The organism is Sphingosinicella microcystinivorans (genome assembly GCF_003634215.1).
GTDB lineage: Bacteria > Pseudomonadota > Alphaproteobacteria > Sphingomonadales > Sphingomonadaceae > Sphingosinicella > Sphingosinicella microcystinivorans.
This window is the reverse complement of the sequence record NZ_RBWX01000007.1, coordinates 1,187,150-1,646,517: the sequence shown is the minus strand read 5'-3', so window position 1 is coordinate 1,646,517 and position 459,368 is coordinate 1,187,150. Positions and strand designations below refer to the sequence as shown.

The 459,368-nt window shown below is 64.2% G+C and carries 423 protein-coding genes, 4 tRNA genes, 1 pseudogene and 2 riboswitches (2 of these 430 running past the window's edge); of the genes and pseudogenes, 203 read left to right on the top strand and 225 right to left on the bottom strand.

Annotation, left to right across the window (positions count from 1 at the left end; all coding sequences use genetic code 11):
• The 5 genes in view from DFR51_RS07825 to DFR51_RS07805 are tightly spaced (at most 18 nt apart) and all read left to right on the top strand, a layout consistent with a single transcriptional unit that may run on beyond the window.
• Positions 1–451, top strand: the 3' end of a protein-coding gene (locus DFR51_RS07825) for a DNA polymerase III subunit delta' (RefSeq protein ID WP_121048881.1). 476 nt of this gene lie to the left of the window's left edge; only the last 451 of its 927 coding nucleotides appear in the window; its start codon lies beyond the left edge, outside the window; its stop codon occupies positions 449–451.
• 18 nt (positions 452–469) lie between these two features.
• Positions 470–2,029, top strand: a complete 1,560-nt coding sequence (metG, locus tag DFR51_RS07820) for a methionine--tRNA ligase (protein WP_121048878.1) — start codon at positions 470–472, stop codon at positions 2,027–2,029.
• On the top strand, positions 2,019–2,792 hold the full coding sequence (locus DFR51_RS07815) for a TatD family hydrolase (protein WP_121049959.1): 774 nt from the start codon (positions 2,019–2,021) through the stop codon (positions 2,790–2,792). Before metG ends, DFR51_RS07815 begins: the two co-directional genes overlap by 11 nt.
• Complete coding sequence (locus tag DFR51_RS07810) at positions 2,789–3,553, top strand: MBL fold metallo-hydrolase (RefSeq protein WP_121048875.1); 765 nt, start codon at positions 2,789–2,791, stop codon at positions 3,551–3,553. Before DFR51_RS07815 ends, DFR51_RS07810 begins: the two co-directional genes overlap by 4 nt.
• A 4-nt stretch (positions 3,554–3,557) precedes the next feature.
• Positions 3,558–4,151: a retropepsin-like aspartic protease family protein gene (locus DFR51_RS07805; protein WP_121048872.1), complete on the top strand. Its 594-nt coding sequence runs from the start codon at positions 3,558–3,560 to the stop codon at positions 4,149–4,151.
• Between the two features lie 10 nt (positions 4,152–4,161).
• Here DFR51_RS07805 and DFR51_RS07800 read toward each other — a convergent pair whose 3' ends face one another.
• Positions 4,162–5,676 (bottom strand): phospholipase D-like domain-containing protein, encoded by a 1,515-nt coding sequence (locus DFR51_RS07800; protein ID WP_121048870.1) that lies wholly within the window; start codon positions 5,674–5,676, stop codon positions 4,162–4,164.
• Positions 5,677–5,826: 150 nt separating this feature from the next.
• Here DFR51_RS07800 and DFR51_RS07795 point away from each other — a divergent pair, with 150 nt between their 5' ends.
• Entirely contained in the window at positions 5,827–6,237 is a 411-nt protein-coding gene (locus DFR51_RS07795; RefSeq protein ID WP_121048867.1) for a group II truncated hemoglobin, read from the top strand.
• Between the two features lie 76 nt (positions 6,238–6,313).
• On the opposite strand, the gene DFR51_RS07790 is transcribed toward DFR51_RS07795, so the two are convergent.
• Positions 6,314–7,726, bottom strand: a complete 1,413-nt coding sequence (locus tag DFR51_RS07790; protein WP_126494780.1) for an ankyrin repeat domain-containing protein — start codon at positions 7,724–7,726, stop codon at positions 6,314–6,316.
• Positions 7,727–7,859: 133 nt separating this feature from the next.
• Here DFR51_RS07790 and mazG point away from each other — a divergent pair, with 133 nt between their 5' ends.
• Positions 7,860–8,624, top strand: a complete 765-nt coding sequence (gene mazG, locus DFR51_RS07785) for a nucleoside triphosphate pyrophosphohydrolase (protein ID WP_121048861.1) — start codon at positions 7,860–7,862, stop codon at positions 8,622–8,624.
• Here mazG and hflX read toward each other — a convergent pair.
• The 7 genes and pseudogenes from hflX to dusB form a co-directional block, all read right to left on the bottom strand.
• Positions 8,621–9,886, bottom strand: a complete 1,266-nt coding sequence (gene hflX / locus DFR51_RS07780; RefSeq protein ID WP_121049956.1) for a GTPase HflX — start codon at positions 9,884–9,886, stop codon at positions 8,621–8,623. The two genes, mazG and hflX, sit on opposite strands and share 4 nt — an antisense overlap.
• 104 nt (positions 9,887–9,990) lie before the next feature.
• Positions 9,991–10,230 (bottom strand): annotated as a pseudogene (hfq, locus tag DFR51_RS07775) (RNA chaperone Hfq); the annotation flags it as partial.
• A 77-nt stretch (positions 10,231–10,307) separates the two neighbouring features.
• Complete coding sequence (ntrX, locus tag DFR51_RS07770; RefSeq protein ID WP_121048855.1) at positions 10,308–11,711, bottom strand: nitrogen assimilation response regulator NtrX; 1,404 nt, start codon at positions 11,709–11,711, stop codon at positions 10,308–10,310.
• A 4-nt stretch (positions 11,712–11,715) separates the two neighbouring features.
• Complete coding sequence (locus DFR51_RS07765; RefSeq protein ID WP_121048852.1) at positions 11,716–13,986, bottom strand: sensor histidine kinase NtrY-like; 2,271 nt, start codon at positions 13,984–13,986, stop codon at positions 11,716–11,718.
• Between the two features lie 78 nt (positions 13,987–14,064).
• On the bottom strand, positions 14,065–15,534 hold the full coding sequence (gene ntrC, locus DFR51_RS07760; RefSeq protein ID WP_121048849.1) for a nitrogen regulation protein NR(I): 1,470 nt from the start codon (positions 15,532–15,534) through the stop codon (positions 14,065–14,067).
• Positions 15,531–16,622 carry a two-component system sensor histidine kinase NtrB gene (locus tag DFR51_RS07755; RefSeq protein ID WP_121048846.1) on the bottom strand — a complete coding sequence of 364 codons (1,092 nt, stop codon included), beginning with the start codon at positions 16,620–16,622 and terminating at the stop codon, positions 15,531–15,533. The genes ntrC and DFR51_RS07755 overlap by 4 nt, the downstream gene beginning before the upstream one ends.
• Before the next feature lies 1 nt (position 16,623).
• Positions 16,624–17,619: a tRNA dihydrouridine synthase DusB gene (gene dusB, locus DFR51_RS07750; RefSeq protein WP_121049953.1), complete on the bottom strand. Its 996-nt coding sequence runs from the start codon at positions 17,617–17,619 to the stop codon at positions 16,624–16,626.
• An 86-nt stretch (positions 17,620–17,705) separates the two neighbouring features.
• Between dusB and DFR51_RS07745 the strand changes: the two genes are divergently transcribed.
• Genes DFR51_RS07745 through DFR51_RS07735 form a run of 3 tightly spaced genes read left to right on the top strand, consistent with a single transcriptional unit; the run spans position 17,706 to position 19,905 of the window.
• Positions 17,706–18,869 (top strand): bifunctional 2-C-methyl-D-erythritol 4-phosphate cytidylyltransferase/2-C-methyl-D-erythritol 2,4-cyclodiphosphate synthase, encoded by a 1,164-nt coding sequence (locus tag DFR51_RS07745; RefSeq protein ID WP_121048843.1) that lies wholly within the window; start codon positions 17,706–17,708, stop codon positions 18,867–18,869.
• On the top strand, positions 18,866–19,393 hold the full coding sequence (locus DFR51_RS07740; RefSeq protein ID WP_121048840.1) for a hypothetical protein: 528 nt from the start codon (positions 18,866–18,868) through the stop codon (positions 19,391–19,393). The genes DFR51_RS07745 and DFR51_RS07740 overlap by 4 nt, the downstream gene beginning before the upstream one ends.
• On the top strand, positions 19,390–19,905 hold the full coding sequence (locus tag DFR51_RS07735; protein ID WP_174234225.1) for a CinA family protein: 516 nt from the start codon (positions 19,390–19,392) through the stop codon (positions 19,903–19,905). Before DFR51_RS07740 ends, DFR51_RS07735 begins: the two co-directional genes overlap by 4 nt.
• On the opposite strand, the gene DFR51_RS07730 is transcribed toward DFR51_RS07735, so the two are convergent.
• Positions 19,848–20,324: a type II toxin-antitoxin system RatA family toxin gene (locus DFR51_RS07730; RefSeq protein WP_121048837.1), complete on the bottom strand. Its 477-nt coding sequence runs from the start codon at positions 20,322–20,324 to the stop codon at positions 19,848–19,850. The two genes, DFR51_RS07735 and DFR51_RS07730, sit on opposite strands and share 58 nt — an antisense overlap.
• A complete protein-coding gene (gene lipA, locus DFR51_RS07725) occupies positions 20,317–21,246 on the bottom strand; it encodes a lipoyl synthase (RefSeq protein WP_121048834.1) in 930 nt (309 codons plus the stop codon). Before lipA ends, DFR51_RS07730 begins: the two co-directional genes overlap by 8 nt.
• 82 nt (positions 21,247–21,328) lie before the next feature.
• Between lipA and DFR51_RS07720 the strand changes: the two genes are divergently transcribed.
• Positions 21,329–21,970 (top strand): carbonic anhydrase, encoded by a 642-nt coding sequence (locus DFR51_RS07720; RefSeq protein ID WP_121048830.1) that lies wholly within the window; start codon positions 21,329–21,331, stop codon positions 21,968–21,970.
• Between the two features lie 10 nt (positions 21,971–21,980).
• On the opposite strand, the gene lpdA (DFR51_RS07715) is transcribed toward DFR51_RS07720, so the two are convergent.
• The 7 genes from lpdA (DFR51_RS07715) to eno all read right to left on the bottom strand — a co-directional run bounded on the left by lpdA (DFR51_RS07715) (position 21,981) and on the right by eno (position 29,355).
• A complete protein-coding gene (gene lpdA, locus DFR51_RS07715; protein WP_121048827.1) occupies positions 21,981–23,381 on the bottom strand; it encodes a dihydrolipoyl dehydrogenase in 1,401 nt (466 codons plus the stop codon).
• The gene (locus DFR51_RS18765) at positions 23,374–23,838 is read right to left on the bottom strand and encodes a hypothetical protein (protein WP_126494778.1); all 465 of its coding nucleotides are present in this window, start codon (positions 23,836–23,838) and stop codon (positions 23,374–23,376) included. The genes lpdA (DFR51_RS07715) and DFR51_RS18765 overlap by 8 nt, the downstream gene beginning before the upstream one ends.
• Positions 23,835–25,121: a pyruvate dehydrogenase complex dihydrolipoamide acetyltransferase gene (locus tag DFR51_RS07710; protein ID WP_121048824.1), complete on the bottom strand. Its 1,287-nt coding sequence runs from the start codon at positions 25,119–25,121 to the stop codon at positions 23,835–23,837. The genes DFR51_RS18765 and DFR51_RS07710 overlap by 4 nt, the downstream gene beginning before the upstream one ends.
• 2 nt (positions 25,122–25,123) lie before the next feature.
• Positions 25,124–26,521, bottom strand: a complete 1,398-nt coding sequence (locus DFR51_RS07705) for a pyruvate dehydrogenase complex E1 component subunit beta (protein ID WP_121048821.1) — start codon at positions 26,519–26,521, stop codon at positions 25,124–25,126.
• Entirely contained in the window at positions 26,521–27,516 is a 996-nt protein-coding gene (gene pdhA / locus DFR51_RS07700; RefSeq protein WP_243445650.1) for a pyruvate dehydrogenase (acetyl-transferring) E1 component subunit alpha, read from the bottom strand. The genes DFR51_RS07705 and pdhA overlap by 1 nt, the downstream gene beginning before the upstream one ends.
• A 204-nt stretch (positions 27,517–27,720) precedes the next feature.
• Positions 27,721–28,035 (bottom strand): FtsB family cell division protein, encoded by a 315-nt coding sequence (locus tag DFR51_RS07695; RefSeq protein WP_126494776.1) that lies wholly within the window; start codon positions 28,033–28,035, stop codon positions 27,721–27,723.
• 39 nt (positions 28,036–28,074) lie between these two features.
• Positions 28,075–29,355 (bottom strand): phosphopyruvate hydratase, encoded by a 1,281-nt coding sequence (eno, locus tag DFR51_RS07690; RefSeq protein ID WP_121048812.1) that lies wholly within the window; start codon positions 29,353–29,355, stop codon positions 28,075–28,077.
• Positions 29,356–29,532: 177 nt separating this feature from the next.
• Here eno and DFR51_RS07685 point away from each other — a divergent pair, with 177 nt between their 5' ends.
• The 3 genes from DFR51_RS07685 to DFR51_RS07675 are packed head-to-tail and all read left to right on the top strand — an operon-like array spanning position 29,533 to position 31,198.
• Complete coding sequence (locus tag DFR51_RS07685) at positions 29,533–29,961, top strand: hypothetical protein (protein ID WP_121048809.1); 429 nt, start codon at positions 29,533–29,535, stop codon at positions 29,959–29,961.
• 14 nt (positions 29,962–29,975) lie between these two features.
• Entirely contained in the window at positions 29,976–30,332 is a 357-nt protein-coding gene (locus DFR51_RS07680) for a phage holin family protein (RefSeq protein WP_160119213.1), read from the top strand.
• Positions 30,329–31,198, top strand: coding sequence for a DUF883 family protein (locus DFR51_RS07675; RefSeq protein ID WP_121048802.1), 870 nt, complete (start codon positions 30,329–30,331; stop codon positions 31,196–31,198). Before DFR51_RS07680 ends, DFR51_RS07675 begins: the two co-directional genes overlap by 4 nt.
• Here the strand turns inward: DFR51_RS07675 and DFR51_RS07670 are convergent.
• The gene (locus DFR51_RS07670) at positions 31,195–32,145 is read right to left on the bottom strand and encodes a DUF2336 domain-containing protein (protein ID WP_121048799.1); all 951 of its coding nucleotides are present in this window, start codon (positions 32,143–32,145) and stop codon (positions 31,195–31,197) included. The genes DFR51_RS07675 and DFR51_RS07670 overlap by 4 nt on opposite strands.
• Before the next feature lie 91 nt (positions 32,146–32,236).
• Between DFR51_RS07670 and DFR51_RS07665 the strand changes: the two genes are divergently transcribed.
• The 4 genes from DFR51_RS07665 to DFR51_RS07650 are packed head-to-tail and all read left to right on the top strand — an operon-like array spanning position 32,237 to position 34,089.
• The gene (locus DFR51_RS07665) at positions 32,237–32,620 is read left to right on the top strand and encodes a c-type cytochrome (protein WP_121049949.1); all 384 of its coding nucleotides are present in this window, start codon (positions 32,237–32,239) and stop codon (positions 32,618–32,620) included.
• Between the two features lie 30 nt (positions 32,621–32,650).
• Positions 32,651–33,274 carry an MlaC/ttg2D family ABC transporter substrate-binding protein gene (locus DFR51_RS07660; protein ID WP_121048796.1) on the top strand — a complete coding sequence of 208 codons (624 nt, stop codon included), beginning with the start codon at positions 32,651–32,653 and terminating at the stop codon, positions 33,272–33,274.
• A complete protein-coding gene (locus DFR51_RS07655; RefSeq protein ID WP_121048793.1) occupies positions 33,271–33,840 on the top strand; it encodes a gamma carbonic anhydrase family protein in 570 nt (189 codons plus the stop codon). Before DFR51_RS07660 ends, DFR51_RS07655 begins: the two co-directional genes overlap by 4 nt.
• A 9-nt stretch (positions 33,841–33,849) precedes the next feature.
• Complete coding sequence (locus DFR51_RS07650; RefSeq protein WP_121048790.1) at positions 33,850–34,089, top strand: DUF4170 domain-containing protein; 240 nt, start codon at positions 33,850–33,852, stop codon at positions 34,087–34,089.
• Here DFR51_RS07650 and DFR51_RS07645 read toward each other — a convergent pair.
• The 5 genes from DFR51_RS07645 to carA form a co-directional block, all read right to left on the bottom strand.
• Positions 34,086–34,712, bottom strand: coding sequence for a rhomboid family intramembrane serine protease (locus tag DFR51_RS07645; RefSeq protein ID WP_126494774.1), 627 nt, complete (start codon positions 34,710–34,712; stop codon positions 34,086–34,088). The two genes, DFR51_RS07650 and DFR51_RS07645, sit on opposite strands and share 4 nt — an antisense overlap.
• A gap of 13 nt (positions 34,713–34,725) precedes the next feature.
• The gene (gene greA, locus DFR51_RS07640) at positions 34,726–35,205 is read right to left on the bottom strand and encodes a transcription elongation factor GreA (protein WP_121048783.1); all 480 of its coding nucleotides are present in this window, start codon (positions 35,203–35,205) and stop codon (positions 34,726–34,728) included.
• 87 nt (positions 35,206–35,292) lie between these two features.
• On the bottom strand, positions 35,293–38,538 hold the full coding sequence (carB, locus tag DFR51_RS07635; RefSeq protein ID WP_121048780.1) for a carbamoyl-phosphate synthase large subunit: 3,246 nt from the start codon (positions 38,536–38,538) through the stop codon (positions 35,293–35,295).
• Entirely contained in the window at positions 38,539–39,165 is a 627-nt protein-coding gene (locus tag DFR51_RS18760) for a hypothetical protein (protein ID WP_126494772.1), read from the bottom strand.
• 68 nt (positions 39,166–39,233) lie between these two features.
• Positions 39,234–40,394 carry a glutamine-hydrolyzing carbamoyl-phosphate synthase small subunit gene (gene carA / locus DFR51_RS07630; protein WP_121048777.1) on the bottom strand — a complete coding sequence of 387 codons (1,161 nt, stop codon included), beginning with the start codon at positions 40,392–40,394 and terminating at the stop codon, positions 39,234–39,236.
• 138 nt (positions 40,395–40,532) lie between these two features.
• Between carA and DFR51_RS07625 the strand changes: the two genes are divergently transcribed.
• From DFR51_RS07625 to DFR51_RS07580, 10 genes are all read left to right on the top strand, one after another.
• Complete coding sequence (locus DFR51_RS07625) at positions 40,533–40,988, top strand: GatB/YqeY domain-containing protein (RefSeq protein ID WP_121049946.1); 456 nt, start codon at positions 40,533–40,535, stop codon at positions 40,986–40,988.
• 10 nt (positions 40,989–40,998) lie between these two features.
• Positions 40,999–42,870, top strand: coding sequence for a DNA primase (dnaG, locus tag DFR51_RS07620; protein WP_121048775.1), 1,872 nt, complete (start codon positions 40,999–41,001; stop codon positions 42,868–42,870).
• Positions 42,836–44,866 (top strand): RNA polymerase sigma factor RpoD, encoded by a 2,031-nt coding sequence (gene rpoD / locus DFR51_RS07615; protein WP_121048772.1) that lies wholly within the window; start codon positions 42,836–42,838, stop codon positions 44,864–44,866. Before dnaG ends, rpoD begins: the two co-directional genes overlap by 35 nt.
• A 98-nt stretch (positions 44,867–44,964) precedes the next feature.
• The gene (locus tag DFR51_RS07610; RefSeq protein ID WP_126495013.1) at positions 44,965–45,909 is read left to right on the top strand and encodes a collagen-binding domain-containing protein; all 945 of its coding nucleotides are present in this window, start codon (positions 44,965–44,967) and stop codon (positions 45,907–45,909) included.
• A gap of 91 nt (positions 45,910–46,000) precedes the next feature.
• Complete coding sequence (locus DFR51_RS07605; RefSeq protein WP_207790675.1) at positions 46,001–46,705, top strand: DUF6975 family protein; 705 nt, start codon at positions 46,001–46,003, stop codon at positions 46,703–46,705.
• A gap of 82 nt (positions 46,706–46,787) precedes the next feature.
• A complete protein-coding gene (locus DFR51_RS07600) occupies positions 46,788–47,639 on the top strand; it encodes an AAA family ATPase (protein ID WP_121048763.1) in 852 nt (283 codons plus the stop codon).
• A 10-nt stretch (positions 47,640–47,649) separates the two neighbouring features.
• Entirely contained in the window at positions 47,650–48,312 is a 663-nt protein-coding gene (locus DFR51_RS07595; protein ID WP_121048761.1) for a hypothetical protein, read from the top strand.
• 154 nt (positions 48,313–48,466) lie between these two features.
• The gene (locus tag DFR51_RS19135; RefSeq protein WP_197723622.1) at positions 48,467–49,168 is read left to right on the top strand and encodes a PEP-CTERM sorting domain-containing protein; all 702 of its coding nucleotides are present in this window, start codon (positions 48,467–48,469) and stop codon (positions 49,166–49,168) included.
• Between the two features lie 172 nt (positions 49,169–49,340).
• Positions 49,341–50,522, top strand: a complete 1,182-nt coding sequence (locus DFR51_RS07585) for a vWA domain-containing protein (protein ID WP_121048758.1) — start codon at positions 49,341–49,343, stop codon at positions 50,520–50,522.
• Complete coding sequence (locus DFR51_RS07580) at positions 50,519–51,010, top strand: GNAT family N-acetyltransferase (RefSeq protein ID WP_121048755.1); 492 nt, start codon at positions 50,519–50,521, stop codon at positions 51,008–51,010. The genes DFR51_RS07585 and DFR51_RS07580 overlap by 4 nt, the downstream gene beginning before the upstream one ends.
• Here the strand turns inward: DFR51_RS07580 and DFR51_RS07575 are convergent.
• From DFR51_RS07575 to glpK, 3 genes are all read right to left on the bottom strand, one after another.
• Positions 51,007–53,106 (bottom strand): PQQ-dependent dehydrogenase, methanol/ethanol family, encoded by a 2,100-nt coding sequence (locus DFR51_RS07575; protein ID WP_121048752.1) that lies wholly within the window; start codon positions 53,104–53,106, stop codon positions 51,007–51,009. The two genes, DFR51_RS07580 and DFR51_RS07575, sit on opposite strands and share 4 nt — an antisense overlap.
• A gap of 70 nt (positions 53,107–53,176) precedes the next feature.
• Complete coding sequence (locus DFR51_RS07570) at positions 53,177–53,356, bottom strand: hypothetical protein (protein WP_121048749.1); 180 nt, start codon at positions 53,354–53,356, stop codon at positions 53,177–53,179.
• The gene (glpK, locus tag DFR51_RS07565) at positions 53,353–54,828 is read right to left on the bottom strand and encodes a glycerol kinase GlpK (protein WP_121048745.1); all 1,476 of its coding nucleotides are present in this window, start codon (positions 54,826–54,828) and stop codon (positions 53,353–53,355) included. The genes DFR51_RS07570 and glpK overlap by 4 nt, the downstream gene beginning before the upstream one ends.
• Before the next feature lie 43 nt (positions 54,829–54,871).
• On the opposite strand from glpK, the gene glpD reads away from it, so the two are divergent.
• A complete protein-coding gene (gene glpD, locus DFR51_RS07560; RefSeq protein WP_121048742.1) occupies positions 54,872–56,344 on the top strand; it encodes a glycerol-3-phosphate dehydrogenase in 1,473 nt (490 codons plus the stop codon).
• 44 nt (positions 56,345–56,388) lie between these two features.
• Positions 56,389–56,628, top strand: coding sequence for a hypothetical protein (locus DFR51_RS07555; RefSeq protein ID WP_121048739.1), 240 nt, complete (start codon positions 56,389–56,391; stop codon positions 56,626–56,628).
• Here DFR51_RS07555 and DFR51_RS07550 read toward each other — a convergent pair.
• Positions 56,625–57,575, bottom strand: coding sequence for a threonine ammonia-lyase (locus tag DFR51_RS07550; RefSeq protein ID WP_121048736.1), 951 nt, complete (start codon positions 57,573–57,575; stop codon positions 56,625–56,627). The genes DFR51_RS07555 and DFR51_RS07550 overlap by 4 nt on opposite strands.
• A gap of 161 nt (positions 57,576–57,736) precedes the next feature.
• Between DFR51_RS07550 and DFR51_RS07545 the strand changes: the two genes are divergently transcribed.
• The gene (locus DFR51_RS07545; RefSeq protein WP_243445412.1) at positions 57,737–58,921 is read left to right on the top strand and encodes an alanine racemase; all 1,185 of its coding nucleotides are present in this window, start codon (positions 57,737–57,739) and stop codon (positions 58,919–58,921) included.
• 122 nt (positions 58,922–59,043) lie between these two features.
• Complete coding sequence (locus DFR51_RS07540; protein ID WP_121048731.1) at positions 59,044–60,096, top strand: 1,9-bis(guanidino)-5-aza-nonane synthase; 1,053 nt, start codon at positions 59,044–59,046, stop codon at positions 60,094–60,096.
• Here the strand turns inward: DFR51_RS07540 and DFR51_RS07535 are convergent.
• From DFR51_RS07535 to DFR51_RS07480, 12 genes are all read right to left on the bottom strand, one after another.
• Positions 60,093–61,280 (bottom strand): class I SAM-dependent RNA methyltransferase, encoded by a 1,188-nt coding sequence (locus DFR51_RS07535; protein ID WP_243445411.1) that lies wholly within the window; start codon positions 61,278–61,280, stop codon positions 60,093–60,095. The two genes, DFR51_RS07540 and DFR51_RS07535, sit on opposite strands and share 4 nt — an antisense overlap.
• Positions 61,281–61,282: 2 nt before the next feature.
• A complete protein-coding gene (locus tag DFR51_RS07530; protein ID WP_121048725.1) occupies positions 61,283–62,653 on the bottom strand; it encodes an NAD(P)H-hydrate dehydratase in 1,371 nt (456 codons plus the stop codon).
• Positions 62,654–62,967: 314 nt separating this feature from the next.
• Positions 62,968–64,686: a dihydroxy-acid dehydratase gene (gene ilvD / locus DFR51_RS07525; protein WP_121048722.1), complete on the bottom strand. Its 1,719-nt coding sequence runs from the start codon at positions 64,684–64,686 to the stop codon at positions 62,968–62,970.
• Positions 64,683–65,414: an N-formylglutamate amidohydrolase gene (locus DFR51_RS07520; RefSeq protein ID WP_121048719.1), complete on the bottom strand. Its 732-nt coding sequence runs from the start codon at positions 65,412–65,414 to the stop codon at positions 64,683–64,685. Before DFR51_RS07520 ends, ilvD begins: the two co-directional genes overlap by 4 nt.
• Positions 65,411–66,193: an enoyl-CoA hydratase-related protein gene (locus DFR51_RS07515; RefSeq protein ID WP_121048717.1), complete on the bottom strand. Its 783-nt coding sequence runs from the start codon at positions 66,191–66,193 to the stop codon at positions 65,411–65,413. The genes DFR51_RS07520 and DFR51_RS07515 overlap by 4 nt, the downstream gene beginning before the upstream one ends.
• 151 nt (positions 66,194–66,344) lie before the next feature.
• Positions 66,345–66,638 (bottom strand): hypothetical protein, encoded by a 294-nt coding sequence (locus tag DFR51_RS07510; RefSeq protein ID WP_121048713.1) that lies wholly within the window; start codon positions 66,636–66,638, stop codon positions 66,345–66,347.
• Positions 66,639–66,834: 196 nt separating this feature from the next.
• A complete protein-coding gene (dnaE, locus tag DFR51_RS07505; protein ID WP_121048710.1) occupies positions 66,835–70,278 on the bottom strand; it encodes a DNA polymerase III subunit alpha in 3,444 nt (1,147 codons plus the stop codon).
• A gap of 3 nt (positions 70,279–70,281) precedes the next feature.
• Positions 70,282–70,887: a GNAT family N-acetyltransferase gene (locus DFR51_RS07500; protein WP_121048707.1), complete on the bottom strand. Its 606-nt coding sequence runs from the start codon at positions 70,885–70,887 to the stop codon at positions 70,282–70,284.
• The gene (locus DFR51_RS07495) at positions 70,884–71,564 is read right to left on the bottom strand and encodes an ABC transporter ATP-binding protein (protein WP_121048704.1); all 681 of its coding nucleotides are present in this window, start codon (positions 71,562–71,564) and stop codon (positions 70,884–70,886) included. The genes DFR51_RS07500 and DFR51_RS07495 overlap by 4 nt, the downstream gene beginning before the upstream one ends.
• The gene (locus tag DFR51_RS07490; RefSeq protein ID WP_243445410.1) at positions 71,557–72,804 is read right to left on the bottom strand and encodes a lipoprotein-releasing ABC transporter permease subunit; all 1,248 of its coding nucleotides are present in this window, start codon (positions 72,802–72,804) and stop codon (positions 71,557–71,559) included. Before DFR51_RS07490 ends, DFR51_RS07495 begins: the two co-directional genes overlap by 8 nt.
• Entirely contained in the window at positions 72,801–74,090 is a 1,290-nt protein-coding gene (gene proS / locus DFR51_RS07485) for a proline--tRNA ligase (RefSeq protein WP_121048701.1), read from the bottom strand. The genes DFR51_RS07490 and proS overlap by 4 nt, the downstream gene beginning before the upstream one ends.
• Before the next feature lie 536 nt (positions 74,091–74,626).
• A complete protein-coding gene (locus DFR51_RS07480) occupies positions 74,627–75,514 on the bottom strand; it encodes an AraC family transcriptional regulator (RefSeq protein ID WP_121048699.1) in 888 nt (295 codons plus the stop codon).
• A 135-nt stretch (positions 75,515–75,649) separates the two neighbouring features.
• Here DFR51_RS07480 and DFR51_RS07475 point away from each other — a divergent pair, with 135 nt between their 5' ends.
• Positions 75,650–76,405 (top strand): SDR family oxidoreductase, encoded by a 756-nt coding sequence (locus tag DFR51_RS07475; RefSeq protein WP_121048696.1) that lies wholly within the window; start codon positions 75,650–75,652, stop codon positions 76,403–76,405.
• Positions 76,406–76,455: 50 nt separating this feature from the next.
• Here the strand turns inward: DFR51_RS07475 and DFR51_RS07470 are convergent, their stop codons facing one another.
• The 4 genes from DFR51_RS07470 to tpiA all read right to left on the bottom strand — a co-directional run bounded on the left by DFR51_RS07470 (position 76,456) and on the right by tpiA (position 80,449).
• Complete coding sequence (locus DFR51_RS07470; protein ID WP_121048692.1) at positions 76,456–78,087, bottom strand: CTP synthase; 1,632 nt, start codon at positions 78,085–78,087, stop codon at positions 76,456–76,458.
• Between the two features lie 80 nt (positions 78,088–78,167).
• Complete coding sequence (gene secG / locus DFR51_RS07465; RefSeq protein ID WP_243446548.1) at positions 78,168–78,557, bottom strand: preprotein translocase subunit SecG; 390 nt, start codon at positions 78,555–78,557, stop codon at positions 78,168–78,170.
• A gap of 89 nt (positions 78,558–78,646) precedes the next feature.
• On the bottom strand, positions 78,647–79,702 hold the full coding sequence (locus DFR51_RS07460) for a phospholipase A (protein WP_121048686.1): 1,056 nt from the start codon (positions 79,700–79,702) through the stop codon (positions 78,647–78,649).
• 3 nt (positions 79,703–79,705) lie between these two features.
• Positions 79,706–80,449 (bottom strand): triose-phosphate isomerase, encoded by a 744-nt coding sequence (gene tpiA, locus DFR51_RS07455; protein WP_197723620.1) that lies wholly within the window; start codon positions 80,447–80,449, stop codon positions 79,706–79,708.
• Positions 80,450–80,593: 144 nt separating this feature from the next.
• On the opposite strand from tpiA, the gene DFR51_RS07450 reads away from it, so the two are divergent.
• From DFR51_RS07450 to lexA, 8 genes are all read left to right on the top strand, one after another.
• On the top strand, positions 80,594–82,522 hold the full coding sequence (locus tag DFR51_RS07450) for a SurA N-terminal domain-containing protein (RefSeq protein WP_121048683.1): 1,929 nt from the start codon (positions 80,594–80,596) through the stop codon (positions 82,520–82,522).
• Between the two features lie 10 nt (positions 82,523–82,532).
• Positions 82,533–84,041, top strand: a complete 1,509-nt coding sequence (trpE, locus tag DFR51_RS07445; RefSeq protein WP_121048680.1) for an anthranilate synthase component I — start codon at positions 82,533–82,535, stop codon at positions 84,039–84,041.
• A 39-nt stretch (positions 84,042–84,080) separates the two neighbouring features.
• Positions 84,081–84,674 carry an anthranilate synthase component II gene (locus tag DFR51_RS07440; RefSeq protein WP_121048677.1) on the top strand — a complete coding sequence of 198 codons (594 nt, stop codon included), beginning with the start codon at positions 84,081–84,083 and terminating at the stop codon, positions 84,672–84,674.
• A complete protein-coding gene (gene trpD / locus DFR51_RS07435) occupies positions 84,671–85,660 on the top strand; it encodes an anthranilate phosphoribosyltransferase (RefSeq protein WP_121048674.1) in 990 nt (329 codons plus the stop codon). Before DFR51_RS07440 ends, trpD begins: the two co-directional genes overlap by 4 nt.
• A complete protein-coding gene (gene trpC / locus DFR51_RS07430) occupies positions 85,657–86,451 on the top strand; it encodes an indole-3-glycerol phosphate synthase TrpC (protein ID WP_121048671.1) in 795 nt (264 codons plus the stop codon). The genes trpD and trpC overlap by 4 nt, the downstream gene beginning before the upstream one ends.
• Entirely contained in the window at positions 86,451–86,930 is a 480-nt protein-coding gene (gene moaC, locus DFR51_RS07425; protein ID WP_121048668.1) for a cyclic pyranopterin monophosphate synthase MoaC, read from the top strand. The genes trpC and moaC overlap by 1 nt, the downstream gene beginning before the upstream one ends.
• Complete coding sequence (locus DFR51_RS07420) at positions 86,924–88,114, top strand: molybdopterin molybdotransferase MoeA (RefSeq protein ID WP_121048665.1); 1,191 nt, start codon at positions 86,924–86,926, stop codon at positions 88,112–88,114. Before moaC ends, DFR51_RS07420 begins: the two co-directional genes overlap by 7 nt.
• Positions 88,115–88,188: 74 nt before the next feature.
• Positions 88,189–88,848, top strand: a complete 660-nt coding sequence (lexA, locus tag DFR51_RS07415) for a transcriptional repressor LexA (RefSeq protein ID WP_121048662.1) — start codon at positions 88,189–88,191, stop codon at positions 88,846–88,848.
• Positions 88,849–88,863: 15 nt separating this feature from the next.
• Here the strand turns inward: lexA and dmeF are convergent, their stop codons facing one another.
• The 3 genes from dmeF to DFR51_RS07400 form a co-directional block, all read right to left on the bottom strand.
• Positions 88,864–89,802 (bottom strand): CDF family Co(II)/Ni(II) efflux transporter DmeF, encoded by a 939-nt coding sequence (gene dmeF, locus DFR51_RS07410; protein WP_276330558.1) that lies wholly within the window; start codon positions 89,800–89,802, stop codon positions 88,864–88,866.
• Positions 89,803–89,815: 13 nt separating this feature from the next.
• Positions 89,816–90,097: a metal/formaldehyde-sensitive transcriptional repressor gene (locus DFR51_RS07405; protein ID WP_121048656.1), complete on the bottom strand. Its 282-nt coding sequence runs from the start codon at positions 90,095–90,097 to the stop codon at positions 89,816–89,818.
• Between the two features lie 90 nt (positions 90,098–90,187).
• Complete coding sequence (locus tag DFR51_RS07400; RefSeq protein WP_121048653.1) at positions 90,188–92,239, bottom strand: ComEC/Rec2 family competence protein; 2,052 nt, start codon at positions 92,237–92,239, stop codon at positions 90,188–90,190.
• A 111-nt stretch (positions 92,240–92,350) separates the two neighbouring features.
• On the opposite strand from DFR51_RS07400, the gene gltX reads away from it, so the two are divergent.
• Together gltX and DFR51_RS07390 are read left to right on the top strand one after the other, a co-directional pair.
• Entirely contained in the window at positions 92,351–93,778 is a 1,428-nt protein-coding gene (gltX, locus tag DFR51_RS07395) for a glutamate--tRNA ligase (protein WP_121048649.1), read from the top strand.
• Positions 93,779–93,810: 32 nt separating this feature from the next.
• Complete coding sequence (locus DFR51_RS07390; protein ID WP_121048645.1) at positions 93,811–95,097, top strand: citrate synthase; 1,287 nt, start codon at positions 93,811–93,813, stop codon at positions 95,095–95,097.
• Positions 95,098–95,158: 61 nt separating this feature from the next.
• Here DFR51_RS07390 and DFR51_RS07385 read toward each other — a convergent pair whose 3' ends face one another.
• From DFR51_RS07385 to DFR51_RS07355, 7 genes are all read right to left on the bottom strand, one after another.
• Entirely contained in the window at positions 95,159–95,932 is a 774-nt protein-coding gene (locus DFR51_RS07385; protein WP_121048642.1) for a bestrophin-like domain, read from the bottom strand.
• A gap of 12 nt (positions 95,933–95,944) precedes the next feature.
• Positions 95,945–97,405: a sensor histidine kinase gene (locus DFR51_RS07380; protein WP_121048639.1), complete on the bottom strand. Its 1,461-nt coding sequence runs from the start codon at positions 97,403–97,405 to the stop codon at positions 95,945–95,947.
• A 5-nt stretch (positions 97,406–97,410) separates the two neighbouring features.
• Positions 97,411–98,553 (bottom strand): DUF2336 domain-containing protein, encoded by a 1,143-nt coding sequence (locus DFR51_RS07375; protein WP_121048636.1) that lies wholly within the window; start codon positions 98,551–98,553, stop codon positions 97,411–97,413.
• 77 nt (positions 98,554–98,630) lie between these two features.
• A complete protein-coding gene (locus DFR51_RS07370) occupies positions 98,631–100,091 on the bottom strand; it encodes a capsule assembly Wzi family protein (protein WP_121048633.1) in 1,461 nt (486 codons plus the stop codon).
• Positions 100,088–100,798, bottom strand: a complete 711-nt coding sequence (locus tag DFR51_RS07365; protein WP_121048630.1) for a phosphocholine cytidylyltransferase family protein — start codon at positions 100,796–100,798, stop codon at positions 100,088–100,090. The genes DFR51_RS07370 and DFR51_RS07365 overlap by 4 nt, the downstream gene beginning before the upstream one ends.
• Positions 100,799–100,807: 9 nt before the next feature.
• Entirely contained in the window at positions 100,808–101,914 is a 1,107-nt protein-coding gene (locus DFR51_RS07360; protein WP_121048627.1) for an inositol-3-phosphate synthase, read from the bottom strand.
• 42 nt (positions 101,915–101,956) lie between these two features.
• A complete protein-coding gene (locus tag DFR51_RS07355; protein ID WP_160119210.1) occupies positions 101,957–103,315 on the bottom strand; it encodes a CDP-alcohol phosphatidyltransferase family protein in 1,359 nt (452 codons plus the stop codon).
• Positions 103,316–103,404: 89 nt separating this feature from the next.
• On the opposite strand from DFR51_RS07355, the gene DFR51_RS07350 reads away from it, so the two are divergent.
• A complete protein-coding gene (locus DFR51_RS07350) occupies positions 103,405–104,229 on the top strand; it encodes a CDP-alcohol phosphatidyltransferase family protein (protein ID WP_170151758.1) in 825 nt (274 codons plus the stop codon).
• Here DFR51_RS07350 and DFR51_RS18975 read toward each other — a convergent pair.
• Positions 104,218–104,526, bottom strand: coding sequence for an Hpt domain-containing protein (locus DFR51_RS18975; RefSeq protein ID WP_160119209.1), 309 nt, complete (start codon positions 104,524–104,526; stop codon positions 104,218–104,220). The two genes, DFR51_RS07350 and DFR51_RS18975, sit on opposite strands and share 12 nt — an antisense overlap.
• A 134-nt stretch (positions 104,527–104,660) precedes the next feature.
• Here DFR51_RS18975 and DFR51_RS07340 point away from each other — a divergent pair, with 134 nt between their 5' ends.
• On the top strand, positions 104,661–107,012 hold the full coding sequence (locus tag DFR51_RS07340) for a coiled-coil domain-containing protein (RefSeq protein ID WP_160119208.1): 2,352 nt from the start codon (positions 104,661–104,663) through the stop codon (positions 107,010–107,012).
• A gap of 27 nt (positions 107,013–107,039) precedes the next feature.
• Here DFR51_RS07340 and DFR51_RS07335 read toward each other — a convergent pair whose 3' ends face one another.
• The 22 genes from DFR51_RS07335 to efp all read right to left on the bottom strand — a co-directional run bounded on the left by DFR51_RS07335 (position 107,040) and on the right by efp (position 126,906).
• On the bottom strand, positions 107,040–107,288 hold the full coding sequence (locus tag DFR51_RS07335) for a DUF1467 family protein (RefSeq protein ID WP_121048612.1): 249 nt from the start codon (positions 107,286–107,288) through the stop codon (positions 107,040–107,042).
• Positions 107,288–108,937: a ribonuclease J gene (locus tag DFR51_RS07330; protein WP_121048609.1), complete on the bottom strand. Its 1,650-nt coding sequence runs from the start codon at positions 108,935–108,937 to the stop codon at positions 107,288–107,290. Before DFR51_RS07330 ends, DFR51_RS07335 begins: the two co-directional genes overlap by 1 nt.
• Complete coding sequence (locus DFR51_RS07325) at positions 108,934–109,704, bottom strand: type III pantothenate kinase (protein ID WP_121048606.1); 771 nt, start codon at positions 109,702–109,704, stop codon at positions 108,934–108,936. The genes DFR51_RS07330 and DFR51_RS07325 overlap by 4 nt, the downstream gene beginning before the upstream one ends.
• On the bottom strand, positions 109,704–110,414 hold the full coding sequence (locus DFR51_RS07320; RefSeq protein WP_121049936.1) for a biotin--[acetyl-CoA-carboxylase] ligase: 711 nt from the start codon (positions 110,412–110,414) through the stop codon (positions 109,704–109,706). Before DFR51_RS07320 ends, DFR51_RS07325 begins: the two co-directional genes overlap by 1 nt.
• A complete protein-coding gene (gene nuoN, locus DFR51_RS07315; RefSeq protein WP_121048603.1) occupies positions 110,411–111,856 on the bottom strand; it encodes an NADH-quinone oxidoreductase subunit NuoN in 1,446 nt (481 codons plus the stop codon). The genes DFR51_RS07320 and nuoN overlap by 4 nt, the downstream gene beginning before the upstream one ends.
• A complete protein-coding gene (locus tag DFR51_RS07310; protein WP_121049933.1) occupies positions 111,856–113,415 on the bottom strand; it encodes an NADH-quinone oxidoreductase subunit M in 1,560 nt (519 codons plus the stop codon). The genes nuoN and DFR51_RS07310 overlap by 1 nt, the downstream gene beginning before the upstream one ends.
• Complete coding sequence (gene nuoL / locus DFR51_RS07305; RefSeq protein ID WP_121048600.1) at positions 113,412–115,457, bottom strand: NADH-quinone oxidoreductase subunit L; 2,046 nt, start codon at positions 115,455–115,457, stop codon at positions 113,412–113,414. Before nuoL ends, DFR51_RS07310 begins: the two co-directional genes overlap by 4 nt.
• Positions 115,458–115,463: 6 nt before the next feature.
• Positions 115,464–115,769 (bottom strand): NADH-quinone oxidoreductase subunit NuoK, encoded by a 306-nt coding sequence (gene nuoK, locus DFR51_RS07300; RefSeq protein WP_121048598.1) that lies wholly within the window; start codon positions 115,767–115,769, stop codon positions 115,464–115,466.
• The gene (locus tag DFR51_RS07295) at positions 115,766–116,386 is read right to left on the bottom strand and encodes an NADH-quinone oxidoreductase subunit J (RefSeq protein ID WP_121048595.1); all 621 of its coding nucleotides are present in this window, start codon (positions 116,384–116,386) and stop codon (positions 115,766–115,768) included. The genes nuoK and DFR51_RS07295 overlap by 4 nt, the downstream gene beginning before the upstream one ends.
• 49 nt (positions 116,387–116,435) lie before the next feature.
• Positions 116,436–116,924 carry an NADH-quinone oxidoreductase subunit NuoI gene (gene nuoI, locus DFR51_RS07290; RefSeq protein ID WP_121048592.1) on the bottom strand — a complete coding sequence of 163 codons (489 nt, stop codon included), beginning with the start codon at positions 116,922–116,924 and terminating at the stop codon, positions 116,436–116,438.
• Positions 116,921–117,475 (bottom strand): hypothetical protein, encoded by a 555-nt coding sequence (locus tag DFR51_RS18755; RefSeq protein WP_126494766.1) that lies wholly within the window; start codon positions 117,473–117,475, stop codon positions 116,921–116,923. Before DFR51_RS18755 ends, nuoI begins: the two co-directional genes overlap by 4 nt.
• Entirely contained in the window at positions 117,472–118,518 is a 1,047-nt protein-coding gene (gene nuoH / locus DFR51_RS07285) for an NADH-quinone oxidoreductase subunit NuoH (protein ID WP_121048589.1), read from the bottom strand. Before nuoH ends, DFR51_RS18755 begins: the two co-directional genes overlap by 4 nt.
• Positions 118,518–120,539: an NADH-quinone oxidoreductase subunit NuoG gene (gene nuoG / locus DFR51_RS07280; RefSeq protein WP_121048586.1), complete on the bottom strand. Its 2,022-nt coding sequence runs from the start codon at positions 120,537–120,539 to the stop codon at positions 118,518–118,520. The genes nuoH and nuoG overlap by 1 nt, the downstream gene beginning before the upstream one ends.
• Positions 120,539–120,724: a hypothetical protein gene (locus DFR51_RS18750; protein WP_126494764.1), complete on the bottom strand. Its 186-nt coding sequence runs from the start codon at positions 120,722–120,724 to the stop codon at positions 120,539–120,541. The genes nuoG and DFR51_RS18750 overlap by 1 nt, the downstream gene beginning before the upstream one ends.
• 33 nt (positions 120,725–120,757) lie before the next feature.
• Positions 120,758–122,068 (bottom strand): NADH-quinone oxidoreductase subunit NuoF, encoded by a 1,311-nt coding sequence (gene nuoF, locus DFR51_RS07275; RefSeq protein WP_121048583.1) that lies wholly within the window; start codon positions 122,066–122,068, stop codon positions 120,758–120,760.
• Positions 122,065–122,697, bottom strand: coding sequence for an NADH-quinone oxidoreductase subunit NuoE (nuoE, locus tag DFR51_RS07270; RefSeq protein WP_121048580.1), 633 nt, complete (start codon positions 122,695–122,697; stop codon positions 122,065–122,067). The genes nuoF and nuoE overlap by 4 nt, the downstream gene beginning before the upstream one ends.
• Positions 122,694–123,905 carry an NADH-quinone oxidoreductase subunit D gene (locus DFR51_RS07265; RefSeq protein WP_121048577.1) on the bottom strand — a complete coding sequence of 404 codons (1,212 nt, stop codon included), beginning with the start codon at positions 123,903–123,905 and terminating at the stop codon, positions 122,694–122,696. Before DFR51_RS07265 ends, nuoE begins: the two co-directional genes overlap by 4 nt.
• Positions 123,905–124,534, bottom strand: a complete 630-nt coding sequence (locus tag DFR51_RS07260) for an NADH-quinone oxidoreductase subunit C (RefSeq protein WP_121048574.1) — start codon at positions 124,532–124,534, stop codon at positions 123,905–123,907. The genes DFR51_RS07265 and DFR51_RS07260 overlap by 1 nt, the downstream gene beginning before the upstream one ends.
• The gene (locus DFR51_RS07255; protein WP_121048571.1) at positions 124,531–125,076 is read right to left on the bottom strand and encodes a NuoB/complex I 20 kDa subunit family protein; all 546 of its coding nucleotides are present in this window, start codon (positions 125,074–125,076) and stop codon (positions 124,531–124,533) included. The genes DFR51_RS07260 and DFR51_RS07255 overlap by 4 nt, the downstream gene beginning before the upstream one ends.
• Complete coding sequence (locus tag DFR51_RS07250; RefSeq protein WP_121048569.1) at positions 125,067–125,444, bottom strand: NADH-quinone oxidoreductase subunit A; 378 nt, start codon at positions 125,442–125,444, stop codon at positions 125,067–125,069. Before DFR51_RS07250 ends, DFR51_RS07255 begins: the two co-directional genes overlap by 10 nt.
• Positions 125,445–125,521: 77 nt before the next feature.
• Positions 125,522–126,331, bottom strand: coding sequence for an inositol monophosphatase family protein (locus DFR51_RS07245; RefSeq protein ID WP_121048566.1), 810 nt, complete (start codon positions 126,329–126,331; stop codon positions 125,522–125,524).
• 11 nt (positions 126,332–126,342) lie between these two features.
• Positions 126,343–126,906, bottom strand: coding sequence for an elongation factor P (gene efp / locus DFR51_RS07240; RefSeq protein ID WP_121048563.1), 564 nt, complete (start codon positions 126,904–126,906; stop codon positions 126,343–126,345).
• Here efp and DFR51_RS07235 point away from each other — a divergent pair.
• On the top strand, positions 126,884–128,137 hold the full coding sequence (locus DFR51_RS07235) for an acyltransferase family protein (RefSeq protein WP_207790674.1): 1,254 nt from the start codon (positions 126,884–126,886) through the stop codon (positions 128,135–128,137). The two genes, efp and DFR51_RS07235, sit on opposite strands and share 23 nt — an antisense overlap.
• Before the next feature lie 5 nt (positions 128,138–128,142).
• Here the strand turns inward: DFR51_RS07235 and thiE are convergent, their stop codons facing one another.
• The 6 genes from thiE to tkt all read right to left on the bottom strand — a co-directional run bounded on the left by thiE (position 128,143) and on the right by tkt (position 134,653).
• A complete protein-coding gene (thiE, locus tag DFR51_RS07230; protein WP_121048557.1) occupies positions 128,143–128,811 on the bottom strand; it encodes a thiamine phosphate synthase in 669 nt (222 codons plus the stop codon).
• Positions 128,812–128,818: 7 nt separating this feature from the next.
• Positions 128,819–129,733, bottom strand: a complete 915-nt coding sequence (locus tag DFR51_RS07225) for a class I fructose-bisphosphate aldolase (protein WP_121048554.1) — start codon at positions 129,731–129,733, stop codon at positions 128,819–128,821.
• 97 nt (positions 129,734–129,830) lie between these two features.
• Positions 129,831–130,349, bottom strand: coding sequence for a CAP domain-containing protein (locus DFR51_RS07220; protein WP_126494762.1), 519 nt, complete (start codon positions 130,347–130,349; stop codon positions 129,831–129,833).
• 105 nt (positions 130,350–130,454) lie between these two features.
• Positions 130,455–131,648, bottom strand: coding sequence for a phosphoglycerate kinase (locus DFR51_RS07215; RefSeq protein WP_121048548.1), 1,194 nt, complete (start codon positions 131,646–131,648; stop codon positions 130,455–130,457).
• A 2-nt stretch (positions 131,649–131,650) separates the two neighbouring features.
• A complete protein-coding gene (gap, locus tag DFR51_RS07210; RefSeq protein ID WP_121048545.1) occupies positions 131,651–132,658 on the bottom strand; it encodes a type I glyceraldehyde-3-phosphate dehydrogenase in 1,008 nt (335 codons plus the stop codon).
• Between the two features lie 24 nt (positions 132,659–132,682).
• Positions 132,683–134,653, bottom strand: a complete 1,971-nt coding sequence (tkt, locus tag DFR51_RS07205; RefSeq protein ID WP_121048542.1) for a transketolase — start codon at positions 134,651–134,653, stop codon at positions 132,683–132,685.
• A gap of 233 nt (positions 134,654–134,886) precedes the next feature.
• Between tkt and DFR51_RS07200 the strand changes: the two genes are divergently transcribed.
• The 5 genes from DFR51_RS07200 (at position 134,887) to DFR51_RS07180 (ending at position 136,689) form a co-directional block, all read left to right on the top strand.
• Positions 134,887–135,090 carry a hypothetical protein gene (locus tag DFR51_RS07200; RefSeq protein WP_121048539.1) on the top strand — a complete coding sequence of 68 codons (204 nt, stop codon included), beginning with the start codon at positions 134,887–134,889 and terminating at the stop codon, positions 135,088–135,090.
• Between the two features lie 4 nt (positions 135,091–135,094).
• Positions 135,095–135,406, top strand: coding sequence for a cell division protein ZapA (locus tag DFR51_RS07195; RefSeq protein ID WP_121048536.1), 312 nt, complete (start codon positions 135,095–135,097; stop codon positions 135,404–135,406).
• 199 nt (positions 135,407–135,605) lie between these two features.
• Complete coding sequence (locus DFR51_RS07190; RefSeq protein WP_160119206.1) at positions 135,606–136,169, top strand: 5-formyltetrahydrofolate cyclo-ligase; 564 nt, start codon at positions 135,606–135,608, stop codon at positions 136,167–136,169.
• Positions 136,166–136,384: a DUF2842 domain-containing protein gene (locus DFR51_RS07185; protein ID WP_121048530.1), complete on the top strand. Its 219-nt coding sequence runs from the start codon at positions 136,166–136,168 to the stop codon at positions 136,382–136,384. The genes DFR51_RS07190 and DFR51_RS07185 overlap by 4 nt, the downstream gene beginning before the upstream one ends.
• Positions 136,381–136,689 carry a chorismate mutase gene (locus DFR51_RS07180; protein WP_121048527.1) on the top strand — a complete coding sequence of 103 codons (309 nt, stop codon included), beginning with the start codon at positions 136,381–136,383 and terminating at the stop codon, positions 136,687–136,689. The genes DFR51_RS07185 and DFR51_RS07180 overlap by 4 nt, the downstream gene beginning before the upstream one ends.
• Before the next feature lie 39 nt (positions 136,690–136,728).
• On the opposite strand, the gene DFR51_RS07175 is transcribed toward DFR51_RS07180, so the two are convergent.
• The 12 genes from DFR51_RS07175 to DFR51_RS07120 form a co-directional block, all read right to left on the bottom strand.
• Positions 136,729–136,805: transfer RNA gene (locus DFR51_RS07175), tRNA-Asp, on the bottom strand.
• A 130-nt stretch (positions 136,806–136,935) separates the two neighbouring features.
• The gene (locus tag DFR51_RS07170) at positions 136,936–137,331 is read right to left on the bottom strand and encodes a RidA family protein (protein WP_121048524.1); all 396 of its coding nucleotides are present in this window, start codon (positions 137,329–137,331) and stop codon (positions 136,936–136,938) included.
• Positions 137,324–137,740 carry an acyl-CoA thioesterase gene (locus DFR51_RS07165; protein WP_121048521.1) on the bottom strand — a complete coding sequence of 139 codons (417 nt, stop codon included), beginning with the start codon at positions 137,738–137,740 and terminating at the stop codon, positions 137,324–137,326. The genes DFR51_RS07170 and DFR51_RS07165 overlap by 8 nt, the downstream gene beginning before the upstream one ends.
• Positions 137,741–137,750: 10 nt before the next feature.
• Positions 137,751–138,926, bottom strand: coding sequence for an acyl-CoA dehydrogenase (locus DFR51_RS07160; RefSeq protein WP_243445409.1), 1,176 nt, complete (start codon positions 138,924–138,926; stop codon positions 137,751–137,753).
• A 10-nt stretch (positions 138,927–138,936) separates the two neighbouring features.
• Positions 138,937–139,782 (bottom strand): tryptophan 2,3-dioxygenase, encoded by an 846-nt coding sequence (gene kynA / locus DFR51_RS07155; protein ID WP_243445408.1) that lies wholly within the window; start codon positions 139,780–139,782, stop codon positions 138,937–138,939.
• Complete coding sequence (kynU, locus tag DFR51_RS07150) at positions 139,779–140,972, bottom strand: kynureninase (RefSeq protein WP_121048515.1); 1,194 nt, start codon at positions 140,970–140,972, stop codon at positions 139,779–139,781. The genes kynA and kynU overlap by 4 nt, the downstream gene beginning before the upstream one ends.
• 8 nt (positions 140,973–140,980) lie before the next feature.
• Entirely contained in the window at positions 140,981–142,597 is a 1,617-nt protein-coding gene (locus DFR51_RS07145; protein ID WP_197723618.1) for an AMP-binding protein, read from the bottom strand.
• Positions 142,594–143,745 carry an acyl-CoA dehydrogenase family protein gene (locus DFR51_RS07140; protein ID WP_121048512.1) on the bottom strand — a complete coding sequence of 384 codons (1,152 nt, stop codon included), beginning with the start codon at positions 143,743–143,745 and terminating at the stop codon, positions 142,594–142,596. The genes DFR51_RS07145 and DFR51_RS07140 overlap by 4 nt, the downstream gene beginning before the upstream one ends.
• A complete protein-coding gene (locus tag DFR51_RS07135; RefSeq protein ID WP_197723749.1) occupies positions 143,745–144,548 on the bottom strand; it encodes an enoyl-CoA hydratase family protein in 804 nt (267 codons plus the stop codon). Before DFR51_RS07135 ends, DFR51_RS07140 begins: the two co-directional genes overlap by 1 nt.
• A 5-nt stretch (positions 144,549–144,553) precedes the next feature.
• Positions 144,554–145,018 (bottom strand): MarR family winged helix-turn-helix transcriptional regulator, encoded by a 465-nt coding sequence (locus tag DFR51_RS07130; RefSeq protein ID WP_121048506.1) that lies wholly within the window; start codon positions 145,016–145,018, stop codon positions 144,554–144,556.
• On the bottom strand, positions 145,012–145,758 hold the full coding sequence (locus tag DFR51_RS07125) for an SDR family NAD(P)-dependent oxidoreductase (RefSeq protein WP_121048504.1): 747 nt from the start codon (positions 145,756–145,758) through the stop codon (positions 145,012–145,014). The genes DFR51_RS07130 and DFR51_RS07125 overlap by 7 nt, the downstream gene beginning before the upstream one ends.
• Complete coding sequence (locus tag DFR51_RS07120; RefSeq protein ID WP_121048501.1) at positions 145,755–148,046, bottom strand: bifunctional salicylyl-CoA 5-hydroxylase/oxidoreductase; 2,292 nt, start codon at positions 148,044–148,046, stop codon at positions 145,755–145,757. Before DFR51_RS07120 ends, DFR51_RS07125 begins: the two co-directional genes overlap by 4 nt.
• A gap of 125 nt (positions 148,047–148,171) precedes the next feature.
• Between DFR51_RS07120 and DFR51_RS07115 the strand changes: the two genes are divergently transcribed.
• The gene (locus DFR51_RS07115) at positions 148,172–148,996 is read left to right on the top strand and encodes an alpha/beta hydrolase (protein ID WP_121048498.1); all 825 of its coding nucleotides are present in this window, start codon (positions 148,172–148,174) and stop codon (positions 148,994–148,996) included.
• A 1-nt stretch (position 148,997) separates the two neighbouring features.
• Here the strand turns inward: DFR51_RS07115 and DFR51_RS07110 are convergent, their stop codons facing one another.
• The 5 genes from DFR51_RS07110 to DFR51_RS07090 all read right to left on the bottom strand — a co-directional run bounded on the left by DFR51_RS07110 (position 148,998) and on the right by DFR51_RS07090 (position 155,465).
• Positions 148,998–150,995: a S9 family peptidase gene (locus tag DFR51_RS07110; protein WP_121048494.1), complete on the bottom strand. Its 1,998-nt coding sequence runs from the start codon at positions 150,993–150,995 to the stop codon at positions 148,998–149,000.
• Between the two features lie 29 nt (positions 150,996–151,024).
• Positions 151,025–153,922 carry a TonB-dependent receptor plug domain-containing protein gene (locus DFR51_RS07105; protein ID WP_121048491.1) on the bottom strand — a complete coding sequence of 966 codons (2,898 nt, stop codon included), beginning with the start codon at positions 153,920–153,922 and terminating at the stop codon, positions 151,025–151,027.
• Positions 153,923–154,086: 164 nt separating this feature from the next.
• Positions 154,087–154,422 (bottom strand): hypothetical protein, encoded by a 336-nt coding sequence (locus DFR51_RS07100; protein ID WP_126494760.1) that lies wholly within the window; start codon positions 154,420–154,422, stop codon positions 154,087–154,089.
• Positions 154,423–154,459: 37 nt separating this feature from the next.
• Positions 154,460–154,999, bottom strand: coding sequence for a hypothetical protein (locus tag DFR51_RS07095; RefSeq protein ID WP_121048485.1), 540 nt, complete (start codon positions 154,997–154,999; stop codon positions 154,460–154,462).
• Positions 155,000–155,069: 70 nt separating this feature from the next.
• Positions 155,070–155,465, bottom strand: coding sequence for a glycine zipper 2TM domain-containing protein (locus DFR51_RS07090; RefSeq protein ID WP_121048482.1), 396 nt, complete (start codon positions 155,463–155,465; stop codon positions 155,070–155,072).
• A 166-nt stretch (positions 155,466–155,631) separates the two neighbouring features.
• On the opposite strand from DFR51_RS07090, the gene DFR51_RS07085 reads away from it, so the two are divergent.
• The 5 genes from DFR51_RS07085 to DFR51_RS07065 all read left to right on the top strand — a co-directional run bounded on the left by DFR51_RS07085 (position 155,632) and on the right by DFR51_RS07065 (position 157,463).
• Positions 155,632–155,973, top strand: a complete 342-nt coding sequence (locus tag DFR51_RS07085; protein WP_121049923.1) for a DMT family protein — start codon at positions 155,632–155,634, stop codon at positions 155,971–155,973.
• Between the two features lie 3 nt (positions 155,974–155,976).
• Entirely contained in the window at positions 155,977–156,246 is a 270-nt protein-coding gene (locus DFR51_RS07080; RefSeq protein ID WP_121048479.1) for a DUF167 domain-containing protein, read from the top strand.
• A gap of 299 nt (positions 156,247–156,545) precedes the next feature.
• On the top strand, positions 156,546–156,884 hold the full coding sequence (locus tag DFR51_RS07075) for a hypothetical protein (RefSeq protein ID WP_121048476.1): 339 nt from the start codon (positions 156,546–156,548) through the stop codon (positions 156,882–156,884).
• A gap of 47 nt (positions 156,885–156,931) precedes the next feature.
• On the top strand, positions 156,932–157,177 hold the full coding sequence (locus DFR51_RS07070) for a type II toxin-antitoxin system ParD family antitoxin (RefSeq protein WP_170151756.1): 246 nt from the start codon (positions 156,932–156,934) through the stop codon (positions 157,175–157,177).
• Between the two features lie 91 nt (positions 157,178–157,268).
• Entirely contained in the window at positions 157,269–157,463 is a 195-nt protein-coding gene (locus DFR51_RS07065) for a type II toxin-antitoxin system RelE/ParE family toxin (RefSeq protein ID WP_121048473.1), read from the top strand.
• Positions 157,464–157,514: 51 nt separating this feature from the next.
• Here DFR51_RS07065 and DFR51_RS07060 read toward each other — a convergent pair whose 3' ends face one another.
• From DFR51_RS07060 to DFR51_RS07045, 5 genes are all read right to left on the bottom strand, one after another.
• Positions 157,515–157,814, bottom strand: a complete 300-nt coding sequence (locus DFR51_RS07060) for a hypothetical protein (protein WP_121048470.1) — start codon at positions 157,812–157,814, stop codon at positions 157,515–157,517.
• Positions 157,815–157,911: 97 nt separating this feature from the next.
• Positions 157,912–158,103, bottom strand: a complete 192-nt coding sequence (locus tag DFR51_RS07055; RefSeq protein ID WP_121048468.1) for a KTSC domain-containing protein — start codon at positions 158,101–158,103, stop codon at positions 157,912–157,914.
• Between the two features lie 5 nt (positions 158,104–158,108).
• Positions 158,109–159,149 (bottom strand): ribonucleotide-diphosphate reductase subunit beta, encoded by a 1,041-nt coding sequence (locus DFR51_RS07050; protein ID WP_121048465.1) that lies wholly within the window; start codon positions 159,147–159,149, stop codon positions 158,109–158,111.
• Positions 159,150–159,204: 55 nt separating this feature from the next.
• Positions 159,205–159,441: a hypothetical protein gene (locus DFR51_RS18745; RefSeq protein WP_126494758.1), complete on the bottom strand. Its 237-nt coding sequence runs from the start codon at positions 159,439–159,441 to the stop codon at positions 159,205–159,207.
• Between the two features lie 9 nt (positions 159,442–159,450).
• Positions 159,451–161,316 carry a ribonucleoside-diphosphate reductase subunit alpha gene (locus DFR51_RS07045; protein WP_121048462.1) on the bottom strand — a complete coding sequence of 622 codons (1,866 nt, stop codon included), beginning with the start codon at positions 161,314–161,316 and terminating at the stop codon, positions 159,451–159,453.
• Positions 161,317–161,736: 420 nt separating this feature from the next.
• On the opposite strand from DFR51_RS07045, the gene DFR51_RS07040 reads away from it, so the two are divergent.
• The 3 genes from DFR51_RS07040 to DFR51_RS07030 all read left to right on the top strand — a co-directional run bounded on the left by DFR51_RS07040 (position 161,737) and on the right by DFR51_RS07030 (position 165,792).
• Positions 161,737–163,257 (top strand): fumarate hydratase, encoded by a 1,521-nt coding sequence (locus DFR51_RS07040; RefSeq protein ID WP_121048459.1) that lies wholly within the window; start codon positions 161,737–161,739, stop codon positions 163,255–163,257.
• A 127-nt stretch (positions 163,258–163,384) separates the two neighbouring features.
• Entirely contained in the window at positions 163,385–164,491 is a 1,107-nt protein-coding gene (locus tag DFR51_RS07035) for an acyltransferase family protein (protein ID WP_121048456.1), read from the top strand.
• Between the two features lie 104 nt (positions 164,492–164,595).
• Positions 164,596–165,792, top strand: a complete 1,197-nt coding sequence (locus DFR51_RS07030) for a cation:proton antiporter domain-containing protein (protein ID WP_121048453.1) — start codon at positions 164,596–164,598, stop codon at positions 165,790–165,792.
• Here DFR51_RS07030 and DFR51_RS07025 read toward each other — a convergent pair.
• The 6 genes from DFR51_RS07025 to DFR51_RS07000 all read right to left on the bottom strand — a co-directional run bounded on the left by DFR51_RS07025 (position 165,789) and on the right by DFR51_RS07000 (position 170,644).
• Positions 165,789–166,148, bottom strand: coding sequence for a hypothetical protein (locus tag DFR51_RS07025; protein WP_121048450.1), 360 nt, complete (start codon positions 166,146–166,148; stop codon positions 165,789–165,791). The two genes, DFR51_RS07030 and DFR51_RS07025, sit on opposite strands and share 4 nt — an antisense overlap.
• 165 nt (positions 166,149–166,313) lie before the next feature.
• A complete protein-coding gene (locus tag DFR51_RS07020) occupies positions 166,314–167,609 on the bottom strand; it encodes a serine hydrolase domain-containing protein (protein WP_121049916.1) in 1,296 nt (431 codons plus the stop codon).
• A gap of 85 nt (positions 167,610–167,694) precedes the next feature.
• On the bottom strand, positions 167,695–168,147 hold the full coding sequence (locus tag DFR51_RS07015) for a DUF3617 domain-containing protein (RefSeq protein ID WP_121048447.1): 453 nt from the start codon (positions 168,145–168,147) through the stop codon (positions 167,695–167,697).
• A gap of 92 nt (positions 168,148–168,239) precedes the next feature.
• Positions 168,240–169,607 carry an amidohydrolase gene (locus DFR51_RS07010; protein ID WP_243445407.1) on the bottom strand — a complete coding sequence of 456 codons (1,368 nt, stop codon included), beginning with the start codon at positions 169,605–169,607 and terminating at the stop codon, positions 168,240–168,242.
• Positions 169,608–169,691: 84 nt separating this feature from the next.
• Positions 169,692–170,144, bottom strand: a complete 453-nt coding sequence (locus tag DFR51_RS07005; RefSeq protein WP_121048444.1) for a DUF3617 domain-containing protein — start codon at positions 170,142–170,144, stop codon at positions 169,692–169,694.
• Positions 170,145–170,173: 29 nt separating this feature from the next.
• A complete protein-coding gene (locus tag DFR51_RS07000; RefSeq protein WP_121048440.1) occupies positions 170,174–170,644 on the bottom strand; it encodes a DUF3617 family protein in 471 nt (156 codons plus the stop codon).
• A gap of 104 nt (positions 170,645–170,748) precedes the next feature.
• On the opposite strand from DFR51_RS07000, the gene uvrB reads away from it, so the two are divergent.
• Entirely contained in the window at positions 170,749–172,938 is a 2,190-nt protein-coding gene (gene uvrB / locus DFR51_RS06995; RefSeq protein ID WP_121048437.1) for an excinuclease ABC subunit UvrB, read from the top strand.
• A gap of 28 nt (positions 172,939–172,966) precedes the next feature.
• Here the strand turns inward: uvrB and DFR51_RS06990 are convergent, their stop codons facing one another.
• Genes DFR51_RS06990 through DFR51_RS06980 form a run of 3 tightly spaced genes read right to left on the bottom strand, consistent with a single transcriptional unit; the run spans position 172,967 to position 174,388 of the window.
• On the bottom strand, positions 172,967–173,587 hold the full coding sequence (locus tag DFR51_RS06990; RefSeq protein ID WP_121048434.1) for a hypothetical protein: 621 nt from the start codon (positions 173,585–173,587) through the stop codon (positions 172,967–172,969).
• A gap of 50 nt (positions 173,588–173,637) precedes the next feature.
• Complete coding sequence (locus DFR51_RS06985) at positions 173,638–173,961, bottom strand: ArsR/SmtB family transcription factor (protein ID WP_197723614.1); 324 nt, start codon at positions 173,959–173,961, stop codon at positions 173,638–173,640.
• Positions 173,945–174,388, bottom strand: a complete 444-nt coding sequence (locus DFR51_RS06980) for an SRPBCC family protein (protein WP_121048428.1) — start codon at positions 174,386–174,388, stop codon at positions 173,945–173,947. Before DFR51_RS06980 ends, DFR51_RS06985 begins: the two co-directional genes overlap by 17 nt.
• A 132-nt stretch (positions 174,389–174,520) precedes the next feature.
• Here DFR51_RS06980 and DFR51_RS06975 point away from each other — a divergent pair, with 132 nt between their 5' ends.
• Positions 174,521–175,594, top strand: a complete 1,074-nt coding sequence (locus DFR51_RS06975; RefSeq protein WP_121048425.1) for a DUF2855 family protein — start codon at positions 174,521–174,523, stop codon at positions 175,592–175,594.
• Between the two features lie 10 nt (positions 175,595–175,604).
• Here DFR51_RS06975 and DFR51_RS06970 read toward each other — a convergent pair whose 3' ends face one another.
• Both DFR51_RS06970 and DFR51_RS06965 read right to left on the bottom strand, forming a co-directional pair.
• Positions 175,605–176,144 (bottom strand): SixA phosphatase family protein, encoded by a 540-nt coding sequence (locus tag DFR51_RS06970; protein ID WP_121048422.1) that lies wholly within the window; start codon positions 176,142–176,144, stop codon positions 175,605–175,607.
• Positions 176,141–178,894 (bottom strand): ATP-dependent DNA helicase, encoded by a 2,754-nt coding sequence (locus tag DFR51_RS06965; RefSeq protein WP_121049910.1) that lies wholly within the window; start codon positions 178,892–178,894, stop codon positions 176,141–176,143. The genes DFR51_RS06970 and DFR51_RS06965 overlap by 4 nt, the downstream gene beginning before the upstream one ends.
• Positions 178,895–178,977: 83 nt before the next feature.
• Between DFR51_RS06965 and DFR51_RS06960 the strand changes: the two genes are divergently transcribed.
• The 3 genes from DFR51_RS06960 (at position 178,978) to DFR51_RS06950 (ending at position 181,773) form a co-directional block, all read left to right on the top strand.
• On the top strand, positions 178,978–180,546 hold the full coding sequence (locus DFR51_RS06960) for a lysine--tRNA ligase (protein ID WP_121048419.1): 1,569 nt from the start codon (positions 178,978–178,980) through the stop codon (positions 180,544–180,546).
• Positions 180,547–180,617: 71 nt separating this feature from the next.
• Entirely contained in the window at positions 180,618–181,079 is a 462-nt protein-coding gene (locus DFR51_RS06955) for an Rrf2 family transcriptional regulator (protein ID WP_121048416.1), read from the top strand.
• On the top strand, positions 181,069–181,773 hold the full coding sequence (locus tag DFR51_RS06950) for a class I SAM-dependent methyltransferase (RefSeq protein WP_121048413.1): 705 nt from the start codon (positions 181,069–181,071) through the stop codon (positions 181,771–181,773). The genes DFR51_RS06955 and DFR51_RS06950 overlap by 11 nt, the downstream gene beginning before the upstream one ends.
• Before the next feature lie 9 nt (positions 181,774–181,782).
• Here DFR51_RS06950 and DFR51_RS06945 read toward each other — a convergent pair whose 3' ends face one another.
• The 3 genes from DFR51_RS06945 to DFR51_RS06935 form a co-directional block, all read right to left on the bottom strand.
• Positions 181,783–182,433 (bottom strand): hypothetical protein, encoded by a 651-nt coding sequence (locus tag DFR51_RS06945; RefSeq protein WP_126494756.1) that lies wholly within the window; start codon positions 182,431–182,433, stop codon positions 181,783–181,785.
• A gap of 276 nt (positions 182,434–182,709) precedes the next feature.
• Entirely contained in the window at positions 182,710–183,060 is a 351-nt protein-coding gene (locus tag DFR51_RS06940; RefSeq protein WP_121048407.1) for a hypothetical protein, read from the bottom strand.
• 3 nt (positions 183,061–183,063) lie between these two features.
• Positions 183,064–183,384, bottom strand: a complete 321-nt coding sequence (locus tag DFR51_RS06935; RefSeq protein ID WP_121049907.1) for a hypothetical protein — start codon at positions 183,382–183,384, stop codon at positions 183,064–183,066.
• A gap of 80 nt (positions 183,385–183,464) precedes the next feature.
• Between DFR51_RS06935 and DFR51_RS06930 the strand changes: the two genes are divergently transcribed.
• On the top strand, positions 183,465–183,962 hold the full coding sequence (locus DFR51_RS06930; RefSeq protein ID WP_121048404.1) for a sterol desaturase family protein: 498 nt from the start codon (positions 183,465–183,467) through the stop codon (positions 183,960–183,962).
• Positions 183,959–185,236, top strand: a complete 1,278-nt coding sequence (locus DFR51_RS06925) for a sulfotransferase family protein (RefSeq protein ID WP_121048401.1) — start codon at positions 183,959–183,961, stop codon at positions 185,234–185,236. The genes DFR51_RS06930 and DFR51_RS06925 overlap by 4 nt, the downstream gene beginning before the upstream one ends.
• On the opposite strand, the gene DFR51_RS06920 is transcribed toward DFR51_RS06925, so the two are convergent.
• The 3 genes from DFR51_RS06920 to crtY are packed head-to-tail and all read right to left on the bottom strand — an operon-like array spanning position 185,118 to position 188,711.
• Positions 185,118–186,080 carry a phytoene/squalene synthase family protein gene (locus DFR51_RS06920; RefSeq protein ID WP_121048398.1) on the bottom strand — a complete coding sequence of 321 codons (963 nt, stop codon included), beginning with the start codon at positions 186,078–186,080 and terminating at the stop codon, positions 185,118–185,120. The genes DFR51_RS06925 and DFR51_RS06920 overlap by 119 nt on opposite strands.
• Positions 186,073–187,554 carry a phytoene desaturase gene (locus DFR51_RS06915; protein WP_121048395.1) on the bottom strand — a complete coding sequence of 494 codons (1,482 nt, stop codon included), beginning with the start codon at positions 187,552–187,554 and terminating at the stop codon, positions 186,073–186,075. The genes DFR51_RS06920 and DFR51_RS06915 overlap by 8 nt, the downstream gene beginning before the upstream one ends.
• An 8-nt stretch (positions 187,555–187,562) precedes the next feature.
• Positions 187,563–188,711: a lycopene beta-cyclase CrtY gene (gene crtY / locus DFR51_RS06910; RefSeq protein ID WP_121048392.1), complete on the bottom strand. Its 1,149-nt coding sequence runs from the start codon at positions 188,709–188,711 to the stop codon at positions 187,563–187,565.
• 112 nt (positions 188,712–188,823) lie between these two features.
• Here crtY and DFR51_RS06905 point away from each other — a divergent pair, with 112 nt between their 5' ends.
• The 5 genes from DFR51_RS06905 (at position 188,824) to DFR51_RS06885 (ending at position 194,892) form a co-directional block, all read left to right on the top strand.
• Positions 188,824–189,600, top strand: coding sequence for a sterol desaturase family protein (locus tag DFR51_RS06905; RefSeq protein ID WP_121049904.1), 777 nt, complete (start codon positions 188,824–188,826; stop codon positions 189,598–189,600).
• Entirely contained in the window at positions 189,509–189,943 is a 435-nt protein-coding gene (locus tag DFR51_RS06900; RefSeq protein ID WP_121048389.1) for a DUF2141 domain-containing protein, read from the top strand. The genes DFR51_RS06905 and DFR51_RS06900 overlap by 92 nt, the downstream gene beginning before the upstream one ends.
• 25 nt (positions 189,944–189,968) lie before the next feature.
• Positions 189,969–191,486: a lipopolysaccharide biosynthesis protein gene (locus tag DFR51_RS06895; protein WP_121048385.1), complete on the top strand. Its 1,518-nt coding sequence runs from the start codon at positions 189,969–189,971 to the stop codon at positions 191,484–191,486.
• A gap of 35 nt (positions 191,487–191,521) precedes the next feature.
• A riboswitch (TPP riboswitch) is annotated at positions 191,522–191,636 on the top strand.
• A 62-nt stretch (positions 191,637–191,698) separates the two neighbouring features.
• Positions 191,699–193,546, top strand: coding sequence for a phosphomethylpyrimidine synthase ThiC (thiC, locus tag DFR51_RS06890; protein WP_121048382.1), 1,848 nt, complete (start codon positions 191,699–191,701; stop codon positions 193,544–193,546).
• A complete protein-coding gene (locus tag DFR51_RS06885) occupies positions 193,546–194,892 on the top strand; it encodes an MrcB family domain-containing protein (protein WP_121048379.1) in 1,347 nt (448 codons plus the stop codon). Before thiC ends, DFR51_RS06885 begins: the two co-directional genes overlap by 1 nt.
• 42 nt (positions 194,893–194,934) lie before the next feature.
• On the opposite strand, the gene DFR51_RS18970 is transcribed toward DFR51_RS06885, so the two are convergent.
• Positions 194,935–195,102 (bottom strand): hypothetical protein, encoded by a 168-nt coding sequence (locus tag DFR51_RS18970; RefSeq protein WP_160119205.1) that lies wholly within the window; start codon positions 195,100–195,102, stop codon positions 194,935–194,937.
• A gap of 104 nt (positions 195,103–195,206) precedes the next feature.
• Here DFR51_RS18970 and DFR51_RS06880 point away from each other — a divergent pair, with 104 nt between their 5' ends.
• From DFR51_RS06880 to DFR51_RS06860, 5 genes are all read left to right on the top strand, one after another.
• The gene (locus DFR51_RS06880; protein ID WP_121048376.1) at positions 195,207–195,782 is read left to right on the top strand and encodes a hypothetical protein; all 576 of its coding nucleotides are present in this window, start codon (positions 195,207–195,209) and stop codon (positions 195,780–195,782) included.
• A 4-nt stretch (positions 195,783–195,786) separates the two neighbouring features.
• Positions 195,787–196,533: a hypothetical protein gene (locus DFR51_RS06875; RefSeq protein WP_126494754.1), complete on the top strand. Its 747-nt coding sequence runs from the start codon at positions 195,787–195,789 to the stop codon at positions 196,531–196,533.
• A 49-nt stretch (positions 196,534–196,582) separates the two neighbouring features.
• On the top strand, positions 196,583–197,050 hold the full coding sequence (locus DFR51_RS06870; RefSeq protein WP_243445406.1) for a DNA-deoxyinosine glycosylase: 468 nt from the start codon (positions 196,583–196,585) through the stop codon (positions 197,048–197,050).
• Positions 197,051–197,122: 72 nt separating this feature from the next.
• On the top strand, positions 197,123–197,707 hold the full coding sequence (locus DFR51_RS06865) for a 2'-5' RNA ligase family protein (RefSeq protein WP_121048367.1): 585 nt from the start codon (positions 197,123–197,125) through the stop codon (positions 197,705–197,707).
• Between the two features lie 3 nt (positions 197,708–197,710).
• Positions 197,711–198,454 carry a DUF72 domain-containing protein gene (locus DFR51_RS06860; protein ID WP_121048365.1) on the top strand — a complete coding sequence of 248 codons (744 nt, stop codon included), beginning with the start codon at positions 197,711–197,713 and terminating at the stop codon, positions 198,452–198,454.
• Here the strand turns inward: DFR51_RS06860 and DFR51_RS06855 are convergent.
• On the bottom strand, positions 198,451–198,741 hold the full coding sequence (locus tag DFR51_RS06855) for an alkylphosphonate utilization protein (protein ID WP_121048361.1): 291 nt from the start codon (positions 198,739–198,741) through the stop codon (positions 198,451–198,453). The two genes, DFR51_RS06860 and DFR51_RS06855, sit on opposite strands and share 4 nt — an antisense overlap.
• A gap of 65 nt (positions 198,742–198,806) precedes the next feature.
• Positions 198,807–199,430, bottom strand: coding sequence for a DUF2726 domain-containing protein (locus DFR51_RS06850; protein WP_121048357.1), 624 nt, complete (start codon positions 199,428–199,430; stop codon positions 198,807–198,809).
• Between the two features lie 89 nt (positions 199,431–199,519).
• On the opposite strand from DFR51_RS06850, the gene DFR51_RS06845 reads away from it, so the two are divergent.
• Positions 199,520–199,873, top strand: coding sequence for a DUF1428 domain-containing protein (locus DFR51_RS06845; protein ID WP_121049901.1), 354 nt, complete (start codon positions 199,520–199,522; stop codon positions 199,871–199,873).
• Positions 199,874–199,876: 3 nt separating this feature from the next.
• Here the strand turns inward: DFR51_RS06845 and DFR51_RS06840 are convergent, their stop codons facing one another.
• Positions 199,877–200,443 carry a peroxiredoxin gene (locus DFR51_RS06840; RefSeq protein ID WP_121048354.1) on the bottom strand — a complete coding sequence of 189 codons (567 nt, stop codon included), beginning with the start codon at positions 200,441–200,443 and terminating at the stop codon, positions 199,877–199,879.
• A 121-nt stretch (positions 200,444–200,564) separates the two neighbouring features.
• Here DFR51_RS06840 and DFR51_RS06835 point away from each other — a divergent pair, with 121 nt between their 5' ends.
• Both DFR51_RS06835 and DFR51_RS06830 read left to right on the top strand, forming a co-directional pair.
• The gene (locus tag DFR51_RS06835) at positions 200,565–200,906 is read left to right on the top strand and encodes an antibiotic biosynthesis monooxygenase family protein (RefSeq protein WP_121048351.1); all 342 of its coding nucleotides are present in this window, start codon (positions 200,565–200,567) and stop codon (positions 200,904–200,906) included.
• A gap of 34 nt (positions 200,907–200,940) precedes the next feature.
• Positions 200,941–201,486 carry a hypothetical protein gene (locus DFR51_RS06830; RefSeq protein ID WP_121048348.1) on the top strand — a complete coding sequence of 182 codons (546 nt, stop codon included), beginning with the start codon at positions 200,941–200,943 and terminating at the stop codon, positions 201,484–201,486.
• Here the strand turns inward: DFR51_RS06830 and DFR51_RS06825 are convergent, their stop codons facing one another.
• The gene (locus tag DFR51_RS06825; protein WP_126494751.1) at positions 201,487–201,861 is read right to left on the bottom strand and encodes a hypothetical protein; all 375 of its coding nucleotides are present in this window, start codon (positions 201,859–201,861) and stop codon (positions 201,487–201,489) included.
• Positions 201,862–201,911: 50 nt separating this feature from the next.
• A complete protein-coding gene (locus DFR51_RS18965) occupies positions 201,912–202,079 on the bottom strand; it encodes a hypothetical protein (protein WP_170151754.1) in 168 nt (55 codons plus the stop codon).
• 441 nt (positions 202,080–202,520) lie between these two features.
• Between DFR51_RS18965 and DFR51_RS06820 the strand changes: the two genes are divergently transcribed.
• Positions 202,521–203,396, top strand: a complete 876-nt coding sequence (locus DFR51_RS06820) for a dienelactone hydrolase family protein (RefSeq protein ID WP_121048342.1) — start codon at positions 202,521–202,523, stop codon at positions 203,394–203,396.
• A 1-nt stretch (position 203,397) separates the two neighbouring features.
• Here the strand turns inward: DFR51_RS06820 and DFR51_RS06815 are convergent, their stop codons facing one another.
• Together DFR51_RS06815 and DFR51_RS06810 are read right to left on the bottom strand one after the other, a co-directional pair.
• Entirely contained in the window at positions 203,398–204,987 is a 1,590-nt protein-coding gene (locus DFR51_RS06815) for an MFS transporter (RefSeq protein WP_121048339.1), read from the bottom strand.
• Between the two features lie 23 nt (positions 204,988–205,010).
• Positions 205,011–206,339 carry a dihydroorotase gene (locus DFR51_RS06810; RefSeq protein ID WP_121048336.1) on the bottom strand — a complete coding sequence of 443 codons (1,329 nt, stop codon included), beginning with the start codon at positions 206,337–206,339 and terminating at the stop codon, positions 205,011–205,013.
• Between the two features lie 55 nt (positions 206,340–206,394).
• Between DFR51_RS06810 and ygfZ the strand changes: the two genes are divergently transcribed.
• Entirely contained in the window at positions 206,395–207,195 is an 801-nt protein-coding gene (gene ygfZ, locus DFR51_RS06805) for a CAF17-like 4Fe-4S cluster assembly/insertion protein YgfZ (protein ID WP_160119204.1), read from the top strand.
• 117 nt (positions 207,196–207,312) lie between these two features.
• Here the strand turns inward: ygfZ and DFR51_RS06800 are convergent, their stop codons facing one another.
• The 4 genes from DFR51_RS06800 to DFR51_RS06785 are packed head-to-tail and all read right to left on the bottom strand — an operon-like array spanning position 207,313 to position 212,633.
• Positions 207,313–210,012, bottom strand: a complete 2,700-nt coding sequence (locus tag DFR51_RS06800) for a valine--tRNA ligase (RefSeq protein WP_121048330.1) — start codon at positions 210,010–210,012, stop codon at positions 207,313–207,315.
• Between the two features lie 48 nt (positions 210,013–210,060).
• Positions 210,061–210,474: a DUF2497 domain-containing protein gene (locus tag DFR51_RS06795; protein WP_121048327.1), complete on the bottom strand. Its 414-nt coding sequence runs from the start codon at positions 210,472–210,474 to the stop codon at positions 210,061–210,063.
• Between the two features lie 40 nt (positions 210,475–210,514).
• Entirely contained in the window at positions 210,515–211,960 is a 1,446-nt protein-coding gene (locus tag DFR51_RS06790; protein WP_121048324.1) for a TolC family outer membrane protein, read from the bottom strand.
• A gap of 10 nt (positions 211,961–211,970) precedes the next feature.
• The gene (locus DFR51_RS06785; protein ID WP_126494749.1) at positions 211,971–212,633 is read right to left on the bottom strand and encodes a protein-L-isoaspartate O-methyltransferase family protein; all 663 of its coding nucleotides are present in this window, start codon (positions 212,631–212,633) and stop codon (positions 211,971–211,973) included.
• A 252-nt stretch (positions 212,634–212,885) separates the two neighbouring features.
• On the opposite strand from DFR51_RS06785, the gene DFR51_RS06780 reads away from it, so the two are divergent.
• Positions 212,886–212,959: transfer RNA gene (locus DFR51_RS06780), tRNA-Cys, on the top strand.
• Positions 212,960–213,124: 165 nt separating this feature from the next.
• A complete protein-coding gene (locus tag DFR51_RS06775; RefSeq protein ID WP_121048318.1) occupies positions 213,125–214,441 on the top strand; it encodes a tyrosine-type recombinase/integrase in 1,317 nt (438 codons plus the stop codon).
• A gap of 46 nt (positions 214,442–214,487) precedes the next feature.
• Here the strand turns inward: DFR51_RS06775 and DFR51_RS06770 are convergent, their stop codons facing one another.
• Positions 214,488–226,436, bottom strand: coding sequence for an autotransporter-associated beta strand repeat-containing protein (locus DFR51_RS06770; protein ID WP_207790673.1), 11,949 nt, complete (start codon positions 226,434–226,436; stop codon positions 214,488–214,490).
• A 150-nt stretch (positions 226,437–226,586) separates the two neighbouring features.
• Positions 226,587–226,662, bottom strand: a riboswitch (cyclic di-GMP riboswitch).
• A 270-nt stretch (positions 226,663–226,932) separates the two neighbouring features.
• On the opposite strand from DFR51_RS06770, the gene DFR51_RS06765 reads away from it, so the two are divergent.
• From DFR51_RS06765 to DFR51_RS06705, 13 genes are all read left to right on the top strand, one after another.
• Positions 226,933–228,555: a tetratricopeptide repeat-containing sulfotransferase family protein gene (locus DFR51_RS06765; RefSeq protein WP_121048311.1), complete on the top strand. Its 1,623-nt coding sequence runs from the start codon at positions 226,933–226,935 to the stop codon at positions 228,553–228,555.
• 74 nt (positions 228,556–228,629) lie between these two features.
• On the top strand, positions 228,630–229,547 hold the full coding sequence (locus DFR51_RS06760) for a hypothetical protein (RefSeq protein WP_126494747.1): 918 nt from the start codon (positions 228,630–228,632) through the stop codon (positions 229,545–229,547).
• A gap of 174 nt (positions 229,548–229,721) precedes the next feature.
• Positions 229,722–229,895, top strand: coding sequence for a helix-turn-helix domain-containing protein (locus tag DFR51_RS06755; RefSeq protein WP_121048305.1), 174 nt, complete (start codon positions 229,722–229,724; stop codon positions 229,893–229,895).
• A 105-nt stretch (positions 229,896–230,000) separates the two neighbouring features.
• Complete coding sequence (locus DFR51_RS06750) at positions 230,001–230,549, top strand: hypothetical protein (RefSeq protein WP_121048302.1); 549 nt, start codon at positions 230,001–230,003, stop codon at positions 230,547–230,549.
• Positions 230,550–230,756: 207 nt separating this feature from the next.
• Positions 230,757–231,128 (top strand): hypothetical protein, encoded by a 372-nt coding sequence (locus DFR51_RS06745; protein WP_121048299.1) that lies wholly within the window; start codon positions 230,757–230,759, stop codon positions 231,126–231,128.
• Positions 231,125–232,957, top strand: coding sequence for a type IV secretion system DNA-binding domain-containing protein (locus DFR51_RS06740; protein WP_121048296.1), 1,833 nt, complete (start codon positions 231,125–231,127; stop codon positions 232,955–232,957). The genes DFR51_RS06745 and DFR51_RS06740 overlap by 4 nt, the downstream gene beginning before the upstream one ends.
• Complete coding sequence (mobF, locus tag DFR51_RS06735; protein ID WP_121048292.1) at positions 232,957–235,716, top strand: MobF family relaxase; 2,760 nt, start codon at positions 232,957–232,959, stop codon at positions 235,714–235,716. Before DFR51_RS06740 ends, mobF begins: the two co-directional genes overlap by 1 nt.
• 679 nt (positions 235,717–236,395) lie before the next feature.
• The gene (locus DFR51_RS06730) at positions 236,396–238,399 is read left to right on the top strand and encodes a TonB-dependent receptor (RefSeq protein WP_243446547.1); all 2,004 of its coding nucleotides are present in this window, start codon (positions 236,396–236,398) and stop codon (positions 238,397–238,399) included.
• Positions 238,400–238,401: 2 nt separating this feature from the next.
• Positions 238,402–238,935 carry a MotA/TolQ/ExbB proton channel family protein gene (locus tag DFR51_RS06725; RefSeq protein ID WP_121048286.1) on the top strand — a complete coding sequence of 178 codons (534 nt, stop codon included), beginning with the start codon at positions 238,402–238,404 and terminating at the stop codon, positions 238,933–238,935.
• Entirely contained in the window at positions 238,932–239,303 is a 372-nt protein-coding gene (locus DFR51_RS06720; RefSeq protein ID WP_121048283.1) for a DUF2149 domain-containing protein, read from the top strand. The genes DFR51_RS06725 and DFR51_RS06720 overlap by 4 nt, the downstream gene beginning before the upstream one ends.
• Positions 239,300–243,067 (top strand): cobaltochelatase subunit CobN, encoded by a 3,768-nt coding sequence (locus DFR51_RS06715; RefSeq protein WP_121048280.1) that lies wholly within the window; start codon positions 239,300–239,302, stop codon positions 243,065–243,067. The genes DFR51_RS06720 and DFR51_RS06715 overlap by 4 nt, the downstream gene beginning before the upstream one ends.
• A gap of 823 nt (positions 243,068–243,890) precedes the next feature.
• Entirely contained in the window at positions 243,891–249,959 is a 6,069-nt protein-coding gene (locus tag DFR51_RS06710) for an HTH domain-containing protein (protein ID WP_126494745.1), read from the top strand.
• Positions 249,960–250,010: 51 nt separating this feature from the next.
• Positions 250,011–251,081, top strand: a complete 1,071-nt coding sequence (locus DFR51_RS06705) for an AlbA family DNA-binding domain-containing protein (RefSeq protein WP_121048274.1) — start codon at positions 250,011–250,013, stop codon at positions 251,079–251,081.
• Between the two features lie 224 nt (positions 251,082–251,305).
• Here the strand turns inward: DFR51_RS06705 and DFR51_RS06700 are convergent, their stop codons facing one another.
• Both DFR51_RS06700 and DFR51_RS06695 read right to left on the bottom strand, forming a co-directional pair.
• A complete protein-coding gene (locus DFR51_RS06700; RefSeq protein WP_121048271.1) occupies positions 251,306–251,620 on the bottom strand; it encodes a type II toxin-antitoxin system RelE/ParE family toxin in 315 nt (104 codons plus the stop codon).
• Between the two features lie 4 nt (positions 251,621–251,624).
• Positions 251,625–251,942, bottom strand: coding sequence for a ribbon-helix-helix domain-containing protein (locus tag DFR51_RS06695; protein ID WP_243445405.1), 318 nt, complete (start codon positions 251,940–251,942; stop codon positions 251,625–251,627).
• On the opposite strand from DFR51_RS06695, the gene DFR51_RS06690 reads away from it, so the two are divergent.
• From DFR51_RS06690 to DFR51_RS06675, 4 genes are all read left to right on the top strand, one after another.
• Positions 251,925–252,233, top strand: a complete 309-nt coding sequence (locus DFR51_RS06690) for an abortive infection family protein (protein ID WP_197723612.1) — start codon at positions 251,925–251,927, stop codon at positions 252,231–252,233. The genes DFR51_RS06695 and DFR51_RS06690 overlap by 18 nt on opposite strands.
• Positions 252,234–252,341: 108 nt before the next feature.
• A complete protein-coding gene (locus DFR51_RS06685) occupies positions 252,342–253,262 on the top strand; it encodes a nucleotidyltransferase and HEPN domain-containing protein (protein ID WP_121048268.1) in 921 nt (306 codons plus the stop codon).
• A gap of 208 nt (positions 253,263–253,470) precedes the next feature.
• Positions 253,471–253,974: a hypothetical protein gene (locus DFR51_RS06680; protein WP_243446546.1), complete on the top strand. Its 504-nt coding sequence runs from the start codon at positions 253,471–253,473 to the stop codon at positions 253,972–253,974.
• Positions 253,971–254,486: an RNA polymerase sigma factor gene (locus DFR51_RS06675; RefSeq protein ID WP_121048265.1), complete on the top strand. Its 516-nt coding sequence runs from the start codon at positions 253,971–253,973 to the stop codon at positions 254,484–254,486. Before DFR51_RS06680 ends, DFR51_RS06675 begins: the two co-directional genes overlap by 4 nt.
• Before the next feature lie 261 nt (positions 254,487–254,747).
• Here the strand turns inward: DFR51_RS06675 and DFR51_RS06670 are convergent, their stop codons facing one another.
• The 7 genes from DFR51_RS06670 to DFR51_RS06640 form a co-directional block, all read right to left on the bottom strand.
• Positions 254,748–256,952 (bottom strand): TonB-dependent receptor, encoded by a 2,205-nt coding sequence (locus tag DFR51_RS06670; protein ID WP_121048262.1) that lies wholly within the window; start codon positions 256,950–256,952, stop codon positions 254,748–254,750.
• Positions 256,953–256,990: 38 nt separating this feature from the next.
• Complete coding sequence (kce, locus tag DFR51_RS06665; RefSeq protein WP_121048259.1) at positions 256,991–257,917, bottom strand: 3,5-dioxohexanoate:acetyl-CoA acetone transferase; 927 nt, start codon at positions 257,915–257,917, stop codon at positions 256,991–256,993.
• Positions 257,907–259,103 carry an MFS transporter gene (locus tag DFR51_RS06660; RefSeq protein WP_121048256.1) on the bottom strand — a complete coding sequence of 399 codons (1,197 nt, stop codon included), beginning with the start codon at positions 259,101–259,103 and terminating at the stop codon, positions 257,907–257,909. Before DFR51_RS06660 ends, kce begins: the two co-directional genes overlap by 11 nt.
• A 2-nt stretch (positions 259,104–259,105) precedes the next feature.
• Positions 259,106–260,011, bottom strand: coding sequence for a 3-hydroxyacyl-CoA dehydrogenase family protein (locus tag DFR51_RS06655; RefSeq protein ID WP_121048253.1), 906 nt, complete (start codon positions 260,009–260,011; stop codon positions 259,106–259,108).
• Positions 260,012–260,014: 3 nt separating this feature from the next.
• Positions 260,015–260,755 carry an SDR family NAD(P)-dependent oxidoreductase gene (locus tag DFR51_RS06650; protein ID WP_243446545.1) on the bottom strand — a complete coding sequence of 247 codons (741 nt, stop codon included), beginning with the start codon at positions 260,753–260,755 and terminating at the stop codon, positions 260,015–260,017.
• 56 nt (positions 260,756–260,811) lie between these two features.
• The gene (locus DFR51_RS06645) at positions 260,812–261,162 is read right to left on the bottom strand and encodes a cupin domain-containing protein (protein ID WP_121048247.1); all 351 of its coding nucleotides are present in this window, start codon (positions 261,160–261,162) and stop codon (positions 260,812–260,814) included.
• A gap of 76 nt (positions 261,163–261,238) precedes the next feature.
• Positions 261,239–262,111 carry a cyclase family protein gene (locus DFR51_RS06640; RefSeq protein ID WP_197723610.1) on the bottom strand — a complete coding sequence of 291 codons (873 nt, stop codon included), beginning with the start codon at positions 262,109–262,111 and terminating at the stop codon, positions 261,239–261,241.
• 59 nt (positions 262,112–262,170) lie between these two features.
• Here DFR51_RS06640 and DFR51_RS06635 point away from each other — a divergent pair, with 59 nt between their 5' ends.
• The 5 genes from DFR51_RS06635 (at position 262,171) to DFR51_RS06615 (ending at position 268,234) form a co-directional block, all read left to right on the top strand.
• On the top strand, positions 262,171–263,094 hold the full coding sequence (locus DFR51_RS06635; RefSeq protein WP_170151753.1) for an IclR family transcriptional regulator: 924 nt from the start codon (positions 262,171–262,173) through the stop codon (positions 263,092–263,094).
• A gap of 261 nt (positions 263,095–263,355) precedes the next feature.
• Positions 263,356–264,531 (top strand): serine hydrolase domain-containing protein, encoded by a 1,176-nt coding sequence (locus DFR51_RS06630; protein WP_160119201.1) that lies wholly within the window; start codon positions 263,356–263,358, stop codon positions 264,529–264,531.
• Positions 264,532–264,533: 2 nt separating this feature from the next.
• Positions 264,534–266,453, top strand: coding sequence for an N-acyl-D-amino-acid deacylase family protein (locus tag DFR51_RS06625; RefSeq protein WP_160119200.1), 1,920 nt, complete (start codon positions 264,534–264,536; stop codon positions 266,451–266,453).
• A 121-nt stretch (positions 266,454–266,574) separates the two neighbouring features.
• On the top strand, positions 266,575–267,279 hold the full coding sequence (locus tag DFR51_RS06620) for a 6-phosphogluconolactonase (RefSeq protein WP_121048233.1): 705 nt from the start codon (positions 266,575–266,577) through the stop codon (positions 267,277–267,279).
• A gap of 7 nt (positions 267,280–267,286) precedes the next feature.
• Positions 267,287–268,234 (top strand): glucokinase, encoded by a 948-nt coding sequence (locus DFR51_RS06615; protein ID WP_121048229.1) that lies wholly within the window; start codon positions 267,287–267,289, stop codon positions 268,232–268,234.
• Here the strand turns inward: DFR51_RS06615 and DFR51_RS06610 are convergent.
• From DFR51_RS06610 to DFR51_RS06595, 4 genes are read right to left on the bottom strand one after another with little or no spacing between them, the layout of a single operon-like run.
• Positions 268,231–268,524: a PilZ domain-containing protein gene (locus tag DFR51_RS06610; RefSeq protein WP_121048226.1), complete on the bottom strand. Its 294-nt coding sequence runs from the start codon at positions 268,522–268,524 to the stop codon at positions 268,231–268,233. The genes DFR51_RS06615 and DFR51_RS06610 overlap by 4 nt on opposite strands.
• Positions 268,525–268,566: 42 nt before the next feature.
• The gene (locus DFR51_RS06605; protein ID WP_121048223.1) at positions 268,567–269,748 is read right to left on the bottom strand and encodes an acetyl-CoA C-acyltransferase; all 1,182 of its coding nucleotides are present in this window, start codon (positions 269,746–269,748) and stop codon (positions 268,567–268,569) included.
• Positions 269,749–269,772: 24 nt separating this feature from the next.
• Complete coding sequence (locus DFR51_RS06600) at positions 269,773–270,225, bottom strand: MaoC family dehydratase (RefSeq protein ID WP_121049887.1); 453 nt, start codon at positions 270,223–270,225, stop codon at positions 269,773–269,775.
• A gap of 48 nt (positions 270,226–270,273) precedes the next feature.
• Positions 270,274–270,729 carry an Lrp/AsnC ligand binding domain-containing protein gene (locus tag DFR51_RS06595; RefSeq protein WP_121048220.1) on the bottom strand — a complete coding sequence of 152 codons (456 nt, stop codon included), beginning with the start codon at positions 270,727–270,729 and terminating at the stop codon, positions 270,274–270,276.
• 127 nt (positions 270,730–270,856) lie between these two features.
• Here DFR51_RS06595 and putA point away from each other — a divergent pair, with 127 nt between their 5' ends.
• Positions 270,857–273,835, top strand: a complete 2,979-nt coding sequence (putA, locus tag DFR51_RS06590) for a bifunctional proline dehydrogenase/L-glutamate gamma-semialdehyde dehydrogenase PutA (RefSeq protein WP_121048217.1) — start codon at positions 270,857–270,859, stop codon at positions 273,833–273,835.
• Position 273,836: 1 nt separating this feature from the next.
• On the opposite strand, the gene DFR51_RS06585 is transcribed toward putA, so the two are convergent.
• The 3 genes from DFR51_RS06585 to DFR51_RS18960 form a co-directional block, all read right to left on the bottom strand.
• A complete protein-coding gene (locus DFR51_RS06585; RefSeq protein WP_121048214.1) occupies positions 273,837–274,979 on the bottom strand; it encodes a mechanosensitive ion channel family protein in 1,143 nt (380 codons plus the stop codon).
• Positions 274,980–275,064: 85 nt separating this feature from the next.
• Complete coding sequence (locus tag DFR51_RS06580; RefSeq protein WP_121048211.1) at positions 275,065–276,447, bottom strand: putative O-glycosylation ligase, exosortase A system-associated; 1,383 nt, start codon at positions 276,445–276,447, stop codon at positions 275,065–275,067.
• Positions 276,447–276,617, bottom strand: a complete 171-nt coding sequence (locus DFR51_RS18960; protein ID WP_160119199.1) for a hypothetical protein — start codon at positions 276,615–276,617, stop codon at positions 276,447–276,449. Before DFR51_RS18960 ends, DFR51_RS06580 begins: the two co-directional genes overlap by 1 nt.
• Positions 276,618–276,827: 210 nt before the next feature.
• On the opposite strand from DFR51_RS18960, the gene wecB reads away from it, so the two are divergent.
• Together wecB and DFR51_RS06570 are read left to right on the top strand one after the other, a co-directional pair.
• Entirely contained in the window at positions 276,828–277,919 is a 1,092-nt protein-coding gene (wecB, locus tag DFR51_RS06575) for a non-hydrolyzing UDP-N-acetylglucosamine 2-epimerase (protein ID WP_121048208.1), read from the top strand.
• A complete protein-coding gene (locus DFR51_RS06570; RefSeq protein ID WP_170151752.1) occupies positions 277,919–279,112 on the top strand; it encodes a TIGR04063 family PEP-CTERM/XrtA system glycosyltransferase in 1,194 nt (397 codons plus the stop codon). Before wecB ends, DFR51_RS06570 begins: the two co-directional genes overlap by 1 nt.
• Here DFR51_RS06570 and DFR51_RS06565 read toward each other — a convergent pair.
• Both DFR51_RS06565 and DFR51_RS18955 read right to left on the bottom strand, forming a co-directional pair.
• Positions 279,096–279,407 carry a hypothetical protein gene (locus DFR51_RS06565; RefSeq protein ID WP_126494743.1) on the bottom strand — a complete coding sequence of 104 codons (312 nt, stop codon included), beginning with the start codon at positions 279,405–279,407 and terminating at the stop codon, positions 279,096–279,098. The genes DFR51_RS06570 and DFR51_RS06565 overlap by 17 nt on opposite strands.
• A gap of 14 nt (positions 279,408–279,421) precedes the next feature.
• Complete coding sequence (locus tag DFR51_RS18955) at positions 279,422–279,598, bottom strand: hypothetical protein (protein WP_170151751.1); 177 nt, start codon at positions 279,596–279,598, stop codon at positions 279,422–279,424.
• Positions 279,599–279,723: 125 nt separating this feature from the next.
• Here DFR51_RS18955 and DFR51_RS06560 point away from each other — a divergent pair, with 125 nt between their 5' ends.
• The 4 genes from DFR51_RS06560 to DFR51_RS18950 all read left to right on the top strand — a co-directional run bounded on the left by DFR51_RS06560 (position 279,724) and on the right by DFR51_RS18950 (position 282,202).
• Entirely contained in the window at positions 279,724–280,662 is a 939-nt protein-coding gene (locus DFR51_RS06560) for an IS1595 family transposase (RefSeq protein ID WP_121048202.1), read from the top strand.
• Positions 280,663–280,753: 91 nt separating this feature from the next.
• Positions 280,754–281,539, top strand: a complete 786-nt coding sequence (locus DFR51_RS06555; protein WP_121048199.1) for a hypothetical protein — start codon at positions 280,754–280,756, stop codon at positions 281,537–281,539.
• Entirely contained in the window at positions 281,526–282,062 is a 537-nt protein-coding gene (locus DFR51_RS06550) for a type II toxin-antitoxin system VapC family toxin (protein ID WP_121048195.1), read from the top strand. Before DFR51_RS06555 ends, DFR51_RS06550 begins: the two co-directional genes overlap by 14 nt.
• Entirely contained in the window at positions 282,059–282,202 is a 144-nt protein-coding gene (locus DFR51_RS18950; protein ID WP_170151750.1) for a hypothetical protein, read from the top strand. The genes DFR51_RS06550 and DFR51_RS18950 overlap by 4 nt, the downstream gene beginning before the upstream one ends.
• On the opposite strand, the gene DFR51_RS06545 is transcribed toward DFR51_RS18950, so the two are convergent.
• On the bottom strand, positions 282,199–282,486 hold the full coding sequence (locus DFR51_RS06545) for a hypothetical protein (RefSeq protein ID WP_121048192.1): 288 nt from the start codon (positions 282,484–282,486) through the stop codon (positions 282,199–282,201). The two genes, DFR51_RS18950 and DFR51_RS06545, sit on opposite strands and share 4 nt — an antisense overlap.
• Before the next feature lie 533 nt (positions 282,487–283,019).
• Between DFR51_RS06545 and DFR51_RS06540 the strand changes: the two genes are divergently transcribed.
• On the top strand, positions 283,020–283,604 hold the full coding sequence (locus DFR51_RS06540) for a S24 family peptidase (RefSeq protein ID WP_243445403.1): 585 nt from the start codon (positions 283,020–283,022) through the stop codon (positions 283,602–283,604).
• Positions 283,605–283,607: 3 nt separating this feature from the next.
• On the opposite strand, the gene DFR51_RS06535 is transcribed toward DFR51_RS06540, so the two are convergent.
• Positions 283,608–283,790, bottom strand: coding sequence for a hypothetical protein (locus DFR51_RS06535; RefSeq protein ID WP_121048186.1), 183 nt, complete (start codon positions 283,788–283,790; stop codon positions 283,608–283,610).
• 118 nt (positions 283,791–283,908) lie between these two features.
• Here DFR51_RS06535 and DFR51_RS06530 point away from each other — a divergent pair, with 118 nt between their 5' ends.
• The 3 genes from DFR51_RS06530 (at position 283,909) to DFR51_RS06520 (ending at position 290,465) form a co-directional block, all read left to right on the top strand.
• The gene (locus DFR51_RS06530) at positions 283,909–284,178 is read left to right on the top strand and encodes a hypothetical protein (RefSeq protein WP_338068291.1); all 270 of its coding nucleotides are present in this window, start codon (positions 283,909–283,911) and stop codon (positions 284,176–284,178) included.
• A gap of 84 nt (positions 284,179–284,262) precedes the next feature.
• Positions 284,263–286,251 carry an autotransporter assembly complex protein TamA gene (locus DFR51_RS06525; protein ID WP_121048182.1) on the top strand — a complete coding sequence of 663 codons (1,989 nt, stop codon included), beginning with the start codon at positions 284,263–284,265 and terminating at the stop codon, positions 286,249–286,251.
• A complete protein-coding gene (locus tag DFR51_RS06520) occupies positions 286,251–290,465 on the top strand; it encodes a translocation/assembly module TamB domain-containing protein (protein WP_121048180.1) in 4,215 nt (1,404 codons plus the stop codon). Before DFR51_RS06525 ends, DFR51_RS06520 begins: the two co-directional genes overlap by 1 nt.
• 30 nt (positions 290,466–290,495) lie before the next feature.
• Here DFR51_RS06520 and DFR51_RS06515 read toward each other — a convergent pair.
• Positions 290,496–290,572: transfer RNA gene (locus tag DFR51_RS06515), tRNA-His, on the bottom strand.
• A 239-nt stretch (positions 290,573–290,811) separates the two neighbouring features.
• Here DFR51_RS06515 and DFR51_RS06510 point away from each other — a divergent pair.
• Positions 290,812–291,150 carry a P-II family nitrogen regulator gene (locus tag DFR51_RS06510; protein WP_121048178.1) on the top strand — a complete coding sequence of 113 codons (339 nt, stop codon included), beginning with the start codon at positions 290,812–290,814 and terminating at the stop codon, positions 291,148–291,150.
• A 56-nt stretch (positions 291,151–291,206) separates the two neighbouring features.
• Positions 291,207–292,619, top strand: coding sequence for a type I glutamate--ammonia ligase (glnA, locus tag DFR51_RS06505; RefSeq protein WP_121048176.1), 1,413 nt, complete (start codon positions 291,207–291,209; stop codon positions 292,617–292,619).
• A 191-nt stretch (positions 292,620–292,810) separates the two neighbouring features.
• On the opposite strand, the gene DFR51_RS18740 is transcribed toward glnA, so the two are convergent.
• Both DFR51_RS18740 and DFR51_RS06495 read right to left on the bottom strand, forming a co-directional pair.
• Positions 292,811–294,268, bottom strand: a complete 1,458-nt coding sequence (locus DFR51_RS18740; protein WP_126494741.1) for a hypothetical protein — start codon at positions 294,266–294,268, stop codon at positions 292,811–292,813.
• A gap of 110 nt (positions 294,269–294,378) precedes the next feature.
• Positions 294,379–295,149, bottom strand: coding sequence for a TorF family putative porin (locus DFR51_RS06495; RefSeq protein ID WP_121049881.1), 771 nt, complete (start codon positions 295,147–295,149; stop codon positions 294,379–294,381).
• Between the two features lie 433 nt (positions 295,150–295,582).
• Between DFR51_RS06495 and DFR51_RS06490 the strand changes: the two genes are divergently transcribed.
• Together DFR51_RS06490 and parE are read left to right on the top strand one after the other, a co-directional pair.
• The gene (locus tag DFR51_RS06490; RefSeq protein WP_126494739.1) at positions 295,583–296,065 is read left to right on the top strand and encodes a hypothetical protein; all 483 of its coding nucleotides are present in this window, start codon (positions 295,583–295,585) and stop codon (positions 296,063–296,065) included.
• 39 nt (positions 296,066–296,104) lie between these two features.
• Positions 296,105–298,081 carry a DNA topoisomerase IV subunit B gene (gene parE / locus DFR51_RS06485; RefSeq protein WP_121048170.1) on the top strand — a complete coding sequence of 659 codons (1,977 nt, stop codon included), beginning with the start codon at positions 296,105–296,107 and terminating at the stop codon, positions 298,079–298,081.
• Here the strand turns inward: parE and DFR51_RS06480 are convergent.
• Positions 298,078–298,938: a LysR family transcriptional regulator gene (locus DFR51_RS06480; protein ID WP_121048168.1), complete on the bottom strand. Its 861-nt coding sequence runs from the start codon at positions 298,936–298,938 to the stop codon at positions 298,078–298,080. The two genes, parE and DFR51_RS06480, sit on opposite strands and share 4 nt — an antisense overlap.
• Positions 298,939–299,138: 200 nt before the next feature.
• Positions 299,139–301,070 (bottom strand): energy transducer TonB, encoded by a 1,932-nt coding sequence (locus DFR51_RS06475; RefSeq protein WP_121048166.1) that lies wholly within the window; start codon positions 301,068–301,070, stop codon positions 299,139–299,141.
• A gap of 50 nt (positions 301,071–301,120) precedes the next feature.
• Here DFR51_RS06475 and queC point away from each other — a divergent pair, with 50 nt between their 5' ends.
• Positions 301,121–301,822 carry a 7-cyano-7-deazaguanine synthase QueC gene (gene queC, locus DFR51_RS06470; RefSeq protein WP_121048164.1) on the top strand — a complete coding sequence of 234 codons (702 nt, stop codon included), beginning with the start codon at positions 301,121–301,123 and terminating at the stop codon, positions 301,820–301,822.
• Positions 301,819–302,451 (top strand): 7-carboxy-7-deazaguanine synthase, encoded by a 633-nt coding sequence (gene queE, locus DFR51_RS06465; protein WP_121048162.1) that lies wholly within the window; start codon positions 301,819–301,821, stop codon positions 302,449–302,451. Before queC ends, queE begins: the two co-directional genes overlap by 4 nt.
• 287 nt (positions 302,452–302,738) lie before the next feature.
• On the opposite strand, the gene queF is transcribed toward queE, so the two are convergent.
• Positions 302,739–303,185 carry a preQ(1) synthase gene (gene queF, locus DFR51_RS06460; protein WP_121048160.1) on the bottom strand — a complete coding sequence of 149 codons (447 nt, stop codon included), beginning with the start codon at positions 303,183–303,185 and terminating at the stop codon, positions 302,739–302,741.
• A 93-nt stretch (positions 303,186–303,278) separates the two neighbouring features.
• On the opposite strand from queF, the gene sseA reads away from it, so the two are divergent.
• The 3 genes from sseA to DFR51_RS06445 are packed head-to-tail and all read left to right on the top strand — an operon-like array spanning position 303,279 to position 306,570.
• Positions 303,279–304,115: a 3-mercaptopyruvate sulfurtransferase gene (gene sseA, locus DFR51_RS06455; RefSeq protein ID WP_121048158.1), complete on the top strand. Its 837-nt coding sequence runs from the start codon at positions 303,279–303,281 to the stop codon at positions 304,113–304,115.
• On the top strand, positions 304,070–305,278 hold the full coding sequence (metC, locus tag DFR51_RS06450; protein ID WP_121048156.1) for a cystathionine beta-lyase: 1,209 nt from the start codon (positions 304,070–304,072) through the stop codon (positions 305,276–305,278). Before sseA ends, metC begins: the two co-directional genes overlap by 46 nt.
• 5 nt (positions 305,279–305,283) lie before the next feature.
• Positions 305,284–306,570 carry a mechanosensitive ion channel family protein gene (locus DFR51_RS06445; protein WP_121048154.1) on the top strand — a complete coding sequence of 429 codons (1,287 nt, stop codon included), beginning with the start codon at positions 305,284–305,286 and terminating at the stop codon, positions 306,568–306,570.
• On the opposite strand, the gene prfB is transcribed toward DFR51_RS06445, so the two are convergent.
• Together prfB and DFR51_RS06435 are read right to left on the bottom strand one after the other, a co-directional pair.
• Positions 306,567–307,695 (bottom strand): peptide chain release factor 2 gene (gene prfB / locus DFR51_RS06440; RefSeq protein WP_121048153.1). Its coding sequence is split into 2 segments (ribosomal slippage): positions 306,567–307,625 and positions 307,627–307,695, totalling 1,128 coding nucleotides; the frame shifts between segments, so codons are not numbered across the junction. The genes DFR51_RS06445 and prfB overlap by 4 nt on opposite strands.
• 33 nt (positions 307,696–307,728) lie before the next feature.
• Entirely contained in the window at positions 307,729–310,194 is a 2,466-nt protein-coding gene (locus DFR51_RS06435) for a penicillin-binding protein 1A (RefSeq protein ID WP_121048152.1), read from the bottom strand.
• A 128-nt stretch (positions 310,195–310,322) separates the two neighbouring features.
• Here DFR51_RS06435 and DFR51_RS06430 point away from each other — a divergent pair, with 128 nt between their 5' ends.
• Positions 310,323–311,363 (top strand): D-alanine--D-alanine ligase family protein, encoded by a 1,041-nt coding sequence (locus DFR51_RS06430; protein WP_121048151.1) that lies wholly within the window; start codon positions 310,323–310,325, stop codon positions 311,361–311,363.
• A gap of 1 nt (position 311,364) precedes the next feature.
• Positions 311,365–312,213 carry an NTP transferase domain-containing protein gene (locus DFR51_RS06425; RefSeq protein ID WP_121048150.1) on the top strand — a complete coding sequence of 283 codons (849 nt, stop codon included), beginning with the start codon at positions 311,365–311,367 and terminating at the stop codon, positions 312,211–312,213.
• Here DFR51_RS06425 and DFR51_RS06420 read toward each other — a convergent pair.
• Positions 312,136–313,473 (bottom strand): N-acetylmuramoyl-L-alanine amidase, encoded by a 1,338-nt coding sequence (locus DFR51_RS06420; protein ID WP_121048149.1) that lies wholly within the window; start codon positions 313,471–313,473, stop codon positions 312,136–312,138. The two genes, DFR51_RS06425 and DFR51_RS06420, sit on opposite strands and share 78 nt — an antisense overlap.
• A 484-nt stretch (positions 313,474–313,957) precedes the next feature.
• On the opposite strand from DFR51_RS06420, the gene DFR51_RS06415 reads away from it, so the two are divergent.
• From DFR51_RS06415 to DFR51_RS06400, 4 genes are all read left to right on the top strand, one after another.
• Entirely contained in the window at positions 313,958–316,570 is a 2,613-nt protein-coding gene (locus tag DFR51_RS06415; RefSeq protein ID WP_174234224.1) for an Rne/Rng family ribonuclease, read from the top strand.
• 104 nt (positions 316,571–316,674) lie between these two features.
• The gene (locus DFR51_RS06410; protein WP_121048148.1) at positions 316,675–318,069 is read left to right on the top strand and encodes a M48 family metalloprotease; all 1,395 of its coding nucleotides are present in this window, start codon (positions 316,675–316,677) and stop codon (positions 318,067–318,069) included.
• Positions 318,070–318,076: 7 nt separating this feature from the next.
• A complete protein-coding gene (locus DFR51_RS06405) occupies positions 318,077–318,862 on the top strand; it encodes a DsbA family protein (RefSeq protein WP_121048147.1) in 786 nt (261 codons plus the stop codon).
• A gap of 99 nt (positions 318,863–318,961) precedes the next feature.
• Positions 318,962–320,257 carry an APC family permease gene (locus DFR51_RS06400; protein ID WP_121048146.1) on the top strand — a complete coding sequence of 432 codons (1,296 nt, stop codon included), beginning with the start codon at positions 318,962–318,964 and terminating at the stop codon, positions 320,255–320,257.
• Between the two features lie 10 nt (positions 320,258–320,267).
• On the opposite strand, the gene DFR51_RS06395 is transcribed toward DFR51_RS06400, so the two are convergent.
• Positions 320,268–320,675 carry a DUF2147 domain-containing protein gene (locus DFR51_RS06395; protein WP_338068290.1) on the bottom strand — a complete coding sequence of 136 codons (408 nt, stop codon included), beginning with the start codon at positions 320,673–320,675 and terminating at the stop codon, positions 320,268–320,270.
• 2 nt (positions 320,676–320,677) lie between these two features.
• The gene (gene mutL, locus DFR51_RS06390; RefSeq protein WP_121048145.1) at positions 320,678–322,453 is read right to left on the bottom strand and encodes a DNA mismatch repair endonuclease MutL; all 1,776 of its coding nucleotides are present in this window, start codon (positions 322,451–322,453) and stop codon (positions 320,678–320,680) included.
• A gap of 173 nt (positions 322,454–322,626) precedes the next feature.
• Between mutL and DFR51_RS06385 the strand changes: the two genes are divergently transcribed.
• The 6 genes from DFR51_RS06385 (at position 322,627) to DFR51_RS06360 (ending at position 328,339) form a co-directional block, all read left to right on the top strand.
• Positions 322,627–323,664: a rod shape-determining protein gene (locus tag DFR51_RS06385; RefSeq protein ID WP_121048144.1), complete on the top strand. Its 1,038-nt coding sequence runs from the start codon at positions 322,627–322,629 to the stop codon at positions 323,662–323,664.
• 13 nt (positions 323,665–323,677) lie between these two features.
• On the top strand, positions 323,678–324,601 hold the full coding sequence (locus DFR51_RS06380) for a rod shape-determining protein MreC (protein ID WP_121048143.1): 924 nt from the start codon (positions 323,678–323,680) through the stop codon (positions 324,599–324,601).
• On the top strand, positions 324,598–325,125 hold the full coding sequence (gene mreD, locus DFR51_RS06375) for a rod shape-determining protein MreD (RefSeq protein WP_121048142.1): 528 nt from the start codon (positions 324,598–324,600) through the stop codon (positions 325,123–325,125). Before DFR51_RS06380 ends, mreD begins: the two co-directional genes overlap by 4 nt.
• Positions 325,122–327,041, top strand: coding sequence for a penicillin-binding protein 2 (gene mrdA, locus DFR51_RS06370; protein ID WP_121048141.1), 1,920 nt, complete (start codon positions 325,122–325,124; stop codon positions 327,039–327,041). Before mreD ends, mrdA begins: the two co-directional genes overlap by 4 nt.
• Complete coding sequence (gene rodA, locus DFR51_RS06365) at positions 327,034–328,158, top strand: rod shape-determining protein RodA (protein WP_121048140.1); 1,125 nt, start codon at positions 327,034–327,036, stop codon at positions 328,156–328,158. The genes mrdA and rodA overlap by 8 nt, the downstream gene beginning before the upstream one ends.
• Positions 328,159–328,263: 105 nt before the next feature.
• Positions 328,264–328,339: transfer RNA gene (locus tag DFR51_RS06360), tRNA-Lys, on the top strand.
• A gap of 35 nt (positions 328,340–328,374) precedes the next feature.
• On the opposite strand, the gene DFR51_RS06355 is transcribed toward DFR51_RS06360, so the two are convergent.
• Positions 328,375–329,028, bottom strand: coding sequence for a UTRA domain-containing protein (locus DFR51_RS06355; protein ID WP_121048139.1), 654 nt, complete (start codon positions 329,026–329,028; stop codon positions 328,375–328,377).
• On the bottom strand, positions 329,025–330,374 hold the full coding sequence (locus DFR51_RS06350; RefSeq protein ID WP_121048138.1) for a formimidoylglutamate deiminase: 1,350 nt from the start codon (positions 330,372–330,374) through the stop codon (positions 329,025–329,027). Before DFR51_RS06350 ends, DFR51_RS06355 begins: the two co-directional genes overlap by 4 nt.
• 56 nt (positions 330,375–330,430) lie before the next feature.
• On the opposite strand from DFR51_RS06350, the gene hutI reads away from it, so the two are divergent.
• From hutI to DFR51_RS06320, 6 genes are all read left to right on the top strand, one after another.
• A complete protein-coding gene (gene hutI, locus DFR51_RS06345; protein WP_121048137.1) occupies positions 330,431–331,612 on the top strand; it encodes an imidazolonepropionase in 1,182 nt (393 codons plus the stop codon).
• On the top strand, positions 331,609–333,111 hold the full coding sequence (gene hutH, locus DFR51_RS06340; protein ID WP_121048136.1) for a histidine ammonia-lyase: 1,503 nt from the start codon (positions 331,609–331,611) through the stop codon (positions 333,109–333,111). Before hutI ends, hutH begins: the two co-directional genes overlap by 4 nt.
• Positions 333,108–333,923, top strand: a complete 816-nt coding sequence (gene hutG, locus DFR51_RS06335) for an N-formylglutamate deformylase (RefSeq protein ID WP_121048135.1) — start codon at positions 333,108–333,110, stop codon at positions 333,921–333,923. The genes hutH and hutG overlap by 4 nt, the downstream gene beginning before the upstream one ends.
• Positions 333,920–335,575 carry a urocanate hydratase gene (hutU, locus tag DFR51_RS06330; protein ID WP_121048134.1) on the top strand — a complete coding sequence of 552 codons (1,656 nt, stop codon included), beginning with the start codon at positions 333,920–333,922 and terminating at the stop codon, positions 335,573–335,575. The genes hutG and hutU overlap by 4 nt, the downstream gene beginning before the upstream one ends.
• A 60-nt stretch (positions 335,576–335,635) precedes the next feature.
• Positions 335,636–336,124, top strand: coding sequence for a flavin reductase family protein (locus DFR51_RS06325; protein WP_121048133.1), 489 nt, complete (start codon positions 335,636–335,638; stop codon positions 336,122–336,124).
• A gap of 105 nt (positions 336,125–336,229) precedes the next feature.
• Positions 336,230–336,832, top strand: coding sequence for a hypothetical protein (locus tag DFR51_RS06320; protein ID WP_121048132.1), 603 nt, complete (start codon positions 336,230–336,232; stop codon positions 336,830–336,832).
• Here DFR51_RS06320 and fghA read toward each other — a convergent pair.
• On the bottom strand, positions 336,829–337,668 hold the full coding sequence (fghA, locus tag DFR51_RS06315) for an S-formylglutathione hydrolase (protein ID WP_121048131.1): 840 nt from the start codon (positions 337,666–337,668) through the stop codon (positions 336,829–336,831). The two genes, DFR51_RS06320 and fghA, sit on opposite strands and share 4 nt — an antisense overlap.
• A complete protein-coding gene (locus DFR51_RS06310; protein WP_121048130.1) occupies positions 337,665–338,171 on the bottom strand; it encodes a prolyl-tRNA synthetase associated domain-containing protein in 507 nt (168 codons plus the stop codon). Before DFR51_RS06310 ends, fghA begins: the two co-directional genes overlap by 4 nt.
• 89 nt (positions 338,172–338,260) lie before the next feature.
• Between DFR51_RS06310 and DFR51_RS06305 the strand changes: the two genes are divergently transcribed.
• The 3 genes from DFR51_RS06305 (at position 338,261) to DFR51_RS06295 (ending at position 340,678) form a co-directional block, all read left to right on the top strand.
• Positions 338,261–338,794, top strand: coding sequence for a PAS domain-containing protein (locus DFR51_RS06305; RefSeq protein WP_160119195.1), 534 nt, complete (start codon positions 338,261–338,263; stop codon positions 338,792–338,794).
• 202 nt (positions 338,795–338,996) lie between these two features.
• A complete protein-coding gene (locus tag DFR51_RS06300; RefSeq protein WP_121048128.1) occupies positions 338,997–339,209 on the top strand; it encodes a hypothetical protein in 213 nt (70 codons plus the stop codon).
• Positions 339,210–339,319: 110 nt separating this feature from the next.
• Positions 339,320–340,678 (top strand): serine hydrolase domain-containing protein, encoded by a 1,359-nt coding sequence (locus DFR51_RS06295; RefSeq protein WP_121048127.1) that lies wholly within the window; start codon positions 339,320–339,322, stop codon positions 340,676–340,678.
• Between the two features lie 19 nt (positions 340,679–340,697).
• Here the strand turns inward: DFR51_RS06295 and typA are convergent, their stop codons facing one another.
• Positions 340,698–342,524: a translational GTPase TypA gene (gene typA / locus DFR51_RS06290; RefSeq protein ID WP_121048126.1), complete on the bottom strand. Its 1,827-nt coding sequence runs from the start codon at positions 342,522–342,524 to the stop codon at positions 340,698–340,700.
• A gap of 140 nt (positions 342,525–342,664) precedes the next feature.
• On the opposite strand from typA, the gene DFR51_RS06285 reads away from it, so the two are divergent.
• Positions 342,665–343,960, top strand: coding sequence for an O-acetylhomoserine aminocarboxypropyltransferase/cysteine synthase family protein (locus tag DFR51_RS06285; RefSeq protein WP_121048125.1), 1,296 nt, complete (start codon positions 342,665–342,667; stop codon positions 343,958–343,960).
• Here the strand turns inward: DFR51_RS06285 and pgi are convergent.
• A complete protein-coding gene (gene pgi / locus DFR51_RS06280; protein WP_121048124.1) occupies positions 343,957–345,483 on the bottom strand; it encodes a glucose-6-phosphate isomerase in 1,527 nt (508 codons plus the stop codon). The genes DFR51_RS06285 and pgi overlap by 4 nt on opposite strands.
• Before the next feature lie 137 nt (positions 345,484–345,620).
• Here pgi and lepB point away from each other — a divergent pair, with 137 nt between their 5' ends.
• The 4 genes from lepB to DFR51_RS06260 all read left to right on the top strand — a co-directional run bounded on the left by lepB (position 345,621) and on the right by DFR51_RS06260 (position 349,277).
• A complete protein-coding gene (lepB, locus tag DFR51_RS06275; protein WP_243445647.1) occupies positions 345,621–346,388 on the top strand; it encodes a signal peptidase I in 768 nt (255 codons plus the stop codon).
• A complete protein-coding gene (rnc, locus tag DFR51_RS06270; protein WP_243445401.1) occupies positions 346,388–347,050 on the top strand; it encodes a ribonuclease III in 663 nt (220 codons plus the stop codon). Before lepB ends, rnc begins: the two co-directional genes overlap by 1 nt.
• The gene (gene era, locus DFR51_RS06265; RefSeq protein WP_121048122.1) at positions 347,047–347,946 is read left to right on the top strand and encodes a GTPase Era; all 900 of its coding nucleotides are present in this window, start codon (positions 347,047–347,049) and stop codon (positions 347,944–347,946) included. The genes rnc and era overlap by 4 nt, the downstream gene beginning before the upstream one ends.
• A 101-nt stretch (positions 347,947–348,047) precedes the next feature.
• Positions 348,048–349,277: an alpha/beta hydrolase gene (locus DFR51_RS06260; protein ID WP_121048121.1), complete on the top strand. Its 1,230-nt coding sequence runs from the start codon at positions 348,048–348,050 to the stop codon at positions 349,275–349,277.
• Between the two features lie 42 nt (positions 349,278–349,319).
• Here the strand turns inward: DFR51_RS06260 and DFR51_RS06255 are convergent, their stop codons facing one another.
• A complete protein-coding gene (locus DFR51_RS06255; protein WP_243445400.1) occupies positions 349,320–350,213 on the bottom strand; it encodes an MBL fold metallo-hydrolase in 894 nt (297 codons plus the stop codon).
• Positions 350,214–350,289: 76 nt separating this feature from the next.
• On the opposite strand from DFR51_RS06255, the gene DFR51_RS06250 reads away from it, so the two are divergent.
• Genes DFR51_RS06250 through DFR51_RS06240 form a run of 3 tightly spaced genes read left to right on the top strand, consistent with a single transcriptional unit; the run spans position 350,290 to position 351,912 of the window.
• Positions 350,290–350,607, top strand: coding sequence for an ArsR/SmtB family transcription factor (locus tag DFR51_RS06250; RefSeq protein ID WP_174234241.1), 318 nt, complete (start codon positions 350,290–350,292; stop codon positions 350,605–350,607).
• Between the two features lie 4 nt (positions 350,608–350,611).
• Entirely contained in the window at positions 350,612–351,136 is a 525-nt protein-coding gene (locus DFR51_RS06245) for a rhodanese family protein (protein WP_121048118.1), read from the top strand.
• On the top strand, positions 351,133–351,912 hold the full coding sequence (locus DFR51_RS06240) for a sulfite exporter TauE/SafE family protein (RefSeq protein ID WP_121048117.1): 780 nt from the start codon (positions 351,133–351,135) through the stop codon (positions 351,910–351,912). Before DFR51_RS06245 ends, DFR51_RS06240 begins: the two co-directional genes overlap by 4 nt.
• 4 nt (positions 351,913–351,916) lie before the next feature.
• On the opposite strand, the gene DFR51_RS06235 is transcribed toward DFR51_RS06240, so the two are convergent.
• The gene (locus DFR51_RS06235) at positions 351,917–352,738 is read right to left on the bottom strand and encodes an arylamine N-acetyltransferase family protein (RefSeq protein ID WP_121048116.1); all 822 of its coding nucleotides are present in this window, start codon (positions 352,736–352,738) and stop codon (positions 351,917–351,919) included.
• Between the two features lie 57 nt (positions 352,739–352,795).
• Here DFR51_RS06235 and recO point away from each other — a divergent pair, with 57 nt between their 5' ends.
• Positions 352,796–353,521 carry a DNA repair protein RecO gene (gene recO / locus DFR51_RS06230; RefSeq protein ID WP_121048115.1) on the top strand — a complete coding sequence of 242 codons (726 nt, stop codon included), beginning with the start codon at positions 352,796–352,798 and terminating at the stop codon, positions 353,519–353,521.
• 4 nt (positions 353,522–353,525) lie between these two features.
• Here recO and DFR51_RS18945 read toward each other — a convergent pair whose 3' ends face one another.
• Positions 353,526–353,684, bottom strand: coding sequence for a hypothetical protein (locus tag DFR51_RS18945; protein ID WP_160119194.1), 159 nt, complete (start codon positions 353,682–353,684; stop codon positions 353,526–353,528).
• A 101-nt stretch (positions 353,685–353,785) separates the two neighbouring features.
• Here DFR51_RS18945 and DFR51_RS06225 point away from each other — a divergent pair, with 101 nt between their 5' ends.
• The 4 genes from DFR51_RS06225 (at position 353,786) to DFR51_RS06210 (ending at position 359,738) form a co-directional block, all read left to right on the top strand.
• Positions 353,786–354,718 (top strand): LysR substrate-binding domain-containing protein, encoded by a 933-nt coding sequence (locus DFR51_RS06225; RefSeq protein WP_121048114.1) that lies wholly within the window; start codon positions 353,786–353,788, stop codon positions 354,716–354,718.
• Positions 354,719–354,761: 43 nt separating this feature from the next.
• A complete protein-coding gene (gene parC / locus DFR51_RS06220) occupies positions 354,762–357,047 on the top strand; it encodes a DNA topoisomerase IV subunit A (RefSeq protein WP_121048113.1) in 2,286 nt (761 codons plus the stop codon).
• Between the two features lie 69 nt (positions 357,048–357,116).
• The gene (locus DFR51_RS06215; RefSeq protein WP_121048112.1) at positions 357,117–357,641 is read left to right on the top strand and encodes a DUF4844 domain-containing protein; all 525 of its coding nucleotides are present in this window, start codon (positions 357,117–357,119) and stop codon (positions 357,639–357,641) included.
• A gap of 270 nt (positions 357,642–357,911) precedes the next feature.
• Positions 357,912–359,738: a putative bifunctional diguanylate cyclase/phosphodiesterase gene (locus tag DFR51_RS06210; protein ID WP_147423396.1), complete on the top strand. Its 1,827-nt coding sequence runs from the start codon at positions 357,912–357,914 to the stop codon at positions 359,736–359,738.
• On the opposite strand, the gene DFR51_RS06205 is transcribed toward DFR51_RS06210, so the two are convergent.
• Genes DFR51_RS06205 through DFR51_RS06195 form a run of 3 tightly spaced genes read right to left on the bottom strand, consistent with a single transcriptional unit; the run spans position 359,679 to position 362,019 of the window.
• Positions 359,679–360,869: a CCA tRNA nucleotidyltransferase gene (locus DFR51_RS06205; RefSeq protein WP_121048110.1), complete on the bottom strand. Its 1,191-nt coding sequence runs from the start codon at positions 360,867–360,869 to the stop codon at positions 359,679–359,681. The two genes, DFR51_RS06210 and DFR51_RS06205, sit on opposite strands and share 60 nt — an antisense overlap.
• Complete coding sequence (locus DFR51_RS06200; protein WP_121048109.1) at positions 360,866–361,468, bottom strand: CoA pyrophosphatase; 603 nt, start codon at positions 361,466–361,468, stop codon at positions 360,866–360,868. Before DFR51_RS06200 ends, DFR51_RS06205 begins: the two co-directional genes overlap by 4 nt.
• Complete coding sequence (locus tag DFR51_RS06195; protein WP_121048108.1) at positions 361,465–362,019, bottom strand: DUF1285 domain-containing protein; 555 nt, start codon at positions 362,017–362,019, stop codon at positions 361,465–361,467. The genes DFR51_RS06200 and DFR51_RS06195 overlap by 4 nt, the downstream gene beginning before the upstream one ends.
• A 65-nt stretch (positions 362,020–362,084) precedes the next feature.
• Between DFR51_RS06195 and DFR51_RS06190 the strand changes: the two genes are divergently transcribed.
• Genes DFR51_RS06190 through DFR51_RS06175 form a run of 4 tightly spaced genes read left to right on the top strand, consistent with a single transcriptional unit; the run spans position 362,085 to position 368,468 of the window.
• Positions 362,085–363,077, top strand: coding sequence for an AAA family ATPase (locus tag DFR51_RS06190; RefSeq protein ID WP_121048107.1), 993 nt, complete (start codon positions 362,085–362,087; stop codon positions 363,075–363,077).
• The gene (locus DFR51_RS06185) at positions 363,074–363,901 is read left to right on the top strand and encodes a DUF58 domain-containing protein (RefSeq protein WP_121048106.1); all 828 of its coding nucleotides are present in this window, start codon (positions 363,074–363,076) and stop codon (positions 363,899–363,901) included. Before DFR51_RS06190 ends, DFR51_RS06185 begins: the two co-directional genes overlap by 4 nt.
• Positions 363,901–366,438: a DUF4159 domain-containing protein gene (locus DFR51_RS06180; RefSeq protein WP_121048105.1), complete on the top strand. Its 2,538-nt coding sequence runs from the start codon at positions 363,901–363,903 to the stop codon at positions 366,436–366,438. Before DFR51_RS06185 ends, DFR51_RS06180 begins: the two co-directional genes overlap by 1 nt.
• Complete coding sequence (locus DFR51_RS06175) at positions 366,435–368,468, top strand: hypothetical protein (RefSeq protein WP_121048104.1); 2,034 nt, start codon at positions 366,435–366,437, stop codon at positions 368,466–368,468. Before DFR51_RS06180 ends, DFR51_RS06175 begins: the two co-directional genes overlap by 4 nt.
• Here the strand turns inward: DFR51_RS06175 and DFR51_RS06170 are convergent.
• Complete coding sequence (locus DFR51_RS06170; RefSeq protein WP_121048103.1) at positions 368,398–368,958, bottom strand: GNAT family N-acetyltransferase; 561 nt, start codon at positions 368,956–368,958, stop codon at positions 368,398–368,400. The genes DFR51_RS06175 and DFR51_RS06170 overlap by 71 nt on opposite strands.
• 202 nt (positions 368,959–369,160) lie before the next feature.
• Here DFR51_RS06170 and DFR51_RS06165 point away from each other — a divergent pair, with 202 nt between their 5' ends.
• On the top strand, positions 369,161–369,796 hold the full coding sequence (locus tag DFR51_RS06165) for a glutathione S-transferase family protein (protein ID WP_121048102.1): 636 nt from the start codon (positions 369,161–369,163) through the stop codon (positions 369,794–369,796).
• A gap of 62 nt (positions 369,797–369,858) precedes the next feature.
• On the opposite strand, the gene DFR51_RS06160 is transcribed toward DFR51_RS06165, so the two are convergent.
• From DFR51_RS06160 to DFR51_RS06125, 8 genes are all read right to left on the bottom strand, one after another.
• Positions 369,859–370,464, bottom strand: coding sequence for a F0F1 ATP synthase subunit B family protein (locus DFR51_RS06160; RefSeq protein WP_121048101.1), 606 nt, complete (start codon positions 370,462–370,464; stop codon positions 369,859–369,861).
• A gap of 9 nt (positions 370,465–370,473) precedes the next feature.
• Positions 370,474–370,956, bottom strand: coding sequence for a F0F1 ATP synthase subunit B family protein (locus DFR51_RS06155; protein WP_121048100.1), 483 nt, complete (start codon positions 370,954–370,956; stop codon positions 370,474–370,476).
• An 84-nt stretch (positions 370,957–371,040) separates the two neighbouring features.
• Complete coding sequence (locus DFR51_RS06150; RefSeq protein WP_121048099.1) at positions 371,041–371,265, bottom strand: F0F1 ATP synthase subunit C; 225 nt, start codon at positions 371,263–371,265, stop codon at positions 371,041–371,043.
• A 42-nt stretch (positions 371,266–371,307) separates the two neighbouring features.
• Complete coding sequence (locus DFR51_RS06145) at positions 371,308–372,036, bottom strand: F0F1 ATP synthase subunit A (protein ID WP_121048098.1); 729 nt, start codon at positions 372,034–372,036, stop codon at positions 371,308–371,310.
• 22 nt (positions 372,037–372,058) lie between these two features.
• On the bottom strand, positions 372,059–372,358 hold the full coding sequence (locus DFR51_RS06140; RefSeq protein ID WP_121048097.1) for an AtpZ/AtpI family protein: 300 nt from the start codon (positions 372,356–372,358) through the stop codon (positions 372,059–372,061).
• A 179-nt stretch (positions 372,359–372,537) separates the two neighbouring features.
• Positions 372,538–375,993: a chromosome segregation SMC family protein gene (locus tag DFR51_RS06135; RefSeq protein ID WP_121048096.1), complete on the bottom strand. Its 3,456-nt coding sequence runs from the start codon at positions 375,991–375,993 to the stop codon at positions 372,538–372,540.
• 35 nt (positions 375,994–376,028) lie between these two features.
• Positions 376,029–376,793 carry a DsbA family protein gene (locus tag DFR51_RS06130; RefSeq protein ID WP_121048095.1) on the bottom strand — a complete coding sequence of 255 codons (765 nt, stop codon included), beginning with the start codon at positions 376,791–376,793 and terminating at the stop codon, positions 376,029–376,031.
• A gap of 103 nt (positions 376,794–376,896) precedes the next feature.
• Positions 376,897–377,352: a DUF721 domain-containing protein gene (locus DFR51_RS06125; protein WP_243445398.1), complete on the bottom strand. Its 456-nt coding sequence runs from the start codon at positions 377,350–377,352 to the stop codon at positions 376,897–376,899.
• A gap of 65 nt (positions 377,353–377,417) precedes the next feature.
• On the opposite strand from DFR51_RS06125, the gene mutY reads away from it, so the two are divergent.
• The 7 genes from mutY (at position 377,418) to DFR51_RS18735 (ending at position 385,177) form a co-directional block, all read left to right on the top strand.
• The gene (mutY, locus tag DFR51_RS06120) at positions 377,418–378,470 is read left to right on the top strand and encodes an A/G-specific adenine glycosylase (RefSeq protein ID WP_121048093.1); all 1,053 of its coding nucleotides are present in this window, start codon (positions 377,418–377,420) and stop codon (positions 378,468–378,470) included.
• A gap of 36 nt (positions 378,471–378,506) precedes the next feature.
• The gene (locus DFR51_RS06115) at positions 378,507–379,595 is read left to right on the top strand and encodes an efflux RND transporter periplasmic adaptor subunit (RefSeq protein WP_243445397.1); all 1,089 of its coding nucleotides are present in this window, start codon (positions 378,507–378,509) and stop codon (positions 379,593–379,595) included.
• Positions 379,592–382,702, top strand: coding sequence for an efflux RND transporter permease subunit (locus DFR51_RS06110; RefSeq protein ID WP_121048092.1), 3,111 nt, complete (start codon positions 379,592–379,594; stop codon positions 382,700–382,702). The genes DFR51_RS06115 and DFR51_RS06110 overlap by 4 nt, the downstream gene beginning before the upstream one ends.
• A gap of 5 nt (positions 382,703–382,707) precedes the next feature.
• Positions 382,708–383,208: a TspO/MBR family protein gene (locus tag DFR51_RS06105; protein WP_121048091.1), complete on the top strand. Its 501-nt coding sequence runs from the start codon at positions 382,708–382,710 to the stop codon at positions 383,206–383,208.
• Positions 383,209–383,235: 27 nt separating this feature from the next.
• Positions 383,236–383,553 (top strand): accessory factor UbiK family protein, encoded by a 318-nt coding sequence (locus DFR51_RS06100; RefSeq protein ID WP_121048090.1) that lies wholly within the window; start codon positions 383,236–383,238, stop codon positions 383,551–383,553.
• A gap of 123 nt (positions 383,554–383,676) precedes the next feature.
• On the top strand, positions 383,677–384,168 hold the full coding sequence (locus DFR51_RS06095) for a type III secretion system chaperone family protein (RefSeq protein ID WP_121049867.1): 492 nt from the start codon (positions 383,677–383,679) through the stop codon (positions 384,166–384,168).
• A 91-nt stretch (positions 384,169–384,259) separates the two neighbouring features.
• Positions 384,260–385,177, top strand: a complete 918-nt coding sequence (locus DFR51_RS18735; RefSeq protein ID WP_126494733.1) for a hypothetical protein — start codon at positions 384,260–384,262, stop codon at positions 385,175–385,177.
• Positions 385,178–385,201: 24 nt separating this feature from the next.
• On the opposite strand, the gene DFR51_RS06085 is transcribed toward DFR51_RS18735, so the two are convergent.
• The 6 genes from DFR51_RS06085 to DFR51_RS06065 all read right to left on the bottom strand — a co-directional run bounded on the left by DFR51_RS06085 (position 385,202) and on the right by DFR51_RS06065 (position 390,842).
• Positions 385,202–385,585 carry a hypothetical protein gene (locus DFR51_RS06085; protein WP_121048088.1) on the bottom strand — a complete coding sequence of 128 codons (384 nt, stop codon included), beginning with the start codon at positions 385,583–385,585 and terminating at the stop codon, positions 385,202–385,204.
• Positions 385,582–387,069, bottom strand: a complete 1,488-nt coding sequence (gatB, locus tag DFR51_RS06080; RefSeq protein WP_121048087.1) for an Asp-tRNA(Asn)/Glu-tRNA(Gln) amidotransferase subunit GatB — start codon at positions 387,067–387,069, stop codon at positions 385,582–385,584. Before gatB ends, DFR51_RS06085 begins: the two co-directional genes overlap by 4 nt.
• Complete coding sequence (locus DFR51_RS18730) at positions 387,066–387,305, bottom strand: hypothetical protein (RefSeq protein ID WP_126494731.1); 240 nt, start codon at positions 387,303–387,305, stop codon at positions 387,066–387,068. Before DFR51_RS18730 ends, gatB begins: the two co-directional genes overlap by 4 nt.
• A 1-nt stretch (position 387,306) precedes the next feature.
• A complete protein-coding gene (gatA, locus tag DFR51_RS06075) occupies positions 387,307–388,782 on the bottom strand; it encodes an Asp-tRNA(Asn)/Glu-tRNA(Gln) amidotransferase subunit GatA (protein ID WP_121048086.1) in 1,476 nt (491 codons plus the stop codon).
• On the bottom strand, positions 388,782–389,069 hold the full coding sequence (gene gatC, locus DFR51_RS06070) for an Asp-tRNA(Asn)/Glu-tRNA(Gln) amidotransferase subunit GatC (RefSeq protein ID WP_121048085.1): 288 nt from the start codon (positions 389,067–389,069) through the stop codon (positions 388,782–388,784). The genes gatA and gatC overlap by 1 nt, the downstream gene beginning before the upstream one ends.
• Positions 389,070–389,147: 78 nt before the next feature.
• Positions 389,148–390,842, bottom strand: a complete 1,695-nt coding sequence (locus DFR51_RS06065) for an N-acyl-D-amino-acid deacylase family protein (RefSeq protein ID WP_121048084.1) — start codon at positions 390,840–390,842, stop codon at positions 389,148–389,150.
• A gap of 68 nt (positions 390,843–390,910) precedes the next feature.
• On the opposite strand from DFR51_RS06065, the gene DFR51_RS06060 reads away from it, so the two are divergent.
• Positions 390,911–392,176, top strand: coding sequence for a DUF3089 domain-containing protein (locus DFR51_RS06060; RefSeq protein WP_243445396.1), 1,266 nt, complete (start codon positions 390,911–390,913; stop codon positions 392,174–392,176).
• Positions 392,173–392,640, top strand: a complete 468-nt coding sequence (gene ruvX / locus DFR51_RS06055) for a Holliday junction resolvase RuvX (protein ID WP_121048083.1) — start codon at positions 392,173–392,175, stop codon at positions 392,638–392,640. The genes DFR51_RS06060 and ruvX overlap by 4 nt, the downstream gene beginning before the upstream one ends.
• On the opposite strand, the gene DFR51_RS06050 is transcribed toward ruvX, so the two are convergent.
• A complete protein-coding gene (locus tag DFR51_RS06050) occupies positions 392,637–393,965 on the bottom strand; it encodes an MFS transporter (RefSeq protein ID WP_121048082.1) in 1,329 nt (442 codons plus the stop codon). The two genes, ruvX and DFR51_RS06050, sit on opposite strands and share 4 nt — an antisense overlap.
• Before the next feature lie 214 nt (positions 393,966–394,179).
• On the opposite strand from DFR51_RS06050, the gene DFR51_RS06045 reads away from it, so the two are divergent.
• Together DFR51_RS06045 and DFR51_RS06040 are read left to right on the top strand one after the other, a co-directional pair.
• Positions 394,180–395,184, top strand: a complete 1,005-nt coding sequence (locus DFR51_RS06045; protein WP_121048081.1) for an aspartate carbamoyltransferase catalytic subunit — start codon at positions 394,180–394,182, stop codon at positions 395,182–395,184.
• Complete coding sequence (locus tag DFR51_RS06040) at positions 395,181–396,413, top strand: dihydroorotase (protein WP_121048080.1); 1,233 nt, start codon at positions 395,181–395,183, stop codon at positions 396,411–396,413. Before DFR51_RS06045 ends, DFR51_RS06040 begins: the two co-directional genes overlap by 4 nt.
• On the opposite strand, the gene DFR51_RS06035 is transcribed toward DFR51_RS06040, so the two are convergent.
• From DFR51_RS06035 to DFR51_RS06025, 3 genes are read right to left on the bottom strand one after another with little or no spacing between them, the layout of a single operon-like run.
• Positions 396,414–397,766 (bottom strand): SPOR domain-containing protein, encoded by a 1,353-nt coding sequence (locus DFR51_RS06035; RefSeq protein WP_121048079.1) that lies wholly within the window; start codon positions 397,764–397,766, stop codon positions 396,414–396,416.
• A gap of 30 nt (positions 397,767–397,796) precedes the next feature.
• Entirely contained in the window at positions 397,797–398,405 is a 609-nt protein-coding gene (locus DFR51_RS06030; protein WP_121048078.1) for a hypothetical protein, read from the bottom strand.
• Positions 398,406–398,444: 39 nt separating this feature from the next.
• Complete coding sequence (locus tag DFR51_RS06025) at positions 398,445–399,158, bottom strand: AAA family ATPase (RefSeq protein ID WP_121048077.1); 714 nt, start codon at positions 399,156–399,158, stop codon at positions 398,445–398,447.
• A gap of 135 nt (positions 399,159–399,293) precedes the next feature.
• Between DFR51_RS06025 and DFR51_RS06020 the strand changes: the two genes are divergently transcribed.
• The 3 genes from DFR51_RS06020 to DFR51_RS06010 all read left to right on the top strand — a co-directional run bounded on the left by DFR51_RS06020 (position 399,294) and on the right by DFR51_RS06010 (position 401,756).
• Positions 399,294–400,388, top strand: coding sequence for an SPOR domain-containing protein (locus DFR51_RS06020; RefSeq protein WP_160119192.1), 1,095 nt, complete (start codon positions 399,294–399,296; stop codon positions 400,386–400,388).
• Between the two features lie 86 nt (positions 400,389–400,474).
• The gene (locus DFR51_RS06015) at positions 400,475–400,810 is read left to right on the top strand and encodes a PilZ domain-containing protein (protein ID WP_121048075.1); all 336 of its coding nucleotides are present in this window, start codon (positions 400,475–400,477) and stop codon (positions 400,808–400,810) included.
• Positions 400,811–400,820: 10 nt separating this feature from the next.
• Positions 400,821–401,756 (top strand): hypothetical protein, encoded by a 936-nt coding sequence (locus DFR51_RS06010; RefSeq protein WP_126494729.1) that lies wholly within the window; start codon positions 400,821–400,823, stop codon positions 401,754–401,756.
• Positions 401,757–401,760: 4 nt separating this feature from the next.
• On the opposite strand, the gene serB is transcribed toward DFR51_RS06010, so the two are convergent.
• Positions 401,761–402,642 carry a phosphoserine phosphatase SerB gene (gene serB / locus DFR51_RS06005; protein ID WP_121048073.1) on the bottom strand — a complete coding sequence of 294 codons (882 nt, stop codon included), beginning with the start codon at positions 402,640–402,642 and terminating at the stop codon, positions 401,761–401,763.
• Between serB and miaA the strand changes: the two genes are divergently transcribed.
• Entirely contained in the window at positions 402,641–403,516 is an 876-nt protein-coding gene (miaA, locus tag DFR51_RS06000) for a tRNA (adenosine(37)-N6)-dimethylallyltransferase MiaA (RefSeq protein WP_121048072.1), read from the top strand. The two genes, serB and miaA, sit on opposite strands and share 2 nt — an antisense overlap.
• Here miaA and DFR51_RS05995 read toward each other — a convergent pair.
• The gene (locus DFR51_RS05995) at positions 403,476–405,500 is read right to left on the bottom strand and encodes a hybrid sensor histidine kinase/response regulator (protein WP_160119191.1); all 2,025 of its coding nucleotides are present in this window, start codon (positions 405,498–405,500) and stop codon (positions 403,476–403,478) included. The genes miaA and DFR51_RS05995 overlap by 41 nt on opposite strands.
• Positions 405,501–405,668: 168 nt before the next feature.
• Between DFR51_RS05995 and DFR51_RS05990 the strand changes: the two genes are divergently transcribed.
• The 9 genes from DFR51_RS05990 (at position 405,669) to DFR51_RS05950 (ending at position 414,722) form a co-directional block, all read left to right on the top strand.
• Entirely contained in the window at positions 405,669–407,420 is a 1,752-nt protein-coding gene (locus DFR51_RS05990) for an acetolactate synthase 3 large subunit (protein ID WP_121048070.1), read from the top strand.
• Positions 407,420–407,932 (top strand): acetolactate synthase small subunit, encoded by a 513-nt coding sequence (gene ilvN, locus DFR51_RS05985; RefSeq protein WP_121048069.1) that lies wholly within the window; start codon positions 407,420–407,422, stop codon positions 407,930–407,932. Before DFR51_RS05990 ends, ilvN begins: the two co-directional genes overlap by 1 nt.
• A 48-nt stretch (positions 407,933–407,980) precedes the next feature.
• Entirely contained in the window at positions 407,981–409,000 is a 1,020-nt protein-coding gene (ilvC, locus tag DFR51_RS05980) for a ketol-acid reductoisomerase (RefSeq protein WP_121048068.1), read from the top strand.
• Positions 409,001–409,085: 85 nt separating this feature from the next.
• Positions 409,086–409,691, top strand: a complete 606-nt coding sequence (locus tag DFR51_RS05975) for a YceI family protein (protein WP_121048067.1) — start codon at positions 409,086–409,088, stop codon at positions 409,689–409,691.
• A gap of 148 nt (positions 409,692–409,839) precedes the next feature.
• The gene (locus tag DFR51_RS05970) at positions 409,840–410,508 is read left to right on the top strand and encodes an Npun_F0296 family exosortase-dependent surface protein (protein WP_121048066.1); all 669 of its coding nucleotides are present in this window, start codon (positions 409,840–409,842) and stop codon (positions 410,506–410,508) included.
• 201 nt (positions 410,509–410,709) lie between these two features.
• The gene (locus tag DFR51_RS05965; protein ID WP_121048065.1) at positions 410,710–410,988 is read left to right on the top strand and encodes a hypothetical protein; all 279 of its coding nucleotides are present in this window, start codon (positions 410,710–410,712) and stop codon (positions 410,986–410,988) included.
• A 233-nt stretch (positions 410,989–411,221) separates the two neighbouring features.
• Positions 411,222–412,778, top strand: a complete 1,557-nt coding sequence (locus DFR51_RS05960; protein WP_121048064.1) for a 2-isopropylmalate synthase — start codon at positions 411,222–411,224, stop codon at positions 412,776–412,778.
• A gap of 82 nt (positions 412,779–412,860) precedes the next feature.
• Entirely contained in the window at positions 412,861–413,961 is a 1,101-nt protein-coding gene (locus DFR51_RS05955) for a prolyl oligopeptidase family protein (RefSeq protein WP_121048063.1), read from the top strand.
• Positions 413,958–414,722: a hypothetical protein gene (locus DFR51_RS05950; RefSeq protein WP_121048062.1), complete on the top strand. Its 765-nt coding sequence runs from the start codon at positions 413,958–413,960 to the stop codon at positions 414,720–414,722. Before DFR51_RS05955 ends, DFR51_RS05950 begins: the two co-directional genes overlap by 4 nt.
• 53 nt (positions 414,723–414,775) lie before the next feature.
• Here DFR51_RS05950 and rpsD read toward each other — a convergent pair whose 3' ends face one another.
• Positions 414,776–415,390, bottom strand: a complete 615-nt coding sequence (gene rpsD, locus DFR51_RS05945; protein ID WP_121048061.1) for a 30S ribosomal protein S4 — start codon at positions 415,388–415,390, stop codon at positions 414,776–414,778.
• 236 nt (positions 415,391–415,626) lie between these two features.
• On the opposite strand from rpsD, the gene DFR51_RS05940 reads away from it, so the two are divergent.
• Complete coding sequence (locus DFR51_RS05940; RefSeq protein ID WP_121048060.1) at positions 415,627–417,576, top strand: S9 family peptidase; 1,950 nt, start codon at positions 415,627–415,629, stop codon at positions 417,574–417,576.
• Between the two features lie 354 nt (positions 417,577–417,930).
• Here DFR51_RS05940 and DFR51_RS05935 read toward each other — a convergent pair whose 3' ends face one another.
• From DFR51_RS05935 to DFR51_RS05915, 5 genes are all read right to left on the bottom strand, one after another.
• Positions 417,931–418,662: an RNA methyltransferase gene (locus DFR51_RS05935; RefSeq protein WP_243445395.1), complete on the bottom strand. Its 732-nt coding sequence runs from the start codon at positions 418,660–418,662 to the stop codon at positions 417,931–417,933.
• Positions 418,659–419,129: a transcriptional regulator NrdR gene (gene nrdR / locus DFR51_RS05930; RefSeq protein WP_121048059.1), complete on the bottom strand. Its 471-nt coding sequence runs from the start codon at positions 419,127–419,129 to the stop codon at positions 418,659–418,661. The genes DFR51_RS05935 and nrdR overlap by 4 nt, the downstream gene beginning before the upstream one ends.
• 31 nt (positions 419,130–419,160) lie before the next feature.
• Positions 419,161–420,468, bottom strand: coding sequence for a serine hydroxymethyltransferase (gene glyA / locus DFR51_RS05925; protein ID WP_121048058.1), 1,308 nt, complete (start codon positions 420,466–420,468; stop codon positions 419,161–419,163).
• Between the two features lie 20 nt (positions 420,469–420,488).
• Positions 420,489–420,920, bottom strand: coding sequence for a ribose 5-phosphate isomerase B (gene rpiB / locus DFR51_RS05920; protein WP_121048057.1), 432 nt, complete (start codon positions 420,918–420,920; stop codon positions 420,489–420,491).
• A 98-nt stretch (positions 420,921–421,018) separates the two neighbouring features.
• Positions 421,019–422,005 carry a patatin-like phospholipase family protein gene (locus DFR51_RS05915; protein ID WP_121048056.1) on the bottom strand — a complete coding sequence of 329 codons (987 nt, stop codon included), beginning with the start codon at positions 422,003–422,005 and terminating at the stop codon, positions 421,019–421,021.
• A gap of 82 nt (positions 422,006–422,087) precedes the next feature.
• Between DFR51_RS05915 and DFR51_RS05910 the strand changes: the two genes are divergently transcribed.
• Entirely contained in the window at positions 422,088–422,903 is an 816-nt protein-coding gene (locus tag DFR51_RS05910; protein ID WP_121048055.1) for a DUF5694 domain-containing protein, read from the top strand.
• Here DFR51_RS05910 and hemA read toward each other — a convergent pair.
• The 7 genes from hemA to DFR51_RS05875 form a co-directional block, all read right to left on the bottom strand.
• Positions 422,900–424,114: a 5-aminolevulinate synthase gene (gene hemA, locus DFR51_RS05905; protein WP_121048054.1), complete on the bottom strand. Its 1,215-nt coding sequence runs from the start codon at positions 424,112–424,114 to the stop codon at positions 422,900–422,902. The two genes, DFR51_RS05910 and hemA, sit on opposite strands and share 4 nt — an antisense overlap.
• A gap of 127 nt (positions 424,115–424,241) precedes the next feature.
• A complete protein-coding gene (locus DFR51_RS05900) occupies positions 424,242–425,384 on the bottom strand; it encodes a prenyltransferase/squalene oxidase repeat-containing protein (protein WP_121048053.1) in 1,143 nt (380 codons plus the stop codon).
• Positions 425,385–425,415: 31 nt separating this feature from the next.
• Positions 425,416–426,543 carry a carboxylate--amine ligase gene (locus DFR51_RS05895; RefSeq protein ID WP_121048052.1) on the bottom strand — a complete coding sequence of 376 codons (1,128 nt, stop codon included), beginning with the start codon at positions 426,541–426,543 and terminating at the stop codon, positions 425,416–425,418.
• The gene (locus DFR51_RS05890; protein ID WP_121048051.1) at positions 426,540–427,568 is read right to left on the bottom strand and encodes an enoyl-CoA hydratase/isomerase family protein; all 1,029 of its coding nucleotides are present in this window, start codon (positions 427,566–427,568) and stop codon (positions 426,540–426,542) included. The genes DFR51_RS05895 and DFR51_RS05890 overlap by 4 nt, the downstream gene beginning before the upstream one ends.
• A 19-nt stretch (positions 427,569–427,587) precedes the next feature.
• Positions 427,588–428,001 carry a PaaI family thioesterase gene (locus DFR51_RS05885; RefSeq protein WP_121048050.1) on the bottom strand — a complete coding sequence of 138 codons (414 nt, stop codon included), beginning with the start codon at positions 427,999–428,001 and terminating at the stop codon, positions 427,588–427,590.
• Positions 428,002–428,023: 22 nt separating this feature from the next.
• Positions 428,024–428,842, bottom strand: coding sequence for a glutamate racemase (gene murI, locus DFR51_RS05880; RefSeq protein WP_121048049.1), 819 nt, complete (start codon positions 428,840–428,842; stop codon positions 428,024–428,026).
• On the bottom strand, positions 428,812–429,456 hold the full coding sequence (locus tag DFR51_RS05875) for an MOSC domain-containing protein (protein WP_121048048.1): 645 nt from the start codon (positions 429,454–429,456) through the stop codon (positions 428,812–428,814). Before DFR51_RS05875 ends, murI begins: the two co-directional genes overlap by 31 nt.
• Positions 429,457–429,528: 72 nt before the next feature.
• On the opposite strand from DFR51_RS05875, the gene hemB reads away from it, so the two are divergent.
• Together hemB and DFR51_RS05865 are read left to right on the top strand one after the other, a co-directional pair.
• On the top strand, positions 429,529–430,545 hold the full coding sequence (gene hemB, locus DFR51_RS05870; protein WP_121048047.1) for a porphobilinogen synthase: 1,017 nt from the start codon (positions 429,529–429,531) through the stop codon (positions 430,543–430,545).
• Positions 430,542–432,779 (top strand): spermidine synthase, encoded by a 2,238-nt coding sequence (locus DFR51_RS05865; protein ID WP_121048046.1) that lies wholly within the window; start codon positions 430,542–430,544, stop codon positions 432,777–432,779. Before hemB ends, DFR51_RS05865 begins: the two co-directional genes overlap by 4 nt.
• A 21-nt stretch (positions 432,780–432,800) precedes the next feature.
• Here DFR51_RS05865 and DFR51_RS05860 read toward each other — a convergent pair whose 3' ends face one another.
• A complete protein-coding gene (locus tag DFR51_RS05860) occupies positions 432,801–434,435 on the bottom strand; it encodes an amidohydrolase (RefSeq protein WP_121048045.1) in 1,635 nt (544 codons plus the stop codon).
• Between the two features lie 5 nt (positions 434,436–434,440).
• Positions 434,441–435,307: an NAD(P)-dependent oxidoreductase gene (locus tag DFR51_RS05855; RefSeq protein ID WP_121048044.1), complete on the bottom strand. Its 867-nt coding sequence runs from the start codon at positions 435,305–435,307 to the stop codon at positions 434,441–434,443.
• 107 nt (positions 435,308–435,414) lie between these two features.
• On the opposite strand from DFR51_RS05855, the gene DFR51_RS05850 reads away from it, so the two are divergent.
• The 5 genes from DFR51_RS05850 to DFR51_RS19130 all read left to right on the top strand — a co-directional run bounded on the left by DFR51_RS05850 (position 435,415) and on the right by DFR51_RS19130 (position 439,508).
• On the top strand, positions 435,415–436,653 hold the full coding sequence (locus DFR51_RS05850; protein WP_121048043.1) for a threonine ammonia-lyase: 1,239 nt from the start codon (positions 435,415–435,417) through the stop codon (positions 436,651–436,653).
• 8 nt (positions 436,654–436,661) lie between these two features.
• Positions 436,662–437,507: an ATP-grasp domain-containing protein gene (locus tag DFR51_RS05845; protein WP_197723609.1), complete on the top strand. Its 846-nt coding sequence runs from the start codon at positions 436,662–436,664 to the stop codon at positions 437,505–437,507.
• 12 nt (positions 437,508–437,519) lie between these two features.
• A complete protein-coding gene (locus DFR51_RS05840) occupies positions 437,520–438,356 on the top strand; it encodes a flagellar motor protein MotB (RefSeq protein ID WP_121048042.1) in 837 nt (278 codons plus the stop codon).
• 9 nt (positions 438,357–438,365) lie between these two features.
• The gene (locus tag DFR51_RS05835; protein ID WP_121048041.1) at positions 438,366–439,118 is read left to right on the top strand and encodes an arginyltransferase; all 753 of its coding nucleotides are present in this window, start codon (positions 438,366–438,368) and stop codon (positions 439,116–439,118) included.
• Positions 439,119–439,271: 153 nt separating this feature from the next.
• On the top strand, positions 439,272–439,508 hold the full coding sequence (locus DFR51_RS19130; protein WP_197723608.1) for a hypothetical protein: 237 nt from the start codon (positions 439,272–439,274) through the stop codon (positions 439,506–439,508).
• A gap of 80 nt (positions 439,509–439,588) precedes the next feature.
• Here the strand turns inward: DFR51_RS19130 and metH are convergent, their stop codons facing one another.
• From metH to DFR51_RS05810, 4 genes are read right to left on the bottom strand one after another with little or no spacing between them, the layout of a single operon-like run.
• Positions 439,589–442,198 (bottom strand): methionine synthase, encoded by a 2,610-nt coding sequence (gene metH, locus DFR51_RS05825; RefSeq protein ID WP_121048040.1) that lies wholly within the window; start codon positions 442,196–442,198, stop codon positions 439,589–439,591.
• 10 nt (positions 442,199–442,208) lie between these two features.
• Positions 442,209–443,255, bottom strand: a complete 1,047-nt coding sequence (locus tag DFR51_RS05820; RefSeq protein WP_121048039.1) for a homocysteine S-methyltransferase family protein — start codon at positions 443,253–443,255, stop codon at positions 442,209–442,211.
• Positions 443,252–444,169, bottom strand: a complete 918-nt coding sequence (gene metF / locus DFR51_RS05815) for a methylenetetrahydrofolate reductase (RefSeq protein ID WP_121048038.1) — start codon at positions 444,167–444,169, stop codon at positions 443,252–443,254. Before metF ends, DFR51_RS05820 begins: the two co-directional genes overlap by 4 nt.
• On the bottom strand, positions 444,166–445,113 hold the full coding sequence (locus tag DFR51_RS05810) for an ArsR/SmtB family transcription factor (protein WP_121048037.1): 948 nt from the start codon (positions 445,111–445,113) through the stop codon (positions 444,166–444,168). Before DFR51_RS05810 ends, metF begins: the two co-directional genes overlap by 4 nt.
• Positions 445,114–445,229: 116 nt before the next feature.
• Here DFR51_RS05810 and DFR51_RS05805 point away from each other — a divergent pair, with 116 nt between their 5' ends.
• A complete protein-coding gene (locus DFR51_RS05805; RefSeq protein WP_121048036.1) occupies positions 445,230–446,111 on the top strand; it encodes an MlaA family lipoprotein in 882 nt (293 codons plus the stop codon).
• Positions 446,112–446,449: 338 nt separating this feature from the next.
• A complete protein-coding gene (locus tag DFR51_RS05800; protein ID WP_121048035.1) occupies positions 446,450–446,755 on the top strand; it encodes a hypothetical protein in 306 nt (101 codons plus the stop codon).
• A gap of 150 nt (positions 446,756–446,905) precedes the next feature.
• Here the strand turns inward: DFR51_RS05800 and groL are convergent, their stop codons facing one another.
• Together groL and groES are read right to left on the bottom strand one after the other, a co-directional pair.
• Complete coding sequence (groL, locus tag DFR51_RS05795) at positions 446,906–448,549, bottom strand: chaperonin GroEL (RefSeq protein ID WP_121048034.1); 1,644 nt, start codon at positions 448,547–448,549, stop codon at positions 446,906–446,908.
• A 46-nt stretch (positions 448,550–448,595) separates the two neighbouring features.
• On the bottom strand, positions 448,596–448,883 hold the full coding sequence (gene groES / locus DFR51_RS05790) for a co-chaperone GroES (protein ID WP_121048033.1): 288 nt from the start codon (positions 448,881–448,883) through the stop codon (positions 448,596–448,598).
• Positions 448,884–449,081: 198 nt separating this feature from the next.
• On the opposite strand from groES, the gene sppA reads away from it, so the two are divergent.
• Both sppA and DFR51_RS18725 read left to right on the top strand, forming a co-directional pair.
• The gene (gene sppA / locus DFR51_RS05785) at positions 449,082–450,962 is read left to right on the top strand and encodes a signal peptide peptidase SppA (protein ID WP_121048032.1); all 1,881 of its coding nucleotides are present in this window, start codon (positions 449,082–449,084) and stop codon (positions 450,960–450,962) included.
• 87 nt (positions 450,963–451,049) lie between these two features.
• Entirely contained in the window at positions 451,050–451,451 is a 402-nt protein-coding gene (locus tag DFR51_RS18725) for a hypothetical protein (protein WP_126494727.1), read from the top strand.
• A gap of 23 nt (positions 451,452–451,474) precedes the next feature.
• On the opposite strand, the gene lpdA (DFR51_RS05775) is transcribed toward DFR51_RS18725, so the two are convergent.
• Positions 451,475–452,869, bottom strand: coding sequence for a dihydrolipoyl dehydrogenase (lpdA, locus tag DFR51_RS05775; RefSeq protein WP_121048030.1), 1,395 nt, complete (start codon positions 452,867–452,869; stop codon positions 451,475–451,477).
• Between the two features lie 140 nt (positions 452,870–453,009).
• Between lpdA (DFR51_RS05775) and DFR51_RS05770 the strand changes: the two genes are divergently transcribed.
• On the top strand, positions 453,010–453,804 hold the full coding sequence (locus DFR51_RS05770) for a putative 2OG-Fe(II) oxygenase (protein WP_121048029.1): 795 nt from the start codon (positions 453,010–453,012) through the stop codon (positions 453,802–453,804).
• Positions 453,805–453,807: 3 nt separating this feature from the next.
• Here DFR51_RS05770 and odhB read toward each other — a convergent pair whose 3' ends face one another.
• The 4 genes from odhB to sucC form a co-directional block, all read right to left on the bottom strand.
• Complete coding sequence (gene odhB, locus DFR51_RS05765) at positions 453,808–454,986, bottom strand: 2-oxoglutarate dehydrogenase complex dihydrolipoyllysine-residue succinyltransferase (protein WP_121048028.1); 1,179 nt, start codon at positions 454,984–454,986, stop codon at positions 453,808–453,810.
• Between the two features lie 9 nt (positions 454,987–454,995).
• Complete coding sequence (locus tag DFR51_RS05760) at positions 454,996–457,884, bottom strand: 2-oxoglutarate dehydrogenase E1 component (protein WP_121048027.1); 2,889 nt, start codon at positions 457,882–457,884, stop codon at positions 454,996–454,998.
• Between the two features lie 95 nt (positions 457,885–457,979).
• Entirely contained in the window at positions 457,980–458,855 is an 876-nt protein-coding gene (sucD, locus tag DFR51_RS05755) for a succinate--CoA ligase subunit alpha (RefSeq protein WP_121048026.1), read from the bottom strand.
• A gap of 4 nt (positions 458,856–458,859) precedes the next feature.
• On the bottom strand, positions 458,860–459,368 hold the end of the coding sequence (gene sucC / locus DFR51_RS05750; RefSeq protein WP_121048025.1) for an ADP-forming succinate--CoA ligase subunit beta. Its footprint extends 691 nt past the window's final position; 509 of the gene's 1,200 nt are visible here — the last part of the coding sequence; its start codon lies off the right edge, out of view — the gene reads right to left on this strand; its stop codon occupies positions 458,860–458,862.

Below are 459,368 nucleotides of genomic sequence, written 5' to 3'. Positions count from 1 at the left end.
CCGCACGCTAAGGTTTCAACCGCTCGCCGATGCAGATGTACGCGCGGTTCTGACGCGCGAACTTGAAGGCAGCAGCGCGGCGGAGGTCGAGGCGCTGGTGCCGCTTGCGGAAGGCTCGCCGGGCCGCGCGCTGCGCTTTGCCGGGCTCGATGTGGGCAAGCTGACTGAGGCGCTTGTCGGGCTCGCGAAGGGGGAGGGGGACGCTATGGCGCTGGCGAGATCGCTTGCCGGAAAGACGGCGCAGGCGCGCTACGAGGCCTTCGTCGAGCTGGTTCCCGCCTTTATCGCCGGCGCGGCGCGTGGGCGCACCGGCGCATCGCTTGCACGCGCGCTTCAGCTGTGGGAGAAGGCCCACGCCCTCGCCGCCGAGGCCGTGCCGCTTGCCTACGATCCGCAGGTTGTCGCGTTCGAACTGGCGGGATACGTGGGCGAACTCGATAACCCCCGGTAGCAGAGCAAGCGCCCCCGCATGAGTGCCAAGCGGAAATTCTACATCACGACCGCCATCTCGTACCCGAACGGCCGCCCGCACATGGGCCATGCCTACGAGGACATCGCGACTGACGTCATCGCGCGTTATCACCGGCTTGCGGGTGACGACGTGTTTTTCATGACCGGCACCGACGAGCATGGGCTGAAGATCGCGCAGGCGGCGCGCAACACCAACACCGATCCGCGCACCTTCGTCGATGGAATGGTCCAGCATTTCAAGGAGATGTGCGCCCGTCTCAACATCAGCCATGATCGCTTCATTCGCACCACTGAACCCGCGCACTACGCATGCGTGCAAGAGCTGTGGCGCCGGATGGAAGCGAACGGCGACATCTATCTCGGCCGCTATGAAGGCTGGTACTCGGTTCGCGACGAGGCCTATTACGACGAGAGCGAGCTTGTTCCGGGTGAGGGCGGCGAGAAGCTGTCGCCGCAGGGCACGCCCGTCGAATGGACGGTTGAGGAGAGCTATTTCTTCCGTCTCTCCAAATACCAGCAGCCGCTGCTCGATCTCTACGAGCAAAACCCGGACTTCATCCAGCCCGCGACGCGCCGCAACGAGATGTTGCAGTTCGTGCGCGGCGGCCTCAGCGACCTTTCGGTCTCACGCACCAGCTTCGATTGGGGCATTCCGGTGCCGGATGCGCCCGGCCACGTCATGTACGTGTGGCTCGATGCGCTCAGTAATTACCTCACCGGTGCTGGCTACCCCGATGAATCCTATACGAAATGGTGGCCCGCCGACGTCCATGTGATCGGCAAGGACGTTGTGCGTTTCCATACCGTATATTGGCCCGCTTTCTTGATGTCCGCGGGCGTCGAGCTGCCGCGCATGGTGTTCGGTCACGGCTTCGTGCTCAACAAGGGTGAGAAGATGTCGAAGTCGCTCGGCAATGTTGTCGAGCCGCTGGCGATGGCGGAAGAGTATGGTGTTGATCAGCTCCGCTACTTCCTGATCCGTGATGTGCCGTTCGGACAGGATGGCAGCTACAGCCACGAGGCGATTGTCACGCGCACGAATGCCGATCTCGCGAACAGCTTCGGCAATCTCGCCCAGCGGACTTTATCGCAGATTTTCAAGAATATGAATGGCGTTCTTCCGGAATCGCTCGATCAGAACGAGGCGGACGCCGCACTGTTGGCGGCGGTCGGGGAGGGCTGCAGGGGTCTTGCGGCAGCGTTCGAATCGTTCGACCTGTCGCGCGGCGTCGAAACCTGGCTCCACGCCGTGTTCGCCTGCAACGCCTATATCGATGCGCAGGAGCCGTGGAAGCTCAAGAAGACCGATCCGGAGCGCATGAAGGTCGTGCTCGGCACGCTGTTCGGCGCGATCCATGATCTTGCAGTCGCGATCTCCCCTGTTATTCCGGCGTCGGCAGCAAAGCTGCTGGATCAGATGGGTGTGCCCGAGGCCGACCGCGATTTCGCCAGCTTCGGCGGCGACTGGTACACGCGTCTAGCCGCGTCCGATTTCCGGCTCGCGGCCCCGCAAGGGGTCTTCCCGCGCTATGTCGATGCGGAACCCGATGCCCATTGATAGCCACTGCCACCTGAACTACCCCGGCCTTGTAGAGGATCAGGCTGGCGTCATTGCCCGTGCCCGGGATGCCGGCGTGTCGGCGATGCTTGCAATCTCCACGCGCAGCAGCGAGTGGGATGACGTTGTTCGCATCGCCGAAGGCACAAGCGACATCTGGGCGAGCGTCGGCGTTCATCCGCACGAGGCGGACAGCGAGGATATCGAGAAGACGCGCCTCATCGCGGCAACGCATCACCCACGCGTCATCGGCATCGGAGAAACCGGGCTCGATTATTATTACGACAAGAGTGACCGCGATCGTCAGCGTGAGAGCTTCCGCCGTCACATCGCCGCGGCGCGCGAGACCGGCCTGCCGGTAATCGTCCACACGCGCGAAGCGGAAGCCGACACGCTGGAGATCATGGAGAGCGAACTGGGGAAGGGGGCCTACAGCGCGGTTATCCACTGCTTCACCGCGAGCGCGGCCTTCGGACGCAAAATGCTGGACCTCGGCTTCTACATTTCGATATCCGGCATCGTCACGTTCAAGAACGCCGCTGATCTTGCTGAATTTGCAACGGAAATTCCCGAGGATCGGCTGCTCGTCGAAACCGATGCCCCGTTCCTCGCGCCCGTGCCGAAGCGCGGCAAGACCTGCGAGCCGGCGTTCGTCACGCACACCGCCGCCTTCCTCGCCGAAAAACGTGGTGTCCGCTACGAAGACCTGGACCGCACGACGAGCGCCAACTTCTACCGCCTGTTTTCGAAAGCTGCGGCGTGAAGGTCACCGTCCTTGGAAGCGGCACGTCGAGCGGGGTGCCCCGCATCGGCAACGATTGGGGCCTCTGCGATCCGAATGAGCCGAAGAACCGCCGTCGCCGCGTCTCCGTGATGGTCGAGGCTGAAGGTCACGTCATCATCATGGACACGAGCCCGGATCTTCGCGAACAGCTGCTGAGCGCGAACGTCTCGCGCATCGACGCCGTGCTCTACACGCACGATCACGCCGATCATGCCCATGGTATCGATGACTTGCGCCAGATATTTCACATCATGCGCAAACCCGTCGACTGCTATGCGACGGCGGACACATGGCGCGTCCTCAAGGCACGCTTCGACTATATATTCTCGGGTGGCCTTGGTTATCCGCCGAGCTGCGTGGCGCACGAACTCGGCGCGAAGTTCACTGTCGGTCCGATGACGGTGACGCCGTTCGAGCAGGTCCACGGCCCCATCCGCTCCACCGGCTTCCGCGTCGATCACGCTGGCCACTCAATGGCCTATTCGACCGATATCAGCGATCTCACGCTCTCTGCCGACAATGCCGTGAAAGGCGTCGATCTCTGGGTCGTAGACGCCCTCCGCCGCAAGCCGCATCCCACGCACAGCCACCTCGATCGTACCTTGTCGTGGATATCCCGCCTGCGCCCGCGCCGCGCGATCCTCACCCACATGGACAACACGATGGATTATGCAAGCCTTGCCAAGGTCTTGCCGCCGGGTGTTGAGCCGGGATACGATATGCTGACGGTGGAGCTTTAGGCGCATGTTCGAAGGACTGAGCTCGGGCGAGACGGCGGCGCTCATCAGCTCGGTGGGCTTCGCTGTCCTCATCCTGATGAGTCTCATTCCGCGCCTGCGCGAAATCGGTACGGCGAAAACAGTGAAAATGGCGCTCTCGTGGGTGCTGATCTTCGGCGGTCTGATTTTCCTTACCACGCAGTGGCCCCATATTCGCGGCGCGCTCGATCCCGCATCCCCGCGCACCCAGGGCGAGGAGATGCTGCTTACCGCGCGTGAGGACGGGCATTTCTACGTACGCGGTACGATCAACGGCGCGGACGTGCTGTTCATGGTGGATACCGGTGCCACGGATATCGTGCTCACCATGGAAACCGCCGCGCGTGCCGGTTTCAGCCCCGATACGCTGCGCTTCGACGGCATGGCCCAAACCGCGAACGGCAGTGTCCGCACCGCTGGGGTCCGGCTTGGCGAACTCACGATCGGTTACGTCACGCTGCGCGACATGCCCGCTAGCGTCAATGAAGGCGCGCTCAACAACAACCTTCTGGGGATGCGCTTCCTGCGCACGCTGAAGAGCTGGCGCGTCGAAGGCGAGACCCTGATCCTGCGACCCTGAAGGCCTAGCGTTAACGTCTGCGCTTGCGCCGCCTGCGCGCCCTCAGACGTGCCATGCCTTCCCGCCAGCGCACGCGCAGCCCGCGCTTGTTCAGCGGTTCGAAAAAGCCTTCAGCCTTCTCGGGATCGAGCAGTTCGTTATCGGCAATGAACTGGTCGAACGGTCCCGGCTTTTCGAGGTCGAGCAAATCCAGCGTCTTGCCGGGCGCGCGTAGCGCCTCGATCGCGTCCACAAGCGATCCCGTTTCCGCAAATCGCGCTGCGAAAGCCTCCGGTGTCACGTCCAGATGCTCGGCCAGAAGGCGTGTGCGTAGCGCAGCGATTGCTGGCGGTGTGCCGGCGTTGGCGGGGAGGGCGGCATCGATGATGACGTCACATTCGCTGTCTAGCCCCATCGAGCGGTTGTTGAGGTTCGCGGAGCCGATCTTGAGCAGCCGATCGTCAACGATTGCGACCTTGGCGTGCACATAGATGTCCGTGCCGCCGCGGGTGACTGGCACGTAAATGCGGAAGCGGTTGCGTCGATCCACCTTGGCGATGGCACGTGCGAGCTGAACGCGCGCGGCGTCCATGGCTTTCTGTTCCAGCCAGCCGTCGGCGCAGCGCGGCATCACCACAACGATTTCGAGCGCATCTGTCTCCTTCATGCGTGCCGCTATGGCGGCGGCGATCCTGCCGGAGGTCAGATACTGGTTCTCGATATAGATGAAGCGCTGTGCGGCTGCGATCATGTCCAGCCACAGAGCCTCGATCTCGCGGACTTCGTCGCAGTCGCGCCAGGCTGAGCGCGTGCGTGCGATCGCGATGTCCACGTCGCGGAAATCGACAGACGCGTCCGCCGGCCAGTGGTCGTGGTCGTCCTCCACCGGCGGCAGTTCATGATGCGTCGCGTGCTGCCAGCGGTCTCGGCCGAGGTCGGCGAGCGCACGCGCGGCGGCCCCGTCCAGCATCATGGTGACGTCATGCCACGGGCCGTAAGGCTTGCCGTCCGGCAGCTTTCGCCGGGCGTCGTCGTCAGCGTGAGCGTTGGTGTCCCAGCGTGCGCACGAAATGTCGATGCCGCCGCATACCGCGAAACGCTCGTCGATCACCACGATCTTCTGGTGGTGGCTGCATCCTATGGGGTGGAAGCTATCGAAGCGGAAATCGATCGCGCGGGTCAATTGCCAGCGCAGCAGCATCCACGCCGCGCGCGGCCGCAGGAACTGCTTCAGCGCGCCGAAGCCCCATTTCAGGATGTCGATTTGCCGCGCGGGGTTTTCGTGCGCCAGCCGCAGGAAGAAATGCCCCAGGCTCTCGCCCTGGCCGCTCTCATCCGGCTCCAGTGTGATGCGCGTGTCGAAATCCCAGCCGATGATCAGGATACGGCGCCGCGCTGCGAGCATGGCTTCGCGCACGTAATGGTAATAGTCGGCGGCGTCCACGACGGCAGACGCGCGTCCGGCCCGCTCGATGCGCCAGCAATTGCGCCCTGCGGCGACAACGGGGGCGAGGGAAGGGTCACCGCCCTGCTCTTCGTTTACCATTTGTTCTCCGGCTGTAAACCAGTCGCCCCGTACATGCGATCCGCAGCGTTAACGCAAAACCGGGCGTTCGGCTCCCACATTCGCGGCGGAAAGCTCCGGACGTTGATCTGGATCAAGGAAAACTCGCCAGAGGCCCGGTTGATCGTTTGCATGAGCGAATCCGGCACGAGCACGACACCATACGACAGTCTTGGCGGAGAAGCCGCCGTCAGGCGCTTCGTCGACCGTTTCTACGATCTCATGGAAAGCGAGCCCGAGTATTCCGCGCTGCGCGCGATGCATGCGCCGGATCTGGCGCCAATGCGCCGATCGCTCGCGGGATTTCTCACGGGCTGGCTCGGCGGACCGCGTCAATGGTTCGAAGAGAATGTCGGCGTCTGCGTGATGTCGGCACACGCCGCGCTACCGATCACCGCAGAGACATCGCGACAGTGGACGGACGCCATGGCGCGTGCGCTTACCGAGAGCAATATCGACGCCGACCTTGCGGCCCGAATGAACGATGCCTTTGAGAAAATGGCCGGGGGTATGTCCCGAATGGCGGCCAACCGCGATAATTGATTTAACATAATATATATTATCGTTTCAACAAATCGATAACCGCAGAGACATTCCCATCCCTGCTCGGTCAGCCCTTCTAGACGTCTCCATAAGCACAGAGCTTGATATGATCGACCCGCGCGACGGGTCGGATGGTTTTGCAGGCGCGCACCTTTTGGAAATATTGGCGCAGTTCTTCCCACTGTTCGCCCTTGCTAGGCATGAGCCTGTCCATCAACTCAATCAACCGCCCTTCACGATGCGCTGCCGCTAGCAGCACCGATGCAATGTGGATGTTCGGCATGACCCGCAACTCATCCTCAAACTTTGAGTCGACAGAAAATCTTGCTCCCGCGCTGTAAAGAGTCACGGCATTCATTTCCGCTTTGCGCTGCTCGTCATCGGCCCAGGCCTTATCGCGCGGCGTATCGCGCCCCCGGCGTTGAAGCGCATGACGGATCGCGGCGTAAAGCGGTCGCCCATTACCTGGGGTGTCAGCCGTGGCAATGTTGCCATTAGCAGTACGATCCAGCTCTTCCTTGGAGGCCATACCATTTGGAGAAGCGCCCTTGCTGAGCAGGTATTCCACCATTTTGACGTCATCGTGCGCAACTGCCGAAAGCGCCTGATGTGTGCGGGGATTTGAAAAATTCAGCCCGTGACCGAAGAGCCATTGCGCAATCGCAATCCGTTTCTCGCTACTCTCGGTCACGCTCATGGCAGCCGATAAAGGGGAATCAAACCACTTGCGCCCATTCGGATGAGTATCATGGACGCGGCCGTTTATGTCGGCTCCGGCGGCAAGCAGGCGTTCTGCGTTCTCAAGTTTTCCGCGTCGCAGCGCTGCAAGAAACGCCGCTGTTATTGCATCGCGGGTTTGCGGATCGCGGTCTGAAAAATCCTTGAGCGCTTCGGTAAGCGCTGCGGTCTCACCCTGCTGCGCTATGCGAAACAACACTGCCGGTTCACCCGGACATCGCGGGTCTTGAACAGCGGCGACAGGCATTCCCTTGCGGTAGCGTTCCTCGCAATAGGTTGCGGGCCGGCACCCCGTGATCTCCTGAAAGCGAGGCTGTGCAGCAAGTATGCGATTGTAGGCTTTCATCTTTTCGGGAGGAGCGGTCGAGAAGCTCATCTGTCCGCAAGCATCACGGATATCGGACACATATGTGCCGCCGCGTTTGTCTATGGGATACTTGCCATTGGGGCAGAATACGCCCGGTACATCCTGCGCCCAGTAGCCGTAGACCGTGAACGGCCGGAGGTCACCCCGTGTAATATTTTCTTTTGCCTCTCGTTCCGGATCGGAGAGACCGATCGTACGGCACATTGCAATCGCCGGGTATCCCTTCGGATTTAAAGGCGTTGCCCGCGCCGCGTTCGGGATATTCAGCCAAACTTCCACGCTGAAAATCATTGCCTGACCGATACGCGTAGACAGCAAAAGCACGGAGCCCAGAAAGAGCGTCAAGACAACGCCAAGAAATATGGCCCCGTAGTTAGGTTTCATGTCGAACTGCCCTGCCAACACATAGCACGATATTGCAAGTAAACCCGGTTTGCTAAGTTTTTGCTTATTCGCGCTCTGCGCTCGTGCGATTTCGCCCCTTTCCTGAACCTGCCAATCCCGCTAGCGCCTGCATATGATCGAAACCGCCGCCGAAGCTTTCGCCCGTCTCGCTGACGTCATGCGCGCGCTGCGTGATCCGGTGAGCGGCTGTCCGTGGGACATCGAGCAGGATTTCGCATCCATCGCACCGTACACGATCGAGGAAGCTTACGAAGTTGCCGATGCCATCGCGCGCGGCGACATGGCCGATCTCAAGGGCGAACTCGGCGACCTTCTTCTGCAGGTTGTTTACCATTCGCAGATGGCGTCCGAGGCGGGCCATTTCTCGCTTGCCGACGTGACCGCGGCGATCGCCGACAAGATGGTCCGTCGCCACCCGCACGTCTTCGGTGACGCCAGCATCGCCGATGCAGACGCCCAAACGGCGGCATGGGAAGATCAGAAGGCTGGCGAGCGCGGCAATCAGGGCGCGCTCGCCGGCGTGGCACTCGGCCTTCCCGCGCTTATGCGTGCGCAGAAGCTGCAGCGCCGCGCCGCACGCGTCGGTTTCGATTGGCCGGACGCGTCAGGTCCGCGCGCCAAGATCGATGAGGAACTCACCGAGGTCGAGACGGCGGACGATGCGTCGCGCTCCGGCGAAGTCGGTGATCTGCTGTTCGCGGTCGTCAACTACGCGCGGCATCTCGGCATCGATGCCGAGGAAGCACTGCGCCAGGCCAACGCCAAGTTCGAACGCCGCTTCAACGGCGTAGAAGCGATGGCCGGCAAGTCTTTGCCCGGTATGGATATCGATGCCCTCGAAGCGCTGTGGCAGCAGGTAAAGGCATCGGAGCGTTAAGGAAGCGCCAGAAAGCGGGATCTGTCCTCGTCGCTGATCCGCACCTGCAGTTCCACGGTCTCGCCCTTCGCACGGCGCTTCAGCACCAGGCCATTGTTTTCCAGCCATGCCAGCCGCTTGCCGTCGCCGGCGCCTACGACGAAGCTGTGAACGCGCGCATCGCGCAGCAGCGTGTCTGAAATGAGTTTGCGGAGGTCGTCGACCCCTTCCCCGCTCACCGCCGAGAGAAGAACGCTATTGGGCGCGGCCGCCTGTTCGAGCGCGGCCTTGCGGCTTTCCGTATCGAGGAGGTCGGACTTGTTGAGCGCTTCGATGATCGGGCGCCCGCCATCAGGGTCGACACCGAGTTCGGTGAGCACGTCGATGACGTCACGCTTCTGCGCCTCGGTTTCCGGGTGCGCGACGTCGCGGACGTGGACGATGATGTCCGCGTCGAGCACCTCTTCCAGCGTGGCGCGGAACGCCGCGACGAGCATCGTCGGCAGTTCTGAGACGAAACCGACCGTGTCGGAAAGGATCGCCTTGTCGATGCCGGGCAGTGCGATGGCGCGCATCGTGGGATCGAGCGTTGCGAACAGCAGGTCTTTCGCCATCACCGATGCGCCAGTTAGCCGATTGAAAAGCGTGGATTTTCCTGCGTTTGTATAGCCGACGAGCGCGATCACCGGATATGGCGCCTTCTTCCGCTGGCGGCGCTGCAGCCCGCGTGTGCGGGTTACTTCGCCGAGGTCCTTGCGCAGCCGTGCCATGCGTTCGCGGATCAGGCGGCGGTCGGTTTCGATCTGAGTTTCGCCCGGGCCGCCGAGGAAGCCGAAGCCGCCGCGCTGGCGCTCAAGGTGTGTCCACGAGCGTACGAGGCGGCTGGCCTGATAACCGAGGTGGGCAAGCTCCACCTGCAAGCGCCCTTCCCGCGTGGCGGCCCGCTCCCCGAAGATTTCCAGGATGAGGCCGGTGCGGTCGATCACTTTGGTACCGGTGCCGGTTTCGAGGTTGCGCTGCTGCAGCGGCGTCAGCGCACCGTCCACCACGGTCAGCTCCGCGCCGGTTTCTTTCGCAAGCTCGGCGATGGCTTCGACCTGCCCCGCGCCGATCAGTGTTGCCGGGCGCGGGTCGCGGACACGAAGGATGCGCGTCGCCACCACGTCGAGCGTGATCGCGCCGGCAAGGCTTTTCGCTTCCTGAAGTCGCGCTTCGGCATCGCGGCGCACGGATGTATCGCGGCGCACGATGTCAGGCACGACGACAAGCGCCTTCGTGCCCATGCTGACGCCGCGCACGTCGTCGTGCGCTCCGAAGCTGTGGAACTGCTTACGCCGTCTGCCCCCGGCTTGCGGCGGCGTACCGGCGTCAGGGTCGGTCAATCGTCGTCGCCGTCTTTCTCGGGCTCAAACAATTGAACGGGGCTTGCCGGCATGATCGTGGAAATCGCGTGCTTGTAAACAAGCTGCGAATGACCGTCACGGCGAAGCAGAACCGAAAAATTATCGAACCAGGTGATGACACCCTGCAGTTTTACGCCGTTTACGAGAAACATCGTCACCGGCGTCTTGCTCTTACGGACCGCGTTCAGGAACACGTCCTGCAAGTTATTGGCCTTGTCTGCCATGTCCCCCTCGAATCCTTTTACACTGCGCCCGATTGCCGTAGGCGCGGGCACACTATTTGGGGGTCAGGCGCTTCCCGTCAAGTGTCGGAATTTACTTCGTCGTCTGCTTTTCCGGGATCGGAGAGGCCAAGCGCCTTCAGCTTTCGGTGCAGCGCGGAGCGTTCCATGCCGATAAATACTGCCGTTCGAGAGATGTTTCCCGAAAAACGACGAATTTGGACGCGCAGATACTCCCGTTCGAACGATTCGCGCGCCTCTCGCAGCGGCGTCCCCATGATCGATCGCACCGCTTCATTTGGCATCAGCTTCGCCGGTTCGGCGATGATCTCGGAGGGCAGCATGTCCACCTCGATGCGGTGGGTGCGCTCGGGGGGGATCAGGATCAGCGTGCGCTCGATGATGTTCCGGAGCTGACGGACGTTGCCCGGCCAGTCGTAGGTTTGCAGCGCAGCCATGGCGTCGTCGCTGAGTCGGGGCGTCGGAATCCGCCGCTCCGCCGAGAGTTTCGCAAGGAAGTAATCGGCGAGCTCGCCGATATCCTCGCGGCGTTCCGAAAGCGGCGGCAGGTGTACGGGGACGACGCTGAGACGGTAGAACAGGTCTTCGCGGAATCGCCCGGCGGCGATTTCGCTGGCAAGATCGCGCGAGGTGCTGCTGACGACGCGCACGTCCACCTTCACGCTGCGCGCGCCGCCGACGCGCTGGAACATCTGCTCGGTGAGCACGCGGAGGATGCGGGCCTGCGTCGCGAGCGGCATATCGGCGACTTCATCAAGGAACAGTGTGCCGCCATGTGCCTGCTCGAAGAGGCCGATGCGCACGGGCTGGCCGTCTTCCTCGACGCCGAACAGCTCCTCCTCGAAACGGTCCGGGTGGAGGCGCGCGGCGGCCACGACCACGAACGGCCCGTTCGCGCGCGGAGACCACTGGTGCAGCAGACGCGCGGCCACCTCTTTGCCGGAGCCCGGCGGGCCGTCGATCAGGACGCGGCTGCCGGTTGCCGCAACGCGCTTCAGCGTCGCGCGAACGCCGTTGATCATCGCGGAAGAGCCTGTGATTTCACCCTCGATGCCGGCGCGCGAGCGCAGCTCCTCGTTCTCGCGGCGCAGCCGTTCCGCCTCGGTTGCGCGCTCCACAGTGTGGATCAGCTGGTCCGCCTGAAACGGCTTCTCAATGAAGTCGTAGGCCCCGCGCTTGATCGCCGCGACCGCTGTCTCGACGTTGCCGTGGCCGGAGATCATGATCACGGGAAGTCCCGGATTGCGCTGCTTCACGACCTCCAGAAGCTCGATGCCGTCGAGCTTCGATCCCTGCAGCCAGATATCGAGCACGAGCAGGCTCGGCAGGCGCTCGCTGAGCGCAGCGAGTGCACTGTCGCTGTCCCCTGCCGTGCGCGTTTCATAGCCCTCGTCATCGAGGACACCTGCGATCAGTTCCCGGATATCGGCTTCATCGTCGACGATCAGAATATCAAGCGCCACACATCTACCTTTGCTGAACTGCGACTTTTTCCGGAATACCCGGTTCCTGCGTGATATGGGCCTGCAGGGCGGCCAGATCGAAACTCATCACGGCGGAGGCGCCGCCGCCTTCCGCATCGCGCAGATCGAGCACGCCGTCGTGCTCCTCCACGATCTTCTTGACGATCGCGAGGCCAAGGCCGGTGCCCTTCACGCGCGTCGTCACATAAGGTTCGGTCAGCCGGTCGCGTTGATTTGCGGGAAGGCCGATGCCGTTGTCCGTCACCGTCACAACCAGCGTTTCCGGTTCGCCGAGGCGCGCGGTGAGCCTGATGCGGCCCTGTACGTCTCCATCCTTGCAACGCGCCGCAACCGACTCGGCTGCATTCTTGAGGAGGTTGGTGAGCGCTTGCGCGATCTGACGGCGGTCGCAAATAAATGCCGGCAGATCAGGCGCGATTTCCATCTCATAGTCGAAATCGCTGTGTGCGACCTCTTGAAGGAAGATGGCTTGCCGCGCGATGTCGAGGAGCGATTCTGTCCTGAAGACCGGCTTGGGCATCCGCGCAAAGGACGAGAATTCGTCCACCATCTGACGAAGGTCGCCCACCTGCCGCACAATCGTCTCGGTGAGGCTGCGGAACGTGTCCCCCCCCTCCTCGATCTTGTTGCCATAGCGCCGCTGTAGCCGCTCGGCAGAGAGCTGGATCGGGGTGAGCGGGTTCTTGATTTCGTGCGCGATGCGCCGCGCCACGTCCGCCCACGCGGCACGCCGCTGGTCGGCAAGCTGCTGCGTGATGTCATCGAAGGTGATCACATAGCCCTGGCTGCCACCCGAAACCCCGCCCATGCGCACGAGCAGCGTCTGCACGTCGTTGCCGCGCGCGATGCGTACTTGGCCCGATGCCTGCCCAGAGGTGCGCGTTTCCTCCAAAAGCACCGAAAACTCCGGTACCGCCTCTTCGATGGTCATGCCGCCGAGCGCGTCTTCGCTCATTTCGAGGAGATCTGCGGCGGAATGGCTCACAAGGCGGATATGTCCGTCCTCATCGATGGAGATGACGCCTGCGGACACGCTGGAAAGGACCGCCTCGGTGAACTGGCGCCGCGCATCGAGCTGTTCGTTCGCCGAAACGAGCGCACTGGTCTGCGCCTGCAATTGCCGCGTCATGCGGTTGAAGGTGCGCGCGAGCGTGCCGACCTCGTCCGGGCTGTTGCGAACGGGAACGCGTGCGGCAAGGTCGCCAGCCCCCACCTTCTCGGCTGCGCGCACAAGCCTGCCGATGGGTGCGACCAGCCGGTTGGCGAGCCACAGCGCTGAAAGGATGGCGGCGGCAAGGATCAGCAGCGCGATCACGAACAGCGCAAGGTTGAACTGCCACTGCAGGCTCTTCGAGCGCGCGAGCAGTGCATCATACTCGTTCATCGCGCCTTCGGCTCGCTGCGCAGACTGGAGCACGGCGGGATCGACGCTGCGGCTGACGTAAACGTAGCGTTCGAGCAGTGGGTCTATGCGGACGATCGCCTCAACACGGTCCGATGCGGTTGCGAGCACGCTCGCCCGGCCCGATCGTGCCCGTGCGATGTCCGTGGGCAGGATGCGCTGCGCAAGCGGCGTGCCGGTCATGCCCACCGATGCGTAGATATGGTAATCCTCGCCGTTCAGCGTGAAGACGCTCGCCTCGGTCAGGTTGCGCGCCGCGACCTGAAACGCAAGCCCGTCTGCGAACCCGGCGGAATCGACGCCGTAACTGTTCGCATACTCATAAACGTCCGTCCCCATGGCCTCGATGTCCGCCACGATGCGCTGGCGGTTCTCCGCGACATAGGAATGCGCGACCTGCTCGGCGTTTTGCAGCACTGTGCGGGCATTGTCCGAAAACCAGAACTGGGTTCCGAACTGGAAAAGCAGCGAGGCGAACACCACGACGAGCAGCGTCGGGATCGCCGCGATGGCCGAAAACAGCGCCACCATGCGCACGTGCATCCGCGCCCCGGCAAGGCCGCGACGCCGGTTCACCCGCAGGATCACGAAGCGGCGGCCGATCAGCACGAGCAGCGCCATCAGAGGTACGAGGTTCGCAACAAGCAGGATCGTGCGCCCCGAAGGCGTGTTGGCGGCGGTGAAGAACGTGTCGGTCAACGCGAAATAACTCGCGCAGCCGACGGCAACGGCGATCAGCCCCAGCGCGATTTCAAGGCGCGGATAGAGATCGACGCGCGACACCCAGCGGCTTATGCGGCGACGCAGCCTCCGATGCGGCGTTGCTGGCTTCACGGATGTGGTCGCAGACATACGGATGGAGCTTTAACCACTTTGCCTGTTGCCGCAAATACACAGTAGCGGCGGTGCGGTAACAATTTTTGGATGACTTCAGCCTGAACGGCCGACCGGCGGGCCCGCAGGACGCAGCGCCACGGCATCGATGCCGCGATCGTTCAGCTTCTTTCGCAGCGTGTTGCGGTTGATGCCCAGCAGTTTCGCCGCCCGGATCTGGTTGCCGCGCGTCGCCGCAAGGCTCAGCAGCAGCAGCGGCTTTTCGAGTTCCGCGAGGACGCGTTCATAAAGCCCATCCGGGGGCAGATCGTCGCCGAACGTATCGAAATAGCGCGCGAGGTGCGCTTCGACCGAACCCGCAAGACCGCGATTGTCGCTTTCCGCACGTCCGGCGGGAACACGCTCGCTGCGGAGCGCCTCTTCAACGCTCGACGCGGAAATGACGTCAGAGCGTTCGAGCGCCGCGAAGCGCCGCATCAGATTTTCAAGCTCGCGGACGTTGCCCGGCCAATCGTGCGCCTGAAGGCGCAGGATCGCCTCGGGTTCGAGGGTTTTCGCCGGCAGCCCTTCCACCTCGGCGCGGCGCAGGAAGTGGGTCGCAAGCTCGGCGATGTCGTCGACGCGGCTCCTGAGCGGTGGAAGATGCAGCGGCACCACGTTCAGCCGGTAGAACAGGTCTTCGCGGAACAGCCCGGCGTCGACAAGGCGGCGCAGGTCCTTGTTCGTCGCGGAAACGATGCGGATGTCGGCCTTGATCGGCCTCATGCCGCCAACGGTCGTAAACTCGCCGGACTGGAGCACGCGTAGTAGCCGCGTTTGCGCCTCCATCGGCATGTCGCCGATCTCGTCGAGGAACAATGTGCCGCCCTGCGCCTGTTCGAAGCGTCCGATCGCGCGGGCTTGCGCGCCTGTGAAGGCGCCGCGTTCGTGGCCGAACAGCTCGGATTCGATGAGTTCGCGTGGGATCGCCGCCATGTTGACGGCAACAAACGGCCCCGTCCGCCGGGAACCGAGGTCGTGCAGCGCCTTCGCGACGAGTTCCTTGCCGGTGCCGGATTCGCCGAGGATAAGCACGGTGAGGTCGGTGGGCACGACACGCGCGATCGTGCGGTACACCTCCTGCATCGCAGAAGAACGCCCGATGAGCGGCAGGCCGTCCCCTTCCTCTTTCGCCGCCGCTTTGCGTGCGGGCGCCTGCGACTGTTCGAGTGCTGAAGAAACAGCGGCTGAGAGTTTGTTGATATCAAAGGGCTTGGGCAGGTATTCGAATGCACCGTTTTCTGTTGCGCGCACTGCCGTCGCCAGCGTGTTCTGCGCGCTCATCACGATCACAGGGAGGCCGGGGCGGCGCGCGAGGATGCGCGGCACAGCATCGAGTCCATCAGCGTCGGGCAGCACGACATCGGTAATCACCGCGTCCCCCACCCCTGCCTCGATCAGTTGCCAGAGGCCCGCGACCGTGTCCGTCGTGCGCACCTCATGGCCCGCGCGCACGAGTACCTGACGTACGACCGTGCGGATTGCGGCGTCGTCGTCGGCGACGATGATCGTACCGGTGCGGCTCACTGGCTGCCCGCCGTTGGCAGCAGCACGCGGAAGATCGTGCGCGGTGGGTGGTTCTGCCGGTCGTATTCGATGAGCCCGCCATGATCGCCGACAAGTTTCGCGACGAGCGCGAGGCCGAGGCCCGTGCCGCCCGGCTTTGTCGAGACGAACGGATCGAAAAGATGTTCGGCGACGTCAACCGGCGCGCCGGGGCCGTCGTCGATCACGCAGACTTCGATGGGTACGGACATGCGCCGTTTGGAGCCTTTCACCGCCACTTTAAGGCCGTGTCGATAGGCGCTGCGGAGGCGTATCTTGCCCTTGTTTCCCGTGGCTTCGCTGGCGTTCTTCACGAGATTGACGAATATCTGGATCAGCGCATCGCGGTCGCCGTCCACATCCGGCAGCGAAGGGTCATATTCCTCCTCGAACTCCACATCGCGCGCAAAGCCGTGTTCGGCGAGGCGGCGGACGTGGCCGAGGATCAGGTGGATATTTTCCGGCTGGCGCTTCAGCGGCCGCGTGTCGGTGAATTCCTCCATCGAGTCGATCAGCGTGCTTATGCGATCGACTTCGGTGCAGATAAGATCGGTCAGTTCCGGGTCGCCGTCCTGTGCCAGAAGTTGCGCGGCGCCGCGAATGCCAGAAAGCGGGTTCTTGATCTCGTGTGCCAGCATCGCTGCCACGCCCACGGCGGTTTTCGCCGCACCCACCTGTTCGCGTTGGCGGTTCACCATGGTCGCTGCCGCCCGGCGCTGGAACACCAGGGTGGACCAGCCGGGCGAATCCGGCACGGGCGAAACCAGCAGGTCCGCCGTGATGCGCCGTCCGCCGATGAATGCGATCTCAAGGTCGTAAGCGGCGAATTCGCCCCCGGTGGCGACCGCCTCGAACAGAACCGCGCGCACCGCGCTGTCTTCGGGGAAAATGGCGCCCCAGCCGCGGTCGACGAGCGCGAGCTCGCTGAGGTTGAACATGTCCTCGGCGGCGGTGTTCATGCGCGAAGGCGCACCGTCGGCGTCGATGAGAACAATGGGGATCGGCAGGCTGGCGAGCAGGTCGTCGGCGGATGGCGGCGGCACCAGCGGAACCGCGGGCACGGTGGCCATATCAGGCTGCCGCCCGGGCGAGCCAGGGCGCGTAGAATTCGCGGAGCATCGCCTTCACGCGAGCCGGATCACCGACCTGGTTGACGCTGTTCCGGAACTCGGCCGAGCCGTGCATTCCCTTGGTGTACCAGCCGATATGCTTGCGCGCGAGGTTGACGCCCGTATCGGTGCCATAAAGGTCCAGCATCATCTCATATTGTTCGAGGATCAGGTGATACTGCTCCTCGATCGTCGGCGCCTTGAAGCGATGGTCGCACAGATCTGCCATCACCTCGCCGAGCAGCCACGGGCGGCCATAAGCCCCCCGCCCCACCATCACCGCGTCCGCGCCGGATTGTTCAAGCGCAGTGCGCGCGTCTTCGACCGAGCAGATATCGCCGTTCACGACCACCGGCAGCGACACGGCGTTCTTTACGTTGCGCACGAATGCCCAGTCGGCGCTCCCCGAATACATCTGGTTGCGCGTGCGCCCGTGCACCGTGATCATCTTCACGCCGAGGTCTTCGGCGATGCGCGCGAGTTCGGGTGCATTGAGGCTGCCGTGGTCCCATCCCATGCGCATCTTCAGCGTTACCGGCAGATCGACCGCCTTCACCGTCGCATCGATCAGCGAGGCGGCAAGCTTCAGGTCGCGCATCAGCGAAGAACCGGCGTGACCGTTGACGATCTTCTTCACCGGGCAGCCCATGTTGATGTCGATGATCGCCGCGCCGCGATCGGCGTTCAGTTTCGCCGCTTCGGCCATGATGCCGGGTTCGCAGCCGGCGAGCTGCATGGAGATCGGCTCTTCTGAAGGATCCCACGCCGCCTTCTGCAGCGACTGGCGCGTTTCGCGCACCATCGCCTGGCTCGCGATCATTTCGGTCACGGTGAGGCCCGCGCCAAAACGCTTCACGACCTTGCGGAACGGCAGGTCGGTGACGCCGGTCATCGGCGCCAGGATAACCGGCTGGTCGATTGTCACCGGTCCGATCGAGATTGGCTTCAGTTTCGGCACTGTCTTCGGCTGCCCAAAAATAAGGCACGGCGCATAGCCCAAGCAGGGCTGTTCGGCAAGCACAGCCTGCGCTAAAGGCCGCGCCCATGAACGAACCGTCAAGGGTCGCTGCGATCGTCGTTGCCGCCGGGAGAGGCTCCCGCGCGGGCGAAGGCGTGCCGAAACAATACCGGGCCCTGGCGGGCCAGCCGGTGATCCGCCGTTCGCTTGCTGCGCTCGCGAGTCACCCGCGCGTCGGCCAGGTCGTGGCTGTGATCCACCCGGATGACACCGCAGCCTTTTCGGACGCCGCGCAGGGACTCGGCACGCTGCCGGTTCCCGGCGGCGCGACGCGGCAGGAATCGGTGCATCGCGGTCTCGAAGCGCTTGCAGATTTTGCCCCCGACCTTGTCCTGATCCACGACGCGGCCCGCCCCCTCCTCTCGCATGACGTCATCGACCGGCTGCTGGATGCGCTCGCCGAAAATGAAGGCGCCGTCCCCGCCCTCCCCGTGGTCGACAGCCTTCGCACCGGCGAAACCCACGCCGACGGCGAGGTTGACCGCAGTCGCCTGAAGCGCGTCCAGACTCCGCAGGCGTTTCGCTACGCCGCGATCCGTTCTGCCCATGCCGACGCCGCTCCGGACGCGACTGATGACGTCGCGGTTGCGCTCGCTGCCGGACTGCGCATCGCGTTCGTGGAAGGCGACGAAAAGCTCGCCAAGCTCACGTACCCTGCGGACTTCGCGCGTGCTGAAGCTTTGCTCGGTGCCGGGCGGGTGACGCGCGTGGGGCAAGGCTTCGATGTCCACCGCTTCGGACCGGGCGATCACGTATGGCTTTGCGGTGTAAAGGTTCCACACGACCACGGCCTCGTCGGCCACAGCGACGCTGACGTCGGCCTCCACGCGCTGACCGACGCCCTGCTCGGCGCCGCGGCAATGGGCGACATCGGCGATCATTTTCCGCCGAGCGATCCCAAGTGGCGCGGCGCTCCGTCGGATCAGTTTCTGATCCACGCCCGCGACCTCATCCTCGCCCGGAGCGGTATCATCGATCACGTGGATGTCACGCTCATCTGCGAAACGCCCAAGGTCGGTCCGCATAGGGAGGCTATGCGGCAGCGCGTGGCCGGACTGTTGCGGCTGCCAGTCGAGGGGGTTAGCATCAAGGCTACAACGACAGAGAAGCTCGGCTTCACGGGACGCAGGGAAGGCATTGCGGCCCAGGCAACTGCTTCTGTTCGGCTCAGCACGGTGGAGATCAAATGAAACGTCCAGCCCTGATCCTGGCCTTGGCGAGCCTTGCGGTTTCCAGTGCACATGCCGAAACCGGCGAGACGTGCATGAACCAAACGCAGGCACTCGCCTTTTCCGATTTCCTGCTCGCGACCGTCGCGCCGATCGTCGCGGAACAATGCGGCACCGGCCACGCTGCGGTTTCGCCGGCGATCGTCGCCGCACAACCACAGCTTCGCACACGCTTCAAGGCGCGCGGAGATGCGGCTTGGCCGGTGGTGCTCGATCATTTTCTGGGTCAGCAGGAAGACAAGGCCGTTGCCGATGAGATGCGCAAGCAGAGCGATGCCATGCGGCCGCTTGTGGCAAGCGTGACCGCGAGCGCAATCATCAAGGACATGTCGGCAAGCGACTGTGCTATGGCCAACGATCTCGTAGACGCCTTGCTGCCCTTGCAGGACGCGCAGATTGCGCGCCTTGTCACGGCCTTCATGCGTATTGGTGCCGGTAAATCCACGTCCGGCCCTCAACTTTGCCCATTGGGAGCAAAAGAGTGACGTTTTTTGAGGAAGATATCATCGCGCTGGCACGCCGCGTGGTGGAACTGAATGCTGCCGCGGGACGCAAGGTCGTGCTTGCCGAATCCTGCACTGGAGGGCTCGTGTGCGGTGCGATCACGGAGATCCCCGGCTCTTCGGCCGTGCTGGAGCGTGGCTTTGTGACCTATTCGAATGAAGCGAAGACGGCGCAGCTCGATGTGCACGGCGACGTGCTCGAAACCTTCGGCGCGGTTTCCGTTGCGACCGCCTGGGCGATGGCGCAGGGCGCGCTTGCGCACAGCGAGGCGGATGTTGCCGTGGCGATCACGGGCATCGCGGGGCCGGACGGAGGGTCGGAATCGAAACCCGTGGGAACGGTGGTCTTCGCCCGCGCGATCCGCGACGCGGACCCGGAAGATGTTGTTGCGGACATGAGGCAGTTCGGCGACCTCGGCCGCACGGGTATCCGGCTTCAGGCCGTGCGCTGCGCGCTCGAACTGCTGCTGCCCGAGGGCGCCTCCGCCGCATAGACCTTGGCGGCGCGCGTTTCGAACGCCGTCACCATCTTGCGGAAGGCTTCGTGGAAGTATGCCCCGGCGAGACCGTTCAGGATCGATTGCCGGAACGCGAAATCGACGTGGAAGTCGACTTCCGTGCCGCCACCCACAGCCTTGAAACGCCAATCGTTGTAGAGAAACTTCAGCGGCCCCGAGACATAGTCGATGTGGATATGGTGCGGTCTGTCCAGCACCACGCGGCTGGTAAAGGTCTCCCGGAACACCTTGAAGCCGACGACCATGTCGGCGACCATTTCCGCGTCGCTGCGCGACTTGACGCGCGTCGCGATCACCCAGGGCAGAAACTCGCCATAGCTGCCGACATCGGCGACGAGATCAAAGAGCTGTTCCGGTGTGTACGGAAGAACCCGGACCTCGCGATGTTCAGGCATCGGCGCGTTGATGCTTTGCGAGGCGCGCGGCCTTCAGCTTCGCGAAGTCGTCGCCCGCATGATATGAGGAGCGCGTGAGCGGCGATGCCGCAACGAGCGCGAAGCCCTTGGCGCGGCCAAGCGACGCGTAAGACTTGAACGTGTCCGGCGTCACGAAATCGATCACTTTCGCGTGGCGCGGCGTTGGCTGCAGATATTGGCCGATCGTCAGGAAATCGATGTCGGCCGAGCGCATGTCATCCATTACCTGATGGATTTCCAGCCGCTCTTCGCCGAGCCCGACCATCAGGCCGGATTTGGTGAAGATCGTCGGGTCGAGCGTCTTCACGCGTTCGAGCAGGCGCAGCGAGTGGAAGTAGCGCGCGCCGGGCCGGATCGTCGGATAGAGCCTCGGCACGGTTTCGAGGTTGTGGTTGTAAACGTCGGGCCGTGCGTCGACGATGCGCTTCACCGCCTCGTCCGCCTTGTTGCGGAAGTCCGGCGTCAGGATTTCGATCGTGGTATTTGGCGCGCGGCGACGCAGCGCCTCGATGACGCGCACAAACTGCGTGGCGCCGCCGTCCGCAAGGTCGTCGCGGTCGACGCTGGTGATGACGATATGCTCAAGGCCAAGTTCGGCGGCGGCGGTCGCGACGTGTTCGGGTTCAAGCGGATCGACCGGATTCGGCATACCAGTCTTCACGTTGCAGAAGGCGCAGGCGCGCGTGCACGTGTCGCCCAGAATCATCACGGTCGCGTGCTTCTGCGTCCAGCACTCGCCGATGTTCGGGCACGCGGCTTCTTCGCACACCGTGTTGAGGCCGAGGTTCCGCATCAGCTTGCGTGTCTGCGCAAAACCGACACTCGTCGGCGCTTTCACGCGCAGCCAGTCCGGCTTGCGGGTGCGGATAGGAGAAGCGGGTGCGGGGTCAGCGTCTGCCATGCGCGCCTAGATAGCGGCGACAGCCGCATAATCCAACCGTCAGTTCTTGCATGGCAGGCATGAACGGGTTAGCCGCATTTCCATGTCTGGCTTCGATGAACTGATCGACGGCTACCGCCGGTTTCGCGGCGGCGCCTATATCGCCCAAAAGGCTCGCTACGACGCGCTTCGTTCGAGCCAGAGTCCGAAAACCATGATCATTTCCTGCTCCGACAGTCGTGTCGACCCGGCGATGATCTTCGATGTCGGGCCGGGCGAAATCTTCACGGTGCGCAACGTCGCCAATCTGGTGCCGCCGTTCGAGCTGGGCGGCGGTCGCCACGGCGTCTCAGCTGCGCTGGAGTTCGCCGTGACCCAACTCGAGGTCGAGAACGTCGTCGTGATGGGGCATGGCGGCTGCGGCGGCGTGCAGGCCGCGCTCACCAGCAAGTTCAAGGGTGCTCCGGCCGGCGCGGGCGGCTTCATCGCGCACTGGATCGATCTTCTCGACGAGGCCCGCGACCGCATCCTTCACGAACACGGCGGCCGCATGGACCGCGATGTCGAGTACGCGCTGGAACTGGAGGCCGTGAAGGTCTCCCTGCAGAATCTGCGGACCTTCCCGTGCATTCCGGAGCGCGAGGCTGCAGGCAAGCTGAAGCTGATCGGCGCCTATTTTGCGATCCGCGACGGCGTTCTGCATGTCCTCGACGAGGCCGCCGGCACGTTCTCACCGGCGGCCTGAGGTCTTTCAATCAGATGTGAAGCGGGCGCCCGTAAGCGGCAAGCACGCTTTCGTGCATCATTTCCGAAAGCGTCGGGTGCGGGAAGGTCGTGCCCATCAGTTCGGCCTCGGTCGTTTCCAGCTCGCGCGCCACGACATAACCCTGGATCAGCTCGGTTACTTCCGCGCCCACCATGTGCGCCCCCAGAAGCTCGCCGGTCGCCTCGTCGAACACGGTCTTCACGAAGCCCTCGGTCTCGCCGAGCGCGATCGCCTTGCCGTTGCCGATGGCCGGGAACTTGCCGACCTTCACCTTGTATCCGGCTTCCTTCGCCTTCGCCTCGGTGAGGCCCACGGAGGCAACCTGCGGGCGTGAGTAGGTGCAGCCGGGGATATTCGCCGTGCTCATGGCGTGAACATCCTTCACGCCCGCCATCTTCTCCACGCACACGACGGCCTCATGCATCGCCTTGTGCGCGAGCCACGGCCCGGCCGTGACGTCGCCGATCGCCCAGATGCCGTCCACGCTGGTGCGGCCGTAACCGTCCGTTTCGATGTGCTTGTTCGGAAGCTGCTTCACGCCGAGCTTTTCGAGGCCGATGTCCTCGATGTTCGGCACGATGCCGACCGCGACGATAACATGGCTGAACTCCTGCGTTTCAACCTTGCCGTCGGCGAACTTGATCTCGGCTTTCACGCCCTTCGCGGTCGCGTCCAGCTTCTGAACGCCCGTCTTCGTGTGGATCGCCATGCCCTGCTTGGTGAGCGCCTTTTCCATGAACGCGCTGACTTCAGCGTCTTCCACGGGAAGGATACGCTCCAGCATCTCGACGACCGTCACTTTGGCGCCGAGGTCCGAATAGAGGCTTGCAAACTCGATGCCGATCGCGCCCGATCCGATCACCAGCAGCTTTTCCGGCACCGTTTCGGGCACCAGCGCATGGCGATACGTCCAGATGCGCTTGCCGTCGGCCTTCGCGAACGGAAGCTCGCGGGCACGAGCGCCCGTGGCGACGATGATGTTCTTAGCTGAAAGCTCGGTCGTCTTGCCGTCCTTAGAAACGGAGAGCTTGCCCTTCCCCGTCAGCGTGCCGACGCCTTCATGCACGTCGATCTTGTGCTTCTTCATCAGCCCCTTGACGCCGCCGTTCAGCTGATCGGCAACTTTGCGGCTACGCGCCACGACAGCCTTGATGTCAAACGACGGCTTCTCTGCGCTGAGGCCATAAGCCGAAGCGTGCGTCAGATAGTGGAAGATTTCCGACGAGCGCAGCAGCGCCTTGGTCGGGATGCACCCCCAGTTGAGGCAAATACCGCCAAGCCGCTCGCGCTCGACAATGGCCGTCTTCATTCCAAGCTGCGCTGCGCGGATCGCCGCAACATAGCCCCCCGGCCCGGAGCCGAGGACGATGAGGTCATAAGTGTCAGCCATCAAATCTTCCTATCCTTTGAGGTTCCATGAGAACCCAACCGATATAACCTGTAAGAACGCCAAACATGGCGCCAACCCATGGCGAGTAATTCCCTATTGGCTCAACAATAGTCGGAAAACTTAAAGAGCGATCCAAGTAAACCAGTGCTGCTCCTAAGATGGCCCCGATGATGGAAATCAAGAAGAGATCGCCTATGCGCTTTCTTCCGAAAAGCACACACGATGGCCAAAAGCCAATCAACGTTCCTAAAAAAGTATAAGGCAATACGTTTGCAATTATCGGCAGCCCTAAAACCAAACTGGCCAGAATAAATAACGGGGCCTCCAACAACGCTAACATATCCCCCTCTTTTAGAGCGCGCGCAGCTTCAGCGATCGGTAGAAATAAAAATCCTCCAATCGCTGCGCCGCCGATCGCAGTCGCGGGAACCTTCCAGAGCTGGTTCGCGACAATCACGCCAGCAGGCTGAGCGGGTTTTCGACGAGGCGCTTGAACGCCTGCATCAGGCGTGCACCGTCCGCACCGTCGATGGCGCGGTGGTCGAAGCTGCCTGTCGCCGACATCACCGTTGCGATGGCGAGCGCATCGTTCACGATGTACGGCCGCTTCTCGCCCGCACCGATTGCCATGATCATGCCCTGCGGCGGGTTGATGACCGCGTCGAACTGCTTGATGCCGTACATGCCCATGTTGGAGATGGAGGCCGTGCCGCCCTGATACTCGTGCGGCTGCAGCTTGCCTTCCTTGGCGCGGCCCGCGAGTTCCTTCATCTCGGTCGCGATGGCCGAGAGGCTCTTGGCGTCTGCGTCCGTGATGATCGGCGTGATGAGCCCGTTCGGGATTGACACCGCCACAGAGATATCGGCGCGGCTGTACTTGAAAAGCTGATCGCCCGAGATCGAGACGTTGCACTCCGGCACCTCGATCAGCGCGGCGGCGAGCGCCTTGATCAGCAGATCGTTGACGCTGAGCTTCACGCCGCGCGGCTCCAGCGCCGTGTTCAGCTCGCCGCGCAGCTTCAGGAGCGCATCGAGCTGGATATCCACGGTGAGGTAGATGTGCGGGATCGTCTGCTTAGCCTCGGTAAGGCGGCGCGCGATGACCTTGCGCATGTTCGAGAGCTTCACGGCGTCGTGCGGAATCTCGGTATCGAACGCTGCAGGCGCCGCAGGTGCGGCGGCCTTGGCTGCGGGCGCGGCCGCGGCCGGTTTCCCGCCGTCGAGGTCCGCCTTCACGACGCGGCCGCCGGGGCCGCTGCCCTGAACCTCGCCGAGGTCGATGCCCTTGGCTTCGGCGATGCGGCGTGCAAGCGGGCTCGCCTTCACGCGGTCGCCGTCGTCCGTTACCGCCGGTTGCGGCGCTGCCGGTTTCGGCGCTTCAGCTTTCGCTGGTTCAGGCGCCGGCTGCGGCTTCTCTTCGGCCTTGGGGGCCGGTGCGGCCGCCTTCGGAGCTTCCTTGGGTTCGGCTTTTGCAGCCTTCGGCGCGGAAACCTCTTCCCCGTCTTCCGCAAGCACGGCAATCAGCTGGCCAACCGGAACGTCCTCTGTTCCCGCCGCAACCACGATCTTCGCGACGACACCCTCGTCGATGGATTCAACCTCCATCGTCGCCTTGTCGGTTTCGATCTCGGCGATGACGTCGCCGGGCGAAACCTTGTCGCCTTCCTTCACAAGCCATTTCGCGAGTGTTCCCGTCTCCATCGTGGGCGAGAGGGCGGGCATCGTAATGTCAATCGGCATGTTCAGTCCTTGTAGGTGACGCGCTTGGCGGCGGCGACAACGTCGGCGGCCTTCACGAGTGCGGCTTTTTCCAGGTTCGCGGCGTAGGGCAGCGGAACATCGACATTCGTGACGCGGAGAACGGGCGCATCGAGATCGTCGAAGCCATCCTCCATCACGATCGCCATGATTTCAGAAGCGATTGAGCACTGCGGCCAGCCCTCCTCAACGACGACCATGCGGTTCGTCTTCTTGAGGCTCGCGAGAACGGTGGCGCGGTCGAGCGGACGCAGCGTGCGGAGATCGACGACCTCTGCCTCGATCCCCTCGTCCGCCAACGCCTTCGCGGCTTCAAGCGCGACCCCGACGCCGATCGAGTAGGACACGATGGTGACATCGCCCCCCTCGCGCGCGATCCGCGCCTTGCCGATGGGGAGGACATAATCCTCCACCTCAGGCACATCGAAGCTCTGGCCGTAAAGCAGCTCGTTTTCGAGGAAGACGACCGGATCGGGCGAGCGGATTGCTGCCTTCAGAAGGCCCTTCGCGTCCGCCGCGCTGTACGGTGCGATCACGATCAGGCCGGGCACGCTCGCGTACCACGGGCCGTAGTTCTGGCTGTGCTGTGCCGCAACGCGCGACGCCGCGCCGTTCGGGCCGCGAAACACCATGGGGCAGCGCATCTGGCCACCCGACATGTAGTTCGTCTTGGCGGCCGAGTTCACGATATGATCGATCGCCTGCATGGCGAAGTTGAAGGTCATGAACTCGACGATGGGCCGCAGCCCACCCATCGCCGCGCCGGTGCCGACGCCTGCGAAGCCATATTCGGTGATCGGCGTATCGATGACGCGCGCCGGACCGAACTCTTCGAGCAGACCCTGAGTCACCTTATAGGCGCCCTGATACTCCGCGACCTCTTCGCCCATCACGAAAACGCGGCTGTCGGTGCGCATCTCCTCGGCCATCGCATCGCGCAGCGCCTCGCGCACGGTCATGCGGCGAAGGTTCGTACCCGCAGGGATTTCGGGATCGTTCGCGATCGCCGGCTGCGGCGTCGGAATCGCCTTGGCGCCGGAAGGTGCTTCGGTCTTCTGTTCGGGATGCCTTTCAGCCGATGCCTTTTTGGCGACCGGGGGCTCGGTCTTTTCCGGCGGCGCCTCGGCGTCGCCATCCCCTTCCCCGTCATCGATCACGGCAATCAGCGTACCGACGGCAACGCTGTCCGATCCGGCTTCAACCAGGATCTTCGAAACAGTGCCGCCTTCGTCCGATTCCAGTTCCATTGTCGCCTTGTCGGTCTCGATCTCGGCGATCACATCGCCCGGCTTCACCTCGTCGCCTTCCTTCACCAGCCATTTGGCGAGCGTCCCCTCCTCCATCGTGGGAGACATGGCGGGCAGCTTGATCTCGATCGCCATCAGTAGTTCCCCACCAGAACGTCGGTATAGAGCTCTGGAAGCTCCGGTTCAGGCGCCTGCTCGGCGAAGTCGGCGGAATCGTTGACGATGGCCCGCACCTCTTTCTCGATGTCCTTCAGCTTGGTCTCATCGACCCCCGCGGCGAGCAGGTGCTTCTTCGCCGCTTCGATCGGATCGGATTTCTCGCGCATGGCCTGCACCTCCTCACGCGAGCGGTATTTCGCGGGATCGGACATGGAGTGGCCGCGATAGCGGTAGGTCTTCAGTTCAAGAAGCAGCGGCCCCTTGCCGGATCGGACCCATTCGATCGCCATCTGGGCGGCGCCGCGCACTTCAAGCACGTCCATGCCGTTCACCTGGACGCCTTCGATGCGGAAGCTCTCGCCGCGGCGGTAAAGCTGGTCTTCCGCGCTTGCGCGGTTGACGCTCGTGCCCATCGCGTACTGGTTGTTTTCGATCACGTAGACCACGGGGAGCTTCCACAGCTCCGCCATATTGAAGCTTTCGTACACCTGGCCCTGGTTGGCGGCGCCATCACCGAAATAGGTGAGGCAGACGTTGCCGTCGCCCTTGTATTTGTGCGCGAAGGCAAGCCCGGTGCCGAGCGGCACCTGTGCGGCGACGATGCCGTGCCCGCCGTAGAAACCGTGCTCGACACTGAACATGTGCATCGAGCCGCCCTTGCCTTTGGATATGCCGGCAGCGCGCCCGGTCAGTTCTGCCATCACCGCGCGTGATTCGATGCCGCAGGCGAGCATGTGGCCATGGTCGCGGTAACCGGTGATGACACTGTCCCCGGCCTTGAGCGCGGACTGAAGGCCGACCACGACAGCTTCCTGTCCGATGTAGAGGTGGCAGAAACCGCCGATCAGCCCCATGCCGTAAAGCTGGCCCGCCTTTTCCTCGAAACGGCGGATAAGCAGCATCTGGCGGTAGAAATCGAGGAGTTCGTCGACGCTGGCCTTGTAAGGCGAATAGTCGGGCAGCCGGTCCAGTCCTTCGCGCTCTTCAGACTGCCGGTGCGATGTCGCAGCCTTTGTTTTACGAGCAGAAGGTTTGGTCTTGGGCGCTGTTTTCGCCTCTTTGGTTCGCTCGGCGATGATCCCCTCCTCTGGTTCGCAGGGTAAAGTTTTTTACTTCACCGTCGCTATACGTGCGACCGTGTGTAAAGTTCAAGCGCGAGCGCGAACCTTGATTGCTTATTTGTCGAGACGGATGACGAACTCGTCTTCGCGGACGAGGCCCAGATTCTCACGCACGAGTTCGTCGGCGAAGTCTGGATCAACCCGCGCAGGATCAAGCGCGGCGACCTTGCGTTCAAGATCGGCTTTGCGCTTTGCGACGGCTGCGGCCTCATTGGTGAGGCGCGTCTGCTCGGCCTTGTAGCCTCCGAGTGCGAGCACGCCCGTATCGCCCGCGACTGCGTGCCATCCGAAAAACGCGACAAGCCCAATGCAGAGCGCCGGCAGCCAGGCTGCACGCATATAGGAGACAAGGCGGACGGGTTCGCTCACGTCCGCCTTTGAATCACGCGAATCCCAATGATTCAAGCGTTATTTTGCGCGGAGAATGGATCGGCCCGCATATGTGGCCGCATCACCCAGTTCTTCCGCGATGCGGATGAGCTGGTTGTACTTCGCGAGCCGGTCCGAGCGCGCCATGCTGCCGGTCTTGATCTGGCCGCAGTTGGTCGCGACGGCGAGGTCCGCGATGGTGGCGTCCTCGGTCTCGCCGGAACGATGCGACATCACCGCGGTATAGCGCGCGCGGTGCGCCATGTTCACGGCTTCGAGCGTTTCGGAGAGTGTACCAATCTGGTTAACTTTGACCAGAATGGAGTTCGCAGTGCCCTTGACAATGCCGTCGCGCAGGCGCGCCGGGTTCGTCACGAAAAGGTCGTCGCCAACCAGCTGGACACGATCGCCGACACGGTCGGTGAGCAGCTTCCAGCCGTCCCAATCGTCTTCGCCCATGCCGTCCTCGATCGAAATGATCGGGTAGCGGTCGCAAAGGCCCGCGAGGAAATCCACCATCTCGGCTGACGACAGCGACTTGCCCTCGCCCGTCATCTCGTACTTGCCGTCCTTGTGGAATTCGGTGGAGGCGCAGTCGAGCGCCAGCATCACTTCGTCACCCACCTTGAACCCGGCCTTTTCAACGGCGCCCATGATGAAGTCGAGCGCAGCCTCGGCGCTCGCGAGGTTCGGCGCGAAGCCGCCCTCGTCGCCCACGGCGGTCGCAAGACCCTTGTCATGCAGCGATTTCTTCAGGGTGTGGAAAATCTCCGCGCCCCAGCGCAGCCCCTCGCCGAAGCTCTCGGCGCCGACCGGCATGATCATGAATTCCTGGAAATCGATTGGGTTGTCGGCATGAGCGCCGCCGTTCAGGATGTTCATCATCGGCACCGGCAGCACGCTCGCCGAAACGCCGCCAACGTAGCGATAGAGCGGCAGTCCCCGCGAATCCGCTGCGGCCTTCGCCGCTGCCAGGCTGACGCCCAGAATGGCGTTGGCGCCAAGCCGCGCCTTGTTCGGCGTGCCGTCCAGAGAGATCAGCGTGTTGTCGAGTTCGAGCTGATCTTCGGCATCCATGCCGAGCAGCGCGTCCTGAATCTCGCCGTCAACTGCAGCGCACGCCTTCTCCACACCCTTGCCGAGCCAGCGGCTCTTGTCGCCGTCGCGAAGCTCCACAGCCTCGTAGGCACCCGTCGAGGCGCCCGAGGGCACGGCCGCACGGCCGAAGGCGCCATCCTCCAGCGTCACCTCGACCTCCACGGTCGGGTTGCCGCGGCTGTCGAGAATCTGTCTGGCGTGGATGTCGATGATCGCGGTCATGGGGTCGCTCCGGCTTATGAAAATATCGTTCGTGCGCGCTCTTAATCAGCCTCGTCGCGCGGGGCAACGCCGCTTGTAGAGCCAATGTCGCAATGCCGCCTTGTTTTTGTCGAGGACGGAACCAACATCCTGTTCTATTGTTCTATTACAGCTCCTGTAAGCCCGAAAGGAATTGGCATGTCCGACACTCTTCCCGCGCCTGCTGCTGCCGATCCGGTTGCCGCGAAACCGGACCGGCTGGCCACCATCAAGGCTGAAGCCAGCAAGCTGAAGACCGAAGCCTCGACAAAGGCGCGCAGCGCCGCCGAGGAAGGCAAGACCCGCGCCGCCGAAACCCTTGGCAGTGTCTCGCATGTCACGCGCGAAGCCGCCGACAAGCTGAAGGGCACGCAGGCGGAGCCGCTCGCGAACATCATCAATTCAGCCGCCGATTCGGTGGAGTCCTTCGCGCAGCGGATGCGCGAGAAGACCGTCGACGACATTATCGATGACACCCGCGAGATGGTACGCCGTTCGCCGGTGTTGGTGATTGCCGCTGCGGCTGCCGCCGGCTTCATTATCTCGCGCTTCCTCAAGGCGAGCCGCAACGACGACGTCGAAGCCTGAGAGGACCAACAGGGGTGGCCGATCAGGACGTAAAAATCTCCGATCTCTTCGAGCGCCTCGTCGACGAAGGCGGAGACCTACTGCAGGCGGAAGTCCGCATTGCCGAAGCGAAGATCGCCCGGCGTCTTCAATTGGCGCGGCGACCGCTTGGCTTGCTCAGCGCTTCGGTTGCGTTGGCGTTTGTCGCTCTGATGGGCATTGCGACTGCGCTCGTCGTGCTGCTCGGACCGCTCGTCGGATTTTTCCTGGCGGTGGTGATTGTCACTGTGATCGCTGCGGGCGCGTCGTGCGTTTTGTTCGTTGAAGGGCGCAAACGTCTTGAGATCGTGCTCGAGCCCCCATCCCTGCTGCGCCACCGGAGCGAAATGTGAACGACGATCCCGTCAACACGGCCCTCTATGAAGCGGAAGCCGCCGAGGCGCGGCGGCGGATCGCGCTGACCGTCGGCGAGATCCGTCACCGGCTCGATCCCCGCACGATCGCCAACGAGGCGATTGATGCAGCCGCTGAACGGGGGGCGGAACTGGTTGCACGCGGCCGTCAGGCTGCGCGCGAAAATCTTGGCGCTATCTCCATCGTCGGCGCGCTTGCCGGCATGTTGGCGGGCGCTCGGCACAATCGGAAGAGCAGAAAGGCACCCGCCATGAGCGAGTACGAAGATGACTTCGGCAACGAAGCGCCGGGCAAGGACCGGCTGGACAGCGTGAAGCAGACAGCGCAGCAAGTGCGCGAGACGGTGACACACAAGGCGCAGGCTGCCCGCGACGTCGCGGGCGAAAAGCTCGCTTCCGCGCGCCAGCACGCCAATGATGCCTGGGAAACAGCGCGGGAGCGTGCCGCGGACTATTCCGAACGCGCGAAGATCCAGGCAGCGAAGGCGCGCGAGCGGACAGTCGAAAGCGTCGAGGAGAACCCCATCACGGCCGTGCTTGCGGGTGCAGCGCTTGGCGCGATCATCGGTGCATTGCTGCCGCGCAGCAGCAGCGAGAATCGCACGATCGGACCCGTCCGCGACAAGCTCGCGTCAACGGCGCGTACGGCGGCCAGGGTCGCGCGCACAGCCGGTGAAGCAAAGCTTGCCGAGCTTGGGATCAAGGAAGCTGCCAAGCTGCGTTTCAACGAGATCAAGGAGGGCGCGGCCGAGGTCGCCAAGTCCGCAACAACCGCCGTCCGCAGCAAGGGCAAGACGGTGAACGGCACCAATCCCGAAGACGAGGGGCCCGCCGAGCTCGCTTAAGCGGCGGCGGGAACGACCTCGTCGATTTCCGACGGCACGAGGCCCACTTCGCGCAGCATCCGCCGTGCGGAATCGGGTTGCTCGAAGGCTTCGACAACGAGACCGTAGCGGATGCTGGTGAGCCTTGAGACGACCGCCTGCATCAGCTCGCGGTCGCCAAGCCGCCCCGCGCGGATAACGAGCGAGGGTTGCAACTTCCCGGCCGCGTGCAGTTGGTCGACCATGGCGATGAGATCGAGCACATCGGTTTCGCCGCCGCCCAGAATGAACGCCGCACCCTCGGAAACCTGCGAAAGCCCTTTCGCGAACTGCTGAAACCGGTCCCCCTCGCCCGCCATCCGCGCTCTGAGGCGGCTTGAAACCAGCGCGACGAGCCGCTCCGCAATCGCAAGCGGCAGCGATGGGCGGTCAGCGAGCGGCATCGCCACCGCCTCTTCATCCCCGAAGCGTTCGACGGCACGCGCCATCGCGGCTTCGGCGATGTCGGCGCCGGCATTGGCGGCAAGCGTCGAGACTGCCCGCACTTCGGCATGTTCAACGATCGCCGCCGAAACCGGCTCCCGCACCACGGGCCGCGCGGCGATGGCGACGCGGTGGTCTTCGCTCCGCGACTTCACGATCTCCACGAGCATATCGTCGTCGAGGAGATCGCTCGCCTTCAGGATCGGCTCGGCGACCTCGATGACGTCGTGCGCCATGCGCAGTGCCACGTCCTGCGGAATGTCCGTACTCGAAGCGATGGTCTGTGCGAGCGCCTTGCGCACTTCAACTTCGACGTCCCGAGCGATCGCGCGCACAATATCGTCCGCGATTCCGCGTTCTCGGTCGCCGAATAGGCGCTGCGTGTAGCTGTGCCCCAGCTTCAGCGCGAGCGCGCGGCGGGCCTCTGCATCGGCGTTCTCCTGGAGCCGCTCGACGTCGGCAAGAGAGGGCAGAAGCGGGTCCATCTCTTTACAATAGCCCGAAAAACATTACCGATTAATCGCCGATTCACAGGGGATCGTGCATTCCAGCATTATGGAAAAGAAAGCTACGCACATGAAAACGCGCGCTGTCCGTCTGGTTGCCCTTTCCGCCTTTGCGGTGTTGATCGCCGGTCCGGCGTCAGCGGCAGACGGAGCGCAGCTGTTCAAGACCCGCTGCGGCATCTGTCACTGGGACCCGGCACAGGCGGGGGAAAAGCCGCGCCAGGGGCCATCGCTCAAAAAGCTGATCGGGCGCACTGCCGGCACCGAAAAAAGTTTTCCGCGCTATTCCCCGGCGATGAAAAAAGCCGGGTTCACGTGGACTGCGGAGAAGCTCGACACGTATCTCGACAATCCCCGCAAGGTGGTTCCGGGAACTTCCATGGCCTTTGTCGGGTTGAAGAAGCCTGACGAGCGCAAGGCGGTCGTCGACTATCTCTTGAAGGCGTCGCGCTGAGCGCACGCCGAACCTATGGAGTTCTGATCGATGTTCATTCGCGCGATAGCGGTTCTTCTTGCCTCTGCGGCGGTCGCCACGCCTGCGGTAAGCCTTGCGGCGCCGGCGACGGCGCCTGCCGATAACGGCAAGGCTGCCGGCAACTTCATTGCCGACCTCTCTCAGCGCGCCTATGCCGTGCTTCGCGACAAGTCGAACGACAAGGATGACGTGCGCACCAAATTCCGTGCGCTGCTGAAGGAAAACTTTGCCGTCACCGACATCGGAAACCGCCTGATCCGTCGCCATGTGCGCACGATCACGAAGCAGCAGTATCAGGCTTATCAGGCGGCGTTCCCGAATTACGTCGTCGATACGTATACCGACAACCTGTTCGAGTTCGCCGACAGCGAGCTCAAGGTTGTCCGCACCGTGCCGCGCGGTACACGCGGAACGATCGACGTTTACGCCCGCGTCATCCGCAACAATGGCGCGCAGCCGATTGATTCGATCTGGACCGTGAAGAAGAATGAAAGCGGCAAATACGTCGTCGACAACCTCACGGTGGCGGGCGTCAACCTGTCGCTCACGCAGGAAGCCGACTTCACCGCCTACATCCAGAAAAACGGCTTCGACGCGCTCGTCCAGTTCATGAGGGACCGCAAGTCCGCATGACATCGACACTTGACTGTGAAGCTGCGGCGTTCGTCCATCCGTCGGCGCAGCTTTACGGTCGGGTCCGCCTCGAAGAAGGCGCCTCGGTGTGGTGCAACGCGGTCATGCGTTCGGAGGCGGAGCATATCCGCATCGGACGCTTCACGAACATTCAGGACTTCGTGATGATCCACGCCGAGCCGGGCCGGGCCGTGGAAATCGGCGACTATTGCTCGATCACCCACCATGCCACCATTCACGGCTGCAAGCTCGGAAACAACGTGCTCGTCGGTGTGAATGCCACGATCTTCAATGATGCGGTGATCGGCGACAACAGCATCGTCGGCCAGCACGCCTTCGTGCGTGAAGGCACGCAGGTGCCGCCGAACAGCATCGTCGTCGGCTCCCCTGCGAAGGTCATCCGCACCCACAACAGCTGGATCGCGAACCGGGCGAACGCGCTTATCTATCACCGCAACGCACTCGCCTATGCAAAGGGCGACCACAGGGCCTGGGAAGGGCCGGACTTCGAGCGCTGGCTCGGTGCGACGCTGGAACGCTTGCAGAGCGAGTTCGAGGCGCTATAGCGCACGTACATGGACCAGACTGAAAAACAGAAACTCCACCTCGTGTTCGGCGGACGCGTTGCCGATCCGCGCGGGCTCGAGTTTGAAGACCTCTCCGCGCTCGACATCGTCGGCATTTTTCCTGACTTCAAGAGCGCGGAAAACGCGTGGCGTGCGAACGCGCAGCGTACGGTGGACGATGCGGCAATGAAATACGTCGTCGTGCATCTGCACCGGCTGCTGGAGCCCGACGCGGACCCTGCCGCTTAGTGTAACCGCTTTGCTATGGCAGCGCGGGCGAGCGGCAGCGCCGTGATCAGGCCCGCCACGAAGCCGCCGATGTGCGCGCCCACCGCGATGCCGCCCCCATCCGTATTGAGCACGAGCCCCGTTGCAACCTGCAAGCCGATCCACAGCGCGGCCAGCTGGAGCGCCCGGGCGAACTCACCCTTCCCGCCCGAACGCCCGAAGATCATCGCGTGAGCGGCGAAGACGCCGGAAATAGCGCCGCTCGCACCCACCACAGGGATCGGCGAGCCGGGATCGAGCGCGACCTGCACGAGCCCGCCTGCGATACCCGAGACGAAGAACAGCAGCAGATAGCGCCAGCGGCCAAGCACGGCCTCCACGAAGCGGCCGATCCATGCAAGGAACAGCATGTTGAAGCCGAGGTGCGCCCAGCTTCCGTGGAGAAAGATCGAGGAAACGAGCGTCGCGGGTGCCGGGATCGCGTGATCGAGGACGAGCGAACCGCTGATCCGCGCCGGGATCAGCCCGCCGCCCATGTTGATCGCCACCTCGAAAGCCTGGCCGCCAAGCGTCACCGCGAGCTGGATAAGCACGCAGGCGATGATGATCGCGCGGGTCGCGAGATCCACGCGTTCAGCTTGCACCGGCTTTTGCCTTTCAGATGAAGTTGAGCTTGGCGATCTCGTAATACTTGTCGCCGGACGGGGTCGAAACTTCGACCTCCTCGCCGACACGACGCCCGATGAGCGCGCGGCCGAGCGGGGATGTGTACGAGATACGGCCCTGCTTGGCATCGGCCTCATAGGGGCCGACGATCTGGTAAACAACGGGCTTGTCGTCTTCGTCGAGGAGATCGACCGTGGCGCCGAACACCACCTTGTCGCCCGAAAGCGTTGTCGGATCGATCACCTGTGCGCGGGCGAGCTGGTCTTCCAGCTCGATGATCTGCGCCTCGATCTGGCCCTGACGTTCCTTCGCGGCGTGATACTCGGCGTTTTCCGAAAGGTCGCCGTGTGCGCGCGCCTCCTCGATGGCCTGCACCACCTCGGGACGGTCCACCGTCTTCAGCTTTTGCAGCTCGGCCTGCATCTTCGCATGGCCGGACGGCAGGATCGGAAGCTTTTCAAGCGTCGCCATATTCGTAACCCACTCCTCAGCCCACTCCCCCGGCAAACCGGCCCCTCAGCGGAAAATCCGCCGTGTCTTCGCCAGAACTGTCGGGGATCAGGTATCGAGATCAGAATAGTAAGATTGCAGCGAGCGGACTGCAAGGGGTTGTTGCCGCATTGCGCCGATCGCCCGCACCGTCGCCAGCGATTCCGCCGCCGTCGTATAGTACGGAATCTTGCCGTAAAGCGCCGAAGCGCGGATCGATTGGGAATCCTTCAGGCTCTGTGCGCCCTCGGTCGTGTTGAAGATGAGGTCGATGTCGCCGTCCTTGATCCGGTCGACGATATGCGGCCGCCCTTCGAGCACTTTGTTGACCGGCTCCACCGCGATTCCCTGCTCAGCAAGGTAGCTCGCCGTGCCCGAGGTCGCGACGATACGGAAACCAAGTTCGATCAGTCCCTTGGCAGCGGCAAGGATCACCGGCTTGTCGGTGTCTTTCACCGAAACAAACACCGTGCCGCTATCGGGCAGCGTCGTCCCTGCGCCGAGTTGGCTCTTGGCGAAGGCCGTGGCGAAATCGACATCGATGCCCATCACCTCGCCTGTCGACTTCATTTCCGGCCCGAGGATCGGGTCCACGCCCGGGAAGCGCGCAAACGGGAACACGGCCTCTTTCACCGCGATATAGGGAATATCGCGGTTGATCGGCCCGAACGAGGCGAGCGCCTCGCCCGCCATCACGCGCGCGGCAATCTTGGCGATCGGCCGTCCGATGGCCTTCGCCACGAACGGCACCGTGCGGCTGGCGCGCGGGTTCACCTCGATGAGGTAAACCGCGCCGTCTTTCACGGCATACTGCACGTTCATCAGGCCTTTGACCTTCAGCGCGATCGCAAGCGCCACCGTCTGCCGCTCGATCTCTGCGACCACGTCGGCGGCGAGGCTGTAGGGCGGCAGCGAGCAGGCGCTGTCGCCCGAATGGACCCCCGCCTCCTCGATGTGCTGAAGCACGCCCGCCACGACCACATCGGTTCCGTCCGACAGGGCGTCGACATCGACCTCGACCGCATCGCGCAGATACTGGTCGACAAGCACCGGCGAGGAGCCGGACACCTTCACTGCCGTCGCGATGTAGGTTTCGAGCTGCGTCTGGTTCTCCACGACCTCCATCGCGCGGCCACCGAGCACGTAGGACGGGCGCAGCAGCACCGGATAGCCGATGCGGTCCGCCTCGCGGATCGCCTCTTCAAGGCTGCGCGCAAGACCATTCGAAGGCTGCTTGAGGCCAAGGTCGCCGACGAGCTTCGCGAACCGCTCGCGGTCCTCGGCAAGGTCAATGGCGTCGGGCGAGGTGCCGAGGATCGGGATGCCCGCATCCTCCAGTCCCTGCGCGAGCTTCAGCGGTGTTTGCCCGCCGAACTGCACGATTACGCCCGCGAGTGTGCCGTTCGACATCTCGACGTTGAGGATTTCGAGCACGTCTTCGGTGGTCAGCGGCTCGAAATACAGGCGGTCCGACGTGTCGTAGTCGGTCGAGACCGTTTCCGGATTGCAGTTGACCATGATGGTCTCGTAGCCCGCGTCGTCGAGCGCAAAGCAGGCGTGGCAGCAGCAATAGTCGAACTCGATGCCCTGCCCGATCCGGTTCGGCCCGCCGCCGAGGATGACGACCTTTTTCGCGTCCGTGGGCTGGCTCTCGTCCTCAGGCGTGCCGAAGCTTGGCGCCTCGTAGGTCGAGTACATGTAGGGCGTCTTCGCTTCGAACTCCGCGGCACATGTATCGATGCGCTTGAACACGGGGCGGACACCGAGCCCGCGGCGCTGCTCAGCGACCGCTGCCTCGTGCCAGCCGACGAGCGTTGCGAGCCGCGCGTCCGAAAAGCCCATCGCCTTCAGCGCGCGGAAATCGTCAGCGCCTTTCGGCAGGCCGTTTTCACGAACCTTTTCCTCGGCGTCCACGATCTCGCGGATGCGCGCGATGAACCATGGATCGTAAGCGGAAAGGCGGTGGATGTCGGCGTCCGAAATGCCGCGCCGGATCGCTTCGGCCACGACAAGCAGCCGGTCCGGGGTCGCGAGCGCCAGCGCCGCTTCAACTTCGTCGTTGCCCGCACCCGCCAGCGCCTCGACCTCGTCGAAGCCGGTCAGCCCGGTTTCGAGGCCGCGCAGCGCCTTCTGCATGCTTTCGTGGATCGAGCGTCCGATCGCCATCACCTCGCCCACCGATTTCATGGCCGTCGTGAGCGTGTTTGCTGCCCCCTTGAACTTCTCGAACGCGAAGCGCGGAATCTTGGTGACGACATAGTCGATCGTCGGCTCGAAGCTCGCGGGCGTCGCGCCGGTGATGTCGTTCTCGATCTCGTCGAGCGTGTAGCCCACCGCGAGCTTCGCCGCGACCTTGGCGATCGGGAAGCCGGTCGCCTTCGAGGCGAGCGCCGAGGACCGCGACACGCGCGGGTTCATCTCGATGACGACGAGCCGACCGTTCTTCGGGTTGACCGCGAACTGGACGTTCGAACCACCTGTTTCCACGCCGATTTCACGCAGGACCGCGATGCTCGCGTTCCGCATGATCTGATATTCCTTGTCGGTCAGCGTGAGCGCGGGGGCGACGGTGATGCTGTCCCCCGTGTGGACGCCCATCGGGTCGACGTTCTCGATCGAGCAGATAATGATGGCGTTGTCGTTCCGGTCGCGGACGACTTCCATCTCATACTCTTTCCAGCCGAGCAGCGATTCCTCGATCAGCACCTCGGTTGTCGGGCTCGCATCGAGCCCGCCGCGCACGATCTCCTCGAACTCCTGGCGGTTATAGGCGACGCCGCCGCCGGTGCCGCCCATCGTGAAGCTCGGGCGGATGATGGAGGGGAGCCCCGTGCGCTCCAGCACCTCGAAGGCCTCATCGAGCGTATGCGCGATGCCCGAGCGCGCGCTTTCCAGCCCGATCTTGTCCATCGCTTCACGGAACTTCAGCCGGTCCTCGGCCTTGTCGATGGCTTCCGCGTCAGCGCCGATCAGCTCGACGCCGTATTTTTCAAGCGTGCCGTCGCGCGCCAGCGCCAGGGCGGTATTCAGCGCCGTCTGCCCGCCCATCGTCGGCAGCACAGCGTCAGGCCGCTCCTTCTCGATGATCTTCGCGACGATCTCAGGCGTGATCGGCTCAACATAGGTCGCGTCCGCCATGTCCGGGTCGGTCATGATCGTGGCGGGGTTCGAGTTCACCAGAATGATCCGGTACCCCTCCTCGCGCAGCGCCTTGCACGCCTGCGTGCCCGAATAATCGAACTCGCACGCCTGCCCGATGACGATGGGACCTGCGCCGATGATGAGGATGGAGGAAATGTCCGTGCGTTTGGGCATCTATTTTCCAAATATTATAGAACAAATAACCTGCACAATTTGGTAAATATTGAGCATGGCAGTTAAATTTTTCGAGTTTAAAAGCTCAACAATCGCCTTCCATTCTGGTTCAGGCGATTCGACAAGAAGGATAAGCGATGCCGTAATTCTTTTTGCCTTATCTTTCTCAGCGTTAGTTAGCCCTGTTTTTTCAATAATATCATCAATTTCATGAATTTTTGATGTTATGATATCGACAAGGTCGGGGCGCGTCTGAAGACGGTTTTCAATTCCCGTCCAACGTGAACTTTCAACTGCAGGCGATACGCGATCCGTATAGGTTTCGAGTGCTTCGATCGAAGCAGGAGAATTGTCCTGGAAACGACGTGAAGCGCCCTCTCGTTCCTCGCGGGCCGCTGAGTAAGATATGCCGTTCTGCTCCAGGTGTGTTGCTATGTTGTCGCCGCCGATCTCATCTTCTACCCACTGACGCCCGCTGTCCGTGATGTTGACGACATGGCTCTGAACGTGATGCTCTGGTCCATCCCGCACAACAAATCGATCGTCTTGTTTTAACGCATCGACAAAGTCCTGCTCTCTAGCAAACCCGACATCATATCGTTTCGCCAGCTCGCCGAGCGCAAACATTTCTCGTGGTTCATCAGTACAAGCGTCGCAAACGATTACAGCGAAGAGATCGAGAGTATCTCGATTGATCACTTGATCATCCCCACGAACTTCTGGAACAGATAGAAACTGTCCTGCGGGCCGGGACTCGCCTCAGGGTGATACTGCACCGAAAACGCCGTCTTGTCGGTCAGCTCAAGGCCGCAGTTGGAGCCGTCGAACAGCGAGACGTGCGTGGCGCGCGCATTTGCCGGCAGCGTGTCCGCGTCCACCGCGAAGCCGTGGTTCATGCTGGTGATCTCGACGAGACCATCAGAGAGCCGCTTCACCGGGTGGTTCGCGCCGCGATGGCCCTGATGCATCTTCGCGGTTTTCGCGCCAACGGCGAGGCCGAGGAGCTGGTGGCCGAGGCAGATGCCGAAGATCGGCACGTTCGCGTCGAGCAGCTTCTTGATGACCGGCACCGCATATTCGCCGGTTGCGGCGGGGTCGCCGGGACCGTTCGAGAGGAACACGCCGTCCGGGCGCAGCGCCATCACTTCCTCGAAGGTCGCCGTCGCGGGCACAACGGTCACGCTCGCGCCCGCTGCCGTGAGGTTCCGGAGAATATTGTTCTTGGCGCCGTAGTCGATGGCAACGACGTGCGGCCGTCCCTCGCCCGCGCTCTCACCGTACCCCTGCCCGAGCTGCCACGGCCCGCCGGACCAGTCCTGCCGCGCATCGCGCGTCACGTCCTTGGCGAGGTCCATGCCCTCAAGTCCCGGCCACGCCTTCGCCTCGGCGAGCAGCGCGTCGAGGTCGAACATGCCGGAGGGGCTGTGCGCGATCACGGCGTTCGGCGCGCCGATCTCGCGGATGCGCCGGGTGAGCGCGCGCGTGTCCACGCCCGACAGTCCGACACGTCCCTTGCGCTTCATCCACGCGTCGAAGCCTTCGGCGCTGCGGAAGTTGCTGGGTGACGTCACGTCCTGCCGCACCACGCACCCGACGGCGGCGGGCGTGTCCGCCTCGATATCCTCGGGGTTGGTGCCGACGTTGCCGATGTGCGGGAAGGTGAAGGTGACGATCTGCCCGGCGTAGGAGGGATCGGTCATCACCTCCTGATAGCCGGTCATCGCGGTGTTGAAGCAAACCTCGCCGACGGCGTGACCCTCGGCGCCGAAGCCGCGCCCCCAGATCGTTGTGCCGTCCGCGAGAATCAATACCCCCGTGGCTCCTTTGGGTGCGCGCGCGGGTTTGGCGTCGGACACGTGGTCTGGCCCCTTCGAATCTGGTTTCGTGCTTTGTGGCTAAGGCGCCTAGCTATTGGCGAGGGTCCGGAGCGTCAATCTATTCTTTTGCCTTTTTGGCGGCTAGACGGACCCCTTGCTCTTAAAGGGATGAAAAGCATGATTCGCGACGACATCAAGGCGGCGCAGGTGGCGGCCATGAAGGCAGGCGAGAAGGAACGGCTGGCGGCCGTGCGTCTGATCCTCGCGAAGCTCAAGGATCGCGATATCGAGCTTCGCACCGCGAAATCCGTGCCGGACGATGACGTCATTGTCGTCGATGTTCTGCAGAAAATGGCGAAACAGCGCCGCGAATCCATCACCATGTTCGAACAGGGCGGGCGCGACGAGCTCGCCGCGCAGGAAAAGGCGGAGCTTGCGGTCATCGAATCTTTCCTCCCCGCCATGATGGGTCCGGACGAGGTGAAAGCCGCCGTCGCCGCCATCGTTGCCGAGATCGGCGCCGCCGGCCCCAAGGACATGGGCCGTGTGATGGCCGAGGTGAAGGCGCGCCACGCGGGGCAGATCGACATGAGCACGGTCAGCGGAGTCGTCAAAGCCGCGCTGGCGGGATAGCCCTGCCCGCATGTCCATCCCCCCGCAATTCCTCGACGAGATCAGGAGCCGGGTGAGTCTGTCGTCCGTGGTCGCGCGGCGGGTGAAGCTGCTGCGCGCCGGGCGCGAAATGAAGGGCTGCTGCCCCTTCCACAATGAGAAGACGCCGAGCTTTTACGTCAACGACGACAAGGCGTTTTATCACTGCTTCGGCTGCGGCGCGCACGGCGACGTCATCCGCTTCGTGGTCGAGCAGGAAGGCCTTAGCTTCCGCGATGCCGTGGCGGGCCTCGCGGCGGAAGCCGGGCTGGAGCTGCCCGAGGAAAACCCGGAGGCGCGTGCGAAAGCGAAGGCTGCGGCGGGACTTCATGACGTCACCGCCGCCGCAAGTGACTGGTTCCGCAAGCAGCTTTCCGGCCTCGGCGGCGCGGATGCGCGCGCCTATATCGATAAGCGCGGCCTGAAACCCGCGACCGTGGAGGCGTTCGGCCTCGGCTTCGCGCCCGACAGTCGCGGCGCGCTCAAGGCCGCGCTCGGCGACATCGACATCCGCAAGCTCATCGAGGTCGGCCTCGTCATCGAAGCCGAGGGGCGTGAGCCTTACGACCGCTTCCGTGGCCGCTTGATGTTCCCGATCCGCGACCCGCGTGGGCGCATCGTCGGCTTTGGCGGGCGCATCATCGGCGCGGGCGAGCCCAAGTACCTGAACTCCCCCGACACGCCGCTCTTCGACAAGGGCCGCCTGCTCTACAATCTCGACAAGGCCGGCCCAGCCGCGCGGAAATCGGGCCGCATCGTCGTCGTCGAAGGCTATATGGATGTCATCGGCCTCGCGCAGGTGGGGTTCGCGGAGGCCGTCGCGCCAATGGGCACGGCGCTTACCGAGGATCAGATGAAACTGCTCTGGCGCGTCGCGCCCGAACCGGTGCTCTGCTTCGATGGCGACTCCGCCGGGCGCCGCGCGGCGATCCGGGCGGCGATGCGCGCCCTCCCCCTGCTCGAACCCGGAAAGTCGCTGCGCTTCGTCACCATGCCCCAAGGCCAGGACCCTGACGATTTCGCGAAGGCGCGCGGACTTTCGGCCTTCACGGACCTTGTGAACGGTGCTGAAAGCCTGATCGACACGCTCTGGAAGGCCGAGACCGATGGCGTCGACACCGCCACGCCCGAACGCCGCGCCGCCGTGCGCCAGCGCCTGTTCGAGCACGCGCACGCAATCGAGAACCAGACCGTCGCCTCACTCTACCAGAGCGAGTTTCGGGAACGCTTCGATGCGATGTTCCGTGCGCGGCGGGAGAACCGCTTCATGCCCGCTGTCCGGGGCGCATCGAGCGCGGCAAAGGCGCGGCTTGCGCTCTCGCCGGTGGAGATCGAAACCCGTTCCGTTATGGTGGGCCTGCTCACGCATCCGCACATTGCCGACGTGCATGGCGAAACAATATCGCACCTTCATATTGCCGATCCTCAGCTCGATCGTCTCAGATCGGCGATTTTCTCCGCGATTTCACGCAATCACGATCTTGACAAAGATGTGCTGGCACACGACCTAGCGGCACAAGGGCTCGGTCAGTACGCGGACGACCTGAGGCGTATGAATCGCCTCGATTTTAGCTTCACGCGACCCCGGACGCCCGCCGCGATTGCGGAACAGGACTTGGCATGTGTTGTGGGCCACCTTATGGCGCTGCAACGCATCGATGAGGATTTGGCGGATCTGCGCGCGCGCTATGATTCACTTGTCCAGTCGGAATTCGAAGAACAACAACGGCTTCGTGCTGAAAAGGCGCGGGTCGAACGCGAACTAATCGATTTGGCCGAGGCGCGTCGGGGGGACGAAGCGCCGACGCCCGCAAAGGAACGGAACCTGGATGGCGACCAAAGCACCGGCGAAGCCCAAGGGTAAGGACGAGAATGGCGAGGCCGACGGCGCGCCGCTCATCGACATGAACGATGCGTCGATCAAGAAGTTGATCGCGAAGGCGAAGAAGCGCGGCTGGCTGACGTATGACGAGCTGAACGCGGCGCTGCCGCAGGATCAGATGTCGTCCGAGCAGATCGAGGACGTGATGTCCGCGCTCTCGGAGATGGGCATCAATCTCACCGAAAGCGAAGATTCCGGGGATGACGAACCGGAGGCCGAAGCCGAAGCGGAAGATGACGCCGAAGAGATCGACGGCGACGACAAGCCGACGCTGCACGTCATCGAGAAGAAGAAAGAGGTGCTGGACCGCACCGATGACCCCGTGCGCATGTACCTGCGCGAGATGGGCGCGGTGGAGCTGCTGTCGCGCGAGGGCGAAATCGCCATCGCCAAGCGCATCGAGGCGGGCCGCAACACGATGATCGAGGGGCTTTGCGAAAGCCCCCTCACCTTCACCTCGATGATCGCGTGGTCGGAAGCGCTGAACGCCGGGGAGATGCAGCTTCGCGAAATCCTCGATCTCGATGCGATGCTCAACAGCGGCCCGTCCGACGAGCAGGTCGAAAACGACAGCGATTCCGATCTGCCGAGCGGTGTCGAGCTCAAGGAAGACGACGAGCCCGAGGCGGAGCCCGAGAAGGGCGGCGACGACGAAGACGAATATACCGAGAAGCGCGCCAAGCCGCAGCAGGAAGAAGAAGACGAGGAGAACACGCTCTCCCTCGCGCAGATGGAAGAGCAGCTGAAGCCGCAGGCGCTTGAGCAGTTCGCCGAGATCACCTCGCTCTACAAGCGCTTCCTGAAACTGCAGGAAGGCCGCCTCGAAGCGCTCAACTCCGGTGAGGAGTTCCCGCAGGCGCAGGAGAAGAAGTATCAGGGGCTGCGCGAAGAGCTGACCCTGAAGGTCGCGGCCGTGCACTTCCACAACGCCAAGATCGAGTTCCTCGTCGATCAGCTCTACAGCTACAACCGTCAGCTCATGACGCTTGGCGGCAACATGCTGCGTCTCGCCGAGCGTTACCGCATCAACCGCAAGTCGTTCCTCGACGAATACATGGGCAGCGAGCTTGATGAGAGCTGGCTCGACCGCGTGTCGCGCATGGACGACAAGTGGGCCAATTTCGCGCAGAGCGAGCGCGGCACGGTGGAGAAAATCCGCACCGATATCGCCGATATCGCGCAGCAGACGGGCGTGGAGCTCGGTGAGTTCCGCCGCATCGTCAACATGGTGCAGAAGGGCGAGCGCGAGGCGCGGATCGCCAAGAAGGAAATGGTGGAGGCGAACCTTCGCCTCGTCATCTCCATCGCCAAGAAGTACACGAACCGCGGTCTGCAATTCCTTGATCTTATTCAGGAAGGCAACATCGGCCTGATGAAGGCGGTGGACAAGTTCGAGTACCGGCGCGGCTACAAGTTCTCCACGTACGCCACGTGGTGGATCCGGCAGGCGATCACGCGTTCGATCGCCGATCAGGCGCGCACGATCCGTATCCCGGTGCACATGATCGAAACGATCAACAAGCTCGTCCGCACCAGCCGCCAGATTCTGCACGAGATCGGTCGCGAGCCGACCCCGGAAGAACTTGCCGAGCGCCTCTCGATGCCGCTCGACAAGGTCCGCAAGGTCATGAAGATCGCGAAAGAGCCGATCTCCCTCGAAACGCCGATCGGCGACGAGGAAGACAGCCACCTGGGCGACTTCATCGAAGACAAGAACGCCGTGATCCCCGTGGACGCGGCGATCCACGCCAACCTGAAGGAAACGGTGACGCGGGTTCTCGCCAGCCTCACCCCGCGCGAGGAGCGCGTGCTTCGCATGCGTTTCGGTATCGGCATGAACACCGATCACACGCTCGAAGAGGTCGGCCAGCAGTTCTCGGTGACGCGCGAGCGTATCCGCCAGATCGAGGCGAAGGCGCTCCGGAAGCTCAAGCATCCGACGCGCAGCCGCAAGATGCGGAGCTTCCTCGACACCTGAGCCATTTGGTTCATGTCAGTTTAAGCAAGTCATGGTTAGACGGCGGGCGCAGCGGCGTCCGCCGTTTTGCCGTGAAGAACAAACAAGGGTCTGTGATCATGAAATCCGGTTTTGGCAGCGCGGTTGTTGCAGCGCTCCTTTTTGCGTCGTCCAGCGTTTTCGCGAGCCCGATCCAGGCCCTGAAGGACTATAATCTCATCGCATTCAGCGACGTTACGCTGTCCAGCGACATCGAAGGCGCGGTCTACGTCGACGGCAACTACAATGCCGGCGCGGTTCAGATCGCTTCCAAGGGCACCAATGCCCAGAAGGCGAGCCTCGTCGTTACGGGCAATGTCTCGAACAACGCCAAGGTGAAGCGCGGGGACGCCTATGTCGGCGGCAGCGTCTCGCCTGCCATCGATTTTCAGGGTGGCGGCGGCAGCACGAAGGCGCTTGGCGATCTGCCGGGCGGCGTGCTCAAGAAATCCGACTTCATCCAGTTCTCAGCCGATCTCGCCGCACTCGACGCGGGCGTCAGCTATGATCGCTTCAGCCCCGGCGATCACATGAACGGCTTTTTGATCACGCCCAGCCTTCCCAATGAAAGGGGGGTTTCGGTGATCTCGCTGTCTGCCGACTTCTTCCCCAACACGGGCAAGATCAAGTTTTCCTCGGCGGCAAAAGACATCGACACGATCATCGTCAACGTCGCTGGCACGGCGATCAACTTCAAAGGCTGGGAAGCCGCAGGCAACGCGCTTGCCGACAATATCATCTGGAACTTCTTCGAAGCGACCGAGGTCAGTTTCCTCGACCAGACTTGGGGTTCGGTCGTAGCGCCGCTTGCGACCGTGAAGAACTTCACCCCGATCAACGGCAGCGTCGTGGCGAATGCCGTCAATCTGCGCGGTGAACTTCACCTTCCCAACTACGGCGGCAACTTCGAATTCCCGGACAACGGCACCGACATTCCCGAGCCGGCAAGCCTTGGCCTCGTCGCGGCGGGTCTCGGGTTCCTCGCATGGCGGCGGCGCGCTGCAAAAAAGGGCAGCGCGGATTAAGCCTCCCTTTACGTTGAGCGCTCTAGGCTTCGCACCGGCGGTAAAAACCGCGGGGCAGCGGATGCGGAGACGACGGCAAATGGCGCCAGCGGTGGTCCCAAACTTTATGGACCAGCTTCAAAGGACCCTGCGGGCCGCGGGCGGCGTTGCCGATTCGCGCAGCTTTGCTGCAGCGGTGATCGGCGCGCTGCGCGAAAGCGGCGCAGGCAGCAGCCGCCATCTGCGTGCGCTATCCGAAGGATCGGTTACTCGCCCACTGCAAGCTGTGGCGGACGCCGCGCACTTCCTTGTCATTCTGCACGGCCAGCTGCCGAGCGTGCTCGAAATCGCGCGGCTCAATGCCGATGAACCCGCAGCCTCGTGGCTGCGCAGCGCGGGCGTGGCGTTCGATCAGGACCGCCGCTGGATGGCCGGGCTTGCCGCGATGACCGGCGGCGCGCTCGATCTCCACGGCATCAGCACCGCCGAGCAGGTGGTGCGCGATCAGCGCGACGCCATGCTGACGCTCGCAAAATCGAACCGCATCGGCTGCGCGCTCGGCGCGGCGGTAACGCTTGTGCTCGATTGGCAGGCTATACGCAGCCGCCTTCCCCGCGCGGCGCAGCACCTCGGCTACGACCGTCATGAGCGGCTTTCGGACCCTTGGCCGGTCGATGGCGCGTTCGAAGCGCTCGCCTGCCATGCCGATGATGTGCGCGTGCGCCGTGCCATCGAGTTTGGCGCGTTGCAGCTCGCCAGCCTCCACGCCCAGCTTTTCGACCTGCTCGAAGCCCGTCACGCCCAGCGCCTCGGCTGAACCTCCTATCGTAAACGGGCGGTTGCTCGTTTCGCTTTCACGCTTTAGGCCCAAACGCGAAGGGGCATTAGCGGAGAAGTTCATGCGTTTTGAAGGCACCAGCGGCTATGTCGCGACCGACGACCTCAAGGTTGCCGTGAATGCGGCGGCGACGCTCCGGCGTCCGCTGCTGGTGAAGGGCGAGCCCGGAACGGGCAAGACCGTCCTCGCGGCCGAAGTCGCCGCGGCGATGGGCGCTCCGCTCATCGAATGGCACGTCAAGTCCACGACCAAGGCGCAGCAGGGTCTTTACGAGTACGACGCCGTCAGCCGCCTTCGCGACAGCCAGCTTGGTGACGAGCGCGTCCACGACATCCGCAACTATATCCGCCGCGGCAAGCTGTGGGAGGCGTTCACGTCCCCTGCTCTCCCCGTGCTGCTGATCGACGAGATCGACAAGGCCGACATCGAGTTTCCGAACGACCTCCTGCAGGAACTCGACCGCATGGAGTTCCACGTCTACGAGACCGGCGAGACGGTGAAGGCTGCCGAGCGTCCCATTGTCATCATCACCTCCAACAACGAGAAGGAACTGCCGGACGCGTTCCTGCGCCGCTGTTTCTTCCACTACATCAAGTTCCCCGATCGCGAGACGATGCAGGCGATCGTCGACGTGCACTTCCCCGGCATCCAGAAGGAACTGGTGCGCGAGGCGCTCTCGGTTTTCTACGATATCCGCGACGTGCCGGGCCTCAAGAAGAAGCCGTCGACCTCGGAACTGCTCGATTGGCTGAAGCTGCTGATGCACGAGGATCTGCCGCTCGATGTCCTGCGCTCGCGCGATCCCAAGAAGCTGATCCCGCCGCTGCACGGCGCGCTCCTCAAGAACGAGCAGGACGTCATGCTGTTCGAACGCCTCGCATTCATATCGCGGCGCGACGGCAAGCCGGGATAGGCCGCTTCCCATGAACTGGCTGGCCGACAGACGCACAACCGTGGTTCTGTTCGGCCTTGTCATCCTGATGTTCGCCATCATGCAGATGGTGTTCCCGAAGACGCTCGCCGCGCCGCTTCCAGAGGCGCGCGTGCAAAGCCCGGTCCTTGCCTTCGAGTTCGCGCGGACACCGGCGCATCTCGATCACATCTTCGGCGTCCCGACAGACCCGGCGCGGATCGCTGCGATAGACCGCGGCAACCGGATCGATTTCCTGTTCATGCCGATCTACGGCCTCTTCGTCTTCAGCGTCTTCGCCGGCATCACGCAGCATCGGAAACGCCGCCTCTGGCTGGTTTTCGGCGTGTTCGGCCTCGTCGCGGCGGCAAGCGATGCGGTGGAAAATCTTCTGCTTCTCCACATCACCGCGAACCTCTCCGCCCCCGGCGATGCCCTTGCCCTCCTCGCCTGGCCGGTGTGGATCAAGTTCGGGCTGCTTGCGCTTGCGTCGGGCGGCGGCGCGCTCGCGCTCATGCGGTCGGGGCGCCGGGTGCTCGGCGCGTTGTGTCTTCCTGCGCCGTTCATGATCCTCCCCGCACTGCTTCAGCCCCTCCAGTTCGGCGGCCTCGTGGCTGGGGCGATCGGTCTGGGCTGGCTCGCCATGGGTCTTCACGTGATCATGCGCGCGCGCTGATTCTGCCGTGTCGGTAAAATTTGCAAAATGAAAATCAAGCCGTTGACCTGATTACTGTCGAATCGCTCAAATCCTTTCGTTTTGAAAATATGGCATATCGCTTGCATCGCTCTTCCCGACGCTGCCGACAGGCAATTGTGATGAGGAGGGCCAAGTGAAGTCGTTTTGGATCGAGCATGTGATGCGGGCGACGGTCTTCACCGCGCTGACGACGCTCCCGATGGCAGCGATGGCCGCGCCGGTTTACCTGAATGCCGCCTCGGGCATCACGGTTTCACTGGGCGACAGCCATGACGCGGCTGTTCTTGCGAACCCGACGAATGGCCCGTTCCAGAATCTGAACATCGCCGCCTCGCTCGCGAACGTCATCGATGCCCCGACGGCGACCTCGCCGGAGTTTCACCGGTCGCCCTCGACCCATGTGTGGGTAAGCGGCGGACATCTTGAGCTCGTGTTCGATTTCGGCGCGGAATACGACCTCTCGACCATGCACTTCTGGAATTATCACAGCGAAAACTACGACGTGGATCAGATCGTGTTCACGTTCTACGACGACGCATGGGCACTCGTCGGCTCCCTCACCGAGGAGCCGCGTCTCGGCAACACCGACGGCAGTGACGGCACACCGATCACGCCTGAGGACTACATGCTCGATTTCCCCACGAACGTCCGCTACGTCAACGCGTGGCTCACCGGCTCGAACGGCCAGGTTGATTTCAACAACATCGGCTTCACCGCTGTTCTTTCAGACCCCGACCCTGATCCCGAACCCCCGCTCGACGTCCCCGAGCCTGCGAGCCTTGCGCTCCTCGGTCTCGGCCTTGCGGGCTTCGGCATCGCCCGCCGTCGGCGCTGAACGGACGCGACCCTGGCAAGGGCGGCGGGACGATGGTCTCGCCGCCCTTCTTTTTTAGGCGCAAGCCTGCGGCATCGCGAATGTGACAGCCCTAGCGGAACCGGGTAATGCGTCGGCGCGCGGATTGCTCTATGCCTTCCGTCGACTGGACCACCGAAAGGCCCCGCAGCGCATGTTTCTGGACTTCCTCGACGCCCTTCGCGCCGCCAAGATTCCGGCGAGCCTCAAGGAGCATCTGATCCTTCTGGAGGCGCTGAAGGCTGGCGTGATCGATCGGAACCTCGAAAGTTTCTACTACCTCTCGCGTGCCGCCTACGTGAAGGACGAGGCCCTGCTCGATCGTTTCGATCAGGTGTTCGGCAAGGTCTTCCATGGCCTTGAAACCAGCTTCGAAGCGGAAACCGCCGAAATCCCCGAAGAATGGCTGAAGAAGCTCGCCGAGCTCTACCTCACCGAGGAGGAGAAGGCCGAGATCGAGAAGCTCGGCTCGTGGGGAGAGATCATGGAGACGCTGAAAAAGCGGCTCGAAGAGCAGAAGGAGCGCCACGAAGGCGGCAACAAGTGGATCGGCACCGCCGGAAAATCCCCCTTCGGCGCCTATGGCTACAACCCAGAAGGCGTGCGCATCGGCCAGAAGGAAGGCCGCCAGGGACGCGCCATCAAGGTTTGGGACAAGCGCGAGTTCAAAAACCTCGACAACGCGGTCGAGCTGGGCACGCGCAACATCAAGGTGGCGCTGCGTCGCCTGCGCCGCTTCGCGCGCACCGGTGCGGCCGATGAGCTGGACCTCGACGCGACGATCAAGGGCACGGCGCGCAAGGCGTACCTCGACATCGTGATGCGCCCGGAACGGCACAATGCGGTAAAGGTGCTGCTGTTTCTCGATGTCGGCGGATCGATGGACCCGCATATCAAGCTTTGCGAGGAGCTGTTCTCCGCCGCGAGCAGCGAGTTCAAACACCTCGAATTCTTCTACTTCCACAATTTCGTCTACGAAGGCGTGTGGAAGGACAACCGCCGCCGCTTCACAGAGCGGACGCCGACATTGGACGTGCTCCACAAGTTCCCGGCGGACTACAAGCTGATCTTCGTCGGCGACGCTTCGATGAGCCCCTACGAGATCAATTATCCTGGCGGCTCGGTTGAACACTGGAACGAGGAAGCCGGCGAAGTCTGGCTGCGCCGGATGACGGACGTCTATCACAGCGCGGTCTGGCTGAACCCGATCCCGGAGAAGAATTGGCAGTACGGCCAGTCGATCCAGATGGTGAAATCCCTGATGGAAGGCCGCATGTTCCCCCTCACGCTGGACGGGCTCGACGACGCCATGCGCGCGTTGACCAGAACACATTGATCGTCCGCTACGGAACCGAAGCCGATCTTCCCGCTTTGGGGGTGGTCGAACTGTCCGCCGCCACGCTGTTCGTGGGCACGCACATGGCGTGGGCCGTCGGCCAGACATCGGCGCCCGAACACTTCCACCCTGCGCTTTCGCAGAACAAGCTGTGGATTGCGGAGGACGGCGGGATGCCGGTCGGCTTCCTTCGCGCCGAACGGCTGGGAAACAGCTTCTATATCGATGAGATTTCGGTCTCCGCGTCGCACCAGCGCCGCGGCATCGGGCGCTCGCTCATGCAAGCCGCGCTGACAGAGGCGGCAGCCCGCAGGTTCAGGGCCGCGAGTCTGACGACGGATCGCACGATTCCATGGAACGCGCCTTATTACGTTCAGATGGGCTTCCGGGTGCTCGCTGCCGATCAAACCCCGCCCGTACTTGCGCGCAGGCTGGCCCCCCAACGGAATCCGGCGCGGCGCTGCGTGATGTGGCGCGATCTGCGCTAGTTCCCGCGCGCTTCCGCCGTTGCCAGCAGCCTCGCCTTGCCTGCGACATAGGCCCGGATCGCCTCAGCATCGTCGGCCGACATCCACGGGGCAAAGCTCACCATGCCGCGATCCTTCAGCGCGCCGCCGATGACAACCGCGTTCCAGTTGTCCTTGTCGGCAAGCACGCCCGAACGCCGCAGATCGGGCAGCACGCCCGAAGAAATGCCCGCCGTGCCGTGGCAGACGCCGCACGTGCTTTCGTAGAGCGCGGCGCCGTGCGTAACGGTTTCGGCGCTCCATGCCGCTTCAACCACCGTTGCGGGCGCGTTCTCGATGCGCTCGATCGTGTAGGGGGTTCGCCCGCCGAGCTTGAAGACGAGCAGGCGACCGTTCGGCATCGGACGCGGGTTATCGACGAACGAGGACGACAGCGGATAGACGCCGCCGTAGCCCGCCATCACCGCCACATATTGCTCGCCGTCCACCGCGTAGCTGATCGGCGCGGCAATCACGCCGGTGCCCGCATCAAAGCCCCAGAGCTTCTTGCCGCTGTCTGCGGTGAAAGCCGCGAATTCGCCGTGGGCATTGCCCTGAAACACGAGATTTCCAGACGTCGCGAGCACGCCGCCGTTCCACGGCCCATCGTACTGAACGCGCCAGACCTCCTTCTGCTTCACGGGATCCCAGGCGATAAGCTGTCCCTTCAGCAGCGCGCGCAGCGCACGGAACTGGGTCGTATCGTCCGGCGCAACGTTCGCGAGGAAGTCGATCGCGACATTCCATCCGCCTTCCCGCCCTTTGAAACTCGCGTCGGCGATATAGGCGAATGGCACCTCCTGCGCGGGGAGATAAACGAGCCCGGTCTTGGGGCTGAACGCCATCGGGTGCCAGTTGTGCGCGCCGAACGCGGACGGCAGCGCCACGAACGCACCCTTCGTAAATCGGGCGTTTTCCGCCTCGATCGGACGCCCGGTCGCCATGTCGACGCCGGTCGTCCACGTCTGCGGCACAAAGCCCTTTGCCGAGACGAGTTTTCCGTCCTTGCGGTCGATCACATAAAAATAACCGTTCTTCGGCGCCTGCATCATCACCTTGCGCGGCGCGCCATCCAGCGTGAGGTCTGCAAGCATGATCGGCTGCGTCTGTGTGAAATCCCACGTTTCGCCGGGCGTCCCCTGATAATGCCACTTGTAGGCGCCGGTATCGGCATCGAGCGCGACGACCGACGAGACGAACAGGTTGTCGCCCTTCCCTTCGGAGCGAACCTTGTGGTTCCAGGGGCTGCCGTTGCCCACGCCGATCAGGATCTGGTTGAAGTCACGGTCATAAACGATCGCGTCCCACACCGTCCCGCCGCCGCCGAACTTCGACCAGTCGCCCGCCCAGGTTGCGCGCATCTTCTCGATCATCGGGTCCGAAACCGCGCCGTCCGCGGGCGCGCCGGGGCCAGGCGGCACGGTGTAGAAGCGCCATGCGAGCTTGCCAGTCTTGGCGTCATAAGCGGAAACATAGCCGCGAACGCCGTATTCGGCGCCGCCGTTGCCGATCAGCACCCTGCCCTTCACGATGCGCGGCGCGCCGGTGATCGTGTAGGGCTTCGACTGATCAACCGTGACCTCGCTCCACACGAGCTTGCCGGTTTTCGCGTCGAGCGCGATCAATCGCCCGTCGAGCGTCCCTGAATAGACCTTGCCGTCATACAGTGCGACGCCGCGGTTCACGACGTCGCAGCAGGCCTTGAAGCCCGTTTCGCCGGGCACCTTCGGGTCATGCTCCCACAGGAGCGCTCCGGTTTTCGCGTTGAACGCGTAGACTTTGGACCAGGCCGAGGTCGTGTAGAGCACGCCGTCGGCCACGATCGGCGTCGCCTCCTGCCCCCGGTTGGTATCGAAGGTATAACTCCACGCCAGGCCGAGCTTGTCGACGTTTCCATCGTTGATGGTGTCGAGCTTGCTGTATCGCTGTTCCTCGTAGGTGCCGCCGTGTGTCAGCCAGCTTCCCGGTTCACCCGCGGATGCGGATAGCCGCGCATCGTCTACCAGCTGTGGTGTTTGGTCCGCACTGCCACATGCGGCCGCCAGCAGGCAGGCTGCGATCACTCCCCATTGGCGCACGCGCGTCTCCCGTCGCTGTTGCGGCGACGAGTCTAGCCCGAGCCGTGCTCACGGCAACTGAAGCAAAATGTCAGGTTACGGGTGCGGCGAGCAGCCAGACGTTCACGAGCGTCACGATGGCGACCCCCACCATCAGCAGGCCTTTTTTGCGCTCCGCCGGCCGCTTCAGCATGATCCATACGCCGCCGCCGCCGATAACGAAGGCGGCGATCACCGCAAACGACAGGATGATCGCAAGCATGTTTGTCATTGTTGAAGTCCTGACATCACCTGCCGCACCGCTGTTGCCCAATTCGCTTTGCGCACGCTGCGCGTCTCCTCGTCGAGAGCCGGCTCGAACCTGCGCTCGGCGTGCCACATCACACTGGCCGACTCCAGATCGGCGAACAGTCCGTAACCCACCGCCGCCAGCATGGCCGCGCCAAGTGCTGTCGTTTCCACGACCTTCGGGCGCTCGACGGTGACGCCGAGCACATCGGCAAGGTCCTGACACAGCCAGTCGTTGGCCACCATGCCCCCGTCGACGCGGAGAAGGGAAGGCGACACGCCGTCGCGGCGCATCGCGTCCAGCAGGTCAGAGGTTTGTAGGCTCATCGCTTCGAGGCAGGCACGCACGATGTGCGCACGCGTCGTTCCGCCGCTGATCCCGGCGATGATGCCGCGCGCCTCCGGCTCCCACCACGGGGCACCCAGGCCGTTGAATGCAGGCACGAAGGCAACGCCGCCGCTGTCCGGCACCGACGCGGCAAGCCCGGCGGTTTCGGAAGCGGTGGCAATGATCCCGATCTGGTCGCGCAGCCATTTGATGGCGCTGCCCGCCACGAAGATGCTCCCTTCGAGCGCATAGGCGGGGCGTCCGCCAAGCCGCCATGCGACGGTCGAAAGCAGGCGGTTGGAGGATACCGGCGGCGTGTTTCCGGCGTGTGCCAGCAGGAAGGCACCCGTGCCGTAGGTCGATTTGACTTCGCCGGGGTCGAGGCACACCTGTCCGATCGCAGCCGCCTGCTGGTCCCCCGCGCAGCCCGTGATCGGGATGGCGCGCCCGCCGATCAGCCGCGTCTCGCCGATGGGGCCCGCGCAATCGACGATCTCTGGAAGCGCGTCCATCGGCACATCGAACAGCGCGGCGAGCCCCGCGTCCCATGTGCAGCGCTCAAGGTCCATCAGCAGCGTGCGCGCGGCGTTGGTCGCGTCTGTGACATGGAGCCCGCCCGTCAGGCGCCAGATCACCCACGAATCGATGGTCCCGATGGCCAGACGTTTCGCCTTGGCCGCTTCGCGCACCTCCGACCAGTTTTCGATCGCCCAGCGGATCTTGCTTGCGGCAAAATAGGGGTCCAGCAGCAGCCCGGTACGGCCCTGTACATCGTCTTCCAGCCCGCGCGCCTTCAGGTCCGCGCAGATCGCAGCACCGCGTCTGTCCTGCCAGACGATCGCGGGCGCCAGCGGATCGCCCGTCCTGCGGTCCCAGAACACGATCGTTTCACGCTGGTTGGTGATGCCGATCGCGGCGATCGACTGCGCGCCGACCTCGTCGACCGCCCGATTCGCGGCGCGCAGCGTCTTTTCCCAGATCTCGGCGGGGTCATGTTCCACCCAGCCGCTTTGCGGAAAATGCTGCGCGATCTCCTCGCCGAATGCGGCACCGATACGCCCTTCCGGGGTGAAGGCCACCGCGCGTGTCGAGGTCGTGCCCTCGTCGATGCTGAGGATGTGCGTCATTACCCGCTTTCCTAGCGCGCGCAGCGGCTTTAGGTAAACGCCCGTGAACAGGGGCCATTTCGATCTTCTCATCATTGGCGCGGGCGTCAATGGTGCCGGGCTTGCGCGCGATGCGTCGGGGCGCGGCCTCAAAGTCGCGCTCGTCGACGCTGCAGATATCGGCGGCGCGACGTCTGCCGCCTCCACCAAGCTTATCCACGGGGGGCTGCGATATCTGGAATTCTATGAATTCCGGCTGGTCCGAAAGGCGCTCGCCGAGCGCGAGGTGCTGCTCGATATTGCCGCGCATCTCACGTGCCCGATGCCGTTCATCCTGCCGCTCGGTCCCGATACGCGCCCTGGCTGGATGATCCGCGCCGGGCTCTTCCTCTATGATCACCTCGCGCATCGGGAGCAGGTGCCGGGCTCATCAAAGGTGGTGCTGCGCGACGATCACGCCGGCCAGCCGCTCGACAAGCGCTACACGCAGGCGTTTCGGTACTGGGATGGCTGGGTAGACGACGCCCGGCTCGTCATCGCGAACGCGCAGGATGCGTCGTATCGGGGCGCCCTTGTCCTTCCCCGCACCCCCGTCACCCGCGCAACCCGCACGAGCGCGGGCTGGACCGCAGAACTCGGCGACGGCACCACCCTCTCCGCCGCCCGCGTCATCAACTGCGCCGGACCATGGGCAAACGAAGTCGCCGCCAACGTCCTTGGCCTCCCCGATGCCCCGCGCCTCCGCCTCGTCCAGGGCGCCCATCTCGTCACGCGCCGCATCGGTCGCGGCCAGGACAGTTATATCCTCCAGCAGCCCGACGGACGCATCGTCTTCATCATCCCCTACGAAAAAGACTTCTCGCTGATCGGCACGACCGAAACGGCGATCGATTCGCCGGAAGCGCCGCGGATCACGGAAGCCGAAACCGACTACTTGCTCGCCGCCGCAAACCGCTATCTCTCCCGCCCCCTAGAACGCGCCGACATCATCTCGACCTACGCCGGCATCCGCCCGCTGGTGCTGGAGGAAGGCAAAGGCGCGCGCGAAACGACCCGCGACTGGAAGATCGTCGCGCACGAGGTCGGTGACGCCGTCACCGTCGTCGGCGGCAAGATCACGACCTACCGCCTGCTCGCCGAAGACGTCCTTGGCCGCCTGTTTCCTGAAAGCCGGCGCTGGACGGCGGACCAGCCTCTACCAGGCAGCGATTTCCCCCGCATTCCCGGCCTCACCGGCCAGCAGGCGCTGATGAAGTGGCGCGAGAACCTGCGCGTGAAACACGCCGACTACGACCCGCGAATCGTCGACCGGCTGGCAAGGCTGTACGGCACGCGCGCCGATAAGATGCTGGAGAACGGCCTCGGCGAAAACCTGGGCGGCGTGTTTACCGCGGAGCTTGAACACATGGTGGCCGAGGAATGGGCGCAAACGGCGGATGACGCGCTCTGGCGCCGCAGCAAGCTGGGTCTCCACCTCTCGGAAGACGCCAGGGCTGCGGTCGCGCAGTGGTTCGCCGCGCGATTTACCAAGAGTTAGGAAGCCGGTCGTAGATTCCTTGCAACGCACAAGGAAAACGCCCGATGGTCGCACACAACCACAATTTCGCCGCCGACTACGCCACCAGCACGTCCGTCAGCCTGCTCGACGCGCTGATCGACGCGATGACGCTCGCGCGTCCGGGCAAGGATGCGAGCGCTTTCGCGACCGATATCAAGCGCCTCGGCGATGGTGCCGCGCGCGCCGCCTATGAACTCGACGGCCTGCTCGACGAGCCGGCGACGGCGAAGGTTCGCACGATCCGCAAGACGGACGCCGCCTAAACCCCGAGACAGACCCGGTAGGTTTCCGCGTCCACGTTGCCGCCCGACAGGGTGATCGCGACGGTCTTGCCCTTGAGATCGAGCTTTCCCGAAAGCGCCGCCGCCAGGGCCGCAGCCCCGCCGGGCTCAACCACCAGCTTGAGCGTGCGGAACGCGAACGCCATCGCCGCTTTCACGTCGGCGTCCGAGACAGCGATACCGTGCGCGCCGCGCGCCTGCAGGATGCCGAAGGTGAGCGGCGAGGTTACGAGGGTCTGCAGCGCATCGCAAAGCGTCGGCCCCGGATCGCGCACCGGCTCGATCACGCCGCTTGCAAGCGAGCGCATGACGTCATCATAGGCTTCGGGCTCGACGACCACGATTTCACTTTCCGGCAGCGCAAGCGCGATGCCGCTGGCGAGCCCCCCGCCTCCACAGCACACGAGCGCGATGTCCGGCTGTCCGATCTCTTCGGCGATCTCGAGTCCTGCCGTGCCTTGTCCCGCCACCACATAGGGATCGTTGAAGGGCGCCACGATCACACCGCCCCGTTCGGATACAATCTTCGCTGCGATCGCATCGCGGGGGTCTCTCAGCCGATCGTAGCTGACAACCTCCGCGCCGTGGCCGCGCGTTGCGTCCACCTTGATGCGCGGTGCATCGGAAGGCATCACGATCGTGGCGCGTATGCCCAGCAGCTTTGCCGCGAGCGCGACGCCCTGGGCGTGATTTCCGGACGAGAATGCGACAACGCCTTCGCGGCGCTGTTCCGGCGTCAGCGCCGATAGCCGATTCCATGCCCCGCGGAACTTGAACGAGCCGGTACGCTGAAGACATTCGGCCTTCAGCCACACTTTCGCGCCGGTCATGTTATCGAGCGCATCCGATCGCAAAAGCGGGGTTCGAACCGCGACACCGGCGATGCGTGCGGCCGCCGTTTGGACGTCTTCGAGGGTGGGTATGTTCATATTAAGTTAACTCGCTGATTTCACTTGGGGAAACAATAAAAACGCTTCAGCGATTTTTTCTTTACATCGGGCCCCCCCGACCCTACATAGCGCGTCCGCTGCCCCATGGGACTTCCACCGCAAGGCAGTGCATGTCAACTGTCTCCTGGAGGTCCCTTGAGTTGCGAGAATTTCATAGCGCGCTGGGGGTAGCGTCGGTCCTTCGACCTGACGCGCCTGTCACCCTCATTCGTCCTCACGCTGCAAACCGTGCCGCCCGATTCTTCGTCGAGAAGTTTCCGGGTCTCTCGATGTATGCCGTGAAGGCCAACCCATCGCCAGAGATCATCAAGACACTCTGGGAGGGCGGAATCACGCATTTCGACGTTGCCTCGATCAACGAGGTTCGTCTGGTGCGCGGCTTGCTCCCCGATGCGACCTTGTGCTTCATGCACCCGGTGAAATCGCCCGAGGCGATCACCGAGGCGTATTTCGAGCACGGCGTTCGCACCTTCTCGCTCGACAGCCACGAGGAACTCGCGAAGATCGTCGACGCGACGGGCGGCGCGGCGGACCTGACGCTGTGCGTGCGTTTGCGCGTGTCTTCGGCGCACTCCAAGCTCAGCCTCGCCTCCAAGTTCGGCGCTTCCATCGATGAAGCTCCGGCGCTGCTGCTCGCCGCGCGGCAGGCGGCGGATGCGCTCGGCGTCTGCTTCCATGTCGGCAGCCAGGCGATGAGCCCGCAGGCGTATGTAGAGGCGATGACGCTGGTGCGCGCCGCGATCGTGCAGGCGGGCGTCACGGTTGACGTCGTCGATGTCGGAGGCGGCTTCCCGTCGATCTATCCGGGTATGGACCCGGCGCCGATGCAGATGTTCTTCGATGCGATCCACCGCGCGTTCGAAGCGATGCCGATCAGCTATTCGGCGGAGCTCTGGTGCGAGCCGGGCCGCGCCCTCTGCGCCGAATACGCAAGCGTGCTCGTCCGCGTGGAGCAGCGCAAGGGCGACGTCATCTACATCAACGACGGTGCCTACGGCTCGCTTTTCGATGCGGCGCATGTCGCGTGGCGTTTCCCGGTAAAGCTGCTGCGAAACGGCGCGGACGCCGAAGAGGCGTTCAGCTTCTACGGCCCGACCTGCGACGACATGGATTACATGGCCGGCCCCTTCATGCTGCCCGCAGACGTGAAGGCGGGTGACTATATCGAGGTTGGCATGCTCGGTGCCTACGGCGCCGCCATGCGCACGGCCTTCAACGGCTTCGTCAACGGCGAAACCGTGATCGTCACCGACGAACCGATGGCAAGCGCCTATGCTGCTGTCACGGAGTCGACACTGCAGAGCGTTACTGCCATACGCAACTAAGAGCGGTCGCCCTTACCGGCGACCGTCCCCTTCCCGCTCGGCGCCGGCGAACATCCGGCCGCGGGCGGCGCTTTTGTGCGCCGAGCCAGTCCACAGCAATTCCTCGACTGGAAAGACAAGACATGACCGACACCCGCGTAGACGCACAGCGCAAGGCCGAACTTCTTTCGACCGAAGTGCGCCACATCGATATCAAGAGCTTCGACGCCCGCCCCATCGTCGATCAGATGGAAGGCATGAGCTTCACGAGCCGCGATCTCGCGCGCGCGACGAAGATTTACAACACCATGCTGGAAGATAAGGACTGCTCGATCTTCCTCGTCATTGCCGGCTCCACCTCGGCGGGCGGCTGCATGAACCTCTATGCCGACCTCGTCGCCAACAACATGGTGGATGGCATCATCGCCACCGGCGCCTCGATCGTCGACATGGATTTCTTCGAAGGCCTTGGCCACAAGCACTACCAGGCGCTTGAAATCCCTGACGATAACGTGCTGCGCTCGCTCTACATCGATCGCATCTACGATACCTATATCGATGAAGAGCAGCTTCAGGATTGCGACCACACGATCGGCGAGATCGCGAACAGCCTCGACCCGAAGCCGTATTCGAGCCGCGCCTTCATTCGCGAAATGGGCCGCTACCTCTCGAAGCACGGCAAGAAGGACAACAGCCTCGTCAAGCTCGCCTTCGAGCACGATGTGCCGATCTTCTGCCCGGCATTCACCGACTCGTCGGCGGGCTTCGGCCTCGTCAAGCATCAGGTCGATGCGATGAAGGCGGGCCGCCCTTACATGACGATGGATTCGATCGCGGACTTCCGTGAACTCACCGACATCAAGATCAAGGCGGGCACCACGGGCCTTCTGATGATCGGCGGCGGCGTGCCGAAGAACTTCGTTCAGGATACCGTCGTCTGCGCCGAAATTCTCGGCCACGAAGACGTGGAGATGCACAAGTACGCCGTGCAGATCACCGTTGCGGACGTCCGCGATGGCGCCTGCTCGTCCTCGACGCTCAAGGAAGCCGCGAGTTGGGGCAAGGTCGATACTACGCTTGAGCAGATGGTGTTCGCCGAAGCCGGCTCGGTGCTGCCGCTTCTGGCTTCGGATGCTTACCATCGCGGGCACTGGAAAAGCCGCCCGAAGCACGGCTGGGCGAAGCTGTTCGCTTAACCGCGCAGGAAAACGGCGGCCAGTTCCACGTGGATAGACCAGCGGAACTGGCCGACCGGCCATAACGCGGTCAGCCGAAATCCCACCTCGTGCAAAATCTTCGCATCGCGCGCGAAGGTATTGGGATTGCACGAGACTTGCACGACCCGCTTCAGTTTTGAACGCGCGATCGTTTCCACCTGCGTCTTCGCGCCCGCGCGCGGCGGGTCCAGAACCACGGCATCGAATTTATTGAGCTCCGCAGGCTGCAACGGCTGACGGAACAGGTCGCGGTGCGCGGTCGTGACCGGGCGTCCGCTACGTTTCGCGGCCGCTGAAAGCGCGGCGACGGCATCGCGCGCCGCATCCGCCGCGAAGACCTTGGCACGCGCCGAGAGCGGCAAGGCGAACGTTCCGGCGCCGCAGAACAGGTCTGCCACGGTCCCGGCGCCGCCGATCCCCTCCAGCACAGCCGCCTGCAACGCCGCTTCGCCGGCCACAGTCGCCTGCAGGAAACCGCCCGGCGGCAATGCCACGGTGACGTCACTGAAGCGCACGGCGGGCTCGGCAAGCTGAAGCGCGATCTCGACGCCCGCAGAGGTTTCGGTCGCGATCCGGGCCAGACTTGCCTCTGATGCCAACGCCGCAAGCGCGCCGATATCCTTCGCAGTAAGCGAGAGGTTGGTGAGCAGCACGTCGAAGCCGGACAAGGTCTCGGTAAGCGTCATGCCGACGGCGTGGCCGGTGCGCAGCTTCGGCGCGAGCGCGTTCCGCAGCGCACACGCCGCATCCCAGAGCGCAGGCTGAACCACGGGACATTCTGCAAGATCGACAACCGCGCTGCTGCCCTCGACATTGAAGCCGATGCGAACGCTGCCGTTGTCGCGCACCAGCCGGAAGCTTGCGCGCCGCCGTGCACCAGCGGGCGACAAATGCGCCTGGTGGACCGTCTCGGGCACGATGCCGACACCGGCGAGTGCGCCGAGGATGCGGCCCGAAACGAACTCGGCGAGCACGGCATCGTCCGCATGCTGCAACTGACAGCCGCCGCAGACGCCGAAATGCCGGCAGGCCGGCGTAATCCGGTGCGGTCCCGCCGCGATGACGTCACCCTCCACCGTGTCTCCCGGGATCGCGCCGGCGACATAGCGGCCGCTTTCGGTGACGCCGTCACCGCGTGCCGCGAGGTGGATGATGGTCTCCACGCTCAACGGATCAGGCCGACAAGGTCTTCCGCGATGAGGCCGTCCCGACCTCGAAGCGCGGCATCGCCATGACGCCACACGGCGGCGCAGGCGGCATCAAACGGCGCTTCACCGCGCGCGAGGTGCGCCGCGATCATGCCCGAAAGCACATCGCCGCTTCCGGCGGTCGCAAGACGCGCCGATGCGTGGTCGTTGATGACTGCGCGGCCGTCCGGCGCGGCAATCACCGTGTCCGGGCCTTTCAAGACGATGACGTTGCCGGACCGCGCGGCAGCGGCGCGGGCGCGATCCACTTTGCTTCCCGGAAGATCGCCGAAGAGGCGCGCGAATTCGCCTTCGTGCGGCGTCATCACTGCGCCGAGGCCGAAGACCGATGCGGGATCGTCCGCGAACAGCGAAAAAATGTCGGCATCGAGCACCATCGGCCTTCCCGCACCCAGCACCCTCCGGGCGCGTGTCCGCGCCGCCGCATCGCGGCCAAGGCCCGAGCCGAGCACAACGGCATCCGCGCGGGCAAGGTCGATCGCGCCGAGCGGCTGCACGACCAGCGACGACGGCGGCATCGCCGTTTCCGACGCCAGCGTCACATAGCCCGCCCCGGCTCGCTGCGCCGCGCAGGCGGCGAGCCATGCCGCGCCCGCCATCGCACCCGAAACGACGAGCACATGCCCGCGCCGGTACTTGTGCGTGTCCGCCCCCAGCACGGCAGTCGGCGCTGCGCCATTCCTGAAAAGCCGCGTCTCGATCTCGCCCAGGCCGATATCGGCGACGACGACCCGTCCGCAGGATGCCGCGGCAGGATGCAGCAGGTGCGAGGGCTTCATCGCGCCGAACGTTACGGTGAGGTCCGCGCGCACGAGCGGCGACAGCGCCGTGCCGTCGCCGGTCGCCGCACCGCTCGGCAGGTCGAGCGCGATCACGACTGAAGATGCGCGTGCAAGCGCATGAAACTGCGATAGAAGCGGCTCTTCCAGCCCGCGCGTCAGTCCTGTCCCGAACAGCGCGTCCACAAGAACGAAGCGCGGCTCCGCGTCGGCAATATCCATCACGGGCGCGTTCCACAGCGCGGCGGCCTGCTGCGCTGCTTCGGTCGCGGGCGGCGCCAGCGCGGCGACCTCCACCGGCCAGCGGCGCTGTCTCAGCGCGTTCGCCACGACATAGCCGTCCCCGCCGTTATTGCCCGGGCCCGCCAGCACCAGCACTGGCGCGGGACCGTAAAACGCCGCGATGCCTGCCGCAGCGGCTTCGCCAGCTCGGCACATCAGCTCGAAGCCGCTCGTACCCGCGGCGACCGCCGCTGCCTCGGCAGCGCGCATTTCGGCGGCGGTCACAACGGGTTCGCGGGGCAGAAGCGTTGGATATTCAGCAGGCATGGAAAGACCCGACACTGATCAGGGCAGGCTTGTCAACGCGCGCCGTTCTTGCGACAGCATATGACGTCATGCGCCTTCCCGCCCTCATCGTTCTGGCCGTCACGCTCATCGTCGGCGCCTGTGCGCCGTCCCCTTTCTATGCGGGCGGTGTCAGGACGACGCCGGGCGAGATTCCCCGCGATTCGCGTGGGGAGCCCGTTTGGTCCGCGATATCCCAGCCGCCGCAGGACGGGAACGCGGCGGCGATGCCACCGCAGCCGAAGTCGATCCCCGTGCTGCCGCTGCCGACATCACCCACCACCCTGTCGTCGCGCTTAGATGTCGGCGTAGACGTGGCGCTCGGCGCTGGCGCCGGGGTGCGTGCAGGCGCCCTTGCTGGCCGGGCCGACGTTCTGGGCGTAGCGCCACAGCGCGCCGGACTGGTAGGCGTTGACGCGCGGCTGCCAGCGCGCGCGGCGCTCAGCGAGAACATCGTCGCCGACGAGGAGGTCTATGGTGCCCTCAACGGCGTCGATGCTGATCATGTCGCCGTTCTCGATGAGCGCGATCGGGCCGCAGTCCGAAGCTTCGGGGCCGACGTGGCCGATGCAGAAGCCGCGCGTCGCGCCGGAGAAGCGGCCGTCGGTGATCAGCGCCACCTTGTCGCCCATGCCCTGCCCATAGAGCGCGGCGGTGGTGGCGAGCATTTCGCGCATACCGGGGCCGCCCTTGGGGCCTTCGTAGCGGATGACGAGGACTTCGCCCTCCTCAAACTGGCGGTTCTCGACGGCAGCGAACGCGTCCTCTTCGCAATCAAAGACGCGGGCCGGACCTTCGAAGGTCAGCTTGGCGAGCCCGGCGACCTTCACGATCGCGCCATCGGGAGCGAGCGATCCCTTGAGGCCGACAACGCCGCCCGTGGGGGTGATCGGGTTTGAAACCTCGCGGATGACCTTCTGGTCGGGGTTCCACGTGATTTCCTCGATGTTCTCGCCGAGCGTCTTGCCGGTCACGGTCATGCAGTTGCCGTGCAAGAAGCCGCCGACGAGGAGTGTCTTCATCATCATGTAGACGCCGCCCGCCTCGTACATGTCCTTGGCGACGTACTTACCGCCAGGCTTCAAGTCTGCGACGTAAGGCGTTGATTTGAAAATCTCCGCGACATCGAAAAGGTCGAATTCGATGCCCGCTTCCGAAGCCATCGCCGGAAGGTGCAGAGCGCCGTTCGTCGAGCCGCCCGTCGCCGCGACGACCCGCGCCGCGTTCTCGAACGCCTCGCGCGTGCAGATGTCGCGCGGGCGGAGATTGAGCTCGATCAGCTTCATGATCTGGCGCCCGGCCGCCTCAGCGATGTCGTCGCGCGTTTCATAGGGCGCGGGCGCCATGTTGCTGTTCGGCAGGCTGAGGCCGATCGCCTCCGCCACGCACGCCATCGTGTTCGCCGTATACTGCCCGCCGCACGCGCCATGCCCCGGGCACGCCGCCTTCTCGATCGCTGTCAGGTGCGAAAGTGGACACTTGCCGGACGCATACTGCCCGACAACTTCGAATACATCCTGCACCGTAAGGTCCCGCCCCTCGTACCGCCCCGGCAAGATCGAACCGCCGTAAACGAAGATCGAAGGCACATTCAGCCGCAGCATCGCCATCATCATGCCCGGCAGCGACTTGTCGCAGCCCGCAAAGCCGACGATGGCGTCATAGCAATGCCCGCGCACCGAAAGCTCGACCGAGTCCGCAATCACCTCGCGGCTGACGAGCGAGGCCTTCATGCCCTGGTGGCCCATCGCGATCCCGTCGGTGACGGTGATCGTGTTGAACCGCCGCGGCAGGCCGCCGGCGGCGTGAACGCCCTTGCGCGCGATGTCGGCCTGATGGTCGAGCATCGTGTTGCAAGGCGCACTGTCGTTCCCCGCCGAAACGACGCCGACGAAGGGTCGGGCGATCTCTTCCTCGGTCAGGCCCATCGCATAGTAATATGACCGCTGCGGCGCGCGCTCGGGGCCGACCGACACATAACGGCTCGGCAATTTCGATTTGTCGAACGTCGTCATGCGATTACCTCCAGAAGCTCAGATTCAACGATGCCAATGACACGACCGAGACGCTGCGTCCATGCGGCAATCGCGCCTTCGTCCGCAAGGAGATCCTGACGAATTTCGAAGGTGAGATAGCAAAGCCCCCTCGCCTCCGCATGGCGGTCCGTCGTGTAGCCGTAGACTGCGCCCGAATAGGGCTGGTTGTCGCCGACCGTGAAACCTTCGGCGGCGAGGGCGCGCATGGCGATGCGTGCGGCGCGGTCGTCTCGGTTGTAGAGCAGCGCGACCTGCCACGGGCGCGTCTCCTGAGGGCGCGATGCAAGGCTGGGTGTGAAGCTGTGGATCGAGACAAGCAGCCGCGGGTTCAGCAGATCCAGCGCATCGGCGATGGCGGCGTGATAGGGTTCGTGCCACGTCGCAAGGCGCACCTGCTGCGCGTCCGCGCTGAGCGCGTTGCCGGGCACGGGAATGCCGTCACTGGCGGGCGGGATCGCCCCGTCGTCCTCCGGCGCGCGGTTGCAGTCGGCGACAAGACGGGATGCCGTCGCGAGGACCGCTGGCGCGGCGAGCGCAGCCGACAGGCTCCGCGCCAGCGCCGCGGTGCCGATGTCCCATGCGATGTGCTTCTGAAGGTCCGCTGCGCTGACCCCGAGCGCGATGTCCGCCGGAACGGCGTTGGACGCGTGGTCGGCAATGATGAGGAAACGCCCCGGCCTGCCGGGCAGATATTCGGCCGCCTTCATCGATCTGCGAACACCGGCTTGCGGCGCGCAGCGAATGCGGCAAGCCCTTCGGCGAAATCGGCACCCGCGAAGGCTCCATCGAAAATCGCCGCGCTGGCCGCATCATCGTCCCGGTCACCATCGAGCACGCGGCGGACAAGGCCCTTGAGCCCTGTGGTGCTCGACGGAGCATTCTCGACGATCCGTGCGATCAGCAACTCCGCCTCGCGGCTCAGCGCCTCCACGGTCGTGCCAACCTCGATGAGGCCGATAACGAGCGCTTCGTCCGCCGACAGAAGCTCGCCTGTGTAAAGGATACGCCGCGCCTGCCCCGGTCCGACGAGATCGATGAGCAACTTGATGTCGTGCAGCGGATAGACGAGCCCCAGCTTCGCCGGTGTGATGCCGAACCGCGCTCGCGAAGACGCGATCCGCATGTCGCAGGCAATTGCGACGCCGCACCCAGCCCCCACGCAGTCGCCGTCAACGACGGCAAGTGTCGGGATCGGCGCGCGCGAGATGGCGAGTTGCGCACCGCGCAGCGCCTGCCGGTTGGCGGCCTGCCACACGGGATCGCGTGCTTTTTCCGCAAATTCGCCGATATCGGCCCCTGCCGAAAACATGGCGGGCGTTGCCGAATGGATCACGAGCGCGCGCACGCCCCGCTCGGCAACCGCAGCCTCGACGAGACGTGGAAACGCTTCCCACATCGCCTGCGAAATGGCGTTGCGCTTGTCCGCACGGTTGAAGGCAATGCGCGCGATCGGCCCATCGATTTCAAGTTGCAGCGCGTCGGTCATTTCACCCCGTCCTATCCGGTGTCGAACCGGGGCTCCAATGTCACGCGCCTCGCGGCCTCGCAACCGCAAATGCCCTGCCCTCAGCGCAAAGAAAAAGGGCTGCGGCAAAGCTGCCGCAGCCCTTGAAGGCCGCAATGGGCCTTGGGGGGACTTACTTCGCGAGCTGCGCGTATTCCTCTTCGGCAACGCCGAGGGTCTTGTAGGCGCCTTCGAACTTCTTCTTCGCCGCGCGCTCGTTGCCCGCATCGCAAAGCAGCTCACCCGTGCGAACCAGCTTCAGCGCCTTCTTGGCCGTAGCCGCATCGCCCTTTTCGGCGACCGAACGGATGTTGGCGGGCATCGCGGCGCAAGCGCCGTCAGAGGCGTGTGCGGGCGTGATCGAGGCGGTGACGAAGAACGCGGACGCGACGAAAGCGAGGGGGAGAGTGACGAGAACGCGGTTCATGATCTTGCTCCTGATTTGCCGTGGGAGGGCGATTGCTGAGTCTTACTTAAAACCACTGAGGCCTGTTTAAGTGCCACTCAGTTCTATGTCAAACATTTTTTTGAGTGCTACACAAATTGCATACTGCAATGCAGCATTGCAACACCAAAAATCGGCTTGAAAGCGGCTGCGGCGTTGCGCCGCGGCGCAAATCGACTCAGCTTACGGCGACGAGAGACGCTGAGGTCACGCCTGCGATGCGTTCAGCGGTATGGCGCATTTCAGAATCCAGCAGCAGCCCATGGGCGACGCGGATCGAGGCGAAACCGTCGGGCAGTTCTATCTCGGCGAAGATGTCGCCGCGCCCCACTGGCTGTGCGTCGGCAAGGCGTCGCAGCGCGGCAGCGTCGAAACTCGGCGAGACCTTGAGAGTGAGGCGTCCACGGCTGTGCTTCGACAGTTCAGCGACTGCCGTAAGCCCCCTGATCGTGACGCGCGGCGCCTCTTCACCATCGCGCCACAGCAGCTCAGCGTTAATGAGGATCACCTCCTGCGCTGCGGCAGCGGCTTCAAGCGCGGGCATCACCTCTTCGTCAAAGCAGCTTGCAACGTACTGACCGCCCGAGTCCGACAGGCTGGCGAGAAGGTAGCGCGTGCTGCGTCCGTTCTGGGGCGTGCGCCAGCGCACAGACTCGACGAGCCCCGCCATCGTCGCGCTGCCGCGCCCGCCGTCCCACGGTGGGCCGTCCTCGCAAACGCGCGCAAAGGAGCGCGCGCCATGCGTATCGAGCACATGCTGCCAAGCCGAAAGCGGGTGTGCGGCGAAGTAGAAGCCGAACGCGTCGCGTTCCTTCGCCATCGTGTCACCCAGCGACCACTCCGAAACGCTGCCGGGCGCCATGAGAGTGATGGATGCGCCGCCCCCTGCCCCGCCGAACAGCGCGCCCTGGTGCGTCTTCCGCGCATCCGCCGCCGCGTTCGCCGCCGCCAGAACGGCCTCCGCCATTGCATGGGCCTTGGCGCGGTTGGACTCCACACAATCGAACGCACCGCCCGAAACGAGGCTTTCGATCTGCCGCTTGTTAAGCAGCGTGGGATCGATGCGCTCTGCAAAGTCGGTCAGCGACTTAAACGTGCCGCCCGCCTCGCGGACCTCGACAATACCCTCCATCGCTCGCTCGCCGACGCCTTTGAGGCCGGCGAGCGCATAACGCACCTTGCCGTCCTCCACCGAAAAGTCGGCCTCGCTGTTGTTGATACAGGGCGGCAGGCACTCCACGCCCATGCGCTTCATATCGTCTATGAAGACGCTGAGCTTGTCCGTGAGCGCGATATCATAGGCCATCGAGGCCGCGTAGAACTCGACCGGGTACTTCGCCTTCATCCAGCCGGTTTGATAAGCGACGAGCGCATAGGCGGCGGCGTGGCTCTTGTTGAAGCCGTAACCCGCGAACTTCGCCACGAGCTCGAAGATGTAGTCGGCCTGGGCGTGATCGACGCCCTGCGCGGTGGCGCCTTCGAGGAAACGCGCCTTCTGGGCGTCCATCTCCTCCTTCTTCTTCTTGCCCATCGCGCGGCGCAGAAGATCGGCTTCGCCGAGCGAATAGCCCGCGAGCACCTGCGCGATCTGCATCACCTGTTCCTGATAGATGATGACGCCGTAGGTTTCCTTGAGGATCGGCTCCAGCTTCGGATGCAGGCAGTCGACCGCCTCGGTGCCGTGCTTGCGGTTCGCGAAGCTCGGAATGTTGTCCATCGGGCCCGGACGGTAGAGCGAGACGAGCGCGATGATATCCTCGAAGCAGTCCGGCTTTACCTGCGCGAGCGTGCGGCGCATGCCTTCGGATTCGAGCTGGAACACACCAACCGTGTCGCCCTTCGCTAGCAGTGCGTAGACATCGGGATCGTCCCACGGGATCGTAGACAGGTCGACGGTGATGCCACGCTTGGCGAGCAGATCGAGCGCGCGCTGGAGGACCGAAAGCGTCTTGAGGCCGAGGAAGTCGAACTTCACGAGGCCCGCTTTTTCAACCCACTTCATATCGAACTGGGTGACGGGCATGTCAGAACGCGGGTCTCGGTAGAGCGGCACTAGCTCGTCGAGCGGGCGGTCGCCGATCACGACTCCCGCCGCGTGTGTCGAGGCGTGGCGCGGCAAGCCCTCGAGCTTCATCGCGAGATTGACGAGGTTTTCGACCGCCGGATCGCGCTTGGTTTCGTTTTCGAACTCGGCGACGCCGTTCATGGTGCGGTCGAGCGTCCACGGGTCCGTCGGGTGGTTCGGCACCAGCTTGGCGAGCCGATCCACCTGCCCGTAGGGCATCTGCAGTACGCGGCCGACATCCTTCAGCACGGCGCGCGCCTTCAGCGTTCCGAACGTGATAATCTGCGCCACCTGATCGCGGCCGTAGCGTTCTTGGACGTAGCGGATCACCTCGCCGCGCCGGGTTTCGCAGAAGTCGATGTCGAAGTCCGGCATCGAGACGCGCTCGGGGTTCAGGAAGCGCTCGAACAGCAAGCCAAGCCGCATGGGATCGAGATCGGTGATGGTGAGCGCCCACGCGACGACGGAGCCTGCACCCGAACCGCGCCCCGGCCCCACGGGGATGCCTTGAGACTTCGCCCACTGGATGAAGTCCGCGACGATCAGAAAGTAGCCCGCGAAGCCCATCTTGTTGATGATGCCGAGTTCGTAATCGAGCCGTTCGAAGTAGGGTTCGGTGTCGGCGCGGCCTTCGAGCCGACGGGCGAGCCCCACGCGCGCCTGCTCGACGAGCATCGTCGCCTCGCCTTCGCGGTCGCCCGCAAGGCTCGGCAGGATGGGCTTTCGCGACGGCGCCATCACCGCGCAGCGGCGCGCGATGACGAGCGTGTTGTCAATCGCCTCCGGCACATCCTCGAACAGCCGGACCATCTCGCCCGGCGGTTTCAGCCAGCATTCCTCTGACACGCGGCGGCGGCCTTCGGTTTCCACATAGGCGCTGTCTGCGATGCAGAGCAGCACATCGTGCGCGGCCGCGAAGCTCTTGTCCGGGAATGCCACCGGATTGGTGGCGACCAGCGGTAGATTCCGGGCGTGCGCGAGCGCAATCAGCGCCTGCTCGGAACTGTCCTCGATCGGGTTATGCGTGCGCGAAAGCTCTATATAGAGCCGGTCTGGAAACAGCGCCTGCAGCGCGTCCGCATAGGCACCAGCGGCATCCGCCTGCCCATCCGCGAACATCCGCGCGAGCGCCCCTTCCGGCCCCGCAGTGAGCGCTATGAGCCCGTCCGTCAGCCCTTCAATCTCGGGGAGCGGCACGTTTGGCCCATCGACCGGATCGGATTCGAGGTGGGCACGCGAGATAATGCGGATGAGGTTCTTGTACCCGGTGTCATCCTGAGCGAGCAGCGCCAGCCAGTCCTGCGCGGGCTTGCTTCCGGCTTGGGTGATGCCGGGCCGAGCGACCGAGAGCAGCGCGCCGATGATCGGCTGCACGCCCGCGTCCGAGAGCTTGTCCGAAAACTCCATCGCCGCGAACAGGTTGTTTCTGTCGGTAACGGCGGCGGCAGGCATGCCGTATTTGATGCAGGCTTTTGCGAGATCCTTCGCGTGAACCGCGCCCTCCAGCATCGAATAAGGCGACTGGATGCGGAGATGGACAAAACGCGATTCGGGCATGGCCTATTGTGGCGCAGGCTCTCGATGGCGGGAAAGCATGAATTCGAGATTCTGTTTCACGCCCGGCCATTCTCCCGCGATGATGCTGTAGCAGACAATGTCGCGCAGGCGGCTGTCCGCCGCGATCTGGTGGTTGCGCAGCACTCCGTCGCGCTTCGCGCCGAGCCGTTCGATGGCACGCTGCGAGGCGCGGTTCATCCAGTCCGTGCGGATCTGGACGACGTTGCAGCCGATCACCTCGAATGCATGGCCGAGGAGCATGAGCTTGCATTCGGTGTTTACCGGCGAGCGCTGCACCGACTTGGCATAGAAGGTCGCGCCGATTTCAAGGCGGCGATGCAGTTCATTCATGCGGAGATAGCGCGTGGCGCCGACGATGCGCCCCTCAGCTTCCACCACGAACGGCATCGATCGCCCCGCTGCCTTTTCGGCAAGCGCTGTATCGAGCCAGCCCTTCACGTCATCGGGCGAAGGCACGCGCGTGAAGAACAATTCCCAGAGCTGGCCATCGCGCGACACCTCGGCGATGCCATCAGCATGTGCCGTTTCAAGCGGCAGGAGCCGGGCGTGTCGTCCTTCGAGCCGGGGCTGATCGCGCCACGGGTTCATCGCGCTTCGACCAACTGGCCTTCGTGCAGTTCGACCGTCCGGTCCATCTGCTTTGCAAGCACGGTATTGTGCGTGGCGATGAGCGCCGCGGAATTGTGGCTGCGCACGACACGCAGGAACTCCGCAAGCACGCGCTGCGCTGTCGTCTCGTCGAGATTGCCGGTGGGCTCGTCGGCGAGCACCAGCACGGGCTCGTTCGCGAGCGCGCGGGCCACCGCGACGCGCTGCTGCTCGCCGCCTGAAAGCTGAGAAGGGCGGTGATCGAGGCGCTGGCCGAGGCCGAGATCGGTGAGCAGTGCCTTCGCCTTGTCCGCCGCAGCGAGCGGGTCGCGGCCTGCGATGAGCTGCGGCAGCACGACGTTTTCGAGCGCGTTGAAGTCCGGCAGCAAATGATGGAACTGATAGACGAAGCCCAGCTTGTCGCGGCGCACCTCCGTGCGTTCGTGTGCCGAGAGCTTTTCGGCGGGGCGGCCGTCGATGACGATCGAGCCGTCGAAACCGCCTTCCAGGAGGCCGATCGCCTGGAGCATCGTGGACTTGCCGGAACCGGACGGGCCGAGCAGCGCGACGATCTCGCCCGGGGCGACGCTGAGATCGACACCGCGCAGAACCTCGATCACCGCGCCGCCCTGGTGGAAGCTGCGCGCTAGGCCTTTAACTGCAAGCACGTCACTCATAGCGCAGCACCTGCACGGGATCGGTGCTCGCCGCCTTCCACGCCGGGTAGATCGTCGCGAGGAAACTGAGCACCAGCGCCAGCGTGACGATGGCAGTGACCTCGACCATGTCGGTCTTTGCGGGGAGTTCGGTGAGGTAGCGGATGCGCGGGTCCCAAAGGTCGACGCCGGTGATCTTCGAGACACCCATCACGATGTTCTGCCGATAGTGCAGAAACAGGAAACCGAGCGCGAGGCCGAGGAGGATGCCCGCAGACCCGATCAAGGTGCCCACCGTGACGAAGATGCGCATCATCGCTGCACGGCTCGCGCCCATCGTGCGCAGGATCGCGATGTCGCGGGTCTTCGCGCGCACGAGCATGATGAGGCTGGTGAGAATGTTGAACACCGCGACGAGGATGATAAAGCCGACAACGACGAACATCACCGTCCGCTCCACGGAAAGCGCCTCGAACAGAACGCCGTTCATCTGCCGCCAGTCGATGATGACCCCGCGCCCCGTCAGTGCGGGGACGAGCGGCTGGAGGATGCGGTCGGCCTTGTCCGCATCGGTTGTCGTGAGCGTGATCATGCCGATGTCGTTGCCCATCCGCAGGAACGTTTGCGCGCGGTCGAGCGGCATCAGCACGAAGGCTTTGTCGTAGTCGAAGATACCGACCTCAAACACAGCGGCGATCTGGTAGGGCACGATGCGCGGGGTCGTGCCGAAAGGCGTCACCTGCCCGTCCGGCGAGATCAGGCTGATCGTGTCCCCCACCCCGGCGCCGAGTGATTCGGAGAGGCGCGCGCCGATCGCGACGAAATTGCCTTCGAGCGCGAGGTCTTCGAGGCGCCCCGCCTTCACATTGTCGGCAACGAGTTTCAGGTTGCGGATGTCACCCATCAACATACCGCGCAGGAGGACACCCTCCGCGCGGCTCTTGTAGGAGCCGATGAGCGGCTGTTCGATGATCGGCTCGGCCTGCACCACGCCAGGTGTCGCGCGTGCCTGCGCCAGCAGCGGCTGCCAGTCCGGCAGGCGCCCGCCGTAGCCCTGCACCACGGCATGACCGTTGAGCCCGAGGATACGGTCGAATAGTTCGGCGCGGAAGCCGTTCATAACCGACATCACTGCGATGAGCGCAGCGACACCGAGCGCTACGGCGACGAGGCTGATTGAGGCGACGAGGAAGATGAAGCCTTCGCCCCGTCCCGGCAGCAAATAGCGTCGGGCGATCATGCGCTCGTAGCGGGAGATCATCCCCCGAGCTTCTCCAGCGCGGCATCGACGGAAAGCTCGTGGCGCTCTCCGGTCTTGCGATGCTTGAGCTCGACAACCCCGGCACTGACACCCTTCGGCCCAACAACAAGCTGCCAGGGGATACCAATGAGGTCCATGCCCGCGAACTTGGCGCCGCCGCGCTCGTCGCGGTCGTCGTAAAGCGTCTCGATACCCGCGTGCTGGAGCTTCGCGTAGAGATCGTCCGCCGCGACATCGCACGCAGCGTCACCGCTCCTGAGGTTGATGAGGCCGACCTTGAACGGCGCAATCGCCTCCGGCCAGATGATCCCGTCCTCGTCGTGGCACGCCTCGATCACCGCGCCGACGAGTCGCGAAACGCCGATGCCGTAGCTGCCCATCTGCGGGGTGACGGGCTTGCCGTCCTGACCCTGCACGCTGAGACCCATCGATGCGGAGTATTTGGTGCCGAAGAAGAAGATGTGCCCGACCTCGATACCGCGGCGGCTGAGCAGACGCTCCGCCGGAACCGGGCAGTTCGTCACCTTCTCGTGCTCTTCAGCCTCCATCGCGTAGATCGAGGAGAGCTTCGACACGGCCTCGGGATCGGTGACGTCAACGTCCTCGATCGCCGAATCATAGAAGATTTCGCTCTCGCCCGTTTCGGCGAGGATGTGGAACTCGTGGCTCATGTCGCCGCCGATGGGGCCCGTGGGCGCACGCACCGGCACGGCCTTAAGACCCATCGCCGCGAACGTGCGCAGGTACGCCTCGAACATGGCGTTGTACGAAACCTTGCCGCCCGCCTCGTCGAGATCGAAGCTGTAGGCATCCTTCATCAGGAACTCGCGGCCACGCATCACGCCGAAACGGGGACGCACCTCGTCTCTGAACTTCCACTGGATATGGTAGAGCGTGCGCGGCAGATCGCGGTAGCTGCGCACGGAATCGCGGAACAGCGCCGTTATCATCTCCTCGTTGGTCGGCCCGTAAAGCATTTCGCGCTCGTGGCGGTCTTTGAAGCGCAGCATCTCCGGGCCGTAAGCGTCGTAGCGGCCAGACTGACGCCAAAGATCCGCCGACTGGATGGTCGGCATGAGAAGCTCGATGGCGCCTGCCCGGTCCTGCTCTCGGCGGACGAGGTCGGCGATCTTGTTGAGGACGCGGAGCCCGACCGGCAGCCAGGCATAAATGCCTGCCGAAGTCTGGCGCACGAGACCGGCCCGCAGCATCAGCTGATGGCTGACGATCTGCGCGTCGGTTGGGGTTTCCTTGAGGAGCGGAAGAAAATAACGGGAAAGGCGCATAGTGCGCGCTGTCTAGCATGGGCTGCCGCGCAAGCAACTGCCCAATCGGCGATCCACCCTTCCCATCCGTTACGCTGCCGCACCGAGCCGCATTGTCGCATCATGTCCACACCTCCTGAAATTAATATGCGTGAGGTGCGACGCTCTCTTGTCGGGATGGCCACCTGCACCGTAACACACATGACATCTGATCCGGTTTCGCCTGTGGGAGGGCACCAGGGTTGGGGGAGGACGCGCGACGCGATTAACGACGGCGCGCTAGCAAGATTGGGCTCCGATGGGGGAACAGAGGACCCAAATCTTCGCGGGAGTTAAATGACTCGTCACGAGAGCGCCCGGGCCGGAAACGACCCGGGCGCTTTTCGTTTTGGGACCACACTCTACCGACTGCCAAAAATCTGCTTTTTCAACAGGCTGTTGCGGCGGCGCATCGCGCATGACACCTCTGGGCCACGCGGCCGAACGCCGCAGAGAGAGCCGCCGCCCTTCCGCGCGCGGCGCACCCGTCGACGGTTCGAGGCTCAGCAGCGCGCGCTTCAAGCCGCGCGGGCACTTTCTCGTGCCACGTGCGTGTCCCGCACCGGCGGCAGACCGAACAGGCGGGCATATTCGCGCGTGAACTGCGGCACGCTCTCGTAGCCGACGGAAAATGCCGCATGCGCAGCGCTTATCCCTTCTGAGAGCATGAGCCTTTTCGCTTCGATGAGACGCAGCTGCTCCTGGAATTGCAGCGGCGAGAGCGAGGTGATCGCCTTGAAATGGTGATGGAACGACGACGGGCTCATGCCGGCGGCGGCGGCCAGGCGCTCGACGGTGACCGGTTCGGCAAAGGTCTCGCGCAGGACGGCAACGGCCCGAGCGATGCGCCTTGCATGACTATCCGGCCAGCCTAGCCGCCTGATGGCGGGTCCATGCCGCCCGGCAAGCAACCAATAGTGCATCTCGCGCCGCAACTGCGCCTGCAGCACCGGGAGCGCATGCGGCCTGTCCAGCAGCCGCAGCAAACGCAGCGCGGCGTCAGCGACCTCCCCGTCCGTCGTGTCGACGCGCACGGGCGCGGTGTCGGAAACGAGTGCCGGCTTCATTTCCGCAGTGAGCTCGGCAATCAGCGCAAGGTCCAGTTCGAGCACCAGCGAATAGTAGGGCGCGGCGAGACTCGCCCGCGTGATCTGGCTGACGGTCGGTACGTCTGCCGTCACCAGCAGCGAATCCCCTGCGGCAAAGGCGAAGGCCTGCGTTCCCATCGTCACCTGCTTGCTGCCTTGTACCAAAAGGCAGACGAGTGGACGGTATACATCGTGGAGAAGTCCGCTCGGTGCGGTCGCGCGCACGGCGAACAGGCCAGGGATCGGGGTCGGCGCAAAACCGAGCGGGTCGGCATGCGCGTCCGCGTGACGCCGGACAGCTTCGAGGAGCATTGTCATGCAGCATGCAATAGTCGCTTTCTACCCAAAGCGCACCTCATTTGGAGAATCAGGCAAGAGAATCCGAGCATCCGGCAACACGCGGAAGGTTCAGCTGCTTAGAGATGAAGCCACACAAACCCAAGGAGAACAGCCATGACGAAGATTGCTCTCATCACTGGTTCCAGCCGTGGCCTTGGCCGCAACACGGCGCTTAGCATCGCGCGCCGCTGCGGCGATGTCGTGCTCACCTATCACAGCCGCAGCGACGAGGCCGAGCGTGTCGTTGCAGAGATTCAGGCAATGGGCCGCAAGGCGGTGGCCCTGCAACTCGACACTGGTAATGTCGCGGCCTTTGCAGACTTTGCGGAACGACTGCGTACGGCGCTGCGCGGCACCTGGCAGCGCGAGACGTTCGATCATCTGGTGAACAACGCCGGGCACGGCGAATACGCGCCGATTGCCGAGACGACCGAGGCTCAGTTCGACGGCCTCGTGAACGTTCACCTGAAGGGCGTGTTCTTTCTGACCCAGACGCTGTTGCCGCTCATCGCCGACGGTGGCCGGATCGTAAACATCTCGAGCGGCCTCACCCGCTTCGCCTACCCCGGCTACGCGGCCTATGCGGCAATGAAAGGCGCGGTCGAAGTGCTGACGCTCTACATGGCGAAGGAGCTTGGTGCGCGGGGGATCGCGGTCAATACCGTGGCGCCCGGCGCGATCGAGACCGATTTCGGCGGTGGCGCAGTGCGCGACAATGCCGAGATCAACAAGGGCCTTGCCGACATGACCGCGCTAGGCCGTGTCGGTGTGCCGGACGATATCGGGCCGATGATCGCAAACCTGCTGTCCGAGGACAATCGCTGGGTGAACGCGCAGCGGATCGAGGTCTCAGGCGGTCAGGCGATTTAGGCTCGCTGAACGTTTTCGTTGCCCCTCTCCCCGGCGGGGAGAGGGAAAAATCAAACGAGGCGGCTTTGTTTGAGCGCGGCAGCGATGAAGCTGGCGAAGAGGGGATGCGGGTCGAACGGCTTGGATTTCAGTTCCGGGTGGAACTGGACACCGATGAACCACGGGTGTTCGGGCCGTTCGACGATCTCTGGAAGCTCGCCGTCCGGCGACATGCCGGAGAAGACGAGACCGCCCTTTTCGAGCGCATCCTTGTAGTGGATGTTCACCTCGTAGCGGTGACGGTGGCGCTCCGAGATGTCGGTGGCGCCGTAGACGCTGCCGACGACGCTGTTCGCACCGAGCTTCGCCGGGAACGCGCCAAGGCGCATCGTGCCGCCGAGGTCGCCGCCCACCTCACGCTTCTGGAGGCCTTCTTCGGACATCCACTCGGTGATGAGGCCGACGACAGGCTCGTCCGTGGGGCCGAACTCGGTGGTGGAGGCCCCTTTGATGCCGGAGAGATTCCGCGCGCCCTCGATGCAGGCCATCTGCATGCCGAGACAGATGCCGAAAAACGGTACGCCGCGCTCGCGCGCGAAGGCGACGCTGGCGATCTTGCCCTCGCTGCCCCGCTCGCCGAAGCCGCCGGGGACCAGGATGCCGTGCATGGGTTCGAGAAGCTGGGGTTCCGCCCCTTCCCCTTCGAACAGTTCGGCGTCCAGCCACTTGACGTTGACCTTGACGCGGTTCGCGATGCCGCCGTGGACGAGTGCCTCGTGCAGCGATTTGTACGCGTCCTGCAGGCCCACATACTTGCCCACGACGCCGATCGTGACTTCGCCTTCGGGGTTTTCGAGGCGGTCGACGATGTCCGTCCAGCGCGACAGGTTCGGTGAATCTTTCGCGTCGATCCCAAAGGCGCGCAGCACTTCCCGGTCCAACCCCTCGGCATGGTACTGGAGCGGCACAGCATAAATGCTCTTCGCATCAAGCGCAGGGATCACCGCTTCCTTGCGGACGTTGCAGAACAGCGCGATCTTCGCGCGGTCACTATCCGGCACGGGCTTTTCGCAGCGGCAGACGAGCACCTGCGGCTGAATGCCGAGGCTGGTCAGCTCGCGCACGCTGTGCTGCGTCGGCTTCGTCTTCAGTTCGCCCGCCGCAGCGATGAACGGGATCAGCGTGACATGGACGAAGCAGACGTTTTCGGCGCCGATATCATTCCGAAGCTGACGGATCGCTTCGATGAACGGTAGCGATTCAATGTCGCCCACCGTGCCGCCGATCTCGCAGAGCACGAAATCGAGGTCTTCGGTGTCGGCAAGCGCGAACGCCTTGATCGCGTCCGTCACGTGCGGGATTACCTGCACGGTCGCGCCGAGGAAGTCGCCGCGGCGTTCCTTGGCGATGATCTGCTGATAGATACGGCCCGAGGTGACGTTGTCGGATTGCCGCGAAGGCACCCCGGTGAACCGCTCGTAGTGGCCGAGATCGAGATCGGTCTCCGCGCCATCGTCGGTGACGTAAACCTCGCCGTGCTGATAGGGCGACATGGTTCCCGGATCGACGTTCAGATACGGGTCAAACTTGCGGATGCGCACCTTGTAGCCGCGCGCCTGCAGGAGCGCAGCGAGGCTCGCCGCCATGAGACCTTTTCCGAGCGAGGAAACCACGCCGCCGGTGATGAAAATGTACCGCGCCATGGGAGAAAACCTATAGGCGAGCAAAGGGACGGACCGCCACCCGATTCGGGGCAGCGGCGGGACTTTTTCTGTGGATGACTTTATTGCGCGGTCGGAATGTCGTCGCTGGCCGGCGCGGCGGGAAGCGCCATCGGTAGCGTATCGTCGGCAGGCGCCGGGCTACCCGGAAGCGCTGTCGGCAGACCATCGGCAGGCGCTGCGGGGGTTGCCGCCGTCGGCACGAGCGACGTATCAATCGTGGTCGGTGCCTTGGCGAGGCTCGCCATCACGGCAAGCAGGATGCTGGTGCCGAGGAACAGCGCCGCAAGAATACCGGTCGACTTGGTGAGCAGATTGCCCGCGCCGCGCGCCGTGAGCAGCCCGCCCGGGCCTCCGCCCATACCGAGCGCCCCGCCCTCGCTCCGCTGCATCAAGATCACTGCAACAAGCGCAATCGCGATCAGCGAGTGGACGACAAGAACAAAGTGCATCAGCGCGGTGGACATGCGGAACCGATCATTTCTGGCGAATTTCTGTGGGCCACATAACGACGCGGGGGCTGGAGTTCAAGCGCTCCGGCCTAGCGGACGATGCCGATGCCGAAGCGGAGACGCGTGTTGCGCTCGTCATAATCGATGAGCGCTTCGCCGTAGCCCGTGTAGAGTTGGCTGTGGAGATAGAGGTTGAGCCCCGTCCAGCGGCGCAGCGAGTAGCTCATGTCCACCTCGGCGCTGCCGCGCCCGCCTGAAAGGTTGCCTTGCAGAAATGTGCGCAGGCCGAAGCCGTCCTGCTGTTTCAGGTCGATCGTCAGGCCCGTGTAGCCGCGATAACGGGCGATGCGCTCATTGCCTTCCTTGCTGCCGACATAAGCCCAGAAACGCGGCGCTGTCGTGAGCGTCCAGCCGTTGCCGAGGCCGAAACCGACCGACGGCTCCACATAGAGCGTGTTGTAGCTGCGCGAGCCTGCGCCGTCTTTGCCGTTCGAATGGTGACGGAGTCCCGCCTGGATGCCGAGCATCGGCGCGCCGACGCTTGTGGAGCCGGGCGAGACGGCGCGCAGGAACAGTTCGGGGCTGAACGTGATGTCGTACATCGGGATCGATTCTTCGGAGAGATCCCAGAACATCCGCTGAATGTAGCCGAAATAGATGCCCGCGCGCCATTCGCGGCTGCCGGCGCCTGTGGTGAACTCACGCGGTTGGTGGCCGAAGAGACGGTAGCGGAAGCTGAGCTGGAGCTTTGCGTCCGATGGGTTCGCACCGACAAGTGCATACATCGGTTCATAGGTTTCGAACCGGCCGAGGCCGGTTGATTCGGCCTCCTGCGGGGTGGCGGTGGAAGCCGCGACGGCGACCTGGGGCGCGGGCGCCGCGGGCACGGACGTGAGACGGTAGATGACGCGCGCGAAGCCGCCGGGCGCGATTTCAGTGGGCGCAGGGCCTTCGATGGCCGCCTCACCTTCAGCCACGACGATCATTTTCGGCGCATCGAGCTTCGCAGCCGCAGCGCCATCGTTGAGAAAGATGACCTCGAACGTGCCGGAGCGCGGCGCGTTCGCCTCCGGCACGACCAGCCGCACCTCCGCTGCTGCCGGCAGGGAAACCAGCAATAGCGCAGCGGCGGCGGCGACGCGCACCCTTCAGGCTGCCGCGATGATCGGCAGGAAGTCCGCTGCCTTGAGGCTGGCGCCGCCGACGAGCGCGCCGCCGACCTCGGGCACGGCGAACAGCTCCGCCGCGTTCGACGGCTTCACCGAGCCGCCGTAGAGTATGAGGATACGGCGACCGTCTTCGCCGTAGCGGGCGACGAGGCGCGCGCGGATGGCGTTGTGCATCTCGTCCACATCACCCGCGAGCGGGGTACGTCCGGTGCCGATGGCCCACACGGGCTCATAGGCGATGACGATGCTCGCCGGATCCGCATCGGGGAGCGAGCCCTCAAGCTGTGTCCCGACGACATCGAGGTGACGCCCGGCATCACGCTCGGCCTCGGTCTCGCCCACGCAGATGATCGCGCGCAGGCCCGCGCCAATGGCAGCGGCGGCCTTTGCCTTCACGATCGCATCGGTTTCGCCGTTGTCGGTGCGGCGCTCGGAGTGGCCGACGATCACGAAGTCGCAGCCGAGATCGGCGAGCATCGGCGCGGCGATGCAGCCGGTGTGCGCGCCCGACGGGTTTGCGTGGCAATCCTGCCCGCCGATGCGCAGGCGCGAGCCCTCCGCTGCATCCTTTGCAAGGCTGACGAGCGTGAACGGCGGGGCGATGGCGACCTCGACGCGGGAGGGCGCGCTGTCCGCTGCGCGCGCGATCGCTTCCACCTCGGCAAGCGCCGCCTTCAAACCGTTCATTTTCCAGTTGCCTGCAACCAGCATCGGCTTTTCCATCAAACTCTCCATGTGCATTTACGGTAGGCCTTAGCAACGCACGCACAGACAAGCCAAGGGCGCGCTTGCCGCGCCTGCCGCAGCTACCTATAAACCGGGCGCTATTTTCATTGCCGAACGCGCGCGAAAGACCAAAGGCTCCCGATGATCAGTTTCTTCCGCAAGGCCCTCTCGTCCTGGATCGTCCTTGCCCTTCTCGGGCTGGTGCTCGTGGCCTTCATCGTCACCGGCATCGGTGATCCGTTCGGCGGCGGCCCTGCGGCGAACACGGTGGCCGTGATCGCCGGGGACGACGTTACCGATACACAGCTCTCCAGCCAGTTCGACCGGCAGCTCGCGACGATGCGGCAGGAACAGCCGGGCATCACCGCGGCGCAGGCCGTGCGCGGCGGGATGCTGGAAGGCGTGCTCGAGCGCCTGATCGGTTCGCACGCGCTCACCGCGATGGGTGAAAAGTTGGGCCTGGGCCCGAGCAAGCGACAGGTGGATGCGGAAATCGCATCGGTTGCGGCATTCCGCGGCCCCGACGGGCGCTTCTCGGAAGATGTGTTCCGGCAGGCAATCTCCTCGCAGGGGCTTACGGAAGACATGGTACGCCGCGAGATCGGCGGCGATGTCGTGCGGCGCCAGCTGCTCGGCCTCGTCGATTCGATCCCGATGACGCCGCGAAAGCTCGCCGAACCGTTCACGGCGCTGCAGCTTGAACAACGCACGCTCAACATCGGCGCCGTGCCTGCACAGTCGTTCCCCGCCCCGAAGCTGAGCGACGACGACATCCAGGCCTTCTACAAGAAGAACATCGCCAACTACACGGTGCCGGAGCGCCGCCGCATCACATACGCCCTCATCGACAGCGCCGAGATCGCGAAGACGGTGAAGGTAACGGATGCAGCGCTCGCCGATTATTTCAAGAAGCATGCCAGCGAATTCGCCGCGAGCGAGACGCGGACGCTCCGCCAAGTGGTGGTGCAGGACAAGGCGCAGGCCGACACGATCGCAAAGCGGGTGAATGGCGGCGAAGACTTCGCGGCTGTCGCCAAGGATGTGGCGGGTTATGGCGAAACCGACCTGGACCTCGGCACGCTTTCGAAAAGTGCGATGGCCGACCAGACCGCAGAGGCGGTTGCGGATGCGGCATTCAAGGCCGCATCCGGCAAGGTCGCCGGGCCGGTGCAGAGCGAATTCGGCTGGCACGTCGTGCATGTCGATGCCGTCGTGACGAAGCCTGCGCGCACGCTTGCCGAAGTGAAGGATGAGATTCGCCCGGCTGTCGAGGCAGACCTCGCCGCGAACGCCGTGGCCGACATTGTCGAGAAGGCGGACGACGCGCTTGCCGACGGTGCAAGCGTTGCCGAAGCGGCGAAAGACCTCGGCCTCACCGTGGTCCGCGTTCCGCCCGTCACGAGCGAAGGCCTGATGCTTGGCGAATCCGGTCTCCAGCTCGACCAGCGTATCCGTCCGCTTATCGAGCGGGCTTTCGCGACCGAGGAGAACGACGAGCCGACTGTCGAGGATATTTCCGATACGCTGCATGCGCTGATGGACGTGGAAGAGGTGGTGCCGCCGACACCGGTCCCGCTTGCGGATATCAAACCGCAGTTGACGGCCGCCTTGACCTTCGAGCGCCAGATGGAGGCCGCGAAGGCTGTTGCCGACAAGATTGTCGCGGGGCTCAAGGCCGGCAAGCCGCTCGCCGGCCTGCTTGCGGAAAACAAGCTGCCGCCGGTGCAGACCTTCACGGCACGCCGAATCGAAATCGCAGCGCGGCGTGAACCCGTGCCGCCGCCGATCGGCCTTGGCTTCGCACTTTCCAAGGGTGATGCGCGGGCGCTCGCGCAGCCACGTAATGGCGCGTGGTTCGTCGTGCACGTCGCGGACGTGAAGCCCGGTGATCTGGCGGAGGCGCCCGCTTTCCTGGACCAGATGCGTTCGCAGATGCAGACCGCCGCGACGAACGAGTATGCTCAGAATTTCGTGGCCGCGATCATGTCCACTGTTGGCGTCAAGCGGAACGACAAAGCCCTCGAACGCCTGAAGCAGCGCTACCTGGGCACCGCCGACCAGCCCAATTGATCGGCGCCCGATGATCCACCCCGAAGCCGCGGACTTCGCGCGGGTTTACGAGGCCGGGCGGCCACAACTCGTCTGGACGCGGCGCATCGCTGATACGGAAACCCCGGTTTCCGCGATGCTGAAGCTCGGCAAGGCGGGATCTGGCGCGTTCGTGCTCGAATCCGTGGAAGGCGGGACGGTACGCGGGCGCTATTCGCTGCTCGGTTTCGCGCCCGATCTCGTGTTCCGGGTTCGCGGTCGGCAGGCGGAGATCAATGCCCGCTTCGCTTCCGCGCCCGATGTGTTCAAGCCCGTCGACGCCGCACCGCTCGATGCGCTTCGCGAACTCGTCGCCGGGTGCCGCATGGACTTGCCGCCGGACCTGCCGCCCGCCTTCGCCTGCCTTGTCGGCTACATGGGCTATGAGACGATCGGGCTTGTCGAACCGGTGCCGACGCCGGAGAAAGACCCGCTTGGGCTTCCTGACATGCTTTTCGTGCGCCCATCGCTGTTGATGGCGTTCGACCGGCTGAAAGACGAGCTTTTCATCGCCGCGCCTGTGTTTCCGGGCGACCTTTCGGCGAGCGAGGCACTTGCGGCCGCCATCGAGCGGATCGAAACCGCCGAGGCGCGGCTTGCAGGCGCACTGCCGCAAACCGCACGCGAGACGGCGCCGCCTGCCTCGGCCGAGGTGACACACCACACTGACCCGGCGCGCTATGCGGAGATGGTTCGGCGCGCGCAGGACTATATCGTCGCGGGCGATATCTTTCAGGTTGTGCTGGCGCAGCGCTTCTCGATCCCGTTCGCGCTGTCGCCCTTCAGCCTCTACCGATCGCTGAGGCGCATCAACCCCTCGCCGTTCCTTTACATGCTGGACCTGCCGGGCTTCGCGCTGATCGGGTCCAGCCCCGAAATCCTGGTGCGCGTGCGCGAAGGCGAAGTGACCGTGCGCCCGATTGCGGGCACCCGCCCGCGCGGCGCGAATGCGGTTGAGGACGCGGCGAACCGCGACAGCCTGCTCGCCGACCCCAAGGAGCTTGCCGAACATCTGATGCTGCTCGATCTCGGACGCAACGATGTGGGCCGCGTGGCGTCGGAAGGCAGCGTTTCGGTGACGGAGCGCAACACGGTGGAGTTCTATAGCCACGTGATGCACATCGTTTCAAACGTGCGCGGCGACCTCGCGAAGGACAAGGACGCGATCGACGCGCTGATGGCCGGCTTCCCGGCGGGCACCGTCTCCGGGGCGCCCAAGGTGCGTGCGATGCAGATCATCGCCGAGTTGGAGGCCGAGAAGCGCGGTGCCTATGCGGGCGGCGTCGGCTATTTCTCACCCGACGGATCGATGGACAGCTGCATTGTACTGAGGACCGCGGTGGTGAAGGACGGCACCATGCACATTCAGGCCGGCGCAGGCATCGTCGCGGACTCAACCCCCGCCTATGAGCAGCGGGAGTGCGAGGCCAAATCCGGCGCGCTCATTGCCGCTGCGCGCGATGCCATCACCCGCGCCGGAGAGTCGGGATACGGGCAATAACTTGCCCTCCCCGCGTCCCTTGATTAGGGCGGTCGCGCCATGATCCTCGTCATCGACAATTACGACAGCTTCACCTGGAACCTCGTCCACTACCTGATGGAGCTGGGCGCGGAGGTGGAGGTGGTGCGCAACGATGCGATTTCCGCCGGGCAGGCACTTTCGAGCGGCGCGAGCGCGTTTCTGATTTCGCCCGGCCCCTGCACGCCCAATGAAGCCGGCATCAGCCTCGACATGGTCGCGGCGTGTGCGGACGCGGGGAAGCCGCTGCTCGGCGTCTGTCTCGGCCATCAGGCGATCGGGCAGCATTTCGGCGGCAAAGTGGTGCGCGGCCACCTGATGCACGGCAAGACATCGCCCGTGAGCCACGACGGCACCGGGCTTTTCGCGGGCATCCCCTCACCCTTCACCGCGACGCGCTATCATTCGCTGATCGTGGAGGACATTCCCCCAAGCCTGATCGTAAACGCATGGTCGGACGATGAAGCCGTGATGGGCTTCCGCCATGCACACCTGCCGATCCACAGCGTGCAGTTCCACCCCGAAAGCATCGCGACCGAGCATGGCCACGACATGCTCGCCAACTTCATGCGGATCGCGGGACTGACGCCGCGACCGCGCGAACTCGCCGCGTGAAACACCTGCCGGCGACCGAAGCGCCGCTTGGCGAGGCGGAAGCGCGCGCGGCATTCGATGCCATTCTGAACGCTGATGTCGAGGACGCGGAGATTGCCCGCTTTCTGACCGGCCTTGCCGAGCGCGGTGAGACGGTGGACGAGATCGTTGCTGCCGCGAGCGTACTTCGAAGCCGTATGCGGCTCGTCACGGCGCCCGAAGGCGCCATCGACGTGTGCGGCACGGGTGGTGACGGCGCGCATACGCTCAACATCTCGACGGCAGTCGCCATCGTGATCGCGGCGTGCGGTGTGCCGGTCGCCAAGCACGGCAACCGGGCGGCATCCTCGAAATCCGGCGCGGCAGACGTGCTTTCGGCGCTGGGCATCGATCTCGACCTCGCCTCGGACACGGTGGAGCGCTCGCTCGCCGAAATCGGCATCGGCTTTCTGTTCGCCGCAAAGCATCATCCGGTGATGGCGCGTGTCGCAGGCGTACGGCGTGCGATCGGTCGGCGGACGATCTTCAACATGATCGGGCCGCTCGCCAATCCGGCGGGGGTCAAAAGGCAACTCGTCGGCGTGCCGGGGCAGCAATGGGTGCTTCCGATTGCAGAAGCGCTGCAGAGGCTGGGCGCCGACGCGGCGATGGTGGTGCACGGCAGCGACGGGCTCGACGAACTGACCGTCACCGGGCCCACGACCTACACACGTCTGACCGCGGCGCACATCGAAGCCGGCGAAGTGAACCCGGAAACCGCCGGTCTCGTGCGGCACGCGCCCGAAGCGATCCGTGGAGGAACGCCGGAGGAGAATGCCGCGGCGATGCTGGATCTGCTCTCGGGTGCGCATGGAGGCTACCGCGACATTGTCTGCCTGAATGCGGCGGGGGCGCTGATCGTCGCGGGCAAGGCGCATGACTGGGCAACGGGCGCCGCGCTCGCCGCATCAGCGCTGGACGATGGACGCGCACGGGCGCTTCTTGAACGCTGGAAGGCCTTTCGATGAGTGATGTGCTGGCGGAAATCTGCGACCACAAGCGCGGGGTCGTCGCAGCGCGGAAGGCTGCGCGGCCGATCGGCGAGATCGAGGCGGCGGCGCGTGCGGCGGATGCCCCGCGCGGTTTCAAGGCGGCGCTCGATACGGCGAAGCGCGAGGGGCGCTTTGGCCTGATCGCCGAGATCAAGAAGGCGTCGCCGAGCAAGGGCCTGATCCGCGCTGATTTCGATCCGCCCGCGCTGGCGCGCGCCTATCGCGCGGGCGGAGCTTCGTGTCTTTCCGTGCTGACCGAGGAACACTGGTTTCAGGGCAGCGACGACAAGTTGATCGCGGCGCGCGGGGCCGTGCCGCTGCCGGTGCTGCGCAAGGACTTCATGGTCGACCCCTACCAGGTGGCGGAAGCGCGGGCGATCGGGGCGGATGCGATCCTCATTATCGTGGCTGCAATCGATATCGGGCTTGCGAAGGAGCTTGAGTCCGCAGCGTTCGGCTGGGGGATGGATGTTCTGGTCGAGGTGCATGATGCGGATGAGCGGGACACGGCGCTTGCGCACCTGAAATCCCGACTTCTGGGCGTGAACAATCGCAATCTCAAAACATTGCATGTCGATATTGAGACCTCGGCCGAACTCGCAGGCGGCGTGCCGGCTGATTATACGCTTGTCGGCGAAAGCGGGCTGCGGACGCGCGCGGACCTCGACCGATTGGCGGGCTTCGGCATCAACAGCTTCCTTGTCGGGGAATCGCTGATGGCGCAGGATGACGTCACCGCCGCGACGAAGCGGCTGCTGGAGGGCTGATCATGGGGCTCACCCATCTCGACGAGGCCGGCAAGGCCCGCATGGTCGACATTTCGGGCAAGGCGGTGACGGCGCGCACGGCGATCGCCGAAGGGCATATCGCCATGTCCGCAGAGGCACTTGCGGCGGTGCGCGACGACAGCGCTGCAAAAGGCAACGTGCTCGCCGTGGCGCGCATCGCGGGGATCACGGCCGCGAAAAAGACCGCCGACCTCATTCCGCTCTGCCATCCGCTGCCGCTCACCAGCGTTTCCGGGGATTTCACGCTGGAAGAAGGTGGCGTGCGCGTGGAGGCGACAGCCTCTACGACATGGGGCACGGGCGTCGAAATGGAAGCGATGACAGCGGCTTCGCTCGCGCTGCTCACGATCTATGACATGGTGAAAGCCGTGGACAAGGCGATGGTCATTTCAGGCGTACGCCTTCTGAAGAAGACCGGCGGCAAATCCGGCGACTGGACCGCGCGGGGCGGATGCTGAGCTACGAGGACGCGCTGGGGCGGCTGCTTGCGGCCTGTGAACCGGTTCCACCCGTAGACCTTCCGCTCGCCGACGCTGCCGGCCTGACGCTTGCCGATGACCTCACCGCACGGCTGACGCAGCCGCCCTTCCCGTCTTCCGCGATGGACGGCTACGCGATCCGCTGGGCCGATATGCCGGGGCCGTGGCGCGTCGTCGGCGAAAGCGCCGCGGGACGGGGCTTTGCCGGAACGGTCGGCGCGGGCGAGGCCGCCCGGATCTTCACGGGCGCGCCCTTGCCGGAGGGTGCGGACACGGTGATCGTGCAGGAAGAGGTTGGCCGCGAGGGCGAGCGGCTGACGCTCACGGGCGAAGGCCCGCCGCGCCTCGGCGCACACATCCGCGTCGCGGGCAAGGATTTCAGCGCAGGCGAGCGGCTGATCGCGGCGGGAACGCGGCTTGGGCCCCAGCACCTCGGCCTTGCCGCAGCATCCGGGCACGGCAGCCTCGCAATCAGGCGCCCCCGCGTCGCGATCCTCGCGACGGGCGATGAGCTGGTGGCGCCGGGCGAAGCGCCGCAGGCGGACCAGATCGTCAGCTCGAACGGCGTGATGCTGGCGGCACTGTTCCGTTCAGCTGGCGCGGACGTGCGCGACCTCGGCATCTTTCCCGACAATCTGGACGCCATCGGCAAGGGGCTGAAGGCCGCAAGCGATGCCGACCTCCTCGTCACCATCGGCGGCGCGTCCGTGGGCGACCACGATCTGGTGCGGGCGGCGTTGCAGGACGCGGGCGCGACGCTCGACTTCTGGAAGGTCGCGATCAAGCCCGGCAAGCCGCTGATCGCCGGATCGCTTGGGCGCGCGCGCGTGCTCGGGCTGCCGGGAAACCCGGTCTCCGCGTTCGTCTGTGCCGCGCTGTTCGCGCTGCCGATGCTCGCGCGCATGGCAGGCAGCACGAACGCCGACCCGACGATTACGGCGCGGCTGCTCGCCCCCCTGCCCGCCAACGGCAACCGCCGCGATCACCTGCGCGCGCGGCTGACGGCGGAAGGCGTGCGCGCGTTCGACACGCAGGATTCTTCCATGCTGGGCGTCCTCGCGGAGGCGAACGCGCTCATCATCCGCCCGGTGGGCGCACACGCAGCGGCGAGCGGCGCCGATGTGCCCGTGCTGGCGCTTGACAGGATTTTCGCCACCCCCTAAATGTTCTCCATTCGTTCACGAAAAGTGGAACATCTTGTGGAACGAGTCGCGAAACACGGAAGGGTGAACCGGACATGCTGACACGCAAGCAACACGAACTGCTGATGTTCATCAACGATCGGCTGCAGGCCGGCGGCGTCTCGCCCTCGTTCGAAGAGATGAAGGAAGCGCTCGATCTCAAATCAAAGTCGGGCGTGCACCGGCTGGTGAATGCGCTCGAGGAGCGGCAGTTCATCCGGCGTCTCGCGAACCGTGCACGCGCGCTCGAAGTGCTGCGTCTGCCTGAAACCGGTACGGCGGCGAAGGCCCCTGCCCGGCAAACGCCGATCATTGCGGCCGCGAACGATGACGTCATCGAACTTCCGCTGCACGGGAAAATCGCTGCGGGTATGCCGATCGAAGCGATGCAAAGCGATCGCACGCTGTCGGTTCCCGCCGCGCTCCTCGGCGCCTCGGGTGACCATTTCGCATTGGAGGTTTCCGGCGACTCCATGATCGAGGCGGGTATCCTCGATGGCGATTATGCGCTCGTCCAGAAATGCGACACGGCGCGCGACGGCGAGATCGTCGTGGCGCTCGTTGATGAGGATGAAGCGACGCTCAAGTATCTTCGCCGCGACAAGGGCGAAATCCGCCTCGATCCAGCGAACAGCGCGTACACCGCGCAGCGCTATGCGCCGAACCGCGTGCGCGTGCAGGGCAAGCTCGTGGGGCTTCTGCGCCGCTACAACTGAGGTTCAGGGACGACCTTACCGCGCCTCAATGGTGAGGTGCGCGAGTTCGTGTACGGGGCGCAGGCGCTCGCGGGCGGTTTCCGGCGGGATGCCGGTGACGGAAACGATCGCCGCGTGAACGCCCGGCCCGACCTGCCAGACGTGAAGATCGTGGATGTTCGCATCGCCGGTCTCCACGCACGCGCGGATTTCTTCGACGAGATGCGGATCGGCGGCATCGAGCAGCACGGCTGACGTATCGCGCATCAGCGTCCACGACCAGCGCGCGATCACGAGCGCGCCGACGATGCCCATGAGCGGATCAAGCCAGACCCATCCGCCATATCGCCCGGCGAGCAGCGCGGCGATGGCGAGAACGGATGTGAGGGCATCGGCAAGCACATGCAGGTAGGCGGCACGTAGATTATTGTCGCTGTGTTGGTGGCCGTGGTGCCCGTGGCCCTGATGATCATGATGGTGATCGTGGCCGTGGCCGTGACTGTGCCCGTGGTGATGCCCGCCCGACAGCAGCGCGGCGCTGACGAGATTGACCGCGAGCCCGACCACGGCAACGATCGTCGCCTCCCCGAACGCGACATCGACAGGACGCGCGAGCCGGAGCGCGGATTCGAACGCGATACCGAGTGCGATGACGCCGAGCACGAGAGCGGACGCAAAGCCCGCGAGGTCGCCGACCTTTCCGGTGCCGAACGAATAGCGCGGGTTGCCGACATTGTGCCGAGCATAGGCATAAGCGATTGCAGCGATCCCGAGCGCACCCGCGTGCGTCGCCATATGGAAGCCGTCCGCGAGAAGTGCCATCGAGCCTGTCGCGTAACCCGCGATGATCTCCGCAACCATCATCGCCGCTGTCAGCAGCACCACCCAGAGCATACGGCGTGCGTTGGCGTCGTGGTTCTTGCCCAGGAAATCGTGGGAATGGGCGCCATCGACGATGCCGGGGAAGCCACTCAATCTCGCCTCCACTTCAGCGCATGTGTCGCTTGAGTACGGTGGCGAGTTCATCCGCGCCTGCCGCGCGCTCCGCATCGCTCAGCCCGGGTGCCGCGACGTGCGCCCGCAGATGATCCTCCACAAGTTCATCCATCAGCCCGGAGACGGCGCCGCGCACGGCAGCGGCGAGATGCAGGGTTTCGCTGCACGGCGCCTCGCCGGTGATCGCACGCTCGATCGCGGCGACCTGACCGGCGATGCGGCGGACACGGGCAACAAGACGGTCCTTGTGTTCGGTTTCCTGAAGATGTGCCATACCATAGGGGGGTATCCTATGTGAGGCGCCAGCGCAACAGGCCGGCGGAGGTGTGGAGCGCGTGTTTCAGGCCAGTCGTGCGGCGTTGGATCACCGCGCCCATGAATGCGCGCCATCTTCCTCTGCAACCGACCGAATGCGCGGCCCGCTTAGCCAGATCGACAGGGCGCCCGTTTCGGCGAGCTTTGTGCGGTCCAGCTTCAGCCAGCGCGGGGTGCACCAATTCGGCAGGCGGCGATCGCTGACGATGATATCGGCGGCGGCGCACGCCGGCTCGAACGCGGCACGATCAATGAGGAGCCCGGAACGCGTGGCAAGCAGCGTCCACGCACGGCCGCCGGCCATGATGTGCGCCGTGCAGCTATCGGGCGTGCAGCGCGCGTTCGGCATGGCATCAAGGTCCCTGCTCGTGTCCTCGCCCGCGGCGTCCGCCCACATTGAGCGCACATAATCGCCTGCACGCGGCCGCAGCAGCGCCACACTGCCATCGCGGACCACGGCAAGGTGCTTCCCCTCCCCGTCAACGATGAGATCGGGCGGCTGCGCCGTCGTCATGCCGATCGCGCCGATTGCCACGGGTAGCAGCGCGAACCAACGACGGCGCGTCTGCCAGAGGCAAAACCAGACGCCGCCGAGGATCAGCACGGCAAAGGCCCAGTCCGGCGCGGCGGGGAGCCGGGACACAGCTCCGGGCATCGCCGCCGTGAACTCCGCGATGCGGATGAGGAGGTGCAACGCATGGCCAAGCAGCCAGTCGACCGGCGCGGCGAGCCCCACCATCCCGAGGAACACAGACAGGCCGAGCAGCGGCAGGATCACGAAGCTGGTTAGCGGGATCGCGGCGAGGTTCGCGGCGACGCCGTAGAGGCCCATCTGGTTGAAGTGGAAAAAGGCGATCGGCGCGAGCGCGATCTCGGCTGCGATGCCGGTGGCGAGGAGCGCAAGGACACCGTGCCACAGGCGTGCGGCGCGGCCCGCCTCCTTTCCGCCATTGAAGCGGCGCCCCAGCGGCGATTCATAGAGGGCGACGATGGCGGCGACGGCGGCGAAGCTGAGCTGGAAACTCGGCCCGAGCAGAAAATCAGGACGCACGAGCAGAATGAAGAAGGCGCCCGCCGCAACCAGACGCAGCGAGATCGCTTCCCGGCCCAGCGCGAGCCCGACGAGTACGATGAGCACGGCGATGCACGATCGCACCGTCGGGACCTCGGCGCCCGCAACAAGCGTGTAGCCGATGCCTGCGACTGCAGCGGCGAGCGCGGCGATCAGCTTGATGTCCGTGCCGAGCGCAAGGCGTTCGCTCTGCGCGAGCAGGCGCCGCGTGCCCCAAAGCACCCCGCCAACCACGACAGCGATGTGCAGGCCTGAGATCGAGATGAGGTGCGCAAGGCCGCTGTCGCGCATTGCTTCGGTGACGTCATCGGGAAGGCCGCCGCGATCTCCCGTGACCAGTGCGGCGGCGAGGCCGCCTTCCCTGCCGCCGACACCGTCTTGAAGACGCTTGGTGAGCGCGCTGCGGAACGCTTCGAAACGGCGGACGAATCCGGGGCGATCGGGTGCGGGCGCCACGACGGTGACGTCTGAAAGTGCATAGCCGACAGCGCCGATACCATCGAACCAGGCGCGGCGCGCGAAGTGGTAGCCGCCGGGAATGTTCGGCCCGGGAGGCGGCGACAGCGATGCGCGCAGAGCGACGCGCGCACCGGGGACGAGACTTTCCGCCGCATTGCCCCGGATACCGACCCGGGCCGTGAGGCCGGGCGGCAGGCCCGAGATATCCGTGAGCAGCAGGCGCGTTCGCCCCTCGGCAGGGCGGGCATCGACGCGATCCACCGTGGCTTCGATCATGAGCGCACTCCACGAGCGCTCGACCACCGGTGCGCGCACCTGCTCGGCGCGCACCCATGCCGTGCCGACACCCAGCGCAAAAAGCAGCCCGAAAGCGGAGAGCGCTATGCGCGGAAGGCCGCCAGCCAGCAGGCCGAACGCGGCAAGCGCGCCGCCAAGCAGCATCGCCGCAACCCATTCACGCGGCGAGGGCAGCGCGAACCAGGCGGCAATGCCGAGCCCAAGCGCGACAGGCGCGAACAGCACGAGCTGGTGCCGTTCTTCCGCCAGCCAGATTTCGGCAGCCTCATGCATGCGGGACAGACGCGCGCGCGGCGACGCTCCAGCTTCGACCGGCCCGGTTTGAACGGCTGGCAGCGTTATGATAGAGCCCCCCGACTTTCTTCAGTTTCGGACAGGATCTTCATGGGCGCAAGCGCCAAAACCCCGGTCGTCACCCGCTTTGCACCGAGCCCGACCGGCTTCCTCCACATCGGCGGCGCGCGCACCGCGCTGTTCAATCTGCTTTACGCGAAGGCGACCGGCGGGACGTTCAAGCTGCGTATCGAAGATACCGACAAGGCGCGTTCCACCAAGGAAGCGATCGATGCGATCATCGACGGGCTTTCCTGGCTGAACCTCGATTGGGACGGCGAGATCGTCTACCAGTCGGAACGCGAGGCTCGGCACGCGGAGGTCGCGCGGGGGCTGCTGGAGACGGGCGGCGCTTACAAGTGCTTCGCGAGCGCGGAAGAGCTGGAGCAGATGCGCGAAACCGCGCGCGCCGAAAAGCGCCCGATGCGCTACGACGGGCGCTGGCGCGACCGCGACCCTTCTGAAGCACCCGACGGTGCGCCCTACGTGATCCGCCTGAAGGCACCGCAGGAGGGTGAAGTGACCATCACCGATGCCGTGCAGGGCGCGGTGACGGTGAAGAACGCAGAGCTCGACGATTTCGTGCTGCTGCGCTCTGATGGAACGCCGACGTACATGCTGGCGGTGGTCGTCGATGACCACGACATGGGCGTAACGCACGTGATCCGCGGCGATGACCATTTGAACAACGCCTTCCGTCAGCTCGCACTGATCCGTGCGCTCGGCTGGTCGGAGCCGAGCTATGCGCATGTTCCGCTGATCCACGGCGCGGACGGCGCCAAACTTTCGAAGCGGCACGGGGCGCTAGGCGTCGATGCCTACCGCGACATGGGGTTCCTGCCCGAAGCGCTGGAAAACTATTTGCTCCGGCTCGGCTGGGGCCACGGCGACCAGGAGTTTTTCACGCGGGACGAAGCCGCCGCAGTCTTCACGCTGGAGGGCATCGGGCGCAACCCGGCACGACTCGACTTCAAGAAACTGGAGAACGTCAACGGCCATTATCTGCGCAGCGCCGACGACCCCCGGCTGGTACGGCTGATCGAACGGCGGATTGCCGCCATGCTGGCGCGCGATCTGACACCGCAAGAGCGAGACTTGCTGCTCCGCACAATGCCGCATCTGAAGCCAAGAGCGAAAGATTTGAACGAGTTGGCCGCTTCAAGCGCATTTCTGTTTCGGCAGCGCCCAATAACACTCGACGAAAAGGCCGAAGGGTTGCTAGACAGCGCCGGCAGAGGGCGCCTTGCTGCACTGCGGGAGGTTATCGCCGGCGTCGGCGAATGGACGACCGCGGCCATCGAGGCAGCCGTGCGGGATTACGCGGAGCGCGAAGAGATCGGGCTCGGCAAGCTGGCACAGCCCCTGCGCGCGGCGTTAACGGGAACCACGACGTCGCCGGGTATATTCGAAGTGCTTGAAGTGATGGGGCGCGATGAGAGCCTCGGCAGGATAGACGATCAAGTTGGGAAGACGGCCTAGACCGCCAACGACAACGGAAGGGTGAGCGAGCCATGAGCAACACGACTGCGAAGCTGGATCTGGGCGGCAAGGCCAGCGACTACCCGGTGCTTTCGGGCTCGGTCGGGCCGGATGTCGTCGATATTCGCAAGCTCTACGGCAACACCGGCGCCTTTACCTACGATCCCGGCTTCACCTCGACCGCATCTTGCGAATCGAAGATCACGTACATCGACGGCGACCAGGGCGTGCTGCTCCACCGCGGCTACCCGATCGATCAGCTCGCCGAAAAGTCGAGCTTCATGGAAGTCGCGTACCTGCTGATGCGCGGCGAGCTTCCGAACCCGAACGAGTATGACGAGTTCGTGCGCACGATCACGCGCCACACGATGATCCACGAACAGCTCGCGATGTTCTATCGCGGCTTCCGGCGCGACGCGCACCCGATGGCGATCATGTGCGGCGTCGTCGGCGCGCTCTCGGCCTTCTACCACGACTCGACCGACATCAACGATCCCGTCCAGCGCCGGATCGCGAGCCACCGACTGATCGCCAAGATGCCGACCATCGCGGCGATGGCTTACAAATATTCGGTGGGCCAGCCGTTCCTCTATCCGGACAACAGCCTCTCCTACACGGGCAACTTCCTGCGCATGACCTTTGGCGTGCCGGCGGAGCCCTATGAGGTGGATCCGGTGATCGAGAAGGCGATGGACAAGATCTTCATCCTCCATGCCGACCACGAGCAGAACGCCTCGACCTCGACCGTGCGTCTCGCCGGTTCGTCAGGCGCCAATCCGTTTGCGTGCATCGCGGCCGGCATCGCCTGCCTGTGGGGCCCGGCGCACGGCGGCGCCAACGAGGCCGCCCTCGAAATGCTGCGCGAGATCGGCACGCCCGACAAGATTCCGGAATATATCAAGCGCGCCAAGGACAAGGACGACCCGTTCCGCCTGATGGGCTTCGGTCACCGTGTCTACAAGAACTACGACCCGCGGGCGAAGGTCATGCAGAAGACGGCGAACGAGGTTCTCGCCAAGCTGGGCGTCACCGACCCGGTGTTCGACGTGGCGCGCGAGCTGGAGCACCTCGCGCTCAACGACGAGTATTTCATCGAGAAGAAGCTGTACCCGAACGTGGACTTCTATTCGGGCGTGATCCTTTCGGCGATCGGCTTCCCGACCTCCATGTTCACCGTGCTTTTCGCGCTCGCCCGCACCGTGGGCTGGGTCGCGCAGTGGAACGAGATGATCGAGGATCCGGCGCAGAAGATCGGCCGCCCGCGCCAGCTCTACACCGGCGCAACGGCGCGCGACTATGTGGAGATCACGAACCGCTGATCGGCGGGTCAACATACGGAAACCAACGGGCGCCTTCGGGCGCCCGATTTCGTTTGCGCCTTCAACGCATCGCGGCGCGGGCGTCCAGCATCGGTTGCTGGGACACCGTAATGCCGCCGCTCCACGGCCTATCGAGATCGAGGATCAGCAGCAGGGCGAGCGTAAGGAGCGCGAACAGAATCGTGGTGACGACGCGATGCTTGCCGCCCGATCCGCCAAGAACGTACCCGACGATAGCCGCAGACATCATGGCATAAAGGATCAGCACTTCTATCACGCGTCCGGGAACACGCGCGATGCGCTCCGCCTTCCGGGCACTCGCCACATCGAACATTTCGTTGGTTGCGGTAACGATCGTGGCGGCAACAGGCGGAGGCGCATCGCGGATCGCGGCGCGCATATCCGCCCACAGCTTTGCCTGCGCCTTGACGGTCTCCACTTCCACACTCTCTGCGTTGTCCTCGGCTGCGGGCAACTTCAGGCGAACATCGGTGTAATCTGCAATCGCCCTTTGCAGCTCCGTCCCGGAGCTCTCACCCGCGAGTTCTGCTCGAAGCCAGGTCGTGCTGATGGCGTTCGCTTCCGTTACCACAAGCGCGCGGCGCGTATCGTACCGGTTAAGCGCCAGAGAAAAGGTGAACGCGATCAATAAGCCAAGGAGCGCGAGCGCGGCCGACAGAAGATACCCCTCGCCGCCGCCTTCACCATCCCTCTCGGTGCCACCGGCCTGGCGAAGACGTGCACCTAGCCGCGCGCACAAAGTCATCGCGGCAAACAGACCTATGCCGAGCAGCCAAAGATTTTCGGAAATTAATGCCGTGTCGAGCAAGCTCATATATGCGGCGTGTCAGTCTGATACCGGCAGCGTGAGCGTGAAGCGGGCGCCCATGCCCTTGTGGCTTTCGAGCGTAAGGCCGCCATTCATGAGCTCGGCGAGGCGACGCGAAATGTGGAGACCGAGGCCGGTCCCCTCGCCGCTCGCCACATAGGGCGGCGTCGGCAGCTGCTCGAACTTCTCGAACACGCGTGCCTGGTCTTCCGGCGCGATGCCGGGGCCTGAGTCCCAGACGGTGACGGCGACATAGCCGGGCAGCGACGTCGCCGGCTCAGCGCCAACGAAGCCGCCTTCCGGCGTGAACTTCACAGCGTTGGTGAGCAGGTTGACGAGAATCTGGAGCGTACGCCGGCGATCACCCCGCGCCCGCAACGGCGCATCGAGCGCGACGGCCTTGATATCGATATTGCGCGCCGATGCCTTCATCTGGACCATCGCGCGCGCCTGCTCGATGAGCGCGGCAAGGTCGAAATCCTCGGTATCGAGGTCGATCTCGCCGGAATCGAGGCTGGAGATGTCGAGCAGATCCTGAATGAGGCCGAGCAGGTGGCGCCCGGCGTTGGCGATGTCGCCCGCATATTCGACGTACTGCGCCTTGAGCGGACCATGGACTTCATGGTTCATCGCCTCGGCAAAGCCGATGATGGCGTTGAGCGGCGTGCGCAGCTCGTGGCTCATCGACGAGAGGAAATTGGCTTTTGCGGTGCGGCCAAGCTCCGTGCGCATGCGCTCTATGAGGCGCGCGCTATCGGGCACCACTGCCGCGACGCCGCGATACCCGCAGCCGCCATCCTTGGTAGGAACGGCGACGCCCGCAAGACGATAGAGCCGCGTCGCGCCGCCCTGCGTGGTGACCGACATCAGCTGATCGCGGAAGCTGGAACCCCGCGCCTGCGCGGTTTCATAGGGCACTTCGCCGTTTTCGCCGCGCAGCAGCGTGCCGATCGCGGTCAGCGGACGGCCGAGAAGCGCGCCTGCGGGCTGCCCGACCAGAAGCTCCAGCGCGCGGGAAATCGAGGTGAGCGATCCACGGCTGTCCGTCTCCCAATACCAGTCGGAATTGACGCGAACGAGCTCATCGCCCTGCCAGCCAGCAAGGGTTTCGCGCTCGCGCTCTCCAACCGTAGTGGACGATTCCCGCATGATTCCTACGAATTTCAACTCGTTGCGGGCCTGTGTCGACACGGGCACGAAACGAATGTGAAAATGACGCGGTTCGCTTAAAAGCTCAAGAGTGAAGCTTGCGGAAACCGATTCTCCTGCCGGTGCCAGCGCAGCGACCAGCCGGGACGCAAGTTCGCCGGGCGTGAGCATCGCTGCGCGTTCAAGCTCGGTGTAAGCCGCGTTGGCTTCAAAAAGCGCGCCGGTTGACGAACATTCGAATACGACGGCGCCGGCAAGCGCAGGATCAGCTGCCGCGAGCACATCGAACGCGCTCGCATGACCGGGGCGAATGTCGCGCGGCTCAAACATGGCCGCTACGCGGCACCCTCGTTCAGATCGTCTATCGCCTGTCGAAGGCCGGCATCGAGCTGCCAATAGTTCAGCACGCGGCGCGCAGAGGCGACATCGAGGTCGTCGTGAAGACGGAGAACTTCCGCGACCGCCGAAGGTGGCCGCGCGCTTGCCGCGTTGCCCAGATCGCCAAGCACGATCACGAGTGACGCCGTGGCGTCACGGCTGACGTCAACGGCCTTCGCCAACACGATAAAGCTCTCGCTCGCAGGATCGGTGACGATCCGCCACACGGTATTGAAAGCGATCTTCGCGCGGGCTGCAAACGCTGCGGTGAAAAGGCTGAGCCGCCCCTGGCGAAGGGTGCGAAGCAGGAAGCCGTCCGTCAGCTCGCCAAGTTCGTTGAGGCGCCGCGCAAGCTGGAGCGCGCGGGATTGCACGGACTGCGTGTCGTCGTATTCCACCATCGCGCGCTTCGCCGCGCGTTCGAGCATCGGATCGAGCACGGCCTGATCGATGACGAAATTCTTGAGAATGTGTCGGCGGAGCGCTGCCGCGACCCACCAATACACCTCGTGCGCGAGGTCGGCGGGCAGATCGTTTTGCGTGAGCAGCGGCTGCTGGAACTGGCCGTTGCGCTTGCTCTCGGCAACCAGAAGCTCCATCGCGCGCCGCGAAAGCACTGGGTCTTCGGTGCGGATCAGGCCTTCGAGGACATCGTCTTCGCCGCCTTTGAAGCCACGCTCGGCCAGTGCCTCCGTGAGCGGCGGCGAGACCGTTTCGCGCAGCGCGATCGCCATGCGGTGCTCTTCGGCACACTGGATGACGATGTCCATGAGCGCGGGGTTGCGCACCACGCGGCTGCGCTCCAGAATCGGCCGCGCCACCTCGATGCTGTCGCTTGCGAGCCGGGCTTCGAGCTCCGGCTGCGATGCGGGCGAACGGCTGAGCGCATCGACAAGGTGCCGGCGCACCTCCATTTCGATGGTCCCGAGCAGACGCCCGAGCACATCCGTCATCAGGGCGCGCTGCTGATCGGTAAGCCGCTGTGCCGCGGGCAGGAAAAGATCGGTGACCGCGTTCGCAATCTGTGCCCGCGCTGCGCCGGAACGGCCAGCGGCGAGACCCAGCAGCGCCTGAACGTCGATTGGCCGGTCCAGCGGCAAGACAACCCCTCTTTGGTGCAACCCGTATATTTTCTCGGATGTCGAACCTAGAGGGATGCGCCTAAAATTGAATTAACCTAGAAGCGCGTGCGCCAGCCAATTTCGATCGCCGTTTTTGCATCACTGACGCCCGGCGTGTTCGGCGCATCGGTATCATAGCGCGCCTCAAGGCTGATATCCCCGAACGCCGTGGGGAGTTCGGTGCCGATTTCAAAGGCGTTGTAAGTCTCGCGATTGAGCGAAAGGTTGTTGTTCCTGAGGTTGCTCGTCTTGTTGATGTCGACGCGGCGATAGGTGCCGTAGAAACGGCGGTTCTTAGCGTCCGTGACGGAGAGACCAGCGGTCCAGAGTTCGCTGTCGCCATCGAGGCTGTGGCCAAACGCGCGGTCGCGATAGGTGAAGCCGTCGAAGTATATGAAATTATTATACATACTTCCGGGATAGGTTTTGCCACCCCCGAGCTTCACCGCAAGCGTATCGGACCATTCGCCCAGAAGTGTCCAGCTCGCGCCGTTGTCACCGATCGGACCGGACAGCGTGAACCCCGCCATGCGCGAGAACTGCTCGATAAGGAGGTTGTCCTCGTCCTCGGCTTCCCACTCCGTGTAAGCCTGCACCGCGACGTTGCCGATCATGCGCGTATAGCTGACGTCGAACCCGGCGATCTGGTTGCCGGGCTCGTTCAAGGTGCCCGTGTTGTCGGCGTCGCCGATGCCGACAACGGCGTCAAAGATCGTGCCGAGCCCGCAGGGGCGCCCGCTGCCGCAGAGTTGAAGTCCGCGATTGAGGCCGACTTCGAGGCCCGGGACGGGTTCGAACGATAGGCGCATCCCCGCGATGGCGGGATTGTTGTAGTCCGCGCGCTTTTCGGTCGCGATGCCTGCGAAGATATCGAGACGCCAAGGGCCGAACCAGCGGAGCACGGGAAAGTCGATCGGCTCGGGCACCAGCCGCTTGATACCGACGCGCGGGATCGGGCGGGCGTTCGTAGAGAAGAGCAGCGCGCTGTCGTGACCCGGACCCCACCACGTATCGACATAGCCGCCGTAGAGCGCCCAGTTGCCGATCGGGAGCGCGAGTGTCGCCGGCTCGAAGTGGAAATCGCGGCCCTGCTGACCATCACGCCAGCCGACGCCGTAAGAGACATAGAGCTTGCCGAGCTCATGCTCGGCACGGACGGTGACGTCGCCGTCCTCGCGGGCGGTATCGCCGAAATCGCGGACGACGGACGCGCGATTGGTGCCGCGGGCGCGGACCTCGTAGCGGCTCTTCTGGCCGTCGCGCTCTGAAAGGATCGTGAGTCGGCGCACGGCAGCGCCGAGATGCGGCGGCAGCGCCTGGCCGTTCGCGCGCTCAAGCCCCTCAGCGACCTGCGCCCACGGCAGAGGCCATGCATTGACGGGGCCGTGGATCAGCCCGGCGGCTTTCAGAAGCTCGACATCGGCGCGGACCTGGCGGTCGCCCGCTTCAAGCCATGGACCTGCGACAGCGGGCATCGACGACAGCAGTACGGCGGCGGCCGCAACAAGAGACTTCATGCAGCACTCTCCCCTTTCGCGCCAAGCCAGCGCTCCGCGATATCCAGCGCCCGCGCGTCGTCAACGTCGAGCCAAGCGCCATCCCCGGTTTCGACCGCGCGCGCAAGCCCCGACGCGGCGAGCGCGGCAACACCCTGCGACAGGCTGGGCGTGGAAAGCCCGGAAAGCGCATCAAACAGCGGCTTGCCCACGGAAAAGACCCCGGTGTCATATCCGTTGAAGGGCTCAAGGTGCTTGCCGATGGCGACGATGGCATCCCCTTCGGTGCGGACGCGTGTGACGTCATCCTCGTCGATCCAGGCGTGGCCGATACGGCGATCGACGCCAAGCAGCAGCGCGTCGTCCTCGGCGCGCGCCTCGGCCACGGCACGGTAGAGCGCGGGGTCGACGAGATGGTCGGCCATTACAAGCAAGGCCCGCGACGCAATGAACGGCGCGGCCGCCAGCGCCGAGACGCCGTTCGGCAGCGCCGGGTCAGCGACAGTGACCGTGCGTACGCCGAGCGGCAGATTCCATTCCGCGAGCGCCGCCGCGACATCTTCTGCACGGTGCCCGAGCACCACCGTGATGTCATCGACACCGGCTTCGGCGAGACGCAAGGCCGTGTGGAGCAGCAACGGCCGACCCGCGACCTGTGCGAGCGGCTTCGATGGCGCGTGGCTACGCAGCCGGCTGCCGAAACCGGCGGCAAGCACAATGGCCTGCACAACCCTGGCCTAGTGGAGCTTGCCGCCGCCGGCGATGAACGCCTCGAGCGCGGCGAACGCAAGATCGTCGCTCGTCTGGCGCGGCGGGTGTTTGCAGAAATAGCTTGCCGCAGCATCGATCGGCCCCGAAAGACCACGATCGAGTGCGAGTTTCGCACAGCGGATCATATCGATCGCGACGCCTGCGGAGTTCGGGCTGTCCTCCACCGACAGGCGGAGTTCGAGGTTCATCGGGACGCCGCCGAAAAGCTGCCCTTCCATGCGCAGGAAGCAGACCTTGTTGTCATTCTGCCAAGCCACATAGTCGGACGGGCCAACGTGGATGTTCTCGTCCTCCATGCGGCGCTCGGCGACGGACTGCACGGCTTCCGTCTTCGACTCCTTCTTGGAGGCGAGGCGCGAGCGGTTCAGCATGTTGAGGAAGTCTGTGTTGCCGCCGGTGTTGAGCTGGTAGGTCCGATCGAGCTTCACGCCGCGCTTCTTGAAAAGGTCGGTGAGCACGCGGTGGACGATCGTGGCACCGAGCTGCGCCTTGATGTCGTCGCCGATGATCGGGAGGCCCGCGTCCTTGAAGCGCTTTGCCCATACGGGGTCGCTGGCGATGAACACCGGGATGTTGTTGACGAACGCCACCCCGGCTTCGAGCGCGCATTCGGCGTAGAACTCGGTCGCCTTCTGGCTGCCGACGGGAAGGTAGTTCATCAGCACGTCAGCGCGCGTCTCGCGCAGCACACGCACGACCTCATCCTTGTCCGGCTCCGCCTCGTTCGCCACGAGGAACGTGCGGTCTTCGGAATAGTCGGCCATATGTTCGCCGACGCCGTCGAGAATATGGCCCATGCGGACGCGCGTGCCTGTTTCCGGCACATGATCGCAGAATACGGCGGTGCAATTCGGCTTTGCGAAGATCGCCTCGGCGATATCAAGGCCGACCTTGCGGCGATCGATATCCCAACCGGCAACGAAACGAATATCCTTGGGGCGGTAACCGCCCAGATCCCAGTGCAGCAGGCCGATCTGTTCGTTTGCGCCACCGTTCTGATAGTGGGCGACACCTTGGACAAGCGAACTTGCGCAATTGCCGATACCAACGACAGCTACTCTTACTTCATGCATGGGAAAGATCCTGAGGCGCGTCTACTGCGCGGTTGAAGACGATCACTTAGCGTTGCCAGCGGAATCGGGCAAGAATGTGTAAGCCGTCTTGGCAAAGTTCGCGGCGATCCGATCGCTGTTTTCGCTGCCATATTCCTGCAATCGAACGAAGAAGCGCGCCTGCATGACGAAAAAGGTAAGCGCGCTGTATGCCGCGATCATCGCAAAACCCGCATACCAGGCGCCAAAAGCCGCGAACGGCAAAAGGCTCCAGAAGAACGTGTTGCGGCGGCCCGCGACCAACCGGAAGCGGCGTTCGAAGTCGCCGGCGTCGTCGATCTGCTTGCCCGTGAAACGGCGGAAGAACTCGCCCTGTACGGCTTCGGCGAGCGCGAAGCCCACGCAGATCGCGGCGAGCGGCCATGCGCCGCCGTGGCCGACCGAATTGAAATAATATGCGAGCGCGGCGAACCAGCCGTATTCCACGACCTTGTCCGCGACATGCTCCAGATCACCCCACTTCGAGAATTCGACCCGGGTGCGCGCGAGCTTGCCGTCCACGCCATCGAGCGGGCCGATGACGAGCGCGAGCGCGAGCCCGATCCAGAGATGGCCGAGCGCGAATGCCGCCATCGCGGCGAGCCCAAGCAGGAACACGCCTACAGAAATCATGTTGGGCGTGAGCGGCGTCGGCAGCAGCAGACGTGTGAGCAGGTTTTCGACCGGCGGGTGAATGAAGCGCGCCGGCCAATCGAGAATGCCCTTCTGTGCGGCGGCCAGCGCCTCCGTGGTCGCTGCGTCGGCGGAAGCGGCATCGGTCGCGCGGCGCCATTGCAGCGGCACCTCGCGCCGCCGCGACGGGCAATAGGCCGGGATGCGGGCGACGGCGACAGGCGTGTGCGGCCCCTCCCCCAGCGCCGAGCGAACCAGCGTGGCCTGCATGTCCCAGTCGCCGAGACGGCCCGCGACGCTGCGAACAAGACGCCCGGGGAAACGCGCGAGCCCGGCGAAGAATCGGTCCGAGGCGATCCGTTCCGCCGTGATCGGGCGCTCATCCGCCTCCATCCACACACCGAGCACCACGTCCCCCGCCGCGCTCGCGACGGCGGCGATCGCGCGCTCATCGGCGACAAGCCCCTCGTCGAGCGAAAGCACACTGTCTTCCTCACGGATCGCGGCGCGGACACCATCTCCGCCGTGAACGACCTCGATGCCGGACGATGCGCGGCGCGCGCGGTCGAGCGCGGCGGCGAGGCGGGGCGTCACACGCTCCACCATCACGACGACGCGCTCGGCGCCCGCGCGGCGGCACTGGCGAATCTGCCGGTCCACCGAGGCGATTCCCGTGATGCTGAGCGCGGCCAGCGGTTCATCCGCCCCGGCACTGAAATGATGGGCATAGAGCAGCGCTACAAGCGCCATCGACGTCTCCGGGTCTGAATGGATGGCGGACCATAAGGGCAAGCAAGCGGACTTGCCAACTCTCCCCTGAGCGGCGCACATCGCACATGATGCAATTCACTGTCGACACAGCAGACGGCGGACGCCCGCGGGACATAGAGGAACCGCTGAACATCGCGGTCATTCATCCGGTATCGCGGGCATTTCTGCCGGTTGCGGTTAAACTCCATATTCCGCCAAACGCCATTTCAATCGCCGGAATCGGCTTCGGCATCGTCGCGGCCTGGGCCTATTTTCATTATGAAACCCCGGCGATGGCACTCGCCGGATTCGCGGCGATGCTTGCCTGGCACGTCTTCGATGGCCTGGACGGCATGACGGCGCGGGCCACGGGGCGGACCAGCGAGTTCGGGCGTTTCCTCGACGGCTTCTGCGACTACAGCGTCTTCATTCTGGTCTACTTGAGCCTTGCCTTCGCGGCTAAAAACGAAGCGGGACTCGCGATCAGCCTGGGAGCGGCCGTACTTGCAGGCGCGGCGCACGTCGTGCAGGCCGCATGGTACGAGCTTCAGCGCGAAGTGTTCATGCGGCGAAGCGCGGGCCAGCCCGGTTTTGTGCCCCGCACGGCGGTCGGCGGTTTTCTCGAGGTCGGCTACAATGCTCTTCAGGCGAAATTGATGCCCGGCGCACACGCACTCGATGCAGCGCTCGGCGCGGACCCCGCGCTGCGTGCGCTCTATGTGGAGAGAATGCGCCCTGTTCTCTCCGCCGCCACGATCCTCGGCGCGAGCGGGCGCACATTTGCGATCTTCATTGCATGCCTTGCCGGAAGCCCGCTCTGGTACTGGCTTTGGGAAATCCTTGGTCTCAGCCTGGCCGCGGTTCTGATCGAACGCGCGCGCCGGCAACGCGAGGGCGCGTTTCTAGAAGCTTGAAAAGCGCATGATCTCGGCGTCGAGGCGCGCGAGGAGCGCGCTGTCACCCGGTGCCGACAGCTCGGCAAGCAGCGCGATCGCGCCAATGGCTTCCGCACCGATTGCCTGCGCCGCGCCTTTCAGACGGTGCGCTGCCGCTTTCCAGCCCGCGCGATCTTTTGCGGCACGCAGTTCAGCGGCATAGGCGGGCAGATTTTCGCGAAATTCCGACATGAGATCGTCGAACAGCGCCGTATCCCCGCCCGTGATCTCGAGCAGTCGATGCGGCAGGAAAGCAGGGGCGGATTCGGGGTTCATGCGCCCATGTTCGGCGACGAGTGTTAACAAAGTGTAGACAAATGCCGATTGCCGGGCTGTCCTGTCCGCACGGGCGGTGATAGACAGGTGCGCGAGGGGTTTTAATACAACAGGTTTCGCGGGGGTCGTGCACCATGAGTCCAGTCGGTCGGCGGTCATTTCCGGAAAAACTTCCGCCGGACTACACGTGGCAGAAGCCCCACTCGTCCGATGCAGAGCCGGACACGTCGGCGCCGATGAAGCGTCTGCGCCAGATGGATGAGGAGGCCGTGGACGATTCCGTGCCGACCTTTTCCAGCCGCGTCCTTCTGTTCGCCGGGCTCGCTTCGCTTGCATGGCTGGCGCTTGCCGCCGCTGTCGTCTGGCTGATTGCCGGTTCGGCGGGTGTTGGCGCTCTGACGCTCACCGAATGGGCGGGTGTCGCGGGCGGCGTGGCTGCGCCCCTGTCTGCAATCTGGCTGATCGCGCTCGTCGCGGCACGCGTATGGCCGGGTCAACAGCGCGAGATGCTGGCCCGAATCGAAGCCGCCGAGGAGCGCTTCGCACTCACCGCACGCGAAACGCGCACGCAGCTGGAAAGCATCGATTCCGTGCTCGCCGCCGTGACCATGCGCGTCGAGGGGCTGCGCAAGGTGTTCGCAGACGAGGTTGAGGGCTTCGTGAGCGCCACCGACGCCGCCGTTCACCGCACGCGCACGCTCGCGGGAACACTCGCAGAGGACCGCGCCGCGATCGACGCCAGCTCCACCGCGCTCGCGGAGAGCAGCGAGAAGGCGCGGGCCAGTTTCGATTCGCTTGCGAGCGCGCTTCCCGACGCCGAAGCGCAGGTGAACCGCATCGCTGGCCTGCTCGCCACGAGCGCCACCGACGCACGCACACAGCTTCTGGAAACGGAAGACCTGCTTGCCGCCGTGTGGACACGCAGTGAGGAAGCCGGCGCACAGGCCAAGGCCGCGACCGCAAGCCTCACCAACGTGATTTCCGCGATTTCCGCCTCTGCCGCGGACGCCGAAGGTCGCCTCGGTGCGTATTCGACCGCGCTCGAAGCGAGCGGCGACGCTGCGCTCGCCAAGACCGGTGAAGCGCTGGAAGCCACCCGCGCCGGCGTCGAGGCGCAAACGGCAGCACTCGCCGCGGCGATCTCGCGTACCTCGCTCGATCTTGAAGACATCGGCGGGCGGGCCATCGAGACCATCGCAAGCCGGATCACGGCCATCGCCGAGCACGTCTCAGAACTCAGCAAGCGCATCAGCGATCAGGACGCAGGCAGCCGCGGCTTCCTGGATACCGTCGAGCGCGGCTTCAGCGTGCTCGACGCCAAGCTCGGCAACGCGGCCAATTCGAGCGAAAGCGTCCTCGCCAGCCTCTCCGCGCGGATTGCACAGGTGCGCTGCGAGATCGATTCGCTCTCCACACCGCTCGGCACCACGCGCGGCGCCGCGAAGGAGATCGGCGATGCGCTCGCCGCCGTGCGCAGCGCGACCGAAGAGGCGCTAGCCTCGCTTGTCGAAGGCGTACCGGCAGGCGCCGAAAAGGGCCTTGGCGCCATCGATGCGCTGCGGGGTTCGGTGGCGAACCTTTCACAGGACATCGACCGCGTGTCCGAACGCGCCGTCGCAATCAACGCCCCGATCGCCGCCGGACGGAAGGCGATCGACGAACTGCTCGACGGGCTCGAAGACCAGCGCGAAAGCCTCGAGGCCGTCGTCGCCAAGGTACGCGGCGAGATCGAGGTCGCGCAGGGCATCCTGTCGGGCGTCGAACGCTCGGCGGAAAGCACCGCGCTCAGCGCGACGACGCAACTGATCGACGCGCTCGGGCGCGTGCGTGAAGTCGCGGCGCAGACGGCTGGCACCGTGAAGACGGCGCTTGAAGCTGTCGTCGAGGAAGCGCGCGAAGCGCTGACAAAGGCGTCGCGTGAGGCTGTACGCCAGAGCGCGATCGAGCCGGTGGAAACCCAGATCAAGGCGCTGGAGGCCGCCGGCGCGCGCAGTGCCGACGCCGCGCAGCTGGCCGCTGAGCGACTGTCGCGCCAGCTGGTGTCGGTCGCCGAAACCGCTGCCGCCATCGAAACCCGCGTGAACGAGGCCGACGCGCACCTCGACGCCGCACTCCGGAAGGACATCGGCCGTCAGTCCGAACTGCTCGTCGAAGCGCTCAACAGTGCCTCGATCGATATCGCCAAGGGGCTTTCGGCGGAGGTCACCGAGACGGCGTGGAAGCAGTATCTCGCGGGGGAACGCGGCGTGTTCTCACGCCGCGCCGTGCAACTCCTCACGAACCGCGACGCCAAGGAAGTCACGCGCCGCTACAGCGAGGATGCCGAATTCCGCGACGGCGTCCGCCGCTACATCCACGATTTCGAAGCCATGCTCCGCCGCTTCAACGCGGACCGCGACGGCAATGCGCTTTCGATGACGCTGCTGTCGTCCGACCTCGGCAAGCTCTACGTGGCATTGGCGCAGGCGACGGAGCGCCTGCGCTGAGCCGTCCCTCGACTTCGCTTGCCCGCCTCAGTTGGGCATGAAGTCGAGGTAGCCCGCCTCGCCCAGCCACCAGACGCCGACCATCAGGACGGCCGAAATGATCGTCGTCCAGACCAGTTTCTTGGCGAGCATCGGCCGCGCGGGCGCGCTGTCGGCCTGCCCTTTCACCTTGTCTTCGCCCGCCTCTTCGGAGGTGCGGACGCCGAACGGTAGGACGGTGAACAGCGTCACCGTCCAGATCAGAAGATAGATCGCGAGTATCGATCCCCAGCCCATCAGCCTTTGATCCTTGTGACGGTGACTTCGGTAATCGGTTTTTTGCCGGTCCAATCCCGCGCGGTGCGGCGGACGGCGACACGGATTGCCTCGGCAAGCGCATCTTCACCGTTGCTGCGTGCCTTCGCGGCAGCTTCGCTTGCGGCGGAGACGCAATCGTCGATGAACTCGTCGCGGTCATCTTCGACAGGAACGCCGTGCGACTGCACCTGCGGCGGCGCCACAAGGCGGTTCTTGCCGTCGATCACGACGAACACGGCGATGAGACCGTTGTGCATCATGCGGCGACGCGCGAGCATCGTGGCGCCGTCGGCAGGGAGAATGACGTCTCCATCGAGGACGAGGCGGCCGACGGGTTCGTGGCTGATGATCTGCGGCTTGCCGGGTGCGAGGCGGATGGCGCTACCATTCACCGGCACGACCGCTTCCTGAACGCCGAAGCGGCGCGCGAGCCGCGCATGCTCTTCCATATGGCGGCGCTCACCGTGGACGGGGATCGATATTTGCGGGCGAATCCAGCCGTACATCGATTCCAGCTCGGGAACGCCGGGATGGCCGGAAACATGCACGTGCGCCTGCCGATCGGTGATGATCTCGATGCCCCGCGCCGCAAGCGCGTTCTGCACGCGGCCGATGGAGATCTCGTTGCCGGGAATCTGCTTCGACGAATAGACAACGAGGTCGCCGCGTTCGAGCTTGATGTGAGGATGATCGCCCTCCGCGATTCGGGAGAGCGCGGCGCGCGCCTCGCCCTGCGCGCCCGTGGAGACGATGAGCAGCCTGTCGCGCGGCACCTTCATCGCCTCTTCGTGCGACACGGTGGGCGGGAAATCGGTGAGGTAGCCGACGCTCTTCGACACTTCGAGGATGCGATCAAGCGAGCGCCCGACGACGCAGATCTTGCGGCCCGTATCCTTCGCGACCTCGCCGAGCGTATGGAGACGCGCGGCGTTCGAAGCGAAGGTGGTGACGAGCACCCTGCCCTTGTGGCCCGCGATCACCCTGTCGAGGCCTTCGCGCACGCCGGTTTCGCTGCCCGAGGCCTCGGGATTGAAGACGTTGGTGGAATCGCCGACGAGCGCGAGGATGCCTTCGTCGCCGAGCGCGGTCAGTTCCTCGGCGGTGGAGGGCACGCCGAGCACGGGCGCCTCGTCCAGCTTCCAGTCGCCGGTGTGGAAAATCTTGCCGTAGGGCGTTTCGATGAGGAGTGCATTGCCTTCGGGAATCGAGTGCGCGAGCGGCACGTAACGGCACTTGAAGGGGCCGAGGTTGACCTCGCCCTCAAGAGGCACGACGTTCAGTTCGACATCACGTTCGATGCCTTCCTCGATCAGCTTCTTGCGAATGAGGCCCGCGGTGAACGGCGTCGCGAACAGCGGCACGTCGAAATCGCCGACGAGATAAGGGATCGCGCCGATATGGTCCTCGTGCCCGTGCGTGAGGACGATGCCGAGAAGATCCTTCTGTCGATCCTCGATGAAGGAGAGATCGGGGAGGACCAGTTCGATACCCGGCAGGTTCGGATCGGCGAAGGTCATGCCGAGGTCGACCATGATCCACTTGCCGTTGCAGCCGTAGAGATTGACGTTCATGCCGATCTCGCCCGAGCCGCCGAGCGGCAGGAAGATCAGTTCTTTTCCAGGCTTCAAAGCCTGTTCCTTTCATCGATAATCGTAAGGCCGCGCACCGTGAGATCGACGTCCACGACATCGATCACGCTGGTGTAGGGCTCGAACAGGACGGCAAGGCCGCCCGTTGCCAGAACTTTCATCGGCCCCGCGGCCTCCGCCTTCAGGCGGGCGACCAACCCCTCGATCATCGCGAGATAACCAAAGAAAATACCCGACTGCATGGCGGACACGGTATCGAAGCCTTTGGCTTTGCCACCCTTGGGCGGCGCGACGGCAACACGCGGCAATTGCGCGGCGGCGACGTAGAGTGCCTCCGCCGACAGATTGATGCCGGGCGCGATGATGCCGCCCGTATAGGCATTGCCGACGAAGATGTCGAATGTCGTCGCCGTGCCGAAATCGATGATGATGAAATCGCCTTCGTGGCGATCGCCTACCGCGACGCAATTGACGAGGCGGTCCATGCCGACCTGCTCGGGATGCGCGACCTCGATGCCGACGCCGAGGTCGAGATCCTTTGTCACGACCAGCGGATCGATGCCGAAGCCGCGCCGCGCCATGCGTTCGAGATTGAAGAGCGTTGTCGGGACCACAGTGGAGATCACGACGCGGTGGACCTTGTGCCGGTCGACGCCGTCGATCTCCATGAGCTGGGTGAGCCAGACCATATATTCATCGGACGTGCGCGACGCCTGCGTGGAGATACGCCAGCGGTGCACGATCTCGCCGTTATCCACCACCGCGAACATCGTATTGGTATTGCCGACATCGATCGCGAGCAGCATCAGGCCCGATCCCCCAATGTGAACACTTCGCCCGCGTGAATGGGCCGTAATGTCCCGTCCGGCAAGCGCAGAAGAAGCGCGCCGTCCTCCGCCAGACCGTCAAACGTCCCGGTGAGGTCCGCGTTCCCGAGACGGGCGACGATGGGCTTGCCGAGCCCGGCGGCGGCCGCGAGCCAGTCCGCACGTGTGGCGACGAAGCCCTCCTCGCGCCAGCGGCGGCGGTGCGCGGCGAATGCCTCCGCCAGAGTTCGGCAGGCTTCGCGCGCAGATGGCGGTGCGATCCCCACTGCGGCGAGGCTCGTGGCGGGGCGCTCGGTGCCTTCCGGGAAGTGCGCGAGGTTGACGCCGATGCCGATGATGACACCCTGCGCATGGCCTTCAAGCAGGATGCCCGCGACCTTCACGCCATCCAGCAGCAGATCGTTCGGCCATTTGAGCGACAGCCGGTCACGCGGGACCCAGCGGGCGACGGTTTCGAGCAGCGCGTTCGCCGCCACGAACGAAAGCTGCTGGGAAGGCCCCTCACCCGGCTGAGGCGCGGCGAGGGTGCTGGTGAAGAGGTTGCCGATTTCGGAGGTCCACGTTCGCGCACGGCGTCCGCGCCCTGCCGTCTGGCGGTCGGCGCGGACCCAGAGCCCGTTTTCCGGGTGCTCGGCGATCCAGTCGTTCGTGCTGCCGGTTTCGGCGAGATCGACGATGCGAAAATTCATCCGGTGACGATGATGCGCGCCGCCGCCGTCGCCCACGCCACCAGCGGTGCGATGGCAAGCATCCCGACCGGCGAGCAGAACACGGCCGCCGCCGTCAGCACGATGCCGTTCACGCGGCTTTCGCCGGGTGCGAGAGTGCCTACGGGCTCATCGAAGTAGGCGAGCTTCACGACGCGCAGGTAATAGTAAGCGCCAACCACCGACGTGACGACGCCGATCACCGCAAGCACGTACATATCGGCTGCAATGGCGGCGTTGAACACGCTGAACTTCGGCCAGAAGCCGAGCATCGGCGGGATGCCGGCAAGGCTGAACATGAACACGGCAAGCGCGGCGGCAAGGCCGGGACGCGTCTTCGAGAGGCCCGCGAGGCGCGCCATGTCGTCCACCGGCGTACCGTCCGGGTCGCGGAGCGCGAGGACGACGAGGAACGAACCCACCGTCATCGCCGCGTAAATGCCCATGTAGAACAGCACGCCCGCAATGCCCTGCTCCGTCCCAGCGGCAAGGCCGATGAGAGCGAAACCGACGTTGTTGATCGACGAATAGGCAAGCAGGCGCTTGATGCTCGTCTGCCCGATGGCGCCAACGGCGCCCAGGATCATCGAGGCAACCGCGGCGAAAGCGATGATCTGGCGCCATTCATCGGCAAGGCCGCCGAAGCCTTCGATCGCGACGCGCACGAGAAGACCCATCGCGGCCACTTTCGGCGCGGAGGCAAAGAAGGCGGCGACCGGTGTCGGCGCACCTTCGTAAACGTCGGGCGTCCACATGTGGAACGGCACGGCGCTGATCTTGAAAGCGAGACCGGCGAAGATGAAGACAAGGCCGAAGATCACACCGATCGACGCGGAACCTTCAAGTTGCGTGCCGAGCGCGACGAAGTTCGTGCTGCCGACGAAGCCGTAGATGAGGCTGATGCCGTAGAGCAGAATGCCGCTCGCGAGCGCACCAAGCACGAAATACTTGAGACCGGCTTCGGAGGATTTCGCCTCGCTGCGGTGGAACGCGGCGAGCACGTAGGCGGCGAGGCTTTGCAGCTCTAGCCCGACGTAGAGCGACAGAAGGTCGTTCGCCGAAACCATCATGCCCATGCCGAGCGCGCCGAGCATGAGCAGCACGGGGTATTCGAACTTGTCGGAGTGGGCGCGGCGCAGATACGGGATCGCGATCACAGTGCAGACGGCGGCGGCGCCGTAGACGACGGTTTTCAGGTAATCCGAGAACAGGTCCGCAACGTAAAGCCCGTCAAAGGCGAACGCGCGCGGGGCATCGTCGATCATGCAGAGGCCGGCAGCGGCATAGATGGCGACAGCAAGCCACGACAGCAGGCCAAGGCTGCGATCGCCCCGGAACGTGCCGATCATCAGCAGCGCCATCGCGCCGATGGCGAGGATGATTTCCGGTGCGGCGATGCCGAGCGATTGCGCGAGCGGCTGCATCAGTGGGTCTCCGCCGTATGCGTTTCAGACGTTTGGGGTTTGGCTGCGGCCGCTTTCACGACCGAAACCGTCTGCTGGTGCGGCGCGGTCGGCTCCAGCCTGGCGACGATCGCCGCCACAGGCGCGCGCACCGGATCGATGAACACGTTCGGTGCGACACCCATCCACAGCACGAAGACCGCGATCGGTGCGAGGCAGAGGATTTCGCGAACGGAAAGATCCGGCATCGCGCGCACCTCGTCCTTCGTCGCCTCGCCGAACACCACCTTGCGGTAGAGGTAGAGCATGTACGCGGCGCCGAGGATGATGCCCGTGCAGATCACGGCGGTCGCGAAGGTGGACGTGCGGAACGCGCCCATCATCACGAGGAACTCGCCGATGAACCCGCTGGTGCCGGGAAGGCCGACCGAGGCCATGGTGAACAGCATGAACAGGATCGCATAGCGCGGCATGATCGTGGCGACGCCGCCATAGGCATCGATATCGCGCGTGTGCAGCCGGTCGTAGACAACGCCGACGCACAGGAAGAGCGCGCCCGAGACGAGGCCGTGGCTGAGCATCACGACGATCGAACCTTCGATCGCCTGCTGGTTGAAGCCGAACAGGCCGACGGTGACGAACGCCATGTGCGCGACCGACGAGTACGCGATCAGCTTCTTCATGTCGGACTGCGCGAGCGCGATCAGCGACGTGACGACGACCGCGATCATGGAGAGCGCGAAGACGATCCACATCAGCTCTGCCGAGGCCGCCGGGAACATCGGCAGCGAGAAGCGGATGAAGCCGTAGCCACCCATCTTCAGGAGCACGCCCGCCAGGATCACCGAACCCGCCGTCGGCGCCTGCACGTGCGCGTCGGGAAGCCAGGTGTGCACCGGCCACATCGGCATCTTCACCGCGAAGCTCGCGAAGAACGCCAGCCACAACCACGTCTGCACGTTGGGATCGAAGTCGTAGACAAGCAGCTGCGGGATCGAGGTCGTGCCCGCGACGCTCGCCATATAGAGCATGGCGAGCAGCATCAGCACCGAGCCGAGCAGCGTGTAGAGGAAGAACTTGTAGCTGGCGTAGATGCGGTCCTTGCCGCCCCAGATGCCGATGATGAGATACATCGGAATGAGGCCGCCTTCGAAGAAGACATAGAACAGGAACAGGTCGGTCGCCGCGAAGACGCCGATCATCAGCGCTTCCATCAGCAGGAACGCCGCCATGTATTCCGGCACGCGCTTTTCGATCGAGGTCCACGACGCGAGGATGCAGATCGGCATCAGGAACACGCTGAGCGCGATCAGAACCAGGCTGATACCGTCGATGCCGAGCGCCCATGAGAAGTACGGCTCAAACAGCGGCAGGTTTTCGGCATACTGGAAGCTCGCCGAGCCGACATCGAACTGTGCCCACAGGACGACACCGAGCACCAGCTCGACAAGCGTGATGCCGAGCGCACCCCAGCGCGCCGCATTTGCCCGCGCGTTCTCGTCGCCGGGAACGAACAGCAGCAGAGTGGCTGCCACAAGCGGCAGCAGGATCATCAGGGAAAGGATCGGAAAGCCCATTATTCGCCGCCCAGCATCTTCGGGAGGAACCACGCTGCCGCGGCGGCGAGGCCGATCAGCATCACGAACGCATAAGTGTAGAGGTAGCCGGTCTGCAGCCGACGCGCGACGCCTGCACCGCTCATCACCAGCCCCGCAAGGCCGTTCGGCCCGAAGCGGTCGATGGTGCCCTCGTCACCCTTCTTCCACAGGAAGCGGCCGAGCCACTTCGCCGGGCGCACGAAAATCGTGTCGTACAGCTCGTCGAAGTACCACTTGTTGAAGAGGAAGGCGTGAAGGCCGCGGAACATCGCCACGAAGCGCGCCGGCGCAGCCGGATCGCGAAGGTAGTTGTTCCAGGCGATGAACAGCCCGATCAGCATCACGATGCCGGGCGACAGCTTCACCCACAACGGCACTTCATGCGAAGCGTGGGCGAGGTGCGCGTCGAACGCGAGTGCGCCCTTCCAGAACGCCACGCCGCCTTCCGCATCGATGAACGCATGCTGGAAGAGGAAGCCCGCGAACACCGCGCCGAGCGACAGGACGCCGAGCGGAATGAGCATGCTCACCGGACTCTCGTGCGGGTGATAGCCGAGCGTACCATCTCCATCGTGCGCGTGCGCATGATGATCATCGTGACCGTGGGCGTGATCATGCCCGTGATCGCCGTGCGCAGCGTGCTGGATATGTTCGCTCTGCGACCAGCGCGGCTTGCCGAAGAAAGTGAGGAATACGAGGCGCCACGAATAGAAGCTGGTGAGCAGTGCGGCGAAGATGCCGACCGCAAAGGCGACATAGCCGGACTGCGTGCCCGCCGCGAAGGCGCTCTCGATGATCGCGTCCTTCGAATAGAAGCCCGCGAAACCGAACACGCCGATGATGCCGACGCCCGTTATGGCGAGCGTGCCGAGCGTCATCGCCCAGAACGTGAGCGGGATGTGCTTCCGAAGGCCGCCGTAGTAGCGCATGTCCTGCTCGTGGTGCATCGCATGGATCACCGAGCCTGCGCCGAGGAACAGCAGTGCCTTGAAGAAGGCGTGCGTGAACAGGTGGAACATCGCCGCGCCGTAGGCACCGACGCCTGCCGCGAAGAACATGTAGCCGAGCTGCGAACACGTCGAATAGGCGATCACGCGCTTGATGTCGTGCTGCGTCGTGCCGACCGTCGCCGCGAACAGTGCCGTCGCCGCGCCCACGTATGTCACGACGTTGAGCGCGATCTCACTGGTTTCGAAGAGGGGCGACAGGCGGCAGACCATGAACACGCCTGCCGTCACCATCGTAGCGGCGTGGATGAGCGCGGAGACCGGCGTCGGGCCTTCCATCGCGTCCGGCAGCCAGGTGTGGAGACCGAGCTGTGCGGACTTGCCCATCGCGCCAATGAACAGCAGCAGGCAGAGCGTGGTCAGCGTATCGACCTGCATGCCGAGGAATTCGAAGGTCGAACCCTGATAGTCCGGCGCGGCGGCAAGGATGTTCGCGATGTCCGTGGTGCCGAACACCATGAACACGCCGAAGATGCCGAGCGAGAAGCCGAAGTCGCCGACGCGGTTGACGACGAACGCCTTCACGGCGGCCGCGTTCGCGGACGGCTTGTGGTACCAGAAGCCGATGAGCAGGTAAGATGCGAGGCCGACGCCTTCCCAGCCGAAGAACATCTGCACGAGGTTGTCCGCCGTCACGAGCATCAGCATCGCGAAGGTGAACAGCGACAGATACGCGAAGAAGCGCGGCTGATCGGGATCCTCCGCCATGTACCCCCAGGAATAGAGGTGCACGAGCGCCGACACGGTCGTGACGACGACGAGCATCACGGCGGTGAGCGTATCGAGCCGGAGCGACCAATCGACGACGAGACCGCCCGAGCGGAACCATTCCATGACCGGCTGGCCCTCGACGGGCTGGCCCATCAGCACGGGAATGAAGATCGCCCACGACAGCGCGCACGCCAGAAACAGACCGCCCGTGGTGATCGCCTTGGCGAGCGTGTTGCCGAGCACGCGGTTGCCGAGACCGGCAACGATCGCCGTGAGCAGCGGCAGGAATACGATGGTATGAAGCACGCCCGCTCAGCCCTTCATCATGTTGATGTCGTCGACCGCGATGGTGCCGCGGTTGCGGAAGTAGATGACGAGGATGGCAAGGCCGATCGCCGCCTCGCCCGCCGCGACGGTGAGCACAAACATCGCGAACACCTGGCCCACGAGATCGCCAAGGAATGCCGAGAACGCCACGAGGTTGATGTTCACGGCAAGCAGGATCAGCTCGATCGACATCAGGATGACGATCACGTTCTTCCGATTGAGGAAGATGCCGAGCACGCCGAGGACGAACAGGATCGCCGCGACGGTGAGATAGTGGGTGATGCCGATCATTTGAGTTTCACCCCCTCGCCCACAGGCACGCTGACGACATCGACGGCCTCCTCGGGCCGCACGGCATTCTGCCGGGCGATGCTCTGCTTCTTCACGCCGGTACGCTGGCGATGCGTCAGCACGATCGCGCCGATCATCGCGGTCAGCAGCACCATGCCCGCCGCCTGGAAGATGTAGACGTATTTGGTGTAGATGAGCGCGCCGAGCGCCTCGGTGTTGGTCACGTCACCCGCAGCCGACAGCGGTGCGGCCGCGACGGCCTGCGCGCCAGCGCCGAGCGTCCACGCCGTGCCCGCGATCACGAGTTCGGCAAGCAGCACACCGGCGAGCATCAGCCCGAACGGCATGTAGCGCGCGAAACCGGATCGCAGCTCCGAAAAGTCGATGTCGAGCATCATGACGACGAACAGGAACAGCACCGCGACCGCGCCTACGTAAACGATCACGAGGATCATCGCGATGAACTCGGCGCCGAGCAGCAGGAACAGGCCGGCGGCGTTGAAGAACGCCAGGATCAGCCAGAGCACGCTGTGCACCGGGTTGCGGGCGAAGATCACCGCCGTTGCCGACAGGACAATAATGCCTGCGAGCATATAGAAGATGATGGCCTCGATCACGGTTTTGCCCCGCCCCTGTTCATGTCGACCCTCTTTTGCCTGCGGCCGGTTATCGCCACTGCGCGTCCGCCGCAAGGTTGGCGGCGATCGCCGTTTCCCACTGCTCGCCGTTCGCCAGCAGCTTCGCCTTGTCGTAGATCAGTTCTTCGCGCGTTTCGGTCGCGAACTCGAAATTCGGCCCTTCGACGATCGCGTCCACCGGGCAGGCTTCCTGACAGAAGCCGCAGTAGATGCACTTCGTCATGTCGATGTCGTAGCGCGTGGTACGGCGCGAGCCGTCTTCGCGCGGTTCGGCCTCGATGGTTATCGCCTGCGCCGGGCACACGGCCTCGCAAAGCTTGCACGCGATGCAGCGTTCCTCGCCGTTCGGATAGCGGCGCAGCGCATGTTCGCCGCGGAAGCGCGGGCTGATCGGCCCCTTCTCGAACGGATAGTTCAGCGTCGCCTTCGGCTTGAACATGTATTTGAGCGTGAGCGCCATGCCCTGGACGAACTCCAGCAGCAGCATCGATTTGGCAGCGCGGAATATGGCGGTCATTGCACCAACGCTTTCACTTCTTCATCGGATAGTGGTTCTTGTGGCGTTGACGTTTCGTCACAAAATCCCAGCCAGCGCGTATTGTATTTCGGATAATCACGCTTGGAAGCGCTCCCCGAACTCCCATCATCATTCAAAAAACCTTCCATGATGACGAGGTATTTCTCGCTCTTACTAGGCGGTTTTGAGTCACCTGCGGCATCGCCAAACCAGAGCCTCAGAAGCTCTTTCCCCTTATGAAGGTTAAGAGGCCAAGATTCATACTGAGGGTACTTGGGATTCCGCCACGGCGCATATCCCTTTAGAATACCGATGTCGTCGACCTGAACTGAAATCTGTGATTCAGTTTTGGTCAATTTCTTTTCGGCATTCACATAACCTCGTTGACCTTGAAACTTAAATTCAAGCGCACCTTGTTTCCCGGTCTTCTCAAAAACCCTGCAGCGGTAATGGTAGTTCGGCAGCGTTAGCGACTGCACGGTCGGTTGCTCTATCATTATAGTCACAGGCGCAGAGACTTGCGCAAGAAGGAGAAAGGCAACGACGCTCACGACGCAAACCTGTCTGTGAAGAACATCAGCCACCCGGAGACCAGGAACACCCAGAAGAGCGAGAGCGGCAGGAACACCTTCCAGCCGAGGCGCATGAGCTGGTCATAGCGATACCTCGGCACGGTCGCCTTCACCCAGGCGAAGACGAAAAACACGAACGCCATCTTCGCAAGGAACCAGATGAAGCCCGGAATCACGTAGAGCGGCGCCCAGTCCACCGGGGGCAGCCAGCCGCCGAGGAAGAGGATCGACGTCATCGCGCACATCAGGAGGATGTTCGCGTACTCACCGAGCCAGAACAGCGCGAAGCTCATCGAGGAGTATTCGACCTGATAACCCGCGACGAGCTCGGCTTCCGCTTCGGGAAGGTCGAACGGCGGGCGGTTCGTTTCGGCGAGCGCCGAGATGAAGAACACAATGCCCATCGGGAACAGCAGCGGATTGAAGATATTGCCGTTCAGAAACAGAATGTTGCCCTGCTGGCTCATCACGATGTCGCTGAGATTGAACGACGAGGCGTAGAGCACGACGTTGATGATGACGAGGCCGAGCGAGACTTCGTAGGACACCATCTGCGCCGCCGAGCGCAGGCCGCCGAGGAACGGGTATTTCGAGTTCGACGCCCAGCCCGACATGATGATGCCGTAGACGCCGAGCGAGGAGACCGCGAACAGGTAGAGGATGCCGACGTTGATGTCGGCAAGCACCGCGCTCGCATCGAACGGGATCACCGCCCAGCCGATGAGCGCAAGCGTAAACGTGATCATCGGCGCGAGCAGGAACACGCCCTTGTTCGCGCCCGACGGGATGATGGTCTCCTTGAGGAAGACCTTGGCGCCGTCGGCGAAGCTCTGCAGCAGGCCCCACGGACCCACCACGTTCGGGCCACGACGCAGCTGCATCGCCGCCCAGATCTTGCGGTCCGCATAGACCGCGAAGGCGACCGCAACCATCACCGGCAGCGCGATGAGCAGGATGAGGATGAGCGTGGCGACCAGGTAGCCGAGGTTCGGCCCGATCAGATCCTGAAAGAACGCCGTCATTATTCCGCCGCCTCCAGCGCAGGCGCGCCATGGAGCAGCGTCGAGGAGCAATCCTGCATCACCTCGGACGCGCGGGCGACCGCATTCGTCAGGTAGAAATCACTGATAAAACGACCGATCGGCGCGGCGTCGAACTCGCTGGCCATGCCGAAGTCGATCTCGCCGGAAGCCGCAGCGATCCCTTCTTCCGCCAGATGCGGCCATTCGGAGGCGACACGGGCACGGAGCGCGGCGAAGCTGTCGTAGGGCAGCTTACTCCCCAGCACCTCGGAGAGCGCGCGCAGGATCGCCCAGTCTTCGCGGGCGTCGCCCGGCGCGAATACGGCGCGGTAGGCGCGCTGCACGCGGCCTTCCATGTTGACGTAGGTGCCGTCCTTCTCGGCGAAGCTCGCCGAGGGCAGGATCACGTCGGCGCCGCGGGCGCCGAGGTCGCCGTGGTGTCCGATATAGACCTTGAAGACGCCTTCGAGGTTGGTGTCGATCTCGTCCGCGCCGTGCACGATGAGCGCTTTCAGACCACCGCCGAGCACTTCGGAGATGCCGCCGTCGTGCGCGAAGCCGATGTCGAGACCACCGACGCGCGAGGCGGCGGTGTGCAGGACGTTGAACCCCTCGGCGTTCATCTTCGCGGCCTTGGCGATCTTGCCGAGCGCGGCGAGGATCGCGGGCGCGTCGCCGCGCGTGAGCGCTGCGGCACCGACGATGATCGCGGGCTTCGTGGCGCTTTTCAGCGCGTCAGCCGCAGCCTTCGGAAGCTTGCCGAGCACGGACGCGCCCTCGCCGAGCTGCGTGACCGGATAGGTGAGATCGACCTCCGGCCCCACGTTGAAGACCTTGGCGCCCTTCTTCAGGACCGCCTTGCGCAGACGCGTGTTGACGAGCGGCGCATCCCAGCGCGGGTTCGCGCCGACGAGGAGCACGACGTCCGCGTCCTCGATCCCGGCGATGCCGGTGTTGAAGCGGTAAGCGCCCGCGCCGCCGGCGGGCAGCGCCATGCCGTCCGTGCGGCATTCGAAGCGGTCCGAACCGAGCGACTTCATGAGGTCTTTGAGCGCGACCATCGATTCAACGTCGAGCAGCTCGCCCGCCACCGCGCCGATCTGGTTGCCGCTGAGATCCGAGAGCCCGGTTTTCACGGCGTTGAAGGCTTCCGCCCAGCTCGCCGCCTCAAGCTTGCCGCCGCGCCGCACATAGGGCTTGTCGAGGCGGCGCTTGGAAAGGCCGAGCGGCGCGTAGCGCGTCTTGTCCGACGCCCATTCCTCATTCACGTCGTCGTTGACGCGCGGCAGCACGCGCAGCACCGCGGGGCCGCGCGCGTCGATGCGGATGTTGGTGCCGACCGCGTCCATCACGCAGATACCGCTCGTCTTCGTCAGCTCCCACGGCCGCGCCTCGAACGCATAGGGCTTCGAGGTAAGCGCGCCCACGGGGCAGAGATCGATGACGTTGCCCGAAAGCTCCGACTTCACCGCCGCTTCGAGATACGAGGTGATCTGCATGTTCTCGCCGCGATAGAGCGCGCCGATCTCGTCGGTGCCCGCCACTTCCTCGGCAAAGCGCACGCAGCGCGTGCAATGGATGCAGCGCGTCATGGCCGTCTTGATGATCGGACCCATGTACTTCTCGGTGACGGCGCGCTTGTTCTCCGTGTAGCGCGTGCGCCCGCGGCCGTAGGCGATCGACTGGTCCTGCAGGTCGCACTCGCCGCCCTGATCGCAGATCGGGCAATCGAGCGGGTGGTTGATGAGCAGAAACTCCATCACACCTTCGCGCGCCTTCTTCACCATCGGGCTGTCGGTGCGAACCTCCTGCCCGTCCGCTGCGGGAAGCGCGCAGGACGCCTGCGGCTTCGGCGGTCCCGGCTTCACCTCGACGAGGCACATGCGGCAGTTGCCGGCGATCGAAAGCCGCTCGTGATAGCAGAAGCGCGGCACTTCCTTGCCCGCAGCCTCACACGCCTGAAGCACGGTGGCTCCGGCGGGGACTTCGACCTCGATGCCGTCTACGGTAAGTTTAGGCATCAGCCATCACCCCAAAGGAAGTCATAAGCGATAAAGCAGAGCCCCGCCGCCACAGGGAGCACAAAAAGCACGAGCAAACACCCCATGTAGAGGCGCTTGCTGAGACGCTTGCGCGCCACTTCATCGGCACCGTCGAAAACAAAGCGCCCCACAAGCTCAGCGCAAGCATGGAAGACCACCTCCAAGACCGGGCCTGCTGGCATAGATCCCCCATCGCCCTACTCCGCCGCCACGGCGAGGGCAGCGCCCTTGCGTTCGTTGATGCGGCGCTCAAGTTCCGGGCGGAAGTGACGGATGAGGCCCTGGATCGGCCAGGCCGCCGCATCGCCGAGCGCGCAGATGGTGTGGCCCTCAACCTCTGTGGTGACGTCGAGCAGCGTATCGATTTCCGAAAGATCGGCGTCGCCGGTGCGCAGCCGTTCCATCACGCGCCACATCCAGCCGGTGCCCTCGCGGCAAGGCGTACATTGCCCGCAGCTCTCGTGCTTGTAGAAATAGGAGATGCGGCTGATGGCGCGGACGATGTCGGTGGACTTGTCCATCACGATCACCGCCGCCGTGCCGAGGCCGGACTTGAGTTCACGGAGGCCGTCGAAATCCATCGGCGCGTCCATGATCTGTTCGGCGGGCACGAGCGGTACGGACGAACCGCCGGGGATGACCGCGAGCAAATTGTCCCAGCCGCCGCGTATACCGCCGCCATGCTTTTCGATCAGCTCGCGGAAGCTGATGCCCATCGTTTCTTCAACGACGCACGGCGTGTTCACATGGCCGGAGATCTGGAAGAGCTTGGTGCCGAGGTTGTTCGGACGGCCGAAGCCCGCGAACCATTCCGCGCCACGCCTCAGGATCGTGGGGACGACCGCGATGCTCTCGACATTGTTCACCGTCGTCGGGCAGCCGTAGAGGCCTGCGCCCGCCGGGAACGGCGGTTTCAGGCGCGGCTGGCCCTTCTTGCCTTCAAGGCTTTCGAGGAGCGCGGTTTCTTCGCCGCAGATGTATGCGCCCGCGCCGCGATGGACGTAGACGTCGAAATCATAGCCCGAACCGCAGGCGTTCTTGCCGATCAGGCCCTTGTCGTAGGCCTGCTCCACGGCGGCGAACAGCGTCTCCGCCTCGCGGATGAACTCGCCGCGAATGTAGATGTACGCGGCCTTCGCGCGCATCGCGAAGCCGGCGATCAGCGCGCCTTCGATCAGCTTGTGCGGATCGTGGCGGATGATCTCGCGGTCCTTGCACGAGCCGGGCTCGGACTCGTCGGCATTGATGACGAGGTAGGACGGGCGATCCTCGCGTGGTTCCTTCGGCATGAAGGACCATTTGAGGCCGGTGGGGAAGCCCGCGCCGCCGCGCCCGCGAAGGCCCGACGCCTTCACCTGCTCGATGATCCAGTCCTGCCCCTTGGCGAGGAAATCCTTGGTGCCGTCCCAGTCGCCGCGCTTCAGCGCGCCTTTGACGCCCCAATCCTGGAACCCGTAGAGGTTCGTGAAAATCCGGTCCTTGTCCTCAAGCGGCGCAATGGTCGTCATGCCATATACTCCTTGAGAACGCGGGGTCCGCCGACGGGCGCGCTGTTCTGGCGCTCGATCTGCGGGCCGGGCTTCGGCGTCTTGCCGGCAGCAAGGTCTTCGAGAATGCGCGTCATGCTCGCGTAGTCGAGGTCTTCGAAATTGTCGTCGTTGATCTGCACCATCGGCGCGTTCGCGCAGGTGCCCATGCACTCGACCTCGGTGAGCGTGAAAAGGCCGTCCTCGGTGGTGTGGCCCTTGGCGAGCCCCTTGTCCTTGCACGCCTTCATCACGTCGTCGGAGCCGCGCAGCATACAGGGCGTCGTGCCACAGACCTGCACGTGATGGCGACCGACGGGCGCGAGGTTGTACATCGTGTAGAAGGTCGCGACCTCGAGCACGCGGATGTACGGCATGCCGAGCATGTTCGCGATGAACTCGATCACGGGGATCGGCAGCCAGCCCTGCGTCTTCGTCTGCGCGCCGACCTGGCGCTGCGCGAGATCGAGGAGCGGCATCACGGCGGATTGCTTCCGCACCTCCGGATAGCGCGCAAGGATCACCTTCACGCGCTTGGCGTTCTCAGGCGTCCAATCGAAACCATCGAACGCGTGATGCTGTTCGGGCGTTGCTGAAGCGGCGTGACTCACCGGTCGACCTCACCGAAAACGATATCGAGACTGCCGAGCACGGCGGGCGCGTCGGCGAGCATGTGGCCCTTGCAGAGGAAATCCATCGCCTGCAGGTGCGAGAAGCCCGTGGGGCGGATCTTGCAGCGGTAAGGCTTGTTGGTGCCGTCGGCTACCATGTAGATGCCGAACTCGCCCTTGGGGCTTTCGGTCGCGACGTACACCTCGCCCGCCGGAACGTGGAAGCCTTCCGTGTAGAGCTTGAAGTGGTGGATGAGCGCTTCCATCGAGCGCTTCATCTCGCCGCGCTTGGGCGGCACCACCTTGCGGTCGAGGCTGGCGATCGGCCCTTCGGGCATCTCGCGCAGGCACTGCTTGATGATGCGCAGCGACTGCTTCATTTCCTCAATGCGGACCATGAAGCGGTCGTAGCAATCGCCGTTCTTGCCGACCGGCACATCGAACTCCATGCGGTCGTAGACCTCGTAAGGCTGCGACTTGCGGAGGTCCCACGGCAGGCCGGAGCCACGGATGCAAGGGCCAGAGAAGCCCCACGCCACCGCGTCCTGCTCGCTGATGACGCCGATGTCGACGTTGCGCTGCTTGAAGATGCGGTTGTCACAGATCAGCGCCTCGAAGTCGGCGAGCGCCTTCGGGAAGGCGTCGGCCCAGTCGGCGATGTCGGCGATCAGCTTCGGCGGCAGGTCCTGATGGACACCGCCGGGCCGGAAATAGGCCGCATGGAAGCGCGCGCCGGAAGCCCGCTCGTAGAAGCCGAGCAGTTCCTCGCGCTCCTCGAACAGCCACAGGATCGGCGTCAGCGCGCCGACGTCCATCGCGTGCGCGGTGGTGTTGAGGATGTGATTGGCGATGCGCGTCAGTTCAGCGAACAGCACTCGGATATACTGCGCGCGCAGCGGCACCTCGATATCGAGCAGCTTTTCGACCGCAAGCACATAGCTGTGCTCCATGGACATCGGCGACACGTAGTCGAGCCGGTCCATGTAGGGCAGCGCCTGAAGATAAGTCTTGTACTCGATCAGCTTCTCGGTGCCGCGGTGAAGCAGGCCCACGTGCGGATCGCAGCGCTCGATGATCTCGCCGTCCAGCTCCATGACGAGACGCAGCACACCGTGCGCCGCCGGATGCTGCGGGCCGAAGTTGATCGTGTAGTTCTGGATTTCGACGTCGCCGGTCGTGGCGGGCGTCGTGGTCGCGACTTCGGCCATCAGCTCGCCTTCCCTTCCGCCTTTTCATCGCCCGGCAGCACGTAATCGGCGCCTTCCCACGGGCTCATGAAATCGAAGCTGCGGAAATCCTGAGCCAGCTGAACGGGCTCATAGACAACGCGCTTGTGCTCTTCGGAGTAACGCAGCTCGACATAGCCGGTGAGCGGGAAGTCCTTGCGGAACGGATGCCCGGTGAAGCCGTAGTCGGTAAGAATGCGGCGATGGTCCGGGTTGCCGTCGAAACGGACGCCGTACATGTCCCACACTTCCCGCTCCAGCCAGCCCGCGACGGGCCAGAGATCGACGACGGAGGGAACAGCGTTCTTCTCGTCGGTGAGCGTCTTCACGCGGATGCGGCGGTTCTTCGTCAGCGAAAGCAGGCAGTAGTTGACCTCGAAGCGCTCCGGGCGCTCCGGATAGTCGACGCCCGCGATCTCCATGAGCTGCTGGTATTCAAGGCCGGACGTGTCGCGCAGCGCTTCGAGCGCCTTGTAGAGATCGCGGCGGTGAACCGTGATCGTCACCTCGAAAGCATGCTCGCTCGCATCGACAACGAGATCGCCAAGCGCGGCGCGCGCAGCTTCAATGACGCCTTCATCGGAAGAGGTACGGGGCGCGGGGCTTTTCATCGTTCGAACGTTCCCACCCGGCGGATTTTCCGCTGCAGCTGCAGGATGCCGTAAAGCAGCGCCTCTGCGGTCGGCGGGCAGCCCGGCACATAGATGTCCACGGGCACGATGCGATCGCAGCCGCGCACCACCGAATAGCTGTAGTGGTAATAGCCGCCGCCGTTGGCGCAGCTGCCCATCGAGATGACGTAGCGCGGTTCCGACATCTGGTCGTAAACGCGGCGCAGCGCCGGTGCCATCTTGTTGCAGAGCGTACCCGCGACGATCATCACGTCCGACTGGCGCGGGGATGCGCGCGGGGCAGCGCCGAAGCGCTCAAGGTCGTAGCGCGGCATGCTCGAATGCATCATTTCAACCGCGCAGCAGGCAAGGCCGAAGGTCATCCACCACAGCGAGCCAGTGCGCGCCCAGTGGAACAACTCCTCGGTCGAGGTGACGAGGAAGCCCTTGTTGGAGACCTCGTTGTTGATGTCGTCGACGAAGCCCTGTTCCGGCATGATGATGCTGGAGCCGGCAGGCGCCATTTGGGTTTCTACTCCCATTCCAGCGCGCCCTTCTTCCATTCGTAGATGAAGCCGATCGTAAGGATGCCAAGGAACACCATCATCGACGCCCAGCCGAACACGCCCGTCGCGCCGAGGCTCACCGCCCAGGGGAACAGGAACGCGACCTCAAGATCGAAGATGATGAACAGGATCGACACCAGATAGAAGCGCACGTCGAACTGGCGGCGCGCGTCTTCGAAGGCGGGGAAGCCGCACTCATATTCCGCAAGCTTGTTGGGGTCCGGCTTGTTGGTTCCCGTGAGGTTCGAAACAAGCACCGGCAGGCCGACGAAGACGCCCGAAAGCACCACCGCGACGCCCAGAAACAAGAGGATCGGCAGATACTCTGCCGCGACCGATTGCATACGCGATTCCCTGATGTTCGCGGCGCTTTTAGGCGCGTGTCAGCGGGCTTGCAAGGCTGTAAGCCCGCCTTTCGCAATCACTTTGCTGCGCTGCGAAGTGCCCCGCCGATGAGTTTATGCAAACGACTCTGAATAGCACCATTGGAGGCGATAACTTCGCGTCTTTCAAGGGACTTGTCGCCGCCGCGGTAGTCGCTGACGAACCCCCCGGCTTCGCGCACGAGGAGCATGCCAGCGCCCACGTCCCAGCTGTTAAGCCCTGCTTCCCAGTAGCCGTCGAAACGCCCTGCGGCGACCCATGCGAGATCGAGCGCGGCGGACCCGAAACGCCTTATGCCTGCGACATTTGGCGCCACGGCCTGCAGGATCGAATCGAACTGGTCGAAATCACCATGCCCGCGGAACGGAATGCCCGTCGCGATCAGGCAGTCGCCAAGGTCCTTGCGCGCCGAAACGCGCAGGCGCTGGTTCTGGAGCCAGGCACCCCTGCCCGCCTCCGCCCAGAAGCTCTCGTCGGTCATCGGCTGATAGACGAGGCCCGAGATGATCTGGCCGTCCTGCTCCGCTGCGATGGTGATCGCGAAGTGCGGGATGCCGTGCAGGAAGTTGGACGTGCCGTCGAGCGGATCGACGATCCAGCGCGGGCGCGAGGGATCCCCCTCGATTTCGCCGCCCTCTTCCAGCACCAGCCCCCAATCGGGGCGTGCCTGCCGGAGGATTTCGACGATGGAGCGCTCGGCCGCGCGGTCCGCGTTGGACACGAAGTCCGACGGACCCTTGCGGGAGACCTGAAGCTGCGACACCTCATTGAAATCGCGGCGCAGCCGCGGCGCAGCCTTGCGCGCGGCCTTGTCCATGATGGTGATGAGGGCGGAATGAGCAGGCATGGTGTTTCCGATCAGTCCGCGCGGCGGACGTAGGTCTGCTCGTAGACGTCGACGACGATACGGGTGCCCGACGCGATGTGCGGCGGCACCATGATGCGCACGCCGTTGTCGAGCACGGCGGGCTTGTAGCTGGAAGAGGCCGTCTGGCCCTTCACCACGGCATCGGCTTCCACGATCGTGGCTTCGACCTGATCGGGAAGCTGCACGGAAAGCGGCCGTTCTTCATAGAGTTCCATGACGACGTCCATGCCGTCCTGCAGGAAGGCGGCGGCATCGCCGAGGAGGTCCTGCGGCAGCGAGACCTGCTCGTAGGTCTCCTTGTCCATGAAGGTCAGCATGTCGCCTTCGGCATAGAGGAACTGGAAGTCCTTGGTGTCGAGGCGGACGCGCTCCACCGTTTCCGACGACCGGAAGCGGACGTTGGTCTTGCGGCCGTCGACGAGGTTCTTCAGTTCCACCTGCATGTAGGCGCCGCCCTTGCCGGGCTGCGTGTGCTGAATCTTCACGGCGCGCCACAGCCCGCCTTCATATTCGATGATGTTGCCGGGACGAATGTCCACGCCGCTGATCTTCATGGGTGCAATCCTGAGAAAGAGAGCCGAAACCGGAAAAGTGCGGGGCTTCTATCAGCCTGAGGGCGCGGGCTCAAGGCGGGACGAAATCGTTTGGAAAGGCATTTTCTTCAGAATAGGAAGAATCATGATCGCCACGCCCGCCGCTGCAAGCCCTTTAAGGGACAAGGCTTTCTCGCTCTATCTCGATCTGTGGCGCGCCTTTGCCGCGCTGATCGTGGTTATTGCGCACATGCGACAAGACGGCTTTGATCTGCCCATCACCTTCGCCGGCAAGTTCGCACACGAGGCCGTGATCGTGTTCTTCGTGCTGTCCGGCCTTGTGATTGCCCATAGCACGTTCGACAACAACCGGGGATGGCGAGACTATCTGGCGGCTCGCGCCTCACGCCTTTACGCGGTCATCGTTCCTGCAATCCTGCTCAGCGTCGCCTGCGCTGCGATAGTTTCGCCACCGGGATGGTCATCGGGGACAGTAAAGTCCGCGGAATGGTCGGCGTGGGACATTGTTTCGTCGCTGCTGTTTCTCAACAGGTCCTGGCTCAACGACGCGGACATACCGCTCAACCAGCCCTTCTGGTCTCTGTGCTACGAGGCTGCCTACTATACGCTTTTCGGCATTTGGGTTTTCACGAAGGGCAAGCTTCGCATCGGCCTCATGCTTCTTGGCATGATGGTCGCAGGGCCGGCGATCCTGCTCCTCAGTCCGGCCTGGCTGGCCGGCGTATGGCTTTACCGCAATATCGACAAGACCACGCTTCCGGCGCGCCCCCTCATCGCCATCCTCAGCATTGCCGCCATTGCGGTGATTGGCTTTGCGGGCGTGCCGCCGGCACTACGCGGTTGGTTTAGTGGCAATTTTCCGATGTGGTATGTGCTTCGCGATGCGACGAACCTTATCACCGACCTCCTGATCGGCTTTCTGTTCACGTTGCACCTGGTCGCCGTCCGGACACTGATTCCACCCGTGCTTATGCGGTTTTCGTCCGCCATCCGCTTCTTGGCCGGCGGCACGTTCACGCTTTACATGTTTCATCGGCCGATTACCGAACTGCTTTCCGGAGCGGCATTCGCCAAGCTCCACGGACCTTTGATGTCGCTGCTGGTGCTCGCCCTCATTGTGTGTTTCGCGCTCATGATGTCGCGCACGTTGGAACGCGGGTTCACGCGTTTTCTCAGAAAATGGATCGAAATGCTGCTGGAACGCTCCACGGCGATGCGCCGACCAGCCTGAACGAGCTACTTCAGAAGCTTCGCAAAATCCCGAACTGCGGATGCCGGGTCGGCGTTCCACACAGCGCCGCTGACAGCCAGAAAATCGGCCCCCGCCTCGATAAGGGGAGAGGCGTTCTCCGCAGTGATGCCCCCGATGGCGACACAGGGAATTTCGCTGATCGTCGTCCACCACGAGAGAATCGAAGGATCGGGGCGATGCGTCGTCGCCTTGGTGCTGGTGGGATAAAACGCGCCGAAAGCCACATAGTCCGCCCCCGCCTCGCCGGCTTCCATCGCAAGATGGCGGCTGTCGTGGCAAGTGACGCCGATCTGCGCGTCGTGGCCGAGCAGGCTGCGCGCCTCAGCAACACTGCCGTCGGTCTGGCCGAGATGAACGCCGTCCGCCCCGAGTTCCTTCGCAAGATCGGCGCGGTCGTTGAGGATGAAGGCCACGTCATAGGCGGCAAGGATCGGCTTCAACGCTGCCCCGGCGCGCAGGATTTCCATATCCTCCACACCCTTCAGCCGCAGCTGGAACGCAGCAACCACCCCTGCGTCGAGCGCGGCTTTCAGCTTTTCGGGAAAGCCCGGATCGTAGCGCTCAGGCGAGATGAGATAGAGCTGGCACGGCGGGCGAGGTTCGCGCCCGAAACGGTCTGCGAAACGCGGATCGAGCGCGACCTCGTCATCCATAAAGGGCCTATTCCTTGCCCTTGTAGATGTTCACCAGCTTCCCAAGCATCGCCATCGCTTCGTCGCGCGGGCGCTGGAATGTGTTGCGGCCGATGATCGAGCCATTGCCACCGCCGTCGCGGATGTCGCGCGCGTCCTGATAGACCGCGTCGGCACCCTTCGCGGCACCGCCCGAGAAGACGACGATGCGGCGGCCGTTGAAGCACGACTTCACGACATGCGCCACGCGCTTCGCCTGCGTCGAGCTGTCCAGCTTCTCGTAGGCCTTCTGCGCGTCCTTCTGCTCGATGTGCGCGGTCGGCAGTTTCACCTTGATGATATGCGCGCCGAGGAGCGCGGCCATGTGCGCCGCATAGGCGCCAACGTCGAGCGCAAGCTCACCGTCCTTCGAAAGGTTGCCGCCGCGCGGGTACGACCAGATCACCGTGGCGATGCCCACAGACTTTGCTTCGGCCGACATCTCGCGGATCTCTTCCATCATGTCGAACACGTCGTCCGCGCCCGGATAGATGGTGAAGCCGATTGCCGAGCAGCCCAGGCGCAGCGCGTCGTCAACCGTGCCGGTGACGGCCTGGTTGATCGAGGTCGCCCAGCTGTTCGAGCTGTTCACCTTGAGGATCGTGGGGATCTGCCCCGCGAACGTGTCGGCGCCCGCCTCGATCATGCCGAGCGGCGCGGCATAGGCCGAAAGCCCCGCGTCAATGGCGATCTGGAAGTGATAGTGCGGGTCGTAAGCCGGCTCGTTGACCGCGAAGCTGCGCGCCGGTCCGTGCTCGAAGCCCTGGTCGACGGGGAGGATGATGAGCTTGCCGGTGCCGCCGAGCTGGCCCTGCATCAGGATCCGGGCGAGGTTCGCCTTCGTGCCGGGGTTGTCGCTTTCATAGTTGGAAAGGATGGCCTTCACGGCTTTCGTGATCTTCATGCGTCGTCCTCGTCGCTGGATAGTTCGGGTTGCCGCGCGTGATACAGAAGAGGGCCGCGCATCGCAACGACCTCCCGCGTGGATTCAGGATGATAGGCTAGTTGAGCGCGGCGAGCGTGAACTGCGCTTCTGCGCGTCCGAGCACCATCGTCCAGAAACGCCCCTTGGTGGGCGAGCAGGCGTAACCGATGCCGACATCGGTGACGTCTTCGAGCATCATGTTGTCGCGGTGGCCGGGGCTCCGTTCCCACGCGACGACCACGGCGTGCGAGGTCGGCAGGTTCCACGCCACGTTCTCGGCACGCGGCACGCCGTCAAAGCGCGCGCGCTCGGCACGGTCGACGAAGTTGCTGCCATCGGAACCGCTGTGCGAAAGCTTGCCCCACCCGGCAAGGTCGTCCGAATGGTGCTGCGCGGCACGGGTGAGCGCCATATTGACACGCACCGGGGACAAGCCCTGCGCGCGGCGCAGATCGTTCAGCGCCTCGACCGCCTCGACCGGATTGACGTCGCCCGCTGCGCACCAGCTCTGCTTGGCAACCGCAACCGTGGAGAAGCCCGCCGCAACGGCAGGGCTGGCGATCAGGAACGCAGCAGTGGCGAGACGCATAAGCATGGCACCGACCTTCGCCCGCAAGGCTTAAGGTCGGGTTTTAAGAAATGGTTAATTTCCGACTTACCATGGTTGAAACGACGCACCGCCGCGACAAAACCGGGTTCGTTACGCCCGCAGCGCCTCAACACCCGGAAGCGCCTTGCCTTCCATCCATTCGAGGAAGGCACCGCCTGCGGTCGAGACGAAGCTGAAGCTGTCCGCAACGCCCGCATGGTTGAGCGCCGCGACCGTATCGCCGCCGCCCGCCACCGAAACGAGGCTTCCAGCTTCGGTGAGCGCCGCCGCCGTGCGCGCGAGGGCGACTGTCGCCGCATCGAACGGCTCCAGTTCGAACGCACCGAGCGGCCCGTTCCACACCAGCGTCCGGCAGGTCTTGAGCGCGTCCGAAAGCGCCTCGACAGCAGCGGGGCCAACGTCGAGGATCATCTCGTCCGCCCCCACCTCGTGCACGTTCACGGTCCGGTTCGCGGCGTTCGCCTTGAACTCCTTCGCCACGACGACGTCGTACGGCAGGTGCACGGTGCAGCGCGCCGCGTCCGCCTTGGCGAGGATGCCGAGCGCGGTCTCCTTGAGATCGTGCTCGCAAAGCGACTTGCCGACATCGACACCCTTCGCGGCAAGGAAGGTGTTCGCCATGCCGCCGCCGATGATCAGGTGATCGACCTTGCTGACAAGGTTGTTGAGCACATCGAGCTTCGACGATACTTTCGCGCCGCCGACAACCGCCGCGACAGGCCGTTCAGGCTCGCCAAGTGCGGCTTCCAGGTGCTCCAGCTCCGCCTGCATGGAACGGCCCGCATACGCGGGAAGCACATGCGCCAGCCCCTCCGTGGAGGCGTGCGCACGGTGCGCGGCGGAAAAGGCGTCGTTGACGTAAAGGTCGCCGAGCTTCGCGATGGCGGCGACGAGCGCCGGATCGTTCTTCTCTTCGCCCGCCTCGAAGCGCGTGTTCTCAAGCACCGCGATTTCGCCCGCCGCCATCAGACCCACAGCCTGTTCGGCCGCCGGCCCCTTGCACTCGGTGACGAAACCCACCGTGCGACCGAGCACCTTCGCAAGCGCGCTCGATATTGGTGACAGGCTGAGCATCGGGTCTTCGCCCTTCGGACGCCCGAAGTGCGAGAGCACCAGCACGATCGCGCCTTTGTCGGCGAGTTCGGCGATGGTCGGCTGCGCCGCACGAAGGCGCGTGTCGTCGCTGACCTTGCCGTCCTGCATCGGCACATTGAGATCGGCACGAACGAGGACGCGCTTGCCGCGCACGTCCCCGATATCGTCGAGCGTCCGGAACTTCGCCATGGTTAGAGGAACGCCGCCATCGCTTTGGCGGTGTCGACCATGCGGTTCGAGAAGCCCCACTCGTTATCATACCACGAAACGACGCGGACGAGCTTGCCTTCAAGCACGGCGGTTTCAAGGCTGTCGATGGTCGAAGACGCAGCGGTGTGCTGATAGTCGATCGAAACCAGCGGCTCGTCCGAATAGCAGAGGATGCCCTTCAGAGGGCCGGATTCAGACGCCGCCTTCAGGATCGCGTTCACTTCGTCCTTCGTCGTGTCGCGCTTCGGCGTGAAAGTCAGATCGACGAGGCTGACGTCGGGCGTCGGCACGCGGATCGCCGAACCGTCGAGCTTGCCCTTCAGTTCGGGAAGCACCTCGCCGACGGCGCGCGCGGCGCCGGTCGTGGTCGGGATCATCGACATAGCGGCAGCGCGGGCACGGCGCGGATCGTCGTGGATCTGGTCGAGGATTTTCTGGTCGTTCGTGTAGGCGTGCACCGTCGTCATCAGGCCGCGTTCGATGCCGAGCGCATCGTTCAGCACCTTGGCGACCGGGGCAAGGCAGTTCGTCGTGCAGCTGGCGTTCGACACGATCTTGTGATCGGCCGAGAGCTTGTCGTTGTTCACGCCGAAAACGACCGTGAGGTCGACGTTCTTGCCCGGCGCGGAGATCAGCACGCGCTTGGCGCCCGCCGCCATGTGCTTCTCGGCCGAAGCGCGGTCCGTGAAGAAGCCGGTGCATTCGAGCGCGATATCGACGCCGTTCGCGGCGTGCGGCAGGTTCGCCGGGTCGCGCTCGGCCGAAACCTTGATGCGCTTGCCGTCGATGATGAGATCATTGCCGTCGACTTCGACCGTGCCCTGCCACGTTCCGTGCACGGAATCGCGCTTGAACAGCAGGGCGTTCGACTTCGCGTCGGAGAGGTCGTTGATCGATACCAGTTCCAGCCCGCTATCCGGGCGTTCCAGAATGGCCCGTGCTACAAGACGCCCGATGCGGCCGAACCCGTTGATCGAAACCTTCGCCATGTCTCTTGTACTCCTGTTCCTAATTTAAGCGAGCTTCCCCCGAACCGCCTTCGCGATGGCGTCGGCGGTCAATCCGAACTTCTCGAACAAGGCTTCGGCAGGCGCAGAGGCGCCGAAGCGATCGATGCCAAGCCGCAGACCCTTGCGGCCCGTGTAGCGTTCCCAGCCCACGGTCGTGCCGGCTTCAACCGACACGATGAGCGCGTCTTCAGGCAGGATATCCGCCTGATAGGCATCGCTCTGCAGATCGAAGAGCTCCCAGCAGGGCATGGACACGACATCGCAGCCGATACCGTCGGCTTCGAGCTGGTCTGCGGCATTCAGCGCAGCCTGAACTTCCGAGCCGGTCGCCAGGAACACAACCTTCCGCGCGGCGCCAGCGGCGCGAAGGCGGTACGCCCCCTTTGCGGAGAGGTTTTCGTTCGCCGCGGTGCGGACCTGCGGGAGATTCTGGCGCGAGAGCGCAAGAACGGTCGGGCCGCTCGTGTTCTCGAGAGCGATCGCCCAGCACTCGGCGGTCTCGACGACGTCAGCCGGGCGCATCACGAGCACGTTCGGCATCACGCGCAGGCTCATCACATGCTCGATGGGCTGGTGCGTCGGGCCGTCTTCGCCAAGCCCGATCGAATCGTGCGTCATCACATAGATTGCCTGCGCCCGCTGCAGCGCGCTGAGGCGGATGGCGGGGCGGCAATAGTCGGTGAAGACGAGGAAGGTGCCGCCGTAGGGCACGATGCCGCCGTGCAGCGCCATGCCGTTCATCGCGGCGGCCATGCCGAATTCACGGATGCCGTAATAGACGTAGCGCCCGCCGTAATTCGCGGCGTCGAGCGTGCCGAGGCCCTTTGTGAGTGTATTGTTGGAACCGGTGAGGTCGGCCGAGCCGCCGATGGTGTTCGGCACGGCAGCATTGATCGCGCCGAGCGCAAGCTCGCTCGCCTTGCGCGTCGCCACCGTCTGCGGCGCGGCGATCAGTGCGTCGATGTGAGCCTTCAGTGCCGGGCCCGCGGCTTTCAGTGCCGAACCGTCGAGCCAGGTCAGGAAGTCCGCGTAACCCTCTGCTTTCGCAGCGTCCATCTTCCAGTCGGCACTCAACTTCGTGCCGCGCGCACCCGACGTGCGCCATGCGTTCAGGATATCCGCCGGGATTTCGAACGGTGCGTGATGCCAGCCGAGCGTTTCGCGCGCAGCCGCAATTTCAGCCGCGCCGAGCGGCGAGCCGTGCGTGGCCGCCGTGCCCTGCTTGTTGGGCGCGCCGTAGCCGATGATCGTGCGGCAGGCGATCAGCGACGGGCGCGGATCAGCCTTCGCGGCCCGCAGCGCCGCGTCGATGCTCGCCGCGTCGTGGCCGTCGCAGGAAACGACGTGCCAGCCCGAAGCCTCATAGCGCGCCTTCACGTCTTCCGAGGTCGACATGGAGGTGGCGCCGTCGATCGTGATGCGGTTGTCGTCCCAGATCACGTTCAGGCGGCCGAGCTTCAGGTGCCCGGCAAGGCCGATCGCTTCGTGATTGATGCCTTCCATGAGGCAGCCGTCACCGGCGATCACCCACGTGTGATGATCCTGCACCGCGTCGCCGAAGCGCGCGTTGAGGTGACGCTCCGCGATCGCCATGCCTACGGCGGTGGCGAGGCCCTGCCCAAGCGGGCCGGTCGTCGTCTCGACACCCGGAAGCTCGAAATTCTCGGGGTGACCGGCGCAGGGGCTGCCCAGCTGGCGGAAGTTCCGGATCTGGTCGAGCGTCGGCTTCTCATAGCCCGTGAGATAGAGAAGCGCGTAAATCAGCATCGAGCCGTGACCGGCGGAGAGCACGAAGCGGTCGCGATCAGGCCATTCAGGCCACTCGGGATCGTACTTCAGATGCTGTGTGAAGAGAACCGTCGCAGCGTCGGCCATGCCCATCGGCATTCCAGGGTGGCCGGAGTTTGCGGCCTGTACGGCATCCATCGCCAGCGCACGGACAGCGTTGGCGAGATCGGCGTGATTGACGGTCATCTTCGGCTTGGTTCCCCAATATTTCGGCCGGGCGGCGAATCGGCGCGCACAATGGAGAGGGGCTTATGCTGCGTCAACGTCATGTCAAGGCATGGCGGCCATGCATATACGAAACAGGCGGGAATCCGGCTGAATCGAGATGAATCGTCGAACCGTCCGGCGCTTGCCTTGACCGTCATTCGGATTCGTTCTTATGTTCCTCGCCCAAACTGCTGTTTTCGGGACTTTTCGGCATGGATCAGATGACCGGTTTCGCGTCGGCGCTGACACGCCTTGAAAGCGCACTCGACAAGCTCGAGCGCGCCGCCGGGGGCGTACACGATGCAGGTGAGGCGCTCACCGAACTGGAAGCGCTGCGCCACAAGCACCGCCGCCTGAAGGATTCCACCGAACGCGCCGTCGCCGATCTCGACGCGCTGATCGCGTCGCGGAGCTAGGCGCGTGGGGCAGATCAACGTCAGCATCGGCGGCCGCTCCTATCCCCTCGCCTGCCGCGATGGCGAGGAAGAGCGGCTGAACCGTCTCGCAGCGCATGTCGACGCCAAGGCGGCCGATCTGCAGGGCGCGCTTGGGCAGATGAGCGAGCCTCGCCTGCTGCTGATGTCCGCCATCCTGATTGCCGATGAGTTCTTCGACCTCAAGGAACGCGACCCCTCGCTCGGCGACACGATCGCGACGGGTGCGCTTGAAAAGGCGGCGCAACGGGTGGAAGCCATTGTCGCAGCCCTTGAGAAGCGGCGCGCCAACGCCTAGATTGCCCGAGGCGGATACTGCCTGGTGCGCGCGATGCGAACATCCCTGAGGCGATATCGACATCCAAGGGTGCTGTCCCTGTGCGGATCCTGGTCCGACCATATGGTGCCCACCTGACGTTACTGGCGTCAGAGGATATTCCGGCAAACGGCCGAGGCGGTTCCGCCACCCATTTTTGACCTGTCGCCCGGATTCCCTTTTGCCCACCGCCGCCCTATTCGACAAGGAAACCCTGCGCCGCGATGCTCGCGCAGCGCGCGCGGCGTTCGTTCGCGGCCTGTCCGCCGAGGAACGCCGGGCGCTGGAGGCCGCGCTCGCCGCGCGCGCCCTTCCCTTCCTTGCGAATGCCCGCGCCACCGGCAGCTATGTGCCGATGGGCCACGAGATCGATCCCGCGCCGTGCCTCTCCCGCGCAACGGTGCTGCTGCCATGGTTCGCGAGCCGTGATGACGTCATGCGCTTTCGCGTCGCCGGCGGCCCGCTGGAGCCCGGCCCCTTCGGCACGATGCAGCCGCTTGCCGATGCCGCCGAGGGCGTCCCCGATACGCTCTTCGTGCCGCTCGTCGCAGCCGACACGCAAGGAAACCGCATCGGCCAGGGCAAGGGCCACTTCGACCGCGCACTTGCCGCGCTCCGGGCCGTGCAGCCCACGATTGCCATCGGCCTCGCCTGGGATGTGCAGATCCTGCATACGCTTCCGGCAGATAGCTGGGACCAGCGCCTTGATGCGGTGGTGACACCCACAAGGACACTCACCGCATGACCGACCCCAAACCCAGTCTCCGAAAGCCCTTCGGCGTGCTCCTGCTGATCGTCCTGATCGCGGTCTATTCGCTTGTCGCGGTCGCCGTCGCTGATCCCGTCTCGCGACTTCACGTTCTCGTGCAGCTTCCCATCTGGGTCGTGCTCGGCATCGCCTGGGTGTTCCCCGCCCGTCCCCTTGTTCGCTGGATAGAAACCGGACGCTTCCGCAAATGACCGATATCGTTCCTCCCAACGCCTGCACGACCATGTCGGAGATCCGCACGGCGATTGACGCCCTGGACCGGGAGATCGTCGCGCTGCTGGCAAAGCGGATGCGCTACATCGATGCAGCGGCGCGCGTGAAGAGTGCGCGGGAGGCTGTCCGCGACGAGGACCGCAAGGCGGACGTCATCGCCAAGGCCTGCGACGCAGCTGATGCCCATGGCCTCTCCCGCGAGCATGTCGCGGCGATCTATGAATTGCTTGTGGAGCGCTCCATCGCGCACGAGTTCAGGGTCTTCGACAGTATCGAAGCCTGATATCGTTTCCTGCGGGGAGGCGCCATTTCCGGCATGAAATGGCGCGAGTGACGGGGCTCGAACCCGCGACCTCCGGCGTGACAGGCCGGCACTCTAACCAACTGAGCTACACCCGCGCGTTGCTTCGTATTTCGAAAGCCCGGCGTACCTATTGACGGGGTCCGGCGCTGTCAAGAAGCATCTCTGTTATTTCGGTCTTGCCTGCAATAAGCTGTGGAAAACTCGTAAAAAACGCCTGAAAAGAATTCAGCGTGGCTTCACCGCGAACGCCTGAATCTCCACCTTGGCGCGATCCTCGACGAGTGCCGCGACCTGCACCAGCGCCATCGCGGGGAAGTTTTTGCCCATAGTGTCGCGGTAAGCGGCGCCCACGCCCTTCAGGTTGGCGAGATATTCTGCCTTGTCGGTCACGTACCACGTCATCGAGGTCACGTGCTCCGGCCCTGCCCCGCCCGCCTTCAGAACCGCCACGATGTTTTCAAGCGTCTGCCGCGTCTGCGCCGCAAAATCGTCCGTCTCGAACTCTGCGTTCGCGTTCCAGCCGATTTGGCCGCCCACGAAGATCAGCGTACCTTCTGCGGCGATGCCGTTCGCGTAGCCGATCGGCTTCACCCAGCCTTCGGGTTGCAGGGTTTCAAACATTCTCGCTCTCCAGATGCTGTTCGAGGGCCGCGCGCAGGTCGTCCGGCCACGGACGTGCGCGGTGGGTATCGGTGTCGGTGGCAACGACACGCTGCTCGGCGGACCAGAGCAGCGTGCCGCGACAGGTGATGCGGTGCAGGAAATCGAGCGAGCTTCCGCCCACGCGTTTCACGCCCACTTCAAATTCAAGCACGTCGCCATGCACGCCCGGATGGCTGAACGTAATGTCCAGCCGAACGGTCGGCACAGAAATGCGACGTTCGCCCATCATCACCGGCCACGGTGAGCCGATGGAGGTGAAGAACTCCTCCATCACCCCGACGAGCAGGTTGAGATAGGACGGGAAGTAAGCGATCCCCGAAGGATCGCAGTCCCCGAACCGCAAGGGCCGAACCGTCGTAAACGCCATGACGGGCCGCCTAGTTCGCGAAGGCCGCGATGCCGGTGATCGCGCGGCCGATGATGAGCGCGTGGACGTCGTGCGTGCCCTCGTAGGTGTTCACCACCTCCAGGTTCACGAGATGCCGCGCGACGCCGAACTCGTCGGAAATACCGTTGCCGCCCAGCATGTCGCGCGCCGTGCGGGCGATATCGAGCGCCTTGCCGCAGCTGTTGCGCTTCAGGATCGAGGTCAGCTCGACAGGCGGATGCCCGTCATCCTTCATGCGGCCAAGACGCAGGCAGCCCTGGAAGCCGAGCGAGATGTCCGTCACCATGTCGGCAAGTTTCTTCTGGATGAGCTGGTTCGCCGCGAGCGGGCGCCCGAACTGCTTCCTGTCCATCGTATATTGCCGCGCCGTCTTGTAGCAGGATTCCGCTGCGCCGAGCGCCCCCCACGCAATGCCGAAGCGCGCGGAGTTGAGGCAGGTAAACGGCCCCTTCAGGCCGCGCACCTCGGGGAACATCGCCTCTTCGGGCACGAACACGTCGTCCATCAGGATCTGGCCAGTGATCGAGGCGCGAAGGCCCACCTTGCCGTGGATCGCCGGCGCGGAGAGTCCCTCCATGCCCTTTTCGAGTACGAAGCCGCGGATCGCGCCGTCATCGGTCTTCGCCCACACGACGAACACGTCGGCGATGGGCGCGTTGGTGATCCACGTCTTGGCGCCCGAAAGGCGGTATCCGCCCGGCACGCTCTTTGCGCGCGTCGCCATGGATCCGGGGTCGGAGCCGTGGTCCGGCTCGGTGAGGCCGAAACAGCCGATCCACTCGCCGCGGGCCAGCTTCGGCAGGTACTTCTGCTTCTGGGCTTCCGAACCGAACGTCTCGATCGGCACCATCACGAGCGAGGACTGCACGCTCATCATCGAACGGTAGCCGCTGTCGATCGCCTCGACCTCGCGCGCGATCAGGCCATAAGCGACGTAGCCGAAGCCCGCCCCGCCGTATTCGGGCGAGATCGTCGCGCCGAGCAGGCCAAGCTCGCCCATCTCGCGGAAGATCGCCGGATCGGTCTTCTCGTGCCGGAAGGCCTCGACAACGCGCGGCGCCAGCCGGTCCTCGGCATAGCGGCGCGCGGTTGCGGAGATCATCTGCTCTTCTTCGGTGAGCTGCTGCTCAAGGCCGAACGGGTCGAAGGGGTCAAAAATTGCCAAGGTCGTGCTCCTAGAGTTCGGTGCGTACTTTCCAGAGTTCGGGGAACAATTCCACCTCCAGCATCTTGCGCAGGTAGGCGACCCCGGAGGTGCCGCCAGTGCCGCGCTTGAGGCCGATGACGCGTTCCACGGTCGTTACGTGGTTGAAGCGCCAACGCCGGAAATAGTCCTCGAAATCCACGAGCTTTTCAGCAAGCTCATAAAGTGCCCAGTATTTCTCCGGCGAACGATATACGGTTTTCCAGGCCTCAACGACGTCCTGGCTTTCCGTGCGCGGCGTTGCCCATTCCGTGCGCTCCGCGTCGGCCTTGCCGATCGGGATGCCGCTGCGCTGGAGAAGCAGCAGCGCTTCATCGTAAAGGCTCGGCTTGGAGAGAATATCCTCAAGCTGCGCCATGATCTCGGGCCGGTGGGCGTGCGGTTTCAGCATCGCGGCATTGCGGTTCCCTGCGAGAAATTCGATCGCGCGGTACTGGTAGGACTGGAAGCCCGAAGACTGGCCGAGTGAATCCCGAAACTCGGTGTATTCGCTCGGGGTCATCGTCCGCAGCACGTCCCACGCGCTGTTCAGCTGCTCGAAGATACGCGCCACGCGCGTCAGCATCTTGAAGGCGTTCGAAACGCGCCCCTCACGCACGGCCTCCATCGCGGCGCGCACCTCGTGGATCGCAAGCTTCATCCAAAGTTCCGAAGTCTGGTGCTGGATGATGAACAGCATCTCGTCGTGCGCGGTCGACAGCGGCTTCTGCGCGTTCAGAATCGGATCGAGCGACAGATAGTCGCTGTAGGACATACGTTCCCGGAACGACATCTGCGCGCCGTCTTGGGCCGGGTCATAGGGTTGCTGGGTGCTCAAGTGACAAGTCCTCTTCTGTGATATTCGGGTTTGTCCCAGCTCCTTTTGCTCAGCACGTCCTCCATGATGGAGACTGCGCCGAGCACCTCCTCCTCGCCGATATAAAGCGGCGTGAAACCGAACCGCAGCGCGTCGGGCGCGCGGAAATCGCCGATCAGCCCGGGTGCGATGAGCGCCTGCATGACCGCGTAGCCCTGCGGGTGACGGAACGACACCTGGCTGCCGCGCACCGCGCTGTCGCGCGGCGAAGCGAGCACAAGGTCAGGACAGCGCGCCTCGACCTCGCGAATGAACAGTTCCGAGAGTTCGATCGACTTGCGGCGCACGTCTGCCATGTCGACGCCTTCCCAGGCATCGAGCGCGGCATCGAGCACGGCCAGCGCGATGATCGGCGGCGTACCGACCCGCATCCGCTCGATACCGTTGCCGGGGCGATAGTCCTGATCGAACGCGAACGGCGCCTCGTGGCCCATCCAGCCGGAAAGCGCTGGGCGCGCCGCGTCCGCATGTTCCGCCGCCACGTAGATAAAGGCGGGCGCACCGGGTCCGCCGTTCAGATACTTGTAGGTGCAGCCGACCGCGAAGTCCGCACCCGCACCTTTCAGATCGACGGGAATCGCGCCCGCCGAGTGCGCCAGATCCCAGATGACCAGCGCGCCCACCGCATGCGCTTTGGCGATCAGCTTCGCCATGTCGTGTTTCCGGCCCGTGCGATAGTCGACCTCGGTGATCATCAGCGCGGCGACGCTTTCGTCGATCGCGGCTTCCACGGCTTCGGGGTCCACGACCTTCAGCTCATGCCCCCGCCCCAGCGACGCGATAAGGCCCTGCGCCATGTAGAGATCGGTCGGGAAATTGCCGTTATCCGACACGATCACGCGCCGGTCGGGGCGCATTTCGAGCGCGGAGGCGAGCGCCTGGTAAACCTTGATCGAAAGCGTATCGCCCATCACGACGCTACCTTCGGGTGCGCCGATCAGCCGCGCGATGCGGTCGCCGACCTTGCGCGGCTGCACCATCCAGCCTGCGGTGTTCCAGCCCTTGATAAGCTCGCCGCCCCATTCCTCCTCGATCACCTTCGCCGCGCGCGCCTTCGCGGCGATCGGCAGCGGCCCCAGCGAATTGCCGTCGAGATAGATGATGCCGTCGGGGATATGAAACTTCGCGCGTGTTGCGCTGAAATCGGTCATTTTTTTCTCTATGCCTTCAATCGGAAGCGCTGGATCTTGCCGCTCTCGGTTTTGGGAAGCGCGGCCGTGAACCGCACCGAGCGCGGGTATTTGTAAGGCGCGATCGTCGCCTTCACGTGGTCCTGCAAGGCCTTCACAACACCGTCGTCGGGCGCGAGGCCCTCCACCAGCACGACATGCGCCTCGACGATCTGGCCTCGCGCCTCATCGGCAACGCCGATCACCGCACATTCGAGCACGTGCGGATGCTTGAGCAGCGCGGCTTCCACCTCCGGCCCGGCGATATTGTAGCCCGCCGAAATGATCATGTCGTCCGACCGCGCAGCGAAGTGGAAGCGGCCTTCCGCATCCTGCGTGAAGGAGTCGCCGGTGAGGTTCCAGCCGCCCTTCACGTACTTCTTCTGCCGCGTGTCGGCGAGGTAGCGGCAGCCCACGGGGCCGCGCACGGCAAGCCGTCCGATTTCGCCGCGCGGCAGCTCGTTCATGTCCTCGTCCACGATCTTCGCTTCATAGCCGGTGAGAGGTCGCCCGGTGCAGGCCGGGTGCATGTCGTCGAGGCGGTTCGAAATGAAGATATGCAGCAGCTCGGTCGCGCCGATGCCGTCCAGGATCGGCTTGCCCGTCTTCCGCACCCAATCCTCGAACACCGGCGCGGGCAGCGTTTCGCCCGCCGACACGGCAATGCGCAGCGAGGAGAGGTCCGCGCCCTCGTCGAACGCGGCGAGCATCATGCGGTAGGCCGTCGGCGCGGTGAAACTGATCGTCGCCTTGTAGGTCTCGATAATCTCGATCATGCTTTGCGGCGAAGCGTGTTCGAGCAGCGTCGCCGCGGCGCCGAAACGCAGCGGGAAGATCGCAAGCCCGCCAAGCCCGAAGGTGAACGCGAGCGGCGGCGAACCCACGAAAATATCGTCCGGGCGCACGCCGAGCACTTCCTTCGCATACGCGTCCGCGATGATCAGCAGATCGCGGTGGAAGTGCATCGTCGCCTTGGGCTCGCCCGTGGTGCCCGAGGTGAAACCGAGCAGCGCCACGTCGTCCCGGCCCGTCTGCACCGCATCGAATTTCACGGACTTGCCGAGCGCCACGCGATCAAGTTCCGCATCGTGGTTGGCGGTGCCGTCGAAGCCGACGACCGCCTTCAGGAAACGGCTGTCCTTCGCGCACAGCACCATCTCGTCCATCAGGCGCGTGTCGCAGAGCGCGAGGCTGATCTCGGCCTTGTCGACGATCTTCGAAAGTTCACCCGCGCGCAGCATCGGCATGGTGTTGACGACGACTGCGCCCGCCTTCGTCGCGGCGAGCCAGCACGCGACCATCGCGGGATTGTTCGCCGAACGGATCAAAACGCGGTGGCCCGGCTTGATGCCGTAGTCTTCGACAAGCGCGTGCGCGATGCGGTTCGACCAGTCGGTCAGTTCCTTGTAGGTGCGGCGGCGCCCGTTGCCGATCAGCGCGGTATGATCGCCAAAGCCCTTGACGACCATCGCGTCGGTGAGTTCGACGCCGGCATTCAGGTAATCGGGGTATTCGAAGCCGTCGAGCAGCAGGTCCGGCCATTCCGCGAACGGTGGCAGATTGTCCCGCGTAAACGTATCGACATGGGCAGACGGCCCCAAAATCATGCTCCCGCTCCCATCACCTGACGCGCAATCACCACCTTCTGTACGTCCGATGCGCCTTCGTAGATGCGAAGCGCCCGGATCTCCCGGTACAGGCTTTCGACGATGTGGCCGTGGCGCACGCCGTCCCCGCCATGAAGCTGTACCGCTTTATCGATCACGGATTGCGCGCGGTCGGTGGCGTAGAGTTTCGCCATCGCCGCTTCGCGCGTCACGCGCGGTGCGCCCATGTCCTTGGTCCATGCGGCGCGGTAGACGAGGAGCGCCGCCGCATCTACGTCGAGCGCCATGTCCGCGATGTGGCCCTGCACCATCTGCAAATCGAACAGCGGCGCGCCGAACAATGTGCGTTCGCTGGTGCGCTTGATGCTCTCTTCAAGCGCCCTGCGCGCGAACCCGAGCGCAGCCGCGCCCACGGTCGAGCGGAACACGTCGAGCACCGACATGGCGATACGGAAGCCTTCGCCGGGTTTCCCGATGAGCGCCGACGCAGGCACGCGCACGTTATTGAAACGTAGCCGCGCGAGTGGGTGCGGCGCGATCACATCGATACGCTCGGCGATCTCGAGCCCCGGCGTATCCGCCGCCACGACGAACGCAGAAATGCCCTTCGCGCCCGGCGCCTCGCCGGTGCGGGCGAACACCGTGTAGACGTCGGCAATGCCGCCGTTCGAAATCCACGTCTTTTCGCCTGAAAGCACGTAGCCGTCGCCGTCGCGGCGGGCGGCCATATCCATGTTGGCGACGTCCGATCCCGAGCGCGGCTCGGAAAGCGCGAACGCCGAAATCGCCTTGCCCGCCCGCGTCTTCCGCAGCCATTCGCGGTGTCCGGCATCGCCGAACAGGCTGATCGTCCCGGTGCCTAGGCCCTGCATCGCAAAGGCGAAGTCGGCCAGCCCGTCATGCCGCGCGAGCGTCTCGCGCGTAATGCACAGCGTGCGCACGTCGAGCGGCGCAGGCGTATCGCTATCCACCGCCGTCGCCAGCAGCCAGCCGCCTGCGCCCAACATGTCCACAAGACGGCGGCACGCCGCGTCTGTGTCGCTGTGGTCGACCGGCAAATTTTCCCGGCACCAAGCCTCCAGCCGCTCGGCGTAGTCGCGATGCCGGTCTTCGAAGAACGGCCAATCCAGAAAGCTGCGGTCCGCCATCAGTCGCCCTCGAATACCGGAGTCTGCTTCGCCACGAACGCCTTGTACGCTCGCTCGAAGTCCCGCGTCTGCATACAGATCGCCTGAGCCTGCGCCTCGGCCTCGATCGCCTGATCCAGACTCATCGACCATTCCTGGTTGAGCTGCGTCTTGGTGATGCCGTGCGCGAACGTCGGCCCCGCCACGATCCGCCGTGCGAGCGCCATCGCCTCGTCTTCCAACGCCTCGGCGGAAACCAGCCGGTTGTAATAGCCCCAGCGTTCGCCTTCCTCGGCGCTCATCGTGCGCCCGGTGTAAAGGAGCTCGGAGGCCCTGCCCTGCCCGATGATCCGCGGCAGCATCGCGCACGCGCCCATGTCGCAGCCGGCGAGGCCCACGCGCGTAAACAGGAACGCCGTCTTCGCGGCAGGCGTTGCCAGCCGCATATCCGACGCCATGGTGATGATCGCGCCCGCACCCACCGCCACGCCGTCCACCGCCGAGATGATCGGCTTGCCGCAGTGGAGCATCGCCTTCACGAGATCGCCCGTCATGCGCGTGAAGGCGAGCAGCTGCTTCATGTCCATCGCGACGAGCGGCCCGATGATGTCGTGGACGTCGCCGCCCGAACAGAAGTTGCCGCCATTGGGCAGGAACACCACGGCATCGACATCATCGGCATAGACGAGCGCGCGGAAGGTATCGCGCATCTCGGCATACGATTCGAAGGTCAGCGGGTTTTTACGCTCGGGCCGGTCGAGTCGGACGCGCGCGATGCGGTCCTCGACCTCCCAGAGGAAATGCTTCGGCTTCAGTCCTGCCATCTGCGTCAATGTCCGCCCTCCCACTTGCTCTGGAACGTTCTGAGTGTGCCGGCGAGATGCGCGGCCTCTTCAGGGTCGACGTCGGCAAGCATCGCATCGATCCAGCGGACGTGCGCGGCGGCCATCGCCTTGAACTGTTTGGTGCCCGCTTCGGTCAGCTTGACGATAAAGGCGCGGCGGTCGCCGTCGCGTGCGGTGCGGGCAACCAATCCATCCGATACCAGGCGATCTACGATGCCGGTGACGTTGCCGTTGGAGACGAGCAGGAAACGCGAAAGCTCGCTCATCATCATGCCGTCGGGCGCGCGGTCGAGCGCCGCCATGACGTCGAAGCGCGGCAGCGTCGTGTCGAACTCGATCTTCAGCTGCTCGCGCAGTTCGGCCTCGATCAGCCGCGTCGCGCGGAGCAGACGCAGCCACAGGCGGACGCGCTCCTTCCCATCGTCAGCCGTAAGCGGCGCGCTTACCATGTCTCGCCGCCCGAAACGGAAATGGCCTGGCCGGTGACGGACGCAGCACCTTCGCTCGCGAGCCACAGCACGGTGGCCGCGATCTCGTCCGGCGTTATGAAACGGCCCTGCGGGTTCGTGGCGGCGAGGTTGGCGCGCGCGTCTTCGCGGCTGCGGCCCGTGGTCGCCATGATGCGCTCGATCGACTCTTCGAGGAGATCGGTCTCCGTGAAGCCGGGACAGACGGCGTTGACCGTGACACCCGATTTCGCCGTCTCCGCCGCGAGCGCGCGCATCAGCCCGACGACGCCATGCTTCGCCGCCACATAGGGCGCGACATAGGCATAGCCCTTGAGACCCGCCGTGGAGGCGATGAAGATGATCCGCCCGGCGCGGCGTTTCACCATCGGCGCGATCGCAGGCTGCACGGTGAGGAACGCGCCCGTGAGGTTCACGGCGAGCGCTGCCTGCCAATCCGCCTGCGTCACCTTGTGTGCGGGGGCGCTTTCAGCCGCGCCGGCGTTCGCAACGACGATGTCGAACGGGCCGTGCGCCGCGTGGAGCGCGCGCATCGCGGTTTCGTCGGTCACATCGGCCTGCACGGCGCTTATGCGTTCGTTTTCCTGCGCCACCGTTTCCAGTGGCGCGAGGCGGCGGCCGCAGATCGTGACGTCAACACCAGCCTGCGCAAGCGCAAGTGCGATGGCCCGGCCCGCGCCGGTGCCACCACCGGTGACGAGAGCGCTTTGCCCTGCGATCATACCTTGCCCGTCATCTGCTCGGGTCCGCGCTCGGCGAGACGCAACGCTTGATCGCGCCCGGGGAGATAGGGCTTCGGCCATTCCGTCTGCTTGTCGCCGAGCGTCGCCGCCGCGTGCAGCGTCCAGTAGGGATCGGAAAGATGCGGGCGTGCGAGGCAGACGAGATCGGCGCGGCCCGCCATCAGGATCGAGTTGGCGTGGTCGGGCTCGTAGATGTTACCCACAGTCATCGTCGCCATGCCGGTCTCGTTGCGGATACGGTCAGAGAACGGCGTCTGGAACATGCGGCCGTAGACAGGCTTCGCACGCACCGACGTCTGCCCGGCAGAGACGTCGCAGATATCGACGCCCGCGTCCTTCAGGATTTCGGCGATCTGCACGGCTTCTTCCGGCGTCACACCTTCGTCGCCGACCCAGTCGTTCGCGGAGATACGCACAGAGATCGGCTTTTCTTCCGGCCACACGGCACGGACGGCGCGGAACACCTCCAGCGGATAGCGCATTCGGTTTTCAAGGCTGCCGCCGTATTCGTCCTCGCGCCGGTTGGTGAGCGGACTGATGAACGACGAGAGCAGATAGCCGTGCGCGGCGTGTATCTCGACCATGTCGAAGCCGGCGCGGTCCGCCATTTCGGCCGCCGCAACGAACTCGTCGCGGACCCGATCCATATCGGCACGGTCCATGGCCTTCGGCACCGTGTTGCGCTCCGACCACGGCACGGCAGAAGCGGCAAGCAGCGGCCAGTTGTCCGCGGGGAGCGGTGCATCCATCTCTTCCCAGCCGACCCGCGTTGAACCCTTGGGGCCGGAGTGGCCGAGTTGCGCGCAGATCTTCGCGTGAGTTTCGGCATGAACGAAATCGACGAGCCGCTTCCATGCCGCCTCGTGCTCGGGCGCGTAAAAGCCCGGGCAGCCGGGTGTGATGCGGCCTTCGGGGCTGACGCAGGTCATCTCGATGAACACCAGGCCGGCACCGCCCTTGGCGCGCTCGGCATAGTGCACAAAGTGCCAGTCGGTGGGGCAGCCATCGACCGCCTTATACTGTGCCATCGGCGAGACGACGATACGGTTCTGCAGCGTCATGCCGCGCAGGCTCAAAGGCGCGAACATCGGCGCTCGGCGCACGTTTCCAGCGCCCGCTTGCTGCTGGAACCAGATCTCCGCGCTATCGAGCCACGCGCGATCACGCAGGCGCAGATTCTCGTGGGAGATGCGCTGCGAGCGCGTGAGCAGCGAATAGTTGAACTGTACGGGATCGAGATCGAGGTAGCGCTCCACCTCCTCGAACCATTCCATCGAGTTGCGCGCTGCCGATTGCAGGCGCAACACCTCGACACGGCGCGCGTCCTCATACTTCTGGAAGGCCGCCGCCAGCGTCGGCTCGCTGTGGATATAGTCCGCGAGCGCCACGGCGCTTTCCATCGCGAGCTTGCTGCCCGAACCGATCGAGAAATGTGCGGTCGCCGCCGCATCGCCGAGCAGCGCGACATTCTGGTAGGACCAGCGCTCGCAGAGTACGCGCGGGAAGTTGATCCACGCCGAACCTCGCACATGCGCGGCGTTCGACATCAACGAATGCCCGCCGAGGTGCTTTGCAAAGATGCGCTCGCATGTCGCGATCGACTCTTCCTTCGTCATCTCGCCGAAGCCGAAGGCCGCCCACGTGTCTTCCGTGCATTCAACGATGAACGTCGCCGTGTCGGCATCGAACTGATAGGCGTGCGCCCAGACCCAGCCGTGCTCGGTCTTCTCGAAAATGAAGGTGAAGGCGTCGTCGAACTTCTGGTGCGTGCCGAGCCAGACGAACTTGCACTTGCGCACGTCGATATTCGGCTGAAAATGGTCTGCGAACTCGGTGCGCGTGCGGGAGTTGAGCCCATCTGCCGCGACGACGAGGTCGTATTTGTCCATATAGGTCTGCGTCGGCTCCGCCTCGGTCTCGAAACAGATTTCGACGCCAAGCTCCAGCGCGCGCGCCTGGAGCAGCAGCAGGAGTTGCTTGCGCCCGATACCGCAGAAGCCGTGGCCGGTCGAAACCGTGCGCACGCCCTTATGGACGACGGCGATGTCGTCCCAATAGGCGAAATGCTCGCGGATCGCGGCAGCGCTGACGGGGTCGTTCGCGGCGAGATTGTCCAGCGTCTCGTCCGAAAGCACGACGCCCCAGCCAAAGGTATCGTCCGGGCGGTTGCGTTCGATCACGGTGACGCGATGCCCCGCATCGCGCAGCTTCATGCAGATCGCGAAATAAAGGCCTGCGGGTCCACCGCCGAGTACAGCCACATCCATCGGATGATCTCCCTTGTCGATGAGTCGCAGGCTGACACGGAGACTTTAATGTTTCAAGCCTAAAATTTCAGGGTTGAAATATTTTAGGTGTCGCGCATTGTGTGCAAACTCGAACGGGAGCGAACATGACCCTGCAGGCGATCATCGACTGGGACGACGCTTACGCGAACAGCGCGCACATCGCGGACGGCGACCGCTGGCCAGAGGCGTGGGTTGAGCCTGCCCGGCGCTGGCGCGAAGCTTGCGGTACACGCGCGATGCTGGACCTTCCCTACGGCGACGCTCCCCGCAATCGCTATGACCTGTTCCTGCCCGAAGGCACGCCCCGCGGCCTCGTGGTCTTCATCCATGGCGGCTACTGGCTCGCACTCGACAAGAGCTACTGGTCGCACCTGTCGCGCGGACCGCTCGCGCGCGGTTTCGCTGTCGCGATGCCGTCCTATACGCTCTGCCCGGAAACCCCGATCAGTGGCATTTCGCGCGAAGTCGGCGCCGCGATCACCGCCGCTGCGGCACGCATTGAAGGCCCGATCCTCATCACCGGTCACTCTGCGGGCGGGCATCTCGCCGCGCGCATGGTCTCCGCGACCTCGCCGTTACCGCGCGAGGTCGCGGCCCGCGTCGTGCATACCGTTCCCATTTCCGCGCTCGCCGACCTGCGGCCGCTGATGCGAACGGAAATGAACGACACGCTCCATATCGACGATGCCGAAGCCGCCGGCGAGAGCCCTGCGCTGCTCGCCCCCCTCGCCGGCGCGCGCGTCACCTGCTGGATGGGTGCGGACGAGCGCCCCGAGTTCCGCCGCCAGTCGGCACTTCTCGCAAACATCTGGAGCGGCCTTGGCGCCGCAGCCGCGCTTTTCGAGGAACCGGGGCGTCATCACTTCAACGTCATCGACGGGCTTGAAGACCCCGATCACCCGCTGACGCGCACGCTGCTCGGCGAATAGCTCAGTCGGCCTTCAACCAGCGACCGTACCAGTCGATGTTGGCGCGGATGCGGTGCGCGAGGTAGCTCGGCACGGTGAGACCGTGGTTTTGGCCCGGGTAGACGATCAGCTTGGTCGGGATGCCGCGTGTCTTCAGCGTCAGGTACATCTGTTCGGCGCCTACGCAGGGCACGTTGTCGTCGGCGTCCGCGCACTGGAACAGCGTGGGCGCGGTGATGCGCTCCGGCTCGAAAAACGGGTACGCGAGCTTCTTCCACGTATCGACATTCTCCCACGGCGTGCCGAGTTCGAGGACGTATTCGCGCTGATACATGTCGACGCCCCATGTCGCGAAGATGTTGGAGACGCCTGCGCCTGCGACCGCCGCCTTGATGCGCTTGTCGTAGGCGATCATGTAGCCGGTGAGGATCCCGCCGTAGCTCCAGCCGCCCGCGCCGATGCGGCTGGGGTCCGCGATGCCGGTTTCGATCGCATTGGTGATGCCCGCGCTGATATCCTGCGCATCGACATTGCCCCAATCGGCATAGATCGCCCGCGAGAAATCGAAGCCACGCCCCGATGAGCCGCGCGGATTGATCTTCAGAACGACATAGCCCGCACTCGCGAGTGCGCGCGCATCGAGGTCGAACTCGTGGCTGTGCTGATAGACCGGGCCGCCGTGCAGGTCCGCGATCAGCGGATAACGCTTCGCCGGGTCGTAATTCGGCGGCAGCACGTAGAAGCCATGGATTTCAGCGTCACCGCTCTTGAAGCGGACGTCACGCGTTTCGCCGAGCGCACGGTCTTTCAGCCACCGGTTGTGATCGGTGAGCGGCCGGGCGCCGCTCTTGTCGAGTGCGAAAAGTTCGGCGGGCTTTTCGTTGGTCGTTTCGAGGATCGCGATGCGACCATCGTGCGCGACCGCATAGTCATAGGCAAAGCGCGTGCCCTTGGTGAGGTAGCTGATCTTGCCGCTTTTCGCGTCCACGCGTGCCAGCCACGTGTCGCGGTCACCCTCGATCTGCGTGAGGATCGACCCATCCGGCGCGAAGCGCGGGTAGTAGAACCAGAGGTCGAGCTTCGCGGGCCGCGTCACCGCGCCCGTCGCCAGGTCCGCAACGGCGAGGTGCGGCGTGCCGTAGTAGAGCCACTTGTCCTCCATGCCTTCGAGCCACACGACGCGCTTCGAATCCGGCGACCACGAGGCGCCCGCGAGCCAATCCGGGTCGTCGTCCGCATTCGCGGTCGGGCTGAGCTTGCGGGGCTCGCCGCCTTCGGGGGACAGCACATAGATTTCGGTGTTCAGCGTCTTGTCGGTCTCGCCGTGGTCCTTCGCGGTGTAGGCGATAAGTTTTCCATCGGGCGACCATGCGGGGCGCCAATGATCGCGCGCACCGCGCGTCAGCTGCCGCGCCGCGCCCGTTTCGAGGTCCACAATGAAAAGCTGCTGCGTGCGGTCATCGAGATAGCCTCGACCGTCCTCTTTGAAAAAGAAGCGCTCGGTTTCGATGGGCGGCGGATTCTTCGCCTTGCTGCCAACCGCCTTGCCGACTTCCGCGACGACGACGGCGTATTTGCCGTCGGGAGACAGATCGTAGTCACTGATCCCGCCGGGGAGGCTGGAAATGCGCTTCCCTGCGCCGCCTGCGGCCGGCATCGTCCAGAGCTGGTCGCTGTCATCTTCGCCCTCGCCGGCCTGCTTTTCGCCGGCGTTGCTGAGGAACACGACCGTCTTGCCGTCGGGTGTGTAGCGCGGGCTGTATTCACTCACCTCCGGCGTACTGGTGAGCGGTCTGGCGGCTCCGCCCTTCCACGGCACAGTCCACAGGTCGCTCGTCTTTTCATCGCGCGCCTGATCGGGGGTCGAGACGGTGTAGACGATCGTGGCGCCATCGGGCGCGAAGGCCGGTTCGCTCACGTCCGTGAGCCGGTAATAATCCTCCGGCACCACCGCAGACGGCGCCGCGGAGGCAAGGCTGGACGATGCCAGCAGCATGAAACCGCCCAGAATCCGGTACATAAGCCCTGCCCCCTTATGTTGTGCTGCGCTTAGAACGAAACCGTCGCACCCATGTAGAAATAGCGCCCCATCGCGGAGACGGGGTAGGACGTGAAGTTGAACGCCGGTTTCTCGTCGAACAGGTTGTTGACGCCACCGTAGATTCTGAAGCGTTCGCCGATGTCGTAGCTGAGCTGCACTTCGTGTTCCCACTTCTGCTTCGCCCAGAAATATTTGGGATCGGTGTAATCGGGGTCTCCCGCAAGATCCTCGGTCTTGAAGCGACGGGTCTTGTCGAACCAGGAGATGCCGTACGCAATTGTCATTGGCCCCTTGTTCCACGTGAGGTCGAGCGTCGCCGAATAGCGCGGTGCATAGGCAAGCGCCTCGTCACGGTCGGAATCGACCTCAGCCCCCGGCGTTGCCACGTACTCCAGACGGTCGAGATAATTACCGGTGAGCGCCACGTTGAACGTTCCTGCGGTATCCGTACGGATTCGGTACGCGAGTGTGACGTCAAGACCAGCAGTGCGGAACTGCGCAACGTTGTCAGGCCGCGAGGTGAAACCGGTGATGAAGCCCGTATCGGGATCACGTGTGATCGCCGAGCAGAACGGATTGTCGAGCGTAGGTTGATCAACGCACAGCTCGGCAAGCTCTTCCGCCTGCGGCGTGTTGATCGCGTTCTTGATCTTGATGTCGTACCAGTCCGCCGAAACGCTGAAGCCAGGCAGGAAACGCGGGCGAAGCACCACGCCCGCCGTCCATGTCTTCGCGGTTTCCTCCTGAAGGTCGGGATTGCCGCCGCTCAGACCCTCGGTGAAAAGTGACGAGCTGGGGTCGCTCGTCGGGCTGAACGTCGTCGGATCGATGCCGAGCGCGCCGATCAGCGCCGCACAGTTCGCCTCGCGCGTGGAGGTGCCGTTGTTCAGCTCCTGCGTGTCGCACGGATCGACGATGAAGTTGAACGAGGAGCTTTCCGGCGCGAACAGCTCGGCAATGTTCGGCGCGCGCACCGCCTGCGAATAGGTCGCGCGGAACGAGACGTCGGGAATCGGTGCGTAGACGCCGTCCACCTTCCACGTCGTCGTGGAACCGACCGTGCTGTAGTCGGAAAGCCGGATGGCGCCGCCGACCGACAGCAGATGCGCGCCCGGCACATCCTTTAACAGGGGCAGGTTGATCTCGGCGAACACCTCTTTCACGTCGAAGCGGCCGTTCGACGGCTGAATCGCACCGTACCACGTCAGGCCATCGCGGATCACCGGGTCGGGATCAAACGTGCTCTTCTCCTTGCGATATTCGGCGCCGAAAGCGAAGCCGACTGCCCCGCCCGGGAGATTGAAGAACGCACCGGTGTCACCCGAAATGGAGCCCGAGACGACGTGCTGGGTCACCTTCGCACGGCTGAGGCTATCGGTCGTCACGAAGCCGATCGCTGCCGGATCGCGCACGTACTCGCCGAAGATGTTGTAAGGTACGCAGTTCGGGAAGGGATTATCGGGATCGAGCATCGTCCGGCAGATCGGCGCGCCCGTGTCGGGATCGGAAACAACGTCGATCGCTGCCTGCCATTCGGCCTCCAGCCGATTGCCCTGGCTGAACGTGCGCGTCTTCGTCCGGCCGTAGACGTACGACACCTCGTATTTCAGGTGCTCGCTGAAACTGCCGCTGGCCCCGATAACGCCGCGCAGTGTCTGGCGAATGTTTTCCTCGAAATTGATGCCGAGATCGAAATTGTCGCGCGTGACCCATACACCGTCCGGCATATCGGGGTCTTCAAATGCCGCCGCCGCCGCACCGGGCACGATCGCATTGCGGATCGATTCCGGCATGAAGGGGTTTTCGGCTGTCTGGAACAGGTAGAAATCGTAAGTGGGCTGCTGCTGCGTCCACGCCTTGCTACGGACGTACTTGCCCTCGGCAAACAGCGTGAAAGCGTCGCTGAATTCATAACGGCCAAGGACGTTGACGAGGTGGCGTTCAAGGCCCGGCAGGACGTCGCCCTGGTAGCCATCCACGGGCGTACTCGAACCACCCTGCGCGTAGCCGCCGGATTCCTCCAGCACGAGGCCACGGTCATAGATATCGCCGTCGCCCTCGAAGTCAGACGCATAGTCGAAATCGACATCGACAGCGCCCATGCGCGCGGTGTCTGCGTAACGAACGTCGTTATAGGGGATATAGTCCGGGACGTTGGGATCGTCAGGCAAGTCGGCCTGGTTGCGATAAAGGCCGGCGGCGCGCGGATTCCGCAGTCGCGCGCGGCGCAGTTCGTTCAGCCGGTCCTGCTTGTTGTATTCATAGGCGGCGGCGATGTTGCCGCGCCCTTCCGAGAAATTGGTGCCGGCGGTGATCGCACCGAACCGGTTGCCGCCGTCGCCGCGCTGCGAAATGCCGATCTGGCCGCGCGCGGTGATGCCTTCGAAATCGCGCTTCAACCGGAAGTTGACGACGCCCGACACGCCATCGGCGCCGTAGATCGCCGACGCGCCGCCGGTCAGGACGTCAACCGCTTCGATGAGGTCGGTCGGGATCGCATTGATGTCGACCGCCGCCGAACCCGCGAGCGCGGACACATGGCGGCGCCCGTCCACCAGCACCAGCGTGCGGTCGGTGCCGAGGTTCCGGAGATCGAGGAGGTTGAGGCCGGCTTCGCCGAATTCCGTTTCGGAGCCGCCGGTGAGGCTGCCGGTCTGCGAACCGATGAGCGCGGGGCTCTGCGTCAGGAAATCCGCGATATTGGTCTTGCCGGACTGGGCGATGGCGTCAGCCGAGAGCGTTGTGACGGGGTTCGCGAAATCGAGTTCCGGGCGGCTGATACGCGTGCCCGTGATGATGATGGTTTCGGCGACTTCGCCTTCGACAGCATCCGTCTGCTGCGCGAAGGCCTGCGCGCTCCATGCGGTTGTCGCCATCAACGCGGCGAACGCGGTGATCGTCTTCATAGCTGCTGCTCCCACCCTTTTTGCCGGTTTCCGGCGTTCTTCCCGAACTTCCCGGAGCGGAGGATGTCGCAGCCTCAGTAGTTAGTCAATTGTCCAATTCGCAAACGGAAGGCGCCACCCCCGAGGGGGATCGGGAGTGGCGCGACCGAACTTCGGACGGAGTATCAGAATGAACCGAGCGGGTTGCGCGCGCGATTCCAACCGAGTGCCGCGAGACGTTCCGAGCGTTCGAAACGGCGGCGCTCTATGATGCCGTTCAACTTCATCGCAAGGCCGATTGCCAGGAAGGCGCATACGGCCTGCGAATAGTTTTGCAGCGCGAAGCTGGCCGTGCCCACAACGGCGCAGACAATAATGATAACAGGGAAGACGCGGGCGTACACCGCGTCAGCGAGTTCTACCTTGTCCATGGCCCCTAGACTCCCGAGCATTTTCTTGACCCGGTAGCCATTAGCGGCCCGAATACCTAACGAGGTCTTGCCGAAGGCGGTTAACGCCAAAACTTTGATGGTTAACCTTACGGACCTGTTATCAATTCTACTGCGTGCCTGCGATCAGGCTCGCGCTGGTGCCGCCGCCTTCCTTGGCGGAGGCGTGGACCTGCAGGCTGCGCTTCGTCGCTTCATCCTGCGCGGCGACCATGCGCATTTCGGGTGTCGTCATCTCGCCCGCGATCTTGAGCCCGGCTTTTTCAGCCGCTGCCTTGTACCAGTCGATGACCTTTTCGGGCGCGTCGTCAGTTTCGAAGTTGACCATGCCGCCCTTGCCCGTGCTGGAATCACCGCCCGCGCCGCCGACAGTCTTTGCCCCCGGATACAGCGGAGCGAAATCGGGGAGAAAGTTCGCGGCACCTTCGCCGCTCATGAACTTGCCCGTTTGCCCATCGGGTCCGGTGATCGTGACGGTGGAGGTGTCACCATCCTGACGCACGCTGTATTGCGCTTCGCCGTCTTCGGTCGCAACGCTGCCGCTCGCGACCTCCCTGCCCTCGCCCTTCGAGGCTTCGCTTGCGTCGTTGCCGCCGCAGGCTGTGAGCGCGAGAAGCGCGGCGCCTGCGATAAATCCCTGTTTCGTCATGAGAATACCTCCTGTCCGGCAGGCACATTATCAAATGCCTGCCGGAGAGGAAGCCTTGTTATTCAACTGGTCAGCGACACTTGATGCCGTCGTCCAGGCTCTTGCCGAGGAGGCCGCCGGCGACAGCGCCGAGGACCGCGCCAACGGTCTTTGAGCCGCCCGGCGCAATTTCGTGACCGAGCACGCCGCCCGCCACGCCGCCGATGATGAGGCCGGTCGTGCCGTCCTTGCGCTTGCAGTAATAGCGCCCGTCGCGACCGCGATAAATCTGCTCGTCGCGGCTCAGGCGACGCTCGCGATAATTGCCCTTGCGGTAGTAATCATCGGGATACCAGCGATCCCGATCCTTGGCGCGCTTTCCGTGCGCGGGCGCCCAGTGCGGCGGATCGGCAAGCGCCGGAGCCGACCACACGCCGGCGAGCGGGATCAGCGAAGCCGCAACCGCGGCGAAAACGACCTTTTTCATAAACCTCTCCAAACCATTCACATGAAGCCTTCGCTTCGGGTGCCAAACGCAAGAAGATGCAAACGGCTCCCGCAAAATTGCTTCCCGCGCAAACTTGCGGCTGAACGCTGACTCATACCTGAACAGCCGTGGCGGCGTGCCCGCACGCGCGCTAAGACGTGCAACCATGCAGACGATCGTCCTCCTCACCTTCTCCAACATCCTCATGACATTCGCTTGGTACTGGCACCTGAAAGCCGGCGCCGCGGGCGCCAAGCCGATGTTCATCATCATCCTCATCAGCTGGGGCATCGCCTTCTTCGAATATGCGCTCGCAGTCCCCGCGAACCGCATCGGCGCGGCTGCGGGCTGGACGCCGGGACAGCTGAAGATCGCGCAGGAAGCGATCGCGCTCACCATCTTCGGCGTGTTCATGGTCACCTACCTCGGCGAACCGCTGCACTGGCGCCACCTTGCCGCCTTCGGCTGCATCATGGCGGCGGTCGGGTTCCTTTTCGTCGGGCGCTGAAGCGTGGATACCGCCCTCGCCGCACTGGTTTCGACGGGCGACACACTCGCCGTGCGGGTGACGCCCAAAGCGCGCGGCGGCGAGCGCATCGTCGTTGAAGACACGCCCGAAGGGCCGCGCGCCCGCGTGTGGGTCTCCGCCCCGCCCGAGGACGGCAAGGCGAACGCCGCCGTCTGCCGACTCGTCGCAAAAGCGCTCGGCCTTCCCAAGTCCGCCGTCAGCGTCGCGCGCGGCGACACATCGCGCGAGAAGCTGCTGCACATCGCGCGCTGAACGGCCGTTTTCTTTTGAACGAAAGTACGGCGGCGCGAGCGAGTTTGACTCAGATCAAAGTCGGAATGCGGCACTGCTTTACCTACAGAAAAGAGGTTCCGCCGGTGACTACCGTCCCACCACCCTCCGCAAGGGGCCGGCGGACCCTCCCCGCAGTAAACACCTCCTCCTTGGGGGATAGCGCGCTCCTGCTGTCCCCCGCATTTCTTTCCTGTCGTTTTGAAGACGTTGCGCCGCCACGCGCGGCTCATCACGATCCGCTTCGATTCAGAACGGGTGCAGACGGGGGAGAACCAACCATGACCGCTGATTTCATACGCAAGAGCGCGGGCACGCTGATGCTGCTGACAGGCGCGGGACACGTCGCATTGCTCGCCATGCGGCCGATGAGCCCGGAACTCGCCATCACGGCGGCGTTCGGCGTGGCCTATTTCCTGATCGGCGTGTTCCTGTGGCGCGGCGACGGGCGCCGGGCGCTCTGGGCAGGGCTCATCCTGCCCGCGATCGGCGCAGCGCTCTCCTTCGCCGCGAACGCGTCCGGCAAAGGCGGCTGGACGCCGATCGGCACGGCGTTCGTTGTCATCGACATCGTGGTGGTGCTGGCGTGCCTGTGGCTGCTGATGCGGCGCGCGGGTTGAACGAGGAATGCTTGTCTATCTTTATAGGAAATGCTATAAAGATAGACATGGCACAGATGAACGTCTCGATCCCCGACGCCCTAAAAAGTTGGGCGGAACACCGCGTGGCCGAAGGCCGCTACAGCAGCACCAGCGACTATGTGCGCGACCTGATCCGGCGGGATCAGGAACGGGCGGACGAACTGGCGGCGCTGGAAGCCGCGCTCGATGCAGGGGAGAAGTCGGGTATCAGCAAGCGCACCATCGACGATGTGATCGCAGACCACCAGAAACGCCGCCGCGCGCGTGGCTGACGTCCGTTTCACCGAGGCGGCGCTCGCCGACCTCGCGCATATCTATGAATGGAGCGAAGCCGAATTCGGGTAGGAAGTCGCCGACGTCTACATGGCGAAACTAAAGCAGAGCTTTGAACTGCTCTCGCGGCACCCGGAGGCGGGAACGCTCTGCACCAATCTCAGGAACCCCTATCGGGCCCTACCCTGCCGCAGCCATCGTATCTTTTATGCCGTCGGCGATCAGGGCGTTCGCATTGTGCGTGTGCTTCACGCCGCGATGAGCGCAGAACGCGTGCTGATTTAGGTCTTTGCGCCATCGACAGCTGAACGTCTGGGATAAGGTGGGAAGCGGACGCTATGGCTGAACCGCAGACGTTATCTCAGTTCGGATGGTATCGGAAATATTGGCCCAGGCCGTTTGCGGAGTCAGCCGAAGCAGAATTCCATACTCGTCGGCCACAGCCGCAACGATTTGTTTGAACCAATCTACGTAGGTCCATTCTCTCGGCTTAGGACCGAATAACCGACGATTCTGGAGGTCCCAATGAACCTCCACTGCGGCACGCCAGATATACTCGAAAGTCGTTGACGAGGGACGAACATAAAGACCGCCGTCCTCACTAATGCCCACTTCGCTAATGGCATCTTCGATCATTCGATGATCTTTCTGCATCTAATCGAAAATCGCAACGTCTGCTTTTGGGTCGCTATCGGCCATTCAGACTTGTGGATTTACCACCACACACACTTGGTCAGGTGTATCGGTCCCGAATGTGGGTATTGAAATACGCACCCTTTGAGGGCGCCGCAAGCAGCCCTTCGTATATCCATAGAGGAACGCCATAATAGCTGTAACGGCCACTATCGGTGAACCAGATATCGAGTTGCCGTGTCGTTTCGTCATACTCGACCCGGCTCATTGCCGACGAGCTGACAAACGGCATGGTCCCTACTCCGCCACCCCCAGCAGTCCCTGCTCTTCACCCGCCTCGTTGGCGGCGGTAGTGATCTTCGCGGATTTGCGCTTGTCGAAGGCGTCCCACACGTCGTTCCAGCTGCCCTTGGTGGCGGCTTTTGAATATTCGGTGGCGCGGGTTTCGAAGAAGTTGGCGTGCTCCACGCCGTTCAGCAGCGGCGCGAGCCACGGCAGCGGGTGTTCGCTGATCTTGTAGATCGGCTTCAGCCCGAGCTGGCTGAGCCGCCAATCGGCGATGAAGCGGATGTAGTTCTTGATGTCGTCGGGCGTCATGCCGGGCACCGGGCCCATCTCGAACGCCAGATCGACGAACGCGTCCTCCAGATCGACCGTGTGATAGCAGGTGTCGCGGATTTCCTTGCGCATCGCGGGCGTCAGGCAGTCCCGCTCCTGGCAGAAGGTGTGGAAAAGCTTGATGATGCCTTCGCAGTGGAGGCTCTCGTCGCGCACCGACCAGCTGACGATCTGGCCCATACCCTTCATCTTGTTGTGACGCGGGAAGTTCATCAGCATCGCGAAGCTGGCGAAGAGCTGCAGCCCTTCCGTGAAGCCGCCGAACATGGCGAGCGTCTTCGCGATATCCTCGTCCGTATCCACGCCGAAGGTCGCGAGGTAATCGTGCTTGTCCTTCATTTCCTTGTACTGAAGGAACATGCCGTACTCGCTTTCGGGCATACCGATCGTGTCGAGCAGGTGGCTGTAGGCGGCGATGTGCACCGTCTCCATGTTGCTGAACGCTGTCAGCATCATCTTGATCTCGGTGGGCTTGAAGACGCGGCCGTATTTCTCGTGGTAGCAATCCTGCACCTCGACGTCGGCCTGCGTGAAGAAGCGGAAGATCTGCGTGAGCAGGTTGCGCTCGTGATCCGAGAGCTTCTGCGCCCAGTCCCGGCAATCCTCGCCCAAGGGCACTTCCTCGGGCAGCCAATGGAGCTGCTGCTGGAGCTTCCAATAGTCGTATGCCCACGGATATTCGAAGGGCTTGTACTGCTTGGAGGCTTGCAGAAGAGGCATTATTTATAACTCCGAGCTTATTCGCTAAAGGCCGAAACTTAATAAACTAGAATTTTTACCGAAGCGCCCAAACTCCGGCACCCAAACCTTCTACTGAACGAAACAAGTCTGGCTTCAAACCATTCCAAGTTCTCGTGTCAGACGAATGCTCTTCGATACGAGCTCTGATACTTGCGCGCCTGCCCTCTGAAAGAGGTCCACGCAGCTTTTCCATTCCACGATAAATCTCGTCGTAGCAGCCTTGCCCACCGAGATCTTTTAACACCCGAACAATATCATCAACCACACGCATGTCCCACCCCTACTGGCAGGCCAGACACTCGTCGTAGTCCTTCACATCAACCTCGATCTGCTTGAGGTTGATGGTGTTGTCCGCCTCCACGCCGCCCGCGAAGCCCGCGCGCTGGATGGACTTGGACCGGCAATAGTAGAGCGACTTGATGCCCAGCTCCCACGCCCGGTAGTGCATCATCAGAAGATCCCACTTCTCGATGTCCGCCGGCAGGAACAGATTGAGGCTCTGCGCCTGATCGATATAGGGCGTGCGGTCGCCGGCCAGTTCGAGCAGCCAGCGCTGATCGATCTCGAACGCCGTGCGGAACGTCGCCTTTTCCTCGGGCGTGAGGAAATCGAGGTGCTGGACGGAGCCGCCGCGCTCCAGGATCGAGCTCCATATCTTGTCGCTGTTCTTCGCCTTCTCCTCCAGCACCTTTTCCAGGTGCGGGTTGCGGACGGTAAAGCTGCCCGACAGCGTCTTGTGCGTGTAGATGTTCGCGGGGATCGGTTCGATGCAGGCCGACGTGCCGCCGCAGATGATGCTGATCGACGCGGTCGGCGCGATCGCCATCTTGCACGAGAAACGCTCCATCACGCCCATGTCCTCGGCATCCGGGCAGGCGCCGCGTTCGGTCGCGAGCAGCATCGAAGCTTCGTCCACGTGCGCGCGGATGTGGCGGAAGATCTTGAGGTTCCACGATTTCGCCATCGCGCCTTCGAACGGAATGCCGCGCGCCTGCAGGAAGCTGTGGAAGCCCATGACGCCAAGACCCACGGAGCGCTCGCGCGCGGCGGCATATTTCGCGCGCTCCATCTCGCTCGGCGCCCGCTCGATATAGTCGCTGAGCACGTTGTCGAGGAAGCGCATCACGTCCTCGATGAACTGCTTGTCCTTCGACCACTCATCCCACGTATCGAGATTGAGGCTGGAGAGGCAGCACACCGCCGTGCGGTCCTTGCCGTGCTGGTCGACGCCCGTGGGCAGCGTGATTTCCGAGCACAGGTTCGACGTGGTGACCTTGAGGCCGACGTCGCGCTGATGCTTGGGCATCGTGTTGTTCACGTGATCGATGAAGATGATGTACGGCTCGCCCGTCGCCAGCCGGGTTTCGACCAGCTTCTGGAACAGCGCGCGCGCATCCACCTGACCACGCTTGGAACCGTCCTTCGGGCTCAGGAGATCGAAGGGAAGACCATCTCGCACGGCCTCCATGAAAGCGTCCGTAACGAGGACACCGTGATGGAGGTTCAAGGCCTTGCGGTTGAAATCACCGGAAGGCTTGCGGATTTCGAGAAACTCTTCGATCTCCGGGTGCGAGATGTCGAGGTAGCAAGCTGCGGATCCCCGCCTCAGCGATCCCTGGCTTATCGCCAGTGTCAGTGAATCCATGACGCGCACGAACGGGACGATGCCCGACGTCTTGCCGTTCAGGCCCACGGGCTCTCCGATGCCGCGGACATGGCCCCAATAGGTGCCGATGCCGCCGCCCTTGGAGGCAAGCCAGACGTTCTCGTTCCACGTGCCGACGATGCCTTCCAGGCTGTCCGACACGCTGTTGAGGTAGCAGGAGATGGGAAGGCCGCGCCCGGTGCCGCCGTTCGAGAGCACGGGCGTCGCGGGCATGAACCACAGGCGCGAGATATAGTCGTAAAGACGCTGCGCGTGGGCATCGTCGTCCGCGTAAGCCGCGGCGACGCGGGCAAACAAATCCTGCGGCTTCTCGCCTGGCAGCAGGTAGCGATCCTCGAGCGTCTCCCGACCGAAATCGGTGAGGAGCGCGTCGCGGCCATGGTCGATCTCGACGGCATGCGAATTCGCGCCGCGCGGGCGTGCCGCCGCAACGTCGAGGTCGCCGTCAAGAGTCGCCGTATCCACGCCACTGAAATCCATCTGAGCCGACTCCCCTATGTTCCTGCTTCGTTCCAAATTCGTCAAGGGGTCCTGCGGATATGGGGTAGCGGGTGTTTTCCGCAACGGATACGGGCGATGTCGCGCCGTCCCCGATATCCTCGTAATCCACAGGCCCCGGCGATTTCTCGCCGGACCAAGGGGGCAAAACCAGCCCTGCCCCGGGAACGGATCGTTTCCCGTGTGACACAAGCTGTTGTGGTGACCCCCCGGTCCCAGAACCAGACTTTGTGGTGAAGCGCCGACTAACGCAAGGGGGTTTTTTGCACGAATTAAGTTTTTTTGACGAGATCAGGCACTTAGCTGAATCGCTTGAAGAATCCGTGCAAGACACTAGTGGACGAAGCCCTCGGCGATGGCTAATCACCGCCCCCAAATCGGACATTTCGAGAGGGCTTTTCGATGGCGGTGATCCGCGAAGAAGACGTCATTGAGTCGGTCGCCGACGCGCTTCAGTACATCAGCTACTACCACCCCATGGACTATATTCGCGCGCTCGGACGCGCGTACGAACTGGAACAGGGACCGGCCGCAAAGGACGCGATTGCGCAAATTCTGACGAACAGCCGGATGTGCGCAGAAGGCCACCGCCCGATCTGCCAGGACACCGGAATTGTCACGGCGTTCGTGAAAATCGGTATGAACGTTCAGTGGCAAGCCACGAAAACTGTTCAGGAAATGGTCGACGAAGGCGTGCGCCGTGCCTACCTCCACCCGGAAAATCGCCTGCGCGCCTCGATCGTTTCGGACCCGGCGTTTTCGCGAAAGAACACCAGGGACAACACGCCGGCCGTGGTCCACATCGAGATGGTGCCCGGCGACACGGTGGAGATCACCGTCGCGGCGAAGGGCGGCGGCAGCGAGAACAAGTCCAAGTTCAAGATGCTGAACCCCAGCGATTCCATCGTCGACTGGGTGCTGGAGATGGTGCCGCAGATGGGCGCCGGCTGGTGCCCGCCGGGAATGCTCGGCATCGGCATCGGCGGTACTGCCGAAAAGGCCATGCTGCTCGCGAAGGAATCGCTGATGGAAGCGATCGACATGTCGGAGCTGAAGGCGCGCGGGCCGCAGAACGAGATCGAGGCGCTGCGCATCGAAATCTACGACAAGGTGAACGCGCTCGGCATCGGCGCGCAGGGCCTCGGCGGCCTTGCGACCGTGCTTGACGTCAAGATCTACGACTGCCCGACGCACGCCGCATCGAAGCCCGTCGCGATGATCCCGAACTGCGCCGCCACCCGCCACGCGCACTTCGTGCTCGATGGCTCGGGCCCCGCCTACCTCGAAGCGCCGGACCTCGCGGACTGGCCGAAGGTGGAATGGACACCTTCGAAGGAAGCGATCCGCGTCGATCTCGATGCGCTGACGCCGGAAGTCGTGCAGAGCTGGAAGCAGGGTGACCGGCTGCTGCTGAGTGGCAAGATGCTCACCGGGCGCGATGCCGCGCACAAGCGCATCCAGGACATGCTGGCCAAGGGCGAGCCCCTGCCTGTCGAGTTCAAGGGGCGCGTGATCTATTACGTCGGGCCGGTCGATCCCGTGGGCGAGGAAGTCGTCGGCCCGGCAGGCCCGACCACGGCCACGCGCATGGACAAGTTCACGCGCATGATGCTGGAACAGGGCCTCATCGCCATGGTCGGCAAGGCCGAACGCGGTCCGATGGCGGTGGACGCGATCCGCGACCACAAGAGCGCTTACCTGATGGCGGTAGGCGGCGCGGCCTACCTCGTCGCGCGCGCCATCAAGGGCAGCAAGGTCGTCGGCTTCGAAGACCTCGGCATGGAAGCGATCTACGAGTTCGAGGTGAAGGACTTCCCCGTCACCGTCGCCGTCGACAGCGAGGGCAAGAACGTCCACCACCTCGCCCCGCTCGTTTGGCGCGAGAAGATCGCCAAGGAACGCCTGCTGGAGCCGGCCGAGTAACGCGCGCCGAGTCGCCTGCATTTCGGGACGGATCACGAGTACGCCGCGGGAACCCCGGGTTTGGCGGAACCGTTCGTGATCCGTGCCTGCAGGTCGGCATGGAGCAGGAAAGGGAACGCGTGAACTGATGCGGAGCGAACCGCTCTCCCCGCGCCTTTCCGACACGATCGCCGTGACCCGCGTGCTGTGTGTACTCGGCATCGTCTATGTTCATGCATGGACGGGCCTTGGCGGCGCTGAACTCGCAGCGGCATCGTCGAGCGGACAAGGCATGCTCCGTACCGTGCTGATGGAGGTGTTCGGCCGCAGCGCGGTGCCCCTGCTCGGCATGATCTCCGGCTATCTCGTCGCTGGCACCGTCATCAAATCCTGGCGCACGTTCATCGCGCGCAAGGCGCGTGTGATCCTGCTGCCGATGGCGCTGTGGAACGCGCTTGCCATCCTTCTCGTATCGGGCACAGCCTGGCTCGGCTTGCTGAAGGCGCCGATTCCCGAAAGCCTCTGGTGGCTGATCGACGAGCTTTTCTCGATTCTCACGCCCAACCACATCAACGTGCAGACGCCGTTCCTGCGCGACCTTTTCGTGTGCATGGCGATGGCGCCGCTGCTGCTCCGGTTGCGCGGCCCCTGGATGACGAGTGCGATCCTGATTGTCGCGGCGTGGAGCGTCTCGGGCTGGTTCTTTCCGCTGATGCTGAGGCCGCAAATCCTGCTGTTCTTCCTGCTCGGCATCGCTGCCCGCCGCCACGATCTGGCCACGCGCATTGCCGACGTCCCGTTGCCGGTGGCGCTTGCGCCCTTCATCGCCATCGCGGCGATCAAGCTGATCGTCAGCATTCCCGTGCCCGGAAGCGTCGCGATGGCGCAGAAACTCGTCCCTCTGCTCGATCTCGGGCTGCGCCTCGCCGCAGCCCTCGCCTTCGCGCGCATCGCGTGGGGGCTTGCCGCGCGTCCGGCGATGTTCCGCTGGCTTGAACCTTATGCCTTCTTCCTCTTCTGCTCGCACATGATCCTGATCTGGCTGGCGACGCCGCTGTTCGAAGCACTGACGGGCCCACTCGGCTCCCCTGCCTACCCGCTCCTTCTCCTCGTGCATCCGCTGCTTGCCCTCGGTTTCGCGCTGGGGCTCGGCCAGTGCCTGATTCTGTTCGCACCGCGCGCGGCGGAGGTTTTGAGCGGCGGACGGCTGAGGGGGGAACGCGCGACCGTTGCGACAATTCGGCCCGCGTCTTGAACGAGCCGCAATCGAGACCCATTATTTGACAAGTACGGGTGACGCGTCAGCTTCCGCCTGTATAAGATCATAGAAACTCAATTCGAAATCGAAATGCGAGGCGCGTGCACCACGACAACCTGATCCTCATTCTCGTCGGCGGCTTCGTGCTTGCCTTTCTGTTCGGGATGCTGGCGAACCGGCTGAAACTCTCCCCGATCGTCGGATATCTTGTTGCCGGCGTGGTCGTCGGCCCCTTCACGCCGGGCTGGGTTGCGGACCAATCGCTCGCGCCCCAGCTTGCCGAAATCGGCGTCATCCTGCTGATGTTCGGTGTCGGGCTGCATTTCTCGCCAAAGGAGCTGATGCGCGTTCAGTCGATCGCGCTGCCGGGTGCGATCGCGCAGATCGTCGCCGCCACCGCGCTTGGCTGGGGAACCGGACTGCTGATGGGCATGTCGGGACCGGAAGCCGCGATCTTCGGCTTCTCGCTCTCCGTCGCATCGACTGTGGTGCTGCTGCGCGCGATCGAAAGTCGTGGACAGCTCAAAACGAGCATCGGACAGATCGCTGTCGGCTGGCTTCTCGTTGAGGATCTCGTCATCATCATAGCGCTCGTCCTGCTGCCGCTGCTGGCGAACATGGGCGACATGGGCGGCGGCGCGGCAATCGCACGCGAAATCGCCTGGACCTTCGTCAAGATCGCCGCATTCCTTGCCCTGATGTTCGTTGTCGGCGTGCGCGCCATGCCGGTGATCCTGACGTGGATCGCACACACGCGCTCACGCGAACTGTTCACGCTCGGCGTGCTCGCAATCGCACTCGGCATTGCCTGGCTGGCTTATGCGGTGTTTGGCGCATCCTTCGCGCTCGGTGCGTTCGTTGCGGGCCTCGTCCTCAACAGCACGCCGCTCGGCCACAACGCGGCGGAACGCTCGCTGCCGCTGCGCGATGCATTCGCCGTGCTGTTCTTCGTATCCGTGGGCATGTTGTTCGACCCCTCAACGCTTATTCGGGAGCCGATCGGCGTCGTGGCGACGCTGGCGATCATCCTGATCGGCAAGTCGATCGCGGCCGTCGCCGTTACCAGCGTGTTCAAGCGCGAGCGCCACGAAGGGCTCACCATCGCTGCCAGCCTTGCGCAGATCGGGGAGTTCTCGTTCATCCTTGCCGGGCTCGGCGTGACGCTCGAACTGATCTCAAAGGAAACGAACAACCTGATCCTGGCCGCAGCACTGCTCTCGATCGCGCTCAACCCATTCATGTTCAAGCTGGCGGACCGGCTGGCAGGGCGTGCAGAGCCGACTGAAAAACCCGCTTAAGAGCTTTTCGGACGGAGGGTCATGTCGGCAGTCGGGTCGAAGCGCTGATCGGCGGGTTCGGCGAAAAGTGCATGCATGTAGCCAGCAGCCTGAAACTGGCCGGAAACGCGGCACCGCCCGCCTTCCGCTTCGGCCTCGTCTCCGCGCACCTTCTTGAGCAGCGCAGCATGACACTTGGGCGCCTGTATGTGGAAAACGCCGTCCTTGTGCCGGTCGACCCACACGAAAACGGCCATGCCTTCTAGCTTGGCGACCACAAGCCAATTGTCCGCGAGCGACGCGCCATCAGCCTGCAGCACAAAATCATCGCCCTTGTGGGTCAGGATCATCTCGGCATCGCCATGCCGGATCGTCACGTCGGAACAGCTGTTCTTTTGTGTTTCGCAGAGTTGATACCTGCCTGGGGGAACAGGCATCTCGCGGCTTGATTTGACCATCTCATACGATGGGTAGGTTTCCAGACACGCTGTGAGAGGCAGCGCGCCGAGGAGCGCGAAGATTCGAACCCGTGGGACCACGCTTCAATCCTTTGCCATGAGATGCTCTGCCACCGCCTGATATGCCGGAAGCGATGTCGGATCAAAGTTCACGTTGCCCGCCATCGGGTGCGAGGCGAAACGGGCGATAACCATTTCGGCCTTGGGATCGATGTAGACCGCCTGCCCGTGGATGCCGCGCGCGGTGTAGGCGCCGTGTGCGTTGTGGCTGACCCACCATTGATTCCGGTAGCTCCAGCCCGGCAGCGTCGCGTAGCCCGCCTTGGCGAAATCTTCCTTGCGGGCGCCGCGCACGATGTCGGCGATGGCCGCTTCCGGCACGATCTGCTTGCCGCCCATGCGTCCACCAAGCCGCATCAATTCGCCGAAGCGCGCGAGGTCGCGCAGGCGCATGTTGAAGCCGCCGCCAGCGAACGGCGTCCCCACCGGATCGACCTGGAAATAGCCGTCCGCCTCCGCGCCCATCGGCGCCCAGATCCGCTCCGAAAGCTGCTCGGTGAAGGGTTTGCCGCCGACTCGGGAAACGATCCAGCCGAGCACGTCGGTATTGACGGTGCGGTAGGTGAAGCCTTCGCCGTGCGCGCCCGCCTTCTTCACGGTGGCAAGATAGGCATAGTCGCCATTCGGCCCGGCATAGTCCTTTGGCCGGGGCGCCGCACCCAGCGCCGCGACATAGCCCGCGAACGAGGAATTGGGGTCGCCGTACTTTTCGGTGAAGTCGAGCCCGGTCGTCATGTCCATCACCTGGCGGACGGTCGCGTCGCCGAAGCCGCTGTCCTTCAGTTCGGGCATATAGAACGCCACCGTCCTCGCCGGATCGATCTTGCCTTCCACGACCAGCATCGACGCAAGCGTGCCGACGAACGACTTGGTGACGGAAAAGGCGATGTGCTCGCCTTCCGGTTTCAGCGCGCCGAAATAGCGCTCGTAAACGACCCGCCCCTTGTGAAGCACGACGATGCCGTCCGTGTAGTTGGCCGAGAGGGACTCTACCCACGTCATCGGCTTGGTGCCGCCTATCGGCGTGAACGTGACACCGTCAATGTCGCTACGCTCGGCGCGCGGTAACGTATGTACCGGCCCTGCCCCGCGCGAAACGCCAACCGAGGGCATCAGCTCGCGCCAGTGCGAAAAGCTCCAGCGCCACTGCGGGAAAGTGAAGAAGCTGTAGTCGTCGAACGCGATCCGCTTTTCGGGCGGTGGCGGCGAGCCCTGCATCCAGCCGAGCTTTACGGGGTCGCTGGCGGCGGCATCGGGAAACGCAGGCTCCGCACGCGCGGATACGGCAAGGATCGCCGCAACGAGGGCGATTCCGGTCATGGCTTTCATGGTGTTCCTCCCCAGGTCCTGTGAAAGCTATGAAAGCGCCGGCACTTCCACAAGCAGGGAGGTTTGAGAGGTAGGCCTAGCAGGCGCCCGTGCGTTTGCCGCTGATCTTCGAGGTCATCTTCATGTTGCCGCGGGGGCCTTCCACGACCATGACGTTGGTCGATTCATAGCTGCTGGCGCTGTAGGTGCCGTGCATCGTCATCGTCATCTTGCCCTGCGGTCCCTTGCACTGCATGACCGCGTTCAGCTTGCCGTCCGCCATACTGAACTTCGTGTATTCGCACTCGCCATTGTCGCCCTTGAACATCTGGCGCGGATCTTTCGCCGCCTGTTCGGGCGTCAGGCAATAGCTGTGGTTGATCGGGCGCTTCTTCATCATCGCCAGCGCCTCCGGCGGCATTCCCGGCATATCGATGGAAGTGACGGCGCCGGCCGAGGCCCATTTGCCCGGCGAGAGCGTGTTGCCAGCGAAGGCTGCCAAAGGCACCGCCGCGCTTGCTGCAAGCAGGAGCCTGAACCCGGCGCGCATGAGGAAGCCCTTTTTTGTGAGAAATGACGCCCACGATTATAGTGTAGGCGCCATCAAGGTAAAGATAACAGCTTGTTAACCGTGAAATATCCTCATTTCGGCTTCAGCAGCTCAAGCGCCGCACTCACCATCGCCTCGGTGCCGAGCGTTACCGCAGGCTCCGGCGCGACCTTGAACAGTGGTGAGTGGTGCGAAGGCACCGGCGGACCGCCCGCCTTCGCCGCATCGAACGCCGCCTGCGGCGTGCCGCCCACCCCGAAATAATATCCTGGCACCTTGAGTTCGCGCTGCACGAAAAAGGCGAAATCCTCCGCCCCCATCGATTCCTGCACGAACGGGATCATCACGTCCGGCCCCAGATCGCGCGCGAATGCCGCGTTCATGCGCCGGGCGAGCGGCCCATCATTGATCGTCGTGGGCGTGCCCTCGCTGACCTTCACGTCGGGCAGCTTGTCCTCTGCGACACCGTTCGCGCGTGCGACGTTCTTCGCCACGCGTTCGATCGCGGCGATCAGCTGGGCGCGCGTCGCCTCATCGTTGGCACGTACGGTGAGCTGGAGGTCGGCGCGATCGGAGATGATGTTGTGCTTGTGCCCCGCATGGAATGCACCGACGGTGATCACCGCAGGCGACAGCGGGCCGACCTCGCGGCTGACGATCGACTGCAGCGCTACCACGATCGCGGAGGCGATGTATACAGGGTCCTTGCCCGCGTGCGGCGCGGCACCGTGCGCGCCGACACCGTGTACCGTGATGTCGACGCTATCGGCCGAGGAGTATTGCAGGCCTTCAGACGCGCTGATCTTGCCCGATGGCAGGTTCGAGGCGACGTGGAACGCGACCGCGTAGTCGGGCTTCGGGAAACGCGTGTAGAGCCCGTCGGCGAGCATCGCCTTCGCGCCGCCCACGCGCTCCTCGGCGGGCTGCACGACGAACAGGATCGTACCTTTCCACTTGTCCTTCATCGTGGCAAGGCGGCGCGCCGTGCCCACCATCGCCGTGATGTGCGTATCGTGGCCGCACGCGTGCATCACCGGATAAACCTGCCCGTCGAGGCCTTTCTGCGTAACCTTGGAAGCGTAGGACAGTCCCGACTTTTCCTCGACCGGAAGCCCGTCCATATCGGCGCGCAGCAGCAGCACGGGGCCCTCGCCGTTCTTCATCACGCCGACAACGCCGGTGCCGCCGACACCGGTCGTGACGGTTGCGCCGGCTTTCTTCAGCTCCGCCGCCATGCGCTTCGCCGTCTCGGTTTCGAGATAGGACAGCTCGGGGTTCTGGTGAAAATGCGTGAACAGCGGGCCGAGGTAGGCGTCGTAATCCACCTTGATCGCCGATTTCAGCGCCGGATCAGCAGCGGCCGGGCTGCCGAGCGCCGCTGCGGCAACAGCGGCAAGCAGAAATCGCTTTGCGCCGAAAGCGTGACGCGTACGCCCTAGAGCGTTGGTGTAGCCGAGCAAGAATCCCTCCCGTTTCCCAAGGATACGAGAGGCGAGGCTAGCAAGGCGCGGAGCGGACCGCCAGCCGGCCCGCCCCGAAAAGCATCAGCAGCTGCCGCCGACCTTGCCGCTGATGTTGGAACGCACCGTCAGATCGCCGGTGCTGGTCTTGAACACGGAGGTGTTCGAACCGTAGTAGGTCGTGCCGTTGAACGTGCCGTTGAACGCGATGCTGGCATCTCCGTAGAGGCCGCCCGTGCACTGCGCCTTTGCAGTCACCCGGCCGACCCGAACCGCGAAGGTCGAGTACTTGCAGGTGCCGAACGCCGCGCCGATCACGGATTTGATCTCGCTGTTGCCCGGCATTTTCGCTGCGCAGACGGTATGATTGATCGGCATTGATTTCAGGGTTTTCTGCGTTTCCGCGTCCGCGCCCGGCCCCGTCACGGAGGCGATCGTCCCCGTCGTCGTCCAAAGCGATTTGCTGGCGGCCTCGGCGCCCGCCGGAAATCCGGCTGCGATGAGGATCGGCAGTATGAATTTTACAGTACGCATCATTTCGAAGACCCCTTGTCGTTTACACACCTTCAGCAGTTGCCGCTGATCTTCCCGCTGATCACCGACTTCACGTAAACATCGCCCCCCGTGTTCGGGAAAACCGCGTTATTGGTGCCCGAATAGCTGGTTGAGCCGCGCGAACCGAGGAAGTCCGCATCCATCGGACCATAGGTGCCGTTGCACTTCATCGTTGCGCGAATGGTTGTTTTGGCCAGGCCGAACTTCGAGAAGGTGCACGACCCGAACGTGTTGCCGATCGCGGTCTGGATATCCGCGGGCTTGGGGCTGCGTGCCATGCAGGTCGTGTTGGAAAGCTTCTGCTGTTTGATCGTTTCGATTTGTTCGGCGGTAAGGCCCGCTCCGGACACGCTGACGATCGATCCGGTCGTCACCCAAAGCGCATTTGTGGAGGTTGGTACCTTCGTCGCGGTCGACTTCGGCGCCGCAACAGCGGACGCTGCAACGAGCGCGATACAGGCACCGGCAAGCACACGTTTCATCTCTCTAGACCCCTTATCGTTCACCAGACGGGCGCTCCCATCCCCGACTCAAGGCACACGGCGCCCATCTGGCATTCGCGGCCTACACCCCCCATAGTTAAGCAATGACCAACATCCGGATTCGCACGACGCTGACTGACCCTTCGGAACAGCCGGTGTTCCAGCCCCATCGCCCGGAGCGTCCGGAGAAGTCCGAAGGGGGCCGCCGGTTCGAGCTGGCAAGCGAATATCAGCCCTCCGGCGACCAGCCGCAGGCGATCGCGGAGCTGGTTGCGGGCCTGAACGCGGGCGAGCGCGAGCAGGTGCTGCTGGGCGTCACCGGATCGGGCAAAACCTTCACCATGGCGAAAATCGTGGAGGCGCTGCAGCGCCCCACGCTCGTGCTCGCCCATAACAAGATTCTCGCCGCGCAGCTTTACGGCGAGTTCAAATCGTTCTTCCCGAACAACGCGGTCGAATATTTCGTCAGCTATTACGATTACTACCAGCCGGAGGCCTACGTTCCCCGGTCGGACACGTACATCGAGAAGGAAAGCTCGGTGAACGAGGCGATCGATCGGATGCGCCACTCCGCTACGCGCGCGCTGCTGGAGCGGGACGACGTGCTGATCGTCGCGTCGGTCTCGTGCCTCTACGGCATCGGATCGGTCGAGACCTATTCGGCGATGACGTTCAAGCTGAACAAGGGCGAAAGCGTCGACAATCGCGAGCTGATCCGCAAGCTGGTCGCGCTCCAATACAAGCGCAACGACGCGAATTTCGTGCGCGGCTCCTTCCGTGTGCGCGGCGACAGCCTGGAAATCTTCCCGAGCCACCTTGAAGACATGGCCTGGCGCATCAGCTTCTTCGGCGACGAGATCGAGGAAATCGCCGAGTTCGACCCGCTGACCGGCGAAAAAGGCGCGCGTCTCGATACGGTGAAGGTCTACGCCAATTCGCACCACGTGACGCCCGGCCCGACGCTGAAGCAGGCGACGATCGCCATCAAGGCGGAGCTTGCCGAACGCTTGAAGGAGTTCGAGGCGGAAGGAAAGCTGCTCGAAGCCCAGCGGCTGGAGCAGCGCACCAATTTCGACCTCGAAATGATCGCCGCCACCGGAAGCTGCGCGGGCATCGAGAACTATTCTCGCTTCCTCACGGGGCGCATCCCCGGCGAGCCACCGCCCACGCTCTTCGAATACCTGCCCGAAAACGCGCTGCTCTTCGTGGACGAGAGCCATCAGACCGTGCCGCAGATCAGCGCCATGTCGCGCGGCGATTTCCGCCGCAAGCTGACGCTCGCCGAATACGGCTTTCGCCTGCCCTCCTGCATCGACAACCGCCCGCTGAAGTTCGACGAGTGGGATGCGATGCGGCCACAGTCCACCTTCGTGTCAGCGACCCCCGGCCCGTGGGAGATGGAGCGCACGGCGGGCGTGTTCACCGAGCAGGTGATCCGCCCCACCGGCCTTATCGATCCGCCCGTGGAAATCCGCCCGGTGGAAAGCCAGGTCGACGACCTGATCGGCGAAATCCGCGAGACGACCGCGAAGGGCTACCGCACGCTCGTCACCACGCTCACCAAGCGCATGGCCGAGGATTTGACCGAGTTCCTGCACGAAGCGGGCATCAAGGTGCGGTACATGCACTCGGATGTCGAAACCCTGGAGCGCATCGAGCTGATCCGTGACCTGCGGCTCGGCGTCTATGACGTGCTGATCGGCATCAACCTGCTGCGCGAGGGGCTCGATATCCCCGAATGCGGGCTCGTCGCCATCCTCGACGCCGACAAGGAGGGCTTCCTGCGCTCCGAAACCAGCCTCGTGCAAACGATCGGCCGCGCCGCGCGCAACGTTGACGGCCGCGTCATCCTCTACGCCGACACGATCACCGGCTCGATCGAACGCGCGCTCGCCGAGACGGACCGCCGCCGCGCCAAGCAGGTCGCCTACAACGAAGAGCACGGCATCACGCCGCAGACCGTCCGCAAGAACATCGGCGACATCATCGCGCACGTCACGGACAAGGCCGACCGCGTAACGGTAGAGATCGACGACGAGACCCCGCACCTCGTCGGCCACAACCTCAAGGCCTACATCGCCGAACTCGAGGAGAAGATGAAAGCCGCCGCCGCCGACCTCGAATTCGAAACCGCCGCCCGTATCCGCGACGAAATTCGTAAGCTGGAAGCATCAGAGCTTGGGCTGCCAGCGGACCTGCAGGTGGCGAGGCCGAAGGGCCGCGCGATGGAGGGCAAGCCGGGGACGCGCAAGACGCGGTTCGGGAAGACGCGGCCGCGGAAGATGGGGATTTGAGTTTCAAACTGAACTCTTACAAGGTCGACTACACTGCTAGCGCCGCAACCTGTATAGAAAACTCATCGTCTGCGCTTTGCACAAGCCCAAGATTCGGATGGTGCCGGAAGCCTGATTTAGTTTCTTGAGCCGCCGCCATTGCCAATTCAGCCTCAGCGCGCGCCTCATCTTTTCGGTCGAAATGGTGAAGAAGCAAGGCCTGTGCCCCGTGCAAACGAAATCGGTCGATGGGGAAAACAGAACGGTCGCTGTGGGTGTTTAGCACTTCGAGCGCGCGAGCGTACAGCGACACTCTTTTCGTTTCGAGAACCAAGCAAGGAAAGTCCAAATAGGCCTGCGTTGTACTATTTGGCCGACGGCGCTCCCGCTCGAGAGCTGCCTCATATGAGGCAAAGGCACCATCGAAATCATTGAGAACAGAAAGTGCTTGCGCTCTTTGTAAGTACGCTTGTGCCGTATCGATGTTTTCACCCAAGCTAAAATATTGCTCAAGTAATCTAAGTGCCACTTCCGGGTACGTCTCCGTCAAATACAAAGCCTGTATCCTAAGATACTGGAATTTCTCGCGCGCTCGGCGTAATTTCTGATCAAATTTCGCCTCTATTTCAGTATTCCACGTCGTGTTGCGGTACCAATCATCCCGACCCATGCGCCCTCCCACTAACAACTCTCATGGCTATCGAAAACCTCTTGGGTTGACTACTCCCCCTCCACCAGCAGCTTGAGCCGTGCTAGGCGCTGGCGCCATGCCGCTTTCAGGCGTTCGAACTCCGCTTCCGCCGTCGCAAGCCCATCCGCGTCGAGTGCCCACACATGCTCGCGGCCTCGCATCATACCTTGCACCAGTCCGGCACCTTCCAGCACCTTGAGGTGCCGCGTCACCGCCTGACGCGTAACGCCTGCGCCGCTGCTGAGGTCGCTGATCGAGGCTTCGCCGCGCCCCGCAAGCGTTTCCACGAGGCGCAGGCGCTGCGGGTCGCCGAGGGCGGCGAACCGGGCGGCACGTTCAACCTGCGCTTTCAAGATATGTCCTCAGCGATGCGGCCTGATGCAGCCAGCCGTTCACGTTGTCGCGGAACACCGAGGGTCGCCGCGCCGCGCCTATCGCATCGAAGCCGGTTTCGGTGACGGTAAGCATCGTACCTTCCGCGTGCGGCACGAGGTTGAAGACCGTCGTGGTTTTCGGTTCCTTCGTATAATCGAGGCTGTGATCCACCCAGCCCGGATGCCAGCGCCAGACGAGGCGACAGGGCGGAGTCATCTCCACGATATCAAGCGCGAAGCGCTCCCCGAGGCATGTCATTGAAACCGTGCGGCCTTCCGCGAACGGCTGATCCAGTTCGCTCGCGAACCATGCGCCGAATTCCGCCGCATCCGTCAGCGCGCGCCATACGCGCTCGGGCGTCGCGGCCAAATAGACGCGCTGTTCGATTCTGTCGGTATCGCTCATGCCTGCCTCCGATATCACGCAATCATTTTGTTGCACGACGGCACATCGTCATGCAACCGATTCGTTGCGCGAAATCATCAGCTGCCCTCGCGCGGCGGGTGCGGATAGAGTGGCGCGCGTGGAGGACGGGTCATGACAGAGACGGTTTTCGGCGAGCGGATGCTCATCACACGCGGGGCCATCGCCGTGACCTCGCGCGACACCGCGCCGCTGCCGGAGATGGGAGACGGCGACGTGCTGTTCGCCGTCCGCCGCATCGCGCTTACGGCGAACAACGTAACGTATGCGGCGGCAGGCGAGATGCTCGGCTACTGGCGCTTCTTTCCGGGCCCTGAAGGCAAAGGCATCCTCCCCGTGTGGGGCTTTGGCGAAGTCGTGAAAAGCCACGCGCCGGAGTTTGCAGTGGGCGACCGATTTTACGGCTATTGGCCGCTTGCAACGCATCTTCTGGTCCGCGAGGCCGTATCGGCTCCGGGCGGCTTCATGGACGCCGCACCGCACCGGCAGGGCCTTGCCGATATCTACAACCGCTATCAGCGCGTGGAACCGCGCCTTCCGCACGAAGAGGCGCTGGACGCGCTGTTCCGGCCGCTGTTCATGACCGGGTGGCTGATCGACGACTTCCTGGCGGGTGCGGACGATTTTGGCGCTGAGCAGGTGATCCTGTCGAGCGCCTCTTCGAAAACCGCGATGGCGGCGGCGTTCAATCTTTCAAGGCGCGGTGCGGTTCAGGTGATCGGACTGACCTCGGCAGCGAACCGCGCGTTTACCGAGAATCTCGGCTCCTACGATCGCGTGTTCACCTACGATGAGGTCGACACACTGGAGCGGAAACCGTCGGTATACGTTGATTTCGCGGGCGACCGGGCACTCACGCAGAAGGTCCACACGCGGCTTGGCGACGCGCTGAAGCACAGCGCCATTGTGGGCATGACACACTGGGGCCAGGGCGGTGACGCCCCCCTTCCCGGCCCCGCGCCAACCCTGTTTTTCGCGCCCACGGTGGCTGAGGCAACCGTCGCGAAGCTTGGCCCTGCCGGTTTCGCGGACGCGACAGGGTATGCATGGACGAAATTCGTGCCCGCCGTGCGGGAAAAGCTCGCGGTCGAGACTTTACACGGGCTGGAATCTGCCGAGAGCGCCTATCGCGATCTTGCCGCGGGCAATATCGGCGGTGCGTCCGCGATTGTTGTGGAGCTCGACTGAAGCGCCGAAATCAGGTGCCGTCCGGTCCGAGCGCGGGATCAAGGTCGCGCGGGCGGATGAAGCGGACGAGTTCGCCGGTGGCTTCGTCGATGTCTTCCCAGCGTTCCACATCGAAACGCATCTCGGCGAGCGTCGCCGTGGGGTATTTGATATCGACTTCCTTGCGGAGCGTGCCGCTGCCCGCGGGCGTCAGCAGGAAGATCAGATCTTCCAGCCCGGGATTATGGCCGACGAGCAGCAGCGTTTCGGCCTCTGCATCCGTTTCGTGGACGATATCGAGCAGTGTCGGCGCGGAGGCCATGTAAACGCGCCTGTCGAAGGTCGCGCTGAGGCGGCGGCTGGCGCCGGCCTCGACCCCGTCCAGCGTTTCTATGACGCGGACCGCCGGAGAGGCGACGACGCGATCGAAGGCAAGGCGTTCGTCGCGAAGGTAGCGCCCGATCGTCTCGGCGGCGCGGCGGCCGCGCGTGTTGAGCGGGCGATCGAAATCGCGCTCGACAGGGTCGTCCCAGCTGGATTTGGCGTGGCGGAGCAGGAAGATCGTCTTCATGTCGCGGCGCTGATGCCCGATGTCGCGCCCGGTGTCATCGGAAGATTTCGTGTCGGCGAAGACATTTCACGCACGATGCGGACAGCTTCGTCGAGCGGGACGCGTTCCACCTCCACGCCCTCCGGAAAGGCCTGGCAGAGCCGGCTCGGCACGGCGGCGCCGAGCAGCACGAACGTGCCTTGGTCGCTCGCGCGGCGGATGAGCCGCCCGAACGCCTGCGCCATGCGGCCCGAGGCGACGAGGTCGTCGTAGGTCTTGCCGCCGAACGCGGCGCGGCGCGCAGCGTGGAGCACGGTGGGACGCGGCCACGGCACGCCTTCGAGCACGACGAGACGGAGCGAATCGCCGGGCACGTCGACTCCGTCGCGCAGGGCATCGGTGCCGAGAAGCGACGCGGCGGGATCGGCGCGGAACATGTCGACGAGCGTGCCCGCATCGATGGGATCGATGTGCTGCGCGAAGAGCGGCAAGCCTTCGCGGGCAAGGCTCTCTTCGATGCGCGCGTGAACGGCCTTCAACCGAGAGATCGCCGTGAACAGGCCAAGCGCGCCGCCGCGCGAGGCGGAGATCAGTGCCCTATAGGCGCCCGCGAGCGCGGGAACATTGCCGCGCTGCACATCGGTGACGACGAGGACGCGCGCTTGCCGCGCATAGTCGAAGGGGCTGTCCGCCGAAAAGCGCACGGGCGGCAGCGGCAAGTGGGAGGCGCCGGTACGCGCTTCGCTGTCGCGCCAGTCCGCATCGGGCGCGGCATCGTCCGTGATGCGCGAGCGGAGCGTCGCCGAGGTGATAACGGCTCCGTGCGCCTGTTTCAGCACCGCTTCGGCGAAGGGCTTCGTCGGGTCGAGCCAGTGACGGCGGATGCCGACATCGATCTCGCGCCCGTCGATGCGTTCAAGCGCGAGCCAATCCACGAAATCCGGATCTGCGGGTCCGCCCATGCGCGCGAGAAGTTGCACCCACGCGCCGATCAGCCCGAGCCGCCACGTGAGACCGGAAAGCGCGCCTTCGACACGCGCGCGGCCCGCACCATCGAGCCAATCCGGCGATTCCTCGACAAGCGCTTCGAGGCGCTGCGCGAGCTTCCTGAGCGGCACCGCAATGGCTTCGAGCGCGCGCGCCGCCACCTCTGCCGCATCGACGAGCGCGGGCTGCAGCGCGACGACCTCGGTTTCGAGGCCGTAGCCCGTCTCGCTCGCGTCCGCGCGGGCGTAGACCTGCGCGCGCACGGCGGCGAGCAGGCGTTCGATCGGACCTTCCGGCGTACCCTCCACAACGCGGCCGAGCCAGCCGTCCGCCGGGAGCGCCGCGGCGGTGTGCACCGCATCGTCGAGCAGCATTGCGCCCTCGCTGTCGAACGCGACCAGATCCCCTAGCCGCGCAGCAAGCCCCCTGCGGCGGCCCTTGCTGCGCTTTTCGGGGCCGATGATCCAGCGTCGCAGCTCGATCGCCTCTCCCCCGGTGAGCGCCATGGCGAAGGCGCTGTCGGCAGCGTCGAACAGATGGTGGCCTTCGTCGAACACGATGCGCTTGAGGCCACGTCCCTCCGCCTTGCCGCGCACCGCATTGACCATGACAAGCGCATGGTTGGCGATGACGAGGTCGGCGTCCGCGGTGCCGCGAACGGCGTGCTCGATGAAGCAGCGGCGATAGTGCGGGCAGCCCGCGTAGACGCATTCACCGCGCCGATCCGTGAGACTTGCACGCGCATTCCGACCGAACAGGCCGGAGAGCCAGCCGGGCAGGTCGCCGCCCACCATGTCTCCGTCGCGGCTGTACATCGCCCAGCGCTGAACGAGCTGCGCGAAGATCGCGGCGCGGCCCGCGAAGCCGCCCTGCACGGCGTCTTCGAGATTGAGCAGGCAGAGATAGTTCTCGCGGCCCTTGCGGACGACGACACGCGCCGCCTTGGTCCGCGGATCGGGGTAGAGGCGCGTGGTTTCCTGGTCGAGCTGGCGTTGCAGCGCCTTCGTGTAGGTGGAAAGCCAGACAGTGCCGCCGGATTGCTCGGCCCAGAGCGAGGCGGACGAGAGGTAACCCAGTGTCTTGCCGATGCCGGTGCCCGCCTCGGCGAGCACGACGTTCGGGGCGTCTCGCACCTCGCGCGGGCGGAAGGCGGCTGCGGCGGCGAACGCATAAGCACGCTGACCGGGGCGTTCCTCAGCGCCACTGCCCGTAAGCTGCGCGAGACGGCCGGCGGCTTCCTCGCCCGTGACGATCACTTCGCGCACGGGAACAGGCGGCGCACCCTCCTCCCACTTCGGCAGGCTGGTGAAGACGGAACGGTCATGCCCCTGCGGCTCGCCGAGCGCGGCGAGGACGGCGGGCGCCCACGGCCATTTCAGACGCGACAGCGCACGCGCCGTATTCCAGGCGCCGCCCGCGCGGTCCCACTTACCGCCTTCGATCAGCGCGAGCAGCGCCTCGGTAACGGTGCGGAGCAGCTTTGCCTCCGCCGCGCCTTCGTGTGCCGAATCGAGGCCGAGGATGGCGGCGAGGCCGTGCACGGTCGGCACGGCGAAACGCGCGGGATGAACGAAGGCGAAGAGTTCAAGAACGTCGAGCCCCGAAGCCTCCGGGTAACCGAGCTTCGAGGCGATGAGCGGTGCGTTTATCAGCAGCGTCGGTGTATCGGCGAGCTGCCGTATCGCCGCCTGCCGTTCCAGCCGGCGTACGCCAACGCCATCGGCAAGCCAGATACCGTCGAGCCCGATGTGGAGGGCGGGCCAAGGAAGGGGAACTGTGGTCACGCCCCGTTTTCGGCGAGCGATGCCCGGCGGCGCAAGCGAAACCTTGCCCTTGCGGCCCACTGCCGCTAGCGCCTGTCCCCGCTATGACAGATGACCTTCGCGCTGCCGCCCTTGTTTCCAAAGCCTGGCCCTACGAGGAAGCCCGGAAGGTGCTGGCGCGTCTGAAAGGCGGTGTGCCTGCGAAAGGCAACGTCCTTTTCGAAACCGGCTACGGGCCATCGGGCCTGCCGCACATCGGCACCTTCAATGAAGTGCTGCGGACCACGATGGTGCGCCGCGCCTTCGCGGAAATGTCGGACGTTCCGACGCGGCTGCTGGCGTTCTCGGACGATATGGACGGGCTTCGCAAGGTGCCCGACAACGTGCCAAACCAGGCGATGCTGACCGAACATCTTGGAGAGCCGCTGTCGCGCATTCCCGATCCGTTCGGGAAGTTCGAAAGCTTCGCGCATCACAACAACGCGATGCTGCGCGCCTTCCTCGATCGTTTCGGCTTCGAGTACGAATTCGCCAGCTCGACCGACTATTACACATCGGGCCGCTTCGACGATCAGCTGAAGAACGTCCTCGCCAATTATCAGGCGATCATGGACATCATGCTGCCGACGCTGCGCGAGGAGCGCCGCCGCACCTATTCGCCGGTGCTCCCGATCAGCCCGGTTTCGGGCAAGGTGCTGCAGGTGCCGATCGAGGTGGTGGACGCGGCGGCAGGCCTCATCCGCTTCGAGGAAGACGGCACGACGCACGAGCACTGCATCCTTTCGGGCGGCGCGAAGCTGCAATGGAAGGTCGACTGGGCGATGCGCTGGGTGGCGCTCGACGTCGATTACGAGATGTACGGCAAGGATCTGACCGATTCCGGCGTGCAGTCGGGCCGCATTGCCAAGGTGCTCGGCGGCCGCAAGCCGGAAGGCCTGATCTACGAGATGTTCCTCGACGAGAAGGGCGAGAAGATCTCCAAGTCCAAGGGCAACGGCCTCGCGCTCGAAGACTGGCTGACCTACGGGCCGGGTGAAAGCGTTGCCTTCTATGCCTATCGCGAGCCGAAGAGTGCCAAGCAGCTTCACATCGGCGTGATCCCGCGCGCGGTGGACGAATATTTCCAGTTCCGCGCGAACTATGCCGACCAGCCGCTCGACAAGAAGCTCGGCAACCCCGTGCACCATATCCACGGCGGCAAGGTGCCGGACGCGGCGATGCCGGTGACGTTCGGTCTGCTGCTGAACCTCGTCGGCGTCATGGGCGCGGACGCGGACCGGGCGCAGGTTTGGGCCTATCTTGGCAACTACGTCCCGGGTGCGAGCGCGGAGGCGTATCCGGAGGTCGATACACTGATCGGCCATGCGCTGGCGTACAACCGCGATTTCGTCGCGCCGACCTTGAAGCGCCGCAAGCCGGACGCCCGCGAGACGGCGGCGCTGCGCGATCTCGACGCGCGGCTTGCCGCACTGCCCGAGGGCGCGGAAGCCGAGGCGATCCAGAACGAGGTCTACGCAGTCGGCAAGGAAGGCGGCTTCGAAAACCTGCGCGACTGGTTCGCAGCGCTTTACGAGACGCTGCTCGGATCGAGCCAGGGGCCGCGCATGGGCAGTTTCATTGCGCTCTACGGCATCGCCAACACGCGCCGCCTGATCGCAGAGGCGCTGGCTTAACACCGCATATTTCACGAGGGCGTCTCCGGGCGCCCTTGTGCTTTGCGCCATCACGCACTAATTGAAGTTACATGAAACGCGACAGCCGCCTGTCGGGCGTGCTTCATGTGCTGCTGCACATGGCCGAGCACGAAGGCCCGATGACATCCGAAACGCTCGCCAAGGCGATGCAGACGAACCCGGTGGTGATCCGGCGCGTGATGGCCGGGCTTCGCGAGGCGGGTTACGTGCGCTCCGAAAAGGGGCACGGCGGCGGCTGGACGCTCGCGTGCGATCTGGGCGCCATCACCCTGCGCGACATTTACAATGCGCTCGGCCACCCGTCCCTGCTGGCGATGGGAAACCGCACCGAAGCCCCCGGCTGCCTTGTCGAGCAGGCTGTGAATGCCGCGCTGAGCGAAGCTTTCCGTGATGCCGAGGCGTTGCTGCTGGCACGCTTCGAAACCGTAACGCTCGCCGCGCTCAGCGCCGATTTCCATGCCCGCCTGAAACAGCGCGGGCCTCTTCCAAAGGACCATCCGCATGGCGACTAAAGCAGAAGACGGCGCACAGGATTTCATCAAGGCCTTTTCGGACCCCGCCGCCGTGGCACGTTATGCCGAAGGACCGCCGCGCTTCGTGCCCGGCTTCGATGGTCTGCACAAGATGACCTCCGTGCTGCTCGCAGAGCACGCCCCTTCGGATGCGCGCGTTCTCGTCCTTGGCGCAGGCGGCGGCCTCGAACTGAAGGCGCTCGCCACAGCGCACCCCGACTGGACGTTCGTGGGCGTCGATCCTGCCGGTGCAATGCTGCAGCAGGCGGAGCGGACGCTCGGCCCACTCATGGCACGCGTTGAACTCGTTGAAGGCTATATCGACGATGCGCCCGCCGGCCCCTTCGATGCGGCCACGTGCCTACTCACGCTGCATTTCCTGAGCGCCGACGAACGCGAACGCACTGTCCGCGCAATCCACCAGCGCCTGAAGCCGGGCGCGCCGTTCGTCGCGGCGCACGGCAGCTACCCGCAGGACGCATCGCGCGACCTTTGGCTTTCCCGTTACGCCGGCTACGCGGTCGCATCGGGCGCGGACCCGGAACAGGCGCAAATGGCGCGTAACGCCGTCGCGACGGCGGTCAACATGATGAGCCCGGAGGATGACCTCGCGATCCTGCGCGCGGCCGGCTTTGCCGACGCCGAACCCTTCTTCGCGGCGTTCACCTGGCGCGGCTGGATCGGCCACGCCTGAACGAACGCACTACTGCGACGCGGAGGCTACCTGCTGCTTTTGCTGCCAGTCCCGCAGTTCGATCTGGAACGCCTCGATGCGGCGGAAGTGATCCTGGAAATCCTGTTCGATGTCCGCGAGGGCGCCGAGTGACCAGGTTTCGAGGTCCTTTGAAGCCATGGCGTTCGCGGCGGTGAGGTAGCGCGCGGTCTTTGCGCAGAACGCGCCTTTCACGGGCGGATAGGCATAGTGGTTGTAGAGCTTCGTCATCCGGCTGTCGCGTACGCGTATACCAGCGCTGCCATGCTCTCGCCGGTATTTGGCGTCGATCGCCTTGTTGGCATTCGCCAGCACGGTCTTGTGAAGCTTCAGGAAGCGGTTGTAGCCGTCTCGCGGGGCCGTGTTCGTACTCGTCACGCAGCTGAGCGCCGCGACGTTGAGCGCGGAGCGGACGTTGAACATCGTCTCTAGCGGCCCAAGGCCGACGTTGGGTGTGAGAAAGCGGCCGTCACTGTCCTTTGCTGGCAGTTCATAGGAAGGGTCGACGCCCACGGGCGGCTGCGGCGGGCGCGAGGCTTGCGGCCTCGGCGGCGGGGCTTTGACGGACGGCGGCGGCGCAGGCGGAGCGGCGCAGGCCGCAACCCCGAGCCCCAGCGTGAACACCATCGCTTTTAGACGCATACGCCCCCGCCCCTTCGTTCTTGCGGGTTCATGTCATGGCGCGTTTCCCGCTGTCCAGCGCCTGCGCGACGAAACGAGTCTGCGACACGTCATATGCCCGTCACACGCGCGTAACCTCGGTCTGCTTTAGGCTCACGCATCGAAATCGGGGACTGAAGACTATGGAACGCGGACCTTGCGCCTACAAGATCCTGATGTTCTGGGCCTGCCGCGCCCAAAAGCCGCCGCGCCTCAGCTGGCGTCGGCGCCTGTCGGATGCGGTGTCGTTCCGCTTCGCTAGAGCGTAGCGCCCGCGACGCGCTCGCTGCCAAGCAGCGCACAGCCCATACCCGCACGCATCAGCGTGGAAATGAGACGCGTGTCGCCGAGCCGGGTCAGCTTGTCGCCGACCTCGCCGATCGTCATGTCGCGCCATTCGTCGGGCGTCCGCATCGTGTCTCCAGCGACTTCGGCGATCAACAGCCAGTCGCGTTCCTGGAGCTTCCCGCCGAGTTCGCGCGCCACGCATGCCGATTCCTGCTTGCCGAAGCCGCGCGACAGGAGCGCGCTCTCGATCTCGGCGCTCGAGGGGTTGCACGCCGCCAGCAGACCGAACGCCGGCATCAGCAGAAGCGCGCGCCGCTTCATGGCCTAAGCCCCCATCAGCGCGCAGCCGAGCCCGGCGCGTGTCACCACTTCGACGATCTCGGGATCGCCGATCGCCTGAAACCGCTTCTGGATTTCGCGCAGGCTCATCCGGTCAACATCGCGCCGGTCAACGCCCTTGGCAAAACGCGCGAGACGTTTGAGCTGCGCTGTCGACAGGCGATCGACCATCTGATCCGCCATGCAGCCCGCTACAGGCCGCGAGATGCCTGCGCTCGTCAGGCTCCGCTCGATGCGGCTTTCATAGCTCGCGGCGCAGCCTGCGAGGAGGGCGGCGGCGGTAAAAAGTGTCAGAACTGGCTTCATGAATCGGTCTCCGATCTGCGCGAACTTCATCACCTGATGCGCCTTAACCCAAGCTGACCCCGATGCTATAGCTTGGCACCATGAACATCTGGATCGGACTTCTCGTTGCGCTCGCCGCGACGCTTGCCATGGAAGGTGTCGCCTATGTGGCGCACCGCTGGGTGATGCATGGGTTCCTCTGGTCGCTGCACAAGTCTCACCACGAGCCGCGAACGGGCCTTTTCGAGAAGAACGACTGGTTCGCCTTCATGTTCGCCCTGCCCTCGATCGCGTGCATCTACCTCGGTGTCGAGGCGGGCTGGCACCCGGCCTGGATGTGGGTCGGCATCGGCATCGCGGGCTACGGCGCAATCTATTTCGGCTTTCATGACGTCATCGTCCATCGCCGCATCGCGCACGGATACGTGCCCAAAAGCGCCTATATGAAGCGCATCGTTCAGGCGCACAGGCTGCATCATGTGGTGAACAGCAAGCACGGCACCGTATCGTTCGGATTCCTGTGGGCGCCGCCCGTGCGCGTCCTGAAGGCCGAACTCGAACGCCGCGGCGGCGACATCCGGGTGCCGACGGGCGCGTGAAGCCGCCGCCTCGGCCCGTCGCCCTCCGCTTCGCCGAGCACATGCTGCCGAAGCTGTGGTCGGCAGGCGTGTTGCCCCCGCCCGATCTCGACGAACACCGGCTGTTCCGGCAGGCACGGCGCGTGTCGAAGCTGGACGATTTCGGACCGGATGACGGCTGGCGGGACACTCTTGCCGTTCTGCTCGGGGCACTTCGCGACGCACCGCTGAACGCGATCGGGCGTACCATCGCGCATGGCAGCATCCTCAAAGTGCTCGTCGACCGGCTGCGCGCCGAGGCGCTGTTCGCGGAACATCCCGACATCCGCGCGCGACCGCTCGCGCCGCCACTCATCATCTGCGGACAGATGCGCTCCGGCACCACACGGCTGCAGCGCCTGCTCGCCTGCGATGACCGCTTTGCGCACCTCCGGCTATACGAAACGATGAGCCCCGTGCCGCGGCCGGACATGCGCCGCGATCCGCGCATCCGCTGGGCGGGCTTTGGCGTGCGCTTCATCAATTGGGCGAACCCCGGCAATGCCGCCGCGCATCCCACCGGCGCGATGGAGCCCGATGAGGAGACCGGACTGCTCGAGCATAGTTTCTGGGGCGCGCAGATCGAGGCGCAGCGCCGTATCCCAGCATTTGCACGCTACTGCGAGTCCGCCGACCCCCTCCCCGTCTACGGTCGCTTCGCCGACCTGCTGCGCCTCGCCGGATGGTTCCGGCGCGACGACCCAAGGCTGCCGTGGCTTCTAAAATCCCCCCAGTATCTGCAAGACTTGCCTGCACTTTCTTCAGTTTTCCCTGGCGCCCGCTTCATCTTCGTCACGCGCGAGGCCGAAGCGCTCATCGCCTCGGGCTGCTCGCTCATTTGGAACCAGATGGTCGTGCAGTCCGACGTGGTCGATGCGGCGTGGATTGGCCGCGAATGGCTGCACAAGACCGCGCTGCGGCAGGCGCGCGCCGACGCGTTCCGGGCGACACTGCCCGATGCGCACGCCTTCGCGCTCGATTTCGCCGATATGGAGCAGAACTGGCGCGGCAGCATTCGGCACGTCTACGACTGGCTCGGCCTGCCGATCGGGGCCGCACTGATGGAGCGAATGGAGCACTACGTGGCGCGCGAACGCCGCCACGTCGGGCACCGTTACCGCCTCACCGACTTCGGCCTTACGAGGGAGGCGGTGACGTCAGCGCTGGAGGCGTCCAGTCCGGCGTATCGCCCTTCTTCCAGAGCGGCGGACGTGGCGGCAGCGGCGTCGCAAGGTGCGGCGTCAGAAACGCGCTGACCACGAAGCGCATCTTTTCGGCGATCGACGTGCCCTGCCGATGATCCCATGCCGACGGGCCCGCCGCGCGAACCTTCGCGCCGATCGCTGCATAGATGTCCGCAGCAGCAAGCACTGCCCGGCCCGAACGCCGCGGCAGACGCTGGGCACCCTCGCGCGCAGACGCGTAATAGGCGTCTGCAAGATCGAGCAGTCGTCCCACGATGCCCACGAGCGCGCCGCGATGTTCTGGCCGCACATGATCGCCAGGAGGGATGCTTGCCTCGGCAAGCCAGTCTTCCGGGATGTAGCAGCGCCCGAGCGCGGCATCATCGAACACGTCGCGCGCGATGTTGGTAAGCTGGAAAGCGATGCCGAGGTCGGCGGCGCGGCGCAGGAGGTTATGGTTTTCGGGCAGGACGCCCATCACGACGGCCATCATTTCACCGACGACACCCGCGACGTGGTGGCAATAATCGAGCGTGTCTTCGATATGGCGGAAACGGCGCTCGTGGACGTCCATCGCGTAGCCCGCCAGATGTGTGAGCAGATAGGCTTCCGGCATCCGCGTTTCGTGTACGACCGCAGAAATTGCACCAAACGCATTGATACTGCTTTGTTTTTCTGAAATCGCCGCACGCGTGCATCGGGTGAGTTCGGCAAGCCGTAACGCCGCCGGTTCACGCTCCCCTACACGGCCCTGCCCGCCTTCCTGCCCATCGATCACGTCGTCGCAGTGGCGGCACCATGCATAAAGCAGGCATGCCCGGCGGCGGGTTGCCGGATCGAACAGCCGGGATGCGAGCGCAAAGCTGCGTGAGCCGCGCGCGATGCTGCGCTGCGCCCAACGGGTGAGCTCATCCATTGCGCATATCGGCCAGCATCAATCGCGCCGTCGCCTTCGCCGACCCGACGACGCCCGGAATACCGGCGCCGGGATGCGTGCCGGCGCCGACGAAATAGAGATTCGAGATGACGTCATCGCGGTTGTGCACGCGGAACCAGGCGCTCTGCCACAACACCGGCTCAAGACTGAATGCCGAGCCGAGGTGCGCGTTCAATTCAGTTTTGAAATCAGCGGGTGTAAACCATCGTTTTACTTCGATATTTTCGAGAAGTCCGGGAAGCAGATGCGCATCGAGCGCTTTCAGGATGCGCTCCGCGTACTGCGGGGCGATGCGATCCCAATCACCGTCGTACTTGCCGAGATGCGGCACCGGCGACAGCACGTAGAAGCTGCTGCACCGGGGCGGCGAGAGGCCGGGATCGGATGCGGTCGGGTGATGGAGGTAGAGCGAGAAATCGTCAGCGAGGTTTCCACCGCCGTAAATCTCGTCGAGGAGCGCCCGGTAGCGCGGTCCGAACAGGATGTTGTGGTGCGGGACCTCGGGCCACGCCCCCTTTGCGCCGAAGTAGACGACGAACAGCGATGGAGAAAACCGCTTGCGCTTCAATGCCTTTGCCGCCGATTTTCCGCGCGGTGTTTCACCGAGCAGGTCGGCGTAGGTGTGCACAATGTCGCCGTTCGAGGCGACGGCATCGAAAACGTAGCGCTCTTCGCCTGCCACGAGACCTGTCACCTGGTTTCCGGCGGTTTCGATCGCCGTTACCGGTGTGGCGAGCTTTACTGTGCCGCCGAGATCCTCGAACAGCCGCACAAGGCCGCGCACCAGCGCGTGGGTGCCACCGCGCGGGAACCACACGCCCCACTTCTTCTCCAGTGCATGAATAAGCGCGTATATCGAACTGGTATTGAAGGGATTTCCGCCGACAAGAAGCGTATGAAAGCTGAACGCCTCGCGCAGCTTCGGGTGGCGGATATGGCTTGCCACGACGGAATACACCGAACGCCATGCGCCGTAGCGCATCAGCTGCGGCGCAGCGGCCAGCATCGATCGGAAATCGAGAAACGCCTCGTGGCCGAGCTTTTCGTACCCTTCGCGAAAAACACCCTCGGAATAGGCGAAGAAGCGCTGATACCCCTCGACATCTTCGGGTGAAAGCGCAGCGATTTCCGCGTTCAGGCGCGTCTCGTCGCCGGTGTAATCGAAGGTTGTGCCGTCCGGCCAGTGCAGGCGGTAGAACGGCTCGACCGGCATCAGGTCGACATAATCCGCGAGCTGACGCCCGGAGAGCGCGAACAGCTCTTCAAGGCATGTGGGATCGGTAACGACCGTGGGGCCGGCATCGAATGTGTAGCCGGCCTGTTCATAAACATATGCACGCCCGCCCGGCTTCTCGCGCGCTTCGAACAGCGTTACCTCATGCCCGGCGGATTGTAGACGCACCGCAAGCGCAAGGCCGCCGAAGCCGCTGCCGATGACTGCAATTTTCGCCATGCCCGCGCCTAATCCACTCCGAGCATCACTGCAAGCGCCCGCCCGACCGGAATCGGCGGGCGGCCCGCGAGGATGCGAAGCTTGTCGGCGCGCGTCGAGTTGCCGGCATAGAAGCGTGCGACGAGCGCTTCCGGCAGCCGGTAGAAATGCTGTAGCACGCGGTAGCGCGCGGGCGGATCAGCCGCGCGGAACAACATGCGCGCGAGCATCCGGTAATAACGTCGCCCGTGCCACGCGCGGGTCGCGTGCGACCGTACGGCGTTATAGACGAGGTCAGTATCAAAGCGGGGCAGATCGGCGATGAGATCGGCGGTGCGCACGGCATCCGGGAAGCTGTATCCTGTAAGCGGGTGAAAAAGCCCCGCCCGCATCCCGATGCGCGCGACACCTCGTGTCCCCGCATCCCAAAGCGTCTCGATGTTTCCGCCAAGCGCCAGCGGCAGCACGCCGCGCTCGGTCCTGACAACGCCATGCGGGCCGAGCCCGGCGCCGAGCGCCCAATCTTCGATGCGCGCCTTCACCATTTCCACATCGAGCGCGGGGCTATCACTGTAATACGTATCCTCGATGAGGAGGCGGCGCTCGTCCCACGGCAGCACGTAGACGAAGCGGTAGCCCTCCGCCTGATCAACGGTGGCGTCCATGATGAGCGGCGCTTCAATACCGTGCGGGCGAAGTGTCTCGATCTCAAGGCCGACGAACTTCTGCCACGCAAGCTCCAGCGCCGTCGTCGGCGCATGGCCGCGCCCATCGATGACGACGCGCGCGCCGAGCCGCTCGCCCGATTCAAGCGTCACGCTGGTCGCATCGAGGCTGCGAACCTTGCGGCCGAAGAGCAGGCGGTCGGCGGGCAAGGCGGCACGAACAGCAGCATCGAGATTGGCCGAGCGCGCGCTCCCATAGCCGTGGTTCAGCGTGCGGCTGAATGCCGGGAAGCGAACATCGTAGCGCGGCCAGCGTGCGGCATAGAGCGGCGCGGTCCATTCGCGCTGAGCGGGCGTCATGTCGCTGTCGAAGGACGACCAGATGTGATCGCCGCCGATCCGGCTTTCAGCCTCCACGATTGCGACACGAAGCTCCGGTCGCCGCGTGGCAAGCCTTAGCCCCGCAAGCCCCGATGCCAGGCCCCCGCCCACCAGGATCAGGTCGAAATCCATACCTTTTCAGGTGTAGCGGGTCGGCACACAAATACCACCGGATTTGCATGACCTAAGGCCATGTGGCTGATAGAAGGCGCGCGTGGTTGAAGCCGTGCTCACCGTCGCCGCGATGATCCTGATCGTCGCCGGCCGCTATCTGGCGGTTTCAGGCGCGTTTGCGTGGCTTTCGGGGCGGGTGCGGCCCGGCATCTATGCGGGCCAGCGCATGGCGCGGCAGATCCGCGGCGAGATCGGCTGGTCGCTGACCGCGGCGGTGATTTACGCGGTGCCCGCGGGCCTGGCGGTTCATCTTTGGCAGACGCGCGGGTGGACGCGCATCTACACCGAACCCGCCGCTTACGGCTGGTGGTGGCTCCCGGTGAGCGTGCTTGCCTACCTCCTCGTCCACGACACGTATTTCTATTGGACGCACCGCTGGATGCATGCGCCCCGCCTGTTCGCGCGCATCCACAAGGTCCACCACGACAGCCGCCCCCCGACGGCCTGGGCCGCGATGAGCTTTCACCCATGGGAATCGCTGATCGGCGCGGCGCTGATTCCGGCACTGACATTCATCATTCCCATTCACGTCGCCGCGCTCGGCCTCGTGCTGACGGTGATGACCTTTTTCGGCGTCACCAACCACATGGGCTGGGAGCTGTTTCCCCGCGCACTGGTTAAGGGAACATTCGGGAAGCTGGTGATAACCGCGTCGCACCATCACCGGCATCATCAAGACTATCGTTGCAACTACGGGCTCTATTTCCGGCACTGGGACAGGCTTTGCCGAACGGATAGCGGCCTTGGAGATTTCGATGCTGAAACGCATGCTCATCACGGCGGCCTGCCTGCCGCTTCTCGCCGCGGAAGCGGCGCCGCAGCAAGCCTCGCTGCACCTGACATTTGAAGGGCTGCGCTCGCAAAAGGGCAGCATCCGCCTTTGCCTTTGGCGCGATTCCGCGGGCTACCCGGATTGCGCGCACGGGGCCGGCGCGACGAAGGAAAGCGTGTCCGCGGCGAATCCGGTAATCGATATCACGGGGCTTCCGCCGGGCGACTACGCCATCTCGGCGATCCACGACGAGAACGACAACAAGAAGCTCGACAAGAGCTTTATCGGCATGCCGACGGAGGGCGTCGCGTTCTCCAACAATGCGAAGATCAGCTTCGGCCCGCCGAAGTTCGACAAGGCGCGCTTCCATGTGGAAGGCGACACGACGCAGACGCTGCGTATGCGTTATTTCCTTTGAAACCCATACACCTTAACGGACGCGCATGAAGTTCGAACGCAGCGAAGAGAATATCGGCAACCGCGTCTTCAAGGGCGCGCTGTTCCTGGCCGGCGCGCGCTTCGTGCTCCGCCTGTTCTCGATGGTCAACCTCGTGGTGCTCGGCCGCCTGCTCGCGCCCGCCGACTACGGCGTCGCCAGCCTCGCCATCGTCGTGATCGGCTTCGTGCAGGTGCTCTCCGACATGCGCGTGAACAGCGCGCTCATCGCTCTGCGCGATATCGATACGCACCATATCGATACCGGCTTCACCATGAACTTCCTGCGCGGCGCGCTGATCGCCGCCATCCTGTTCATCTTCGCGGGTCCGATCGCGAACTACATGAACGAGCCGAAGCTGGAAGATGTGCTGCGCGTGATCTGCGTGGTGCTGATCTTCGACGGCGCGCGCAACCCGGCGTTCATGATGTACCAGCGGAACATCGACTTTTCGAAGGAGTTCAACCGCCGCGTCGCCTCCACGATCTTCGGGTCGCTCGCCGCCATCGTGGTTGCGGTCGCCACCGAAAGCTACTGGGCGATCGTGGCGGGCACGCTTGCTGGCCGCTTCACCGAAATGGTGCTGAGCTACTGGCGCATCCCCTATCAACCGCGCGTCAGCTTCCGCGAATGGCGCACGTTCCTGGGCTTCGGCGGCTGGCTGACGATGTCGGGGATTATCTCCCACTTCACCCAGATCGCGCCGCAGTTCCTGATCGGCAAATACATGGGCGCTGCGCAGCTCGGCTATTTCACCATCGGCCGCGACGTTTCCCAGGTGGCGACGCGCGAACTGGCGACCCCAATCAGCCAGGCGATCACCCCCGGCCTTTCCGCCATCGCGCACAACAACACGCGCCTGCGCGGCGCATACCGCAAGGCACAGTCAGTGATCCTGGGCATCGCGCTGCCCATCGGCGTCGGCACGGCGCTGATGGCGAACGAGATGATCGCGATCCTCGTCGGCACGAAGTGGCTGCCTTCATCAGAGGTCGTGGTCCTGCTCGCCCCCACGCTCGCCTTCACGATGATCACGTCCGCCACGGACGGGCTTGCGATGGCGAAGCAGGCGACGCGCGCGATGTTCAACCGCGCCGTCCTCGTCGCTGCGATTTCGCTTCCCGTCTTCGCCCTTGCCGTGTGGCAGGGCACGTTCATCACGGTCATATACGCGCTCGTTTTCCGCCTGCTGCTGCAGACCGCTGTGAACATGTATTTCGCCAAGACGCTGATCGGCGATTCGTTCTTCTCCCCGTTCACCGCGAGCTGGCGCAGCCTCCTTGCCGCCGCCGCCATGGCCGGGGCGGTGCTCGCCGTGCCCGCGCCGTTCGCGCCGGGCGACGCGGAATATGTGGTGCTCCTTGAGATGATGCCGCGCGTTATCCTCGGCGCCGCGGTTTACGTCCTCGCGCACTTCGTCCTGTGGCGGCTCGCGGGCCGTCCCGACGGGTTCGAGACGAAGATGCTGGAGGTTTCCGGTATCGCACTCGGCAAGCTCCGCCGCTTTCGCCGCACGGCGAATTGACAGGCGCGGGCAAAGCCACCAGAGTCCGCCGCAGCATTCGTTCCAAGGGGTACCCGGTGTGACGCCGGGCTGAGATCGCCGCACGAGCGGGGGAACCCTTCGAACCTGACCCGGGTCGTGCCGGCGTAGGGATCGGAACCGCAGTTGCCCAAGCTGGGTCGCTGCCACTGCCATATCCCCGCGCCAGTCCGCCCCATGACGGAGCACGACACATGGCCGACATCCCCGCACGCACCGAAATCGGCGTCACCACCGGGCCCATTCGCGGCAGCCGCAAGATCTACGTCGGCCCGCACAAGGTCGCGATGCGCGAGATCGACCTGGAGCCGACCTCCGGCGAACCCTCCGTCCGTGTCTACGACACCTCCGGCCCCTACACCGATCCCGCCGCCCGCATCGACATCCACGCCGGCCTCCCCGCGCTCCGCCGGGACTGGATTCTCGCCCGCGGCGACGTGGAGGCCTACGACGCCCGCGAAATCCGCCCGGAAGACAACGGCCAGCTCGGCCCGGACCGCTCCGGCGGCGTGCAGCCCTTCCCCAATGTCGTGAAGCGTCCCCTGCGCGCAAAGCCCGGCATGAACGTCAGCCAGATGCACTATGCCCGCCGCGGCATCATCACGCCCGAGATGGAGTATGTCGCGGTACGCGAGAACCTCGGCCGCGCGCGCCTTAAAGAATACGTCCGCGACGGTCAGGACTTCGGCGCCGCCATCCCCGATTACGTCACGCCCGAGTTCGTGCGCGACGAGGTGGCGCGCGGCCGCGCCATCATCCCGAACAACATCAACCACCCGGAATCAGAGCCGATGGCCATCGGCCGCAACTTCCTGGTGAAGATCAACGCCAACATCGGCAACTCGGCCGTCGCCAGCAACGTCGCGAGCGAGGTCGACAAGATGGTGTGGGCCATCCGCTGGGGCGCGGACACGGTGATGGACCTTTCGACGGGCCGCAACATTCACGACACGCGCGAATGGATCCTGCGCAACAGCCCCGTCCCCATCGGCACCGTGCCGATCTATCAGGCGCTCGAAAAGGTCGGCGGCATCGCCGAAGACCTGACGTGGGAGATCTTCCGCGACACGCTGATCGAGCAGGCCGAGCAGGGCGTCGACTATTTCACCATCCACGCGGGCGTGCGCCTGCCCTACGTCCCCCTCGCGGCAAAGCGCATGACCGGCATCGTGTCGCGCGGCGGCAGCATCATGGCGAAATGGTGCCTCGCGCATCACAAGGAGTCGTTCCTCTACGAACGCTTCGACGAGATTACCGAGATCATGAAGGCCTATGACGTCGCCTACTCCCTCGGCGACGGCCTCCGCCCCGGCAGCATCTACGACGCGAACGACGAGGCGCAGTTTGCCGAGCTCTACACGCTCGGCGAGCTCACCAAGCGCGCCTGGGCGCAGGATGTGCAGGTGATGATCGAAGGGCCGGGCCACGTGCCGATGCACAAGATCAAGGAGAATATGGAAAAGCAGCTCGAAGCCTGCGGCGAAGCGCCCTTCTATACCTTGGGGCCGCTCACCACAGACATCGCGCCCGGCTACGACCATATCACCAGCGGCATCGGCGCCGCGCAGATCGGCTGGTACGGCACCGCGATGCTTTGCTACGTCACGCCAAAGGAGCATCTCGGCCTCCCCGACCGCGACGACGTGAAGGTCGGCGTCGTCACCTACAAGCTCGCCGCCCACGCCGCCGACCTTGCGAAAGGCCACCCCGCCGCGCAGGTCCGCGACGACGCGCTCAGCAAAGCCCGCTTCGAATTCCGCTGGCGCGACCAGTTCAACCTGTCGCTCGATCCCGATACGGCCGAGCAATACCACGACCAGACGCTACCCGCGGAAGGCGCCAAGTCAGCGCATTTCTGCAGCATGTGCGGCCCGAAATTCTGCTCGATGAAGATCAGCCAGGAAGTCCGCGACTTCGCCGCAAAGCAGAACCAGAGCGCGGATACGTTCATCGCGGCCGAGGACGCGGCGAAAGGGATGGCGGAGATGAGTGAGAAGTTTAAAGAGAAGGGTGGAGAGATTTATTTGCCGACGAGGGAGTAATGGCAGAGCTTGATGAAAATGGAAGGAAATTGCTGCGTCTGTTAGTTGATTTACTGCCAGACGCGAACCCCGATCGTCCCGATAGGATGATTGGTTACAAAGGGACGCACGAACGTTTGGGCCTCCAAAATCTCCGCGGAGACTGGGGAGATAGCTTAAAAATCCAAGGATTAAACAACTTAGCTGAATGGACAAAATCAGCCAAAAAGCCCGCTATAACCGGCATTATCGTTAATCAGAACGACAATTCTCCTGGCAAAGGCTATTTCTCCTTATTTGGTCGCCCTGATGCTGACTGGCCATGGTGGCGAGAGCAGGTCCTATCGTCCAAAAAATATGACTGGACTCCATTTCTTTCCGATCATCAAACTCCTGTCGAAATTGAGGATCCTGCTCATCGTTTATTTGGCCTGATACTTAACGAGTACAAAGCTGCAACCAAGCAGCCTTTCGCAACACACAGTATTGCGGACATGGTTAGAACCGAGCTTCCTCAAGCTATCTCAAATTGGCTTCACGACTCAGAGCGTTACCTTGTTCGGGGGAGTTCGGGCCAAGGCACGTGGGCGAACGTCCCGTGGGTAGCTGTTATGGACCGCCTAATTACGGAGACCGTTCAGGGAGGCTATTACTTGGTTTATCTTTTTCGAGCCGACCTTGAAGGCGTATACTTGTCGCTGAATCAAGGCGTGACTACGATTAAGGAGCAGTATGGTTCTGGATCAACACAAGCGCTAAAGGCCCGAGCGCAAGATTTTTTATCCCGCCTAGGGAATTTAGTCGGCAGCCTTGCGACCGGTCCTATCGATCTCGGTGAAGCACGACAGTCATCTCTAGGCTCTCTCTATGAAGCCGGCTCAGTTTGTTCAATATTTTACCCAACGAAAGAGCTACCGGCCGCAGAGGTGCTTCGGGACGATTTTGGTAGGTTTGCTCGCCTTTACCTTGAGCTTTCTGCACGCGACGATCGCCTTTTCTCATCGGCAGACGCGGAAGATGATGAACAAGAATCCGACGCAGAAGATGCCCGCACTTTACGCGAGCATAAACGAATAGAGCGCAACCGACGGCTAGCTAAGAAAGCTAAGACGATCCACGGTTACGCCTGTAAAGCATGCGGTTTTGATTTTGCAAAAAAGTATGGAAAAATTGGAGAAGGCTTCATCGAAGCTCATCACTTGCTTCCTTTAGCAAAATTAAAAGGACAGAAGGTGCCTCTAAACGCAAAAAAAGATTTTACTGTTCTTTGCTCAAATTGTCACCGCATGATTCATAAAACAGAAATGGTCGGGGATGTTGTTAATTTTCGCATTAATCACCTCTCACAGACCGAAAAACCCGAATAAAATAAACAAAATTTTCAAATCTAAAACCCGTTCGGCAAACTACTACATCAGAAGATGATCGGAAAATTTGAATCTGTCGCTTTCAACGGACGTACCGCCGAGTAGATCAGGCTGTGCCGTCTCAGCGAGCATCTTGCCGCGCCAGTCGGCGAGCGCGGCGTTCTCCGCATCGATCTTTTCGGAGGCCGTAGCATAGGAATTTCCGGGCATCGTTTCATCCCTTTTTCGCCGGCGTACGCACCCCAATGCTTGCCGCACAGTAATGGCGGAGTATAGCATCCACGACGTGTAAAAGGCGGGGGAGTCCATCGTATATGAGTTCTGTGTTCGCGGTGCTGCTGGCCGCGTCCGTCCTCCAGCCTGCGACAGTCAGTGAGGATACCGCAGCACCGGCGACGGCAACTTCGGCCGCGCAGAGCGCGCCGGACACCGAGCTGACCGATGAAGACCGCCAGGATGCCGCGCGCGATCTGAAGGACAGCCGCTTTTACAACAAGCCGGGCGCGACGCGCGCGGAGTATGAGCGGGACTGGAACGAATGCCGCCTGATCGCGCGCGGATCGCGCACGCCGGGCGGCGTTGTGGTCGTCCCCTACAATTCCGCCATCATCTCCCCCGCCGTCGCTGCCGGCGCGGGGGCGCTCGGCGGCCTTCTGGGCGGCGCGATCGCGGAAGGATCACAGCGGCGGCAGAACCGGCAGACATGCCTTCTGGTACGCGGCTGGGCGCTGGTGGACGTGGACGACGCCACCAAGAAGCGGATCGCAGCCATGACCGATGCGGAGCGTAACGCGTTTTTCGAAGATGTCGTAGGGTCGACACGACCGGGAATGCGCAAGATCCGTTGGAACAATGAATTCGCGGCGCCGCGCGTCGCGCCGGTGGATTGAAGCCATGACCGCAAGATACGCACTCCTCGCCGCGCTGATGCTGGCGCCGCTCGCCGCGCCCGCCAAGGCGCAGCTTCGCGCCGACAAGCCCGCCGACCTCACGCAGCCGGTAACACTGCAGCCGGGGCAAGGCGCGATCGTTGTCGGCTTCCGTAGGCCGGACAAGCCGAGCGCGGGCAAATCCGCGAAGGTGGATTTCCGGCGCTATGATTCCGCCGCGCAGGACATCGTGCTGCCGCCCAAGGACGCAAAGGAAACCGGCGACACGACCACCTATCACGTGCGTGTGAAGAGCGCGCAGAAGCAGTTGCCGCTCGAACATGTCGTGACCGTGGTTTCCGAAGGCGAGTATGTGCTTTTCGGCGCGTCGGCAGGCCCCGCGGAGATTGCCAACACCTTCTGCTTCGGCGCGCCGGTGTTTCGCGTGAAGGCCGGAGAGGTCGTGTATTTCGGCGACATGACGCCCTATGTTTTCGTGAAGCTGAAGGATGGCAGCCGCGCGATGATGGCCGTCGCCTATTCGTCGTTTCCCGAAGATGCGCGCAAGGCGCTGGAAGGACGCCCCGAACTCGCCCAGGCATTTCAGGCGGCGGAAAACCGCAATGACGCAACGTATCGCTGCGCGGGAACGCAGATGCTCGCCTATCAGATCCCTGCCGAATACATGCCAGCGCCCCCGGCACCTCCGGAGCCGGAGCCGGAACCGGAAGATGCCGCAGCCGAACCGGCGGCGGTCAGCGAAAGCGAGTAGCACGGCCGTCCGCGCCCCTTCCCCTCCCCGCGATCACGCTTTCCCGCCCGTGGCGGATGCGCGCACGCGGGTGCTGGTACTCGGCAGCCTGCCGGGGCGGGCCTCGCTCGCGGCGCAGGAATATTACGCGGGTCCGGGGAACGGCTTCTGGCGACTGATGGGCGCGGTGACGGGTGTGGACCTTCCCGCGCTGCCCTATGCGGCGCGGCTGGAGGCGCTGCTCGCGCGCGGCGTGGGCCTGTGGGACGTGATCGCCCATGCCGAGCGCGCGGGGAGCCTCGACAGCGCCATTCGCTCACCCGCGGCGCGCGACCTCGCCGCGATGGCGGATACGCTTCCGGCGCTGGAGGCCATCGCCTTCAACGGACGTACCGCCGAGCGGATCGGGCTGCGCCAGCTTGGCGGGAATGCGGCGCGCTGGCGCATTCTCACGCTTCTTTCCAGTAGCGGCGCCTGCGCCGTGCCCGCCGATGTGAAGCGGGAGAACTGGATGCGGCTTCGTGCGTTTACCTTGTGAGCGTTGATGGGGCTTGCAAGATGTTCCGCGTTTGTTCTATATGAACGAACAGGGAACGAAAGAGGCGTGCACATGCAGAACGTCGTTTTCCATCGCTACTTCCTCGCGCTGCGTCCACCGTCGCTGCTGGCGACCACGCTCGGCATGATGGGCTGCGTCTATCACCTCGCCGGATCGCGGCTTCCCGCCGACCGGCTGCACATCACGCTCGCGATGCTCGGCGGCACGTATGAGGCGCCGCAGCCGCGCCTTGTGGAGCGTGTGGGCGAGGCACTGCACGACATCACCCTCCCCGCTCAGCGCCCGGTGTTCGATCAGCTTGTGCGCGCGAACGACCGCGCGCTCCTCACGGCGTCAGAGCCGCTGACCTTCATCGAGAGCTTCCGGCATGAACTCGTGGAGCGCCTTTCGAGTGCAGGCATCTCGGCGGATGTCCCCGCCTCACCCCCGCACATGACACTTGCGCACGGCCACCAGTGGCGCACGGGGACGGAAAGCATCGATCCGATCAGCTGGCGCGCGGACGAGCTGGTGCTGATCGAAAGCCACGTCGGCGCGGGTCGTCACATGACGCGCGGATCGTGGGCGCTCGGCGAGGTTACGGAGAAGGTGCAGTTGCCGCTGCCGCTCGCCCTTCCCGAAAAGATGGCTGCGTAGCTCATGAGCGGGGGGAAGATACGCGTCGGGATCGGCGGCTGGACCTACGAACCCTGGCGCGGCACCTTCTACCCGCAAGGGCTCGCGCAGGCGCGGGAGCTTGAATATGCCGCCGCGCGGCTCGGCGCGATCGAGATCAACGGCACCTTTTACAGCAGCTTCAAGCCCGCGAGCTTCGCCAAGTGGGCGGAGGCCGCGCCCGAGGGGTTCGTGTTCACTGTGAAGGCCTCCCGCTTCACCACAGTCCGCAAGAAACTCGCGGACGGCGCGGAGTCGATCGCGAAGTTTCTGGGGCAAGGCCTTGAGGCACTGGAAGACAAGCTCGGCCCCATCCTCTGGCAGTTCCCGCACACCAAGGCGTTCGACGCGGAGGATTTCGCGGGGTTCCTGAAACTGCTCCCCTCGAAGATCGGTAGCCGCCCTCTCCGCCACGCGCTGGAGGTTCGGCACGCGACGTTCGAGGATGCCGCCTTCGTGAAGCTCACGAAGGATGCGGGCGCGGCGATCGTCTATGCCGACAAGCCCGGCTATCCGACCATCGATGAAGCGACCGCCGATTTCGCCTATGCCCGCCTCCAGCGTGCCGAGGAGGATGTACCGACGGGTTACACGCCCGCCGCCCTGGACGATTGGGCCGCAAAGGCGCACGACTGGGCCAAGGGCGGCCGCGACACATTCGTCTTCATGATCAACGGCGCCAAGGTCCGCGCGCCGGCGGCGGCGCAGGCGCTTATGGAGAAACTTTAGCGCTTCCTCACGAACTCCGCGCGGAGCACGAGGCCCTTGATGCCGTCGAAGCGGCAATCGATTTCCTGCGGGTCGCCGGTAAGGCGGATAGATTTGATCACCGTGCCGACCTTCAGCGTCTGCCCCGCGCCCTTCACCTTCAGATCCTTGATGAGCGTGACGCTGTCACCGTCCGCCAGCAGATTCCCCGCCGCGTCGCGCACTTCCACCACAGACCGCGCAGCCGCCTCAGCGGCGCTGATCCACTCCCCGGTGTCTTCGTCATATACATACTCGTCGTCGGCCATCGCCCGCTCCTGCTGCTAAGCCGGACCCATAAGGCCCGGACAAGCGAGGATGCAAGCAGCGCAGCTCAGACCGGGGAGAGTTTCTTGGTCTCGGCGAAGACCAGTCTCCCGATCTCCCGCCGAACGTCATCGGCCGTGTGCCTACCCATGACTTCAATGTAGCGGACACCGGCCTTGCGCAATGCTTCCTTCTTCACGGCATCACGAATGGCGGCGGCGTTCTGATAGTGGCCGCTACCCTGATATTCGATCGCGGCAAGCGGCTCTCCCGATTGCGAGATCACCAGCAAGTCGACACGCTTTGAATTGATGGCCGCGAAAGCACGCGGGTTTTCCGAACGCAGGATTTCACCAAGGCTGACCTGCGCCATGACCCGCCACTTGAGGCCGCTTTCAGCGACCGCGCGCTCCGCCGCGTAAAGGACACGCACTTCCTGCTTGTTGAGTAGGGTTCGCTTTTTAAACTCCGCAGCCGTAACGACGCGAAGCTGCTCTGCGGGATCCGCTATGCTGATCGGCGGCATCCCGGGCACTTGCCCCGGTTTACCGTACCATGGTTTTCGTCGGCGTTGCCCGCGCGCGGTTTTCGAAAACGCGCGTTCGAGCCCAATCCCTGCGGCAACACCCACAAGAACAAGCACGAACACAAGTGTGTCGAGCGAACCAAACGTGGTGAGAGCGTCAATCATCGCATAAATGTTGCATGCACATCTTGCTTATTGCTTACTTCAGATAAATCCGCTCAATCTGTCTGAAATTCGGAAATGGGAGGATGGCAATGACGTACGTCGATGGTTTCGTGCTCGCGGTGCCGCAGGATCGCATGGAGGATTACCGCAAACTCGCAGAGCTGGCGGGCACGGTGTGGATGGATCACGGCGCTCTGTCCTATGTCGAATGCGTCGCCGACGATGTGCCGTACGGCGAGTTGACGTCGTTTCCGCGCGCGGTGCAGGCGAAGGACGGCGAAGTCGTGGTGTTTTCGTGGATCACCTACCCGTCACGCGAGGCGCGGGATGCGATCAACGCCAAGGTCATGGCCGACGAACGCATGACGCACGACCACGAGAAGGCCCCGTTCGACGGAAAGCGCCTGATCTACGGTGGCTTCAAGACGTTCCTGAACTTCTGAAGCCTACTTCGTGCCCTTGGCCTTCCCGCCTGCGTGCGCGGCGTGCCACGATTTCACGGCGGCCAACGTGCCGGTGATATGGCCCTTGGGCGCCATTTCCGAATGCACGAAGATGATCTTGCCATCGGGCGCGATCACATAGGACGTGCGGTTCGAACGGCTGGGCATCATCGCCAGCGGCACGTCGTATTTGTCGATGAGCGCCTTGTCCGCGACACCGACCGCGAACTTGTTGCGGCATTCCTTCACCGAGAATTCGTTGAGCTTTTCGATCGGATCGTTGGACATGCCGATCACCGTGGCGCCCATTTTCGCGAAATCGTCCGTCGCTTCGGCAAAGGCATTGGCCTCGACCGTGCAGCCGGGTGTGAAGGCGGCGGGGAAGAAATAGAGCACGACCGGCCCCTTTTTCAGCGCCGAAGCGAGCGCAAAATCGAAAGGCTTGCCCGCGAGCGACGCCTTGGTCGTGAACACCGGAGCCGTTGCCCCCACGGCGAGCGCGGCGAGCGCGGGACTGGCGAGGGCGATGGTGGCGGCCATGGTGGCGGCGGCAAGGCTGAACAGACGCATCGGGCAATCCTCCTAGGGGGAACTTTGACGCGCAGGCTAGGCCCAAATCACCCGGGCTCCAAGGCGCTTTTCGGTGCGCCGTGCGTTCATTCGGCATGAGACTGAAATATGGAGGCGCAGGATGTTCGTGGCGGCCTATTGGTGGAAAGTGAAACCCGGCAAGGAAGCGCAGTTCCGTGCGGCGTGGCGACGCGGCACCGAACTCATCCGCGAACACTACGGCAGCCTCGGTTCGCGGCTGCACCGGGATTCGGAAGGCCGCTTCATCGGCGTGGCGGAGTGGCCTGACGAAGCAACCTGGCGCCGGGCCTATGACGCCAAGATGACGTACGACGACCCTGAAACGCGCGCAGCCTTCGTGGATGCGATCGAGGATGCAGCGGATGATCCGCTGCTGCTGATGGAGGTGACTGACGATCTGCTCGAGCGCGCGGATGACAAGCCCGGTCGATCACTGCCATAATGGCGCAAGAGTTCTGAACGGGAGGGAAAGAGAAATGCGGACGCTGGTGATCCTGCTCGCCGGGTTTGTGGCCGTGGCCTGCGACAATGCGGCCCCGGCGGATCAGCCCAAGGTGGATGCCACGGACCCAAACAGCGTGGATGCGGCAGCAGGCGGCACGACGCCGGAAGCCGACGTCGAAACCGCTTCGCCGGCGCCGGCAGGCACCGACGCACCCGGAGCCGATCTGGCCGCATACGCTGGCAAATACCCGTTCGACAAGGTGAACGACCTTGCCTTCTTCGATCATCCCACGGTGAAGGCCGCGGTTACCGAAGCCATTCCAGACAAGACGGTCCTGGCCTGGGTGATGGGCGAAAAAGGCGGACCTTCTGCCCCGATCGAGATGAAAAACGGCAAGGTCATGTCATGGGCGTGCGAGCAGCACAATTGCGGCGACCACCAGTGGACCGTGCTGATCGATTCCGCCGGAACGAACGCCGAGGTCTGCTACCAGGATGCCGCCGCCCTGGCCGGCAAGACGCGCTGGTACCGTGCAGGCGCCGCGCCCGAGACGCGCGAGGGCACTTGTCAGCTCTGATCACGCAGGTTTGGCAACGCCCCTGACGATCAGGGCGCCGATGACCGGCGCGATCACACTTGCAATCTGCATCCAGAGCGGCACGCCCGGAATCGTGAAGCCGTTGTAGAGACACGCGGCGACGATCAACCCGGCGACCACCCAGACGGCGGGCACCCAGCGCGCGATCCGTACGGCGATGAAGCCGCCGATCAGCGTGGCGAGGAGCCAGCCCAGCGCCATGACGACTTTCGACGTGGTCGGCACTGCCGCGAAGCCTTGCGCGGGCATTGCCGCTGCATCAGGCGTCAGCATCCTGCTGACGTAATCCATCACACTGACGACCAGCATGGCGACAATAACGCCTGCGACCGTGCCCAATATCCTTCGCGCCATCGGATTGCCCTCCCACCGCAGGGGGAGAATAGCGCAATTCGGCGCGCGCGTCAGCGTTTCAGAACATAATAGAGGACATAGAGCCACGAGAAGAAGCCGTGAACGATCGCCCAGAGGATGGATTTGTGGAGGCTCCAGGAGATCGTGATCGCGAGCGCCGTGCCAAAGCCGATGCCTGCCTTTGCGGTTGAAATCGTGACCGAACGCGTGTCCGCCATTGCTCGTCTCCACTGACCGTATTGCGAGGGCGAGGAATAGCGGCTGTCGACGTTCTTTACACCCTTGAAAGCAGGCCGTCCGGCTCGCCGCCGGAATGCGCCGTTTGCATCATCTGGCATGGTCCGTGCTTCGTCTCCTCCGACCCTGGGGCCACCCTCGGCGGCATTCGGAACTGCGGCATACGACAACGAGAACAACGACCATCTCACCCGCTCCGCCCGGCGATCACCCGCCGATGTGCCGACCGCGAACAGAACGGTGCTTGAAAAACGGGTCACGCTGCCAAAACGGGCGGCCTCGGCATATTGCCGGGGCCGCCCTATAATCCCCTCAAAGCCCAGGGATCGGACTGGCAACGAATGTGCCGGTGGTGCATTATGGCTGCGGGCGCCCATCCCCCAAGACCCTGAAGGCGCCCTCAGCCTTAGGGAGCCCGCGCCATGACGACCGACCGTTTGCCCGAAGATCGCAATTGGGTGGCCTCGACGGGCCTGTCTCGCCGCGGCGTACTCGTTGGCGGCACGTTCGCCGCAGGGTTTGCCGCCGCCGTGCAGCCTGTCGCCGCCAGCACGCTCAAGACCGATCTCAAGGGTCTCGACGAGCGGATGCTCTCGATCTCCGTGCAGCAGGGCCAGATGCCCGCCTACCGCGTGAAACCCGCAGGTAGCGGCCGCGCGCCGGTGATCCTGGTGGTGCACGAGATTTTCGGCGTCCACGAATGGATCAAGGACATCTGCCGCCGTCTCGCGCACGCAGGCTATTATGCGATCGCTCCCGATCTCTACGCCCGCTGGGGCGATGCGACGAAGGAGTCGGACATCCAGACACTGATCTCGGGCATCGTTTCGAAGGTGCCCGACGCGATCGTGATGGACGATCTCGATCGGGCTGCTGCGTTCGCGGCGGCGGACGGCGGCGATTCGTCGAAGCTCGGCATCACCGGCTTCTGCTGGGGCGGACGCATCACGTGGCTCTACGCCGCCCATAGCCCACGCGTGGATGCGGGCGTCGCATGGTACGGGCGGCTGACCGGCGAGAACAAGCCGCCGATCATAACCAGCCAGCCCATCGAGATCGCCGCGCGGTTAAAAGCGCCCGTACTCGGGCTTTACGGCGGCAAGGACAAAGGCATCCCGGTTGCCGACGTGGACGCAATGAAGGCCGCCCTCGAAAAGGCGAAATCGCGCTCGAAGATCATCCTCTATCCCGAAGCCGACCATGGCTTCCTTGCCGACTATCGCCCCAGCTACAACGAAACAGCGGCGAAGGCGGCGTGGGGCGAAGCGCTCGACTGGTTCAAGACGCGGCTGAAATAGCTCAGCCGCCGATGTCGCGCCCGCCCGTTTCGGGAAGGTAGAAGTACGTTACAAGCATCGCGACGGTAACGATGACGAACGTGTACCACAGGCCGCCGAACACCGCGCCCGTGGACACGACAATATATTGCGAGACGAGCGGCAACAGGCCGCCGAAGACGCCCGTGCCGATGTGGTACGGCACCGACATCGACGTGTAGCGGATACGCGCGGGGAACAACTCGACGAGCATCGCGGCAGCGGGGCCGTAGGTCATGCCGGTGAGTAGCGTCATCACGGACGCGGCGAGGATGACGAGCCATCCCTGCCGTTCACCGCTGTCCGAGCTTTCAGGATAGCCCGCCGCGCCGAGCGCAGTACGGAACACTTCGGGCTGAAACCCCTGAATGCGCGCATCGGCGACCAGGACTTCGACCTCCGCCACATCGGCGGGCATGCGCGTGTAGTTGAGGCCGTTCGCCGCGAACCATTCGAGCGTTTCGGCGCAGGTCCCCTGCTGGCCATCCGCGAAAGGATCGTAGCGGCAGCCTTCGGGCGTGACGATGGTGACCGGGTGCGCGGTCATCGCGCGTTCCAGCGCCGGGTTCGCCGCCGCAGAGATCAACCAGTAAAGCGGGAACAGCAGCACGAGCGTGAGCGCGAAACCGGTGAGGATCACGGGCTTGCGTCCGATCTTGTCGGAGAGCCAGCCAAAGAAGATGAAGCTCGGCGCGCCCACGACGACGGCCGCGCCGACGAGCAGCCGGGCATCGGGCTCGGCGACTCTTGCTGCGCCCTGCAGGAAATAGAGCGTGTAGAACTGCGCATTGTACCAGATCACCGTGAAACCCGCGGCAATGCAGAGCGCGATGAGTATGCGGCCGACATTTCCCCGCTCCCGGAAGCTCTCCACGAATGGATTGGCCGCGGTTGTTCCCGCTGCTTTCATCGCGCGAAACACCGGGCTCTCGTTCAGCTTCATGCGAATCCAGATCGAGATTGCGAGCAGGATCAGCGAGGCGAGGAACGGGATGCGCCAGCCCCACGCCTCGAACGCCTCCTTGCCGATAATCGTGGTCGTGGAGACGACGACGATGATCGAGAGCAGGAAACCGCAGACCACGGCGATCTGAATCCAGCTCGTGTAGAAGCCGCGCCGGTGCGCGGGTGCGTGCTCGGCGACGTAAACCGCAGCGCCGCCATATTCGCCGCCAAGCGCGAGGCCCTGCGCAAAGCGAAGCCCGATGAGGATGAGCGGCGCGGCGACGCCGATCTGCGCGTAGGTCGGCAGCAGGCCGATCGCGGCGGTGGCTAGGCCCATGACGGTGATCGTCACGAGGAACGTATATTTCCGGCCAACCTTGTCGCCGAGATAGCCGAACAGGATCGCGCCGAGCGGGCGGACGAGGAAGCCGACGGCAAAGGTCGCGAGGCTGAGCAGGAAGGCGAGCGTTTCGCTTTCCACCTGGAAGAACTTGCGCCCGAGCAGCGCCGCGAGCGTGCCGTAGATGAAAAAATCATACCATTCGAAAATGGTGCCGAGCGACGAGGCGAGGATCACCAGTCGGTCGCGCTTGACGTCGAATTCCTGCTCCACGCTCTCGGCCGTCACGACGCTCCCCCCAAATGTTTTGCTCAGGCTCGCAGCGTCTCGTCAAAACGGAAGGGTTCGCCGATGGCGGTGCCGATGAGGCCCGCGTCCCACATCACGCGGCGGCCGCGGATGATCGTGCCGACGGGGCGGCCCGTGAGCGTCATGCCTTCGAACGGCGACCAGCCGCACTTCGATTGCAGCCAGTCGTTCTCGATCGTCCAGCGCGACTTGAGATCGACGATGCTGAAATCGGCGTCGAAGCCCGGCGCGATACGGCCCTTGGCGGTAAGGCCGAACAAACGAACGGCCCCGGCTGACGTGAGATCGACGACGCGCTCCAGCGTCACGCGCCCCGCCGCCAGATGATCGAGCAGCAGCGGTAGCAGCGTCTGCACGCCGGGCATGCCGCTGGGGCTCGCCGGATAGGGCTTCGCCTTCTCTTCCTTCGTGTGCGGCGCGTGGTCGGAGCCCCAGACATCGGGCACGCCCTGGCGGAGCCAGTGCCAGAGGCCGTCGCGATGCGCGCCGGAGCGGATCGGCGGGTTCATCTGCGCGTAGGTGCCGAGGCGCGGATAGGCCTCCTCCCCCGCCAGGGTCAGGTGCTGCGGCGTCACCTCGCAGCTCGCGATGTCCTTGTGCTGCGCAAGCAGTTCCAGCTCTGCGGGCGTGGTGACGTGGAGCACATGGATGCGCCGTTTCGCCTCGCGCGCGAGTCCGAGTACGCGGCGCGTGGCAAGGATCGCCGACTCGTCGTCACGCCAGACCGAATGGCTGGAGGGGTCACCCTCGACACGCAGATCCTTGCGTGCCTGCATCCGAGGCTCGTCCTCGGCATGGATCGCGACACGGCGGCGGCCTGAGCGCAGTACCCGGAGAAGCGTCGCGTCATCCTCCACCAGCAGGCTGCCGGTCGACGCGCCCATGAACACCTTCACGCCGCAGGCACCCGGCAGCATTTCCAGCTCGCGGAGGTTTTCCGCGTTCGCATCAGTCGCGCCCACGTAGAAAGCGTGTTCGCACCACATGCGGCCCTTGGCGCGCTCCAGCTTGTGGGCGAGCGCTTCGGCGCTGTCGGTATTGGGATTGGTGTTCGGCATTTCGAACACCCCCGTCACCCCGCCCATCACGGCGGCACGGCTTCCCGATTCGAGGTCTTCCTTGTGTTCGAGACCGGGCTCGCGAAAGTGGACCTGCGTATCGATGACACCGGGCAGCACGGTGAGGCCGGTGCAGTCGATCACTTCGCCCGCATCGGCGAACGATCCGAGCGCGGCAATGCTGCGTCCGCGCACCCCAACATCGGTCTGAACAAGGCCCGCAGGCGTGAAGACATGGCCGCCCTTCAGGACGAGATCAAAGCTCTGGGTCATGACTGCGATGCTATACCCCCTTGCACGTCGCGTACCAGTCCCTAGCTTCGACTCCATGATTGCATATCTTGATGATCGCACCGTGCTCGTGGTGTCCGGCGAGGACGTGCGGGGTTTCCTGAACGGGCTTGTCACCAACGACGTTTCGGAAAAGACGCTGACGCACGAGACGCCGGTATGGGCCGGGCTGCTTTCGGCGCAGGGCAAGTATCTCGCCGACATGATCCTCTACGACGGCGGCGAGGCGGGCATCTTCATTGATGTCCACAAGAGCCGCGCCGACGACCTCGCGAAGAGGCTGAGGATGTACCGCCTGCGCCGCGCTATCGACATCGCGCCCTCCGGGCTGCGCGTCTTCGCGGGGTGGAAGGAGCGCACGCTTTCCCGGCCCAGCGACCCCCGCCTCCCAGCACTCGGTCAGCGCTGGCTCGCGGCGGGCGGTTCGGTGGATGCGGACGCGGCGGCATGGCACGCTTGGCGCATCGGCCTCGGCGTGCCCGATACGCCCGACTTCGAAATCGACAAGACAATGTGGCTGGAAACGAACGCTGCCGAGCTGAACGGTGTCAGCTTCTCCAAGGGCTGTTACGTCGGGCAGGAAAACACCGCGCGGATGAACTGGCGCGCGAAGGTGAACAAGCGCTTCGTGCCGGTAATGCTCGCGGACCCGGTAGGCGAGGAACGCACGATCATGGCCGGAGACCGCGAGGCCGGCACGCTGCGCAGCTTTGAAGGCGCGCACGGCATCGCTTATCTTCGCATGGAATATGCAGATGCACTGCTGACGCTCGGCGGCCACCCGGTCAGCGTGGAATGGCCGGAATGGCTGCCGCGCCGTGCAGAGGGGGAGGACTGAGCGTGACGAAGAAGAAACCGAAGCGGATGCGCGATGATCGCAAGCTTCTGTTCGTCCTCGGCGTCTGCGGCGTGCTGCTGGCGGCGATGTTCGTGCTGATGTCGAGCTGAGGGTGCTCTAGCCCAACCGCGCCAGCGCAGCCCTGAGCCGCTCCGCTTCGGCGGACTTCTCCGCGTGATCGGCGCGTGCCTTTTCGACCGCTTCCGGCTTTGCCTTGTCGACGAACGCCGGGTTGCCGAGACGGCCCGCGAGGCTGTCGCGCTCCTTCTCTGCCGCCGCGGCGTTCTTTTCGAGGCGGATGCGCTCTGCGGCGAGATCGATGACGCCTTCGAGCGGAAGCACATAGGTCGCCTCGTCGACAACGATCTGGGCCGCGCCACCTGCGGGGGCCGGATCGGTCGAGATGGTCTCGATGCGCGCCAGCCGTTCGATCATCGCGCGGTTGTTATCAAGCCGCGCCGCTGTGCCCGGTGAACAATCGCGGACGTGGAGCGGCAGTTTCGTACCAGGCGGCACGCCCAGCTCGGTGCGGCTGGAGCGAATTTCGGAGACGAGCCGGATCAGCCAGTCGATCTCCGCCGAAGCACTGGCATCGACCGCGCCGACATCCGCCCACTTCGCGGTGATGAGATCGTGCCCGCCCCGGTCGCCGAGCGCGTGCCAAAGCTCTTCCGTCACGAACGGCATCACCGGGTGGAGCATGACCAGAATCTGGTCGAGCGCCCAGCCCGCGACGGTGCGCGTCTCGTCCGCCCCTGCCCCGCCCTCTGAGAGCACGGGCTTGATGAGTTCGAGATACCAGTCGCAGAAGCGGCTCCACGTGAACTGGTATATTGCGTCCGCATATGCATCGAAGCGAAGCTCCGCCATCGCGATTTCGAGCGCCTGCGCGGTCGCGGCGACCTCGGCGATGATCCAGCGGTTGACGGCAAGCGAGGCTGCGGGCGCGGCGATGGTACGCGAGGCTTCGATGCCGTTCGACTGGCAGAAACGCGCGGCGTTCCACAGCTTGGTCGCGAAGTTGCGGTAGCCCTCGACCCGGCGCTCGTCCATCTTCACGTCGCGGCCCTGGCTCTCCATCGCCGCCATGAAGAAGCGCAGCGCATCGGCGCCATATTTGTCGATCAGCCCGAGCGGATCGACGACATTGCCCTTCGACTTGGACATCTTCTGGCCGTCCGCCGCGCGCACCAGCCCGTGCAGATAGAGCCGCTTCCACGGCACATCGCCCAAGAAGTGCATCCCCTGCATCGCCATGCGCGCATCCCAGAAGAACAGGATGTCGAAGCCCGAGATGCAGAGATCGTTCGGATAGTGCTTCTTCAGAAGCGGCGCGTCGGCGTTAGGCCAGCCCAGCGTGGCGAAGGGCCAAAGCGCGGAGGAGAACCACGTGTCGAGGACGTCTTCGTCGCGGGTGAGCTTCCGGTTGCCCGCGAGCGCCTGCGCTTCATCTTCAGTTTCCGCGACAAAGACGTTTCCGTCCTCGTCGAACCAAGCCGGAATCCGGTGGCCCCACCAGAGCTGGCGGGAGACACACCACGGCTGGATGTTTTCCATCCAGTTGAAGAAGGTCTTTTCCCACGTCTTGGGGACGATCTCGATGGCGCCGCTGCGGACCGCTTCAATGGGCTTTTTCGCAAGCTCCTCGGCGTTCACATACCACTGGTCGGTGAGCCAAGGCTCGATGACCACGCCGCCGCGATCGCCGAAAGGCGTCTGGATCGTGCGCGGTTCGGCGTCGTGCTGCGTTTCCTCGCCGTCCTTGTCCTTCGAGACGTGCGGGATCAGGAAGCCCTGTTCCTTCAGCCGCTCGACGACCAGCTTTCGGGCATCGAACCGGTCGAGGCCAAGAAACTCCGCCGGAATCAGCCCGTCCGCCGTCTGCACGACCTTCGCTTCGGCGTCGAACATGTTGAGCATGTCCGCCGGCTTGATGCCGGCGCGCTTGCCGACCTCGAAGTCGTTGAAGTCGTGGCCCGGCGTGATCTTCACCGCGCCCGAGCCGAGCTCGGGGTCGGCGTGCTCGTCGGCGACCACTTTGAAGCGGCGACCGGTGATCGGCTGCACGATGTCCTTGCCGATCACGCTCTTGTAGCGTTCGTCTTCCGGATGCACGGCAACCGCCATGTCGGCGAGCATGGTTTCGGGGCGCGTGGTGGCGACCTCGATGTAGACGCGGCCGTCGGCGAGCGTCGCGCCGTCAGCGAGCGGATATTTGAAGCGCCAGAAGTGGCCCTTGACCTCGCGCGTTTCGACCTCGAGGTCCGAAATGGCGGTTTTGAGCTTCGGATCCCAGTTCACCAGCCTTTTGTCGCGGTAGATGAGGCCCTGATTATAGAGGTCGACGAACACCTTCACGACCGCGCGCGTGAAGTGCGGGTCCATCGTGAACTGCTCACGGCTCCAATCCATCGAGCAGCCGAGGCGGCGCAGCTGGCGCGTGATCTGGCCGCCGCTTTCGGCCTTCCAGTCCCACACCTTCGCGATGAAATCCTCGCGGCTGTAGTTGGTGCGCTTGTCCTGCTTTTCTTCAAGCTGGCGCTCGACCACCATCTGCGTGGCGATGCCGGCGTGATCGGTGCCGACCACCCAGAGCGCATCCTTGCCGCGCAGGCGTTCGTAGCGGATCACGATATCCTGCAGCGTGTTGTCGAGCGCGTGGCCGATGTGGAGGCTGCCCGTGACATTGGGCGGCGGGTTTACGATCGTGAACGGCGCCGCATCCGGGCGCTCGGGACGGAATTTCCCGTTCTCTTCCCAGTATTTGTACCAGCGGGCCTCGATTTCGCCCGGCGCGAAGGTCTTTTCGATCGTCATGCGCGCTCTTTGCCAGCGATGCTGCGATGCGGCAAGCGGGCGGTGCGCTTACTTGCGCGTGATGCGGGCGATCTCGCGGGCGACCATCTGCTCGACGATCTCCGGCAGATTGGCGTCGAGCCAGGATTTCAGCATGGGCTGCAGCATTTCCCGGACGAGGCCTTCGAGCGTTTCCGGCCCCGCCCCGTCGCCGCGCAGGCGCAGGGAGGACAGGGCGGAGAAACTCTCGGACGCTTTCGCCATGATATCATCGGAAACCGCGGATTGCGCTTCTTCCGAAAGCTCCAGCACTGCGGAAGGCTCCGCCTCGAACCGCGCACCGGTGTCGTCCAGCGGTTCATCCTCGTCGTCGAAGTCGGGCTCGGGCTCGGGCGCGCGGACGCGCTCGCTGTCATCCTCCGCAATGATGCGGCGGATAGATGCGAGGATTTCCTCCATCGTAGGTTCGGGCTTGCCTGCCATAGGTGCGATTTAGCGCCAATCGCCGGGCGTTGTCACGCGGCTACTGCTGGACGCTCGGCGGAACCGGCGGCCCCATCGTGTCCGGCGCCTTCACCTGCGTCGTCACGGGCTGCCTGTCGCCGGGCGCCCAGTCCACCCAGTGCCGCTTCGCCTGCGCAGTATACGCCTCTGGGCGATAGACTTCGACCGGCAGATCGAGGTCGTCCGCCTCGGCGCGGCCTACCGTCGCAAGCAGCGCATAGGCCGCCACGAACGCATCGCGTTCGGCGCGCACGAGGGTGACGCGCGCGTCGAGCAGCTCCTGCTCGGCATTCAGCACATCGAGGATATCGCGCGAGCCGACCTCATTCTCGGCGCGCGTGCCTTCAAGCGCGAGTTCGTTGGCGCTGACCTGAATCTTGGCCGATTCGATCGTCGAGCGGGCACTTTGCAGGTTTTCCCAAGCTTGCCGCGCGCTTTCGATCGTGTTGCGCTCAGTGGCGAACGTGCCCTGCTCGGCCTGCGAAAAGCGCGCCTCGGCCTCCCGGATGCGCGAGCCCTGCACGCCCGCCTGGAAGATCGGCAGCGTCAGCGTCGCGCCGATGTTCTGCGTATAATCGATACCGCTGGTGCGGACGCCCGCGCCCGCTGCGGAAAGACCGCGAAAGTTGGTGTAACCGACACCGAACGTCGCATCGAGGCTCGGCAGGCGCGCACCTTTCTGTACGCGAACGTCCTGACGCGCGGCTTCCTGCTCGGACTTCGCGGCGAGCATGAACGGGCTGTCGGCAAGCGCGAGGTCGATCGCCTGCTGCTGCGTGCCGGGGATGAGCGGCGGCAGCTGCGGCTGCTCGAGGTTTTCTGGCGCGTGGCCGACCACGCGCTCATAGGTCGCGCGCGCATTCGCAAGGTTGCCGAGCGCGGCGATATTCTGGCTGCGCGCCAGCGCGAGGCGCGCATCGCTCTGCGCAACGTCCGTCCGGGTCAGGTCGCCGACTTCGAAACGGTCGTTCGACGCCTGCAACTGGCGTTCAAGCACGCGCACCTGGTTCGAGGTGAGGTCTACCTCGGCCTGCAGGCGCAGCACATCCATATAGGCGACGACCGTATCGAAGATCGTCTGGTTCTCGGTCGCCCGAAGCTGTTCGCGGCCCGCGACTTCGCGGCTCTTGGCGGCCTTGAGACCAGCCTGCAGACGGCCGCCGCGATAGACGGGCTGCGAGAGCTGCACGCCGACCGTGACAAGACGGCTCATGTCGTTGAAGCGGCCCGGTCCGGTGGTTTCCTGATTGAGCGCGGCCTGCGCGCCCAGCGTGGGACGAAACTCACCGAGCTGCTGAACGACACCTTCGGACACTGCCTGCTGGCCCGCGCGGGCGCCTGCAAGCACGGGGTTGTTGGCATAAGCGGCGGCCATCGCATCGCGGAGGCTTTCCGCCGCCGCCGGCGTTGCCACAAGCGCGGCGAGCGCCGCGCCTCCCATCAGACCGAAAAACCTGCCACCCATTCGCCCGCTCCTAGAACTCGAAGACCCGCGGCCGCTCGAAACCTTTCAGCCGCGGCGCGCCTGCCTCAAGCAGACGCGTCCAACCGACATGCCCGCCCGCAACAAGGCCGACCGCAACACTCGGCGCCGCGCCACGCTCCGCGAGCACCGCCGCGATACGCCCGCCATCGCGGACCTGAGCGACAAGCGCCTCGGGCACAGCCTCGACCTCGCCTTCGATCAGAAGCACATCATACGGCGCACCCTCGGCGCAGCCCTCGGCAAGCGGCCCTTCGACGGCGCTGACGTTGGACACGCCGGTCTTGGAGATCGCGGACGACGCGCGGCGCACCAGCGTCGGATCGTCCTCCAGAAGCGTGACATGCGCGCACAGCCGCGCGAGGATCGAGGCGGAATAGCCCGTGCTGCCGCCCACGATGAGCGCGCGCTCCGTCGGCGCCACTTCAAGCGCGGACATCAGCAGGCAGCCGACGAGCGGCGCGGGGATCGCGCGGCCCGGGACGACCTCAAGCGCCTCGTCCAGATAGGCGAGCGAGGAAAGTTCGGCGGGAACATACATCTCACGCGGCACATATTTGATGGCGGCGATGAGATTGGGCTCGACGATGCCGTTCGGACGCAGCTGGCTGTCGATCATCGCGCTGCGCATCTTCCTGAAGTCCGGCAATTTCACGGGCTTCGCGTCCTCCTGAACCTGTTCCTGGTGTTATATACGAATAACACACTAAATTTGCAAGCCGCCGGCCCCGGGGACGCGGCGCGGTCGCATCCGGCTTTAGGAGTTTCGCGCGACGACGCCAAGGCGGAAAGTCAGCGCCTGTCCATTCCTGTACGCCTTCTGTCGAAAGGCAACACCCAAGCGGCGTTTACAGGGGCATTTACACCGGCACCGACGATGGTCTAGAGAGCGCGCCTCCCGCATCGAGGCCCGATGGCGGAGTGGTTACGCAGAGGACTGCAAATCCTTGCACGCCGGTTCGATTCCGGCTCGGGCCTCCAACGGTTCGTCGGCCGAAGTCTGCTGACGATTGAAAAATCTCTAAATTTCTGCTAGTTATGAGGCATTCACCGATTATCAGTGACCGCCCTCGTCTGCCTGTGATTGCGGCTGTTGGGGGCCTTTTTTGGGGCAGATATCGCCCCGCGACGAGCGAGGCCCCCAAAATGGCGCTGACCGACACCGCGATCCGGAATGCCAAACCGAGGGAAAGGCCATACAAGGTCACCGACGCCTTGGGGCTGTACCTTTTGGTCAATCCGCACGGCAGCAAGCTCTGGCGGCTCAAGTACCGGATCGATGGCGTGGAGCGGAAACTGGCGCTTGGCTCCTACCCCGAGCTAAGCCTCGCCGAAGCCCGCGCCGCGCGCGATGCAGCGCGCAAACAGTTGGCGCATTCGGTCGACCCCAACTTTGCGAAACGGCAGGCCCGAATCGAGGCGGGCGTGCGGGCGCGGAACAGTTTCGCGCATGTGGCTGAGGACCTCATCGAGAAGAAGGCGCGCGAGGGTATGGCGGCGCCGACCCTCAAGAAGATGCGCTGGTTCGTGAAACTGATGGGCCCGGACTTTGGCAAGCGCCCGATCACGGAGATCACTCCGCACGAGATATTGCATGAGCTGAGAAAGCACGAGCGCCGGGGACGGCTCGATACGGCCAATCTGCTGCGGGCGTTTGTCAGCCGGGTATTCCGTTATGGGGTCGCCACCGCACGTGCCGACCGCGATCCGGCCCACCTTTTGATCGGGGCGCTCACGAGTCCGAAGGTGAAGCACTTCCCCGCGATCACCGATCCGGTCATATTTGGCGGTCTGCTACGGGCGATCGATGGTTATCAGGGCGACCCGGCGGTGCTTTATGCGCTGAAGCTCACACCCCACCTTTTTCAGCGCCCAGGTGAGATGCGCCAGATGGAATGGAGCGAGATCGATTTCGACAAGGCCATCTGGACCCTTCCCGAAGGCAAAATGAAGATGCGCCAGCCGCATGTGGTGCCGCTGTCACGGCAGGCGCTCGACCTTCTTTCCGAGATGCAGGCGTTGTCGGGGTCCGGTCGATATGTCTTTCCGTCGGTTCGGACGCGCATGAGGCCGCTCAGCGACAACACGATCAACGCCGCCCTGCGGCGCCTCGGCTATCCCAAGGATCAGATGACGGCGCACGGCTTTCGGACGTCCGCATCCTCGCTGCTGAATGAATCGGGATACTGGAACCCCGACGCGATCGAGCGGGCGCTCGCGCATACGGTCGGTGGTAGCATCCGCCGCATCTACAATCAGTCGGCCTATTGGTCCGAGCGCGTCGAGATGGCGCAGTGGTGGAGCGACTATCTTGACGATCTGCGCGAAGGAGGAACCCGATGCATATCGCCAAGGACTCAGCCCCGGCAGGGATACGGCATCGGGCGAGTGATGCCCACCGCAACCTTCCGCGCCTCGCCGCTCGCCTTTTATATACCAAGGACGAGGAGGAAATGGGGTTAGGCCACGCGCTGCAGGAGCGCCCCGCCCGCCTCGTTAGCGATACTCGTCAGAATGCAACCCGAACGCCGGCATTGGCCTTGAGCGTATAGCTGTCGCCGAAGTCCTTGAAAGGGCTATTGCCCGAGACTTCGCCAAAGAGCGTCACCCCCTTGGTCCAGCTCACGCTCGCGCCCAGGCCCAGTTCACCCCACAGCCGCTCATTCGCATAATCGATCGGCGTGCCTGAAACCCGGGTACGGGTGCCGTCCAGCCATTCGTAGCTGAGGTTGACCAGGCCGTAGATGTGGCTTCGACCACCTTCCCATTCGTTCTGATGATCGAGAGAGATGCCCCAGCGGCTCTTCAGACTGTCGCCCTTATCGGCCGAAATAACAGCGCTCGCCGGATCGGCGAAGCGATCGAACCGAACGTTGGAATAGGCCATCTGGATCTGCGGCGTAACGCTGAGTTTGCCGCCAACGGGCGAGCGCTTCCCCAGTTCGACGCTGAACGCCTCGCCGATGCCGTCATTGCCCTTGGCAAGCTCGCCAAGAATGCTGGAATCCAGATCGCTGTCGTACCAGCTGCGTTGCGCCTGACCGTCGATATAGAAGCCATTGAGCCCATACCACGTCAATGTCGCGCCCAGGCCATAGCCGTCGGTCTTGAGCGAGCCATTGCCGAAGAGCGAACGCACATGGCTGTTAGCCTCGCCATAAAAGGCAGTGACACCAGCGACCAGACGCTCGCCCTTATCGGTTGCGGCCAGCACTCGATCCGCCCCCAGCTGCATCTTCCAGCTGTTGACGTCCTGATCGGACATGCTGGTCGAGACCACGGCGTTGGCCCGGCTGCGCGTGCCTTCCATTCGGCCCCAGATTCCGCTTCCCTCCGCTTTTGCACCTGCTGGCCAGCTGCGGTTGCCAACACGCTGCTGCAGCGTCGGCAGGCCGTTAAGCGCCTGCAGGTTCGCGCCATAAGCCTCGTAAATCGGCACACCCGGCTGATAGAGTGGTGGGGTGGGCACATCGGGATCAACTGGCTCACCCGGATTGAGCAGCGACGAACGCAGATACCAGTCCCCGTCGGTTGGGCTAGCGACGCCACCCTGATACATGCGGTAGCCATAGGCGCCGGCGATCACCGCCTGCTCGCCATTGAACACATAATCGCCGTTCAGCGTAAACGTGCCATTCGAGGCACCGGCCACATCGACGATCTTGATGCCTTCAATTGTATGCGCGCCCAGCCCGTCACGGTTGATCACCGAAACCTGGGTGTTGCCCGATGTGGCGCCATTCACCACCAATCGATCGGTAGCCGAGCTGTCGTCGCTCAGTACCGCTTCGATCTCCAGCGTGCCGCCATTGCCGGCGTAATCACCGGCAACCGTCAGCGTGCCGATACCGCCTCGGCCAGGAGCAACGACTCCGGCATTGCTGATGCCTCCTACGTGCCCGGTGCCTTCCAGGCGACCGGCCTCGGCGACAGTCACAAGGCTGCCGAGCAGGCCATCGACGCCAAGCGTACCACCAGCGACCTGCGTCGCGGCGACATACCCGCTATTGTCGCCGGCCAGCAGCAAGGTGCCCGCACCGCCCTTGGTCAGCGAACCACTACCGGTTAGCGCTCCGTTCAATGTGAACGTCGTGCCCTGATCTGTCAGCAGCATGCCATCACCCGTGAACGACACGGTGCGATCGCTGGCAACGTCGGCCGTTGTCTGCAGCGTGCCGGCGTTGAATGTCAGTCCGCCCGCAGCATCGCCAAGATTGGCATCGATCGAGACCGCCAGCGTACCGCCCTCGATGGCAGTGCCGCCAGTATAGCTGTTGCTACCCGACAGCACGAGCGTGCCGGCGTCGGTCTTGACCAACTGGGTGTTGCCGGTCACGTCGGCCGCAATCGTCGCGGTGAACGCGGCGCCGGCCGCCGAGCCATCGCCTACGCGGATCGTGCTTTGCGGCCCGACCAGCGTCAGCGTCTCACCACCGATGATATAGGCGTCGGCGGCGAACTGCATGCCCGATGCACTGACGGCGCCGAGGCTGTTGTCGATCGTGACATTGCCGCCCGTACCAGCGAAGATCGCGAAAGCGCCGTCGGAATAGGCAGCATTCACAACGCCGTCGGCGTCGGTCCAGTTGTCATTGCCCATGCCGCTCTGCCACACGCCGTCACCACCATTGACCGCGTTGTTGAACTTTGGACCGGCATTGCCGTCCCAAAAGTTGAGCGCGAGCCCATCGGTGTTCACCAGATTGATCTGGCCCGCGACCGAGGTCTGGACGGTGGCGGTGCTGCCACCCGGCATGATGCCGAGGTTGAGGCCGTTGTTGGTCAGCGCGCCACCGTAGTTGAGCACACGGTAGATGCCGGCGCCAAACTCGCCCCCGGCGGGAACGGTGACGTCGAGCGTGCCGTCGAGCACCAGATCGCCGCCGACCTCGATCAAGTCGTTGAGCGCGCCGCCCACGGCATTGGCCTCACCGAACTGCATTGCAAGCGTCGAGCCTGAACCAAGCGACAGATTGCCGGCGATGTTCAGAGTGCCCGGCAGACCGTCAACCCCGCCGGGATCCAGCGTCGCACCATCGGCGATGGCAACATCCCCGCCAATCGTGCCGGTGCCGCCCAGCGTTGCGTTGGATGCGACGCCCGTGAGGCCGGTCGCCGACGACTGATCGCCGTTCACGAACAGCGCGCCCGCATTGACCGTCGTGCCGCCCGCATAGCTATTGGCGCCCGAAAGGATGAGCGAACCAGCTCCGTCCTTGGTCAAGCCCCCTGCCCCGCTCACCGCGCCGGTCAGATCGAGCGTCGTGCCTGCATCCGTCAGGAGCGTGCCTGCACCGGCCAGATCGATCGCGCGACCGATGGCGAGGTCCGTCGTGGTCTGCAGCGTTCCGCCGTTGAAGCTGAGGCCGCTCGTAGCACCGCCCAGATTGGTATCGGCCGAGATTTGCAGGATGCCGCCATTGACCGCCGTGCCGCCCGTATAGCTGTTATTGCCGCTCAGGATCAGCGTGCCGAGATCGGATTTCACCAACTGCGCCGCTCCGGTCAGCTCCGAATTTATCCGCGCGCTCGTATTCACGCCTGCCGCCGTACCGTCGCCGACACGGATAACCGCCTGCGTACCGGTCAGGGTGATGGCGTCCCCGCTGATCGTATAGCCATCGGTCAGGAACTGCATGCCCGCCGTATCGACAGTGCCCAGGCTCCCGTCGACCGTGACATTGCCCGCCGCGCCCATGAACACCGCGAAGGCGCTGTCTGCGAACGGCGCGTTCGGGATGCTGCCGTCATCCACCCAGTTGTCGTTGCCGGTGGAGTGCTGCCAGGCACCGTTGCCGCCGTCGATCACGCCATCATTCTTGGCGCCCGTGCCATCCCAGTAACGAAACGTCAGACCGGACGTGTTGACCAGGTTCACCTGATTGGCGACCGACGTCTGCACGTAGAAGTCGGGCGACGGGATCGTGCCGATCACCAGACCGTTGTCCGTGAGCGCACCGGTGTAATTGATCACGCGATAAATGCCCGGATCGAAACTGCCGCCCATAGCGGTCTCGACATTCAGCGTGCCGTCCAGCGTCAGGTTTCCGCCCACATTGACGAGATCATTAAGCGGACCGCCCACCACATTGGCTTGGCCAAGGCTGACGTTGAGCGCAGAGTTATTCGCCAGATGAAGATCGCCGTTGATGGTGAGGGCTCCAGGCGGGGCGCCAAGAGCGCCCGGACTGAGCGCCGCACCATCGGCCACGGTCACACTGCCACCGATCACGCCCATGCCGCCTAGCGTGCCAGCTGTCGCCACGGCAACATTACCGCCCAGTTCGTTGTTCACGTACAAGGAGCCGCCCGAAATGGCGGTCACACCAGTGAAGCCAGAGCTGTCGCCGGTCAGACTGGTGACACCCGCGACCTGGTTGATTGTGCCGGTCCCCGACATGGCTGATGCCAAGCTGTAATCCAGGTCGGTGTGGTTGAAGTTCACCCGCGACGTCGCGCTGCCGAGGTGAAGCGTCGGCGCGTCGAAAAGGCCCGCTGCCTCGGCAGCCAATCCCTCGCCGCCGCCAATGTTGAGGATGCCCGTCGCCGCGGCGTTGTTGGCAAGTGTGAACGCCCCGCCGACGTCAACCCGCGCGCCATCGGTCAGCGTGAGCGCACCCGTCCCGGTGCCGCTGCCGATGACGAGGTCACCGGTCGTGGCGAAGCTGGAACTGGTTCCCGACACCGAAAGGTCCGCAGCCTGCAGCGCGGTGCCGAAGGTCGCCGATGTGAAGCTTGCGGCGGCGCCCTGATCGACGGTGAAGTTGCCGGCAGTCATCAGCAGCGAGTTGGTACTCGCCCAGTTGGAGCCGGCGCCGGTAATCGTGACGGCGATGGGGTTTGTTGTGCTTGTTACCAGACCGATCTGGCTCGCACCGCCCGTGCGCAGCGTTCCGCCCGCGCTGATGGTCGTGCTGAAGGGAGCGTTGTAGGTGGCGCTCCCCTGGATCCCACCGGCCAGATCGACGAGCGAGTTCGGACCGTCAATGTTGAATTGTACGTCGACAGTCGACAGAGCCCGAAGGTCGAGGCTGCCCGTGGTCGTCCGGAGGGTGCCGCCGTTCGTGACCTGCACGACAGTCGAACCAATGAAAGGTATATTTCCGCCGATGGCGGCGGTGCTGAACTCCGACCCCGCGCCGTCGACGCTCAGCGTCGACCGACCCATGGTCGTCGAGCCACCCGAAACGACCTTCGCCCCGCCAACGATGCGCAGTTCGCCACCCAGGCCATTGACCCTCGTCCCGCCGCCATAGCTGCTGCTGCCGGTCAGCGTGGTCACGCCGGTGCCGACGATGTCAAGGAAGCCGGTACCGGTGACCGACCCGGTGTAGGTATAGGCGTCAGCACGACCGAAACGCAGCGTTCCGTTGTTGACTACGTTGCCCACGATCGAGGCGGTGGTGTTACCGCTGTAGGCGCCAATGAAGAGCGTGCCATCCTGAATTGTCGTGCCGCCGGTGTAGCTATTGTCGCCATAGAGGACGAGTGTACCGGCACCGAGCTTGGTCAGTCCGCCGCTGCCGCTCAGCGCATTGAGCACGCCGTTCGAGGTCGCGGCATTGGTGATGTCGACCGCGCCGCCGCTCGCACCCAGAATGTAGGTACGCAGGTTGGCAGAGCTGGCCCCGGTCAGTTGCAGGGTGCCGCCATCTATCGTGACCGCCCCGGCGACGTCGCCGAGGAAGCTGTCGTTGGCGACCGAAAGCACGCCGCCGCTGATCAGCGTACCCCCGGTGTAGGTGTTGCTTCCCGTCAGCACGAGCGTACCGGCGTCCGTCTTGACCAGTTGGGCCGTGCCGGTGATTCCGGCAGCGATCGTTGCGACGAATCCGGCACCCGCCACCGTGCCATCGCCTACCCGGATAACCGACTGCGTGTCCGTCAGGGTCAGCGCATCGCCCGTGACGAGATAGCCATCGCTGGCGAACTGCATGCCGGCCGCCGTAACCGCGCCGCCGCCGTTGTCGATCGTGACCGTGCCACCGGTTCCCGCGAAGATCGCGAAGGTGCCATCGTCATAGGCTGCATTAACAGCGCCTGCGGCGTTGGTCCAATTCTTATCGACACCGCCGACATGCCAGGTGCCGTCCCCGCCATCGACCAGATCGTTGAGCTTCGGGCCGGCATCGCCGTCCCAGAAGTTCAATGCCAGTCCGGCGGCATTGATCAGATTGACCTGACCGGCCACCGAGGTCTGCACGGAAACGTCGCTGCCGAATGGCATCGTGCCAAGCGTGAGGCCATTGTCCGTGAGCGCGCCGTCATAGTTGAAGACCCGGTAAATGCCGCCGCCGAACGTACCGCCGGCCGAAACATCGACATTGATGGTGCCATCGAGCCGTAAGTTTCCCCCGACATTGACGAGATCGTTGAGCGGCCCGCCGGCGACATCCGCCTGGCCGAACTCGAAGTTGAGCACCGAACCGCTCGACAGCAACAAATTGCCGTTGATCGTCATCGTGCCCGGGCTGTTGCCCGGCGCGAGGATGCCGCCATCGACCACATTCACATCACCGCCGATGATCCCGCTGCCACCCAGTGTCGCGCCCGAAGAGACCGCGACAAGCCCAGTCGCCGCCGATTGATCGCCGTTGATCCGCAACGTGCCGGCGTTGATGGTGGTCGAGCCGAGATAGCTGTTATTCTCGGTCAGGGTCACGATGCCTGCGCCATTCTGAACCACCGATCCGGTGCCCGAAATCAGGTCGCCGAATCCGACATTATCGGAGCGGTTGAACACCAGAGAGCCGTTGTTCAACACGTCACCCGTGATCCAGCCGCTGGTCCCGCTATTGCCAAGCTGGAGCTGGCCTGCCGCAATGGTGGTTCCACTGGAATAGCTGTTGTCCGCCGTCAGGACCAGCCGGCCGGCACCCGATTTGGCGAGCGCGCCCGCCCCCGATACCAGACCGTCAAGGGTGAAGGTCGTTCCGGCATCGGTCAGGACCGTGCCGGTGCTTGTCAGAGTCGTGTTGCGCCCGCTCGACATGCTGGCTGTCGTCTGCAGCGTGCCGCCGTTGAATGTGAGGACACCGGCAGCATCGCCCAGATTGGCGTTGCTGGAGACTTTCAGAATACCGGCATTGATCGTCGTGCCACCGGCATAGCCGTTGATGCCCGCCAGTGTCGTCGTGCCGGTGCCATCCTGCGTCACCGCCCCGCTACCGGAAATCACGCCGTTGAAGACGAGATCGTTCGAACGGTTGAACGTCAACAGGCCATTGTCGACGACATCACCGATGATGCTGCCGGTGGTGCCGCCATTGCCCAGTTGCAACGTGCCTACCGAGATCGTCGTCCCGCCTGTATAGCTGCTGTCGCCGGTCAGGATCGTCGTGCCGGCGCCGTTCTGCTGAAGTGCACCCGTCCCGACAATCGACCCCGCATAGGTCAGGCTGTCGGATCGGTTGAATGCCAGCGTACCGAAATTGTTGACGATTGCGCTGGCGACAGAGCCCGTGGTGCCGCCACTTCCTATCGAGAGGAGACCACCGTTAATATTGGTGGAGCCGGTATAACTATGGTTGCCGGTCAGCACCCATGTGCCGCTGTCGTTCTTGGCAAGCGTGGTGACGCCGGTGCCAGCATTGCCGATCGAGCCGGCGAGCGTGTTATTGCCTGCATTGGTGCCGCCAAGCGCAATCGTCCGCGCCTGATTGTTGTTCGCCAGCGTGACCGGCCCGGTGTCAGTGAAGACGACCGCGCCCGTGCCAGAGGATTCGATGAAGGTGACGCCGGAGGACAGGGTGAACAGGCGGTTCGTGGTATCGCCCGCGCCGGTGTAACGAAGCGTCGAGCCATTACCGATGACAAGATTCGCTGCCGCCGCCGATGATGCGCCGAGACTGCTGGCCAGTCCGCCATCGGCCAGCTTGTCGACGCCGAGGACGCCGCCGCTGATCGTCGTGATGCCCGTATAAGTGCTGCCCGGATTGCTCAGAATCCAGGTACCCGCATCGGTTTTGGTCAAGCGCGTCAGGCCAGAGCCGTTGTTCGTGATCTGCGCGGCAAGAATATTGTTTGCTGTGTTCGCACCACCAAGGGTCAGTGTTTGCGCCGTATTCGCGCTGGAGAAGGTCAGCGGGCCGGCATGGGTGAAGGCGATCGCGCCGGTGCCCCACGACTCGAGTCTGCTAGCGGCCGAAGCCCCGAGCGTGAACTGCCGGTTCGTGCTTCCGCCCGTGCCCACATATCGCAGTGCGCCGCCGTTGATTACGAGATTGCTCGCCGCCGCGGAGGACGAGCCGATCGAACTGTTTGCGCCGCCATCGCTAAGGCAGTCCACCGCGAGCGTGCCGGCGTTGATGATGGTCGTCCCGCTATAACTGCTCGAACAGCCCGACAGCTGCTGGAAGCTACCGCCGTTCTTAATCAGACCGCCGCCGCCCGAGATTGCACCACCGTAGACGGCGGATGCGCTGCCGCCAGTGTTGATCGTCAGCGTTGCCGTCCCGAGGGTGATATTGCCGCCCGTCCCACCGCCGCCGATCAGATAGAGAACGCTATTGTCGTAGCCGTCTAGATCGAGCGAGACACCCACCGTATCGTTGAGCGACATGAAGCCGCTCCGCAAGGCAGTGGTTGACCCGGCCCGCAGCGTGCCATTGATCACCCGCGTATTACCGGACGTGTTATTCATCCCCGACAGCAGCAGCGTCCCCGCACCATCCTTGCTGAGTTGCCCGGCGCCGGTAATGTTCCCCGAAAATTCGAGTGTCGTCCCGGCGTCAAAGACGTTGAGGACGCCGTTGCCGGTCATCGCGAAGCCGCGATCGGTCGAAACGCTGGCGCCTGTATAGGCGAGCGTACCACCCGCGAAGGTGAGGTTTGGCGACGCCGCCGACGAGGCGCCGATGCTGCTCGCCTGTCCGCCGTTCGCAATGCAATCGATCGCCAGCCCGCTGCTAATCGTCGTGACGCCGGTGTAGTCATTGGCGCAGCCGGTGATCGTTTGGGTATAGCCACCGCCTCCGCGTGTGAAACCGCCGCTGCCGGTGATCTTGCCTGAAAAGACGCCGGGGCCCCCGGCCGATGTGAGCGTATTTGCCCCAAGGTCGACGGTTCCCGCGCCGATCAGGGCCCCGACAAGGATGTCGAAGCCGCCAAGTTCAAGCGTAGCGCCGCTGTTGACCGTCATGTAACGACCGCCGGGGCCAAAGGCCTGCGCCGAACCCGCGCGGAAGGTGCCAGCATTGACGATGTTGTCACCGGCATAGGTGTTTGCGCCGCTCAGGATGAGCGTTCCATCGCCATCCTTGACGAAAGTGCCTGCGCCGGTAGCGATCCCGCTGACGGTCAGCGTGGCGCTGGCCTGGGCCACGCTGATGCCGCCATTGCCGCTGCCGAGGGTGAAGCCGCGATCGATGGCGGTGGTGCCGCCGGTATATTGCAACCGCCCGCCATCGCTCATGACAAGATTGGCGGAAGCGCTCGTTGCCGCACCCATGCCGCTGGCGACACCGCCATTGGAGAGCGTGCTCACCGACAATGTGCTGTTCTGGGCACCGCCGCCGCCGGTGATGGTCGTCACGCCGACATAGTCGTTCGCAGTATTGGACAGAACCAGCGTGCCCCAACCGGTCTTGGTGAGACCCGCGTCGTCCGGACTCGTCACCATGCCGGAGAATTCGACAGTGCGACCACCATCGACCTGAATCGCCCGCTCACTGCCGCCGTTGACCAGCGTGATACCGCGATCGGACACCACGTCCGAACCTCCGATATAGGCAAGCGTGCCGCTTTCCAGGCGCAGATTTGCGGGATCGGCGGACGAAGCGCCGATGCTGCTGTTTACCCCGCCATTGGCGAGACTCGTCACCTCAAGCCGTCCGCCGCTCAACGTCGTCCCGCCGGTATAGCTGTTGAGGCCCGTCAATCGAACGGTGCCGCTTCCATTCTTGGCAAGGCTAGTAGCGCCGCCATTGTTCACGATCGTCGACGCGATGGTGAATATACCACCGCCATTCTGTTGCACGCCCAGGGTGCTATCACCCGTGCCACCGGTCAGGGAGCCGCCGGTGATCGTCTGGTTGTTGGCCCCCACCGACGGGGCAACGATGATCGTGCCGTCGATGCCCAGCGTTGTCGCTGGAGCGATCGTGACGGTGGTGGTCGGATCGGAGGTGGTGAATTGCAGACCCGCAAGCTGCACATCGCTCGCCACGGTTCCAGAAAAGCTCTCTGTGTCGCCGTCGCTGTCGGAAATATATTGTCCGTCTGCCCAAAGGGACGCGTCATCCTGATCGGTATAATCAGCCTCGGCAAAAGCAACGATGTCGCCGCCAACGACCTTGGCATAGTCCGTACCGTTGATCGTGGCCCAACCGCCCAGACTCGTGTTGCTGGTGGTGAAATTGCCTGTGGCCGGCAGTGTGAAGTCGACCAATCCGCCAGCGCGACTGATCGCACCGAGATTGACGGTGACGCTTCCCGTAGCACCCGACTCTGCGCTGATCCTGTTGTTGCCGGCAAGGATGTTGAGGCCATTGAAGGTCTGGACGTTGTCCTGGCCCGCGCTGCCAAAGACTGTCACCGTGCCGCCGGCCATATTCAGCGTGGACGCGCTGGAAATAATGTCGGTGAGCGGTGCGCCGGGGCTGTCGAAGCCGAGGGCGAGCGTGCCGCCGTTAACCGTCGTTGTACCAGTGTAGGTGTTCGCCCCGCTGAGGGTCAGTATCCCGTTGCCAGCCTTGGTCAAACCGCCGCCGCCCGTGATGATTCCCGCATAACCAACGTTCGTGGCAGTATCGACCGTAAGATTGGCCGAGCCCAGCGCCACAGTTCCGCCTGTGCCGCTCAACGAAGGCGCAGTCAGATCATATCCGTCCAGATCCAGCGTGCCGCCATTCACGATGAAACCGGTCGCGGCGCCAAAAGCCGAGCTACTGCCCGCCTTCAACGTCCCCGCATTGACTGTAACGCTACCTGTGAAATCATTGACACCGCCCAAAACCCAAGTGCCGGCACCGTTTCCGATCAGATTTCCAGCGCCAGAAATGGTACCCGAGAAGGTATTCTCGCCGGCAAAAGCTCCGCCCAGTGTCAAACTGTCGGCCGCGCCGCCGACGGCGAAGGTCCCGCCGCCGCTTAGATTTAGCGCGCCCGTCCCGTCGTTCAGAATGGCGCCAGCACCGTTTGCGATCCACACGCGATTGCTGCTGTTCCCCGTACCGGTGTAGCTTAGCGATCCGGCACTCAACGTGATGTTCGTGCCGGCACCAAGTGAACTGACCGCGCCAATATCCGCCAGAACCGGCGCCCTGACGAGGCCGCCGATACTGGCCGCCCCGGAAAATGTGTTGGCGCCGCCAAGCGTGACGACATTGCCGCCGGCGCCGTTGAACGCATAGGCGCCCCCGCTCAATATGCCGAAAAGTTCGATGTCGGCAGTCTCAGCAAGGAAGGTACCGCCCACCGAAACATCGACATCACCCGTAATCGTCAGCGTACCCGTTCCCTGATTCCGGATGATCGCGCCATTGCCGTTGATATCCCAGTTCCGGTTCGAACTGTCGCCATCGCCTAGATAGATGATGCTATCGGTATATTGGCTCTGCTGATTGAAAACGATCGTGCCATCCGCGACGGTCACGGGCGCGCCCAGTGAGCTCGCCTGCCCGAGATCGCCGATCGACGTGAAACGCGCGGAGCAGACGCCATTGCAACCGGAAAAGATGGTTTGACCCGTATAGGTGCTGGCATCGTTGCTCATCGTGACGCCGCTGGCTGCCACGGATACCCGGCCATTGCCTGTGATCAACGCCGATCCCGCGCCTGCGCCTTCCAGGATCAGAGTGCCGGCATCGCCGATCGTGACGGTGCGGTTTGTCGCGGCCCCGGCGATCGACAGCCGAACAGTCGCTGCGGCTGCCGTGGAAATGTTGTTGTCGGCATTGCCCAAGGCAGCATCGCTGCCCGCATAAATGCTGCCGAGATTGAGAAGGATATCGCCCGTGAAGCTATTGGTGCCATTCAAAATCAGCCCGCCGGCGCCAGCTTTGGTCAGGCCGGACGAGCCTGCAATGACGGAATTTATCGTGGTATTTCCGCTGTTCGTCGCGAACGTGGGCGACAGGCCGGCGAGCGTCAATGTGCTGCCGGTGAGTGTGAAACTGGCCGCATTAAAGGTCAGGTTATGAACGACGATCGGCGCGCCGAGCGTCACCGTCCCGGCGGTGCCGCCGAAGATGGCGTTATCAAGCGCCGCGTTGGTCCATGGGAGGCTGTAAGGGCCGCTGACGCCGTCGGCGCTGGGGCTCCAGTTCAGATTGTCGAGGTTCCATGTACCCGTGCCGCCGGTGCCAATGGCGGTGCCGTTAGCATCCCAGTTCCGATCTTCAGCGTGTGCTGGCGCAGCCAATGCCAGGAGCGCCAGCGCCGCAAGAGAGCTCCCCGAGAGCAAGCGCCGCGACACTTTGGCAGCGTTTTGACGGTGCCGATTGGCTGCGTTGCTCATTTTAACTCTCCTCAGACATACGCTTCCGCCGCCAGCAGTTGCTGGCGGGGTCATCGACGAAATTCTGGTGAATGAAATGCGGGAAAACATAAGCGCACGGCTTGCCGGGCGTTCGCCACTTCAATCCTTCGCACGCCTACTTCGCCTCCCGTTGGCAACCCCGCTAACTCAATTGAGTTCGGAGGCTTTGCGTCCTGCCGTCACCGACAGTTTGCCCTTTTCAACGCTCCGCGGCGCTGCGCTAACACCAACCGGCATCCAACCCTGCAAGCGTTAGCCGCCAGGCCGGACTACGATCTCGAAGCGATCGACGAGAACATTGTCTTGAGAAGTCTTATCAAGCAGTTACGTACCATTACAACCCCAATTCTCCGTCGGATATGCTTAACGGATTGTAAAATTGTGCTGGCTTACCGCAGTGTCAGACTCTCGATTCCAGGGAAAACAAATTTCGATCCAATGCACAATTCGGCCTCTTCGTGATCATACAGGTAGCATGACATTGAGTGCCACCACGTCTCATTCATCATCACCATCCGTCTTGGCAGATGCGGTGAATGCTTTGAGGCGCAACGATCTCAGGGGAGCGGAAGCTCTCATCCGGAAGCGTCTGGCAACCGACCCTCAAGATCTCGAAGCCGCGAGGCTACTTGCAGGAGTAGCTGCGATGACAGGGTCGTCTGCCGACGCCGAAGCGCTGCTGAGGGGAGCAATAGCGCGCGCGCCTGCATTTGTCCTCGCCTACAGCGACCTGGTGTCACTTCTATGTCGTCTCGACCGCGCAGAGGAAGCCATCGCGTTGCTCGACAACGTCATCGAGGATCCATCTCGTCGCCTTTGGGCCATGTCCCTGAAGACGACCCTCCTTGCCGGCGAAAGACGCATAGAGGAAGCACTTCACATTCATGAGCAGCTGATTGCGCACGCGCCCGGAGCTGCTGTGCCTTGGATGAACTACGGCTTAGCGCTGAGAACTGCAGGGCGCCTTCACGACGCTGTCGCGGCCTATCGAAGATCACTGGAAATCGACGCTGCAAACGGATTCGCCTGGCTTGGGCTGGCCAACCTGCGTACGATCCGCCTCGGTAGCGACGACGTTGCTCTGCTGGAGCGAGCTCTGGAGACAGTGCATGATGACGCGCAGCGGATCCAGCTCCATTTTGCACTTGGCAAAGCCCTGGGCGACCTAAATCAATTCGAGCGCTCGTTCCGTCAGTATCAAATGGCGAACGACATCCGGGGTAGGCTCGTGCCCTACAGAGCTGTTGATGGCGATGTGCGCGAGGCCGAGGCCGCATTCACGCCCAAGTTTTTCGCCGAACGCGTCGACCGGGACATGGGTGATTCCGAAGCGATCTTCATTGTCGGCATGCCCCGTTCCGGCTCTACATTGATCGAGCAGATTCTTGACAGCCACCCGCTTGTCGAAGGCTTGGGCGAGTTGTTCGAGCTTCAAAACATTGTCACACGGGTCATTGGCACAACTCCACAAGACGTGTGGTATGAAACAATGGCCAATCTCACCGCTGACGAGCGCCGGGCGCTCGGACAGAGCTATCTGAACTCAGTGCGCCGTCATCGAAAGACAGATCGGCCTTTCTTCACCGACAAGATGCCGTCGAATTGGCAGTACCTAGGCTTGATTTACCTAATCCTTCCCAACGCAAAGATCATAGATGCCCGAAGGCATCCTGTTGCATGCTGCTTTTCGAATTTCACCACCTACTTCAATCTGCAAACCAACGTTCCGACCAGCTTAGAGGAGCTTGCCCACCATTACTGTAGCTACACTCGCATGATCTCTCATTTCGATGCGACCCTGCCGGGGCGAATCCACCCGGTTCAATATGAAAGGCTGATAGATGACATCGAAGGTGAGGTGCGTCGACTGCTCGCGCATCTAGGTCTCCCTTTCGAAAACGCCTGTTTGCGCTTTCACGAGAATCCAAGGGCGGTCGATACCCCGAGTTCGGAGCAAGTCCGCATTCCTATCAACAGGAAAGGCCTTGGCAGATGGCAAAACTACGAACCGTGGCTCGCGCCCCTGCAAATGGAGCTTGGCTCATTGATTGAAACATACTCACACAGCGGGTCCGAGGACGGAGAGACACGCCTCTAGCAGTCCGTCAGCCGAAGTGGGCGGGCCATTGAACGCCTCTACAATCTTGATGATCTGCACGAAGGAGGAAACCGATGCATGTCGCCAAGGATTCAGCCCCGTCAGGGATATGGCATCGAGCGAGCGATGCCCACCGTAGCCTTCCGCGCCTCGCCGCTCGCCTCTTATATACCAAGGACGAGGAGGAGCTGGGACTAGAGGAGATCGACAGGGTCTCCGTCGCCATCGAGCGCGGCGTTCGGTCCAGATTTATGATCTGCGCCGCGCTGTTTGGCCTTTGCGCACTTTTGTCGTCGCTCGTTCTGCTGGTTTGGGGCGTGGCCAGCGTCAGCGATCAGAACGTCGGCCAAGGGCCAGTCATCGCCTTTATGGTCCTGATGGGGATCGCGGCGCTGACGCTCGTGTACTGGCGACACTTCCAATACGGCCTTGGCGTCATTGGGACCAAGCGTCCGGCATTCTACGGCAAAAGCCGTCCCTCGACGGTCGAAACGCTTGAGAAGCTCTTCGACTTCCTTGGCCGAAGAACGGCGCCCGAGGCCTATTATTATGACCGAAAAGGCATCAGGCACCCTGTCAGCCGCCGCCATTTCTATGGTCGCCTGCGAGGCTTGCTGTTGTCGGAATCCGCAGGCGATCGGGCGCTTGTCCTCCCTCCCAACGGCTTCTGGTTCAGCCGCCAGATTTATGTGGATGCCGAGCCCGACGAAATCATCCGCGCCCTCAAGGTCAAACCACAAGCGGGCGGGCGTCCGAAGGCCTATGACTATGAAGCGATGCTGCTCACGGTCATCGAGCACCCTTCCCTTCGCAACATCGACCCCGACAAGCATGGCGCCGAAACGCAGGTCATGAACCTGATTCGGGCGCGCTGCGATCCCAGCGAAGCCCATGACAACGACATTCCCGTCCCGGAGCCCACCAAACTTCGGGGATTTGCCAAGAAAATTGTCGCCGCGTTGAAAATCAATCGCTCAGCGTTGCCGGACTGAACCACCGTATTACCGCAGGTCAGCGGAAAAGCGCCAATCTCAGATACGCCGAATTAGCGCAATTTGCCGCACATCGGTAGAATTCTGCCGCTTTCCAGTTCCCGCACGACCCATCCGCAGCCTTGTGCAAGCTCAGACGTCTCCTGCCACGCACCACCAGCCACGGAGACGTCCATGGAACCCGTTGCCATCTCTATCAACGATACCGCCAAGGTCCTCGGCGTTTGTCGATCATCGGTCTACGGCCTGATCAAGTCGGGCGGACTCGACGCGATCAAGATCGGCAGGCGCACCTTGTTGACCACCGAGTCCATCAGGCGGTTGGCGCAAACCCGGTCCGCCGTCTGATTCCGGCTGCTAGGCCCGCCCCCGACGCGTGGTTGGCGAACCGCTCCCATCTGCCTGTCGCCATACCGCCGCTCGTCGTCATCGCTATCTACGAAAGGACACTCTATGTCCGTTTTCCGCCGCGTTCTGGACCGGCTCACCGGTTTTCCGTGGACCAGCCGCAAGGTTACGCTGCGCGTCTCGACCGACCCCCGCGCCGCTCGCTTTGCACTGCCGCTAATCAAAAAACTCCTCGCTGAGGACGACGACGGCGAGACCTACCGCACCGCACTGATCGACTGGCACCGGGCGGAGCGGCCGCCCCTAGCGCTGTATCATGGAACCACGAGCTTCTGCCGGATCGATGGTCCCAGCCAATGGGTGGGCGATCGTCCGTTTCCACTCGGCGGGCTGATCCTCAGTCCCGGCGTGACCGCGCACCTTGATCCGTTCGAGGCCGAAGCTCTGCACGAACATATGCAAGGCGCAGTCGAACGGGCCATTCGGGCATGGCTTGCCGATCGCAGTCTCCGTGCTCACCCGGCGGTCCCGGTGGAGTTCGATCGCCGTAAGGCCGACCACACGGCCAAGGCGATGATCGCGGCCTGGGCGGCGCGGCAGGAGCGGAACCGCCGACCCGCCGCCGACGATGCGAAAGGCCCGCGTCATGTCTGACCCGGTCGCGCATTGGGTAGCGTTGCTGGGCCGCGATGCTGCGCATCGAGCCCGATATTTGGATACACACCTCACGCACGTGTGCATCCCGCTTTTCCGCCGTTCTTGGAGAGTGCGCCGAGAGTGCGCACATTCGGCGGATGGGCAGACCCTCGCATTTACGCGGCGTTTCACGAGTGCGCAGTGCACTCGCGGACTGGCAGCGCTATGAAGCCGGTCCAATACACCGTCCGCCTGCCGGCATCGGTGGACAATGCGCTGCGGTCGCTGGCCAAGCGGCAAGATACGAGCGTCTACGCGGCGCTTCAGCTGTGCGTGAAGGCGGGGATCGCAGCGCTCGCCAATCCCTCTGCGCCGGGCACCGACGACCGCGAACTCGTCGCCGAACTTGCATCGCTCGGCACCCGCATCGTGGATGTCGAGCGGCTGCTCGACCGCACGCTGTTCACCGCCTGCGCCGCCTACGCCTATGCCCGCAGCGCGGCACTCGGCGCGCGCAAGAGCGACGAGGTCATCACCACCGAGATCAACGCTGCCTATGACCGCCAGCGGAGGCTCTCGCAGGAGGGCCGGCGATGACCCACGATCGGCGCATCCATGCCGATGCCGTGCGGCGGCAGCTTCGCAGCAACCACGCCCGGCGCTTCAAGCAACAGGTCGGCATCATGCTTAGCGCCGTCGTGCTCGGCGCGGTGGCGGCGCCCTATACGCTGCTGGAAAAGGACGCGCAGTGGGCGGCGGGCGTCTACACCTACGCGCGGACGAGCGTATGGGTCGCGGGCGGCGTAGCCGCCGATCCCGCGATCAGCATCCGATATCAGGGAGCGGATTACCGCGTATCCGCGCGTACCGTCATCGCGAGCCGCTACTACCGCGAAGCGGCAGACGCAGTGCTGATCTACGCCGCTCGCGGTTGCGGGCTGGGCCTTGCCGCGTGGCTCTTCGGCCTGGCCCTGCTCCAAGGGGCCGCTGCGCGGCGGCGCGAGCGCGCGCTTGAGGATCGGGTCATCACCGGAACCCTCGTCACCACCGAGAAGAAGCTGGCGAAACTCGTGGCCAGCGACGCGCGTGCCGATGCCCTGGCGATCGGCACCGTGCCGATCCCCGCGCCGCTCGAAACCCGCCACATGGCGATGATCGGCACGACGGGCAGCGGCAAGACCACGGCGCTGCGTCAGCTGCTCGACGGGATCGAGGCGCGCGGCGACGCCGCGCTCGTCTACGACACCAGCGGCGAGTTCGTCGCGCATTACTACCGGCCCGAGCGCGGCGACGTGATCCTGAACCCGTTCGATGCGCGCTGCGCGTTCTGGACGCCCTTCGCGGAAATCGCCCATCCCGCCGACGCCGCGCGCATCGCGCACCAGTTCATCACCGAGACGAACAGCCAGGACCACGACGTGTGGCTGGAGACCGCGCGCATCCTTGTCACCAACATGATTCGCAAGCTCTGGGACGAGGGAAACACCACCCTCTCCGCGCTGCTTGGCGCGCTTCAGGTGAAGACCAAGGACGAGCTCAAGGCGTGGCTTACCGACACATCGTCGGCGCGGACCTTTGCCGACGATGCCGACCGGGCGACGGGCAGCGTGCTCTTCATGCTCGCCAAGGCCGCCGACATCGTCCAGTTCCTGCGCGCCGAGGACAGCGGCGGCGCGCCGTTTGCGTTCCGCGACTTCATGAGCGGGCTCGACGCGCGCAAGGCTCCGCGCCCGTGGATCTTCGTGCCGCGCAAGGAAGACTATTTTGAGGCGTCGAAGCCCCTCCTCGCCTGCTGGCTCGAATGCGCCGCGAGCGCCGTGCTGGGGCTCGCGCCCTCGCCCGAGCGGCGCATCTGGTTCGTGCTCGACGAGCTTGCCGACCTCCCCCGCGTCGACAATCTCGCGCGGCTTCTCCCCGAGGGCCGCAAGTTCGGGGCTGCCGTCGTACTGACCTTTCAGGCGCTCGGGCAGATGCGGCACCGCTACGGGCCGCAGCTTGCCGAGTCCATGCTCGGCTGCTGCAACACCAAGCTGTTCCTGCAAACGATCGATAGCGAGACCCGGCAGTGGGCCAGCGAGACCATTGGCACGTGCGATGTCGAAATCCAGACCATGACCGACGCGCTGGCCGAAGGCGACGATGACGCCCGCACCACGCTCGGCCGGATGCGCAAGACGCGGCCCGCCGTTCTCGAAAGCGAACTGCGCCTCCCCAAGCATGAAGGCTTCCTGCTGCTGCCGGACGGTTTGCCGGTGGCGCGCGTGAAGCTGACCGCCGATCATGTCGTGCGGCGCGGGCCGCCGCGCCAACCGGGCTACGTCGTTGGCGATCCGGGCACCACGCTCTGGCAGTCGGAGCGCGCCGCGCCCGCCCCGCAGCCCCCGTCCGAGTCCTCGCCATCCCCCACGAGCCAGGGGCCGGTGTGATGGTCGCGTCGGTGTCCGCGCTTACCAGCTCGGCGCAAGCGAGCAGCTACTACGAGGCCGATGACTATTACGCCGAGGGCGGTCTTTCTCCATCGGCGTGGCAGGGAAAGGGCGCCGAGGCGCTAAGTCTCTCCGGCGAGGTGGACCGCGACCGGTTCCGCGCGCTTCTGGACGGCAAGGTTGAGGCCCAGCAGCTCGGCACGATGCGCGGCGGCCAGCTTGAGCACCGCCCCGGCTGGGATGTGACCTTGAGCGCACCCAAGTCGGTGTCGATCATGGCCGAGGTGGCGGGCGACCGGCGGCTGATTGCGGCGCATGGGCACGCGGTCAGAACCGCGATGACGCATGTCGAGGCGCACATGGCCGCCACACGCGTCCGGGGCGGCGGCGCCATTGTCCGCGAGCCGACCGGCAATCTCATCATTGCCAGCTTCCAGCACGGCACCAGCCGCGCGCAGGACCCGCAGCTTCACACGCACAACGTCATCATGAACGCGACGCAGGGCGAGGATGGCGCCTGGCGCAGCCTTGAACCGCGCGCGATCTACCAGCTTCAGAAGCAGATCGGCGCGATCTACCGGCAGGAACTCGCCTTGAAGGTGCGCGAGCTCGGCTATGAGATTGAGGCGGGCAAGGACTCGCTGTTCGAGATCAAGGGCGTGTCCGGCGCGGTGGTGACCGCATTCAGCACGCGCAGCGCCGAGATCGAAGCGGCGCTCGCCGCGCGCGGCACGTGGCGCGACGCGGCGAGCGCGTCTGAAAAGCAGATCGCAGCGCTCGACACGCGGCAAGCGAAGGTCGCCGCCGATCATGCCGCACTTGTCGCCGGGTGGCGGGAGACAGCCGACGCGGCCGGGTTCGGGTCGAAGTCACGACTGGCGATGATCGAGCAGGCCGAAGCCAAGGCCGTAGACCCTTCCCTTCGTGCTAACAGGGAACGTGAGGCAACCTTGGCGGGCCGTGCCGTCGCCCACGCCGCCGAGAACCTCGGCGAACGACAGTCAGTGTTTTCTGTTGCCGCGTTGCACGAGGAAGCCGGTCGGGTTGGGCTCGGCAAGGTCAGTTACGCGCAGGTCGGCGTGGCGCTCGCGGCGGCGACTGACAAAGGCGCGTTGATCGAGCGGACCTTTCTGGACCGGCGCGGCGCGGCGTTCGCCGGGTTTACCACCTGCCGGAATGTCGAGACCGAAGCCCGGATGCTGCGCATCGAGGCGGAAGGACGCGGTACCCTTGCCCCGATCGCTTCGCCGCTTGCCACCGCCAAGGCCGTCGCCAACGCCGCCGCGCAGGCGGAACGCGCGGGGCTCAGCTGGAATGCCGACCAGCGCCAAGCCACCGCGCAGCTCCTGAGCAGCCGGAACCGGGTCACCGCCTTGCAAGGCTTTGCGGGCACCGCCAAGACCACCACCGTCCTCGCCACGCTCGCGCGCGAGGCCGAGGCGCGCGGCGTATCCGTCATCGCGCTTGCCCCCACTGCATCGGCGGCGATGGTGCTGGGCGAGGCGCTCGGCACGCGCGGCGACACGGTCGCGCGGCACCTACTGTCACCCGAGCGATTGCCTCAGGGCCAGCCCGCCGCGTGGATCGTAGACGAGGCCTCGCTGCTCTCGGCCCGCGATACCGCCCGGCTGCTCGACCTCGCCGACCGGCACAATGCCCGCGTCCTCCTTGTCGGTGACGTGAAGCAACTTGGATCGGTCGACGCAGGCGCGGCGTTCGCGCAGCTGCAGGGCGCCGGTATGGAAACCGCGAGGCTCGCCGACATCGTCCGGCAGACCAACGCCGCGACCAGAGAGGCCGTGCTGGCATCGATCGCCGGAGACGCGAAGGCGGCGCTCGACGCGCTCGATCGGGGCGGCGGGCAGATCATCGAGCGTGCCGACCGCGCCGCAAGGTTCGCCGCCATTGCCGAGGCATATGCTGGGCTGGACGAGGCTGGCCGCGCGCGCACGCTTGTCATCGAGCCTTCGCGCGAGGGGCGCGATTCTCTGACCTCCGATATTCGGGCGGCGCTGACGCGGTCGGGCGTGCTCACCGGCCCCGCCGTCACGGTGGAGAGTCTTGCCAATAAGGGACTGACCCGCGCGGAGGCACGTGATCCCTTGAGCTATGACAAGGGCGACATTGTCCGGTTCACCCGCGACTATGCCGACAAGGGCGTGGCGCGCGGCGAAGCCTACCAGGTGGAGAGCATCGATCCGGCCAGGGCCACCATCACGCTCAAATCGGAGGACGGGCGTGAGGTGGATTGGCGTTTACGGCAATGGGGCGCTGGCAAGAGCCAGGCTTTTGCGCCGCAGTCGCTGGAGCTGAAAGCCGGTGACAGCATTCGGTTCACCCGAAACGATCGCGAGATGGGCCGGGTCAACAGCGGGCGCGGCGTCGTGATTGCAGTGGACGAGAAGTCCCGCACGGCCATCATCCAGATGTCGAAAGGCAGGAGCGAAACGCTGAACCTGGACGCGGCGCGCGACAGGCACATCGCCCATGCCTATGTCGAGACCACATTCGCCGCACAGGGCCGTACCGCCGACCACGTCATCATCCACGCCGACAGCCGGGCCACCAACCTTGTCGATCAGAAGAGCTTCTATGTGGGGATTTCTCGGGCGAAGGCGTCCGCCACCGTGTTCACCAACGATCGCGGGAAGCTGATTTCTGCCATCAACGAGCGCGCCGGCCAGGTGCAAACGGCCATCGCGCAGATGGTGATGCCATCTCGGCCTGCAGGAAAAGTTGCAGGAGCCGGGATAGGCTAGCGACGCGCGCGGTTCCGTCGGACTGAGCGGTCATAGTGTGGGGCAGTAGTCGCCGACAAAGGAGCCGCTCGCGGAGTTGAAGTCACTCGTTGATACCTGCCGGCCGTTCATATGGTGAACTGGCTTCCCGGTGATCGCGAAAGCTAGCCGAATAGGCGTATCCATTGGCGTGGGCGATGTCTCAGCCCTCGAGCCGACGCGGCCATATATGCGGAAATTTTGCGCACGTATATGGTAGAAAGGATACGCCTAGTGCGGCTCTCGGTATGTCTCGGATTCCATCCACCATGACCAGCGCCATTCCGCATGCTGATCGAGCCGTTCATGATCGGATCGAGTAGTGCGCTGGCCACGCCATCGTTGGCACCGATGGCTTCCAGACCGAGGCTATTGCGGGGGTCAAGAACGAGATCGCTCGCCGTACAATGAGCGAGGCGCGGCTGACGGCTGTGCCGGGACCGATCGAAAGCTGCTGTAGCGACAGATCGGGCGGACGCAATGCTCCGGAAACTCTTGTCAAAAGCTTAGGAACCTCGCGCCCGCACTACCGCGAGACGACTGGCGCGAAAAGGCGATTGGCAGACCAGTTATGTGATGTTATTTCATATCACGAATCAGCTCATAACAGGGGTCTAAGTTGCGTTTCCAGAAGAATAGCGCGTGCCTGCTCGCCGTATCCGTGTCGACTTTTGCTCAGGTAGCCCACGCAGAAGAAGTTGCATCGACGGCTTCGGACATCGTCGTTACCGCCAGCCGCACGGAGGAGCGGCGGGAGAATGTCGCCTCGTCGATGGAAGTGATCAGCGAAGAGCAGCTCGCCAACACGGTCGGCCTCAATTTCATCGATCAGCTCAAGAAGAATGCGAGCGTGGATGTCATCCAGTATCCAAACGGGCTGGGCGGTGTCGGCCTGCGCGGCTTGCGGCCGAGCTTTGAGTTTTCGATCAACCCGCAGGTGCTTGTTCTGGTCGATGGGCGTCCATCGGGATCGAGCAGCTTCACCACCATCGCGCCGGAGAGCGTCGCGCGGGTCGAGGTGCTGAAAGGCCCGGCTTCGGCGCTCTATGGCGCATCCGCCGTAGGCGGTGTCATCAACATCATCACACGTCGTTCTTCCGGGCCGCTCGGCGGGCAATTCTCGATTGGCGGCGGCTCTTTCTCCACCATCCGCTCCGGCGCGACTCTGGGCGGCGATCTAGTGCGCGGCGTCGATTTCGATCTCGATCTGGGCTATGTAAATCAGGGTGGCAATTTTCGGCTGGGCGACGGGGAGCGCGCCGCGAACAGCACGTCCAGGCGTGGATCGGGCCGCTTTCGGGTCGGCAGCACCTTGTCCCCGATTGCCCGCCTCGATGCGAGTGTCGATTTTGCCAGCCTCGATAATGATGCGCCGGGGCCGCAATCCTATGATCCCAAAACACCGTCCGGTAACCAGACGGACAGGATCAGCGGCGATGTCCGGCTGGAACTGACGCCGCTGGATCATGAAATCCGCCTGATCGGCTACGCTTCGCGCGAGAATTATGATTATTACACAGTGCCTGTGGCATCGGCGCGATATGTTTCCAGCAATACGCTGACCGAGTTTCGCGGGGTGCAGGCGCAGGATAGCTGGCGCGTTCTGCCGGCCTTGCGCCTGACCTATGGCGGCGACTGGCAGCGGGTGGAGGCCGCCCGCAAGTCCTGGAATGCGGAAGGCACGCGCAAGGCGCCTTCCTCTCCGGAAGAAAGCCGGGAGACCAAGGCAGTGTTCGCGGAGACAGGGCTGAACCTGCTCGACGAGCGGCTGAACCTGACGGCGGGCGGCCGTTATGACTGGATCACGGTCAAAACCTATGAGACGCCCTACCGGACCAACTTCACGCCCGGCACCGCGAAATTCGGGGTGTTCAATCCCCGTGGCGGGGCCGTGGTGAAGCTGGGCGGCGGCGTGCGCGCGCACAGCACCATCGGCCGGGCCTTCGTGCCCCCGCAGGCGCTGCAACTGGCGGGGGAGAATGAGGAGTTCGCCGGGACGCAGCGGCGCGTCTCCTATGGCAACCCGGACCTTCAGCCGGAACGCAACACGACCTGGGATGCCGGTATCGGCTTTGCGAGCGGGGCACTGTTCGCGGACGTCACCTATTTCCACTCGCGCACGCGCAACCGCATCAAGACGGAAATCGTCTCGGAAACGCCGACGCTGCGCCAGACCAGCTATGTGAATGCCGACGCCTCCCGCATGGAAGGCGTGGAAGCGCAGATCGCGCTCGATGCGGGCGCGGCGCTGGGCCTCGCGCCGGACCGGGTGCGGATCAGCGGCAGCGTGACGCATATCATCACCGCCGAGGACCGGACCGCCGAAGGCGTGGTGTCGGCCATCCGCAACGTCGCGGACTGGAAGGCGAACGGATCGCTGACCCTTTCCAATGGCAGCACCCTTTCCGCCACGGCGACCATCCGCTTCAACGGTGACCGGCGCGATGTGGACTATAGCCAGGGGCGCATCTTCACCAACGGCGCGGGCGGGGAGTTCACGCTCGCCCGCTTCACCACAGCGGATTTCAGCCTGCGCTGGCAACCGACGCGGAAGGACGGCATCCGGCTGGAAGTCGCCAATGCCTTCGACGTCAATTATTATGAGAAGGCGGATTACTGGATGCCCGGCCGCACGGCCTACATCCGCTATATCCGGACGTTCTGACCGTGTGGGCGAAGGACGCGCTTGGCGCGATTTCCGATCTTTTGTTCCTGCCGGTCGTCGTCGGTCTGCTGGGGGTCGTGTGCTGGACGGTCATCGCGCTGGGACTGTTCGCCCGCAGCTTCATCGGGCGCTGGCGTAGCCAGCGCCCGGCGCGGGACAGATATCGCACCGCCATCGACCGGGCGCTGACCGGCGATCCGCATGAGGATGAACTGGCGATAGAGGAAATCGTGGCGCGGGCGGAAAGCGATGCGGCCCGCTCGCTCAACGCGGTGCGGTTCGCCATTCGGGTCGGGCCATCACTCGGCCTGATGGGGACGCTGATCCCGATGGCCACCGCGCTTTCCGGGCTGGCGCGGGGCGACCTCCAGGTTCTCGCTTCCAACATGGTGATCGCCTTTTCCAGCACCGTCGTCGGCCTTGGCGTTGGCGTGGTCGCCTATCTCATCGCCATGGTACGGGAAGGCTGGGCGCGGGCGGATCTGGATGCCGTGCGCTTCCATGCCGAGCGCGCGCTGCGACGGGAGGAGGCATGAGCCGCCGCCGGCCTGTCCGCTTCGCCCGCCGCCGCGATGAGGGAAGCTGGCAGGAGGACCCGCTTGCCGGCATCGCCAACCTGTTCGACATCAGCCTGGCCTTCATCGTCGCCATGGTGGTGGCGCTCTATTCGATGGTGGGCGCGCCCTCGCTGCTCGACCCGGACAGCAGCTGGACGATGACCCGCACCGACGCGCAGGGGCGGATGGAGATCGTCCGCAAGGATGGAAGGCAGATCAGGGTCGAGAAAGTGAGCGACCGCAAATTGAGCGGCAATGGCGACCGGCTGGGCGTGGCCTATCGCCTGCCCGACGGCAAGGTCGTCTATGTGCCCGAAGCGGAGGCGGCGGCGGGTGCAAAGCCATGATCCTGCTCCGCCTCATCGCCACTATGCTGGCCTTGCTGTGCGGTGCGGGTTTCTCCATGAGCGCATCGGCACAGCCGGAAGCGGCGAAGCCGCGCATGCGCATCGCCTTCGTCTCGATCCATATCGCGGAGATGCCGACCATCGCGCGCGCCGGTGCTGCGCGGATGGCGAACCATGTGCAGGTTGATTTTTTCGGCCTTGGCGGCGGGTTGATCCCGTCCATCGAGGGTGTCGATCTTGGCCGTTATGACCTTGTGCTGCTGGACGCCGCCGGTCCGCGCCTGCTCAATTTCACACGGCAGATCGAGGACGCCAAACAACGGACGAAAGTGCTGGTGGTCGGCCCCGGCACGCCAATCGAAGGCACTGTCGATCCCGCGGAGCATCCCGATGTAGCGCGTTACTGGAACAATGCGACGGCAGACAATTACGCCGGGCTGTTTACTTATGTGGCGGCAAAGGTGCTGGGGTACTCCGTCACCGTGCCGCCGCCTGTCGACTATCCCGCGCTCGCGCTCTGGCATCCCGAGGCGCCGGCGCGCTTCACCAAGGTCGAAAGTTATCTGGACTGGATCGCCACGCGGTATCCCGATGCGGCGGCACGCCCGAAAATCGGCATCCTCTTTTATCGCAGTCTCGTTCTGGCGGACAATGCCGGGGTAGTCGCCGCACTGATCCGGGAAACGGAGCGGCAGGGTGGCCTGCCGGTGCCGGTCTGGCGCGAGGGCGGCGGCGACCTTGCGTCCGGCATTATGGGACAAACCCAGCTCGATGCGTTGATTCTGTGCGGCAACCGGATCGATTATGCATCAGCGGAGGCAGGTGTGGCCGAAGCGCAGCGGCTGGGCGTACCGCCATTGATGTGCGCGACCGATTACCGCCGCGAGGCCTCCGCATGGCGCAAGAACATCGGCGGCTTCGCGCCTGCCTCGACCGGCGAACTCGCTATGAGCGAACTGGACGGAATCGTCGAACCGATGGTTGTCGGCGCGCGCGCAACCGCGCCCGACGGCACGGTCAGCTATCAGCCGCTGCCGGAGCAGGTGCGCTTGCGAGTGGCTCGCGCCATGGCCTGGGCGCGACTGCATCGCCTGCCCAATGCCGAAAAGCGCATCGTCATCAGCTATCATAATGAAGAACCCGGTGAGGCTGATGTCGGCAGCGACCCCGATTCCTATATGGATGCGCAAGGCAGCATGGTCGCCCTACTCCATCGCCTGCGCGATGAGGGCTATGACGTTGGCGCCGATCCGCTTCCCGACAGTGAAGCACTGGCGCGGCGGTTGGCCGAGGAGGCGACGAATGCCGCGCCCGGCGATACGGAGACGCTGCGCCGACGGATCGCTCAGGGCGCGATCACCATTCCGCAAGCGACCTATCTTGGTTGGTATGCCACTCTGCCGGAGCCGCTGAGGCGGGAAATAGAGCGCGTCTGGGGGCCTCCACCGGGCAGACTGATGACCGTGGACGGGCAGATCGTCATTCCGGCGCTGCGCTTTGGTAAGATCCTGCTCGCCGCGCATCCGCTCTGGGGGCCGCAGACCGGAGGCAAGGCGCTGGAGGAGACCGGCGCGCTGCCGCCCCATCATCAATATCTCGCCTTCTATCTCTGGATGCAGAAGGCGGGGCGAACCGATGCCTATCTGCCGCTTTTCACACAACTCTCGCTGATGCCCGGCAAGCAGGAAGGCCCTGCCGCCGATGATGCCGTGGGGCTGCTGATCGGCGACCTGCCACATATCCAGCCGCTGCCGTTGCAAGCCAATGGCGGGGTGGGCAACAAGCGGCGCGCGCTGGCGGTGACGATCGGCTTCATGCCGGAATTCGCCCGCGCCGGGCTGTCGCCGCCGCTCGCGGAGATTAGTTCCTTGCTGGCAGGTGAGACGCTGGATGAAACGCTGCTGCGCGAGAAGGTGATAACAGCGGGACTTGCAGCCTCGCTCGGCCTCGATCCCGCCAAGGCGCCGCTCGATCAGCTTCGCACCGCCCTTACCGCCTATCTGGATGAGGCAGAGGGCGCCCCCATCCCGCTCGGCGGCCACATATTGGGGCAGGCCCCATCACCGGACGTGCAGGTGAAGATGGTGCAGGCGATGCTGGCCGTGGGCCGCGCCGCGCCGGACCTTGCCGATGTGGCGCGCGCCATCGGCGGAGAGAAAAACGCCCTTCCCCCGGAGATAGTCTCGCTCGCCCGCGATTATGCCGCGCGCATCGCCAGCGCCCCGCGTGAGATGGACGCGGTCATCGCAGCGTTGGCGGGCCGTTATGTTCCTCCCGGCCCGATGCAGGATGCCATCCGTAATCCCGACGCGCTGCCCGCCGGGCGTAATCCTTACACGCTCGATGTGCGGGCGGTGCCGACCATGCAGGCATGGGCTCAAGGCGTGCACCTCGCCGATGACATGCTCGCGGATTATCGCACGAAACATGACCGACAGCCCCGTAAGGTGGCGTTCGTCCTCTGGTCCAATGAGACGGCGCAGAATGGAGGCAGCAATGAAGCGCAAATCCTGCATCTGATTGGCGTGCGTCCGGTCCGCGATGCGCGGGGCCATGTGGTGGACGTGGCGCTCGTCGATCGCGCCGAACTGGGCCGTCCGCGCGTGGACGTGCTGGTAACCACATCGGGCACCTATCGCGATCATTTCGGCGAGAAGCTGGCGCTTATCGCCAAAGCCATCCGCCTGGCCGCGCAGGCGCATGAGGCGGACAATCCGGTGCGCGCCGAAACGCAGGCGCGGATACAGGCACTCCGGGCGCAGGGTATCGACCCGCAGAACGCGGAGAAGCGGGCGTTGCGCCGCATTTTTTCTACAGCCCCGGGGGGCTATTCCCCCTCGACCCAGTTCGCCAACCGCGAAGGCTGGAGCAAGTCTGCGCTCGACCGGCTCTATCGCGCGCGGATCGGCCATGCTTATGGCGATGATGACGAAGGTGAGCCGGATGGCGCGGCCTTTACCGCCAATCTCGATACAGTGGATGCGGCCGTGTTCAGCCGCTCGTCCAGCGCTTACGGCCTGCTCGATACGCCGATGCCTGCGGCTTATCTGGGCGGCCTGTCCATGGCGGTGCGGCAGGAAACGGGCCGCACAATCGACAGCTATATCGCGAACGAGCAGGCAGCGGGGCAACCACATGTGGAGACTATCGACCGCTTTTACGCGCGGGAGCGGGACAGCCGCTATCTCAACCCCGAGTGGATCAGAGCGATGCAGGCCAGTGGCTATAATGGCGCACGCTACATGGCTGATCTCACCGATTCCATGTCGCTCTGGGAGCAAATGCGCCCGGAGCTGGTGTCGGATCAGGACTGGGAAGCAGTGCGCGATGTCTATCTGCGGGATCGCTATGATCTGGGCATGGATCGCTACTTCGCCCGGCACAATCCGGCGGCGCGGGAAAAGCTGGTCGAAACGATGCTGGAGGCAATAGAGCGCGGCGACTGGGTGGCCGACGACGCGATCCGCGCTGAACTGCGACAGATGGTGGGGCAAACCGTCGACAGCATTGCGCTTGAAACACCCACTCAAACCGCGCCATCTTCGGCCGGTGCTCATGGCCGGGAAACGGCAGCTCCTCCGACTACAGCCGCCGCGCTGCCGGCAGAGCGCGCGGCGCAGGTGTCCGGTTACGAACTCGTTCCTGCACCCACGACGTCCGAGTTCGCCCTCCGCTCGCGCCACAATGTGTTACAGATGGCGTTTGGCGTAGGCCTGCTCATTCTCCTTTCAGTAACCGGTATCGCTATTAAACCTCGATGGTAAGATCGCCAACATTCCGGACCTTCGACCGCCCAATGACGGTGCCCAAAAGCTGCCGTTGGTTCACTATTAATCCGGCGGCCGGGACGGGGACTAATCAGTCATTCGAGACCGATCTTTCAAACGGCGCATTCTGCCAGGAGCAGACGTTCGCTGTGCTTATCTGAACGGCCGGCTTTGGTCGGCCGCAGAATGGCCTCGCCGCGCCGGCGGGCGGAATGACTGCCAGGCGCCCGAAGTTGAGGCCAATCCAGGCCGACAGCAGGCGCTCAGAACTTCACCCAGACGTAATAACCCAATCGCTCACAACGCCGCTCATAGGCACGGTAAAGCAAAGTGCCTCCGGCCCACCTGCCGATTTTCGTGGGGTATCAGCACTGTATGAATAGCATTCAGCCTTGACTTCAGTCCAAACTCGTGTGGACTATTACGCAATACTGCGGCATCCTAAAGACAAGGCAGAAGTTGCGCGCAGGATTAATTCTTTAAACTGAAATAGGAGAGCATGCATGGCACTTAAACCAGGGCCAAAGCCGATAGCAAAATCAACAGGGAAACCGGATCAGCGCCGCCGTGATAACAAAACCACACCAGGGAATACACCGTCCCTCAAACCTAGCAAATCTAGCAAGCCCCCCAAAAAGAAATGAAAGAGGGCTCTCGTTAATTTGCCCTTCTAACCTGCAGGCCGATCACTTTTACGTTGGATGACGGGTCTTGGGACAAAGCTACCGTTCGCCGCCGCCCGCGAGAACGTCCGGTTGTGCCGAACTGGTAATTCGTTGCGCTCGACGCTGGCGCTTATAACTGCGGCCAGAGACTGTCTATGGCGATGAAAAAGCCTTCGGTCGCTCCGCAACCAAGTTATCCCAGGCTCTCGCAAAATCCGCAGGATGAACATGCGTTTTGGGAGCTCGGCTCACGGCGGTTCGAGCAATTTGCGCGCGCACTGCATGCAGCCCAGCCTGACATCCTCAGCACGAACCTCTACGGCCCCGATGGACAAGAGCAGTTTGGTGCTGATCATATAGCATTTCATCGACACGATCCGGCGCCTTATCTCGAAGTGGGTCAATCCAAAGCCGAACGGCGGTTCGGGCAAAGCGACATCCGTGCAGCCGCTGACAAGTTCATCGAACATTGGGACGGTCACTGGCGGGAAAAGGACGTTCGTCACTTCATCCTATTCGTTGGCTGCACCATCAAGAGCCGTCAGGCGACTGACGAGATCATCGCCCAAACCCAGAAGTTTGCAGCCCTTGGCATCCAATTTTCGGTGTGGGACTCGTCCGAAATCTATGATCGGCTGCCCGGTGCGAATGTCGCAGTTCGAACCTATCTTAGCCAAGACTGGTATGAGCGAATATTCGGCAAGCCCACAGGGCCACTCACCGGCTTGCAGCAGGCCCTCGAGCGCGGTTGGGACTTGAGCGCAGTCAGCCTCCAACATTATGTGACCCGGCTCAATCAGGCTGAGACCGGTGAGATCGCGGAGCTCAAGCGCCGTGCAAGGCGGGGAGAAACGCCTCGCGTTATCGCGGAACTTGAAAGTGCGCTGCGCTCTGAAGCCGCCGACGCCCTGAGTGCGAGCGTCAAAGCCGAGAAGCTGCGGCTGTTAGCTGGCCTGCTCATCCCCTCGGAAAACTTCACCCGGGTACGACAGCTGCTCGATCAAGCCGACGCGCTCGAAGGAGAGTCGATCAGGCTGCGAGCAATTTTAACGCTTGAAGAACTTGGCCCACAGCCGCTGCTGGACGGCGTTTCGGCCGAGGATATGGCAGAGTTGGCAGAAGTGCGGGCGGTGGCGCTGCTTCGCCAGCGTCAACCGCAGACGGCTTACGATGAGTTAGCAGTCTATATCGACGGGAATGACGCTCGGGCCGAGACCCTTCGTCTCGCCGCTTTGGCAAAGCTGGCCGCGAGCGACCGCGAAGCGGCCGTCGCCCTGGCAGAGCGAGCTCTCGCCCGCGAACCCGAAACGCGTGCTTGTCAACAGGCGCTCGCCATCTGCCATTTTCACCGCGCCCTAGCGCCATCGGTTGAAACCGCGGTGGGTGAATGGCCGCCGCCGATCGACCAGCCTTTGGTCCGGCTGTCGGATGCGGCCCGGACGGACTTGGAAAGGGCGGAATCTCTTCTCAGTGCGTTGATCGCCGATCCTGCTTTGGCCGCGCACCGTTCTATGGTCATGTGGCACTTCGGTGTCCTGGCCTGCATGCCCTGGCGTCACGCAGACACAACACAGCGGCTCGCCCAGTTGCAAGCCGATGGAACGCTACCCATACCGCTCATTGCGTGGGCACTGTCCCGCGCCCTCCCGCTCGACAGAAAAGCCGCCATCGCGCAATGTGATGCAGCGCTTGTCTCTGATCCCGATGATTTCGAGACGTTGTTTATCCGAGTGGCGCTCGCAAACGCGGATCGCGACTTCGCGCACGCGCGTCAGATCCTTCAGACGCGTTCAGACAATCTGGCAACTGCTGGCCATGCGGAGGTGCGGGATTATTGGCTTGCCGTTATCGACATGGAGACACATCGCTCACTAGGCGAGAGAGCGCTCAACGCGCATCCCTGGCTCCGACTTCGCCGCGCCATGGACATCCGCCGGAAAAAGCCGCGTCGCGTCGCTATCGCCGCGGTCCTGGACGAGCAGCTCGCCAGCAGCGGCGATCCACGCGTCATTTTGGCTGCCACGCAGATGCTGATCGAGGCTGGCTGGCACAAAAGCGCGGTGAAGGCGGCGCCCTATCTCATCGAACAGATCGGCACCGCCGAGGCCCTGGCGGCGGCCGCGCATGCCTATTATCGAAATGGGCAGCCGTCTCAGGTACTATCAACCCTTGAGCATCTGCACGCATTCCCGGGCGGAACGCTCCCCGTTGAACTCGAAAGACTGCGCGCAAACAGTCTCGCGGCCGCGGGTGAGTTGGTCGGCGCACGCGATGTCAGCTTGTTGATCGCCCAATCAACGAAGCGGCCCGACGATCTGTGGCGCTCGATCCAGCTCCAACTGGCGATTGGGGCGGCGCCGGAAGCTCTGGCGCTGTACGAACAACATGCCGAAGCCCTAGCGAAGCCATCACCAGGGCATATCGCCTTGGCGCGCGCGATCCTGCAGTCTCATCCCGACGCGGCGATGCGCATCACCCGGCATATTTCTGCCGATGCCCCCGACGAATATGTGACGGCGGCCTTCGATCTGGCGCTTAAACTAAAAATGGCGGCCGAACAGCGTGTGCTCACGGGCCGCCTCCAACAATTGGGCGCGCAAGAGCGCGGCGGCGTCATGCTCATCTCGATCGACGACATCGTAAAGATGATGCAGGAGCGCCGCGAGCAGGTCGAGCGCACCTTCGAGCTTTACGCCAACGGGCACGCGCCGGTCTATGTTTTGGCAAGCTTCCGACAGGAAGCGCTGGCCTCTACCTATCTTGGCCCGCTCCTGAAGGCCCCCACACCCACGGAACGCCGGGCGATTCTCTCGACTCGCTACGGTCGGCGTTTGGAGGAAGAACCGTGGCCGGATGATCGCACTGATGTCCGGCTTCGGGTGGATATCACGGCTTTACTGACAGCGCACGGGCTCGGGATTCTGGAACTCGCCGAGCGCGCCTTCGCGCCGCTTTGGATTGCGCCCGAAGCCGTTCCTGGCTTGCTGGCACTACGATCGGACAGCGAGGTCACCCAGCCTGAACGCATCGAAGCAATGCGCGCGGTTCTGGCGCGCCTCGGTGATGGCGAGCTTCACGATCAGGCGCAGCTATCCGCGATCGACACCTTTCACGTGCTTTGGGAAGGCGATGGCGGGGAGCCAAATTCCACCTTGTCCTTCCATCGCCTGTTCGACGTCATAGCGAAGCCGCTCGGAAATCGGATCGAGACGAAAGCGCGCGATGCGTTGGGAACGACCCTCGATGCTGCTGCCGTTGGTGCAACCCCTCCGAATGGCGCGGTCGTCACGCTCGACCACGGCATCGCCGTAACATTGGAAGAGGTCAATCTCCTCGGCGCCTTGTGCGCGCAGTTTCAGGTCGGCATCCAGGCGGGTAATATCGCTGATATCCGCGCAACGATCGCTGATGCCGATCGGCGCCTGGCGACCGTGGAAAGTCTCTCGGTCCTTATTGGCAAGATCCGCGTCGGCCTTGAAGGCGGCACCTATAAGAGCCTTCCGGTCAGCGATGTTCAGCAGTCGGAGCATACGGGGCGGAGCTTCATGCAACTCCTCCAGTCGCTGGCGATGGACGGAGGGATCGCATGGGTCGACGACCGCTATACCTCGTCGATCAACAATCAGGATTTCCGGATCGCGACAACGGTCGAAATTCTCGACGCACTTTTTCGATATGGGCGGCTGACAGAGAGTCAGTGTGACGGTTTTCGGCAGCGCCTACGTGCCGCGCGCTGGCTCTTCATGCCGCTGCGGGGCGATGAGATCGCCCGCTTCATGCGACCCGCGGTGCAGAATGGAGAGCTTCGAGAGACCGAAGACCTAGCCATCATTCGCCGGTACATCGGCGAGGCCCTCATCCATCGCCGGCGCCTGCAATGGCCCGAGCCGACCGCAGTCGAACAAGGCATCAAGGGCGAAGTTCCGTTCTTGCTCGATTCCGGACATGCCATAAGCCAGGCCCTCGCAGCCATCTGGAACGATGACAGCTGGACCGTTGATGATGCCGAAGTCGCATCGGCCTGGATCGTCGATACGCTGGAAATGAGCCTCTTCCCTTTACAGGTTCTGACGGCCAGGGATCCTAGATCGGACAGCCTGCTCGGCATCCATCTGGGCGGGTTGGCACTCGTCGCCGTCCAGATATTTTCAGGTAAGAGGTCTGAGCAGCGTCAGCGCGCCTATTTCGACTGGTTCTGGCGGCATGTGCTCGCGAATGCGCTGCGCGTTCGCCCTGAAATTCGCGGCAGCCTTGAAGAGATGATCGAAAGCCATCTTACGCGGACCGACGACGGACTGATGGAAGATCGCCTGTGGCTTGCCCTGTCAGGGCGGGTGCTGAATGCCATGCCACTGCCACTTCGTGTGTCACTGCTTCAGCGCCCGGGTATGCGCGAAGCATTCAATCTTCCCGATCACGGGCAGATCACGGTCGACGGTCTTGATTTCGATGAAGCGGAATTCTGGGACGCCGTCGTCAATGCCGCTGTCGGTCAGGTCAAGAAACTGAAGACGATGCGCGGCGAAGCGGCGACTTTGGAGTGGATCGAGAGCGACGGCGATCCCCACCTGAAACTGACGATCGGTCGGAGAAAGATACGTCTCGACGCTTGGCCGCGTCGGGTTGCGAGCGATGACGCCACCGTTCGGAAGGACGCACTTCTCGAGCGGGCTGCCGTCATGGACCTGTCGGAAAAGGAATTGGACGCGTTTAATGCTTCGCTTACCTCGACGAGCCCAACTTACTTGCGCGTGCGGGCGAGCCTCGCGAAATCGCATGACGCGATGCAACACTGGTATGCCGATCTAGACACTGGCGTTCGCGAAAAGCGAGCGTTCGCGTTGGCCGATCTTAAACCCGAAAATATAGGCAAGCTCATCCGTCACCTCCGCTTGGATGACGGTTTTGAGCAGGCAGCGCAAACGCTGATCGATGAGCGCGGTCTGGTCGTGGCGGTGCGCAGGCTCGGGGGCATCCCCATCGCCCCACCAGCGGCGATTGTTACCGCTCTCGCGTCGCTAGAAGAGCATGGCATGGCGCGCTTCCTTGATGAAGTGGAAGGCGAGAGCTCACCACCTTGGACACAGCTCTTTCTTGCCGATGCGCTGGCGAGCTGCGAGCTGAGCGACCTCGTATCCTCCAGAGTGCGGGGCTGGGTCGACCGGGCGCTTTCCGAGGAGGCCGCCCCCCTTTGGAGCCTCTACATCGCCCTTGCGCAGTTCACAGCGTCCGAATCCTATGCCGACCCGGAGTGGGCAACGCTGTCCGCGCGAAAGCAGCTCGCCGCCTGTTGGTCACACGCCAATGCGCTCACCGAGGTCCTTGTCGCAGGCCATGTGATTATCGAGAAAGTGCTCGACATGATCGCTAGCAATCGGCTTGTTTCGCCGCGTATTCTGGTCGAGCAACTGGATCAGTTCGCCCAGGACGCCGCCAATCCGAGGCAGATCGCTGTCGATCGCTTGAGAGCGTATGTAGCGGCGCCGGCGTTGATCCAGTTTCAGAAGCAAGCTTCTCATCAAGAATGGGTGGAGTCGAAGCTCCGTCAGCTGGTGGTCGAAATCAATGACGACGGGGAGCGTCCCCGCATGGACATCATTCGCGGGTCATTGGCGCCGGACAACGTGATGCCGAGTAGGCTGAATGCCGAGCTAGGGGACGTGTTTGACGCGCTCTATCCCGATGCCGGCGCGTTATTCCGCGACAAGGTAGAGGGGTTGCTCACTGCGTTGCTTGCAGCTGAGCCGGGCAGCCGCGAAGCAATCGCTGGCTGGCATTTGCTACGTCAAGCCAGCGCCGATACGCCCTTACCAAAGAATCTGGCTGACCTTGCGCGTGAGCGTGCCAATGACTGGGATCTGTCGCTTCCCGACGAAGAACTGGAAAATGCGCGCTTCCACCTTCTCACCTTTACCGCGCTCGCAGCAGTGAACGGCTGGGTTGATCAGGCTGACAGAATCGATGCCGCCGCGACAGCGCTTGGCCCGCGCGAGGGCGATGCCGAGGCCTTGGTATTGTTCGAGATCGCGATCTGGCGGGCTAGGATGATCGGCGACATCCCCGAGCGCCTGCAATTCTTGGCGCGCGAGCTGCTCCGGCTCGCGCAGCACGAGCCTCTTCGAGAGCAGGCAATTGTTGCCGCACGGCATTTCGCTCGTAGCATGTCGGGGCAGCATGCGGAGCCGTTTGTGCACAGCATCGGCGAACTGATCGCGACTTATTAATGGCGGATTAGTCTGCAGCCGGATGGCTTTGAGGCAGGATCAGTAAAACGTATGAAAGCACTTCCACAGGATCTCGCTGAGCTTTTTGAGTTCGATCTCGCCAGCCTGCGGGTCACGAGCCGGGAGGGCAAGCATCGGGAATTCAAGCGTCAACCGGCCGCCAACGAAATGCTTCGCTATGGCAAGACATTAGCGGCGTTCTCAAACACTGACGGCGGCGTTATCATCTTCGGTGTAACCGACGCACCACGCAGCATTGTGGGCATCAACGACGCATTTCCAGACGAAGCAAATTGGGCTAACTCCCTGCGATCGTCGTTTGCACCCGAGATCGACTTCGCGGTCCGCGAGTACGTTGTCGGCGAAAGGGCGGTGGTTGCCATCGGTGTAGATCGGGGTCACGACTTGCCCGTCGTCTGCCTACGCGACAGCAGCGTCGAGCGCGTCGTCAACGGTCGAACGAGGTCGGAAGCGTGGCTGCAGCAAGGTGCGATATATTATCGACAGGCTGGGCAGACGCGGCCCATCCATCATCTCGAACTACGAACTATGCTTGAGCGCCGGGATGCCGACCGTCTCGCTGCCTTCATGCAGAATCTGAGAATCATTTCGGAGGTGGGTCCGGACAAGATCGGTATCCTCGATATGTCGAAGGGCGCGGCTGACGGAGACACGACCCGCCTCTATCTATCACGCGAAACCGCGCGGCACTTGAACTTCATTGAGCGCGGCAGATTTGTCGAGAGCCAAGATCAAGGCGATCCCGCCTACATGGTGATCGGGAGCGTCCAGCTAAATCAGGCCCTGGCGGGCCCACTCGACCCCGAGGATCAGAATCTTCCGAACGAGGCGGCGGACAAGCTCAGACCCGCCGTCGAGGACGTCTTTTGGCAGGGGATACCCTTCACCGGCCAGCACCTCGCCAAACTGGCCAAATACGCCGGCTTGCGAGGCGACGGGCCTGCAGATCCCAGATACTGCATTATCGATGAGAAGGTACGCCGCGTCTACTACACTAGGGCTGGAATCGAGCGACTGGAGGAAGCGCTACGCGCGTCGCCAGGCGAAGCACTCGCTTCCTTCGCGTCCAAATCAACAATCAATCAATTTGAAGATGAGTGACCGTCCCAATCTTGGGCGGCGGCGGCTCACGGCGTCCAATCGGCAGCTTCGTTCTAGACCGGACATTCTTGGTGGCTTTCGTGAACGACCGGGCATGGTCGGACGCCGTCATTGCACTCGGGTCAAATGAACGTCCGCTATCCCAGTCTGAGTTCCTGAAAGAAGACATTCCGGATCGTCGAACCTGTCCGCCGCAATTCTCCTCTGGGGACGTGAGTCGACCTTTACCGCGGCAGATCCTCACGAAAGCGGTCGAGCTGGTGCATTCTTTCGTGAAGGACTGTGACGATTCCAACCGCGCCATCGGAGAGCACCCGCCAGTAAATATAATGATGCTCATGACGACAGTAGAAGCCATCCACTCCAAACTCGGCCGGAACGGGACGCCAGGCGATCTTGCGCACCGCGATTTCCTCGAATCGTTTGAATAGGCCTCGAATGTAATGGGCAGCCTGTTCCTCACCCCAATTGTCGCGGGTATAGACGTAGATTTCGTCTAGGCGGCTACCCGCGCGATCCTGAACACGATAGGCAGCCACTCGATCAGCCTCGCGTGTTACGCGCGATCACCTTATCGGCATCGAGTTCTTCATAGGCCGTTTCCGGCGCGGCGAAGGCGGCAGTCAATTCGGCTTTCAGCCGTGCGAACCCTTCGGCCTCGGCGCGCTCTTTGTCACGGCGGATGAGATCGCGGACATATTCGCTGACATTCTCATAGGCACCGTCGTCGCCAATGTTGTTGGCAACAAATTCGCCCAGCGTGCCGCTGACACGCACATTCAGGGTCATGGCCTTGGGCATGGCAACGTTCTCCAATAGGCTGTCCCCAACATAAGGAATATTGTGGACAACCGCAAGCACCTGATCGCACCGTGCAAGACACCGCCGGAAGGCTTCGCCACGATGAAGCCCTTGCCAGATGACGTTCCCGAAAGCGCGAAGGGTGCAAAGACGATCAAGGTTCTGTTGTCCAATCTTGCCACCGTTATTCAGGGCTTCGCTGAAATCCGCAGTCTCTATGGAACGGGCCCCGGGCGCAACGGCAAGGTGCGCGGAGTAACTTCCCGCCATGCAAGTCTGGCAGTCGGGGCTGCCAGTGCGCTTGTCACGTTTGCCTTCCTGACGCACTTGGACAATCCGGCCGAAGCGTGAAGGGGGTGATCCGGGCCGATCTTCTGCCCTCGCAACTCTACCGCCACTCGCGCGAACCTGTACTGATAGCGCTTGCCAAAACATTGAGAATGGCGAAGAATCCTGGCCATGCGCACCGACATCGACCATCTACCTGCCGCGAAGCAGCGCGAGCTTGAGCGCATCGTAGAGATCATTTTCGACGAGTTTCGCGAGGCTACGGAGAACGCGGTCGGGCGCCGCAAGGGCGCGCGTATCCTTAAAATCGTCCTGTTTGGAAGCCATGCGCGCGGTGATTGGGTCGATGCGCCGCTTTCGGCGAACCAGTACAAGTCCGACTACGACATCCTCATTATCGTCAGCCAGAAGGAGCTGACTGACCGCGCCGCCTATTGGACGAAGGCCGAAGAACGGCTGATCCGGGCCTATACGATCGAGAAGACGCTCCGTACGCCGGTCAATTTCATCGTCCACTCGCTTCACGAAGTGAACGATGGACTTGCCCACGGCCGCGTCTTTTTCATGGAGATCGCCAAGGATGGAATCGCACTTTACGAGGCGGACCACCGTGAACTCCACAGCCCCAAGCCAAAGACGCCCCAACAAGCACGGGATACAGCCAAAGAGTATTTTGACGAGTGGATGCCGCTAGCTACAAGTTCTCAGAAGATATTTTTGTTCTGCCGGTCGCAGGGTGAATATCGAGACGCGGCGTTCAACCTTCATCAGGCAACCGAGCGTTTATACGCCTGCCTGCTCCTCACGTTGACCTACTATTCGCCGTACAATCACAATATCGCCTTCCTGCGTTCACTCGCGGAAGGACTGGACCGGCGCCTGTTCGGGATATGGCCCGAGGACAACCGTCGTGACCGCGCTACGTTTCAGAAGCTGAAGGAAGCCTACACCAAAGCCCGCTACTCCAAGCATTACAAGATCAGCGATGAAGAGCTGACTTGGCTCGGCGCCCGTGTCGAGGAACTTGGGCGCGTTGTTCATCAAGTTTGCTCGGAACGCATCGCCGAATTGGAAGCAGCCGCGAACAAATAGACACCACCACTTCCCGGCAACTTGCTGAACTGCCCGGATTCTGGCATATTCCCTGCCACGGGATGGAGTGACTGGCGGCCATCTCGGGGATAACCCTGCCAGGCATCATGCAGGCTCGGCCATTATGGTCGGGCAGTTGCTGTAAGCCGCATCAGCGGCACGCAGCGGACGCCGCTTGCACATCCGCGCATGAACGCGCGGACCGCTGGTGTGCGAGCTGCTTATGACACCCCCTATCGACGGTTACGCGCGCGAGGTCGTGATGGCGCGCGTCGGCCATCTCATCCGCCGCAAGCAGAGCGAGGTCGAACGGATCGCGCGCATCGTGCGCGGCTGCTTCGACCCCGAACAGGTGCAGGCGCCCGAGCCGGGCCAGATCAAGCGGATCATCTTGATCGGCCCCTATGCGCGGCGCTCCTGGTATGAAGACCGCCACACGATAGCCTTCTCCGACTACGAACTCTGGATCGTCGTCAACCATCCCCTGTTCACTGACGAACGCTGCTGGCGCCGCGCCCGCGCGGTCATCGACCGCGAACTCGGCGACCGCTGCGCGGTCGATCTTCAAATCTACGCCAAGGCCGACATCCGCACTGCCCGCGCCGAGCGGGACACGTTCATTCTCGACCGCATCGAGGCAGGCATCACGCTGTACCGCGCCTCGCGCGATGCCCCGCTGCATGTGCGCGAGCGCCGGGGAGCCCGGCCATGACGCGCAATTCGACCGCCGCGTTCGCGGCCTTCTATCGGGCCGAGCAAGCGCGACTGTTGCGTTACTTCAGGACGAGGGCCGGGCGCGATGACGCGCCCGATCTTGTGCAGGAGACGTTCGCGCGCCTGCTGCGCAGCGGGGCTTTCGAACGCATGGACAATCCGCAGGCCTACCTGACCCGTTCCGCCCGCAATCTGCTGATCGACCGCGCGCGCCAGCAACAGCAGTCGCAAGCCGTCATCTTTCCCTTCGACGAAGGCTGCGACGCCCCAGTCTGCCCTGAGCAGATGTGGCGAATCGAGGAGGCCGATTTGCGGCGGGCCTATGGACGCGCGCTCCGCGCCATGTCGCGTCGGACCCGGCGCGTTTTCTTGATGCACAGGATGAGACGCATGACCTACACGGAGATTGCGAAACAACTCGGCATCGGCGACAAGGGCGTCCAACATCACATGAGCCTGGCGTTGGCGCGGATTCGCGGAGCATTGACAGCCTGGAGTGTGGCTGGGTAGCCACACTTTGGCAGGGGCCTTTCCGGGGGCAGTTTGGTTTTCGAACTCTCCGCAAGACCTTGTTTTCATAGAGAAAATGAGCCAGAATGCGATTCCGGCTCGGGCCTCCAACGGCTTGTCGCCCCTCTCCGCGAGGCCGCAGTCACCTCAAGCTCAATACATGCCGAGCCGCGGCGTCACCGCCCCGCATAAGCGCGGGTTGGGGGTGAGCATCTTCATCAAAGGGTGTTGCGTCCCGGCGCGCAGCCGGGACGCAAACGTTCAAAACCTGAATGTGCCCTCCAGTCGAACCGAACGAAGTGGACTCGGCGAATCGACGCGAATGGACGGCGCCAGGGTGGGATCTGCAGGCGGCCCGCTGAAGTCCGCCGATACATCGTTGAACACGTTGCGTGCGGATAGTCTGATTTCCCAGCGATCATCCGGTGCCTTCAGACCGGCTGCGAGGTCGACCGGGGTCCATGGCTCCGAGCGGAACGAAAGAACGCGCTGGTGGATCATCGAACTGCGGTGGCGAACATACGCATTTGCGAAGAAGGACACATCGGAACTGATGTCCTGATCGAACAGCAGGCCGATATTTCCAGTCCATTTCGGCGCACCGGCAACGGGGCGTTCGATCGGGGCCGTGATCTTTGCATCGGCATATGTGACCGCCCCTTCCAGCCGGAAGCTGCTCCCGAGCCTGGCCCGGAAATTGGCTTCTACGCCTGCGGACCTTACCTTCACGTTCGACGTGTCGAACGACGAGCCGGTGAAGGTCGTATCCTGGAAGTTCGCGACCTTGGTCAGAAAGGCCGACAGTTCGAAGTTAAGCGCGCGGTCGAATGCGCTGCCTTTGACACCCACTTCGAATGCATCGGCGTTTTCCGATGACACAGATGATCCGCCCGCATCCGAAGGAAGCGCCGGATCGGCGAGCACGACCTGCGCGGATTCAGCGAAACCACCGGTCTTCGTCCCGCGTCCATAGCCGGCGTAGACGGTTACTGCCGGAGAGACATCGAACTGAATGCTCGCGTTGCCGTTGACGAAGTCGTCCTGGAACTCCAGCGGCGTTACCGCGAAGGGCGGGTTTACGATCTGGTTCCAGAATGTGAACGGAGCGATTGCGACACGGCCATACGTCGCGTCCTTCTTCTCATCCGTATATCGCAGGCCGAGGTTCAAACGCAGCGTATCGGTAAACTTGTAAGTGGTCGATGCGAAGACCGAGATTGTCTTGGTCTTCTGCGTGAAGTCGTTCCGGAACCCGCCCTGGAAAATTGTGCCCGGAGGGATAGCGAGCGGCGTGTCGTAAATCTGGGTTTCTGCGGACTCCCAGTCGGAGTTGAAATAGAAGATACCAGCAAGATAGGAGAAGCGATCTTCGGCAGGCGACGTAATCCGCAGTTCCTGAGCGAACTGGTGATAATCCTCTGCGCGCAGGAAATATGTCGCATCCTTGGCGCCAAAATCGAAGTCATCGACGAAGCCGAGATCGTATGACGCGTAGGATGTCACCGAGGTGAGCACATTACGGCCAAGCGGAACGTTGACCGTGAGGTTGCCGATATGGCTCTTGATCCGGTGGACGCTCTGGCCCTGCTCGCCTTGCGAAACCAGGCTGGATTTGTGACCGTCGAGCACGCCGTCGCCCAGATCGCCGGGAAGCAAGCCATCCGGATCGACGAATTGATATCCGTTGCCGATACGCCGCGTGTTTGAATACTGGTAGCTGAGGGTCGCATCGAAACCGGCCTGGGGTTCGAACACGGCTGTCGAGCGGAATCCGATGTCGCGATCGCGGGGATAATTGCCGCCCGTCAGATCGTTGTGAACCCAGCCCTTCACGTCGGAGTATTTTCCGGCAAAGCGGAAGCGCAGGGCGTCCGACGCGGGAAGGGTCACCGCACCTTCTACGAAGCCCCCGCCGTTTTCGATCTCTGCCCCACCGGAGACGTAGCCTTCCACCACGGTTCCAGGCTTCTTGGTCACGATCGAGATCGCGCCAAGCGACGTATTCTTGCCTAACAGCGTGCTTTGCGTGCCCTTGATCACTTCGATACGCTCAATGTCAAAAAACGCGTTCGAATACAGTCGGCCCTTGCCGAGAAAGGTGCCGTCGAGAAACAGTGCGACGGATTGGTCAAATGACTGGGTCCTCGCCGGTGTGCCGAGACCGCGAATTGTCAGCTGCAAGCCGTCGTCAGGCGCCCGTGAAAAGGTGGTGCCGGGCACGAGGACGGCAGCCTGAAAGAGGTCCTTGACCCCCGCGCGCGACAATAGCTCTTCCCCAAGAACCGCGACTGTGGCGGGAACATTCTTTGTCGATTGCTGACGCTTCTGCGCCGTAACGACGATATCCTCGTCGACCCACTGCTCGGCGACACCCGTCGTTTCCTGCGCCCATGCGACAGTCGTTCCAGATACGGACGATAGCATCGCTACGAATGCCCAGCGGGCCAAACCTGCGTGTCTTGTCATTTTTTCTCTCCTCCCCTGGTCCAGGCCCCTCGCCCGGCCTAAATCTTCGTGCGATCGCCCCCCTTAAGCGCCAGCATGTCGCGCGCCTCTTGCGGCGTCGCTGGCTCAAGCCCCTGCTCGGCAAGGATTCGGACGATCTTCCTGACCTGTTCGGCGTTTGAAGAGGCCAGCTTGCCGCGGCCGATGAACAGGCTGTCTTCGAGACCAACCCGGACATTCCCGCCAAGCTGGGCTGCCATCGTGCACACAGGCATCTGGAATTTTCCGGCGCCCAGGACCGACCACACATAGTCGTTGCCAAAGAGGCGGTCGGCGGTTCGCTTCATGAAGAGCACGTTGTCGAGATCGCCGCCGATCCCGCCGAGGATGCCGAAGATCGACTGGACGAAGAACGGCGGCTTGGCGATGCCCTTGTCGACGAAATAGGCCAGATTGTAGAGGTGGCCGATGTCGTAGCATTCATGCTCGAAGCGCACGCCGTGATCGGAGAGCAATTCGTAGTTTCGGCGAATGTCGGCAAACGTGTTGCGGAAGATGAATTTCTCGCTGTCGAGAATATACTGGTCTTCCCAATCAAACTTCCAGTCGGTGACTTTCCGGCCCATGTCGTGGAACGAGAAGTTCATGCTGCCCATGTTGAGCGAGCACATCTCCGGCGAGAAGGCCAACGCGCCGGCGAGCCGGTCTTCCGGCGACATGTCCGGGCTGCCTCCAGTGGTCAGATTGATGACCGCGTCGGTGCCCTGCTTGATGATCGGCAGGAACTGGCGATAGACGTCCGGGTTGCCGGTAGGGGCGCCGGTTTCGGGGTCACGCGCGTGGATATGCAGAATCGCCGCTCCGGCTTCAGCAGCTTCAATGGCTTGATGCGCCAGGTCCGCGGGTTTGTATGGCAGCGCGTCGGAAAGCGTGGGTGTATGAATGCCGCCCGTGATCGCGCAGGTGATGAGTACCTTATTCGCCATGTTCGGCACTCCAGCGTGTTTCTTTGAGGAAAAGCGTCATCACCAGCGCGATGCCCATGGCACCGAGCGGCAGCCACAAGATGTGTTCGATGCCAAATCGGTCCGCGACCTGCCCGGCGATGATCGGCGCCAATCCGCCGCCGCCAAGCTCGCCGCACGCGATCACAACGCCGGTCGCCGTGGCCATCAGGGATGTAGGGACCGTTTCGGCGCAGATCGGTCCGACAGTCAGCGTGATGCAGGCGTTGTTGAAGAGATGAACGGCGCCGAGCCACAGAAAGAGAAGTGTCGGATCGTTGCCGGTGTGCGCAAGCATCCACAGGGAGGCCGCAACCCCGATTGTCGAGCCGATCATGACCGGCTTGCGCCCGGTAATGTCTGACAGCGCGGGAAGCGCAAGTGTGCCGATGGTTGAACCGACACCGATCGCGGCCATGATGCTGCCCATCTGTGCCTGATTGAGGCCATGGAAGTCGATCAGGTAGCTCGGCATCAAAGCGCTCGTGGTGACCAGACACGTCAACCAGCACAGCATGAGCACCATAAGCAGTTTGATATTCCGGTAACCCAGAACAACGCGCCAATCCGCAAAGCTGTTTCGTTCCTGATCCGGGGCGGAGGCTTCTGGCAGAAGCTTCCAAACCGCGAACGCCAGTGCAAATCCCGGGATGGAAAACAGGACGAAAATCCAGCGCCAGTCCATGTGCGGGAGCAGCAAGCCAACCAGCCAAGGTGCCAGTGCAAGACCGCACAGCGGCAGCATCATTTGCTGTATGCCGATGTTCAGCCCGTGCCTTTTCGGCGGGGAGGCCTCAAGTGTGGCGGAGATGCTTGGCGGCGTGAACGCGCCGTCCGCGACGCCCATGACGACGCGAACAAGGACAAGGCCCATCAGCCCTGTGGCCAGTCCGCTCGCCCCGATCAGCAGGGAAAACAGGATCAGCGCGCCGACCAGAACTTTCCGGCGTCCAATCCTGTCGGAGAGGTTGCCCATGACCAGTGCGGCCACACCCCATGCGAGTGCCAAAGCTCCCGCGATCGTTCCGATATCGCTGTAGTTGAGATTCAACTCCTTCGCGATCGTCGGGAAAAGCGGGGAGATTAGAAATCGATAAATGCCTACAAGACCAAAGCCGAGGGCCATCAAGCCGACGATCTTCCACTCGCGTGACTGTGCTTCGGCCATCGTCAATCTCTCCCCCGCGCCTTGACAAGATGTTGGACCAACCGCCCCCGCAGGGCGGCCTGTTCATCAGCCGACCAGCGCTGGAACCCTTCGCCGGATTTGAATCCCAGGCGCCCCTGCTTGATCATTTCATCGAGGAGCTCGCTCGGCGCCGCGTCGCGGTTGAGTTCCGGGATAATGGTGCGGTGAATGTCGCGGGTCAGATCAAGACCAACGAGGTCTGCGTTCTCGAGCGGCCCCAGAACGGCAAGACGCAAGCCGAAGCTGTTTTTAACGCAATCATCGACGGTTCGAGCATCACATATGCCGTCGGCGACCATGGAAATGGCCTCCCGCCAAAGCGCATGCTGCAAACGGTTCGCCACAAACCCGGCAACGTCCTTTTTCACGTGCGCTGGCTTTTTACCCGCGCTCGTGAGCAAGCGCATGGTGAAATCGACTGTTTCAAGCGACGTCCGCTCGCCCTGGATCACTTCGACAAGCGGGATGAGCGCTGCCGGATTCCACCAGTGGGTTCCGACCATGCGCTCTGCCGTTTCCAGACCCTCGGTGATGCTGCCGATGGGCATGACGGAACTGTTGCTCGCAAGAACCGCGTCACGGGGCGCGTGCGCAACCAGATCGGCAAAGATCGAACGCTTCAGCTCAAGCTTTTCAGGCGCCGCTTCGGTGACGAAGCTGGCGTCTTGCACTGCCGTCACAAGGTCGGACGTGGCGACGATATTTTCGGTACATGCCGGATCATCACCAACCTGCGCCAGACCTTGACGGACGCGCCCGATGAGAGTTGCCCGAACTTCATCGAATGGCTCGCACACGGTCACCCTGTGACCCGCCGCAGCAAAGGTCTGGGCGATCCCCGCTCCCATGAGGCCGCCACCGATGACGGCGATGGTTTGCTTGGCCATCGCTCAACCCGCCGTGTAGCCGCCATCGGCGTAGATGATGTGGCCGGTATGGAAATCAGAAGCCCGTGAGCAAAGAAAGAGCAGCGGCCCGGCGAGATCCTCGGGCTCGCCCAGTCTCCCGACCGGCACGCGAGCCAAGAATCCCGTTCGCACATTGGCGGCGTTTTCGTTGTCCTCGAACATCCAGGCAGTCAGCGGCGAGCGAAACACCGTTGGAGCGATGGCGTTGACGGTGATTCCGTGCTTGCCCCACTCACATCCCAGGGCTTTTGTCAGGCCGTCGACGGCGGACTTGGAGGTGCAGTAGGCGGAATAACCCGCCGGGTGTCCAAGCTTGCCACGTGCCGACGAGGTAAAGACGACCTTGCCGCCGTGTCCCTGTTCGATCATGCGCTTGCCCGCGGCGCGGGCCATCAGCCAAGCCCCTTCGACGTTGGCCAGCATGACCTTCTGGAACCGATCGGGTGTCAATTCGCCGATCATGGCGACATCGTTCACGCCGGATGCGACAACGAGAATGTCGACCCCGCCAAACGCTTCGACGGCAGCATCGACGATTGCATCGCAGTCTGCTTCGGTGTTCGGGCGGCGATTGACCGCGACCGCGTCGATACCAGCCGTCCCCAGTTCCGCCTCCAGGGCTGCAAGGTCGTCCTTGCTTCCAGCAGTTACGACCAGCCGTGCACCGGCATCGCCAAGTGTGGCGCAGGCGACCTTTCCGAACGAGCCGGTGGCGCCGACCACGATCGCGGACTTTCCGGCGACAGCGAACAGGCCGGTCGTATCGATCTGGGGAAGACTCACTGGACCTTCTCCGGATAGGGCATGACGACGAGCATGGTCGCAACGGTATTGCCGTTGTTGCACACTGCGCGCGCTTCGCCGCCGGGAATGAAGCAGCTGTCGAGAGCCTTCAGAGTCTGGATTTCACCCGAGCCCAGTTCGATGGTGATTTCACCATCAAGCACGACGTAAATCTTGCCGAGCGGGCCTGCATCCATCTCTGCCCCGCCTCCGGGCAGGAAATAGGACAGCCCGGCCCAGGCGAAATCGGCTCCGCTGGCTTCAAAGCCCTGCAAGCGCAGCGAGCGCATGTCGTAGTGCTTGGGCGCGACATAAGCCTTGGCGTCGGCCAGGTGCGTAACTTCCATTTCGGCGACCTCTCACCCATTTGCCCGGTCGTTCACCGGGTCGCATTTGGAAGGGGCGAACGCGCGCCCCTTCAAATCAGTCGTTGTCCTTGCCGGTTTCGATGCGGAACGTGCCATTCGGATCGACGATGGCGACCAGGCGAACGATGCAACCATCGCCCTTCTTCCAGCGCCAAGGGAAGGCGGCGAAGGTGACGCGCTTGCCGGTCACCTTGTCGATATCTCCGCCGACGTTTTCGAAGCCGCAGATACCGGCCGAGAGGATCGCGTTATGACAAGGTTCCCATTCCGGGAAATCCTCGATCACGCGGCGTCCGGTTTCGCGGAAATATTCCTCGTTCACCTGGGGTATCAGGCCGTTTGGCGCGCCCGTGCCATGCGGGCCGATCGCGGTGCCGAGGGGGTGGTCAAGCGCCTGCGTGTCCGATCCACACATCTTGACCTTCTTGTTGACGAACCATTCGCCCGCTTCCTTGTAGAAGCCCGGCGAGTAGGCATAATAATGCCGGTTATCGCCGTAATACTTGTGCCAGCCCGTGTTGACGATGACGATGTCGCCCTCGCGGATTTGCGGGCGAGCATTTTCCAGATCCTCGGCGGTGATGATTTCCCATTTCTTCTTGGGGATCGACACGACGACGCCGGTGCCGAAGAAATAGGGCAGCGGCACTTCGTCCATGAACGGTGTGCCCGGCACCACGTGCGCCGGGGCATCGATGTGCGTGCCCGAATGCATCACCGTGGTAATCTTCTGCGTCAGCACGCCCGAACGCGACATGCCGTGCAGCCGCTCGATCTTGACGTCCTCGAAATACGGCCAGCACGGCTGCCCTAAGCCCCAAGGGTGCGAGAGGTCGTAGAACTCAAGCCCCATGCTGTTGAGCAAATTCGATTCCTTGAACTGGCACAGCGTTTCGTCACGCCAATCCCCTTCTTCCCAGCCTGGCATTGTTCTTTCCTCCCCAAACCGCGATGCGATACATTAAGTACCGCCATACGGTTAATATGATGGGCCGGCGGCTGTCAATAGCGCTTGTCGCGGGCCGCCAAATTGGCTTCGAGGGTGGGAAACGTCTTGATTTTTCGTGGCCTGAGATCGAAGTGTATCGCATAGCGGTTGTTTTTGCGGCACGGGCAATAGGACAGTTGACGTTGGTTCAGGACAGAAACAGTGATCGCAATTCCATTCAGGTCATCGCCAGGGCGGCGGATGTCCTGAGAATTCTTGCTGAATCGCCGGAAGGCCTGAGCCTTGCGGAGATCGCCAGAGAGACAGGGCTGGCCCGTTCCACGATCCAGCGAATCGTAAAGGCCTTGGCCGACGAGCAATTCCTGGAGCCGACATCGAAGCGAGGCGGCTATATCCTGGGTCAGGGCTTGCTCAGGCTGGCCGCCGGGCCTTCCAGGGAAGTGGTCATGATCGCCCAGCCCTTTCTTCGGCAGCTGGCGCTCGATGTTGATGAAACCGTTGACCTTTCGATGCTCAAGGGAAGCACGGCCCTGTTCGTCGAGCATATCGCCGGTTCGCACCGGCTCGCGGCATTGTCGGCCGTTGGCACCGAGTTTCCGCTGCATTCCACCGCGAACGGAAAAGCGCTTCTGGCCTGCGTTTCCGCAGAGAGGCAGATTGAATTGCTGGTTCAGCCGCTGCGCGCGGACACGAGTCGGACAATCACCGATTTAAGCGCTTTGCAGACACAGCTCCGTCAGATTGCGAGATCCGGTCTCGCTTTCGACCTTGAGGAACATACCGATGGCGTCTGCGCGATAGGCACCGCTTTCCTGGATTCGCTCGGGCGTGCCTATTCGATATCCATTCCGGTTCCACGCCAGAGATTTGACCAAAAATGCGTTGCGTTGGAGGCGCCACTGCTCGCCTGTCGTGATCGTCTAATCGCGACGATTCATGGGTCCCTTCCGACCAAAGCATAGCCCCGTTTTGAAGTCGCATTCGCCCGTATCCGTCGCGGGTGCTAATGCTCGTCTTCTCCAAAGGCCGCGCATCGTGGCCACGATAACCGTTATGCGGTTATCGATCGGAGATAAGCGCCGTTCATCCCTCGGAACGCTCGCGTCTCTTGCGGCTTATGGAAACGAATTTCCATTCCCCAACTCATTCGGGTTGAATTTTTCTATTCAGGACAGTCAATATCCTGAATGGCGAATCGCCGAGGGGTTGGGAGTTCACAATTGATGATAAACCGGAAAATCTTTCGCTGGCTTGGCGTAGCGCCAGCCGTACTGCTGCTCGCGTACGCCGCCCCTCTTCCTGCTGCGGCCGAGAGCGCGACACGCGTCACCGCGAGCAAGGCGACGACCGCCGGGATCGACAAGGTGATGGCGGACGCGGTCGCCAGCGGAAAAATCGCCGGCGGCTCCGTGGGCGTGATGAAGGACGGCAAGATCGTCTTCCTGAAAGGCTACGGCTACTCAGACCTTGAAGACGGGCAAACGGTGAAAGCGGATACGATCTTCCGCATCGGCTCAATCACCAAGCAGTTCACCTCGGCGATGCTCATGATGCTGGTTGAGCGCGGGCAGCTTTCGCTCAGCGACCCTATCAGCAAATACTTCCCCGATTTCCCGAAGGCCGACGGCATCACCGTGCGGCACCTGCTCAACCACACGTCGGGCATCCACAGCTACACCGACAAGAACTTCGCATCGCGCGGATGGCGCGCGCACGACACGAACGAGATGGTCTCCTACATCGCCGGGCAGGACGATCTCACCGACTTCCCGGTGGGAGAAGACTATCGCTACAACAATTCGGCCTATGTGCTGGCAGCCGCGATCGTCGAGAAGCTTACGGGCAAGCCGTATGGCGTCGCGCTCGAAGAGATGATCACCAAGCCGCTCGGCCTCACCGACACGGCCTACGACGACGAGCGCGCGATCGTTCCGCGCCGCGCCAAAGGTTATGACCTGCTGAACGACAAGCTCGCCAACCCCCTGCCCCTTTCGGTGAGCGTCGCGCACGGCGCCGGCGCGATGCGCTCGACTGCGGCGGATATGCTGCGCTGGCAGGATGCGCTGTTCTCCGGCAAGGTCGTGAAACCCGAAAGCCTCGCATTGATGATGGAACCCTCGAAACTGAAGGACGGGCGCCTGACGAGTGCGGTGAGCAAGTCCTTCCCAAGCGGTCCGCCGCCGCTGGAATACGGCCTCGGCCTCGCCGTGGGCGAGCGTGACGGTCGCCGTATCGTGGGCCATGGCGGCGCCATCAACGGCTTCAATGCGGCGCTCTACACCTACCCGGACGAGAAGACGGCCATCGTCCTTCTCGTCAACACCCAGGGCGGCGCGAACCAGCGCTATTATGACGTGGCGAAAGCATGGTTCGAAGGCAACGGCGGAGCGAAGAGGTGAAAATGATCCACAATATGCGTACCGCGGGCGTTGCCCTGCTTCTCTGCTCCGCAGCCAGCGTACCCGCGCTTGCAAAGGAAGCCGCCTACGACATCGTCATCAAGGGCGGCACCATCGTCGACGGCAGCGGCCTCGCCGCCTATCCGGGGGATGTGGCGATCGCGGGCGGACACATCGTTGCCGTTGGCAATCTCGGCAAGGCGAAGGCCACGAAAACCATCGATGCCAATGGGCTCGTCGTCGCCCCCGGCTTCATCAATATCCACAGCCATGCCGAGCCTGAGGGCGTATCCACCGCCGTCAACATGCTGACGCAGGGCGTCACCACCGAAATCATCAACGCCGACGGCGGCGGCGGCAACGATATTGCCGCGCAGCTTCCCGAGATGGCTGCGAACGGGCTTGCCGAAAACATCGGCGCCTATGTCGGCTTCAATGCCGTGTGGCGGGATGCGATGGGCGACCGCGACCTGCGCCCGACCCCCGAGCAGATTTCGTCGATGAAGGCCGCGATCGAAAGGAACCTGAAGGCAGGCGCTTGGGGCGTCGCCTCGGGGCTCGATTACCGCCCGTCTTACTATGCGAAGCCCGAGGAGGTGATTGAGATCGTCTCGGTCGCGAAGCCGTGGCGCACCAATTTCCCGAACCACGACCGGCTGCGCCCGGAAGATAACCTCAGCTCGTTCAAGGGCATGGAAGAGACCGTTCTGATCGGCGAGAAGGCCGGCCTTGTTCCTGTCATCACGCACATCAAGAGCGCGGGCAAGGAACGCGGCAACGCGCCCAAGGTGCTTGAAATGGTCGCCGCCGCCACCGCGCGCGGCGCGTGGACGGCGATCGACATCTACCCCTACCTCGCCGGGCAGACGATGCTGCAAGCATTCCTCGTCCCCGGCTGGGCGGCGGACGGCGGACGCGACGCCATGCTCGCACGCTTCAAGGATCCGAAGCTGCGCCCGCAGCTCGTCGAAGCGGCTGAATATGCGATGGCAACGCGCCTCGGCGGCGCAGAAGGCATCGCGCTTCCTGACCTCGGCAAGCGGCTCACCGACATCATGGCGGCCGAAAACATCCGCGCGGGCGAGGCGGTGCTCCGCACGCTGGAACGCGATCCCTACACCCGCGCCAACATGACATTCGGCGACGAGAAGGACGTGATCGCCTTCCTGCAATATCCCGACACGGCGGTCGCCTGTGATTGCGGCGCGTCGATCAAGAACCGCGGCCATCCGCGCTATTTCGGCAGCTTTCCGAAAATCCTCGGCCACTATGTGCGCGACACCGGTACGATCACGATGGAAGACGCCGTCCGCAAGATGAGCGCCCTCCCCGCCGCCATCATCGGCATGGTCGATCGCGGCCATATCGCGCCCGGCATGAACGCGGACGTGATGATCTTCGACCCGAAGACCGTACGCGACCACGCCACGTTCGACGCGCCGACGCTGGCATCGGATGGTGTCCGCCACGTGATCGTGAACGGCGTTACGGCGCTGGAAAACGGCGCGGCGACCGGTGCGAAATCCGGCGCGATCCTGGTGCGTGATGCGCACATGCCGAGCCGCCCTATGACCAGCGCAGCAGCGGCCCGCTCCTTCACCGCGAGCGCAACCTCGGCGGACTACAGCGTGAACATCTCGGCAAAGCAGGGCGCGGGCGAACGCTTCGCAACCGGCACCGTGAAACTGAAGGACGTGAAGTCGGGCACCGTATGGACTGCCGACCGGCTCGGAACGGTCCAGACCGCGAAAGGCTGGGCAAGCGTCACCGCTGTGCTGAAGGACAAGGCGGGCAATCGGAAGGCCGCGACGCTGACGCTCGACCGGGCAGATGGCAGCGCGGAATCGCCTGTGGTCACGGTGGCGCTGGGCGGCGAATCCGCGGCGATCCTGCCCGCGAAGGGCTCCGTTCAGGCCGAATAACCCGTCGCGCGGGGTAATTTGCGGATGGAGAATCGCGTCTCAGTCGTTAGACAGGACGCGATTTTTCATCGTTCGGTTCGAGTTTTCTGGCCTCGGCACGAACTTTCCGGCAGGAGCAGCCATGATTGAAGCCGAATGGTGGGATGCAGAGGATCCCGCCGAACTCGCCGCGTCGGCAGCGGGCGACATCCAGTTCATCATCGAAAGCGCCATCGATGCGCGCGGGCAGGCGCTGATCGCCGTGCCCGGCACCGGGATCGCGCTCACGGTGCTGAAGGAGGTCGCGAAAGCGAAATTCGATTGGAAGCGCGTCACCATCGTGCCGACGGGCGACTGCCTCGTCGCGGTCGACAGCCCGCTCTCTGCCGCTGCCGCGCTTGCCCGCATTTTCCTGCCCAAGGGCGCGCGCGTGCTGCCGATCGGCAGCGACAACGCCGACTACAAGGCGGCAGGGCGCGCCGCTGACGCGCGGCTCGAAGACCTGCAATGGCCGCCCGATCTCGTGTGGCTCGATGTCGGCGCGAACGGCGAAACGGCGGGCATCTTTCGCGGCCCCGATCTCGACGAGGCGCTGAACGGCCCGAAGTCGCGCCGCGCGATCGGCGTAATGCCCGATCCGATGCCGAAGGACGCGCCGGTGGCGCGCGTGACGCTGACGCGCGCCGCGATCACCTCGGCGCGCACGCTGATCGTCGCGCTCGAAGGCGACGACGCAAAGGCTGTGCTTGAAAAGGCGCTGGAAGACGGCCCGCTTTCGGACACGCCGATCGGCCGCGTGCTCGCCGAAGTCACCGTCCCGGTCGACATTCACTGGTGCCCCGCCTGACGGCACGATGAGGATCGTCGCAGCCGATATCGGCGGCACGCACGCCCGCTTCGCGATCGCCGAGATCGCAGGCGGGCGGTGTGAACTCGGCGAACCGGTGACGCTGAAAAGCGCTGACTACGACGGTCTCGAAGCGGCTTGGGCAGCCCTCCCCGCCCTCTTCGGCCAAGCCCTCCCGAATGCCGCTGCGATCGGCATCGCCGCGCCCATCGCGGGCGATGTGCTTGCCTTCGTGAACAACGACTGGAAGATCCGGCGCGCCGGACTCGCCGGGCGGCTGGGCCTTGAAAGGGTGAAGCTCCTCAACGATTTCGGGGCGATGGCTCACGGCGTCGCAGCACTCGGCGATGAATGGACCGAACATCTGTGCGGCCCCGACGTCCCGCTCCCTCTCGACCACCCTGTCAGCGTGATCGGCCCAGGCACCGGCCTTGGCAGCGCGATCCTGCTCAGGCGCGGGGGACGGGTCGAGGTCGTGGAAACCGAATCCGCGCACATCGCCTTCGCGCCGCTCGATGCCACCGAAGAAGCGATGATGCCCGCGCTGCAGCGGATGTACGGCCGCGTCTCGAACGAACGGCTCGTCTCAGGGCCGGGCCTCGCCGCGATCCGCGCCGCGCTTGATCCCGGCGCCGCGCCGATGACGGACGCCGACCTCTGGGCCGCCGCGCTCGCGGATGAGGAAGACGGCGCCCTGGACCGCTTCGCGATGATCTACGGCGCGGTCGCGGGCGACATTGCCCTCGCGCATGGCGCCATGGGCGTGGCCGTCGTGGGCGGACTTTCGAACCGCGCGAAAACGCGGCTTCGCGCCTCGGGCTTTCATGCCCGTTTCATCGACAAGGGTCGCTATGGCGCGCGGATGCGGCAGGTTCCGGTCAGGCTGGTAACGCACATGCACACCGGGCTGCTCGGCGCGGCAGCCGCATTCGCACAGGACTACGCCGGCACTTAGACGGCTGCGGCCATCCGCGCTTTGTGCGCCTCGGCGATTTCGTCCGTGAAGCAGACACCGAGTTCACCGTCCGCAAAGCGCACGACGATGCCGGACCGCATTCCCATCCGCACCGTCGTCAGCACCACCTTCTCGCCGATCGCAATCTGCTCGTGCGTGGCGAGACGGGCGCCCGTCATCGACATGTCGATGACGCGCGCCGTCACCTGGCCGCGACGGTAATCCATCCTGGCCAGATAGTTCGTTGCGGCACGTGCCGCGTTCCGGTGATTATCGGGTGCGTTCGACATGCCCCGAATCTCGCACGAAAATGGTTAGCAGATCGTTGCCGATCAGCCGTAAACCTCAAACAGGCCTGCCGCGCCCTGCCCGCCGCCGATGCACATCGTGACGACGACATATTTCGCGCCACGACGCCGCCCCTCGATCAGCGCATGGCCGGTCAGACGCGCGCCCGACATGCCGTAGGGATGGCCCACGGAAATCGCGCCACCATCGACGTTGAACTTTTCGGGATCGATGCCGAGCTTGTCGCGGCAATAGAGCGCCTGCACCGCGAACGCCTCGTTCAGCTCCCAGAGACCAATGTCGTCGATCTTGAGGCCGTTCTGCTTCAGAAGCTTCGGGATCGCGAACACCGGTCCAATGCCCATCTCATCGGGCTCGACACCCGCGACCGCCATGCCGACGTAGCGGCCAAGCGGCTTCAGGCCGCGGCGTTCTGCCTCTTTCGCTTCCATGACGAGCGAGGCCGAAGCGCCGTCCGAAAGCTGGCTGGCATTGCCGGCGGTCACATTATGGCCGGGGCCGCGCACGGGCTGCAGACCCTTGAGGCCTTCAAGCGTCGTCTCGGGGCGGTTGCCTTCGTCCTTCGTCAGCGTCACCTCGTGCTTGGTGACCTCGCCCGTCTCCTTGTTCTTCATCACCATGACGGAGGGCAGCGGCACGATCTCGTCATCGAAGCGCCCGGCCTGCTGCGCCGCCGCCGTGCGCTGCTGCGACTGGAAGGCGAACTCGTCGCACACGTCGCGGCTGATGTTGTAGCGCTTGGCGACGATCTCGGCCGTGTCGATCATCGGCATGTAGGCTGCGGGGTGCATCTCAAGGAGGCTCATGTCGGGCTCGACCCGCATCTTCTCGTTCTGCACCATCGAGATCGACTCGACGCCGCCGCCCACCACAATCTGCATCCCGTCGACGATCACCTGCTTCGCCGCCGTCGCGATCGCCATCAGGCCGCTCGCGCACTGGCGATCGAGCGCCATGCCCGCCACGGTTACAGGAAGCCCGCCGCGCAGCGCCGCGAGGCGGCCGATGCACGGCGACTGCACGCCCTGCAGCATGGCCGAACCGAAGATACAATCATCGACCTCCGCCGGGTCGATCCCGGCGCGGGCCACCGCATGTTTCACGGCATGGCCCGCGAGCGTGGGCGACGGCGTGGCGTTGAAAGCGCCGCGATAGGCCTTGCCGATCGGCGTGCGGGCGGTGGAAACGATAACGGCTTCACGCATGGGAGAGTCTCCTGTTCCTGAATCTTATACGTAGGCGAGGCCGACCCATTCGGCCAGCAATGCGGGCTTGTCCTCGCCCTCGATCTCAACGACCACCTCATAGGTGGATTGCAAAACACCCGGATTTCGTTCCGTCACGTCGAGCAGCTTCATGCGCCCGCGAACGCGCTTGCCAGACCGAACGGGGGCGAGGAAGCGCAGCTTGTTCATGCCGTAGTTCACGCCCATCTTCGCGCCTTCGAGCTTCGGAAAAAGCTCGTACGCCATGGCCGAAAGCAGCGACAGCGTCAGGAACCCGTGCGCTATGGTCCCACCAAAGGGCGTATCCGCCGCACGTTCGGCATCGACATGGATGAACTGAAAGTCCTCGGTGCATTCCGCGAACGTATCGATCCGTTTCTGATCGACCTCGAACCAGCGCGAAACGCCAAGTTCGCTGCCCACCATCGCTTTGTAGTCCTGCACAGACACCGTCATGCACGCCTCCATTTTCGCGCTCGGCTTAGGATGCTGCCGCCGCGATGCCTAGATAGGTAAAACGTGAGTATTCTTGACCTCCTCGAGCACGGCATAGGTCCGCGTCTCGCGCACGCCGGGCAGGTCGACGAGCGTGTCACCGAGGAACGCGCGGTAGTCCGCCATGTCCTTGACACGCGCCTTGATGAGGTAGTCGAACCCGCCCGCCACCATGTGGCACTCGAGAACAGCAGGCATCCGCCTGACGGCAGCGGCGAAATCATCGAACACGTCCGAGGTCGTGCGGTCGAGCAGCACCTCGACGAAAATCAGCAGCGCGCAATCGAGCAGTACGGGATCGAGAACGGCGACCGTTCCCGCGATATAGCCCTTCTCGCGCAGCCGCCGGACGCGTTCGTGGCAGGCGGCTGGCGAGAGGTTGCAGCGCTCGGCGAGCGCCTGGTTGGTGATGCGCCCGTCTTCCTGCAGCGTACGCAGGATGGCGCGGTCAATGGTATCCAGCATGGCAATCCGAACCTTCTTCGGCAAACTCTGAATTGGCCTTACATAATTCAGGATAGGAAGCAAAAATACAAAGCACATTTACCCGTTTCGCTGGCATTATCGAAGGATCATCAGCGAAAGTAATTTCATGGCCATCGCCGACATTCTTGCCGACATGCAACGCCTGCACCGGGCGCCCGAACCCGAAGTCATTCTGCCGCTTTGCGAAGCCGCACGGGTCGATGCAGCGACAAGGGGGCGGATCATCGCGCGCGCCGGGGGGCTTCTCGACGAACTGCGCGCCGCGCAGTCGAGCGGCTGGGTCAATCGTTTCCTTCAGGAATACCGGCTCAACACGGACGAGGGCATTGCACTGCTCGCGCTTGCCGAAGCCTTCCTGCGCGTCCCCGACGCGGACACGGCAGATCTGCTGATCCGCGACAAGCTCGGCACGGCCGACTGGTCGGCGCACGCGGGGAAATCCGATTCGACGCTCGTCAACAGCGCGACATGGGGTCTCGTCGTCACCCGCTCGCTCGTCGGCGAAGGTGGCTCGACGCTGAAGCGCCTGATCGGCCGTGTCGGCGAGCCCGTCGTGCGCACCGCCGTCGGCACCGCGATGCGCCTGATGGGGCAGGTGTTCGTGATGGGCCGCACCATCGAGGAGGCTTTGGAGCGCGCCAACGACAAGGACCACACGGGCTTCGTCGCCAGCTTCGACATGCTTGGCGAGGCCGCGCGCACGCGGGACGACGCCGAGCGTTATTTCCGTTCCTACTCGGACGCGATCGACGCCATCGGCAAGGGCAGCAAGGGCCGCGATCACAGCATCTCGGTGAAACTCTCCGCGCTCCACCCGCGCTATGAAACCGCGCACGCCGATACCTGCGTACCCGAACTCTCAGCCATGCTCGTCCAGCTCGCCGAGCGCGCCGCGAAGGCGGATATCGGCCTCACCGTCGATGCGGAGGAATCCGAGCGGCTCGTCATGTCGCTCGATATCATCGCCGCCGCCGCACGCGCCCCGTCGCTTTCGGGCTGGGACAAGCTTGGCATGGCGGTGCAGGCCTATTCGAAACGCTGCCGCGCGGTCATCGCGTGGGCAGACGCGATCGGCGGCGAGACAAACCGCAAGATGGCCGTGCGCCTCGTGAAGGGCGCCTACTGGGACAGTGAGATCAAGCGCACGCAGGAAGCCGGCCTCTCCGACTATCCCCTGTTCACCCGCAAGGCCGCGACCGACGTCTCTTACCTCGCCTGCGCGCGCGACATGCTCGCCGCGAAGAACATCTATCCTGCCTTCGCCAGCCACAACGCGCTCACCGTCGCGACGCTGCTCGAATGGGCGGGCGACCGCCGCGATTTCGAATTCCAGCGCCTGCACGGCATGGGCGAAGGCCTCCACGACCGGCTGGTGCGCGAAGGCGGTTACAACTGCCGCATCTATGCGCCCGTCGGCGGCCACCGCGACCTCCTCGCCTATCTCGTGCGGCGGCTTCTTGAAAACGGCGCCAACTCCAGCTTCGTCCACCAGCTCGCCGACCCGAACGTCACCGAAGAGGAGCTTCTCGCCGATCCGGTCGAAAAGGTCGCCAGCGTCGGCGGCACGCGCCACCCCTCCATCCCCCTTCCCGCCGACCTGTACGGTGCCGCACGCGGCAACAGCGAAGGCCTTGATCTGCAGGACGCCATGACCCTCGAAGATACAGCATCCGCCATCGCAGCGCGCGCCGATATCGGAACCGCGCCGACCGATTCGACCGTTGCCGAAGTTCACGCAGCCATCGCCGCCGCCGACGCGGCATTCGATGGCTGGTCGCGCACCCCTGTCGATACCCGCGCCACCGCGCTCGACCGGCTTGCCGACCTCCTCGAGGAACACCGCATCGACCTGATGGCGCTTGCCGTCCACGAGGCGGGCAAGACCATCGGCGACGCGCTCGGCGAAGTGCGCGAGGCCGCCGATTTCTGCCGCTACTACGCCAATCAGGCGCGCACGGGTTTCGCACCCATCGAACTTCCGGGACCCACGGGCGAGAGCAACACGATGCGCCTTGAAGGCCGCGGCGTGTTCGCCTGCATCGCGCCGTGGAACTTCCCCCTCGCGATCTTCCTCGGGCAGGTCACGGCAGCGGTCGTCGCCGGTAACAGCGTTGTCGCGAAGCCCGCCCCGCAGACGCCGCGCATCGCCGTCCGCGCCGTTGCGCTCGCCCATCAGGCGGGCATCCCGAAGGATGTGCTGAAGCTCGTGATCGGCGGCGCCGAGGCCGGGAATGCGCTCACCGGCGATCCGCGCGTGATGGGTGTTGCCTTCACAGGCTCGACCGGCACGGCCAAAGCCATCGCGCGCAGCCTCGTGGCCGACGACGTGCGCCCGATCGTGCCGCTGATTGCCGAAACCGGCGGCCTCAACGCCATGATCGTCGATTCGACAGCACTTCCCGAGCAGGTGATCGCCGACGTGGTGACATCCGCTTTCCGCTCCGCAGGCCAGCGCTGTTCGGCGCTGCGACTGCTCGTGGTGCAGGAGGACGTCATCGATCGCACCCTCGATATGTTGAAGGGCGCGATGGATACGCTTGTCGTCGGCGATCCCGCCGATCCGCGCACGGATGTCGGCCCCGTGATCGACGATGCCGCATACCGGAAGCTGGAAGACTATCGCCTGTCGGTGAAAGACCGCTGGCTGCACACGATCGTGGTACCAGAAGGCCGCTTCGTTGCGCCGACCGTGATCCGCCTCGACCGTATCGAAGATTTGACGAAGGAATGGTTCGGCCCGATCCTGCATGTCGCCACATGGAAGACCGGCACGCTCGATGAGACCATCGCGCGCATCAACCGTAGCGGCTACGGGCTTACGATGGGCCTCCACAGCCGCATCGCCAGCCGCTGCGAACGTACTGTTGCCGCCGCGCGCGTGGGCAACCTCTACGTCAACCGCTCGATGATCGGTGCGATTGTCGGTTCGCAGCCGTTCGGCGGCGAAGGTCTCTCGGGCACCGGACCGAAGGCGGGCGGGCCTCACTACCTTCAGCGTTTCGCGGTGGAGCGCACGGTGAGCATCGACACGACCTCGGCAGGCGGCAACGCCAGCCTGCTCTCCATTGAGGACGTGACGCTTTAGCTCAGGGGGCGGGCTGGAACTCTTTCGGAATGGCAAGGGGGTCAACCACCTTGCCATCGATCCCGCCGAGAAAGCCCATCTGCGTCGGATAGGCGAAGTCCACCTCAAGCTCGCTGAAGCGACGGACGACACCGAGCATGAACGCCTGCCGAGCGCCCATCATTTCCTGCATCCCCGCAGCGGCCACATTGAACACGATTTCGATGTCGATCGAACTTGCGCCGAAATTGAAGAAGTGCGCGCGGTCGAATTGAACGAGCGGGATGCTCTCGGCGATCTTGCGGATTTCGTCCGGCAGCGTTTCCATGACATCGGGCGGCGTCTGATAAATGATGCCGATCTGCATCACGACCCGGCGCTTGTGGATCACCGCATAGTTGTGGATGCGGTTTTCCAGCAGCTTGGCGTTCGATACCGAAACCAGCTCGCCCGAAAGCGACCGGATTCGCGTGGTCTTGAGGCCGATCGCTTCAACCGTGCCGGTAAGCGTATCGACGGTGATGACATCGCCGCGCACAAACGGCTTGTCGAAGAGGATCGAAAGCGCCGCGAACAGATCTGAAAAAATGCCCTGCGCGGCAAGACCGATTGCGATGCCGCCGATACCGAGACCGGCGACAAGCGCCGTGACGTTAACACCGAGATTGTCCAGGATAAGGATCGTCGCGATCGCGAAGATCGCCACGTTGATAATGACGCGGATGACCCCCATCGCCGAGACCAGCGTGGAATTGTGAGGGTCTTCGCCCGCCGCCCGCCGCGTCACAATGCCAAGCGCGAACTCGCGTATCCAGATCGCGCCCTGCACGACCGCCGCCACCGTGAAGAGGAATTGCACGACCGGCAGGGCGCCCGCCAGGCCTGGGGCTGCGGCCGTCACAAGCTGAACGGAGACCGCCGCCAGGAAGAAACTGCGCGTACGCCGAATCACCTGACCTAGGATCGACCGCCAGCTGTTTGGCTCCAGCGTTCCGGGCACGCCCACAAGACGACACACAGCCGCGCGAACGCCGACGAGCAGCAGATAGATGCCGATGGCCACGGCGCCATAGATGAGGAGCGCGGTGCCGTTTGCGGAAATCCACGCCGAGGCCTCGTTCAAGCTCTGAAAGTCGGACGCGGGAAGTATCTGATTTTTCTGCATCTGTTTTCCAACGCCCGAGACCGCTTGTGGTTCAACGGGTTCTACAGGCAAGCGTACTGCGTTGGAACCGCTCTTCCAGCCCGGATCAAGCCTTTGCGGGCACAGCCGTGCCCATTCCGGCGGGCCGTCGGCGCGGACCGAGCTTCTCGTCGACTTTGTTCCCAAGCCTCTCGCGGCGCGCGATATGCGTTGCGGCGATCGTGATCGCGAGAAGGTCATAATACGGTGGCTGGAATGCGATGCTGACGAACATCGAGCCCACGGTGTAGACGATCAGCGAGATCGCCATCATCGTGCCGAGATCGCGGAACCAGATGTCCCGCTCCGGGTCCCCGGTACTGATATTCTTCAGCTTCCAAGTGGCGTGAAGCGCGAGACCGACGATCGCGACATAGATGATCGCACCCAGATAACCGAGTTCACCCAGAACCTCGAAAAAGCTGTTGTGGAAGGCGCGGGCCTCTTTTTTTATTGTGACCGTGCGCGTGTCCATGTTGTCAGCCACGCCCTCGCGGCGCTGCATGTCCACATCGAACTGGTTGATGCGATACACGCCGAACCCCCCGCCAAAAGGGTGTTCCTTCACGAAATCGATCGTCCACAACCACACACCGATGCGCGTCGACGCAGACATGTCCTCGTCATAGGTCTTGATCGTCGACATGCGGTCCGTGAAGGAGGCCGGGAGAAGCGGTATGGCGATCGCCGCAGCCGCCGCGATCGCCGCCGCAAAAATGATCTTCCTTTTGCTCGTCAGCCACAGCAGCAGCAGCAGCGCCGAACCTGCGATAAGGCCGGTGCGAGCCTCCGCGCCGACCGTGACGAGCGTCATCGAGAAGATGATGCCGGCTGTCGCGAGAAACGTCAGCAGGTTGCGCTTCATGATCGTGTTGCGGCGATAGAGCCATAGTGTCAGCGGGATGAAGCACAGCGCGACCGTCGACAGCGTGCTGCCTTCATAAAGGCCGGTGTTGCTCTGCACGAGGAACGAGACATTCCCATAGCCGCCGCCACCGAGGAGCGTCTTGACGCCGCCCGAAATCGTGATCGCGGCGGTACTCAGGATCATGATGAAAGCCGCCGCCTCCACACGCCGCCGCGTCGTCAGCACCCATGGGAGGAACACAGAGAACAGCAGCCCCTTCCAGACCCAGTCCCACTTTTCGCGGGCATGATCGGTTACGATGGCCCAACCGAACGTGTTTACAGTCGCCAACAGAACAAGAAGAACGACCAGAACCTGCACAAGACTGAGGCGTATGCGCTGTTTCTCGTCGAGGAAGATGTAGAATGCGACGGCCCCGATCGCCATGATCAATGCGACGGGGGCTCCGTTCAAAAACCAGTATGTGAGCTTCTGTGGCTGCAGGAAGTCGACCCAGATATAGCCCAAAGCCATGAAATAGGGGCGCCGGAACGAAGCCACGACGAAGCCGACGATGAAGCAGATGAGAATGAGGTCGCGCATCAGTCTGCCGCGGGGTTACCGTTTCGCGGCTGGGCAGCGCTGCGATTGCGCGCGCGGAAGCTCGGCTTCTGGGCGTCTTCCTTGCCGTCTTCGGCCGGTAGTGTGAAGCAGCGCCACAGCACGACGATCATCATCAGCTGCGACACCAGCAATGCGAAATTGTCTACCATCCGGGCCCTGTCCTGAGCGTGGTCCTGAGCGTGCATCCGCTTTCGCGAACGCCGACAGCGCGCTGTTAACGGCTTCCGCTTAACATCTCGTGCACCGAAGGGCAAAGCCGTCACGTTTGGACGATACCAGCCGAATGTTCGCGCCCGGCCTTGCGAAAGCCGGGCGCATTGGCAATAGGACGCGGAAGTGAAAAGGGAAACGGACGACGCATGACCAAGCGAGTGCACATGATCGCGGCGGCACGCCCGAACTTCATGAAGGTGGCGCCGCTCTGGCACGCGCTTGCCGCCCATGATGATTTCGAACCCGTTCTGATCCACACCGGACAGCATTACGACGCGAACATGTCAGACGACATCTTCGCCGATCTCGATCTCCCGGCGCCCGATCATCACCTCGGCGTCGGCTCCGGCAGCCATGCCGAACAGACCGGCAAGGTGATGATCGCCTATGAGAAGATCGCGATGGACGAACAGCCGGACTGGCTCGTCGTCGTCGGCGACGTGAATTCAACCGCCGCCTGCGCGATGGTTGGCGCCAAGCTCCACATTCCGGTCGTCCACCTCGAGGCGGGCCTGCGTTCGGGTGACCGCGCTATGCCCGAAGAGATCAACCGGCTGGTGACAGACGCGATCTCCGACGTGCTGTGGACCCCCTCGCCCGATGGCGACGAACACCTGCGCGCCGAAGGCATACCGGCAAGCCGTATCACGCGCGTCGGCAACATCATGATGGACAGCTTCGAGCGCATCCGGCCCAAGCTCGACGCCGAAAACGCCCCCGCCCGCTTCGGCCTTACGCCCGGCAATTACGGCATCGTCACGCTGCACCGCCCGTCAAACGTCGATGAAGCCCCGCAGCTGAAGGCGCTCGTCGATGCGCTGGTGGAAGCGTCGCAGCGTCTCCCGCTGATGTTCCCGATGCACCCGCGCACGAAGAGCCGGGTGGAGGCGTTCGGCCTTTCAGACGCGCTCGCAAAGGGGAACATCACGATCGCCGAGCCGCAATCCTACAAACCCTTCATGAGCCTTCTGAAGGACGCGCGTATCGCGATCACGGACAGCGGCGGGCTTCAGGAGGAAACCACCTACCTCGGCATCCCCTGCCTCACGCTCCGCGACAACACGGAACGGCCCGTCACCGTCACCGAGGGCACCAACCGACTGGTCAAGGCCGACGCGCTCGTCAGCGCGCTCGATGCCGCACTTGCCGCCCCGCCGGGGACAGCGAAGCGCCCCGAATTCTGGGACGGCCGCGCGGCAGAGCGCTGCGTCGCCGATCTGGTGCGGCGCGGACGCTGATGGCGATCAAGCCGCTACACATCCTCGATCACTCGCTGCCGCTGCACAGCGGCTACACGTTCCGTTCGCGCGCGCTCATCGAAGGCCAGCGCCGTCTCGGCTGGCAACCGCAGATGCTGACAACGCCGCGGCACTACGCGGAAGGTCCCGACCCCGAAACCGTCGACAGCCTCACCTTCCACCGCACGCGAAAGTCCGGTCCGCCGCTCATCGGCGAGATTTCGGCAACGGCGAAACGTCTGGACGCGGTGATCGAGGAAACGAAGCCCGATCTTCTGCACGCGCATTCGCCGGTGCTCACCTTCGCCGCCGCGTGGGGGGCCTCCCGCCGCCACAATCTGCCGCTCGTGTACGAGATTCGCGCCTTCTGGGAAGATGCGGCGGTCGGCAACGGCACCGGGCGCGAAGGCGACCTCAAGTACCGGCTGACCAAGGCTGCCGAGAGCTGGGCATGCAGCCAGGCCGATGCTGTCGGCGCGATCTGCAAAGGCCTCCTCGGTGATCTCCGCACGCGCGGCATCGACGAAGCGAAGCTGTTCGAGATTCCGAACGCGGTCGATCTCGCCCAGTTCGGCGATCCGCTCCCGCGCGACACCGCGCTGGCAACAGAACTCGGCCTGGAAGACGCGGAGGTTATCGGCTTCCTCGGCTCCTTCTACGACTACGAAGGCCTCGACATCCTGATCGCGGCCATGCCCCGCCTCGTCGCGGCGCGGCCGAAGGCGCATTTGCTGCTCGTCGGCGGCGGCCCGATGGAAGCCTCGCTGCGTGCTGCGGCGGCGGCATCGCCTGCAAGCGACCGCATCCGCTTCGTCGGCCGCGTGCCGCACAGCGAGGTCGATCGCTATTACAGCCTCGTCGATGTGCTCGCCTATCCGCGCAAGGCCATGCGCCTCACCGAGCTGGTGACGCCGCTGAAGCCGCTCGAAGCGATGGCGCAGGAAAAGCTCGTCGCCGCCTCGAATGTCGGCGGGCATCGCGAGCTGATCGAGGACGGCGTCACCGGCACGCTGTTCGCGGCAGACGATCCCGATGCCGCCGCCGATGCTCTGATCGGCGTCCTTGCCAGCCGCGACACATGGCCCGAACGGCGCGCGCGCGCCAAAACCTGGGTTTCAGCCGAGCGCAATTGGGACCGCAGCGTCGCGGCCTACGTGCCGGTTTACGAGCGCCTGCTCAGTCGCGCACGGTAAGCGCTTCGAAATGCAGGCGCCGCGCCTGCATCGCCCCATGCCGCAGACTGTCCTCGCCGATGATCACAAGGTCGGCGACGAGTTCGCCGGGAAGGTCGATCTCCTCGCCCAGCAGCGTGCCGCACACGCGCAGCACCGCACGGTCGACGCTCTCCGCGTCGCCGTCGATTCGGAGTGTGAAAGCGTGTCGCTGCCCTTCGAACGTCGCGCTCGCCCAGGGCACGGCATCATAGGTTTCAACCGCGCCGTGAAGCGCATCCGTGCAGGCCTTCAGACGGCCTCTCACCGTTCGCATCAGCGGGCACGGCATCAGGCGCCGAGCCCGCGAATATAGGCCTCGATGCGCGCCATGGTGCGGGGTCGCGGCTCGCGGCCGCGACGGAGATCGAACACCAACCGAGGATCGCCGATGGCGTTTCGCCCGAAGCGCGTGGGCGTCAGACGTGTGCGTTTCAGGCAACGTTCGATTTGAAACAACAGCGACATTGCTTTTCTCCCATTTCCTGTAGGAAAAAAACAACTATGAAGCGATTTCCTACAAGTCTGGCGATTATATACCTTGCAAACCCACTAGAGGCATGACATAAGATTCCTACAACGGAGTCAAAGACATGTCGGTTCTCAGCAAGCCCTACTTCCACAACGAAGAAGCTGCCTTCGCCTACCTTGAAGGCGTGATTTGGCCAGAGGGACCGACGTGCCCGCATTGCGGCGCAACCGATCGCATTTCGTCGATCAAACCGAACCCTGGGAAGCGCGTTCGCATCGGCCTCAAGAAGTGCGGCCACTGCAAAGGTCAGTTCACGGTCAAGGTCGGCACGGTGTTCGAGCATGCCCGTATGCCGCTGCACAAGATGTTGCAGGCCGTGTACCTGATGACGAGCAGCAAGAAGGGCATCAGCGCCCACCAGCTGCACCGTGTTCTGGAAGTCACCTATAAGACGGCGTGGTTTCTGGCACACCGCATCCGTGAAGCCATGCGTTCCGGCGACCTTGCGCCGTTCGGCGGCAACGGCGGCGCGGTGGAAGTCGATGAAACGTTCATTGGCCGCAAGGCTGGCGCCCCGATCAAGGGCGCGTACCATCACAAGATGGCGGTTCTCGGCCTCGTCGACCGCGAGACAGGCCGTAGCCGCCTGTTTCACGTCGAGAAGGCGTCCGGCAAGCTTATTCAGCCGATTGTCATGGCGAACATTGCCCGCGAGGCCCGCCTGATGACGGACGAATCGATGATCTACCGCAAGGTTGGCCGCGAGTTCGCCGACCATCAGGCCGTCCACCACTACGAGAAGGAATATGTGCGCGGCGACGTGACCACGAACACCGTGGAAGGCGCTTTCAGCATCTTCAAGCGCGGTATGCGCGGCGTGTACCAGCATTGCGCGGAGAAGCACCTGCACCGCTACCTTGCGGAGTTTGAGTTCCGTTACAGCTTCCGTGAGGCCAACGGCTACAATGACAAGGATCGTTCGACCGAAGCGGTGAAGGGCATCGCTGGCAAGCGCCTCACTTATAGGTCAGCTGGTATCCGGGCCGCCGAAAGCGCCTAAAGGCGGGAAGCGGTATCGAAGCCGATGGCATACGAAACCGCACCGAAAATGAAGGCTTTACCGCGAGTCGGGGGCGAGTTAGAATCCGCCTATGGCGGATTTTGATTGCCCCGATCAGGTGAGTGTAGTCATCCGCCCAAGTGGCGGGGATGACCACTCTCTGTCTGCCGCTGATTTCATCAAACAAGTCGATGCGCTTCGTCAACTCCTGGCGCTGTCTGAAGCGCGGGGCGCAGTCGATGCCCGTATTGTGAAGCTTCACATGAATAGCCCCGCAACCGTCGTGATGGAGACGATAGGCGCCGACGACCGACCAGTTGACCTGTCCAGTTTTTTTAGAGGCATCGAGGCGGTCGTGGTTGGCGGACAGGCCCCAAGAGAGTTTGAGCGGCCCGTTTTCGAAGCCCTAAGAGACTTTGCTGCTGTGGTCGGAAAGAGCGTGAGAAGTGCGACATTAGAAGCGTTCGGGCGTACTATTTTGATCGATCTAGAGGCGCGCAAAAGGATCGAAAGTGTCTTTGGGGAAGACACTAGCGCCGAAGGCACGGTTGACGGAATGCTGGAAGCGGTGAACGTTCACGGCAAGAAAAACACGTTTGGACTATATCCCATCGTGGGAGCCTCTCGCGTTTCTTGCAAATTCGAAGACGACTTGTTGGCCAAGGTCCGGCCTGCTCTTGGCCGCTATGTTATCATTGAGGGTGAGCTTAAATACAGGTGGCGTGAGAAGTTTCCTTATGAAGCGCGGGCCACTAAGATCGAAGTCATGGACGAAGATCAGCCCAGTTTCATAGATATTTTAGGGATGGCTCCAAATGCCACAGGGGGGCTGGCCTCCGAAGATTTCACGAGAAAAGTGAGGCATGGCTGGCATTAAGCCGATCATTTATGTCGACACTTGCGTGTTCATAGCGATGCTCACCGGAGAGCAGCGACAGGGGGACGAGTCTCTCCATGTCTCCGGTTTTGCGGGTGAGTTGGAGCGGAAGGAAGTTATCGCGGTTACTTCCGCTCTAACAAAGGGGGAGATTTTAGAATGCACACTCACGGATCAGCAAAAGCTGATTATGGATCGATTGATTAGGCCCCCAAAAGTCCAAACAAAAGATGTATCGTCTCCAATACTAGAGATCGCGACAGAAATACGGAATTATTATCAATCGGAAAAGCAGGCGGGTACGACCAACTTGCCGACGCTTGAGCTTCCCGACGCGATTCATCTTGCTACGGCGATTTACTACGACTGCCCGCGAATGTTTACGTTTGATGAAAAGGACGTGCCGAATACTAGGTCGCGGCCAAAGCGTGGGCTTATCCCTCTTAGCGGAAACGTTGCGGGCCGATATCCCATTGTTATTGAGAAGCCATTTTCCCGATCTATGGGGCTACCATTAAGATGACCGACAAGCCCAAACCCCAATCCGACAAGTTCAAGGAAGCGGCGCGCGATCTAGAGTGTGACGAGGATGAGAAGGCGTGGGAGGATAGGCTGCGGAAGGTGGCTAGCCAGAAACCGGCGCCGGAGAAGTCCAGCGGCTAAAAACTCTGATGCCTAAGCAGCTTTGCCAGTTCACGAAGCGCGTAACCCATGCCTGCCACCCCGGCGACCAGCAAGAACATGGTGGTTTCGCCGATAACGATCATCACCGATGGGTCTAGGATGCCCCAGACGATGGATGATGACCCTGCAAAGGTCGTTCCATTGAAAATTTGGGCTAGCAAAAACTCATTGCCATTGCTGCCCAATTGGCGGGTCCGCATCGCGCGTAGGAAATATGCCAGAATGAGGTAGCCCACCAGAAAGACCAGAATCCAGCGGTACAAGCCTGCTGAATCGGTGGGATATGGGGGCAACTATCCTTTCAGGGCCAGAACAGCCCCAAGGATTCCTCCCACGGTTGCCGCCACACCCTGCCCCGCAATAGTGGGCTCTATGCCAAATTCCGGCACAGTAACCCCAAACAATGCAAGGGTAGCGAGGCTCATTCCGATAGTGGCCTTCAGCGTCAATCCGAACGATACCGCCTTTTTTGCATGATGCAATTTCGAGCGCATATGTTGGCCTTTCGCATGGACGACTTAGTGCATAGTACGCACATGCAAGTCATCCGTTCCCCCTTGTGTAGCGGGAAGTACCCCGCATCTGCCAAGGGCGTCAATGCACATAATATGGAGCGTCATCGCGGCTTTTGTAGGGCGCCGAGCCGCTGGCTGGCGGGTTTGCAATCTATACAAACGCCACAAGTCTAGGATAAAAACGATCATTATTTGCCGGAGGGAGGCACGCCCTGAACGCCGCCGCGGTTCGCCGAACGCTCGACACGCTCATTCACGCCCGCGGAGAAGATTACGCGTCGGTGTCGCGCCTCATTGGCCGTAATCCCACCTATATTCAGCAGTTCATCCGGCGCGGTGTGCCCCGTAAGCTCGATGAGGATGATCGGCGGACGCTCGCGCGTCATTTTGATGTGCCCGAGCATGTGCTTGGCGGGCCTCCGGCGCGCGTCGGACAGGCCGTCATCGCCCACGCTGCCGAGGCTGCGGCGGTGGACGATTACCTGCTCATACCCACTCTCGATTCTTCCGGAGACGGGGCCGAGGCTGCGCTCGCGTTTCAGGCGCGATGGATCACCGGGCTGTGCAGCGGCAATCCGCAGGCGCTCTCGGTGTTGCGCATCGCGGGCGACGCGATGCATCCGACACTTTCCCACGGCGACCCCGTGCTCGTCGACACGGCAGACGGCGCCGAGACCCTGCGCGACGGCATCTATGCGCTGCGCAGCGGCGGCAACATGGTCGTGAAGCGGTTGACGCGGAACCCGGCAACACAGGGCATCGCCATCAAGAGCGACAACCCGGGCTGGCCCGACTGGGAGGACTGTCCGCCCGAAAGCCTCGATATCGTGGGCCGCGTGATCTGGGTGGGCCGCGAACTGCGCTGAAATTCAGCGCTTTCGCCTGAACACGGTCCACAAAACCGCAAGCAGGATTCCGGCGCCCATGCCGATGACGGCTCCAAGCATGGCCTGATGCCACGCGACGCCGAATCCCGTCCCTGCAAAGAGCCCAAGCGCAATGAACAGTCCTGCTGGAGAGCCTTGATCGTGGCCCGGCCGTTCAGCCTGCATTTCTCATTCCTTCGATACCTACAGGTCGGTTTGTGCACCAACTGTCCCGCCATGAAACAGGCCGGACAGGCCATGCAGTCAGCGAAACAATAAAAGCCTTTTGAATTCAGGCGATTGGATGCTGGCATCAGCCTTGCTGGTGAAGCTGCAGGAACAGGATAGGCGGGGGTTATCTCCAATGCAATTGCTTGCCATACATGATCGCGGTTCGCTCGAGGATGCCTCGAGCCTGATCGCCAAGTTCGGTGACGACGCTGTCGTCGAAGCCGCTACCATCGCCGATCGCTACCGCGATTCCGGCAATCTCAACCTTTTCTGCCGCTGGCGGCAGGTCGAGCGTGCCATCATGCTGCTCCAGCTTGAGGACGTCGTCGGCGAAGTGCACTGATCCGTCGATGAGCCGATAGGCCGAGGCGGAAAGCCAGCAAGATTCCCCTACCGGCGCGGGGCCGGCTTCGGCTAGACCCGTGTAATGTATCGAGCGCTGATCGGCACCAGTATCACGGCTATTGCGCTCTTCCTGTCGTCGCCGGCAGCGGCGCAGCAGACCGTACCCCCGGCGGCGGGCGAAACGCCCTCCCCCGACACCTCGGACGCTGACGAGCAGAGAACCAGCCCGCGCGTCCCGCTCCCTGAGCTTCCCGAGATCGAGGAGGAATGGAAAGACCTCTTCGCTGAGGAGGCCGCCGACGCCGACGTCGCGCTCGAGACGCAGGAAGCACCCGTCGATATCCGTTATGATTTCGATCTTGGACCGATCGGCCGCCTGAAGGTCGCCGACGCCTTCAAGTCGCTTTCGGCGCTTTACGCCGGGCGCGGCAAGACCGTGCCGTCGCTTGCCGAGCTGCAAAGGCGCGCGCGCACGGATACGGAGCTGCTCATGCGCCTGCTCCGCGCGGAAGGCTATTACGACCCGGAAATCGTCATAGATGTCGATCCCACCGCGCGGGATGGTCGCGTTCAGGTCACCACCACAGTCGACACCGGTCCGCGCTACGCTCTTGGCGACATCCAGATCAACGTGGACGACGAGGCGGAACGCGCGCTTGTCGAGCAGAAGCTCGATCTCAAGGAAAAGCAGCCGCTCGTCGCCAACGACGTGAACGCTGCGCTGGACCGGCTTCGCCTCGGCCTCGGCGAAAGCGGCTTCCCGTTCGCGGACGTTGAAACCCCGGACATCATCGTCGATCACGATACGCGCACGGCGACCTATGCCCTGAACGTGAAGCTTGGCGACAATTCCCGCTTCGGGGAGATTCGGGTCGACGGCGATCCCCTGTTCAGCGCCAAGCACATCGGTCGCCTCGCCCGTTTCAAGCCGGGCGACCCTTATGATACGAGCGAGATCGAGGATTTGCGCCGCGCGCTCATCGCAACGGGCCTCGTCAGCACGGTCAGCATAACGCCGGAGCGCGGAGAGCCGCAGGCGGACGGCACAACGCCCGTCAATCTCGCCGTCGTGCTCACCCCTGCCCCGCAGCGCACGCTCGCCGGACAGATCGGCTACAGCACGACCGACGGTTTCCGGGTTGAAGCAAGCTGGCAACATCGGAATCTCATTCGCCCGCAAGGACAGGTTACGTTCCGCGGCGTGCTCGGCACGCAGGAGCAGCGACTTTCCGCGGATCTTCGCCGGTCGAACTGGAAACAGCGAGACCGCACGCTCGCCGCGCGCGTGGAAGCCAGCGTCGAAGACCGTGACGCTTATTACGCCCGCACGCTCGGCATCGGCGCGTTCATCGAGCGTGAAACCAACCTGATCTGGCAGAAGGCGTGGACATACAGGTTCGGCGGTGAACTGCTCGCGTCCGAAGAACGCGACCGCAGCTTGCGGATCGCACCCGGCTTCGCGCCGCTTCGCACCTTCTTCATCGTCGCTGCGCCGGTACAGATCGGTTATGATGGGACCGACGACCTGCTCGATCCCAAACGCGGGTTCCGGCTCGGGGGATGGGCAAGTCCGGAGGCGTCGTTCCAGAACGGCTTCTTCGGCTACACGCGCGCGCAGGTGGATGGCTCGGCGTATCTGCCGATGATGGAGGACAAGCTCGTCTTCGCGGGCCGCGCGCGGTTCGGGACGATCTTCGGCGCCACGCGCTCGCGCATTGCGCCATCGCGCCGTTTCTACGCGGGCGGCGGCGGATCGGTGCGCGGCTATGGCTATCAGGACGTCGGTCCGCAGGATGCCGACGGCGATCCGCTCGGCGGCCGCAGCCTCATGGAGTTCAGCCTCGAAGCGCGCTACCGCTTCGGCAACTTCGGCGTCGTACCGTTCATCGACGCGGGTCAGATCGACACGCGCCCCTACCCCCGCTTCCGCGACCTGCAGTTCGGCGCCGGCATCGGCGCGCGCTACTACACGAACTTCGGGCCCGTCCGCATCGACGTCGCGACCCCGCTCAACCGGCAGAAGGGCGATTCGCGCGTCGCCGTCTATGTTTCCATCGGGCAGGCCTTCTGATGGAGGGGCGCGACGGCATCATCGAAGAGATCGAGGACGAGGTGCTGAGCCGCCCGTTCTGGACCTATGCGATGCGTGGGTTCCTCTGGCTTCTCGCCATCGTCGTCGGCCTCGCGCTGCTGATCGCCGCCGCGCTTACCGTGCTCGATACGGATCGCGGCCGCGTCTGGCTTGTCGCGCGTGTCATGGGCCTTACGCCCGAGTCCGGCCTGCGCATCGGCATCGACCGGATCGACGGCTCGCTCTACGGCGCTGCCGTTGTCCACGGTCTCACCTTGTCGGACCCCGCAGGCCCTTTCCTCGAAGCGCCCCGCGTCGAGCTTGATTGGCGGCCGCAGGCCGTGTTCAGCCGCCGGCTCCATATCGTGAAGCTCGTCGTGCCGGAGGCGCGGCTGCTCAAGGTGCCGAAGCTGATCCCGAGCAAGGAGGAGAAGCCGCTCCTTCCGGACTACGACATCTATGTCGGGGGCTTCGAAATCGGCAACCTGACGCTCGAACCCCCTGTGCTCGGTAAGCGCCACCAGCTTTCGGCAGAGGGCGGCGCCGACATCGCGAGCGGCCGTCTGCTCGCCGCGCTGCGTGCCAACTCGCGCACCGGCGGCGACGCGCTCGTCGCCCGGGTCGATGCCCGGCCCGACGACAAGGTGTTCGACATCGAAGGCAAGCTGCTCGCTCCGGCAGGCGGCGTTGTCGGCGGCATCCTCGGCCTCGATCAGCCGCTCGTCGCCACGATCGAAGGCGAAGGCAGCTGGCAAAAGTGGCGCGGCACGGCCGTCGGCACGCTCGGCGACGCCCCGCTCATGGACCTCGCGCTCAGCGCCGATGAGGGCCGCTTCGCGCTCAAGGGCACCGCCTCTCCCGGCCTCGCCATCGGCGGGATCGTCCGCAAGTTCGGCTCTCCGTCGATCGAGGTGGATGCCGCCGCGATAATTGCCGAGCGCGTCATCGATGGCCGCGCCTCGATCGTCTCGCCGTCGGTGGGGCTAGAGCTCGACGGCGCGGTAGACCTCGCGGAATCCCGCTTCCGAACGGTCTCCGTCGGCGCGTCTGTGCGCCAGCCGAAGGCCCTGATATCGACGATGACGGCGGACGACATGCGCCTTGCCATGACGCTCGACGGCCCCTTCGCGCGCCCGCTCATCGATTATCGCCTGTCCGCCAACTGGCTCGCCATCGGCACGACGCGGCTCGACCGTGTCGAGGTCACGGGCAAGGGCGAGCTTCCGAAGGAAAAGCTTGCCGTTCCGATCGAGGCGCGTGCGCTTCGCATTACCGGGCTCGGCGAGCTTATCGAGGATCTGGCCACCAATCCGCGCATCACCGGCGTCATCGCGCTCGATGGCCCCTATATCACCGGCAAGGGCCTCAAGGTGTCGAGCGACCGTGTCACTGCCGTCGCCGACCTCAACATCGAAACGCGCACGGGCCGCTACAGCGTGATCGCGGACGGCGCGGTGCCGCGCTACGTCATCCCCGGTCTCGGCATGGCCGACATCAAGGCAAAGCTGCTGTTCGAACCCGATGCGCGTGCCGGCAACCGACTGCGGATCAGCGGCAAGGCCGATGCCGCAATGAAGCGGCTCGACAACGGCCTGCTCAGCTTCCTCTTCCAGGGCAACCCGCGTGCCGTCGCCAACATCGTTCGCACGCCTGACGGGCTCGTCACTTTCACGAATGCCGTGCTCACCTCGCCCGACATGCGCGTCACCGGCCGCGGCACCTATGCGATGGATCAGCGCATCCGCTTCACCGGCAATGCCGTTTCAGAGCGCTACGGACCGATGGACGTGGAACTCGGCGGCCTCGTGACGCGCCCCGAAGCACGGATTCGTGTCAAGAGCTACGCGGCAGGCATCGAGCTTCGCGATATCCGCGCCACCTTCACGCCGCAGGGTGAGAATTACGCCTTCACGGCGCTTGCCGATACGATCGCAGGGCCCGCGCGGGCGCACGGCCGTATCCTGACCGGCACGCCGCAGACCGTTTACGACATCGAGGCTGCGGAGATCGCCGGGCTCACGGCCACGGGACCGCTCCGCGCGGTTGAAGGCGCCCCGGCGGTTTCAGGTGTGCTCGATGTGCGCGGGGCTGGTATCTCCGGGAAAATCCGCCTGTCGCCCGAAGGCGGCGTGCAGCGCATTGACGCCAATCTCGGCGCCCGCGCCGCGCGGCTCGATTTCGGCGGCGGCACCACCATCCGGCGCGGCTGGGTGGATGGCAACATCGTCCTCCGGGAGGCCGGTGCCGAAATCTCGGGCCGCTTCGACATCGAAGGCCTGAAGCAGTCGGCGCTGCTCTTGAAAACGCTGAAGGGCACGCTCGAAATGCAGGCGGGCGAAGGCACCGCCGCGCTCATCGCGACCGGCGAACGCGGCGCGCCCTTCACGTTCGATCTTGCCGCGAGCTTCGATCCCGAAAGCATTATCGTCACCAGCCAAGGCACGATCGCGCGCCAGAAGTTCGCGCTCGCCGCCCCCGCGCGCCTCGATCGCACGGAAGACGGCTGGCACCTCGCGTCCGTGGTGCTCAACCTGCCTTCGGGCACGGCCAAGATCAGCGGCACATTCGGCGAAACGGTCAGTCTCACCACCGATCTCAACGCCGCCGGTCTCGGCCTGCTTCAGCTCGCGTTGCCGGGCATGAATTTCACAGGCACCGCGAGCGGCCGCATCGACATGATCTTCCCCTCTGGCGCGCTGCCGCGCGGCACGGCGAAGCTGCGCGTCACCGATTTCACGCGCGCGACCGAGGCCTTCTCGAAGCCCGTCGATCTCGCCGTCGTCGCGCAGCTCGAAGCTAACAAGGCGGTGATGCGCGCCGCCTTCCTCGATAACGGCCAGCGCCTTGGCATCCTGCAGGGACGCCTGCTCTCGATCCCCGGCAGTATCGACGATCCTTGGCTCGACCGCCTGATGAAGGCGCCGATCTCGGGCCAGCTCCGCTGGCGCGGCCCTGCTGAAATGCTCTGGCCTTTGACCGGCGTCGGCGCACTCAGCGTACGCGGCAACATCGCGGTGGCGCTTGAGATCAACGGCGAGCTTGGCGATCCCTCGCTCACCGGCATCGTCCGGTCGCGGGCATCACGTATCGAAAGCGCGATCACCGGCACGGTCGTGGACAATATCCGCCTCGCCGGCCGTTTCACGGGCTCACGCCTGGAACTCACCGAGTTTTCGGGCACTGCGGGTACGGGCTCTATTTCCGGCAGCGGCGGCATCGACCTTTCGTTCGCCCGCGGCTTCCCCATCGAGATTGCGATGGTGATGAAATCGGCGCTCATCCTCAATCGCGACGACCTCCGGGCGACGGCGAGCGGTCCCTTGAGGATCAGCAACAGCCCGGAAGGCGCCATCATCTCGGGCAACGTGAATATCGATCGTGCCCGATTCAATATCGGGCAGACCGCACAGGTCGAAGTTCCCACGCTCCGTGTGCGCGAGAAGAATACGGAACTCCTGCGCGCAGACCCGTTGGTCGCGGAGGGCACGGCAGAGCCCACCGTCTGGCAGCTCGATGTGAAGGCGCGCGGCAATAACGAGATCATGGTCCGCGGCATGGGCCTCGATTCGGAATGGTCGGCGAATCTCGACATCAAGGGCTCGGCAACCGCGCCGCGCATCGGCGGCGTCGCCGAACTCGTGCGCGGTGACTACGAGTTCGCAGGCAAGACCTTCCGCCTCACGCGCGGCGAGCTGCGCTTCACCGGCACCTATCCGCCCGATCCCGTGGTGGACATCGCGGCAGAGGCGCGCGTCGAAGGCCTCACCGCCACCATCACCATCCGCGGTACCGGCCAGCGCCCGGAGATCGCGTTCTCGTCGATCCCTGCACTGCCGCAGGACGAAGTGCTCTCGCGCGTGCTCTTCGGTACCTCGATCTCGAATCTCTCGGCGCCTGAAGCGCTGCAGCTGGCGGGGGCGGTCGCTTCGCTTCAGGGCGGCGGAGGCGGCATCAACCCGATCAACGCCGTGCGCCGCGCGGTCGGGCTCGATCGTCTGCGCATCATGGAAGCGAACCAGCTCACCGGCCAGAAGACCGCCGTTGCAGCAGGCGAATACATCACGGATCGTGTCTACGTGGAGGTCGCTACAGACGCACAGGGCTACACGGCGACGCAGCTGGAGATCGAGCTGACGCGCGCGCTTTCGATCCTGTCGTCGGTCGCGACGCTCGGCGGCACCAGCGTCAACCTGCGCTGGTCGAAGGACTATTGAGCGGAAGAACGCTTGAAAAAGCGAGAAAACTGGGGCGACCGACGGGGATCGAACCCGCAACCTCCGGTACCACAAACCGGCGCTCTAACCGATTGAGCTACGGTCGCCACACGCGATGAGGATGCGCACATACGGTCGCCCCGGCCTGCCGTCAAGCGAGGCACATGCACCTGCTGAATTTTTAGGCAAGATGCCCGGAAGTCGTGCAGCATTCGACCAAACCGCTGCCCGGAAAATGCACTTCCCTGCGCTTTGCGGCACTGCGGCATCTGGCACGGATCATGCGTTACGCGAAGGCAATACCCCATCCGGGGCAGATCGAACTTCGTTCAAGGGGTAAAGCCAGGTGAAAAAAATCGAGGCGATCATCAAGCCCTTCAAGCTTGATGAGGTGAAGGAAGCGCTGCACGAAGTCGGCGTATCGGGCATCACCGTTGTCGAGGCCAAGGGCTTCGGCCGCCAGAAGGGACACACGGAGCTTTACCGGGGCGCCGAATATATCGTGGACTTCCTTCCAAAGGTGAAGCTCGAGGTCGTCGTCGACGACGCGATTGTCGAGCGCACCGTCGAAGCCATCGCGGGCGCCGCCAAGACGGGACGCATCGGCGACGGCAAGATCTTCGTGTCGTCGATCGAATCGGCCTACCGCATCCGCACCGGCGAACGCGACAGCGAAGCTATCTGAACCATCAACGGACAACAAACTCCACACCAGCAGGGTTAAAAGAGGAAAGGCGAGTAATGGCGAACAAACCAGCCGACGTTCTGAAGATGATCAAGGACAAGGAGATCGAGTGGCTCGATGTCCGCTTCACCGACATCCGGGGCAAATGGCACCACATGGCGATGTGCGCCGGCGTGGTGGACGAGGACATGCTGACCGACGGCATCATGTTCGACGGCTCCTCGATCGACGGCTGGAAGGCCATCAACGAGTCCGACATGATCCTGAAGCCGGACCTTGATGCGGTCTATGTGGATCCGTTCTCGGCGACACCGATGCTGATCGTGTTCTGCGACGTCGTCGATCCGGCGACGGGCGAGCTCTACGGGTCCGATCCGCGCTCGGTCGCCAAGCGCGCCGAAGCGTTCCTCGGCAACACGGGCGTCGGCGACACCGCCTACGTTGGCCCCGAAGCAGAGTTCTTCGTCTTCGACGATGTGCGCTTCGAGAACGGCTACAACGGCTCGGGCTACAAGATCGACGACATCGAGCTGCCGACCAACACCGGCCGCGAGTACGACGAAGGCAACATGGGTCACCGTCCGCGCGCCAAGGGCGGCTACTTCCCCGTCGCGCCGGTTGATCCGTGCCACGACCTTCGTTCGGAAATGGTCTCCGTGATGCTCGAAATGGGCCTGCCTATGGACAAGCACCATCACGAAGTTGCTGCAGCGCAGCACGAGCTCGGCCTCACCTTCGGCACGCTCGTCCAGACCGCCGACCGGATGCAGATCTACAAGTACGTCGTGCACAACGTCGCGCACGCCTATGGCAAAACGGCAACATTCATGCCCAAGCCGATCAAGGACGACAACGGCTCGGGAATGCACACGCACATCTCGATCTGGAAGAAAGGCAAGCCGCTCTTTTCGGGCGACGGCTACGCCGGTCTTTCGGAAACCGCGCTGTTCTTCATCGGCGGCGTCATCAAGCACGCCAAGGCGCTGAACGCGTTCACGAACCCCTCGACGAACAGCTACAAGCGTCTCGTTCCGGGCTTCGAAGCGCCGGTGCTGCTGGCCTATTCCAGCCGCAACCGTTCGGCCTCCTGCCGTATTCCCTACGGCACGGGCCCGAAGAGCCGCCGCGTCGAGTTCCGCTTCCCGGATGCCACGGCGAACCCCTACCTCTGCTACGCCGCGATCCTGATGGCCGGCCTCGACGGCATCGAGAACCGCATCCACCCGGGCCAGCCGATGGACAAGAACCTCTACGACCTTCCGCCGAAGGAACTGAAGAAGGTGCCGACCGTCTGCGGCTCGCTGCGTGAGGCGCTCGTCAACCTCGACAAGAACCGCAAGGTCTTCACGCGCGGCGGTGTCTTCACCGACGAGATGATCGACAGCTTCATCGACCTGAAGATGCACGAAGTGCAGCGCTGGGAAATGGCGCCGTCGCCTGTCGAATTCGACATGTACTATTCGGCCTGATCGGGGGATTTGGGCCGTTCAGGGGCTCGCGCGAAAGCGCGGGCCCCTTTTCATTTGAGCTGCACTTCCCAAAATGTGCAAAGCTACATTTGTAAGATAATGAAAACCGCAACGAGGATCTTCGGCGGGGAACGGTAATGACGCAAACTGTCGCTGGCTGCCGTCAACACAAGGAAATCTGCTCAGATAAGCTAGAGATCTTCTTTGCTGATCGTGCTGAGAACGGGGGCTTGATCGTCAAATCGAATACCGGCGCGTCCTGCAACCGCAGCGGACAACGCCACCGCTCGCAGCGCTCCGTCCGGCTGCTTCCGTGCCAAGGCATCTGCTTCGGTCAAGGCTCCGGTTGCCGCCAGGAGCCTAATCACTTCAAATCTCCGCGCAGTATTGCCCGATACTTCCCCAAAATTCCGTGGCGGCCGCTTCGGCTCATCCACCTTTATAACGTATATACCTCTGTCGCTCGGACCCATCGGGTCACCAGGATCGAAAGGCGGTAAAGCCGCCGCTGCCTCCAACGCTCGCTCCCTCGCCGCAGTTCGGTCGTTCCTGCGGAAATTCTCACGTCCGACTTCAAGAAGTGCCTTGATCAGAAGGAACGGGTCGGATTTTTCCTGACGCGCACGCTCGATAGCAGACTCAAAACGGCCCGCTGAAAGAAGATGCTCAACGTAGAGTTGGGCGTCCAAGCCTTTTGGACAAATGCGATGGAAAAGAGGCGAGCCTGAAATTTCGTCCAGAAACTTTCCAAGTCCTTCCACAGGAGCCGAAGAATGGCCCAGACGCGATAGGTCGAGTTGTAAGAACCAATCAAAGCAACTTTGGCCGAACTTTGGCGGTGTATCGGAAAGCTGATCAAATACGGCGACCGCATTGCTCACGTCGCCCACAGTGATCAGCAGGCGGATAAAATCCGCCTTGGGAGCGAAGGTGTCGACTGCGCGTGCTGAAGCGAGCGCCTTGTCCTTGAAACCCAACCGATACAGGATCGCCGGTTCGGCAAGCCTTTTTGCCAATTCCCTCCGAACACGCTGCGGCAGTTGCTTTTCATCGTGATCAAATTCGCTCTTTACGAAGCGTAACGCGTCCACGTTGTGGTAATTGCTCAGGAACATAAGAAGCGTGGCTTTTACCTCCCCCGCTGGCAAACCTTCAGCCGCTGAACGGTACTGCTCGATCGACGGGTAGCCTTCCCAGTGAAAGTCGCGCGTGACCAGGCATGTTTCGGCCCAGGCCTCACGTTCCCGTGGTGTCGTTGCCACACCGCCATCCGCCTGTCGCCACAGCCCGGCATCACAGGGATCAGCCCTAGGAAACGCCTCTCGATAAGGAATACGGCGATGCGAACCAATTTTCGAGCCGGGAGGAATTTCTTCCACACCCCCATCTGTCATCGCTCGCGCAGCGCGCCCGCCAGCCTCCGGCTGTCCGAACCACCGCAAGTTCCGTGAAACAGTACGAAGCACTGTATCACGCTTGTAGCCTGGTGGCAGAGACAACGCGGCGTCGATCGCTTCGTTCGCCAAAGTGTCGATTACAACTTCAGGATCAGATGCCCTTGAGGCGGTAACGGCCATAACAGGGCTACCAATCAAAATGGCAGCACCTATCATCAGGTATCGCACAAAAGGGCGGGACGCGTCGTTCACTTCAGAAAACTGAACTAACAGCCATTTAAGCGCAAGCTAGTCAGCATAAAGAAAAACCCCGGAAGTCCTGCGACTTCCGGGGCTTTCCCCGTGACGATTATTTTATCGGATCAGAACGCTGCGGTCAGCGAAACGATGATCGCCGCGTCCGTGATCTTGTTGATCGACGGGTCGCCGCCCTTCACGTCCGTATCGACGTAGGAGACGCCAAGCGTCAGCTTGTCGTAGGACACCGACGCGCCCAGCGACCAGTCGAGATAGTCGCCGTCGGTCGAGAACCCGCGGTCGATCGAGAGCGAGCCGTCGGTGTAGCCGAGGTGCGCGTTGAGCGAGACCGGGGTATTCGGAATGGCGGCACTCCAGTCCGTGTAGAGATAGAAGCTGTCGTCGCTGCTGAGCGAGTCCTGCTTGGGTGCATAGGCCACGCCCACGCTCGCGCCGACCGGGCCGAGTTCCTTGCTCAGCGAGGCCGTGATTTCCACCACGTCCGTACCGCTGGTGCCCGGATAGAGATACCAGATGGCGCCGATGTCGTAACCGAAGCCGCCCGCTTCGCCGGCATAGCCCGCGTAGACGTCGATTTCAGTGTTGGAGCCACCGTAAGAGCCATAACCGGCGAGGCTCGAACCCCAGGTGCCGACATAGAAGCCGCTTGAATGCGCAGCGTCGATGCCGCCCTGGAATGCCACGTCCTCATCCGAAAGCGAAATGCCGCGCCAACGGTATTGCGAGAAAATGCCCGCGTTGCCGGAGATTTCCCAATCGCTGGTCGCTTCCGCGTCTTGAGCGAAGGCCGGAGCCGCCACTGCGAGGCTGCCGACAAGCGTTGCAGCCGCAAGCACGGTCGTCGAGATCGCGCGGCTACGAATTCCCTTTTTCATCATTCCTCCACCTTCATTTCAGCTTTGATCGCTGCTCGCCCTGGGAGGGGTCGTTCCGAAGCTCATGCTTCGAGGGGAAGTGTTGACCACGCTTTGGCAACGCACAAGCGGTTTTGCCCTCGGGGTCACAAAGTTGCAACGTAGCTGATGCTTTCGCGCAACAGTCTGATTCCAGACAGAAAGAAGGGCCGGCGTCACCGCCGACCCTCTAGTCAAATCCTTGGGGAGGATTGCCATATAGGCATGATCATATTGCGCCGCAGCACGATATGTTGCAACGCAAAAATACGCCTTGCGCGAAAAAAAGCGATGGTGTTGGCGTTTAAGGCGTTTTTCACGCCTGCCGCCTAAGAAGCATGGGATGATGGACGCAGACGCAGGCGGTTGGACAGTGAGCGAGTCTTATCGGAACGTCGCCGCGCTTCCGCCAGACATGACCGAAACAATCGCCTTGCGCATCGCGGACATTGCGGCCGAGGCGATCACCGGCATAGATCCGCACACCGGCCTTGCCAGCGACTTTCTCAATCAATTCAATGAAGTGCTCATGCTCATCGATGTCTCCGGTCACGATGCCGCGCTCCGCCGCGAGCTCGATGCCTGGTTCCCGCGCGATTATGTCGAACACTTCGAGGCAAGCCATCTGCGCGACTCGGCACTCGTGATCGAAGCCTATGCGCTCTCGCCCGCCTCCGTACGTCGGCGCTTCGATCGTCTGAGCGGCGACCTGTCGGCGTTCATCCTGAACGGTCTTGCCGGTCTGCGCCCGCTTGAAGGCGAAGCTGCGCGTCAGGCACGCGAGGCGCTGGCGGCGCAGGTTCGCAAGCGCCTCGAATCGCTCTCCGCGATCATCCATCCGGCCGAGCGCCGGATCGACAACGACACGATTTCAGCACTTTTCAAGCAGGCGCGCTAAACCCTTCACCACCGCCCGGCCGCCCCCTATAAGGCCGCTATGAGTGATCTTTTCACGGGCGCCGCCAACCCGACCGACTACACCGCAGACCAGATCGAAGTTCTCGAAGGGCTGGAGCCCGTGCGCCGTCGCCCCGGCATGTACATCGGCGGCACGGACGAGCGCGCGCTGCATCATCTCGCCGCCGAGGTCCTCGACAACAGCATGGACGAAGCGGTCGCCGGCCACGCGAACCGCATCGAGGTCTCACTCGCGTCGGACGGCACGCTGACGGTCTCCGACAACGGTCGCGGCATCCCCATCGACGCGCACCCCAAATATCCCGGCAAATCCGCGCTCGAGGTCATCTTCACGATGCTGCACTCGGGCGGCAAGTTCTCGAGCAAGGCCTACGCCACCTCGGGCGGCCTTCATGGCGTCGGCATCTCGGTGGTGAACGCGCTTTCCGACGAACTCGTTGTCGAGGTCGCGCGCAATCGCGAGCTTTACCGCCAGCGCTATTCGCGCGGCCATACCACTTCGAAGCTCGAAAAGGTCGGCGCAGCCCCGAACCGGCGCGGCACCACCATCGCGTTTCATCCCGATCCCGAAATCTTCGGGGACAAGGCGACGTTCCGCCCTTCCCGCCTCTATCGTCTCGCGCGCTCGAAAGCCTATCTCTTCCGCGGCGTCGAGATCCGCTGGTCCTGCGATCCGGAGCTTATCAGCGACGATACGCCCGCGACCGCAGTGTTCCAGTTTCCCGGCGGCCTTGCCGATCACCTCGCCGAACAGCTCGGAACACGCGAGTGCGCGACGAACGAATTTTTCGCGGGACGCGCCGAATTTCCGGATTCGCAGGGCTCTGCGGAATGGGCGGTCGCGTGGCCGCTCTACGGCGAAGGCTCGGCGAGCTACTACTGCAATACCATCCCGACGCCTGCGGGCGGCACGCACGAAGCCGGCCTGCGCACGGCGCTCGTGAAGGGTATCCGTGGGTTCGCAGGTCTGATCGGCCAGAAGAAGGGCGAAGGCCTTACCGCCGAGGATGTGCTTTCGGGCGGAGAAATCATGCTCTCCGTCTTCATCCGCGAGCCGCAGTTCCAGAGCCAGACGAAGGACAGGCTGACGAGTCCCGAAGCCGCGAAGTTCGTGGAAGCGGCGATCAAGGACCATTTCGATCATTTCCTCTCGGACAACATGGAGCGCGGCCGCGCGCTCCTCGGCTTCGCGCTCGAACGCATGGACGAGCGGCTGAAGCGCCGCGCCGAGAAGGAAATCAAGCGCAAGACCGCAACGAGCGGACGCCGCCTGCGCCTCCCCGGCAAGCTCACCGATTGTTCGGCGGACGCCCCCGAAGGCACCGAGATCTTCATCGTCGAGGGCGACTCGGCGGGCGGATCGGCGAAGCAGGCGCGCGACCGCAAGACTCAGGCGATCCTGCCCATTCGCGGCAAAATCCTGAACGTCGCTTCGGCGAACCGGGACAAGATCGGCGCGAATCAGGAAATCGCCGATCTCATCCAGGCGCTCGGTTGCGGCACGCGCGATCGCTTCGATCCCGATGCGCTCCGCTACGACCGCGTCGTCATCATGACCGACGCCGATGTCGACGGCGCGCACATCGCGACGCTGCTGATGACCTTCTTCTTCCAGGAGATGGCGGGCCTCGTGAAGAACGGCCACCTCTACCTCGCGCAGCCGCCGCTCTATCGTCTCTCGCAAGGCGGCAAGGTCGCCTACGCGCGCGACGATGCCCATAAAGACGAATTGCTCGCGGGCGACTTCTCGGGGCGCGGCAAGGTGGAGATCGGGCGCTTCAAGGGTCTCGGCGAAATGTCGCCCATACAGCTTCGCGAAACCACGATGGACCCGGAAAAGCGCACGCTGATCCGCGTGACACTGCCGGACACCTATGAGGAGCGCGCGCCCGTCGTCGATCTCGTCGACCGTCTGATGGGCCGCAACCCGGAACACCGCTTCAATTTCATTCAGGAACGCGCCGCCGGCGTTTCGGAAGACGCGATCGACGTTTAATCGCCGAGAGCTGCCACCAGGTCGCGCACCTTCTTCTGCCGCCACTGCGCGCTTGGGGCGATCAGCCAATAGGCTTCGTCTGAAACCTTCGGCTCCATGACAACGGCGAGCCGCCCGGCTGCGATATCCGCCTCGGCGAGCACAAGCGGCACGCGCGCGATGCCGTAGCCCGCGACGGCACTATCGATGGCAAGCCCGGCGTCGGCGACACCAAGGCTCGCGCTGCGATCCGTCATGTGGACGCCGTGCGCCTCGAACCATCCGCGCCAGTCCGCCAATGGATGCTCGATCAGCGGCTGCGCTGCAACTTCCGAAACGATCTTCGCGTTCGCGGCGATCTCAGGCGTCGCCACCAGCGCGATCGTCCCCGGCGCGATCAGCTTGCCGCTCAGTTCCTCCTCGGCCGGCATCGCGCCAAAGAACACAGCGGCGTCGAGATTGGCCGCGTTGAAGTCCACCGGCCCGTCCGATGGCAGGATGGTCACCTGCCGCGCAGGTGTCGATGCCTTGATGAGCCCCAGCCGGGGCGCCAGCCACTTGCCGATGAAGTCGCGCGGCGCGGCAATCGTCAGGCGCTCCTCGCCCTGCCCCGCCTGCATGATCGCCACGGCCTCTTCCAGCTTCGCGAAACCCTCGCGCAGCGCAGGCAGGCTGCGCACCGCCTCGTCGGTGAGTTCGAGGTTCCGCGTCATGCGCCGGAACAGAACGGTGCCGAGCACGTCTTCCAGCGTGCGGATCTGCTGACCGACGGCGGCGGGCGTCACCGCAAGCTCATCCGCCGCCTTGGTGAACGACAGATGGCGCGCCGCCGCATCGAACACACGCAGCGCATTGAGTGGGAGCAGGGTCCGCTTCATGGCCGCGACGATTACAGGGCGCACGCCGGGCGATCAAACGCGAAAAATCACGGTTAACCCGAATTTTACCATAAGCACGCTAAACGGGGCCTGTGCCTCGCGGCACACCTTACCTCCCCTAGCTGGATGTCCAGCCGACTGATTTGTGAAAGGCCGCCCGGCCGTATCCGGCGGCCTTTTTCTTTGTGCGGCAGGCCCAGTCAGCTTTTCCCGGGAATATTGAAGCGGATGCTCTGCGTGGCGCCGGAGCAGCCGATCTGTTCACCTTCGCGGTAGATCGGCTTGAAGCGCCAGCGGCCAATGATCCGCTGCATCGTCTCTTCGAACACGAATGGCGGATAGGCGAACACGACACGCGGCGATTTCGTCTTCCCGTCGACGCCGATGTCATAGTTCGAAACCATGTAGCCCTCGAACCCCCAGTTCAACGCTTCGTGCGGGTAGTCGTTCGAACTGGCGCCGGTGCTTGCCGGAATCGGGCTTGCATCTACAAGAGCGCATTGATCGGGCCTCAGCCCCGTTGCCGCAAGATAGCCCGATGCGCGTTCCTGCGCTTTTCGTTCAAAGGCGATCGACGCGAGCCGCAGCGCCGCGAACTGGGCAAGCGTATCGGTCTTCGCATTGCCGCGTTCGAACACCGCCGTGTAAAGCGGTATCGCCCGTTCGCTGCGCTTGCGCTTTTCCAGTTCCAAGCCTTGTTCAAGACGGAACCAGTCGGCGACGTCGGCGGGCCAGCCGGCGTCGGGCTGCATCTGAAGCGCGTCGCCGCGGCGCTGCATCAGGCTACGCGCCACGCATACGCCCAGAATGGCCCGCGCTCGCGGGGAAATCCCGTTCGCTTCCAGGATTTGCCGGGCGCGATCGATATAAACGCCGTCCTCGTCCTCCTCCGCAAGCGTGGCAAGAACCGGGACGAGGCTCATCGATTCCGGCCCATCGGCCGCCTCGCGCCGTGCAAGTTCGGCGCGGAGCGCATCGGTCCCCATCCGGCTATCGATATCCTGCAAGGGTTTCTTTGCGTTCACTTCCTTTATGAGCTCGCGCACAAAGCCGGAACCGACCCAGCGCCGATCGGTGTTGAAGGTGCAACGGACCGCGACCCGGATGGAAAACCGCCAGAACGGCTCCGTCTTCGCCATTTCCTCGGCTGACCAAAGCCACGCCCGCGCCGCCTTCACGAACTCCGCCTCGATCTTGCCCGGCTTCGTCGAATAAATAGGAGCCGCATTTATGACGCGGCCGTCGTCGCCAAGCGCAATATCGAGCACGACAAGATCATCGGGACCGAGATCGAAAGCCGGAGAGCAATCCGGCAGCTTCAACGCGTCTCCGTCGGGGAATTGCGCCCCCTTGTCGCCCATACGCCCTGCGCCCGTCATCGCGATGTAGTAAAACGCCTTGTCCTCATCGCCAGTAAGATGACTCGCCAGTGCAAGATCGGACCGGATCGCGACGTCGGCGAGGGACACCCGCGTGCCAATGCCGCCCGCGCTTTTGGCCGCCTTCTTGAACCAGTCGAGCGCCGCCGCGTAGTCTTTCGCGTTCAGTTCAATGCGCCCGCGCAAGGACTGGAACTCGCCGAGCAGTTCACCGCTGCGCTTTTTGTCTTCCGTTGGTTTGAAATCAGCAATCATCGCATCGACAAGGCGTCGCGCGAGGGGCGGATCGGTGAAAATGGCAGCCCGCGCGAGTGGAATCGATAGCGCTGTCTTGCGGGCTGGATCGGTGTTCAGCCGCAGCGCCGCCTGATAATTCTCTGCCGCCCGGTGCATTTCGCCGAGCTTTTCATATGCGCTGCCAAGAAGGCGGTGGGTTTCCCCAAGAAAGGGCTGCCCCGGAGCCTTCGTATAAATGGACACGGCGGGCGTCAGCGCCGCTATCGCACGCTCCGGTCGCCCGAGCGCGATATCCGTCTCGGCAATGCGTCGCCGCAGATCGGCCTCCACCGTACTCCCACGCTGCGATTTTGCGAGGCGTCCCTGCACCTCCGCGAACAGTGTAGCCGCCTTGTCGTATTCCCCGGCTGCGAACGCCTTTTCAGCGGCGTCATATTGCTCCTGCAGCTTCTGTGCCTGCGCCGCTGCAGACGTAAGACAAATCCCGATAATTGCAGCAAAGATGTGCCTGCGCATAAATGCTCCCTGAACTTGCCCTTGCCCAGTGAATTGACTATCGCGCGCCCATGATAACTTCGCAACCGGCCATCGTTCTTCTTTCAGGAGGCCTCGATTCCGTTACGTGCGCGGCGATCGCCCGCGAGAGCGGCTATGCCGTGCATGCGCTCACCGTCGACTATAATCAGCGCCACCGTGTGGAGCTGGAGGCGGCGCGCCGGGCTGCGGCGATGTATGCGGTGCGCCACATCGTGCTTCCGCTCGATCTCCGGGCGTTCGGCGGGTCGGCGCTTACGGACGAGATCGCCGTGCCGAAGGGCGATGGCGCGGTCGACAGCGGCGTCATCCCGCCCACCTATGTTCCGGCGCGCAACACCGTGTTCCTGTCCGTGGCGCTGGCGTGGGCAGAGGCGATCGACGCGCGCGACATCTTCATCGGCGTCAATGCGCTTGATTATTCGGGCTACCCGGATTGCCGCCCCGCGTTCATCGCGGCGTTCGAGGCGCTGGCCGCGACCGCGACCAAGGCGGGCAGCGAGGGCGAGCGTTTCAAGGTGCACACGCCGCTCATCGATCTCGACAAGGCCGGGATCGCGCGCGAAGCAACACGCCTCGGCGTCGACATCGCGGGGACGTGGACGTGTTACGATCCGGCAACCGCTGCGGATGGCACGCCGCTCCACTGCGGCCGCTGCGACGCCTGCCGCCTCCGCCACAAGGGTTTCGAGGAGGCGGGCCTCCCTGACCCCACCACCTACGCTGCGCCGTGACCTACACCGTCAAAGAGCTTTTCCTCACCCTGCAGGGTGAAGGCGCGCAGACCGGGCGCCGCGCCGTGTTCCTGCGCTTTTCCGGCTGCAATCTCTGGTCGGGCCTTGAACGCGACCGCGCCGGGGCGGTCTGCACCTTCTGCGACACCGATTTCATCGGCACCGACGGCCCCGGCGGCGGGAAGTTCGCGGATGCCGAAGCGCTCGCCGATGCCGTCGCGGCGGCCTGGGGCATGGGCGCCGAGCATCGCCTCGTCGTCTGCACCGGCGGCGAACCGCTGCTGCAGCTCGACCCCGCGCTGATCGACGCGCTCCATGCGCGCGAATTCTCGATCGCCATCGAAACCAACGGCACGCTCCCCGCGCCTGCCGGGATCGACTGGATCTGCGTCAGCCCCAAGGCGGACGCCGAACTGGTGCAAACATCGGGCGATGAGCTGAAGCTCGTCTACCCACAGCCGAACAACAGCCCGGAGATGTTCGAGCAGCTCGATTTCCGCAACTTCTTCCTGCAACCGATGGATGGCCCCGCGCAGGCCGAGAACATCGCTGCTGCGACGGACTATTGCCTCACCCATCCGAAGTGGCGCCTGTCGCTCCAGACCCACAAGCTGATCGGGATTCCCTGACACCGAGGGGTTCCAAAATAGGGTTTCGCATGAAAGACTCGGCGCGAACCGCGACACGCGTTCGCCCGTGGAACCCGCTCATGCAAAAAACAAAGGCAGGCCGGTTTGAAAAAAGCGATCCCACAGGCGCGCCCGCGCTCACACGCACCCCCACGCGCGATCGTGCGCGGGCATGTCTCAACTTCATCAACTTCGGGGGATATCCGGGCACGAAAAGGCCGGGATTCCGGACGTATCGGCCCATAAAGCCTATTGGGCAAGACTCCCGTCCCGCCGGAGGATCTTGCTTATCCCCGCCCCCGATACGGCGCGACGCCCTGATCGGGCACCCACACGTCGGCAGGCGGCGCGCCGGACTGCCAGAACACGTCGATGGGAATGCCGCCGCGCGGATACCAATAGCCGCCGATACGCAGCCAATGCGGCGCCATCTCGCGAAACAGCCGCTCGCCGATGCCGACGGTGCAATCCTCGTGGAACGCCGCATGATTGCGGAAACTCCCAAGGAACAGCTTCAGCGACTTCGATTCCACGATGCGCGCGGCGGGTACGTAGTCGATCACGAGATGCGCGAAATCGGGCTGGCCGGTCACCGGGCACAAAGATGTGAACTCAGGCGCGGCAAAGCGCACCAGATAGCGGCTTTCGGGCCGCGGATTGGGCACATAATCGAGCTTCGCGGCCTCGGGAGAGGCCGGAAGCGCGCTTACCTTGCCGAGATGCGTCGTTTCCATGGGTTTCGCGTTAGAGCGCCCATACGCCATTGGCAATATCGGGGCGTCCGACTATTCAGGAAGCCGGTTGAGACACAGTTCAAGGAGCACGGTATGGATTCGCTGGTAACGACGGAATGGCTCGCGAAAGAGCTTGGCGCAAACGACCTGCGCATCGTCGATGCCTCCTACTTCCTTGATGCGCGCGATGCCCGCGCTGAATTCGAAGCTGGGCACATTCCAGGCGCGGTGTTCATGGACCTCGGCGAACTCTCCGACACCAGCTCCAGTCTGCCGAATATGGTGCCGAGCGCGGAGAAATTCGCCAGCCGTATGCAGGCGATCGGCCTTGGCGACGGCAGCCGCATCGTTGTTTACGACAACTCCCCGCTGCACTCTTCGGCCCGTGCGTGGTGGCTTCTCAACCTTTTCGGCGCGCACGAAGTCGCTATTCTCGACGGCGGCCTCCAGAAGTGGAAGGCCGAAGGCCGCGCGATGGAATCGGGCAAGCCCGTGGTGCGCCACCGCCACTTCACCGTCTGGAAGGACAAGGCGCAGGTCCGCGATCTCGCGCAGATGAAGGAAAACCTGAAGACGAAGGCCGAGCAGGTCGTCGATGCGCGCGGCGCGCCGCGCTTCCGCGGCGAGGAGCCGGAAACCCGTCCGGGCGTGCGCCCCGGCCACATCCCGGGTTCGTTCAACCTGCCCTATACCGAGCTTTTCAACGAGGACGGTACCTTCAAGCAGGGTGAGGCGCTGCGCGGCGCGTTCCGCGAGGTCGGCGTCGATCCGGATCAGCCGATCGTCACCACATGCGGTTCGGGCGTCACCGCCGCCGTGCTCTCGTTCGGCCTGCACCTGCTCGGCGCCAAAAAGACCGCGCTTTATGATGGTTCGTGGTCCGAATGGGGCGGCGAGGCGGACACGCCCGTCGTGACCGGAGCGGCGTGAGCGGAGACAAGCCCGCCACCCGCCTTGTCCACGCCGGGCGCCGCCCTGAATGGACGCACGGCGTCGTCAATCCACCGGTCTACCGCGCCTCGACGTGCCTCTTCGAGACGTTGGATGCCTATGAAGCTGCCTCGCGCAATCCCGATGCGGGGCTCTACTACGGTCGCCGCGGCACGCCCACGACATGGGCACTCGCCGAGGCGCTGACCGAGATGGAGCCGGGAGCAGCGGGCACGCACCTGTTCCCCTCTGGCGTCGCCGCGATCGCTGCGGTGCTGCTGGCGGCAACGTCGTCGGGCGGTCACGTCCTGATGGCCGACAATGTCTACGAACCGACGCGCCTGATGGCGAAATCGATTCTGGCGCAGATCGGCGTCGAGACCGAATTTTACGACCCGACGAACCACGAAAGCCTGCCCGAGCGGATCCGCGGAAACACGCAGGCGATCTACATGGAAAGCCCCGGCTCGCTGACCTTCGAGGTGCAGGACGTGCCCGCTATCGCGGCTCTCGCCCGCGCGCGCGGCATCCTCTCCATCCTCGACAACACGTGGGCGACCCCCCTGCTCTTCCCGGCGATCCGCCACGGCGTCGATCTTTCAGTGCAGTCGCTCACCAAATATGTGGTCGGCCACAGCGACGCGCTGATGGGATCGGTGACGGCTGCACCCGATGCGTGGCAGAATCTCCGCAACACCGCGCTGCGCCTCGGCCAGACGGCCGCGCCAGACGACTGCGCGCTCGCCCTGCGGGGCCTCCGCACGCTCGCCGTCCGCATGGAGCGTCACGGCAAGACGGCACTTGCACTTGCGCAGGCGCTCGCCGCGCACCCTGCCGTCGAACGCGTCATCTGCCCCGGCCTCCCGGGCGATCCCGGTCACGCGCTGTGGACGCGTGATTTCAGCGGCTACGCCAGCCTGTTCGCCATCGCGCTGAAACCGGGAAGCCGCGAGGCGCTTGCCGCCTGCGTGGACAATCTCCGCCATTTCGGCATGGGCTTCTCCTTCGGCGGCTATGAAAGCCTTGTGCTGCCCGTGAAACCGATGCGCACTGTAACCCGGTGGCAGACCGAGGGGCCCATGCTCCGCATCCACTGCGGCCTGGAAGACGCGGACGATCTGATCGCCGATATGAAAAACGGCCTCGATCGTTACGCCGGATAGCGACCATGGGCAGGCCCTTCGACATCGCACAATTTCTGGGCCTCCCGGCAGATGCGGTGCTTGAAGCAAGGGCGCTCCCGGTTGCGGCAGTCATCATCGCCTGGGGCCTCGGGTATGTGTTGGCGCGATTTTCCGCGCCCTACATCCAGAAGCGGGCGGGGCCTCGCTTTACGTTCATCGCGGGCGGAATCGGCCTGCGGGCTGCCCATTCGCTCGGTGCGATGCTGGCGCTGCTCCTGCTCTTTATCGCCGGAAACGTCGCCGAGCCGGACCCGTTCAGCACCCTCGTGCTGGCATCGGCGATGGGGATCACGTCAGCCTATCTTGTCTTCCAGCTCTGCCGCACGGCACAGGTCGGCGTTCTCATCGCGGCACTGCTGGTTACGGCGACGCTCGTGGCGGTTGTCGCGGCGAAACTCGGCGGTTTGCAGCCTCTGATAGACGTATTGGGCACCGTAAAGCTCGACATCGGCAAATATTCGCTCAGCCTGCTCGGCGTCCTGAACGGGCTTCTCGTCCTCGGAACCCTCTTTGCACTCATCCGCTTCCTGATGCGCGTTTCCACGCACTGGATCGACAGCGCCCACGATCTGGATGGGTCGCAGCGTGTGCTGTTCCAGAAGGTGTCGGGTCTCGGCATTCTCGCCGTCGGCGTCTTCGTCGGGATCGATCTCCTCGGCATCGATCTGACCGCGCTCAAAGTGTTCTCGGGCGCGCTCGGCCTCGCGATCGGCTTCGGGATGCAGAAAACCTTCGGCAACCTGCTCGCCGGGCTCATTCTGCTGATGGACCGGTCGATCAAGCCGGGTGACGTGATCGTGATTGGAGACACGTTCGGCTGGGTCAACAAGATCGGAGTCCGCGCCGTTTCCGTGCTCACGCGCGACGGCAAGGAATTCCTGATCCCGAACGAAAAGCTGATGACGGAGCAGGTGGAAAACTGGTCCTATTCCAGCCGCAACGTCCGCGTCCACATACCCGTCGGCGTGTCTTACAGGTCAGATATCCGCAAGGCGCAGGAACTCATGCTTCGCGCTGCCAATGAAACGCCGCGAGTCCTCAGCGATCCGCCTCCCAACGTATGGCTGAAGGGTTACGGAGACAGCGCGGTCGATCATGAAATCCTGATCTGGATTTCCGATGCCGAGGAAGGCACCGGAAACGTCAGAAGCGCGATCCTCAACAGGCTTTGGCACCTGTTCCAGTCCGAAGGCATCGAAATCCCGTTCCCGCAACGCGACGTCCATGTTCACATGGTCGCGCCATCACCGGAAAAGCCCGCAGACGCTTAATCGTCGTCGGAAACGACGACCTTCTCGCCCGTCACCCGCTGCGCCAGCGCCGCCGCCATGAAGTCATCGAGATCGCCGTCGAGCACGTCATCCGGGCTCGTGTTCACGATCCCCGTGCGCAGATCCTTCACCTGCTGATAAGGCTGCAGCACATAGCTGCGGATCTGGTGGCCCCAGCCGATGTCGGTCTTGGTCGCGTTCACCGCGTTCGCCTCCGCCTCGCGCTTCTGCAGCTCGGCTTCATAGAGGCGCGCCTTCAGCTGCTTCATCGCCTCGGCACGGTTCTTGTGCTGGCTGCGCTGGTTCTGGCAGGCGACGATGATGCCGGTCGGCACGTGCGTGATGCGCACGGCGCTGTCGGTGGTGTTGACGTGCTGCCCGCCCGCGCCCGAGGCGCGGTAGGTATCGATCTTGAGATCGCTTTCGTTGATCTCGATGGCGATGTCGTCGTCCACCACCGGATAGACCCAGACGCTCGCGAAGCTCGTGTGCCGCCGCGCCGCGCTGTCATAGGGGCTGATGCGGACGAGCCGGTGCACGCCGCTCTCGGTCTTGGCGTAACCATATGCGTTCTCGCCCTTCACCATCAGCGTCGCGGACTTGATGCCCGCCTGCTCGCCGCCATGGTAATCGACCAGCTCCACCTTGTTGCCCCGGCGCTCCGCCCAGCGCTGGTACATGCGCTGCAGCATCGAAGCCCAGTCCTGGCTCTCGGTGCCGCCGGCGCCGGCATTGATCTCGATATAGGTGTCGTTCGCGTCCGCCTCGCCCGAAAGTAGCGCGGCGACCTTGTCCTTGTCGGCACGGTTCGCGAGCGTTTCGAGCGCCTTCACAGCGTCGTCGACAAGCTCTTCGTCACCTTCGGCCTCGGCCATCTCGATCAGTTCGACCGTGTCGTCGAGTTCGGTCTGGATGCTCCGCGTCGCCTGAATCGCCTCATCGAGGCGCCTGCGCTCCAGCATCAGCTTCTGCGCGGCCTTGGGATCGTTCCAAAGTTCGGGATTCTCGGCCTCGGCGTTCAGCTCTTCAAGGCGTTTGAGGGCGACATCCCAGTCAAAGAAACCTCCTCAGCAGGGCCAGTGCCTGCTTGATCCGGTCGACATGGTTGAGCGCTTCGGCGCGCATGGTCAGTGTTCCTTGTGAAGAAGAGCGCGGGTTCTAGTAAATGCCGCCGGTGGATTGCAAGAAGTCGCTGTCGGAGCGCACGACCTCGCGCTTTTCGAATGGGTCGTAGGCTGCAGCGAGACGGCGCGGTTCGCTTTCCGGCTTGAACGCTTCCCAGATCACGGCCGCACGCGGATCGGTATCGACCTGCCAGCCTCCGTACACGCGCTTGCCGGATCGGCGATCGATCCGCACCATACGCACGCCGGGCGCGATCTCGAACGGCCTCTTGGGCATATCCTTGAGCGCGGCGATGGCGAACTGCTTGAAAACCGGCGCGGCAAGCGTGCCGCCCTGCGCATATCCGCCCATGTTCTTGGGTTCGTCGAAGCCAATGTAGAGCCCCGCAACCACATCCGGCGTGCCGCCCACGAACCACACGTTCGTCGGGCCGTTGGTCGTCCCTGTTTTGCCGAACATCGGTCGATTGAGATCGCGCAGAACGACGGCGGTGCCCCGCTGAACGACGCCTTCCAGCATATGCACGACCTGATAGGCGGTCTTGCCGTCGATTGCCTGCGGTCTCGCATCGGCGGGGCGCGGCATTGCATCGCCATCCCAATCCGGCGTGTTGCAGCCCGCGCAGTCGCGCGCGTCGGCGCGGTAAATGGTCCGACCGTGCCGATCCTGGATCAGGTCGTAAAGCACCGGAGACTGCCGCTTGCCGCCGTTCGCAAGCATCGCATAGGCGTTCGTCAGCTTCATCACCGTCGTCTCGCCCGCGCCAAGCGACATGGAAAGCACGGGAGCCAGCTTGGCGATGCCCATCTGGTCGATCGTCTCGACAACCTTGTCCATGCCCGTGTTGTAGGCAAGGCGCACCGTCATCAGGTTGCGCGATTGCTCCAGGCCCCAGCGCATCGTCTGCGGACCCGCGTAGCCGCCCGAGAAGTTCCTGAAGCACTTGGTGCCGAGCGAGCGCGTCTGGAACACGCAGTATGGCGCGTCGACGACGACGGACGCGGGTGTATAGCCGTTTTCGAGCGCGGCTGCATAAACGAACGGTTTGATCGCCGATCCCGGCTGCCGCATCGCCTGCGTGGCGCGGTTGTATTGGGAGCGGCGGGCATCGAAGCCGCCGACCATCGCGAGCACGCGACCTGTGGAGACCTCCATCACTACCATGCCGCCGCCGATGTCCGGGATCTGGCGCAGCGTATAATCGCTGCCCGAAATGCGCTTCACGGGGATGACATCGCCGGGCGCCAGCCGCTGGAACGCCGGCACGCCGACGCCGCGTACGGGAAGCGAGGCGTTTTGTGCGGACATGCGGCCGTTTGTGCCGTCCTCGAAGCCGAGCGAGATCACGCCGCCTGCTTTTTCGAGCACCACAGCCGCGCGCCAGTCGTCATAGCCGACGGGCAGGTTCACGGCGCGCAGGCGCTGCGGCCAGCCTTCGCCAAGCTCGATCTTGTCGGTCGCACCGCGCCAGCCGCGCGGGCGGTCGTATTTCACCAGGCCGTCGCGCAGCGCCATTTCGGCGGCGCGTTGCATTTCGGGGTCGATCGTAGAGCGAATCCAAAGCCCGCCAGTATAGATGCCGTGCTCGCCCTCTTCGCCGTACTTCTCCACGAGCTCGCGGCGGATATCCTCCATGAAATATTCGCCGGTGCGGTCACGCGGGATTTCTGCACGATTGACAACGACGATCGGCTCGGCGGCAGCCGCACGCGCTTCCGCGGCAGTCACGTAGCCGTTTTCCGCCATCTGCCCCAGCACCCAGTTGCGCCGCGCGAAGGCGCGGGCGCGGCCCTTCTCGTTGGAGGGGTTGTAGTTGGCGGGTGCCTTCGGCAGCACCGCAAGGAACGCCGTCTGCGCCAGCGTGAGCTCGTCGACCGGCTTGTTGAAATAAGCGAAGGACGCGGCCTGCACGCCGTATGCGCTGCGACCGAGGAAGATCTGGTTCAGGTAAAGCTCGATGATGTCGGGCTTGGTCAGCGCCTGCTCAATCCGCCGGGCGAGGAAAATCTCCTTCACCTTGCGCACGTAGCTGACTTCATTCGTCAGCAGCAGGTTCTTCGCCACCTGCTGCGTGATCGTGGAGGCGCCGACGGGCCGCTTGCCTGTACCCATCGCCTTTAAGTTCGTGATCGCAGCCTGGAAGATACCGGGCAGATCGAAACCGGGGTGTGTGAAGAACGTCTTGTCCTCGGCGGACACGAACGCGCCCACGAGCTGCTTCGGCGTCTGTTCGTAATCGAGGAAAATACGCCGCTCGCGCGCGAACGACGTAAACGGTGTCCCGTCCGCCGCACGCACATGGCTCGGCAGCGGCGGTTCGTACTCGGCCAGCTGCGCGGCATCGGGAAGCCCGCGCGCAAAAACAAGCCAGGCGACGAACACGACGAGGACGCCGAACAGCACGCCGCCACCCACGACATAGCTGAGCGCCCGCGCCCAACCCGGCAGGGCACGGAACCGGCTTTTTAGGTCGCCGAGAATCTGGGCAAGACGTGCCATCGACGCTGCCTATAGCAGGCCGGTCGCCAGTCTCAAGCCGAACGCGCCAAACCGCAACCGCTCAAACCGTCATCGTCTCGCAACAGGACTGGCATCGAACCGTCGCTTGCCGCTGCTAACCGGCCACCATGGATACGGATTTTCCTCACGAACACTGCCTTCAGGTCCCCGCGCACCTGAAGGCTTCGCTCCGAATCATGCTGCTTGCGAAGCACGCCTGCGGCGATGGCAGTCCCGACATGGTGGACGGCAACCATGCCCAGTATCACCATGAACTGCGTCGCACGCTCGAGAAGATCGGCCTCCATGTCGTGGCCGCCAACAGTTTCGACGCACTCTTTGCGGAGCCCGACGTCGATTTCGTGTTTCCGCTGCTGAATCGTGCCGGGTTCCTGAACAGCGAGATGCTGGCGCCGCTGCTGCTCCAGCGGCTCGGCATCCCCTATCTCGGCGCCTCGCCGATCCTGCGCGGGCTTTCGGACGACAAGCACCTGATGAAGCTTGTGGCACGGCAGCACGCCGTCCCGACGTCAGACTGGCGCATCCTCCGCCGCGGCACCGATCTTGCCGTCGTCCCGGCGCTGGATGCGGCGCGCTACATCATCAAACCGAATGCCTCTTCGGCCTCCTGGGGGATCGGTGTCAGCGAAAGCTGGTCGGGGGCGCTCGCCCACGCCGCGCACCTCCACACCGCGGGCCACGACGCGATCATCGAGCCGTGGCTGCCCCTGCTGGATGTCGCCGTCCCGGTTATCGGCGGACGATCGCAGGAGCCGTGGCTCCTGCCTGGGATGGCGTACATCCCGGCCGATCCCGACGCGCTTCGCAGCTACGAGGAGAAGCGCTCACTGACCGACCAGCGGGACGACCCGCTGGAGGTGCTCGCCAATTCCCGCGTCGCCGAGCGGCTGTATGCGATGACGCGCGCGCTGTGCCGGGAGCTCTGGCCGTTCGATTACGGACGCTTCGAATTTCGCTACGATCCCGCGACCGAAAGCGTTTGGTTCATGGAAGTGAACCTCTCGTGCAATCTCTGGTCGAAAAAGAGCATTTCCCGTTCCGCCGCGACGCTCGGCATCGAGCATCACGAACTCGTCGAGTCCATCGTCGCCCACAGCCTGTGGCGGCAGGGGCTGATGAATACCGTTTCCGAACGGCTCGTCGCCTGAGATGGGGGCAGGCTTTTCCGCGATCGTCCTTGCAGGCAAGCGCGACGGGCGTCTTGATCCGCTCGCCGCGAACGCAGGCGTCTCGCACAAGTGCCTCGTCCCCGTCGCCGGCAAGCCGATGCTCCTCCACGTCCTCGAAGCGTTGGACGCGACGCACGGTATCGATCGTATCGTTGTCTCGATCGATACCCCCGAAATCCTCGCCCCGCTCATCCGCCAGCTTGGCAGCGGCCGCATCGCAGTCGAACGCTCCGCCCCCAATCTGGTCGACAGCGTGTTTCGCGCTGCGAACGCCTCTAGCCCGCCCTTCCTCGTCACCACTGCCGACAACGTGAACCTGACCCCCGCCAGCACCGCGGAAATCCTCTCCGCATCGCAGGGCGCGGAGGCCGCCGTCGCCTTCGCGCGCCGCGACCGCGTGATCGCTGCCCACCCGGACGGGCAGCGGCGCTTCTACCGCTTCCGCTGCGGCGAGTATTCGAATTGCAACACCTATGTGATCGGCTCACGTGAGGCACTGAAAGCCGCCGAGGTCTTCCGAGGCGGTGGTCAGTTCGCCAAATTCCCGATGCGGATCGTGAAGGCCTTCGGCCTTCTGAACCTCATCCGCTTCCGCTACGGGCTCGCCACGCTCGACGGAGCATTCCGCGGCTTTTCGCGGCGGTTCGGCTTCACCATCCGTCCGATCCGCGTCAGCGACGGCGCGCTTGCAATCGATGTCGACAACGAGCGCACGCTGCACGTCGCCGAGACGATCCTGGGCGAACGCGGATCAGCGCTGGGCGAGACGCCTGAGAAAATGCGCCTCGACCGCACGTCGCACAGCCTTGGCGATGCGCTGCTGGCCTGACGTGGAGAAGAGGAACTTCGAGTCCTCCTCGTTCGAGAGGTAGCCTGTCTCCAAGAGCACCGAGGGCACATCCGGTGCCTTCAGCACCAGGAAACCCGCAAAACGGTGGAACTGGCTGCGCACTTTGATGTCCTCGCGCATCTCGCGCTGGAGGATCGCAGCGAACTCGGCGGAGGTGTTCATCGTCTCGCGCTGCGCGAGATCGATGAGGATGTCGGTCACCTCATTGGTTTCAACCGCGAGATCGACACCAGCGATGATGTCCGAACGGTTTTCCTTGGCGGCGAGACGCGCGGCTTCGGCGTCCGATGCGGTTTCCGAGAGCGTGTAAACCGTCGCCCCGCTCGCGTTCGGTACGGGCGCACTGTCGGCGTGCACGGAAATGAACAGCGATGCGCTGCTGTGTCGCGCAATACCGAACCGGTCGCGATGGCGCAGGTAAGTGTCGTCATCGCGCGTCAGGATCGCCTTCACGCGTCCCGAAGCATCGAGCTCCTTCTTGATCGCTTTGGCGATCGCGAGAACGACATCCTTCTCGTATTTCTTTGCGCCGAGCACGCTGATCGTGCCGACGTCTTTGCCTCCGTGTCCCGCATCGATCACCACGACCGGCAGCCGTCCTGCCAGGCGGGGGCGCTGCGGCGGGGTGGAGAGCGCTTTTGCCGGTCGAGCCTCGGTGGGCCCCTTTATCGCAACCGTTGCAGCGGCTTTCGGCGTAGGCGTCACGACTTTTTCTGGCGCGCTGGCAGCAGGCTTCATGGGAGCCGGCACCGCAGGCTGGGCCGATGCAACCGCGAGATTCTGGGGGCTGACCGGTGCAGCGATAAGTGTCGAGCGACCGCTCGCTACCAGCTTCGCAAACGCCGCCTCGCTCGTCGGCGCCACCGTCAGCTTCAATTTTCCAGCCGAATAGTTGCTCGATATGATGCGCGCGGGTGAGGCCAGATCCACAACCAGACGCGCAGTATCGGCGTCGAACTGTGCATTACGCACCTTGAGCACGATACCGCTGCCCAGAACGGATCCACCCGAAGCCGTCATGCTGTCGAGGTCAATGGCGAGACGAGGCGGCCCTGAAAGCGCGAACGTAGAAATACGTCCCGCACCCTCGGCATTGATGGTCACGATTACATTCTCGCCGCTCGCCGTCACCGCGGCTTCGCCAAGCCGCGCGGCCATGGCAGGCACAGAAAGCGTGATGCACGCCGCAATCAGCGGTGCGCAAAGCGCCTGTCCTCCCCGCCTCAACCAGCGCGACATTTCCTATCCCCCGCAAGAGCACTTTTGTTCGCCCGTAAGGCCCCGCAAATGGCGAACTTCCGCCGAATCTTATGGTTAAGGTTCGGAGTGTTCAAGTGAATTGCACATTTCCGTAACGCTTTGTGTTGTTCATGCCACGCATAGCTGCTAGCAGACCGGATAGCGGCCAAAGTCCGGCCCTCCGTCAGTGTCCAAACCGTCTTCTCTTTAATCGGGTTGATGGTTTCACGCCTTCCCGCGCGAAACGGCACTGGCATTCTGCCGGACGGGGAGATGCAGCCGCTAAGATCGAGGTTTTGACGCATGTCGGCAATGCGATGCCATGAGGAGACGATGAAGGCGATGGCCTTCCCCTCGGCGCGCGATATGCGGCTCGCCACAGTTCCAAACCATCGGAGCGCGGGCTTGCCCGACGCTCCCGTAACACGTGCCCCATCGTCTGCGGCTGAGGTCGCAGCGGTGCCGAGGCCTCGGAGAACACCAAATGTCAATGCGCATGCTCATCGACGCGCGCCACCCGGAGGAGACCCGGGTCGCCGTCATAGAAGGCAACCGGATCGAGGAGTTTGACTTCGAATCCGCCCAGAAGGAACAACTGAAGGGCAATATCTACCTCGCCAAGGTTACACGCGTCGAACCCTCGCTGCAGGCGGCGTTCGTGGAATACGGCGGAAACCGGCACGGCTTCCTCGCCTTTTCGGAAATCCACCCGGATTACTACCAGATCCCCAAAGAGGATCGTGATGCGCTGCTCCGCGAGGAGCGCGAGGCCGCCGAGGCGCACCGCGCCGAGATGGACGCCGAGCACGAAGACGATGACGACGACGCCGAAAGCGCCGACGAGCCGTCCGAAGATGGCGAAGACAGCGAGCCGCCCGCGCCGACCACGGTCGGGAGCGATCATCACGACGACCACGACAACGCCATGCGGGCGAAGCGCCAGAACCTGCGTCGCCGCTACAAGATCCAGGAAGTCATCAAGCGCCGCCAGGTGCTGCTGGTGCAGGTCGTCAAGGAAGAGCGCGGCAACAAGGGTGCGGCACTCACGACGTACCTCAGTCTTGCTGGCCGCTACTGCGTGTTCATGCCGAACACCAACCACGGCGGCGGCATCAGCCGGAAGATTTCCAACCAGAGCGACCGCAAACGGCTGAAATCCATCGTTTCGGAACTGCAGCTGCCGACCGGCATGGGCTGCATCATCCGCACCGCGGGGCTTTCGCGCACGCGCGCCGAAATCCGGCGCGACTTCGATTATCTCACGCGCCTGTGGGACGAGATCCGCGAGAAGACGCTGGCATCAAGCGCGCCGGCGCTGATCCACGAAGACTCCGACCTGATCAAGCGGGCGATCCGGGATATCTACAACCGGGACATCAGCGAAGTGCTGGTGGACGGAGAAGAGGGATACCGTGCGGCGCGGAGCTTCATGAAGCTTCTGATGCCAAGCCACGCGAAGAAGGTTCAGCAATACGTTGACCCTGTTCCGCTTTTTCAGCGCTTCCAGGTCGAGCAGCAGCTTGCAGCCATGTACCATCCGGTGGTGCAGCTGAAATCGGGCGGCTACATGGTCATCAATCCGACCGAGGCTCTCGTTTCGATCGACATCAACTCGGGCAAATCGACGCGCGAGCACAATATCGAGGAAACCGCGCTCAAGACGAACCTTGAAGCAGCGCGCGAAATCGCGCGGCAGCTTCGCCTGCGCGACATGGCGGGGCTTGTCGTCATCGATTTCATCGACATGGACGTGCACTCGAACAACCGCAAGGTCGAGAAGGCGCTGAAGGAAGCACTGAAGCACGACCGCGCGCGCATTCAGGTGGGCCGCATATCCTCGTTCGGGCTCCTGGAAATGAGCCGCCAGCGGCTGCGCACGGGCGTGCTCGAAGCTTCGACGCACGTCTGCCCGGTTTGCGAAGGCGCGGGCATGGTCCGCACGGTGCAGTCCGCCGCGCTCGGCGCGCTGCGCGTGCTGGAGGCCGAGGCGCTGCGCGGCAAGCACAGCCGCATCACGCTGCGCCTGCCCTTCGAGGTGGCGATCTACATGCTGAACGTGAAGCGCAGCCAAATCTCGCGCGTCGAGGATCTGTACGGCGTCATGGTCGAGATCGCGCCGAACGGCGACCTCAATGTCGGGGAACAGGAGATCGACGGCAGCGGCCCGCCGCCCGTGCCCCGCGTCAATCTGCTGGCACCCGTTGCCCCCGCCCCCGAGGATGACGACGACGACATCATCGAGGACGAGGAAGAAGAGGAAGAAGAGGCCGAGGCCGAAACCTCCGAGCGCCGCGAGCGCAACGATGAGCGTCGCGACGAGGGCGGCCGCTCGCGCCGCCGCCGCCGTGGACGCGGCCGCAAGGATCGCGAACGCGACGACGAGCGCCGTCCCGCGCCGCAGGACGGTGCGGAGGCACTCGATGCCGGAAGCCAAGAAGCCGACGAAGCCGCAGAGAGCACCGAAACGCACGAACAGTCGCGCGAAGATCGGGATGAGGACGGCAGCAAGCGCCGCCGCCGTCGCCGTGGTCGTCGTGGTGGCCGCCGCAGGAATGGTGACGAGGTCGGAGGCGAAGCTGCTGACGGCGGAGCGAGCGAAGGCGAAGCCGGTTCGGATGAGGACACCGCCCCGGAAATCGAACCGGCTGCGGAGGAAACGCCCGCCGCGCCTGTGGAAGCCGAAGCCCCTGCCCGCAAGCCGCGTGGCCGTCGCAAGGCCGTGAAGGCTGAAACCCCGGAGACCGTGGACGCAGCGGAAACGGAAACGGTCGAAGCGCCCGTCGTTGAAGCGCCTGCGGCCGAGGCTGAAGCCAAGCCCAAGCGGACCCGGCGCAAGAAGGCGGAAACGGTGGAAGCCGCGCCCGAACCGGAATCTGCACCGGAGCCCGCCGCTCCGGCCGAAGAGGTTGCCGCAGAAGCCCCCGCAAAGCCGAAGCGCGCGCCGCGCCGCAAAGCCGCCGCCAAAAGCGCGCCTGCAGCGGAAACCGTGTCGGAAGCCGTGGATGCCGCCGAGACGGTCGAGACCGCAGCGAACGATGCAGGGGAAGACGCCGCGCCGCCGCGTAAGGGCTGGTGGCAGCGGACGTTCGGCGACTGAGACGCCGGCATTCCAGAGACAAGGCGGCGACGGGCTTGCAATCGCCCGCCGCCGCCCTAGTTTCGCTCATTGGGGGTTCAGTCGCGAAAGGTTATAGGGCGGCGATGACATCCCGGTTCGTTTCAGCCCGGAAGCCTTTTTCGGCAGGCCTGCGCCTTCTTCTCGCCGCTGTCCTCGCCGTTACGGCGTCGATCCGCCCTGCGCTTGCCCAGAGCATCCTCCGCGACGCGGAAACCGAAACCTTTTTCCACGAAATCTCCGCGCCGCTCGCCGAAGCCGCCGGCCTCAACCCGCGCTCACTCGACGTCATCCTGATCGGCGACTCCTCGATCAACGCCTTCGTCGCGGGCGGACAGGCTGTGTATGTCCACAGCGGCCTCATAATGGCCGCGGACGACGTCAACGAGGTGCAAGGCGTCATCGCCCACGAAATCGGCCACATCACGGGCGGCCATGTCGTGCGCTTCAGCGAAGGCGCCAAGGCGGCGACGTCCATCACCCTCCTCTCGATGCTGCTCGGCGCGGCCGCAATGGCGGCAGGCGCGGGCGAAGCCGGCATGGCGATCTTCGCGGGCGGGCAGCAGGCCGCGCTCGGCAAGTTCCTCGCGTACTCGCGCACGCAGGAATCCGCAGCCGACCAAGCCGGCGCCACATTCCTCCACAAGGCCGGAATTTCTGGGCGGGGATCGATCAACTTCTTCAAGAAGCTGCAGAACCAGGAATTTCGCCTGGCGATCCCGCAGGACAACGGCTACGCGCGCACTCACCCGCTAACGGGCGATCGCATCGCCGCACTCGAAAACACCTACAAGACCGACGCCGCGTGGGAAAAACCCATCGATCCCGCGCTGCAGGCGAAATTCCTGCGCATCAAGGCGAAGCTCTACGGCTATATCGAGGAACCTTCGCGCACCTTCCAGAAGTATCCCGAAACGGACACGTCGGTGCCCGCGCGCTACGCCCGCGCCTACGCATGGCACAAGAATGCCTTCCCGGACCGCGCGGAGACAGAGATCGATTGGCTGCTGAAGGATGCGCCGCAGGACCCCTTCTTCCTTGAACTCAAAGGGCAGGTTCTGCTTGAATCCGGCAAGGTCGAAGAGGCGCTGGGGCCGCTCCGCCGCTCGGTTGCGATCGCGCCCGATCAGCCGCTCATTGCCGGAATGCTCGGCCACGCACTGATCGCGACCGAGAAGCCCGAAAACACCGAAGAAGCGAAGCGCGTGCTGCGCGCCGCTGTTGCGCGCGACAACCGCAACCCCTTCGCCTGGTATCAGCTCGGCATCGCTTATGCGCGCGGCGGCGATGAAGCGCGCGCCGCGCTCGCGACCGCCGAGCAGAACAATCTCACCGGCAACGCGCAGCTTGCACTCGCCAGTTCGCGCACCGCGATGGCGGGCCTCAGCCCTGGCACTCCAGACTGGATTCGGGCGCAGGATATCTACATGGTGAGCCAGCACGCCGTCGAAGACGAGAACGGCAAACGGAAACGTCGTTAGGGGCTTTATGATCGATTTCTACAAACGCCTGCGGGCGCGCTGGCCGCTCGCGGCCAACATCATGGGCGCGTTCGCGCTGCTGCTGCTTGCCGGCGGCCTGCTGATGCTGCTCACGGGCCGCCAGCCTTCGATCGCGAACGGCGGCACGCTGACAAAGGCACAGCGCGAGGAGGTGGAGAAGATCGTCCACGATTATATCCTCGCCCACCCCGAGATCATTCCGGAGGCAGTAAACCGCCTGCAGGCGCGCGAAGTCTCAAGCCTGATTTCGCAGAACCGCGACGAGATCGAGACGCCCTTTGGAAGCGCGTGGGCGGGTGCGAAGGACGCCGACGTCACGCTCGTGGAGTTCTTCGATTTCAACTGCCCCTACTGCCGCCTCTCCCACCCCGATGTCGAACGCCTGCTGAAAGAGGACAAGAAGCTGAAGGTCGTTTACCGCGACCTCCCCGTGCTCGGGGAAGCCTCCCGCGAGGCCGCGCTCGCCAGCCTTTCCGCTGCCGAACAGGGCAAATACCGCGCCTTCTACAACTGGATGTTCACGGACAAGGCCCGGGTTTCGACACAAAAGACGATCGAAGGTGTCCGCAAGGCAGGGCTCAACGAGACGAGCACCGCGACCGACATGAAAAGCGAACGCCTCAAACGCGAAATCGACAAGAACCTTCGCCTCGGCAACGCGCTCGGCCTCACCGGCACGCCGAGCTACGTCGTCGGCAACCGCATTCTCTCCGGGGCGGTGGGCTATGACGAGCTGAAAAAGGCCATTGCCGAGGCGCGCGACAAAGGCTGAATCGCCAAACCTATAAAATCATACACTGCCGCATCAGTTCGTTTAACGTCCGCAAAGACCTGACGGCGATTCTGCTCTTCCGGTCCGTGGAGGGGCACCATGACCGCAAGCGCCAAGCCGCAGATGATCGGCTTCTGGATGACGGCATCGCTCGTCGTCGGCACCATCATCGGCTCGGGCATCTTCATGCTTCCCGTCAGCCTTGCGCCGCTCGGCCGCAACGCATTGATCGGATGGATCATCAGCGGGGTCGGCATCCTGTGCATCGCCTATGCGCTCGCGCGCCTTTCCCGCCTTGGCGGAGACGGCATCCAGGCCAATGTCGAAAAGGAATATGGGCCGACAGTCGCGTTCCTTGTCGCGTGGAGTTTCTGGGTATCGAACTGGGTGGCACAGGCCGCCGTGGCGCTCGCCGCAGCGGCAGCGCTCTCGTTTGTCAGCCCGTCGCTGGGCGGTGACGCCGCGATTGTCCCGATGGCGATCGGCTGGCTGGTGCTGCTCACCGCGATCAACGGTGCGGGCGTGCGCGCGGCAGGCAGCTTTTCGGTCGTGACCGTTGCGATCAAGCTTATTCCGTTGCTGGCGGTCGTCTTCCTCTTTGTCGAACGCGGCGTCACAGGCGGCACCTTCGAACCCTTCGCGCCGCTGCCGGTGAATTTCGCCAACATAGCAACCGCGACGGCGCTGACCTTTTTCGCCTTCACGGGTTTCGAAACGGCCACGACCCCGGTCGGCAAGGTTCGCAATCCCGAACGGACGATCCCCCGGGCACTGATTGGCGGAACCGCCTTTGTGGTCCTGCTCTATCTCGTCGCCGGAACGGCGATCCAGATGCTGCTGCCGACCAGCGTTGTTGCCGCGTCGCCGGCGCCCTTTGCCGATGCGCTGGTGTCGCGCTGGGGAACGACCGCCGCCACGGTGAGCGCGCTGACCGTCGCCGTCGCTGCAATCGGGTGCCTGAACGGCTTGATCCTCGGCACCGGCGAGCTTGGCTACGCGATGGCCCTGCGCGGCGAAATGCCTGCGGCCATGACGAAGACGCGCGGAAGCAACACGCCCGTCGTCGCGCAGATCGTGGCGAGTGTCCTCAGCATCATTTTGCTGCTTGCCAACAGCAGCCGCGCAACGGCGCATCTCTTCACGTTCATCATTCTGCTTTCAACTGCCGCGATGGTCATGCTGTACCTCACCTCCGCGCTTGCTGCGTGGCGGTGCAGCCCCGCGCCCGCCCAGCGCCTCCTGATCGCGGGCGCCGTCGTGTTCATCGCCTTCGCGACCTACGGCATTGGTCTTGAAGCCAGCCTGTGGTGCCTGGTTCTGCTTGCGATCGGTCTTGTCGTTCGCGCCTTTATGTTCCGGCTCAATCGGCGGGCCGCGGCAGGCACGGCGCCGTAGCGCGACGGCGCTACTTCACCCGCGTCCACACCTGCGATTTGCAGCCGATGCCGCCAAGGAGACAGCCCTTACCTTCCAGCGTATCGGCATCAATGATCGTGACGGTGCCGTGGAAGGTGCGGTTGATGTCGGGCACGAAGACCTTGCCTTTCCATCGGCCTTCCTGCTGCTCCTCGAAATCCTGAAAGAGCTGGCGTCCGATCAGCTGGTCAGTACCGCCGCGCCGCGCATCAGCCTTCGCCTTGTCGCTGGCCCACACAACGACACCGCACATCTTGCCGTCGCATTCCCGCGCCTCCACGTGAACGCTGTTCTTCGGATTCTGCCAAGTGCCATAGGTCCGCTCCGAAAGCGTCGCATTTTGGGCTGCGGCCGGCGCCGCGAGCAGCATCATCGACACCAGAACCGATCGCATCATGGCTACCGCCTCCCGAACAGCTTTTCGATATCCCCGCGCGCGAGCTTCACATAGGTCGGGCGCCCGTGGTTGCACTGGCCCGAATGCGGCGTCGCCTCCATCTCGCGCAGCAAGGCGTTCATTTCCGTGACGCTGAGCGACCGGCCCGCGCGCACCGAGCCATGGCAGGCCATGGTCGCGAATACCTCATCGAGCCGCTCCTTCAGGCTGTGCGCGGCGCCAAGACTGGTGATGTCGTCGGCAAGGTCGCGGACGAGGGCCTTCGCGTCCGCGCTCCCGAGGATCGCGGGCGTTGCGCGCACCAGGATGGCGCCGGCCCCGAAGCGCTCGATTTCCAGTCCCATTTCGGCAAGCTCTGCGGCATGGGCTTCGAGGCCGTCGCATTCCGCCTCGTCGAGTTCCACGACTTCTGGGAGGAGCAGCGTTTGCGACCGCACACCGCCGCCTTCCATCGCGCGCTTCATCTTTTCAAGCGTCAGGCGCTCGTGCGCGGCATGCTGATCGACGATGACGAGCGCGTCCGCCGTTTCCGCTACGATCCAGCTTCCGTGCACCTGCCCGCGCGCGGCGCCGAGGGGGAATGCGGTGAGGTCGGCCTCACGGCTTTCCGCGTAGACCGGCGACGGGGCTTCGGCGCGCGCCTGCGGCGGAGGATGAAAACGGGGCGTGTGCTCGAAGAGCGTGGGGCGGGATGCGGGTGCCTGCCATGACACCGGCGCTGCGATAGGCTCCGGTCGGAACGCGGAAAGCGCCGCTTCCGAAACCGTCGTCGCGGCGTGCCCGCTGCCGCTGTCCAGCGCATGGCGGAGCCCGGAGACGATGAGGCCGCGTACCAGCGCCGGATCGCGGAAGCGCACCTCGGTTTTCGCCGGGTGCACGTTTACGTCGACGAAATCGAACGGGACATCGAGAAACAGCGCCAGCACCGGATGCCGGTCGCGCGCCAGCAGATCGCGGTATGCGCCGCGCACTGCGCCGAGCAGCAACCGGTCCTTCACCGGGCGTCCCCCGACGAACAGATACTGGTGATCGGCGGCACCCCGGCTGTAGGTCGGCACCGCCGCGAGACCGCCGAGACGCAGCCCGTCGCGTACCAGATCGATCGCGACGGCGTTGTCGGTGAACTCCTGCCCCAGTATCGCGGCGAGCCGTGCAACGCGCGCGCTTTCGAGCAGATCGGCCGAAGGCTGCGCGTCGAGCAGGCGGCGGCCTTCGTGAGCGACGCTGAACCCCACGTCGGCGCGCGCCATAGCGAGGCGGCGCACAACGTCCAGGCAGGCGGCAAGCTCTGCACGCGCCGATTTCATGAACTTGCGCCGCGCGGGCACCTTGCCGAACAGATCGGCGACGGAAACGCGCGTCCCCGGCGGCAAGGAGGCGGGTCCGTCGCGCTGGATCACACCGTGGTCAACCTCGATTTCCCACCCCTCCCCGCTCGCCGTTCGGCTGGCGATGCGGAAGCGGCTGACGCTGGCGATCGAAGGCAAGGCCTCGCCGCGAAAGCCCATCGTCGCGATGGCTTCGAGGTCACCGGTCGGCAGTTTCGAGGTGGCGTGGCGTTCGAGCGAGAGGCGCAGTTCGTCCGCGTCCATGCCGGAGCCATTGTCCGTCACGGCGATGAGATCGAGCCCGCCGCCTTCAAGCTCCACGGCGATTCGCGTGGCGCCTGCATCGAGCGCGTTTTCGACCAGTTCTTTCACCGCGCTTGCGGGCCGTTCGACGACTTCGCCCGCGGCGATACGATTAACGAGGTCTTCTGGCAGGCGGCGGATCGACATGGCCGCGTCTTCCTAGCAACGATCGCAAGGCTTTGTTAGCGGTTCGTCGCGTATTGGGTGGTGAAAGCCGCGTTAACCACGGAAGCCACGCCAATGCGCCCCTTGCGCTTCACTGCGACAACACTGCATATGCAGGCCAACGCGCGTTCACACGCATAGAAGAGAAGAACTCCATGCTCAGCCGCATTTTCGGTTTTCTTGCCCAGGATATGGCCATCGATCTCGGCACGGCCAACACACTCGTCTACGTGCGTGGGCGCGGTATCGTGCTCAATGAACCGTCGGTGGTCGCGATCGAAACGATAAATGGTCGCAAGATGGTGAAGGCTGTCGGCAACGACGCCAAGATGATGATGGGCAAGACGCCGGGCAACGTGGAAGCGATCCGCCCGCTGCGCGACGGCGTGATCGCCGACATCTACGTCGCTGAGCAGATGATCAATCATTTCATCAAGAAGGTGCATACGCGCAAGTTCGGCAACTATCCCGAAATCGTGATCTGCGTGCCTTCGGGTTCGACGAGCGTCGAGCGCCGCGCCATCCGCGACGCCGCGAACAATGCGGGCGCGAGCCAGGTGTATCTGATCGAGGAACCGATGGCTGCCGCGATCGGCGCTGGAATGCCTGTGACGGAACCGATCGGATCGATGGTCGTCGATATCGGCGGCGGCACCACCGAGGTCGCCGTGCTCTCGCTGCGCGGCCTCGCCTACACGACCTCCGTGCGCGTGGGCGGCGACAAGATGGACGACGCCATCGTCAGCTACGTCCGCCGCAACCACAACCTGCTGATCGGCGAAGCGACCGCCGAGCGCATCAAGAAGGAAATCGGCACGGCGAAGCCGCCGATCGACGGCGTCGGCGTAACGCTGGAGATCAAGGGCCGCGACCTGATGAACGGCGTGCCGAAGGAAATCACGATCAACCAGGCCCAGATCGCCGAGGCACTTTCGGAGCCGGTGTCTGCGATCGTCGAAGGCGTACGCCAAGCCCTTGAAAATACAGCACCTGAGCTTGCCGCAGACATCGTCGATCAGGGCATCGTGCTGACCGGCGGCGGCGCGCTTCTCGGGCAGCTTGATGAAGTTCTGCGCGACGCAACCGGCCTTCCCGTCACCGTTGCCGACGATCCGCTGACCTGCGTTGCGCTCGGCACCGGCCGCGCGCTCGAAGAGCCGATCTTTCGCGGCGTCCTGACCACCGCACTCTAGGGAGTCGCTGCGGATGGCGTGGCCACCCCGCAGATCGAGCGGGCGGAGTTCGCGCCGGCAACGCAATATCGCGCTTCTGGGACGCGCGGCGACGATCGCCGCTGTCGTCATAGCCGCCATGTTGCTGGTGCTGAGCCGTGCCAGCCCTGACCGCTATTCCGCGCTGCGCAGCGGCGCGGCGGATTTGGTCGCGCCCCTCTGGACAGCCATCCTGATACCCCTTGGGGAGGTGCAGGCCGCGGCAGGTTCGATCGCGGACTATTTCAAGGCGGTCGAGAAGGTCCGCCTGCTCGAAGGCCGCGAGCGCATGTACCAGATCGAACGTGAGCGCCACGCGCAGGCGATCCACGAGAACGGCGAACTGAAGAAGCTCCTCAACGTCGTCGAGCCCTCGCGCGACCGCGTCGGCGTGTTCGCCATCTCCGGCTCCAGCACGGGCGCCTATGTCCGTTACGCGCTGATCAGCGGCGGCGGGCGCCACGCCGTCGAACCCGGCCAGCCGGTGCTCGCGGCGGCGGGGCTTATCGGGCGCACGGTCGATGTCGGCAAGTACGCGACGCGCGTCATGCTGATCACCGACGTATCGAGCCGCGTTCCCGTGCGTGTGGTTCGCACCGGCCTTCCAGCGCTGCTGATCGGCAAAAACCTGCCGCTGCTCGATGTCGACCTCTCCGGCCCGTCCAATTCCGAAGTTCGCGTCGGCGATCGGCTTGTCACGTCGGGTGACGGCGGCCTGTTCCCGCCCGGACTTCCCGTCGCCACGGTCGTGCGCATCTCTGGCGACATGCCCGAAGCCCGCCCCGCGGCGACACCCGACGGGCTTGATTATGTGATCGTTGAGCGCCCCTACATGCCGCCCATGGCGCCGCCGGAAGACACGCCGCAGGGACGCGAGGCGCATCCCGAGGCCGTGATCCAGGAACAGGCCGCGGAATGATCACGACGCCGTGGCACCAGATGACCGCGCGCGAACGTGCGCGCTGGATCTTCGACCACTGGAAGCTGGCGATCCCGCTGATCGTCGTTGTCATCGCTTATATGATGATGACGCTGCCGATGTTCGCGCCGCTGCCGGTGATGCCAAATCTGGCGCTGCTGCTCGTGCTGCTCTGGACACTTTATCGCCCGCAGCAGATGCCCGAATGGACCGGGCTGCCGATGGGGCTTGCAGGCGATATCCTGCTCGGAACGCCGGTCGGCGCGAACGGGCTGCTACTGCCGCTGTTCATGATGCTCGTGCGCTACGCCGACACGCATGTGCGCCGCGCGAGCTGGATCGGCGACTGGCTGTTCAGCATCCCCATGCTGTTCGTGTACCATCTGGCGCTGTGGAGACTTTGCGCCCTCGTCGCGGACCCGTTCCCCTTCCTGCCGCTCGCGACACAGACCGCGGCGACAATCGCCGTGTACCCGTTCGCCGCGCACTTTTTTGCACGGATTCAGCGTAGGTGGGCACCATGAAGCTCACCTCCGAAGCCGCTCGCGAACAGATGTTCACGCGCCGCACGCTTTTCGTGGGCGCGGCGACCGGCGGCCTCGGCCTGCTGCTTGGCGGGCGCATGGCGTATCTTTCGATCTTCGAGCAGGAGAAATACAAGCTCCTTGCCGAGGATAACCGCGTTTCCGTGCGGCTGATCCCGCCACGGCGCGGATGGATCGTCGACCGGAACGGCAAGCCGCTTGCCGTGAACCAGCCCGATTACCGGCTGGAGATGATCCCCGAGCAGATCACCGATCTTGAACAGACGCTCGCCGATCTCACCCGCCTGTTGCGGCTGCCGCCCGCGGAGGTCGCGCGGATCCGCGAGGCTGCGGCGACGCAGCCGAAATACCTTCCCATTCAGGTCGCGGCGGGCATCAGCTGGAACGATTTCGCCGCGATCAACGTGCGTCTGCCCGATTACGACGGCGTGCAGCCCGTGCGCGGCTTCACACGCTACTATCCCGATGGCGAAGCCGTCGGCCATCTGCTCGGCTATGTCGGCGCGCCCACGCGTGAGCAGTACCTCGCGGCAGACCGGGACCCGCTTTACCTGCACCCGGCCTTCAAGCTCGGCAAGGACGGGATCGAGAAGGTGCTCGACGTCCCCCTGCGCGGCAAGGCGGGCGCACGCCGCGTGGAGGTGAACGCCCGCGGCCGCGTGATCCGCGAGCTTTCCACGGTGAACGACACGCCCGGCGAGACGGTGAAGCTCACCATCGATCGTGATCTCCAATCCTTCGCAGCGCGGCGGCTGGGGCCGGAATCCGGCAGCGTCGTCGTGATCGACGTTTGGACGGGTGACGTGCTGACGCTCGTCTCGATGCCCGCATTCGATCCCAATACGTTTTCCGATGGCATCAGCCACAAGGAATGGAACGCGTTGATGTCGGATGATCACAATCCGCTCATCAACAAGACCGTGCAGGGGCTTTATCCGCCCGGATCGACGTTCAAGCCGGTCACGGCACTCGCTGCGCTCGAATACGGGATCGACCCGGAAGCGACCGTGCATTGCCCCGGCGCCTATTTCCTCGGCAGCCACCGCTTCGGCTGCTGGCGGCGCGGCGGTCACGGCACAGTGAACCTCGACAAGAGCATCTTCCAGAGCTGCAACGTCTATTACTACACGCGCGGGCGCGAAATCGGTATCGAACGCATCGCTGCCATGGCGAAACGCCTCGGTCTCGGGCACGAATATGAAGGCCTGTCGCTGCCGACACAGCGCGAAGGCCTCGTCCCCACGCCCGAATGGAAGCGCCGCCGGTTCGACAAGGAATGGCTGACGGGCGAAACGCTGAACACCGCCATCGGTCAAGGGTACATGCTGACCTCGCCGCTGCAGCTTGCGGTGATGACCGCGCGTATCGCGTCCGGTCGCAGCGTTGAACCCAGGCTGGTTTCAGGCGGCACCACACCCGGCACGATCGATGTGGACCCCGAACATCTGGCGCGCGTCCGCTACGCGATGGGCCTCACGGTGAACGGCCCGCAGGGCACCGCCGGGCGTTCGCGCCTTCCCATCCCCATCCAGATGGCGGGGAAAACGGGCACAGCGCAGGTGCGCGCGCTGACAAGCGCGACGCGCGGCGCGAACTACAAATCGATCCCTTGGAAATATCGCGATCACGGCCATTTCATTGCCTTCGCGCCGGTCGAAGAGCCACGCTATGCCGTGAGCGTCGTCGTGGAGCACGGCGGCGGCGGCAGCATCGCAGCTGCGCCGATCGCCAAGGATGTTATGACTTTCCTGTTCGCGCCCGAGATCGCCATGGCCGCGCTCGAACGGCTGGAAGAAGGCTGGGGCCGAGAGGCAGCGCAGCGCGCCGCCGTGGCTGCAGCCGCGGCACAGGCGGCCAGCCCGCCCTCGCCCACTGAGCCTATCCCCGATGCTTAACAGTGCGCTTCCCGATCGGCTGCAGGCGCTGCCCTGGCGGATGCTGCTGACGCTGCTCGCGCTCGGCTGCTTCGGGCTCGCCGTGCTCTACTCGGCGGCGGGCGGGCACGTCCGCCCGTGGGCGTTCAATCAGGGTATCCGTTTCACGCTGTTCTTCGTGATGGCGCTCGCCATGAGCCAGGTGCCGTTGTCGTGGTGGCTGCGTGCGGCTTATCCGGCTTACGGCATCGTTGTCGTAATGCTGCTCGGGGTCGAGATTCTCGGAAAGGTCGGCGGCGGCAGCCAACGCTGGCTTGAGCTCGGCATCATTCGCCTGCAGCCTTCGGAACTCATGAAGATCGCCATCGTGCTCGCGCTGGCGCGATTCTTCCACTACCTGCCGCGCGTCGAAACCCAGCGCTGGGGGAGCCTCGTCGCGCCGGCCGTGCTCGTCGGCCTGCCCGTGGCCCTCGTCATGTTGCAGCCCGATCTTGGCACGGCGCTCTCGATCGCGTTTGGCGGGGTCGTGATCGTGTTTCTGGCGGGCGCGCGCATGTCGCTGTTCGTGGGTGGCGGCGCGGCGCTGGTCGCTGCGATTCCCATCGCCGTCAGTATGCTGCACGATTATCAGCGGCGGCGCATCCTCATCTTCCTCGATCCGGATGCTGATCCACTCGGCGCGGGCTACCACATCACGCAATCGAAGATCGCGATCGGGTCGGGCGGGCTTTCCGGCAAGGGTTTCCTTTCTGGCACGCAAAGCCATCTCCAGTATCTTCCGGAGCTGCACACCGACTTCATCTTTGCGACGATGGCGGAGGAATGGGGCCTCTTCGGAATGTTCTTTGTGCTCGCCTGTTACGCGATCATTCTCGGCTGGGGCTTCTCGGTCGCGCTCCGGGCGCGCAACCAGTTCGCCCGGCTGACCGCGGCGGGGCTCACCTGCACCTTGTTTTTCTATGTGTTCGTCAATCTCGCGATGGTGATGGGCTTCGCCCCTGTCGTCGGCATTCCGCTGCCGCTGATGTCCTACGGCGGATCGGCGATGATGACCGCGATGATCCTGATCGGCATCATGCTTTCGATCGATCGCCAGCGCGAGGAACGCATGATCGGCGAAGGCCCATCGGCATTCTAAATGGGCCGAGACCATTTCCGGCCTTGCAACCCCGGATACCCCGCGCTATAGCGCCCGCCTCGCGGTTGAAAGCGGCGCCTAGGCGCACCATTTCATGCCCGGTGTGGATGCATAGCTCAGTTGGTAGAGCAGCTGACTCTTAATCAGCGGGTCCTAGGTTCGAGCCCTAGTGCATCCACCACTTCCCTCTTCAAAGTCTGAATCCAGGCCGCCGGTTCAGGCGCCGGGCGCGAAGTCCGCGACGAGATCGTGGCGATCGCCGGGGAAAAGCTGCGAAACGCTCGTCACGGGATCGCCGCCGCGCCATGTCCAGCGCTCGATGCGCAGGCACGCGGTGCGCGGGATGCCGAGCAAACGCGCTTCGGCCGCGGTTGGCATCACGGCGCTGATCCTGTGCCGCGCTTCGCTCCACGGCACGCGCTTCAACAGCCATGTGCCGGGCGCTTCCTCCGCGAACGTCGCGGCTTCGGCCTCGGGCACGGCGGCAAGCGAGATTTCGCGCTGTTCGATGCAGTAGGGCTCGTCTCCCGCGTGGTGGAGGCCGGTGACGACGACATTGCCGTCCTCAACCTCGCGCTTCAGCCGCTGCCAGCGATAGGCAAGGCCGCGCTCGGCAACGACCTTCGCGAGATCCGGCACTTCCAGCACCGCCGAATGGACGCGCGGGTGCGCGACGAACGATCCGGCCTTGCGCCGCCGTTCAATGAGCCCGGCCCGCGCCAGCATCTCCAGCGCCTTGCTCACCGTGGCGCGCGAGCAGCCATAGCTGCGGACGAGTTCATGTTCGAAAGGGATGCGGTCCCCTGGCTTCCAGTCGCCCGAGCGGATTCGTCCCTCGATATCGGCGCGGATGCGCTCGCCGGGCTTCACGCGGTAAGGCGCTCCAGCGCGGCGGCATAACGCGCCGTGATCGCGCCCCTCGCGACATGGCGGCCACCTTCCACCTGCCGCACGCCGCAGGCCCAGACGCTGTCCAAACAGCCCGGCCCACCCGCGAATATCCAGCTATCCACAATCATGTCGCTTTTTCTTGCGGCGAGCGCCGGATGGCAAGCGTCGAGCGCAACGATATCGGCGGGCATCCCGGCCGCGAGCCCGCTTTTCACGCCCAGCGCCTGCGCGCCGCCAGAGAGCGCGCCGCCGAACAGCCGCTCCCCAACCGACGCCGTTTCTTCGCAGCCGAGAATGTTGCGGCGACGATGGTGAAGCCGCTGGCTGTATTCGATCATGCGCAGTTCGCTCGCCGCATCGACGAGGATGTTCGAATCGGTGCCCGTGCCGATGCGGCCATCGAGGTGCAGATAGGCTTCCGCCGGGAACACGCCGTCGCCCAAGTTCGCTTCCGTCACCGGGCAAAGCCCCGCGACCGCGCCCGAGGCGGCGAGCCCCATGACTTCCACGTCGTCGATATGTGTGGCGTGGATCAGGCACCAGCGCTCGTCGACAGGCGCGTTTTCGAGCAGCCATTCGACCGGCCGCGCACCGGACCATGCGAGGCAGGCGTCCACCTCCTTCGTCTGCTCGGCGGCATGGATATGGACAGGCCCGCCTTCCGCGAGCGGCAGGATCGCGGCAAGCTCTTCCGCCGTCACCGCGCGCAGCGAATGCGGTGCAATCCCGATCACGTCACCCCTGCGCAGCTTGGCGCGGCTTGCCTCCATCAGCCGTGCGAAGCCATCGATGTCGCTGATGAACCGGCGTTGTCCCGGCGCGGGCGGTGCGCCCCCGAAATCGGCGTGCGCGTAGAACACCGGCAGCAGCGTGAGCCCGATCCCGGTTTCCTCTGATGCGGCAACGATGCTTCCCGCCGTTTCCGCCGGGTCGGCGTAGCTGCCGCCGCCGATGTCGTTGTGGAGGTAGTGAAACTCGCCGACGCGGGTGTAGCCGCTCTCAAGCATCTCGGCATAGGCAAGCGCCGTGATCGCGGCGATGTCGTCCGGCGTCATGCGGCCGAGGAAGCGGTACATCACCTCGCGCCACGACCAGAAATCGTCGTCCGGTCGCCCGCGCCGCTCGGAAAGTCCGGCCATGCCGCGTTGGAAACCATGGCTGTGGACATTGCAGAGCCCCGGAATCGCGATGCCGTGGCGTTCGTCGCCCGCACCCAGCGCAACGCCCGTTTCGACGCTTTCGATAAGCCCTCCGGACAGCGTCAGGCGCACGTCCTTCGCCCAGCCGCCGTTCAGTCTTGCCTGCGAGAACCAAAGCCTTTGCATCGCCACCTCGATATTATGTCTAGACATAATAACCGATTGCGCTGAAAACGGCACGCATGAATCGCCTCTGGCACAACGCAAGACTGATGACGCTCGAAGGGCGCGACCTCGGCATCGTCGAGGACGGCGCCGTGGCGTGCGAAGGCGGCATCGTCACCTATGTCGGCCCCCGCGCCGGGGCGCCGAACGCTGCCGAAACCATCGATTGCGAAGGTCGCTGGGTCTCCCCCGGCCTCATCGATTGCCACACGCATCTCGTTTACGCCGGAAATCGTGCGCGCGAGTTCGAACTGCGCCTCGAAGGCGCGTCCTATGAGGAGATCGCCCGCGCCGGCGGCGGCATTGTTTCGACGATGAAGGCGACGCGCGCGGCGAGCGAAGACGATCTCGTCGCCGCATCGTTGTCTCGCCTCGACGCACTCATCGCCGAGGGTGTCACCACAGTCGAAATCAAGTCCGGCTATGGCCTCTCACTGGAAGCTGAACGCAGGCAACTCCGCGCCGCCCGCCGCCTGGGCGAAGAACGCAACGTCGCCGTCACCACCACCTTCCTCGGCGCGCACGCTCTGCCGCCCGAATTTTCCGACCGCGACGCCTATGTGGCGCACATCTGCGACGTGATGCTGCCCACGCTCGCCGCGGAAGGTCTCGTCGATGCCGTCGATGCCTTCTGCGAGGGCATCGGCTTTTCACCCGATCAGGTCGCGCGCGTGTTCGAAGCCGCACGTACGCTCGGCCTCCCCGTCAAGCTCCACGCCGAGCAGCTTTCCGACCTCGGCGGCGCATCGCTCGCCGCACGCTACAGTGCGCTTTCGGCCGATCACCTTGAACATTTGAGTGAGATCGGCATCGCGGCGATGGCCGCCTCCGGCACCGTCGCCGTGCTGCTCCCCGGCGCCTTCTATTTCACGCGTGAGGAGAAGCGCCCGCCCGTCGCCGCGCTCCGCGCGCACGGCGTTCCCATGGCGCTCGCTACCGATTGCAACCCCGGCACCTCGCCCCTCACCTCGCCGCTGCTCGCGATGAACATGGCCGCGACACTGTTCCGCCTGACGGTGGACGAATGCATCGCCGGTTTCACGCGCGAAGCCGCCCGCGCGCTCGGGCGCGGCGACATCGGCACGCTCGTGCCAGGCAAGACCTGCGACCTGGCGATCTGGGACATCGGCGAGCCCGCCGAACTCGTTTACCGCATGGGCTTCAATCCGCTCCATGCGCGCATCTGGAGAGGACAGTGACGATCACGCTCACCCCCGGCGCCATCGGTTTCGACGCCCTGCGCGCCATCTATCGCGGCGAAGCGGCGGCACTCGACCCCGCAGCCTTTCCCGCCATCGAAGCGAGCGCAGCTGCTGTCGCGCGCATCCTCGATCGCGGCGATCCCGTTTACGGGATCAACACCGGCTTTGGGAAACTCGCCTCCGTCCGCATCGACACAGCCGATCTCACCACGCTCCAGCGCAACATCGTTCTCAGCCACGCGGCAGGTGTCGGCGAACCGATGCCCCGCGCGGTCGTGCGCCTGATGATGGCATTGAAGCTCGCGAGCTTCGGCCATGGCGCCTCGGGCGTCTCCACGCGGACCGTGCGCCTTATCGAGGCCATGCTGGCGAAAGACCTGATGCCGACGATCCCCTCACAAGGGTCGGTTGGCGCCAGCGGTGACCTCGCACCCCTCGCCCACATGGCCGCGACGATGATCGGAGTGGGTGAGATCGACGGCGTCCCGGCAGCCGAAGCGCTGGCGAAGGCAGGGCTTGCTCCCCTCACGCTCGGCGCGAAGGAAGGCCTCGCGCTCCTCAACGGCACGCAATTCTCTTGCAGCTGCGCGCTCGCGGGCCTGTTCGAGGCGGAGAGCCTGTTCCGCACTGCACTTGTCACCGGTGCGCTCTCCACGGAAGCCGCGAAGGGTTCCGATACGCCGTTCGATCCGCGCATTCACACGCTGCGCCGACATCGCGGCCAGATCGATGTGGCGGACACACTCCGCACGCTGATGCAGGGTTCAGCGATCCGCGCCTCGCATCTCGAAGGCGATGCCCGCGTACAGGATCCGTATTGCCTGCGCTGTCAGCCGCAGGTGATGGGTGCCGCGCTCGGCATCCTGCGGCAGGCGGCCGAAACTCTCATCGACGAAGCGAACGGCGTTTCCGACAACCCCCTCATCTTCGCCGATACAGACGAAGCGCTCTCCGGCGGCAATTTCCACGCCGAGCCCGTCGCCTTCGCGGCAGACATGATCGCGCTCGCGCTCTGCGAAATCGGCTCGATCGCCGAGCGCCGCATCGCCATGCTCGTCGATCCCGCGCTCTCCGGCCTCCCGGCATTCCTCACGCCGAAGCCCGGCCTCAACTCGGGCTTCATGATCCCGCAGGTGACGGCAGCGGCGCTCGTCTCCGAAAACAAGCAGCGCGCCTATCCCGCGAGCGTCGATTCGATCCCGACCTCGGCCAATCAGGAAGACCACGTCTCGATGGCCGCACACGGTGCGCGCCGCCTGCTGCCGATGGCCGAAAACCTCGCTGGCGTGCTCGCCATCGAATATCTCGCCGCCGCGCAGGGTTGCGACTTCCATGCGCCGCTCACCTCCAGTCCTGCGTTGGAAAAGGCCCGCGCATCACTCCGCGCCGAAGTCCCGACGCTCGACCACGACCGCCATTTCCACCCCGATATCGTCGCAGCGACGCGCCTCGTGAACACTGGAACGCTCGCCGCCCTCGCGGAGCTTCCGCTATGACCTGGCTGATGGTGCATCAGGGCGACGCACCGCTCGTCGTCGCCTTCCCGCACACAGGCACCACGATCCCGCCGGAGATCGAAGACACGCTGCGTTCGCCATGGCTCGCGCTCAAGGACACCGACTGGTGGGTGGACGCGCTCTACGCCTTCGCGCGCGATCTCGGCGCCACGACGATCCGCACCGGCATGTCACGCACGGTCATCGACGTAAATCGCGACCCGTCCGGCGTCTCGCTCTATCCGGGGCAGATCACAACGGGCCTCTGCCCCACCGAAACCTTCGACGGCGAACCCTTCTATCGCCCCGGCGAGGAACCGGACGAAGCCGAAATCACGCGCCGCCGCGCGGCATGGTTCGATCCCTATCACCGCGTCCTCTCCGAAGAGCTCGCGCGCCTGCGCCGCCGCCACGCGCACGTCGTGCTCTATGATGCGCATTCCATTCGCGGCCATGTCCCACGCCTGTTCCCGGGCGATCTCCCCGACCTCAACGTCGGCACCAACGGCGGCGCAACCTGCGCGCCCGCGCTTGCGGAAGCGGTGATGGCTGCCTGCGCCCGCTCGCCCTACACGCATGTTCTCGATGGGCGCTTCAAGGGCGGCTGGACGACGCGCCACTACGGCAACCCCAGCGCCGGCATCCACGCGGTCCAGATGGAACTCGCGATGCGCACCTACCTCGCCGAGCCGCCCGTGACGGCATGGGGCAACTGGCCCGCCGACTACGATCCCGCCCGCGCGCAGCCGCTGCAATCCACGCTTCGCGAGGTTCTGGAAGCCGCCCTCGCATTCGCCAAAGGCCACGCATGACCCGCACCGACACCACCCGCATCATCCGCCCCGCCACCGGCACCGCGCTCAGCGCGAAAAGCTGGCTCACCGAAGCGCCCTTGCGGATGCTGATGAACAACCTGCATCCGGACGTCGCCGAGCGCCCCGAAGAGCTTGTCGTCTACGGCGGCATCGGCCGCGCCGCGCGCGATTGGGAAAGTTACGACAAGATCGTCGAAACGCTGCGCCGCCTGAACGACGACGAGACGCTGCTCATCCAGTCCGGCAAGCCCGTGGGCGTGTTCCGCACGCATACGGACGCGCCGCGCGTGCTCATCGCCAACTCCAACCTCGTGCCGCACTGGGCAACGTGGGAGCACTTCAACGAACTCGATCGCAAGGGCCTCGCCATGTACGGCCAGATGACGGCGGGCTCGTGGATCTACATCGGCACGCAGGGCATCGTGCAGGGCACCTACGAGACATTCGTCGAAATGGGCCGCCAGCACTACGGCGGTGATCTTTCGGGCAAATGGCTGCTGACGGCGGGGCTGGGCGGCATGGGCGGCGCGCAGCCGCTCGCGGCGGTGATGGCCGGTGCATCGTGCCTCGCCATCGAATGTCAGCCGATCCGGATCGAGATGCGCCTTCGCACCGGCTATCTCGATCACGCGGCGGAGACCCTCGACGAGGCCGTGCGTCTCGTCACCACGGCGACTAAGCCCGTCTCGGTGGGTCTCCTGGGCAATGCCGCCGAACTGCTCCCCGAAATCTTCCGGCGCGGTATTCGTCCTGATCTCCTCACCGATCAGACCTCCGCGCACGATCCGGTCAACGGCTATCTCCCCGCGGGCTGGAGCCTCGAGCGCTGGTTCGGGATGCGCGAGCAGAACCCGGACATCGTCGCCGAGGCCGCCAAGGCCTCGATGGCCGCGCACGTTCGCACCATGCTGGATTTCCAGAAGGCGGGCGTCCCAACGGTCGACTACGGCAACAACATCCGGCAGGTCGCGAAGGATGCGGGCGTCGAAGACGCGTTCGCCTTCCCCGGCTTCGTGCCCGCCTACATCCGGCCGCTGTTCTGCCGCGGCATCGGCCCGTTCCGCTGGGTGGCGCTCTCGGGAGACCCGGAGGACATCTACAAGACGGATGCGAAGGTGAAGGAGCTCATCCCCGACAACCCGCACCTCCACAACTGGCTCGACATGGCGCGCGAACGCATCAAGTTTCAGGGCCTGCCCGCGCGCATCTGCTGGGTCGGGCTCGGCGATCGTCACCGCCTCGGCCTCGCCTTCAACGAAATGGTGGCGTCCGGCGAGCTGAAGGCGCCGGTCGTCATCGGCCGCGATCACCTCGATTCCGGCTCGGTTGCCAGCCCCAACCGGGAGACGGAGGCGATGCGCGACGGCTCCGACGCCGTGTCGGACTGGCCGCTCCTCAACGCGCTCCTCAACACCGCATCCGGCGCGACATGGGTCTCGCTCCACCACGGCGGCGGGGTTGGGATGGGCTATTCGCAGCATTCGGGTATGGTAATCGTGTGCGACGGCACAGAGGCGGCCGCGCGCCGCATCGAGCGCGTTCTCTGGAACGACCCCGCCACCGGGGTGATGCGCCACGCCGATGCCGGCTACGACATCGCACTCCAGTGCGCGCGCGATCAGGGCCTCGATCTCCCAGCCATCGTCTAGACGCGGCGTTTCTTCCTGTGTCATAGGCTCGGCGCAAACGCGGGGAGCAGGAGAAGCGCATTGGATGAAATCGATCTTGTCGGTGCAACCAAGCAGGCGCTGCGCCGACTCGCCACAACGGTCTGCGTCATCAGCACCCGCCACGAGGACGAGCGCTTCCTGATGGCGGCGACCGCTGTTGAAGCCATGTCGATGGACCCGCCTTCGATGCTCGTCTGTGTCAACCGATCAGCCTCGATGCACGCGCCCCTCGCGGCGGGCGCGGACTTTGCGATCAACATCCTCTCCGCCGATCAGGAGGATATTTCACGCATTTGCGGCGGCGGCGCCAAGGGGGCTGAACGCTTCGCCTGCGGCGACTGGCGCGATGGTCCGGGCGGTCTTCCGCTGCTCGGCAGCGCGCAGGCGAATGTCGTCTGCAAGCAGGACGGCCTCTTCGCCTACGGCACGCACACGATCGTGATCGGCCGCGTGCAATCCGTCACCGTTGGCGATGTCGTCGATCCGCTGCTTTACGTGGACGGCCGATACACGCGCGTTCCGGCCTGACCTGACGCGCCTCTTCAAGTCTGACCACCCTGGTTGCTCTCTCCGTCTGGAGTCGGGCAATGCGCCGGATTACCATCGCGCTGGATCGGCAAGCAGGGGACATAAATGACTGGGCGTATCGAAGAACTGGCGCACGAGATCGTCCGCCTGCAACAGGAGTTGGACCGCGAGATCGAGCGCCGCCGCAAGGCGCTCGGCTGGTCGCTTAAGGCGCGCTTCGTCGAGTTCGAGCAGGGCATCGCTGCCGAGCATCGGCGCCTGCGCATGGATCTCACGCAGTTCATTGCCCGCTCCTCGTGGCGCACGATCGTGACGGCGCCGGTGATCTACTCGATGATCGTGCCGTTCGTGCTGATCGACATATGGGTCAGCATCTATCAGGCGATCTGCTTCCGCGCCTACGGCATCCCGCGCGTTCGCCGGAGCGACCATATCGCTTTCGATCGCGGACACCTCGCTTACCTCAACTGGATCGAGGCACTGAACTGCGCCTATTGCAGCTACGGCAACGGCGTCGTCAGCTATGTGCGCGAAATTGCCGCGCGCACGGAGCAATACTGGTGCCCGATCAAGCACGCGATCAGGGTCAGCGGAGCGCACCAGCGCTACCAGGCCTTCCTGGAATACGGCGATGCCGAGGGCTATCGAGCGCGCCTTGAATCCTTCCGCGACGCCCTGCGAAGCGAAAAGGAAGAGAGCCTCAGCTAACGCGTCAGCCGTTCATGGTGCCAGCGCAGGTGCGGCTCCATGAACGTCGAGATGAAGTAATAGCTGTGGTCGTAGCCTTCGCGCATTCCCAGAGTCAGCGGAATGCCTGCCTTCGCGCAGGCGGCTTCGAGGAGTTCGGGCTTCAGCTGCTCTTTCAGGAAATTGTCCGCCCCACCCTGGTCCACCAGCAGCTCCGGCACGCGCGCGCCGTCCTCGATCAGCGCGCAGGCATCGTATTCGCGCCAGGCCGCACGGTCCGCCCCCAGATAGCCGCCGAGCGCCTTTGCGCCCCACGGGCAATGAAGCGGGCTGACGATCGGCGCGAAGGCTGAGGTCGCGCGGAACCGGCCCGGATTTCGCAGGCTGATGGTGAGCGCGCCATGGCCGCCCATGGAATGGCCCATGATGCCCTGCCGCGCCATGTCCGCCGGGAAGTGCGCGCCGATCACTTCGGGCAGTTCGCGCTCGATATAGCTGCGCATCCGGAAGTTCGCCGCCCACGGCGCGGCGGTCGCGTCCACGTAAAAGCCCGCGCCCTTGCCGAAGTCGTACGCCTCGTCGTCCGGCACGTCATCGCCCCGCGGGCTCGTGTCCGGCGCTACGAAGATGAGACCGAGTTCAGCGCACACGCGCCGGAACTCGCCCTTTTCGGTGACGTTCGCGTGCGTGCAGGTCAGCCCCGAAAGATACCAGACCACCGGCAGCGTCACGCCGCGCGCATGATCGGGAACGAACACGCTGAACACCATCGGCGTGCCGGTTTCGCGCGAGCTGTGCTTGTAGACGCCCTGCGTGCCGCCGAAGCTGCGGTTCGTCGAAACGGTTTCGATGGTCATTTGTCCTCCAGCACGGGAATGGGGGCGATGATCGGCGCGTGCCCCCAGCTTTCGAGCGCACGCACAAGGTCAGCCCCGGACATGCCGACCGTGGCCGTGTTGCGCAAGGGGTGGACGTTCACCGTTTCCGCCGCTGCAAGCGTGGCATCCAGCGCGACCGTCACCGCGTGGCCTTCGTCGTTGAAAGCCGCAAGCGGCGTCACCGAACCCGGCGAGATGCCGAGCAGGCGCTCCATGTCCTCTGCCTTCCCGAAGCTGAGCCGCCGCGATCCGATCACGGCCGGCAGCGCCTTCAGGTTCGCGCGCGCCTCTGCGGGGATGGTCACCAGGAAGAACGCGCCCGCTTCGTCCTTCAGGAAGAGATTCTTGGTGTGGGCTCCGGCAATCGCGTGGTGCAGCGCCTCGCTCTCGCCCACGGTAAACACCGCCTGATGCTCGTGCTTCTTGTAGGGGACGCCGAGCGCGCCGAGCGCCGCATCAAGTTCCGTTTCTCTCGATGTCACAAAGCACCCCTTTCGACCCGGCGCATACAGCGCATTAACCCTCGCATGCCAGTATGTTTGCACGTGTGGTATTTTTCTGGAGAGTGGTCATGGGCCGGGAGATAGAGCGGCCGGGTCTTTCGCCCAGTTCCGAGGAACTGGATTTCGTCCGCAAGGCGGTCGATCACGTTCGCGTTCGCTCCGAAGCCGCGCTCACCCGCAAGGATGGCGAAATTCGCCGCCTGCGCGCGGAGGTCGAATGCCTGCAGATCATCAAGCAGCGCTTCGAATCGATCGTCGAAGCCGTTCCCGTCATCATCTTCGCGTGCAATTCGAAGGGTGATGTCACCTACATCAACAACAGCTTCACGCGTTTGACAGGCCGCCCGCCCGAAGACGCGCTGGGCGCCGGCTGGCAGAGCTTCACGCATCCTGAAGATGTCGCGAACATCAAATCAGCCCTCGCGCTCGCGATTCAGAGCGGTGTGCCACGCGGCGCGCTCATGCGGATGCGGCAGCGGGACGGCGCGTACGCGACATTCAGCGCTACCGGCGCGGCGGTGCGCGATGGCAACGGCAAGTTCCTTGAATGGTACGGTATGCTCATCCCGCAGCCCGGCCAGCTTCATGTGCTGAGCGGCTGAGCGCGAAATCAAGACGTTACGGGTTCGCATCGATGCGCCAGCCTGTCCCATTTCAACACAGATGGGTCGAAAAACCTTACAGTCCTGTGACCTCCAATCCTCAGAACGCTGCAATTTCCGCCACATGCGGAACTGGCACCCTCCTTGCGTGTTCCAGCGACGAGGTGCCTTCTATCGGCGCCGAGTTGAAAGGACGAGGACCATGCTCGACACGCGCGCCTATGATGGCTCGAAGCAGGGCTACCGGCTTGTATACCGCCCGTCGAAGGTCAATTGTTGCCCCGGCTGCGGGCACACGAACTGGTACATCGGCCGCAGCTCAGCCGAGTGCGCCTTCTGCGCGACCGCGCTACCGCTCCAGCAGACGGGCGGCGCAGACTTTCTCACCGACCTCGGCGTACTGGTCGCGGCCTGAAAGCGTACGTCGGCAGATAACCGGCGGTTATAGCACCCGTTCGAGATACGCTCTTGCGGCGTAGGGCCTGATGCCCTTCCCTCTCCGTTCGTTCAGTTGGAGGGGTATTGATGAAACGGTCCCGTGTTCTTGTAGCGCTCATTGCCGCGACGGCTGCGTCTCCAGCTGCGGCAACCGATCTCGATGCCGTCAGGAAGCTCGTTTCCGATTCGGGCGCCGCTGCGGCGCCTGGCTGCGCGGTCGGTGCGTTCAAGGCCGGGAAGCCGCTGTTCGTCACCGCGTCCGGCATGGCGGATGTCGAAGCGAAACGGCCGCTCGACGGCGACACGCTGATCTATGCAGCGTCGGTATCGAAGCAGTTCACGGTCCTTGCCGCTGCGACCCTCATTACGAAGGGTAAACTCGGCCTCAACGACGACATTCGGAAATACCTCCCCGAACTGCCTGCCTACGAAGTGCCTGTCACCGTCCAGATGTTGATCCATCACACCTCGGGCGTTCGGGACTGGCTGGCGCTGGCGCGCTGGTCCGGTAGCGACGATGCGGCGACTTTCACCAAGGCGAAGGCGCTCGATCTGGTGCTGCGCCAGAAGGCGACCAATTTCACGCCCGGCACCGATTTCACCTATTCGAACGGCGGCTATCTGCTGCTTGCGGAAATCGTCGAGCGCGTCTCTGGCATGCCGTTCGGCGACTACGCCGCGAAGGCCGTTCTGAAACCGCTCGGCATGAAAAACAGCGTTTTCATGAACGGCGCCCGCCCCGAGGGCAAGGTCGCGCACGGCTACAAGCCCAAGGACGGCGGCTTCGAGATTCGCGACACCTATCCGCTGATCAGCGGTTCGGGCGGGCTGATGACCACGATCAACGATCTCGCGCGCTATGAGTACGATATCGAGGTTGGCCACAAGGTGTGGACCCCCGCCGTCAGCGCCATCATGCTCGAACCGGGACGCTTCACGAACGGCGAACTCGCCGTCCGCAAGCCGAGCCTGCAGGCGTACGCCGGTGGTCTCATGGTCGGCGAGCGCCGCGGGCAGAAATTCGTCCAGCACAGCGGCGGCGCCGAAGCCTTCCTCTACCAGTATCAGCGCCTGCCGGACCGCCGCCTCGGCATTGCGGTTTTCTGCAATCGAAGCGACTGGAATCCGGTGGAAAAGGCCGACGCCATCCTCGAACTTATCGAAGGCCAGATCCTCGCGCCCAACACAGCGTCGCCCAGCGGCCGCTATTATTCGGATGAGCTACAGGCGACCTACGATATCAGCACGAAAGGCCCCGCGCTGACGGCGGCGATCGCCTCGCCCTACACCACGAAGGGCGCACCGCTCAGCTTCACGCTCGCCCCGGACGGTGTCTATCGCGGGGATGGGATGACGCTCAAATTTACGGATGATCGCGCCAGCTTCACGCTCGGCACAGACCGCGTGCGCGGCATCACCTTCACGCGGCTGGCGGACGGCGGCTAGAAGTCTAGCCGCCGCGCGGTCAGGCTGCCGCCTTGCGCGATTCGCGCTTCCGTTCGTGCGGATCGAGGAAGCGCTTGCGGATGCGGATCGACTTCGGCGTCACTTCCACCAGCTCGTCGTCGTCGATGTAGGCGATCGCCTGTTCCAGCGTCATGCGCTTCGGCGGTGTCAGGCGGATTGCGTCATCCTTGCCCGATGCGCGGAAGTTGGTGAGCTGCTTCGATTTCAGCGGGTTGACCTCAAGGTCCTGAGGCTTCGCGTTCTCGCCGATCACCATGCCCTGATACAGCGGCTCGCCCGGCGAGATGAAAAGGATGCCGCGATCTTCGAGCGCGTTCAGCGCGTAGGCGACCGCTTCGCCCTGTTCCATCGAGATGAGCACGCCGTTCTGGCGCCCGGCAATCTGGCCCTTGTGCGGCCCGTAGCTGTCGAACACGCGGTTCATGATGCCGGTGCCGCGCGTGTCGGACAGGAACTCGCCATGATAACCGATGAGCCCGCGCGACGGCGCAATGAAGGTAAGGCGCGTCTTGCCGCCGCCCGAGGGGCGCATGTCGGTCATCTCGCCCTTCCGGAGCGCCATCTTCTCGACGACCGTGCCCGAGTGTTCCTCGTCTACATCGATCACCACGTTTTCATAGGGTTCTTCACGGCCATTCGCACCCTCTCTGAAGAGAACGCGCGGACGAGAGATGCCGAGTTCGAAGCCTTCGCGGCGCATCGTCTCAATCAGAACGCCAAGCTGAAGTTCGCCGCGACCCGCCACTTCGAAGCTGTCCTTGTCGGCGCTTTCGGTCACGCGGATAGCGACGTTGCCTTCCGACTCGCGCAGCAGGCGGTCGCGGATCATGCGACTCGTCACCTTGCTGCCTTCGCGGCCTGCAAACGGGCTGTCGTTAACGGCGAAAGTCATGGCGAGCGTGGGGGGATCGATCGGCTGCGCGGGCAACGCCTCGGTTACCGAAGGCTCGGCAATGGTGTTGGCTACGGTCGCGGTCGAAAGCCCGGCGATGGCGACGATGTCGCCCGCCTCGGCGGTTTCCACCGGCACCCGCTCCAGGCCGCGGAAAGCGAAGACCTTGCTGGCGCGGCCTTCCTCGACGACCTTGCCGTCGGCATCAATGGCACGGATCGGCATGTTCGCCGAAAGCTTGCCGCTCGCGATGCGCCCCGTGAGGATACGGCCAAGGAAGTTGTCGCGGTCGAGCAGCGTCGCCAGCATCTTGAACGGCCCGTTCACGTCGGTGTTCGGCGCCGGCACATGCTCCACGATCTTCTCGAACAGCGGTGTCAGGTCACCCGAGCGCACGTCCGCCGTAAGACCCGCATAACCGCCGCGGCCGCTCGCGAACAGCGCCGGGAAGTCGAGTTGCTCGTCGCTGGCATCAAGCGCCATGAATAGTTCGAATACTTCGTCGAGCACCTCATCGGCGCGCGCGTCGGAACGATCGACCTTGTTAACGACGACGATCGGGCGAAGCCCAAGCGCGAGCGCCTTGCCGGTCACGAACTTCGTCTGCGGCATCGGCCCTTCGGCGGCGTCGACGAGTAGGATCACGCCGTCCACCATCGAGAGGATTCGTTCCACTTCGCCGCCGAAGTCGGCGTGGCCGGGCGTATCGACGATGTTGATGCGTGTCGTCTCGCCGCCGTGCGCCCACTCGACGGAGGTGCACTTGGCAAGGATGGTGATGCCGCGCTCTTTTTCGAGGTCGTTCGAATCCATCGCGCGCTCTTCGACGCGCTGATTCTCGCGGAAGGTGCCGGACTGGCGGAACAGTTGGTCCACGAGCGTCGTCTTGCCGTGGTCGACGTGGGCGATAATGGCCACGTTGCGAAGGCCCATCGGGGGTCTCTTTCAGATTCGAGGAAACGGGATTTGCGCGCGCCCATACAGCACCTGCTGCATCGCAGCAAGGCGTGTCGCCTCTTGGCGAAGGTGCACCCGCACGATTAGAGCTTAAAAACCAACAAGGAGGATAAGCCGTGACCAACAGCCTGCACCCCGAAACGCTGGCGCTTCACGCCGGCTGGCGCGCGGACCCAACAACGGGCGCGGTGGCACCCCCAATCTACCAGACGACGTCGTACCAGTTCAAAAACACCGAGCACGCGGCAAACCTGTTCGCGCTCTCCGAGCTTGGCAACATCTACACGCGCATCATGAACCCCACGACCGACATTCTTGAGCAGCGCATCGCCGCGCTCGAGGGGGGCGTCGCCGCGCTCGCCGTCGCTTCGGGCCAAGCCGCATCAGCATTCGCGATCCAGAACCTCGCGCGTGCGGGCGATAATATCGTAAGTTCTACCGATCTTTACGGTGGAACGTGGAACCTGTTTGCGAACACGCTGAAGGATCAGGGCATAGAAGTCCGCTTCGTCGATCCGGCGGACCCGCAAGCGTTCGTGCGCGCCAGCGACGACCGCACCCGCGCCTGGTATGCCGAGACGCTGCCAAACCCAAAGCTCCGCGTGTTCCCAATCGGCGAGGTCGCCGCACTCGGCCGTCCGCTCGGCATCCCGCTTATCGTCGACAACACCGCCGCACCGCTCCTCGCCCGCCCGTTCGATCATGGGGCGGCGATCGTCGTCTATTCGGCAACGAAATACATTGGCGGCCACGGCACCTCGATCGGCGGTCTCATCGTCGACAGCGGCGCCTTTGATTGGGAAGCAGTGCCAGAGCGTCACCCAACCCTCAATACGCCAGACCCGAGCTACCACGGCGCGGTGTGGACGCAGGCGGTAAAGCCGCTCGGACCCATCGCCTACATCCTGCGCGCCCGCACCGTGTTGCTGCGCGATCTCGGCGCCGCGCTGTCGCCGATGAACGCCTTCCAGCTTCTGCAGGGCCTCGAAACCCTGCCGCTCCGGATGCCGCGCCATTGCAGCAACGCGCAGGCGGTTGCCGACTATCTGAAGAAGCGCAAGGGCATAGCGAAGGTTATTCACCCATCCGCTCAGGATAGCGACACCCGCGCGCGCGCGGACAAGTACCTGAAGGGTGGTTTCGGCGGCTTGCTCGGATTCGAGCTTGAAGGCGGCCGCGACGCCGGCCGCGCGTTCATTGACAATCTGAAACTGCTCTACCACGTCGCCAACATCGGCGACGCGCGCAGCCTCGCGATTCACCCCGCCTCGACGACGCACTCGCAGCTTTCGGAAGCCGACCAGATCGCCACCGGCGTCTCCCCCGGCTACGTCCGCCTGTCGATCGGCCTCGAACATATCGACGACATCATCGCCGATATCGAACAGGCACTGGTAGCAGCCAGCACCTAGAGCAACCGCGCCAGCAAGGCTCGGCTCGACGCATCAAACCCTTCGCCCGCGTTGCCGTCCAGAGCAGCGCGGGCCATCTCCTTGCCGAGTTCAACGCCCCACTGGTCGAACGGGTTGATGCCGAGCAGCACCGCCGCCGTGAACGTGCGGTGTTCATAGAAGGCGATCAGCGCGCCCAATGTGTGCGGCTGCAGTGTTTCGAGCACGATCGCGCTCGAAGGCCGGTTGCCCGGAAACGTCTTCGCCGCCGCGAGCGCGGCATCACCACTGCTCACCGCCAGCGCCTCTTGCGCTGTCCGCCCGCGCATTAGCGCCGCGCCCTGCGCAATGGCATTCGCGAGAAGCTGCCGGTGATGCGCGGCGCCCAGCCCGTGCCCCGGCGTCTTCACCATCACGAACTCGGCCGGCACCAGATGCGTGCCCTGATGCAGAAGCTGGAACACCGCGTGCTGCGCATCCGTGCCCGTGCCGCCCCACGAGATCGCGGCGCTCGGGTGCTGGAGCGCCCTCCCCGTCGTATCCACGCGCTTGCCGTTGCTTTCCATCTCAAGCTGCTGGAGGAACGACGGGAGAAACCGCAGCCGTTCGTCATAAGCAAACACCGCGCGCGTCTCGGCGCCAAGGAAGGCCGCGTAGAACACATCCACCATCGCCGCGAGCACCGGCGCGTTCGCCGCGACGGGCGTGGTTTCAAAATGCGTGTCCATCTCGCGCGCGCCCGCCAGTAGCGACTCGAACGCCACCCAGCCGAGACCGAGCGCTGCTGTCACGCCCACCGCCGACCACAGCGAATAGCGGCCGCCGACACTTTCCGCGAAGCCGAGCACATTCTCGCGCGCCACACCCCATGCCGCAGCCTTCTCGGGCGCCGCCGTCACCGCGACGAAGCGCTCCGCGCCGCCGATCCAGTCCCGCGCACTCTCGGCGTTGGTCAGGGTCTCGACGGTCGTGAACGTCTTCGACACCACCACCACCAGCGTCCGCGCGGGGTCGCAGACGCGCATCGCACGCTCAAGCGCGACGCCATCGATGTTGGAAATGATGTGCGTATCATAGCGTGCGCCGTCGCCACCAAGCGCATCCACCAGCAATGCGGGGCCAAGCGCTGAGCCGCCGATGCCGATGTGGAGGATATGCCGGATCTCGCCGAACGCCCCGCACTCCACGCGCTCCACCAGCCTCTGCATCGCGCGCCGCGCGTCGGCCGCAGCCGCAACCGCCGATCCGCTGCCTGAACCGCGCTCAGCCGCATGCGTCGCCGCGCGCGCCTCGCTGGGGTTCACAGTCGCGCCAGAGAGCAGCGCCGCACGCCGGGATTCGAAGTCCGAGGCTGCCAGCAGCCCTGCAAGCGCAACCTCCGCCGCCTTCGACAGATGCATTTTCGAAAGGTCGAAATGGAGCCCGGCGACGTCCACCGAAAGCCGCCCTGCCCGATCCGCTTCCGCCGCGAACAGCGCGGTCAGCGTCGGAACATCGCTCGCTGCCTCCGCTGCCGCCGCCCAGGCCGCGCTCCGCTCGTCCATCCGCTCTCCGCTCCTTGCTTGACACCCCGGACCGGGGCCAATAGTGCCGCCCTGTGAGCGATCCCGAAACCGTAGACCCTTCTACCGAAGCCGCCCGCGCAGTCCATCAGGCGCGCGGTGAACAGATGCTCGGTTCGATGAAGGAAGGCCTCAGAACCATCGTCGGCGCGGTGCTGATCGCGCTGTTCTTACGCTCGTTCGGCTACGAACCCTTTAACATCCCGTCCGAATCGATGCTGCCGCGCCTGCTCGTGGGTGATTATCTGTTCGTGGCGAAATGGCCTTACGGCTACAGCCGCTATTCCTTCCCGATGGGCCCGCCGATCTTCGAAGGCCGCATCGGCGGCAGCGCGCCGGAGCGCGGCGACATCGCCGTGTTCAAGACGCCGAGCGACAACCGCACGGATTTCATCAAGCGCGTGATCGGACTGCCCGGCGACATCATTCAGATGCGCGGGGGCACGCTTTACCTGAACGGCGATGCCGTGCCCAAGCGCCGCGTCGCCGATTTCGTTGTGCCGCAGAGCCCGAATATGGCCTGCCTCAAGGGCGAGGTCTTCGTGGACGCGAACGGCGAGCGCATGTGCCGCTACATGCGTTTTGAAGAAACGCTGCCCGGCGGGCGCACCTATTTTGTCCTCGACAGCGATCCAATGAGCGCGGGCGACGACACCGCACCGTTCGTGGTGCCCGAAGGCCATTATTTCATGATGGGCGACAATCGGGACAACAGCTCCGATAGCCGCTTCAGCTTCGCCGAAGGTGGCATCAGCTTCGTGCCTGCGGAAAACCTCGTCGGCCGTGCCGAGATCATGTTCTTCTCGACCGACGGCTCAGCAAGTTGGGTCATGCCTTGGACATGGGTTTCCGCCGCGCGTTGGGAGCGCATCGGGCGCCTCTTCTGATGGATAGCACTGCGTGGGCACGAGGGGCACTCGGCCACGATTTTAGCGACACGAAGCTGCTTGAAACCGCGCTCACCCATGGCGGCGGGCGCAAACGCAACTATGAACGACTCGAATTCCTCGGCGATCGCGTGCTCGGCTGCGTCGTCGCTGCGTGGCTCTATCAGCGCTTCGACGAGACGGAGGGCGAGCTTGCCCGCCGCTTCGCCGCGCTCGTCGACAGGGGCACATGCGCCGTGGTCGCCCGTGCGGTTGGCGTCCCGGCGATGATCCGCATGGAAACCGCCGCGCGGCAAGCGGGCGTGCACCGGTCGGACAATGTACTTGGCGATATCTGCGAGGCCCTGATCGGTGCGCTCTATGTCGATGGCGGCCTTGCCGCCGCCGAGAGCTTTATTCATGCCCAATGGGCCGCGCATCTCGATCGCCCGGCCTCAGCACCGCGCGATCCGAAGTCCGCGCTACAGGAGTGGGCCCAGGCAAAGCGCCTGCCGATTCCGTCTTACGAAGTCGTTGGCCGCTCCGGTCCGGATCATGCGCCGAGTTTCCGCGTTCGTGTCACTGTCAGGGGCTACACGCCGGAAGAGGCGGAAGGGTCCAGCAAACAGGAAGCGGAGAAGCAGGCGGCGATCGCACTGCTCGCGCGGGAGACGGGTGAATGACCGAAAAGACCTTTTGCGGCGTGGTTGCGGTGGTCGGCGCGCCAAACGCGGGCAAGTCGAGCCTCGTCAACGCGATCGTCGGCCAGAAGGTCGCGATCGTCAGCCCCAAGGTGCAGACGACGCGCACGCGCCTGATGGGCCTCGCGATTGAGGGCGAAACCCAGATCCTTCTCGTCGATACGCCCGGGATCTTCCAGCCCAGGCGCCGTCTCGATCGCGCCATGGTTCACGCGGCGTGGGAAGGTACGGCGGGCGCCGACATCGTCCTTCTCGTCATCGACGGCAAGCGCGCGATGTCCGAGGAAACGAACGCGATCCTCGAAGTTCTCGCAAACCGGCCCGAGCCGAAGATGCTCGCAATCACCAAGACCGACATCGCCGCGAAGGAGCGCCTGCTGCCCATCGCGGCCGAAGCGAACCGCCGCGTCGATTTCGCGGAAACGCTCATGGTCTCGTCCGTCACCGGCGACGGCATCGATGATCTCCGGCGCACGCTCGCCGCCGCGCTCCCCGAAGGCCCTTGGCACTTCCCGGAAGATCAGGTTTCCAACATCACCACGCGGCTTCTCGCCGCAGAGATCACGCGTGAACAGCTTTACCGCCAGCTCCACGAGGAACTGCCCTACGCCTCCACGGTGGAAACCGAGCTGTGGGAGGAGCAGAAGAACGGCTCCGTGAAGATCCACCAGCAGATACTCGTTCAGCGCGATACGCAGAAGGCCATCGTTCTTGGCAAAGGCGGCACGCGCATCCGCGCCATTGGCTCTGCCGCCCGCGCCGAACTCGAAACAATGCTCGACCGCCGCGTGCACCTGTTCCTGAACGTGAAGGTGAAACCCGATTGGGCTGACGACCGGGAAACCTATCGGGACATGGGCCTCGGCTGGGTGGATTGACGGCTCGCCCGGAGGTTACCCATCTGGACGGGAAATTGCCCGCCTGCAGCATTGCTCCCTGATGTACGCCTGCCACGATTGACCGGCTTTCAAGGGAGGCCATGTTGATCCGCAGCCATCTATGCACCATTTCCGCTTTCGCTCTCGCTGTTTCGGCGTGCGAACAGCAAAAGCCGTTCGACGCGCCCGTTCCGGCAGGCAGTGCGGCGCGCATCGCCCACCCTGAGGATCAGGAGATCGCCGATCTCGCCAGCAAGCCCGACAGCTGGGTTCTGGAGCAGGTTGGCGGCGAGCGGATCGTCCTTGATGGTCAGACGCTCGACCTTCGAATGCAGTATCTTTTCCACAAGGCACGGGTGGCGGCGGAAACAGAAGCGCAAGAAGCGAAAGACCGGCCCGAAAAACCGGCAGCGGACCCCTTTGACGAGCCACAAAGCGCCATGGAGACGCGCGAGGACGCAAACCAGCGCTGGATCCGGCGCACAAAGCCGGGGCCAGAACTCGCGTCGATAACGAACGAAACCGTCACGGCAAGGGACGGCAAGCCCATTCCGGTCCGCATTTACAGGCCCAGGGCGGAAGGCCCGCTTCCGGTTCTCGTCTACTATCACGGAGGCGGCTGGCTGTTCGGCAACATCGAAGCGGTGGACCGCGCCATGCGGCGACTGGCTCACGAAGCCGGAGTGATAGTCATTTCGACCGACTACCGGCTCGCACCCGAAAGCCCGTATCCCGCGTCGTGGAACGATGCTGAAGATGCTTACTACTGGGCGCTGGAAAATGCCGACCGTTTGAACGCCGACACCTCGCGCATTTGCGTGGGCGGGGATAGCGCCGGCGGCAACATGTCGGTCGTGGTGACGGCCAGGGCTCACAAGGCTGGAAAGCCGAAACCTGCGTGTCAGCTGCTTTACTACGCTGCCGTTGATAACCGCAGCGTGCCTGTCATGCGTATCCATTACGCTTCTGCGCGTCTGTTCTGGAATGGCTTCGGTCTCGACGAGCCCTTCACGAATTATGTGCACCAGCGTGTGTTTCCGGAGATGGATTTGTCTCAGCCCGAGATCTCGCCGATTCTGGCCGACAACTTCGCGATCATGCCGCCAACGCTCGTTGCCGCGGCCGGCTTCGATCCGCTGAGAGATTCAGACCGTGCTTACGCGGAGGCTTTGAAAAAGGCGGGCGTACACACCGTCTACATGGAATACGCGGCCCTGCCCCACGGCTTCCTCCAACAAACCGCCGTCACACAGGAAGCCGATCGTGCGGCCGAGGAAACAGCGCGGGCATTCGGGACGCTGGTCGCCAGCCTCCAACCGAAAAGGCAATAATCCCAAGGCTGGCGCCAGTAGCGAACGAACAGCGGGCAGACTCTACGCAAATACGCTGTCGGCAACCTCGCCCTTGATTTTGACCGGGATGCGCAGGAAGCGGACACCGTTCGTTTCGGTCGACGGAAAGCGCCCCGCGCGAATGTTCACCTGAATCGAGGGCAGCAGCAGCTTCGGAACCGCCAGCGTCGCGTCGCGCGCCTCGCGCATCGCGACAAAGTCGTCCTCGCTCACCCCGTCATGGACATGGACGCTATTTCGGCGCTCCTCGCCCACGGTCGTCTCCCAGCGGTACTGATCGCGGCCGGGTGCCTTATAATCGTGGCAAAGGAACAACCGCGTCTCGTCCGGCAGGCTGAGCAGGCGCCGGATCGATCGGTAAAGCTGGCGTGCATCGCCGCCGGGAAAGTCCGCGCGCGCGGTCCCGTAGTCGGGCATGAACAGTGTATCGCCCACGAACGCCGCGTCGCCGATCCGATAGGTGAGGTCGGCAGGGGTATGGCCTGGTGTGTGCATCACTTCGATCTGCAGCGATCCAAGCGCAAAGCGTTCGCCATCGGCGAAAAGCCGGTCGAAGTCGGAACCGTCCGTTTTCATGTCATCGAACGCGAATACGGGACGGAAGATTTTCTGCACGTCGCGGATATGCTCGCCGATACCGATCCACGCGCCCGTCTTCGCCTTGATATAGGGTGCGGCTGAAAGATGATCGGCATGGGCGTGGGTTTCCAGCACCATGACGATCCGCCAGTCCTTTTCCGCCGCCATCTTCAAGATGCGGTCGGCGGAGTCGGTGTCGACCTCACCGCTCGCCAGGTCGAAGTCGAGCACCGGGTCGACTACCGCTGCCGTGCGCGTTGCGGGGTCCGCAACCAGATAGCTGATCGTGTTGGTGGGCTCGTCGAAAAACGCTTCGATCATCGGGTTGGCAGTCATCAGAACCTCCATTTGACCCCTTGATTATATATTAGTATCAATTAAATTAGCAATACCTAATATTGAAAGTACGGTGATGCTCAAGTCCCCGATAGATCTCGCGACCTTCGAACAGAAGGCAGGCGAACTGGCGCAAACATTGAAAGCGATCGGCAATGGCCGCCGCTTGATGGTGCTGTGCAAACTCGTCGAACATGGAGAGCGGACCGTCGGGGAACTCACCGCCGATGTCGGCCTGTCGCAATCGGCGCTGTCGCAGCATCTCGCAAAAATGCGCGACGAGGGTCTCGTCGCCTTCCGGCGCGAAAGCCAGACGCTTTGGTACCGGATCGCTGATCCCCGGATCGAGGCGCTGCTGGCCGAATTGTACAAACTTTACTGCTTAGAGGACTGATCCGATGACGATAACCCCTGTCAAACCCGCCGAAGCCAGGCGCCTTATCGAAGCCGGCGCGAAGCTGGTTGACATTCGCGAGCCCGATGAACACGCGCGGGAGCATATCCCCGGCGCGGCCAATGTGCCGGTTGGGGCGCTCGACGGCCTCGACACCGGCGATTGCGCGGTGGTGTTCCATTGCCGGTCGGGCGCGCGCACCGACGCTAACGCCTCCCGGCTCGCCGCGGCTGCCGAAGGTCCATGTTACATGCTCGAAGGCGGCATAGAGGCTTGGCGCCGTGCCGGGCTCGATGTCGCGCTCGATCGTCGCCAACCGCTTGAATTGATGCGGCAGGTCCAGCTTGTCGCGGGCGGGCTGGCCTTGCTCGGCGTTGTGCTTGGCTTCCTCGTCAATAGCGGCTTCTTCGCCCTCTCCGGGTTCGTCGGCGCCGGGCTGATGGTCGCGGGCGCCACCGGCTGGTGCGGTATGGCACGGCTGCTGAAGTTGATGCCTTGGAACCGCCGTATGGCGGCGACACTGGCGTGACAGCCCCGGAAATTCTGCTCGCGCTGGTGTCCGGCGGCCTCATCGGGGTCGTCCTGGGGCTGGTCGGCGGCGGAGGTTCCATCCTCGCCGTGCCGCTGCTCGTCTATGTCGTTGGTGTCGGCTCGACCCATGCGGCGATCGGAACGGCTGCGGTCGCCGTCACGGCGAATGCGCTCGCGGGGCTCATTGCGCACGCCCGCGCCGGTAGGGTCAAGTGGCACTGCGCGACCGCCTTTGCGTTTGCCGGCGTCGTGGGCGCCGCTATCGGTGCGGAGATCGGCAAGGCCTTCGACGGAAAACGCCTGCTGATGCTGTTCGGCCTGCTGATGGTCGGCATCGGCCTATCGATGCTGCGCAAACGCCGACGCGAGGAAGACCCCGATGTTCGGCTGTCGCGGTCGACAGCGCGCGTTCTCCTGCCCCGGTTGGTGCCGATGGGCGCGGGTGTGGGGTTCGCAGCCGGCTTCTTCGGGATCGGCGGCGGTTTCCTCATCGTGCCCGCGCTCATTGCAGCGACAGCGATGCCCTTCACATATGCAGTGGGCACGTCGCTCGTGGTCATCGTCGCGCTTGGGCTGACCACGTCGGTATCATACGCGCTGTCAGGCTTCGTCGATTGGCCGCTCACCATGCTGCTCGTCGCCGGCGGTGCGGGCGGGGCGGTGATCGGCATCGTGCTCGGCCGGCACCTCTCCACCCGCAAGGCGTTGCTGGAGCGTATTTTCGCCGTCCTCGTCATTGGCGTCGGCATCTATGTCGCGCTAGGCGCCGCGTAACCCGCTACTCGAACTCCCCCTTCGGCAGCGTTTCCACCTTCGCCCACACCGCCGCGACGTCCGGCACCTGAAGCCCGAACACGCCGCCGAGCGCCGCCGCGAGGTCGTCCGCGCTTGTCATCGCCTGCGTGGCCATGCCGCTCACCGTCACAGTGCGCCGCGCGCGGTTGACGATCGATTCGATACGGCCATCGAAGTGCCGCATCACGACGAGATTGTTTCGGAACGGCGAGCCGTCGTCCGCCATCAGCCATGCCTGCTGCGCGGCAAGCTGCGGTTCATCCGCGTAGTCAGCCTTGAAGTCGAAGCTCGGCGCCGCGCCGAAGCGATGGTTCCGGAAGCGCAGCCAGTCCGTATCCGCAGCTTCGATACCGAAGTCGTGGTAGCCATCCCGGTGGTCTCCGATCGCGAGCGGGATCGGCCGTACCGGCGCATCGCCAAGGCCGCCCTCCACCAGCCAGGGCTGATCCAGGTCCACCCGCAGCGTCAGATGGTTGCCCACCACAGCATCGCCAAGCTCGGCACGGCGCACGCCGCCGCAAAGGCGGGTCACCTGATAGCCCGCCGCAGAGAGCGCCGCGCCCAGAAGCCCGTTCATCTCGTAGCACCAGCCGCCGCGTGTGCCGTCGATCATCTTGTCGAACGCCGCCGCCGGATCGATCGCATTCGGCCAGCCCATGAAGGCATCAAGCACTTCCCACGTGAAGCTGTGGACGTGCCCGCGCTGGAACGCGGCGAGGCGGTCGAGATCGGGTGCGCCCTTGCGCGGCACGCCGATGCGTGTGCAGTACCGGTCCATCTGTTCATGTGTCAGTTCGGTGAGCATGATTGAGGCCCTGCATATCGTTTGACGCGCGTCTAGCGCCTCGGCGATGATCCGCCAATGCACCTCGATACTGAAGCCCTCGTCTGTGCCGCCATCGCCCACGGGGAGAATGGCGCGGTCGTGCGTTTCCTCACGGCGGAGGCCGGACTCGTCGCCGCTTATGTGCCGGGGGGACGCTCTCAGCGACTGCGCCCGGCGCTTGCGCCCGGCACGCGCGTGCGCCTGCGGCTCGATGGCCGCACGGAAACGCAGCTTGCGCGTGCAGGGGTAGAGATCGTGCGTTCGCGTGCCGCGCTCGCCTTCGATCCGCTGGCGCTGGCGCTCGTCGAGTGGCTGGCAGGCCTCGCCGCCACGCTGCTCCCTGAAGGCCACCCCTACCCGCGCGTCCACGAAACGTTCGAATCGGTGCTCGACCTCGCAGAGCTTCAGGATGATCCGCTCGTCACGCTCGCCGCGCTCGCGCGCTTCGAGTTGCTGTTTCTCGCCGAGTTGGGCTTCGGCCTCGATCTTTCCACCTGCGCCGCGACAGGTCAGACGGAAGATCTCGCCTTCGTGTCCCCGAAGACCGGCCGCGCGGTAAGCGCAGGTGCAGGTGCGCCTTATGCGGACCGCCTGTTCCGTCTGCCCGCCTTCATCGCCAACGGCGGCGCGGCAAGCGAGAACGACATCGCCGAGGCGCTGCGCATCGCCCGCCATTTCATCGAACGCGATCTCCTCTCCGGCCGCCGCGCGGCAAACCTCACCGCCGCACGCGACAGGATAGAAGCCCGGCTGAAACGGTAGGGCGTCAGCGGCAGCGGGGCTGTTCCGGCCGCCAGGGCGCGCGCCACTGGGCGGGGCTCAGCTGACACATTACCCTGACCAGCGAACCGACAATGCCTTCCACGAAGCCATAGAGGGCGGAGCGGTGCTCGGTCATCAGACGCATGTCGAATTCGTCACGCATTGCAAGTCTCCATGTTTCAATGCGTGGACTGTGCCCGTGCGCCGCCTCTGAAACCAACAAAACGATGGACGCCACTCATAAGCTGAACTTATAATAGAACTATGCGCCGCCTACCACCGCTTGCCGCCGTCCGCGTCTTTGAGGCTGCGGCACGTCACGGGCATTTTACACGCGCCGCCGAAGAGCTCGGCATGACGCAGGCGGCCGTCAGCTATCAGGTGCGTCTGCTTGAGGAGCGCGTTGGCCATAAGCTCTTCTTCCGAACCGGTGGCGGCGTGAGGCTCACCGATATCGGCGCACGCATCGCGCCTTTGCTGTCGGGCGCCTTCGACACGATGGAGGAGGCATTCCGCGCCGTGCGGCAGGAAACGGAAAGCGTGCTCACCATCTCGTGCACCGTCTCCATGGCGGCAAACTGGCTCGCGCCCCGGCTCGGCGCATTTCAGGTGACGCGGCCGTCGCTTGCCGTTCGCCTGCAGAGCCAGAACCAGCTCGTCGATTTCGCGCGCGAGGATGTCGACGTCGCATTGCGCCTCGGGCATGGCGATTGGCCGGGTCTCACGTCGCATTTCGTCATGCGCGACGCCCTCCGCGCCTTTGCCAGCCCCGCTTTTCTAGCCGCGCATCCACCGATCCGGAGCGTCGACGACCTGCTTCGCCTGCCGCGCATCAGCGCGGGCGACGAATGGTGGTCGGTCTGGCGCGGGTGTTTCGATGCCGCGCATATCGAAGATCGCCCCACGCCCGGACTTCGGCTCGATTCCCAGATCATGGAGATGCAAGCGATCATGGCGGGGCATGGCATCGGCCTGCTCAATCCGCTGTTCTGGACGCACGATATTGCCGCCGGACGGCTCGTCTCGGTTTTCGGGGAGACGGTGTTCGATCACCGCAGCTACTGGCTTGTCTATCCAGAGCACACCGGCACAAGGCCCAAGGTGAAGGCGTTCCGGGAATGGCTTCTCGCGGAGGCTGCGCGCGAGGCGGCAAGCGATCCGTTCGGCAACTACGAGTATCCCGCCGCACGCGCCTGACGGAAGGCTCGCATCGCTTCGTTCGGCCTGCTATCGCCCTCCCATGACCGAACTTCTCGACCCAGAATCGAATATCATCGAAGCACCTTTCGGCGACGCACTCGCCGATCGCTATCTGGTCTATGCGCTCTCCACGATTACCGCGCGCTCGCTGCCGGACGTCCGCGACGGTCTGAAACCTGTCCACCGGCGGCTCCTCTGGGCGATGCGGCTTTTGAAGCTCGATCCAGGTCAGGGTTACAAGAAGTGCGCGCGCGTCGTCGGCGACGTGATCGGTAAATACCATCCGCACGGCGACGTCGCTGTCTACGACGCGATGGTGCGCCTCGCACAGAGCTTTTCGCTGCGCTATCCGCTCGTCGACGGCCAAGGCAATTTCGGTAACATCGACGGCGATAACGCAGCCGCCTACCGCTACACCGAGGCACGGCTGACGCAGGTCGCCATCGATCTGATGGCCGGCCTCGACGAAGACGCCACCGACTTCCGCCCCACCTATAACGGCGAGGACGAAGAGCCGGAGGTGATGCCCGGCCTGTTCCCGAACCTGCTCGCGAACGGCGCCAGCGGCATTGCCGTCGGCATGGCCACCTCGATCCCCCCGCACAATGCCGCCGAACTCATCGACGCCGCCGTGCTCCTGATCGATCAGCCCGCGGCCGAGCTGGATCAGCTTCTCGAACATGTGAAAGGCCCCGATTTCCCCACCGGCGCACTCATCGTCGATGGCCCGGCCAGCATCCGCGAGGCCTATGCCACCGGCCGCGGCAGCTTCCGCGTCCGGGCGCGCTTTGCCGGGCGCGAAGACCCGTCAACCGGCAAGTGGGTGGTGGAGCCGGAAAAGCTCTCCGGCGGCACATGGCAGCTCATCGTCACCGAAATCCCTTATGGCGTGCAGAAGGGCAAGCTGATCGAGCAGATCGCGCAGCTCATCGCCGACAAGAAGCTGCCCATTCTCGAAGACGTGCGGGACGAGAGCGACGAGGCGATCCGCATCGTCATCGTTCCGAAGAGCCGCAACGTCGAGCCCGAGGTGCTGGTGGAGAGCCTTTACCGCCTCACCGAGCTTGAAACCCGCTTCTCGCTCAACCTCAACGTGCTCGATGCCGAGCGCACGCCGCGCGTGATGAGCCTGAAAGACGTGCTCACGCAGTGGCTCAGCCACCAGATCGACGTTCTCCTGCGCCGTTCGCGCCACCGGCTGGCGAAGATCGACGACCGCATGGAACTGCTCGACGGCTATCTGATCGCCTATCTCAATCTCGATCGCATCATCGAAATCATCCGTACCGAAGATGAACCGAAGGCGGTGATGATGGCTGAGTTCGAGCTCAATGACCGGCAGGCCGAAGCCATTCTCAACATGCGCCTGAGGAGCCTGCGCCGCCTTGAGGAAATGGAAATCCGCAAGGAGCGCGACAGTCTCGCCAAAGAGCGCGAAGGCCTCGTCGCGCTCATCGACAGCCCCGCGCGCCAGCGCACGCGCCTGAAGCGCGATCTCGCCGTGCTTCGCGAACGTTACGGATTTGAAACCGTGCTCGGCGCTCGCCGCACGCGGATAGAGGAGGCCTCTGCAACGCGTGAAATCCCGCTTGAAGCGATGATCGAGAAAGAACCGATCACCGTTGTCGTCTCGGCCAAGGGCTGGGCGCGCGCGATGAAAGGCCATCTCGACCTCAGCGACCCGGACGCGTTCAAGTTCAAGGAGGGCGACGGCCCCGCCTTCGCGTTCCAAGCGCAAACGACCGACAAGATCCTCATCGCCGCCGACAATGGCCGTTTCTACACCGTGGGCGCGGACAAACTCCCCGGCGGGCGCGGTTTCGGCGAGCCGCTCAGGCTCCTCGTCGATATCGAGGGCGACGCCGCGATCGCGACCGTTCTCCCGGCGCGCGCCGAAATGCGCGTACTGCTCGCATCCAGCGATGGGCGCGGCTTCATTGCCACGAATGAGGATCTGCTCGGCGAAACCCGCAAGGGGCGGCAAGTCGTGACGTTCAAGAAGGGCGCACGGCTGCACAGCATCCGGCCGATAGCGGCGACGGACGACCACCTCGCGCTCATCGGCGATAACCGCAAGCTGCTCATCGTGCCGATCGGAGAAATCCCGGTGATGGCGCGAGGTCAGGGCGTCGTGCTCCAGAAATACCGCGATGGCGGGCTTTCGGACGCCCTGCCCTTCCGCCTCGCGGACGGGCTTTCGTGGACGATGGGCGGCAAGGAAGGCCGCACCCGTAACGAAACGGACCTTGCCAACTGGCTCGGCGCGCGCGCGCAGGTCGGCCGCCTGCCGCCGATGGGTTTCCCGCGCAATAATCGGTTCGACTAATCCGAGTACGCATAAACAACGGCATATGAGAGAGTGGAAATAATCTGAGCACAACATCATAATCTGCGTATGCGGACATTCATCGTTTTATTTGCAATCGCTCTTCTTACACTCATCAGCGTGCTCTGGTGGAGATATTCACATTCATTTCCCAAGCCTTCTCAAGAGACGGTTCAACTTAACGCCGAAAAGCGGCGTGTACTGGTTAGTTTAAAGGACGAGAAGAAGTTTGAGCCGCACGATTATCCTCCGCTTGGCTATACGGGTATCGCGACGCCGGAAGATGGCGTCATCGCTCGGGCGGCCGTGAATGATGTCATTACCTCAATTCTCTCACGAGATAACGGGCCTATCGCAGCGACGACAGTGTCGAATTTGATTGGACGAGGTATGAAACGCGTTCGCTGGCTCGAAACAGAAGATCAAGAGCGGACGCTAAATTACATGGTCGAAATTTGGTATTTTCTTGGTTTTAAGGGTGCCACTGGACGGTTTGCATATGGAGCCGCGTTCCAAAGCCCTGAAGGCTATGGAGAGCCATTGCCGCCTGGATGGAAATCGCCCACAGAGCCACGCCTGATAGCTCACCATTGATTTGCTCAGAAGAAGCGCGTGCTGGTGAGTTCCGTGCCTCGCCAAACTCTTATTCAGCGCTGGCGTAAGCTGGACAAGCCCTCCCATGCTGGCAGCGATCGCATCGGGCACGCTTCAAACTTCCGCCTTGGCGGTTAACTTTATTTCGAAAGCATAACTGCGCTTTACGGCTCCTTAATTTCATGCGTGCCATTCCTTTCAAAACCGGTGCCGGCCTTCGCGTGATCTGAGGCCGGGAAACAGCCGGCAGAGTCGCGAGTGAAGGGAAAGATGCAGTCGAAACGCGCGATAGGAGCGGCAGGTTCGGCGGCAGATAATATCGGCGGCATTGAACCCGCAGCCGAGGCCGCCGCCGAAGCGATACTTCAAGGTGTCATCGATACGCTGCCCGTCGGTGTGCTCATCTTCCAGGCCGGCCGCGACGGCATTCCCGTGTGCCTGTCTTCCAACGCCACATTCGAAAGCTGGGCGCGCTATCCACACAATCAGGTGATCGGGCTCGGCCTCCCGCGCATCCGCCTTCTGAACGAGAATCCGCGTATCGGGGTCGCCGTGGAATCGCTGCTGCAGGATCCGCGCGGCGCCAAGCGGGAGATCGACTGGACCGTTTCGGAAAGCCCGCGACAGCGCCACCTTTCCGCACATATCTCGGCGCTGCCGCTGACAGGCGACGCCCCGGCCCGCGTTGTTATCGCGGTGCGCGACCGTACGCCGGAGATCCAGGCGGAGCGCAATCTCCGTCAGACGATGCTGAATGATGCGCTCACCGGCCTCCCCAACCGCGTTCTTTTCATCGAACAGCTCGAGGATGCTCTTGAAGGTCGCTTGAAATCGCACCTCGCGGTCGCGGTCATCAACGTTGACCGTTTCAAGCGCGTGAACGAGAATCTCGGCCACATCGTCGGCGACGAGCTTCTGGCGGCCATGGCGCGTCGCTTGCTGCCCTGCATCCGCGCCAACGATTGCCTCGCCCGCCTTTCCGGCGATGAGTTCGCCGTGCTCGTCAAGAACATCGACGCGCCCGAAGACACGATCCGCGTCGTCGAGCGCATCCAGAGCACGCTCAAATCGCCTTTCGTCATCACCGGCGGCGAGTGCTTCGTGTCGGCGAGCGTCGGCATCGCGACCACCTTCTCGTCCCGCCGCTATTCGGAAGACCTGATCCGCGATGCCGATTTTGCGCTCCATACCGCCAAATCGCGCGGGCGCGGCGGCATCGCCATCTACCAGTCGAGTGCGCACAGCGTCGCGCGCGACATGTTCCGCATCGAAGCCGATCTTCGGAAGGCAATCGACCGGAAGGAACTTGAACTCGCCTTCCAGCCCTATGTGAACCTCGCCGAGGGACGCCTGGGCGGTTTCGAGGCGCTCGCCCGCTGGAACCATCCCGAACGCGGCATGATTTCCCCGTCCGACTTCATCCCGATTGCCGAGGATTCAGGCCTCATCGTCCCGCTCGGACGCTGGGCGATCGAAACCGCGTGTATGCAGCTCGCAGACTGGCGCAAGCGATGCCCGAGCGCGATGGACCTCAACGTCGGCGTCAACGTTTCAGGGCTACAGCTCGCGCAGGACGACATCGTCGGCGCGGTCGAAGCCGCACTCGTCGCATCCGGCCTCCCCGGCGGTGCGCTGAAGGTCGAGCTCACCGAAAGCGCCATCGTCGAGAACCCGGAGTTGGCGCGTCAAATCTTCACCAAGCTGAAGCAGTTCGATATCAGCATCGCGATGGATGATTTCGGCACCGGCTATTCGTCACTCAGCTACCTGCAGCAGCTGCCGATCGACGTGCTGAAAATCGACCAGTCGTTCATCGCCGGAATGATGAAATCCGACGACAGCCACAAGATCGTCACCACGATCATTGCCCTCGCGCGCAATCTCGGCATGACGACCGTGGCCGAAGGCGTCGAGGAATATAGCCAAGCAGAACGTCTTCGTGCGCTCGGCTGCGACTCCGCGCAGGGCTTTTACTTCGCGCGGCCCATGGCGGCGAAGGAAGCCGAAGCGTTCATCAACAAGGGCGTTTGCGGTCCGTCAGGAGAGAGCGGCGTCGAGCAGAGCATCGATGCGCAAAGCATCGAGCGGGCATCCTGACGCCACCCAGTCGCGTTCGAAACGCTGAAGACGGCGGCTCACCTCCGGGCCGGGCGTCACGCCGCGGGCGATGATATCCTTGCCGCTCACCGGCATTGCCGGACGTTCCCAGCCCTCCAGTGCCGTCCACGCCGCGTGCCCCTCATCGCCGAGCAGCAGCAGGCGGTCGCGCGCTGTCTCTGCGCCGCTGAAATAGGCGGCCGAGTACGGATCACCCGGCAGTGCCGGGTCGGGAAGACCAAGCGCATCGAGCCGCGCCGTATCGCGCCGCGACAGCCGAAGCCGCGCGCCGAACGCGGTGCCCAGTCCTGCACGCTGCGGCAACAACGCGGCAAAGCGCCGGACCGCATCAGGCTCAGCACCCCATGCCGCCTCCCGCGCCGCGAGTGCCGCCAGGTTCTCAACCCGCTCTTCCACGATTTCCGGCAGCACCGGCTTCAGAACGCCGAGCGACAGCATGAGCCCGATCGTCTCCGCCGCGCGCGGGAGCACAAGTATACGAAATAGCTCCTCGCGAATGCGTTCGCGGGATAGCGCCATCAAATCGTTCGCGCGCGCCGCGCAGGCGGCAAGCCCTGCCGCATCCGGCTCCCCGCGCCCGAAGCGGCTGTGAAAGCGGAAGAAGCGCAGGATGCGCAGGTGATCTTCCGCGATACGCTGCAAAGGCTCCCCGATGAAGCGCACCCGCCCAGCTTCGAGGTCGTCTAGACCGCCGAACCAGTCGTCTATTTCACCGTCCGGCAGCCGGGCATAGAGCGCGTTGATCGTGAAATCGCGCCGCGCAGCGTCTTCACGCCAGTCAGCTGTATACTTTACGGTCGCGCGGCGCCCGTCGGTGGAAACGTCGCGGCGCAGGGTCGTGACCTCCATGATGAGGTCGGGGGTCACGGCTGTCACCGTGCCGTGCGCGATGCCGGTCGGCACCACCTGCACGCCCGCTGCCTCCAGCCGCTGCGTCACCTCCTGGGGCGAAAGCGCGGTCGCGAGATCGACGTCCGTCACCGGCAGCGCAAGCAGCGCATCGCGCACCGCACCGCCCACCAGCCGCGTCGTGCCGTTTTCGGCGTCGAGCGCGCGCAGCACGGTGCTACCCCCCGGCGTTTCCGCCCATGCCTGCGGCGGGAGCTTCATTGTGTCAGGATCCGCGCGAGGTTCACGACCATGCCCGCCGTTGCGCCCCAGATGTCGCCATCGCGCCAGGGAATCACATAGAAGGTGCGCTCCCGGCCCTTCCACTCGCCCGTGCGCCGCTCGTGCTTCGACGCATCGAGCACATAGTCGAGCGGCACCTCGAACAGACTTTCGACCTCCGCCTCATGCGGCGTGAGCGCAAGGTCCGGCGGGATGATGCCCACCACCGGCGTCACCCGGAACCCCGTGCCCGTCGCATAATCGTCGATCGGGGCGACGACCTCGACATGCACCGGAGGCAGCGCCGTTTCTTCCTCGGCCTCGCGCAGCGCCGCGCGCACCGCATCCTCGCCGGGATCGAGCCGACCGCCCGGAAAGGCGACCTGCCCGGCGTGGCGACGCATGTTGGCATTACGCTTGGTGAAGAGCAGCGTCGGCTCGCGGCGCGCAATCACCGGCACCAGCACCGCTGCGGGCGTCAGCGCGCCCAAAAGCTCCGTATCGAAATTGTCGATGTCATCCCCGAACTGCGGCAGATGGCCGGGAATGCGTTCGTAGCGGCGCAGGCGAGCGCGAATCCAGTCGAGATCGGGGCTCATGCGGCGTCCATCAGCGGGAAGTAAACGCCTTCGCTCCAAACGCCGGGCGGATCGCCGCCCTCGGCGATCGCGATATCGGCGAGTTCGTAATAGACGGGCCGCGCGATCCGCGCTTCCAGCCCACCGCGCACATGGAGGTACGGCGCGCCGTCCCGCAGCGAAATCCCATGCTCCGGCCCCGCGATCACGGGATCGCCGGTATTCAGCGTGAAACCGAGACGCCGCCCTTCCCGCTCGCCCTCGCTCTGCAGCGCAACCGCGATGAACGCCGCATCCTCCACAAGAATGTCGAGCTTTTCGGCGGGCGTCACGAGCACATGCCGCCCGTCCGCCTCGCGGCGCAGGATCGTGGAGAACAGCCGCACCATCTCCGGACGGGGAATCGGTGCATCCTGATGGAACCACGTTCCGTCCCGCGCGATCCGCATCTCGCTGTCGCCCGTGCGTTCCGGGTGCCAGCTTTCGACGGGCGGCAGCTTTTGCGCGGCGACCGCCTGCGCGATTTCCGAGAGCGAAGCCGGAAGGTCGAGGGTAGCACGTGTGTCGATCATCTCTTGCCACCCTTATCGCGCGCGGCGATGATTGTAACCCTGATCCCCCGACGTATTAGAGTGCCGTGAACACCGAACCCAAGCCCCCCATAGACGTCAAGCAGGCCGAAGCGCGTTTCGACGCGCTTGCCGCCGGCTTTGCAAACGCCCGCGCCGAAATCGGCCGCACCATCATCGGTCAGGAACACGTTATCGATCTGGCGCTCGTCGCGCTGCTCGCGGGCGGCCACGCGCTTGTCGTCGGCCTGCCCGGCCTTGCGAAAACGCGCCTGGTCAAGACGCTGGGCACCGTCCTCGGCCTCGATACACGCCGCATCCAGTTCACGCCCGATCTCGTCCCGTCGGACATTCTGGGCGCCGAAGTGCTCGAACAGTCGCGCGAGGGCGACCGCGCCTTCCGCTTCATCGAAGGCCCGGTGTTCACGCAGCTTTTGATGGCGGACGAGATCAACCGCGCCAGCCCGCGCACCCAGTCCGCGCTGCTGGAAGCGATGCAGGAGCGGCAGGTGAGTGTCGCGGGCGCCGCGCGCGCCCTGCCCCGCCCGTTCCATGTGCTCGCCACACAGAACCCGATCGAGCAGGAAGGCACCTATCCGCTCCCCGAAGCGCAGCTCGATCGTTTCCTGCTGCAAATCGACATCGATTTCCCCGCGCTCGCCGACGAACGCGCCATCCTTGTGGCCACCACGGGCGCGGATGAGCCTGTGCCGGAAGCCATGCTGAAAGCGACCGATCTGATCGAGGCGCAGACGCTGCTCACGCACATGCCTGTGCCCGAAGGCGTCGTCGATGCGATCCTCCGCGCCGTGCGCAGCCTGCGCCCCGGCCCCGAAAACCCCGGCCTGATGTGGGGACCGGGACCGCGCGGCGGTCAGGCGCTCATCACGGCGGCGCGCGCCCGCGCCTTCCTGCAAGGCCGCGCCGTACCGCTGCTGGAGGATGTGGCGGCGCTGCTCCAGCCCGCGCTCGGCCACCGCGTCCAGCTCGGCTTCGCGGCGCGCAGCGAAGGCCGCACCGTCGCCGAGCTCATTCGGACGATCGAATCCGGTCTGGAGTGAGCGCTCCCCTCGACGCCGAACGCATCGCGGCCATGCTCGGCCCGCTGCGCCTCACGCGTGCCCGCGCCCGCGCGGCGCGGCAAGGCGGCGCGCACCCTCGCCGCGCGGCGGGGCCAGGCTCGGAATTCTGGCAATACCGGATGCTGACCCCCGGCGAAGCGGCGGACAAGGTGGACTGGCGCCGCTCGGGCCGCAGCGACGCACTTTACGTACGCGAACGCGAGCGCGAAGACCCCGTGCGCCTCTGGCTCTGGTCGGACGCGAGCGCCTCGATGGACTACGCCTCCGACGAAACCCTGCCCCGGAAGAAAACGCTCGCGGATACGCTCGTGGCCGCGATCGGCCTGGCTGCGTATGAGGCCGGCGAAACCTGCTGCACTCCGCCTGATCCGCGCCCCTTGCGCGGGGATGCCCTGCTCGCGCCGCACGGGCACGGCGACGCGCCCACGCTCACGAATCCCGGCCCTGCCGACATCGTTCTCGCGGCGGGGGATTTCCTCAGCCCCGGCGCGCTCGACTGGATCGCCCCTGCAGCGACTGCGGGCGCGCAAGGTGTCGTCATCGCCGTCGCCGATCCCGCCGAGATCGCCTTCCCCTTCGCGGGCCGCGTGCATTTCGATGCGGTCGAGCCCGGCGACCGCCCGTTCGAGGCAGGCCGTGCCGAGGCGCTCAGCGATACCTATGCCGCCGCGTGGGACGCGCATCGCGCCCGGATCGCCGCCGTCTGTAACAGGCCCGGCTGGCTGCTCGTGGACGCGGTAACGAACGCCGACGCCGCAGCGCTCGCCGCGCGCATCGCAAGCTGGCTGCGCGAGGCGGCGTGATGGGGGGCGCTTTCAGCTTCGCCGTCCCGTGGCTGCTCGCCGCCGGCCTTGCATTGCCTTTCCTTTGGTTCCTGCTGCGCCGCCTGCCGCCCGCCGTCCGCCGCGTGCGCCTGCCTTCCATCGTGCTCCTCGGCGACGCGGAAATCCCGCCGCCGCCCGCCGCGACGCCGCCGTGGTGGCTGGTGCTGCTGAGGATCGGAATCGTCGCGCTGCTCCTCGTCGGCCTTGCCGGGCCCATTTGGAAGCCGACACCCGCCAGCGCGCCGCCCGCGCGGCTCGCGATTGTCGTCGATAACGGCTGGGCCGCCGCCTCGCAGTGGGACCGGCTCATCACGGCAGCTTCCGAACGCATCGATACGCTGCCGGCTACGACACGCTTCACGATCCTGCCCACGGCCTTCGCAGGCCCCAGCCCCGATGCCCACTGGGCGGACGCCCCCACCGCGAAGGCGCAGCTTGCCGCGCTCGCCCCGCTGCCGTGGCCTGCGGACCGCGCGCGCCGCGCAGCCATACTGCCGAAAGATGCTGCCTTCCTGTGGGTGGCGGACGGTATCGAGGATGCGGGCGCGCCCACCCTGCGCCGCGCGCTGGCCGGCGGCGAGCTTCTCGCCGTGCCGCCCGCCGAGCCCGCGATCCGTATCGCCGGGCGCACCAACGAAGGCTGGAGCGGACAGGTGATCGCACCCTCCGGCCTCCCCGCAACCGCGCTCGCTTTCCGCAGCCGGCGCGGCCAGACGCTGTCGAGCGAGCCGCTGAATTTCGAGAGCGATGTCGCCACCTTCCGCGTGCGTCTCGACGCCGCCGAGCGCGCGGACGTCAGCCGTCTCACCGTCGGCACCAGCGCGCAGGCGATTTACCTTGCAGACGGCAGCACGGCGCGCCCACGTGTCGTCGTGATCGAAGGCCCCTCGAGCGCGCCGCCGCTCGAATCGGGCGGCTATTACGTGCGCCGCGCACTCGAACCGCACGCGGAGATCAAAACCGCCACGCTTGAGACCGCCGCCGAAGACCCGGCCACGCTGTTCGTGCTCACCGACGTCGCCGCCGAGCCCGCCCAGGCCAAGCCGCTGCTGGAGCGCGTGGAGAAAGGCGCCGTCGTCATCCTCTTCGCCGGGCCGCGCATCGCGGAGAACGGCAGTGCGCTTTCGCCCGTGCCTTTGCGCGCGGGCGCACGCGCGCTCGGCGGCGTGCTTTCGTGGCAGCAGCCGCAGGCGATCGGCGGGTTCGAAGCCGCAGGCCCGCTGGCAGGCCTGCCGGTCCCCGAAGAAGCGCGCGTCTCCCGCCAGCTTCTTGCGGCATCGGACGCCGATGCGATGCGCTGGGCATGGCTTGCGGACGGCACCCCGATGGTCAGCGCGGTCCGGCGCGGCGCAGGGCTTCTCGTCCTCGTCCACACCGCCGCCGATCCTTCATGGTCCACGCTGCCTCTCAGCGGTCTTTTCGAAGCGATGATGCGCCGCCTGCTGCCGCTCGGCGCAAATCCCGCCTCCCTCGACATCGCGGGCGCAAAGCCCTGGGTGCTCGAACGTATGCTGGGTGCGCGCGGCGAATGGCAGGAACCCGCGCAGCCTGTCACCATTCCCGCTGCGGATTTCGATGCCGCCGTCGCGAGCGCCGCGACGCCGCCGGGCCTTTATCGCAGCGGCGATGCGCGGCGTGTCATCAACCTTGCCGGCGCGCTCGGGCCCGGCTTCAGCTTCACGCCGCTCTCCGCCGATGGCCTGCGCCCCGCCGCCGAGGCCGCGCCGCCCATCGATATCGGCGCATGGCTGATCCTCGCCGCCATCCTGCTCGCGCTTGTCGACATTCTCGTCGCGCTGCGTCTGCGCGGCGCGCTCGCAGCGCTGGCACCGGGCGCGGCTGCGCTGCTTTTTATCATCACCCCAAAACCGGCGGAAGCCGCCGACCTGCAGCTCGCCTACGTCCGCACGGGGAGCGCCGCGACCGACGCGGGCATCGCGCGCGGCCTCGAAACGCTCGGCCAGACGCTCACCCGCCGCACCTCCGTCTCACCCGGCAAGCCTGCCGCCGTCGATCCGGCGCGCGATCCGCTGGGCGCCTATCCGGTGCTTTACTGGCCCGCCCAGACCGTGCGCAGCATGACTCCGGCCACAGCGCTCCGCCTGCGCGCCTACATCGCCGCCGGCGGCCTCGTGCTCTTCGATTTCGGGCAGCCGCTCGGCGCGGGCAGCGGCGCGCGGGACCTGCTTGAGCCGCTGGGTCTCCCCGCGCTCAGCGAAGTGGGGAGCGAACACGTGCTCTCGCGCACCTTCTACCTGCTCCACAGCTACGCGGGCGGCGCTGTGTGGACGGAAACGGGCACCGAGGGCGGCGATGGCCGGGTTTCCGGCGTCGTCATCGGCGGCGGCAACTGGGCTTCGCTGTGGTCGGGTGATCGCGCGGTCAGCCCGTCGCAGCGCGAACAGGCCCTGCGCTTCGGCGTCAACCTCGTCATGTATGCGCTCACCGGCACCTACAAGGCCGATCAGGTCCACACCCGCGCGCTGCTCGATCGCATGGGCGGAAAGCAGCCGTGATCGAACGCGCGATCAGCTTCGCGCCGCTGCTGCCGTGGTGGGGCGTCATCCTCGTCGGCGTGCTTTTCGCGGCGGGACTCGGCATCGTGCTGTGGCGCGCGCCGCGCCTGTTCTGGCCGCGCGCGCTTATCGCGGCGATCCTGATGATGCTGCTGGCCAACCCCATATGGCTTCAGGAACGGCGCGCCGTGCGCCCGGACGTGGCTGTCGCCGTCGTCGATCGCTCGGCAAGCATGGGGATCGGAAACCGCAACCGCCAGGCGGATACCGCGCTCGCCGCGCTCCGGCGGGAGACGCCGGGCGTCGAGTGGCGCGTCGTCACCGTGCCGCAGGAACCCGGCGAACCGACACGCCTTGCCGCCGCGATCGAGCGCGCCGCATCGGAAGCGCCCGCCGGGCGTCTCGCCAGTGTCGTCGTGCTCAGCGACGGCATTTCAGCCGATGCGCCCGATCCGCGCCTGCTCCCTGCGGGCGTGCCGCTGCATCACCTGATCGCGGGCGATCCCGACACGCCCGATCGCCGCCTCATCGTCGAGCGGGTGCCGAGTTACAGCGTCGTCGGCCAGCCCGCCGAGGTCGTGATCCGCATCGACGACGGCCCGAACGCGCCGCGTGGCACTGCGGCGCTCACACAGCAGGTCGCGGGCGGGCGCACCACGGAGCGCGACGTGCCGACGGGCGAGCCGGTGCGCCTCTCGGTTCCCGTCACCCGGCGCGGCACGATCGAAATGGCGCTGTCGGTGGCGCCGCTTCCGGGCGGGGAGGCGACGCTCGTCAACAACCGCGCGCTGGTGCGGCTGAACGGCGTGACGGACCGGCTGCGCGTGCTGCTCGTCTCGGGCGTTCCCTATCCGGGCGGGCGCGTGTGGCGGGACATCCTCAAGAGCGATTCCAACATCGATCTCGTGCACTTCACGATCCTGCGCCTGCCGACCAGCTTCGACACGACACCGCCCGACGAGATGTCGCTGATCCCCTTCCCGGTCGAGGAGCTGTTCGAGCAGCATCTGGGCGACTTCGACCTCATCATTTTCGACCGTTTCAGCCTCTCGGAGCTGCTTTCGCCGATCTATTTCCAGGATCTCGGCGCGCGCGTGAAGGCGGGCGGCGGCCTGCTCGTCGTCACCGGCGAGGAGTTCGCGTCCGAAGGCGGGCTCGGCAACACCGATCTCGCGCCCGTGCTCCCCGCGCGCACTGCCGGGCCGGGCATCGCCGCGCCCTTCCGCCCGCTGCTGACGCCCACGGGCCGCCGCCATCCCGTCACGTCCGAACTTCCGAAGCTCTGGGGCGGCGATGCGTGGGGCCGCTGGGGCACGCAGAGCGACATGGCGCCGACGGCGGGCGAAGTGCTGATGTCGGGCGCTGGAGAGAAGCCGCTTGTCATGCTCGACCGCGTCGGGCGCGGGCGTGTCGGGCTCATCGCCTCCACGAACGTCTGGTGGTGGTCGCGCGGCGTCGACGGCGCCGGGCCGCATGCAGAGCTTCTCCGCCGCATCGCGCACTGGCTGATGCAGGAACCCGATCTCGACGAGAACCGCCTCGAAGCCACTGCAACTGGGCGCCGCATCGACATCACCGCGCACGGCCTCACCCCGCCCGAGGCCGCGATCCTCACCGATCCCGGCGACAATGATCGCGGCGTTCCACTCACAGCGCGCGGCGAAGGCATTACCGGCGCAAGCGTCACGGTCGGCGCGGACGGGCTCTACCGCGTCGCCGCCGGAGACCGCATCCGCTATGTCCTCGCAGGCGACAGCGCCGAGTTCGCAGAGGTCCGCCCCCGCGAAGCGCCCCTCGCCGCGCCCGTGAAAGCCTCGGGCGGCGGCAGCTACTGGCTACAGGACGGCGTCCCCAGGGTCCGCCGCGTCGCGCCGACCGATACGGCGGCGGGACCCCGCTGGCTCGGCCTCGTCGAGAACCGCAGCGGATCACTCGTCGCGGTCGACGAGAAGCCGCTCATCATGCCGCCGCTGGCGCTGCTGCTCGCCGCGGGCCTTTTCGTGCTGGCGTGGTGGCGCGAACGGCGCTGACCGCCTTGGCGGGCCGAAGCGTGCCCGCCGTGTTCAGCGCGAACCCCCGCGCCAGAAGCCGGTGCCGCTCCACCGGACCCGGCACCGCCCAGTCCGCCGTCGCCTCAGCCGAAAAGCCGAAGCGGCCGTAATATTCGGGATCGCCGATCAGCACGATCGCGCTCCGCCCCATCGCATCAGCCGCCGCGATCGCGGTTTCCATGAGTGCGGCGCCTATGCCCGTGCCCTGCAGACTCTTCGCGACCGCAACGGGGCCGAGCAGCGTCAGGGCATGAACGCCGTTCGCCGTTGCGAGTTCGATCGGCCAAAGCTGGATCGAACCGACGAGCACCCCGTCGGCGTCGAGCGCAACAAAGTTCAGCCCTTCAACAGTATGCACGCCCTCGCGCAGGCGATAGGCCGTGCGACCGTGCCGGTCGGAACCGAAAACGTCGTCGAGAAGCGCTTCAATGGCAGCGCCGTGCCGGGCGCTGGCGGGCACGATAATCATGTGCGGAACTTTCAAGCATTCGAGTGACAGGAGGATGAAGAATGGCCACGCGCCATCCGCGCCGCTTTCCCAGCGGCGTCTATCCTCGTCGTAGTCCTCGAACCTCGAAAGTCATCGGGAACCCTGTTCCTTGTTGCGGGTAGCGCGCATAGACGAGAACGTGGCCTCGTGCAATCAGGTTTACGAAACAGGGGAATCGACCATGAAGCTCTACGGCATGAACCGCGCACCCAATCCGCGCCGCGTCACCATCTTCCTCGCCGAAAAAGGCATCCCGATCGAAATCGAAGAGGTGAACGTCGCCGAGGGCGGAAACCGCACGCCCGAATATCTCGCGGTCAACCCGCGCGGCCTCATCCCCGCGCTGGTGCTGGACGACGGTACGGTGATCGACGAATCGATCGCGATCTGCCGCTATTTCGAGACGCTGCACCCCGAGCCCAACCTGATGGGCCGTGACGCGAAGGAATCCGCCGTCATCGAATGCTGGCAGCGCCGCATGGAGTTCGACGGGCTGGCGACCATCGCGTCGGTCTACCGCAACACGCAGCCGCTGTTCGCGAACCGCGCGCAGCCCGGCGGTGGGCCGGACACGGCGCAGATCCCGGAGCTTGCCGAACGCGGGCGGCTGCTGCTCCCCGGCTTCTTCGCGATGCTGAACACCCGCCTCGGCGAAAGCCCCTACATCGCCGGCGACCGCTACACGATCGCCGACATCACCGCGACGGTCGCGCTCGATTTCGCCCGCTGGATCAAGGCGCGCGTCCCGGAGGATCACACGAACACGCTACGCTGGCACGCCGAGGTGACGGATCGCCCGAGTTACGCAGCCGGATAGCAGAACGAAAAAGGCCGGAGCGTTCGCGCCCCGGCCTTTCAAAACTCCTCTGAAACCGCGCCCTAGTGGAGACGCCGATCCAGTTCGCTGATCGCGGCGTCGGTGAGCTTGGTCTTCGTCGCCTTGTCGGTTGTATCGGCGATGATGCGCGAGGCGGCGGCGGTCGCAAGCGTTGCGGCGCGGGCACGAAGTTCAGCTTCGGCGGCGCGCTCGGCAGCGCCGATCTTTGCTTCGGCCATCGCGGTACGGCGCGCGACCATCGTCTCGGCACTCTTCTGCGCGGCGGCGGTGATCTGCTCGGCTTCCTGCTTCGCATGGGCGATGATCGCAGCGGCGTCCTTTTCGCCCTGCGCCTCACGCGCCTTCGCTTCAGCGAGAAGCTTCTCGGCTTCCTCGCGCAGCGTCTTCGCTTCGGCGAGTTGCGCCTTCACCTGCGCGATACGGGCATCGAGCCCCTGCGCGATCAGCTTCGGCGCCTTCATTACGAAGATCGCGAGAAGGAAGAAGATCGTGATGCTGACGTAAACCCAGCCCTCGGCGTCGAGTCCGAGCATCACCGGATGCTCGTCGTGCGCAGCCTCGTGGGCAACGGTCGCGGTCGTCTGATCGGCCTCGCCTGCGCTCGGCGGCACATCGACGTTGGTCACATCACCGGCGGGAACTTGCATGGCGATTTCCTACGACAGGCTCGCGGCGACCGCGGCCCTGGCTTCCAGTTCGCCGGGGCGAACGCCGGTGAGGCGCTCGACGACATCGGCCGCTGCTTCGCTCGCAGCGGTCTCGATCTCGCCAAGAGCCTTGGCACGTGCATCGGAAATGCGGGCCTCCGCCGAAGCGAGACGCGCATTGAGTTCGGCATCGAGCTTGGCGAGCTTGGCTTCGTTTTCACGAACCGTGACCGCCTTCGCATCGGATACGACGCTCGTCGCGGCCTCGCGGGATTTGGCGAGAACCGCATCATAGGCATGGCCCGTGTTCGCGGCAGCCGTATGTGCCACTTCCGCCGCCGACAGATCGGCCGCGATCATGCTGGCACGTTCGTCGACGACCTTGCCGATCTTCGGCAGCGTCAGGCGGACGACGCCGAAGTAAAGGATGGCGAATGCGATCGCCAACCAGAACATCTGCGGCAGAAAATTTGACGGGTCGAATTGTGGCATGACTTACCCCGATGCGAATCCGGCTGAGTGATCAAAGGGGCACCGGCCAGCGCGAATGCCGCGCCGGCCCGAAGCCCCTGTCGATCAACCGAACGCGAGCGCGAGCGCGACGACGGCGGCGATGAGGCCGAGAGCCTCGGTCACCGCGAAGCCGAAGATCAGACGACCGCCGAGCTTGTCGGCAGCAGCCGGGTTGCGCAGCGCACCCTGCAGGAACTGGCCGAAGATCGTGCCCACGCCGATAGCGGCAATGCCCGCGCCGACAGCAGCGAGACCGGCACCGATGAGCTTGGCTGATGCGATATCCATGTTGAAACCCTTCCGTTGAACTGTAGTGGGATTGCGTGGAAACTAGTGAAGATTGACCGCGTCGTTCAGGTAGATCGACGTGAGCAGCGCGAAGACATAGGCCTGCACCACGGCGATCATCACTTCGAGCGCGGTAAGCGCGACGTTGACGCCGAGCGGCAGCAGGCCGAATACACCAAGGCTGACGACGAAGCCGCCAAACACTTTCAGAAGAACGTGGCCCGCAGTCATGTTCGCGAACAACCGGATCGCCAGTGTGAACGGCCGCGACAGGAACGAGACGAACTCGATCGCCGTCACCAGCGGAAGCAGCACGATCGGGCAGTCCTTGGGAATAAAGAGCGAGAAGAAGTGCAGCCCGTGGCGCGCGAAGCCGACACCGAGCACCACGAGGAAGACCAGCGCGGCAAGGCCGAAGGTCACCGCGATGTGGCTGGTCGGCGTGAAGGCGCCCACGAAGGGCAGCAGGCCCAGCAGGTTGCAGCCAAGCACGAAGATAAAGAGTGCGAACACCAGCGGAACGTACCTGCGGCCTTCCGGCCCGACGTTTTCCGCCAGCATGTTGCGGATGAATTCCTCAAGATACTCGACGGAAGCCTGCCAGCGCCCGGGAACGAGCTTCGGGGCAGCCGTGCCGATAAAGAGGAAACCCGCCACCGTGACGAGCGCGATCATCATCCACAGCGAAGAATTGGTGAACGAGACGTCATAGCCGCCAAGCTCAATCGGGCTGAGCGTTTTGATCTCGAACTGTTCCATCGGGTTCGCCATTGAACGCCCGCGCTCCTGAACCTTAGTTGTTGTCGTCCGGGTTGCCGTCGAAGTCGCCGCTCTTGCGCATCACCGTGCGCAGACCAGCACCAAAGCCGAGCAAAAAGAACAGGATCATTCCGTACGGCCCCGTTCCGAACCAGCCGTCGATCAGCCAGCCGAAAAAGGCACCCACGAGGATCGCACCGACGAATTCGATGGCGATCGACCAGCCCCTGTTCTCTTCCCGTTTCAGCCCGTCACGCTTCGGATTGGCACGTTCCTTGGCCTCGGCAAGTCGACGACCGAGGTCGTCGGGTTCGATGCGCCGGTCATCAGCCAACGATCATCTCCATGCCCTTGAGGACAGTTTGAACGGTCCACCCGAAACACATGCCGTTTCCGGCAAGCGACGAGACGCCGGAGCCGAAACCCCGAACGCGAGCGCACGTTTAGTGGCGGGTTTTCGCCAAGTCAACGCTCGCCGTGCCGCACTGCGGCATGGTGTCCACGGCAGCATGCCTACTCCGCCGCGAGCAGGGTTTCGGCGCGGCCAAGGTCCACGGAAACAAGCTGGCTGACGCCCTTCTCGCCCATGGTAACACCATAGAGGCGATGCATGCGGCTCATCGTGACGGCGTTGTGCGTCACGATAAGAAAGCGGGTGTCGGTCAGCGTCGTCATGCGGTCGAGAAGATCGCAGAAACGCTCGATATTGGCGTCGTCGAGCGGCGCGTCGACCTCGTCGAGAACGCAGATCGGCGCCGGATTCGTCAGGAACAAGCCGAAGATCAGCGCCACAGCCGTCAGCGCCTGCTCGCCGCCCGAAAGCAGCGTCAGCGATTGCAGCTTCTTGCCCGGGGGCTGCGCCATGATCTCGAGGCCCGCTTCGAGCGGATCATCCGATTCGATGAGTTCGAGGCGCGCTTCGCCGCCGCCGAAGAGGCTGGTGAAAAGATCACCGAAGTGGCGGTTCACCTCTTCGAACGCAGTCAGCAGCCGCGCGCGACCTTCGCGGTTCAGCGAGCCGATGCTGCCGCGCAGGCGGGCGATTGCGGTTTCCAGCTCCTCGCGCTCGGAGGTCGACGTTGTGAGTGTCGTCTCAATCTCTTCGAGCTCGACATCGGCGCGCAGGTTCACCGGCCCCATGCGCTCGCGCTCGCCGGTCAGGCGATCGAGCCCGGAATTCAGCGTTTCAGCGTCCTCCATGTTCTCGTCGCTGAATTCGAAGCGCTGGGGCAGCATCTGCGGCGAACACTGGAAACGCTCGACCGACAGGCGGTTGAGTTCGGTGCGCCGGTGCTCGCAGGTCTCGACGCGCACCTCGATACGTCCGCGCTCCTCGCGCAGGGTGGAAAGAATTTCTGTCGCCTCGCGCGCTTCGCCGTCGATCGTGCGAAGCCCGCCTTCGGCCTCGGCAAGCCGATCCGCCGCCGCTTTGCGCGCGGCCTCCGCATCGGCGAGATCCCCCGCAAGCCGTGCTTGCCGCTCGGCGATCGCCGCGGGCACGTCGGCGATTTCGGCGATCGTCGCATTTGCCGCGGCGATTCGAGCAGCAAGCTCCTCGCGCTGTGCCGCGCTGCCCGAAATGCGGCGTTCCCACGCCTCGCGCTCGGCCGTAATCGCATCGCGGCGCGCCGTATCACTCTGCAGACCGCGCTGGAGCGCAACATGCTCGGCGCGGGCCATCGCTAGATCGGAGCGATGTGCGTCGGCAGTGTTACGCGCTGCCGTCACCGCATCGGTCAGCCCTTCGGCGGCGGGCACATTGAGAAGTGCCGCTTCCAGTTCTTGCGTCTTCTCGCCGCACTCGGCGATCTGATCGTTCGCGCGCGTCACCGCGGCGGCGAACGCTTCGAGCTGCGCGGCGCGACGCTCCACCTCGCCCGCAAGCTGCGACATCACCTTCGCGGCGTCGGCGCGCGCAGCTTCCGCCCGGCGCAGCGCCTGACGCTCGCCGTCGATCGCGGACGCGGTTTCAGCCACGACCGCGCGCGCAGCGGCAAGTTCGGTATCGAGCGCTTCCACCGCCGCTTCGGCATCGGGCAGCAGTGCCACCACCTCGGCAAGGCGGTTGCGCTGCCGCAGTTTTTCTGCCGCAGCGCTACCGTCGCCCGCTTCGGTGCGGAAGCCATCCCAGCGGACCATACGCCCTTCGGTGGTCACCAGCCGTTGGCCGACCGAGAGCTTCGCCGCCAAACGGTCCAGCATCTCGTCGTCGACGACGCCGATCTGCGCGGCGCGACGTGCGAGTTCCTCGGGCGCCTCGATCACGTCGGAGAGCGGACGCGCGCCCGCGGGAAGTGCAGGGTCCCACTCGCCCTTCGTCGCCCCGCCCCACCGGCGTCCGCTTTCGCCGCCCACGGGGGCTGCTGTATCGTCGCCAAGCGAGGCCGCGAACGCCGCCTCGAAACCCTTCGTCACCCGCACGCGGTCGATCAGAGGCTCAGCATCGCCGCCGCGGCTCGCCGCCAGCGAACGTTCGAGCGACTGCCGCTCGCCGGTGAGCGCGGAGAGCGCGGCCTGCGCCTCGCCGCGCTTCGCCTGCGCCGCATCGCGTGCAGTCTCCGCCCCGGCGCGGCGCTCTTCCCCGGTCGCGATCGCTGCGGACGCGCGCTCGGCTTCGGCCTCCGCATCTTTCGCGCGCGCCTCGGCAGCGATCAGCCGCTCGCCCGCGTCATCGCCCTGCGCGGCGGCTGCCTGCGCGGCGAGCGTGCGCGTCTTTTCGGATTCGGCGCGCGCGATCTGCGAACGCAGCGTCGAAAGCTCAGCCTCGATCGCGCGGCGCTGGCCCTGCGCCTCGGCCTGCGCGGCGAGTGCATCGGCAAGCGTGCGCTGGTCAGTCTCCACAACCCCTTCAAGTTCGGTAATGCGCGCTTCCGCCGGGCCAAGCGCAGCCTGCGCCTCGGCGAGCCGCGCGGCGATGGCCGCGTCTTCCGCGGCAAGCCGTTCAAGCGCCGCGTGCGCGTCGTGATGCAGCGCATCCTCGCGCGCGATGTCGCGCTCCGCCGCCTCACGCCGCGCTTCGGCCTCGCGGCGGCGGCGCTCGACCTCGTTGAGTTCGGCGTTCAGCGAATCGCGAGACAGTTTCAGGCGCTGGAGGATCGCCGCTGCCTCGGCCTCGGCCTCGCGAAGCGGCGGCAGGTTCGCCGCGGCATCCGCCTGCCGCGCCGAGATGGCGGCGCCAAGGCGCGTGGCGTCCTCGATCTTGCCGCGCAGCGCCTCCGCCTCGGCCTTCGCGGCATTGGCGTCGGCATTCGCCTCGGCCGCCTTTGCATAGAGCAGCATCGCTTCGGCGATACGAATCTGTTCGGAGAGCTTCTTGTAGCGCTCGGCCTGACGCGCCTGTCGTTTCAGGTTGGCGGCCTGCGTGGATAGGCCCTGCAGCACATCGTCGAGGCGCGTGAGATTGGTTTCCGCCGCGCGCAGGCGCTGCTCGGCATCCTTGCGGCGCACGTGCAGACCCGAAATACCCGCCGCCTCTTCGAGCAGCAGGCGCCGGTCCTGCGGTTTCGCGGCGATGATCGCGCCGATGCGGCCCTGGCTGACGAGCGCGGGCGAATGCGCGCCGGTCGCCGCGTCGGCGAACAGCAGTTGCACATCCTTCTGGCGCACGTCGCGGCCGTTGACCCGGTATGCAGAGCCTAGACCGCGTTCGATGTGGCGAACAACTTCGAGATCGTCCGAATCGTTGAACTGCGCGGGCGCGCGGCGGCTCGAGTTGTCGAGGTGAAGCGTGACGTGCGCGGCATCGCGCGCCGGGCGACGGTCGGTGCCCGCGAAGATCACGTCTTCCATGCCGCCGCCGCGCATCGACTTCGCGCTCGATTCGCCCATCACCCAGCGGATGGCTTCAAGGAGGTTGGACTTGCCGCAGCCGTTCGGGCCGACGACGCCCGTCAGCCCGTCCTCGATCCTGAGTTCAACAGGATCGACGAAGGATTTGAATCCGGCGAGTCTAATCCGCCTGAAATGCACGCGCCCCCCGCTCTCTCACGCCCAAACGCTTCACGCTACTTGACGGCATCCTTCAGCAGCGGCTCGAGGTCCGCCCAGCTGTGCACGCCTTCGAGCGACTTGTCGTTCAGCACGAACGCGGGCGTGCCCGTCACCTTGTACTGCTCGACCGCCGTCTTGCGGATCGTCTCAAGCTGGGTGCGCTGGTTTTCGTCGGTGAGGCAGGCCTTGAACTTCGCTTCGGGAATCCCGCGCGCGCGCACGAAGCCGTCGAGCCCGCCGAGCTTCGCGTAGGTGACGACCTGATCGTCCGGCGACATCGATTGCAACGGCGCGGTCTGCGCCTCGGTCAGCTTGGTGAACGGCTCGATCCAGGTCTGCTGGTTCTTGAAGAAGGCGTCGGCCAGCCCGAAGAAGGCGCTCGGCCCCTGGCAGCGCGCAAGCATCGTCGCACCGTAGTCTGCCGGGTTCAGAACGAAGTTGCGAAATTCATAGAGCACCTTGCCTGTCGCGACATACTGGCCCTTGATCGTCGGCATCGCCATTTCGTGGAAATCGCGGCAGTGCGGGCAAGTGAGCGAAGCGAATTCGATGAGCTTCACCGGGGCGTCCGGATTGCCGATGCTGAAGCCGCCCTCAGGCGTCGCCTTCACGGTTTCCAGCCACTTGCCTTTTCCGGCGGGCGCAGCGGGCGAGGCAGCTGCCTTCGGTGCGCCGTCGGTTTTGCTCCCGGCAGCTTCAGATGATTCCTGGCCGCAGGCTGAAAGCACTGCGACGGCTCCAAACAAACACACGGCCTTGAAGCGCGCTTTTCTCAACATCTGGTAGTCCACCCTCAAAGAAACCCAAAACCTGCCACGGATGCGGGTGAAGCACTATGGCGAGGCCCGCATCCCAAGTCAAAGCCGATCAGCGCATTTGCAGCTAGCGAATAATGGGCAGTCCCTTCGTCCCGCTCATCTGCCGCGCAAGGTCTTCAAGGCTCTGCCGAAGCCCGTCGTCGGCGATGGCTTTCAGGCTGCCTGCCACGTCTTCCGGCACCTCGCCGGGGGTGTTCACGGCCTCGCCTTCAGGTGCGCGCTCCATGGCAAGCCCCTGCCGGATGGCGATGCGCGCGACGGCATCGTAGCCGAAAAAGCGGTTCACCCGCTCGATGATCTGCGGCGCGACGTGCTGGATCATCAGCGCGTGCGATCCGGTGGCGGAAAGGTTGAGCGTGCCGCCGCTGCGCTTGCCGTGCGGGAAGCTCAGCGATTCGGGCGTCGAATACCGGGCATAATCCGGCCCCACGATTTCGGGCCAACGCGCCACGACTGCGCTGTCGACAAAGCCGAAGCGGCGGAACGCCTTGCGCCCCACAAGCGGCACAAGCTCGGCCACCGACCGGCTTCCGCCCCTTCTGTCTCCCGGTTTCCTCATGGTGAAACCCATGCCATAGGCGCGCCATGCCCGCCAAGGAAATCGCCGCACCGCTGCTCGCGTGGTACGACCGCTCGCACCGCCGCCTGCCGTGGCGCGCGTCGCCCGGCGCCAATGCCGCAGATCCTTATCGGGTGTGGCTTTCGGAAATCATGCTCCAGCAAACGACCGTTGCAGCGGTCGTCCCCTATTTCGAGCATTTCACGAGGCGCTGGCCGACGGTGGAGGCCCTCGCGGCGGCCGAAGACGGAGACGTGCTCGCGGCATGGGCGGGCCTTGGCTACTACGCCCGCGCGCGCAATCTCCTCGCTTGCGCACGTGCCGTGGCGAGCGATCACGGCGGCCGCTTCCCATCCAATGAGGAGGCTCTTCTCCGCCTCCCCGGCATCGGCGCCTACACGGCGGCGGCAATCACGGCGATCGCCTACGGCGAACGGGCCGTCGTTGTGGACGGGAATGTCGAGCGCGTCGTCGCGCGGCTGTTCGCGGTTGAAGAGCCGCTACCCGGCGCAAAGCCGACGCTTCGCGCGCTTGCCGATACGATCACCCCCACCGCCCGCGCAGGCGATTTCGCGCAGGCGATGATGGACCTCGGCGCCACGGTCTGCCGTCCCCGCTCTCCCGATTGCCTCGTCTGCCCCATCGCAGAATCCTGCGATGGGGCACGCCGCGGCATCGCCGATCTGCTCCCGCAAAAGGCGCGGAAAGCACCACGCCCCGTACGCTACGCCAATGTCTATGTGCTGCGCGACGGCGGCGAAATTCTGCTGGTGCGGCGCCCGCCGCGCGGGCTTCTCGGCGGGATGCTCGGGCTGCCGATGAGCGAGATCGCCGACGCCCCGATGGACCGCGCCGCACATCCCGGCGCCCCTGCCCCCACCCGCTGGTTACGCGGCGAAGGGCGCGTGACCCATGTTTTCACGCATTTCGAGTTGCATCTGACCGTGTTTTCGGGCGATTTATCGGGCTTGACGAGACCAGCGGGGGATTGGCGTGCGGCAGATGAGTCTGTCGCGCGGGATTTGCCGACGCTGTTTCGTAAAGCATTGGACTTTGCGGCCTACATAGGCGATTTTTAGCCGTTGTGAGCGGCGTACGCCTGATCGGAGTGAAAATTGTCGATATCGAGGCACGTAGCGTTTGCGCTCGCCGTTTCACTCGCTGCTTGCGGCGGACAAAAGGGTAGCGGTGAAGGCCGTGCGCCGACCGTGGTCGGCGGCGTGGTGGAGCCCATGCGCTTTGTCGACAGCATCGATGCCGTGGGCACCGCTTTTGCACGCGAATCCACAACGCTGACCTCCACCGTCACCGAACGCGTGGAATCGCTGCGCTTCACGGATGGCGCCTATGTGCAGGCAGGCACCGTGATCGCCGTGCTGCGCACGGTCGAGCAGAATGCGGACCTTGCCAGCGCCCAGGCTCGCTCGCGGGAAGCGCAGCAGCAGCTCAGCCGTCTGCGGGAGCTTCAGCAGCGCGGTTTCGCCACCAATGCCAGCATCGACGCCCAAACCGCCGCGCGCGACCAGGCGCGGGCCGAAGCGGGTGCCATCCGCGCACAGATCGGCGACCGCATTATCCGGGCGCCCTTCTCCGGCGTCGTCGGCCTGCGCCGCCTCTCGCCGGGCAGCGTCGTCACGGCGGGCACCGAAATCGCAACGATCAGCGACATCAGCTCGATCAAGCTCGATTTCACCGTACCCGAGCGGTTCATCTCGGCGGTGAAGGCCGGCCAGAATATCGAGGCGCGCGCGCAGGCATGGCCCGGGGAAGTGTTCCACGGCACGGTGGAAGGCGTCGAGCCGCAGGTCGACCCCGTCACCCGCTCGGTTGCCGTCCGCGCGCTGCTGCCAAACCCTGATCGCCGCCTGAACCCGGGGATGCTCCTCACCGTATCCATCGTGACCAATCCCCGCGAAGCGCTCGCCGTTCCCGAACTCGCGCTTGTCGCGCAGGGCGATCGCCAGTTCGTGTTCCGGCTCGATCAGAAGAACGTCGCGAACCGCGTTCCGGTCGAGGTCGGGATGCGGTCGGGTGGCATGGTGGAAGTCACCGGCGGCCTCAATCGCGGCGATCGCATCGTTGCCGACGGCGTCGTGAAGGTGCGCGACGATGCGGAGGTGCGGCCGGTGTTTCCGGGGGAACCTGAAAAATCCACTACCGGAGCCCTCTCCGGCGCCGCAGCGGGCGCAGGGAAGTCTCGGTGATCCTTTCTGATGTCTCCGTCAAACGCCCGGTGTTCGCGGCTGTTATCAGCCTCATCATTGTGCTCGCCGGCGTTATCGCCTTCTTCTCTCTACCTGTGCGCGAGTATCCGGCCATCGAACCGCCGGTCGTCTCGGTCGAGGTGGTGTATCCCGGCGCGGCTGCCAGCGTCGTCGAATCGCGCATAACCCAGCTTATCGAGGACCGGATCGCCGGCATCGAAGGCATCGACATGATCCGTTCGCGTTCGCGCGACGGCGTGTCCGACGTCTCCATCGAATTCTCCGCGACGCGCGATGTGGACGATGCGGCAAACGACGTCCGCGACCGTGTCAGCAGCCTTGCGGACGATCTGCCCGACGAGGTGATCCCACCGGAGATTCGCAAGGTCGACGTCGATTCGCAGCCGATCCTGTGGATGCACCTCTCCGGCGAGGAGCGCGATCCGCTTTGGCTCGCCGACTACGCGGACCGCATCCTCGTCGACCGTTTCTCTTCGATCGACGGCGTCGCGCGCGTCATGGTTGGCGGCCTCTCGCGGCCCGCCATGCGGATATGGCTCGATCGGGCGAAGCTCGCCGCCTACCGGCTTACGCCGGGTGACATAGAGACTGCGCTTCGCGCCCAGAACATCGAATTGCCCGCGGGTCGTGTCGAGGCGGAATCGAAGAATCTCACGGTTCGCGTCGCCCGCGCCTACAGCAAGGTGGAAGACTTCAACAGTCTCGTCATTTCGCGCGGCGCAGACGGCCATCTGGTTCGCCTCGGCGATGTCGCCCGCATCGAAATCGGCCCCGAAAATCCGTACAGCTACTTCCGATCGAACGGCAAGCCCGGCGTCGGCATCGGCATCGTCCGCCAATCGGGCGCGAACACGCTGGCCGTCGCTGAAGAGGTCAGGGCGCGGATAGACGATACGCGCAAGATGCTGCCGGCCGGTCTCAGCATCGACATTTCGAACGACAGCTCGGTGTTCATTTCCGCCGCCATCGAGAACGTCTGGAAGACACTCGCCGAAGCGTCCGTTCTCGTTATTCTCGTGATCTATATTTTTCTGGGCTCGGCGCGTGCCACGCTGATTCCCGCGGTCACCGTGCCGATCTGTCTGATCGCGACCTTCGCCGTCCTTTGGGCGCTCGGGCTTTCGATCAACCTGCTCACGCTGCTCGCGCTGGTGCTCGCGATCGGCCTTGTCGTCGACGACGCCATCGTTGTGCTCGAAAACATCTATTATCGCATCGAACACGGCGAAACCCCGCTCGTCGCCGCCTATGAAGGCGCGCGGCAGGTCGCCTTCGCGGTGGTTGCGACAACAGCAGTTGTCTGTTCCGTGTTCGTGCCGATCATGTTCCTCGCGGGAAACACCGGGCTGCTGTTTCGCGAGCTTGCCGCCGCGATGATCGGCGCGGTCGCCTTCTCCGGGTTCATCGCGCTGACGCTGACGCCGATGCTCTGCTCGAAGATGCTGAAGCCGGAAACCGGCGCGAACCGCATGACGAAATGGGTCGACCAGCGTTTCGATCGCCTGTCCGCCGCCTACGACCGTTTGCTCGGCCGACTGCTCACACGGCCGCTGCTGATCGGCGGCGTTTCGGCTGCCATGGTCGCCGGCTGCATTGCGCTCGCGACCACGCTCCCGTCTGAACTCGCCCCGCTCGAAGACACGGGCAACCTGCAAGTCAGTGTCACTGCAGCAGAAGGCACCGGCTACGACCAGATGGTCCGCTATATGGAGGACTTGCAGGCGCGCGTGCTGCCGATGGTGAACGAAGGACCCATCCGCCGCCTGATGGTTCGCGCGCCCGGCAGTTGGGGCACGACGGAGGATTTCTCCACCGGCCGCATGGTGCTTTTCCTGAAGCCGTGGTCCGAACGGGAAGAAACGACCGCGGAAACCGCGCAGATGATCCAGAAGACGCTGGAGGATTACCCCGGCGTCCGCAGCTTCGCATCGGGCGGACAAACGATCGGCGCGAACCGCGGCGGCCGCCCGATCCGCTTCGTCATCGCCGGCGCAACGTTCGAGGAGCTCGCCCGCGCCCGCGATGCGATCATCGATGCAGCCGCGTCCTATCCCGGCATCCAGAACCTCGAAGCCGATTACAAGGAAACCAAGCCGCAGCTCCTTGTCGATATCGACACGACGCGCGCAGGTGATCTTGGCGTCTCCGTCAACGAGATCGGCCGCACGCTTGAAACCATGATGGGGTCACGCCGCGTCACCACCTACATCGATCGCGGCGAGGAATACCGCGTCATCGTGCAGGCCGAGGGCAAGGACCGGCTGACGCCGCAGGACCTCTCCAACGTCTATGTCCGCTCGCGCACGGGCGATGTCATTCCGCTCTCAAACCTCGTGTCGCTGCGCAGCTTCGCGGACGCGGGCGAGCTTGGCCATTTCAACAAGCTCCGCGCCATCACGCTCGAAGGCTCGGTCGCGCCGGGCTATTCGCTTGGAGAGGCGCTCAACTGGCTGGAGTCGGAAGCCTCGACGCTGCCCGAAGTCGCCGCCATCGGCTATGACGGCGAAAGCCGCGCCTTCAAGCAGACGGGCGGTGCGATCTGGGGCGTGCTCGGCGTCACTATCCTGCTCGTCTTCCTCGTGCTCGCCGCGCAGTTCGAAAGCTGGGTGCATCCGGGCGTCATCGTGCTCACCGTGCCGCTCGCGGTGGGCGGCGGCCTGCTCGGGCTTGTTGTCATGGGCCAATCGCTCAACCTCTACAGCCAGATCGGCATCGTCATGCTCGTCGGGCTCGCGGCGAAGAACGGCATCCTCATCGTAGAGTTCGCGAACCAGCTACGCGATCAGGGTATCGCGTTCGACGACGCGATCCGCCGCGCCGCCGTGCGCCGCCTGCGTCCCGTCATCATGACCTCGATCGCAACTGTCGCGGGCGCGGTGCCGCTGATGCTCGCAAGCGGTGCGGGCGCGGCCTCGCGGCAGGCGATCGGCACGGTCGTCGTCTGGGGCGTCAGCCTCGCGACGCTGCTCACGCTGTTCGTCATCCCCGTCTTCTACCGGCGCCTCGCCCGCGGCACCGGCTCACCGCTTGCGGTCTCGCGCAAGCTGGAAGAGGAGCGCGGCACGGCGCCGGCGCCGGCGGAGTAAAAGCGATGGCGCTGCCCAAGGCTCTTCGAATCGCCTTTCTCACGGTTCCCGGCGTGATGCTTCTGGGTTCGCTTTCGGGGGTCCTGGCAGGGTCGGGCGAGGACAATCCCTGGTTTGCGGAGCTTGCGAAGCCCGCGCTTTACCCGCCCGGTTTCGTGTTCGGCATCGTCTGGACGACGCTCTACGCACTGATGGGCATCGCCATCGCGCGCGTCCTTGCCGCGCCCTCCGGGCCGGAGCGACACCGCGCCGCCCTGCTGTTCGCCGCCCAGCTTGTGCTCAACCTGTTATGGTCCACGCTCTTCTTCAAGCTGCACACGCTCGGCCCCAGCTTCGCGCTCATCCTCGTCATCCTTGCCGCCGCGCTCGCCACGACGTTCGCGTTCGCACGGCTGGACCGCCTCGCGGCGTGGCTGCTCGTCCCCTATCTCGCGTGGCTCTGCTTCGCCGCCGGGCTTGCCTTCCGCATCTGGCAGTTGAATCCGGGCGCGGCGCCGCCATATTAGACGCACAACACAGCGAAGGCCCCGTCCATGCAGTCCAAAAACCGCTTCTTCGACGATTTCTCGCGCATGGCGACCGGCGCCATGGGCTCACTCGCCGGCATGGGCCGCGAGATGGAAGCGGGCTTTCGCGCGCGCATGGAAGAATTTGTCGGCGGGCTCGATCTCGTGAAGCGCGAGGAATTCGACGCCGTCAAGCAGATGGCGGCGAACGCCCGCGCCGAGAATGAGGAGCTGAAGGCGCGAATCGCCAAGCTTGAAGCTGCGGCGGGAACGACGCCCCCAAAGGCCGCGCCGGCGCGCAAACCCGCGGCGAAGAAGGCTGGAAAATCAGCGCCCGCAGCCTGATATCCACAGTAAATTCGCAGCCGTCGGCGCGCAGTGTCTTGCGTGTCGCCGCCGAGCATCGCACCATATATGGTGCAGGCTTGAACACTATCGGACCAACTATTGACCGAACTCGAACTTGAAATGGCCCAGGCCACGGCAGCGCCGCTCGACATGCTCGAGCATTATTTCGGCGCGCATGGCTGGTCGTTCGAGCGCGCCAGTGACGAAGAACTCATCGCCCGTGTCGAAGGCAGCTGGACGACGTATCAGCTCCGTGCGCTCTGGCGCGAGGAAGAGCGCGTCCTCCAGTTCATCGCCATGCCCGACATCCGCGTGCCGGAAAACCGCCGGACCGCAGTGTGGGAAGCGCTCAGCCTCATCAACGAGCAGCTCTGGCTCGGCCACTTCGAGATGTGGTCGGTGGACGGCACGCTCCTCTTCCGCCACGCCTCCATGCTCGACGGCTCGGACGAAGACAGCGGCCTCTCGCTCGCGCAGGCCGAAACGCTGGTCGAAGCGGCCGTCGATGAGTGCGAACGCTACTACCCCGTGTTCCAGTTCATCCTCTGGGCCGGCAAAACTCCGCGCGAGGCCCTTGACGCCGCGCTGATCGATACGGTGGGCGAGGCCTGACATTTCGGAAATCGTTATTAGACAATAATAAGTATTGTGATTTTGACACCCTGAGCCTATCGCGAATTCACGTTGTTTGAGGGGAAACAGCATGAACACTCGTTTCGCGGCAGTATTTCTCTTGCCTACAGTGATTACCTTGCCCGCCACTGCGCAAGAAACACAACCTGCCGGCGTTCAAATTTCCGCACAAAATGTGGAAAATACAGCACTTACAAACGACGATATTATTAAATTGCTTGCCGCAGGCATTGGCGAACCTGCGATCATTGCGAAGATAAAAAGTTCACCATCGCAATTTGATCTTTCGACCGATCATCTGATTGCCTTGAGCTCAAAAGGTGTAACTTCCAACATCCTAGCAGCCATGCTGGACTCAGCCCGAGGCGTAACCGCAGCAAAAGAGCAAGAGCTTTCACTCGACTCTCCGGACCCATCTGTTCCGCACTATACCGGTGTTTATTTGATGACGGATGCCCCTTCGGTCAAAATGCAGCGCATTAACCCCACGGCTTCCAATCAGGCGAAAACCGGCGGCATTCTCGGCTATGCCCTTACCATGGGCATCGCCTCCATGAGCGTGAAAGCCGCGATCCCCAACGATGCGGCGCGCATCACCACCAAATCGGCGAAACCTGTCTTCTATTTCTATTTTGACGAATCCGTCCCGAAAGGCGCTGGCAACGGGTCAAGCACATGGGTCAACGGCGTTGGAACCGTCGTATCCTCGCCTGCCGAGCTTACGCTTACCCAATTCGTCGTAAAGAAAGGGCGCCGCGAAGCCAGGGTCGGAAGCGTCAACATTGCCGGCGCCAAGTCCGGCGTCATGGACAAGGATCAGATCGCATTCGAAGCCGAACTTCTTCGTCCTGGCGTGTTTAAAGTCGTGCCTGCCGACAACCTTGCAGCAGGGCAATACGGCTTCATTCACGCAATGAGCGGTGGCGGCTCGGTCGCTGGCGGAGGCGCAATGACGGCACGGGTTTTTGACTTCGCCGTGGTAAAGTAATCTCACCCCTCACCTGCTCGCGCTTTACGGCGCCTTTGAACTCTGCGCGCCCCCCGAGCTGATCTCTACCGCGTGATAGGGCAAAGGCGCCTTCAACCTTTTCGGTCCTGCAAGCGAGGATCCCGCGACGCGGTCAAAGGTGCCGTCGCCGTCATCGTCGAACAGACATGCCCGGCCATAGGGGATGCCGAGCTGAAAGACCGTGATGGCCTCTGAGCAAACCTTCAGCTTTGAATCAGACTCCACCTGCCGGAGCATGGTTCCGGCGGGCATCTTCACCTTGGAGAGCGTCAGGCCGATTTCAAAGGCGTCGGGTAAGACATAAACGCCCTTGAGTGGCTGCGCCGATGCGGCTGCTCCGGAGAGGGCGAAAAGCCCGATCAGCCCATAGACACGCAGGGCGCTCACCCCGCGAGCGCCGCCTTAAGCAGTTCGTTCACTACCTTCGGGTTCGCCTTGCCGCCCGTCGCCTTCATCGTCTGTCCGACGAAGAAGCCGAACAGCGCTTCCTTCCCGGCCTTGTACTGCGCGACCTTGTCGGCGTTCGTCGCCAGCACCTCGGCGATTGCCGCGTCGAGCGCGCCGGTGTCGGAGACCTGCTTCAGGCCGCGTTCCTCGACGATCTTCTCGGGGTCGTCGCCGGTTTCCAGCATGATCTGGAACACGTCCTTGCCGAGCCGCCCTGAAAGCGTCCCGTCGCCGATCAGCGCGAGCAGCGTTGCGGCGTGTTCGGGGCTGATCGGGCTGTCGATGATGTCCTTGCCGAGCGCATTCAGCGCGCCGAACAGGTCGGAGATCACCCAGTTGGAGGCGGCGCGCGCGACTTCGGTGAGTGGCTTGCCCTGTTTCGCCGCACTCAGCGCCAGCATCCGCTCGAACCAGTCGGCAGCTTCCTTCTCGGCAGTCAGCACGCTTGCGTTATAATCGCTGATGCCGAGGTCGCGCACATAGCGCGCGTGCTTGGCATCCGGCAGCTCGGGCAGTTCCGCGCGCAGCGCTTCGACGAACGCTTCGTCGAACACCAGCGGCGGCAGATCGGGATCGGGGAAATATCGGTAATCGTGCGCATCTTCCTTGGAACGCAGCGAGCGCGTCTCCATCCGGCTCGGGTCGAACAGGCGCGTTTCCTGCACGATCGTGCCGCCGGCCTCGATGATCTCCACCTGCCGCTGCGCCTCATACTCGATCGCCGCCTGCACGAAACGAACGCTGTTCACGTTCTTGACCTCGCAGCGCGTGCCGAAGGGATCGCCCGGCTTCCGCACGCTGACGTTCACGTCGGCGCGCATGGAGCCTTCCTCCATGTTGCCGTCGCAGCTTCCCACATAGCGCAGGATCGAACGCAGCTTCTTCACATACGCCCCCGCCTCTTCAGGCGAACGCATGTCCGGCCGAGAGACGATCTCCATCAGCGCGACGCCCGAACGGTTGAGGTCGACATAGGAATAGCACGGCGACTGGTCGTGCATCGACTTGCCCGCATCCTGCTCCAGATGGATGCGCTCCAGCCCCACGGTCTTGGAGCGCCCTTCGCCGAGGTCGATATGGACCTCACCTTCGCCCACGATGGGGTGCTGGAACTGGCTGATCTGGTAGCCCTGCGGCAAATCCGCGTAGAAATAGTTCTTCCGGTCGAAGCGCGACCACATGTTGATCTGCGCTTCGAGCGCGAGGCCGGTGCGCACGGCCTGCTTCACGCATTCGCCGTTGATCACCGGCAGCATCCCAGGCATCGCCGCGTCGACAAGGCTCACCTGCGTGTTCGGCTCCGCCCCAAACTCGGTCGCGGCACCCGAGAACAGCTTGGCGTTCGACGTGACCTGCGCGTGCACTTCGAGGCCGATCACGACCTCCCATTCGCCGGTTTCGCCTTTGATGCGATAATCAGTCATTCTGCAGGCTTCCATTTCGCACTGGCGATCTGCTTAATCTCTGCAAATAGCGGATCGAGGTGCCGCTGAACGACAACAAGCCGTTCTGGTTCGAGATTTTCTAAGGTTTCGAACACGCCATCCAGCGATTCATCCGCATCTTCAGGAGAGACCAATCCCCGTTGAGCTAAAATTCTGAGAGAATGAAGCGACATATGGATTGCAGCCATTGCCAACGGAAAGCTGTGGTCGCTCATCTTACCACCACGCTTCCGGTCGTGCGGTGAACCCCGCAGCCTGTTCGATCGCATAGCCCGCGTTCAGCACGCCCTCTTCGTCGAGCGGACGCCCGATGATCTGGAGGCCGAGCGGCAACCCGTCGTCGGAAAGCCCGCCCGGCACGGACATCGCCGGAAGCCCCGCAAGGCTCGCGGGCACGCAGAACACGTCGTTCAGGTACATGGCGATCGGGTCGTCGACGTTGGCGCCGATGCCGAACGCCGCGCTCGGCGCGGTCGGGGCGAGGATCACGTCGCAGCGCTCGAACGCCTGCATGAAGTCGCGCTGGATGAGCGCCCGCACCTTCTGCGCCTTCAGGTAGTAGGCGTCGTAATAGCCCGCCGAAAGCACGTAGGTGCCGATCAGGATGCGCCGCTGCACCTCCGAACCGAAGCCCGCCGAGCGCGTCGCCTCGTACATGTCGATCAGGCTGCCGTTCTCCGGGGTTTCGCGCAGGCCAAAACGCACGCCGTCATAACGCGCGAGGTTGGACGACGCCTCGGCAGGGGCGATGATGTAGTAAGTCGGCAGCGCGTATTTCGTGTGCGGCAACGAGATGTCGACGATCTCCGCGCCCGCATCGCGCAGCATGTCCGCGCCCTTCTTCCACAGCGCCTCGATCTCGGTCGGGATGCCGTCGACCGTATATTCCTTCGGAATGCCGACGCGCTTGCCCTTCATGTCGCCGGTCAGCGCCGCCTCGAAGTCCGGCACCGGCAAGTCGAGGCTCGTCGAATCCTTGGGGTCGAATCCGCACATGGATTTCAGCAGGATCGCGCAGTCGCGCACGTCACGCGCCATCGGCCCGGCCTGATCGAGCGAGCTTGCGAACGCCACGATGCCCCAGCGCGAGCAGCGGCCATAGGTCGGCTTGATGCCCGAAATGCCCGTGAACGCCGCCGGCTGACGGATCGAGCCGCCGGTATCGGTGCCCGTCGCGCCCGCGACGAGCCGCGCCGCAACCGCCGCCGACGAACCGCCCGAGCTGCCGCCGGGCACGAGGCTTTCATTGCCCTTCCCGCGCCAAGGGTTGATGACCGTGCCGAACGCGCTCGTCTCGTTGGAGGAGCCCATGGCGAACTCATCCATGTTGAGTTTGCCGAGCATTCCCGCGCCGTCCGCAAGCAGCTTGCCGCTCACGGTCGATTCATAGGGCGGCTTGAAGCCCTTCAGGATGTTCGAAGCTGCCGCGCTCTGCACGCCTTCGGTCGCGAACAGGTCCTTGATACCGAGCGGAATACCCGACAGCGGCTTCGCCTCGCCCTTCGCGAGCGCCGCGTCAGCCACTTCGGCGGCTTTCAGCGCCAGTTCCGGGGTTTCCACCGTGAACGCATTCAGCACGCGCGCGGCTTCCACCGCCTTCACATGCGCCTCGGCAAGATCCTTCGCGGAGAAGTCCTTGGCGCGCAGTCCGTCGCGCATCTGGCCAAGTGTCAGGTCGGTGAGCACGGCCATTATTCGATCACCTTCGGCACAGCGAAGAAGCCGTATTCGGCCTTCGGCGCGTTCGACAACACCTTGTCCTGAATGCCGCCATCGGTGACGACATCCTCGCGCCAGCGCAGCGTGTTCGGGATCACCGCCGCGAGCGGCTCCACCCCGTCCGTATTCACCTCGCCCAGCATCTCCACCCAGCCGAGGATCTTGGAAAGCTCCTCGGCCATCACGGCGGACCTGTCGTCATCGATCTTGATGCGCGCAAGATGCGCGACGCGTTTGACGGTTGCAGCGTCAACGGACATGCAAAAAACCCCGGATTGATTGAGCCCGAGCCGTTAGCACGCGGCTTCGCCGCGCCGCAAGCGCTGTGGTGCCCGGCGTTATGCCGGACACTTCCCCGTGCCCGGCCCCTTCACGAAGCGGCCCGGGCGGGCGCCTGTTGGCTCGCCACCCTTCAGCACCTGCTGGCCGTTCACGAACACGTCGCGCACGCCCACAGAATACTGGTGCGGTTTCTCGAACGTCGCCTTGTCGGCGATCGTCGCGGGGTCGAAGACCACGACGTCGGCGAAGTAGCCCGGCGCCAGGCGTCCGCGCCCCTGGATGCCCATCTGCTCGGCGGAGAACGAGGTCAGCTGGCGCACCGCTTGCGAAAGCGTCGTCGTCTTCTCGTCGCGCACGTACTTGCCGAGGAAGCGCGGGATGTTGCCGTAGGCGCGCGGGTGCGTCGGCGATTTAAGGAACACGCCTTCCGTTGCCGGCGCCTCCGCGTCGGAGCCGAAGCTCATCCACGGCAGCGCCGTCTGCTTCGCAACGTTCTTCTCGTCCATCAGGAAGTAGATGGTGCCGATGCGGCTGCCGTCTTCCACCACGAGGTCCATTGCGGTTTCCTCCGGGCTCTTGCCGCGTTCACGCGCCACCTCGCCAAGCGTCTTGCCCGCGAGCGGTTTCAGCTTGTCGGTTTTGAAACCTACAAGAACCAGCCGTTCCGGCGACCCCGCCTGATAGTAGAGATTCTCCCAGCCGTCCCCGCGAGTCTTCATCTCCGCGGCGACCTTGGCGCGCACGGCGGGGTCCTGCAGCCGCTTGAACCAGGCCTCCTCGCCGCCTTCCTGCACCCACAGCGGCATGGATGCGTCGAGGCCGGTGCCGCCCGCCGGATAGGTGTACATGGTGGAGGTGATGTCGAGACCTTCCCTCTGCGCGGCCTCCACCTTCGCGACGACGGCGTCGAGCTTGCCCCAGTTGTCCTTGCCCGCCAGTTTCAGGTGATAAATGATCGCGGGCGCCTTCGATTGCCGCGAGATGTCGATCAGTTCATCCACGGCTTCAAGGATGTTGTCGCCTTCCGATCGCATGTGGCTGATGTAGCGCCCGCCGCAGGGCGCAGCCGCCTGCATCAGCGCGACGAGCTCCGGCTTTTCCGCGAACGATCCCGGCGCATAGATCAGCGCGGAGCCGACGCCGAGCGCGCCTTCGTTCATCGCGGCCTTCACCAGCCCCTGCATCCGCTTTAGCTGTTCAGCATTGGGATCGACATCGCCCTCGCCCAGTTCGTGGATGCGAACCGTCGCCGCACCCACGACGCTCGCGACGTTCGGGGAAATGCCGCGCTTTTCGAGATACGAGAGATAATCGCCAAGGCTCGTCCACTCGATATCGTACTTCATGTCGCCCATGCGGCTCGTGGACAGGCGCTTCATGTCGGCGTTCAGCGGTCCCATCGACCAGCCCTCGCCCATCACCTCCAGCGTCACGCCCTGCTTGAGGTCGGCGACACCGCGCGGATCGACGATCAGCGATTCAGTCGCCCAGCTGTGCGTATTGATGAAGCCCGGCGCCACGGCGAGGCCGGTGGCGTCGATCTCGGTGCGCCCGCGCGCGGCAGGGCCGACCGAAACCACCTTGTCGCCGTCGATCGCAACGTCGCCCACCGCAGCAGCGCCGCCCGAGCCGTCGTAGATCGTGCCGCCTCGGATCACGAGATCATGAAGCGCGGGCGTTGACCCGGCCGTTGCGCAGGCGGCGAGCGGGAGAGTGATGCAGATGGCGAAAGGAACCTTGGCAATACGCATGGTGTTAACCCCTATATTCTCGTTGCATGGACACCATGCTAAGCGCCCGGACAAAGGAGTCCAGCAACTTGGCCGCACGTCGGTTTCTCGCCATCATCGCCGCCCTCATATTTCTCGCGATCGTCGGCACGGTCGCGTACCGGCTTTTCGCGCCCTATCTGATGCGCGCGGCCTTCGTCCCGGATGTGAGCTTCGCCGAAAGCCCCAAGCCGCCGCCCACGTTCTACGATCGCGCGGATGCGTGGCTCACCCGCCCCGGCCTTCCGGCCGATGTGGTGCGCTGGACTCCTGAAGGCTACAGCCCGGCGCCGAAGCCCGCCGTCGCGGTATTCTATGTGCATCCGACCACCTATCTGCGCGGCGACCGCTGGAACGCGCCCATCGCGCTCACCGGCGATCCGCGCTTCCGGCAGACGGTGTTTCTGCGAAGCCAGGCGAGCGTGTTCAACGGCATCGGAGAGATCTGGGCACCGAGATATCGCCAGGCGACCTTCGGTGCGTTCCTTTCGCTCGGCGAGCCGGATTCGGCGAAGGCCTTCGCCGTTGCCTACAGCGACATCGAAAAAGCATTCGAACTGTTCCTGCGCGAAATCCCGGCCGACCGGAAAATCATCCTTGCCGGTCACAGCCAGGGATCGCTGCATCTCGTCTCGCTGCTCGCGCAGAAGATCGCCGGTACGCCCGTGGCGGACCGGATTGTCGCAGCCTATCTGATCGGCTGGCCGATCTCGATCGAGGCGGACCTCCCCGCGCTTGGGCTCAAGCCGTGCGAGACGCCGGAGCAGACCCGCTGCATCATCGCGTTCCAAAGCTATGCGGAGCCCGCGCAGCCGGAATCGATCTTCGATCCGTTCTACACGACGACCGGGCTCACAGGCGCGCCGCGCAAGGATACGCACCTTGTCTGCACCGATCCGCTGGCAGGGCCCGAAACGCCGCTCGAAGGCGCGGACCCGTTGGCGGAGGCGCTGCCCGACACCACAGAAGCCGAAGCCGCTGAAAGCGAAGCCGCAGACACCAACGCCGAAGCTGTCCCTCCGGCGGAAGACGATCCTTACGGCGCAGCGCGCAATCTCGGCACGCTGATCCCCTTGGACGAGACTTATTCCGATGCCCGCCTCGAACCCGGCGTCGTCGGCGCGAAGTGCATGGAAAAGGGCTATCTCAGCATCGGCGAGAAGCCGCCGGCGGAACTGCGTTCCTACGTGCTGCCCGGCAACAACTACCATGTGTACGATTACCCGCTCTTCTGGGCGAACCTGCGCACGGATGCGGAGCGCCGCACGCAGGCGGCGCTCACCGCGCCCGTCGCAGCCGCCGGGCGGAAGAAGTGAGCACACATTCAGCCTCGGAGTTTGCCGCGCAATTGCCGTCAGGCGGCGTTCTCGCCGGGCTCGATCTCGGCACGAAGACGATCGGCGTCGCATTCTGCGACGCCGAATGGCGCTTTGCGACCGCCGCGGAAACCATCGTCCGCCGCAAGCAGACGCAGGATTTCGCCGAGCTTCGCCGCCTCATCGGGAGCCGCGCGCTCGCAGGCTTCGTGCTTGGTTATCCGGTGAACATGGACGGCACGGACGGTCCCCGCGCGCAGGCCACCCGCGCCTTTGCCCGGTCGCTTGAAACCGAATTCACCCTACCCGTCCTCCTGTGGGACGAGCGGCTTTCCACCGTCGCCGTCACCCGCGAGATGATCGCGGCGGACATGAGCCGCGCCAAGCGCGCCGAACGCGTCGACGCCCTCGCTGCCGCACACATCCTGCAAGCGGCGATCGACGCGCTGGCGCTCGCCGCCTAGCTTCGCGCCGCGTCCTCGCGGTCGATTGCGACCAGCGAAATGCCCTTCGTCTCACGCATCACGAGCGCGGCGATCAGGCTCACCGCGCCTGCGAACATGATGTAAACGGCGATCGGCCACCACGTTTCGTATTCGCGCAGCAGCGCCGTGCCGATCAGCGGCGCCCATGATCCGGCAATGATCGCCGTCAACTGATAGCCGAGCGAGACGCCTGAATAGCGCATCCGCGTGGGGAACATCTCGGTCATGATCGCGGGCTGAGCCGCGTACATCAGCGAGTGGACGATCATGCCCGTGATGATCGCGGCAAGCACGATCCCCGTTGTCCCCGTGTCCAGCATCGGAAACGCAGCGAACGGCCAAACCATCGTCAGCGCCGCGCCAGCGATGTAGAGCGGACGCCGTCCGAACCGATCGGTGGCGTGCCCCACGGCGGGGATGATGAACGCGTGAATGATGTGCGCGAAGAACAGCAGCGTCAGGATACGCGTGGTGTCCCCGCCCCGGTGCGAGAGGTACGTGATCGAGAACGTCACCACCATGTAGTAAAGGATGTTCTCGGCAAAGCGCAGGCCCATCGCCGTGAACACGCGGCGCGGATAGAGCCGGAAGACCTCCTTGATCCCGTAGCCCGCGTGCGCCTTCTCTTCCATCTCGGCCTTCGCGGCCTTGAAGATCGGCGAATCCGACACCTGCGTGCGGATGTAGTAGCCGATGGCCACGATCACGACCGAAAGCCAGAAGCCAACACGCCAGCCCCAGGAGAGGAACGCCTCCTCGGAAAGCGTCGCCGAGAGCACGAGCAGCACCACCGTCGCGGCGAGGTTGCCGAGCGGCACCGCCGCGTGGGGGAAGCTGCCCCAGAAGCCGCGGCTGTGGTTTGGGCTGTGTTCGGTCACGAGCAGCACCGCCCCGCCCCATTCGCCGCCGAGCGCGAAGCCCTGAATGAAGCGCAGGGTCACCAGCAGCAGCGGCGCCCAGTAACCGATCTGGTGGAACGAGGGCAGGCAGCCCATCAGGAAGGTGGAAAGGCCGATAAGGATCAGGCTGAACTGCAGCAGCGACTTGCGGCCGACCTTGTCCCCGAAATGCCCGAAGATGATGCCGCCGAGCGGCCGCGCGATGAAGCCCACGGCATAGGTCGCGAACGCGGCGATGATGCCGTCGAGTTCGTTGCCGGTATCGGGGAAGAACAGCTTGCCGAACACGAGCGTCGCAACGGTGCCGTAGAGGAAGAATTCGTACCATTCGACGACCGTTCCGGCCATCGAAGCCCCCACCACCTTCTTGAGATACGGCAGGTCGGCGGTTTCTTCGTGCTTCATGGCGCTCCCCCCAATTTGCATATCGGCGTGCCCGGCGCATGTCCGCCCGTCAAGCCTGCATGTCGGCGGAGCGAAACGCCTGTCCTGCAGCCCGCAAGATGCTGTAGCAGGAAGCCATGATCCCTCGCCCAGCGTCCCCGCCGGTCCCGCGCGCCCTCCTCTCCTGTTTCGCCCCTTGCCCCTCCAGGCACGGGCGTCTAAAGGCTCGGCTTTAATGACATCGACACAAGAACCCGCTCCGCTACCGGCCGTGCCGCCGGGCGTGCATCCCTTCCCGCATGCACATTTGCTTGGAATCGAGGGCCTGAAGCCCTGGGAAATCGGCTTCCTGCTTTCAGAAGCCGAACACTGGGTGGAACTCAGCCGCAGCGCGCACAAACGCGACGACCGGCTGGCAAGCCTCACCCAGATCAACGCCTTCTTCGAAAACTCGACGCGCACGCTGCTGTCGTTCGAGATCGCGGGCAAACGCCTCGGCGCGGACGTCGTGAACATGTCTGTCCAGTCCTCCTCGATGAAGAAGGGCGAAACCCTGCTCGACACGGCGCTTACGCTGAACGCCATGCACCCGGATGTGATCGTGATCCGTCACGATGCCTCGGGCGCGGTCGCGCTCATCGCCTCCAAGGTGGATTGCCCCGTGCTCAACGCGGGCGACGGCCGGCACGAGCACCCGACGCAGGCGCTGCTCGACGCGCTCACCATCCGCCGCCGCAAGGGCCGCATCGAAGGGCTGAAGGTCGCGATCTGTGGCGACATCCTGCACAGCCGCGTTGCCCGATCGAACTTCCACCTGCTTGCCGCGCTCGGCGCCGAAGTGCGCGCGGTCGCACCGCCGACGCTGATGCCTGCCGGAATCGAGCGGTTCGGCGTTACCGCCTTTACCGATATGGACGCGGGTCTCGAAGGCGCCGACGTCATCATGATGCTCAGGCTTCAGCGGGAGCGCATGGCGGGCGCCTACCTTCCCTCGGAGCGCGAGTATTTTCATTTCTACGGCCTCACCGCGAAGCGACTCGCGACCGCAGGCGACAACGTGCTCGTCATGCACCCCGGCCCGATGAACCGCGGCGTCGAAATTGAATCGCAGGTCGCCGATGACATCGCGCGTTCCGCGATCACGGAGCAGGTCGAGATGGGCGTCGCCGTCCGCATGGCGTGCCTCGACGTCCTGACCCGCGCCCGAAGAGGCGCGGCAGGTTGGGAGGCGCGCGCATGAGGCCGCTTGCAATCACGGGCGCCCGCGTCATCGATCCCGCGAGCGGAACGGACGCCACGCTCGACATCCTCGTTGCCGACCGCACGGTCGCGGCCATCGGCAAATCCGAAATCCCTTCGGACGCCCAGCGCATCGATGCCTCAGGTCTTGTCGCCGCGCCGGGCCTTGTCGATGCGGGCGTGTTCAAGTCCGAGCCCGCCGCGTTCCTGGCGGGCGGCATCACACGCACGCTGCTGATGCCCGATCAGTCACCAGTGATCGACGATCCCGCGCTCGCCGAGCGCGCGCAGCGCATCGGAAAGCCGCACGTGTGGGTACATCCGCTCGCGGCCGCGACGCGCGGTCTTGCGGGCACCGAGCTTGCCGAAGTTGCGCTGATGAAGGCAGCGGGCGCTGTCGCCATCGCCACTGGCCGCCGCCAGATCGCTTCGTCGGCGGTGATGTACCGTCTGCTGCAATACGCCGCTGCGTTCGATCTCGTCACCGTCGTCCATGCCGAGGATGCCGCGCTCACCGAGGGCGCGGAGGCGACAACGGGCGAAATCGCGACCCGGCTCGGCCTCGCGTCGGCGCCCGCCATCGCCGAAGCCATCGCCATCGCGCGCGATGTCCGCCTTGCCGAAGCAGCGGGCGCGCGGCTCCACATCCACAAGGTGACGACCGCAGAGGGGCTCGATGTCATCCGCGCCGCACGTCAGCGCGGCGCGCGTATCACCTGCGGCACTGCCCCCGCCTATCTGTTGCTGAACGACGAGGCCGTCACCGGCTACCGAACCTTCACGCGCCTTTCGCCCCCGCTCCGCAGCGAAGACGATCGCCGCGCGCTGCTTGGAGGCCTGGCGGACGGCACGATCGATTGCCTTACCTCCGCGCACGATCCACGCGGGCAGGACGAAAAGCGGCTGCCCTTCGCGCAGGCGACTCCGGGCATGTCCGGCGCGGAGACGCTGCTCGCGCTGGCGATTTCGGCGGGTGAGAATGCGGATGTGCCCCTCGCGCGCCTCATCGCAATGATGAGCGCGACACCGGCAGCGATATTCGGGGTTCCTGGCGGCACGCTCGCCAAAGGCGCACCTGCGGACATCGTGCTGTTCGATGCCGGTGCGCCGTGGCGGATCGATGCGTCTAAATTTGTCTCGGCAAGCGACAACACGCCGTTCGACGGGCTTCCTGTTCAGGGCCGGGTCAAATGGACGGTGAAGGGCGGCGAAATCGCTTTCGCCGGCTGATCAGGCCTTCTTGGAGCTCGTGGCTTCCGGGGCGCCCGCGCCCTTGCGAACAAAGCAGCTATAGCCCTCGGCCTTCAGGTTCCGGCAGAGATCGACCGCTTCGGTCACGTTCGCGAACGAGCCGATAGCGAGACGGTGGTACGTCGCCCCTTTGACCGCGATCTGGCTCCGGATCGGCTCGAATTCGCCAAGCGCGCTGTTCTTGCGGATGAGTGTCTGCCAGCCCGCGGTCAGGAACTCGGGCTTCGCGTAGGAACCGAGCTGAACGACCCACGCGCCGTGCGTCGGCTTTGCCAGCGCACGCACTTCCCGCTTCACGGCGGCAACCGGCTTCGGTGCGTCAAAACCTGGCTGCACCGCGCGAATCTTCACGATCGGCTGAGCCGGTTCAGCCGCGACCGGCACCTCGGCCCGCGCAATGGCGACAGGCGCCGCACGAACGATCGGCGCAGGCTCAGCAGCAGCAACTGCCGGCTCGGCAACAGCCGCAACGGCCGCAACAGCCACAGGCTCCGGCGCGCTCTCCACGGCCGGTGCAGCTTCCACGGCCGCTACCATCACGTCGGCCTGCGGCTTTGCCTGCTCCGGCGGCGCCCAGGCGAGTGCCACCGGGCGACCCGCGTCGTTCGCTGCCATCTCCACGCCAAGCACAGAGGCCGTGCGCCACGAGCTATCCGTATTGGAGGCAATCGCCGCCCATTCCGCAACGCGCGCATCAACAGCGTCCGGCGACAGGTCCATCGAAGCGGTCGTGCGCGCTGCGGCCCATTCGCCGGCAAGCGCCTGCGCAAGCGCGAGGTTCTGGCGGAGGCGCGGCGTCGAATCGCCAGCGCGGACCGACGACTCAAGCAGGCTGATCGCCTTGCGCGTCTCGCCCGAAAGCGCGAGCGCGAGGCCGACATCGGCGGCAAGTGAAGGCTCGGCGGCAAGCGCGTCGAGCGATGAAAGCGCCGTATAACGATTGCCCGCCGCGAGCGACGAAAGCGCGGCACGGAAGCGAACGTTCGCATCGGCGGGGTTCATCGCAGAAAGGTCGCCATAGGCTTCGGCAGCCGACTGGTAGCGGCCCGCCGCCGTATAGGCCTTCGCAAGCGAGAAGCGCGCATCGGCGTTCTGCGGGTCAGCGGTGACGGCCAGCTCCGCAAAGCTGATCGCGGCAACGGGGTTGCCAGCGAGCCGCGCGGCTTCCGCCTGTTTGACGAGAACGACAGAGGGCTGCGGCGCATCGACAGAGCCGATCGCCGTGTTCACGTGCGCCACCGGGCTGTTCGAGGACTGGCACGCCGTCAGAGAGACCCCGAGCGTGAATGCACTCGCGGCCAGCTTGAGCACCGTACTGCGCTGAGTCTGCATGGTCTTGGCCCCTTACCCCGTCGTTCGCGCCTAGTTGGCGGCGGTCTTCCTCACGTCTTTCAACGCGTCCGGAAAATGCGTGGACAGATATTCGTCGAGCGCCGCGGTCACGAGCTGCTGCGCGGACTGGTTCGCATAGACGCACGCAAGGCGCAGCTTCATGTGACGCTCCGGATCGAGCCGCAGCGTGAACGCCGCCTTCGCCTTTGAGCCGGCCACCGCACGCGGGCGGTGTACGGGCTGCGCGGGTGTCACGTTGATCGTCGGGATCGCGACAGCCACCGGCGCGGGCGAAGCCACCGGAACGTCGGGCAGGTCGACAGCCTCGGCCTCAGGCGCGGGAACGACCGCAGCCGCAGCGGCCGCGAACTCGTCGGCGATCGCCTGCTGCTGAGCCGCAACCGGAGACGGCACGGACTCGTCGAAATCCACAACCGGACGCGGCTGGAAATGCATCGGCTGCGCCGGCATCAGCGCGGCGCGCTGTTCGGCGGTCAACATATCCGTGCCGCCCATGTCGTTCCAACCGAGATCGTCGTCGGACGCAAAGCCGTAGCCCTGCGGCCGCATCGCCGGACGCGCTTGTCCCTTCCGCGCGAGTAGACCGGCGGTCAAAGAAGCATAGTTGGCCTCGTTCATAACTTACCTTTCCCCGGAACGGCCCCTTGCATCTTATTGTTAACTTGCTGCTTTCCGACCGAACCCGCCGGCGGCCCGCACGGCAGGAGTCGGTACGTGCTGGCCCGGCGCGTTGAACACCGTCCGGCGGAAATTCTTCTCAAGGCGGTCCGCGATGTACGTCCACAGCTCCACGATTTCCTGAGCGGACTTGCCGTCAGGTTCGATTTCCATGACCGTGCGGCCATCGATCATCGACGCGGCGAAATCGGTGCGGTGGTGCAGCGTCACCGGCGCGACCGTGCCGTGCTGCGAGAGCGCGACGGCGGCCTCGTAGGTGATCTTGGCGCGCGGTGTCGCGGCGTTCACTACGAAGATGAGCGGTTTGCCTGCGCGCTCGCATAGCTCGACCGTGGCGCCGGCGGCGCGCAGATCGTGCGGGCTCGGGCGGGTCGGGATGACGACGAGTTCGGCAACGGAAAGCACGCTCTGGATGGCGACGGTGATCGCCGGCGGCGTGTCGATGACGGCGAGCTTGAAGCCCTTCTGCCGCAGCATTTCAAGATCGGTAACGAGACGCGCGACGGTCGTCTGCGCGAATGCGGGCATTTCGGCCTCACGCTCGTTCCACCAGTCGGCAAGCGAGCCCTGGGGATCGATATCGATGAGAACGACAGGCCCCGCGCCGGCCCTCTGCGCCTGAACAGCGAGATGGCCGCTGAGCGTGGTCTTGCCCGAACCGCCCTTTTGTGAAGCTAACGCGAGAACGCGCATTGGCTTTTCCCCATAGACTCTGCGAATTGCAAGGGCATGGATGGCACGTACAAAGCTAATTTTCGGTAAAGCCTTGGGGTTATTTCTTGCAAACTCTCCGATGATTGCGTGCGAAAAATGCGGCGGGGAGTTTCCGTGCGCGACATCGTAACCACTGTCGGGGATTCCCTTGCCGGAAAGACTGCTCTAGAGAACGCCACCATGCGACACGGCCTCATCACCGCGACTGCGTTTCTTGCCCTTTTCGTTTCGGTTCCGGCACTTGGCGGGGTCAAGGAGGGCGTCGTCAAATGGCAGGCGAGCGATTACAAAGGCGCCGTCGTCGAATGGATGCCGTTCGCCGCGAAGGGCGATCCCGACGCGCTCTTCAATATGGGCCAGGCCTATAAGCTCGGGCGCGGCGTCCCGCTCGACAAGGCGAAGGCGGAAGACTTCTACCGCCGGGCTGCGGACAAGGGCCATGCGCCCGCCCAGTCCAACCTCGGCATCCTGCTCGCCCAGCGCGGCGAGAAGGCGCAAGCTGCGGAACTCTGGCAGAAAGCGGCCGCAAAGCGTGATGCCCGCGCGCAATACATGCTCGGCGTGCTCCACTTCAACGGCGACACACTGCCGAAGAACTGGCCGCTGGCCTTTGCTTATATGACGCAGGCGAACAGCGCCGGCCTCCCGCAGGCCGGGCGCGCGCTTGCCACCATGACGGCAAGCCTGTCGCCCGCAGACCGGGCCGCGGGCAGCGAGATGGCCGCGGCGATGACGGCGGGGGACAAGCTTGCATCAAGCGGCAAGCCCCTGCTTGCCCCCGCCCCGCGCAAGCTCACCAACACCATTGCTGTGGAAAAGCCGCAAGCAGCTGCGCCGAAGCCCGCGCAATCGACTGCCGCACCCGCGGCGATCAGCCCGCGTCCGTCTGCGGCGCCAGGCCGCACGGTGGTGACCAACACCGACATTCCGCAGCCCCGCGCTGCCGCACCGGCCCCCAGCGCCGCAAGCGGCGGCGAATGGCGCATCCAGCTCGGCGCCTTCTCCCAGGAAGCCCGCGCCCGTGAGGCCTGGACGACGCTGCGACGCGAATATCCGGCGATCGTGTCGGGCCTGGAACCGACTTATGCGTCAGGCGGCGCGATGATTCGCCTGCAGGCCGGGCGCTTTGCGAACGCGGGCGATGCCAACGCCGTCTGCCAGCGCCTGCGCGATACCGGCAGACCGTGCTTCGCGGTCCACACCAATTAACCTTTCATCGACGGCTTTGCGCTAGCTCTGGATACCCGCGGGACGCGTATGTCCCGAGAGTTGCTTTAGTGCGGGACAGGCGGCGAATGATCGGCAACAACATCAGCGAATTCCCCCGGCGACATGCTGCGATCCGCAGCGGGAGGTTCTGCACGCTTCACGCCGCAGGCGTGGACGTCAGCGCCGCGCTCCGCGATATTTCGGCTGCCGGCGCCTTCATCGAAACCGACTATGCGCTCCATATTGATGAGCCAGTCGTGCTCTCCCACCCGCTCGCCGGAGCGATTCGCGCGCAGGTCGTCCGCGTCGGCCGGGACGGCGCGGCGCTGCGCTTCCTCGCGGGCGAGGATGCGGCGACCTTCGCGCTCGCCTCGCTCTGCGCCGGTATGACGTCGGCCGCCGATTACACACTGAATGCCTGACAGCATCCCGATGCGCGGACCTCTGCGGCAGCGCCTGCGTGCATGGTGGGAAGGCTATGACCTTGCCGAGCTGAAACGCCGCCTCGCCGCCCGTGTCGCAAACGAGGATGCAGCGCCCTCCCAGCGTCCGCTGCCGCATCCCTCCCCGATTTCGCGAGCGCAGCCGGTTCCTTCGCAGCCTTCCGACCCCACGAGCTGGACGCCCGAGCGTCTGGCGGCCGCACAGATCGTGTGGGGGCACGGTTCACTGACACCGCGCGGCACCTCTCAGTTGAGGGCGCTGTCGGCGCGTGCCGGGCTGGGGCAGCGCAGCCGCGCTCTGCACCTTGGCGCGGAACTCGGCGGCGTGGCGAGCGAACTTCAATCGGCGATCGGCTGCACCGTGCTCGCCGCCGAAACGCAGAAGCCGCTCGCCGACGCTTCGGATGGGCGCGTGCGGCTTCTCCGCGCGGCCGACAGTGCGTTGCTTTCGGATGCGGACTTCGTTCTCGTCGACAGCCTCGCCGAGCGCGGCGAGCCGTTGACGACGCTGCTACGCAGCCAGTGCGAAACGCTCGTGCCCGGCGGGCAGGTGGCGGTGCGCAGCCTCGTTCTCACCGACGAACGCCAGACGACATCGCCGCGTTACCGCGAATGGGCAGACGCGGAGCCCGTGCGTCCGCGCCTGCGCTCCGTGGAGACACTTTCACGATTGATCGAGGATGCGCGCCTCTCCGTCGTCGCGGTCAGCGACATTTCCACGGACTATGCCGCGGAGGTGGAATACAGCTGGGGCGGCGCGATCGACCGCATTCGTGCCATGCACCGCACGGCCGCAGGGCAAGCGTTGATCCCGCAGCTCCTTGCTGAAGGCGAACGCTGGCTGAACCGCATCGAGCTCATCCGCGAGGGCGCGATCGGCGCCCGTATCCTGATCGCCACGCGCAGGGACCGCGCTAGGCGCTAGGCGTTCAGCCGGCGACCCAGTCCGCGCGCGGAATGCCGAGCGCGTGCAGAAGTACGGTGAGATCGCCGCGGCGAATCCGCATGTCCGCCGCGTCGGCAAGCTTCGGCTTGGCGTGATAGGCAACACCAAGGCCCGCTTTTTCCACCATCAGCAGATCGTTGGCGCCGTCGCCGATCGCGATCGTCTCGGCGAGTGCGATACCTCGCTCCTGCGCCGCGCCGGTCAGCGCTTCACGTTTGGCGTTCGCGTCCACGATCGGCGGCACGACCTTGCCCGTCAGCACATCCCCGTGCGTTTCAAGCACGTTGGCGCGCGCCTCGTCAAAGCCGATCATCTCCGCGACAGGGCCTGTAAAGCGCGTGAAGCCGCCCGAGACGAGCAGCGTGTAGACGCCGTGCCGGCGCAGGGTTCGCACCAGCGTCTGCGCACCCGGCGACAGGCGCACGCGGTCGCGCAGGCAGGCGTCTATGGCAGACACCGGAAGCTGGGCCAGCAGCGCAACGCGGCCTTCGAGCGCGCCGATAAAGTCGATCTCTCCACGCATTGCCGCCTCGGTCACGGCACTGATTTCGGCCTTCAGGCCTGCGTAATCGGCAAGTTCGTCGATGCACTCGACTGTGATCATCGTCGAATCCATGTCGGCAATAAAAAGCCGCCGTTTTCGCTCCGCCGCCGTCTGCACGATGACGTCGGCGTGCGGAACCGCAACCTCAACCGCATCACGCACGGCTGCGGCGGGACCGGTTCCCGAAAACTCGGCGACCGCGTCGGCTTCCGTCCAGCGCGCTGCCCCTGCGTCCATGCCGGCAGCGGCAGCGGCATCGCGCGCCGCGCTCACATCGCCCGCGGATAGACGCTCCGATCCGACGATTGTAACAAGCTTCATGACCTCGCCTTCCTTGCCGCCGCTGGCGGTCATTGCAGGACCGACTGCCAGCGGCAAGTCGGCGTTCGCGCTGCGCATGGCGGAAACGCGGCGCGGTGTCATCATCAATGCGGATGCGAGCCAGTGTTACAGCGACCTCAGTGTGCTTTCCGCCCGCCCCTCCTCTGTTGAGACCGCGCGGGCACCGCACCGGCTCTATGGATTTCTGGATGCCGAATCTCCGCTCGGTGCCGCCGCGTGGGCCGATCTGGCGCGGCGCGAAATCGCACGCGCGCACGAACAGGGTCTGCTGCCGATTCTCGTCGGCGGCACCGGCCTTTATCTGCGCACGCTGCTCCACGGCATCGCCCCGGTGCCCGAGATCGACCCAGACGTCCGCGCCGTGGTCCGCGCACTCGATACCGCAGCGCTCGCTGAAGCGCTCGCGCGCGAGGACCCGGCGATGGCCGCCCGGCTCCATCCTAACGACACCCAGCGCATGGCGCGCGCGCTGGAAGTGATGCGCAGCACGGGCGCTTCACTCGCCGATCATCAAGCGCAGCTTTCGGGCGGGCTGCTCGGCACGGTGGTGCTTGAGCCCGCGGTCGTCGAGATCGACCGCGAGGAGCTCGGACGGCGCTGCGACACGCGCTTCGATATGATGCTGGCGGACGGCGGTCTCGATGAGGCCGAGCGGCTGCTCGCAATGTCTCTGGACGCGGCGCTTCCGGTGATGAAGGCGATCGGTGTCCCGCCGCTCATCGCGCATCTCAGGGGTGAATCCACGCTGGAAGCTGCGATCCTGCGCGCAAAGCTCGATACGCGGCGCTATGCGAAGCGCCAGCTTACGTGGTTCAGGAACCAGACGCCGGACTGGCCGCGGCTTCAACCCTAGACGCGTGATCGAGGCTTTCGCGCACCTTTTGGGCGAGGCCTTCCATCGTATAGGGTTTGCGCACGGTCTCGGCCGGCGGATCGAGCGGCTCGCCGTCAACGCCCGTGCGGGCAAAACCGCTGGTGTAGAGAATGCCGAGATCGGGCCAGCGCGAAAGCGCCTCGCGTGCCAACTCGTCGCCGTACATACCGGGCATCACGATGTCGGTGAACAGCAGCCGGATACCGGGATGCTCGTCGAGGATTTCAAGCGCTTCCTTGCCGTTTTCGGCATGGCGCACCGTGTACCCGAGCTCGCGCAGGTTCTCGACCGTCACCATGCGGAGATGGTCTTCGTCTTCCACCACGAGGATGGTTTCTTCCGCGCTGCCGCGCGCAAGCGGCCCTTCGGCGCGCGGGGCGGATGAAACAACCCGCCCGATGATCTGCACCGGCAGATAGATATCGACGCGTGTGCCTTCACCCGGTGTGGATTCGAGCGAGATATGACCGCCGGACTGATGCACGAAGCCATGGACCTGGCTGAGCCCGAGGCCGGTGCCCTTGCCGACCGCCTTTGTCGTGAAGAAGGGTTCGAATACGCGCTCGGCGACCTCCGGCGGCATACCCTGCCCCGTATCGGTAACGCTGATCAGCGCATAGGCGCTCGCCGCCTCGCCCTCGGACAGCGGCTCGCCATCCGGCACGTAGCGCTTCGTTTCGATCGTGAGTGCGCCGCCATCGGGCATGGCGTCGCGCGCATTGGCGGCAAGGTTGATGATCACGTTTTCGAGTTCGCCGGGATCGACGAACACCGGGGGAATATTGTCTCCGAATTTGGTTTCGACGCTGATCCGTTCGCCGAGCGTGCGGCCGATCAGTTCGACGACGCCCGTCATCAGCGTGTTGACGTCGACCGTCTGCGGGTTGAGCGATTGGCGCCGCGAGAACGCGAGCAGCCGCGCGGTGAGCGACGCGGCGCGGTTCGCACCTTCGCGCGCATTGTCGATCAGCTTCACGACGCGCGCATCATCCGCGCTGATCCGCCGTTTCAGAAGGTCGAGGCTGCTGATGATGACGGCGAGCATATTGTTGAAGTCATGCGCGATACCGCCGGTGAGCTGGCCGACGGCCTCCATCCGCTGCGCCTGCCGCAAACGGTTTTCCGCCGCTTCGCGCGACGCGATTTCTGCGCGCAGCGCGACGTTCGCCTGTGTCAGTTCGTGCGTGCGCGCCGCAACCGCCGCCTCCAGCACATTGCGCCGGATCTCGCCCGCCTCCTCGCGCTCCAGCGCCAGCTTGGTGCGGTAGACCATGTAAGCGAGCGCGATCATGGAGATGAGCGCCGCCACCAGCAGCGCAACGCCGAGCGCCGCGAGCCGGTAGAGCGACTGCGCGCCGAGGTGGTCGCGCTTCACGACCTCCTGTTGCCGCCGGTCGAGGACGGCCCGCTGCTCCTCGACAATCTCGTTCATCATCGCCTGAATTTCGTCCATCAGGCGACGGCCATACCCTGAGGCGACATCGATCCGCGCCGCCTCCATGCGGCCCCGTCTGGTCATTTCGACCGAGCGCGCCATCTCCTCCAGCTTGAGCGTGATGAGGCGGCGCAAGACGACGAAGCGCGCCGTCTGCCGCTCGTCGCCCTCACCGATCCGTCGCTGAAGCTCATCGAGAACCGACGAACTGCGCGCGATCGCGGCTTCGTAGGGTTCAAGGAACACCGGGTTCTCTGTGAGCACAAAGCCGCGCTGGCTGCGTTCCGCCTCCTGCAGCGCGTTGATCACCCGCTCTGCCGCGACAAGGCTTTCGAAACCCTCGCTGGTGCGGGCTACGGCTTCGGTGCGCGTGCGTTCGATGTCGACCGCGCGCTGAAACGCGGCGAACGAAATCGCACCGATGCCGATGAGTGCGGCAAGCAGCGCAAAGACTCCGACAACGAAATGCCAGGTCCTGGTCCCGGCACGGCTATCCTCGAACCCGGTGGAAACGTTAGCGTCTTCCATCAGGACCATCTTGCCGAACTTGGCGATCGAACGCGAGACCCTCAAAGCACAATATCGTTTTTGCATCTATCATGCGTTATTAAAATTCAAATTGTACGAATATTACAAGAGGTGGGGTTGCCCTGAACGTTTTAATCTCGTACATGCGCGGGCCGAATCAAGGAAACCATGGCTGTGAACGAACAGAAAACCGGAGCGGAAAATCTCATCCAGGCGCTGACAGAGCTCGGCGTCGATACCGTTTTCGGCTATCCGGGCGGCGCGGTGCTGCCGATCTATGATGCACTGTTCCAACAGACGGTGATCAAGCACATCCTCGTCCGCCACGAGCAGGCCGCCGTTCATGCGGCCGAGGGTTATGCGCGCTCGACCGGCAAGCCGGGCGTCGTGCTCGTCACTTCGGGCCCCGGCGCGACCAACGCCGTCACCGGCATCACCGATGCGCTGCTCGATTCCATCCCGGTCGTCGTCCTCACCGGTCAGGTCGCAACGCACCTCATCGGGTCGGACGCCTTCCAGGAGTGCGACACGGTCGGCATCACGCGCCACTGCTCCAAGCACAATTATCTGGTGAAAGACCCGGAGCGTCTGGCGGACATCGTCCACGAAGCGTTCCACATCGCCACCTCGGGCCGCCCCGGCCCCGTTGTCATCGACATCCCGAAGGACGTCCAGGTCGCGCGCGCCGGCTATCGCAAGCGCTCGGCGCTGCACAACGGCTACAAACTGCAGCTGAAGGGCGAGCTGAAGGACATCGAAGCCGCCGTCGAGATGCTGGCGAGGGCCGAGCGTCCCATCCTCTACACGGGCGGCGGTGTCATCAATTCAGGTAACGGCGCCTCTCAGCTGCTGCGCGAGCTGGCCCGCGTCACCGGCGCGCCCGTGACGTCGACCCTGATGGGCCTCGGCGCCTTCCCTGCCGCCTCGCCGCAATGGCTCGGCATGCTCGGCATGCACGGCACATACGAAGCCAACATGGCGATGAACGAGTGCGACCTGATGCTGTGCATCGGTGCGCGCTTCGACGATCGCGTGACCGGGCGCCTCGATGCCTTCTCGCCGAATTCGAAGAAGATCCACATCGATATCGACCGCTCCTCGATCAACAAGAACGTGAAGGCGGACCTTGGCATCGTCGGCGATGTCGGCCACGTCCTCGAAGACATGCTCAAGATCTGGAAGGCGCGCGCTCACAAGGCCGTGGACCAGAAGGCATGGTTCGCGAAGATCGATGCCTGGCGCAAGAAGGACAGCCTCGGCTTCCGGCAGACCGGCAAGGAAATCCTGCCGCAATACGCCATCGAGCGCCTTTACGAGGCGACCAAAGCCAAGGCGCCGATCATCACCACCGAAGTCGGCCAACACCAGATGTGGGCTGCGCAGCACTTCCATTTCGAAGGGCCGCGCAAGTGGCTCACTTCGGGTGGGCTCGGCACGATGGGCTACGGCCTTCCCGCCGCGATCGGCGCACAGCTCGGCAATCCCCGGTCGCTCGTCATCGATATTGCGGGTGAGGCTTCGATCCTGATGAACATCCAGGAGATGTCCACCGCTGTGCAGTACCGCCTGCCGGTGAAGGTTTTCGTGCTCAACAACGAATACATGGGCATGGTGCGCCAGTGGCAGCAGCTCACGTACGAGAGCCGCTATGCCGAAAGCTACAGCCAGGCGCTTCCCGATTTCGTGAAGCTTGCCGAAGCCTATGGCTGGAAGGGCATCCGCATCGACGATGTCGACGGTCTCGACGCCGGCATCGCCGAAATGATCGCCTACGACGGCCCGGTTTTCGTCGATTGCCGCGTCGCAAAGCTGGAGAACTGCTTCCCCATGATCCCGTCCGGCGCCGCCCACACGGAAATGCTCCTGAACCCGTCCGACGTGAAGGGCGAGCTTGATGAAGACGCGCAGGCGCTCGTCTGATGCGTGATCTCGGCCCCATTCGGCGGCACACGCTCGCCATCACCGTCGATAACGAGTCCGGCGTTCTTGCGAAGATCGTCGGCCTGTTCTCCGCGCGCGGCTACAACATCGAGAGCCTGACCGTGGCGGACATCACGGAAACGCACGATGTCAGCCGCATCACCATCGTCACCTCCGGCTCCCAGGAGGTGATCGATCAGATCGAGGCGCAGCTCGACCGGCTTGTAACGGTTCACAAGGTGAGCGACCTCACCGAGCTTGGGCCGCACGTCGAACGCGAGATGGCGCTGCTCAAGGTCACGGGCGGCGGCGACAAGCGCCTCGAGGCGATGCGCTTGGCCGACATCTACCGTGCGCGCGTCGTCGATGCGACGATCGAGAGCTTCATCTTCGAAATCACCGGGTCCACCGAGAAGGTCAACACGTTCATCGCGCTGATGCGCGAGGTCGGCCTTGTCGAGGTTGCGCGCGGCGGCGTCGTCGCCATCTCGCGCGGCAAGGACCCGAGCTGAGTTTTTCTTCGTATCCCTCCCAATTCGAATAGAGAAAGTCCTGAAATCATGCGCGTTTATTATGATGCCGATGCCGATCTGGGCCTCATCAAGGGCAAGAAAGTGGCGATCGTCGGCTATGGCAGCCAAGGCCACGCCCATGCGCAGAACCTGCGCGACAGCGGCGTCGCCGAAGTCGGTGTGGCGCTCCGCGAAGGCTCCGCCACGGCGAAGAAGGCCGAAGGCGCCGGCTTCAAGGTGTTCTCGAACGCCGAAGCCGCCAAGTGGGCCGATGTCATCATGGTGCTGGCGCCCGATGAACATCAGGCCGCGATCTATGCGAACGACCTCGCGCCGAACATGAAGGAAGGCGCCGCGCTCGCCTTCGCGCACGGCCTCAACGTCCACTTCGGCCTTATCGAGCCGCGCGCCGACATCGACGTGTTCATGATCGCGCCGAAGGGCCCCGGCCACACGGTACGCAGCGAATATCAGCGCGGCGGCGGCGTGCCCTGCCTGATCGCCATCGCGCAGGACGCGACCGGCAACGCGCACGACGTCGCCCTCTCCTATGCGTCTGCCGTCGGCGGCGGCCGCTCGGGCATCATCGAGACGACGTTCAAGGAAGAGTGCGAAACCGATCTCTTCGGCGAACAGGCCGTGCTCTGCGGCGGGCTTTCGAGCCTCATCATGGCGGGCTTCGAAACGCTGGTGGAAGCCGGCTACGCGCCCGAGATGGCGTATTTCGAGTGTCTGCACGAGGTGAAGCTGATCGTCGACCTCATGTACGAGGGCGGCATCGCCAACATGCGCTACTCGATCTCGAACACCGCCGAATACGGCGACTACAAGACCGGCCCGCGCATCGTCACCGAAGAGACCAAGGCGGAAATGAAGCGCGTGCTCGCCGACATCCAGCAGGGCCGCTTCGTCAAGGATTTCATCCTCGACAATCGTGCCGGCAACCCGGAACTCAAGGCTGCGCGCAAGAACCAGAACGCGCACCAGATCGAAGAGGTCGGCGGCCGCCTGCGCGCGATGATGCCGTGGATCGGCAAGAACAAGCTCGTCGACAAAGCGGTGAACTAACCCCTGTCACGATAGCTTCGGTTGACAGGAACGGCGCGCGCGGCACAGGCTGCGGGCGCCGTTTCCCGTTTCAGGAGCCCCCGCCATGAAAGCCCAGTTCGTCGCTCTTGCCCTTCTCGGCTTTGCCGCCCCAGCGCTTGCGCAGGGCCAGCCGGGCGCGGAGGCCGCCGCGAAGGTCGCCGCCGGCACCTACACCGTCGATACCGATCACACGCAAATCGCGTGGGGCATCAACCACCTCGGCTTCAACGTTTATTACGGCATCTTCGGCAACCCTACGGGCACGCTGACGCTGGACCCGGCAAAGCCGGAGGCTGCGAGCGTTTCGCTGACCATCCCCGTCGACAAGGTGACGACAACGAGCGAAAAACTGAACGCGCACCTCAAGAGCGCCGACTTCTTCGACACCGCGAAGTTCCCGACCGCCACGTTCAAATCGACGGGCGTCGTCGTCGATGGCCTCAAGGCCAAGATCGCCGGCGACCTCACGATCAAAGGTATCACGAAGCCCGTGGTGCTCGATGCGCGCTTCACCGGCACAGGCCCCAATCCGATGAGCAAGATCGAAACCGTGGGCTTTGAAGCGAGCGCCACCATCAAGCGCAGCGACTATGGCATCACCTATGCGCTGCCCGTGCTCGGCGACGAGGTCAGCCTGCACATCACCGCCGCTTTCGAACGCCGCCCCTGAACGCGGGCTGCGTGTCGGGCAAACTTACATAACAATTATAGCTAACGCCCTGTTAACTATCGTCTATCCTGCAAAAGTGGGCTCCCTCGATTCTGGCATCATCCCTGCAGAAGTCGGACCGAACACGGTTTGATCAGAGGATAATGTCATGAAGTATGCTATCGCTTTCGCCGCCATGCTCGCTTCCACCAGCGCGTCGGCTGCTGTGATTTCGTCGTCGGTAGGCGGCGTTCCCGTCGGCGCCAACGTGTACGAGAGCTTCGACGCGATCGGCCCCGGCGGCACCACCGCGAGCGGTATCACCGTCTCTTTCTCGGGCACGGATGCGGGCACCGCATCGCTTCCCAACGTCAGCGGCAAGTATGCCGCGCCCTTCGTTTCGGGCGGCAACGGCACACCGTTCGGCAACGCGCAGGCGGATGGCAAGGATGTCACCCAGTACCTGACGACCGGCATCGGCCGCGTCACGCTCGAACTGGGTGACAATCACCAGTATTTCGGCATCCTGTGGGGATCGGTCGATGCCTACAACACCCTTGCCTTCTATGCTGGCGACATGCTGCTGTTCACCTACTCGGGGTCCGATGTCGCAGCGGTCGCGAACGGCGATCAGGGTGCTGCCGGCACCTATTATGTGAACATCAATTCGGACACGGCCTTCAACAAGGTGGTCGCCTCCAGCTCGGGCTATTCGTTCGAGTTCGATAACGTTGCGCTGGCTTACAAGCCGATCACCGATGTGCCGGAACCGGGCGCGCTCGCCCTCTTCGGTCTCGGCGCGATCGGCCTTGCCGCCGCACGTCGTCGCAAGGCCTGAACGGCTTCCCTACCGGGTGGAATGGGCGGTCTTCGGGCCGCCCTTTTTCTTTTTCTCAACAAGCGATTGTCGCTGGTTTTTACAGTTCGATATCGGTGTCCCACGCCTTAACCATCGAAGCCGCTGATCGCGTAGGCTGTGGGAACGCTGGCACCACTTTTGCATTTGATCTTCTGTGAAATGATGGAGAGGACACCGGCAATGATCGTTCGGTATGGCATCGCAGCCTTGGCAACCCTTCTGGCGGCCGCGCCCGTCGCTGCCGAACCCGTGGAAAACGGATCGGAGGTCGCGGCGCTTCTCTCCGATCTCGAAGGTCGCTGCTGGGCGGTGGACATCGACGGCGCCATCCTCGATGCGGATGCGATGGCGCAAATCGAGGGCCCCATTGATATCGAACTCGAATGCGTGATGAGTGAACTCAAGCCCGCATCCGCCAGTGCGAACCACAAGGTGCCGCTGCCCGCGAACGTCATCTGACGCCGTTCGGGGCTGGACAAAGCCGGCCGCTTCCCACATAGACTGCCGCCCATGATGCGGCACAACAGCCTCGCCCTTTCTCAGCGCGCCCTTCTCGCGCTCCTTCGACTTACGCGCCCTTAGGCGCGCGGGTTACGCTGTCTGGCGCTCTGGACGCGCCGCCGCCTAAGGGTCTCGATCGAACCGAACCGCGAAGGTTCGCACCCGTTTTTCCGAGATTTTGAAGGTGTGCCATGTCCAGTCAGAACTATGTGAAGATTTTCGATACCACGCTGCGTGACGGCGAGCAGTCTCCGGGCTGTTCGATGAACCTCGCCGAAAAGCTGCGCGTTGCCGAACAATTGGAAGCGCTTGGCGTCGATATCATCGAAGCCGGTTTCGCCATCGCTTCCGAAGGCGATTTCGAGGCCGTGCAGGCTGTCGCGCGTCAGGCGAAGAGAGCCACGGTGGCCAGCCTCGCGCGTGCCGCCACCGGCGATATCGATCGCGCATGGGCCGCGCTCAAGGACGCGAAGAACCCCCGCATTCACACGTTCATCGCCACCTCGCCGCTCCACATGCGCGTGAAGCTGGAGATGGAGCCTGAGGCGGTTCTGGAGAAGATCCGCGCGTCGGTCAGCCATGCGCGCAACCTCTGCCCCGATGTCGAGTGGTCGGCGGAAGACGCGACGCGCAGCGACCCCGATTTCCTGTGCCGCGCGGTTGAAACCGCGATCCGCGCCGGCGCCACAACGATCAACCTGCCCGACACGGTCGGTTACGCGACGCCCGAAACCTACGGCGCAATGTTCCGCGACGTGATTTCGCGCGTTTCCAATGCGGATCAGGCCATCTTCTCCACCCATTGTCATAACGACCTCGGCCTCGCCGTCGCCAACACGCTGGCGGCCGTGGCGGGCGGTGCGCGACAGGTGGAATCGACGATCAACGGCATCGGCGAGCGCGCGGGCAACGCCGCGCTCGAAGAAATCGCCATGGCGCTGCGCGTGCGCCACGACGTGATGCCCTTTGATACCGGCGTCGAAACGCGCGAGATCACGCGGGCCTCGCGGCTGGTCTCGGCCGTCACCGGCTTTCAGGTGCAGCCCAACAAGGCCATCGTCGGCGCCAACGCCTTCGCGCATGAAAGCGGCATCCATCAGGATGGAATGCTGAAGGATGCGAGCACTTACGAGATCATGACGCCGGAATCGGTGGGCCTCTCCGAATCCAGCCTCGTCATGGGCAAGCACTCGGGCCGCCACGCCTTCCGCCAGAAGCTGGAAGAGCTGGGCTACAAGCTCGGCGACAACGAATTCCAGGACGCGTTCAAGCGCTTCAAGGATCTCGCCGACGCCAAGAAGCACGTCTACGACGAAGACATCATCGCGCTCGTCGATGACGAGACGATGCGCGACAACCAGGCGATCCAGTTCAAGGAGCTGGAAATCTACTGCGGCTCGCACGGCCCGCAGCGCGCCATCCTGACGCTCGAAGTGGACGGCGAGGAGCAGACTGTCACGACGCGCGGCAACGGTCCTGTCGATGCCGTGTTCAAGGCGATGCGCAAGATCGTGCCGCACGACGATGCGCAGCTGACGCTCTACGAAGTCCACGCCGTCACCGAGGGCACGGACGCGCAGGCTACGGTCAGCGTCGTCCTCGCCGAAGACGGGCGCACCGTGCGCGGCACCGGCGCGCATGTCGATACCATGGTCGCGTCCGCGAAAGCTTACGCAAATGCGCTCAACAAGCTGATCGTGAAGCGCGGCCGCAGCGAGCTTCCTGCGGTGGCCCGCACGGGGAATTGAACACCGACGGCTGAGCGCTGATTTCCGGCATCCGGGCGGGCGCATGGTTGCGCCGCCCGCGAAGTCGTGGTTACCAGCGGCCATGTCGTTGGGGTCGCGCATCAAAATCTGCCTGGCGTTTCTGATTGTCGCAGCGGCCCTCCCCGCTTCGGCAGCTACGGTCGCGCGCTTTCAGGACGACAACCTCGCGCTCTACAGCGAAACCGGCGATGCCCGTGTCCTGCGAAGCAGCCCTCTCACTCCGCTGCTGCGCGGCAAGCCGAACTGGTCGGTAACCGCGGACATCGCCGCGCTCGGCAAGGCCGAGAAGAAGTCGTGGCATCTCGTCGATGCCGATTGCCTGCCGCCGACCTTCGCGCGCTGCCTGCTATTCCTTGCCGAAACCGGCAGGCCGGGTGTTGCCCTCCGCGAATACGACGCGGAAGCTGGAGGCTTCGTGCCGGATGGTTTCGCGCTGCCGGCGGGGCCGACACAGGCGATCTGGTACGACGACAGCCGGATTCTCATCGCCGCCAACACCGGGCCGGGCTCGCTCACGAGCGCCGGCGTGCCGCGCCTCCTCAAGCTCTGGACGCGCGGCCAGCCCGTCTATGCCGCAACGACGATCCTTGCAGCGCCGCTCGATGCGCGCGGCATCCGCCCGTTCTTCTCGCTATCGGGAGGTGGCCTCTTTCATGCCGCAGAGGTGACGACCGCGAGCGGCGCGCATGAGCTGTATCATTTCGGTTGGGCGCAGAACTTCCGCCGGTCCCAATTGCCCACGGACGCGCGCCTGCTCGACTTCTTTCAGGGCCGCGCCATCGCCGTTCTCGGCGATAGCGGCTGGATGACATCCGAGGGCCGCCATCCGCCGGGCAGTCTTGTCGCCTATCCGATGGCTCCGCTCCTCGGGCCCGCCAGCCAGACGCTGCCCGAGCTTGCCTACACGCCACCCGCGGGTTTCCGCATCATCGCCGCAAAGGCCGGCCGGGACACGCTCTACGTCCAGCTACGCGGCGCGTCCGGCGACCGGCTGGTTTCGCTGAGGAAGGGCGCGCCGAGCTGGCCGGCAGCAAACATCGCGCTGCCTGCCGGTCCACTCGAACTCGTCGCGGCGAGCGACCTCGCGGACGTCGCGCTCGTCGTCAGCGGCAGCGAATTCCATATTGTGGGGCGGGGGCGAACGCGTACCATAACACCATGAATCCTCCCGCCCCGCTCGACCTCGTCGCCGTCCTCCGGCTCGCGCTCACGATCTTCTGGCGGCAATTCGCGCCGATCATCTTTCTCGGCCTCCTTTTCCTCACCCTGCCCGCTATCGCACTCCGCACGTTCAGCCTCGCCACCACCGCCTCGCCCGATCCGGCGCTCGGCACCATCGCCGAAACGATGCGCTGGCTCCTCGTGATGATCTTCCTCTGCGCCGTCACCGGCGGCGTTCTCGCCCGCACGAGCGACCCGCGTGCGTTCATGCGCGCGGGGCTCAGCCGGCTCCAGCCGGGGCTGGTCGTCGCGCTCATCATCGGCATCGGCCTCATGACGGTGCGCATCATCCTGCTGCTCGTCTCGCGCCTCCTGCAGCTGGGCCAGATGAATTCGCTGTTCTTCGTGGTCGCCTGCATCGCCGTCTTCGCCCTGTGGGTGCTCGCCATCCCTGCGGCGCTCCACGAACGGCAATGGCCGATGCTCGCGTTTCAGCGCTCGGCAGAGCTCACGCGCGGCAACCGTTGGCGCCTCTCCGCACTGTTCATCCTCATCGTGCTCGCGCTGACGCCGGTCATCATGGCCGTCCGCTTCGTCGTCTTTCACGCTGCGCAGACGCCGCACCAGGTCGCAGCGATCGTCCAGTCGATGACCATCACCTCGCCCGCGCTCTGGATCGTCCAGCTTTCGACGCTGCTCATCTACGGACTGCTGTCGGTCGTGCCCGTCGCGCTCTACCTGACGCTTGCGGGGCGCAGATAGAAAAAGGGCGCCGCCTTCCGGCAGCGCCCCTGTTTCTCGAAAAGCCGTGAGGCTTAGCGCGAGTAGAACTCGACGACGAGGTTCGGTTCCATGCGGACCGGATAGGGCACCTCGTCGAGCGTCGGCACGCGCACGTAGGTCGCCTTGCCATCGCCATCGACCGAGACATACTCGGGAACTTCACGCTCGCTGAGGCCCTGAGCCTCGAGAACCAGCGCCATTTCCTGCGCCTTCTTGCGCAGCGAAAGCACGTCGCCCGGCTTGATACGGCGGCTGGCGATGTTGCACTTCTCGCCGTTCACGTCGATGTGGCCGTGGTTCACGATCTGGCGCGCGGCGAAGATCGTCGGCGCCCACTTGGCGCGGTACACGACCATGTCGAGGCGCTGCTCGAGCAGGCCGATCAGGTTCTGCGAGGTGTCGCCCTTCATGCGGACGGCTTCTTCGTAAACCTTGCGGAACTGCTTCTCGGTGACGTCGCCGTAGTAGCCCTTCAGCTTCTGCTTGGCGCGGAGCTGGATACCGAAGTCGGAGAGCTTGCTCTTGCGGCGCTGACCGTGCTGGCCGGGGCCGTATTCGCGCTTGTTGACCGGGCTCTTCGGACGACCCCAGATGTTCTCGCCCATGCGGCGATCGAGCTTGTACTTGGCATTGCTGCGCTTGGACATGCGCAATCCTTTCAATTCGCGTTTCAAAAATGCCCGGAACCGCACCGCCCCGCCAAACGCGGAACGCGGCCACTGCTTCACCGGACGTGCAGGGCCAATTGCGAAGGCGCGCGTTTAGCGCTGGCCCCGCGCACTGTCAACGCATTTGCCGCCTTTTGCGACCTTACGGCGCTGATCGAGGCTTGCAAAGGCGCGAAGAAGCGGGATAGTTTCTTCAAAGAAACGTGGGGCGGAACATGAAGAATAAATCGTTCTCGACAATTACATTTTTGCTTCCTTTGCTCCTTCCATTTCACGCCAACGCAGACATGCCCGATGCGGCCAGACTTTTTGGTGCGCGCGAAAGCATGGAAGCCGTCAGCTTGTCGCCTCTCGGCGATTATGTTGTTTACAAGACACCCGCCAGTTCGCGCGGAACACACTTCATTGCGGCCCATATCGCCACGGGCAAGCAAAATCTTGTCACGACCTCATCGTTCGAACACGCTCGCGTCTCGGACTGTGAATGGGCGAAAAACGATCGACTGACGTGCCTTGTCGAAGGCGAACAGCGACTGGCCGGCACGCCGATCGGGTTTTCGCGAATGTTCGCTGTTGGCCGCGACGGCTCCAACCCGAAGATCATCGGCACACAAAGCAACGAGCGAACCATCGAAATCAATCAGTTCTCGGGTGGCATTATCGACATGCTACCCGACGACAAAGAGAACGTGCTCATGCAGGTGCCAATTCTCGAGGAACAGTCGACCGGCACACGCCTCATCGCTCCGGATTCGGGGATCGGCGTCAAGCGCGTCAATATCTACAAGGGCGCATCCACCATCGAAGAGCGTGCCGGAGAGAACGTGAGCCGTTACATAACGGACGGCGATGGCCACGTGCGCTATCGCATCGTGCGCGTGGTCGACCGCAATCAGAATTACACCGGCAAGAGGAATCACTGGTACCGGAGCCGGGACGACAGAAAATGGAAGCCGATAAGCCTCTCCGATGACGCCTACGTCTACGGTTTCGATGAAAGTGGCGACAGCATTTACGTTACGGAGCCGGTGAATGGCCGCGATGCGCTCGTAAAAATCACACTCGATAGCGGCGCCAAGCAAACCGTGTTCGCGCACGACCGGGTCGATGTCGCCGGCCTTGCGCAGATTGGCAAAAGGAAACGCCCTGTTGGCGTCTATTATTTCGATGAATACCAACACATCGAATATTTCGATCCGGCGCTGAAGGCTCTCACCAATAGCTTGTCGAAGGTGCTGCCGGGCAAAACCATCACAATTCTCAACACGTCATGGGATGAAAACCGCATTCTCCTGCTCGCAAACGCTGACGATGATCCGGGGAAATATTACGTTTTCGATCGCAAGAGCCGCGAACTCATGCTCATCAGCGGCGCGCGCGATCAACTCGAAGGCAAGACGCTCGCAAAGTCGAAGCCAGTAAATATCCCAGCTGCTGATGGAACCCGTATCCCCGGCTATCTGATGGTCCCGCCAGGGATGGAAGCCAAGGGGCTGCCGCTTGTCGTCATGCCGCATGGCGGCCCCTCATCTCGCGACACATGGGGCTTCGATTGGCTGCCCCAGTATCTCGCAGCGATCGGATATGCAGTACTCCAACCCAATTACCGCGGATCATGGGGGTATGGAGACGAATGGCTCGGCGAGAACGGTTTCCAGGGCTGGCGCCAGGCGATTGGCGATATCAACGACAGTGCCCGCTGGGCCGTGGCAAGCGGGATCGCAGACCCACAGCGCCTGGCGATCGTGGGATGGAGCTATGGCGGATACGCTGCCCTCCAATCAAACGTCGTCGATCCCGCGCTCTACAAGGCCGCCGTCGCGATCGCTCCGGTTACGGACTTTGCGCAACATGTCAGTGATAATAGAAATTTTGTAACGGGCCGCCTTGTCAGGAATCTCGTCGGCAGCGGGCCGGAGCTTAACACCGCCTCACCCGCAAAGAACGCCGCCGCCATTCGCGCCCCTGTTTTGCTGTTTCACGGCTCGATCGACCTCAATACGAACGTCAATCAATCACGCTCCATGGCGCGCGAACTTCGGAAAGAAGGCAAGTCGGTCGATTATGTAGAGTACGATGGGCTTCAACACAGCCTAATCGATAGCGACGCGCGCATCGATATGCTGACGCGCATCGGCGCATTCCTTAAAGCGAACATGCGTTAAACACGCACAGCGCCGACGCTTTCAGCTCGGCATTGCTATTGTGAGAGCGAGCTTCCCACAGTCCGATGCCGCCGGAAATTATCTTCCGCGGCATTCCGGTGCATCTCTCCTGCTGCCTCCCAAACACTCTTCGGCTTGCAGACCTTCGCCGGCCTCAGACGGCTGCCGACCTCAGGCTCGGGGCGTTTGCAGACCACAGGATCTTCATCTTGAACGGTTTTGTTCGGTTCGGAAGATGCCGGTGCAAAGCCTCCGACAGACAAAAATGCCGCTAATACTGCCACAACCCTGACGCTCACAATCAAACTCCGTACAAATTTCAGTTCCGCAACTGTAACCTAACTGCGGTTAACTTCAATTCCGCTCTTTCGTCAGCGCCGTGATGATGCCCCTCAGCGTGCGGACTTCCTTTGCCGAAAAGCCGGGGCGCGTCAGCATGTTCCGCAGCGTCCGGCGCGAAGCGGGGGCGCGGGTTTCGACGCGGAAATAACCTGCGGCATCGAGGGCGGTACTGATCTGCCCGATGAGCCCTTCAACGTCGGCCTGCGGGGCCGGGCCTTCGTAGTTGTCGAAGGCCGCCGCCTCCCCCACCCCGGCCTTCGACCATTCGTAGGCGAACAGGATCACGGCCTGCGCGAGATTGAGCGACCCGAACTCCGGATTCACCGGCACGGTGAGGATCGTCTGCGCGATCGCCACATCGTCAGTTTCAAGGCCCGAGCGCTCGGGGCCGAACAGGATCGCGGTGCGCCCGGCGCGGCTGCGCGTGTCCTGCGCCGCCTTTTCGGGGCCGACGACTTCCTTGGTCAGACCCCGCTTGCGCACCGTCGTCGCATAGACGAACGCGCAGTCCGCCACCGCTTCGGCAACGGTTTCAAACACCTTCGCGTTTTCGAGCACGATGTCGGCGCCGCTCGCCGCCGGCCCCGCATCGGGGTTCGGCCATCCGTCACGCGGCGAGACGAGCCGCATCTCGGCGAGCCCGAAGTTGAGCATCGCGCGCGCCGCCTTGCCGATATTCTCGCCAAGCTGCGGCCGCACCAGCACGATGGCGGGCGGCGGCGCGGCGGCCACCGCATCCGTCACTTGGCGCCCGCCCTCGCGACGGTCTCGATGGTGCCGATGAAGTCCTCGAAGTCCTTCGCCTCGCGGAAATCGCGGTAGACGCTCGCGAAGCGCACGTAGGCGACGGCGTCGAGGCTCTTCAGACCCTCCATTACCGCCTGCCCGATCACCTCGGCTTCGATCTCGGCCTCGCCGATCGCCTCCATCTGGCGGACGATGCCCGAAACGAGCCGCTCGATGCGCTCAGGCGCGATCGGGCGTTTCCGGCACGCGATCTCGATAGATCGGGCAAGCTTATCGCGCTCGAACACTTCCTTGTCGCCGGACTTCTTCAGGATCACGAGTTCGCGAAGCTGCACGCGCTCGAACGTCGTGAAGCGCGCGCCGCACGCCGGACATTGCCGGCGGCGGCGGATCGCGCTGCCGTCTTCCGTGGGCCGCGAATCCTTGACCTGGCTATCCTCGCTTCCGCAAAACGGGCAGCGCATTGCTCGTCCCCCTCCCGCTCGGGCTCTGGCTTCAGAACCCCGGATAGATCGGGAAACGGTCGCAAAGCGCCTTCACACGCGCCCGCACATCCGCTTCCACCGCACCGTTTCCATCATGGCCGTTCGCGGCAAGGCCGTCGAGCACGTCGGCGATCATGTCTGCGATTGCCGTGAACTCGGCCTGTCCGAAGCCGCGCGTCGTACCCGCAGGCGAGCCGACGCGAATGCCGCTCGTCTTCGTCGGCGGCAACGGATCGAACGGCACGCCGTTCTTGTTGCAGGTGATGTGGCTGCGCTCCAGCGCTTCGTCGGCATCCTTGCCGGTCAGGCCCTTGGGACGAAGATCGATCAGCGCGAGGTGGGTGTCGGTGCCGCCCGCGACAACGTCGCAACCGCGTTCCTTTAGACGGCCCGCCAGTGTCTTCGCGTTGGCGATCACGGCCTGCGCGTAGACCTTGAAGCTCGGGTCAAGCGCCTCGCCGAACGCGACAGCCTTCGCGGCGATCACGTGCATCAGCGGCCCGCCCTGAAGGCCCGGGAACACCGCCGAGTTGATCTTCTTGCCGATCGCCTCGTCATTCGAGAGTACCATGCCGCCGCGCGGGCCGCGCAGCGTCTTGTGAGTCGTCGTCGTCACAACATGCGCATGCGGCAGCGGGCTCGGGTGAAGCCCCGCCGCAACCAGCCCCGCGAAGTGCGCCATGTCGACGAGGAAATATGCGCCCACCTTGTCGGCGATCGCGCGGAAGCGCGGAAAATCGAGCGTGCGGGGATAGGCGGAGCCACCCGCGATGATCAGCTTCGGCTTGTGCTCCAGCGCCAGTCGTTCGACCTCGTCGAAATCGACGAGGTGGTCGCTCTCGCGCACGCCGTACTGCACGGCATTGAACCACTTGCCGGACTGCGCGGGCGGGGCGCCGTGCGTCAGGTGGCCACCGGCGGCGAGGCTCATGCCGAGGATCGTCTCGCCCGGCTGCACCAGCGCCATCATCACCGCACCGTTCGCCTGCGCGCCGGAGTGCGGCTGCACGTTGGCATAAGCGCAGTCAAAGAGCTTGCGGGCACGGTCGATGGCGAGCTGCTCCACCTCATCGGAAGGCGCGCAGCCCTGATAGTAGCGCTTGCCCGGATAGCCTTCGGCATACTTGTTCGTGAATACGCTGCCCTGCGCTTCGAGCACGGCACGGCTGACGATGTTTTCGGAAGCGATCAGCTCGATCTGGTCGCGCTCGCGGGTCAGCTCCCGCGTGATTGCGTCGAAAACCGCCTTATCGGCAGTGGCGACGCCATCGGTGAAGAACCCGTCCTGGGCAAGCGGCGTAGCGGCGGCGGTGCTCATGCTCGTATCTCCTTCGTGGGCTACGCCGACAATTTGTCGACGCGCTTCTGGTGACGTCCGCCCTCGAAGGGCGTGTTCAGGAATTCGTGGAGGCAGTCCCGCGCCGTCTCGATGCCGATCAGGCGTTCGCCGAGCGCGAGGACGTTCGCATCGTTGTGCTGGCGCGACAGCCGCGCCATCAGGCCGTTCATGCAAAGCGCGGCGCGCGCGCCCTTCACGCGGTTCGCCGCGATGGAAATGCCGATGCCGGACCCGCAGACAACAACGCCCTTCTCGGCCTTGCCGGACGCCACCGCCTCGCCGACCGCACGGCCGAAATCGGGGTAGTCCACCGAATCCGTGCCATGTGCGCCGAGATCGAGCACGTCGTGACCGGCCGCCGTCAGCCAGTCGGCAACCGCAGATTTCAGGGCGTATCCGGCGTGGTCGCTACCAATGGCGATGACGGACATGGAGCGGGGGCCTCATGCAAGTTGTGGGTGCGATTCGCGTGAGCGCAGTATCTAGGGGAGCACCCCGTCCGAAGCTACCAAGAATTGTAACATTGCTGCTATTCGAAGATGCCCCGCAGATCGAGCGTGGGCCGCTTTCCGATGGCTGCGTAGTTGGCCTTCAGCCAGTGCTCCGCTTTTATGCGGCCAAGGTCGCGGAGCGCCGTGAGAAACGGCCAGTCCGCGTTCATTTTGGTTGCGGGCGGGTAAGCGGTAAGCTCCGCGCCGCCGTCCACACGGTGCATCAGGATCTTGTGATAGCGCTTGCCCGCGACGATCTGCCCCTCCCCGATCAGCCGGTCGACGAACTCGATGGCGCGTAGCTCGCGCAGCAACGAGCCGTTGAAGGCGATCTCGTCAATGCGGTTGTCGATGTCCTCCACACTGGTCGGTGTCTGCCGGCGCTCGATTGGGCTGACCTGCACGAGCAGAATGTCTCCCGGCCCCTCATGGTAGAACAGCGGGAACAGCGCCGGATTGCCCATGTAGCCGCCATCCCAATACGGCTCGCCGTCGATCTCCACAGCCTGAAACAGTTGCGGCAGGCAGGCGGACGCGGCGAGCACGTCTGCCGTCACCTCATGGCCGGTAAAGACGCGCACCTTGCCGGTGAACACATTGGTCGCCGCGATGAACAGCGTCAGCGCCTTGCAGGCGGCGAGCTTTTCGAAATCGAAGGACTCGGCGACGATATCGCGCAGCGGGTTCAGCCCTGCCGGGTTGAACTGATACGGGCTCATCGCGCGCATGACGTTGCTCGTCCAGGCGTTCCACCACGTATCCCACGGCGTATCGCGCACAGGCACAAACATCGCGGCGTCGGACACGCGCTTCCAGAACCGGTCAAGGCTTTCGCGTGCGCCCTCGCGCCCGCCGTCCACCCAGCCCTGAGCGAGCGCAGCCGCGTTCATCGCGCCCGCGCTGGTGCCGGAAATCGCGGAGAGTTCGATGCGCTTGTCTTCGAGCAGCCTGTCGAGCACGCCCCACGTGAACGCGCCGTGGCTGCCGCCGCCCTGAAGCGCGAGGTTGATGGTTTTCGTCGCCATGACGGCAGCTTAGCGCGCGAACGAAGCCTTGCCTATGCGTCAAGTGTATTGCATAAATAATACACTTAGACAGGGAGGATTCATGCGCATCGTACCACTCGTCGCGGTCGCACTCACCGCCGCCTCGCCCGCTGCCGCCAAGGACACCCGCATCATGGTGCTCGGCACCTACCACTTCTCGAACGCCGGACTGGATAAGGCGAACGTAAAGGCGGACGACGTGACCGCCCCTGCTCGCCAGGCCGAACTGGAACGGCTGACCACGGCGCTTGCCGCATGGAAGCCGGACAAAGTGCTGGTGGAATGGCAATACCCCCAGCCCTTCACTGTGCCCGAATATCGCGCGTTCACGCCCCAAGATCTCAAAACCAAAGCCAACGAGGTCATCCAGATCGGCTTCCGTCTGGCGCGAAAACTCGGCCACGCCGAGGTCTACGGCTTCGACGAGCAACCCGGCCCCGGCGAGCCCGACTACTTCCCATTCGGCCCTGTCGAGGCCTTCGCCGCGGCGCACGGGCAGAAGGCCGAGCTCGATGCGGTGTTCGACTATTTCCGACAGCAGGCTGACGCGCAGACGAAAGCGCAGGAAACCCAATCTGTTCCCGAACTGCTGATCACCATCAACGACCCGGAGCGGAACGCGGCCGAGCACGCGAAGGGCTATTACAGCATGCTCCGCTTCGGCGACGGCGAGGAGCAACCGGGCGCCGTGCTGAACGCGATGTGGTACATGCGGAACGCGAAGATGTTCGCCAAGATCGGCCTCATCGCGAAGCCGGGCGAGCGCGTGCTGGTGATCGTGGGATCAGGCCACAAATACTGGCTGGAGCATTTCGCCGAAACGACGCCGGGGTTCGTTGCCGTAGACCCGCGCCCGTATTTGAAGGAAGCGCGTTAAGCGGCGATCCGCATCTCCAACCGGTCCCAGATTTCCACAAGCGCGCGGACGAGATCGTCCATCATCGCCTCGCTGTGGTTGGGGCCGGGGGTGAAGCGCAGCCGCTCCGTGCCGCGCGGCACGGTGGGGTAGTTGATCGGCTGCACGTAGACGCCGTACTCGATGAGCAGGATGTCGCTGATCTTCTTGCACTTCGCGGGATCGCCGACGAGCAGCGGCACGATGTGCGTGGTGGACGGCATCACCGGCAGACCTGCGCCCCGCATCTTCGTCTTCAGCATCTCGGCGGCGGCCTGCTGGCCCTCCCGCTCGACGCTTGACGACTTCAGGTGGCGCACGCTGGCGAGCGCGCCGGCGACGAGGACCGGCGCAAGGCTGGTCGTGAAGATGAAGCCCGGCGCGTAGCTGCGGATCACGTCCGTCAGCGTCTTCGATGCGGCGATATAGCCGCCCATGATGCCGAACGCCTTGGCGAGCGTGCCTTCGATGATCGTCAGGCGGTGCGCGACACCGTCCCGCTCCGAAATGCCGCCGCCATGGTCGCCGTACATGCCGACCGCGTGGACCTCGTCCAGATACGTCAGCGCGTTATACTTGTCAGCGAGGTCGCAGATTTCGGCGATCGGCGCGATGTCGCCGTCCATCGAGTAGACGCTTTCGAACGCGATCAGCTTCGCCGCATCCCTTGGCGCCTCGGCAAGCAGCTCTTCGAGGTGTTCGAGGTCGTTGTGACGGAACACGCGCTTCTCGCAGCCCGCGCCGCGGATGCCCGCGATCATCGAGGCGTGGTTCAGCTCGTCTGAAAATACGATGCAGCCCGGCAGCAGCTTGCCGAGCGTGGAAAGCGTCGCCTCGTTCGAGATGTAGCCGGAGGTGAAGAGCAGCGCGGCTTCCTTGCCATGAAGCTCCGCAAGTTCGTTCTCAAGCTCCAGGTGATAGTGCGTGTTGCCGCCGATGTTGCGCGTACCGCCCGAGCCCGCACCGACATCGCGCAGCGTCTCTTCCATTGCCGCGATCACATCCGGATGCTGCCCCATGCCGAGATAGTCGTTCGAGCACCATACGGTGATCGGGCGTGCGCCGTTGTGGCCCGCGAAGCAGCGCGCATTCGGGTAGTTGCCCCGGTTGCGCAGGATGTCGATGAACACGCGGTAGCGGCCCTCGGCATGAAGCCGATCGATCGCATCCTGAAAAATACGGTTGTAGTCCACGCTCTCTAACCCGTCCTGCCCGCCGTTTTGACCGCTTTACATCGGAGGTGGCGCTCCCGTCACCCCACTTTATGTCGCAGCCTTCTGTTGCGATCTATTCGCAACTTTTACAAGGGGCTGGAATGACTTAGATCAATTTCTCGACAAGAAAGCTGTCGATGGCGAATTTCGCAGCCCAATTCAGATAGGCCCACTGGCCATATTCACCGTCGATCGGGAAGGAACCACGCACGCCCCCAACGAGATCAGGGTTGCCCTCCACCGCGATCGTGCGGCGCACGAAGGCGTTCAGCCCCTTGCCCGCCTTCACGAACGCATCGCCGCCCCCGAGGGGAGCGAGATAGAACAGGCTTTCGGCGATCTGGACGTTGCCGGTGAGGCACGACCAATCCACCGCCGCCGACCAATCCGACCTGAGACGGCCCGGAAGCGCGCCGTCGCTGCGCAGGGCGCCGACAAGCCCGCGCGCCATCTTGAGCGCCGCCTCCAGATAGCGCTGCTCGCCCGAAAGCCGGTGCGCCTCGACCACGCCGCGCAGGTAGTAGCCGAGCGTGTGCGTGAGCGGGCGGTCCTTGTGCTGCAGGCAGCAATCATTGACCCAGCCGTTCGCCTGCATCTTGCCGAGCGCCCAATCGACCTGCCGGAGCCCGGCCGCGCCGTAGCCTTCACCCGGCGCGGTACGCTCGGCTTCGAAAAGGCCCCACGACACGTGCGTTTCGTAAGCTTTCTCGCCCGCGTGCGTGAACGGCGACGGGTGCGAGCGCCAACAGCCGTCCGGGTCGAGCGAGTCCCTGAGGAAACGTGCGGCGCCGTGCATGGCCTCCAGACACTTCGCGTCGCCGAGCGTGCGGGCGCCGATGGCGAGGCCGATCAGAATCTGGCCTGTGTTGAAGGTCACGGACTTCACCGGAAGGGCATCGATCTTGCCGCCCTGAAAGCCGCCGTCGTCAAGCTGGATCGCGCAGAGCCAGTCGAGCATCCGCCGCGCCCGGGTCTCCTCGCCCAGCGTCAGCAGCGTCGGGATGATGTAGCCGGTCGTTTCCGGGTAGCTCGTCGCCCACCCCTTCGCGACGTGATAATCGCGAGCAACGCCGCCGTCGGCGGTCGCCGAGCAATCCTGCGCGCGCCCGAGCCATGCGGTGCAGGCCGCGACCGCCGCGTCGATGCCGGGATCGGCGAACGGCAGTCCGGCCGCATCACGTTTCTTTGCAGCGCGCTCGGCGGGGGCGAGCTGGAAGTCGTTATAGAGCGATTTCAAGGTATTGAGCATGAGCCCTGCCTAGCGGGAGTCGGTTAAGGTTTTATCGCCGGCCGCCAAGGCCGAGCTTGCGTGCAATACGGTTGCGGCCCGAAGCGAGCCACGGGCCGGGATCGTCACCGCGCCAGAGCGCGTCGACCGCCCGCCAGCCGGACCCGGATTTGGGAACCACCGCACCCGACGCGACCGCGCCGGGATCGCGCCAGCCGAACCGGTGTTTCGGCTCCGCTGACGGGAGCGGCAGGCGCATCTGGTCGGCGAACTGCATTGCGGGCAGATTTACGCCGTTCAGCGTCGCGAGTTCAGACTGATAGTCGGTCCGGCACGCGGTCGGCTCGATCATGTAGAACGCACCCGTTTGCGCATGGCGCTTGAATTCCAGGCTGCCCATGCCCTGAAAACGCGCCGCCGCAAAAAAGGCCTGCGTGTCCGCGGCCAGCCGTGCGTGCGCTTCGGGCGCGGGCGCGCAGCCCGCAGTGCCGCCGACGCGCGGGGGCCAGCTTGCCGTCTTGTAACCCGTGTAAGCCGCAAGCATGTCGCTCTCGGCGCCGAAATAGGCGAGGCAGAAGAACACGCTGCCGTCATCCCCCGGCACATATTCCTGCGCCACGAGTTCACCCGCGGCGGCGAGCATGTCTGGAATCATCGGCGCGGCGTCGGCGGCGCTTTCGAACACGTAGGCCTTCTTGAACCGGGCCTGATAGGCGGCGACATGCTCGCTCGGCTTCACGATCAGGGGCGGCGTCAGCTGTTCAAGGAGCGCGAGGTCATCGGCGCTGCGCAGCGTCACCGTACGCGGCACGGCAAGTCCGGCGCGCGCTGCGATCGGCATGAACCGATCCTTGTTGACCATCGCTTCCACAACGTCGTGGTCCGGCATCGCGATCCGGTAACCGGGAATCCGGTCCCGGTTCGCGGCCACCGTGGCCACACCGTCCTCGCGTGTCAGGAACAGCACGGGATCGTGATCGAGCCGCGCGCGGTACGCCGCGAGCGCTTCGATGAGTCCTTCGCCAGCAAGCGGCGCCTTCGCCTTCGTGCCGTGGCGCGTTGCGGTGTAGGGCCCCATCGTATCGTCGAAGGCGTGCACGCGGATGCCCGCCGCCGCAAGCGACCGCACGACGCCAAGGCCATTCAGGCCAAGGCCGACGACAAGCGCACTTTCGTTCAAAAGCTGAGGTCTCCCCATGCCGGCGGCGCAAAATAGCCGTCCACCATTTCCTCCGTCACATCGCGAAGCGCGGCGGGGCGCCAACGCGGCGACTTGTCCTTGTCGATCAGCTGGGCGCGGATGCCTTCAAAGAAATCATGGCCAGACTTGATCGCGGAAACCAGCCGGTATTCCCGGCGCAGGCATCCCGCGAGGTCATCCCCGCGCGCCTCGCGTAGCGCACGCAGGCTGATCTTCATGCTGGTCGGCGACATTTTCATCAGCACGTCGCGCTGCGCCACGGCCCAATCGCTGCCGAGCGAGAGCGATTCCATGATCGCTTCCACCGTATCGAACGCGAAGTGCCGGTCGATCTCGTCGCGAACCGCCTCAAGCGGTGCGGGCCCGGCATCCGAATGGAACGCGTTCAGCGTCTGGGCGACATCGCCGCCCTCGGCAAGCGCGTCGGTCAGCGCAACGATCTGTGCGCTCGTACAGTGGTGCGTGCCGTATCCGGCATACATGCAGTCCGCAGCCTTGAGGCGCGCGCCGGTGAGACCGAGATAGGTGCCGACTTCGCCCGGCATCTGGGCGAGCGCGTGCGTGCCGCCCACGTCAGGGATAAGGCCGATGCCGGTTTCAGGCATGGCGAACAGCGTCTTTTCGGTGACGACGCGGTACGGTGCGTGGACCGAGACGCCGACACCGCCACCCATGCTGAAACCGTCGACAAGCGCCACATACGGCTTCGGAAACGTGCCGATGGCGAGGTTCATGCGGTATTCGTCCGCGAAGAAGCCCTCCCATTCCGAAGTGCCTTCTTTACCGGAATGGTAGAGGCCCACCACATCGCCGCCTGCGCAGAACGCCTTCTCACCCGCGCCGCGGATGATCACCACCGAAACCGTGTCGTCCACGGACCATGCATTAAGCTGACGGTGCAGCGCGAGGCACATCTCGCGATTGAGCGCGTTCAGTGCCTGCGGCCGGTTCAATGTCATCAGTCCGGCGCGGCCGCGCTTTTCGAACACGATGTCGTCGGTCATCCAGTTTCCCTCAAGTTATTCAGAATGCGCGCGGCGCAGCGGTGGAGGTCATACGCGCAAGGAGTGCGCCTTCGCCATCGAAAAGGTCCGCCTCCAGGAAGGCGATCATGCGCCCCCGCTTGATGACGCGGCCTTCCGCATAGAGTTTTCCTGCCTTGGCGGGCAGCAGGAAGCTCACCTTCATCTCGATCGTCGCCACGAAGATGCGTTTGCCCGCGTCGGCGACGCAGGCCATCTCCGCCGCGTCGTCCAGCATCGCGGCGACGATGCCGCCTTGAACCGTGCCGTTGGGGTTGCAGAACGCGGGCGTTGCGACAAACGACATGCGGACCCGCCCGGATGGGTCCAGCTCCAGAATCTCGGCGCCGAGCAAAATGCCGCTTGGCGGCAGATCGGCGTTGAGGCGCGCGAGCAATTCCTCATGCGTCGTCATAGGTTTTGCCGCGATCCCTTTGTTAGAGATAATCTACATCAAGCCCGCGCGCTGTGAGCGCGGGCACGAGCGCAGCAGACTTTTCGTCTCTCGCCGTGAAAACGGCAAGGCCCGTCGGCGCACAGCCGGTCCAGTCGGCATCGCGAAGCAGGTGCGTCACGCGGCGGGCGATCCCATGTCCGCCATGGACGAACCGCATAGGGCGCCGGGCGGCAGCGGCGAGTTCCTCCTCCACCAGCGGAAAGTGCGTGCACGCGAGAACGACGATGTCCATGTCCTCACCGCGCGGCTGCCCGGCCAGCCCCGCCATCACCGCCGCATAGCCCTCCGCCGGAACGGCTTCGCCGCGCAGTTTCGCCTCCGCCATCGCGGCAAGTTCGGGCGTTCCGTGGCGCAGCACCACGCAGTCGGACGCGAACTCGGCGGCAAGATTGTCGACATACGCCTGCCGCACTGTTGCGGGCGTGCCAAGCACGCCGATCACCTTCGTCTTCGTTGCCTCGGCAGCAGGCTTGATCGCGGGCACCGTACCCACCACCGGAACGTCGAGCGCTGCACGCACATGCGAAAGCGCGATCGTGGAGGCGGTGTTGCACGCGATGACGATCAGGCGCGGTCGATACCGCTCGGTGAGACGACCGAGCAGCGCGGGCACGCGCGCGGCGATCTCGGCCTCGCTCTTGCTGCCGTAAGGGAACCCTGCGTTGTCCGCGACATAGACCACCGGGGCCTGCGGCAACGCGGCGCGGATCGGCGCCAGCACGGAGAGGCCTCCCATGCCCGAATCGAAAACGAGTATCGGCGGACAGCTCACGACATCATTCGCGCGCGTTCGCGCCATTCGGCCGACAGGAGCTCCAGCCGCCCAAGCGCCTTCAGCGCTCCGGGGTCGGCCTTGCCCGCGCCGCCGACGATCAGGCCGAAGACGCGCGCCACAGTCCATTCGGGATGCGGGCGGTGTTCGAGCGTCAGCGCATCTCCGACTGCGACAGCGCCGGGTTCGATCACGCGGTAGTACCAACCGGAGCGGCAGCTCTTCACGATTTCGGCGACGAGCGCCGGGCGCCCCAGCCGGTGTGCCGGCTTCCAGCAGGGTTTGCGGCCTTGCGAAATCTCGACGAGCGCTGTCCCGAGCCGATAGCGATCGCCGATGCAGGCGGTGTGCTCGTCGAGACCGGTCGTCGAGATATTCTCTCCGAAAGCGCCCGCCGCGCCGAGCAGCGGCTGATCGGGCATCTTGTCCGCCCACCAGGCGTAGTGATCACGCGGATAGTGGTGGATTGCCATATCGACGCCGCCGTGGTGCACGGTATCCGCCTGTTCGTCGCCTTCGAGACCAAGCGGCTTCACGATCACCGTGTCCAGCCGGGGCGCTTTTGCGATCGCGCTCAACTCCTCGCCGCGAAGCGGCTGCGCCGTCCCGGTGAGCACGGCTTCGATGGCGAATCCCGTCATGATCCGCGCTTAGCGCCGGCGGCACACCCTGGTAAAGCCTGTGCTTCTCAAGGCGTGTATTTTCGACCATAGATGCGGCCCATGTCCCCCGTCCCGAAACCCGCCGCCGCCTACCCTGCAACCCGCCTGAGACGCCCCCGCGCACATGCCTGGTCGCGCGCGCTGTTCGCGGAAGTGACGCTCTCTCCGGCCGATTTCATCTGGCCGCTTTTCGTCACCGAAGGCAAAGGCGAGCGAACGGCGGTGCCGACGATGCCGGGCGTCGAGCGGCTCTCGGTTGATCTCGTCGCAGAGGCCGCGAAGGAAGCCGAAGGTCTCGGCATCCCCTGCATCGCGCTCTTCCCCAACACGCCCGCCGATCGTCGTACCGCCGACGGCCGCGAGGCGCTCAATCCCGACAATCTCACCTGCCGCGCGATCAAGGCCATCAAGGACGCCGCCCCCGGCATCGGCGTGCTGACGGACGTCGCGCTCGATCCCTACACGACGCACGGTCATGACGGCCTGCTCTCGGACGACGGCCGCATCCTCAACGACGAGACGATCGAGATGCTGCAGGGCCAGGCGCTGGTGCAGGCCCGCGCCGGAGCGGACATCATCGCCCCGTCGGACATGATGGACGGTCGCATCGGCGCCATCCGCAAGGTGCTGGAGGCAGGCAGCTTCCACGACGTGCAGATCATGAGCTACGCCGCGAAATACGCCTCCGCCTTCTACGGCCCGTTCCGCGATGCGGTCGGGTCGGGCGGCTTCCTGAAAGGCGACAAGAAGACGTATCAGATGAACCCCGCGAACGCCGACGAGGCGCTGCGCGAAGTCGCGCTCGACATCGCCGAGGGGGCCGACAGCGTGATGGTGAAGCCGGGGATGCCCTATCTCGACGTGATCGCCCGCGTGAAGGACGCATTCAACATCCCCGTGTTCGCCTATCAGGTCTCCGGCGAGTACGCGATGCTGGAGACCGCCGCGCGGGCCGGCCTCATCGAGCGCGACAGGATGATCATCGAGGCGCTGATGGCGTTCCGCCGGGCGGGCTGCTCGGGCATCCTCACCTATTACGCGCGCGACGCGGCGCGGCTGCTCGGATGACAGCTGCCGAGGGCACACTGTCGCGGGGATTGGCGGCGCGGCCGCTGTTCATCGCGACGATCTTCCTCGGCTCGTTCCTCCTGTTCCTCATCCAGCCGATGCTCGGTCGCATGGCGCTGCCGACACTGGGCGGCGCGCCCGCGGTGTGGAACGTCGCCATGCTGTTCTACCAGGCGATGCTGCTCGCGGGATACGTCTACGCCCATGCGATCAGCCGCATGGCGCAGCGGCGGCAGACCATCGTCCACCTCGCGGTCTTTGCCGTCGCCGCGCTCACGCTGCCGATCAGCCTCGCCGAGCTCGGCGGGCGCGAGACGCTGCCGCCGATGCTGTGGCTGCTGGCGCTGCTCGGCGCCTCGATCGGCCCGGTGTTCTTCGTCGTGGCGGCGCAGGCCCCCTTGATGCAGTCGTGGTACGCGCGTGTCGACGATCCGGCGGCGGCGGACCCCTATTTTCTCTACGCGGCGAGCAATGCCGGAAGCCTGCTCGCGCTCCTCGCTTACCCGTTCGCGGTCGAGCCCTATCTGCGCCTGAAGGAGCAGGCGTGGCTCTGGTCGGGCGGCTTCGTGGTGCTCGCGTTACTCGTCGCCTTCTGCGCCCGCCGCCCGGCGCGTGACCCGGTGCCCGCCGCAGAGGCTGCACCACCCGCGACATGGCACGAGCGCGCGGTCTGGACGGTGCTTGCCGCCGTGCCATCGGGCCTGCTGCTCTCCACGACGACGCACCTGACGACGGATATCGTCGCCGTGCCGCTGCTCTGGGTGGTGCCGCTCGCGCTCTACCTCGTCACCTTCATCGTCGCTTTCTCGATGGGCGGGGCGATCTTCGTGAAGCAGGCGAAGATGGCGGCGCCGATCCTCCTGCTGCTGCTCGGCGGCTACACGTTCCTCGCGCAGGGCGTGTTCGCGCTGCTGATGGCGCTCACCAATCTCGTGCTGCTGTTCGTTGTCGCACTGGCGCTGCACGGCCATCTCGCGGAGCGGCGCCCGCCGCCGTCGCAGCTCACCGACTACTACCTGTGGATCTCTTTGGGCGGTGTCATCGGCGGCTTCTTCTCCGCGATCGTCGCGCCACTGGTGTTCGATTGGGTCTATGAGCACCCGATCCTGCTCGTCTGCGCCGCCGCGCTGATCCCCGCAAAGCCGCTGACGAAACGCATCGGGGCGCTCTGGAAAGGTCGCAGGGGGCTGATCCTCGACATCGCGTTGCCGCTCGTCTCACTTGTCGCATCCTGGTGGGTGCACACCGAACTGATCCTCGGCGACCGCGCAGAGACCGCCGCGCCCGCGCTCGGCATCATCGCGCTGGCCGCCGTGCTTTCGATCGGGCGGCGGCTCACCTTCGCGGCCTGCTTCGGCGCGCTGATGCTCGCCCTCGGCGGCTGGCAGGCGATCGCGATCAGCCGCATCGAACTGGCGCGCGAGCGCAGCTTCTTCGGGATTTACACGATCAAGGCAGACGGCGCCCGCCTCATCCGCCAGCTTGAGCACGGGACGACATTGCACGGCGTGCAGAGCCTGATCCCGGATCTGCAAAGCGAGCCGCAGTCCTACTACGCGAAGGGCAGTGGCGTCGCCGAGGCGTTCGCGGCGCTGCCGAAGATTTCCGGTCGCTTCGCGAAGGTCGGCTATGTCGGGCTCGGTGCGGGCTCGCTGTCATGCTTCGCGCATCCCGGACAAGGCTGGACCGCATTCGAAATCGATCCCGTCGTCGTGCGGATCGCGAAAGACGAGCGGCTGTTTACCTATATCTCCCGCTGCACGCCTGACCTCCGCATCGTCATGGGGGACGCCCGCCTGTCGCTCGCGAAGGAGCCGAGGCACACCTACGATCTCCTCGCCATCGATGCCTTCACGTCGGACGCGATCCCCATGCACCTGATGACCGAGGAGGCATTCAAGGTCTATGCGGGGGCGCTGAAGCCGGATGGCGTGCTGATGGTGCACATTTCGAACCGCCATATCGACCTGCAGCCGGTGATCGCCGCGATCGCGAACGACATGGGCTGGACGGCGCGCGTGCGCGACCACACGCCCTACGACCCCGATCTTCCCGGCATCGATTATTCGCGCTCGATCTGGGTGGCGCTCACCCCAACCGAAACGCGGATGCAGGATCTAATGTACGCTGGCGGCGCAGGCCCGGCAGGATGGGAAATGCTTCGGGAACGGCCGGACCTTCAGCCTTGGACCGACGATTTCGCAAGCATCATCCCGGTGCTTAAACAGCAGTAGGTGACGTAGCAGCGGGCAGGATCAGTCCCGCGTGTAGACGCGCTTTCCCGCCAGCCATGTTTCCAGCACCTTCACCTTCCAGATGTCGCCGGGCGGCATCTTGAAGAGATCACCGTCGATCAGGATGAAGTCGGCCCACTTGCCGGGGGTCAGCGTCCCCACGCTACGTTCCTGCTGTCCCGCGTAGGCCGCGCCGGTTGTGAAAGCGGCAAAGGCCTGCTGCAAGGTCATTGCCTCGTTCGCATACCAGCCCTTCGGCGGCTGCCCATGCCTGTCCTGCCGCGTGACGGCAGCGTGCAGACCGTAAAACGGATTGGCGGGCTCCACCGGGAAGTCTGAACCGCCTGCGATGCGCGCGCCGCTGTTCACCAGCGATTTCCATGCGTAACCGCCCTTGATCCTCTCGGGGCCCACGCGATCTTCCGCCATCGCCTTGTCGGATGTGGCGTGCGTCGGCTGAATCGAGGCGATCACGCCGAGCTTCGCAAACCGAACGATGTCGTCCGGTGCCAGGATCTGCGCGTGCTCGATGCTTGGGCGCACGAGCGGTTGACCCATTTTCTGAATGTCCGCGAAGGCATTCAGCACCTCGCGGTTCGCCTTGTCGCCGATGGCATGGATGTTCACCTGAAAGCCACGCATGGAAGCCGAAGCAATCAGGTTACGGAGCTGCGCGCCCTCCATGATCATCAAGCCGGTGTTCTCGGGATCGTCGCTGTACGGTTCCAGCATCGCCGCGCCGCGTGAACCGAGCGCGCCGTCCGCCAGCAGCTTCACGGTATTGAGCGCGAGGCGGTCCCCATAAAGCCAGCCGGTCGGGCCCTTGGGTGCGATCGCACGCAGCGTGTCGGCACCGTCCGCCATGGCGGAGATGCGCGCGGTCAGCTTTCCGTTTTTCGCGAATTGCTCGTAAAGGCCCCATGTCGCCCGATCGATCCCCGCGTCATGTACGCCGGTCAGGCCCACCGATGCGATGATCTGCAGCGCCGTTTCCAACGCGGCGACGTTTTCCGCTTCTGTCGGGACCGGCAGTTTCTTCTCGACAAGGGTCATGGCCGTGTCGATCAGCACGCCGGTCGGCTTGCCATTCGCATCGCGCTCGATGCGTCCGCCTGCGGGATCGGGGGTTTTCGCGGTAATGCCGCTCGCCTTCAACGCGGCCGAATTCGCCCAGCCCGCATGACCGTCGACACGCGCCAGCCAGACCGGGCGGTCTGCCACGGCAATGTCCAGCTCTTCCGCAGTGGGAAAACGATCGAGCCCCCAACGCACCTGGTTCCAGCCGCGGCCCACGATCCACGCCCGTTCCGGCATTGCCGCAGCGTCGGATGCGACCTTCGCAAGCGCCTGATCGATGCTCGTCGTGTCCGAAAGATCGGTCTGCAGCGCCATGAAGCCCAGGCCCATCACATGGCCGTGCGCATCGATCAGGCCGGGAAGCAGCGTCCTGCCGCCCGCATCGACCACGTCTCCGTCCGCCGTCTCACCCGGTTTCAACAGGCGCTCGACACGCCCGTCGTCGCCGATGATGAGCCCGTCGAACTTCGCGAGGCGCCCGATATCGTCGAGCGTGTAGCCGTTCGCATTGACGATGACGGTCCGCGCGTCCGCGGCACCTGCCGAAAGGAGAGCCGCAAACGCGAGCGCGATCCGCATGGTCTTTATCCCCTGAACCGCCTGAGCAGCGAGGACGTATCCTGCCGCCCTCCGCCCATGTTCTGGACATCGGCATAGAACTGGTCAACCAGCGCGGTGAGCGGCATCGAAAGCCCAATGCTCCGCGCCTCGCCGAGCACGAGCGACAGGTCCTTGCGCATCCAGTCCACCGCGAAACCGAAGTCGTATTCGCCCTTGATCATGGTGGGCGCGCGGTTCTCCATCTGCCAGCTCTGCGCCGCGCCCTTCGAGATCACGTCCACCACGGCATTGGCATCGAGCCCCGCTTCCATCGCGAAGTTCATCGCCTCGGCAAGACCCTGCAAAACGCCCGCGATACAAACCTGATTGACCATCTTGGTGAGCTGCCCCGCCCCGGCCGGTCCCATCAGGCCGATGCGCTGCGCATAGGCCTGCATTACCGGCTCACCATGCGCGAAGCTCTCCGCATCGCCGCCCACCATGACCGTCAAGCGGCCGTTCTCGGCGCCAGCCTGACCGCCCGAAACCGGCGCATCGAGCACGCCGATGCCGCGTGCCGCGCCCGCTTCGGCAAGCTCGCGCGCGATGGCGGCGGAAACGGTGGTGTGGTCGATGTAAAGGCTGCCCGGCGCCATTGTGCTGAACGCACCGTCCGGCCCCAGCGTCACGGCGCGCAGATCGTCGTCGTTGCCGACGCAGGTGAGCACAACCTCGGCGCCCTTCGCGGCCTCGGAAGGCGTTTCCGCAAACGCGCCGCCGTTCGCGGCGACCCAAGCTTCAGCCTTCGCACGTGTGCGGTTGTAGACGGTGACGTCGTGACCCGCCGCCTTCAAATGCCGCGCCATCGGCCCGCCCATCACACCCATTCCGAGAAATGCGACCCGCGCCATCGGCAGACTCCTGTTCAATCCGTTCGCGCGGCTTGGTAGCCGCTGTTTGCCTCAGCTTCCAGATCGGCTATGGCGCCGATGCAAATTTCGTAAGTCAGGATGACCAAATGGGCGATTCTCAGGGTGTGGCGGCTTTGCCGGTGACGTTTGCCGATATCAAGGCAGCGCACATGGCGATCATGCCGCACATCATCCACACGCCCTGCCTGAAATCGCGTACGCTGTCCGATATCGTCGGCGCAGAGGTGTGGCTGAAGTTCGAAAACCTTCAGTTCACCGCCGCCTACAAGGAGCGCGGCGCGCTCAACACGCTGCTTTCGCTTACCGAAGCGCAGCGCAAGAAGGGCGTGATCGCAGCTTCGGCCGGCAACCATGCGCAGGGCATCGCCTATCACGGCACGCGCCTCGGCATACCCACCACGATCGTGATGCCGCGCTACACACCCGTGGTGAAGGTGCAGCAGACCGAAAGCCACGGCGCGACGATCGTGCTCCACGGCGACAACTTCGACGAAGCCTATGCCCGCGCACGCGAGCTGGAGGTCGAGCGCGGGCTCACCTTCGTGCATCCGTTCGACAATCCCCTGGTGATCGCCGGGCAAGGCACAGTCGCGGTCGAAATGCTCGAGGACGCGCCGAAGATTGACACGCTGGTCGTGCCGATCGGTGGCGGCGGGCTCATTTCCGGCATGTCGATCGCGGCGCGCGCGATGCGGCCCGATGTCGAGATCGTGGGCGTGCAAGCCGCGCTCTATCCCTCGATGGCCGCGAAGATGAAGGGCGAAACCCTACCCTGCGGCGGCGACAGCATCGCCGAAGGCATCTCGGTCAAGGAACCCGGCACGATCACGCAGGGCATCGTCCGTCAGCTCGTGAAGGACATTCTGCTCGTTGACGAGTCGAAGCTCGAACAGGCGACCGCGATGCTCCTCAACATCGAAAAGACGGTCGTCGAAGGCGCCGGCGCCGCGGGTCTCGCCGCGCTCCTCGCCTACCCGGAGCGTTTCAAGGGCCGCGTTGTCGGCCTGCCTCTTACCGGGGGCAACATCGACACGCGCCTGCTTGCAAACGTCCTGCTCCGTGATCTTGCCCGCGCCGGCCGTCTTGCGCGGCTGCGTATCCGGCTCAACGACCGGCCGGGCCAGCTTTTCGGCGTCGCGCGCATCTTCGACGACATGCAGGTCAACATCGTCGAAGTGTATCACCAGCGCGTGTTCACGAACCTGTCGGCGAAGGGCATCTATGCGGACATCGAGTGCGAGACCCGCGACCGCGACCATCTCGATCGCCTGATCGAGACGCTCAAGGAAAGCGGCTACGAGGTGTCTTCGGTCGAAATCGCCTGAGGCGCGCAATGGCATCGATCTGCGTTCTCACGTCGGACGGCCGGTTCGAAGAGTTCGTGTCACGCGCTGCCGAAGAGCTCCGCGCACGGCTTGGCGACGCGGTTCATTTCCAGCCGTGGACGGCGCCGCTCGTTGCGGACTACGGGCTTGTCCTGCCGCTCCTTGCCTGGGGCTACCAGTCGCGCGGCAGCGAATGGTCCGCAGCGCTCGACGCGTGGGAGGCCGCAGGCATCCCGATCGCGAACCCGGTGCCGCTGATGCGCTGGAACACGGACAAGCGCTATCTCTTCGATCTGGAAGCGAAGGGCGTGCCGGTGATTCCCACGGCTTTCGCACCGGCGCTTTCGGAATCGGATATCAGCGATGCCCGCGCCCGCTTCGGCGACACGGTCATCGTGAAGCCCCCGGTGTCAGGCGGCGCGGATGGCACTTACCGCTTGGCGCCCGGCGATCCCGTACCTGCGGACGTCGCGGGCAGCCCCATGCTGATCCAGCCGATGATGGCGGCGATCGCCACGGAGGGTGAATACTCGCTGTTCTATTTCGGCGGCGCTTTCAGCCATGCGATCCTGAAAGTGCCGTCCGCCGGCGACTTTCGCGTGCAGGAGCAGTTCGGTGGGCGCGAAATCACCGTCGAGGCCCCCGAAGACGCCCGCGCGGTCGCCGAAGAGGCGCTCCGCGCGGCGCCCGGCGAAGCGCTCTACGCCCGCATCGACATGGTACGCGGCGCCGATGGCGCATTGCGGCTGATGGAGCTTGAGCTGATCGAGCCCTCGCTGTTCCTGTCACACGCCCCCGACGGCGGAAAACTCTTCGCAGACACGCTTAGCGCCCGCTTAACCTCCGCTCGCTAAACTCGGCCCACCATGGCCAGCCGTCCTTTCCGTACCGCAGCGAACACGCGCCCCGTTATTCGGCGGCGCGCACGCCAGGCGCCGCGCGGCGTCCGGCCCGTGAACGTGCAGTGGAAGGTCGCCTACGCCGACTTCGCAACCGCGATGATGGCATTCTTCATGCTGCTCTGGCTCATATCGAGTTCGGAAAAGGTCTCACTGCAGGGCATCGCCGACTATTTCACGCCCTCGGTCGCGGCGCCCGCAGCCGGTGCGGCGGCCGAGGGCGATGTTGCGTTTGCAAGCGGTGGACCCGAGCCGATTTCGCTCGCACCGAGCGACAAGACCCGCGCGAGATCAGACGCCCTGCTCCGCGATATCCGCACGGCCTTCGCCGCCGATCCCGATCTCGCCCCGCTTGCCGACAACGTCATCCTCGAACCCGCAGCGGAGGGCATACACATCCAGCTCACCGACACCGCCCTGCGCCCGATGTTCGCGGAGCGCAGCGCCGTACCACTGGCCCCCGCCGCGTATCGCGCCATCGCCGCGCGTATCGGCAGCCTGCCGAACCGCATCGCCGTCGAAGGCCACACCGACAGCGCCGGGGAGGGAGACGACTGGCAGCTTTCCGCTCGCCGCGCGCTCGCCGTGCGCGATATCCTCGCGTCGAGCGGCGTGCCGGCGGACCGCTTTGCCGCCGTGACGGGCCGCGCCGGAAGCCAGCCACTGCTGCCGGATGCTCCAGCCCGGCCCGAGAACCGGCGCATCACGATCATCCTGCTCGACGAGCCGCCCGCCCTCGCCCCGCGCGCTGGGCGACGAGCCGTGCAGGCGACGCCTTCCCAAACCGGCAACATCGCACCATAATTCGCAGCCGTGACAGACCAGACGTTCCGATTCCCGCGATTTTTCGTGACGGCGCCAAGCCCCTGCCCCTATTTGCCGGGCAAGCTGGAGCGCAAGGTCTTCACCGAACTGCGCGGCGAGGATGCCGTGGAGCTGAACGAAGCGCTCTCGCGCATCGGCTTCCGGCGCAGCCAGAACGTCGTCTACCGCCCGAGCTGCGAGGGCTGCAACGCCTGCGTTTCCGTGCGCGTCCTCGCGCCGCGGTTCGCACCGAGCCAGACGCAGCGCCGCATCATGCGCCGCAACGACGATATCGAGGTCAGCATCTGCGAACCGTGGACGACGCCCGAGCAGTTCGATCTGCTCCGCGCCTACCTCGGCCAGCGTCATCCCGAGGGCGGCATGACGCGCATGGACGCCTACGACTATGCCGAGATGGTCGAACAGACGCCGGTCAACACGCTCGTCATCGAGTATCGCGAGCCGATGGCGGATGGCCGCCAGGGGCGCCTGATCGGCTGCTGCCTAACGGATCGGCAGGCGGACGGGCTGTCGATGGTCTACAGCTTCTTCGATCCTGCGCACCCCACGCGCTCGGGGCTCGGCACCTTCATCATCATGGATCACATTCGGCAAGCCGCCGCTGCCGGGCTCGATTTCGTCTATCTCGGCTACTGGATCGAGGGCTGCGAGCGGATGAACTACAAGACCCGCTTCCGGCCGATCGAGCGACTCACGACGCGCGGCTGGAAGTCCGTGGAGGCGTCCGCAAGCTTCGCCTGAACGAAATGTGCCGAAAATGCGGCAGGCTGAATGGAACCGCATAACCGTCCGCGCGAAGGGGCGGTTCATCGCCGCGGCGGTTGTCTGAACGGGGAACCCCGCCGACCTTTGCTCTGCCGGGGGGCGAACCGGACAGACAAAAGGTGATTTGGAATGAAAATCGAAAAGCTCCTTGGGGTGGCGCTCGGCGCCGTGATGATTGCCGGTATGCCTGCGGCGGCGTTCGCCCAAAGCGCGGACGCGCCGCCCACGATCGACACCAATGGCGACGGCAAGCCTGATGCCTGGGACACCAACGGCGACGGCAAGGCTGATGCATGGGACACGAACGGCGACGGCAAGCCCGATGCGGTCGACGCTGACGGCGACGGCAAGCCGGACGCTCAATAGAGTCCGAACCGCGTTCGGCGGATTCCCGTCCTCAATCCCGGATGCGCCGGCGGATCAAACGGTCCGCCGGCGTTTTCCGTTCACAGATTGGGCCGCAGCCAGCGTTCCGCTTCCTCAACCGATATACGGCAGCGCGCGGCATAGTCCTCAAGCTGGTCGCGGCCGATGCGCGCAACACCGAAGTACGACGACTCCGGATGCGCGAAATAGAAGCCTGAAACACTTGCCGTGGGGAGCATCGCAAGCCCTTCCGTCAGCACGATCCCGGTTGCCGCCGTGGCGCCGAGCAGGCGAAACAGCTCGGGCTTCAGTGTGTGATCCGGGCAGGCCGGATAGCCGGGCGCAGGGCGGATGCCCTGATAGCGCTCCTTGATCAGTTCGGCGTTCGTCAGACGCTCATCCGGCGCATAGCCCCAAAGTTCACGGCGCACCCGCTCGTGCAGATACTCCGCAAAGGCTTCGGCCAGCCGGTCGGCGAGCGCTTTCAGCATGATGTCCGAATAATCGTCGTGCGCGCGTCGGAAACGCTCGGAATGAAGGTCGATCCCTTCCCCGCCCGTTACCGCGAAGCCGCCAATCCAGTCGGCTTCAGGCGAAACGAAATCGGCAAGGCACATATTCGGGCGCCCGGCGCGTTTCTCGACCTGCTGGCGAAGCATGGCGAAGCGGCCGATCTCGCTTGTGCGGCTCTCGTCCGAGAACACGACGATGTCGTCGCCTTCGCGCCGCACAGGCCAGAAGCCGACAACGCCGCGCGCGGAGAGCCAGCGTTCGCCGGCGATCTGTGCGAGCATCTTCTCAGCATCGGCGAAAAGCGATCGCGCGCTTTCACCGACAACCTCGTCATCAAGGATTGCCGGGTAATTGCCCGCGAGTTCCCACGCGCGGAAGAACGGCGTCCAGTCGATGTACGGGATCAGCGTATCCACGGTGACATCGTCGATCACGCGAACGCCCGATGTCGCCGGCTTCACCGGCGGGTGCGCCGCGAAATCGGCCGGGAACCCGTTTGCGCGCGCATCGGCGATACTCACCAGCTTGCCCTCGCCCCGGCTAGCGCGCTCCTCGCGGATCATCGCGTACTCGGCGCGCGTGTCCTCGACCAGCTTGCCCTTCATGTTGTCGGATGTCAGCGCGCTCGCAACGCCGACCGCGCGGCTGGCATCGAGAACGTGGAGCGTCGGCCCCGAGTAGACAGGTTCGATCTTGAGCGCGGTGTGCACGCGGCTCGTCGTCGCGCCGCCGATCAGCAGCGGCATCGTGAAGCCCTCGCGCTCCATCTCCGCCGCGACCGTCACCATCTCGTCGAGCGACGGCGTGATCAGGCCTGAAAGCCCTATCATGTCGGCATTCTGTTCGCGCGCGGTTTTCAGGATCGTCTGGAACGGCACCATCACGCCGAGATCGATCACCTCGAAATTGTTGCACTGAAGCACGACGCCCACGATGTTCTTGCCGATATCGTGAACATCACCCTTCACCGTCGCCATCACGATACGGCCCTTGGCGCGCGAGCCTTCTTCCTTCTGCGCCTCGATGAACGGGATGAGGTGCGCGACCGCCTTCTTCATCACCCGCGCCGACTTCACCACCTGGGGCAGGAACATCTTGCCCGACCCGAACAGGTCACCCACCACGGACATGCCCGCCATCAGCGGGCCTTCGATCACTTCGATGGGCCGCGCGAACTGCTGCCGCGCTTCCTCGGTATCATCGATCACATGCGCGTCGAGGCCCTTCACAAGCGCATGTTCCAGGCGCTTTTGCACCGGCAGCTTCCGCCATTCCTCGGTCGCCTTTTCGGCAACCTGGCCATCCCCGCGAAAACGCTCGGCGATGTCCAGCAAACGCTCGGTCGCGTCCGGGCGGCGATTGAGCACCACATCCTCGCACGCATCGCGGAGTTCGGGATCGATCGTATCATAAACGTCGAGCTGACCGGCGTTCACGATCGCCATGTCCATGCCCGCCGGAATCGCGTGATACAGGAACACGCTGTGCATCGCGCGGCGCACGGGCTCGTTGCCGCGGAAACTGAACGACAGGTTTGAGAGCCCCCCGGAAATATGCACGTACGGGCAGCGCTTCCGGATTTCGCGCGTCGCCTCGATGAAATCGACACCGTAGTTGTTGTGCTCCTCGATACCCGTCGCCACCGCGAAGATATTGGGATCGAAGATGATGTCCTCGGGCGGGAATTCGTTCGCGGTGAGCAGCTTGTAGGCGCGCTCGCAAATCTCGATCTTGCGCGCGGCGGTATCCGCCTGCCCCTTCTCGTCGAACGCCATCACGACGGCCGCAGCACCATAGGCGCGCACCTTCCGCGCGGCTTCAAGGAAGGCGTCTTCGCCCTCCTTCATGCTTATCGAATTCACGATCGGCTTGCCGGTCACGCACTTCAGGCCCGCCTCGATCACGCTCCATTTCGAGCTGTCGATCATCACGGGCACGCGGCTGATGTCGGGCTCCGCCGCGATCAGCTTCAGATACGTTTCCATTGCGTGCTCGGCGTCGAGCAGGCCTTCGTCCATGTTGACGTCGATGATCTGCGCGCCGTTTTCCACCTGATCGCGCGCGACCGCGATAGCGGCGGTGTAGTCGCCCGCCATGATGAGCTTCTTGAACTTCGCCGATCCGGTAACATTGGTGCGCTCACCGATATTGACGAAGCGCGCTGTGTTTTCTGTCATGATGTTCAGTTCAGGCGAGTGTGAAAGCGTCAAGCCCGGCGAGGTGCATCGCCGGTTCGGGGTGCGGAATGGCGCGGGGCGGCAGGCCCTCGACGGCTTTCGCCATCGCGGCGATGTGCGCAGCTGTCGTGCCGCAGCAGCCGCCGACGATGTTGATGAGCCCGGACTCGGCCCATTCGTGGATCATGCCGCCCGTGGTGTCCGGCGCCTCGTCGTACTGGCCGAGCTCGTTCGGAAGACCTGCGTTCGGATAGATCATCACCAGCGTATCGGCGATGCGCGACAGCGCCTGCACGTGCGGGCGGAGTTCCTTCGCGCCGAACGAGCAGTTGAGCCCGATCGTCACCGGCTCGGCATGGCGCACGGCATACCAGAACGCCTCGACCGAATGGCCCGAGAGATTTCGGCCCGACATGTCTGTGATCGTCATGGAGATCATCATCGGGATGCGCGCGCCGCGCGCCTCGCCGAGTTCGATGATGCCCATGATCGCGGCCTTGGCGTTCAGCGTGTCGAAGATCGTTTCAATGAGGATGAAATCCGAACCCGCATCGAGCAGCGCTTCGGCCTGTTCCTTGTAAACGTCTTTCACCTCGTCGAACGACACCGCCCGGAAACCGGGGTCGTTCACATCGGGTGACAGCGACAGAGTCTTGTTCGTCGGCCCGATGGCACCCGCGACAAACCGGGGCTTTCCGTCCCGCGCGGTCGCGGCATCCGCTTCCTCGCGCGCGATGCGTGCAGCGGCGTGGTTCATCTCCGCCACAAGGTGCTCGGCGCCGTAATCCGCCTGGCTGATTCGGTTCGCATTGAAGGTGTTGGTGGCCAGGATATCCGCGCCCGCATCCACATAGCCGCGCGTGATCGCGCGCACGATGTCCGGGCGGGTCAGAACCAGAAGGTCGTTGTTACCCTTCTGATCGTGGCCAAGATCGTAGGTGCCCCGATACGCCGCCTCATCCAGCCCATAGGTCTGGATCGCCGTGCCGAAGGCGCCGTCATTGATGAGGATGCGTTTCGCGGCCTCGGCGCGAAGTCTTTCCGCTGCGTTCGTCATGCCGCACGCTTTCCAAGCATATGGCAGATCGCATAGCTGAGATCCGCGCGGTTCAATGTGTAGAAGTGGAATTCGCGAACCCCGCCCGCATAGAGGCGACGGCAGAATTCGGCGGCAACCGTGGCGGCGACAAGACCGCGCGCGGCGGGCCGCTCCTCAAGGCCGTCGAACAGCCGTCCCATCCAGCCGGGAATCGCCGTGCCGCACATCTCGGCCATGCGTTTCGTCTGCGCGAAGTTGCTGACCGGCAAGATGCCCGGCACGATTTCGGCATTCAGGCCTGCCGCCGCCGCATGGTCGCGGAAGCGGAAATAGGTCTCCGGCTCGAAGAAGAATTGCGTGATGGCGCGGTGTGCGCCCGCGTCCAGCTTGCGCTTCAGATTATCGAGATCCTGCGCGATGCTCGCGGCTTCCGGGTGCATTTCCGGATAGGCGGCGACGCTGATCTCGAAATCCGCGACGCGGCGGAGCCCTTCGACGAGCGCGGCGGCGTTTTCGTAGCCATCCGCGCGCGGCACAAAGCGCTCGCCCGCCCGCGGCGGGTCACCGCGCAGCGCGACGATATGGCGGACGCCTGCATCCCAATAGGCGCGCGCGACATCGTCGATCTCCCCGCGCGAGGCGTCGACGCAGGTCAGATGCGCGGCGGGCGTCAGCGTCGTTTCGCGCACGAGGCGCGAGACCGTGGCGTGCGTGCGTTCGCGCGTCGAACCGCCCGCGCCATAGGTAACGGAGACGAAACGGGGCCGGAGCGGCTCAAGCGCCTTGATCGAGTCCCACAGCGTTTCTTCCATCTTCTCCGTCTTCGGGGGGAAGAATTCGAACGAGACGCCGATGTCCCCTTTGAGATCCGCGAAAAGAGGCTGGCGGACAGCGTTCTGCGCTTCCGTCATCTGGTCGAGCGTCAGAATCATGCCGCTTTCCTTTTCGCGAGCGGGGTCTTTTCCCCAAGCCAGATGCTGACGGTCAACGTCCCCCCTTTCAGATGATCAACAACGCGGCCTTCAAGGCCGCTTTCGCGCATCCAGCCAAGCACCGCCTCGTCGGCGAAGCCCAGGCGCGTATGCGCATGATTCGAACGCAGTTCCTCAAGCGTGTGCGGCGCGAAATCGACCACGAGCAGCCGCCCGCCCGGTGCGAGCACGCGCCCCGCCTCCGCGATCGCCGCCGCGGGATTGTCCGCATAGTGCAGAACCTGGTGCAGCAGCACGGTGTCGATGCTGCCGTCCGCCTGCGGCAGCGCGTACATATCGGCCTGCCGCACCTCGCAGTGACCGAGACGCGCGGCTTCCAGCTTGCCGCGCGCGACGCGGAGCATGTCCGCGCTGCGATCGACACCGATCGCGCCCTGCGATCCGGGCGCGAGCAGTTCCAGCATCCGCCCGGTTCCCGTACCGATATCAAGCAGATAGCCTACGGGGCGCGCCGCGAGCGCGCGCAGGATCGCGGCTTCCACCTCACCGTCGGAGACATGCATCGAACGAATGCCGTCCCAGCCCTCGGCGTGAGCATCGAAATAGCTGTGCATCTCGGCAACGCGGCGCGTGCGAATCTCGTCGAGCCGCTGCGCGTCCTCCGCGACGGCAGGGCTGCCGTCCATCATACGGTCCAGAAGCCCGCCGACCTCACCCGCGAGGCCCGCACCTTCGATCCGGAGGAAAACCCAGGCGCCTTCCTTGTGCCGCACGAGAAGCCCCGCCTCGGCAAGAATGCGCACGTGCCGCGAGACGCGCGGCTGCGATTGCCCCAGAACCTCGGCAAGTTCGCCGATCGACAACTCCATCGATCGCACGAGCGCCATGATCCGAAGCCTTGACGGATCGGCGAGAGCGCGGAAAAGGTCGAGCGCAGGCTGCATGAAGAAGGGATATAAAGATTTCTTTATATGCGGTCAATGAACGAAATACGTTGTCACAGCCCATACCGGAACTCTAGGTTCCGCGCCTTGTCGCCCAGCGTTATCCGGGAAGCCCCATGACCGCACGCACCGTCTCACTCTTCGCCCTTCTCGCTGCTGCCCCACTTCTCGCCGGCTGCGTTACAACACCAGGCGGGGTGTCAGAGGCAGAGCTCGACCGCTTCGAAAAGACCAACCGGGCAATCTACAAGTTCAACAAGGGCGTCGACACGGTCGTCCTCAAGCCGGTGACCCAAGGCTACCGCGCGGTCGTTCCCGGCGTCGCCCGGCGCGGCGTCTCGAATGCGCTCGACAATGTCGACGAGCCGCTGTCGTTCATCAACGCAGTGCTGCAGGGCAAATTCAAGGTCGCCTTCCGCGCCGTCGACCGCTTCATGATCAACTCGACGTTCGGCCTCGCGGGCCTGTTCGACCATGCAACCGAAATGGGGCTTCCAAAGCAGGAGGAGGATTTCGGCCAAACGCTCGCAGCATGGGGCGTCGGATCGGGGCCTTATATCATGCTGCCGCTGCTCGGCCCCTCGACGCTTCGCGACACCGTCGGCTTCGGCGTCGATACGGTGACGGATCCCTGGTCCAAGTTCCAGAAGCATGTTGCCGGCCTGAACGGTACCGAACGGCTCGGCGTCACGGCGGGCGAAGCGATCGATCTGCGCTCGCGCCTTGTCGATACGGCAGACCCTCTGCTCGCCACCGCGCTCGATGAGTACGCAACGGTCCGCGCCGCTTATCTCCAGCAGCGCCTGCACGACATCTATGATGGCGATCCGCCCGAAGACAACTTCACGCCGACCTTCGACGACGAGACACCGCACGCTGCCCCGAGCGACAGTGCCGCCGCATCCGACCCTGCCGACGCACCCGCGCCCCCGGCAGACAAAACGCCCGCACCCCAGGCAGACCCGGCCCAACCCGAGCCCAAAACCGTTACGCCGTAGAGGGTGCCGATGCGGGTCGCGAATCGCGCTCGGCGGTCTTCGTATACGGAATTTATCCTGCCGAATCCGATACCTGCGCCATTTGGGAGGGCCTCGGCATGACGTGGGCAGATTGCCGCGCCTGACCCCCCGGGGATCACCCCTGAGAATATCTATTGTTTTACAAGACATTAAGCCCGGACAACTGCAACACCCACCGGATGGCAGCAGTTTTTCACAAAAATATTTTGCACGGCAGCATCAAACCTCTTCCCTAAGACAAGGTTTTCCGTGACAATCCGCGCCGCTCCCATTATTGGGCGCAGGGTCAATACAAACTGTTCTAGGGGAACAAGTCGATGCGCAATGTTACCAAGGGTTTCGCAGCTCTCGCGCTCGTCGCCGGCCTCGGCCTCGCCGCTTGCAGCGAGAAGACCGAAGACGCCGCCGACGCGACCGCGGATGCCGCGGCTGAAGACGCTGCTGCTACTGCTGATGCCGCCGTCGCCGAGACGGACGCTGCAATGGACGCCGCTGCTGACGCGACGGCCGACGCTGCTGCGGACGCCGCTGCTGGTGCCGCCGACGCCGCTGCTACGGCTGCTGACGCCGCTGCCGGCGCTGCCGACGCCGCTGCTGACGCCGCGACGGAAGCTGCTCAGTAAAATTTACTGAACAGTTCGGAAAAAGAACGGGCCGCATCTTCGGATGCGGCCCGTTTCTTTTTGTCCGTCATCGATCTGGATTGGTGATGGAAAAGAAAAAGGCCGCCGGGTCGCCCCGACGGCCTTTCCTTTGACTGTGGATGGCTGGACTTAGAAGTCCATGCCGCCCATGCCGCCCATGCCGCCCGGCATGCCGGCAGGCGCAGGCTTGTCTTCCGGCAGCTCGGCGATCGTCGCCTCGGTGGTGATGAGCAGGCCAGCGACCGACGCAGCATCCTGCAGCGCGGTACGCACGACCTTCGTCGGATCGACGACACCGGCCTTCACCAGGTCTTCGTAGGTGTCGGTCTGCGCGTTGAAGCCGAGCTTCTCATCCTTGGCGTCGATCAGCTTGCCCGCGATGACGGCACCATCATGACCGGCATTCTGCGCGATCTGACGAACCGGCGCCTGCAGCGCGCGGCGGATGATGTCGATGCCGCGGGTCTGGTCGTCGTTGGCGCCCGAGAGGCCTTCGATCGCCTTGGTCGCGTAGAGGAGTGCCGTACCGCCACCAGGGACGATACCCTCTTCAACGGCCGCGCGCGTGGCGTGCAGCGCGTCGTCGACGCGGTCCTTCTTCTCCTTCACCTCGACTTCGGTGGCACCACCGACCTTGATCACGGCAACGCCGCCGGCGAGCTTGGCAAGGCGCTCCTGGAGCTTCTCGCGGTCGTAATCGCTGGTCGTCGTCTCGATCTGGGCACGGATCTGCTCGACACGGCCCTTGATCTGCTCACCGTCACCGGCACCATCGACGATCGTGGTGTTGTCCTTGTCGATCGTGACCTTCTTGGCCTGACCAAGCATGCCGAGCGTGACGTTTTCGAGCTTGATGCCAAGGTCTTCGCTGATCATCTGACCGTTGGTCAGGATCGCAATGTCCTCCAGCATCGCCTTGCGGCGATCGCCGAAGCCCGGCGCCTTCACAGCCGCGACCTTGAGGCCGCCGCGCAGCTTGTTGACGACGAGCGTCGCAAGCGCTTCACCCTCGATGTCCTCGGCGATGATGAGGAGCGGACGACCGCTCTGCACCACGGCTTCAAGGATCGGCAGCATGGCCTGAAGGTTCGAAAGCTTCTTTTCGTGAATCAGGATGTGCGGATTGTCGAGTTCGACCTGCATCTTCTCCGGGTTCGTGATGAAGTACGGAGACAGGTAACCACGGTCGAACTGCATGCCTTCGACCGTCTCCAGCTCGCTGGTGAGGCCCTTGGCTTCCTCGACGGTGATCACGCCTTCCTTGCCGACCTTCTCCATCGCTTCCGCGATCATCTTGCCGACTTCGGTGTCGCCGTTCGCCGAGATCGTGCCGACCTGGGCGATCTCGTCGGAGCCCGCGACCGCCTTGGAGCGCGAAGCGAGGTTCTCGATGACCTTGCCGACAGCGAGATCGATACCGCGCTTCAGGTCCATCGGGTTCATGCCGGCCGCGACCGACTTCATGCCCTCACGGACGATCGACTGGGCGAGCACCGTTGCGGTGGTCGTGCCGTCGCCGGCGATGTCGTTGGTCTTCGAGGCCACTTCGCGCAGCATCTGCGCGCCCATGTTCTCGAACTTGTCCTTGAGCTCGATTTCCTTAGCGACCGTCACACCGTCCTTGGTGATGCGCGGAGCGCCGAAGCTCTTGTCGATGACGACGTTGCGGCCCTTCGGCCCCAGCGTGACCTTCACCGCATCGGCGAGGATATCCACGCCGCGAAGGATGCGCTCACGCGCGTCGCGGCCGAATTTTACGTCTTTGGCTGCCATGATTGACTACCCTTTCCCTGGGATCTGAAACGAAAAAAGCGCGTTCTCAGCTGACGATGCCGAGAATGTCGCTTTCCTTCATGATGAGCAGGTCTTCGCCGTTGACCTTGACTTCGGTGCCCGACCACTTGCCGAACAGAATGCGGTCACCCGCCTTCACGTCGAGCGGCGAAACCTTGCCCTCTTCGTTCTTGGCGCCAGCACCGGCGGCGACGACTTCGCCTTCCTGCGGCTTTTCCTTGGCGGTATCCGGGATGATAATACCCCCGGCGGTCTTTTCGTCAGCCTCGATGCGGCGGACCAGCACGCGATCGTGCAGAGGACGGAAGCCCATTCGTGTCACCCTCTCGTTCAAGTTTCGAATTCGGATATTAGCACTCACACGCAGTGAGTGCTAACGCGATGGGATATGTGCCTCACCCCCTGGGGTGTCAACGGTGGCCATGTGAATTTTTTTGTAACCCGGTGGGGGCTATCCTTGGCCTTCAAGCCCCTTGCCGCTACACCGGCTCAGCCCATTTAAGGAAGCACCATGGCGATCCTGCGCGGTTTCTGGCGATTTCTGGTTGGCGTCAAGGATGCGCTGGCGCTCCTTTTCCTGTTGCTGCTGCTGTTTGCGTTCCTCGCGCTCAGGCAAGGTTCGGCTCCGGTCAACGTGCCGGAAGGCGGCGCGCTCGTGCTCAATATCGACGGCTATGTCGTCGATCAGGCCACGGACCCCGATCCGCTCGCGATGCTGACGGGCGGCCCCAGCCTCCCCGGCGAGACCGAGGCTGCGGATGTGATCCACGCGATCAACGCGGCCGCGAAGGACAAGCGTGTCAAAACGCTGGTCCTCGATCTTGATGGCTTCTGGGGCGGCGGCCTTGCGAACCTGCAGTCGATCGGCTCCGCGCTCACCGCGTTCAAAACCAGCGGCAAGAAGGTCTACGCCTTCTCCTCCGCTTACCTTGACGACGGCTACTACCTCGCCGCGCACGCCGATGAGGTATGGCTCGCGCCCCTCGGCGCGGTGCTGCTCACCGGCCCCGGCGGGTCGGGCCTCTATTTCAAGGACGCGCTCGACAAGCTGAAAGTCGATGTCAACGTGTTCCGCGTGGGCACCTTCAAGTCGGCGGTCGAGCCCTTCACGCGCACCGAAGGCTCGCCCGAGGCGAAGGCCGCCGATCAGGCGCTCGTCGACAGCCTCTGGGAAACCTGGATGACGGACGTCTCGACGCGCCGCAAAAGCGCCGATGTCCGCACCTACATGCAGTCCCTCCCCCGCCTGCTCTCCGCGTCGGGCGGCGGCTTCGCGCAGGCCGCGCTCAAGGGCGGCATGGTCGATCACATCGGCACGCGCGTCGCGTTCGGCGAGATGCTCGCGAAGGTCGTGGGAAGCGGAGACGATGGCGCGCCGGGCGGCTTCAACGGCATCGCGCTTGCCGACTATCACTATGCACATAGCGGTGCAGGGTCGATGGGCGGCGGTGATGCCGTCGGTATCGTCTATGTCTCCGGTGAGATCGTCGACGGCGAGGCGCCGTCAGGCACGGCGGGCGGACAGACGATCGCAGGCCTTATCGACGAGGCGCTTACCGACGACAGCATCAAGGCGCTCGTTGTGCGCATCGATTCCCCTGGCGGCTCGGTCACAGCGTCGGAACAGATTCGCGAGGCGCTGATGACTGCGAAGTCGCAGGGTCTGCCCGTCGTCGCTTCATTCGGCCCGGTCGCAGCGAGCGGCGGCTATTGGATCGCAACGGCCGCTGACGAGATTTATGCACAGCCATCCACGATCACCGGTTCGATTGGCGTGTTCGCGATCATCCCGACCTTTCAGCGTACGCTCGCCGAACTCGGCATCAACGCAGACGGCGTGAAGAGCACCCCTTTCTCCGGCGCGCCCGACGTGCTCGACGGTATCACACCAGAAGTCGGGACGCTGCTGCAGGCCTCGGTGGAGGACATGTATGCGCGCTTCATGCGGATCGTCGGCGCTGCCCGGAAGCTTCCCGTCGAACGCGTCAACGCCATCGGTCAGGGACGCGTGTGGGACGGTGGCACCGCGCGGCAACTGAAGCTGGTCGATCATTTCGGCGGTCTCGATGCCGCAGTGGATGCTGCTGCGAAGCGTGCCGGACTGAAGCCTGGAGCGATCCGTACCGTGGATGTCGAGGTTGCCCCGCCCATCCCGCTGCAAGTGTTGAATAGCCTCTTCAGCAGCGACAGAGGCGAAACTGCGCCGCCCGATGCGCTTACACGCCTTGCGCGCGTACAGCAGCTGAAGAACCTGTCGACGCTTGCGGAAACCAGCGCGATCGCCTCGGGCCCCTCGATGCAGGCGCGCTGCATCGCTTGCGCAGGATTGCGCCCCGTATCAGCGACAGCGAAAGCGCCGCCGCCTGCATGGCTGAAGTGGCTGCTTCGCTGATCGGTCGCCATGGGCCGCGCCTAGGCGCATCCGCGCACCGCTGTAGGCTGCGCGCCACAGTGTGACATTTTCATCGACGTTAGGAAGATGTTTGTCGAATCCGTACAATATTACGGAGCGGGTCTGGCGTATGAGGCCGCACATGCGGTGATGGTGCCGCGAGGGGCTGGGGAAGAATGGACGAGGACAGAGGACGTGAGCCAGTCTCTACGCATAACCGTTGGCGCGGTGCTGCTGGTGCCGGTGGTTGCAGCTTTCCTGCTTACCGGTTTCCCGGCCAAAGCTGCCCCTAAAGACCAGAACGGGCGGCTCGCCGATCCCAGCGTGCACACCCGCATCGACGCAAGCGTCAAGCAAAGCTGCCGTGACGAACGGCTGGGCAGCGTCGAGCATTCGATCTGCCTCGCCGAGGCGCGTAAAGACGCCTGGCGCAACGTCGCCGAAGCGCGCGGCGAAGATCGCAAGCAATCGACGCTTTCGCTGCGCTGAAGCGAATCGCCGTCAGCCCGCCATCACACGTGGATCGCTTTGCCTTCCACGGCCATCGCCGCTTCCTTCAGCGCTTCCGAATGCGTCGGGTGCGCGTGGCAGGTAAGCGCAATATCCTCGCTTGAGGCGCCGAACTCCATCGCCTGCGCTGCCTGCGCAATCATCGTACCGGCCAAGCTCCCGACAATGTGAACACCCAGCACGCGGTCCGTGGCCGCGTCGGCGATCACCTTCACGAAGCCGTCGGTGTCGCGATTGGTCTTGGCGCGGCTGTTGCCCGCGAACGGGAACTTGCCGACATTGACTGCGACGCCCGCCGCTTTCAACTCCTCCTCGGTCTTCCCGACGCTCGCAGCTTCCGGCATCGTGTAGACGACCGCCGGGATCACATCGTGGTTCACATAGCCAACGCGGCCCGCGAGGAAATCGGCAACCGCAAGGCCCTCATCCTCGGCCTTGTGCGCGAGCATCGGCCCCGGCGTCACGTCGCCGATCGCGTAAATGCCGTCCACAGCCGTTTCGAACTTGTGGCCGACCTCGATCTGGCCGCGCGCATTCGGCACCACGCCCGCCTTGTCGAGATCGAGCCCTTCGGTGTTGGGGCGGCGGCCGATCGAAACGAGCACAGCATCTGCTTCCAGCGTTTCGGCAGTTCCGCCTGCGGCGGGCTCCACCGTTACGGCGGCCGTGCCCTTGGCGACCTTCACGCCCGTCACCTTGGTGCTGGTGCGGAACTCCATGCCCTGCTTCTTCAGCAGGCGCGCCATGTCCTTGCGCACATCCCCATCCATGCCGGGAAGAATCTGGTCGAGATACTCGACGACCGTGACCTTCGCGCCAAGGCGCATCCACACCGAGCCAAGCTCAAGGCCGATCACACCGCCGCCGATGACGACAAGGTGCTTCGGCACCTTCGGCAGCGACAGCGCGCCGGTGGAATCGACAACAACTTTCTGATCGATCTCGACACCCGGCAGCGGGGTTACAGACGAACCCGTCGCGATCACGATCGACTTCGCCGTATAGGCGGTGCCGCCCACATCGACGGTCGACTTGCCCGTGAAGCGCGCGCGGCCCTTCAGCCACGTCACCTTGTTCTTCTTGAACAGGAAGGCGATGCCGTCCGTCAGGCCCTTCACTGCGGCAAGCTTCTCGTCCAGCATGGCATTCAGATTCAGCTTCACGCCTGCGGTTTCGACGCCGAACTTCGCAAGGCTGCCGTCCGCCGCGTGTGCATAGAGTTCCGAAGCGTGGAGAAGCGCCTTCGAGGGGATGCAGCCTACGTTGAGGCATGTGCCACCCAGTGTTTCGCGGCTTTCGACACAGGCGACCTTCAGCCCGTTCTGCGCGGCCCGAATGGCGGCGACGTAACCACCGGGGCCTGCACCGATCACGATCACGTCGAACTCTTCAGCCATCGTCAACCTTGCCTGTTCTATGTGGGAGTCACGGATTGGAGCCGCTCTTAACGCAGTGGGTAGCGATTTAGAAGCGGACATGAAATGATAATGCTTGCGAAACGAATTTCATCGAGTCGCAACGGGGGTGTGCAGCTGGCGTGACACGTATCGAGTTCATCAATCGCAATTCGGCCTCGAACGTCGCGAGCCAGGTCAACCTGTTCGCGGCGCCGCTACTCATTTTTCGTTGGGAAGAGGCGGAATACTGGCAGGCAGAAATCCTTGCCGCGATCGAAAAGCGGCGGCGCAAATCGAACGGCATGCAGCGCACGAATATCGGCGGATGGCACTCAAAGCGCGACCTGCCCGGCTGGCAAGACCGCGCGACGCAGATGCTGACACGCTGGGCGGCGGCACGCGCGACGGACGCGACCGCGCAATGGCGGCAGGGCGAACAGCAGCCAGCCCCAATGCAATGGCGCATGGACGCCTGGGCCAACGTCAATCCACCCGGCGCCTACAACAAGGCGCACGATCATGTGATGCTGAACTGGAACTGGTCGGCGTGCTACTATGTGTCGGGCGCGCCCTCCACGACGGATCAAGGCGGCGCAATCGTATTTGAAGACCTGTGGAGCGGCGTACAGACGTTGAAGTCCGCATCGCGGCGCAGCTTTCGCTACGCGCCTTCAGACGGCGAGATGCTGATGTGGCCGTCCTGGGTTTCCCATCGCGTCGAGCCCCAGGATGGCGACAACGAGCGCGTTTCGATCGCCATGAACTTCCATAGCCCGTGGCTGGAACGCTCACGTTACTGGACGCACCGTCCCGGCTTCATGTGGCGCAACATGCCATGGCTGATGCGTCCGCTCGCGCGCCTGCGCGGCAGCTGGGACCAGAGCCCGGAAGGTGCGCCCCCGGGCTTCGATATCGACGTGGACGAGACCTTTTAGACCCTAGAGGTCGAGCACCAGCCGGGTGGGATCTTCCAGCGCTTCCTTGACACGGACGAGGAAGGTCACCGCTTCGCGGCCATCGATCAGGCGGTGATCGTAGCTGAGCGCGAGGTACATCATCGGGCGCACGACGATCTGGCCATCCCGCACTACGGGACGTTCCTCGATGCGGTGCATACCGAGCACGCCCGACTGCGGCGGGTTGAGGATCGGCGTCGAGAGCAGCGAGCCGAACACGCCGCCGTTCGAGATGGTGAACGTGCCGCCCTGCAGTTCCTCGATCTTCAGCTGGCCGTCACGCGCGCGGCGGCCGAAGTCGCCGATCGCCTTTTCTGTCTCCGCGAAGGAGAGCGTATCGGCATTGCGCAGGATCGGCACGACGAGCCCGCCCGGCGAGCTCACCGCGACGCCGATGTCTGCGTAGTTGCGATAGACGATCTCGTCGCCTTCGATCGTGGCATTGACCGAAGGCACGTCCTTCAGCGCAAGGCAGCAGGCCTTGGTGAAAAAGCTCATGAAGCCGAGGCGGACACCGTGCTTCTTTTCGAACATGTCCTTGTAGCGGTCGCGCGCCTCCATCACCGCCGTCATGTCGACGTCGTTGAACGTGGTGAGCATCGCGGCGGTGTTCTGCGCTTCCTTGAGACGGCGCGCGATGGTCTGGCGCAGGCGCGTCATGCGCACGCGCTCTTCCTGACGCCCGCCGGCGGCAGGCGCCGCGGACGCAGCCGGAGCGGCGACAGGGGTGGCAGCGGCGGTGCGCACGTCGCCCTTGGTGAGGCGCCCGTCCTTGCCGGTGCCCTGCACGCTCGCAGCATCGACGCCGGTCTCGGCGAGCGCGACAGTCACGGCAGGTGATTGCTTGGCATCAGCCTTCGCGGGCGCAGCAGCCTTGGCGGGTTCGGCAGCCTTCGCATCCGTCTTCGGCGCGGCAGCGGCGGCGCCCGCTTCGAGGCGCGCGATCACCGCGCCGACGTTCACCGTGTCGCCCACGGCGGCAAGCTGTTCCGAGAGCACGCCGGCGGAAGGCGCAGGCACTTCGACCGCGACCTTGTCCGTCTCGAGGCTGACGATCGGCTCATCCGCCTTCACGGCGTCGCCGGGCTTCTTCAGCCACTCGCCGACAGTGGCTTCGGTGATCGATTCACCAAGCGCGGGGATAACGACGTCGATAGCCATGACCTCTCCTCAACCTTCGATATCGTGGCCGAGCGCCTGCGCCACGAGCTTTTTCTGTTCGGCAGCGTGCCGCTTGGCAAGACCGGTCGCAGTCGCCGCGGCCGCCGCACGGCCCGCATAGACCGGCTCGGTCTTCACACCGGCTTCCTTGAGCGCACATTCGAGATAGGAACGCACGAAGCCCCAGCTGCCGGCATTCTTCGGTTCTTCCTGAGCCCACACGACAGTCTTAAGCTTCTTCATCCGCTTCATGCGCACAACGAGCGCTTCGAGCGGGAACGGATAAATCTGCTCGATGCGAACGATCGAGGTGGATTTGTCGCCCGCCGCGTCGCGCGCTTCGGCCAGGTCATAGTAGACCTTGCCGGAACACAGCACGAGCCGTTCGATCTTGTCATCCGCAGGCGGGTTCGTGTCCGACTTGATGCGCATGAAGTGCGAGTCGCCGCTGAACTCCTCGATCCGCGAGACCGCCGACTTGTGCCGAAGCAGAGACTTCGGCGTCATGATGATCAGCGGCTTCCGGAACGGACGCAGCATCTGGCGGCGAAGCACGTGATAGTAGTTCGCCGGGGTTGTGATGTTGCAGACCTGCATATTGTCTTCGGCGCAAAGCTGGAGATAGCGCTCCAGACGAGCCGAGGAGTGTTCCGGCCCCTGCCCTTCGTAGCCGTGCGGCAGCAGCATGACGAGGCCGTTCGCCCGCAGCCATTTGATCTCGCCCGACGCGATGAACTGGTCGATAATCACCTGCGCGCCGTTCGCGAAGTCGCCGAACTGCGCTTCCCAAAGCACGAGCGTCTTCGGGTCGGTGAGCGCATAGCCATATTCGAAGCCAAGGACACCGAACTCGCTGAGCGGCGAGTCGAACACCTTGAAGCGCGCGTCCATGTGCTGCAGCGGGACGTATTTACCGCCGGTCTTCTGATCGACCCACACCGCATGACGCTGGCTGAACGTGCCACGCCCGGAATCCTGGCCCGAGAGACGTACGCCGAAACCGTCCTGCAACAGCGTGCCGAAAGCGAGCGCCTCGGCCGTTGCCCAGTCGATACCCTCGCCCGCCGAGATCGTCTCGCCGCGCGCGGCGACGACGCGCTTCAGCGTGGGATGGATCGAGAACCCCTCGGGAACGGTGGTAAGTACCTTCTTCACCGCCTCGAGGCGGTCCATCGGCACGCCGGTGTCGGCCGCACGGCGCGCGGTTTCAGGGTCAGCCGGACGGCCGAGACCTTCCCAGCGCCCCTCGAACCAGTCCGCCTTGTTGGGCTTGTAACCCGGCGCCGCCTCGAAATCCTTGTCGAGCCGGTCGACATAGGCCTTCGTCGCGCCTTCCACCCACGCCTCGTCGATCACGCCTTCGGCGATCAGTCGGCCTGCATAGACTTCGCTGACCTTGGGCTTGCCCTTGATGACCTTGTACATCAGCGGCTGCGTGAAGCCCGGTTCGTCACCCTCGTTGTGGCCGAAGCGGCGATAACACCACATGTCGATCACGACATCGCGGTTGAACTTCTGGCGGAACTCGGTCGCGACCTTCGTGGCGAAGGTCACGGCCTCGGGGTCGTCACCGTTCACGTGGAAGATCGGCGCCTGCACCGTCCGCGCCACGTCCGACGGATAAGGCGAGGAGCGCGCGAACTGCGGGCTCGTCGTGAAGCCGATCTGGTTGTTGATGATGAAGTGAACGGTGCCACCGGTGTTGTAGCCGTCGAGGCCCGAGAAACCGAGGCATTCGGCGATGATGCCCTGCCCTGCGAACGCCGCATCGCCGTGCAGTAGCAGCGGCAGCACCTCGTCGCGCTCGACGTCGCCGCGCAGTGCCTGCGCCGCACGCACCTTGCCGAGCACGACCGGGTTCACCGCTTCAAGGTGAGAGGGGTTCGGCGTCAGCGAGAGGTGGACGGGGTGACCGTCGAAATCGCGGTCCGTCGAGGTGCCCAGGTGGTACTTCACATCGCCCGAGCCGCCGACATCGTCGGGGTTCGATGAGCCGCCCGCGAACTCGTGGAAGATCGCCTGAAACGGCTTCTGCATCACGTTCGCGAGCACGTTCAGGCGCCCGCGGTGCGCCATGCCGATCACGATTTCCTTCACGCCGCCAGCGCCCGCGTACTTGATGACGCTTTCCAGCGCAGGCGCCATCGCCTCGCCGCCGTCAAGGCCGAAACGCTTGGTGCCGACATACTTGCGGCCAAGGAAGCTCTCGAACTGTTCGGCTTCGATGATCTTGTTGAGGATCGCCTTCTTGCCCGCATCCGTGAAGTGGATCTCGGCGTTGCGGCCTTCGATCCGCTCCTGGATGAAGCGGCGCTCCTCCAGATCATTGATGTGCATGTACTCTACGCCGACATGCTCGCAGTAATTGTGCTTCAGCACCGCAACGAGCGCCGTGATCGTCGTTTCCTCGAAACCCATCACGCCGCCCAGATAAACCGTGCGGTTCAGCGCGTCTCCGGTGAACCCATGATATTCCGGGGTCAGTTCCTCGGGGAACGGGCGCTCGGCCAGGCCCAACGGATCGAGCTGCGCCGCGAGGTGCCCGCGCACGCGGTACGTGCGGATCAACGTCATGGCGCGGATCGCATCGTCCGCGGCCTGCCGGATCGCTTCGGCGGACGGCGCTGCGACAGCCCCGCCCTTCTTAGCCGCCGGCACTTTCAGCTCCGGCGTCATCTGCATCGGATCGAGCGCTGCCGTCAGATCGTCGGTCGCCGTGTCCGGCCAGCCTTTACGCTGCCAAGACGGCCCGGAAGCAACGCTTTCCAATCCCGCGAAGTGCCGCTGCCATTCCGGGTCGACCGACGCCGGATTGGCTGAATACTGCCGATAAAGAGATTCAACGAAGGAGGCGGAGACGCCTTCGAGAGCGGAGGGAGGCTGGCCTTCGAAACCCATGGTTCCTGTCATTCCTGGCGTGCGGAAGATCCTGCGCGCCTCCCTACGCAGGACCTTCCTAAAAAGCACCTAAAAACTTGACAATTCTGCCACGTTTAGTTGCCGAGCACCTTCGCGAGCGTGGTGCCGAGTTCGGACGGGCTCGGGGAGACGACGATGCCCGCCGATTCCATCGCCTTGATCTTGTCCTCGGCGCCGCCCTTGCCGCCCGAAACGATGGCGCCGGCGTGGCCCATGGTGCGTCCCTTCGGGGCGGTGCGTCCCGCGATGAAGCCCACCATCGGCTTCTTGATCGGGTGCGATTTCAGGAACTCGGCCGCGTCTTCCTCGGCCGAGCCGCCGATTTCACCGATCATGATGATGGATTTGGTGTCGGGGTCGTTCAGGAACAAGTCCAGCACGTCGATGAAGTTGGTGCCGTTCACCGGATCGCCGCCGATGCCGACCGCGCTCGTCTGGCCGAGGCCGACCGCCGTCGTCTGGTGCACCGCTTCATAGGTGAGCGTGCCGGAGCGGGAGACGACGCCGACAGAACCCTTCTTGAAGATGGAGCCCGGCATGATGCCGATCTTGCACTCGTCCGGCGTCAGCACGCCGGGGCAGTTCGGACCGATGAGGCGCGACTTGGAACCCGAGAGCGCGCGCTTCACCGGCACCATGTCGAGCACCGGAATGCCCTCCGTGATGCAGATGATGAGCGGTACTTCCGCCTCGATGGCTTCGAGGATCGAGTCCGCCGCGAACGCCGGCGGCACGTATACGACGCTGGCGTCCGCCTTCGTCACGTCCATCGCTTCGCGCATCGTGCCGAACACGGGGAGGCCGAGATGCTCCTGGCCGCCTTTGCCCGGAACCACGCCGCCGACCATCTTGGTGCCGTAAGCAATCGCGGCTTCGGTGTGGAACGTCGCGGTCGCGCCAGTGAGGCCCTGACAGAGAACCTTGGTGTTCTTGTTGATGAGAATGCTCATTGGGTCAGGCCGCCTTCTTCACTTGCGCCACGATCTTCTTCGCCGCGTCGCCGAGGTTGTCGGCGCTGACGATCGGCAGGCCGCTGTCGGCAAGGATCTGCTTGCCGAGTTCGACGTTCGTGCCTTCAAGGCGAACGACGAGCGGAACCGAGAGGTTCACCTCGCGTGCCGCCGCAACAATGCCTTCCGCGATGATGTCGCAGCGCATGATGCCGCCGAAGATGTTGACGAGGATGCCTTCGACCGCCGGGTCGTTGAGGATGATCTTGAACGCCGCTGTCACCTTTTCCTTGGTGGCACCGCCGCCAACGTCGAGGAAGTTGGCGGGCTCCGCGCCGTTCAGCTTGATGATGTCCATCGTCGCCATGGCGAGGCCCGCGCCATTCACCATGCAGCCGATGTTGCCGTCCAGCTTCACGTAGGCGAGGTCGTACTTCGACGCCTCGATCTCCATCGCGTCTTCTTCGGTGAGGTCGCGCAGTTCCATGATGTCCGGGTGGCGGAACAGCGCGT

Bases quoted from the DNA above. Each gene is read 5' to 3' on its own strand.
- DFR51_RS05850 (WP_121048043.1), top strand. From the start codon at position 435,415: ATGGGCGATTCTCAGGGTGTGGCGGCTTTGCCGGTGACGTTTGCCGAT.
- recO (WP_121048115.1), top strand. From the start codon at position 352,796: ATGCACCTCGATACTGAAGCCCTCGTCTGTGCCGCCATCGCCCACGGG.
- hutG (WP_121048135.1), top strand. From the start codon at position 333,108: ATGACCTGGCTGATGGTGCATCAGGGCGACGCACCGCTCGTCGTCGCC.
- DFR51_RS06130 (WP_121048095.1), bottom strand. From the start codon at position 376,793: ATGTTGAGAAAAGCGCGCTTCAAGGCCGTGTGTTTGTTTGGAGCCGTC.
- DFR51_RS06615 (WP_121048229.1), top strand. From the start codon at position 267,287: ATGAGGATCGTCGCAGCCGATATCGGCGGCACGCACGCCCGCTTCGCG.
- DFR51_RS07600 (WP_121048763.1), top strand. From the start codon at position 46,788: ATGCGTTTTGAAGGCACCAGCGGCTATGTCGCGACCGACGACCTCAAG.
- DFR51_RS05970 (WP_121048066.1), top strand. From the start codon at position 409,840: ATGAAGTATGCTATCGCTTTCGCCGCCATGCTCGCTTCCACCAGCGCG.
- DFR51_RS06305 (WP_160119195.1), top strand. From the start codon at position 338,261: ATGGGCCGGGAGATAGAGCGGCCGGGTCTTTCGCCCAGTTCCGAGGAA.
- mutY (WP_121048093.1), top strand. From the start codon at position 377,418: ATGCCCGCCAAGGAAATCGCCGCACCGCTGCTCGCGTGGTACGACCGC.
- DFR51_RS07095 (WP_121048485.1), bottom strand. From the start codon at position 154,999: ATGACGAAACAGGGATTTATCGCAGGCGCCGCGCTTCTCGCGCTCACA.
- DFR51_RS06850 (WP_121048357.1), bottom strand. From the start codon at position 199,430: ATGATTGACGCTCTCACCACGTTTGGTTCGCTCGACACACTTGTGTTC.
- dnaE (WP_121048710.1), bottom strand. From the start codon at position 70,278: ATGCCCGAATCGCGTTTTGTCCATCTCCGCATCCAGTCGCCTTATTCG.
- DFR51_RS07385 (WP_121048642.1), bottom strand. From the start codon at position 95,932: ATGAGCTTGCTCGACACGGCATTAATTTCCGAAAATCTTTGGCTGCTC.
- DFR51_RS07140 (WP_121048512.1), bottom strand. From the start codon at position 143,745: ATGGCGGACCGCAGCTTTCTGGATTGGCCGTTCTTCGAAGACCGGCAT.
- lpdA (WP_121048827.1), bottom strand. From the start codon at position 23,381: ATGGCTGACACTTATGACCTCATCGTCCTCGGCTCCGGGCCGGGGGGC.
- DFR51_RS06660 (WP_121048256.1), bottom strand. From the start codon at position 259,103: ATGGCCGAAGCACAGTCACGCGAGTGGAAGATCGTCGGCTTGATGGCC.
- DFR51_RS06295 (WP_121048127.1), top strand. From the start codon at position 339,320: ATGAAACGGTCCCGTGTTCTTGTAGCGCTCATTGCCGCGACGGCTGCG.
- kynU (WP_121048515.1), bottom strand. From the start codon at position 140,972: ATGACCGATTTCAGCGCAACACGCGCGAAGTTTCATATCCCCGACGGC.
- DFR51_RS06835 (WP_121048351.1), top strand. From the start codon at position 200,565: ATGTTCGTGGCGGCCTATTGGTGGAAAGTGAAACCCGGCAAGGAAGCG.
- thiE (WP_121048557.1), bottom strand. From the start codon at position 128,811: ATGGATGACGAGGTCGCGCTCGATCCGCGTTTCGCAGACCGTTTCGGG.
- putA (WP_121048217.1), top strand. From the start codon at position 270,857: ATGGCCATCGCCGACATTCTTGCCGACATGCAACGCCTGCACCGGGCG.
- groL (WP_121048034.1), bottom strand. From the start codon at position 448,549: ATGGCAGCCAAAGACGTAAAATTCGGCCGCGACGCGCGTGAGCGCATC.
- DFR51_RS05885 (WP_121048050.1), bottom strand. From the start codon at position 428,001: ATGACGACGCATGAGGAATTGCTCGCGCGCCTCAACGCCGATCTGCCG.
- DFR51_RS05995 (WP_160119191.1), bottom strand. From the start codon at position 405,500: ATGGAAGACGCTAACGTTTCCACCGGGTTCGAGGATAGCCGTGCCGGG.
- DFR51_RS06945 (WP_126494756.1), bottom strand. From the start codon at position 182,433: ATGCGTCTAAAAGCGATGGTGTTCACGCTGGGGCTCGGGGTTGCGGCC.
- DFR51_RS05845 (WP_197723609.1), top strand. From the start codon at position 436,662: ATGGCATCGATCTGCGTTCTCACGTCGGACGGCCGGTTCGAAGAGTTC.
- lpdA (WP_121048030.1), bottom strand. From the start codon at position 452,869: ATGGCTGAAGAGTTCGACGTGATCGTGATCGGTGCAGGCCCCGGTGGT.
- trpE (WP_121048680.1), top strand. From the start codon at position 82,533: ATGATCCACCCCGAAGCCGCGGACTTCGCGCGGGTTTACGAGGCCGGG.
- mutL (WP_121048145.1), bottom strand. From the start codon at position 322,453: ATGTCGATCCGCCGCCTGCCAGAAGACCTCGTTAATCGTATCGCCGCG.
- DFR51_RS05820 (WP_121048039.1), bottom strand. From the start codon at position 443,255: ATGACGAACGCAGCGGAAAGACTTCGCGCCGAGGCCGCGAAACGCATC.
- DFR51_RS06645 (WP_121048247.1), bottom strand. From the start codon at position 261,162: ATGGAAGTTACGCACCTGGCCGACGCCAAGGCTTATGTCGCGCCCAAG.
- DFR51_RS06600 (WP_121049887.1), bottom strand. From the start codon at position 270,225: ATGACGGTGTCTGTGCAGGACTACAAAGCGATGGTGGGCAGCGAACTT.
- gatB (WP_121048087.1), bottom strand. From the start codon at position 387,069: ATGACTGATTATCGCATCAAAGGCGAAACCGGCGAATGGGAGGTCGTG.
- DFR51_RS06740 (WP_121048296.1), top strand. From the start codon at position 231,125: ATGACCCACGATCGGCGCATCCATGCCGATGCCGTGCGGCGGCAGCTT.
- DFR51_RS06565 (WP_126494743.1), bottom strand. From the start codon at position 279,407: ATGCGAACGGTGAGAGGCCGTCTGAAGGCCTGCACGGATGCGCTTCAC.
- DFR51_RS06640 (WP_197723610.1), bottom strand. From the start codon at position 262,111: ATGCCAGGCTGGGAAGAAGGGGATTGGCGTGACGAAACGCTGTGCCAG.
- DFR51_RS06765 (WP_121048311.1), top strand. From the start codon at position 226,933: ATGACATTGAGTGCCACCACGTCTCATTCATCATCACCATCCGTCTTG.
- DFR51_RS07110 (WP_121048494.1), bottom strand. From the start codon at position 150,995: ATGTACCGGATTCTGGGCGGTTTCATGCTGCTGGCATCGTCCAGCCTT.
- DFR51_RS07145 (WP_197723618.1), bottom strand. From the start codon at position 142,597: ATGATTTTGGGGCCGTCTGCCCATGTCGATACGTTTACGCGGGACAAT.
- DFR51_RS07065 (WP_121048473.1), top strand. From the start codon at position 157,269: ATGGCGAAACTAAAGCAGAGCTTTGAACTGCTCTCGCGGCACCCGGAG.
- wecB (WP_121048208.1), top strand. From the start codon at position 276,828: ATGACCAAGCGAGTGCACATGATCGCGGCGGCACGCCCGAACTTCATG.
- crtY (WP_121048392.1), bottom strand. From the start codon at position 188,711: ATGGATTTCGACCTGATCCTGGTGGGCGGGGGCCTGGCATCGGGGCTT.
- DFR51_RS06825 (WP_126494751.1), bottom strand. From the start codon at position 201,861: ATGGCGCGAAGGATATTGGGCACGGTCGCAGGCGTTATTGTCGCCATG.
- DFR51_RS06495 (WP_121049881.1), bottom strand. From the start codon at position 295,149: ATGAAAAAGGGAATTCGTAGCCGCGCGATCTCGACGACCGTGCTTGCG.
- DFR51_RS07530 (WP_121048725.1), bottom strand. From the start codon at position 62,653: ATGCCTGCTGAATATCCAACGCTTCTGCCCCGCGAACCCGTTGTGACC.
- DFR51_RS06165 (WP_121048102.1), top strand. From the start codon at position 369,161: ATGAAGCTCTACGGCATGAACCGCGCACCCAATCCGCGCCGCGTCACC.
- DFR51_RS07335 (WP_121048612.1), bottom strand. From the start codon at position 107,288: ATGGGCTGGGGATCGATACTCGCGATCTATCTTCTGATCTGGACGGTG.
- greA (WP_121048783.1), bottom strand. From the start codon at position 35,205: ATGGCGACGCTTGAAAAGCTTCCGATCCTGCCGTCCGGCCATGCGAAG.
- DFR51_RS06875 (WP_126494754.1), top strand. From the start codon at position 195,787: ATGACCGCAAGATACGCACTCCTCGCCGCGCTGATGCTGGCGCCGCTC.
- DFR51_RS06790 (WP_121048324.1), bottom strand. From the start codon at position 211,960: ATGGGTGGCAGGTTTTTCGGTCTGATGGGAGGCGCGGCGCTCGCCGCG.
- DFR51_RS06845 (WP_121049901.1), top strand. From the start codon at position 199,520: ATGACGTACGTCGATGGTTTCGTGCTCGCGGTGCCGCAGGATCGCATG.
- nuoG (WP_121048586.1), bottom strand. From the start codon at position 120,539: ATGCCTAAACTTACCGTAGACGGCATCGAGGTCGAAGTCCCCGCCGGA.
- queC (WP_121048164.1), top strand. From the start codon at position 301,121: ATGATAACTTCGCAACCGGCCATCGTTCTTCTTTCAGGAGGCCTCGAT.
- sseA (WP_121048158.1), top strand. From the start codon at position 303,279: ATGGATTCGCTGGTAACGACGGAATGGCTCGCGAAAGAGCTTGGCGCA.
- DFR51_RS06480 (WP_121048168.1), bottom strand. From the start codon at position 298,938: ATGAAGCGGACCCTGCTCCCACTCAATGCGCTGCGTGTGTTCGATGCG.
- DFR51_RS07660 (WP_121048796.1), top strand. From the start codon at position 32,651: ATGTTCATTCGCGCGATAGCGGTTCTTCTTGCCTCTGCGGCGGTCGCC.
- ilvD (WP_121048722.1), bottom strand. From the start codon at position 64,686: ATGACGACGTTCGACAAATCGAAATTGCCGAGCCGTTATGTGTCGGTC.
- DFR51_RS07655 (WP_121048793.1), top strand. From the start codon at position 33,271: ATGACATCGACACTTGACTGTGAAGCTGCGGCGTTCGTCCATCCGTCG.
- DFR51_RS06180 (WP_121048105.1), top strand. From the start codon at position 363,901: ATGGGGGGCGCTTTCAGCTTCGCCGTCCCGTGGCTGCTCGCCGCCGGC.
- DFR51_RS06950 (WP_121048413.1), top strand. From the start codon at position 181,069: ATGGCGACTAAAGCAGAAGACGGCGCACAGGATTTCATCAAGGCCTTT.
- DFR51_RS05960 (WP_121048064.1), top strand. From the start codon at position 411,222: ATGTCCAGTCAGAACTATGTGAAGATTTTCGATACCACGCTGCGTGAC.
- DFR51_RS07250 (WP_121048569.1), bottom strand. From the start codon at position 125,444: ATGCAATCGGTCGCGGCAGAGTATCTGCCGATCCTCTTGTTTCTGGGC.
- DFR51_RS06045 (WP_121048081.1), top strand. From the start codon at position 394,180: ATGACATCGACACAAGAACCCGCTCCGCTACCGGCCGTGCCGCCGGGC.
- DFR51_RS06400 (WP_121048146.1), top strand. From the start codon at position 318,962: ATGACCGCAAGCGCCAAGCCGCAGATGATCGGCTTCTGGATGACGGCA.
- DFR51_RS07705 (WP_121048821.1), bottom strand. From the start codon at position 26,521: ATGGCGATCGAGATCAAGCTGCCCGCCATGTCTCCCACGATGGAGGAG.
- DFR51_RS18970 (WP_160119205.1), bottom strand. From the start codon at position 195,102: ATGCCCGGAAATTCCTATGCTACGGCCTCCGAAAAGATCGATGCGGAG.
- DFR51_RS06900 (WP_121048389.1), top strand. From the start codon at position 189,509: ATGCTGAAACGCATGCTCATCACGGCGGCCTGCCTGCCGCTTCTCGCC.
- DFR51_RS06200 (WP_121048109.1), bottom strand. From the start codon at position 361,468: ATGAGCCCCGATCTCGACTGGATTCGCGCTCGCCTGCGCCGCTACGAA.
- DFR51_RS07420 (WP_121048665.1), top strand. From the start codon at position 86,924: ATGCTGAGCTACGAGGACGCGCTGGGGCGGCTGCTTGCGGCCTGTGAA.
- DFR51_RS07555 (WP_121048739.1), top strand. From the start codon at position 56,389: ATGGTCGCACACAACCACAATTTCGCCGCCGACTACGCCACCAGCACG.
- DFR51_RS06250 (WP_174234241.1), top strand. From the start codon at position 350,290: ATGCTCAAGTCCCCGATAGATCTCGCGACCTTCGAACAGAAGGCAGGC.
- sppA (WP_121048032.1), top strand. From the start codon at position 449,082: ATGGCGATCCTGCGCGGTTTCTGGCGATTTCTGGTTGGCGTCAAGGAT.
- pgi (WP_121048124.1), bottom strand. From the start codon at position 345,483: ATGGACGAGCGGAGCGCGGCCTGGGCGGCGGCAGCGGAGGCAGCGAGC.
- DFR51_RS06855 (WP_121048361.1), bottom strand. From the start codon at position 198,741: ATGGCCGACGACGAGTATGTATATGACGAAGACACCGGGGAGTGGATC.
- thiC (WP_121048382.1), top strand. From the start codon at position 191,699: ATGGCCGACATCCCCGCACGCACCGAAATCGGCGTCACCACCGGGCCC.
- DFR51_RS07755 (WP_121048846.1), bottom strand. From the start codon at position 16,622: ATGGCCACCGTGCCCGCGGTTCCGCTGGTGCCGCCGCCATCCGCCGAC.
- DFR51_RS06170 (WP_121048103.1), bottom strand. From the start codon at position 368,958: ATGATTATCGTGCCCGCCAGCGCCCGGCACGGCGCTGCCATTGAAGCG.
- DFR51_RS06840 (WP_121048354.1), bottom strand. From the start codon at position 200,443: ATGCGTCTGTTCAGCCTTGCCGCCGCCACCATGGCCGCCACCATCGCC.
- ygfZ (WP_160119204.1), top strand. From the start codon at position 206,395: ATGATTGCATATCTTGATGATCGCACCGTGCTCGTGGTGTCCGGCGAG.
- DFR51_RS07685 (WP_121048809.1), top strand. From the start codon at position 29,533: ATGTCCGACACTCTTCCCGCGCCTGCTGCTGCCGATCCGGTTGCCGCG.
- DFR51_RS07790 (WP_126494780.1), bottom strand. From the start codon at position 7,726: ATGAAACCTAACTACGGGGCCATATTTCTTGGCGTTGTCTTGACGCTC.
- DFR51_RS06050 (WP_121048082.1), bottom strand. From the start codon at position 393,965: ATGAAGCACGAAGAAACCGCCGACCTGCCGTATCTCAAGAAGGTGGTG.
- DFR51_RS06245 (WP_121048118.1), top strand. From the start codon at position 350,612: ATGACGATAACCCCTGTCAAACCCGCCGAAGCCAGGCGCCTTATCGAA.
- lipA (WP_121048834.1), bottom strand. From the start codon at position 21,246: ATGGCAGACGCTGACCCCGCACCCGCTTCTCCTATCCGCACCCGCAAG.
- DFR51_RS05900 (WP_121048053.1), bottom strand. From the start codon at position 425,384: ATGCTCAATACCTTGAAATCGCTCTATAACGACTTCCAGCTCGCCCCC.
- mreD (WP_121048142.1), top strand. From the start codon at position 324,598: ATGATCACGACGCCGTGGCACCAGATGACCGCGCGCGAACGTGCGCGC.
- DFR51_RS07035 (WP_121048456.1), top strand. From the start codon at position 163,385: ATGCGGAGCGAACCGCTCTCCCCGCGCCTTTCCGACACGATCGCCGTG.
- rpsD (WP_121048061.1), bottom strand. From the start codon at position 415,390: ATGTCCAAGCGCAGCAATGCCAAGTACAAGCTCGATCGCCGCATGGGC.
- DFR51_RS06415 (WP_174234224.1), top strand. From the start codon at position 313,958: ATGTCAATGCGCATGCTCATCGACGCGCGCCACCCGGAGGAGACCCGG.
- DFR51_RS18730 (WP_126494731.1), bottom strand. From the start codon at position 387,305: ATGAGCGACCACAGCTTTCCGTTGGCAATGGCTGCAATCCATATGTCG.
- DFR51_RS05860 (WP_121048045.1), bottom strand. From the start codon at position 434,435: ATGCGGATCGCGCTCGCGTTTGCGGCTCTCCTTTCGGCAGGTGCCGCG.
- nrdR (WP_121048059.1), bottom strand. From the start codon at position 419,129: ATGCGCTGCCCGTTTTGCGGAAGCGAGGATAGCCAGGTCAAGGATTCG.
- DFR51_RS06395 (WP_338068290.1), bottom strand. From the start codon at position 320,675: ATGATGCGATCGGTTCTGGTGTCGATGATGCTGCTCGCGGCGCCGGCC.
- DFR51_RS07325 (WP_121048606.1), bottom strand. From the start codon at position 109,704: ATGCTGCTCGCGATCGATGTCGGCAATACCAATACGATGTTCGCGGTG.
- mobF (WP_121048292.1), top strand. From the start codon at position 232,957: ATGGTCGCGTCGGTGTCCGCGCTTACCAGCTCGGCGCAAGCGAGCAGC.
- DFR51_RS06025 (WP_121048077.1), bottom strand. From the start codon at position 399,158: ATGCGCGTTCTCGCGTTAGCTTCACAAAAGGGCGGTTCGGGCAAGACC.
- DFR51_RS06195 (WP_121048108.1), bottom strand. From the start codon at position 362,019: ATGATCGACACACGTGCTACCCTCGACCTTCCGGCTTCGCTCTCGGAA.
- DFR51_RS06380 (WP_121048143.1), top strand. From the start codon at position 323,678: ATGGCGTGGCCACCCCGCAGATCGAGCGGGCGGAGTTCGCGCCGGCAA.
- DFR51_RS07265 (WP_121048577.1), bottom strand. From the start codon at position 123,905: ATGGCCGAAGTCGCGACCACGACGCCCGCCACGACCGGCGACGTCGAA.
- DFR51_RS07355 (WP_160119210.1), bottom strand. From the start codon at position 103,315: ATGGCGCTTGTAGCGCTGCTCTATGCCCATCATTTCAGTGCCGGGGCG.
- ilvN (WP_121048069.1), top strand. From the start codon at position 407,420: ATGCGTGATCTCGGCCCCATTCGGCGGCACACGCTCGCCATCACCGTC.
- proS (WP_121048701.1), bottom strand. From the start codon at position 74,090: ATGCGCCTTTCCCGTTATTTTCTTCCGCTCCTCAAGGAAACCCCAACC.
- DFR51_RS18960 (WP_160119199.1), bottom strand. From the start codon at position 276,617: ATGGTAGACAATTTCGCATTGCTGGTGTCGCAGCTGATGATGATCGTC.
- DFR51_RS06520 (WP_121048180.1), top strand. From the start codon at position 286,251: ATGGAGGGGCGCGACGGCATCATCGAAGAGATCGAGGACGAGGTGCTG.
- DFR51_RS06035 (WP_121048079.1), bottom strand. From the start codon at position 397,766: ATGCAGACTCAGCGCAGTACGGTGCTCAAGCTGGCCGCGAGTGCATTC.
- secG (WP_243446548.1), bottom strand. From the start codon at position 78,557: ATGCACTTTGTTCTTGTCGTCCACTCGCTGATCGCGATTGCGCTTGTT.
- metH (WP_121048040.1), bottom strand. From the start codon at position 442,198: ATGACAGAAAACACAGCGCGCTTCGTCAATATCGGTGAGCGCACCAAT.
- DFR51_RS06155 (WP_121048100.1), bottom strand. From the start codon at position 370,956: ATGCCACAATTCGACCCGTCAAATTTTCTGCCGCAGATGTTCTGGTTG.
- DFR51_RS06705 (WP_121048274.1), top strand. From the start codon at position 250,011: ATGAAAGCACTTCCACAGGATCTCGCTGAGCTTTTTGAGTTCGATCTC.
- DFR51_RS06980 (WP_121048428.1), bottom strand. From the start codon at position 174,388: ATGAGCGATACCGACAGAATCGAACAGCGCGTCTATTTGGCCGCGACG.
- DFR51_RS06970 (WP_121048422.1), bottom strand. From the start codon at position 176,144: ATGAAGACGATCTTCCTGCTCCGCCACGCCAAATCCAGCTGGGACGAC.
- DFR51_RS05915 (WP_121048056.1), bottom strand. From the start codon at position 422,005: ATGGCGACGAAAACCATCAACCTCGCGCTTCAGGGCGGCGGCAGCCAC.
- tpiA (WP_197723620.1), bottom strand. From the start codon at position 80,449: ATGGAAAAGCCGATGCTGGTTGCAGGCAACTGGAAAATGAACGGTTTG.
- DFR51_RS07800 (WP_121048870.1), bottom strand. From the start codon at position 5,676: ATGGTAAACGAAGAGCAGGGCGGTGACCCTTCCCTCGCCCCCGTTGTC.
- DFR51_RS07665 (WP_121049949.1), top strand. From the start codon at position 32,237: ATGAAAACGCGCGCTGTCCGTCTGGTTGCCCTTTCCGCCTTTGCGGTG.
- DFR51_RS06605 (WP_121048223.1), bottom strand. From the start codon at position 269,748: ATGCGTGAAGCCGTTATCGTTTCCACCGCCCGCACGCCGATCGGCAAG.
- rpiB (WP_121048057.1), bottom strand. From the start codon at position 420,920: ATGTCCGTCATCGCCATTGGTAGCGACCACGCCGGATACGCCCTGAAA.
- DFR51_RS06435 (WP_121048152.1), bottom strand. From the start codon at position 310,194: ATGGCACGTCTTGCCCAGATTCTCGGCGACCTAAAAAGCCGGTTCCGT.
- DFR51_RS06525 (WP_121048182.1), top strand. From the start codon at position 284,263: ATGTATCGAGCGCTGATCGGCACCAGTATCACGGCTATTGCGCTCTTC.
- DFR51_RS07125 (WP_121048504.1), bottom strand. From the start codon at position 145,758: ATGATCGCAGGGCAAAGCGCTCTCGTCACCGGTGGTGGCACCGGCGCG.
- DFR51_RS06095 (WP_121049867.1), top strand. From the start codon at position 383,677: ATGGCCCAGGCCACGGCAGCGCCGCTCGACATGCTCGAGCATTATTTC.
- parE (WP_121048170.1), top strand. From the start codon at position 296,105: ATGAGTGATCTTTTCACGGGCGCCGCCAACCCGACCGACTACACCGCA.
- DFR51_RS07225 (WP_121048554.1), bottom strand. From the start codon at position 129,733: ATGAAGATCACGAAAGCCGTGAAGGCCATCCTTTCCAACTATGAAAGC.
- DFR51_RS06320 (WP_121048132.1), top strand. From the start codon at position 336,230: ATGACTGGGCGTATCGAAGAACTGGCGCACGAGATCGTCCGCCTGCAA.
- DFR51_RS06225 (WP_121048114.1), top strand. From the start codon at position 353,786: ATGCGCCGCCTACCACCGCTTGCCGCCGTCCGCGTCTTTGAGGCTGCG.
- DFR51_RS07740 (WP_121048840.1), top strand. From the start codon at position 18,866: ATGAAACGTCCAGCCCTGATCCTGGCCTTGGCGAGCCTTGCGGTTTCC.
- DFR51_RS06620 (WP_121048233.1), top strand. From the start codon at position 266,575: ATGATTGAAGCCGAATGGTGGGATGCAGAGGATCCCGCCGAACTCGCC.
- DFR51_RS07570 (WP_121048749.1), bottom strand. From the start codon at position 53,356: ATGACAAACATGCTTGCGATCATCCTGTCGTTTGCGGTGATCGCCGCC.
- hflX (WP_121049956.1), bottom strand. From the start codon at position 9,886: ATGGGCACGAAGGCGCTTGTCGTCGTGCCTGACATCGTGCGCCGCGAT.
- DFR51_RS05950 (WP_121048062.1), top strand. From the start codon at position 413,958: ATGAATCCTCCCGCCCCGCTCGACCTCGTCGCCGTCCTCCGGCTCGCG.
- DFR51_RS06865 (WP_121048367.1), top strand. From the start codon at position 197,123: ATGCAGAACGTCGTTTTCCATCGCTACTTCCTCGCGCTGCGTCCACCG.
- mrdA (WP_121048141.1), top strand. From the start codon at position 325,122: ATGAAGCTCACCTCCGAAGCCGCTCGCGAACAGATGTTCACGCGCCGC.
- DFR51_RS06570 (WP_170151752.1), top strand. From the start codon at position 277,919: ATGGCGATCAAGCCGCTACACATCCTCGATCACTCGCTGCCGCTGCAC.
- DFR51_RS06630 (WP_160119201.1), top strand. From the start codon at position 263,356: ATGATAAACCGGAAAATCTTTCGCTGGCTTGGCGTAGCGCCAGCCGTA.
- DFR51_RS06755 (WP_121048305.1), top strand. From the start codon at position 229,722: ATGGAACCCGTTGCCATCTCTATCAACGATACCGCCAAGGTCCTCGGC.
- DFR51_RS06895 (WP_121048385.1), top strand. From the start codon at position 189,969: ATGAAGTTCGAACGCAGCGAAGAGAATATCGGCAACCGCGTCTTCAAG.
- queF (WP_121048160.1), bottom strand. From the start codon at position 303,185: ATGGAAACGACGCATCTCGGCAAGGTAAGCGCGCTTCCGGCCTCTCCC.
- DFR51_RS06210 (WP_147423396.1), top strand. From the start codon at position 357,912: ATGCAGTCGAAACGCGCGATAGGAGCGGCAGGTTCGGCGGCAGATAAT.
- DFR51_RS06955 (WP_121048416.1), top strand. From the start codon at position 180,618: ATGAAACGCGACAGCCGCCTGTCGGGCGTGCTTCATGTGCTGCTGCAC.
- hutU (WP_121048134.1), top strand. From the start codon at position 333,920: ATGACCCGCACCGACACCACCCGCATCATCCGCCCCGCCACCGGCACC.
- DFR51_RS07090 (WP_121048482.1), bottom strand. From the start codon at position 155,465: ATGAAAAAGGTCGTTTTCGCCGCGGTTGCGGCTTCGCTGATCCCGCTC.
- lexA (WP_121048662.1), top strand. From the start codon at position 88,189: ATGCTGACACGCAAGCAACACGAACTGCTGATGTTCATCAACGATCGG.
- DFR51_RS06935 (WP_121049907.1), bottom strand. From the start codon at position 183,384: ATGAAGCCAGTTCTGACACTTTTTACCGCCGCCGCCCTCCTCGCAGGC.
- DFR51_RS06350 (WP_121048138.1), bottom strand. From the start codon at position 330,374: ATGCAAAGGCTTTGGTTCTCGCAGGCAAGACTGAACGGCGGCTGGGCG.
- nuoN (WP_121048603.1), bottom strand. From the start codon at position 111,856: ATGCAGCCGCTCGCGCAATCGCTCGGCATCGCCGCACCGGAAATCATC.
- DFR51_RS07040 (WP_121048459.1), top strand. From the start codon at position 161,737: ATGGCGGTGATCCGCGAAGAAGACGTCATTGAGTCGGTCGCCGACGCG.
- parC (WP_121048113.1), top strand. From the start codon at position 354,762: ATGACCGAACTTCTCGACCCAGAATCGAATATCATCGAAGCACCTTTC.
- DFR51_RS06535 (WP_121048186.1), bottom strand. From the start codon at position 283,790: ATGCAGGCTGAACGGCCGGGCCACGATCAAGGCTCTCCAGCAGGACTG.
- DFR51_RS07260 (WP_121048574.1), bottom strand. From the start codon at position 124,534: ATGAAAAGCCCCGCGCCCCGTACCTCTTCCGATGAAGGCGTCATTGAA.
- DFR51_RS06065 (WP_121048084.1), bottom strand. From the start codon at position 390,842: ATGCGTATTGCCAAGGTTCCTTTCGCCATCTGCATCACTCTCCCGCTC.
- DFR51_RS06820 (WP_121048342.1), top strand. From the start codon at position 202,521: ATGACGACCGACCGTTTGCCCGAAGATCGCAATTGGGTGGCCTCGACG.
- DFR51_RS07730 (WP_121048837.1), bottom strand. From the start codon at position 20,324: ATGCCTGAACATCGCGAGGTCCGGGTTCTTCCGTACACACCGGAACAG.
- DFR51_RS07480 (WP_121048699.1), bottom strand. From the start codon at position 75,514: ATGACAATGCTCCTCGAAGCTGTCCGGCGTCACGCGGACGCGCATGCC.
- DFR51_RS07475 (WP_121048696.1), top strand. From the start codon at position 75,650: ATGACGAAGATTGCTCTCATCACTGGTTCCAGCCGTGGCCTTGGCCGC.
- DFR51_RS07500 (WP_121048707.1), bottom strand. From the start codon at position 70,887: ATGAACCCGTGGCGCGATCAGCCCCGGCTCGAAGGACGACACGCCCGG.
- DFR51_RS06490 (WP_126494739.1), top strand. From the start codon at position 295,583: ATGACCGAAACAATCGCCTTGCGCATCGCGGACATTGCGGCCGAGGCG.
- serB (WP_121048073.1), bottom strand. From the start codon at position 402,642: ATGAAGCTTGTTACAATCGTCGGATCGGAGCGTCTATCCGCGGGCGAT.
- DFR51_RS05965 (WP_121048065.1), top strand. From the start codon at position 410,710: ATGATCGTTCGGTATGGCATCGCAGCCTTGGCAACCCTTCTGGCGGCC.
- DFR51_RS05810 (WP_121048037.1), bottom strand. From the start codon at position 445,113: ATGCAGCCTGCGCTCGACCTTTTCCGCGCTCTCGCCGATCCGTCAAGG.
- DFR51_RS06410 (WP_121048148.1), top strand. From the start codon at position 316,675: ATGACATCCCGGTTCGTTTCAGCCCGGAAGCCTTTTTCGGCAGGCCTG.
- metC (WP_121048156.1), top strand. From the start codon at position 304,070: ATGGGGCGGCGAGGCGGACACGCCCGTCGTGACCGGAGCGGCGTGAGC.
- DFR51_RS06760 (WP_126494747.1), top strand. From the start codon at position 228,630: ATGCATGTCGCCAAGGATTCAGCCCCGTCAGGGATATGGCATCGAGCG.
- DFR51_RS06010 (WP_126494729.1), top strand. From the start codon at position 400,821: ATGCGCGGACCTCTGCGGCAGCGCCTGCGTGCATGGTGGGAAGGCTAT.
- carB (WP_121048780.1), bottom strand. From the start codon at position 38,538: ATGCCCAAACGCACGGACATTTCCTCCATCCTCATCATCGGCGCAGGT.
- DFR51_RS06770 (WP_207790673.1), bottom strand. From the start codon at position 226,436: ATGAGCAACGCAGCCAATCGGCACCGTCAAAACGCTGCCAAAGTGTCG.
- nuoF (WP_121048583.1), bottom strand. From the start codon at position 122,068: ATGACGACCATTGCGCCGCTTGAGGACAAGGACCGGATTTTCACGAAC.
- DFR51_RS07115 (WP_121048498.1), top strand. From the start codon at position 148,172: ATGACCCTGCAGGCGATCATCGACTGGGACGACGCTTACGCGAACAGC.
- DFR51_RS07235 (WP_207790674.1), top strand. From the start codon at position 126,884: ATGTCCACGCCGCTGATCTTCATGGGTGCAATCCTGAGAAAGAGAGCC.
- DFR51_RS07765 (WP_121048852.1), bottom strand. From the start codon at position 13,986: ATGTCTGCGACCACATCCGTGAAGCCAGCAACGCCGCATCGGAGGCTG.
- DFR51_RS05840 (WP_121048042.1), top strand. From the start codon at position 437,520: ATGGCCAGCCGTCCTTTCCGTACCGCAGCGAACACGCGCCCCGTTATT.
- DFR51_RS06610 (WP_121048226.1), bottom strand. From the start codon at position 268,524: ATGTCGAACGCACCCGATAATCACCGGAACGCGGCACGTGCCGCAACG.
- DFR51_RS07180 (WP_121048527.1), top strand. From the start codon at position 136,381: ATGACCGATATCGTTCCTCCCAACGCCTGCACGACCATGTCGGAGATC.
- DFR51_RS06550 (WP_121048195.1), top strand. From the start codon at position 281,526: ATGGCTGGCATTAAGCCGATCATTTATGTCGACACTTGCGTGTTCATA.
- DFR51_RS05760 (WP_121048027.1), bottom strand. From the start codon at position 457,884: ATGGGTTTCGAAGGCCAGCCTCCCTCCGCTCTCGAAGGCGTCTCCGCC.
- DFR51_RS06975 (WP_121048425.1), top strand. From the start codon at position 174,521: ATGACAGAGACGGTTTTCGGCGAGCGGATGCTCATCACACGCGGGGCC.
- DFR51_RS07075 (WP_121048476.1), top strand. From the start codon at position 156,546: ATGACCGCTGATTTCATACGCAAGAGCGCGGGCACGCTGATGCTGCTG.
- DFR51_RS18760 (WP_126494772.1), bottom strand. From the start codon at position 39,165: ATGTTTGCGCTCGGCGAGCTGGCGAAACGATATGATGTCGGGTTTGCT.
- DFR51_RS18725 (WP_126494727.1), top strand. From the start codon at position 451,050: ATGTTTGTCGAATCCGTACAATATTACGGAGCGGGTCTGGCGTATGAG.
- DFR51_RS07220 (WP_126494762.1), bottom strand. From the start codon at position 130,349: ATGCTTATGCGTCTCGCCACTGCTGCGTTCCTGATCGCCAGCCCTGCC.
- DFR51_RS05890 (WP_121048051.1), bottom strand. From the start codon at position 427,568: ATGACCGACGACATCGTGTTCGAAAAGCGCGGCCGCGCCGGACTGATG.
- DFR51_RS07450 (WP_121048683.1), top strand. From the start codon at position 80,594: ATGATCAGTTTCTTCCGCAAGGCCCTCTCGTCCTGGATCGTCCTTGCC.
- DFR51_RS07815 (WP_121049959.1), top strand. From the start codon at position 2,019: ATGCCCATTGATAGCCACTGCCACCTGAACTACCCCGGCCTTGTAGAG.
- typA (WP_121048126.1), bottom strand. From the start codon at position 342,524: ATGGGCCTTCGCAACGTGGCCATTATCGCCCACGTCGACCACGGCAAG.
- DFR51_RS05805 (WP_121048036.1), top strand. From the start codon at position 445,230: ATGACCGCACGCACCGTCTCACTCTTCGCCCTTCTCGCTGCTGCCCCA.
- DFR51_RS06595 (WP_121048220.1), bottom strand. From the start codon at position 270,729: ATGCTGGATACCATTGACCGCGCCATCCTGCGTACGCTGCAGGAAGAC.
- DFR51_RS07585 (WP_121048758.1), top strand. From the start codon at position 49,341: ATGTTTCTGGACTTCCTCGACGCCCTTCGCGCCGCCAAGATTCCGGCG.
- miaA (WP_121048072.1), top strand. From the start codon at position 402,641: ATGACCTCGCCTTCCTTGCCGCCGCTGGCGGTCATTGCAGGACCGACT.
- rpoD (WP_121048772.1), top strand. From the start codon at position 42,836: ATGGCGACCAAAGCACCGGCGAAGCCCAAGGGTAAGGACGAGAATGGC.
- DFR51_RS06160 (WP_121048101.1), bottom strand. From the start codon at position 370,464: ATGCAAGTTCCCGCCGGTGATGTGACCAACGTCGATGTGCCGCCGAGC.
- mazG (WP_121048861.1), top strand. From the start codon at position 7,860: ATGATCGAAACCGCCGCCGAAGCTTTCGCCCGTCTCGCTGACGTCATG.
- DFR51_RS06800 (WP_121048330.1), bottom strand. From the start codon at position 210,012: ATGACGATCGAAAAGACCTTCGCGCCGGGCGAAATCGAGGCCCGCTGG.
- DFR51_RS06530 (WP_338068291.1), top strand. From the start codon at position 283,909: ATGCTGGCATCAGCCTTGCTGGTGAAGCTGCAGGAACAGGATAGGCGG.
- DFR51_RS07550 (WP_121048736.1), bottom strand. From the start codon at position 57,575: ATGAACATACCCACCCTCGAAGACGTCCAAACGGCGGCCGCACGCATC.
- fghA (WP_121048131.1), bottom strand. From the start codon at position 337,668: ATGACCATCGAAACCGTTTCGACGAACCGCAGCTTCGGCGGCACGCAG.
- glpK (WP_121048745.1), bottom strand. From the start codon at position 54,828: ATGACGCACATCCTCAGCATCGACGAGGGCACGACCTCGACACGCGCG.
- DFR51_RS07805 (WP_121048872.1), top strand. From the start codon at position 3,558: ATGTTCGAAGGACTGAGCTCGGGCGAGACGGCGGCGCTCATCAGCTCG.
- gatC (WP_121048085.1), bottom strand. From the start codon at position 389,069: ATGTCCGTTGACGCTGCAACCGTCAAACGCGTCGCGCATCTTGCGCGC.
- DFR51_RS06260 (WP_121048121.1), top strand. From the start codon at position 348,048: ATGTTGATCCGCAGCCATCTATGCACCATTTCCGCTTTCGCTCTCGCT.
- DFR51_RS06930 (WP_121048404.1), top strand. From the start codon at position 183,465: ATGAACATCTGGATCGGACTTCTCGTTGCGCTCGCCGCGACGCTTGCC.
- hutI (WP_121048137.1), top strand. From the start codon at position 330,431: ATGAATCGCCTCTGGCACAACGCAAGACTGATGACGCTCGAAGGGCGC.
- groES (WP_121048033.1), bottom strand. From the start codon at position 448,883: ATGGGCTTCCGTCCTCTGCACGATCGCGTGCTGGTCCGCCGCATCGAG.
- DFR51_RS07650 (WP_121048790.1), top strand. From the start codon at position 33,850: ATGGACCAGACTGAAAAACAGAAACTCCACCTCGTGTTCGGCGGACGC.
- DFR51_RS06215 (WP_121048112.1), top strand. From the start codon at position 357,117: ATGCGGACATTCATCGTTTTATTTGCAATCGCTCTTCTTACACTCATC.
- uvrB (WP_121048437.1), top strand. From the start codon at position 170,749: ATGACCAACATCCGGATTCGCACGACGCTGACTGACCCTTCGGAACAG.
- murI (WP_121048049.1), bottom strand. From the start codon at position 428,842: ATGGCGCGAACGCGCGCGAATGATGTCGTGAGCTGTCCGCCGATACTC.
- DFR51_RS07245 (WP_121048566.1), bottom strand. From the start codon at position 126,331: ATGCCTGCTCATTCCGCCCTCATCACCATCATGGACAAGGCCGCGCGC.
- DFR51_RS06775 (WP_121048318.1), top strand. From the start codon at position 213,125: ATGGCGCTGACCGACACCGCGATCCGGAATGCCAAACCGAGGGAAAGG.
- DFR51_RS06920 (WP_121048398.1), bottom strand. From the start codon at position 186,080: ATGGATGAGCTCACCCGTTGGGCGCAGCGCAGCATCGCGCGCGGCTCA.
- DFR51_RS07470 (WP_121048692.1), bottom strand. From the start codon at position 78,087: ATGGCGCGGTACATTTTCATCACCGGCGGCGTGGTTTCCTCGCTCGGA.
- nuoI (WP_121048592.1), bottom strand. From the start codon at position 116,924: ATGACCGCCATATTCCGCGCTGCCAAATCGATGCTGCTGCTGGAGTTC.
- DFR51_RS07495 (WP_121048704.1), bottom strand. From the start codon at position 71,564: ATGAGTGACGTGCTTGCAGTTAAAGGCCTAGCGCGCAGCTTCCACCAG.
- DFR51_RS06715 (WP_121048280.1), top strand. From the start codon at position 239,300: ATGATCCTGCTCCGCCTCATCGCCACTATGCTGGCCTTGCTGTGCGGT.
- DFR51_RS07005 (WP_121048444.1), bottom strand. From the start codon at position 170,144: ATGATGCGTACTGTAAAATTCATACTGCCGATCCTCATCGCAGCCGGA.
- DFR51_RS18745 (WP_126494758.1), bottom strand. From the start codon at position 159,441: ATGCGTGTGGTTGATGATATTGTTCGGGTGTTAAAAGATCTCGGTGGG.
- kce (WP_121048259.1), bottom strand. From the start codon at position 257,917: ATGGCGAATAAGGTACTCATCACCTGCGCGATCACGGGCGGCATTCAT.
- DFR51_RS06860 (WP_121048365.1), top strand. From the start codon at position 197,711: ATGAGCGGGGGGAAGATACGCGTCGGGATCGGCGGCTGGACCTACGAA.
- DFR51_RS07255 (WP_121048571.1), bottom strand. From the start codon at position 125,076: ATGGGAGTAGAAACCCAAATGGCGCCTGCCGGCTCCAGCATCATCATG.
- metF (WP_121048038.1), bottom strand. From the start codon at position 444,169: ATGATTCTGACGCTCGACCAGATGACGGAAGCGCAGAACGCTGTCCGC.
- DFR51_RS05955 (WP_121048063.1), top strand. From the start codon at position 412,861: ATGTCGTTGGGGTCGCGCATCAAAATCTGCCTGGCGTTTCTGATTGTC.
- DFR51_RS07085 (WP_121049923.1), top strand. From the start codon at position 155,632: ATGCAGACGATCGTCCTCCTCACCTTCTCCAACATCCTCATGACATTC.
- efp (WP_121048563.1), bottom strand. From the start codon at position 126,906: ATGAAGATCAGCGGCGTGGACATTCGTCCCGGCAACATCATCGAATAT.
- DFR51_RS07185 (WP_121048530.1), top strand. From the start codon at position 136,166: ATGACCGACCCCAAACCCAGTCTCCGAAAGCCCTTCGGCGTGCTCCTG.
- DFR51_RS07340 (WP_160119208.1), top strand. From the start codon at position 104,661: ATGAGTCCAGTCGGTCGGCGGTCATTTCCGGAAAAACTTCCGCCGGAC.
- DFR51_RS07215 (WP_121048548.1), bottom strand. From the start codon at position 131,648: ATGGCGAAGTTCCGGACGCTCGACGATATCGGGGACGTGCGCGGCAAG.
- DFR51_RS18975 (WP_160119209.1), bottom strand. From the start codon at position 104,526: ATGAACCCCGAATCCGCCCCTGCTTTCCTGCCGCATCGACTGCTCGAG.
- DFR51_RS07170 (WP_121048524.1), bottom strand. From the start codon at position 137,331: ATGTTTGAAACCCTGCAACCCGAAGGCTGGGTGAAGCCGATCGGCTAC.
- rnc (WP_243445401.1), top strand. From the start codon at position 346,388: ATGGATAGCACTGCGTGGGCACGAGGGGCACTCGGCCACGATTTTAGC.
- DFR51_RS07610 (WP_126495013.1), top strand. From the start codon at position 44,965: ATGAAATCCGGTTTTGGCAGCGCGGTTGTTGCAGCGCTCCTTTTTGCG.
- DFR51_RS05855 (WP_121048044.1), bottom strand. From the start codon at position 435,307: ATGGCGCGGGTCGCATTTCTCGGAATGGGTGTGATGGGCGGGCCGATG.
- DFR51_RS06940 (WP_121048407.1), bottom strand. From the start codon at position 183,060: ATGAAGCGGCGCGCGCTTCTGCTGATGCCGGCGTTCGGTCTGCTGGCG.
- ilvC (WP_121048068.1), top strand. From the start codon at position 407,981: ATGCGCGTTTATTATGATGCCGATGCCGATCTGGGCCTCATCAAGGGC.
- eno (WP_121048812.1), bottom strand. From the start codon at position 29,355: ATGACCGCGATCATCGACATCCACGCCAGACAGATTCTCGACAGCCGC.
- DFR51_RS05800 (WP_121048035.1), top strand. From the start codon at position 446,450: ATGCGCAATGTTACCAAGGGTTTCGCAGCTCTCGCGCTCGTCGCCGGC.
- DFR51_RS06445 (WP_121048154.1), top strand. From the start codon at position 305,284: ATGGGCAGGCCCTTCGACATCGCACAATTTCTGGGCCTCCCGGCAGAT.
- DFR51_RS07390 (WP_121048645.1), top strand. From the start codon at position 93,811: ATGAGCAACACGACTGCGAAGCTGGATCTGGGCGGCAAGGCCAGCGAC.
- DFR51_RS06100 (WP_121048090.1), top strand. From the start codon at position 383,236: ATGCAGTCCAAAAACCGCTTCTTCGACGATTTCTCGCGCATGGCGACC.
- DFR51_RS06635 (WP_170151753.1), top strand. From the start codon at position 262,171: ATGGGCCGGCGGCTGTCAATAGCGCTTGTCGCGGGCCGCCAAATTGGC.
- nuoH (WP_121048589.1), bottom strand. From the start codon at position 118,518: ATGACGGCGTTCTTTCAGGATCTGATCGGGCCGAACCTCGGCTACCTG.
- DFR51_RS07540 (WP_121048731.1), top strand. From the start codon at position 59,044: ATGACCGACACCCGCGTAGACGCACAGCGCAAGGCCGAACTTCTTTCG.
- DFR51_RS07055 (WP_121048468.1), bottom strand. From the start codon at position 158,103: ATGCCGTTTGTCAGCTCGTCGGCAATGAGCCGGGTCGAGTATGACGAA.
- DFR51_RS07380 (WP_121048639.1), bottom strand. From the start codon at position 97,405: ATGTTTGAGCCGCGCGACATTCGCCCCGGTCATGCGAGCGCGTTCGAT.
- DFR51_RS07350 (WP_170151758.1), top strand. From the start codon at position 103,405: ATGCAATTCACTGTCGACACAGCAGACGGCGGACGCCCGCGGGACATA.
- DFR51_RS06015 (WP_121048075.1), top strand. From the start codon at position 400,475: ATGATCGGCAACAACATCAGCGAATTCCCCCGGCGACATGCTGCGATC.
- DFR51_RS06145 (WP_121048098.1), bottom strand. From the start codon at position 372,036: ATGGCGAACCCGATGGAACAGTTCGAGATCAAAACGCTCAGCCCGATT.
- era (WP_121048122.1), top strand. From the start codon at position 347,047: ATGACCGAAAAGACCTTTTGCGGCGTGGTTGCGGTGGTCGGCGCGCCA.
- DFR51_RS07795 (WP_121048867.1), top strand. From the start codon at position 5,827: ATGAGCGAATCCGGCACGAGCACGACACCATACGACAGTCTTGGCGGA.
- DFR51_RS06555 (WP_121048199.1), top strand. From the start codon at position 280,754: ATGGCGGATTTTGATTGCCCCGATCAGGTGAGTGTAGTCATCCGCCCA.
- DFR51_RS06430 (WP_121048151.1), top strand. From the start codon at position 310,323: ATGGATACGGATTTTCCTCACGAACACTGCCTTCAGGTCCCCGCGCAC.
- DFR51_RS06745 (WP_121048299.1), top strand. From the start codon at position 230,757: ATGAAGCCGGTCCAATACACCGTCCGCCTGCCGGCATCGGTGGACAAT.
- trpC (WP_121048671.1), top strand. From the start codon at position 85,657: ATGAGTGATGTGCTGGCGGAAATCTGCGACCACAAGCGCGGGGTCGTC.
- DFR51_RS06205 (WP_121048110.1), bottom strand. From the start codon at position 360,869: ATGAAGCTCCCGCCGCAGGCATGGGCGGAAACGCCGGGGGGTAGCACC.
- DFR51_RS18945 (WP_160119194.1), bottom strand. From the start codon at position 353,684: ATGCGTGACGAATTCGACATGCGTCTGATGACCGAGCACCGCTCCGCC.
- sucD (WP_121048026.1), bottom strand. From the start codon at position 458,855: ATGAGCATTCTCATCAACAAGAACACCAAGGTTCTCTGTCAGGGCCTC.
- DFR51_RS05875 (WP_121048048.1), bottom strand. From the start codon at position 429,456: ATGACGGGATTCGCCATCGAAGCCGTGCTCACCGGGACGGCGCAGCCG.
- DFR51_RS06300 (WP_121048128.1), top strand. From the start codon at position 338,997: ATGCTCGACACGCGCGCCTATGATGGCTCGAAGCAGGGCTACCGGCTT.
- DFR51_RS06385 (WP_121048144.1), top strand. From the start codon at position 322,627: ATGCTCAGCCGCATTTTCGGTTTTCTTGCCCAGGATATGGCCATCGAT.
- DFR51_RS05975 (WP_121048067.1), top strand. From the start codon at position 409,086: ATGAAAGCCCAGTTCGTCGCTCTTGCCCTTCTCGGCTTTGCCGCCCCA.
- DFR51_RS07165 (WP_121048521.1), bottom strand. From the start codon at position 137,740: ATGGCGTTTACGACGGTTCGGCCCTTGCGGTTCGGGGACTGCGATCCT.
- dnaG (WP_121048775.1), top strand. From the start codon at position 40,999: ATGTCCATCCCCCCGCAATTCCTCGACGAGATCAGGAGCCGGGTGAGT.
- DFR51_RS06105 (WP_121048091.1), top strand. From the start codon at position 382,708: ATGGCGCTGCCCAAGGCTCTTCGAATCGCCTTTCTCACGGTTCCCGGC.
- DFR51_RS06885 (WP_121048379.1), top strand. From the start codon at position 193,546: ATGGCAGAGCTTGATGAAAATGGAAGGAAATTGCTGCGTCTGTTAGTT.
- metG (WP_121048878.1), top strand. From the start codon at position 470: ATGAGTGCCAAGCGGAAATTCTACATCACGACCGCCATCTCGTACCCG.
- DFR51_RS06915 (WP_121048395.1), bottom strand. From the start codon at position 187,554: ATGGCGAAAATTGCAGTCATCGGCAGCGGCTTCGGCGGCCTTGCGCTT.
- DFR51_RS06720 (WP_121048283.1), top strand. From the start codon at position 238,932: ATGAGCCGCCGCCGGCCTGTCCGCTTCGCCCGCCGCCGCGATGAGGGA.
- DFR51_RS07060 (WP_121048470.1), bottom strand. From the start codon at position 157,814: ATGATCGAAGATGCCATTAGCGAAGTGGGCATTAGTGAGGACGGCGGT.
- DFR51_RS07625 (WP_121049946.1), top strand. From the start codon at position 40,533: ATGATTCGCGACGACATCAAGGCGGCGCAGGTGGCGGCCATGAAGGCA.
- nuoK (WP_121048598.1), bottom strand. From the start codon at position 115,769: ATGATCGGCATCACCCACTATCTCACCGTCGCGGCGATCCTGTTCGTC.
- gatA (WP_121048086.1), bottom strand. From the start codon at position 388,782: ATGGCCGTGCTCACCGACCTGACACTTGGCCAGATGCGCGACGGACTG.
- DFR51_RS07405 (WP_121048656.1), bottom strand. From the start codon at position 90,097: ATGGCACATCTTCAGGAAACCGAACACAAGGACCGTCTTGTTGCCCGT.
- DFR51_RS06235 (WP_121048116.1), bottom strand. From the start codon at position 352,738: ATGCTCACCGAACTGACACATGAACAGATGGACCGGTACTGCACACGC.
- DFR51_RS18735 (WP_126494733.1), top strand. From the start codon at position 384,260: ATGAACACTCGTTTCGCGGCAGTATTTCTCTTGCCTACAGTGATTACC.
- DFR51_RS18950 (WP_170151750.1), top strand. From the start codon at position 282,059: ATGACCGACAAGCCCAAACCCCAATCCGACAAGTTCAAGGAAGCGGCG.
- DFR51_RS07045 (WP_121048462.1), bottom strand. From the start codon at position 161,316: ATGGATTTCAGTGGCGTGGATACGGCGACTCTTGACGGCGACCTCGAC.
- DFR51_RS06420 (WP_121048149.1), bottom strand. From the start codon at position 313,473: ATGTCGCGCTGGTTGAGGCGGGGAGGACAGGCGCTTTGCGCACCGCTG.
- DFR51_RS06685 (WP_121048268.1), top strand. From the start codon at position 252,342: ATGCGCACCGACATCGACCATCTACCTGCCGCGAAGCAGCGCGAGCTT.
- DFR51_RS07000 (WP_121048440.1), bottom strand. From the start codon at position 170,644: ATGAAACGTGTGCTTGCCGGTGCCTGTATCGCGCTCGTTGCAGCGTCC.
- DFR51_RS06030 (WP_121048078.1), bottom strand. From the start codon at position 398,405: ATGAACGAGGCCAACTATGCTTCTTTGACCGCCGGTCTACTCGCGCGG.
- DFR51_RS07490 (WP_243445410.1), bottom strand. From the start codon at position 72,804: ATGATCTCCCGCTACGAGCGCATGATCGCCCGACGCTATTTGCTGCCG.
- DFR51_RS07070 (WP_170151756.1), top strand. From the start codon at position 156,932: ATGGCACAGATGAACGTCTCGATCCCCGACGCCCTAAAAAGTTGGGCG.
- DFR51_RS07370 (WP_121048633.1), bottom strand. From the start codon at position 100,091: ATGAAGTCTCTTGTTGCGGCCGCCGCCGTACTGCTGTCGTCGATGCCC.
- hemB (WP_121048047.1), top strand. From the start codon at position 429,529: ATGCGGCCCATGTCCCCCGTCCCGAAACCCGCCGCCGCCTACCCTGCA.
- DFR51_RS07320 (WP_121049936.1), bottom strand. From the start codon at position 110,414: ATGAATTTTCGCATCGTCGATCTCGCCGAAACCGGCAGCACGAACGAC.
- DFR51_RS07515 (WP_121048717.1), bottom strand. From the start codon at position 66,193: ATGACCGACGCGCTGCAACTTGAAATCGATGGGCCGATCGCGCGCATT.
- DFR51_RS07015 (WP_121048447.1), bottom strand. From the start codon at position 168,147: ATGCGCGCCGGGTTCAGGCTCCTGCTTGCAGCAAGCGCGGCGGTGCCT.
- DFR51_RS07135 (WP_197723749.1), bottom strand. From the start codon at position 144,548: ATGGCAGGACTGAAGCCGAAGCATTTCCTCTGGGAGGTCGAGGACCGC.
- DFR51_RS06670 (WP_121048262.1), bottom strand. From the start codon at position 256,952: ATGACAAGACACGCAGGTTTGGCCCGCTGGGCATTCGTAGCGATGCTA.
- DFR51_RS07400 (WP_121048653.1), bottom strand. From the start codon at position 92,239: ATGCATGAGGCTGCCGAAATCTGGCTGGCGGAAGAACGGCACCAGCTC.
- DFR51_RS07105 (WP_121048491.1), bottom strand. From the start codon at position 153,922: ATGAAGACGATCACCGCGTTCGCCGCGTTGATGGCGACAACCGCATGG.
- DFR51_RS07120 (WP_121048501.1), bottom strand. From the start codon at position 148,046: ATGGATGTGGCTGTACTCGGCGGTGGACCCGCAGGCCTTTATTTCGCG.
- glnA (WP_121048176.1), top strand. From the start codon at position 291,207: ATGGCGAACAAACCAGCCGACGTTCTGAAGATGATCAAGGACAAGGAG.
- DFR51_RS05940 (WP_121048060.1), top strand. From the start codon at position 415,627: ATGAAGAATAAATCGTTCTCGACAATTACATTTTTGCTTCCTTTGCTC.
- DFR51_RS05910 (WP_121048055.1), top strand. From the start codon at position 422,088: ATGCGCATCGTACCACTCGTCGCGGTCGCACTCACCGCCGCCTCGCCC.
- DFR51_RS06475 (WP_121048166.1), bottom strand. From the start codon at position 301,070: ATGCGCAGGCACATCTTTGCTGCAATTATCGGGATTTGTCTTACGTCT.
- DFR51_RS05990 (WP_121048070.1), top strand. From the start codon at position 405,669: ATGGCTGTGAACGAACAGAAAACCGGAGCGGAAAATCTCATCCAGGCG.
- glyA (WP_121048058.1), bottom strand. From the start codon at position 420,468: ATGAGCACCGCCGCCGCTACGCCGCTTGCCCAGGACGGGTTCTTCACC.
- DFR51_RS06625 (WP_160119200.1), top strand. From the start codon at position 264,534: ATGATCCACAATATGCGTACCGCGGGCGTTGCCCTGCTTCTCTGCTCC.
- tkt (WP_121048542.1), bottom strand. From the start codon at position 134,653: ATGACCGTCAATCACGCCGATCTCGCCAACGCTGTCCGTGCGCTGGCG.
- DFR51_RS06655 (WP_121048253.1), bottom strand. From the start codon at position 260,011: ATGGCCAAGCAAACCATCGCCGTCATCGGTGGCGGCCTCATGGGAGCG.
- DFR51_RS06425 (WP_121048150.1), top strand. From the start codon at position 311,365: ATGGGGGCAGGCTTTTCCGCGATCGTCCTTGCAGGCAAGCGCGACGGG.
- DFR51_RS06580 (WP_121048211.1), bottom strand. From the start codon at position 276,447: ATGCGCGACCTCATTCTCATCTGCTTCATCGTCGGCTTCGTCGTGGCT.
- DFR51_RS06040 (WP_121048080.1), top strand. From the start codon at position 395,181: ATGAGGCCGCTTGCAATCACGGGCGCCCGCGTCATCGATCCCGCGAGC.
- DFR51_RS07200 (WP_121048539.1), top strand. From the start codon at position 134,887: ATGGATCAGATGACCGGTTTCGCGTCGGCGCTGACACGCCTTGAAAGC.
- DFR51_RS06560 (WP_121048202.1), top strand. From the start codon at position 279,724: ATGTCGGTTCTCAGCAAGCCCTACTTCCACAACGAAGAAGCTGCCTTC.
- odhB (WP_121048028.1), bottom strand. From the start codon at position 454,986: ATGGCTATCGACGTCGTTATCCCCGCGCTTGGTGAATCGATCACCGAA.
- DFR51_RS06150 (WP_121048099.1), bottom strand. From the start codon at position 371,265: ATGGATATCGCATCAGCCAAGCTCATCGGTGCCGGTCTCGCTGCTGTC.
- DFR51_RS07510 (WP_121048713.1), bottom strand. From the start codon at position 66,638: ATGAACCGCGTTCTCGTCACTCTCCCCCTCGCTTTCGTCGCGTCCGCG.
- DFR51_RS06810 (WP_121048336.1), bottom strand. From the start codon at position 206,339: ATGACCCAGAGCTTTGATCTCGTCCTGAAGGGCGGCCATGTCTTCACG.
- DFR51_RS07745 (WP_121048843.1), top strand. From the start codon at position 17,706: ATGAACGAACCGTCAAGGGTCGCTGCGATCGTCGTTGCCGCCGGGAGA.
- DFR51_RS07050 (WP_121048465.1), bottom strand. From the start codon at position 159,149: ATGCCTCTTCTGCAAGCCTCCAAGCAGTACAAGCCCTTCGAATATCCG.
- gltX (WP_121048649.1), top strand. From the start codon at position 92,351: ATGGGCGCAAGCGCCAAAACCCCGGTCGTCACCCGCTTTGCACCGAGC.
- DFR51_RS06960 (WP_121048419.1), top strand. From the start codon at position 178,978: ATGACAGATGACCTTCGCGCTGCCGCCCTTGTTTCCAAAGCCTGGCCC.
- DFR51_RS06990 (WP_121048434.1), bottom strand. From the start codon at position 173,587: ATGGGTCGGGATGATTGGTACCGCAACACGACGTGGAATACTGAAATA.
- DFR51_RS18965 (WP_170151754.1), bottom strand. From the start codon at position 202,079: ATGGCGGACACGCGTTCGGTCACGATTTCAACCGCAAAGGCAGGCATC.
- DFR51_RS07720 (WP_121048830.1), top strand. From the start codon at position 21,329: ATGTCTGGCTTCGATGAACTGATCGACGGCTACCGCCGGTTTCGCGGC.
- DFR51_RS07020 (WP_121049916.1), bottom strand. From the start codon at position 167,609: ATGACCGGAATCGCCCTCGTTGCGGCGATCCTTGCCGTATCCGCGCGT.
- DFR51_RS07130 (WP_121048506.1), bottom strand. From the start codon at position 145,018: ATGGTAAGCGCGCCGCTTACGGCTGACGATGGGAAGGAGCGCGTCCGC.
- DFR51_RS18955 (WP_170151751.1), bottom strand. From the start codon at position 279,598: ATGTCGCTGTTGTTTCAAATCGAACGTTGCCTGAAACGCACACGTCTG.
- lepB (WP_243445647.1), top strand. From the start codon at position 345,621: ATGAAGGAAGGCCTCAGAACCATCGTCGGCGCGGTGCTGATCGCGCTG.
- DFR51_RS05865 (WP_121048046.1), top strand. From the start codon at position 430,542: ATGACAGCTGCCGAGGGCACACTGTCGCGGGGATTGGCGGCGCGGCCG.
- DFR51_RS06710 (WP_126494745.1), top strand. From the start codon at position 243,891: ATGGCGATGAAAAAGCCTTCGGTCGCTCCGCAACCAAGTTATCCCAGG.
- DFR51_RS19130 (WP_197723608.1), top strand. From the start codon at position 439,272: ATGAAAATCGAAAAGCTCCTTGGGGTGGCGCTCGGCGCCGTGATGATT.
- DFR51_RS07520 (WP_121048719.1), bottom strand. From the start codon at position 65,414: ATGAAGGCGGCCGAATATCTGCCCGGCAGGCCGGGGCGTTTCCTCATC.
- DFR51_RS06405 (WP_121048147.1), top strand. From the start codon at position 318,077: ATGATCGATTTCTACAAACGCCTGCGGGCGCGCTGGCCGCTCGCGGCC.
- DFR51_RS06585 (WP_121048214.1), bottom strand. From the start codon at position 274,979: ATGCAGAAAAATCAGATACTTCCCGCGTCCGACTTTCAGAGCTTGAAC.
- DFR51_RS06675 (WP_121048265.1), top strand. From the start codon at position 253,971: ATGACGCGCAATTCGACCGCCGCGTTCGCGGCCTTCTATCGGGCCGAG.
- DFR51_RS07670 (WP_121048799.1), bottom strand. From the start codon at position 32,145: ATGGACCCGCTTCTGCCCTCTCTTGCCGACGTCGAGCGGCTCCAGGAG.
- DFR51_RS07710 (WP_121048824.1), bottom strand. From the start codon at position 25,121: ATGCCGATTGACATTACGATGCCCGCCCTCTCGCCCACGATGGAGACG.
- DFR51_RS06880 (WP_121048376.1), top strand. From the start codon at position 195,207: ATGAGTTCTGTGTTCGCGGTGCTGCTGGCCGCGTCCGTCCTCCAGCCT.
- DFR51_RS07360 (WP_121048627.1), bottom strand. From the start codon at position 101,914: ATGCATGAAGTAAGAGTAGCTGTCGTTGGTATCGGCAATTGCGCAAGT.
- DFR51_RS06795 (WP_121048327.1), bottom strand. From the start codon at position 210,474: ATGGCAGGCAAGCCCGAACCTACGATGGAGGAAATCCTCGCATCTATC.
- DFR51_RS06830 (WP_121048348.1), top strand. From the start codon at position 200,941: ATGCGGACGCTGGTGATCCTGCTCGCCGGGTTTGTGGCCGTGGCCTGC.
- DFR51_RS07440 (WP_121048677.1), top strand. From the start codon at position 84,081: ATGATCCTCGTCATCGACAATTACGACAGCTTCACCTGGAACCTCGTC.
- rodA (WP_121048140.1), top strand. From the start codon at position 327,034: ATGCTTAACAGTGCGCTTCCCGATCGGCTGCAGGCGCTGCCCTGGCGG.
- DFR51_RS07595 (WP_121048761.1), top strand. From the start codon at position 47,650: ATGAACTGGCTGGCCGACAGACGCACAACCGTGGTTCTGTTCGGCCTT.
- DFR51_RS06255 (WP_243445400.1), bottom strand. From the start codon at position 350,213: ATGACTGCCAACCCGATGATCGAAGCGTTTTTCGACGAGCCCACCAAC.
- DFR51_RS06750 (WP_121048302.1), top strand. From the start codon at position 230,001: ATGTCCGTTTTCCGCCGCGTTCTGGACCGGCTCACCGGTTTTCCGTGG.
- DFR51_RS06905 (WP_121049904.1), top strand. From the start codon at position 188,824: ATGATCCTGATCGTCGCCGGCCGCTATCTGGCGGTTTCAGGCGCGTTT.
- gap (WP_121048545.1), bottom strand. From the start codon at position 132,658: ATGGCGAAGGTTTCGATCAACGGGTTCGGCCGCATCGGGCGTCTTGTA.